Genomic DNA, 461,373 nt, shown 5'->3' with positions numbered 1-461,373 from the left:
CGATACGGTCGTCGATATTGGTGAACAGGTTCTCACCGGCGCTGAGATTGCCGAGGCAGTTCGGGCCGGTGACGGCAAGCCCGGTCTCCTTGATCGCCTGTTTCAGCTCGACCGCGAGCCGCTGGCTCTCCTCATCCTGCAGCTCGCTGAAGCCGGAGGTGACGATGGTCGCCGAGCGCGCGCCGGCGGCGGCCGCGTCGCGGATCACCTGCACGGCAAAGCGGGCCGGCACCAGCACCAGCACATGATCGGGCTTTTCGGGAAGGCTGGAAAAATCCTTGTAGCAGGTGACGCCCCAGATCGTTTCGCGCTTGGCGTTGATCGGAAACAGGCCGCCGGCATATCCGTATTTGACCAGATTGTTCCAAATCCGCTCGGCGTAGTTGCCGGGCTTGTCGGTGGCGCCGACCAGTACGATGTTGCGCGGATGCAGCATCGCGTGGATGCTCTTGACGATGTCGCTGGCGTCAGCGGGCGGCGCCCATTTGTGGGAGGTATGAGATGCGGCGCTTGCGAGAGCTTCCATGGAGCCTGCCCTTATCCTTGTTCTGCTTGTTTCCTTTGGCCCACGGTCGATCACCGCGAGGTCCGCGATTTTCATTGTTTTTATGGCTGATGGAAGGGGGTAGCAACTCACGCTGACGCAAGTCAGGGCGTCGCACGCGATATCCCGGCACACGCAAAATTCATGCTTGTCAGGAACCCGATTCGAGCGGGCTCGAATCCGGTCCAATCATGGTCGCATGCAACAGATAGCGCTCGGGGCCCGATGTCAGCGCGTCGAACGGCCAGCAGGTCGACAGCACCAGCTCATGGCGGTCGGTGAGCGGATCGATGCCGGATTGGTCGAAGCGGACCACCGCGCTGCGGTCGGCCCGATAGCGAAAAATCTTGCCGTCGCTCCGCGTCACGTCGATCTCGTCGCCGATTGCGACATCCCTCAGAAAGCGGAAATGGGTGTCGCGATGCGCGGAATAGACCGCGATGCCCGGCTCGCCGGCATCGACGGTCTGTTCGACATGGCCGGGACCGAACGCCAGCGCCTGGCCGCTGCTGCCGGCGAGCGCGATCGCGGAGGCGTGCAGGCGCTTCACCTCGATCCGGGCCACCGGCCAGGTATCGGCCCAGCTCCACGGCTTCACCACTTGGCCGGTCGCGATGCTCTGCGCGAAGGCGCGCTCCAGCAGCACCTGCGCGAGCAGCGCCTTGGCATGGATGTAGGCGCCCTGGCCGAACAGGATCAGGCCGATGAGGGCGAAGGCGAGCGGGAGAAGGAAGCGGCGCATCTCACTATCCCTCGTCATTGCGAGGAGGTCGCGACAAAATTGCAAAGCAATTTTGCGCTGAAGCGACGACTTGTCCGCCGAAGCCTTGGCGAAGGCGGAAGCAATCCATCTTTCCCCGCATGGTGACATGGATTGCTTCGCTTCGCTCGCAATGACGGCTGGGTAAAAATTGGCGCGCGCGGCCCCTGGGGGACGGGTGGGAAGGCCGCGCGCGCTCTTGAAGGAGGAGGTTGGGGGGCACCTCCTCCTTTCATCCGACGTCATTGGGGCGACGTCTGACGCCGGTTGAACACCAGAAGGAGAAGGCTGACCGTGAGTAGGATCAGGCCTGCGATCATCTTCAGCTCGGCATCGGTTGCGGTCTTTGGCAGCTGGACCGTGCCGGGACCTTGCGTCGCGACCGGTGACCGCTTCAGCACAGCGAACTGCACCTTGCCATCGCCTGCTTCGGCGCGGCGTTCGGTCGGCGCAGCCGGCAGGCGCGGACGCTCGCCGAACACCTTTGCGAAATCCCAGCCGGCGGGCAGGTTGAGCGGCAGCTCGGAGAGTTTCAGCGGCTCGCCTTCGGGGCGGCTCGGCGTCTTGTCGATCGCGACGAGGCTGGTCAGCCGGGTGACGAGCTGATGCTCCAGCGCCAGTGCAAGGATGGTCTTGTCGGCATTCTCCGGGCTCTCCTGGCGCGTGGTGCGCGCGACCTCGGCATCCGCGATCTTGCGGCGCGCCCACAGTTTTGAGAGGCCCTTGCCTTCAGCGGCGCCGGCGAGCGGCAGCGTCACGCTCCACGGACGGTCGCCGATGCGGCCCTTGATCTCAACCGAGCCGGCGAGCTTGTCGAGCTTCGCGGCCAGCACCAGCGGCTCGTCGCGATAGACGTCGGGGAGTGCGGACGGCGTCAGGTCGGCGGTCGCGTCGGAGAATTTCGCGGCGAGGTTGGTCACCGCGGGATTCTCCAGCTTGGCGAACAGGCCGCGCATGCGCTCGTCGACCTGCTCGACCGAGCCGATATGGGTGAAGGTGCCGCGGCCGAGTTCGGCGGCGCGCGTCATCAGATAGGTGTTCGGCGCCGAGCCGATGCCGACCATGAACACCCGCGAGCGGCCGCGCAGCGCGCTGATGGTCTCGAACAATTGCTGCTCGTTGCCGATCGCGCCGTCGGTCAGGAACACGACCTGGCGGACGTGGTTGGCGTCGTCATGGTTGGTGTCCGACAGCGCGGCGCGCATCGCCGGCACCATCTCGGTGCCGCCGCGAGCCTGCAGCGCGCTGACGAACGACGTCGCGTTGCCGATATTGGCGCTGTTAGCGGCGACCGGCGTCGGGAACAGCACGTCCATGGTGTCGTCGAAGCGGATCACGTTGAAGCGATCGCTCGGCTGCAGGCGGCCGAGTGCGTAGATGAGGCTCGCCTTGGCCTGGATCATCGAGGTGCCACCCATCGAGCCGGAATTGTCGATCACGAAGATCACTTCGCGCGGAAGCGCCTTTTGTTGCGCCTGCTCGACCGAGGGCGGGGTGACGAAGGCCAGCAGATAGTCGGAATTGCCGACATGCTCGCGGAACAGCCCGACCGCCGGTGCCTTCTCGGCGGCCGGCTTCCAGGTCAGCTCGAAATCGCGATCGGCCGGCACCGGGCCCTCGGCGAGCTTGACGATGCGCGTTGTGCTGTCGGGGTTCTCGATCTTGACCTGGTGGAAGTGGCTCTTCACCTCGCCGAGCGGGAAGCCGGCGTTGAGGTGCACGGTGATGTTGGTCGGATTGACCGGCGCATTCTCGGCGGGATCGAGCACCTCGCGCGCGATACGATCGCGGTCCGGCACCGGATCGGTCGTGGTGGCGCCCCAGCCGCTGCCGTCGGCGCGGAGGTCGACGCTCTGCACCACCGGACGCGGATTGTAGCGCGGGCCGACCACCATCGGCACCCGCAGCGAGAATTCGTTGCCGTTCTGCTGCACCGGCTCCTGATATTCGATCTGCACCAGCACGGTTTCGCCGGGGCCGATATTGGCGACCGAATTGGTGAAGATATTCGGCCGCTCCTGCTCGGTGAGCGCGGCCTTCTGGCCATTCTGTTTGGCCTGCTCGTAGATCGCGCGGGCCTGCTGCCGCTCCTTGATGTCGCCGACCACGATGCGGTCGCCGACCACCATCTTCAGCGTGTCGACCGCGCCGCCCGCCGGCAGCGGATAGACATAGGTTGCTTCGACCCAGTCCTTGGTCGGGTTGCGGAAGATCTGGGTGACGCGGGCGCGGACTGTCGGGCCAGACACCGTGAGGTGGACATCGATGCCGAGCCGCGTTGCATCGGCATAGCCGTCGTCGGTCTTGAACAGCAGCGAACCGGATCGCGCGTCGCCCGGCCGCAGCACCGCCTGTTGCGGCAGCTCGGCCGACCACACCGGATCAAAACTCACAAGCAGCGCCGCAAAGCCGATCACCAGCGCGGCCACACCTTCCACCAGAAAGAACAGCACAATGCGCATCCGGCGCGACAGGCGGATCTGCGGGCTGCTCTCACATGCATCGTAAATCGTCATTTTCGTCACTCCCGAGCGAGGCTTTCGCTGCCTCGCGATCATGGAGAACGGCGGTTTTGGCGCGAGCAGAATGATCGGCAATGATTGGCCGCCGTCCGGCGCGGCCCGCCGCCGGCCGAGGCGGGTTTGTGCGGTTTTGTGATGGATTGTCCGGTCTGCTAGACTGTCCAGACTCATTGGGAATCGGGCAGGAATCACGATGCCGACGCCGGACAAGCAGCTTTCCGCCGAGCAGAGCCAGCAGGTCGCGGAGACCATCCGCGAGGAAATCGCGCGCCGCCGCATCTCGCGGCAGACGCTGGCCGAGCAGGCGAAGCTCAGCCTTTCGACGCTGGAGAAGGTGCTCGGCGGCCGCCGCCCGTTCACGCTGGCGACCACCGTGCGGCTGGAGCAGGCGCTCGGCGTGTCCTTGCGCAGGCTGCCGGAGGCGATCAGCGTGGTCGCGCCTGCCAATGGCGGGATCGCGCCCGACAGCCTCGGATCCTATTCCCGCCGCTCGGTGGCGCGGATCGAGGGCACCTACATCACGGTGCGTCCGTCGTTCGGCGAGAAGGGCGCGCTCTACGCCTACCGCACCGAGATCGCCTGGGATGAGGCGGCATCAGCGCTCGGCTTTCGCGAGGGCGAGCGACAGGACACCGACTACACCCAGTATGGCGAGGTGGCGGTGCCCAACGAATCCGGCTTCGTCTATCTCGTGACCAACCGGCACGGCCAGCACCGCGTGATCACGGTCTCGCGTCCGCGTAATTCCGGCGAGATGTACGGCATCATCACGACTTGCTCGCCGGCCGCGGCTCGCTGCTGACGCCGGTCGCCGCGCCGATCGCGTTCCTGCCGGTGAAGAACGTGCCCAAGCCGAGCGTCGGGCGGGTGTCGTCCGATGATACGAACTTTGCCGTCTATCGCGAGCATCTGCGCCGGACGATCGATGAGCCGTTTGCGATCTTTTTGCCGGGATAGTCGCACCAAGGCCACGCGGCCTCGGGCGCGCGGACGCGACCACGCCGGCGACTAATGCTCGCAACTAACCAACCCACGGATGCCAATCCCGTCATCCTGAGGTGCGAGCTCTTGCGAGCCTCGAAGGATGCACGGCCACCAGCCGGGCCGTCGACCCTTCGAGACGCCGCTTCGCGGCTCCTCAGGGTGACGGTGAGATAGGGGCGCGCATCGCCCTACCGGATTTCATCCAGCCTATCACTCCGCAAGAACAACGAAGCCGCCGAAAGGGCGGCTTCGCGATCCTGTGCCGTTAGTTCGTTGAACGGACTGAACTAGCCGCCGGTCTCCGCGCTGATGATATCGCCGAACAGCTCCCATTGCCCGTTCTTGAACTGCATCATCTTGAGCTGCTCGACCGGGGCGAAGTCGGTCGCGCTGGTGTTGATCCGGATGCCGGGGATCAGGGTGTCGGGCGTGAAGTCCTTCAGGCTGGCGGCCTGCTTCATCACGTTTTCGCGCGTCAGATTGTCGCCGGCCTGCTTCAGCACCTGCGCCATGGTCTGCGCCGCGGCGTAGCCATAGACCAGATTGGCGTCGGACAGATTGGCGCCCGGCAGGTACTTCTCGGCGAAGGCCATGAACTTCTTCATGCCTTCATCGTTTTTCCACTGCGGATCGGATGCATCCTTGAGGTAGCCGGCCGACAGCACGCCTTCCGAGGCTTCGAGCCCGGCGGGCTTCATCACCGCGCCGATCGAGATCGAGACGTCGGTCATCACGTGCATCGGCTTCCAGTTGAGCTCGGCGATCTTCTTGATCGCCTGCGCGGCGAATTTCGGCGTCGAGATGTTGACGAACACGTCGGCGCCGGTGTCCTTCAGCTTGACGATGTGGGAATCGATCGACGGCTCGGTGGTCTCGTAGCTTTCCTCGGCGACGATCTTGACGGACGACTTGTCGAGCACCTCCTTGAGGCCGACAAGGTAGTCCTTGCCGAAATCGTCATTGGCATAGAAGATCGCGACCTTGGCGTCCGGCTTGGCTTTCAGGATGTATTTGCCGAAGATCCGCGCCTCGACGCGATAGCTCGGCTGGAAGCCCATCGTCCACGGGAAATCCTTCGGATCGTTCCACTTGCTGGCGCCGGTGGCGAGGAAGAGCTGCGGCACCTTCTTGGCGTTGTGATACTTCTGCACCGCGGTCTGGGTCGGCGTGCCAAGTGCGTTGAACACCAGAAACACCTCGTCGCTCTCGATCAGCTTGCGGATTTGCTCCACCGTCTTCGGCGGCGAGTAGCCGTCGTCATAGGAGATCCAGTTGATCTTGCGGCCGTTGATGCCGCCCTGATCGTTGATCATCTTGAAATAGGCTTCTTCGGTCTTGCCGATGACGCCGTAGGCGGAGGCGGGACCGCTATAGGCCTCGACATTGCCGATCTTGATCTCGGTGTCGGAGGCGCCGGTGTCATACTTCTTTTGTGCAAAGGCGGCCTGGGTGGAGAGCAGGCAGAGCGCCGCGGCGGCGGCCAGCAGCGACAGTTTTGTTGTTTTCATAAAGACAATTTCCTCGATTGATTTTGATTGGGGACTTAACGCAACGAACCCGCAGCCGGTCCCGGCAGACGGCTATGGGGTAATTGTTGTCGCGGCGAGATCCGAAACGCGCGACGCGCGTTTTGCGATTACGCCGCGGTATCGGTTGGCTTCGGCTGGCTGAATTGCTGCCGGAGCGTCGGCTTATGAATTTTGCCTGTCGCGTTCCGCGGCAGGGCATCGATGAATTCGATCAGGCGCGGGCATTTGAACCGCGCCAGATTGGCCTGGCAATGCGCGTGGATTTCGGCCGGCGTCAGCGAATGGCCTGGTTTCACCGCGATCACGGCCATCCCGACTTCGCTCCATTGTTCGTTCGGGATGCCGATGACAGCGGCCTCGGCCACGGCCGCCAACTGGTGCAGCACGCTCTCGACCTCGGCCGGATAGACGTTCTCGCCGCCGGAGATGTACATGTCCTTCCAGCGGTCGACGATGTAGTAGAAGCCCTCCTCGTCGATCCGCGTGGCGTCGCCGGTGTGCAGCCAGCCGTCGGTGAAGGAGGCGGCATTGGCGTCCGGCCGGTTCCAGTAGCCCGGCGTGATGTTCGGGCCCTTGACCCAGAGTTCGCCGAGCTCGCCGACTGCGGCATCGCTGCCGTCGGGCCGCACGATTCTCACTTCCGTATGCAGCACCGGCTTGCCGGACGAGCCGGCCTTGCGCGCGGCATCCTCGCGATCGAGCACCATCACCGCCGGCGAGGTCTCGGTCATGCCGTAGCCCTGCTGCAGCGCGACGCCGCGCGCCTCCCAGGTCTTGAGCAGCGGCACCGGCATCGGCGCGCCGCCGACACCGCCAATGACGAGGCGGCTGAAATCCGCTGACGCGAAGGCCGGATGCTGCGCCATGAACTGGTAGATCGCGGGCACGCCGAAGAACACGTTGATGCCCTGCGAGGGATCAGAGATCAGCTTCAGTGCCTCGCCGGGATCGAAGGCGCGCATGATCAGCACGGTGCCGCCGGCATGCAGCACCGGGTTGGTGTAGCAATTCAGCCCGCCGGTGTGGAACAGAGGCAGCACCGTCAGCAGCACCGAGGCCGGCGAGATATAGGCGGGGCCGCCGAGATTGACGCAATTCCAGAACGTCATCCCATGCGTGATGATCGCGCCCTTGGGCTGGCCCGTGGTGCCCGAGGTGTACATGATGGTCGAGATGTCATCGAGCATGACCTCCTCGAACCGCTCGAGCGGCCTCGCCGCCGCAATGCCGGCCTCGTAGGCGCCGCCGAGGCCGAGCCGCACGGTGGAGGCGACATTGCAGAGTTTGGCGACCTCAAGCGCGGTCTCGGCGAGATCGTCATCATGGATCGTCACCTTCGGCGAGGCGTCGCCGGTGATGTAGCGCAGCTCGGGAACGGTGAGGCGGGTGTTGAGCGGCAGGAAGATCGCGCCGATCCGGAAGCAGGCGAACTGCACCTCCAGCGCATCCGTCGTGTTCAGCGCCAGCACCGCGACGCGGTCGCCGCCGGCGACCTTGAGCTCGTCGCGCAGATAGCCCGCGAGCCGCGACACGCGGGCGTCGAGCTCCGCATAGCTGAAGCGGCGATTGCTTGCGAGATCGACAAGCGCCATCTTGTCCGGCGTACGCCGGCGATGATGCGCGATCCAGTCGTAGTAACGAACCGGCAAATTTCCCTCCTCCGGAACGGCAGTCTTGCGCCGCCTGTTCCTGGCTCGATTAATGCCATGAATTGGCAGTGGAGGGGGCGTATCGGGATACTGTCTTGCGTTTACTGGCTGGCTTGTGCCGGGATGGAAAGCCGGTCCGGCGGGCAGCCACTCGACGCAAGTGAACAGGGAGAAATCCGGACATCGTCGGAGGCGGGAATCAACGGAGCAAGGCGGATGGCGAACCCGTTCTACACCAGCGAGCATGAGGCCTTTCGCGAGGTGATGCGGCGCTTTGTTGCCAGGGAGATCGAGCCTTATGCCCATCAATGGGACGAGGAGGGCGAGTTTCCGCGCGAGCTCTATGCCAAGGCCTCCGAGATCGGGCTGCTCGGCCTCGGCTTCCCGGAAGAATATGGCGGGATCGCCGCCGACCAGTTCATGCGGATCGTGGCCTCGCAGGAGCTGGCGCGGGCCGGCGCCGGCGGCGTTAGTTCAAGCCTGATGAGCCACACCATCGGCTCGCCGCCGATCGCCCGCGGCGCCCGGCCCGAGGTGAAGGCGCGGGTGCTGCCGGAGGTGCTCGCCGGCAAGAAGATCTCCGCGCTCGCGATCACCGAGCCGAGCGGCGGCTCGGATGTCGCCAATTTGCGCACCAAGGCGCGGCGCGACGGCGACCATTATGTCGTCAGCGGCGAGAAGACCTTCATCACCTCGGGGATGCGCGCCGACTATCTGACGGTCGCGGTGCGCACCGGCGGCGAGGGCCCGGGCGGCGTCAGCCTGCTCTTGATCGAGGGCAATACGTCGGGCCTCTCCCGCACCAGGCTGAAGAAGATGGGCTGGTGGGCGTCGGACACCGCGACACTTCATTTCGACGAATGCCGCGTGCCGGTCGAGAACCTGATCGGCGAGGAAGGGCAGGGCTTCAAGATCATCATGCAGAACTTCAACAGCGAGCGCATGGGCATGGCGGCGAGCTGCACCGCCTATGCGCGGGTCTGCCTCGACGAGGCGATCGCCTAGGCCAAGGAGCGCAAGACCTTCGGCAAGCCGATCGCCCAGCATCAGGTGATCAGGCACAAGATCGTCGACATGGCGCAGAAGGTCGCGGCCTCGCAGGCGATGCTGGAGATGCTGGCGTGGCGGCTTGGCCAGGGCGAAAGCCCGGTCGCCGAGATCTGCATGATGAAGAACCAGGCGACGCAGACCATGGCGCATTGCGCTTCCGAGGCGGTGCAAATCTTCGGCGGCGCCGGCTTCATGCGCGGCGTCAAGGTCGAGCGCATCTACCGCGAGGTCAAGGTCAACGCCATCGGCGGCGGGACGGAGGAAATCATGAAGGATCTCGCGAGCCGGCAGATGGGGTTGTGAGTGACATGCCGTCGTTCCGGGGCGCGCGCAGCGCGAACCCGGAACCCAGAGATTGAATGGATCGAGATTCCGGGTTCGCCCGCTGCGCGGTCGCCCCGGAATGACAGGAAGCAAAAATGCTCTTCACCGCCGACCATGACGAACCGCGCCGGGCTTTGCAGAGATTCATCGCGGCCGAGATCAATCCGCATGTCGACGCATGGGAGAAGGCCGATATCTTCCCGGCGCATGAGCTGTTCAAGAAGCTCGGCAATCTCGGGTTCCTCGGCCTCAACAAGCCGGTCGAATTCGGCGGCCAGGGGCTGGATTACTCCTACGCGCTGATGATGGCCGAAGAGTTGGGCGCCATCACCTGCGGCGGCGTGCCGATGGCGATCGGGGTGCAGACCGACATGGCGACGCCGGCGCTGGCGCGGTTCGGCTCCGACGAGGTGCGGCGCGAATTTCTCGCGCCTGCGATTGCGGGCGACCAGGTCGCCTGCATCGGCGTCTCCGAGCCCGGTGCGGGCTCGGACGTCGCCTCGATCAAGACCAGTGCCCGCTCCGACGGCGACGATTACGTCATCAATGGCGGCAAGATGTGGATCACCAACGGCACCCAGGCCGATTGGATCTGCCTGCTCGCCAACACCAGCGACGGTCCGGTCCATCGCAACAAGTCGCTGATCTGCGTGCCGATGAAGACCAGGGGCGTGCAGGTCGCGCGAAAACTCGACAAGCTGGGCATGCGCTCGTCCGATACCGCGCAGATCTTCTTCGACAATGTCCGGGTGCCGAAGCGCAACCGGATCGGCGAGGAGGGGCAGGGCTTCACTTACCAGATGATCCAGTTCCAGGAGGAGCGGCTGTGGGGCGCGGCGGCCTGCCTGAAGGCGCATGAGTACATCATCAACGAGACCATCGACTACACCCGCAACCGCAAGGCGTTCGGCGGCTCGATCCTCGACAACCAGGTGGTGCACTTCAAGCTCGCGGAGATGCAGACCGAGATCGAGCTGCTGCGCTCGCTGATCTACCGCGCCGGCGAGGCGCTGGTCGCCGGCGAGGACGTCACCCGGCTCGCGACCATGGCGAAACTGAAGGCCGGCCGGCTCGGCCGCGAGCTCACCGACGCCTGCCTGCAATATTGGGGCGGCATGGGTTTCACCAACGAGACGCCGGTGAGCCGCGCCTATCGCGACAGCCGCCTGACCTCGATCGGCGGCGGCGCCGACGAGGTGATGCTCATGGTACTGTGCAAGATGATGGGCACGCTGCCGGGCCTCAAGCAAAAGGGAAACGCCTGATGATCACGCTGTATCACTGCGACGCCGCGCGCTCGTTCCGTCCGCTGTGGATGCTGGAGGAGCTCGGGCTTCCCTATGAGCTGAAGATGCTGCCGTTCCCGCCGCGCGTGTTCGCCAAGGAATATCTCGGCATCAATCCGCTCGGCACCATCCCGTTCATGATCGACGGCGAGACCCGGATGACGGAGTCGTCCGGCATCTGCCATTACCTCGGCACCAAATACGGCCCGACGCCGCTGATCGTAGGTCCCGACGAGCCGGCCTATGGCGCCTTCCTGAACTGGATGTATTTCTCCGACGCGACGCTGACCTTTCGGCAGACGCTGGTGCTCCGCTACAGCCAGCTCGAGCCGGAGGAGCGGCGCAACCCGCAGGTCTCGGGCGATTATGCAAAATGGTTCCTCGGCCGCCTGCGCGCGGTCGAGGCCGCCGCCGCGAAATCCGAATTCCTCTGCGCGGAACGCTTCACCGCCGCCGACATCGCCAACGGCTATGCGCTCCGGCTCGCCGGCAATATCGGCCTTGCCAAGGATTTCGGGCCGAATGTCGCGGCCTATTGGGCGCGGCTGCAGCAGCGTGACGGCTACAAGCGCGCGGTGGCGGCGGAGCAAAAAGCCGGGCAGGAACAGAACGTTGCGCCGCGCGCGCGGCCGTAACTTCCCCGTCGTTCCAGGGCAATGCGTCGCATCGCCCCGGAATGACGACGTTCAGCGTCGGTGACAGGTTGCGAAATTGCGCTATGGTAGCTCCCGCCGCAGCGGCCCAAAGAGCCGCGCGAGGAGGGACCGCCATGGACGCGATCGTGGACGCAAAGGGCGAGCAATCCGGCCACCGGATGCTGATCACGCCGGAACGGGTGTTCTATGCCGGGCTGCTCGGCCGCCCGCGCGAACGCTGTCCCGGCGCATTCCATGTCTATGTCGCGATCCGCGACGGGTTGCATCTGTCGACCAGCGAAGGCCGCGAGTCCCATGGCGAACTCGCCGTGACGATGCCGAACCTGCGCCACACCATCACCAGCGAATATCGCTCGGCGATCTGCGTTGCGATCGAGCCGGAAAGCGTGCCGGACGGCACGCTGGAGGCGGTCGCCCGCCGCCTGCAAGGATCGGACTCGCATCTGTTCGCGGGTCGCATCCGCGACGCCTATGCGACACTCGCCGAGATGCAGCATCGCGACGCGATTGCGAATGCCGAGTTCGACACGATGTGCTTCGGCGACGCGCTGCCGCAGCGGGCGCTCGATCCGCGCGTGGTGCGCGCCATCAGCCGCATCGGGCAATTCTCCGGCGAGCCGGTGACCGCGGCGGGCTGTGCCACCGACGCCGGTCTATCGCCCTCGCGTTTCCTGCATCTGTTCAAGGAGGAGACCGGGATCTCGTTCCGCTCCTTCCGCGCCTGGAAGCGTGCGCGGCATCTGCTGCACTTCGCCAACCAGGACATCAACCTCGCGCATCTGGCGCAGGACATCGGCTATCCCGATAGCACCCATTTCAGCCACTCGATCCGCCGCTTCTATGGCCTGAAGCCGCGCGCGATCTTCTCCGGCTCGCGCGATCTCGCGATCTACCGCACCGGGCAGGCGGCGAGCGAACGCGCACTGACGTAGACTGTCGTCCCGGCCTAGTGCGCAATTGCGCACGGGCGCCGGGACCTATAACCACAAATCTCAATAGTTGAGCTGGCTGGGGCTCCAGCGGACTCAAATAACCACTGTTCGTGGTTATCGGTCCCGGGTCGCGCGGAGCCTGTCATCGGGCGGCGCTTTGCGCCGACCCGTTGGCTTGCTCGGGACGACGGCTAGAGATTCGCGCCCTGGATCACCTCGCCGAACCGCAGCCAGCCGGGCCCTTCGATCCGTTGCAGCTGTAGCTGCTGCAGCGGGTGATGATTGGTCGGACTGGTGTTGACGCGGATGCCGGGCAACAGCGTCGGGACCTCGATGTCTTTCAAGTTGTTCGCCTGCGCCATGATGTTGTCGCGGGTGAAATTGCCCTTGCATTGCTCGAGCACGATCTTCAACACCTGCGCCACCGTGTAGGCGTAGAGATTGTAGCCTTCCTTCGGATTGCCGTCGGAGAAGTATTTTTCCATGAAGGCGAGGAAAGTCTTCACGCCGGGATCCTTGGCCCAGGCCGGATCGGCGACGTCCTTCACATAGGCCGACGAGATCGTGCCCTGCGACTTGTCGAGACCAACCGGCGCAATGGTCGAAGAGATCGAGGCGGCGCCGCTGGCGATGAAATGCATCGGCTTCCAGCCGAGCTCGTAGATCTTGCGGATCGACTGCGCGCAGAATTTTGCCGTGGTGCCCGAGATCAGCACATCGGGATTGGCGCCGCGCAGGGTAACGATCTGGGAATCGATCGTGGGATCGGTGACCTCGTGCGAGGCCACCACGGCTGCAGCAGCGAACCGCTCGCCCAGCACATCCTTGGCGCCGGCGACGAAATCTTTGCCGAGATCGTCGTTCTGGTAGAGCACCGCGAACTTCGCGTCCTTGTTCTGGCTCAGCGCGTATTTGACGAACACCTGCGCCTCGGTCCGTGCGCTCGGCGCAAAGTCCATGGTCCAGGGATAGCTCTTGTAGTCGCCCCATTTGTCGCCGTTCACCGACAGGAACAGATGCGGGACTTTTGCGGCGTTGATGTATTTGACGACGGACGAGTTCGGCGCGGTGCCGAGCATATTGAACAGGAAGGCGACATTGTCGCTTTCGATCAGGCGGCGCACCTGCTCGACCGTCTTCGCCGGATTGAACGCGTCGTCGTAATAGATGTACTTGATCTGCCGGCCGGCGATGCCGCCCTGCTCGTTGAGCATCTTGAAATAGGCTTCCTGGCAGCGCGCCTGCACGCCGAGCGCGGACACCGGGCCGCTGAGCGAGGTGGTGCTGCCGATCCTGATCTCGGTCGCGGTGACGCCGGGCGTGTCTTCGGCGAGCGAAGGCCGCAGGCCCGCGACTGCGGCAAGGCCAGCGCCTGCTGCGCCGGTGAGCCATGTGCGCCGGTTGATCGAGACCATGACGTTCTCCCCGTGATGCCGGCTTGTTGTGCCGCTTCTGCTTGGCAAGCAGAGCCTATGCGTCACGCCGGCTCTGCGTCTTGTGTTAACCGGCTGGCGACGGATTCCGGCGTGGACACATCGACTTAGCCAGTCAACGCAAGATGGCGCGCCGGCAAATTTCTCATCATGGGAAAACCAACGGCGCATGTGCGCTGCAACCCGGACAAGCGAGACGCCATGAGCGACAAGGCCGTCATCACCTGCGCGCTGAATGGCGTGCTTACCGACCCGAAGCAGCACAACGTCCCGGTGACGCCGGAACAGATGGCGCACGAGGCCAGGGCCGCGTTCAACGCCGGCGCCAGCATCATGCACATCCATCTGCGCCAGCAGGAGCCGAACAAGGGTCACTTGCCGTCATGGGAGGTCAGTGTCAGCAAGGACATCCAGCAGGCGATCCGCGAGGCCTGCCCGGGCGTGATCATCAATCACACCACGGGGACCTCGGGCCCGAACTACCAGGGCGCGCTCGACTGCGTGCGCGAGACCAAACCCGAGATCGCCGCCTGCAACGCCGGCTCGCTGAACTATCTGAAGGTCAAGGCCGACAACACCTGGGCCTGGCCGCCGATGATGTTCGATAACGCGGTCGAGAAGGTGCAGGACTATCTCGACGTGATGAAGGTCGCCGGCACCATCCCCGAATTCGAATGCTTCGATGGCGGCATCGTGCGCTGCGTCGGCATGTACCGGCAGACCGGCATGTATTCCGGCCCGCTCGAATACAATTTCGTCATGGGTGTCGCCTCGGGCATGCCGGCCGATCCGGAGCTGTTGCCGATCCTCTTGAAGCTGAAGGTGCCGGACGCGCATTGGCAGGTCACCGCGATCGGCCGCGGCGAGATCTGGCCGCTGCACCAGCGCGCCGCCGATCTCGGCGGCCATCTGCGCAGCGGGCTGGAGGATACGTTCTATCTCGGCGACGGCACCAAGGTGACCTCGAACGGGCAGCTCGTCGAGGGGCTTGCCGCCTGTGCGCGTCGTGCCGGCCGCGAGATCGCGAGCCCGGCGGAAGCGCGGCAGATCTTTGGGGTCAGGCATTAGGTCCTGTCATTCCGGGGCACGCGAAGCGTGAACCCGGAATCTCGAGATTCCGGGTCTGGTCCTTCGGACCATCCCGGAATGACGGCTGGGCGGAGGAAACACATGGACAACCTCTTAGCAACCGGCGGCGTCACGGGGCCGGGCCGCATCGGGCGGGTCGCGATCGGCGACCTGCTGAAGCGCGCGGCGCGGCGGTTTCCGGATCGCGTCGCGCTGACCGACGGCGGCAGGCAAGTCACCTTCACCGAGCTCGAGCGCGACGCCAATCGCTTTGCCAATCATCTGGTACAGCGCGGGCTGAAGCCGGGTGAGAAGATCTCGACGATCTGCAACAATTCCGTCGAGTTCGTCAAAGCGCTGTTCGGCATCCACCGCGCCGGCCTGGTCTGGGTGCCGATCAACACCATGCTCGGGCCGTCTGACATGGACTACATCCTCGGCAATGCCGAGGTGCGCTTTGCCATCATCGATGACAATCTCCATGCCCAGGCTGACCGGCGCGCCGCGCTGGAAGCGCGCGGCATGGAGATGATCGCGATCGACCTGACCGGCAATGCCGGCAGGACCGGACTGCAAAGCTTCAACGATCTCGTGGAGGGGCAATCCGACATCGAGCCCGAGATCGAGATCAACGACCGCGATCTCGCGATGATCATCTACACGTCGGGCACGACCTCGCGGCCGAAGGGCGCGATGCATTGCCACCTCGCCGTGGTCATGGCCGTGATGAGCAACTGCATCGAGATGCAGCTCTCGCGCGACGACGGGATCACCGGGCAGTTTCCGCTGTTCCACTGCGCCGGCCATGTGCTGCTGCTCAGCTACCTCTCGGTCGGCGGCCGCATGGCGCTGATGCGCGGCTTCGATCCGGTCGTCTGCATGGAGGCGATCGTTCGCGACCGGCTCACCGTATTCGTCGGCCTGTCGCTGATGTACCAGGCGATCCTCGATCACCCGCGCCGGCGCGAATACGACCTGTCGGGCTTGCGCTGCTGCATCTACACCATGGCGCCGATGGGCAAGCCGCTGCTCGAGCGCGCGATGGCGGACATGTGCCCGAACTTCGTGCTGTCCAGCGGCCAGACCGAGATGTATCCGGCAACGACGATGTCGCGGCCCGAGGTGCAGCTCGACCGCTTCGGCAATTACTGGGGCGAGTCGCTTGTTGTCAACGAGACCGCGATCATGGACGACAACGGCAACCTTCTGCCGCGCGGCGAGATCGGCGAGCTGGTGCATCGCGGGCCCAACGTGATGATGGGCTATTACAAGGACCCGAAGTCGACCGAGGAGGCCCGCAAGTTCGGCTGGCACCATACCGGTGACCTCGCCCTGATCGACGGCAATGGCGAGGTGCTGTTCCTCGACCGCAAGAAGGACATGATCAAGTCGGGCGGTGAGAACGTCGCCTCCGTCAAGATCGAGGAGACGTTGCTGGCGCACCCCGCCGTGCAGAACGCCGCCGTGGTCGGCCCGCCGCATCCGCAATGGGGCGAGGCGGTCTCCGCCTTCGTCAAGCTGAAGCCCGGCGCGGTGGCTGACGAGGCCGGTATCGAAGCGCATTGCAGAAAGCATCTCGGCGGCTTCCAGGTGCCGAAGCTGGTGCGTATCCTCGAGGAGATGCCGATGACAGCGACCGGCAAGCTGCGCAAGGTCGAGCTACGGCAGCAATACAGCGGGCATTTCGACGGAAAGAGTGCATGATGATGGCTATCCCCACCCTCGTCATTCCGGGGCGCGCGCAGCGCGAACCACAGATGCGCACTGCGCATCGGGGAATCTCGCGTAACGACCTCGAGATTCCGGGTTCGATGCGTTCGCATCGCCCCGGAATGACGGAGCAAGTTTGATGGCCATCATCGAGAACACCATCTCCACCGGCAGCGCCGGCTTCCAGGGCAATCGCAACGGCATGCTGGCGCTGATCGCCCGGATGCGCGGGCTGGAGGAGCGGACCCGCGCGGCCTCCGCCGCGGCCAAGGACCGCTTCCACAAGCGCGGCCAGCTGTTGCCGCGCGAGCGCGTCGCGCTGGTGCTCGATCCCGGCTCGCCCTTCCTCGAACTGTCGACGCTCGCCGGCTACATGTTCGACGTGGCCGACGCCGACAAGAGCGTGCCCGGCGGCGGACTGGTCGCCGGCATCGGCTTCGTCTCCGGCATCCGCTGCATGGTCAGCGCCAATGATGCCGGTATCGACGCCGGCGCGCTGCAGCCCTACGGCCTCGACAAGACGTTGCGGGTGCAGGAGCTCGCGCTGGAGAACAAGCTGCCCTATGTGCAGCTCGTCGAGAGCGCCGGCGCCAATCTGCTGCGCTATCGGGTCGAGGATTTCGTCCGCGGCGGCAACATCTTCCGCAATCTCGCGCGGCTGTCGGCGGCGGGGCTTCCTGTCGTCACCGTCACCCATGGCTCCTCGACCGCGGGCGGCGCGTACCAGACGGGCCTCTCCGACTACATCGTGATGGTGCGCGGCCGCACCCGCGCGTTCCTTGCCGGGCCGCCCTTGCTCAAGGCCGCCACCGGCGAGGTCGCGACCGAGGAGGAACTCGGCGGCGCCGAGATGCACACCTCGATCTCCGGCCTCGGCGATTATCTCGCCGAGGACGACCGTGATGCGCTCCGCATCGCGCGCGACATCATGGCCAAGCTGCCCTGGGACCGGCATGGGCAGGAACCGGCTGCGTTCAAGCCGCCGCGCTATGACACCGAGGAGCTGCTCGGCATCATGCCGATGGACCATAAGCGTCCCGTCGACATGCGCCAGGCGATCGCCCGCTTCATCGACGATTCCGATTTCACCGAATTCGGCGCCAATTACGGCCCGGCGACCGTGTGCGGCCACGCCCGGATCGAAGGGCAGGCGATCGGCATCATCACCAACAACGGCCCGCTCGATGTGCCCGGCGCCAACAAGGCGACGCACTTCATCCAGGCCTGCTGCCAGTCGCGCACGCCGATCCTCTACATGAACAACACCACCGGCTACATGGTGGGCAAGGCCTATGAAGAGGCCGGCATGATCAAGCACGGCTCCAAGATGATCCAGGCGGTGACGTCGGCGACGGTGCCGCAGATCACGCTGTATTGCGGCGCCTCGTTCGGCGCCGGCAATTACGGCATGTGCGGCCGCGGCTTCCATCCGCGCTTCTGCTTCTCCTGGCCCAACGCCAAGACCGCCGTGATGGGCGGCGAGCAGGCCGCCGAAACCATGGCGATCGTGACCGAAGCCGCTGCCATCAGGCGCGGCAAGCCGATCGAGAAGGAGAAGCTGGAGGCGATGAAGGCGCAGATCACCGGCGTGTTCGACGGCCAGATGGACGTGTTTTCGACCAGCGCCCGCGTGCTCGATGACGGCGTGATCGATCCGCGCGACACCCGCAGCGTGCTCGCTGAGGTGCTGGCGATCTGCCGCGAGGCGGAGGTGCGCACGCCGCAGCGCATGCAGTTCTCGGTGGCGCGGCCATGAGCGGGGCAATCGTGAAGCGGACGCCGTTCTTCAAGATCCTGATCGCCAACCGCGGCGAGATCGCGCTGCGCATTATGCGATCAGCGCGGCGGCTCGGCTATGGCGTGGTCGCGGTCTATTCGGATGCCGATCGCGACGCGCTGCATGTGCGCGAAGCCGACCAAGCGGTACGGATCGGCGAGGCGCTGCCGGCGCAATCCTATCTGAAGAGCGACGCGATCATCGCAGCAGCGAAAGCGAGCGGCGCGGGCGCGGTGCATCCCGGCTACGGCTTCCTCGCCGAGAACGAGGATTTCGCGCAAGCCTGCCGCGATGCCGAGCTGCTGTTCATCGGCCCGTCGCCGGAAGCGATCCGTGCGATGGGAAACAAGGCCGGCGCCAAGGAGATCATGCAAAAGGCCGGCGTGCCCTGCGTGCCCGGCTATCAGGGCGCCGACCAGGGCGATGCCGTGATGCTGGCGGAGGCCAAGGCGATTGGTTTTCCCGTGATGATCAAGGCGGTCGCCGGTGGCGGCGGCCGCGGCATGCGGCTGGTCTCGGATGCCTCGGCATTTCCGGACGCGCTGCGCAGCGCGCGGTCGGAGGCGCAGGGCGCGTTCGGCGATCCCACCGTGATCCTCGAGCGCGCCATCGTCGATCCCCGCCACATCGAGATCCAGGTGTTCGGCGACCGCTATGGCAACGCCATCCATCTCGGCGAGCGCGATTGCTCGGTGCAGCGGCGGCACCAGAAGCTGATCGAGGAGGCGCCGTCGCCAGCGGTGACGCCGGAATTGCGCGCGCGGATGGGCGCGGTCGCAGTCCAAGCGGTCAAGGCGATCGGCTATGAGGGCGCCGGTACGCTGGAATTCCTGCTCGATCGCGCCGGCAATTTCTACTTCATGGAGATGAACACGCGGCTTCAGGTCGAGCATCCGGTCACCGAGGCGATCACCGGGCTCGATCTGGTCGAGCTGCAGCTCCGCGTCGCCGGCGGTGAGCCGCTTGGCCTCAAGCAGGAGGACATCTCGTTCTCGGGTCACGCCATCGAGGTGCGGCTGTGCTCGGAAGACGCCGGGCACGACTTCATGCCGCAATCCGGCACGATGGCGCGGTGGCAGATGCCCGATGGCATCCGCGTCGAGCACGCGCTGCAATCAGGCTCGGAGATTCCGCCGTTCTATGATTCGATGATCGCCAAGGTCATCAGCCATGGCGCAACCCGGGACGAGGCGCGCGGCAAGCTGATCTGCGCCCTGGAACAGGTCACGGCCTTCGGCGTCACCACCAATCAGGGTTTCCTGATCGACTGCCTGCGTCATCCGGTCTTTGCCAAGGGCGAGGCGACCACGGCCTTCATCGGCAACAACCGCGATGCGTTGCTGGCGCCGCGGCCGGATCGGAGCAGCGACCTCGCGCTCGCGGCGCTGTTGCTCTACGTCACCAATCCGCACGCACCACCTTGGCAGCGTGGCCGGTCGCTGTCGGCGACGTTCCCGCTCGGCCTGCGGATCGATCTCGGCCACGGCGCGCAGGAGATCGAGATTTTTCGCGAGCGCGACGGCAGCTACGTCGCGATCCGCAACGGTGATCGCTTCAGCTTCGAGATCGACGAGCTCGATCAGGACAGCATCCGCTTCCACCACGATGGCTTGATGGAGCAGGCCAAGTTCCTGCGCGACGGCGATCGACTCCACATCCTCCACCGTGGCGTCACGCTATCGGCCCGCGATCTCACGCTCGCCCCGCCGGAGAGTGCGTCGGCTGCCGGCGGCGATGGCAAGGTCCGCGCCGCCATGAACGGCCGGGTCGTCGCGGTGCTGGTGAAGGCCGGCGACAAGGTCGCGGCCGGCCAGCCGGTGATGACGCTGGAGGCGATGAAGATGGAGCACGTCCACACCGCCGGCGTCGCCGGCACGGTGTCGTCGATCGATGTCGCCGAGGGCGAGCAGGTGACGACAGGGAAGATCGTGGTGGAGATCGAGGCGGCCGCATAACCGTCCGTCGTCCCGGGCAAGCGGAGCGCGACCCGGGACCCATAACCACCGATGCTGATTGTTAAAGCGCGCTGGGGCCGCAGCTCGTTGCAGCAACTAGCATTTGTGGTTATGGGTCCCGGCCTGCGCCGGGACGACACTGAGTTACTGATCAATCCGCCCGGTCCCGTCATTCAGCCAGCAGGCGACCTGATGACCCGTGCCCGCCGTTTGCAGCACCGGGCGCTCCGTCTTGCAGCGATCCATCGCGTAGCGGCAGCGGGTGTGGAAGGCGCAGCCTGAGGGCGGGTTGATCGGGCTCGGCACGTCGCCGTCGATCATCGGTGCGAGCCGCTTGGCCTTGGGGTCGGCGATCGGCACCGAGGCGAGCAGCGCTTGGGTGTAGGGATGGCGCGGATTGGCGAACAACTCGTGCTTGTCCGCGATCTCGACGATGCGACCGAGATACATCACCGCGACGCGGTGGCTGATATGGGCGACGACCGCGAGGTCGTGCGCGATGAAGAGGTAGGAGAAGTTCTGCTGGCGCTGCAGGTCGATCAAGAGGTTGATCACCTGCGCCTGGATCGAGACGTCGAGCGCGGAAACCGGCTCATCGCAGACGATCAGCCGCGGCCCGAGCGACAGCGCGCGTGCGATGCAGATGCGCTGGCGCTGCCCGCCGGAGAATTGATGCGGAAAATTCTTCATCTGGTCGGGCCGCAGGCCGACCTGCTGGAACAATTCCGCGACGCGTTCCTGCTTCTTCGCGCCGGTTGCCAAACCATGCACAATCAGCGGCTCGCCGACAATGTCGCCGGCCGTCATGCGCGGGTTGAGCGAGGCGAACGGGTCCTGGAACACGATCTGCATCGAGCGGCGATATGGCCGCAGCGCACTCTTGCTGAGCAGCGCGATGTCTTCGCCATCGAGCTTGATCGCGCCGCTGGTCGGTTCGACCAGCCGCAGCACGGTGCGCGCCACCGTCGACTTGCCGCAGCCGGATTCGCCGACCAGTCCAAGCGTCTCGCCCGCGCCAAGCGAAAAGCTGACGCCGTCGACCGCATGCACGGTGCCGACCTGGCGGCGCAGCACGCCGCCGCGCACCGCGTAGTGCTTGACGAGATCGGTGACCTCGAGGAGCGGGCGCTGCTCGGTCATGACGCCTCCGCCATCTCGCCGGCGCGCCAGCATGCCGCCCAGTGCTTGCTCTTGATTTCATCGAGCGGCGGATACTCCTGACGGCAGCGGTCGATCGCGAGCTTGCAGCGCGGCGCGAAGGCGCAGCCGGGCGGCAGATTGGTCAGCGACGGCACCATGCCGGGAATTTCGGTCAGTCGCGCATCGGTCTTCGCGCCGAGCGCGATCACCGCGGGCATCGAGGCCATCAGGCCGCGCGTGTAGGGATGCAGCGGCGTCTCGAATAGCGCCTCGACGGTCGCCTCCTCGACCTTCTTGCCGGCATACATCACGATCACGCGCTGCGCGGTCTGCGCGACAACGCCGAGGTCATGGGTGATCAGGATCAGCCCGGTGCCGAGCCGCTTCTGCAGATCGACGATCAGCGCGAGAATCTGCGCCTGGATGGTGACGTCGAGCGCCGTGGTCGGCTCGTCCGCGATCAAGAGCGCCGGCCGGCACGCCAACGCCATCGCGATCATGGCGCGCTGGCGCATGCCGCCAGACAGCTGATGCGGATATTCTTGCGCGCGGCGCTCCGGCTCCGGAATGCGCACCAGCCGCAGCATGTCGACGGCCTGTTTCCAGGCCTCCTTGCTGCTCACCTTCTGATGCAGACGCACCGCCTCGATGATCTGGTCGCCGATCCGCATCACCGGATTGAGCGAGGTCATCGGCTCCTGGAAGATCATCGAGATGCGGTTGCCCCTGATGTCGCGCATCGCGGCATCGTCGAGCTTCAGGAGATCAGTGCCCTCGAGCGTGACCGAGCCGCCGACGATGCGGCCGGGCGGATCGGGGACCAGGCGCATGATCGAGAGCGCACTGACGCTCTTGCCGCAGCCGGATTCGCCGACGATCGCGAGTGTCTCGCCGCGGCCGACCGAGAACGAGACGTCGTCGACCGCGCGGAACAGGCCGGAATTGGTGAAGAACACCGTCTGCAGGTTCTTCACGTCGAGAACCGTATCGAGCGTCACAGCCTCGCTCATCAGCCGCGCTGCCTCGGATCGAGGATGTCGCGCAGCGCGTCGCCGAACAGATTGGTGCCGAACACCGCGAGGCTGATGGCAATGCCGGGGAATATCACGAGCCACGGCGCGGTGCGGACATATTCGGCGGCGGATTCCGACAGCATGCGACCCCAGGAGGGATAAGGCTCGGGAATGCCGAGGCCGAGAAACGACAGCGACGCCTCGGTCAGGATGGTCGAGCCGAGCTGCGCGGTGGCGAGCACGATCAGCGGCGCGATGGTGTTCGGCAGCACATGGCGCAGCGCGATCCGCGTCTCGCTCATGCCGATCGATTTGGCGGCCTCGACGAACGGCTGCTCGCGCAGCGCCAGCGTGTTGGCACGGATCACGCGGGCAACCGTCGGGATCAGGGGAATCGCGATCGCGAGGATCACGTTCGGCAGCGAGGGGCCGAGCGCCGCGGTCATGACAAGCGCGAGCACCAGCAGCGGCAGCGATTGCAGGATGTCGGTCACCCGCTGGAACACGAGATCGACCCAGCCGGAAAGATAGCCGGAGGTGAGACCCACGATCACGCCAAGCGTGGCGCCCAGGGTCGTGGAGCCGATGCCGACCGCGAGCGAGATCCGCGCGCCATGGACGATGCGGCTCCAGACGTCGCGGCCGAAGGAATCGGTGCCGAACCAGTGCAGCATGGAGGGGGCGGCCAACCGGTGCGCGGAATCGACGCTGAGCGGATCGTAGCGGCTGATGACATTGGCAAAGATCGCGGTCAGCACGAACAGCAGCATGATGATCAGGCCGATGGTGCCAAGCACGTGGCGCTGCGCGAGGAAGGCAACCCGCCCCCAGCCGCCGGTGGCGTTGGCCCCGGCGCGTCGCAGTTCACTTTCGAAATTGATCGTCGCCATCGGGCTCTCTATTTGAGCATGATCTTATCGGAAAACCGGTTCCCACTTTTCCGGATCATGCTAGTCCCCAAACCGGATGCGCGGGTCGATCGCCGCATAGAGCATGTCGACAATGAAATTCACGACAACCACAACCACCGCGATGAACATCACGAGGTTCTGCACGATCGGGTAGTCGCGCCAGCGCAGCGCCTCGACCAGGAAGCGGGCGATACCGGGGATGTTGAACACGGTTTCCGTCACGATCAGGCCGCCGATCAGGAACGCGGCCTCGATGCCGATCACGGTGATGACCGGCAGCACTGCGTTCTTCAGCGCATGGTGATAGTTCACGGAGGCCTCGGAGGCGCCCTTGGCGCGCGCGGTGCGGATATAGTCCTGGCGCAGGATTTCCAGCATCGAGGAGCGGGTGATGCGCATGGTCAGTGCCGCGCTGCGGAAGGCGACTGCCATCGCCGGCACGGCATAGATCGCGAGTGCCTCGGTCCAGGTTTTCGGGTTGGGGTTGAAGATCGGCATCGTGCCGAACAGCGAGACCGAGGCCATCAGGACCAGCAGGCCGAGCCAGAACGACGGCAGCGACAGGCCGCTGAGGCTGACCACGCGCAGCGCGTAGTCGAGCTTTGAACCCTGGTGCACGGCGCTGATGACGCCGAGCGGGATGCCGATTGAGGCCGAGAACAGCAGCGCCAGGCCCGCAAGCCGCGCGGTGATCGGAATCCGGGGCAGGATTTCCTCCAGCGCCGGCTTCTCCGAGACGTAGGAGTAGCCGAGGTCGCCCCGCAGCAGGCCGCCGATCCAGTGCAGGTACTGGATCACGATCGGTTGGCTCAGGCCGAGCTCGCGCTCGAGATTGGCCTTGTCGGCGGGATCGACGAAGCCCGCGGCGTCGAACAGGATGTCGACGATGTTGCCCGGAACGACCCGCAGCAGCACGAAGATGATGACCGAGATCCCGAACAGGGTCACGAGCATCAGGAACAGCCGCCGCACGATATAGGCAAACACCCTGGCTCTCTCCTTGATCTCGAATCTTCTTTTGACGCGTTTTCTTGACGCGAACCGGTATCCACTTCGCTCGAAAACGCTGCCAGTGCTTCGCGCTACTTATCCAGCCAGACGTCTTCGTAACGATAGCCGTTATAGGAGCTGTTGGACATGATCGTGACATTCTTCACGTAGGGTTGCCAGCAGGTGCCGGTGCGGGCATGGAAGATGATCGGACGCGCGACGTCTTCCTGCAGCCTCTTGTCGATCTCCCAGACCAGCTTCTTGCGCTTGTCGAGGTTGGTCTCTTCCGACTGCTGGTCGAACAGCTTCTCGATGTCCTTGTTGCAATAATTGGTGTAGTTCCGTTCCGATCCGCAGGCATAGTTCTCGTAGAAGGACTGGTCGGGCTCGTCGACGGCATTGCCGGTGAGGTTGAGGCCGAGCGAATAGTCCTTGCGCGCGATCTTCGGAAACCATTGCGCGGTGTCGACGACGTCGAGCTCGGCGTCGATATAGATGCTCTTGATCTGGTCGATCAGGATGATCGCAGGATCGCGGTAGACCGCGATGTTGCGGGTCGACACCTTGATCTGCAGGTGCTTGTCCGGGCCGTAACCCGCCTTCTGCATCAGCTTGCGGGCTTCCTCGCGGTTCTTCTCGATGTCGGGACCGTAGCCGGGGATCGATTCAAGCATGTCCTTGGGCATTGCCCACAGGCCGTCCGGCGCCGGCTCCATGGTGCCGCCGATATCGCCTTGGCCCTCGAACATGATCTGGATGAACGCCTTGCGGTCGAGCGCCAGCGCCAGCGCGCGACGGATGTCGATGTTGTCGAATGGCGGTCCGCTCGAATTGATGATGATGTTGGTGGAGACGTTGTTCGGTTCCACCACGCAGACGGCATTGGGCGCCTGCGACTTGACGTCCTTGAGCAGGGGGATCGAGACCTCGGTCGGGAACGTCATGTCGAACTTGCCCGAGACGAAACCGAGGATCGCCGTCGAGCGGTTGGTGATGATGGTGAACTCGATACCGTCGAGATAGGGCAGGCCCTTCTTGAAGTAATCGGGGTTCTTGGTGAGCTTGATCGATTCGTTGGCTTTGAACTCGACGAACTTGAACGGCCCGGTGCCGACAGGCTTGGTGCGCATGTCGCCTGGCGACACGTGGCAGGGATAGATCGGCGTATAGCCCGAGGCGAGCAGCGACAATAGCGCGGGCTGCGGCCGCTTCAGCTTGAACGACGCCTCGAGGTCACCGTTGGTGGTGACCTCGTCGACCTGGTCGTACCAGGATTTCCGCGGATTCTGCCGGAATTTTTGCTGCGACTTGCCCATCAGCATGTCGAATGTGCATTTGACGTCGGCCGCGGTGAACGGCTTGCCGTCGTGCCATTTCACGTCCTTGCGCAGCTTGAAGGTCAGCGTCTTGTTGTCGCCGCTCCAGGCCCAGCTCTCCGCAAGCTCGGGCCGGATCGTGCTGGCGCTGTTCTGGGCGATGTGCTGGTCGAAATTGACGAGATTGTTGAAGATCGGCATGAACGGCACGTTCAGCGAATAGGTCGCGCCTTCGTGGATCGAGGCACTGCCGGGACTGTCGCGGTGATAAATCCTGAAGATGCCGCCGGATTTCCGTTCGGCTGCGAGTGAAGCGCCGCTGATGGTCAGCACAGACAACACCGCGACGGCCAGCGCTTGCACGCTCCGCATGGTCCCTCCCACATTTCGGTCTCAATGGCCGATTGGCATCGACGATACCACGGTGAGGCTGCCGGGCAACCAGCGAGGCTCGCGAAGGGATTGGCAATTCGGATGACGCCAGAGCATCAAAAATATCCAGGGACCGGGAACAATGCGTGTGATTACGGGGAACTCAGGTTGTTTTGCTATGCGGCGGCGAATCTCCGTTCGAATTTGATCGCTAATGGCGAGGCGCGCAGCGTGAAGCGCCCCGCAATCAGCGACAGTTTGTCGCCGATCCAATGACGGTGCTGACCCGTCATCCTGAGGAGCGCGGAACGCGCGTCTCGAAGGATCGACGGCCCCGCTGGTGGCCGATTCATCCTTCGAGGCTCGCCCAGCGGTGCAAGTGCACCGCAAGGCTCGCACCTCCAGCGACAAAGGCGAAGCCTTTGCGCGGGGATGACGGGGAAACGTATTACGTTCACTCCGCCGCCTGCGACGAGGGTGGGCTCACGCTGGCGACGCCGTCGGCCTCGGTCGCGGAGATCGTGGTGCGGATCATCAGGCGGCCCTCATGCGCCGGCCAGGGGCGGCCGCGATGCATGGTGGCGCGGTTGTCCCACATCACGACATCGCCCTGCTTCCATTGGTGCAGGTAGCTGACGCTGGGCGCGGTCGCAGCCTCCGTCAACTGCTCGATCAGCGCCTTGCCGGCCTCGGCATCCATGCCTTCGACGCCATAGGCGTGGGAGGCGAGATACAGCGCGCCGCGGCCGTTGACGGGATTGCGCCAGACCATGCGCCAGCACACCGGCGGCAGCGCATCGGTTTCCTCGGATGTTGCGAGCCCGGTGGCCACCTTGCTGCGCGAATGTGCGTAGGAGTGCCAGGCGAACGAATTCTCCAGCCGCTTTGCCACGTCCTTGTCGAGTCGCTCGAAGGCAAGCCGCATCGAGACGAATTCGGTCTCGCCGCCATGTTCGGGGATGATGCGCGCGGACAGGATCGAGGTCAGCGCCGGCACGCGCTTGAACGAGGAGTCGGTGTGCCAGAGCTGGTTGGCCCTGGCGCGCAGCTGCTGCCGATGATCCGACGGAACCACCTGGCCGTCGGGCCCGAAGGTCGAGAGGATCACGAAATGCGAGCCGGTGCCCATCGAGCCGACCTTGGTCACCTCGGGCGGGCCGAAGCGGCGCGAGAAGGCGAGCTGGATGTCGTCATCGACCTGCTGGCCGCGGAACACCAGCACCGAATGTTCCTCGAACGCCGCGCGCACGGCCGCATAGGCGGCATCGCTGGCGGCAACATCTGACAGCGTGACGCCACGCAGTTCGGCTCCAAACCCCTGACGCAGTGGGATCACGTCCATCGGCACATCCTCCCTGACTTTTCTTGTTGATGTGAGGTTAGGGGAAAAGCCCGCCAGCGGCAACGCGAGGCGCGGCACCTCACCCCATCGCGATCAGGTTGTGCCGCTTGCGCCGGTCGATGACCTCGATGCGATGCGTGATGAAGGCGAACAGCGCCCAGCTGGAGTGGAAGGCGACGCCGGCCAGAATGACGATGGTTCCAGGAATCGGGCCGATCGAGGCACGGTCCAAGATCTCGCTCATCATGGTCAGCGGCAAGGGATGGATCGCAAGCTTGCCGTAGTATGCGATGGCCTGGATTGCGAAGATCCAGCCATAGGTCCGGCGCAGCCGCCGGCCGATCGCCCTGATATAGCTGATATGATAGCGGGGGTGGCGATAGTCGTTGGCCAGCAGCTTGGTCCAGGCCGAGCTCGGCGAGGGGCCTTCGCCGCGGATCATCGGCGCGTAGAAATCGGTTTCGAGCAGCCGGGCGCGGGCGCGCCAGACGCTGAAATAGCGATAGCGTCGCGCCTCGAACAGCAGGAACACGGTCACCAGCAGCCCGACCAGTACCATCGGCAGTGGCGAGGATTCCGCGCTGCTGTAGGTCGCCGACAGCGCGATCCCGGTCGTGACAACAGCCCAATTGGTCGAGCTGTCGAGGCGGGTGCGCCAGACCGTGCTGCGGTAGACCTCGCCGCGGTAGAGGTGGGCGAGCGCACCGATCTCGGCGGCGGTGAATTCGAGCTTTCCGGGCTGTACCGGCTCGGGCTCGCGCGGCTGGGGCGACGGCATGGCGGCCTCCGGCGAAGCTGGCTTGCGATTGCCGAGCATAGCGCGAAATCCGCGCGACGGGCGAGTCCGTTGCGCCCTCCGGTCTGCCTCGCAGCATCGCTCCGGTCCGCCGCATCGCCCGCTCAGACGATCCGCGAGGTCTTGTTGCCCCAGTAGCGGTCGCGCAGCAGGCGCTTGTAGAGCTTTCCGGTCGGCAGCCGCGGCAGCTCGGCCTCGAAATCGACCGAGCGCGGCACCTTCTGGCGCGACAGCGCGCCGGCGCAGAACGCGATCAGCTCCTCGGCGAGTTCAGGCCCCGGCGCGATGCCGTCGGCCGGCTGCACCACCGCCTTCACCTCCTCGCCGAGATCGACATTGGGCACCCCGAACACCGCGGCGTCGGCGACCTTGGGATGGGTGATCAGGAGGTTCTCGCACTCCTGCGGATAAATGTTCACGCCGCCGGAGATGATCATGAAGGTGGCGCGGTCGGTGAGATAGAGGAAGTTGTCGTCATCGACATAGCCGACGTCGCCGACCGTGCTCATGCTGCCGTCCGCCGAGCGGGCCTCGCCGGTTTTTGCCGGATCGTTGAAATACTCGAAGGGCGAGCCGGTCTTGAACCAGACGGTGCCGGGCGTGCCCTTCGGGCAAGGCTGCATGTTCTCGTCGAGAATATGCAGGTCGCCGAGCAGGACCTTGCCGACGGTACCGCGATGCGCGAGCCATTCCTGGCTGTTGCAGCGGTGAAGCCGAGACCTTCGGTCGCGCCGTAATATTCGTGGATGATCGGGCCCCACCATTTGATCATGTCGTCCTTGACCAGTGCCGGACAGGGCGCCGCGGCATGGATCGCGATCTCGAGCGACGACAGATCGTACCGGGTGCGAACCTCCTCGGGCAGCTTCAGCATGCGCGAGAACATGGTCGGCACCAGCTGGCTGTGGGTGATGCCCCATTTCTCGATCAGCTCGAGATAGCGCTCCGGATCGAAACTCTCCATGATGACGACGGTGCCGCCCATGCGGATGGTGAGATTGACCGCGGCCTGCGGCGCGGAGTGATAGAGCGGCGCCGGCGAGAGGTAGACCATGCCCTCGCGGTAGTGCCAGAGCTTGATCAGGAAATCGAACAGCGGCAGGTTTTGCCCCGGCGGCTCTTCCGGTAGCGGCCGCACGATGCCCTTGGGCCGGCCGGTGGTGCCGGACGAATACAGCATCGCGGTGCCCAGCGCCTCGTCCGCTATCGGGGTTGCCGGCAGGCCGGCGGTCGCCTGCGCGAGCCCGACGATGCGATCTCTCTCGCTGTCGCCATCGACCACGATGCAGAGCTCGACGTGCGGACACTCCTTCAGCGCCTCGCGCGCGATGTCGAGCTTCAGCTTCGAGGTGATCAGGACCCGCGACTGGCTGTTGGTCAGGATGTAGGCGAGCTCGCCCGGCGTGAGGAAGGAGTTGACGCAGGTGAAGTACAGGCCCGACCGCTCGCCGGCGCCGCAGGCCTCGAGGTAGCGGTTATTGCTCTCCATGAAGATCGAGTAGTGGTCGAGCCGTCGCAGGCCCTGCTTGCGGAACAAATGAGCGAGGCGGTTGCAGCGCGCCTCCAGCTCACGATAGGTAACGATCTCGCCGGTCCCGGCCATGATGAAGGCGGGTTGCAGCGGGCGCAGGTAAGCATGCTTGCCGGTATACATCGAACTTTATTTCCCCCTCACTCGCGACGTGATCATGCTTCAGGCGGCCATCATCAGAATCTCGCGGACCTGGGAGGGACCGTCGATCTTGCGCGGATTGCGCGGCACCCACGGCGTGCGCATTGCGCCCGCCGCGATGCGGTCGAAATGCTCGGGGCTGAGGCCGACCTCGTGGAGGCTGCGCGGCATGCCGAGGTCGCGGATGAAGCGGTCGAGCACGTCGCCGGCGTCCGCGTTCGCGTGACCCATCGCAGCCGCAACCAGCGCCTGCCGGTCGGCATTGTCGCGCTTGTTCCAGCGCATCACCGCAGGCAGCATCACGCATGACGTATAGCCGTGCGGCACGTCGAACTCGGCGCCGAGCACGTAGCCGATGCCGTGGCTCGCACCCATCGGTACGCCGGAGGCGAGCGGGCCGGTCGAGAGCCAGGTGCCGATCTGGCAATCCATTCGCGCCGAAATGTCCTTCGGGTCGGCTTTCACCCGCGGCAGGCCCTGCGCCAGCATCTCCAGTCCCTTCAGCGCCTGGGCGTCGCCGTAAGGATGCGCCTCGCGCGAGCAGATGCCCTCGACGCAATGGTCGACGGCACGGATGCCGGTCGACAGGAACAACCAGTCCGGCGTGTGCACCGAGAGTTCCGGATCGAGGATGGTCGCGCGCGGCATCACCAGCGGATGGCGCAGCATCTCCTTCTGCCGCTTGGCCTCGTTGGTGACGCCCGCGATCGAGGAGAATTCGCCGCCGGCGATCGTGGTCGGCACGCTGATCTGGCGCACGACAGGCGGCTTCATCTCGGGCGCGACGCCGCCATGGGTGCGGATCGCCTCGATGCCGTCGGATGTGGTGACGTCGTTGGCGAGGCAAAGCTGCACCGCCTTGGCACCGTCGGTGATCGAGCCGCCGCCGATCGTGACGATCAGATCGGCTTTCGCATCGCGCGCCTGTGCGGCGGCGGCGATGACCGCGGCGCGCGGCGTATGCGCCGGCATCTGGTCGAAGGTGCCGACGCAACGGGTCCCGAGCGCCTGGCGGACCTTCTCGATCTCGTCGGTCTCGCGGTTCAGCGTGCCCGACACCATCAGGAAGGCGCGCTGCGCGCCCAGCCGATCGAGCTGCTCGACGATAGCCTCAGCGGCGGGGCGCCCGAACACGACCTCGTCCATGGCGCCGAATACGACACGGCCTCGATGCACGCGCCTGTCCTCCCCTAGGATGCTCCGCCTTGCTGGCGGCGCTTTGCGGGGAGGTTAGCGGAGGAATTCGGAGTCGTCATCAGTTCCTCCGGGGCGCCCGGTCGGAGGCGCCGCATCCACGGCGTCGTCCTGGCGAAAGCCAGGACCCCTAACCACCGCATTCGGTGATGAATGGGATCGCGGCTCCAGCGTCGCGCAACAGCAGATGTTGGAGTAATGGGTCCTGGCTTTCGCCAGGACGACATCGAATATGTGGCGCCAGCTTGAGACATACATCCGCATCCTCGCGGCGCGCTGCGCCCGAGTCTTGCGTTTATTTGCCCTCTCCTCTCGCAGAGGGCGCAGGGAAAGCCGGGTGCCGATCGCACCCATGGGCCCTGTGCAACAAAAAAGCACAGGGGTAGGACCACAGGTGTAACCGGAGGCTCCGGCTTTCCCTGCGCGATGGGTTACGGCTTACTTCGCGCTCTCCCCGGCGAGACTGGGCTTGTTTGTCACCGCCTTCGCAAAGCGCTACGCGCTTTACGAGAGGACACCTGCCGCGAGGGCGTCAGGACCACACGACTTCACCGTCCGCCTCACATGCGTTCGTTGCTTGCATGATCAGCGTCCACCGCATCCCACGCCGCGTTCGTGACGACCGCGAAGCGCCCCTCGATCGGGTGAGACGGGCAGACCATACACCGAGTTGCCGTTCCGATAAACCGAAATATTTTCGCTGAAGGGGCTTGCGCCGTCGGGCAACTCAGTGGCACGCGCGCGTGAGGGACGCATCGGCGGCAGGGTTCCCTCTCCCCTTGCGGGAGAGGGTTAGGGAGAGGGGTGCCACACGACGTGCTCTCTCCGTATCTGTCACGGCGACAGCAAACGAAATTTTGCGAGGGCGGTGCGCTCATCGAACAGTTTAGCCCGGGGCCACCCCTGTCCCCAACCCTCCCCCGCAAGGGCAGGGGAATCGCATATGGGGTTTCGCTGGCTATTGCATTGTAAGGCAACACCGATTCTGAAGACGACTCCCGGATTAAGGAGGGGGTCGGATGAAGAAGTTCAAGACGGCCTTTCGGCGGTTGCCGGACCCGCGCGCGGACAATGCCAGGCACGATCTGTTGGAAGTGCTGTTCATCGCACTGGCGGCGATGCTGTGCGGGGCGGAGTCGTGCTCGGACATGGCGGACTTCGGGCAGTCGAAGGAGGAGCTGTTGCGGCTCTTTCTTCGCCTGGAGCATGGCATCCCAAGCCACGATACATTCAGTCGGGTGTTCCGCCTGCTCAAACCGCAGGCCTTTGAGTGCGCATTTCGTCGCTTCATGGCGGCCTTTGCCAAGGCCAACCGCATCAAGCTGACTGGGGTCGTGGCGGTTGACGGCAAGGCCCTGCGCGGGGCCTACGAACGCGGCGGCAAGGCCACCCCGCTGCACATGGTCAACGTCTTTGCGGTGGATGCCCGCATGGCCTTGGCTCAGCAAAAGGCATCTGGTCGCAACGAGACGGCGGGCGCTCTGGAGGTACTGGACCTTCTGTCGCTGGAAGGCTGCATCGTTACCGCCGATGCGCTGCATTGTACCCGCGCCTTTGCGGCTACGGTGCGCGAGCGCGGCGGCGACTATGTTCTGGCGATCAAGGCCAACCGCGGGCGCTTGTTCACCGCGGTGACCCAACAATTTGCGCGATCGGGCAAGCGCAGCACAGCCGAGCAGATCGACCCTTCCACCCACGATCGACGCGAAGTGCGACGTGCCACAGTCATGCGCAATACCAGTTTGGCGGACCTCTATGGCTTCCCAGGGGCCGCCGCGATAGGGCGCATCACCTCGCGCAGACGCCTGCGGAAGCAGCGCGCCGATGCGCCTGTCGTGCGTCACTATCTCCTGTCCAAATACATCGCTCCCAAGCGGCTGCTCCACGTCACTCGCAGCCATTGGGGCATCGAGAACCAACTCCATTGGGTGCTCGACGTCCATTTTGCCGAGGATAGCAACCGCTCACGCTGCGACCATGCGCCCGAGAACCTTGCCATTCTGCGCAGGCTCGCCCTCAACATCCTGCGAACTCACCCGGATCCAGCCTCCCTGCGGCGCAAAATTAAGCGCGCCGGCTGGGACAATGCCTTCCTCATGGCAGCCCTCAGCCATATGCGATAGCCCTGCCCGCAAGGGGGGAGGGAGCCTTGCCAGTGTGCTCACCTTACGTCATCCCGGGGCTCGCGAAGCGAGAGCCCGGAATGACGATGAGAGCGTCGAGTTGGATGACTGACGGAAACATTGACGGCAATATCGCGCGGCGTGTTACACGTCGAAAGCAACAGGAACGTGCGCATGACATCCACCGTCGACCTCGCGGCATTGCAGATCGATGACTTCACGCCGCATCAGGACGCGGAGTTCGAGATGCAGGCGGCAGATCACGTCGTGGCGCTGAAGCTGGCCAAGGTCGAGCCCGCAGGCAACAGCGGCCGGCCGGGCGGCGCGTTCTCGCTGCTGTTCGCGGGGCCGAAGGGAGCTTGGCTGCCGCAGGCGATCTATTCGGTGCGGCATCCGGCGCTCGGCATGATGGAGATCTTCCTGGTGCCGATCGGGCCGGTCGCCGACGGCAACGGCTATCAGGCCATTTTCACCTGACGACCGGAAATTCCTGCGGCGCGCCAGCGCATCAGATCGTACACGCCCTTGTCTTCCTCGGTGGTGAAGCCGAGCCGGCGGTAGAGCCGCATCGCCGGGTTGAGCTTCTCGACATGGATCGAGACGTCCTTGCCGGCCGCATCAGCCTCGTCGATCGCGTCGCGCAGCAGCGCTTCGCCATACCCCTTGCCGCGATGTTCGGGAAGTAAGGCGATGTCGATGATGCGGTGCTGGCTCGGCCAGCGCTCGACGTAGAACCGGCCGATGTCCTCATCGTCGCGCGCGATCACCAGCCAGTCGGCATTTGGATAAAACTGCTGGTAGTGTGCGTGCTGGGCTTGGAATTGCTGCTCGAGAAAGGCCGCCTTGTCCGCCTCGCTCCACGGCACCGGCGCCAGTTCCTCGGCGCGGGTCGAGGCATAGAGCCGGCCGAGGAACGGCAGATCGGCCTCCGACAGGCGGCGAAACCGGCAACCGGATTCAGCCGCGCGCGCCCAGCCGAATGCAGGTGCGTCAGTGGGGGAAGCGGGGAGCGCCAAAACGACCTCAGCCCCGTGGTGGGAAGACGCCTTGCAGCGAAATGCAGAAATTCAGCGTGAGGTAGGGCATCAGATTGTTGTGCGGCAGGCCGGAGCCCGTCAGTCCGATCATGTTGGTGCTCATCTGCACCAGCGTGGGTGTCGGAGTGCCGACGACATAGGCCGCGCCGTTCAGTGATCGTGCGATGCCTCGGGTCGGTGTCGGTGCGGCCTGGTCGGCCTGCAGGTTGATCGCCATCATGTCGTGGGGGGGCGCGGCGAGTTCCGTTTGCAGCAGAGTTACCGTGTCGGAGCCGCCGTTCTCGCCGAGGTCGTACAGCGAGAGGCCGGGTCCCTGTCCTGGTGCCAGTGGCGCGTTGCCCTGCATGTTCGGAAGCGCGAAATTCGACGTGCCGTTGCCGCCATAGGTGGTGCCGAGCAGCGAGAACAGCGCCGTGTTCTGCGAGAGCGGCACAAGCTGACCGTTGCAGAACGCCCAGCCCTTGGGGGCGAAGTTGAACGGAAAGATGCGGATCTCGGCGACGAAGGGGTCAGCCATGGTGTCGCGCTCCTAGCTCTGGCTCGGGAAGATGCCGAACAGCGAAATAATGAAACCGACGCACAGAAAGGGCTGGATGTTGCTGTGGGGCTGGCTGCCGCCGGCCGGCCCGATCACCGCTGGGCTCAGCGGCGTGGTCGGCGTTTGCTCCTTGTAGAGCAGCAGCGCGCCGCTCATCTGGTCGAGCACGTTGCCTTGCGGATTCGAGCCGCTGCCGGTGTTCGTTGACGCCTGCATCGTATGGGTATGTGCCGGGATCGTCTGCGTCGTGAGGGTGACTTGCTCGGCGCCGCCGATTTCGCCGATCGTGAACGCGGTGCCCGCGTTGGTGCCCATATGAAGCGGCAGCCGGCCACGCAGGTCGGGGACGGCAAAGGTGTTCTGGCCATCGCCGCCATAGGTGGTGCCGATCAGGTTGAACAGCGCGTCATTCTCGGAGATCGCCAGCAGGCTGCCGTCGCAGAACTGCCAGCCGGCCGGCGCGAAATTGCCGGCGAACATTTTGATTTCGCCTATAAAGGGTTGTGGCATGAGAGGTCTCCGTCAATTCTGCGAAGGGAAGATGCCCTGCAGGGCGATGCAGAAATTGACCGTCAGGAAAGGTTGCATGTTCTGATGCGCCTGGCTGCCGCCGACCGTGGAAATGCTCCCCGGCGCGAGCGCGGTCAGCGCCGTGGGCGCGGCGTACGCGTTGTTCAAGGCGCCGAGAACGTTGTTGGCCGGCACCAGAAGTGCGCCTGACAATAGTGCCGCGTCGACGGCGTGTGCACGATAGCGTGTTTTCTACGAAGTACAACCTCAACGATTGTGCCGGGTTGGCAATTTTTCTTCAATCGCCGGTTGAGCGTGGCTTGCGAGCCGCGATTGCTGGCACGCGATCCTTAGTGTGCGATCCTTGTGCGATCACTGGCTGCGGAGTTCACGTCATGAAACGGACATCTGCGAGCGCATCCTGCGCGATGATCTGAGTTCTCTGCGGCGGGAATCCGGACTCGACCGCGCCGAACGAACAACGCCTGCCGAAGCGATTCGGCAGGCGTTGTCGTGGTCGATGTTATCTTGGTCGATACGGCGTCCGATCAGACGATCAGGTCATGATGCAGCTGGGTCTGGACGTGATTGTCGGTCGGCATGCCGCCCATGGCGGCCAACACCGTCTCGTGTCCGGCCCACGGGTTGGGGGCATCGGAATGCCCGCTGAACAGATCTGACAACGCCTGGGTGTTCGCCGCGTGGCTGGTGTCGGTCTGCCGCGCCGCCTCGGCGAATGCCGCGAAGTTGAAGCTCTGACCCATCGCCGTGTTGGCAACTGGCGCGCTGGCCTGCTGCTGGCTCGGGGCCACGGTGGTCGGCGCGAACACGAAGTTCTGCTGGGCCTGACCGGGATCCATGCTGTGGTCCTTCGGCAGGTCAGTCGCGGTCGGCAGCCGGCGCTCGCCGTCGGCGAGGTTGATATACATCAAATCATTGGCATCGGAGGGCGAGGTCAGGTCGGCGAGGCCGATCACGTGTCCCAGTTCATGCACAACGGCGGTCAGGAGATCGAGATGACCCGCCGCTGCCGCCGACGGATCGGTCTGCAGATTGCTGCCGGACGCATTGAGGGCGTGCGTGAACTCCGAATTGTCCGATGGGGTCGGATCGACGAACCAGCCGTGGCCGGCGGCATCGACATCGATCGTAATGTGGCCGGAGCTTTCCAGGCCGACGACCTGGCCAGCGAGGTCCGCGACGCTGAAAGTGACGGCATGCAGCGCGGCGAGTTGACCCGCGCCGGCGCCTGCCTTCGCCCATTGGGCAATAGCCGCCGACACGACCGAGTCGAGCTCGCTCTGGGTCAGGTGGGTTTCGCCCGCCGTCGGCGAGGCTGCCGCAACGCCACCCGAACTGGCGACCAGGAACTGCGCGCCGCCAAAATAGCCGCCGCCTGCGGATTGCCCGGGGTCACCGATGGCCTGTGTGGCAACCGCGCCGTTTCCGGTGCCGGTCACGGTGTTGTTGCTCGCCACGTAGCTCGCGACCGCCGAGAAATTATACGGCGTGCCGGCATAATTGGGACTGCCGATCAAGCCGGTTTTCGAAACGCCTTCCTGCTCGAGGAAGATGCCGGCGACCAGGCCGAGGCCGGTGTTGCCGCCGAGATCGACGGTGTTCTTCAGCGCGCCGGCGCCGCCGATCGTGGCGTTCAGCAGATTGTTGTCGCCGCCCGCTCCGGTATTTGAGCCGTTCTGCACATAGATGCCGGCAAACCCGTTCGTCGAATCGAGCGTATCGACCGTGTTGCCCTGGATCACCGCGGTCATGTCGCCGGCAGCGCCGTTATGCACCAGCGTATAGATGCCGCCGACGACGCCGGAGATATGATTGTTGGTGATGGTCGTGCTCGACGAACCCGCGCCGTCTTCGAACACGCTGATGCCGTAGCCCTGCGTCGAACCGCTGCCGGCAGAGCCTTGCGTGCCGATCGTGTTGCCGCTGAAGTGCCCGTCGGTGCCGGTGCCTTTGGTGACTGCGAGAGCCCCGCCCAGAGCGCCTTTGATGGTGTTGTTCGAGATGTTGTAGGTCAGCGTGATGTCGTTGGCTGCGCCGCCGCCGCCGATCGTCAGGCCGCCACCGCCGCTGACGATGTTCTGGTTGGTATTGCTGAAATTGTCGCCCGTCATGACCAGGTCCGACGACACCGTGCCAAGCAGATTGAGCTGGAACATGTCGCCGCGCGCGGAGGTGACGGTCGAGTTCTGGACCGTAGCGTTGAACGTGCCGCCGGTCGCCTGGAAGGCGATCGCGTCGTTGGACGCATTGCCGGCCGCGGAATTGGTCGCGAAGGTCGAGCCGGTCACGGTAATGCGGTTCAGCGTCTGGCTGCCGTCGTTGAACACGTGCAGGGCATCATAGGCTGCGCCGGTGAGGGTCGAGTTCGTGATCGACGCCGTGCCGGACAGGCCGGTGAAGTAGACGTCGCCCTCGCCGATGCCGCCGACGCTGGTGCCGTTGGTGCCGGTCACCGTGGTGTTGCCGAGGGTGAAGCCGGTGACGGCGGTGCCGACGATGCCGTAGTTCTGGAAGTCGTGCATCGACACGTAGGAGATTTGCACGTCCTTGGTGTTGTTCAGGTAGATGCCGCTGCCCTGCGTGGTGCTGCCGTCGGCGCCGGTCTTGTTGGCGATGGTGCCGCCGCTGCCCGCCGTCGAGCCGTCACCGGTGACGTGCAGGCCGCCATTGCCGGCTGCGGTGCCGGTGTTGGAGAGGATGATGCCGTTGCCGGAGCCGCCGCTCGAGGTGATGCTCTTGAAGGTGAGGTTCGACGAGCCGATCTGGGTGTTCTCGACGTCGAGCGCGGTGCCGGTGCCTGACGTGATCGAGTTGGCGGTGCCGGTCAGCGAGATCGTGCCGCCATGGGTGAAGCTCATGCCGGCGCCGCTGGCGGTCTTGACCGTGATGTCGGACATCGAGACGGTGCCGACATTGAAGCCGTCGTCGCTGATGCCGATGCCGGTCGAGGCCGAGGTGTCGATGCTGACGCCGCTGATGCTGTGGCCCGACGTGCCGAGCAGGTCGATGCCGTTGTCGGCGCCGGTCACCTTGATCACCGGATCGGTGCCGGTTGCGGTGTTGGCGGTGACCAGGGCACCGGTCACCGGGTTGGTGAAGGTCAGGGCGTGGCTGCCGCCGACCAGGTTGACGCCGTTGGCGAGGTTGATGCCGTTGGCCTCGGTGTAGGTGCCGGACCTCAGCACGACGTAGTCGCCGCTCCCTGCCGGGTTCGCCGCGTTGAAGGCGGCGATCGAGGTGTACGGGTCGGCAGCGGTGCCGAGATTGTGGCTGTTGGCCAGCGCCGTGGCCGAGTTGTCGATGTAGAACACCTGCGGCACGACGCCGACATGGAAGGTCTGGGCGCCTGAGGTGAGCGGTCCGCCGGTGCCGGTGTGGCCATTGTCGCTGACGTTCAGCGTCACGGTATCCGAGCCGGCGAAGCCGTCATCGCTGTTGTATGTCAGCGTCGCCAGCGCGGTGTTGACCTGTGCGGCCGTGCCGGTCAGCGTCACTGTGTGGCTGTCGTTGTTGGTGAAGCTGGCCAGCCCCGTGGTGGTGAAGGTCAGGTTCGCGTGGCTGGAGGAAACCGTGGCCGTGACGGTGCCGGGGTCGGAATCGACGTCGGCGACCGAAAGGCCTGATATCGCAAAGTCGGTGTGCGAGAACGCAGTGCCGAGCGAATTGTCCGCCGGCACCGCCGCGGTCGGCGCATCGTCCACGGCGGTCACGCTTCCCGTCGTCGATGCCGTCCCGGTGTTGTTGCCGCCATTCGCAGTGCCGCCGTCATCGTGCACGGTCAGGCTATAGGAACGCGCGGTGCTGTCGGGATTTTCGCTGGTGTTGTTGAACTGGATCAGGTCGAGCACCGCATTGTAGTGCGCCAGCGTGTCGGCGCCGGTGAAGCTGATCGTTTCGGTGCCGGCGGTGCTGGTGATGTCGAAGTGGATCCCGCCGATGTCGCCGCTGGTGCCGGCGTGACCTGCGATCGAGAGCGCGTCCGACGCCTTCAGATTGTTCAGCACGAAGGTCGCATCGGTGATGTTGTTACCTTCGGCGTCCGAGATCGTCAGGTTTGGCGTGATCGTGACCGGCGTCGAGCTCGAAGCCGGCGTGCCGTTCGGCGGCTCGGAGAATCCGGTGATGGCGCCGAAGCTGACGACAGGCGCGTCGTTGACCGGCGTGACATGGATGGTCGAGGTCGAGGTGTTGCTGTTGGCGCTGCCGTCGTTGACCGTGAAGCTGACGGTGCGATCAGCCCCGGACGGGTTGTCGCTCGAGTTGAAATAGGTAATCGAATCCAGCGCGGCCTTGTAGTTGGCGACGCTGGAGGAACCCGTCAGCGTCAACACGCCGGTCGCAGAGTTGTACGATCCGCTGATGCCGTTCTGGTTGACGAAGCCCAGCACATCCTGGCCGGCGGCGAAGCCGCCGGTGATGGCAACCGTCGCGCTCGACATGTTGGCGCTGTCGACGTCGGAGACGTTGACCGACGCATCGATCACGGACGCGGCCTGGTTCTCGACATAGTTCAGCGTGCCGCCGGCCGTCGTGACCGGAGGATCGTTGACCGGCGTGACATTGATGGTGTCGGTGACCGCGGCCGAGTTGGCGGAGCCGTCATTGGTGATGATGGTGACCGTGCGCGCCAGGCCCGACGGGTTGTCGCTGGTGTTCTGATAAGTCACCGAGGCGAGCGCCGCCTGATATTGGGCAACCGTGGCTGTGCCTGTCAGCGTAAGGGTGCCGGTTCCCGTATTGAACGAGCCGGTGATGCCGTTCTGGGTGGTGAAGGCGAGGACGTCCTGGCCGTTGGCGTAGTTGCCGGTAATCTGCACGGTCGCGCCGGCCAGCGTGGTGTTGTCGACATCGGATACGGTGATCGCCGGATCGAACGCGGTCGCGGCCTGGTTCTCGGTATAGTTCAGCGTATGGCCGGCGGTGACGACAGGCGGATCGTTGACCGGGGTGACGTTGATGGTGTCGGTGACGGGCGAGCTGTCGAGCGTGCCGTCATTGGCTGTTATCGTGACGGTGCGCGGTGCGCCCGACGGGTTGTCGCTGGTGTTATGATAGGTCACCGCGGCCAGCGCGGCCTGATAGTTGGCGACGGTATCGGTGCCGGTCAGCGTCAGCGTTCCGGTCGCGGCATTGAACGTGCCGGTGATGGTGGCGGTGTTGGCGAAGGCGAGCACGTCCTCGCCGTTGACGTAGCCGCCGGTGATCTGCACCGTCGCGGACACCAGATTGGCGTCGTCGCCGTCGGTGACGGTGATTGCCGAATCGATCGCGGTCGCGGCCTGGTTCTCGGTGTAGTTCAGCGTGTGGCCGGCGGTGACGACCGGCGCTTGATCGACGACCACCGCGATGGTGAAGGTCTGCTGGTTGTGCAAGGTGCCGTCGCTGGCATCGACCGTGACGTCATAGGACGGATCAGCAATGTTGATCTTGGTAGGATCGGCGACCGTGACCTTGCCAGCGGCCGCGTTGATGGTGAAGGCGCCGCCGGAGGTGTCGCCGACCAGCGAATAGGTCACGGCGGGACCGTTGACGTCGGTCGAGGATGCCGTCACGCCGGTTCCCGAGCCGGCCGGCGCGCCGATCGCGACCCGGTTGACGCCAGCGTCGCTATCGACCGGGGTCGATGGCGCGACGTCGGTGACGGCGATGGTGAAGGTTTGCGAGTTCGCCAGCGTCCCGTCGCTGGACTGGGCAACGACGGTGTAGCTGCCGCCCGAGCTTTCGAAATCGATCTTGGTGGAATCGGCGACAGTGATGACGCCGGTCGTCGCGTTGATGGTGAAGCCACCACCGGAGGTGTCGCCGATCAGCGCATAGGTCACCGGCGGACCGTTGACGTCGGTCGACGATGAGGTGACGCCGACCGCGGTGCCGGCGGCGGCGCCTTCGGCAACCGCGTTGGCGGCGGCATCGCTGTCGACCGGGCTCGACGGCGGGGCTTCGTTGACGCCGATGGTGAAGGTCTGCGAATTCGTCAGCGTGCCGTCGCTGGCCTACGCGGTGACGGTGTAGGCGTGGCCGGGAGCGCTTTCGTAGTCGATCTTGGTGGGATCGGCGACGGTGATGACACCGGTGGTGGCGTTGATGGTGAAGCCGCCGCCGGAAGTATCGCCGGTCAGCGAATAAGTCACGCCGGGACCGTTGACGTCGGTCGAGGACGCGGTGATGCACCACCGTGGTGCCCACGGCCGCGCCTTCGACGACGGCGTTGGCGGCGGCATTGTTGTCGACCGGGGTCGATGGCGCGACGTCGGTGACGTTGACGGTGAAGGTCTGCGTGCTCGCCAGCGTGCCGTCGCTGGCCTGCGCGGTGATGGTGTAGCTGCCGTGCGAGGTTTCGAAATCGAGCTTGGTCGGATCGGCGACGGTGACGACGCCGGTCGCCGCGTTGATGGTGAAGCCGCCGTCTGAGGTGTCGCCGACCAGCGAATAGGTCACGGCTCCGCCGTTGATGTCGGTCGCGTGCGCCGTGACGCCGACGGCGGTGCCCGCAGCCGCGCCCTCGGTGACCGAGTTGGCGGTGGCGTCGGTGTCGGTGGGGGCGGACGGCGGGGCGTCGGTGACGTTGATGGTGAAGGTCTGCGTCGACGAGGTCGCGCCGGCCGTCGCGTGCACGCTGATCGTGTAGGCGTGGCCGGGCGCGCTGCTCTCGAAGTCGAGCTTGGTGGGATCGGCGACGGTGACGACGCCGGTGCTCGCGTCGATCTTGAAGCCGCCGCCGGAGCTGTCTGATGTCAGCGAGTAGGTGGTTGCGGGGCCGTTCGGATCGACCGCGGAGGCGGTAATGCCGACCAGCGTGTTGGCGGCGGCGCCCTCGACGACGGCGTTGGCGGCGGCATTGACGTCGACCGGCGTAGAGACCGGCAGGTCGTTGACGTTGATGGTGAAGGTCTGCGAGCTGACGCCGCCATGGCCATCGCTGGCCTGCACCGTGATGCTGTAGGCGTGGCCCGGCGCGGTTTCGAAGTCGATCTTGCCGGAATTGGCGACGCTGACGACGCCGGTGTTGGGATCGATCTTGAAGCCGCCGTTGGAGGTGTCCGCCGTCAGCGAATAGGTGACGCCGGGGCCATTGACGTCGGCCGCCGCTGCGGTGATGCCGACCAGCGTGTTGACGGCAGCGCCTTCGTTGACGGCGTTGGCGGCGGCGTTGCTGTCGGTCGGTGTCGACGGCGGCGCATTGCTGACCGCGATCGTGAAGCTCTGCGACGAGACGAAGATGCCGTCGGTGGCCTGCACATTGACGACATAGCTGCCGCCGGAGCTCTCGAAATCGACCTTGGTGGGGTCGGCGATCGTCACCACGCCGGTATTGGCATCGATCTTGAAGCCGCCATGCGAGGAATCGGATGTCAGCGAATAGGTGACCGGGAGGCCGATCAGGCTGTCGGAATGTGCGGTGATATTGACCGAGCTGTTGACGGCGGCGCCTTCAACGACCGTGTTGGCGCCGGAATTGGTGTCGGTCGGCGCCGACAGGAAGCCGTGGATCGGCGGAAAGGGCGTGCCGGGAGGGCAGCCGAGATAGAGATATTGCAGACCATACGCATCGACGAATGCCTGCGCGGACGGATCCAGGATGATATTGCCGCTCGGATCAAGATGGAGTTCGGGACGGGTTAAACCACCGATTGTATAGGCGGGTATGGTCGTCATGTGCACTCCTGCAACCGGCGTGGAAGCCAGTCAGTATTTACAATTTTTGGATACGGGGACGTGTGAAGCCGTTCACACGTTGAAGTTGATCGGCCGCGACTGGAGACCGCATCGACTCGCTCGCAATGTGGGAAAGCCGCGATGTCCGCGGAGCCGTGACATCAGCAAGATCCAATGCGCTTGCCATTTACGTAGTCGCCTTCACCACTCACGCCGCGACAAAGTCCAATGAACGTTCGAGAAAAATGCGGCGGCCAACAAAATTTCACTGTTTGGCAACCATGACCGTATTGGCGATATTTCCGAGTGTCAATGTGTGTCCGGATGACAGCGCGCCGTTAACCACGATTCCGCCATGCAGCGGGAGGTAGAGCGCGGGAAAACTGACCGGTTTTGCCGTTTGCGGCCGGAGGTTGTGCGCCAAAAGTCGAGTCGGGCGTGGTGTGACGAATCTGTGAAACGAGCTCGCGTTGTGATTGATTCGCGGCGATCCGTCTGTGATCTCGTACCCCCGAAAGGCCAGCCAGTCTGTCCCTTCCCGTCGTAACGGTTTCGCGAGCGTGTCGTAAGGCGTTCAGACTACGCAACTATTCGCTTGATCCGGCGCCCATCTTGAACAGACTGGGGGTCGGCTACATCTGTGACGTCCACCGCCGCGACATCGCGACGATCCGTCCGAGTTGAATCACTGCAATTTTAGATGCGACTTTGGTAGCCCTGCTTTGGTCGTTCTGGGGGAGAAGGAATTGAGTGCGATTGACACAACGGAGCGTCCGGCCCCGGTTAACGGCGTCGAACGCGATTCGCTTCGCCGCCATGATTCGCTCGGCCGTCTTGACTCGCTTCGTGGTCTTGGCGGGCTCGGCCTCGCGCCGCTCGGCTTGCTTGCGGCACTGACGCTCGGCGGCTGCGGTGACAAGAGCGCGCAATCGCAGGCCGCGCCTCCGCCGCCCGTGACGGTCGCGCAGCCGGTCAAGCGCACGGTCACCGACTGGGACGAGTTCACCGGCCGCTTCGAGGCGATCGAGGAAGTTCAGGTCCGCGCCCGTGTCGGCGGCTTCGTCGACAGTGTCGAGTTCAAGGATGGCGCGATCGTCCATGCCGGCGATCTGCTTTACACCATCGACCCGCGCCCGTTCGAGGCGGTGGTGCTGCAGGCCCAGGGCCAGCTCGCCGACGCACGCGCCAAGGGGGAGCTCGCCAAGCGTGATCTCGAGCGCGGGCTGAACCTGGTGCAGACCAGCGCGGTCTCGGAGCAGGTCGTCGACCAGCGCCGCCAGGCGTTGCAGGCGGCACGCGCCGCCGAGACGCAGGCCGAGGGAACGCTGAAGGCCGCGCAGCTCAACGTCGAATTCTCCCACGTGCTGGCGCCGATCGCCGGCCGCGTCAGCCGGCATCTGGTCACGCCGGGCAATCTCGTGCAAGGCAGCGAGGGCGGCGCGACGCTTCTCACCTCGATCGTGTCGCTCGATCCGATCTACATCTATTTCGACGTCGACGAGGCGACCTATCAGCGCAACAGCAAGCTGTGGTTCGAAGGCCGGCGGCCGAGCTCGCGCGACACGGCGAATCCGGTGCAGGTGGCGCTGACCGGCGAGACCAAGCCCTCGCATGAGGGCAAGATGGACTTCCTCGACAACCGGCTCGACGTCTCGACCGCGACGCTGCGCAGCCGCGCGGTGATTCCGAACAAGGATCTGTCGATCCTGCCCGGCCAGTTCGGCCGGGTCCGCATCATCGGCTCCTCGCCCTATGAGGCGCTGCTGATCCCGGACACCGCCATCGCCACCGACCAGTCGCGCAAGATCGTGTTCGTGGTCAAGGATGACAACACGGTTGAAGCAAGAGCCGTCGTGCTGGGGCCGCTCGATGAGGGCCTGCGGGTGATCCGCGAAGGCCTCAAGGCGGAGGACCATGTGATCGTCGACGGCCTGCAGCGCGCCCGCGTCGGCGCCAAGGTGACGCCGAAAATGGCGCAGGCTCCCGCGGATACCAAGCCACCGGCAGGCGACAAGCCCGCAGCAGGTGCCAAACCATGAATCTCGGCAGGCTTTCCATCAACCAGCCCATTCTCGCGATGGTGCTGTCGATCGTGCTGCTGATTGTCGGCGCGATCGCCTATCCGACGTTGCCGGTCTCGGAATATCCGCAGGTGGTGCCGCCGACCGTCGTGGTGACGACGCAATATCCCGGCGCCTCGGCGCAGACCGTGTCCGACACCGTGGCGGCCCCGATCGAGCAGGAGATCAACGGCGTCGAGGACATGCTGTATCTCTACAGCCAGGCGACCTCGAACGGCCAGCTCACCATCACCGCCACCTTCAAGCTCGGCACCGACCTCGACAAGGCGCAGGTGCTGGTGCAGAACCGCGTCGCGATCGCGCAGCCGCGGTTGCCCGAGGAGGTGCAGCGCAACGGCGTCACCACGCGCAAGAACTCGCCCGACATCCTGATGGTGGTGTTCATGCTGTCGCCCGACGACAGCTTCGATCAGCTCTACATCTCGAACTACGCGCTGCTGCAGGTCCGCGACCAGTTGCTGCGGCTCGACGGCGTCGGCGACATCCAGATGTTCGGCGCGCGCGACTACTCGATGCGGCTGTGGCTCGATCCCGACCGGATCGCCAATCTCGGTCTGACCTCGACCGAGGTGCTGGCGGCGATCCGGGCGCAGAACCTGCAGATCGCGGGCGGACAGATCGCGGAGCCGCCGATCACCGATCGTGCCTTCCAGCCGAACCTGGTTTTCACCGGCCGCCTCAAGGACATCAGGCAGTTCGAAGACATCGTGGTGAAGGCCGGCTCCGACGGCCGCACCGTGCGCCTGCGCGACGTCGCCCGCGTCGAGCTCGGTGCGCTGTCCTACGCCACCAACAGCTTCCTGCTGCGCAAGTCGGCGGTGGCCCTGCTGGTGACGCAACGGCCCGGATCGAACGCGCTCGCCACCGCCAAGAGCATCTCCGACACGATGGAGCGGATGAAGGCGAGTTTCCCGAAGGGCCTCGACTACAATATCGGCTACAACCCGACCGAATTCATCGCCCAATCGGTTCATGAGCTGATCAAGACCATCTACGAGGCGATGGCGCTCGTCGTCATCGTGGTGCTGGTGTTCCTGCAGGGTTGGCGGCCTGCGATCATCCCGATCGTCGCGATCCCGGTGTCGCTGGTCGGCACCTTCGCGGTGATGGCCGCGCTCGGCTTCTCGATCAACAATCTGACGCTGTTCGGCCTGGTGCTGGCGGTCGGCATCGTGGTCGACGACGCCATCGTGGTGGTCGAAAATGTCGAGCGCCATCTCGAGCACGGCATGTCCAGGCGCGACGCCGCGCTCAAGACCATGGAGGAGGTCGGCGGCGCGCTGGTCTCGATCGCGCTGGTCCTGTGCGCGGTGTTCGTGCCGACTGCCTTCCTCGGCGGCATCTCCGGGCAGTTCTTCCAGCAATTCGCGGTGACGATCGCGGTCGCCACCGCGATCTCCTGCTTCTGCTCGCTGACGCTGTCGCCGGCGCTGGCCTCGCAGATCCTGGTCCCGCACGAGGACAAGCGCCCGCCGGCGCGCTGGAACATCATCGCGCGCGGCTGGGACAGCTTCACCGCATTGTTCAACCGCGTGTTCGACCGGTTGGCGCACGGCTACGCGGCGGTGGCCGACTTCGTGATCCGCCACACCGCGGTGATGCTCGCGATCTACGTCGTGCTGATCGGCAGCGCCGGCTGGCTACTCGCAACCACCTCGCAGGGCTTCATCCCGGCGCAGGATCGCGGCTACGTCATCATCTCGGCGCAGCTGCCGGGCGCGGCATCGCTGGCGCGCACCACGGCGGTGGTGCGCGAGATCGAGCGGATTGCACTCGATACGCCCGGCATCGTTCGCGTCGCGGCTTTCGCCGGCTTCTCCGGCGCGACGCGCACGCAGGCGGGCAATGCCGCGGCGCTGTTCCCGGTGTTCGATGAGCCGGAGGCAAGGTTGAAGAAGGGACTGACCGCCACGGCGATCACCGCAGACCTGCGCAAGCGCCTGTCGGTGATCCAGGGCGCCTTCATCATCGTGATCCCGCCGCCCGCGGTGCCCGGCATCGGCACCGGCGGCGGCTTCACGATCCGCATCCAGGACCGGCAGGGCCGCGGCCCCGAGCTGCTGGCCTCCGCCACCGACGAGCTGGTCGGCGCGGCGCGCAAGTCGCCCAGCCTGACGTCGGTGTTCTCACCGTTCACCGCCAACACGCCGCAATTGTTCGTCGATATCGACCGCGTCAAGGCGCAGAAGCTCGGCGTGCCGATCGCTGGCATCAACGACACCATCCAGACCTATTTCGGTTCGACCTACGTCAACGACTTCAACCTGTTCGGCCGCACCTATCACGTCACGGCGCAGGCCGACCTGCCGTTCCGCAAGGAGACCACCGACCTCGCGCGGCTGCGCACCCGCAACGCCGCCGGCGACATGGTGATGCTCGGCAGCGTCGTGGACTTCAAGGATACCTCCGGCCCCGACCGCGTCGCGCGCTACAATCTCTACGCCGCCTCCGAGCTGCAGGGTGAGCCGGCGCCCGGCACCAGCTCGACGACGGCGCTCAACACCATCAAGCAGCTCGCCGACGCGACGCTGCCCTCGGGCTTCACCTTCGAATGGACCGACCTGTCCTACCAGCAGGTCACCGGCGGCAATGCCGGCCTCTACGTGTTCCCGATTTGCGTGCTGTTCGTCTACCTGGTGCTGGCCGCGCAATATGGCAGCTGGACGCTGCCGTTCGCGGTGATCCTGATGGTGCCGATGTGTCTGCTCGCCGCCACGATCGGCGTGCGCCTGATGGGCCAGGACGTCAACATCCTGACCCAGATCGGCTTCGTCGTGCTGGTCAGGCTCGCCGCCAAGAACGCGATCCTGATCGTCGAGTTCGCGCGCGATATCGAGCTGGAGGGCAAGCCACGGCTGGAGGCGGTCATCGAGGCCTGCCGGCTTCGCCTGCGGCCGATCCTGATGACGTCGTTCGCCTTCATTCTCGGCGTGCTGCCGCTGGTGGTGTCGTCCGGCTCGGGCTCGGAGATGCGCCAGGCGGTCGGCGTCGCCGTGTTCTTCGGCATGCTCGGCGTCACGCTGTTCGGCCTGGTCTTCACGCCGATCTTCTACATGGTGGTGCGCAACCTCGCGGAAGGAAAGAACGAGGGCAAGCCGGCGGCGCCCGCGGCGAATGTGGCGGGGTGATGCCCCCGTGACTAAGACGCGATTCCATTCCCGTCACCCTGAGGAGTGCGGAACGCGCGTCTCGAAGGGTGCACGGCCCGGCTGGTGGCCGTTCGCCCTTCGAGGCTCGCCCAGCGGCGCAATTGCGCCGCAAGGCTCGCACCTCAGGACGACGGGTTTGAGGTCGTGCTGCGGAGTTGAGCCCATACTATTGGCTGAGCGGGAAGGGATGGGCAGGCGCAGGGTTATAAAATAATGTCGCGCCGATTTTTCCTGATCAAGACTGCTGGGAGAGCATAACGATGAAGTCGGGATTTTTGGCCGCGGTTGCGGCGTGCAGCCTGATGCTTGCGGCGCCGGCGATGGCCCAAGGCGTCAAGATCGGTATTCTGAACGATCAGTCCGGCGTCTACGCCGACTACGGCGGAAAGTATTCGCTCGAGGCGGCACGGATGGCGGTCGAGGATTTCGGCGGCGAGGTGCTGGGCCAGAAGATCGAGATCGTCACTGCCGATCATCAGAACAAGCCGGACCTTGCGACCGCGATCGCGCGGCGCTGGTACGAGGTCGAGAACGTCGACATGATCACCGAGCTCACCACCTCGTCGGTTGCGCTCGCGGTGCAGGAGCTGTCGAAGGAAAAGAAGAAGATCGACATCGTGGTCGGCGCGGCGACCTCGCGCATCTCGGGCGATGCCTGCACGCCCTACAGCTTCCACTGAGCCTATGACACCCGCGCGCTCGCGGTTGGCACCGGCGGCGCGCTGACCGAAGCGGGTGGCAACACCTGGTTCTTCCTCACCGCCGACTATGCCTTCGGCTACGCGCTGGAGAAGGACACCAGCGACATCGTCGCGTCAAAGGGCGGCAAGGTGGTCGGCTCGGTCCGCGTGCCGCTCAACTCGTCGGACTTCTCCTCCTTCCTGCTGCAGGCGCAGAGCTCGAAGGCCAAGATCATCGGGCTTGCCAATGCCGGGCTCGACACCACCAACTCGATCAAGCAGGCCGCCGAGTTCGGCATCGTCAGGGGCGGCCAGAAGCTCGCCGGCCTGCTGATGACGCTGTCGGAGGTGCATGGCCTCGGGCTGGAGGCCGCGCAGGGCCTCGTGCTCACCGAAGGCTTCTACTGGGATCACGACGACGCCTCGCGCGCCTTCAGCGAGCGCTTCTTCAAGCGCACCAGCCGCATGCCGAGCATGATCCATGCCGGCACCTATTCGGCGACGCTGAGCTATCTCAAGGCTGTGAAGGCGGCCGGCACCAAGGACAGCGAAGCGGTCGCCGCGAAGCTGAAGGAACTGCCGGTCGACGACGCCTTTGCCAAGGGCAAGGTGCTCGCCAACGGCCGCATGGTCCACGACCTCTATCTGTTCGAGGTCAAGAAGCCGTCGGAATCGAAGAAGCCGTGGGACTATTACAAGCAGCTCGCCGTGGTGCCTGGCGACAAGGCGTTCTTCAGCGCCAAGGAGAGCGGCTGCCCGCTGACGAAGTAACGCGCGCATCCAATGGTGGTGTCGTCCTGGCGAAAGCCAGGACCCATTACCACCGGCGGATGTTGTTTTAGCAAGCTGGGGCCGTTAGTCCCGTCAATAACCTCGCCCTGTGGTGATGGGTCCTGGCTTTCGCCAGGACGACGACGGAAGACGACGGCTGAATGCGTGGCGTCACCCGTGCACGAGCCGCCACACCGCGCCGCCGATCGCGCCGACCCACAACACGATGCACGCCATCGCCTGGATGCCAAAACCGCGGCTGCGCTTTGCCACCGCCTCGCGATAGCCGGTGAAGTAGACGACGCGGCCAATCACCCAGAGCGCCCCGATGGCTGCGGCTGCGGCATCACTGATATAGATGGCAAACAGCCAAAGCGACGGCAGGAAGATCGGCATCCATTCCAAGGTGTTCATCTGGATGCGGAAGATGCGCTCGAAATCCGGATGGCCGGAGATCGCCGGCAGCTTGACGCCATAGGCGACGCGGGCGCGCGCGACCTGGGTCGAGGTGAAGAAATAGAACGCGACGGCAAGGCAGGTGACGATGGCCGTGTAGTGGTACATGTCAGGCGTGTCCTCTCGTTCCGTTGGCCCCGGTGCCATGACGGGGCAGCAGCGACCGGTGTGACAGGCGATATCTTTTTGAATGCGCCGCTCTAGGAGCTTGTCTGGATAGTCGCTGTTCAAATCTGGTCGGGTCTGATTCAACATTGGGCGATGAGCAAGTATTTTCGGCCTTGGAACATCGATCAGACGCTGCTTCTGCCGCCGAATGTGCAGGACTTCGTGCCGAAAGGCCATGTCTCGCGGTTTATGGTTGATCTGGTGCGGGAGAGCCTCGATCTCAGGGAGATCATGGGCAGCTATGTGAGCGGGCTTGGGCAGCCGCCGTTTGATCCGCGGATGATGGTGGCGCTGCTGCTGCATAGCTATGCGAGTGGGCTGTATTCGTCGCGTCGGATTGCCAAGGCCTGCCGGGAGCGGAACGATTTTGTGATGATCGTGGCGCTGGATGCGCCGGATTTTCGGACGATCAGCGACTTTCGCAAGCGACATTTGAAGGCGCTCGGCGCGCTATTCGTGCAGGTTCTGAAGTTGTGCGAGACGGCCGGGCTGGTCAAGCTCGGTCATGTCGCGCTGGATGGTACGAAGATCAAGGCGAACGCGTCGAAACACAAGGCGATGAGTTATGAGCGCATGAAGAAGCGCGAGGCGGAATTGAAGGCCGAGGTCGCTCGCATGCTGGCGGCCGCCGAGGCGGCGGATGCCTCGGAGGATGAGACTTTCGGCAACAGCGACGAACTGCCGGACTGGACCGTCGACAAGCAGAAACGGCTGGCGAAGATCCAGCAAGCGATGGCGGCGCTGGAAGCGGACGCCAAACTGGCGGCGGAGGAAGAGCGCCGCATCGAGGCCGAAAAGGAACAGCAGCGCCAGGCCGAAGGCCGCAAGAAGCCGGGCAAACCGGCGGCGCTGCCATCGGAGGAACCCAATCCCAAGGCGCAACGCAACTTCACCGATCCGGAAAGCCGCATCATGAAGTCGAAGGATGGCTTCGTTCAGGCCTATAATGCCCAGGCGGCCGTCGATGCACATGCCCAGATCATTGTCGCGCAAGAACTGACCCAGCACGGCAGCGATCAGGGCCAGTTGGTGCCCCTGATCGAGGCCATCGAGAGCAATCTTGGCCGCAAGCCGCGGCAGGCCTCAGCGGATTCCGGCTACTGCAGCGAAGCCAATCTCGAAGCGCTCGACACACGCAGCATCGATGGCTATGTCGCGCCCGGACGCGCCAAGCACCCGACAGTAGCGAACGGAAAAGTCGGCGGCCCGCTGACACAGGCCATGCGAAAGAAGATCGACGATGGCGGCTTCGAAACACCCTACCGATTGCGAAAGCAAGTGGTGGAGCCGGTGTTCGGGCAGATCAAACAGGCAAGAGGCTTCCGCCAGTTCCTGTTGCGGGGCATCGAGAAAGTGCGCGCCGAGTGGACAATGATCTGCACCGTCCATAACCTCCTCAAGCTGTTCAACCTCGCAAACGCAGCCTGAGCCTGCTACTCTACAACAAATGCCCGTCACGAAAACATATCTGGACGGGCTCCTAGGAGCTTGTCTGGATAGTCGCTGTTCAAATCTGGTCGGGTCTGATTCAACATTGGGCGATGAGCAAGTATTTTCGGCCTTGGAACATCGATCAGACGCTGCTTCTGCCGCCGAATGTGCAGGACTTCGTGCCGAAAGGCCATGTCTCGCGGTTTATGGTTGATCTGGTGCGGGAGAGCCTCGATCTCAGGGAGATCATGGGCAGCTATGTGAGCGGGCTTGGGCAGCCGCCGTTTGATCCGCGGATGATGGTGGCGCTGCTGCTGCATAGCTATGCGAGTGGGCTGTATTCGTCGCGTCGGATTGCCAAGGCCTGCCGGGAGCGGAACGATTTTGTGATGATCGTGGCGCTGGATGCGCCGGATTTTCGGACGATCAGCGACTTTCGCAAGCGACATTTGAAGGCGCTCGGCGCGCTATTCGTGCAGGTTCTGAAGTTGTGCGAGACGGCCGGGCTGGTCAAGCTCGGTCATGTCGCGCTGGATGGTACGAAGATCAAGGCGAACGCGTCGAAACACAAGGCGATGAGTTATGAGCGCATGAAGAAGCGCGAGGCGGAATTGAAGGCCGAGGTCGCTCGCATGCTGGCGGCCGCCGAGGCGGCGGATGCCTCGGAGGATGAGACTTTCGGCAACAGCGACGAACTGCCGGACTGGACCGTCGACAAGCAGAAACGGCTGGCGAAGATCCAGCAAGCGATGGCGGCGCTGGAAGCGGACGCCAAACTGGCGGCGGAGGAAGAGCGCCGCATCGAGGCCGAAAAGGAACAGCAGCGCCAGGCCGAAGGCCGCAAGAAGCCGGGCAAACCGGCGGCGCTGCCATCGGAGGAACCCAATCCCAAGGCGCAACGCAACTTCACCGATCCGGAAAGCCGCATCATGAAGTCGAAGGATGGCTTCGTTCAGGCCTATAATGCCCAGGCGGCCGTCGATGCACATGCCCAGATCATTGTCGCGCAAGAACTGACCCAGCACGGCAGCGATCAGGGCCAGTTGGTGCCCCTGATCGAGGCCATCGAGAGCAATCTTGGCCGCAAGCCGCGGCAGGCCTCAGCGGATTCCGGCTACTGCAGCGAAGCCAATCTCGAAGCGCTCGACACACGCAGCATCGATGGCTATGTCGCGCCCGGACGCGCCAAGCACCCGACAGTAGCGAACGGAAAAGTCGGCGGCCCGCTGACACAGGCCATGCGAAAGAAGATCGACGATGGCGGCTTCGAAACACCCTACCGATTGCGAAAGCAAGTGGTGGAGCCGGTGTTCGGGCAGATCAAACAGGCAAGAGGCTTCCGCCAGTTCCTGTTGCGGGGCATCGAGAAAGTGCGCGCCGAGTGGACAATGATCTGCACCGTCCATAACCTCCTCAAGCTGTTCAACCTCGCAAACGCAGCCTGAGCCTGCTACTCTACAACAAATGCCCGTCACGAAAACATATCTGGACGGGCTCCTAGCCCGTCTTATTCGTCAGAGGGCGCCTGAGAGGCTGGCGAGCGTGGTGTAAAGCGCTGATGCGGCGTAGGATTCGGTTGCAAAGCCAACCCCATCACCTCAACCGCGAACGCCACGCCCGCCATGACCGACGATACGATTCTGCCCTTCTCGTTTCCAGCCGTTCACGCCAAGAAAGTCACAGCTGCCTTCGATGGCGGTCGGCTGACCTCGAACGGGGGCGTGATGCTTCTGGCGATGGCCGAGCGGCGTCTCGGCTTGGCCGACAATTTGGCCCGGGTGTTCCCGGATCGGCGCGATCCGACGCGGGTCGTGCACAGCCTTGTCGATATGTTCCGCGCGCGCATGTTCGCGATCTGCTGCGGCTACGAGGACGCCGACGACCTCGATCATCTGCGGTCCGATCCCGCATTCAAGCTGGCCTGCGGACGGCTGCCGGACACGGGTCGCGATCTGTGTTCCCAACCGACGCTGTCGCGGCTGGAGAATGCTCCGCGCCTGCGCGACGTGATCCGACTGACCTACACTTTGGTCGACGCATGGATGGATAGCTACCCGCGCGAGCCGGCATCCGTCACGCTCGACATCGATGATACCTGCGATGTCGTCCACGGCCATCAGCAGCTCTCGCTGTTCAACGCTCATTATGACGAACGCTGCTTCCTGCCGATCCACGTCTACGACACGGAGAAGAGCCGGCCCGTGGCGGTCGTGCTGCGGCCCGGCAAGACGCCGGGCGGCGTCGAGGTGCGTGCCCATCTGCGCCGCCTGATACGGCATATCCGGACGCGGTGGCACAACACGCGAATCACGTTCCGTGGCGACGGGCACTATGCCCGGCCGGAGGCCATGGCGTGGTGCGAGACCAACGGCATCGACTACATCTTCGGTCTGTCCGGCACCAAGCCGCTCGCCAGAAAACTCGACGAGGCCGCCGACGACATCCGCACGCGACGCGCCATCGAGAACCTGCCGGTTCTGCGTGGCTATACCGAGACGCGCCACAAGGCCAAGTCCTGGGATCGCGAACGGCGTACCGTCGCCCGTATTGAGGCGACGATGCTCGGCCTCGACATCCGTTTCGTCGTCACCAGCCTCGATGTCGGCTCGGCCGAGTGGATCTACGACAGCCTGTATTGCGCGCGCGGCCAAGCCGAGAATCTGATCAAGCTGCATAAGACACAGCTCGCCTCCGATCGCACCAGCTGCCGTTCGGCGCTCGCCAATCAAGTCCGCCTCGTTCTCCACACCGCCGCTTATTGGCTGATGCTGACCGTGCGCGACGCGATTCCCAAAGCCCGGGAATTGGCCACAGCCGAGTTCGCGACGCTGCGTCTTCGTCTCTTGAAACTCGCTGCCCGTGTGGTCGAGACCACGAGCCGCATTCGCCTTGCGTTTGCCGCGGCCTGTCCCGAAGCCGACCTGATCCGCGGCTTGCCAGGCGCGCTGCTGCCGCTCGGTCCTTGACCGGCGGGGCGTCCGCCCCCCGTTCGCCCAACCTACACCTCAAGCGCGTTGCAAAGTACCGGTCGTCAGGCGGTGAAAAGCCGAAGGCAATCCCGCGCGCCTCGTCAGAGCAGATGTGCGGCCACATCAATCGGACTAAAAAAACGCACTCTCACGAATAGGACGGGCTAGTATCCGGTCATCTCAAGATAGCCGATTCCGGCGTGGCTTCCTGTGAAGCGGATCGGGCCTTCCCAATAGGGGAAGCTGGTTCCCATCCAGCTCTTTGGATTGAGCGGCGTGGTCTCGATGGCAAGGCCGCGCGCGGGCAGGGCGAGGCGCCACGCCGTCGGCAGCTTGTGGCCGTCGATCTCGGTGATCGCAACCGGCGCGATGCTGTTACCGCTGGCCGCGATCTCGGTCGAGCGGCCGTCGGGCGTGATCCAGTTGCCGAACAGGTTCTCGCGGCCGTCCTTCTGGCGCAGCCGGTACAGCATCAGCTTCTCGTCGCCGGGCAGATGCAGCGAGAACCAGTCCCAGCCGGTCTGGTCGGATGCGAGCGGCTGGCTGCTCCATTCGCGGTCCATCCACGCCATGCCCGTGACGTCGACCGGTCTGTCGTCGATCATGATGCGGCCGGACGCCTTGTAGAACGGCTGGCTGTAGTAATACGACGCCTGTCCGCGATCCGACTTGCGGCTGTAGCCGTGATCGCCCTGCAGCACCAGCGGACGGTCGGCGGCAAGCCGGAGCGTGGCGCTGAAGTCGGCGGCGGAGGCCTTGAGCTCGAGCGGCGCGACGGTCTGCGCATCGAACCCATCGAGGCCGCGGATTTCCCAGGCATCGATCCAGGCCCGGAACGGCGTCGCGTCGACACCGGCCTGCCCGACGCCGCCGCGCGCAAAGGTCTCGTTGAAGCGGTGGGTGGTGGCACTGGTCACCGCGGCGTGGCCCATCCAGACCTGCTGGTTGGCCCAGCCCTCGACCGCTCCGCCCGGCTTCATGGCCTGGCGGAACAGCGTCCATTGCGTGCCATAGGCCGCGCCGCTGGCGTCGGACAGGTTCGCGGTGACGTACCACCACTCGATCCGGAATTCCGGATGCGGGCCATGATCGGCTGGAAACGCGAACTGCTTGCCCGGCGTGACGGCAGCAAAGCCTTCAGCATTCTCGCCGAGACCGGCAAAGCCCTGCGCAAAGCTCTTGCCGCCAAGCGCAAGCGCCAGCGCGCCGCCGGCAAAGGCACGGCGCGTGATATCAGCGCTAGTAGCGAATGTCTGTTGCATGGACCGACGCATCCGCAACCTCGCTTCACCTCTCCCGCTTGCGGGGGAGGTCGTATCGCATCGAAGATGCGATACGGGTGGGGGCGCTCTCCCCAATATGACTCGCGGTGAGACCCCCACCCTGGCCCTCCCCCGCAAGCGCAGGGCTGTCCGGGGAATGATTCACTGTGTCGCGGTGCATGCTCGGCAAAACCGAGGCAAATCGGTCTTTTCTGGTTGTCGAGACACAGAAGGCCGAGCATGCGATTTCGCGATAGCATTTTTAGTAGGCTGCTTGAACCGATCAATCGGCGGCAGTTTCAGACGGCTGTGGATCGTCTGGACGGGGATGCCTACGACAAGTCGTTCAAGAGCTGGGATCACCTGGTAGCGCTGATCTATGCGCAGTTGAGCGGGAACAACAGCCTGCGCGCCGTGGTGACCGGCTTCAACGCCAATCCTCAGCATCACTATCATCTGGGCACCGGCAGGTTGTCCCGCTCGACGCTGTCGGATGCCAATACCCGCCGCCCGTCCAGCATTTTTGCGCAAACCTTTGCACGATTGTCGGCGATGGCAAGCCGGCAGTTGCGGGGCGAAGGCAAGGAGATGGTGCGCCTGATCGACGCCAGTCCGATCCCGCTTGGCAAAGTTTGCACCTGGGCGGTGTGGAACGGCCGCATCCGCGGCATGAAGCTGCACGTGGTCTACGATCCCAAGGGCGATATCCCGAAGTGCGTCGAGGTGACGGCTGCCAACGTCAACGATATCGAGATCGGTCGCCAGACTCCGATCCAGGCCGGCACAACCTACGTGTTCGACAAGGGATATTGCCGTTTCGACTGGTGGCAGAAGATCAATGATAGCAAGGCTTTCTTCGTGACCCGGCCGAAGACGAGCATCCGGCTACGCGCGGTCAGGCATCGCACCATCCGCAACAGCAAGGGGGACGGCTTCAGGATCATCGTCGACGACGAGGTGAAGCTCACCAGTAAGGGCGACTCGCGTTTGCCGATACCGCTGCGGCGCATCAAGGTCAGGCGGGAGAACGGCGGCGTGATCACGCTTCTCACCAACGATACGACCCGAACGGCCGTCGAGATCGCCGCCCTCTACAAGAGCCGGTGGCAGATCGAACTGCTGTTCCGCTGGATCAAGCAGCACCTCGACATCCGCAAGTTCCTCGGCACCAACGACAATGCAATCCGCCTGCAAGTGCTTGCTGCGATGATTGCCTACCTACTGTTGCGCATTGCCGCGCGGACCAACTGCATCAAAATGCTGCCGCTCAGGCTCGCCGAACTCGTCAGCCAGTTCCTGTTCACCCGGCGAGCCTTCGCCAGCATCGACAAGCCTCCGCCAATCAACCCTAGCCGCCGCAAATGCAGAACGCCCCTCAACCAGATGGAACTCTGCTATGGTTGAATTTCCCCGGACAGCCCTGCCGCAAGCGGGAGAGGGAATAGAGTTCCGTCGCGGCAGCTGCGTGGCCTCTTCATGTCTCAGCGCTCATTGGCAAAAATCCGGATCAGGCTGGCCGGCTGCATGCGCGCCAGTCTAGCGACCGGCAGCGCCGCCGCACAGAGCGCGGCCGCCATCGCCACCGCGAGCAGCTCGATCAGCTGCAGCGGGAAGATTTGGAACGGCAGCCGCCAGCCGAACGCTTTCACATTGACGATCGCAAGCAGGCACCACGCGACCAGAAGGCCGAGCGGCAGCGCGAACAGCGCGGTGATCAGCGCCACCGCCATGGTCTTCAAGAGTTCGAGCGCCGCGAGCCGCCGCCGCGTCAGGCCGATCGCCCACAGCGGCGCAAGCTGCGGCAGCCGCGAATTGGCGAGTGTCAGGAGGCTGGTCAACAGTGCAATGCCGGCGACGCCGAGGGTGAAGGCGTTGAGCGCCGCCGTCACCGAGAAGGTCCGATTGAAGACCCGCTTGGATTCCCGCTTCATCGTCGCCTGATCGGCGACGTTGCGGTCGTCGAGGCCGAACTTCTCCTGCAGCGCCGTGATCAGCGGCGCGATTCTGTCGGGCGCGACGCGCAGGCCCATCCGCGTCATCGGCGTCTGCGGGAAGCGCCGTGTCAGCGCGGCGTAGTTGACCGCGATCTGCCCCTTGGGGTTGCCGTAATCGGCATAGATGCCGACGATCTCGAGCGGCCAGGCGCCGCCGGGGGCGGGCACGGAGATATGATTGCCGAGGCCAAGCTTCATCCGTCGCGACAGCTGCTCGCTGACCAGACAGGTGTCGCCGGGACGCAGCCTGACCCAGGCATTGGCGGTGCTGTCGAGCAACGGCCAGTTGTCGCGATAGGTGGTGTGGTCGGGCAGGCCGAGCACTTCGATCGGCGCGCCGCCGAGCTGGGTGTCGGCGCGGCCGCCGGGCAGGATCGCCTCGACCTCAGGCCGATCGTGCAGCCAGGCCCTGATCTCCTTCGCCTGCGTGTAGCTGGCGGCGCTGATATAGACGTCGGCGGCGAGCCGGCCATCGAGCCAGACCAGGAAGGTGCGGCTAAAACTTTCCACCATGGTGCCAACGCCGACATTGACGGCGAGCGCGAGCAGCAGCGCCATCAGCGCCAGCGACAGGCCCGACAATTGCTGGCGGCTGTCGGCCCAGAACCAGATGCTAACAGGCGCTCGCGCGCTGCGCTGGCCGAATGCGAGCGCGATTTGCAGGACCATCGGCAGGATCAGCGCTGCGCCGAGCATCAGCGCGGCCAGCACGGCAAAGCCAGCGATCAGGGAATCGCCGAACTGGATCAGGCCGGCGGCGACCGCAAACACCGCGAGCGCCGCGGCGCTCTGGAGCATGAGCCAGCGTCGCTGCGCCTGCTGCCAGGCCTGCGGCTGCGCGGTCGCCAGCACCGGCATCCGGACCGCCTTGGCGAGGCTCGCGGCCGCCGCGGCGAGCGCGCCGAAAATGCTGATCGCGATGCCGGCGAACCACCAGACGGGCTTGAGCGACAGCTCTCCGGGGATCTGCGCGCCATAGAGCCCGCGCAGGGACGCCGCGACATCGGGCAGCAACGCCGCCGCGATGAAATAGCCGCAGACGAGGCCGATCAGGCCGGCGATCAGCGCCAGCGACACCAGCTCGATCACCAGCACGGTGTTGAGCATCCGCGCCGAGACGCCGCAGGCGCGCAGCGTGCGCAGCATCGGCAGCCGCTGCTCGAAGGCGAGCCCGATCGCGGAGTTGACGATGAACAGGCCGACAAAGAACGACAGCAGGCCGAAAGCGGTGAGGTTGAGATGGAAACTGTCGGTGAGGCGTTCGAGGTCGCTCTCCGCGCTCGGCTCGACCAGGCGCAGCTTGTCACCGGTCACGCTTTCAAGCGTGCCATGCGGCGCCTTGGCCTTGCCGACCAGCAGGCGCGACACCTGGCCGGGCATTTTCAGGATGTCCTGCGCGATGCCGATATCGACGACCAGCGCGCCGGGCGCGAGCTCGGCCTGCACGCGCAGCGGCGGCAAGCTCGTGCCGTTGGCCTGCGGCCGCTCGCCTTCCTTGAGGCCGAGATCGCGCAGCGTCTCAGGCGCCACCAGCATTTCGCCTGGAGGCGTGACGAAGGATTGCAGGTTGCCGCGACCGATCGCCGGCGCGTTGCCGACCTCGGAGGGCAGCGTCACCGGCTCGACGCCGAGCAGGCGGAAGCTGCGCCCGTCGATCTGGACGCGGCCTTCCAGCATCGGCGACACCCGCCAGCCGGCGCGGCGCAGATCGACGAACAGTTTTTGCGGGAAGGTCGCGCTGTCCCTGGCGACCAGCATTGCGGTGCGCGAGCCGCCGAAGGTCGCGGCAGCGCGGTCATAGGCGATGCGGGCTTGCTGGTTCAGCGCCTGGACGCCGCTCCACAGCGCGGTTGCCGAGATCAACCCGATCAGCAGCGTTGCGAGCTGCATCGGATGCCGCCGCCAATGGCTGAGCAGCACGGCGAGGATCCAGAGCGCGCGCCTCACGCAATTACTCCGGCATGCAGATTGACCTGGCGGTCGAGCGTTGCGGCGAGCCGCGCGCTGTGGGTGACCATCAGGAAGCCGCAGCCGGTGCGCGTCACCAGATCGCGCGCCAGCCGCAGCACCTCGTCGGCGGTGTCCTCGTCGAGATTGCCGGTCGGCTCGTCGGCGAGCAGCAACAACGGCTTCGGCGCCAGCGCGCGGCCGATCGCCACGCGCTGCTGCTGGCCGCCGGACAATTGCTCGGGATAGCGCTTCAGCAGGGTTTTCAGCCCAAGGCGCTCGACCAGCTCGTCATGCCAGGCGGCATCGTGCCGGCCGGCGATGCGCGACTGGAACACCAGATTGTCCGCAACCGTCAGGCTCGGGATCAGGTTGAACTGCTGGAACACGAGGCCGAGCCGGTCACGGCGCAACTCGGCGCGGCCGGCATCGTTGAGCTGGGAGACGACGGTATCGGCGAGCCTGATCTCGCCGCTGTCGGCGGCATCGAGCCCGGCGATCAGATGCAGCAGCGTGCTCTTGCCGCTGCCGGATTCACCCGATAGCGCGACGCTCTCGCCGGTCGCAACCGCGAGGTCGACGCCGCGCAGCACCGCGACGTCTTCGCCGGCAGAGCGGTAACTCTTGGTCAGGCCGGTGACGCGAAGCACCGCGGCGGTCTGGTCAGATGAAGCGATGGCCGTGCCTCATTCAAGGCTTCTGGTATTTCAGGACGAACTCGTCGATCGGCACCGGCGCCTTGAAGACGGGAATGTCCTTCGGGTCCTCCGTATGATGCAGGAAATCGCCCTCGGCCACCAGCTTGAAGCCGGCCGCCTCGATCTCCTGCTTCAACGTGCTCTCCTCGATCCGGTGCAGGGTCTTGGCGACATTGGTGCCATCGCCCGGCTTGGCCGAGTGGTCGGCGATCACCAGGAAGCCGCCGGGCTTGAGCGCGGCGAACATCTTCTTGTTCATCGCGGCGCGGTCGACCGGCAGATAGGTGATGTCGTGATAGAAAAAGAAGAACGTGATCATGTCGAGGTTCTGGGCCTCTGGCGGGATCGGGTCGTCATAGTCCCGCACCACATGGACGACGTTCTTCATCGCGGGCGCCTTCGCGCGAATGTCGAACTTGTCCTTCACGAAGCGCTCGAGGACGGCAGCGGAATCCTGCGCGTAGACCTTGCCCGACGGGGCGACGGTGCGCGCCAACAGTTCGGTGCTGTAACCGGCGCTCGCCGCCATGTCGAGGATCGTCATGCCGGGCTTGACGCCGGCAAAGGCGAGCATCTTGGCCGGCTGGCGGCGCTGGTCGACCTGGCGATCCGCATCGCTACGGTCGGGCGAGGCGACGATCGCCGCATAGTCGGGAGCGACGACGTCCTGTGCGCGGACTTGAGGCACGGCGAGCAGCGCGGCGGACACAAGTGCAACGCAGGTGGCCGCGCGTAGGATCGATTTGTTCATGAAATAACCCCGGGCTTTTCGTTGGCCCCGAACATAGCAGGGGGGACATGACAGATCACCGCTTGACGGGGGTGACGACGCGATCGTGATCGGGTGCACTTGCCCGGCCATCGTGTAGCGCCAGCCACAGAACCCCGAGGAAATGCGGTGTTGCGTGGCGAGGCGTGGCTAGCATCGCCAGTTGGGGCCGATTTTACGAAGCCAAAAACGAAACGACGGGGAGCCAGACATGACCACGCAACCGACGCCCGGAGGGATGTCGAAGGGGACGCCCAAAGGCGCCTGGACAATCACCTTCCTGCTGTTCCTGTTCATGGTGGTGAACTTTGCGGACAAGATCGTAGTCGGGCTGGCCGGCGTGCCGATCCGGAAGGACATGGGTCTCAGCCCGGAGCAATTCGGCGATCTCGGCTCGGCCTTCTTCATCCTGTTCTCGATCTCGGCGATCGTGGTCGGCTTCATCGTCAATCGCGTCGATACGCGCTGGGTGCTGCTGGTCCTGGCGGTGATCTGGTCGCTGGCGCAATTTCCGATGATCGGCACCGTCAGCTACACGACGCTGGTGATCTGCCGCATCATCCTCGGCGCCGGCGAGGGACCGGCCTTCTCGGTCGCCGCGCACGCCATCTACAAATGGTTTCCCGACGAGAAGCGCACGCTGCCGACCGCGATCCTGTCGCAGGGTTCGGCGTTTGGCGTGATCCTCGCGGTGCCCGCGCTGAACTGGATCATCGTCAATCACAGCTGGCATCACGCCTTCGGCGCGCTGGGCATCGTCGGCCTGATCTGGACCGTCGCCTGGTTCGCGTTCGGCAAGGAAGGGCCGCTGGTGTCGACAGCGGCCGCGGCCGCCGACGAGCAACGGATTTCCTACTGGAAGCTCCTGACCTCGCGCACCTTCATCGGCTGCGTGGTCGCGACCTTCGGCGCCTATTGGGCGCTGTCGCTCGGGCTGACCTGGTTCACCTCCTTCATCATCGAAGGACTCGGCTTCTCGCAGCAGCAGGCCGGCTTCGTCTCGATCCTGCCCTGGATCTTCGGTGCGACCATCGTGCTGCTGACGGGGTGGATTTCCCAGCTGATGCTGGCGCGCGGCTTCACCACGCGCGGTGCGCGCGGCGTGCTCGGCGCGGCGCCCTTGATCGTCGGCGGCTGCATTCTCGCGACGCTGCCCTATGCCCCACCGGGCGGCTTGATGATCGCGGCCCTCGTGATCGGCTCCGGCCTGTGCGGCTCGATCTATGTGGTGTGCCCGCCGATGCTCGGCGAGTTCACGCCGGTGTCGCAACGCGGCGCGGTGATCGCGATCTACGGCGCGCTGTACACCATCTCGGGCATCCTGGCGCCGACGGTGATGGGCAACGTGATCCAGCACGCCGCCACGCCGATGGCGGGCTATATGACCGGCTTCACCATCAACGCCGCGATCATCGTGGGCTCGGGCGTGCTCGGGTTGCTGCTGCTGTGGCCCAACACCGAGCGTGCGCGGCTGACCGGCCCGTCGCAGCCGGCGGGCACGATCAAAGGCGCGATGTCGCCGACGTAAGGGGGTATCTTTCACCCTCCCCTGAAAGGGGAGGGTCGGCTCGCATGAAGCACCGCGGAATGCGAGCCGGGGAGGGGTCATCTCTCCATTCGGGCAGCGTTTCCGCGGAGAGAGCTGACCCCTCCCCGCCGCTCATTTCATTCGCGTCGACCCTCCCCTTTCAGGGGAGGGTAAAGCCGCGGCTGTGTCTCTCCGTCTATTTCAGTTCAACCCCTGCGCACCGCGCACGAGCTTGCCGGGCCGCGCGCCGGTGGCTCTGCCGTCGCGCTGGGTCACCACGCCTGACACGATGGTGGCGTCGTAGCCGTCGACCTGCTGCAGCAAGCGGCGGCCGCCGACCGGAAGGTCGTAATGCACCTTCGGCGGATGCAGATGCAGGCGGTCGTAATCGATCACGTTGACGTCGGCCTTGAAGCCAGGGGCGATCACGCCGCGATCATGCAGACCGACCGACAACGCGGTCTTGCGCGACTGCGCCGCGATCACGAACGGGATCGAGAGCTTCTCGCCGCGGCTGCGGTCGCGCGTCCAGTGCGTCAGGAGATAGGTCGGGAAGCTGGCATCGCAGATGATGCCGCAATGCGCGCCGCCATCGGACAGGCCGGGCACCGCGCTCGGTTCGCGCAGCATTTCATGCACGGCATCGAGATTGCCGTCGGCGTAATTGAGGAACGGCACATAGAGCATGCCGCGGCCGTCGTCGGTCAGCATCGCGTCATAGGCGAGTTCTTCCGGCTGCCGGTCCTGGCGCCGCGCCTGCGGGCCGAGCGCGTTCTCCGGAGGCTGCTCATAGTCCGGCGGATTGCCCAACAGATACATCTTGTCGTAGTTCGGCCGGAAGAACAGCGGATCGTCGGTCGCCGTCGCGCTCTCGCTCAGGATCGCCGCGCGCACCTCGGGCCGGCGCAAATGGGTGAGTCGCTCGGCCAGCGGCAGCCCGGCGATCTCGCGATAGCTCGGATGGGTCTGGAACGGGTTGCGCGACAATTCCAGCCCGAGCAACAGCCCGACCGGCCGCGCGGCGATCTGGGTCGTGATCGACAGGCCGCGGGCGGCGGCTTCATTGATGGTGTCCATGGTCTGCCGCCAGCGCCGCGGCGCCTTGTCGGCCTGGGCGACGGAGAACGAGATCGGGCACTTTGTGTTTTCAGCGACCCGCAGCATCATCGGCAGATCTTCGTGCACGGTGCTCTGGTCGAGCACGAATTGCAGCACGCTGCGGCCGACGCCGTGCATCGCGCCGGCGATCGCGGTCAATTCGTCCTCGCCGGCTTTCAAGGTCGGTGTGTAGTCGCCGGTCGAGGTGCGGTGGTTGAGCGTGCGCGAGGTCGAGAAACCCAGCGCGCCTGATCGCACTGCGTCGCCGGCGAGCGCCGCCATCGCCTTGTTGTCGTCAGGCGTCGCGGGATCGCGGCCCGCGCCGCGCTCGCCCATCACATAGACGCGGAGCGCCGCATGCGGCAGCTGCGCGCCGATATCCATGTCGAAGCTGCGCTTCGACAGCCACTCCATGTAGTCGGGGAAGCTTTCCCAGGCCCAGGGAATGCCGGCGCTCAGCACCGGCTCCGGAATGTCCTCGACGCCTTCCATCAGCTGGATCCGCCGGACGTGATCGCTCGGCCGGCACGGCGCGAAGCCGACGCCGCAATTGCCCATGATCGCCGTGGTGACGCCGTTCTGCGACGACGGCGTGATGTCCTGGCTCCAGGTCACCTGGCCGTCGTAATGGGTGTGGACGTCGACGAAGCCGGGCGCGACCAGCTTGCCCTTGGCGTCGATCTCTTGCCTGCCTTTTGCGGAGACCTTGCCGACCTCGGTGATCTTGCCGCCTGCGATCGCGACATCGGCTTCATAGAGATCGCCACCCTTGCCGTCGGCGACAGCGCCGCCGCGGATCACGAGGTCTGGGGTCGAGGTCATGGCGTTTCATCCCGAGGCTGTTCTTGGTTACCGGCATCATGGGTGCCCCCCGGATGCTGTCAACCATCGCCGATGAAGCTCTGGGATGCGTTGGCGACGATTTGCCAGCGAGGATCGAGTGCGACCGCCCGGCGGAAATTTGTTCCGCGACGGGTCGATGACCCGCCGCCGCGGAAGCCGCCTGAACACCTACCGCGCGCCGAAGAAGGCTGTCTTCTGGGTCTCCTCAGCCTGCAGCCGGGCGCGCACCCGCATCAGGTCCTTCCAGCCGATATAGCCGACCAGGCGCTGATCCTCGCGCGAGATCACCGGCAGATGCGAGACGTTGACCTGCATCAGGCGGTCGGCGAGCCGGTCGAGATATTCATCGGGATAGGCGACGGTGATCTTGCTGCCGGCCAGCAGCTGGCCGAGCGTCGCGGTGCGATGCTTGCCGGCGCGGCGCCAGCGCAGCACGGATGGCGGGTCGATCACGCCGAGCACGTGATGGTTGGCGTCGACGACGGGGAAGCTCGGGTGCCCGATCTTCGGGTTGGTCAGGAAGGCTGCCGCGCCGTGCAGCGTCATGGTGTCGGACACGGTCTCGACCGCCTTGGTCATCACGTCGCGCACGCGCGTCAGCGCGAAGGGATCGACGCGGTACTCGCGCACCAGATGATGGCCGCGCCGCGCGACCTTCTCGGTCAGGATCGACCGCCGCATCAAGAGAACCGTGACGCCATGCGCGGTGCCGCAGGCCGCGATCAGCGGCAGCAGCACATGGGTGTTGCCGGTGAGTTCGACCGCGAAGAAGGTCGCGGTCAAGGGCGAGCGCATCGTGCCGCCCATCGTCGCCGCCATCGCCAGCAGCGCCCAGAAGCCGGGGCTCGCGGGCGGCAGGTAACCGCTCAGCACCGTTCCCATCGCGCCGCCCATGATGAGCAGCGGCGCCAGCACGCCGCCCGACGTGCCCGAGCCGAGCGCAACCGACCAGATCACGGCCTTCACCACGAGCAGCAGCAGTGCGGCCTTCAGCACCACGTCGCCACTCAGCATCGCGGCAAGATTGTCATAGCCGACACCGAGCGCCTGGGGTTCGATGAGCCCCCCGAGGCCGCCGATCAGCGGCCACCACATCCAGTGGATCGGCAGCTTCAGGAAAATGTCCTCGCAGCCATAAACCAGCTGAGTGAGCACGCCTGACAGCAGCCCGGAGAGGATTCCGATCAGCATCCAGGCGCCGAGTTGCAGCACCGAGATGTCGACGCCGCCCGCGAACGGGAACAGTGGCGCCGGCATGTGAAGGAAGGTGCGCCCGACCGCGGCCACCACGGCGGCGACGGTGACGGGGATGAAGCTGCGCGGCGTCCATTCGAACAGCAGCAGTTCGACCGCGAGCATGATCGCGGCGATCGGGGTGCCGAACACCGTGGTCATGCCGGCGGCGGCGCCGGCCACCAGCAGGGTCTTGCGCTCGTTGTCCGTCACCGGAAGCATCTGCGCGATCAGCGAGCCGATCGCGCCGCCGGTCATGATGATCGGGCCCTCGGCGCCGAACGGACCGCCGGTGCCGATCGAAATCGCCGACGACAATGGCTTGAGGATCGCCACCTTGGGGTCGAGCCGGGAACGGCCGAGCAAAATCGCCTCGATGGCTTCCGGAATGCCGTGGCCGCGGATCTTCTCGCTGCCGAAGCGCGCCATCAGGCCGATGATCAGCGCGCCAGCGACCGGCACCAGCACGGTCCAGAGACCAAGCGGCGAATCCTGCAATTTCAGATCGGCGAAGCTGAACCGGCCGAAATAGGCGATGTTGGTGGCGAGCTTGATCAGCTGCAGCAGGCCCGCCCCGGCCAGCACGCCGGCGGCGGCGACGAACACGGCGATCGCCGAGATCACGACGACACGCGGATCGGTGGTGAAGTCGCTCAGAAGATGACTGGCCTTGTCGCCGATCTTGGAGGCGTTGTTGGCGGAGGCGCTCGATTTGGTGGAAATGACGCTCATGGGTGGCGTAAGGCTTCGGATGAAGTGGACGCCGGGCGTCATATCGCATTGCGATATAATTACAAGCGGGAGACATCGAATGGCAGCGTTGAAAAGGCCTGCGAAATCGCCGGCCAGGAACCGGAAGCGGGTTCCCACCCAGGCCGATTACGAGGCGCTGTCGCAGTTCCGCTATTTGATCCGGTGTTTTCTGGAGTTCAGCCAGGACGCCGCGAAGGCCGAGGGGCTGACGCCGCGGCAGCATCAGGCTCTGCTGGCGATCAAGGGGTATCCGGGTGGCGGGCCGGTCACGATCGGCGATCTGGCCGAGCGGCTGCGGCTTCGTCACCACACCACGGTCGAGCTCGTCGACCGGCTGTCCGAGGCCGGATTGGTCGAGCGCGTGCTCGATCCCGCCGACCAGCGGCGGGTGTTGCTGAAACTAACCGGCCTTGCGGCCGATCATCTCGCCGAACTGTCTGCGGTTCATCTCGACGAGCTGTCGCGGATCGAGCCGTTGCTCAAACAGGTGCTGTCGCGGCGGTCGGGCTGACCGCGTCGCATGCACAACGCATCGCGCGTCAGGCGCGCGGTCCCGGCCTGATATCGCGGAACCTGTTGCTTGCGTTGATGAACAAGCATCGAAAACGCGTGGCACGCGTTTCTCGCTCTTGGATGGCGGCGCAACCCACTTCAACTTCACCGCGTGAATTTAGGTACAATTCGTCGCAATGCACGCTGTCGTGCAAGGGTACGCCTTGTCATTGTCATGAAACCTTCATACACCAAGCTGGGGGCGATATCATTGAATGAGCGGCAGCCGGTCGTGATCGATGCGGGCACTGCCATTGCCGTCGGGCATGGCGATCAGGCGGAAATCGAACTCAAGCTGCTTGCGCCGCAAGGAAGCCTCGAAAAACTGCGCGAGGCACCTTGCATCGTGCAGCATGCGCGCAATCGCGGCGCGTTTCACCGGCTGGAAACGGTGTATTACGACACGCCGGAGCGACTGCTGTTTCAGCATGGCATGTCATTGCGCGTGCGACGCAGCGGCAAGACCTTCATCCAGACGCTGAAGCTTTCCCCCAACGGCGCGCAGCCTCTGATGCGACGCCAATGGGAAGCGCCGGTTGAAAGCATCGCCCCTGATCTGGCGCGACTCCCCGTCGACGAGGTCGGCGATCCCCTGGCGGCGCTGAGTAACGACGCGCTGGTGCCGGTTTTCGCGACCAAGGTGCGCCGGCACGCACGGCAGCTCGATCTGCCAGATGCGTCGGTTGAAGTCGTCTTCGATGAGGGGACGATCGAGGCCAATGCGCGCCAGGAGGTCCTGTCGGAAATCGAGCTTGAACTGAAGAGCGGCAATGCCGGCGTCCTGTTCGATCTCGGAGCGCAGTTGCTCGACGCCGCGCCGCTGCAGATTGGTACGCGCAGCAAGTCGGAACGCGGCTATGCGCTTGCGTTTGACGTCGCGCCATCGGCAGCGAAAGCCGAGTTGTCAGGCGTTACCGCGGAGCTTGTGGTCGACGACGTCATCGCACTGCTGGTGGGCTCCTGCTGGCACCATCTTTTGAAAAACCACGCGGTGGCCGAGCAGGGATCGGACCCCGAAGGCGTGCACCAGATGCGGGTGGCCTTGCGGCGCTTGCGGACGATCTGTGCGCTGTTCCGGCGCGACATTCCGTCGCCGGCATTTCTGGCGGTCAACAGCGAAGCAAAATGGCTGATGCGGCAACTCGGCCGGGCCCGGGATTGGGACGTCTTCGCCAAGGAGACGATCGCCCGCTTGGCCCGCGCGGCTCCGGATATCGACCTGGATGGCCTCCGCCAGGCGGTTGAACAGCAGCGGAAGTCGAGCTACGGCGCCTTGCATGGCGTTCTGGCCGATCCCCGTTGCAGCCGCTTCCTGCTCTCGCTGGGGCAGATGGTGGAACGCCGCAGCTGGCGCAACGAGATCGACAGCGAAGCGCTGGCCGTCCTGTCGCAACCAATGCCCGTGCTCGCCGACAAAATTCTGGAACGATTGCATCGCAAGACGTTGAAGCGTGGTGCGCGGTTCCGGCGGCTCGATATCCATGCGCAGCACAATCTCAGAATCAACCTCAAGAAGCTGCGCTATGCGGCGGAATTCTTCCTGCCGCTTTATGCCGCGCACGCGCCGGCGAAGCGCTACGTGAAGCGGCTCGCCGGGCTGCAGGCCAGTCTCGGGCGGGTGTGCGACATCGGAAGCACGCGCATGCTGCTCCATGCCATCCGGCAGGACGACCAGCCTGCGCTCCATCTCGGCATCGGCGCGATGGCCGGCTGGCTGGCCCGCGATCAGATCGCGGTGGCGAAGACGCTGCGCAAGAGTTGGCGGCGGTTCAAGACGACGCCGGCATTCTGGGGCCGGTGAGTTTGGCAGCGGCAGTCATCGGCCGCGCCTCGCCTGGAGGGTAGCGCGATGCGCGGTGAGCCTGCCGCGCCGGCTTGCCCTAACGGGCTACGCCCGGATTGTAGCCTCGGAGGCCTGCGGCTTGCGCTCGGTGACCAGCGCCAGCAGCACGGTCAGCACCATGAAGCCCACCGAGGCGCCGAACACCCAATGCGGCATGTGCTGGTCCATGATCCAGCCGAACAGCAGCGGGCTGACGATGCCGCCGAAGTTGAAGCCGGTGGAGACGATGCCGAAGGCGCGGCCGGCAGCGCCGGGAGGCGCGGCGTTGCGCACCATCATGTCGCGGGACGGCGCGATCACGCCGCCAAGGAATCCGGCGAGCCCCATCGCCAGCGTGAGCAGGACGGGCGGCAGGTCCATCAGCGCGATCAGCAGCACGAGCACGGCATTGATCGCGAAGCAGGCCGCCGCGACCTGGCTGTGACGATGGGTCCAGTCGGCGAGATAGCCGCCCGCCAGCACGCCGGCGGCGCTGGCGCCGAGGAACGCGGTCAGCGCGATATTGGCGGTCGAGAACGACGCGCCGTAACCGCCCATCAGCGCCACCACGCCAAAATTGTTGATGCCCGAGGTCGAGAGGCTGAGCAGTGTGAAGAAGGCGGTCAGCACGATCAGCGCCGGCGTGATCACGCTGGCCTTCGGCGCATTGTCGTCCTTCGCCTTGTTCTTGTTGGCGCCGGCATCGGGAATGCCGAGCACGATCAGGAACAGAGCCACCAGCGGACCGACCGCGCCGGCCACGATCAGCGCGCCGAGGCCGCCGATCGAGGCGACCAGCGCCGCCATGATCGCGGGCGCGACCGCGCCGCCGAGGAAGCCGGCAAAGGTGTGGATCGAGAAGGCGCGGCCCATCCGCGCCTCGTCCATATGGGCCGAGAGGATCGCGTAGTCAGCCGGATGATAGACGCTGTTGGCAAGCCCAAGCAGCACGGCGCAGACGATCAGCGAGGTATAGCTGAGATGCAGGCCGAGCCCGATCAGCGCACAGCCGCCGATCGTCAGCCCGATCAGCAGGATCTTGCGCGCACCGATATGGTCGGCGAGGTAGCCGATCGGCGCCTGGGTCAGCCCGGAGACCACCGCGAACACCGTCAGCGCCAGGCCGAGCTCGACATAGCCGACGCCGAGCTGCTGCTTCTGGAACGGGAACAGCATCGGCAGCACGAAAATATGGAAATGGCTGACCCAATGGGCGACCGAAATCCCCGTCAGCGTGCGCACCGCGCTGTCGGCTCTCGCTTGCTGCGGTGCGGCCAGAACGTCGACCATTTTTGAGACAACCCTTTTCCCAACGCCCGGCAGGGCGCGCCGAAAATAGAGGCTGGCTGCTAATTGTCCATGAACGCGCCTGCATGGCTGCCCCCGGCGTGGGCGTGCCGGATCGACACATGCGGCATTAATGGCGGCGACAAAGCGTGGCGGCGCGGCGATGATCGGTCATGATCGACGCCAAAAAGCCGCTCCGGGTGCTCGTGTCAGAGGGCTCCAGCACCTCAGGCCGCGAGGCGATCACGATCCTGGGGCTGGCCGGCCATCACGTCGAAATCTGCGATCCCTCGCGCTGGTGCCTGGCGCGCTATTCCCGCTTTGTACGCAAGTACCACCATTGTCCGCCGCTGCGCACCGATCCGGCCGGCTTCCTGCGCTTCGTCGAGCGTCTGTTGGCGTCGCGGCATTTCGATGTGCTGTTGCCGATCCATGAACAGGGATTCTTGTTCGCCCGCGCCGAGGGACGGCTGCAACCGCGCGTGGGCCTCGCACTGCCGGATTTCACCAGCTATCGCGCCGTGCACAGCAAGGCGGGCTTCAGCCGTCTGCTCGACCAGCTCGGCCTGCCGCAGCCGCCGACCCGGATCGTGAACTCGGTCGAGGAGCTGCGCGACGGCCTGCGGTTTCCCTCCGTGGTCAAGACGTCGATCGGCACCGCGAGCCGCGGCATCTGGTTCGTGCGCGACGCCAACGACCTCCATCGCGCGCTTTACGATCTCGAATCCGCTGGCGATTTTGCCGGCGAGGTGCTGGCGCAGGACCTCATCACCGGCACCGTCGAGAAGGCGCAATCGGTGTTTTGCCGCGGCACTCTCATTGCCTTCCACGCCTACCGGCAGATCGCGGCCGGCGTCGGCGGCGGCGAGGCGATCAAGGAGAGCGTAAGCCGGCCGGCGATCCGCGCCGCACTCGAGACCATCGGCGCGCATCTCGGCTGGCATGGCGCGCTGTCGGTCGATGTCATCATGCCGCTCGACAGCGCAACGCCGCTTTTGATCGACTGCAACCCGCGGCTGGTCGAGCCCATGAACGCATACCGGTCCGGCACCGATCTCGTCGACCTGCTGCTGCGCGTCTCGCTTGGCGAGACGCCGGCTCCGCTGGCGGACGGGCGCGCCGGCGTGCGGACCCATCTGGCGATGCAGGCGCTGCTCGGCAGCGCGTCGCGCGACGGCACAAGGCGCGAGCTGATCAGGGAATGCGGCCGCATCGCCGCGGGTGACGGTCTCTATCGCGGCAGCACGGAAGAGCTGACGCCGGTGCGGCTCGATTGGCTCAGCGCCGCGCCGCTGGCGATGACCACGGCGCTGCTGCTGGCATCGCCGCAGATCGCATCATCGCTGGCGCGCGGCGGCTTTGGCGCGCATCTGCTCGATCGCGGCAGTATCAAGGCGATCGAGAGTGCGGAGTTTTGCTGACCCCATTCTCGTCGTCCCGGGCAAGCGAAGCGCGACCCGGGACCCATAACCACTAATGATGATTGTTGCGGCGCGCTGGGTCCACAGCGCGCTTCAACAACTCGGCCCCGTGGTTATGGGTCCCGGCTTTCGCCGGGACGACGCAGGGATGGATACCGTTCATCCCTCACAACGGCTCGTCGTCATTGCCATAGCGGTCGATCTTCGGCGTGGCGATGTCGCCATCCTCGTCATACTCGTCGTCCGGCGGCGCGGCGGGTGGCGGAGGCGCCCTCGACTTTTCGTCGGACTTTTTGCTGGGCTTGTCCGCGCCCTTGCTCGTCTTTCCGGCCTTGCCCATGCGTTTCCCCTGCGCGGGTTAAATCAGCTACCGGAATTCTACCCCAGTTTGCGGGCGCTTGTAATGGAGTGAGACGACGCGGCGGCGTCACACCCGTCGCGCCGGATCATGCTCTAAAACGTCGCGCCGGCCTTCACCATGTAGGTGCGGCCGGGGAGCGGATAGGCCGAGAAGCGGCCATCCGTGAACGAGCTCGCGATGGCGTAGTCGTAGTAGAGCGCGTTGAACAGATTGTTCACGCTGAGCGACCAGAAGAAGCGGTCAATTTGCCCGCTCAGCTTGATGTCGGCGGTGGCGTTAGCGGGAATCCGGGTCTGGGTGTTGGCCTGGTCGTTGTCCATGATGCGCGAGCTCCAGGCGCGCGCGGTGGCGTCGAACACCAGATAGTTCTGCCAGATATTCCAGGTCACGCCGAGACTGCCGGTGTAGCGCGACACCAGCGGCACGTCATTGCCGGCCCAGATGCCTTCGCGGAAGACCGCGCGGGTGATCGCCATGCCGCCGCGCAGGGTCACGCTGTCGGTGACCTTGAGCGAGGCGCTGGTCTCGCTTCCGTAGCGGCGGGTGGGGTCGAGATTGACGTTGTAGAACAGCATCGGGTTGAAATGGATCTCATTCTCGAGATCCATCAGATAAACGCTGGTCTGGACCTGGAAGCGGTTGGTCCTGACCCGGAAGCCGCCCTCGACGTCCTGCGACGTCTGGGTCTTGAGCGCAAAATTCTGCGCGATGGGCAGGAAGGTTAGCGGGTCGAATGACGGACCCGAGGCGACGCGTTCGTCGACATCGGGCGTGCGGAATGCGCGTGCGGCGCGGCCGAACACCGAGAATGTGTCGGTGAAGCGATGCTCGACGCCGACATGCAGCGCATATTGCGTCTCGTTGCCGTCGAGCGGCGACGCTTGCGTGTCGAAGGCGAACGGCGCATTCGGGTCGTAGCGATCACGCGCCGAGACGCTGGTATTCTGGACGCGTGCGCCATAAGAGAAGTCAGTGGTCGGCAGCAATCCGAGCGTGTGCTGCCAGTAGCCGGCCACGCTCTGCTGCTCGATATTGTAGATGTGGAAGGGGTCGACGCCCTGGAACGCGCCGCGTGCCTGACGGAACGTCGAATCGTAATAGTCGATGCCGGTGAGGATCGTCGACGGCATCCCCAGCATCACGTTCTTGACGGTGAGCCGCGGCGTCAGCGACCAGGTCTCCAGCGCGGCATCGTTGTAGGTCGAGGCGAAGCTGATGGTCGGTACCGTGCCGAAGAAGCCGCTTTGGGTATCGCGCTGCCGCCAGCCGCCGTCGACGATCAGGTCGACGCCGTTGATCAGCGTCTTGGTGAAGCCGGCGGTGACGCTCGCGGTCTGCTGGTTGGCATAGTCGAACGGCGTACTGCTGCCCCGGCGGTCGGTTTGCAGCTCGTTCACCCCGATCGACGGATCGACCAGCCGCCCGCCGGGCAGGCCGAGCTTCTGGTCGCTGCCCGTGACGGTCAGGAAAGCGGTGAGGTCGGGCGTGGTGTAGTTGACGCTGCCGACCGCGTTGCGCTGGTCGAGCGCATTGTTGACGCGGTAGCCGTCGGACTTGATGCCGTTGCCGTAGAACGAGGTGGACCACGGTCCCGCATTGAGCGCCGCGGAGACGGCGGCCATGCGGGTGTTGAACGAGCCAAATCCCGCCTCGGCTCTCATCGTCGTCGGCGGACCGCCGACGCCGGTCTTGGTGATGATGTTGACGACGCCGCCCACCGCATTGTCGCCGTAGAGCACGGCGCCGCTGTTGCCGCGCGTGATCTCGATGCGCGCGATCGAATCGAGCGGGATCGTGGTGAGGTCGAAGCCGGCCTTGTCGACGTCGTTGAGCCGGCGGCCATTGAGCAGGAACAGCGTGTTGTCGGTGGCGAATGCCCCGAAGCCGCGCAGGTCGACCGCGGTCTTGGCGCCGTTCGGCCCGCCATAGAGCGTTTGCAGCTGCACGCCCGGCACCTGCGCGAGGATTTCCGGCAACGACTGCACCGGCGAATGCGCGATGTCGTCGGCGGTGATCACGGCCGAGGACGATCCGACAATGCCGGCGAACTAGCGACCGCCGCTGGTGCCGCCCGTTCCGGTGGCCGTGCCTGTCCCTGTGGTGCCCGATCCGCTTCCGCCGCCTACATTGGTGCTCTCTGCGGTGCCCGGCGCCGGACGGCGCGGTGCCGGCGCTTCGTCCGCAGCCGGCTTGGCGCGCGTGACGTTCTGGTCGCCCGGCTTGGTGACTTCGATCGCTGGTAGCTGATCGGGAGCAGGCGCCTGCTGCGCCCGCGCGGCGGAGACAATAAATACAGGCGCGAGCATCGTCGTCGCGAGCAGCAGCGTGCGCCGCCAATGGTGGAATGGGTAGGACAACATAAGCGAGACCTCGGTAACGTCAGTGGCACGTCACCGCGAACCAGTCTCACCATCGTGCTAACAGCCTCAGGTGAAGCTCATGCCTGTACTCCCCGACCGGCATCTTCGCGTGTGACCACGGCTGACGGCAGGTCTCCTGGCTCGCGGGTCGTTACCCTTCGTCGCCTTCCCAGGACCGAGATTCCCAGTGGCCTGTGACGAAGGATTCACCGCATACAGTTGCGGGGGCAGCCGCGGCCTTGGGGAAGTTTCCCCGCACCGCATTCCCTTTTCATCTCATGAAAGAACCGTCATGTTCATCTAGGGTTCGGCCGGGCAGCAAAGTCAATCCGGCGGAAGTCGGGCGGCGGTCAGACGGCCACGGTTTTTATCGAGTGTCGCTTGTCTGCCACGGCGATCGCTGTAAGAGCATGGATCCAATGAGCGTGCAGGATTTTGCCTTGGCGGCCGAGGTCGCCGCGCGGCGCCGATGGGGCGCCACCGCGGCGCTGCTCGCGCTTGTGGTCCTGCTGTGCGTGATCTCGCTCGGCATCGGGCCGGTGCGGCTGTCGCCGCTCGCGGTGATCGAGGCGCTGTTCGGCGGCGGCAGCGACGTGGCGCAGGTGATCGTGCGCGAGATTCGCCTGCCGCGCACCATTCTCGCGTTCGCGATCGGCGGCATTCTCGGGCTGTCAGGCGCGGCGCTGCAGGGCCTGCTGCGCAATCCGCTGGCCTCGCCGTCGCTGTTCGGCGCGCCGCAGTCGGCGGCGTTCGGCGCGGTGCTGGTGATCGCGCTCGGCCTGGCCGATGTGCGCTCCTACGCGTTGCCGGTGGTCGCGATCATCGCCGCGTTCGGCTCGGTGTTCGCGCTGCTCGCGGTCGCCGGCCGCAATGCCGGGCTGCTGATCCTGATCCTCGCGGGGCTCGCGATCTCGAGCTTTGCCGGTGCTGCGACGGCGCTGGTGATGAACCTCTCCAGCAATCCCTTCGTGGTGCTGGAGATCGCGTTCTGGCTGCTCGGCTCGCTAGAGGACCGCAGCTTTCAGCATGTGGCGCTGGCGCTGCCCTTCATCATCGCGGGTGCCGCCATCCTGCTGAGCCAGGCGAACGCGTTCCGCGCTCTGACGCTCGGCGAGGAGGCCGCGCAGAGCCTCGGCGTCGATGTCGGGCGGCTGCGGCTCTTCGTGATCGCGGGCGTTGCGCTCGGCGTCGGCGGCGCGGTCGCCGTGACAGGCACGATCGGCTTCATCGGGCTCATCGCGCCGCATCTAATGCGTCCCCTGATCGGTCACGATCCGGCGCGGCTGCTGGTGCCGAGTGCGCTCACCGGCGCGGCGCTGCTGCTCGCGGCCGATATCGCGGTGCGCATCATCGCCTCGACCTCCGACATCAAGGTCGGCGTGCTGACCTCGATCATCGGGGTGCCGTTCTTCCTCTATCTGATCATGCGCGAACGCCGCGCGCTCGGTGGAGGCGTGGCATGAGGCTGCTGTCCGCAACCGGTCTCAGCGCTTCGCTCGGCAGCCGCAAGGTGCTGCACGATGTCTCGCTGTCGCTGGCATCAGGCCATCTGGTCGCGCTGGTCGGTCCGAACGGCGCCGGCAAGACCACGCTGTTGCGCGCGCTCGCCGGATTGATCCCGTCCGACGGCGAGATTCGGATCGGCGGCGATGCGCTGGCGGCGCTATCGCTGCGCGAGCGCGCGAAACGTTTTGCCTATCTGCCGCAGGGGCACATGGTGCATTGGCCGCTGCCGGCGCGCGATATCGTCGCGCTCGGCCGCTATCCGCATGGCGCGACCGATCCGGCGCGGTTGTCGCCAGCGGACATCGAGGCCGTGCTGCGGGCGATGCAGGCGGTCGACGTCACTGAATTCAGCGACCGCCGTGTCACCGAGCTGTCCGGCGGCGAGCGCAGCCGCGTCGCGCTGGCGCGGGTGCTGGCGGTCGAGGCGCCCGTGATCCTCGCCGACGAGCCGACCGCGTCGCTCGATCCGCGCCACCAGATCGATGTGATGCAGAAGCTGCGCAACATCGCCGACACCGGCGTGCTGGTCATCGTGGTGACGCACGATCTCGGGCTCGCGGCGCGCTTTGCCGATCACGTGCTGGTTCTGGCGGAGGGCCGGCTGGCGGCGCAAGGCGCGCCTGCGGAAGCATTGTCGGAGGCGGTCCTCGCCAGCGTGTTCCGGGTCAGCGCCTACCGCGCTGAATTTCAGCGCGAGGCCGTCATCGTGCCGTGGGCGGACGTGTGATGCGCATGCGGTGCCGCCACGGACGCGCTGCACCTCTCCCGCTTGCGGGGGAGCATAGGCCGCCTTCGGCGGCCGTTCTTAAGAAACGCCGAAGCGAGGCTTCGGCTGTGTCGCATCGAAAGATGCGATGCGGGCGGGGGCTTTCTCCACTCGAAGAGTGTTCATTGCGGCGCTACCCCCACCCCAACCCTCCCCCGCAAGCGGGAGAGGGGGCGCACCTTTTGCGTGTCAGCCATCTCGCTCGGCTCTGCTTTTTGCTGACGCTCTCCATTCTTGCTGGGCTCATGTCCGCCAGTGCCGCGTCCGCCGCCGGACCGCGCATCGTCTCGATGAATGTCTGCAGCGACCAACTCGTGCTGTCGCTGGCTGATCCCGACCAGATCCTCGGGCTCAGCCGTTTCTCCCGCGATGCCTGGCAATCCTGGGCCGCCGAGAAGGCGCGAAGCTTTCCGCGGCTGTCCGGCGAGGCCGAGGACGTGCTGCTGCTCAAGCCGGACCTCGTCGTCGTCAGCCTGTTCGACAAGCGCGCGACGCGCGATCTGCTGAAGGCGAAGGGGCTGCATCTCGTCGAGTTCACGGTGCCGCGCACGCTCGACGAGGTGAGGGAGCAGATCCGCGCGATGGGCGAAGTGGTGCAGCATCCGGATCGCGCAGAGGCCGTGATCGCGCGCCTCGATGCGGCGATCGCGCGGGCGCGGGCGGTGGCCGACGGTCATCATTATCGGGTGCTGCCGCTGGAGCGGCGCGGCTTTGTGTCGGGTGAGAGCAGCCTGGTCAGCTCGCTGCTGGCGGCAACGGGTCTTTCCAACGCCGCCGGCGAGCTCGGCTTCGGCGCCGGCGGATTTGTCTCGCTGGAGGCGATTGTAAAACTGCGGCCGGATTTCATCCTGGTGGCGGAGGCCGGCGATCGCGCCGAGGATGACGGCCGCGCCTTCCTGCTGCATCCGGCGCTGGAGCGGTTCTATCCGGAGGGCAAGCGCATCGTGCTGCCGGAGCGGCTCACCGTCTGCGGCGGCGTGATGCTGGCGGATGCGCTGGATCGGTTGACGGCGGAGCTGCAGCGGGTAAGCGCCGAGCGCTCTAATTAACCCCGTCATCCTGAGGTGCGAGCTCTTGCGAGCCTCGAAGGATGCACGGCCCCGATATCACCAAATGCGCGCGGACACAGTGTGGCCGTCGACCCTTCGAGGCTCGCTTCGCTCGCACCTCAGGGTGACGGTAGATAATTTCGCGCGCGTTAGCGAAGAGCCTAGGGAATTACCCCATCACCACCGGCCCGCCGGCCTTCTTCCACGCGTCGATGCCGCCCTCGATATGCGCGGTGTTCGCCAGTCCCGCCTTCTTCGCGGCGGCCACCGCCATCGCCGAGCGTTCGCCGAAGGCGCAGAAGAACACGACGCGGCGGCCGGTCGCGGCGGCAACTTCGCGCAGCATGCCGCCGGGCTGCAATGTGGCGCAAATCCCGGGATAGGGCGCGTGCAGCGCGCCGGCGAGCGTGCCGTGCTTGGCCCGTTCGCCGCTCTCGCGCAAATCCACCAGCAGGATATCGGGCCGGCCGAGGCTCGCGATGGCGTCGCGTGCGTTGAGGGAGAGGCCTTCCTTGGCGAGCTCGTCCTGGTGCAGGCCGACATGCATGTTGGCGGGCAGCACGACATCCATCAGCTTCGGGTTCGGCAGATTGAGGTTGTTCATCAGCTCGACATAGTCGTCGATCGATTTGACCTGCAGCCGCGGATTGTAGCGCTTCTCCTCGCCGATCGTGGAGACGGTGTCGCCCTTGTAGTCATGCGCGGGGAACACCATGGTCTCCTCGGGCAGCCTCAAGAGGCGATTGAAGATCGAATCGTACTGGGCCCGCGCGCTGCCGTTCTGGAAATCGGTGCGGCCGGTGCCGCGGATCAAGAGCGTATCGCCGGTGAAGACGCGGTCGCCCATCAGATAGCTGTAGGAATCGTCGGTGTGGCCAGGCGTGTACATCGCCTCGAGGCAGAGGCCCTCGATCGTCACTTTGTCGCCGTCGGAAACGCGCATCGACACCACGTCGGCCTTGCTCTGCTCGCCCATGATGGTGATGCACTGGGTGCGGTCGCGCAGCTCGCCGAGGCCGGTGACGTGATCGGCATGCAGATGTGTATCGACGGCCTTGACCAGCCTGAGGTCGAGTTCCTGCAGCAGCTTGCAGTAGCGGTCGGCCTTCTCCAGCACCGGATCGAGGATCAGCGCCTCGCCGCCGGCGCGGCTCGCGAGCAGATAGCTGTAGGTGCCGGACACGCTGTCGAAGAGCTGGCGAAAGATCATGACGGCTTACCTATTCTCCGGGCCGAGTCACAGGGAGGATATTATTCCATAGATAGGGTCGATTCAAAGCAAATCCATCCCCGCGCGGATACGGGTCCCGTCACCCTGAGGAGCCGCGCAGCGGCGTCTCGAAGGGTGGACGGCCCGGGTCTTTCCGCGAGGAGAGCAAATGCGCGCGGAGACACCGGGGTCGTGCATCCTTCGAGACGCCCGCTGCGCGGGCTCCTCAGGATGACGGGCGTATGGTGCGCGATTGGGGGGGAGCGAACTTACGGCCGCACGTGGCTCCAGCCCTGCTCCTGCAACTCCGTCAGGGACGGACCAGCGTGTATCCGTTCTCGGTGAGGAGTAAAATTTGCGCGACGCCGACCTGCACCGGAGTGGCGGCTGCGATGTAGTCGGGCCGGTTGCCGGTGTCGCGCTCGATCGTGTCGACGGTGTTGAGGCAGATATCGACCCGCGCGCCCTGCGCGACCAGGCTTTCGACCAGCTTGCGGTTTGGGTGGTCGGGCTTGAGCAGCTCGATGCCCGGGCCGAAGGCGACGATCTCGACCGCGACCTTGTCGGGGTCGTAATGCTTCATCAGATTGTTGGCGACGCTGATGACGAGGCCCTGCTTCCTCGGATCATTGTCGGAGAGCTGCAGCACGATCTTGTGCTCGGCGAACGGCTTGTCCTGCAGCGGCGCCAGCTGGGCGCGGGCGAGCGGCGTTGCAAGCGCGAGCGCCGCCAGGCCGAGCGCTGCGATGATCGGGCGCCGCGTCATCCGAGCTTCGTCATGCCCGGGTTGTCGTCGACGCCCTTCAGCGTCACGCCGGGCTCGTCGCGGTTCGGCGGCCGGCCGGAGCGCAGGTGCTTGGCCACGACTTCCCAGATCGGCGCGCCGCTCTGCTGGTTGACCGAGGCCCAGCCCGCGACCTTGTAGTGCTTGCCGGCTTCGAGATGCTTGCCGTTGCCGAGCTTCAGCTCGGAAATGCGCTTGCCGACGGATTCGCCCGGCGTGCAGGCATAGGCGAGGCCGCCGACGCGGACCATGTCGCCGCCTTGCTGATAATAGGGATCGACGTTGAACAGATTGTCGCAGACGTCTTCCAGCACGTCCTTGATCTGGCCGCCGGTCATGGTGGCGACGTAGGTCTCGGGATAGGTGATCGCGGTTTCCGACAGCACGTCTTCCATGGTCAGCGGCTGGCCGGCGAGCGCGGTGAGGCCCCAGCGGAAACCCGGCGACAGCGCGATCTCTGCGTTGAGCTCGCTCAAGAGCGCGTCGCAGATCAACTGGTCGACGGTGCCGGAGAAATTGCCGCGGCGGTAGAGCAGGCGGTCGGCCGTGCCGAGCTTGTCGCTCCAGTCGTCGACATGCGGGTCGCGCATCTTGTCGATCAGCGTTTGCATCGCCGGATCGGGCTTCAGCAGTTCGGCGAACACTGGCAGCAGCCGGTAGCGGACATTGGCGACCTTGCCCTTGGCGAGGTCGAGATCGAGCACGCCGATGAACTTGCCGTTGGAGCCGGCATTGGTGACCAGCGTGACGCCGCCGGCATTGGTCACCGTGATCGGGATCGGGATCGCATCATGGGTGTGGCCGCCGAGGATGACGTCGATGCCGGTGACGCGGCTGGCGAGCTTGAGGTCGACATCCATGCCGTTATGCGACAGCAGGATCACCGCCTCGACCTTGTCGTTGTTGCGATGGCCATCGACCAGCTTTTGCAGCTCCTCGTCGCGGATGCCGCACTTCCAGTCCGGCGTGAAGCGCTTGGGATGCGCGATCGGCACATAGGGGAAGGCCTGGCCGATGATCGCGACGCGGTGCCCGCCGATTTCCCTTATGACAGACGGCTTGAACACGCGGCCCGAGGCCGGATCGAACGCCTTGGCGTCGTTGAACGCGGCTTCCTCGGTCAGGAACACGTTCTGCGCCAGGAACTCGCCCTTGAAGCGGGCGAGATTGTCGCGCAGCACCTCTTCGCCATAGGTGAATTCCCAATGCCCGGTCATCGCCTCGATGCCGAGCAGATTGGCGGCCTCCACCATGTCGGCGCCGTTCATGGCGTTGGCGAGCCCTGAGCCCTGCCAGAGGTCGCCGCCATCGAGCAGGATCGAGCGCTTCTCGCCGACATCGGCGCGCAGCTTGTCGACCAGCGTCTTCAGATGGGCAAAGCCGCCGAGCTTGCCGAAGCGGCCGGCGGCTTTCTCGAACTCGACGCAGGTAAAGGCATAGGCGTCGGCGCTGTCGGGCCGGATGCCGAAGCGGTCGAGGAACGCCTTGCCGACCAGATGCGGCGGCTGGCCGGCCATCGCGCCGACGCCGAGATTGACGCTGGGCTCGCGGAAGAACACCGGCTTCAGCTGCGCATGGGTGTCGGTCATGTGCAGGATACGGGCGTTGCCGAAGCGCTCGAGGTCGTAGACGCTGGCGGTATCGGCGCCGCGCGCAAGCCGGGGCACGCCGGCCGCAAGCGTCGCGGCGGCCGAAGCTCTCAGGAAATCCCGGCGGCGGATGATCATCACTCTCTCAGCACTTGGCTCGAAGTCACGCGGGCGGTGGTCGGGCTCTCTCCCCCCTTGCGGGGGAGAGTTGGAGAGAGGGGTGAGCCACGAACACCGCCCGTGCCACTTACCCCTCTCCCTAACCCTCCCCCGCAAGGGGGGAGGGAACCCTTTCGCCGGTGCCTCCCTAACTTTTGTGTGTTAGCGAATTTCCATGTCCTTCCAGCGTTCCTTCTCGCTGGTGGCCTGGAAGATCGATGCCTTTGCCAGTGCCTCGGCCTCCTTGGCCTGGGCGACGGCGGTGTCGAAATCACCAGCCTCACCGGCCTTTTTTGCGGCAGATAGCGTCGCGGCGGTGGTGGTCCACTGGTTGCGCAGGCTGCCTGCTTCCCTGTTGGCGGCTTCCGCCGCGGCATAGGCTGCCTTGTAGTCGGCCTCGGAGGCGGCGAGGGCGCCGGTTGCGGTCGCGAGCAGCAGGGCTGATGCTGCGAAGATGGTTCTCATGGCCGCGCTCCCGGCCCCGAAATCGGCAGGCCGTTGCTGACGTAGGACAGATAATATTCGAGGTTGCGATACTCGTCGTCCTGCGGATTGAGCGGCACGCCGCGGATCTGGCTGTTGCAGGTGGTGAAGCGGCGGCTGGTGGTGCCCATCCCTGACCATTCCGAGCGGTAGATCGGCATCGCGTTCAGGATGCCGAGCGCCGGCGCCAGCACCTCGGCGCGGATCCGCTCGCCCGGGCTCTGGATGTGGCAGGTGGCGCAGGAGAAATTGAGCTGGCCGCGGCGGGTGTAGAAATACTCCTTGCCCTTCTGATAGGCCTCCAGCGCGCGCGGATCGTTCGGGATCTTGATATCCATCGGCTTGCCGCGCGAGGTGAAGGCCATGTAGGCGGTGAGCGCCGCCATGTCGTCCTTCACATAGGAGAACGGCGCCTCGCCATTGGCCTCGCGGCAGCGGTTGAGCGCGAGCTCGAGCGTGACGACCTTGCCTTCCTTCTCGTCGAAATAGGGATAGTTCTGGCGGATGCCGATGCCCTGGTTCGGGAAGCAGTCGGCGTAGGTCTTGCCGTTCTTGAACGGCGTCGAGAACATCTCCTTGCCGGCTTCGAGCGAGAACTCGTAGGGCGGAAACTGCTCCTTCTCCTCCCACTGCTTGTTCAGGTCCTCGTTCATCGAATAGGGACCGTTGACGAAATCCTCGGGCTTCAGCTTGGGAAATTTGCTGGTGAAGAATTTCTGGAACGCGGCCTTGTCGGCGGCGGGATCGACGGTGTCGGCCGCGCGCACGGCCGGCGCGAGCGTCAGCATGCCGAGCGCAAGCGTTGCGACCAGATTTTTGTTTTGACGCGTTTTCTTCACGCGAACCGGCGTCCACTTCGCTCGAAAACGCTCTAGAGCGCGGATTGCGAGGCGCCGCGTCATTGGATCTTCGCCGTGGCGGTGTCGGTCGCGCCCTTGTTGTCGACCCAGCTGACCTTCAGATCGTCGCCCTTCTTGCCGCCCTTGAAGGCGAACTTGACATAGGGGTCCTTGGAGACGCCGCCGCCCCAGTCGGCGACGAACACCGGCTTGCCGTCATACGCGAAGGTCAGCACCTGGATGAAGTGCGGCGGAATGATCTCGCCCTTGGCGTCCTTGACGAAGCCGGAATCCATCGGATGCTGGATCAGCGCCTGCACCTCGGTGGTGTCGCCGTTTGACGTGGCGCGCACGCGAATGCTCGATGCCATCGGTTTGCTTCCTTATCGTTTGCGCGTGATCAGCCGCCGCAGCCGCCGACGGTGACCTTGATTTCCTTTTGGGCGCTGTAGAGCTTGCCGCCGGCCTCGACGATCACGGTGACGTTGCTGGTCTTGGCCATCTTGATGCGGTTGGCAACCGTCGGCAGCGTGCCGGCCGGAATCTTGTACGAGGCGACCAGCGAGATCGGGTTCTCGCTGACCAGAAACGAGATCGAGGTGACGTCTGATAGCGTCGTGGTGGCGGAGATCGGCACCACCGCGCCGTTCTCGGCGATCTCCGGCGCGTCCATCTTGACCTTGTCCGAGGGCTCGGCAGTCTTGCCGTAGAGCGCCTTGATCGCGTCGGCCTCGCTCTTCTGCTTGAACGCGTCTTCCGGATATTTGTCGTTGGCGGCGGCGAGCGCCTGCGGCACGTCGAACGGAATGACCCCAAGGCCGATCAATGCGGCGACGCCGGCGCCCTTCAGCAGCAGGCGGCGCGTCTTGAAGAATTCGCTGGTCGTGATGTTCATCGAAAAAATCTCCTCGAGCGGCGGTCGCGGCGTCACAACGTCTGCAGGAAGTCCACCACCGCGTTGATTTCCTTCTCGCTCAAAATCCGGTTTCGGCCGAACGGCGGCATCACGGTTTGCGGGTTGCGCTTGGTCTCATCGGTTACGATCGCGACCAGCTCATCGCGGCTGTATTTCGCCTTCAGGCCGGTCAGCTCGGGGCCGATCGTGCCCGGCAAGTCGCCACCCTTGATGACATGGCAGGTCAGGCAATTGCCCTTGCTGCGGTCGAAGGCGAGTTTCTGGCCCTCGGCGGCGGATTGGGCCTGCGCGGGCACCGCCATGGCGGTGCCTGCCAGCAGCGCCAGGACGAAGGCTGGCTTGGAGAAAGTGGCGATCAAGGACGTTTCCCGGGCTTCAATCTCGATGATCCCATCGCAATATAAAGAGTGGAAAGCACAAAGGCCATCGGCTGGCAATGTGGAGAATGGTTGCGTTGCGATGGGGTTAATGCACTTGCGGACAGTCAGCGCAGACGAGATTAGACCCGTCACCCTGAGGTGCGAGCGGAGCGAGCCTCGAAGGGTCGACGGCCCGACTGTGGCCGTGCATCCTTCGAGGCTCGCAAGAGCTCGCACCTCCAGCGACAAAGGCGAAGCCTTTGCGCGGGGATGACGGGTTGGGCGGTATGCGATGCGGGTTCCGCTCTTGCCGATGGCAGTTGCACGGTTCACAAGCGGCTGGCGTGAGGGAGAGAAGTGGTGGCGGAGTTCGTGGTGGAGTTCGGCAAGGATGGCCAGCCGGTCGAGGCGGACGGGCGGCTCGACGCGGCAGCGTTCCACCGCAACCATCAGCCGATCTGGGTGGTCCTGAAGCGCTTCCTCGCCGGCCAGTCCGGCGACGTGCTGGAGGCCGGTAGCGGCACCGGCCAGCATGTCGTCTATTTCGCGGGTCAGGCGCCTGACATCATTTGGTGGCCGAGCGACCTTCATCCGGCGCATCTGCGCAGCATCGCCGCCTGGCGCGCACATGCCGGGCTTGCCAACATCCAACCGCCGCAACCGATCGATCTGTCCGATCCGGCCTGGTCGCCGGCGCCATCCGACGGCGAAGGTCCGGACAAACTGCTCGCGATTTTTTGCGCCAACGTGATCCACATCGCGCCGTGGCGCGTGGCCGAGGGCCTGTTCGCCGGGGCCGCGCGGCATCTGCGCGCCGACGGTCGGCTGTTCCTCTACGGCCCGTTCAAGCGTGGCGGCAAGCACACCGCGCTCAGCAACGCCGTGTTCGACACCTCGTTGCGTGAACGCGACGCCGAATGGGGCGTGCGCGATATCGCCGAGGTCGAGAGGCTTGCGGAGAGCGTCGGGCTGAAGCTCGGCGGCGCCTTCGAGATGCCGGCCAACAACATGATCCTGATGTTCGTGCGCAAGTAGCCGCGCTCAGGCGCCGTTGTCGATCCAGCCGATCTTGTCCTTCAGGAAGGTGTAGCCGAGCGCGATGAAGGCGGCGCGTTCCTGGTTGTCCTTGCCGTAGCCATGGCCGCCGGCGGCGGGCTCGTAGAGATAGGCCTCGTATCCCATCGCCTGCAGCTTGGCCGTCATCTTCCGCGCGTGTCCGGGATGAACACGGTCGTCGCGCCTTGTGGTGGCGATCAGGATCGGCGGATAGTGCTGTCCTGACTTCGCCGCATGATAGGCCGAGTAGGTCTGCAACCAGTCCCACTCCTCCGGCTTGTCGGGATCGCCATATTCCGCGATCCAGCTCGCCCCGGCGAGAAGCTTGGTGTAGCGGCGCATGTCGATCAGCGGAATCGTGCAGAACAGGGCGCCGAACCGTTCAGGATAGCGCGTCAGCATGTTGGTGATCAGGATGCCGCCGTTCGATCCACCTTCCGCGGCAATCCGGCTGGCGCGTGTCACGCCGCGTCTGACCAGATCGGCAGCGACCGCGGCGAAGTCGTCATGCGCCAGCCGCTTGCCGGCATTGCGGCCGGCATCGTGCCAGCGTGTGCCGAACTCTCCGCCGCCGCGGATGTTCGCCTGCACCGTGGAGCCGCCGCGCTCCAGCCACAGCTTGCCGAGCGCCGAACTGTAATAGGGTTTTACGGCGAGACCGAAGCCGCCATACGCGCTCATATAGACCGGAGCGTCGCCGCTCTCGGTCGCAGGCCCGGTCTGCACGTAGGGGATGCGCTCGCCGTCGACCGAGATGGCCTCGTGCTGGGTGGTCACGAGCCCGTCGGCGGAGAACGTCTTCGGCGCCTGCTTCAACAGTGCCGGGCTCGCGACGCCGTCGACCAGCATCAGGGAGGGCGGCGTCAGCGGGTCCTGCACATTGGCCAGCATGTCGCCGTTGCTCTCGGACTCGTGCACATCGAGGCGCCAGACATCGACCACCCCGATCTCGGGAAGCCCTGGCAGATTCCGGCGGGTCCAGTCATTGGCCGAGGGTGTGCAGAGTTCGAAAACCGGTCGCAACTCATCCAGGATCGACAGCACCAGTACGCCGTCGGTCCAGAAAAATCCCTGCAGCGCGCGCCGCGCGCCCGGTTCGAACACGACAGTGAAATGGCGATCGCCTGCGAGAAAGGCCGACAGCGATATGCCGAGCACGGAATCGGCCGCATAGGTCTTCTCCGCCACGGTCCATGCCGAGCGCAGCTTGACCGCCAGCCAGTCCTGCTGCGCTTCGAGCCAGATGTCGGTCGGCAGATCGAGCTTGGTTTTCGCGCCGGTCTCGTCGCCGAGCCAGACCTTGAGATTGAAGAAGTCGATGCGATCGGTGAACCAGATGCGCGGACTGAGCCCAGTTCGGTCGCCGCCGCAGTATGCCGCCATATGGTCGGCGGGTACCTCGAAAATCACCGGAGCCTGTTCGACGGCCTCGCCACGGCGCCAGCGCCTGACGGTGCGGGCATAGCCGGAGGTCGTGGCCATGCCTTCGCCAACCACGCTCGCCAGCAGCAGCGTATCGGCATCGGCCCATTCGGCGCCACTCTTGGCTTCCGGCAGCACAAATCCGTCAACGACGAAGCTCTTCGCTTTCAGGTCGTATTCACGCAGCGTGGTGGCATCGCTGCCGCCGCGCGACAGACTCACGATCGCGCGCGAACCCGCTTCGGGAGGCGCATGGGTCCAGCTCAGCAGCCAGTCCTTGCTTTCCTCGCTGGCAAGCTTGTCGATATCGAGCAGAATTTCCCATTCGGGCTTCGGCGTGCGAAACTCCTCAAGCGTCGTCCGCCGCCACAGGCCGCGCGGATTGTTCGCGTCCTTCCAGAGATTGTAGAGCAGCCCGCCGCGGCGCGTGACGTAGGGGATATTGTCCGGACGGTCGTAGATCGCAGCCAGCAGGTCACGATCAGCCGCAAATCGCGCGCCGCCGAATTTTTGCAGCGTCAGCCGGTTCTGCCGTTCGACGAAATCGAGCGCGCGGCGCCCTTCGATATCTTCCAGCCACAGATACGGATCGTCATCGGGTGCGGCGAGGGTGGGCCTTTCGTCTGGGGACACAGCGCTGGCTCCGTGGACGATGAGAAGGGAGGCTTGACGATCATACTTGATCTACGCGGACGCCCGCTTGCTGTCCATTGCGGGTCGTGTGGCGAACGTCGTGTGCGGATCAACTATAGGCGAGGCACCAGCCATCCCCGCGCAGCCAGCAACGTTCGTCCGGAATATCGGCACCGCGATAGAGCCGCGTCACCTTTTGCCAGCCGCCGCGGGCGAAGGCTTCGGCCAACGCCTTTTCGGACGGTTCGTCACGGCCGCCGTCGCAAGGAATGATCGCGACCGGTGAGATCCAGGAAGCTTGATAGTCTGCTCCCTCGCGCCGGACGCGGAACACCGCACCGGATCGCGCCACCTGCTCCGGCGCGCCGCCCTTGAATCCCTGATCCGACGTCAGCGGCACGATCAGGCGACCGCCGTCGGCGAGGCCGTCGAGCCATCGCGCGGCAGGCCGGGTGCAGCCGGCGTTGACGTAGATCACGTCGGCCGAATCGAACGCGACAAGCGTGGCGTCGCCCTCGATGATCTCGACATTCCGGCAGGAAGCAAGATTGGCGCGGGCGCGTGCCGCAAGCTCCGGATCGTATTCGATGCCGGTCACGCGGCCGGTCGGTCCGACCAGATGCGTAAGGAGCGCGGTGTAATAGCCTGTGCCCGTTCCGACATGCACCACATGGTCGCCGGCGGCGGGCGCGGCCTGGTGCATGAGATGTGCGTGCAACGACGGCTGGCCGTTGTTGAGAAGGCGATCGGGCAGCAGCGCGACCAGATCGTTGGTGTAGAGATAGACCGGATCGGCATCGGGCGTCGGCACGTAGTCGCGGGTCCACCATCGCAGCATCATCCACGGTCCCGGCCCGACGAAGTCTTCGCGCGGAATGGCGGCAAAGGCCCCGGCTACGCGTGTGTCGCTGACGTTGGCGGCGGCCATGATCTGCTTGGCATAGGCGGCGCGGATGATGCGGAGTTCGGCCTGCCGGTCCATGTCTGCTCTCCTCTGCATTTAGTTGTGTTATTTGACTGGGGGTGTGTGAAATAGCATACCCTGATAATGGAGGCCAGAATGAAGAGACGGCTTTATCCGGCCGTGCTGGAGCGCGGGCCGCGCGGCGCGTTCGGGGCATGGTTTCCGGACTTTCCGGGCTGCGTTGCCGCGGGGCGATCGCAGGAAGACGCGATCGAGCGCGCCGAGCATACGCTGGCGCAGACCGTCGACGGCTGGGTCGAGCAGGGCAAGCCATTGCCGGAGCCGACCCCGATCGAGCGCATCGTGGCGCCGAAGGGCTCGGACGTCGCCGCCTTCTTCATGGTCGGCGTCGACCCGCCCGACCCGTCCGAGCGCGTCAACGTCTATCTGCCGAAGAGCCTCATCGCACGGATCGACAAGCATGCCGCCGGACTCGGCATGAGCCGTTCGAGCTTTTTCGGTTTCGCCGCGACGCTTGCGCTTGAATGGCACGTTCACAAGCCGTACCTCGTGGGGCCGCGCTCCAAGGTCCACAAGACCGGCGCGCTGCGCGCCGAGAAACGGCCGGGCAAGAAGCCGGCACGGTAGGCGTCGCTCGTCAAGCTCTCTCACCGTCACCCTGAGGAGGCCGCGCAGCGGCCGTCTCGAAGGGTCGACGGCCCGGCTGGTGGCCGTGCATCCTTCGAGGCTCGCTCCGCTCGCACCTCAGGATGACGGGACTGATAGAAGTGTCATCCCTGCAATAGCACACGAGGGCGGTGCGCTCTCTCGTGCGCCTCCCGCATGGCGTACGTCCGTTTGCGCCGGTTGATCGGCCTGCACCGGCTCTCCATAGTGCCGGCGATTGGAGGCTCCCGCCGGGGCTTCAGTGCGGGACGACCGATGATCGACGTGACAGCTGCTGACGAGACGAGCGACGACGCGCGGGCGCGCGGCAATGTGTGGCGGCTCGCGGCGGCGCAGGCGCTGGCCGGCGCCAATTCGGCCGTGATCTTCGCCACCGGCTCGATCGTCGGCGCGACGCTGGCGCCGAACGTTTCGCTCGCGACGGTGCCGCTCTCGATGTATGTGCTCGGGCTTGCCGCCGGCACGCTGCCGACCGGCGCGATCGCGCGCGTCTATGGCAGGCGCGTCGCCTTCATCGTCGGCACCTTCTGCGGCACGCTGACCGGCGCGCTCGGCGCCTGGGCGATCCTGCATTCGTCGTTCTGGCTGTTCTGCGGCGCGACCTTCCTCGGCGGGCTCTATGGCGCCGTCGCGCAGTCCTATCGCTTTGCCGCGGCCGATGGCGCCAGCGCCGCGTTCCGCCCCAAGGCGGTGTCCTGGGTGATGGCCGGCGGCGTGTTCGCCGGCGTGCTCGGGCCGCAGCTCGTGCAATGGACCATGGACATCTGGCCGCCTTATCTGTTCGCGTTCTCCTTCGTGATGCAGGCGCTGGTCGCGCTGGTGGCAATGGCCGTGCTCTCGGGCGTCGACGCACCGAAACCCGCGGCGGCGGATCTGCATGGCGGCCGCCCCTTGCTCGAGATCGCAAGGCAGCCGCGCTTCATCGCCGCGGCGCTGTGCGGCGTGATCGCCTATCCGATGATGAACCTGGTGATGACCTCGGCGCCGCTCGCCATGAAGATGTGCGGGCTGTCGGTCAGCGATTCCAATTTCGGCATCCAGTGGCACATCGTGGCGATGTACGGCCCGAGCTTCTTCACGGGCTCGCTGATCGCGCGGTTTGGCGCACCTCGTATCGTCGCGCTCGGGCTGGCGCTGGAGGCGGTGGCCGCGATGATCGGTCTGTCGGGTATCACTGCGCCGCACTTCTGGGCGACGCTGTTCGTGCTCGGCGTGGGCTGGAATTTTGCCTTCGTTGGCGCCTCCGCGCTGGTGCTGGAAACGCACCGGCCGCAGGAACGCAACAAGGTGCAGGCGTTCAACGATTTCCTGGTGTTCGGCATGATGGCGATCGGCTCGTTCTCGTCGGGCCAGCTGCTCGCCCATTACGGCTGGAACGCCGTCAACTGGGTGGTGTTCCCGCCGGTGCTGCTCGGGCTTGCCGTGCTGGCGCTCGCCTCATTTGCCAAGCGGCGGGCAAAATTGCGCACGGTGGAAGAAATCCCGAACCCGAGCCTCTAATGCTTCTTGTTTGAGCATGATCTCCGCGCAAACGCTTCGCGTTTGTCGCGAGGGAAAACCGCCGCGCACTTTTCCGGATCATGCTCCTGCTGCCAATTGCTGACACTTCGATCGGTTTCGAAATGATCGGCTTGCACGGCTGCTCACATCGTGGGAACGGACTACTCCGGCCATGACGATGTGAGAAACAAGAGCAAGAAATGGACGCATCATCGCCAACGCAATCAGACGAATCCTCGCTTGGTTACGAGGGCTGGCGCATCGTCGTGGTCTGCTTCCTGCTTGCGACCTTCGGCTGGGGATTGGGCTTCTACGGCCAGAGCGTCTATGTCGCCGAGCTGCAGCGGCTGCACGGCTGGCCGGCGTCACTGATCTCGTCGGGCACGACATTCTTCTACCTGTTCGGCGCTGCGCTGGTTGCCTTCGTCAGCGAGGCGATCAAGGCGTTCGGTGCGCGCAGCTGCCTGATCGCAGGCACCTTCGCGATGGCGGTCGCGGCTATTGCGATCGGCGAGGTGCGCGAGCCCTGGCAGCTCTATCTTGCCGATGCGCTATTGGCGTTCGGTTGGGCCGGCACCAGCCTCGGCATCATCACCAATACGCTCGGCCTGTGGTTCGACAAAAAGCGCGGCATGGCGATCAGCCTGGCGCTGAACGGCGCCAGCTTTGGCGGCATCGTCGGTGTGCCGCTGCTGGTGGCGGGGATCGGCGCGTTCGGCTTCTCCGGCGCGATGATCGCCGCCGCCGCGTTGCTCATCGTCGTGATGGTGCCGGTGATCCTGATCTTCGTCGGGCGCCCGCCGGCGCATCTTCACGCGGTGACTTCAGCGGCGGCCGATGCCCCGTCCGCGACACAGCTGCGCGCGCGGGCGCTGCGCGACATCCGCTTCCTCTCGGTCTCGATTGCCTTCGCGCTGGTGCTGTTCGCCCAAGTCGGCTTCATCGTCCATCTGATCGCCTATCTCGATCAGGTGATCGGTCGCGAGCGCGCCACGGTGGCGATGGCGCTGCTGACCGCGATGGCCGTGGTCGGCCGCGTCTCCTTCTCCTTCGTGATCGACCGGCTCAACCAGCGGCTGGCGTCGGCGCTGTCCTTTGTCAGCCAGGCGATCGCGCTCGTCGTCATCATCAACGTGCATAATGACCTCGCGCAGATCGCGGCCTGCGCGCTGTTCGGCTTCTCGGTCGGCAATCTGATCACGCTGCCGGCGCTGATCGTGCAGCGCGAATTCGACCCGCGCGCGTTCGGCGTGCTGGTCAGCCTGATCACCGCAATCAACCAGATCACCTATGCGTTCGGCCCCGGCGTGATCGGGCTGCTGCACGATCTCTCCGGCAGCTACACGCTGCCGTTCTATGGCTGCATCGGTCTCGAACTGATCGCGGCGGTGACGATCATGATGAAGGGGAAGTAGCCCGGATGAGCGAAGAGTAATCGGGACCGCTCGATCGATTGGCGAGAAAGCCGCAGATTGCGCTGCACTCCATCCGATCTGCCTTTCCACCTCCCCTTGAAAAGGGGAGGTCGCTTTGCTCGCAGAGCAAAGCGGGTGGGGATTTGCTCTCTCCACTTGCAGCAGAGCCCGCGGCTGACCCCCATCCCGACCTTCCCCCTTTCAGGGGGAAGGGGAATAAACATCTGTAGCCGGATGCGGCGAAGCGCGATCCGGGCTACGAAATTATCCGGGCCGCGGAATTATGCCGCGCGCTGCTTCAGCAGGTCCTCCAGGTCGAGCCGCCGTGTGAACATCGCGAGCTTGCCGTCGGCGCTGCGCGGCCATTCGGCCTCGGGCCGGTCCCAATAGAGCTCGACGCCGTTCTCGTCGGGGTCGCGCAAATACAGCGCCTGGCTGACGCCATGGTCGCTGGCGCCGTCGAGCTGGATGCCGGCGGACAGCACCCGATGCAGCGCGTCGGCGAGCGCCGGTCGGGTCGGATAAAGAATGGCGGTGTGGAACAGGCCGGTGGTGCCTGATGGCGGCGGGTGACCGCCCTTGCTCTCCCAGGTGTTGAGGCCGATGTGGTGGTGATAGCCGCCGGCCGAGATGAAGGCCGCGTCCGCGCCCAAGCGTTGCTGCAGCTCGAAGCCGAGCACGCCGCAATAGAAGCCGAGCGCCCGGTCGAGATCGGCGACCTTGAGATGGACATGCCCGATCCGCGTGCCCGCGACGATGGGAGGATTTTGCGGCATGTCGTGGCTCCGTTGGCGTTAATGCCTTGCCGTCACGGGCAAGGCCTCAGCCCTTTGATATAGTCCGGATTTGCCGGGACCCGAGCGACTGATCCGGAAACGCAGCGTTTCCGCAAGCGCCATCCTTGGCGCAGCCTATGCGAGCTCGGACAGTTCGCCGCCAGGCAGCTCGAACTCGAACGTGTTCAGCGTCATCGACACCATCGTGTAATAGCCGCAGAGGCCGATCACCTCGACCAGGCCACGCTGGCTCAGCACCTCGACCGCTTCGTCATAGAGCGGCTTCGGCAGGCCGTGGCCCTCGTGCAGCGCCTTGGCGACGTCGTAGATCATCCTGGCCTTGGGATCGTCGAAGGTCGGCGTCCGGCGCACGCGGATGTCCTCGATGATCTTCGGATCGAGGCCGCCCTTCAGCGCGAGGCGCTTGTGGGCATACCATTCGTAATGCGCGGTCCAGTGCCGCGCGGTGACGAGGATCGCGATCTCCGACAGCTTTGGCGGAAAGATCGTGTCGAAGCGCAGCACCTCGCCGAGCCGCGTGGCATGCCGCGCCATCTCCGGGCTGTTCAGCCAGGCCATCATCGGCGCCGGTGGCGCGCCGCGCTTGCCGGCAATCGACTCGTCGTAGGTTTCTTTCTGGGCGGCGTTCATTTCGCTAGGCGAAAGCAGCTTCAGCCGCATGTCCGTTTCCTCCTGTTTTTCAATCGTTACCCCGTCTCGCCGATACACCCGATCACGCGAAGTGACCACCGACGCCAGAGCATGGCGCGGCCGCAAGCCATATTGAATTCGGCGGCCGCGCAGGTCTAAGGTCGATTCCAATTCGTCGAATTTGACTGGAAACGCACCATGGCTGACCTCGAGAAATTCCGCGCCGAGACCCGCGCCTGGCTGGAGCAGAATTGCCCGGCGGAGATGCGCAAGCCGATGACCTCGGATGGCGACACCTTCTGGGGTGGCCGCAACACGAAATTCTCGTCCGACGCGCAGCGCGTCTGGTTCGAGCGGATGCGCGACAAGGGCTGGACCGTGCCGCATTGGCCGAAGGAATATGGCGGCGGCGGCCTCGATGGCGAGGAGGCCAAGATCGTGCGCCAGGAGATGGCCGCAATCGGTGCGCGGGCGCCGCTGACCTCGTTCGGCATCTCGATGCTCGGGCCGGCGCTGTTGAAATACGGCACCGAGGAGCAGAAGAAGGAGCATCTGCCGAAGATCACCGCGGGCCTGATCCGCTGGTGCCAGGGCTATTCCGAGCCGAACGCCGGCTCCGACCTCGCCTCGCTGCAAACCCGCGCAGTCGGCGATGGCGACGACTACATCATCAACGGCCAGAAGATCTGGACCTCCTACGCCAACTATGCCGACTGGATCTTCTGCCTGGTGCGCACCGATCCGGCCGCGAAGAAGCATGACGGCATCAGCTTCATCCTGTTCGACATGGCCTCGAAAGGCGTGTCGACCAAGCCGATCCTGCTGATCTCGGGCTATTCGCCGTTCTGCGAAACCTTCTTCGACAATGTCCGCGTGCCGAAGTCGCATGTCGTCGGCACCGTCAATCCCGGCTGGGATGTCGCGAAGTACCTGCTGCAGCACGAGCGTGCGATGATCTCGGGCATGGGCGAGCGCGGCGTCGGCCGTCCCCTCGGCCAGATCGCCGCCGACTCTGTCGGTGCGGACGCGCAAGGGCGGCTCGACGATGCGCAGCTGCGCAGCCAGATCGCGAGCTTCGAGGTCGACGAGGCCGCGCTTGCCGCGGCTGCGGAACGTGCGGTCGATCTCGCCAAGGCGGGGCAATCGCATCCGGCGTTCTCCTCGGCGATGAAATATTACGGCACCGAGCTCAACAAGCGGCGCTACGAGATCCTGATGTCGGCGGGCGGCATCGACGCGCTGGAATGGGAAAGCGATCGCTCCAAAGGCGGCGCCCGTCCGCGCGCCTGGCTGCGCACCAAGGCGAACTCGATCGAGGGCGGCACCTCGGAGGTGATGCTCGGCATCGTCGCCAAGCGCATCCTCGATCTGCCGGGGGCATAGTTGCTTGTCGTCGTTCCGGGGCGGCGCGAAGCGTCGAACCCGGAACCTCGAGATTCCGGGTTCGATGCTGACGCATCGCCCCGGAATGACGAACTCAGGAATACTTGCTTCGAACGTTAGATCGGATCCATCCATGGCCCTCATCCTCACCGAAGAACAATCCATGCTGCGCGACAGTGCGCGCGGCCTCATCAGCGACAAGGCGCCGGTGGCGCATCTGCGCTCCTTGCGCGACAGCAAGGATACCACCGGCTTCTCGCGCGAGCTCTGGACAACGTTTGCGGAGATGGGCTTCTCCGGCCTGCTGGTGCCGGACCAGTTCGGCGGCAGCGGGCTCGGCTGCGTCGAGGCCGGCATCGTGATGGAGGAGATCGGCCGCACCTTGATGCCGTCGCCGTTCCTCGCGACCTCGGTGCTTGCGGTGTCAGTGCTGTCGCGCGGCGGCAGCGAGGCGCAGAAGGCGCAGCATCTCCCGAAAATCGCCGACGGCTCGCTGCTCGCGGCGCTCGCGATCGACGAGGGTGCAAAGCATCGCCCGCTGCAGACCAGATTGCAGGCGACGCGCTCCGGCAACGGCTTCAAGCTGTCCGGCGACAAGGCCTTTGTGGTCGACGGCCACACCGCCGATCTTCTGATCGTGGCCGCGCGCAGCGCGGGTAGCGCCGGCGAGAAGAACGGCCTGACGCTGTTCCTGGTCGATCCGAAGGCGAAGGGGCTCGCGATCGAGCGCACCGCGATGGTCGATTCGCACAACGCGGCGCGCATCGTGTTCGACAAGGTCGAGGTCAATGCCGACAGCGTGCTCGGCGAAGTCGATCAGGGCTTTGGGCTGCTCGAGGGCGTGCTCAATATCGGCCGCGGCACTGTGGCGTCCGAAATGGTCGGCTTGAGCGAAGAGGTGTTCGGCCGCACCGTGACCTACCTCAAGGAGCGCAAGCAGTTCGCAAGGCGATCGGCGAATTCCAGGCGCTGCAGCACCGCGCCGCCGAGCTCTACATCGATATCGAGATCACCCGCGCCGCCGTGCTGAAGGCGTTGCAGGCGCTTGACGCAGATCTCGACAAGGCGGGCAATGCGGTTTCCGTCGCCAAGGCGCGCGCAGGGACGACCGCTACGCTCGCCGTCCAGGAAGGCGTGCAGATGCATGGCGGCATGGGCATGACCGACCAGTTCGACATCGGCTTCTTCATGAAGCGCGCCCGCGTCTGCCAGGAGCTGTTCGGCGACAGCAATTTCCACGCCGACCAGCTGGCGCAGGGCAAGGGGTACTGAGCCGACGCGTCGTGGTCGCCGCGCAACACACTGTCATCGCCCGGCTCGACCGGGCGATCCAGTATTCCAGAGACGATTGTTATTGAGCGGATGGGCCGCGGCGTACTGGATCACCCGCCTTCGCGGGTGATGACAGTGAGAGTGCGGTGACAGCGGTGGCCAAGCCGCGCTGTCGATCAACGGATCGGCGGCGCGTACTGGACGCCGCCGGCGTTCCAGAGCTGGTTCATGCCGCGCGGGATTTTCAGCCTGGAGTCGGCGCCGACGTTGCGGTCGTAGACCTCGCCGTAATTGCCGACATGCTTGATTATGCGCACGGCCCAGTCCTTGGTCAGGCCGAGATCCTCGCCATAGGCGCCCTCGGTGCCGACCAGCCGCATCACCTCCGGCTTCTTCGACTTCAGCGCCTCGTCGATATTCTTCGAGGTGATGCCGAGCTCCTCGGCGTTGATCATGGCGTAGAGCGTCCACTTCACGATCATCATCCAGTCGTCGTCGCGCAGCCGGACCACCGGCGCCAGCGGCTCCTTGGAGATGATGTCGGCCAGGATCGTGTGGTCGCTCGGCTTGGAGAGGTTGAGCCGCAGCGCGTAGAGCTGCGAGGCGTCCGACGTCAGCGTGTCGCACTGGCCGGAATCATAGGCCTTCACCACATCGTCCAGCTTGTCGAACTTCATCTCCGTGTACTTCATGTTGTTGGCACGGAAATAGTCGGCGAGGTTGAGCTGCGTCGTGGTGTTGGACTGCACGCAGACCTTGCTGCCGTTCAGGTCGAGCGCGGAATCGATGTTGCGCGCGCGGGGCAGCATGAAGCCCTGGCCGTCATAATAGGCGACCGCCGGGAAATAGAGGTCGTAATTGGTCTCGCGCGACATGCTCCAGGTCGAGTTGCGCGACAGGATGTCGACCTTGCGGTTCTGCAGTTCCTTGAAGCGCTCGCTGGCGTCGAGCGGGACGAACTTCGCCTTCGACGGATCGTCGAAGATCGCCGAGGCGACCGCGCGGCAGAAATCGACGTCGAAGCCGGTCCAGTTGCCCTTGTCGTCGGGGATCGAGAAGCCCGGCAGGCCCTTGTTGACGCCGCACAGCACGTCGCCGCGGCGCACGGTGCGCTTCAGCGTGCGGGTGTCGTAACGCTCATAGGTGATGGCGGCTGCCGCAACCAGCACGGCGACCGCGAGCCCGATCGTCAGGCCGCCTCGAAATGTACGCATGGGTTCTCTCTCGCGAGTGATCGGGGGAAACGGGGCGGATATCGGACGCTACAGTTCGGGCTTCTGGCGGATGATCACCTTGGTGCCGACGGGAACGCGGCTATAGAGATCGGCCACGTCGTTGTTGACCAGGCGGAAGCAGCCGGAGGAAACGGCGGTGCCGATGGTGTCGGGCCGGTTGGTGCCGTGGATGCGATAGACCGTGGTGCCCAAATACATCGCGCGCGCGCCGAGCGGGTTGCCGGGGCCGCCCGCCATGAAGCGCGGCAGATAGGGCTGGCGCGCGATCATCTCCGGCGGCGGCACCCAGTCCGGCCACTCGGCCTTGCGGGTGATGCTCACCAGGCCCTGCCACGTGAAGCCCTCGCGGCCGACGCCGATGCCGTAGCGGAGCGCGCGGCCATTGCCCTGCACGAGGTAGAGATGGCGTTCGGCGGTGGCGACAATGATGGTGCCCGGCGCCTCGTTGGTCCGGTAATACACCACCTGCTTCTGCCATTCCGGATCGAGCTCGTAGCTGTCGTCGGCGACCAGGCCGGGCTCGTCGGCATCGGGGCGGCTCTGGGCGAAGCCTTGCGACGTCGACAGCACGAGTGCGCCCGTGGCGATCAACATCCAGACCAGGTGACGAAGTTTCGTCATGCAAAGCTCTCCTTGTTGGCGCGCAGCCAATGGTTGCTCGACCCCAAATCGCGGCAGCATCAAATCTGAGCGGCAGCTTGATGGCAAGTTTAGGGCGGGCGTCACACTATATCACTGTAATGCTTCTGTTTTTTGTCATTGCGCGCCGGGATGTGCCGCGCCATCCGCCTCATTTCGGCGCAATCCAGAGTCGCAACGCGAACGAGATCACTGTGACCGTGCCGACGCCGCCGAGCCAGAGCGCTGCGAACCACAACAGGCGCTGGCCGAGCGGCCGTTGATTCGGGGCCTGCGGCATCAGTGGTATCCGTGGCCGGGCCGCACCTTGCCGCGGAACACCCAATAGGCCCAGGCGGTGTAGCCGAGGATCAGCGGCACCAGGATCGAGACCCCGAACAGCATGAAGATCTGGCTGTTGGCCGGCGCCGCCGCCTGCCAGATCGTGATGCTCTGCGGCACGATGTACGGGTACATGCTGATGCCAAGCCCGGCATAGGACAGTGCGAACAACGCCAGTGTCAGGAAGAACGGCTGGTGGTCGTTCTTGTTGCTGAGCGCGCGCAGCAGCAGCGCGGTGGCGGCGGCGACCGCGATCGGCACCGGCGCGGTGAGGATGATGTTGGGCCAGGCGAACCAGCGCTGGGTGTACTGCACGGCCAGGAACGGCGTTGCGATGCTGACCGCGCCGATCGCGCACAGCATCGCGATCAGCAGGATCCAGCTCAGGTGATAGGCGCGGTCGCGCAACTCGCCCTCGGTCTTCATCACCAGCCAGGTCGCCCCCAGCAGCGCGTAGCCGATCACCAGTGCGATGCCGGTCAGGACGCTGAACGGCGTCAGCCAGTCCCACCAGCCGCCGGCATATTGGCGTCCCTCCACGTGGATGCCCTGCAGGATGGCGCCGAGCGCGATCCCCTGCGCGAGGGGCGCGACCAGCGAGCCGCCGGCGAAGGCGAGGTCCCATTTGTTGCGCGCCTTCTGGGTCCGCCAGCGGAATTCGAAGGCGACGCCGCGGAACACGAGGCCGAGTAGCATCGCGATCATCGGTGTATAGAGCGCCGGCATCAGCACCGCATAGGCCAGCGGAAACGCCGCCATCATGCCGCCGCCGCCGAGCACCAGCCAGGTCTCGTTGCCGTCCCACACCGGCGCCACTGTGTTCATGATGACGTCGCGGTCGGCCTTTTGCGGAAACACCGGAAACAGGATGCCGAGGCCGAGATCGAAGCCGTCCATCACGACATAGACGAACACGGCAAACGCGATGATGAAGGCCCAGATCGTGGTGAGGTCGATGGGAATGCTCATCGCGCACCCTCCACGACAGCGCCCGCGGCCGGCGTGATGCCGGCGGCGCGGGCGGGAATATCTTTTGTCGGGCCCTGTTCGCCGGGATGCGGCGGCTGCGCCATCAGCCGCAGGATGTAGATCACACCCGCGGTGAACACGGCGAAATAGACGATGATGAAGGCAATCAGCGAGGAGCCGACCGCGGGCGCCGCCAACGGCGACACCGAATCCGCCGTGCGCAACAGCCCGTAGACGGTGAAGGGTTGCCGCCCGGTCTCCGTGGTGATCCAGCCGGCGAGCACCGCGATGAAGCCGGCCGGGCCCATCAGCACCGCGAAGCGGTGCAGCAGCGGCGACTGGTACATCATGCCGCGCCAGCGCATCAGCAGGCTGAGCAGGCCGAGCCCCAGGATCAGGAAGCCGAGCCCGACCATGATGCGGAACGACCAGAAGGTGATCGGCACCGGCGGCCAGTTTTCACGCGGCACGGTGTCGAGGCCGGCGAGCGGGGCGTCGAGCGAATGCTTCAGGATCAGCGACGAGAGCTTCGGCACCTCAATCGCATATTTCACCTTCGCTTCGGCCTGGTCGGGCCAGCCGAACAGGATCAGCGGCGCACCATCCTTGTGGCTCTGGTAGTGGCCTTCCATCGCCATCACCTTGGCCGGCTGATGCTCCAGCGTGTTGAGGCCGTGCTGGTCGCCGGCGAGGATCTGGATCGGCGCCACCAGCGTCGCCATCCACATCGCCATCGAGAACATGACGCGCGGGCCGGCGAGATGCTGGTCGCGCAGCAGGTGCCAGGCGCCGACTGCGCCGACCACGAGCGAGGTGGTGAGATAGGCCGCCAGCACCATGTGCACGAGGCGATAGGGGAACGAGGGATTGAAGATCACCTTGAGCCAGTCGGCTGCGACGAACTGGCCATCGGCATTGACGGCATGGCCGGTCGGCGTCTGCATCCAGGAATTGGCCGACAGAATCCAGAACGCCGAGATCAGTGTGCCGATCGCGACCATCAGGGTCGCCAGGAAGTGCAGCCTTGGGCCGACGCGCGACAGCCCGAACAGCATCACGCCGAGGAAGCCCGCCTCGAGGAAGAACGCGGTCAGGACCTCATAGGCCATCATCGGGCCGATCACCGGCCCGGTCTTGTCGGCAAAGGACGACCAGTTGGTGCCGAACTGGTAGGACATCACGATGCCCGAGACCACGCCCATGCCGAACGCGACCGCGAAGATCTTCAGCCAGTAATTGAACAGGTTGATGTAGACTTCGCGCTTGGTGGCAAGCCACAGCGCTTCCAGCACCGCGAGATAGCTCGCAAGCCCGATCGAGAATGCGGGAAACACGATGTGGAACGACATCGTGAAAGCGAATTGCGCGCGGGCGAGTACGACCGCATCCCAGCCTTCGAACATGATCCACCATTTGTCGCCGACCTGACGTGGACCTTACCACGCCGGATGTGACGACGACACAGGGCGGATTGTCCAAAGCGCGATGAGATCGGACGGCAACGTCACCGCGCTTTGGCCTGCTGTTTGATGCGCTAGAGCTTCGGTTCTGATTGAATCAGAACCGAAGCTCTAGATTCTTGTTTTGCCGCGTTTTCTTCACGCGAACCGGTGTCCACTTTGCTCGAAAACGCTCTAGCTGTTGGCGTTGAGCAGCCGGGCGACGGTGCGGTCGATCTCGTCATACCGCCCCTCGCCGGCGTGCTGGAAGACGATCTTGCCGTTCTGGTCGATGATGTATTGCGCCGGCCAATACTGGTTGCCGTAGGCGTTCCAGGTCTGCGAATTGTTGTCCTGCGCCACCGGATAGAGGATGCCGTGCCGCTTCAGCGCTGCCTGCACGTTGGACGCCGAATGCTCGAACGGGAATTCCGGGGTGTGGACCCCGATCACCACGAGGCCGCGGTCCCGGTACTTTGAATAAAGTTCGGTGACGTGCGGCAACGTGTTGACGCAGTTGACGCAGCCATAGGTCCAGAAGTCCACCAGCACCACCTTGCCGCGCAGGTCGGCGAGTTTCAGCGGCTTCGAATTGAACCAGTTGCTGATGCCGGTGAATTCGGGCGCGGTCTGGCTCTGTTCGGCGGTCATCGCCGCGGCCACCGGCACCGCTTTCGCAGGCGTGTCGAACTCCGAACAGAGGCCGGGGATGACGGCGCCGCCCAGGCCAAGGGCGCTAACGAGGGCCGATACAGCAAGCAAGCGCACGGGCATCGATATCTCCTGTGGGGTTCAGAGGCCGATCTGGCCGTTGGGATAGAACTGGGTCAGCCACGCCACGATCAGCGTGTCGTATTGCAGGTAGGACAGCGCAGCGAAGCCGATGATCACGACGCCGAAGCCCTGCTGCAGGCGCGGCGCGATCTGCGCCATGCTGCGCACGCGGGTGGTGACGGCTTGGCCGCCGTTGGCAATCGCGAGCATCGGGATCGCGGCGCCGATCGCGTAGGTGACGAGCTGCAGGCTCGCCCACGCCGTATCCGTCGAGGTCGCGACGATGGTCAGGATCGAGCCGAGCACCGGTCCGGCGCAGGGCGTCCACACCAGGCCGAGCGTGCTGCCGAGCACGAAGCCGCCGAACAGGCTCTGTGACGGCGCAGCCTGGCCGACGCCGTAAGCAGCACCGCTGAGCCGGATCGACAGCCATTCGAACGGCGCCGGCCAGATCATCAAGAGGCCAAAGCCGGCGAGCAGGACGGCTGCGCCGGTGCGCAGCACATTCGGATCGAAATCGAACGCACGCGTGATCGCGCTCAGCAGCAATGCCACCGCAGAGAATGACATGACGAAGCCGAGCGCGATCACCGCAGGCCGCGCCTTGCGGGTCTGGCCTATCGATACCCCAAGCAGGATTGGCAGCATCGGCAGGGTGCAGGGGGCGGCGACGGTGGCGACACCGGCAAGCAGGGCTAGGGCAAGGCTGAGCATCGTCGTCCGTCCATCAGAACTCCCGGCGCGCCAGAGGGCCATGCCGGGTACGCCTGATGGTCTTCGCGAGGACGGTCTGCCCGTTACGGCTGAGCCGTCGCGGATGACGTCACGTCCGTGTGAGACGAGGCGCGTTCGGCATCACGACGCCGCGCCAAAAACAGAGCGACCCGGCTGGGGGGCATCCCGGCCGGGTCGTTGGAGGCTACTTGGGAGGTTGGAACTAGAGAAGCGTCGAAACTCGTTGAGCTGGTAGTGGTTGGGGTTGCGTCGTTGGATATGGGTATAGAGATCGGGTTTTTCCGGGTGATGTCGTCGATTGTTTCAATTGTTTCGTCGCCTGACTTTTTCGGCTTCGTCGACAATTGCCCGAATCGCGCGATCTCCTGATAAGTGTCTGAATTTGCGTTAGATTATGCCGCGACGCTGTCCACGCCGGCACCCCTGAGGAGGTCGGCGAGCTGCTTGCGGGCATAGAACATGCGGGTTTTCACCGTGCTCTGCGGGATACCGATGATCTGCCCGGCCTCCTCGACCGACTTCTCATGGTAGTAGACCAGGTTGATGATCTCGCGGTGGGCCGGCGACAGCTTGGCGACGCAGGCGCGCAGGATCTCGCTGGTGGTGGCGCGATCGAGCGAGGTTTCCGGCGTGTCGGCGCCATCGGCGATCTCCAGCACATCGTCCTGGTCGATATCCTCATGCTTGCGCTGGCGCAGCGCGGTCAGCGCCTTGAAGCGGGCGATCGACAGCAGCCAGGTCGAAACCTGCGAGCGGCCCTCGAACTGGGCCGCGGTGCGCCAGACGTCCAGGAACACCTGGCTGACCAGGTCCTCGGCCATCGTGGCGTCGCGGACCATCCGCAGCACGAAGCGGTAAACCCGGACATTGTGACGGGCATAGAGCGTGTGCATCGCGGTGCGGTTATTCTTCGCGATACTCGCGAGCAGCATTTCATCCGAGGTCGCGCGGGCAGCGTCGATATGCTTCTTGGCTGCAGTGTTGATGGCGATGACGTTCGGCATGACAGGCTCCCAATTCGCCGTTAGGCGGCGGTTCGTTAGGAGAATTGTTAGTTACCGCCCGTTTCCGGATGTCTGCGCGAAAAGCGGAAAATGGTTTCGTGACCGGGAGAATTGTTTCGTCGGCGGTCCGACGACGAAACATTCGGGGCCAAAAAGCCAGTAATTTCAATGCGCGGAAAATTCGGGCGGCTGGAATCGCCCCTGTCGGAACGAATCCGGCCCATGACTTTTGGCACTATTCGGGCCTATTCGGCCGCTTGCAAAGCGGGCGCTGCCTTTTTCGGGGCGATCCAGAACGCATCGGGCCGTTCGAACAGGAAATTGGCCCGCGCCGCCAGCGCCAGCCGCCAGATCAGGAGCGAACCGGCGACGCCGACCGCGGTCACGATCAGCGAAACCAGGCCGATGTCGTGGATGACCTCGAACCGCAGCAGAAGGGTGCGTGTCGCGGCCATCGGCAGGAAGAAGGCGAGATAGATCACGATCGAATGCTCGCCGCAGAAGCGCAGGAAGCCGAGCCAGTGCGCGCGCGCCAGCAGCGTGCCGGTCACGATGATCGCGCAGGCGCCGGCAAAGCCGAGCGCCAGCGAGACGATCGGCCATTCGCTGATATCGAGCGCAACCAAGCCGCCATTGATCGATGCCCAGAGACCAAGTCCGAGCAGGGCAAGCGCGGGCTGCGCGCGCGCGCGGTCCGACAACGCGAACACATAGCTGGCGAGGACATAGCCCGTGTAGAAATAGACGAAGCGGGCGCAGAACTCGTCGATCACGGTCCAGCCGGTCGTGACATGCGCCGACTCCAGCAATGCTGCGATCAGCCAGATCACGAGCGGGTGGACGTTGCGCGTCAGCTTGGTGACGACGAAGAAGATCGGCAGCAGATAGATGAACCACAGCGTGCCGAACGGCTCGATGAAGGATTCGAGATACGTGAACCCGACCTGGGCCCAGCCCGCCTCGGCGGCCAGCGACGGTGCCTTGAAGCCGAACTGGATCGTCACCCACAGCACGTAGAAATAGGCGAAGTGCATCACCTTGCGGTCGAGATAGGTGCGCCAGTCGCGGTCGATCACGACCGACAGGAACAGTCCCGAGATCAGGAAGAAGTCCGGCATCCGGAACGGCTTTGCGAACATCACGACATAATGCATGAAGCCGGTCTGGTCGGCGGCCTTCTCGACCCCCAGCACCGAGTGCATCATCACGACCATGATGATGCAGATGCCTTTGGCATAGTCGACCCAATCGACGCGCGCGCCCACGTTCCCGGCGGAACGATCTGTCGCAGCTGCTGTGCCGTTTGTGGTCATCCTTGTCCTGTTTCGGCGTGATCGTACCTATCATCGGCCCGATCTGTTGCTTTCTCCTTTACTCATACAAATGATGTGCCGCCGAACCCGGCCTTTCCCCGGTTCCCTGCAACAGGCGAATGGTCTAAGAGGCCCAGTGTTCCGAAAGGGACCAGAGACGTTCGTTAACCACGGGTCGCAGGCCGTCCCAGCCGCTGCCGCGATGAAAGTCCTTGCCGCGCCATTTCGATAGCCCGCTGCCGATCGACGCCGTGCTCGATGAGCTCGACCGCACGCTCGATGGCCACAATGCCGCAGTGCTGGTCGCCCCGCCGGGCGCCGGCAAGACCACGCGCGTGCCGCTGGCCTTGCTCGACGCGCCCTGGGCCAAGGGCAAGAATATCATCGTGCTGGAGCCGCGCCGCATCGCTGCGCGCGCCAGCGCCGAGCGAATGGCGAAGACGCTCGGTGAGCGCGCCGGCGAGACCGTCGGCTATCGCGTGCGCTTCGGCTCAAAGGTATCGCGCGCGACGCGGATCGAGGTCGTCACCGAGGGCATCTTCTCGCGCCAGATCCTCGACGATCCCGAGCTCGACGGCGTCGCCGCGGTGCTGTTCGACGAATTCCACGAGCGCTCGCTCGACGCCGATCTCGGGCTGGCGCTGGCGCGCGACGCGCAAACCGGCCTGCGCGAGGATCTGCGCATCCTTGTGATGTCGGCAACGCTCGACGGCGCGCGGGTCGCAAGGCTGCTCGGCGATGCGCCTGTTGTAGAGAGCGAGGGCCGTGCCTTTCCGGTCGAGACCCGTTATGTCGGCCGCAAGGTGGACGCGCCGCTGGAGCGGCAGATGGCGGAGACGATCGCAACCGCGCTGCGCGCCGATGCCGGCTCGGTGCTCGCCTTCCTGCCGGGCGCGGCCGAAATCCGCCGCACCCAGACCTTCCTCGCCGAGCGCGTGCACGATGCGTCGGTCGAGATCGTGCCGCTGTTCGGCGCGCTCGATGCGAGCGTGCAGGATCGCGCCATCGCGCCGGCGCCGAAAGGCATCCGCAAGGTGGTGCTGGCGACCTCGATCGCCGAGACCTCACTGACCATCGAGGGCGTGCGCATCGTGGTGGATTCCGGCCTGGCGCGTGTGCCGCGCTACGAGCCTGACATTGCGTTGACCCGGCTCGAGACCGTGCGGGCTTCGCGCGCGGCCGTCGATCAACGGCGCGGCCGCGCCGGCCGCATCGAGCCCGGCGTCTGCTACCGTCTGTGGGACGAGCCGCAGACCGCGTCGCTTCCGGCCTACACCGCGCCCGAGATCCTCTCCGCCGACCTGTCCTCGCTGGTGCTCGACCTCGCGCAATGGGGCGTCAGCGATCCCGGCAGCCTTGCCTTCCTCGATCCGCCGCCGGGGCCAGCGCTGAAGGAAGCGAAATCGCTGCTGTCAGAGCTCGGTGCGCTCGACGGCGACGGCCGCATCACCGAGGAGGGCAAGAGCCTGCGCGCGCTGGCGCTGCCGCCGCGGCTGGCGCGGATGATCGTGGATTCCGCCCGCCTCAGTGCAGGCGAGGAAGCGGCCGAGATCGCCGCGGTGCTGACCGAGCGCGGGCTCGGCGGCGACAGCGTCGATCTCGACCACAGGCTCGACCAGTTCCGCCGCGACCGTTCGCAGCGGGCATCGAGCGCGCGCAGCATGGCCGAACGCTGGGCCTCGCAGGTGGAGAGGTCTGAGAGACTTTCTTCTCCCTCCCCCCTTGCGGGGGAGGGCCGGGGATGGGGGCCCGCAAAGGTAGTGTCTGTCGATCGCGGCGATCTCTCCACCGGCGTCATGCTTGCCTTCGCGTTCCCGGATCGCGTCGCCAGGAACCGCGGCAATGGCAGCTTCGTGCTGGCCAATGGCCGCGGCGCCGCGGTGGAGCAGACCGTGGCGCTGGCGCGGCTGCCCTATATCGCGGTCGCCGAACTGACCGGTACGGCCGCGAGCGGCCGCATCCTGCTGGCGGCGCCGATCACCCAGGACGAGATCGAGCAGCGCTTCGCCGACCAGATCGAGACCATGGAAGAGGTGACGTTCGACCGCGGCGCGATGGCGCTGCGCGCGCGGCGCAGGCGCTCGCTGCATGCGATCACGCTGTCGGAAGCGCCGATGTCGCTGCAGCCATCGGCCGAGACCGCGCGCATCTTCGCCGACGGCCTGATCGCGGCGGGCCTCGACCGGCTGCCGTGGTCGAAGCATTCGAAACAGTGGCGCGACCGAATCATGTTCCTGCGCAAGGCCGAGGATGAGAGCTGGCCCGATCTGTCGGACACCGCGCTCGCCGCGCGTGCCGGGGACTGGCTGGTGCCTGCGCTGTACGACAAGACCGCGCTGAAGGATTTGTCCGCCGGCGATCTGTCCGATGCGCTGATGGCGCTGCTGCCGTGGGAATTGCGCGCGCGGCTCGACCGCGAGGCGCCGACGCATTTCGAGGCGCCGACCGGAACGCAGCTTGCGATCGATTACGAGGCCGAGCAGGGCCCGACCATTGCGGTACGGTTGCAGGAGCTGTTCGGGCTCAACACCCATCCCTCGATCGCCAAGGGCGCGGTGCCGCTGGTCTTGGAACTGCTGTCGCCGGCGCAGCGGTCGGTGCAGGTGACGCGCGATCTGCCGGGTTTTTGGCGCGGCAGCTATGCCGCTGTCCGGTCCGACCTGCGCGGCCGCTATCCGCGCCACCCCTGGCCGGAAGATCCCGCCAGCGCGATGCCGACAAGACGCGTGAAACCGCGCGGCACGTGAATCTCTGCGCCATAGGCATGATGAAGTTAGGTTGAGCTGGAACGGCGTCGAAAGTTCACCTCTCCCTTGGGAGAGGTCGATTTGCGCAGCAAATCGGGTGAGGGGTTACGGTCTATCGGGAGAGCGAGAGCCCTCACCCGGATTGCTTCGCAATCCGACCTCTCCCCGACGGGGAGAGGTGAACCGAAAGCGCGGCAAGCCGATTCAACCAAAACTCATCCTGCGCAAGCGCGTTGCGTTTGTCGCGCCGCGCAACGTTTCGCGTTGTTGCGCGAGAACGTCGGTCTCAGCTTTTTTCCGGATGATGCTTGATCGGTTGCGCTGGCGAGCGTCGACAAACGGTGGTTAGATTTGCGCGCCGGGATCACGGGCTCGCACTTTGGGGACGCTGCCATGGACTTCAAGAACCTGGAGATCAAGAACGCATCGCCGTCGCTCTACAACGAAGACCTGGCGCCGGCCAGGGAACGCAACTGGGGCGCCTTCAGCATCTTCAACGTCTGGACGTCGGACGTGCACAGCCTGTGGGGCTACTATCTCGCCGCCAGCCTGTTCCTGCTCTGCGGCAGCTTCGTCAATTTCATCCTGGCGATCGGCGTCGGCTCGCTGGTGATCTTCGTGCTGATGAGCCTGATCGGCAATGCCGGCGTGCGGACCGGCGTGCCCTATCCGGTGCTGGCGCGCGCCTCGTTCGGGGTCTGGGGCGCCAACATTCCGGCGCTGGTGCGCGCCATCGTCGCCTGCTTCTGGTACGGCGCGCAAACCGCGGCGGCCTCGGGTGCGATCGTCGCGCTGCTGACGCGCATCGACAGCTTCAAGGCATTCCACCAGTCCAGCCACATGCTCGGCCATTCCACGCTCGAGGTGATCTGCTTCGTCGTGATCTGGGCGCTGCAGCTCCTGATCATTCAGCGCGGCATGGAAACGGTACGCCGCTTCCAGGACTGGGCGGGGCCCGCGGTGTGGCTGATGATGCTGATCCTCGCGGTCTATCTCTGCATCGCGGCTGGCGGCATCTCGCTCACCGCGCCGATCCCGCAGGACGTGCTGCTGGAGAAGACCAAGGAAGCCGGCGTGCCCGGCGTGCCCGGCTCTTTCCCGGCGCTCTGCGCCGTGGCCGCGACCTGGATCACCTATTTCGCCGCGCTTTATCTCAACTTCTGCGACTTCTCGCGCTATGCGCCCGACGTGCACGCGCTGCGCAAGGGCAACATCTGGGGGCTGCCGGTCAATCTGATCCTGTTCTCGCTGGTCGCCGGCGTCACCACGATCGCGGCGTTCAACGTCTATCACGAGGTGCTGCTGCATCCTGACCAGATCTCGGCGAAGTTCGACAGCTGGTTCCTGGCGCTGCTCGCTGCGGTCACCTTTGCGGTCGCAACCCTCGGCATCAACGTCGTCGCCAATTTCGTCTCGCCGGCGTTCGATTTCTCCAACGTGTTTCCGCGGCATATCGACTTCAAGAAGGGCGGCTACATCGCGGCGCTGATCGCGCTGGCGCTGTATCCGTTCGCGCCCTGGGAGGGCAACGCCGCCTCGTTCGTCGGCCTGATCGGCGCGACAATGGGGCCGATCTTCGGCATCATGATGGTCGACTATTATCTGATCGCCAAAGGCCGCGTGAACGTGCCGGCGCTGTATCAGGAGAACGGCGAATATCGCTTCCAGAACGGCTGGAATGTCAGCGCGCTGATCGCAGCCGCCATCGGCGCGCTGTTCTCGTCGGTGCTGCCGAACTTCACCTCGATCCTGCCGGCGTGGTGGGCGGTCTATGGCTGGTTCTTCGGGGTCGGAATCGCGGGCGCTGTCTACTACGCGCTGCGCGTTGCGATGCCGAGCCCGGTTGCCAAGACGGCCTGAAAGTCGGCCTGAAAGCCGGCAAAATCCTTCCGTGAGAGGCGGCCGATGGCGTTTGGCCGCCTCTCACGGGCCGGCATTAACTCTTCGCTCATCCTTTTCGCCAAAATGGCAGCCTCGCGCTGCCGCGCTTGCTCGCGGCGGGGCGTGCGGCGTGGTGAAATTGCGTGTTCGGTTTTCCGAGTATGGTGTCATGCGTAACCTGATGATTTTCGCGGCCATCCTGATCGGGCTGGGCACCTTCATGGCCCAGATGGCCAGCAAGATGTCGCCCGCCGCCGCGACCACCGCAAAGCAGACCATCGCCCCCGCCGTCACGGTGGCGCAGGCCAGCTCCCGCACGCTCAGCATTGCGCCCGATCCCCGCGGCCATTTCGCCACCGACGGCCGGATCGATGGCCAGCGCATCAACTTCATGGTCGACACCGGCGCCTCCGTGGTGGCCCTGAACGAAACCTCGGCCGCCCGCTTCGGCCTGCGTCCGGTGCCGGGCGATTACACCTCGCGCGTCACTACCGCGAACGGCACCATCAAGGCCGCGCGTGCCCGCATCGCCATGATCGAGCTCGGCGGCCTCACCGTGCGCGACGTCGACGCCCTGGTGTTGCCGGACGAGGCGCTGTCCGAAAACCTGCTCGGCCTGTCCTTCCTGTCGAAGCTGAAGCGCTTCGAATACGCCAACGGCAAGTTGTTGCTGGAGCAATAAATCCAGCCCTTTCGGGGTATCCGCGGCGACCCGATATCGCCGCCATTTCCGCCGTAATTGTCGGCCACCAGCCGCAGTCTCAGCTTTCGCCCGGCCTGCGCATTCGCTAAAGGCTGCGGCGATACCCTCTGCATGACCATAAGGCCGATCCATGTTTCCCAAGCCGAAATCCGCGCTGGTTCCGAACACCTATGCCTTCGAATCCGAGCCGATGGTGAAGCCGACCGGGTTTCGCGAATACGACGCGCGCTGGCTGTTCAACAAGGAGATCAATCTGATGGGCGTGCAGGCGCTGGGCATGGGGCTCGGCGCGCTGATCGCTGAGCTCGGCGTCAAGCAGGAGATCGTCACCGGTCACGACTTCCGCGGTTATTCCGCCTCGATCAAATACGCGCTGATCTCGGGCCTGATGGCGGCGGGCTGCAAGGTGCACGACATCGGGCTCGCGGTGACGCCGATGGCCTATTTCGCTCAGTTCGATCTCGACGTGCCCTGCGTCGCGATGGTCACCGCCTCGCACAACGACAATGGCTGGACCGGCGTCAAGATGGGCGCCAACCGCCCGCTCACCTTCGGCCCCGATGAGATGACCCGGCTGAAGGAGATCGTGCTCGACGCCGCGTTCGACAACAAGACCGGCGGCTCCTACCAGTTTCACGAGAATTATCCGGCGCGCTACATCGCCGACCTCACCAACCGGCCGAAGCTGAAGCGTAAGCTGAAGGTGGTGGCGGCCTGCGGCAACGGCACCGCGGGCGCGTTCGCGCCGCAGGTGCTGGAGGCGATCGGCTGCGAGGTGATCCCGCTCGACACCGAGCTCGATCACACCTTCCCGAAATACAATCCGAACCCGGAAGACATGGCGATGCTGCACGCGATCCGCGATGCGGTGCTGGCGCACAAGGCTGATGTGGGTTTGGGCTTCGACGGCGACGGCGACCGCTGCGGTGTGGTCGACAACACCGGCGAGGAGATCTTTGCCGACAAGGTCGGCGTCATGCTGGCGCGCGATATGTCGGCGATCAACCCGAATGCACAGTTCGTCGTCGACGTGAAGTCGACGGGGCTGTTCGTGACCGACCCTGTTTTGCAGAAGCAGGGCGCGAAGACGGTCTACTGGAAGACCGGTCATTCCTACATGAAGCGCCGCACCAATGAGCTCGGCGCGCTCGCCGGCTTCGAGAAGTCCGGCCACTTCTTCTTCAACAAGCCGTTCGGCCGCGGCTATGACGACGGCCTGGTGTCGGCGATCGCGATCTGCGAGATGCTCGACCGCGCCCCCGGCAAGTCGATGGCCGACCTGAAGGACGCGCTGCCGAAGACCTGGTCGTCGCCGACCATGTCGCCGCATTGCGCCGACGAGGCGAAATACGGCGTCGTCGATGCTGTCGTGAAGCACTTCGAGACGCTGCAACAGAAGGGCGCGCAGGTCGCGGGCCAGAACATCCGCGATCTCGTCACCGTCAACGGCGTCCGCGTCACGGTCGAGGACGGCAGCTGGGGCCTGGTGCGCGCGTCCTCGAACAAGCCCGAACTCGTCGTCGTGGTGGAAAGCCCGGTCAGCGAGCAGCGCATGCACGACCTGTTCGAGGCGATGGATTCCGTGCTGCGCACGCATCCCGAGGTCGGCGAGTACAATCAGAAGATTTGAGCGCGCTGCGAGCGGCAAATTGGATTGTCATCACCCGCGAAAGCGGGTGATCCAGTATTCCAGAGACGGTAGCGATTGAACCGAGAGGCCGCGGCGTACTGGATCGCCCGGTCAAGCCGGGCGATGACAGTTGAGAAGGTGGTGCTTACGCCGCCGGCACCGGCAGCGCCGTCACCGACTTGATCTTCTCCATCGCAAAGCGCGAGGTGACGTTCTTCAGCGGCACCGCCGAGATCAGCTTCTTGTAGAAGACGTCATAGGCCTGCATGTCCGCGACCACGACGCGCAGCATGTAGTCGACATCGCCGGCCATCCGGTAAAACTCCATCACCTCGGGCATGGCGCTGACGGCATCGGCGAATTTGCGCAGCCAGGCCTCCGAATGGTCGGCGCTCTCGACCGAGACGAACACGGAAATCCCGAGCCCGATCTTGTTCTGGTCGACCAGGGCGACGCGGCGCAGGATGACGCCGTCGGCTTCCAGCCGCTGGATGCGCTTCCAGCACGGTGTCGAGGACAGCCCGACCCGGTCGCCGATCTCGGCGACGGAGAGCGAGGCGTCCTCCTGCAGCACGGTCAGGATCTTGCGGTCGATCGCATCGAGGCGGCGGTTGTTGTCATGAAGCTGAATGGCGACATCGGTCATAGAAGAAAGTTCCACATGAAGGTTCAATCTCCCTCATATAGAGAAAAATCTTCCAAATCAAGCGGGTCGTGGCCGGTCAGGCCGGTCGGACCTCGGCGTGTTCGCCCAAAAACGCTTCAACTTCAGCACGTTGCGGTGCGGCATAAGCACCCCCGAAGCGGGTGCATTTCAGCGCTGCGGCGGCTGAGGCGAAGCGAAGCGCCTGCCGTAGCTCCTGCTGTTCGGTGATGGCCAGCGCAAACGCCCCGTGGAAGACGTCGCCGGCCCCGAGCGTGTCGACGGTGTGGACCGGGAAGGCCGGGGTTTCCTCCAGCTCGCCCTGCTCGTTGAGCCAGATCGTCCCCATCGGCCCGCGGGTGCCGGCCAGGAAGGAGGGGGTGAGCTTGGCGAGCTTCTGCAGCGCTTGGCCGTCGTCGGTGACGTCGGCGGTCTCCTGCAGCGGCTCGCTGGAAAACACCAGATGGGAGGAGGCGGTGAGCAGCCCTTCCCGCATCGACATCGCGCGGTCGACGTCGACAACCACGGGAATGCCGCGCCTGACGGCCTCGGCGCACAGCTCGGTGCAGAACGGCGCGCAGCGGCTCTCGGTCAGGATCGCCGCGCAATCTTCCAGCAACAGCTCGGTCGGCGGCAGCTTGACCTTCCAGAGCTCGGGATCGCGGAAGGTGACGATGGTGCGCTCGCCGGTGTCGTCGATCATGATCGCCGAGATCGGGGTCACCAGGTTCGGCATGTGGATGAGATGGTTGGTCTCGATGCCCTCCTCGCCGAGCTTGTCGAAGATGTAGCGGCTCGAGGTCTCCCGCGAATCGCCCATCGGTCCGCAGATCGAGGCGCGGCCGCCCAGCCGGACGATGCCGATCGCGGCGTTCAGCGCATTGCCCCCGCAGATCTCGTCGAAATGCGTCGCGTTCTCCTTGGAGCCGCGCGCCGGGACATTGACGCGGAAGGTCAGGTCGCGCACCGGCAGGCCGATGCAGAGGATGCGGGGCGGGACTTTCGAGGCGCCGTTCGGAAAATTCATGCAGGGGTCCGTCGCAATGGTTCCGCTAAAGCGCGATGCGATCAGGTTGAATCGTCACCGCGCTTTAGCCCGTTATTTGAGCATGATCTTTTCGGAAAACCGCTTCGCACTTTTCCGGATCATGCTCCAACTGCCACAACCTGTGTCCGGACTAATCGGCAGAACGATGTCCGGTTCCCGCTACTGGTCCAACGGGTTTCGGTGATGCACCCAGCGGCCGAGCAAATGATGGGCAATCGCGAACGGATGCGGACCGGCAAGGCCGTCGGGGTGCTGGCGCTTGAGCATCAGCGTCGCCTCGGCGCGGTCGAACCAGCGCGCATCCTCCAGCTCGGTGCGGTCGACCACGATGTCCTCGTTGGTCGCGCGCGCTGTGCAGCCGATCATCAGCGACGACGGATAGGGCCAAGGCTGCGTCATGTAGTAATTGACGTCGGTGCAGCGGATGCCGGCCTCCTCGAAAATCTCGCGCCGGACCGCGTCCTCGATGGTCTCGGCCGCCTCGACGAAGCCGGCGAGGCAGGAATACATGCCGGGCATGAACTGCTTCTGCCGTCCCAGCAGCACCTTGTCGCCTGACGTGACCAGCATGATCACGACCGGATCGGTGCGCGGAAAGTGCTCGGCCTTGCAGCTCGGGCATTCGCGCTTCCAGCCGCCGTCCTTCATCGCCGTGCGGGTGCCGCAGTTCGCGCAGAAGCCGTGGCGCTGATGCCAGGTCACCATCGATTTCGCCATCGCGATCGCCGAGAGCTGCTCGGGCGGCACCACGCCCTGCATCGCCATGCCGCGCAATTCGGTGATCGCGACGTCGGGACGTCCGACCAGCTTTTCCGCGGCCTGTGGTGCGATCCCCATGCCGAAGATCGGCGCGGCATCGCGCAAGCCCAGGAAGATCGTGCCGGGATTGGCGCCAAAGCCGCGGGCCTCCTCCAGCGAGAGCAGCGCGCGGGCGCCGCCATCCTCCTGCTTCACCACCAGCGAGTCGCGATAGATCACATAGGCGCGGGCCTCACGATGGCCTTCGAGCGCGAACAGTTTTTCGTCATTGCTGCGCAGATGGGCGGCGCGGTCCAGCACATGGGTGACGAAGGCCGGCTGGCCGAGCGGAAAGGAATCGGATGCGGACATTGAAGTTCAACCCAACCAGATGTTGCGGCGAAGCGCGCTGATGAAATTCTGCACTTCCTCGGCGTCATGCGCCAGCGGCGGCATCACGCCCCAAACGGGACGCGGCCATGCAGCGTCGCTGGTACGGCGCGCGATGACATGGACGTGAAGCTGCGGGACGAGGTTGCCGAGCGCGGCGACATTCAGCTTGTCGCACTTGGTGACCTCTTTCAGGGCCCGCGAGACGCGGGTGATCTCCGTCATCAGCTGCGCCTGCTCGACCTCGCCGAGGTCGATGATCTCGACCGCGCCGTCGCGCCGCGGCACCAGCAGCAGCCAGGGATAATGCGCATCCTTGATGACGAGCACCTTGCACAGCGGCAGGTCGCCGATGTCGATGGTGTCTTTTTTGAGCTGCGAATGCAGCGACCAATTGGAGGCGGACATGAGGGGCAAATAATGCCTTTCCGTGTTTCCACACAAGTCCCACAAAGCACGGTCAGCCCGCTTGCTTTCCGGCGGTTTTGGCCCCAAATAGGGACCGGGAGATTGGCGGTGGACGAGCCACTCGCCAACCGGGTCAGGTCCGGAAGGAAGCAGCCCTAACGAGGTCCGGATCGGGTCGCTCGTCAGTCTCCTACCTGTTTTTCCGAGCGAATCGTGCTGGAATGGCGGTCTCCGCGCCCGGCGCTCGATTTCGGCTCCTATCCGCACGCCGGCTGCAAGAGACAATTCCCAAGTTGCGGATCGATGCATGAATGACGCTGGCGACCCCTCCCAACCGTCCGACGGCGCAAGCCAGAGCGGCTTTGATTTGGGTGGCGCGCCGGATACGGCCAAGCCGTACCGCGTTCTCGCCCGCAAATACCGCCCCTCCAGCTTCGAGGATCTGATCGGCCAGGAGGCCATGGTCCGCACCGTCTCGAACGCGTTCGAGACCGGGCGGATTCCGCAGGCCTGGATCCTCACCGGCGTCCGCGGGGTCGGCAAGACCACCACCGCGCGCATCCTCGCCCGTGCCTTGAATTACGCGAAGCCGGACGGCTCGGTGAAGGGGCCGACCATCCATATGCCCGACCTCGGCGTGCACTGCCAGGCGATCATGGAAAGCCGGCACATGGACGTGCTGGAGATGGACGCCGCCTCCCACACCGGCGTCGACGACGTTCGCCAGATCAATGACAGCGTGCGCTATGCGCCGGCGAGCGCGCGCTACAAGGTCTACATCATCGACGAAGTCCACATGCTGTCGACGGCGGCCTTCAACGCCTTCCTGAAGACGCTGGAGGAGCCGCCGGAGCACGCCAAGTTCGTGTTCGCCACCACCGAAATCCGTAAAGTGCCGATCACGGTGCTGTCGCGCTGCCAGCGTTTCGATCTGCGCCGCGTCGAGGCCGACGTGCTGATGAAGCATCTCGGCAATATTGCCGCGAAGGAGGGCGTCGAGGTCGAACCGGAGGCGCTTGGCATCATCGCGCGCGCGGCCGAAGGCTCAGTGCGCGACTCGCTGTCGCTGTTCGACCAGGCGATCGCGCATGCCGCGGGCATTGTGAAGGCCGACGCGGTCAGGCAGATGCTCGGCCTCGCCGATCGCACCCGCGTCATCGATCTCTTTGATTCGCTGGCGCGCGGCGATCTCGCCTCAGCCTTCGCCGAATTCCGCGCGCAGTATGACGTCGGCGCCGATCCGGTGGTGGTGCTGTCCGACCTTGCCGAGTTCGTCAATTTCGTCACCCGCGTGAAGGCCGTGCCGGCGACCGCCGACAACGTCGCGTTCGGCGAGACCGAGCGGGTGCGCGCGCGCGAATTCGCCGCAAAGCTGTCGTTTCGCGTGCTGTCGCGGATGTGGCAGATGCTGTTCAAGGGCATCACCGAGGTGCAGACCGCGACGCGTCCGGCAGCTGCCGCCGAGATGGTGCTGGTGCGGATCGCCTATGTCGCCGATCTGCCGACGCCGGATGAAGCGATCCGGATGATCGAGCAGAACGGCGGTGGCTCAGCGCCCGCGACCTCAGGCTCGGCCGCGTCGCAGCCGTCGCGCGGCGCGCCGTCCTCGGCGATGTCTGCGATGTCGTCGGCGCCGGTGCGTGCCCCGCAGGGGGCGCCACGCGCCGATTTCGCCGCGCGTCCGCAGATGGCGGCGCCGGCCGCCGATGCCGCGCCGGCGCTGCGGATATCAAGCTTCCCGCAGCTGATCGCGCTCGCCGGCGAGAAGCGCGATATCATGACCAAAAGTGCGCTGGAGGCCGATGTGCGGCTGGTGCGCATCGAGGATGGCCAGCTCGAGATTGCACTCGAGCCGAAGGCGCAGCGCGCGCTCGTCACCGATCTGTCGCGCAAGCTCGAACTGTGGACCGGGCGGCGCTGGACCGTGATCATCTCCAACGAGGCCGGCCAGCCCACCGTACGCTCGCAGAACGAACTCGCGCGCAGCGAGCATCAGCGCGCTGCGGAAGCCGATCCGCGCGTGCAGGAGGTGCTGGCCCGCTTCCCCGGCACGAAGGTGGTCGAGGTCCGCCGCTTGGCCGCCGAGGTTCCGGTCGCGGATGCGACCGGCGAGGATCCGATTGAAACTTCCGACAGCGACGACGATTGATCAGATTATAGGAACGCACGCATGGCTGATTTTCTCGGCATGATGAAGCAGGCAGCGCAGCTGCAATCCAAGATGCAGGCGATGCAGGACGAGCTCGGCAATGTCGAGGTCGAGGGCATTTCCGGCGGCGGCCTGGTCGCGGTGCGCATGACCGCCAAGATGGACGTGAAGGGCATCAAGATCGATCCGTCGCTGATGAAGCCGGAGGAACGCGAGGTGCTCGAGGATTTGCTGGTCACCGCGCTCGGCGACGCCCGCCGCAAGGCGGAGACCGCGATGCAGGAGAAGATGATGGCTATCACCGGCGGGCTCGGCCTGCCGCCGGGATTTGGTCCGACCTAAATGGCTGCAAGCGTTGCCGGCCCCGAGATTGAACGCCTGATCCAGCTGCTGGCGCGGCTGCCCGGGCTGGGCCCGCGCTCGGCGCGGCGCGCGGCGCTGCACCTGATCAAGAAGCGCGAGGCTCTGATGACGCCGCTGACCGCGGCGTTGCAGGTCGCCATCGACAAGATCCAGGTCTGCAAGACCTGCGGAAACATCGATACACAAAATCCCTGCACGGTCTGCACCGATCCGCGCCGCGATCCCTCGATCATCGTCGTGGTCGCCGATGTCGCCGATCTCTGGGCGCTGGAACGCGCCAATGCGACCAATGGCCGCTATCACGTGCTGGGCGCAACGCTGTCGCCGCTCGACGGCGTCGGCCCGCAGGATCTCACCATCGATCAGCTGGTGGCGCGGGCGCATGCGCCTGAGGTCAGCGAGATCATTCTCGCGCTGAATGCGACCGTCGACGGCCAGACCACCGCGCATTACATCACCGACCTGCTGTCGGAGGCCAATGTGCGGGTGACGCGGCTGGCGCATGGCGTGCCGGTCGGCGGAGAGCTTGATTACCTCGATGAAGGTACGCTATCCGCAGCCATGCGGCAGCGGACGCTGTTCTAGCGCGCGATCGAGAGCCGGACGCGGCGACGTTCGCCAGGCGATCGGCGACAGCCGAAAAGATCGCGCTGAAACAAAATGATAGGGTGGATGGCGATTCGGGGACGGTCATTCACGCTCTGACGAATCTAGATACGGAACTCCTGAAAATGACGACACACCGATTCGGCGTACGCTTGGGCTTTGCGTTTCTGGCAGCCACCTTCGCCGCGGCGCCTTGCGCCATTGCGCAGCAGAGCGACGCGCCGCAGAAGCCCGGCAAGATGATCCGGGCCGGCGACGTGCTGTCGGGAGAACTCAGCGCGCTGAAGGTGCGCGATGCCAAGAACCGTGGCAAGCGCGTCGCGACCTACCAGATCACCAGCGAGCCGCGTCGTCTGCCGCCGCCGAACGGTCTCTGCAACCTCGAGACCGGGCCGGAAACCTTCCAGCTCATTCCGACCAACGATGCCCAGGCCGCGCAGCTGAAGAGTCTTACCGGCAAGGAAATCTCGGTGAAGGTCGACGAGGTCGCCTGCGCCCAGGACGCCGGCCAGATGAGCGAAGCCATCGTCACCAAGTGGAGCGTGGTGGCGAAGTAGGGCCGTGCCTCAATTACGATGTCATCGCCCGGCTCGCCGCCTCCGCTAAAGCTTCGGCGCGCCTGAACCGCAAGCCTCGTCGAAGCCTTGGCGTAGACGGGACCGGGCGATCCAGTACGCCGCGGCCTCTCGATTCAAGCACAACTGTCTCTGGAATACTGGATCACCCGCCTTCGCGGGTGATGACAGTGGAGCGTCAAATCCTCACCGGCCCCAGCTCATCAAAATGCCCGCGGCGCTGCAGCCAGGCGAGCAGGATCAGGCTCGGGATCGCGACCAGCACGCAGATCGCGAAGAACACCGGCCAGCCGACGGCCTTGGCCACATAGCCCGCGCCCGACGACAGATAGGTGCGGCCGACCGCCGCCAGCGCCGTGAGCAGCGCATACTGGGTCGCGGTGTGCAGCGGATTGCGGCACAGCGCCGAGAGATAGGCGACGAAGATCACGGTGCCGATCGCACTGGTGAAATTCTCCGCCGTGATCGCAAGCGCCAGCGCCCATTGATCGACGCCGACATGCGCGAGCCATGAGAACGAGAGGTTGGCGATCGCCTGCAGCACGCCGCCGATCCAGAGGCTGGTGGCGAGCGAATAGCGCCGCGCCACGAAGCCGCCGGCAAAGCCGCCGATCAAGGTTGCGGCAAGCCCGACGCCTTTCACGATCGCCGCGTAATCGACCTTGGAAAAGCCGATGTCGATCACGAACGGCGCGGTCATGGTGCCCGAGAATGCGTCGGTGAACTTGAACAGCACCACAAAGGCGAGCGCCGCGAATGCATCCTTGCGGCTGAGGAACTCGGAGAACGCGCCGAGCGCCGCGTGCCATACGCGTTCGGCTGCGGTCTGCGCATGCGTGGCCGCCTCCGCGCCTTTCGATTGGGCCGGCTCGGTCGCAGCCAGCGCCGTGATGATGCCGATCACGACCAGCGCGGCCATCACCACATAGCCCCACATCCAGGCCGACGGGCGCGCCACTCCGGCGGACTCGAAACCGCTGACGATGAACAGCGCGCCGGCGGTCGAGACCAGCATGCCGATGCGGTAGGCCGCGACATAGGACGCCATGCCGGCGGCCTGCTCGCTTTCCGGCAGGCTTTCGACGCGGAAGGCATCGACCACGATGTCCTGCGTCGATGAGGCGGCTGCGACCAGCAGCGCGGCAAAGGCCGCGAACCATGGCGATCGCGCCGGATCGGCCATCGCCAGCACCAGGATCGTCGCGATCAGCAACAGCTGCGAGAACAGCAGCCAGCCGCGACGGCGACCGAACATTTGCGTGAACAGCGGCACATGCAGTGCGTCGACCAGCGGCGCCCAGAGGAATTTCAGCGTGTAGGGGGTGCCGATCAGCGCGAGCAGCCCGATGGTGCCGAGATCGACCCCGGCCTCCTTCATCCACACCTGCAGCGTCGAGCCCGACAGCGCCAGCGGCAGGCCTGAGGAGAAGCCGAGCAGCAGCACGATCAGCACCCGCGGCTGCAGATAGACCGCGAAGCTGTCGCGCCAGGAGGTGGCGGCAAGTTCCTGCGGCTTCGCGGACGCGTCTGACGTAGCTTCAGGTGCTGTCATAAAACCGGTGTTACCAGATTCGGCCCCAAAAAGACTGTCATCGCCCGGCTTGACCGGGCGATCCAGTATCCCAGAGGCCTATCCGCCGCCTGCGGCAATTTCCTGATAGAGGTCGTTCCAGTCCGGATTATCCTTCTCAATCAGCGAAATCTTCCACGCGCGCGGCCATTTCTTTAGCCGCTTCTCGCGCTTGATCGCGTTCTCAGGATCATCGAATTGCTCGAAATAAACGAGCTTCACCACATCATATTTCTCAGTGAAACTCTCGATGAGTTTCAGTCTGTGCTCGCCGACGCGACGAATGAGGTCATTTGTCACACCGATGTAGAGCGTGCCGCCGACGTGGCTGGCGAGGATGTAGACGTAGGAGCTACGTGCTCCCAACTGCCGCCTCTGGGATACTGGATCGCCCGGTCGAGCCGGGCGATGACACCGATTGAGTGGCGCGAGCGCGCCAAACAACTTCTAAAAACAACGCCTACTCCCCCGCCTGCAGCTTGCGCGGGGCGGGGAACAGGTCGGGGGCGGCGGGTTTGACGAAGCGGGGGACCTCGATCGGGGTCTCGGACTTGCTGAAGTCGAGTTCCTCGATGCGGCCGGCGCGCTTCTCGATCTTGTCGGCGGAGATCAGGATCTGCCTGACGTCCTCGTTCACCTGGCCGAAATGGTTTTGCAGCTTGAGCACGCGCTCGCGCAGACGGCCGAGGTCGTCGCCGAGATGCATCACCTCGTTGCGGATCTGGTCGGCGGCGTCGCGGATGCGGGCGTCCTTCAGGATCTGCTGCATCACCTGGATCGCCAGCATCAGCAGCGAGGGCGATACCAGCACGACGCGGGCGCGATAGGCCTTCTGGATCACGTCGTCGAAGCCGTCATGGATTTCGGCATAGACCGATTCCGACGGCACGAACATCAGCGCGGTGTCCTGGGTCTCGCCGGGGATCAGGTACTTCTCCGCGATGTCGCTGACATGCTTCAGCACGTCGGCGCGCAGCCGCTGGCTGGCGAATTTGCGCTCCTCGTCGCTGCGCGCATCGTGCAGCGCGGTCATGGCCTCCAGCGGGAATTTCGCGTCGATGCAGAGCGGGCGCTGGTCGGGCAGGAACACCACGCAGTCCGGCCGCTTGCCCGTGGTCAGCGTGTGCTGGAACTCGAACGAGCCCTTCGGCATGCCGTCCTGGACGATGGCCTCCATCCGCGCCTGGCCGAACGCGCCGCGGGATTGCTTGTTGGCAAGCACGTCGCGCAGCGTCGTGACCTGGGTGGTGAGCTCGTTGAGCTTCTTGTGGGCGTGGTCGATGATGCCGAGCCGTTCGTGCAGCACGCGCAGCGAATCCATCGTGTTGCGCGTGGTCTGTTCCATCGACTGGCCGACCCGGTGGGTCACCGTGTCAAGCCGCTCGTTGACGGCACGGGCCATCTCGGCTTGGCGGCCGGCCAGCGCCTGCCCCATCGCATCGACCCGTCCTGAGGCCTCGCTCTGGGCCCGCAGCATGTCGGCGAGCCGCTCCTCCAGCTCGTCGGCCCGAATGGCCTGGGCCATCGCCAGTTCCGCGCTGCGCCGGCTGGCGCGCGCGATCACCACCGCGATGGCCAGCAGCAGCAGCAGCACCAGCGCGCCAAGCCCGATCAACGCGTCGGAGACGCGGACCGGGAGGTCGCCAAGCGTGAGGAGAATCTCGTTCATGCCAGCCGTTGTAGCCGATTCGGCGTCGTCGCCGAACGAAAAGGGAACATTTATGGTAAACGGTCCCTTAATTTTCCTGGTTAACGCTGTGTAAAGAAACGTGGTTAAGGCCGCCTTAAGGGGTTCCTGAACGCATTGACCGCATCATGCCCGCAGCTTAAATCGCGGCCATGGCTATCAGAGAAATCATCATTCTGCCGGACAAGCAGTTGCGGCTGGTGTCGAAGGCGATCGAGAAGGTGACGCCGGAGATCCGCAAGCTCGCCGACGACATGCTCGAGACCATGTATGACGCGCCCGGCATCGGGCTCGCGGCAATCCAGGTCGCGCAGCCGCTGCGGCTGATCACCATGGACCTCGCCAAGCGCGACGAGAACGGCGAGACCACGCCGCAGCCGCGGGTGTTCATCAATCCGGAGATCATTTCGCATTCGGAAGAGCTGTCGGTCTACGAAGAGGGCTGCCTGTCGATCCCCGAATATTACGAGGAGGTCGAGCGTTCGGCGCGGGTGCGCCTGCGCTTCACCGACCTCGACGGCAAGGTGCATGAAGAGGATGCCGAGGGGCTCTACGCCACCTGCATCCAGCACGAGATCGACCACCTCAACGGCGTGCTGTTCGTGGACTATCTGTCGAAGCTGAAGCGCGACCGCGTCTTCAAGAAATTCGAGAAGGCCGCCAAGCGCGCGGCGGAGTGAGTGTAGCGTGAACAGCGTTTCCGCTTGTGCGATGCGCCCTCTCCCCCCTTGTGGGGGAGAGCCGGAGAGGGGGGTAGCCGCAAGCACCGCCGTTGCGGCTACCCCCCTCCCTAACCCTCCCCCACAAGGGGGGAGGGAACGCAGCGAGTGCTGTTGATGCCGCTCCGCCTGATCTTCATGGGCACGCCCGATTTCGCGGTGCCGACGCTGCTGGAACTCGTGGCCCATGGCCATGAGGTCACCGCCGTCTACACCCGTGCGCCGAAGCCGGGCGGACGACGCGGCCTGCAGTTGCAGCCGACGCCGGTCGAGCAAGAAGCGCGCCGCCTCGGCATTCCCGTGCTGACGCCGAAAACGCTGAAGACGCCGGAGGCGCTCGAGGAATTCCGCGCGCATGACGCGGATGCCGCCGTCGTCGTCGCCTATGGCATGATCCTGCCGCAGGCGATTCTCGATGCGCCGAAGCTCGGCTGTTTCAACCTGCACGCCTCGCTGCTGCCGCGCTGGCGCGGCGCCGCGCCGATCAACCGCGCCATCATGGCAGGCGACGCCGAGAGCGGCGTGATGGTGATGAAGATGGATGTCGGTCTCGACACCGGCGATGTCGCGATGGCCGAGCGGCTGCCGATCTCGGACAGCATGACGGCATCTGATCTGCACGACGCGCTGGCGCCGCTCGGTGCCGATCTGATGGTGCGCGCAATGGGCGCGCTGCAGCGTGGCGGCTTGCAGCTTACGAAGCAGAGCGAGGACGGCGTCACCTACGCCGCCAAGATCGAGAAGGCCGAGGCGCGGATCGACTGGGCGCAGCCGGCGCACGCGGTGCTGCGGCACATTCACGGGCTCTCGCCATTCCCCGGTGCCTGGTGCGAGCTATCAGGCGAAGGCGAGCCGGTGCGGCTGAAAATCCTGCGTTGCGAATTCGCCAAGGGCTCGGGCGAGCCGGGCGATGTGCTCGACGACAAATTTGCGATCGCCTGTGGCGACGGCGCGATCCGGATTCTCGAACTGCAACGCGCCGGCAAGGCGCCTATGAAGGCGGCAGATTTTCTGCGCGGCACGCCGCTGAAGCCGCCTGCGCGGCTCGCCTGATGCCCCGCTACAAGCTCACCATCGAATATGACGGCACGCCGTTCTCCGGCTGGCAGATCCAGGACACCGCGCCGACCGTGCAGGGTGCGCTGGAGACGGCGGTGAAAGCGATCTGCGGCGAGGACGTGCGCGTCCATGGCGCCGGCCGTACCGACGCCGGCGTGCACGCGCGCGGCCAGGTCGCGCATTGCGACATCGCCAAGCATTTTCCGCCCGGCCGTTTTCGCGACGGGCTGAACGCGCATCTGCGGCCCAATCCGATCGGCGTGTTGGCGGCGGATATCGTATCAGACGATTTCGAGGCGCGCTTCTCCGCGACCAGGCGGCACTACCTCTATCGTATCACCAACACGCGTGCGAACCTCGCGCTCGACATCAGCCGCGTCTGGCGCGTGCCGCGCGCGCTCGATGCGGCAGCGATGCACGAGGCTGCGCAGCGACTGCTCGGCAAGCACGATTTCACCACCTTCCGCGACACCGAGTGCCAGGCCAAGTCGCCGGAGAAGACACTCGATCAACTCGACGTGGTCAGGGAAGGCGACGCGGTTTCGATCCTCACGTCGGCGCGCTCGTTCCTGCACAGCCAGGTGCGCTCGATGGTGGGCTCGCTGGTCTGGGTCGGCGAGGGCCGCTGGAGCGCGGACGATCTCTTTGCCGCGCTCGCCGCCCGCGACCGCGCCGCCTGCGGCCCGGTCGCGCCACCGGACGGGCTCTATCTGATGCGGGTGGATTATTAGGCGGTAGCCAATGATCTCGTAGGATGGGTGGAGCGAAGCGATACCCATCATCTCGCCACGAATGCGATGGGTATCGCTGCGCTCCACCCATCCTACGGCTGTGAGCGTAGCCGAAATACTAGGAGCTTGTCTGGATAGTCGCTGTTCAAATCTGGTCGGGTCTGATTCAACATTGGGCGATGAGCAAGTATTTTCGGCCTTGGAACATCGATCAGACGCTGCTTCTGCCGCCGAATGTGCAGGACTTCGTGCCGAAAGGCCATGTCTCGCGGTTTATGGTTGATCTGGTGCGGGAGAGCCTCGATCTCAGGGAGATCATGGGCAGCTATGTGAGCGGGCTTGGGCAGCCGCCGTTTGATCCGCGGATGATGGTGGCGCTGCTGCTGCATAGCTATGCGAGTGGGCTGTATTCGTCGCGTCGGATTGCCAAGGCCTGCCGGGAGCGGAACGATTTTGTGATGATCGTGGCGCTGGATGCGCCGGATTTTCGGACGATCAGCGACTTTCGCAAGCGACATTTGAAGGCGCTCGGCGCGCTATTCGTGCAGGTTCTGAAGTTGTGCGAGACGGCCGGGCTGGTCAAGCTCGGTCATGTCGCGCTGGATGGTACGAAGATCAAGGCGAACGCGTCGAAACACAAGGCGATGAGTTATGAGCGCATGAAGAAGCGCGAGGCGGAATTGAAGGCCGAGGTCGCTCGCATGCTGGCGGCCGCCGAGGCGGCGGATGCCTCGGAGGATAAGACTTTCGGCAACAGCGACGAACTGCCGGACTGGACCGTCGACAAGCAGAAACGGCTGGCGAAGATCCAGCAAGCGATGGCGGCGCTGGAAGCGGACGCCAAACTGGCGGCGGAGGAAGAGCGCCGCATCGAGGCCGAAAAGGAACAGCAGCGCCAGGCCGAAGGCCGCAAGAAGCCGGGCAAACCGGCGGCGCTGCCATCGGAGGAACCCAATCCCAAGGCGCAACGCAACTTCACCGATCCGGAAAGCCGCATCATGAAGTCGAAGGATGGCTTCGTTCAGGCCTATAATGCCCAGGCGGCCGTCGATGCACATGCCCAGATCATTGTCGCGCAAGAACTGACCCAGCACGGCAGCGATCAGGGCCAGTTGGTGCCCCTGATCGAGGCCATCGAGAGCAATCTTGGCCGCAAGCCGCGGCAGGCCTCAGCGGATTCCGGCTACTGCAGCGAAGCCAATCTCGAAGCGCTCGACACACGCAGCATCGATGGCTATGTCGCGCCCGGTCGCGCCAAGCACCCGACAGTAGCGAACGGAAAAGTCGGCGGCCCGCTGACACAGGCCATGCGAAAGAAGATCGACGATGGCGGCTTCGAAACACCCTACCGATTGCGAAAGCAAGTGGTGGAGCCGGTGTTCGGGCAGATCAAACAGGCAAGAGGCTTCCGCCAGTTCCTGTTGCGGGGCATCGAGAAAGTGCGCGCCGAGTGGACAATGATCTGCACCGTCCATAACCTCCTCAAGCTGTTCAACCTCGCAAACGCAGCCTGAGCCTGCTACTCTACAACAAATGCCCGTCACGAAAACATATCTGGACGGGCTCCTAGTACCTACTGTTCTTAAAGCGTGAGTCGTGATTCAAGGTCGGGATGATACCCGAAGCAAGAGAAGTCCACCTTTCGAGGAAAGATCGCAAGGTGCTTGAGGCGTGTTGCCGCTCCCCGGTGACGTTGCAGCGCGATTTGAAGCGGGCGCGGATAGTTCTGTTGGCGGCGGATGGACGCAGCACTCGGTCGATCGCCAAGGAAGTTGGGGTCCAGCCGCGGATTGTCAGCCTTTGGCGGCATCGCTATGCCGACCAAGGCCTTGAAGGGCTGCAAGACAAGCCGCGACCGGGCAAGCAGCCAATCTATACGAAGGCCACCGACAAGCGGATTCTGAAGCTGCTGGACAAGCCGCCGCCGGACGGGTTCGCACGCTGGACCGGGCCCCTGCTGGCCGGGGCGCTGGGCGATGTTGACGTCCAATATGTCTGGCGGTTCCTGCGCAGCCACAAGATTGACCTCGCGGCTCGTAAGTCCTGGTGTGAGAGCAACGACCCGAACTTTACGGCCAAAGCCGCCGATGTTGTCGGCCTCTATGTCGCCCCGCCCGCGAAGGCCATTGTGCTGTGCGTGGACGAGAAGCCCTCGATCCAGGCTTTGGAGCGAGCGCAGGGTTATCTGAAGTTGCCCAATGGCCGCGCCTTGACCGGCCAGAGCCACGATTACAAGCGGCATGGCACCACAACATTGTTTGCGGCGCTCGAAGTCGCCACCGGAAAGATCATCGCGGCGCATTCAAAACGCCGACGCCGCGTCGAGTTTCTCGACTTCATGAACAGCGTCACCGCGGCTTTTCCGAACCGGAAGCTTCACGTCATCCTCGACAACCTCAACACCCACAAGAAGAACGAGCATTGGCTCAAGGCCCACCCCAACGTGCAATTTCATTTCACGCCGACAAGTGCGTCTTGGCTCAATCAGGTCGAGGTATGGTTTTCGATCTTGCAGGGGCAGTCGCTCAGCGGCACCTCCTTCACAAGCCTCACGCAGCTTCAGGAGCACATCGATGCCTACGTCAACGCATACAACGACAGAGCCGAGCCCTTCGTCTGGACCAAGAAAAAGGTCCGTCAACGCCGTTTCAAAGGCCGCCGTATCACTCAGCTCTGATTCTGGGTACTAGTGGCCCCAATCCCTACTGTGCATGGGGTTGTTTTCGATGTTTTTTGTCCAGCCGAGCGGCCGGATCACGCAAAATACCTGTCCAACACGCCCCGATATATCCGCGTCAGCTTCTCCAGATCGGCCACCGGCGTGCGCTCGTCGATCTGATGCATGGTCTGGCCGACCAGGCCGAATTCGATCACCGGGCAATAGCTGGAGATGAAGCGTGCATCCGAGGTCCCACCCGAGGTGGAGAGCTCCGGCTTGCGGCCGGTGACCTCCTCGATCGCAGCGACGGCGAGGTCGGTGAACGGCCCCGGCTTGGTGAGGAACACGTTCGAGTTCGACGGCATCCAGTCGATGTGGGCGCGGATGCGATTGCCGCAGGCTTTTGCCAGCCGTTCATCGACCAGCTGCCGCAGGCTCTCCTGGGTGTGGTTGTCATTAAAGCGGATGTTGAATTTCGCCCGTGCCTGGCCGGGGATCACATTGCCGGCGGTGTTGCCGACATCGACCGTGGTGAATTCGAGGTTGCTGGCCTGGAATTGCGCGCTGCCGTGATCGAGCGGCTCGTCGCTCAGCGCCACGATCAGCCGCGAGATATCCGGCACCGGATTCGAGGCGCGGTGCGGATAGGCGACGTGGCCCTGCACGCCATCGACCACCAGCGTGCCTGACTGTGAGCCGCGCCGGCCGATCTTGATCATGTCGCCGAGCACCTCGACATTGGAGGGTTCGCCGAGCACGCAATGATCGAATTTTTCGCCGCGCTCGGCACACCACTTCAACAGCTTGACGGTGCCGTTGATCGAGACGTCTTCCTCGTCGCCGGTGATCAGGAAGGAGATCGAGCCGTTGCCGTTGTCTTGTGGCTTGCCGCCATGGTCCTGCAGATATTGCAGCACCGCGGCGACGCTGCAGGCGATGCCGCCCTTCATGTCGACGGCGCCGCGGCCGTAGAGATAGCCGTCCTTCACCTCGCCGGAGAATGCGCCGATCGTCCATGCCGCTTCATCGCCGGGCGGCACCACGTCGGTGTGCCCGGCAAAAGTGATATGCGGCGCCGAGCTGCCGATGCGGGCGTAGAGATTGTCGACATCGGCGGTGCCGGGCTCGGAGAACGTCACGCGATGGACGTCGAAGCCTGCCGCCTTCAGCAGGCTTTCGAGAACGCCGAGCGCGCCGGCGTCGGCCGGGGTGACGGAGGGGCAGCGAACGAGATCGCGGGTGATCGAGACGGCATCATTCATGCGTCTCGCTTAACACGTCACACCGCGGGTGGACCAGCTTTGTGAGGCACGATATCGAGCTCGCTCTGCTGATCCCAGCCCCGCCCGGAGCGCGCCCCACTGCCGCGGTCGCCTCCTCGCCTCTCATGGGTTTTTCCCAGCGGATTGGGACCGTATCGATTTGGGTATGACGTGCCCCGCAGGAAGGCGAGCTCGATGAAGCCCCAGATATAGAGCACGAAGACGATCAGGCCCGCGGCCATCATCAAATAAGACTCGCCGGGAAGCCGGCCCGAGAATTGACTCATGAGACCGGGGATCGCAAAGAACGGAATCATCCACCAGCCGCTCTTGTCGCGGTCGTGCAGGCGCTTGATCGAGACCGCGATATAGACCCAGACGAACAGCGCCGTGCCGCTGGCCTTGACCAGCAGCGCCGGCAATCCGGCAGAGGTCAGCGACTTGTAGCTGTCCGGGTCGAACGCCCGGAAGATGTCGTCGACATTGAAGCCAAACCCATCCTTGCCGCCAAGGCCGGCCGAGACCACCAGCAGGGCGAAGAACATCATCCAGCAGACGATGATCAGCCCCGCGAGCCAGAATTTGGCCCGGTTGACGCGGCCCTTGAAGCCGAACAGGTAATTGGCCCAGTCCATGAAAAAACTCCGGGCGGCGGCAATTTATCGCGGCCCGGAGTTTTGTCGACGTCGGATGGAAATTGGTTCGATCCTCCGTTGGACCCGTCATCCTGAGGTGCGAGCGGAGCGAGCCTCGAAGGGTGAACGGCCGAGAGCCGGGCCGTCGCCCTTCGAGACGCGCTTCGCGCTCCTCAGGGTGACGGGATGAGGAATTTAGCGCAGCGCTTCTCAGTCCCGCAGCAGCTCGTTGATGCTGGTCTTGGCGCGGGTGCGCTCGTCGACGCGCTTGACGATCACGGCGCAGGCGACCGCGGGGCCGGGCTGGCCGTTCTTCAGCGGCTTGGCCGGCATGGTGCCGGGCACCACGACGGCATATTCCGGGACCTCGCCGACGAAGATCTCGCCGGTCTCGCGGTCGACGATCTTGGTGGAGGCGCCCAGGAACACGCCCATCGCGAGCACCGCGCCCTTGCGCACGATCACGCCCTCGGCGACCTCGCTGCGCGCGCCGATGAAGCAGTCGTCCTCGACGATCACGGGCTCGGCCTGCAGCGGCTCGAGCACGCCGCCGATGCCGACGCCGCCGGAGATGTGCACGCGCTTGCCGATCTGGGCGCAGGAGCCGACCGTCGACCAGGTGTCGATCATGGTGGCTTCATCGACATAGGCGCCGAGATTGACGAAGGAGGGCATCAGCACGACGTTGCGGGCGATGAAGGCCGAGCGGCGCACGATCGCACCCGGCACGGCGCGGAAGCCGGCGTCGCGGAAGCGGTTCTCGCCCCAGCCCTCGAACTTCGAGGGCACCTTGTCCCACCACGAGGCCTTGCCCGGGCCGCCCGCGATCTGGCCCATGTCGTTGAGGCGGAACGAGAGCAGCACCGCCTTCTTCAGCCACTGATTGACCTTCCACTTGCCGCCGGCCTCGCGCTCGGCAACGCGAGTCTCGCCCTTGTCGAGCAGTTCCAGCGCGTGATCGACGGCCTCGCGGACCTCGCCCTTGGTCGAGGTCGAAATGCCTTCGCGGGCGTCGAACGCGGCGTTGACGGTGGTTTCGAGGGCGGCCAGCGACATCGGGACAATCCTTGGGCGTATCGGGGATCATGACGGGAGTTTTGCAGGGCTTTTTCGGAATTTGGGGCAGGAGAGTCAAGGCAAACTCAACGTCGTCCCGGCGCAAGCCGGGACCCATTACCACGAATGCCAGCGGTGCAGCACGATGGGGCCACAGCGCGTAGCCATACAGAGACTGATGGTAATGGGTCCCGGCCTTCGCCGGGACGACGTGTGGAGAGATCAGGGCTTTCCGTTCAGCCGCTGCAAGAACCCGGTCAAATCATCCGTGACATGGTCGACATGCGCGGCGTCGCGGCCTTCGAGCTCCCAGGTCTCGCGCACCACCTCCTGGCTGCCGTCGGGCACCACCAACACGGTGGTCATGCCGAGCTCATGCGGCACCACCAAATTGCGCGCGAGGTCCTCGAACATCGCAGCTTTTACTGGATCGACGTCGTGTAGCCTGAGGAACTTCTGATAGGTCTGCGGCGCCGGTTTCGGCTCGAGATCGGCGGCGATGATGTCGAACACACCGTCGAAATGGTTGGTGATGCCGAGCCGGTCCAGCACCGCATCGACATGGTCGACCGAGCCGTTGGTCAGGATCAGCTTGCGCCCGGGCAGTTTGGCGATCGCAGCCCCCATCGCCGGATTGGGCTGCAGCGGGGAATGATCGATCTTGTGCACATAGGCGAGGTAGTCGTCGGCCTGCACGCCGTGCTCGGTCATCATGCCGCGCATCGTGGTGCCGTAGCGCAGATAATAGTCCTTCTGGATCCGCCGCGCGTCCTCTGGCGTCACCTTCAGCCAGTTGCTGACGAATTCGCCGATCCGCGCATCGACCTGCTGCCACAGATTGACGTGATGCGGGTACAGCGTGTTGTCGAGGTCGAACACCCAGGTCTCGACATGGCCGAAGCTGCGGGGAGTTTTCATGGTTTGCTCAATCTCTCGTCCCGCGCATCACGGCATCGCAAAGCGCAGCGTCTTGCCGCCGCTGGTCATGTCGACGGTGGTGAAGACAAGCGCGGCGAGGCCGCGGGTGGTGCAGTCGCCCTGCTCGTTGATCTCGAATTTGCTCTCGCGGGTGCAGAGCTGCACCGCGCCGCCCCAGTTCAGCGGCTTGTCCTTGATGCGGATGGCGCGGTTGTCGCTGTCGACCGCTTCGGCGAACGAGTAGATCTGCTTCGGCATGCCCGTGACGTCGGGATGCAGGCACTTGCCGGGGTCGATCCGATACCAGCCGCGGCTGGTCACCACCTTGCCGTCATCGGTCGCAACTGCGGCCATCACCTTGTACTGGGTGTCGTTGCACCAGGTCAGCCCCGACGCCGACGGCTTCTGCACGGCATCGATCATGGTGGCGAAGAAGTTCGGCGACTGCACGATGTCGCTGGCGAGCCCGCGACTCCTCAGGAACGCCGACAGCGCGCTCTGGGTCTTCGGCCCGTCGACGCCATCGATCGGCGCCGCGTCGTAGCCCGCGATCACCAGCAGGCGCTGGATGCCGGCGAGCCGCGCCTGCTCGTCGTCATATTCGCTGTCCTCGGCGAGATAGGCGACGAGATTGCCGTCATCGGTCTGCGTCGGCGTGATCTGGGTAAATTGCGCCGGCGTCTGGCCGGAGCGGCATTGGCGTGCGGCGGCGATCACGAAATTGTCCTGCGCGACGCAGAGCGTGTCGGTGCCGTTCTGCGGGATCGGCGAGGCGCCGTAGACGCCGAGCGCGCGCGCATTGAGCAGCACGCGGTCGGCGGTCAGCGTGCCCTGCACCACCACCCGGCAGGTGGCGGGATCGATGCGGAACCAGCCGCGTGTCGCTGTCGCCGCCTTGTCGTCGATGCCGATCGCGGCCTCGATCACATAGCTCATGCGGTTGCAGAGCTTGAGGTCGGCATGCGCCGGCGCCGCCGAGAACAGGATTGATACCAGCGCGGCCGGCAGCGACATCGCGAGCCGCGTCGCCGGCGACCGGCGAGGCATCCTCGCCACAAGTCCCGCGATGACGGCCTTCAGAGCCTTTTCCGTTCCGATGGAATCGGAGCGGGGCTCTGGATCTTTGCCTTGACGCGTTTTCTTGACGCGAACCGGTATCCACTTCGCTCGAAAACGCTCTGGTCGCGCTGCCGCGTCTGCCATTACTTATGGATCAGCGTGCCGGTGCCCTGGTTGGTGAAGAGCTCGAGCAGCACCGCGTGCTGCGTCTTGCCGTCGATGATCACGACGCCCTGCACGCCCTGTTCGAGCGCATAGATGCAGGTCTCGACCTTCGGGATCATGCCGCCGGAGATCGTGCCGTCGGCGATCAGCTTGCGGGCTTCCTTGATCGAGAGGTCCGGGATCAGTTTCTTGGACTTGTCGAGCACGCCGGGCACGTCGGTCAGCAGCAGCAGGCGCTTGGCCTTCAGCGCGCCCGCGATCGCGCCGGCAAAGGTGTCGGCGTTGATGTTCAGCGTCTGACCGTCCTGCGAGGTCGCCAGCGGCGCCAGCACCGGGATCAGCTCATAGCCGATCAGCTGATTGAGCAGCGTGAGGTCGACCTTTTCGGGGTCGCCGACGAAGCCGAGATCGACCGCCTTCTCGATGTTGGAATCCGGATCGACCATGGTGCGCGTCGTCTTCGACGCCTTCACCATGTTGCCGTCCTTGCCGGAGAGGCCCACGGCCTTGCCGCCGGCCTCATTGATGTAACCGACGATCTGCTTGTTGACCGAGCCAGCCAGCACCATCTCGACGATCTCGATGGTCGCGGCGTCGGTGATGCGCAGGCCGGCGGCGAATTCCGACTGGATGCCGAGGCGCTTCAGCATGGTCGCGATCTGCGGCCCACCGCCATGCACGACCACCGGATTGATCGCGGTCTGCTCCAGCAGCACGATGTCGCGCGCGAACGCCTTGGCGGTGTCCTCGGCGCCCATGGCATGGCCGCCATACTTGATGACGATGGTTTCCTCGTCATATTCCTGCATGTGCGGCAGCGCCTCGGACAGGATGCGGGCCTGATCGAGCGGGCTGATGTGCTGGTCGGTCATGGGACTGGTCTCGTCGTCAGCGGAGGGGCGCGCAGGGTTCTATCTGATTGGCGGGCGGGGCGCAAAGTGGTCTTCAAACCCTCTCCCCCTGTGCGAGAGGGTGGATCAATCGCGCAACGCGCGATTGAGACGGGTGAGGGGTCTGTCTCCGCGGATAGAGACCCCTCATCCGGCGCGGATTGCATCCGCGCCACCTTCTCCCACAAGGGGAGAAGGAAGGCAGTGATCAACGCTTCGGCCACATCGCAGCGACCGCCAGCGCCAGCCAGCTCAGGATCAGCAGCGTTCCGCCTGTCGGGGCAGCCATTGGAAACAATCCATGGCCGGCATATTGGCGCAGCACGAGGTCGCCGGCGAACAACGACGCCGCGATGACGAAACCGGCCGCTGCCGCAATTCCGAACTTCGCATGGATGACCGCGCGGTCCGCAACGGCAATGGTCGCGATGGCGGCGGGTGCATGGAATAGCAGCATCGAGGACGCCGCCGCCAGCCGCGTAGCATCAGGCAAATGGGCTGCGCCCGCCGCCAGCATCACGCCGCAGGCGCCCATGACGGCGGCAACGCAGATCAGAAGGCGGGATAGGCCGTTCATCGCCGCCGTTCCTCGATCAGGCGCACCATCGCGGCGCGTAACTCCGGCATGCCGTCGCCGGTCCGCGACGAGGTCACCAGCAGTTCGGGGAACGCGGCGGGATGCTTTGCCAGCGTCGCTGACGTGTCGGCGATCACGGTCTTCAGTTCGCCTGCCTTGACCTGGTCGGCCTTGGTCAGCACGACCTGATAGCTGACCGCGGACTTATCCAGCGTCTTCAGCACGTCGAGATCGACGAACTTGATGCCGTGGCGCGCGTCGATCAGCACATAGACCCGCGCCAGCGTCGCGCGCCCGAGCAGGAACTTGTGAATCAGCGCCGTCCATGACGCCACCTTGGTCTTCGGCGCCGAGGCGTAGCCGTAACCGGGCATGTCGACGAGACGAAAGTCCGCGTTTTCCGGGCCCTCGAAGAAGATCAGTTCCTGGGTGCGGCCCGGCGTGTGCGAGGTGCGAGCTAGCGCATTGCGGCCGGTCAGCGCGTTGATCAGGCTCGATTTGCCGACATTGGAGCGGCCGGCAAAGGCGACCTCGAGGCCGGCCATCGGCGGCAGCGTCTCGATCGAGGGTGAGGCCCAGATGAATCGCCAGTCGCCGGCGAACAGCTTTCGTCCCTGCTCGATCAGCTCCGCATCGGGTTCGGTGCTCATGCGAAGGATCCCATCTCGTGGTGGCCAGGCAAAGGCCCAAGGCGTGTCTTTGGCGTAAGACGACCCGGCCATCCAGGTCAACGTCCTGCCGCCCTCCAATACGTCGATGCCCGGCACGAGGCCGGGCATGACGTGGCGATGAAGCGTTGTTGCCGGAAGCTACGTCGCTTTCTTGGTCTCAGTCGTCACGCTTTTTTTTTGAAACGTGGATTTGAGATTGTCGAACAACTCTACTTTTACGCCGTTCTTGCGCATGATGAAGCTCTGCTGCAGCACCGACAGCAGGTTGTTCCAGGCCCAGTAGATCACGAGACCCGCCGGGAAGCCCGCCAGCATGAAGGTGAAGATCAGCGGCATCCAGTCGAAGATCATTTTCTGGGTCGGATCCGGCGGCGCCGGGTTGAGCTTCATCTGGACCCACATCGTGATGCCCATGATGATCGGCCAGATGCCCATCACCAGATAGGCTCCGATATGCGGTCCGAGCAGCGCGATCGGATCGAACGGAATCAGCCCGAACAGCGTGAACAGGTTGGTCGGATCGGGCGCCGAGAGGTCCTTGATCCAGCCGAAGAACGGCGCGTGCCGCATTTCGATGGTGATGAACAGCACCTTGTAGAGCGAGAAGAACACCGGGATCTGGACAACGACGGGAAGACAGCCGGCGATCGGATTGATCTTCTCCTTCTTGTAGATCTCCATCATCTCCTGCTGCTGCTTCACGCGGTCGTCAGGATAGCGTTCCTTGAGCGCGGCCAGCTGCGGCTGCACCGACTTCATCTTCGCCATCGAGGCGTAGGACTTGTTGGCGAGCGGGAAGAACAGCAGCTTCACGATCACCGTCACCAGCAGGATCGCGATGCCGAAATTGCCGACCAGGCGATAGAACCAGTCGAGCGCCAGGAACATCGGCTTGGTGATGAAGTAGAAGTGGCCCCAGTCGATCAGCAGATCGAAATGGTTGAGGCCGAGCTGCTTGTTGTAGCCGCCGAAGCCGACCAGCGGGAAGTTGAGGCCGACGACAGCGGCCTCCTTTGCGCCGGCGAACAACCGCCCACTGGCGACGGCGGTGCCGCCGATCGGGATGGTTTGCCCGCCGAGCATGTAGTCGGCCTGGTAGCGCTTGTCGCCCGTGGTGAACCTTGCGGTTTCGAGCGTTGCGTCGGTCTCGGGCAGCAGCGCCGTGGCCCAGTATTTGTCGGTGATGCCGAGCCAGCCGTTGGTGACCTTCGAGAACACGACGCCGCGCGAGTTTCCGCCGGTCGAGGTCTTGCTCTCGTCGAGATTCTTGTAGGTGTATTCCTGCAGACCGTGTTCGCCGAGATAGCCGATCGGGCCTTCGTGTAGGATCGCGTAGCCGGAGACCGGCGGCTTGCCGCCGCGCGAGATCAACCCAAACGGATACAGCGTGACCGGCGCACTGCCGAGATTGTTGACCTCGTCCTTGATGGTGAAGAGGTAGCGCTCGTCGATCGCGATGGTGCGGCGGAAGATCAGCCCCTGGCCGTTATCGTATTTCAGCGTCACCGGGCTCGTCGGCGACAGGCTGTTCGAGCCTTCCTGCTGCCAGACGGTTTCGCCGTTCGGGGTCTTCACCGACGAGCCGTTGGCGGTCAGCCACAGGAACTCGGCGTAGTAAGGCTCGGCCGTGCCCGACGGCGACAGCAGCACGACAGCCGGCGATTTGGGGTCGACCGTCTCGCGGAACTGGACCAGCGCCAGGTCGTCGATCCGGGCGCCCTTCAACGCGATGCTGCCGGTGACGCGCGGCGTGTCGATCTTGATGCGCGGGCCGGAAGCGAGCACCGTCTCGCGGCTCGCCACCGGGGCGTCGGCGGCAGGCGCGCCCGGCGCCGGCGACGCAGAAGTCCCCGGAGCGGCGCCAGGAGTGGCACCCGGAGTCGCCGGCTGCGCCGCTGGCTTCTGCACCTCGGCCTGCCGCTGGACCTCGCGCTGCTTCTCCATCTGCGGCACATTGTAGAAATATTGCCAGGCGATCAGGACGAAGCCGGACAGAATGACGGCAAGGATCGTGTTGCGGTTGTCGGACATCTCTTATGGTCTCGTCATTCCGTTCGGATTGGGCGCGCTTGTGTTACCCGCCTTTGGCGCAGGCCGGTCGAGGCGGCGCAGCGCCGACCGCAGGTCGTCAAGCATGGTCGCAAGGTCGCGGGTCAGCGCGTCACGACGGCCGACTAGCACATAATCATGGTGCGGCCGCATGTATATGGCATCGACCCGTCTAATCACTTCGCGAAGCCGGCGGCGGATGCGGTTGCGCTCGGTCGCGGTGCCATTCTTTTTGGTGACGGTATAGCCGACGCGGATCGGGCCCTGATCGTCGCGGCGGCGGCCCTGCAGCACAAAAGCTGCGGTATTCGCCCGCGCGCCATTGGCAACGGCGAGGAAATCCGCCCGCTGCCTCAGCCGATCCATAATGGGTATCTCCGGAGTGGAGACGTCCGGGCTCAGGCGCTCAGACGCTTGCGGCCACGCGCGCGGCGCGCAGCGAGGACCTTGCGGCCGCCGGCCGTGGCGAGACGGGCGCGGAAGCCGTGACGGCGCTTGCGCACCAGTTTGCTGGGTTGATAAGTCCGCTTCACGGGTAATTCTCCGCTGACCGGGCAATTTGCCGTTGTATTGAGATGAAGTCCGGTGATGCTGGCGGGCTCAAACGCGCCGTTTACGGCCCCGAACGAGCCGCCCCCGGGTCAAGAACCGGGCCATCGCGGACAGTTGGCGCGGCTTATAAGGGAGCGTCTTGTTTTCGTCAATGTCACAGGGCGTCGCAAACGGGCTTCTTCGAAACGTCGCAATTAGGGCGAATATATCTGTTTTCGCGGGGTTTTTGACGGTGAAGGGCGCTATCGGGCGCTCTAGAGCGTTTTCGAGCGAACTGGGCACCGGTTCGCGTGAAGAAAACGCGTCAAAACAAGAAGCTAGAGCTTCGGTTCTGATTCAATCAGAACCGAAAATGCTCTAGGAACCGCCGACATTAGCGATCCGTAATTTGACCGGCTTGGGGGCCGGGCGGCATCTTCCGACCCCTAAGCCAAGCAAGGCCTTATCTTGTGGCTCTAACTGACGATCAGGCGCCCGCGCAGAAGCAGCGGCCCAAGCCGTCCCTTCGGCGGCTCGGGCTGTCGGGCAAGCTGTTGCTGCTGACGATCCCCCTGGTGATGATCGCCGGGCTCCTGATCTACGTGCCGGCGATCGCCAACTTCCGGATGAACCGGCTCAATGACCGCCTGGCTGCCGCCAATACCGCGGCGCTGGTGCTGGACGCCGCCCCCTCCGGCCTTGTGCCGGATTCGCTGGCGCGGCAGATCCTGACCAGCATCGGTGCCCGCGCCGTCGCCATCAAGCTCGGGCAGCAGCGCCGCCTGCTGGCCAGCGCCGATTTGCCGGCCGCGATCGACCATGACGTCGACATGCGGACCATGACGGTGTGGTCGGCGATCGTCGATGCCTTCGAGATCATGCTGGAACACGGCGACCAGACCATCCGCGTGGTCGGCGCCGCGCCGGGCCAGGCGCAGTTCATCGAGGTGGTGATCGACGAGAAGCCGCTGCGGCAGGCGATGTACCGCTTCTCGCGCAACGTGCTGGTCGTCGCCCTCCTGATTGCCGGCCTCACCGCCGGCCTGGTCTATCTGGCGCTGCATTATCTGTTCGTCCGCCCGATGCGGCGGCTGACCGCGAGCCTGGTCGGCTTCCACGAGAATCCGGAGAGTGCGGCGCGAATCATCGTGCCAAGCCAGCGCGGCGACGAGATCGGCGTTGCGGAGCGTGAGCTGTCGGACATGCAGCGCGACCTCGTCTCGATGCTGCATCAGAAGAGCCGGCTCGCCGCGCTCGGGCTCGCCGTCTCCAAGATCAATCACGATCTGCGCAACCTCTTGGCGTCGTCACAGCTGCTGTCGGACCAGCTTGCCAGCGTGCCCGATCCGCGGGTGCAGCGCTTCGCGCCGAAATTGCTGCGCTCGCTCGAGCGCGCCATCGCGTTCTGCCAGTCGACCTTGTCCTACGGCCGCGCGCAGGAGGCGGCACCCGACCGCCGCGTCATCATGGTCGAACCGGCGGTTGCCGAGGTGCGCGAGTCGGCCGGGCTTGCGACCGATGTCTCGATCACCTGGATCAGCGCGATCGAGCGCGGGCTCACCATCGACGCCGATCCGGACCAGCTGTTCCGCGTGCTGCTCAATCTGGTGCGCAATGCGACACAGGCGCTGGAGAGCCGCACCGCCAGCGACGGCGGCGCCCAGCAGATCCGCATCACCGGCCGCCGCGAGGGGACGGTTGCGATCATCGAGGTCTCCGACACCGGCCCCGGCGTGCCAGCCAAGGCGCGGGAGCACCTGTTCGAGGCGTTCCAGACCTCCGGCCGCCCCGGCGGCAGCGGGCTTGGCCTCGCGATTGCCGCCGAGCTGATCCGCGCCCATGGCGGCCACATCCATCTGGTCGAGGGCACCATCGGCGCCACCTTCCGGATCTCGATCCCGGATCGTCCGGTGGAACTGCTCTCGGTCCGCAGCGAGCGGGCACGGGCGTAAACGGCGTCCCGGTATGCCGGAGGCGCGGGCCAAAACCGCGCCGAAATTGGCGTTTCCAGACCTTGCCAACCGGACCGGGAGCCTGTAGCTAGAGCGCTCTTTCGCGACGTTCCGGGCCTCTCGGAGCCGTCTGGGCTTCAAGCCCTGCCGCGAAAATGCGCCCGTAGCTCAGCTGGATAGAGCATCAGACTACGAATCTGAGGGTCGGACGTTCGAATCGTTCCGGGCGCGCCAATCAAATCAAGCGCTTAGCACCAATAGCTCCAAATGCCGATCCGCCGTAGCTACCGTATAGCTACCTCGCTGTTGCGTGATGCTTACACGGCAACGCAATTCCGCCAGAACGCCGCAAGGTATTCGTCGCAGATCGGCTCCCTGCTGAAGGGACAGGGCGTCGAGCATTTCCCAGAGCGCCCAACGGTCCCGCTCGGGCCACTTGCCGGATACAACGCAATCTCGGGACATGATCACGCATTCTACCTTATTGTGTAGAGTTAGCTCGCACACAATCTGGGGGAATGTTCTTGTCTGACAAATTACTGAAAATTCTACTTCAATCGGCGAAGAAGGCCCGGCTTTCAATACTTCACCTACCGAAGAGTGATTGGCACAATCTTTCCTCAGCTAGGCGAGGCCTCTCTGACTTCACGGTTGCTAGACCGCACAGTCATTTCGAGGGCCTAAAGAATCGAAGCATCGTCTTGATGTTTCCCGACCTACCCAACGAAGATCGCGCCTATGCGGGCATTTTGCGGTCTAAGCAAGGGGTCACTACCCTCGACTCAAGGATCGCAATCTCCTCTACCATAAAGTTGCGGCCGTCCAGCGTTAGCGGTCTAGCCGATTTGCTCGAACCAGATTCACTTCGCAGGGCATTCGGTTTGCTGACAAGTAAGCACGCGACGATTACTCGCCTATCCCCAGTAGTCAGTACTGCGCTCGTTACCGCACTGTGGAATCAGGAAGAAAACTGTCAATCGGCCTGCAAATTTGACCCCTCATCGGCGTCCAATTTTGACCCCTTCGTGCGGCGGGCTTTGCTGGTAGCGCTCGTCTCGTCGGAGCTGGCCGGGATAGCGGAGGCGAGACGAGCGCGGGTGGCGTGATCGTCGTCTCGGCTCTTGAACCGCCAGCTATCGTTGCCGGTCTCGACAATGTCGCAGTGATGGGTCAATCGGTCGAGCAGCGCTGTGGTCATTTTGGCGTCGCCGAACACGCTCGGCCATTCGCCGAAGGCGAGATTGGTCGTCACGATGACGGAGGCGCGCTCATAGAGCCGGCTGACGAGGTGGAAGAGGAGCTGGCCACCGGACTGGGCGAAGGGCAAATAGCCGAGTTCATCCAGCACGATGAAGTCCATCCGGGTCAGATGCTCGGCGAGCCGTCCTTGCCGTCCGTTGCGGGTCTCGGTCTCGAGGCGATTGACGAGGTCGACTACGTTGAAGAAGCGGCCGCGGGCACCGGATCGGATGCAGCTTCTGGCGATGGCAATGGCCAGGTGGGTCTTGCCTGTGCCGGTGCCGCCAACCAGCACGACATTGCGTTGCTGGGCGATGAAGCCGCCGCTGGCGAGATCATTGACGAGAGTCTGATTGATCGGCGTGCCGTCGAACTGGAAGTCGGCGATGTCCTTGGCAAGCGGCAGCTTGGCAATGGTCAGCTGGTATTTGATCGAGCGGGCCTGCTTCTCGTTGATCTCGGCGTTAAGCAGGTCGCCGACAATGCGCTGAGGTTCGTGCTGGCGCTTGACGGCAGTTGCCATGATCTCGTCGAAGGCAGCCTTCATGCCGTAGAGCTTGAGCTCGCCCATGAGGTCGAAGATTTGGGTTCGTTCCATCAGATGGTCCTCCGGAGGTTGTCGTAGCGGGCACAATCGGCGATCGGTGCATGACGGAGCGTCAGTGCGGCCGGCGTCATGATGTTGGCCGGTGGGGCGGGTTCACGTTGACGGGCCAGGATGTTGAGCACGACATCGGCGGAATGGACGCCATGACCGAGCGCTTCGGCACAGGCCGCTTCCACCGCGGACAGACCGTCAGTCAGCACCGCGGTGAGGATGTCGACCATCTGCCGATTGCCATCGTCGGTGCTGGCAAGCTTGCGCCGGATCCGCTCGATCGCGGCCGGCAGCACCCAGTCTTTGAAGGGAGCGCCGTTGCGCAAGGCACCGGGTTTGCGAGCCAGCACCGGCACATAGTGCCAGGGATCATAGGTCGTCTCGCCGCGGCCAAAGGATCGCGGGTGCTCGGCAACGATGCGTCCATCCTGACGGATCACGATGCGGTCGGCATAAGCCTGGACTTCGACCGGCCGTCCGACTGCGCTGGCTGCGACCGAGTACTTGTTGTTGTCGAAGCGCACCAGGCAGGTCTTCGAGACCGATGCCGTCACCGCATGGAAGCCGTCGAAGCGGCCGGCATAGGGAACGAGCTTGGGACGCTCGGCTTCGAACACTTCCCAGATCGTCTGATCGACCAGCTCCGGGTGGCGATGAGCCTTGGCGTAGGCGATGCATTTGTCGAGCAGCCAGGCGTTTAACTCGTCGAGGTTTTTGAACCGCAGCCGCGGCGTGAAGAAGCGCTCCCGGACCAGCCCGACCTGGTTCTCGACCTGCCCCTTCTCCCAGCCCGACGCCGGCGTGCAGGCGACCGGATCGACCAGATAGTGGCTGCACATCTGCAGGAAGCGGCGATTGTAGAGACGCCCTTTACCGACGAAGATCGTCTCTACGGCGGTCTTCATGTTGTCGTAGATGCCGCGGGTGCAGGTGCCTTTGAACAGAGCGAACGCCCGGTCGTGGGCGTCGAACACCATCTCCTGCGTCTCCCGCGGATAGGCCCGCACGAACAGCATGCGGCTGTGACAGAGCCGGACATGGGCGGCCTTCACCATCACCGTGGTCCCGCTCAGCAAGACCACCTCGTGGCTCCAGTCGAACTGGTAGGCTTCGCCTGGGGCAAAGCTCAGCGGGACATAAGCCGCCGCGGTCGATTGCCCGCGTTCTTTGCTCCACCGCCTGGCGTAACGCCGCACGGCATCGTAACCGCCGTCGTAGCCGCGGCCGCGCAGCTCTTCGAAGATCCGGATCAACGTCAGCTGTTCACGAGCCGATTTGGCCGCGTTCGCCGCCAGCAATCCGTCAAGCTCTACTGCCCATCGTCCCAGCTTTGGCCGCGGCTGCACCTGCCGCTCGTACTCGAAGGAGGTCTCTCCCGACCTCAGCACCTTCCGGACCGTGTTCCGCGACACCTTCAGGTCACGGGCGATCTCCTTGATCGTCTTGCCCTTGATGAAGTGCTCGCGCCGGATCCGGGCAATTGTCTCCACGATCAGCATCCCCCACCACCTGCTTCGTTCCAAAGCAGGCAGCGCAACAGATCAATCTGTAGGGGGTCAATTTTGGACGCCGATCCCCCGGCTTAGGGGGTCAATATTGCAGGCCGAATGACAAGAAAACCAAGACGCGCTGAAATTTCTTGCCCGCCAGTTGGGCCCAAAGACCTTCAGAGACGGTTTTGCACTTCAGCAGGATGCAGTCGAGCTTGCGCTAAAGTTCTTCGGGCATGCAAAGCCTAATCCAACCCAAGCAGTGATACCTGATGAATTCGGTACAAGCTTGGGAGCAATTCGACTCCTTGAGGATAACATTGTCGAACACGATGCTCGAAGCATTCCCGGAATGAGGCTTATCAAGAGCGATGTGACTGGATATGCCGAATTTGAGGGTGGCGGAGATCGCCTTCGCGTCTATACGGCCAACAAGCGGCCTCTCGAAGCCCTCTTCGGAGTGGACCTACTCTATTTGAATCTGAAAATGCGAAACCTCGTGCTCGTCCAATACAAAATGCTCGAACGCACGAGGGACGATGACTGGATTTACAAGCCTGACAAGCAGCTAGACAAAGAAATCAAGAGAATGGACCTGTTTAGGCAGGCCTGCTCCCCTTTGAACGCTGGCTACAGGCTTAATCCGGAAGCATTCTATATGCGCTTCGTCAAGCGCGAAGGAAAAATCGACAGTCCCGCGATTACGATGCCAATTGATCACTTCGAAGAGATAAGAGCCCATCCCTCTGTTGGCCCTGGCGGTGGGCTTCGCATATCGTACGAAGCGCTAGATGGACAGTACATGCGGGAAGCAGGTTTAGTCGATTTAGTGAAAGCGGGTTACATCGGGTGCCATTGCGACACGACAGCTGCTTTTGAAACCCTCATCAACGAGGTTCTTCAGCAGGGAAGCGCGGCGGTTGCGGCCATCCAAGGCAAGATTCCGTGAGGCTACTTGCGCAATCTCCCGAAGATGGTTTGCTGGGGCCCCTTCGTTTGAGAACCAGTGATGTCCAAGTTTGAGAAGCCTCAGAAGGGGAATCCCTATAGACTTTCTGTTGAGCAGCACACGTTTCCATCGAAGAGCATAGCAAGGTTCGCGGGCCCCGATGGCAGGGTTCAACTGCATGCGCAAAGCGCTGGCTCAACCCGACGAGCAAAGCCAACTGATCCTATCTTCTGTACAAGGAGAGCATGGGATCATGGCACCGAAGCCGGCTTCACGAAAAGAATTGAAGACCGCTTTCAACGCTTGGCCGAGTCGATAATAGACGATCAGGCGTTAGGCTTCGACCGCGAGCAGACGCATACCATTAGCTCTTTCTATGCGCTTTGGTTGGCGCGATCAGAGATTCGTGAACAACCGGGAGATGGCTTGCTAATGCATGGGCTTTTGCCCGGCGTCGCATTGTCAAAGGAGAAAGAGGAACGGCTTGAGAAAACGGGGTATGCTTTCGCAAGAGGATTACAAATTCCGAATCGCGTTCTTAACGGTCTGCGGATTCGAGCGCTTGTCATGCGCTATCTTCGTGAGAACCGTTTCGCTGAATGGGGCGTTGTGCACGCATCAAGCGGTGAATTCCTTGTGCCGGACTGGCCTGTGTACCAGTTTGTGCCAATCAAACCGACCCTCGCGCTAGCCAAGCCCGCCATGAATCAAACGCTCGATCGAAATGCTGTCGGGCTTGTCAACAAACAGTTGCGCTCGGTGAGCCGACGCTACTTTTTCGGAAAAGATTTAGCTGCATGCCCGTAGCTCGGCGACAAACCTCGTGTTGACCTACACGGGTCACAAATTTCGGAAAGTCTATGCACGATGTTGAATGGACTACTCGCTTCCGAGAATGTGCGGAGGAAACCGCTCAAGTATCCAAGCATTCCAATTTTGTGGCAGACGATCTCTCTTTAATGCCAAGAGTACAGCACGTACGGCAAGCTCACGGCCCCTAGCAGCAACATCGTCATCATCCAATTGGGCGGCCACCCCATGCACGGATTTTGATCTAGCCGCATATGCTTCACGGATCGCCTTGAATGTCGGCAGCCGCTTTGACGGATCGTCTTCCAACCAGAGGCAGCCGTTAAGAGCGAGACGATATGAAAGTTGGTCCTGAATGTCCTTATCTAGGAGCCCGTCCAGATATGTTTTCGTGACGGGCATTTGTTGTAGAGTAGCAGGCTCAGGCTGCGTTTGCGAGGTTGAACAGCTTGAGGAGGTTATGGACGGTGCAGATCATTGTCCACTCGGCGCGCACTTTCTCGATGCCCCGCAACAGGAACTGGCGGAAGCCTCTTGCCTGTTTGATCTGCCCGAACACCGGCTCCACCACTTGCTTTCGCAATCGGTAGGGTGTTTCGAAGCCGCCATCGTCGATCTTCTTTCGCATGGCCTGTGTCAGCGGGCCGCCGACTTTTCCGTTCGCTACTGTCGGGTGCTTGGCGCGTCCGGGCGCGACATAGCCATCGATGCTGCGTGTGTCGAGCGCTTCGAGATTGGCTTCGCTGCAGTAGCCGGAATCCGCTGAGGCCTGCCGCGGCTTGCGGCCAAGATTGCTCTCGATGGCCTCGATCAGGGGCACCAACTGGCCCTGATCGCTGCCGTGCTGGGTCAGTTCTTGCGCGACAATGATCTGGGCATGTGCATCGACGGCCGCCTGGGCATTATAGGCCTGAACGAAGCCATCCTTCGACTTCATGATGCGGCTTTCCGGATCGGTGAAGTTGCGTTGCGCCTTGGGATTGGGTTCCTCCGATGGCAGCGCCGCCGGTTTGCCCGGCTTCTTGCGGCCTTCGGCCTGGCGCTGCTGTTCCTTTTCGGCCTCGATGCGGCGCTCTTCCTCCGCCGCCAGTTTGGCGTCCGCTTCCAGCGCCGCCATCGCTTGCTGGATCTTCGCCAGCCGTTTCTGCTTGTCGACGGTCCAGTCCGGCAGTTCGTCGCTGTTGCCGAAAGTATCATCCTCCGAGGCATCCGCCGCCTCGGCGGCCGCCAGCATGCGAGCGACCTCGGCCTTCAATTCCGCCTCGCGCTTCTTCATGCGCTCATAACTCATCGCCTTGTGTTTCGACGCGTTCGCCTTGATCTTCGTACCATCCAGCGCGACATGACCGAGCTTGACCAGCCCGGCCGTCTCGCACAACTTCAGAACCTGCACGAATAGCGCGCCGAGCGCCTTCAAATGTCGCTTGCGAAAGTCGCTGATCGTCCGAAAATCCGGCGCATCCAGCGCCACGATCATCACAAAATCGTTCCGCTCCCGGCAGGCCTTGGCAATCCGACGCGACGAATACAGCCCACTCGCATAGCTATGCAGCAGCAGCGCCACCATCATCCGCGGATCAAACGGCGGCTGCCCAAGCCCGCTCACATAGCTGCCCATGATCTCCCTGAGATCGAGGCTCTCCCGCACCAGATCAACCATAAACCGCGAGACATGGCCTTTCGGCACGAAGTCCTGCACATTCGGCGGCAGAAGCAGCGTCTGATCGATGTTCCAAGGCCGAAAATACTTGCTCATCGCCCAATGTTGAATCAGACCCGACCAGATTTGAACAGCGACTATCCAGACAAGCTCATAGGAAAAGGGCCTCCAACGCCGTTCCTACGGCAACCATAGCATCAATTGGTTCTTCGGCTCGCAGGCTCCTACTAATCCATCGCAGCGGAACGCTGAGCTGATCTTTCGTACTGGTTGGTAAAGCGGCGTACTTGTCCCAGAGTAAGGCAATGTCGCCTCCTGTTATGCAGGGTCTTTCTCCCCGAATAAATGGACGACTAGAATCGATCTCCATCATCTTGTTGAAGGATTGAGCCAAGGGCGTTGTCAAAGGATCAAAACGCAGGTGATACGCAAACGGTCGAATTGCGCTGCGGCAGTTAGCTTCGAGCAATTGAAGCTGACTGCGAAGGGGCCCCAGGATCGCGGCGTGCACAATGTGGGGCTGCTGTAGGCCATCAATGTTCGCGTCTGCTCCAAATCCGATGGACAGATTGCAGCGCTTCTTTATGAAGATATCTCCAGCCGTACATTTGTACGACATAAGCCTTCCATCGACATAACCATTTTCGACTACGCGGCCAATTGTGAACCCTGCCTGTTCAATTTGAGTACCAAAGCTAATTGCGTCGAGGCCAGCCAAGACTACGTAGACGTCAGTGACAAGCACTTTGCTTGAGTAGAACTGCAACAGTCGATCTACTGCTTCATCGGATGAGGCCACCTTCCCTGATACGACTAAGAAGTGGAGCCAATGTAGAAGCGTGCCTTCGGGCACAAAACCCATTACTGCTCCGTAAAGGACATACGGGGTTCTAGCGAGCTCTTCTAATCGGTCGAAGGTCTGTCGAAGCTCCGTTTTTAAGGGCTCTTCAGCAGTGGCAAGGAGTTCATGTCTCGTTTGGTCGACGGGTAGGTCGAGATAGCGATATTTCTCGGTCAACAGCTGGAGTTGCGCCTTCAGTCCGTCCAAGTTAATTGACTGCACGCTCAATTTCCGTCTCGCTATGTCAGCGCCGCTTTCGGGGTACGGGCGTGATCAGTTCATATGGTTCGACCGAAAGCGCTTTCGCTAGCTTCTCCAATATTCTCAGACTAGCGTAGAACGCCCCCTTTTCAAGCTGGCTCAGGTAGCTCCGGCTGACCTTAGCCTCATAGGCGAGATCGTCCTGCGCAAGCCCTTTTTCGGCGCGCAGACGGCGGAGATTGGCGGCCAATATGTCCCGAAGGTCCATTGCCAGAATGGACCCCGCTTGTTCAATATGTGCACCTCGATATATTGAACAAAACCAAAATCCGTTCGATCCTAGGGAGCCTGTGGCGGGAGGGGGCGATGCTCACATTTCGAGGCTTGCGGCACATGGCGGCCGGTGCCGCCTTGTTAGGCGCATGCGTCACTGCTGGTGCAGAGGGCGCTGAAATCAGACCATCAGCCGCAGGCGACTTGGTGTTAGAGGGGCCGATTGTCGCCGGCGATTACGAAAAGCTGCGGTCGGCCCTACTAAATCCCTACAGCAGTAACGCGGACTTATTATTAGCGTCGCCGGGCGGGGATCTTGCCGAGGCTATGAAGATAGGTCGTCTCGTTCGGCGCATGAAGCTCTCAACAGCCGTTCCGACTAACGAGACGAGAAGCAATATTAGAGACAAAGTGATTACGCGTCACGGATTGAAGAACCCTCAGAATTACATTTGTGCCAGTGCGTGCTTTTTCATCTTTGTTGCCGGGATACATCGAGAGACCGTTTTCATCGGGCCACCCAATCTAAGCATCCATCGGCCGTTTCTCTCGAAGGATGACCTAATCAGATTAAGCAACGGTCAAGCGATGGACGCGGTCGCGAGTACTAGGAAAGCCGTTGAGGCCTATCTTGGCCAAATGGGAGTTCCGCCAAAGTATGCGGACCTGATGTTTTCGGTCTCGCCTGAACAGGCATATCGGATCACGGAAGAAGAATTCGATGCTGATTTCGATGGCTTCATCACTGATTTGAAAGATTGGGTCGACGCACAGTGCGACAAGAGAACCGACGAAGAGAAGCAGGTCTATGCGCAATTCAAAGACCTCGGTTACGCGCAAATGCCATCTGCGGCGCAGGCCACCATGAAAGAGATAGAACGCAAGTACGAAGGCCAACTAAAATGCGAAATGCAACTTCGGGAAGATCTTGCGCTCTCCGGCTACAGGGTTGAGCTATCCCGGTAACGACGGCGGGGTGCGGAGCCCGACCAACGAAGACTGTCAACTGAGGCGGGCGGTATCGAGACGTTCGAGCCTTGCGAGCGCGGGCGGGGCCCCGATCCGACGATGGCGGGCTTGGGCCGGGTACCGCACTTTTGCGGCGGCAATGGAATACGGGCTTCTGGTTCTGCGCGTTCAACAAGTGTACAGGATTTCGGACGGGGCAACCAGAAGGACCGTGGTGGGGTTTGGCCTTCCACACCACGGTCAGAGAATAAAGGTACTAACTCAAACGTTGGCAGTGTTCGCACTTGGGCCGACCATCCGTGCCAGAGGCCAAATATTGCCTCTCGATATTGTTGCCTTCCGTGCACTTATCGTTGTCGTGATAGACGTTCTTCGTATTGGGCTTCTTCGAATAAAACGGAGCGACTTTCGCCATGATGCAGTATCTCGCTTTGCGAGCGCCCGGAATTGAGCACTCGCTTTGCTGCATGCCATACTTTTACAACCTTTTGGAGTCCTAAGTTGGCACTGATCGCCGTTAGGTTGCGGCGCATTACGGAGTAGGCGACACTCGCAGAAGCGAGACAGGTCACTGATTGGAATAACTCGCGAACGTTTAGCTGAACGCTCGGCCGCGTCGCCGATCAAAACCGCGACCCCCATTTTGGAAATTTCTGCCTCGTGCCGAAAGCACCTATGGACGAATGCGCGCCGACGAATTTTGGCCCCGCCCCGTGGCAAGCTAATCCAGAGTAGCCGCTCGAATGTCGTGAAGCACTGCGAGCGTCATGTCATTCACGCCACCCTTCCGGCTCTTCACCATTTCCATGTAGACGCCAAGCGCGTCGGGAAACTGTCCCGGTTGCAATGCGTCGCTCTCCTCAAGGCAGTTGATGAGCACTTGGAATGCCGCGACCATCGCCGCGCCATAGGCCGCGATGACTTCGCCTTCAGCTGTGAGTTTTCCCTTCGGCATGCTTCTCTCCGTTCGATGTGCATAAGCTAGATGGTGATCGCCCTGCACGAAAGTTAGGACTTTCGCTCAATCTCGTTGAGGTTGATTCGTCAATGCGTTACACTGTGCGTAAGTCTTGCACGAAAGTGGAGTGCTGCGATGACGGTCTACGGCTACGCGAGAGTAAGCACTGAAGGGCAGACGCTGGCCGTACAGGAAGCCCAATTGGCCGAAGCTGGCGCGGTCAAGGTATTTTCCGAGAAGATCAGTGGCGCGAGCGTAGGCGACCGCAAAGCCTTGGCGAAGGCGCTGGCGGCACTAATCCCGGGTGATGTCCTGCTAGTTACGAGGCTGGATCGGCTGGCTCGGTCTACGCGCGACTTGCTCAATGTGTTGGATGCGATCGGTAAGGCGGGCGCAGGCTTCAAGAGCCTAGCCGATACCTGGGCGGATACCACGACGCCCCACGGGCGGCTTATGTTGACGGTGTTGGGCGGACTGGCGGAGTTCGAACGAGAGCTGATCAAGGCCCGCACCAGCGAAGGCCGAAAGCGAGCGCAGGCACGTGGGGTGCATATGGGGAGGCCTGCCGCGCTGAATAGAGATCAGCGGCTCGAGGCGCTTGCGCGGCGGGAGGCTGGGGAGGCTTTGACTGATATCGCGAGGACGTTTGGGGTTAGTCACACTACTATCGGTCGGCTTCGTTAAACGGGGTGGCAATATGACTGTCAATAAAGGCCTGCTGTGGTTCGCGATTGGTGCTGCAGCACTGGTCTCGGCTGGCATTTTCGGGTGGGCTCAAAGCGGCTCTGCGTTTAAGGTTTGTGTTCCAACAGAAGGCGCTGCAACTACTCAACACCAAGAAGCGATTAAGGCTCTCGACGCCGTTGCAGATGTTGGAATTAAACTCTCGACGACACTCGTGGGTTTGGGCGCCGCGATCTTGCTAGGTTTCAAGTCGGGATTGACGCTAACAACGCCCATTAGAGCGTCGATCTTGTTGGCGACGGTGTGTTTTCTTGAATCGGCGCTCTACGCGGTCTTGTGGAGGATGCGAATCGCAGAGCTTTGGATCAATGATTGCCTAGCTCTCGTGGAGGAGCCCAGGTTGCAATATCGGTTTATGGCTCATTTTGGCTTCTTCCTAGCCGGGCTCGGCTTTCTAGCTTTTTTGGTAGTCAGCGCGGCGCTAACTGCTTCGAAGCCCGCGCAAGGAGGTGAATCGTGAAATCAGTAGCTCCGACGCTCGTCGCGCTAGCCTTCCTGTCAGCACTCGGCAGCCCGGAAGCGAGAAGTGATGAACCAAGATTACAGGAAACAGCGCAGCACCCGCCGCGCCCACCATCGATTGATCCAAAGAAACTGCCAGCTCCCCCAAAAATTGAGAACGGTAAGCGGGTTGATTTCTTTTTTGATCCCGCGCTGGATCAATTGGGCGTCTACTTGACAGCGCCAGTTGCGGATGACTTCCGCCGCATATCTGCAGCCAAATTCTTGGAAGGCGCTGCGCAAGCAGGATTTAACGTACATGAAACGACCGCTCTCTCTAGAGGCATGGTCGCTGGTGACCTACGGTATGAATCGGGAGGCAAATCGGGCTGGATCGCGTCCGCAAATGCCGATGTGCGTATTGCTGCTGAGCCGGGAAGCAGCAAGGCTGGCTACCTCCAGTCCTTTAGAACAGTGGAGCGTACGACGGTTATCCTCGAAAAATATTCCACCATCAGGCTGCTTGTGAACCCTGCTCCCCCACGCGATTATAACGTTACCGTTAACGGCGAAGTGTGTCCCGCAACGGAAGCTGGGATATACAAGGTCATGCCCGGCGAGTCCGTTGTCAACGCAACGAGGCCAAAGAAGCCGAAATGTGAATGGCGCGGATCGATTGCTCCAGGAGCCGTGCAAGAGGTTAAGTGCGCTCTTTAGCGGACCAAGAGACTCAAGTTCAACGTTCGACGTTCAACGAATTGATTGGCGGATCGCCTCGAAGCGCAACTGCCGTGGCGGCCCGCACGCGGGCTTCCTCCAGCTTCGCAGCAAAGCCTTCACCGCTGACCACGGCAGTGACCGCCAGCTTCGGATGTTCAAACGGCAACGCGGCGACTGCGCAGCGAATGCGCCGAGAAATCGGTTGGTTCGGATCGGCATAAACCGCGCGAAGGAAGTCCAGCGACGACGCAGCCGCAGGCACTTCTATTTCATCAACGGCAGTTACGTTCGCCAACGCAGCAACAACGGTGTCTAGCATCATTCCCTCTTAGACTAAGTATTCCTCTCTCTTTTAAGTAGACAGAGTAGACGGAGTAGACAGGATAGACACCCGATCATAACCGCAGCCATAACCAGACATAGGAAGGAATCGCTGTCATCGTGCCGTCTACCGCCGTCTACCGTGTCACCGCAGAGAACAACGGTCGGGCTCTTCTAAGGCCTACCCCAACTTCCTCTGCCACTCGCTGACTTCGCGCCCCCATTTCCAGCGGCCTCCGTTGCGCCGTTCCCACAGCGCGCGGCATTCGGATAGTTCCGGGAATGCCCATCCTCGGGCGATCTTGGTGTTGAACGCTTCGACACCAAGCACCGCCTGAAGCTTCTGAGCGACCTTGGCCGGATTAGTGTAACGGTCGAACTTCTCCGCCGCTTCTACCAAGTCCGCCGATAGGCAACGGTTTGCATACTTCGACAAAGGCTTTGGCAGCGCCCCCTCTTGCAACATCGCCTCAATCCAGGCATCGAGGCCGCGCAGGGTGTGGCCCTTCTGCTCCACCAACGCTGCGGTTTCGTAAACCTGTTTCGGGTGCCAATCGCCAAGATCAAGCCTAAGCAGATCATACAGCATCGCCTCTGACCCACCCCCATCAATCTCGGCGTTTAACGCTTTGAAGTACGCATGGTCTCCGATGGCATCGCGGCTGACTTTGAACACCGCATAGCGCCGCGAGCCGTGACCGGCTGGCACCATCCAATCGCTATTGGATGCCATCATGATGTGCAGCATGTTGCGAATTTGAAATCCCTGCACGTACAGCGGACGAATTGTAATCGTCGGCTCAGTCACCAATGACTTTAGTCGGCCTTCGCTCCGAACATCACCGGCCCAAAAGGCTTCATCCACGAATAAGAAGCAGCAATGCTGAAGATGGCCGCTGAATTGCCCGGTTAGCATGTTCGGGTCGCTAACGGGCAAAGCGTAAGCGCCGAAAATTTGCATCATGACGCGGGCCAGGGTGCCTTTGCCTGCACCTTCATCACCTTGAAATGCAAGCACTGCTTCCGCAGGCAGGCCGGGATTTTGCACCGCCCATGCGAGCCACCGCACGATGTACCGCCCCGCCTTCCTATCGCCCGCGCCGAGCACGCGATAGATATGCCGAAGCAGCAATCGCCAAGTGCCCTTGCGTGGCTGCAACGCGAACCCATGCCAGAGATTGAGGCGGTTGCCCTCTAGCACCTCCGGCTCGCCCGGTTCGAATGCTACCTTGTCGTAGGTTACTCGGTTCGGACTTGAGAGCCAGAACTTGCCAGCCTCCACGTTCTTCACGCCGTCATCGGTTCGCTTTTGCACGTACCGGTTCTTATACCGGTTAGCAAAATCGCCGAACGTCTGGAACGATGGCACCATAACGCGCTGATTGATTTCCCAGCGCTCCCATGTGAGCACCACACACTTGCCGCCATAGTTGCCAATGACCGCGTGCTTTTGGTTCAACAGGTCCATTTGCTCCGTGGCGCCTGCCTCAATCGGCAGCGCGATCTCACCGCGTGGGGAAATGGCCACGGCCGTGGCCTCTGGTGGCTTCGCTGGCGCAGGGGCCGCTACTACCACCGCCCGCGCCGCCGCCACTTCCGCTCGCGCTTCGGTATGCGCCGCCTCTACGTTCTTCAAGCGCTCGGTAGTCGCTGCCGCCCATCGGGCTTTCCGCTCAGCCTCCTCGGCCTCCCGTCGTGCGACCACTGCCGCGAGTGCAGCGTCGCGCCGAACGCCAACCGAGGGCGACACAACTTCCCTGGGCGTGTTTGTCTGCCCCAATGACAACTGAGTGTGTTTGCGAGCTGTTTTTGGCTCTGCCTCAGCCGGCTTCCGGGCCGCTCTAGCGTCTCCCCACTGCTTGCGCAGCCCATCGGCATGCCAGCCGTAACGCTGGGCAAGGGCTAAGTGGTCGGCCTCCCGATCTGGGCCGCCACGTGCAAAGGCTTCAAGGTCGGCGGCGATCTGCTCAATTGCATCCAGCGCTGGCGCACTCTTCACTCGGTCGTGCATCAGCGCCCCCAATCCGGATCGCCCGGGCCACGATGGAAGCCACCGTTATAGCGTTCGCGGCGCTCGGCAAGTGTGCGTTCATAGACGCTATCGATTGCTTGCTGCCGGTTCTGCCGCGTCATGCGTGCCTGCCGGCAAGCCCACTGCTCAGCAGGTGGTAGTATTCGAAACGCGAGCGAGCCTTCAACCGGCCACTCATCATTCCATCGCGACGGTTCCGGCGGCGGTGGATCGGGCAGGCCCAGCAATTCTCGCCGTAGCTGTGCCCTCCACTCTGGCGTGCCGATTTCCGCCTTACGTTCTGGCATCATGGCTAACCCCTCCGTTCGCGCTCGCGCCGGTCGTGGGCGTCTTGCGCATCCATGATGCGTTCGAACGCATCGAGCCCGGGCGGCTTCCAGTCCGTCACCTTGGGCGGTTCGACCCAACCGTTTCGGCCAACCGGAGGCTTCTCCGCAGCCGCTGATGCATCGGGAATGATGCCAGGCCTATCGTGAACATTGCGCCGATTATCGCGAACAATGTCACGCAGCGCGTCGGTGCCAACAACTCGTGACATTTCGAGCGTGTTGGGGCTGAGCCCCAGCCGCTTAGCATCAGCTTCGAGTTTCGCACGGGTGCGTTCGTCTTGAATGGTCATTGCGGTTTACTCCTTTCCGTGGCGGCCTTGGGAACCGGTGGGCATCACTGTTCGACCCGTGCCAGGCCCGCCAACGCCGACATTCTTCGCCAGTTCATTACCGAGCGGCTGCGAGATCGGCCCCGGGACTTTGGGCAGACCGGTTGTGGTAATCGTCTGAATGCCGATGCGTGAGGCTGCCTGCGGCGATACACCCTGCGCGGGCTTGCCAGCCTTGATGCCGACGCGGACATTCTTGTTCATGTCGGGGCCACCGCCCCCGCCGCCTGTGCGCTGAGCCATTGTGTAGTCCTTTCACTGGGGTTTGACGTTCGTGAGATCGTACTGGAGCCGACGCACTAACTCGCCGCTGTACCAAGCGACCATCTGGTCATAGGCCGCTTGATCCATGCATTTCGCATTGATCGGCATCGGCAACGGCAATCGCATGCCATTCCACTGCGGTTCGGCTGGCACTCCGGCAATGCGGGCGCGTTCTGGATCGGGGTCCCATTCGATCAGCGTGCTAGCAGGGACGCACAACGAGCCGCCGTTGCAGGGCCAGTCACCAAGCAATATGAACTTCATCGCGCGGGGTCCTCCTAGTGCTGTCGGTACGGTGCGAACATCGGGTGCATCGTCGCCTGTGCATGAGAGCCGGGCCGCATTTCGGGGTGGCCCGCGCGCGCGTCATAAGCTTCGACTACAGACGCGAACCGCGCTCGTCGCTCCGGATCAGGATCACGTACCGCCCAGAACCGAAACCACGCGAGACTGTTGCTGCAAACGCTGATCGCGACGGCGCGGGATGGGTGCTCATCAAGCAAATACTGCGCGGCCTCTGCGTCACGCTGCGCCCAGTCTTGCGCAACGAAAACGTCAACGTTCGCGTCAGGATCGGGGACGTTTCGCTTCGAAAGATAGTCGGGGCCGATGGTATGCGGCGCTGTGAACTCGAAAGGCTCGCCCTGTCCGCGAGCGGGATCAAATCCATCGGTAGCTAGTTCGCCTGCCATGGCTACGGTCTCCAAAAGCGAGAGACTGAAGCGCCTCGCCAGTTGTTCGAACTGTCGGCGCTCGGAATCCGTGAATAGGAATGCGATAGCCATTCAACGCTCCTTTCCGCGTGGACCCACAGCATCGGACTCCCAGTGGCAAGTCTCCATGTCGGGCAATCCGTTGACGTCGATGCCGAGAGGACGCTCAGGGGGCAATGCTGCGGCATCGAGCGCCCACTGCGGAGCCGCAAGTTGGGGGGGCGCTGCGCCGATCACTGCCGGGCGGTCGTCGGTCTCGGCGGCGTCACCCCGTGCGAGATCGAAGTAGGTCCGGGGTCCCGCGTCCTGCCGCTCGCGCAGTTGTCGCACTGCCTCGCGACGTTCCGCGGCGAAATAGGCGACGTTGCACACGTTGCAGCAGAAGCGCTGGTTCGCCTGTCGGGGCAGGAACGGTGTGCCGCAATCCTCACAAAGCTTTTCAACCATGCAGCAGCCTCCATTTTTGTAGGACTATTATCCTATATTACAGCTCATAAGTCAATCATCTTATTGTTCTTGCTTGATAAATTCGGCCTTGCGGAAGCTCTCGATGAAATTAAAAGTTGAAAACGAATGCCGCACGAAAAGGGCGCCAGAAACGAATGCTCTGGCGCCCTTAGCGAATTGATGGTGGTGAACCTAGGACTATGCCGGATCAGGCTTTGACGCTTTGCGCTTCTTTCGTTTCTTACGCTCGTCCCCGAGGAACTTGAGGGCGGCATTCTGGGACAAAAACGCAGAGCCTTGCGCTTTGTCGGAAAGCAGAGGAGCCAGTTGGGCTTCTTGCTTTGCCAAGTGCATATAGTTCTGTGCAGTCCTGATAGATAAGCCGCACTCGATCCCAACGTAGTCTTGCCAAAGGCCGTGGCCCTTTTCCTTTTTGAGCAACGCCTTCGCGTGGCTCAGATGCTTGCCAGCGGCGATTGCGGCCCTGAGGCTATCCGCCAGCGCAGTCATCACCTTGCTGTGCTCATTGCGGATTTCAGTCGCGAGAGATGCAGCGGTTGGGACTACAACAAGCTCGCCCATTGAGGCTGACGCTGCCGGTAGCGCAGAGCCAATGAAGCGCTTTAGGGCTTCGCTCATGGCTGGCCCTCCGGAGCATTCGGGATCGCCGCCCAGTGCGTAGCGATCAATGCTTCCTGCGCATTCAGTTGCTCCGGGGCAACTTTCCAGCGCATGATAGCTGAGTGCCAAAAGCCGACTATGGGGAAGTGATCGCTTGTCTCAGGTGGATAGCTGCTTAGTCTGGCCCAGAGCAACAAAGAGCGACCGTCAGTCGGTGCAGTGTTGATGGTGCTCCAATCCCTCATTGTGCTGGCCTCCGCTCGCAGGTGTTGGTGCGAACGCGCGCCGCGCTCCAGGCCTCGATATCGGCAGGATGGTACAGCACGCGGGAGCCATGCTTTCGATATGGTGGGCCGAAGCCAGTGCATCGATACCGTTCTAGGGTGCGCGGAGAGAGGCCGAGGCAAGCCGCGGCATCCCGCTGTGAAAGCAGGTTGGTCATTTGGATGATCCTATTGGACTTGGGTTTGAGCGCTCGCGAGCGCTCCAGTATTAGAACGCACTAGCGGGGGCAAATCACGCGGCAACGGAGGCAATGCTCCGATTGCTTTTGGTGCCTAATGTTTTCGCTCAGCGGCACGAAGGATAGTGTCCGGACTCGGTACGGTTAGCCCTTCTTCTTTGAGTCGGTCACTGACACGCTTGACGATATCTTGATTGGCTAGCCCATCGGGAATGCCCGCCGGCCACAGAAACTCAATCGCTTCCCGGGAGGTGTTTCGTTTGGTCAGTCTGATTGATTTCGGTCGCCGTTCTGGTTTCACTTCACCGCTCAGCCAACGCTTAAAGTCGTCTTCATTCAGCATGACTTCAATCTCACAACCGTCTGCGTCTGGCCCGTCTTGGTCAACCTCTCGCTCGCGCCATTCTCGATGCGCAATTTCGGTCCAAAACTCTCGCGGCAGCGGTTCAGAATTGCACGGTGCTTTCATCGATCCAATCAAACCAGCCCCGCAAGCGCCACGTATCCGCACTTTGGCTTCTGCCCAACCGCAGGCGAGCCGCTCCCTAATCCTGTGAGCAGCAGCATTGAAGCTAGTCCATCCCGGCTCAATCATCGTGATGTGATCCTCGCCACATGGTCCGCCCATCGGTCCAGCGCGTCACGCATCTCGGCGTGATAGCGGGCTCGATTGTACACCCCGGCGACGCCAGCACGATGGCCGCTCACGTGGTTCAATATCGCCTCTACAATGTGCGGCAGCACGCCCAACTGATCGGCCAGCCCGGTGGCGGCACTGCGCCTAAGATCGTGAACCGTCCAATGGGGAAGGGGCTTTGCTTCCGGATCGGCCACCTTTCGCGCCGCCAGAATGCGCGCGTCAAGCGCGGCTTTGGACTTGGACCAACCCGAGAAGCCACGTTGCGGATCGCCATCCCGGCGCGGGCCATCGCCGAACACATGATCACGGTCATTGCGCCGGGCCGGTAGCAGGGCCAGGGCGAGAGGCACCAGTGGGAAAAGATGCTCCCGGCGGTTTTTGGTCCGGGCCGGGGGCAGGCGAATGGCTGAGATCGGCAGAAGCGTTGCGGCGTCCACTTCTGTGGCGATCTCATCCCAACGTAGCCCGCCGATTTCATCCCGACGCTGAGCGGTGAGGATCAGCAAGCGGACAATGCGTCCATAGTCGTCATCGCCACACGCGGACCAAATCTCGGCTAGCTCAGTGTCAGTCAACACCCGATCGCGAGACTTCGGCCCTGCCGGTCGATTGGTTCCGAGAACGGGATTAGCGGGCAAATCGAGCCCTTCGCGGATAGCCCAATTAAACATTGCCGATAAAGCAGCGCGAGCATGGCTTGCCGCAACGAGGCCTTGACCTTCGGCAATCTCGGCAAGGCGCAATGCGACATGGCGTCGGTGGATATGGAAGGCCGAAGCAGAGTGCAGGGATTTCCAATTGATCAACAAATGCCGCTCTGTCTCGACATAACTGCGCGGCTTCTGCTTCTGCTTGGCGTGCTTTAGATATCTATCGATTATCTTGCGGAGAGTGTCGGCGTCTCGAAGTGCCGACTGCTTCTTTTCATCCGCAGGGTCTTTGCCATCTGCAACTCGGCCCAGCAATTGCTTGGCTTTGCGCCGTGCAGTCTCGGGCGTCCATGGTGAGCCGTGCGCGCCGATTGTGTAAAATCGCTGCCGCCCGTGGGCGCGATATTTCAAAACATAAATCGCCGCGTTCTTTTGCTTGCGGACGCCGAACCCCCGCACGGCTTCCCGGTGCCCAGCATCCCAAATCGCTTCGGAGGGGGCGAGGGCGCGCACTGCGCTGATGGTGATATTCCCCGATGCCACGCGAGCCTCCTAGCTACCGCTTAGCTACCAACGTAACACAAATCGAGGCGGATCGCAGCGAAGCCGTGGCGGCGCGGAGCATTGAAATTACGCTATAAATCGAGGTTCAGCGAAACCCTGCGCAGCTCTGGCGGCGGCATAACTCAGACTACGAATCTGAGGGTCGGACGTTCGAATCGTTCCGGGCGCGCCACTCACGCAAGTTCCCATTGAAAATCAAGAACTAACGCAGATACAAGCGTTTAGCTGCCGCGTGGTGGTCACAAGCGGTGGTGCTAAATCGTGCGCATGTTGATGGGCGTTATCAAGGATAGGCACGGGACGTACTGTGCCCGAAGACGGTGCCAGAGAAGCCCAAGGGACTGCAGGCTGCGGTTGCGCGCGAGCTGAACAACGGCAAGGCCCCGCAGAAACACCTGAAGCGTTCGCTGGGCACCAAGGACCTCCGAGAGGCCAACATACGCGCCAAGCCCGTGTTGGCAGAATTTGACCGCGTCATCGCCAAGGCAAAGGCGCGCCTCGCAGCCGCCATCATGCCGATGATCAAGCGCACCAGCCTGAATGACACCGAGATCAAGCGCATGGCCGAGTACGTGTACGCCAAGGCGCTGGCTTGGGACGAGCGTGTTCGCTTTGGCGGTCGAGATGAGATGGAGCGTCTTGAGGCTGAACACCTGCGTCTCGGAGGTACGCCTTTGGGTCCTTGGGCGGTCCCGTACGAGCAGTGGCCGCAGCGTGGCGTGCCTCGGTCAGTGTTCGAAGATATCATCGCTGGCTGATCTATCGTTGCCGCGTCGCTCTTCGACGGCGTCGGCCGACGCCAAAAGTCGCCCGGCTGACGACGTCTCCCGGCACTCGTTTCGTCCGCGTTCTTAGCGAGAAGCGCCTGCGCCCAGTTATGTGCCTTGATCGCAATTACAACGAAACGATCGACGTAATTCGCGACCTTCAACTCCGTGCTTCTCAACGGGCAGCTGGCCGCTTGCTTCGGCCCACGGGTAGAAGAAACGGAAGGATCGGTTGGGTCAAAAACGCCACGGACTTCAGCACTATCAACTCCATATCACCCGGGGCGGCCCTCATGCTCGCCGCCGGCTATGATCGATTGAGCCGGGTCAGTCGCCTACGCACCTCGTCTAATTGTCGCCATGCTACCTTATTTTTTTCGCCATACTCCCTCACTAGCCAAGCTAGTCTAGCAGTGGGGGGCGTACCTTCAAATCTCCACTGCGTTGAAATCTACCCGCATCACCCGCTGCGGGTACGGGGTTCGTCGCGCAATTCGCGACGCTGGAATGGTCGCGCAATTCGCGGCAGTGGAATGGTCGCGCAATTCGCGGCAGTGGAATGGTCGCGCAATTCGCGGCAGTGGAATGGTCGCGCGGTTCGCGACGGTGGAATTCTCGGTTCAATCCTCGGAAGGAACATGGAATGGCCCTTGCCGCGCCAGCAGGCTTTACGTCAAGCAATCTCGTCTATCAGGACAGCTTTTCCAGTTCGCTAGACAGCGACTGGCACACCTACATCACGAGCCGCGCCGCCAACGGTTCGGCGTGGAACAGCTATGGATCGGGTGGAAGCGGGCCGGGCGGCCCGTACGATGCCGATTACGACATGCCGAGCCAGGTGACCGTGAGCAACGGTCTGCTGAATCTCACAGCGGCCAAGCAGACCGTCACCGGCATGAATCAGGGCTCGGTGCAGTCATTTCCGATTACGTCGGGCGCCGTCAGCAGCTACGGCAACTTCGAGTTTAACGGCGGTTACCTTCAGATCAGCATGAAGGCGCCGAGCGGCAATGGTGCATGGCCAGGGCTTTGGCTGATGCCCGGCGCAGGCTCGAACAGCGGCGACAATTTCGAGATCGATATCCAGGAGGGGGGATATACCGGCTCGGGACCGGCAAACCAGGCCTTCTCCTGGCATCTTCACTCGCCGTCAGGGACGGTCGGCGGTGTTGTCGACACCGGCGTCGATCTCACGGCCGGCTTCCATACCTACGGCATCAATTGGGTGCCCGGCCAATCGATCACCTGGTACCTCGACGGAAGACAGATCGCGACGGTGACCAGCGCGCAGGCGCAGATTCCGAACCAGCCGATGCAGCTGATCATGAGCAATCAGGTCGCGAATTCAAACGCGGCCGGCTGGCATACTGCACTTGATGGCTCTACCCCCTCGACGATGCAGATGCAGATCGACGAGATCCAGCTCTATCGATTGCCCGGCGGCGCCGGCTCCGTTACTGGAGCGAGGGTCGACACCTCCTCGCCGGTCACGCCACCGTCCCAGCCGACCACGACCAGCACTTCGGACACGACCGCTACCTCAACTACCACTCCGACCACTGTTGTCACGCCGACTGCAACCTCGGACACGACTTCGCCGAGTACCGCGGCAGTCGACCCGGGAACGGCTACTACAACGACCGTCCCCAGCTTCCTAAGCGCCATGGGACTGGCTTCACCGTCCGGCTGGTCGGCGAGCACGACCGGCGCAAGCACTGGAAGCTGGGCAAACCAAGATTTTGCGCAACCGAGCTCGTTGGCAGACCCCGCACGGCAGACGGCCTCTTGGTCTGGAGATCAGGGCACGGCGGCGTCTCAGGCAAGCAACAGCTTTGCGTTGCTGAACCAGTATCTGACCAGTAGCTCCGGTCGGGTCGATGGGGGTTCGATCGCTGTAGCGATGGGCGCCGCCGCCTGGACACAGGACTCGTTCCTGACCAAACCTCAGAGCTAGTGCGTTAGCGGGCCTCACGCGGGGGGCTGGCCCTTCAAGGGGCAATCCGTTGTGTGGTGAGCCTTGGCGTGTGTCGTCCGGCAACGTCGTCGCCAAGGCTTTCACGCCCGTGAATGGGGTGCGCTTCAGCTCATCAACTACAACTCGAGGGCAGTTTGCCAGTCGGAGCTTCGTGCCCTTCGGCAAGTGCTCAAGAGCAGGTGTTGAGTATTAGTGGCGATCTCGTCGCGCTTGATCGAGGCGTGCGCGGCATGGAACGTAATATGTCGGCCGGAACTGGCGGGCGACTTCGGGCGGGATCTCGATCGGTTTTCGGGTAATCGGCATCCCCGGAAGATAGGTATCGGGGGCCCGTTTGGCGAACTCAACGAAAGCGGCCCCAACCTGGGGGCCGCCAACCCGAGCGATACGGGTTTTCTTCCAGCAGTCGGGGGGGCGCCCTTGGCTGGAAGCTTCATATAGACGTTCGGTCGGTCCGATCGTTCCTTACCTACAGCGAATTCGGGAAAAAATGGCAATTCCTGACAGCCATGTTAGATTTGGAATCTCGGGTGTCACGCCCCGATTTTCATTGATGCATAGGAAAAACTTGGCCCCAGTGCTCCGACGCTCTGGGGTTCTTTCTGTTGCACGCATCTTCTGGAGTAGCCCGCCAGCGTAGTACCGATTGCCACTTTTTCCCGATACTGTGAATGGCGCTCCTCCGGAAAGGGGCGCCCCACGAAGCGGCCCCGGTGTGCTCCCCAAGCCCGACCGGGGCCGTTTCGCTTCAACGCCGCCAAGGAATTAAAGCATAGGCCTATGCGCATCGGCTGGGTTGTCGCGGCGCCTATGCACGGTACGCATTCATATGCGGTCCATTCGCGTGGTTGCCGCTAGGGCGCAACACCGCGCGCCTGATCCTTCAAGTCCAAACTAGGCCCCGGCTTGTGTCCCCTCGCTGGGGCCGGTTCTTTTTGGAGTGGCCTAGCCAGAGACGCCTTTGCTGAAATTTATCACCTCGCCCCAGTCTAGCCGCGTATCGACCCAACCGACCTTGCCGCAAGCGGTGCACTTCAGGTGCGCCCAGATGTCGTACGAATCTCAGTCGGGGGATTAGGGCTCAACGCTGCCCGCTTAAAATGCACGCGGGCAGCGTTGGCTCTAGCCCCAGGATGTAAAGTGCAAAATCCTGACGAGTAGAATACCGCGCAGGCGCGCGATCGTTTCGTACCTCGGAGGGGGCAGCTCGCTGATCGTTGTTCGTAGGAACGAATGGATACGGCAGAGTCGGCGTTCCAGCTCCCAGTCGCTCCTCAGCCCCTGGGAGTAGCGATCCCTGGCGCTGTGACTAACGTCCGGCGCTGGGGGCGCTGGTTTTAAGCTATCGCTACGTGCGCCTGGCCTGAGGCAGCGATCTCGATCACGATCTCCAGTTTTCTCAAAATGGCACGGCGCCCCCCATGTCATGCCAGTTCGGAACGATGTGCACAGCGCCAGCAACGCCACCGGTGGTGCAGACCAAACGCCAGCCGACGCGCGACCAGGACTGATCCTGCGGCAATGCGTCCAGACGGACGTCCACCATCCTGTTGCAGTCGCCATGGCATTTTATGTTGCACGTCACATGTCCGTCCGCGAGCCATTCCCCGGGGCTACCGGGCGGGAAGGAGCGGCCGGACCATTTTGTGTAGCGGCGTGACGGCATAAGCGGATGATCGCGCCGATCGCACGCGTAGAGAAGCCGCTAGGATTTGGCGATCGAACGGCCCGTTGCGCTATTGGTTGGTCAATTGTTCTTCCCGGAAAAGGCTGGCAGCTCGCCGCTACATGCTGGCGGCGATATCAATCCCATAGCGCGCGAGAGCAAGAGACAAACCAAGCCGATAACGCTGAACAGCGTAACCGTGGCGAGGGTGGACACCGGGCGCGAGGCGTCGAAATCATCCGTCGCAGGCTTCGAAAGGCTGAACATGAAACCCTCCTCAAAAGTAGAGGAGTGTAAGCGTCAAACCTGACGTGGGGCTGACGGGTCGTCCGGCAACGTCGTCGCCAAGGTTCTCACGCTCTCACGCCCCCCGTGCTGGCGTCATGGTTTTCTAATGAGCGCCTGTAGCAGTCCGCCGACTTCTGGAGCTGCATCATCTTTAATTATTCCGTCTGAGCCGGGCCTAAACAGTGCCGTCAAGATTACTTGCCGGTCCTTCTCTTCGACCTCTTCGACGGATTTGCTTTTTGCGAGAGCCAGGAAGGTCATGATCATTGTCCTTCGCTCCTCAGCGTCAGTCGCGAGGTGATAGGCACTGAGATATACCCGCAAGAGAATCCGACCGACCCAAAATGCGACGGTCGTAATGAGCAGGCAAATGCTGCGGCCTTGAAAAGTGCGGCGTAGGGAACGGCGGCTCCATCTGTGGGCAGATGCGATGCTGCACGGTCATAAAGGCAATAAAGGACATATGTCGCCCCTGCCGAGAATACGATCAGTATCGCCAATGCGACGCGATAGGCTAGGCGATTTTGGTCCGCGCGAAGTCTCCAGTATCGGACTGGCCCCTGCAACTGCATGCGTGTCTCGTAGGCTAACGTGATGCCTTCCAGGCCAGACTTCAGCTTCTCGAATTCGGACTGACGTTCACTTTGAGAACTGGAGTGCTGGTCGTCGAATTCTTGTCTTTTCTGTGCAAATTGCTCCTCGGCTTTTGTCGTCTGCGTTTCGTACTCCATTGCCGCGTGGATCAAAACATCCCGCAATTCGCTGGCATCGGCGAGCATGCCTACTTTCGTCTGTCTTTCGCGGCAAGCTGCGACAACTCGTCCAGGCAAAGAAGGGTGTCGCTGTGGGCGAGAGCGACGCCTTCAAGTCCGTTCGCGGTTGCGCGCCACGATCGAACATAGCCGTTTGCATCGCCGCCGCCCCACACTGAGCCAGCGACATGCAGCGCGGTGCTTTTGCCCGTCGATGACGCGCCCTCGAAATGCAGCCCCCCGCCTTCCGCGGAGCATGGACCGACAAGCGGTCCGGCGAACGCTGCAGAGATGGCCAGCACCAGCCGCTTGTTCCCGCTGGCATAGCGCGTAACATTCTGCTGCCAACTCGCCAAGGTGCCAGACTGGCGGAAGGAGTGTTCATGAGCGGTCACGCTCTGCAATAGCAGAGTGTCGCGACGGTCAACGCCGAAACAGTCGTCCGGCATCACGAACGAATTGCTATGCCAGCCGACTCGCTGCGTAGCTCGCGCTCGGTTTGGGCTTTTCACCTGAAGCAGGAAGCTATTGAACAGGCCGCGCGCGGTTTGGCTCGGCGCGATAAAAAATCGGCCGTCCATGAGGAGCTGACGCGCGATTCGACATCGGCCGAAGTGAATCACGATCAATTCCCTGACTGTCCGACGGTGTTTCCGTTTGTTTCCCCTGCGGATAGCAACTTCACGGCATCGCTAACCGCACACGGCTCGACGCGGCGGTGGCGCAGTGGAAGCCGGACGCCTAGCCCCGGAGGAAATACATCCGCATTGCTCGATCGCGGCGCTGCCTGTCCCGCTACGCAAACTTTCGTCTCAGCCGCAGAACCTGTTCGCCATGTCCGGCGACAAACATCTCAAGCCAACGGGCGGCGACCTTCAGTGCGTCCGGGAGGATGAAATGATGTCGGACAGGTCCATACTCGCCTGCATCGTCTGCAGCGCCGTGATGCTCGGTGCTCTGGGCGCGTCCGTGCATGCGCAGACGCCGTGGGGCTGCAAGGAGCCGCAGACCGGCACCAGTCGGGTCCCGATATTCTCGCCGCCGCTCGCCAATGTGGTGACGGGCACGGGGCGGCTGCAATTCTATTCGGCGCCGAATCTGCACTGTCCGGTCAGCGGTGTCTTCGTCATTCCGAATGACGAGCTCGTCGCCTATGCGCAAACCAGTGATGGCTGGTCGTCGGTGATGTACATCAATCCGCGGACGGGCAACGACGTCTCGGGTTGGGTGCGGTCGGCGAGGCTGAAGACGACCGGAACCGTCGGCCCAAAGCAGTAGGCCGTCAGGATCGCGGCCGATGCGGCGGGCTCGCTCAATGCGATCGTGCTCCGGCACGGCATCGCGAGCTGGCCGTAACGCATGCCCGCCGGGGCATCAATGGATCGCCGCATACATAATCTTCTCCTCGGTGGCTTCGACCGCGGAGAATTCCTCGACCACCTTGCCCTGGCGCGACACCAGGATGCGGTCGGAGAGCGCCATGATCTCGGGCAGATAGGACGAGATCACCACCACCGCCTTGCCCTCGTCGGCGAGCTGGTTGATCAACTCGTGGATCTCGACGATGGCGCCGACGTCGACGCCGCGCGTCGGCTCGTCGAAGATGATCAGCTCAGGCTCCTGCACCAGCGACTTGGCGATCACTACCTTCTGCTGGTTGCCGCCTGAGAGCTCGACCACCTTGGCCTCGTCGCCGATGGCGCGGACCTTCAGCCGCTGGGTCCAGGTCTTGCCGACCGAGTTGGTCTCGCGCCCCGACAGCAGCATCCGCCCGCCGGGGAACTTGGAGAGCAGGCCGAGATAGATGTTGCGGGCGATCGAGGCGGTCTCGAAGAAGCCCTCCACCTTGCGGTCCTCGGTCACGTAGGCAATGCCGGCTTTGACCGCCGGCGCCGGGACCCGGTAGCGCACCGGCTTGTCATGCAGCAGGATCTCGCCGCCGTGGAAGAAGTCGCGCTTCAGCACGCCGGAGACGATCTTGAAGGTCTCGGTGCGACCCGCGCCGACCAGGCCGAACACGCCGGTGATCTGCCCGGCAAACACCGAGAGCGAATTGTTCTTCACCATCGGCGCCATCTTGAGGTTCTGCACGGTGAGCACGCGGGCGCCTGCCGGCCGGACGCTGGTCTTCCGCGCGCCGTACAGCGTGTTGGACAAGTCGCGTCCGACCATCGCCTGCACGATCGCCGCGCGGTCGAATTTCGCCGCGTCGTCGGTGATCACGTGCTTGCCGTCGCGCAACACGGTGATGCGGTCGGCGAGCAGCAGGGCCTCTTCCAGGGCGTGCGAGATGAAGATGATCGAGACGCCGCGCTTCTTGAGGTCGCGGACCAGGTCGAAGAAGTACTTCTTCTCTTCGGGCGTCAGCGACGCGGTCGGCTCGTCGAAGATGATGACCTTGGCCTTGTGCAGGACCGCGCGCGCGATCTCGACCATCTGCTTCTTGGCTGCGCCGAGCCCGCTCACGGTCGCGGTCGGCGTGACATCGAAATTGAGCGATTGCAGGAATTGCTGAGCGGCGATGTAGATGCCGCGCAGCCTGTTGTAGAATTTCTCCTGCCCGAGAAAGAGATTTTGCGCCACCGTCATGGTCGGCACCAGGCTGTTCTCCTGGAACACCATGGCGATGCCGAGATTGCGGGCCTCCAGCGGCGTCCGCGGCGCGACCTCCGCGCCATCGACCGTCATGCCGCCCGAGGTCAACGCCACGACGCCGGCCATCACCTTGGTCAGCGTCGACTTGCCGGCGCCGTTCTCGCCGACCAGTGCGTGGATCTCGCCACGGCGGAGCTCGAAGTCGACGCCCTCGATGGCGGGCACGCCGGCATAAAGCTTGGTGGCCTTGCGCAGGGAAAGCACGGTGTCGCTCATGAGCCGACCTCCTCGGCGAGCCCGGCGAGGGGCAGTTTCAGCACGCGGCCCGGTCCCTTGGCGATCAGCACAAGATCACCGCCCACCTCGAGCGCCGCGACGACGCCGTGATTGATGCCGTCGACCCGGCTGTGCAGCGAATACATTGGCTTGCCGTCTTCGCTCAGCCGGATCACGAGTCCGTAGGAACGCGGCGGCGCCCATGGCTTGATGACGCCCATCGTCTTGATGTGTGCGCCCTGCATCGGCTCCTTGAACGAGAAGCCCGAGCGCAGCCGCGGCGCCACCCAATAGGCCGGATCGATCTCGGCCATCATGCGGCGCCGGTAGCCCGGCTCGCGCAGCACGAACTCGATCAGTTGCGTGCGTGCGGTGAATGCGGTGAGCCAGTAGCCGCCGCCGGTGGCCTTCGAGAGCCGCGACGGATAGACGGGCAAGTGACCGAGCACGAGCTGCGGCGGCCTGCCGTCCGCGACCAGGACGAGACGATGCCGCCAGCTCTCGCTGACCAGCAGGCCATCGCCCTGCGCGCAGGCGCCGAAAGCGTAGCCGAGCTTTGACGCCAGCGGCTTCACCGATCGGCTCTTGGGATCGAGCCGGAACACCCGGCCGCTCCGGTTGAGCTCCATCAGGTCGCGCGCCCAGTCGTCGACGCCGCAGCTCGCCGAGCCGTCGGTGGCGATCAAGGTCCCGTCGTCCGCCGGCGTCAGCGCGTTGATCGCATTGAAGGCTGCGTCGCTGAACGTCACGCTCGGCTCGCCAGACGAGGGGTTGGCATAGAGTCGCACCTCTTGGCCGCCAAGCGCGACCGCGATGCCGCCGTCGGCGAGCGTGCAGAGCGCCGAGATCGGCCGATCGAAGCTGCGCAGCTCGGTCGCGGCACTGCCGTTGAGGCGAAGCAGGCGCCGGCCGTCGGCGACATAGAGATTGCGGCCGTCGGTTGCGAGGTCTTCGGGCGCCTCGCATTCCAGCACGGTGGTCGCGGCCTCCAGTTTCTGGTTCGGCTTCAGCGCACCGTCGAACGACGGCACGGTGATGGTGGCCTCGCCACGGCCGAGAAAGCGGTTGGCGAATTCCCTGACAGCCGCGATCACGACAGCTTCCCCCAGCGCTTGTCATACTGCACGTAGTTCGGGTCCGCGTTGTCGAGTTTGTAACGGCCGATCCGGTTGTTCATGATGCCGCCGAGATAGAGATAGCCGCGATGCTCGCGCATCGAGGTGATCATCGGATGGTTCTCGCCGCGCAGGTCCCAGAACGATTCGAGAATCTTGCCCTGCTCGTTGAACTTGACGACGCAGCCGGTGTTGATGTTCGGGAATAGCCATTCGTCGACCGGGACGCGCTTGGCCATGCGGCGGCGGAAGCCGGGCATCTTCCAGGCGAGGTCCAGCGAGGGGCTGCGCATGCCGACCAGCGCCAGCCAGTAATTGCCGTCGGAGGCGAGATTGATGTTGTCGGGATAGCCCGGCAGATTGTCCATCACCACCTCGACCTGGCCCTTCTTCGGCCCGGCGAACCACAGCCGCTTGATCGAGCAGCCGAAGGTCTCGGCGAACAGGATCGACTGGCCGTCGCTGGCGACGCAGATGCCGTTGGGGAATTTGAGGCCGCGCAGCGCGGTGTGCGTGGCGCCGGTTTTGGTGTCGTAGCAGATGATGCGGCCGTTGCCGCGCGCCTCGAGGCCATCGATTGGCCATTCGTCCATCTCGTAGCGCACGGTGGCTTCCGAGAAGAAGATCAGGCCGTCGTCGGTGATGTCGAGGTCGTCGGCCAGCCGCAGGCGGCTGTCGTCGTTCACCGAATGCATGCTGCGATTGGTTTCATCGGTGGCCTTCTCGACCGTACCGTCCGGCTTGATACGGTAGAGGCCCATGCCGCCGATGCAGACATAGAGATTGTCCTGCCGGTCGAAGGCCATGCCGAGCGGCTGACCGCCGATATGGGCGAACACCTCCATCCGCTGATAGTCGGGCGCGTAGAAGCGCATGATGTCGCCATGGCGCGAGCCGGCATAGAGATTGTTGTTGCGATCGAGGATCACGTCCTCCGGCGCCTCTATGCGGCCGAGGCCGATCAGTTCGACGTCGCGCAGCTTGTCGTTCTGCTCGAACGGGCCGCCCTGGCCGATCTCGGTCGCGGGTGGCGGCGGCAAGGCGTGATAGGTCGGCGCGACATAGACCTTGCTGATGATGCGGGTGCGGTTCTTCTGCCAGCGGATGTCGACCATGGCCGCGATCAGCAGAATTCCCGCCAGCGCCATGCGGTTGATGCCGCCCCGCGCGTTGAGCGTGGTCAGGCCGTTGGTGATCAGGAGCACGATCAGCACGCCGACCAGCGATTTGGCGACCGAGCCCTTGCCGCCGCCGAGCGTGATGCCGCCGAGCACGGTCGCGGTCAGCACGATCACCTCGAGGCCGACACCGATGTCGCCGCCGACGGTGCCGAGCCGTGCCGCGAAGAACAGTGCGGCGATGCTGGTCAGCACGCCGCTTGCGACATAGCAGAGCGCGATGGTGCGGCGAACCGGAATGCCGGAATTATAAGCCGAGCGGCGCGAGCCGCCGATCGCGGTGATGTGCCAGCCCGGGCGCAGCCGGGTCATGAAGATATGGCCGAAGATCGCGATGACGATGTAGACCAGTGCGACGCTCGGAATACCGAACACGTCGCCGCCGCCGATGAAATTCCACGACGGGATGTCGGGGAAGGCCGCGGCAATCGAATTGGAGTAGCGCTGGATCAGGAGATCGAACGCCGAACGGTAGATGATCAGGGTGATCAGCGTGGTGATGAAGGCGCGCAGCCGCAAATAGCCGATCAGCACGCCGTTCACGGCGCCGAGCAATGCGCCGCAGAGGAGGGTGGCCACCACCACGGCCGGCACCGGCCAGTTCAGCACGTCGAGCAGATAGAGCGCGCAAAATCCGTCAACGCGAAGATCGATCCGACCGACAGATCGATGCCGCCGACGATGACGACCAGCGCCATGCCGAGCCCGATGAAGCCGATTTCGCCGGCCTGCCGCGCGGTGTCGGCAAGGCTCGACGGCGACAGGAAGTGATCGATAGAGCGGCTGAGCGCGAAGCCGACGATCAAGAGCAGGATCACCGGAATTGCGGTCTCGGTCCAACGCTTCGACAGGATCTCGCCGAGGAGATGATCCGGCCAATAGCGGTAACGCAGGCTCGTCAAGGTGTCGCGCATCGGCATTCCAAAGGCGTTCGATTTGGGAGGTCGACGTCCCGGGCGTGACCCGGGACGTCGAGCGGGAATGGCGAGGCTATTTCTTCAGGTCACTGAGATTCCAGCACGCGGTCTGGCTGTCCGCGTTCTCCTTGGTGATCGGAATCAGGGTCGTGTATTCCGAGCCCTTGATCGAACCGGCCTTGGCGCCCGACGACAGCAGCCACTTGATCGTGCCGGCCATCTGCGCGGCCTGGGTCGGCACGTCGTAGCTCAGGTTGAGGTCGAAGGCGCCGGACTTCACGAGCTCGCAGGCGCCCTTGCGTTCACCGCCGCCGGAGGTCGCCACGAACACCTTGCCGGTCAGGCCGGCTTCCTTCACCGCGGCTGCGGTGCCGATGTCCATGCCGTCCCAGAAGCCGACGATGCCGCAGAGGTCGGGATTCTGCTTCAGCACCGTCTGGGTGATCGCCTTGGCTTTCGCCGCATCCCAGTCAGCCGCCTGGCTCGACACCACCTTGATCTCGGGATGCTTGGCGAGCACGTTCTCAACGCCCTTGAGCGTGTAGGCGCTGGCTGCCGCCGAGAGCGCGCCCTGCACGATGGCGATCTTGTTCGACTTGCCCTGGCAGGCCTTCACCACCGCCTCAGTGTCTTTCTCGCCGATCTCGATCCAGTTGGCGCCGACGAAGGCCGAAGAGCGATAGGCTGACCCCATGTTGATCTGGATCACGTAGATGCCTTCGTTCTCGGCGCGCTGCAGCAGCTTGGCATAGGTCTGCACGTCCGGATTGTGGATCACCATCACGGCCGGCTTTTCCGAGATCAGCGAGGTCACCGCCTGCGCGCCGGCATTGGTGTTCCAGTTCGGATCGCGGATCTCGAACTTCACGCCGAACGGCTCGAGCTCCTTCTTCATGCCGGCGTACCAGCCTTCGGTGAGGTCGAAGTTCATGGCGACCGGAACGTAGGCCACCGTCTTGCCGGCGAGAGCGTCCTTGAACGGCTTCTGGAACGGCTCGTCGAGGCCCTGCTGGGCCAGGGCCGGTGCGGCGATGGCCGCAAGCCCCAGTGCTATGGCGGTCACCTTTGCAGAACTGACAATGCGCTTCATCGCTTCCTCCTTGGTTATGGTTGTTTCTCTGCTTGATCAGATGTCGCCCTGCTGTGCGGTTTCTTCGTTGCGCGGGTTCAGGAATGAATCCGTGATGACCGCGAGCAGCAGGACGACGCCCTTGACGAGATTTTGTCCGGCGTAGGAGATGTCCATGATGGTCATGCCGTTGAGCATGGTGCCGATCAGCAGCGTTCCGATGATGACGTTGAGCACGCCGCCGCGGCCGCCGGACAAGCCGATGCCGCCGAGCACGACGACCAGGATGACGTCGTAGATCAGGGTCGAATTGAAGATGCGGGTCGGCATCGAGTTGACGGATGCCGCCATCACCAGGCCCGCGAAGCAGCCGATCAGCGCCGCGACGACATATTGCAGCACGATGATCGGGCGCGAGGGGATGCCGGTGACGCGGGCCGCATAGGGATTGTCGCCGATCGCGTAGATGTAGGCGCCCCAGCGGGTCCGGCGCAGCAGGAACGCGACCACCGCGCAGGCGGTCGCGAACATCACGATCGAGGTCGGAATGCCGACGATGGTACCCTGTCCGAGCCGCTCGAAGCCGGCCATGCCGTCGCTCCACTGCACGACGTCGAGCTGGAACAGCGCGGTCTGGCCGAGGCCGGCGAGCAGCAGGCCGCTCGCCAGTGTCGCGAACAGCGACGGGACTTCGGCGTAGGCAATCAGCCAGCCATTGACCAAACCGAAGCCGATCGTTAGCAGCACGGCCGTCAGCAGCGAGGCCGGCAGCGAGTGGCCGTTCTGCACCATCTGCAGCACGAGCCCCGGAGGTACCGCGAGGGCTGCGATCAGGGAGATGTCGATGCCGCGCCCGATCACGACGATCGCCATCGCAAGCCCGAGGATGCCGAGCACCGCCACGTTCTGCAGCAGCGTCAGCATGTTCTCCGGCGTCAGAAAGCCGCGCAGGAAAATCGAGAACGCCAGGAAGAGGACAGCAAATACCGCGAAGACGATCTCCTGCTGATTGAACCGCAATCGCTTCATTGCCTCGTCCTTCCTGCGGCCATGGATGCGCCCGTCTGCCTGGATTTTGCGCGGGAGGTGGTCGCGACGCGGCTCGGTCGCGCTCTGCCGGCGACCGCGGCGTCGATAAACGAGCCGACGGCGTTGATGTAGGCCTCGATCGAGGTGCCGCGCCTGCGGTATTTCCAGCGTTTGACGTACCAGTCCTGCAGCAGCGGCTTGATCAGCGAGGCCGTCAGCGTGATCTGATCGATCGCGAAGACCCCGCTGGCGACGCCCTGCCTGAGGACGTCCGCGATGATCTTCTCGGTCATCACCTCCATCTCGATGGCGCGCTGGCGTTCTGCGGCCGGAAACGACTTCGCTTCCATGAAGCAGAACACGAACCAGGGCTGCATCGCCTCGCTCATGCGAATATGGGTCGCGATGATCCAGTGCAGATGCTTGCGCGCATCCTGCTTGACGTTGGCGGGCGGCGAGTTGAGCACCTCCGCCGCCGTCTCGGCGACCTCGCCGAGGATCATCGACAGCAGCGTCGGTTTGCTGTCGAAATAGGTGTAGAGGCCGCCCATGCTGAGGCCGGAGGCCTCCGCGAGCTGGCGCAGGGTGGTGGCGTGAAAGCCGTGCTTGTTGGAAAGCGTGAGCGTCGCGCCGATGATGCGCGTGAGGTTCGGAACGGCGAGATGCGTTTTCTGGACCCGGATGGAATCGCGATGACGTTCGAGGATGCGTGCGCAAAGCACCTCCATCGCGAACGCATTCGTCCCCGGCCGCTGACGCGCGAGACCCAAATTGCCTCCCTGGCTATGTTCCCGGACCATTTCATTTTGTTGCTGGTCCGGGTGTGGGCTTTGCGCCCTTGCGTCATTCCTAGCCTACGAAACGGCCGTCGGAAAAGGGGGATGAGCAAATTTTCTGAGAGAGCGCTCGCTCGTTTTTTAGCGCATTCGCTTTGTTTGCCTGTGGCCCAGCATTGCTCTTGCGGCTCTCGGGAATTTTTCGGTTGAAAGGACAGCACAAATTCCCGGTGCTCCGGTCGACCTACATCCAGCTAGGCGGCCGTCACATTTCCGACGATGGGTGTGTGGGAGACTGCAGAGAGCAACCGCTTGCTGATTCGATGCGCAAATCCGATGTGACTTGTCCCCATTGCGAGGCCGGCTATCGCCGGATCGAATTGACGTCGAAGGGTGGCGCCGCAGGTGAGTTTCGCTGCCTGGTGTGCGGCCACATGATCGAGCTGATGGATGGTTCGACCGATGTCGCGTTTCGGCTGACCGTGCAGCCGAGCAAGACGTCCTACGCCTTCTAAGACCGGTACCACCCAAGCGGACGACGAGGTCGCGGCTGAAGCTATTCGCCGCGGATATCGCTCGGCGCCTTGTTGGTCCAGCGGTGGAACGCGCGCCGGAAGTTTGCCGCATCGCTGAAGCCGAGCGCCAGGGCGATGTCTTCGTTGGCCAGCGTCGTGTTGCGGAGATATTTCAGGGCAATCTGGGTGCGCAGCTCGTCGTGCAGTCCGCGAAAGGAAAAGCCCTGCTGACGAAGCTGGCGCCGCAGCGACCGGTCGTTCACGCCGAGCTGCTTGGCGATGGCCTCGAACGTCGGGGGATTTGCGATGTCGCGGAGCAGGATGGCGCGAATTTTGCCGGCAACGCCGGTTCGTAATCTCAAGTCTCCGAGCAAGTCGTCGCAGAGGGCCACGATGGTCGGATATGTCGTCTTGTTGCCGAGATCCGCGCTCCGGTCCAGCAATTGCGCCTTGAAGACAATCTGGTTGGCGGGCTGATCGAAGCGCACCGGGCATCCGACATGATCGAGCGGAAGATCGAAGTCCGCCGCCTGCGGGTAAGCGAGCGTGACTTCGGAGGGGACAAAGCCCGGCCCCATGATGTCGCGCATCAGCGAGATATGGATGCCGATCTGCATCTCGGCGACGAAGCGGTAGAGCGCGGAATCGGCAAACGCGTGCAGATTGGGCTCGATGGTCCATCTCGCATGGGCCTTGTCTTCAGTGAAGTCGATCGCCGCCAGCGGCGCCGCCAGCGCGTGGTAGCGCATCGCGAATTCCATCGCCTTGCGAAAGTCCGGGCAGCACAGCAGCGCATAGCCGTACATTCCGTAGGTCGAGATGTGGATCGATGCGCCGATGCGATAGGGCAGATGACGGTCGGTCGACAGCCGCAACGCGTTTTGACAGACCGTTATCAGCTGCGTCAGCGAGATCCGCGCTTGCGGCGAATGAACCTCGGCAAGCGGAATGTTCGTGTTGCGCAGGATGGCGTCGGCCGGGACGCCGTGACTCGCCAGCATGTCGAAGACGGCGCCGAGCTTGGTTGTCTCGTAGACCTTGTCGCCGGCGCCGACGCTCAGCATGTCGCTGCGAGGGCCCAGGGGTCTCTTCGGTCGCGTGGTTGGTTGCAACTCGCACCAGCCTTTCCTGCGGCGCAGCAAATAGAGATGACAACGCTTGAGACGATCCAGCTTCTCCGAAGCGGCGGCCGTTCGCCATCATCACGGAACATAACTGGTTCGCGGCACAACCCAAGAAATATCACCGGTCATATCCGCAGACATATCAGCGGGTTCGCCCTTGTTGCAAGGCAGCAGAAAGCGCGTCGAAAAGACGCCGCCGGCGTCAGAGAGAGCAGCTTTGTTCAAGACGGCTGCCGTCGATGAGAGCAGCTTGTCCGGCTAAGACCCCGCCGATGTCCGTTTCGGACCTTCACAAATCTCGGGCATCACGCGAGGCTTCGTCCTAATGTCACACGGTCGGACCGTCGTGACAAAAGACGGCAGACCACGCGATCCGCTCGCTTAAGAAATGCGGACGTTGGCCGGGGGACATGCCAGGTCGAGGGAGGCTTCCATGGTTGGAAGACTGATTCAGACTGCCCAATCCGCCTATCAATATCCACTGATCTTCAAGCAGCTCTGGCACACGCCGCGCGTGCAGGCGCCGGACCAGGAGATCGTCTATCGCGATCTCAAGCGATTCACCTACCGGCAGACGAGAGAGCGGATCGGCCGGCTCGCCTCGGCGCTCAGCAAGGCAGGCGTCGAACCCGGCGACACCGTCGGCGTGCTCGAATGGGACAGCCACCGCTTCCTCGAAGCCTTCTTCGCGATCCCGATGATGGCGGCCGTGCTGCAGACGGTGAATGTCCGCCTGTCGCCGGAGCAGATCGCCTACACGATCGATCACGCCGGCGCATCGACGCTGCTCGTCAACGACGAGTTCGTCGGACTACTTGAAGGCATCAAGGCGCAACTGCCCAAGGTCAAACGGCTGATCGTGATGTCGGACAAGCCGTCGCCGCAGACCGGCGGCCTGTCCTTCATCGGTGAATATGAAAGCCTGCTGGCTGCCGCTTCGCCCGACTACGACTTTCCCGATTTCGACGAGAACACCCAGGCCACCACCTTCTACACGACCGGGACGACCGGCCTGCCGAAAGGGGTCTATTACAGCCACCGCCAGCTCGTGCTGCACTCGCTCGCCGGGCTCGCGCTGTTCGGCATGGCGGGGTCGCAGGGGCGTTTCTCGCGCGACGACGTCTACATGCCGATTACGCCGATGTTCCACGTCCACGCCTGGGGCTTCCCCTGGTCGGCGACGCTGGCCGGCACCAAGCAGGTCTATCCGGGTCGCTACGAGCCGGCGATGCTGGTCAAGCTGATCAAGAGCGAAGGCGTCACCTTCACCCATGGCGTGCCGACCATCCTGCAGATGCTGCTCAACGCCGCCGCTGCGGCGAACGTTGATCTCAAAGGTCTCAAGATGGTGATCGGTGGCTCGGCCTTGCCGAAGGCGCTGGCCAAGCAGGCGCTGGCGGCGGGCATCGACATCTTCGCCGGTTACGGCATGTCGGAAACCGGCCCGCTCGCCGCGGTCTCCCATGTCCAGTCCAAGGACCTCAGCGGCGATCCCGACGGCGAGGTCGAATTCCGCACCCGCGCCGGCATCGCCGGCCCGCTGGTCGACCTGCGCATCGTCGATCCCGACATGAAAGACGTGCCGCATGACGGCAAGTCCGCCGGCGAGATCGTGCTGCGGGCACCCTGGCTCACCCAGGGCTACTTCAACAATCCCGAGGGCTCGGAGCAGCTCTGGGAGGGCGGCTATCTGCACACCAGCGACATCGCGGTGGTCAGCCCGGGCGGCTACGTCCAGATCACCGACCGCATCAAGGATGTGATCAAGACCGGCGGTGAATGGGTCTCGTCGCTGCAGATCGAGGATCTGATCACGCAATGCGCCGGTGTTGCCGAGGCCGCGGTGATCGGCGTCAAGGACGAGAAATGGGGCGAGCGGCCGCTCGCGCTGGTGGTCAAGAAGCCCTCCGGTGCCGACGGCCTCAGCGACGTCGCCATCAAGGACCACCTCAAGGTGTTCGCCGACAAGGGTGTCATCTCGAAATACGGCATCCCCGGGACGATCCTGTTCATCGACAGCATCCCCAAGACCAGCGTCGGCAAGATCAACAAGAAGGAGCTGCGCGAGCAGTACGGCAACATGTGACCAGCGCAAGGGCAGCCGAGAAGGGATCGAGGAGGACCACAAGATGAGCAACCTCACGCTTGCCGGCCTGGGCGAACATGTCGGACGGGAGCTCGGAATCTCCGACTGGGTCACGGTCGACCAGCAACGTATCGACGCCTTTGCGTCCTGCACCGGCGATCACCAGTGGATTCATGTCGACGTTGAACGGGCGAGGCGCGAGAGCCCGTTCCGCGGTCCGATCGCGCATGGCTATCTGACGCTCGCGATGGTGGCGCCGCTTGCGATGCAGGTCGGCATCATCCCGCGCGACGCCGCAGCCGGCCTGAACTACGGGATCGACAAGGTCCGCTTTCTGGCGCCGGTGCCGTCCGGCGCCCGCGTCAGGTTGCGCGTCGTGCTTGCCGGCATCGAGCCGAAGGACGGCGGTCAGGTGATCATGAAGACCCAGAACACGCTGGAGGTCGAAGGCTCGGAGAAGCCGGCTCTGATCGCCGAAACGCTGGCCCTTCTGATTCCCGCGGCGGGAGCAAAGCAATGAGCAGGGAACATCGCAGTCCGGAATCGCCGGCATCCGACATGTCCGAGGCGGCGTCCAGGAATACGCTGGCGCTCAACCCACTGGTCGGTATCCAGGGGCAGGACCTCGTCGAGGGCGCCGGCATCCTGTTCAAGGCCGTCATCAACGAGCCGAAAGTCGCGACCGAGCAGTGGCTGTCCTTCGTCGGCGAACTCGGCTCCATCGTGTCCGGCAAGTCCGAGCGCGCGCCGAAGGCGGGCGACAAGCGGTTTGCCGATCCGACCTGGAAGGAGAGCTCGCTGCACTCTGGCCTGCTCAAGGCCTATCTGGCCTGGGGCGAGGCGGTGAACGGCCTGGTCGACAAGACCAGCCTCAGCGATATCGACAAGCAGCGCGCGCACCTGATCACAGAAATCCTGATCGATGCCGTCGCGCCGACCAACACGATGCTCACCAACCCGGCGGCGGTCCGCAAGTTCATCGACACCGGCGGACAGAGCCTGTGGTCAGGTCTGAAGAACTATATCGGCGATCTGACGCAGAATCGCGGCATGCCGTCGATGGTGGACATGAGCGCCTTCAAGGTCGGCGAGAACCTCGCGACCACGCCGGGCGCGGTGATCTTCCGCAACGAGCTGCTCGAATTGATCCAGTACACGCCGACGACGCCGAAGGTCAGGAAGCGGCCGCTTCTGATCACGCCGCCGCAGATCAACAAGTACTACGCGCTCGATCTGTCGCCGGACAAGAGCATGGTGCGCTTCCTGCTTGAGAGCGGCATCCAGGTCTTCGCGGTGAGCTGGCGCAACCCGACCGCGGCGCACCGCGACTGGGGGCTCGATACCTATGTCGCGGCGCTCGACGAGGCCGTCGACGCGGCGCGCGAGATTTCCGGCAGCGAGGACATCTCGATGATGGGATCCTGCTCCGGCGGCATCACCGCGACGGCCTATTTCGCGACGCTTGGCTCAGCCGCCGAAAAGAAGATCAAGAACCTGGTGCTGGCGGTCTGCCTGCTCGACCCCAACTCGGCCGAGGAGAGCACGTTCGGCTGCCTGATGACACCCGAGACCATGCGGGCGGCGAAGGCCTCGTCGCAGCTGCGCGGCATCGTCGACGGCCATGACCTGGCGCGGATGTTCGCCTGGATGCGGCCCAACGACCTAATCTGGAACTACTGGGTCAACAACTATCTGCTCGGCAACCAGCCGCCGGCCTTCGACATCCTGTACTGGAACGCCGATACGACCCGCCTGCCGGCGGCGCTGCATGGCGACTATCTCGATCTCTATTTCTCCAACCCGTTCGTCAACGCCGGCAGGTTGACGCTCAACGACAAGACCATCGACATGAGCAAGGTCAAGGCCGACAGCTACGTCGTCGCCGGCATGACCGACCACATCACGCCGTGGAAGGGCGTCTACAAGACGGCGCAAATCATGGGCGAGGGCACCACCTTCGTGCTGTCGAGCAGCGGGCACCTGCAGAGCCTGATCAATCCGCCGAGCAATCCGAAGGCGTCCTTCTTGATCGGGCCGATCTCCACGGACAAGCCCGATGCGTTCATGGCCTCGGCCGAAAAGCGCAAGGGGAGCTGGTGGCTCGACTGGCGCGACTGGCTGCAGCCGCGCTCGGGCGACGAGGTCAATGCGCCGGCCGTGCTCGGCAGCACGCGCTATCCGACCCTTGCTGCGGCACCAGGAACCTACGTCTTTGACTGAAGATCTCACCAGCGCCGACAAGGCAAGTCCGGCAAAGGTTGGACCGGCAGCCGCCACGCAGCGCGGCGCGATCGAGACACGGCAGATCACGATCGACGGCCAGCTGCTCCAGGTAGCGATCCGGCACGGTGACGGCAGCGGGCCGCCGCTGTTGCTGTTCAACGGGATCGGCGCCAATTGGGAGCTGGCGCGGCCGTTCCTGGAAGCGCTCACCAATACGACCGCCATCATCTTCGATGTGCCCGGTGTCGGCGGGTCGCCAAGGCCGGCATGGCCCTATCGTCCGTCAACGCTGGCGCGGCTGGCCGCCGATCTTGTCGCGGAGCTGGGCCATGTCGAGGTCGACGTCGCCGGCGTGTCCTGGGGCGGCGGAATCGCGCAGCAGTTCGCGCATCAGTTTCCAAAACGCTGCCGGCGGCTGGTGCTTGCCGCGACCGCGCCGGGTTTCACCATGGTGCCGGCAGGCCCTGCGGTGCTGTGGAAGATGGCGACGCCGCGCCGCTACACCGACAAGGGCTACATGAAGACGGTCGCCGCCGACATCTATGGCGGGGCGTTTCGCGATGACCCGTCCCTGATCGGCCGGCATGCGGCGGCGATGCATGGCGCGCGCAGCATGGGTTACTTCTATCAGCTGCTCGCGATGACCGGCTGGACCAGCCTGCCCTGGCTGTGGTCGCTGCCGCAGCCGACGCTGATCCTGATGGGCCGCGACGATCCGCTGGTGCCCCCGATCAATGGTCAGATCATGGCGAGCCTGATCCCGAACGCCGAGCTGCACATGATCGACGACGGGCACCTGTTCATGGTGACGCGGCCAAAGGAAACCGCGGGCCTGATCGAGGCGTTTCTCGCCGACGACAGCCGTCAGGCCGTGTCGTCATCGCTGCTCTCGCGCACCACCAGTTACTTCAGGGATCTCGTTCCAACGTCCGGAGACGGGCGGCAAAAATCGTAACCACAGGGAGGACATCATGACGGATAACAGCTCATATATCGATATGCTGCGGAAGTTCGGTAGTGATCTCGGCTTGCCGAAGCTGAACGTGGACGAATTGCTGCAGGCCCAGAAGAAGAACCTCGAAGCGCTCGGCCAGAGCGCGAAGGTCGCGGCGCAAGGCGCGCAATCGGTGGCGCAGAAGCAGCGCGAGGTACTGGAGGCCGGGCTGCGCGAGGCCTCGACGCTGGCGCGCGAATACAAGCCGCTTGGCAAGGTCCACGAGAACCTCGCCTTGCAGACCGAATTCGCGCGGAAGATGTTCGATATCGCAGTGAAGGGCGCCCAGGACAGCGCGTCGACCGCACGGCAGTCGACCACCGACGCGGTCAAGATCATCCAGGACCGTATGAAGGAAAGTTTTGAGGAGTTCCGCAGCAGCGTCCGTCCGAACAAGCCGACCTGACGTCACGATGCGACCTGTCCCGGCAGGACGTCGCGTTCTGCCGGGAGCGCGAGATATCAGGGCGAAACATCGCCACGTATCAGGGAGGACGTCATGGCAAACGCGCAGGCGCCACGGGCTGCCAAGCCGGATTATGCGCCGCCGCCGATCAACGGCGACTTCTACGGGGTCGCCAATGTCCTGAACGAGACGGAACGCGCGCTGGTGCGGCGCGTGCGCGAGTTCGCCGAAGGCGTGGTGGCGCCGGTGATCGAGGAGTTTTGGGCGCGCGACGAATTTCCGTTCGCGATCATCCCGAAGATGGCCGAAATCGGCATCGGCGGCGTCGGCTATCAGGGTTATGGCGCGGCCGGCGGCAGCTGGCTCCTGAACGGCTTTGTCGCGATGGAATTGGCACGGGTCGATTCCTCGGTGGCAACCTTCTGGGGCGTCCACACCGGCCTGTCGGCGGGCTCGATCTATCTGTGCGGCGATGAGGCGCAGAAGCAGCGCTGGCTGCCTTCGATGATGCGTTTCGAGAAGATCGGCTCGTTTGGTCTGACGGAGCCGCTGGTCGGCTCCGCGACCTCGGGCGGGATGCTGACCACCTGCCGGCGCGAGGGCGACGTCTGGATCCTCAACGGCCAGAAGAAGTGGATCGGCAACGTCACCTTCGCCGACATCAACGTGATCTGGGCGCGCGAAGAGGGCTCCAACCAGGTCAAGGGTTTTGTCGTCGGTAAGGACAATCCCGGCTTCTCGGTTGAGAAGATCAAGACCAAGATGGCGCTGCGCGTGGTGCAGAACGGCCTGATCACCCTGAAGGACTGCCGCGTATCAGAGGCGGACCGGCTGCAGAACGCCAACACCTTCAAGGACACCGCCAAGGTGCTGCGCATGACCCGCACCGGGGTGGCGTGGTTCGCGGTCGGCTGCGCGATGGGCGCCTATGAGCACGCGCTGCGTTACGCGACCGAGCGGCAGCAGTTCGGCAGGCCGATCGGCGGCTTCCAACTGGTGCAGGATCTCCTGGTCAGGATGCTCGGCAACGTCACCGCGACGCAGGCCATGATGTTGCGGCTCGGACAGATGCAGGACGAGGGCGTGATGCTGGACGAGCACGCCTCGCTGGCGAAGGCATTCTGCACCGTCAAATGCCGCGAGACGGTCGGCTATGCGCGCGAGCTGCTCGGCGGCAACGGCATCCTGCTCGAAAACCACATCGGCCGCTTCGTGGCGGATGCCGAGGCGATCTATTCCTACGAGGGCACGCGCGAGATGAACACCCTGATCGTCGGCAAGTCGATCACGGGATTGAGCGCCTTCGTCTGACAAGACGGAACCGAACGCCCGGGTGGGAACATCATAACGACGGAGAAGCGGCATGAACGGCGCGGAAAGTCTTTTGCGGACGCTGGTCGAATCGGGCGTCGAGGTCTGTTTCGGCAATCCCGGCACGTCGGAGATGCATTTCGTCGCAGCTCTCGACAGGGTCGCGGGTATGCGGGTCGTGCTTGGCCTGTTCGAAGGCGCGGTGACCGGCGCGGCCGACGGTTATGGTCGCATGGCAGAGAAGCCCGCCGCGACGCTGCTGCATCTCGGGCCGGGACTCGCGAACGGACTGGCCAATCTCCATAACGCGCGACGCGCGGCGACACCGATCGTCAATATCGTCGGTGACCACGCGACCTATCACGCGCAATATGACGCGCCGCTCGCTTCCGACGTCCATGGGTTCGCACGGCCGGTCTCGGCCTGGGTGCATTCGTCGGCAAGTGCCCAGACTGTTGCTGCGGACGGAGCTCGTGCCGTTGAGGCGGCGCTGCAATATCCCGGTCAGATCGCGACCTTGATCCTGCCCGCCGACACCGCCTGGCTGGAAGCTGAGCGCCCGGCACCGGCCTTGCCGAAGCCGATACCGGCAGAGGTTTCGAGCGAGGCGATCGACCAGGCCGCGGCCGCGCTCCGATCCGGAAAGAAAACCATGATACTGATCCGCGGGGCCGCGCTGAAGGAGCGCGGGCTCAACGCGGCCGGCCGGATCGCTGCGGCGACCGGCGCACGGATCGCCTGCGATACCTTCGCGCCGCGTTGCCAGCGCGGAGCCGGCCGCGTGCAGGTCGAACGCATTCCCTATTTTGCCGAGCAAATTGTCGAGTTCATGAGCGGGACGGAGCAGCCCATCCTGGTCGGCGCCAAGCCTCCGGTCAGCTTCTTCGCCTATCCGAACAAGCCGTCCTGGTGCACGCCCGAGCATTGCCGGATTCTCTATCTCGCCCACGCGCATGAGGATGGCGTCGTCGCCCTGGAGGCCCTCGCCGACGCAGTGAAGGCTGCAGGTCGGCCGCTGCACGTCGGCGCATTGAACAAGCCGGACATTCCGGCCGGTCCGCTTGATGCGCGGACGGCCGGACAGGTCATCGCCCATTATCTTCCTGATGGGGCCATCATTTCCGACGAAGGCGCAACGGCAGGCGGCGGCATGCATCGGTTTGCAGCCACGATCGCGGCGCACGATCATCTGACGCTGACCGGTGGTGCGATCGGGCAGGGCATCCCTCTCGCCACAGGCGCTGCGGTCGCCTGCCCGGACCGGAAGGTCGTCTGTCTCCACGGTGACGGTGGAGCGATGTATACGCTGCAGGCGTTGTGGACGCAGGCCCGGGAGCAGCTCGACGTCACCACGGTGATCTTTGCCAACCGCTCCTACGCGATTCTCAACATCGAGCTCGGGCGGGTCGGAGCCGGCGATCCCGGACCCAAGGCTTTTTCGATGCTCGATCTGCACAATCCCGAGCTTGATTGGGTCAAACTCGCGTCCGGCATGGGCGTAGAGGCGAGCCGCGCAACGTCGGTCGAGGAATTCGCGCGCCAGTTCGCTAGCGCGATGAAAGATCGCGGTCCCCGTCTGATCGAGGTTCTTTTGTGATTTTAAGCGTCGGCTTGACCGAACTGCTTACCGCTTCACCGCGGGCGGCAGTTGGCTTGCTTCGACATCCCGTTGCGACAGGAAAGCAATGGCGACGATCGCGGCGGCAAAGCCGGCGGCGGCGCCGACCCCGAGCGCCCAGCGCGGGCCGAGGTGATCGGCAACCCAGCCGACGATCGGTGCGCCGATCGGCGTGCCGCCGAGCGCGACGCCGAGCCGCAGCGCCATCACGCGTCCGCGCATCGCGGGCTCGGTCGAAAGCTGCATCAGCGCGTTCGAGGTGTTGGTGACGGTCAGCGCGGCGACGCCGATCACGACCAGCGCCGCGGCAAACAGCCAATAGCTCGGCGCCAATGCCGCCAGCGTACAGCCCAGCCCAAAGATCGCTGATCCCAGCATGAGCGAGGCGAAGCGCGGCTGGTCGCGGCTTGCGGCCAGCAGCGCACCCGACATGGTTCCGAGCGCCATTATCGACGACAGCAGGCCAAAGCCGCGGGCATCGGTGTGGAACACGCCGACCGCCATGGTCGAGATGAAGATCGGGAAGTTCAGTCCGAAGGTGCCGATCAGGAACAGCATGATCAGCGTCGCCCGGAGATCGGGGCGCGACCACACATAGTGGAAGCCCTGCATGACGCTGCCCTTGGTGCGATGGGCGCGGGCGTTCGGGCGCAGCTCGGAGGTGCGCAGCAGGGTCAGCGACGTCAGCACCGCCAGGAACGATGCACCGTTGAACAGGAACGCCCAGCCGGTGCCGACCGAGGCGATGATGAGGCCGGCGACGGCGGGGCCGATCATGCGCGCGGCGTTGAACGAGGTCGAGTTCAGCGCGATCGCATTCGACAGGTTGGTGTCGCTGACCAGCTCGGCCACGAAGGTCTGGCGCACCGGGGCATCGAGTGCGGCGGCACAGCCGAACAGGAAGGCGAACACATAGACGTGCCAGAGCTGCACCAGTCCGGTGACGGTAAGAATCCCGAGCACCAGCGCGAGCGCCCCCATCGTCGCCTGCGTCGCCATCAGCAGCTTGCGCTGGTTGAAATGATCGGCGGCATAACCGGTCCACGGCATCAGCAGCAGCTGCGGTCCGAACTGCAGCGCCATCACGATGCCGACGGCGGATGCGCTATGCTGTGTGAGCTGGGTGAGGACGAGCCAGTCCTGGGCGGCGCGCTGCATCCAGGTGCCGATGTTGGACACCAGCGCGCCGGCCGCCCAGACCCGGTAGTTGAAGCTCGCCAGCGATCGAAAGACGCGTCTCATGTTCGCTGCGGTTCATTGCCGCCGTGAAACCGTCCGAACCGCCGCGCCAGCAACATTCCGATCAGGAGGCCGCCGAGGCCGAGCGCCGCGACGTCGCTGGTGGTCCTCAGGCCGAAGTCGCCGACGCGGCAGACCAAGAGATATCCGACGGCGAGGTTGAAGAAGCCCCACACGATGTTGACTGATGATGACGACAGGCCTTCGCCCGGCGGTTTCGCGAACGGGCTCTGGAACGGTTCGCCCATCATACCGGCGACGACGTGGGGGATGGCGTTGGTGAGGAAGGCGCCGCCAAAGAAGTAGGCGACGAGGTCAAGCCAGTTCATGCGCGTTGGTCCTTTCAAGGAGGTCGATGATCGCCTGCGTCGAGCCGGCTTCGCCGAGCCGCGGGAACACGTGTTCGACGCTGTAGGCATGCGCGTTCGGCCGCACATCGGTCATGGCGTCGGTCGCCAGCGTGACGTTGAAGCCCGCCTCATAGGCTTGCCGCGCGGTGGATTCGACGCCGGTGCCGGTCGCGACGCCGGCGATCACGACTTGCGTGACGCCGCGGGCTCTCAGCTGGTTCTCGAGATCGGTGCTCGCAAACGCGCCCCATGTCCGCTTGGTCACGACAATGTCGTCCGGCTGCCGCTCGAGCTCCGGGATCAGGTCGGTCCAGCCATCGGGAAAATGTCCACCATAGCGCGGCCGCTCGGTGCGTCCTGGCGCAACGCCGTCAACTTTGACCAGCACGACCGGCAGTCCGCGCTGCCGGAATGCGCTGATGAGCGCGCAGGTCCGCGCCACGACGTCTGCGAACGGATGCATGAAGGGCGAGCCGACCAGCCCGCGTTGCAGATCGACGACGATGAGGGCGGTGACCGGATCGAGCGTCGTCAGAGCCATCATCGTTTCCTTGTCCAGCGGATGTTTCGCGCGATCGGCGCGGCCGCATCAATCGTTGACCAGCCGCTTCAGCAGGCCGACGGCTGAGGCGAGTTCTTCCTGCTCCCGCGGCGTCAGCCGCGCGGCGATGGTGCGCGAGAGCCAGTCCTGCCGCGCCGCGCGGCCGGTGCGCAGCCGCTCGCGGCAGGTGTCGGTGAGCGACATGATGGTCTGCCTTCCGTCATCAGGATCGGACGCGCCGCGGACCAGGCCGGCGGCCTCGAGCGCTGCGATCGCCGAGCTCATCGACTGCGGACGCATTCCCTCCGACCGCGCCAGGCTGGATACGGTTGCGGGGCCGTCCTTTTCCAGGCGCAGCAGGACCGCAACCTGGGACGGCGGGAGATCCTCGCGCTGGCCCTGCTCGCGAAGCCGGCGCTTTAGCGTTCCAATCAGCAAACGAAGGTCTTCGGCAAGCGCGGAGGTGCGCGCTGAGCCGGCGCGGGCGGGTGAACTATTCATGTCGGCTGATTAACCGATATGAAGGTAAACTGTAAGATTAACTTATCAGCTAGACTTCATAATTAGGTGATCGGCGCTCCGCCGCTCGGCGTGATGCTCCGGACCGGCGGTTTCCTCATCCAGCGCCACGAGCGCTTGCCGCAGGGTTTCCACCAGTTCGAGCGCGACGGGCGAGGGGCGCCGTTGCGGTGGAAACACCGCGGCGAATTCGAAATCGATCCGCGGCAGGAAGCGGCGCGCCACGACGCCGCGGCTCTCGAACTCCCGCGCCGTGAACGGATCGCAGAGCGCAACGCCAAGGCCGGACGAGACCAGCCCGCACATGATCTCTGACAGCATCGTTTCGACGCGCAGGATCCGGCGGACATCGTGGCGGCTGAAGGCCTGGTCGATCAGGTGCCGGCCAGTCGAGCCCGCCGACAGCGAGATGAACGTCTCGTCCTCGAAATCGCCCGGCTCGAGCGTGGCCTTGCTGGCGAGCCGGTGGCCGGCGGGAAGAATGGCGACGCGCGGCAGCGCGGGCATCCGCACGCATGGCAGGCCGGAATGCGCGATCGGGGCCTCGGCAAAGCCGATGTCGCATTGATTGTTCAGCACCCAGTCGATCACGATCGGCGAGATCACGCCGAAGAAGGCGAGGTTGAAATTGGGCCGCTCTTTCAGGAAATGTCCGGTGAGCCGCGGCAGGAAGCCGTTGGACAGCGCAGGCAGCGCGGCAATGCGCAGCGTGCCGGTGCGGCGGCTGCGGATCTCTTCGGCGGCCGCGGTGATGCGCTCGAGGCCGACGAAGGAGCGTTCGACCTCCATATAAAGTGCCGTGGCCGCCGTGCTCGGCACCAGCCCGCTGCCACGCCGCTCGAACAACTCCATCTTCAGCAGCGCCTGGAAATCGCGGAGCAATCGGCTCACCGCCGGCTGGGTCACGGCCATCAGCTTGGCCGCCTCGGTCACGCTGCCGGTCAGCATCATGGCCCTGAAGGCCTCGACCTGCCGTGGATTGATCCGCGCCAACTTGTTCGTCCTTCATAATATTTCGGCATATGGAGCCTGCCATTATTCATTGGACGGCGAAAGCGAGGGCTGCGATCTTTTTCATCAAGTCCGGATACCGCATGTTTTTTCAGCAGATTGGAATGGCTGAAGGAGGTAGACGGTTTCTAGATACCGTTTTATTGCTCGATCGAGCTTTGAACGGGCGCAGGGCCAACCACACGCGCCGGCCTCCCGGTCATCGACTGCCGGGACGCCGCTGCGAAGCGAAATGGGAGCTTGGACGATGAAGACTCTTCGCCTTCTGTGCGCAGCCAGCCTCGCGGCGCTGATCTCGGTGTCGTCGCAGGCTTCGGCCCAGTCGACGACGCTCTACGTCGCGGGATACGGCGGCTCGTACGAGAAGACGATGCGCGACGAGGTGATCCCCGCGTTCGAGCAGGCCAACGGCGTCAAGGTTCAATATGTCGCCGGCAACTCGACCGACACGCTCGCCAAGCTGCAGGCCCAGAAGGGCAACCAGCAGATCGATGTGGCGATCGTCGACGACGGTCCGATGTACCAGGCGATCCAGCTTGGCTTCTGCGGCAAGCTCGATGGTCTTTCCAACGTCGATCTCTATGACACGGCGCGCTTCAAGGACGATCGCGCGGTTGCGATCGGCATCGTCGTGACCGGCCTGATGTACAACACCAAGGTGTTTGCCGAGAAGGGCTGGGCGCCGCCGACGTCCTGGAACGATCTGAAGGATCCAAAATACCGGCAGCAGCTCGTCATTCCGCCGATCAACAACACCTACGGCCTGGAAGCGCTGCTGATGCTGGCGCGGATGAACGGCGGCAGCGAAGCCAATGTCGATGCCGGCTTCAAGATCTTCAAGAACGACATCAATCCGAACGTGCTCGTCTATGAGCCGTCGCCGGGCAAGATGACCGAGCTGTTCCAGTCCGGCCAGGCGGTGCTCGCGGTATGGGGCACCGGCCGCGTGCAGAGTTTTGCCAGCACCGGTTTCCCCGTCGACTTCGTCTACCCGAAGGAAGGTGCCGCTACGCTGCTCACGACCGCGTGCCCGATCGCCAAGCCGAACGCGTCGCCGCTCGCCGGCGCCTTCATCAAGATGCTGCTTGATCCGAAGATCCAGCTCGTGCTGCTGAAGGAATATGGCTACGGGCCGGTGCTGAAATCGCTGGTGATCCCGGAGGGGCTCGGCAAGATGGCGCCGATCGGCGAGCGCGCGGCGAAGCTCTACAATCCCGACTGGACGGCGATCAACGAGAAGCGCGAGGACTGGACCAAGCGCTGGAATCGCGAAGTCGAGCGCTGAGCTCTCGCGAGGGCCGCCTCCCACCCGCGCCATCAATCCCGGCTCCTTCAATATCCGGAAAGCACATCGATGTCCTTTCTCGAACTCGAGCACGTCGCAAAACAGTTCGATTCGAAGACCGTCGTCGACGATTTCAGCCTCGCGGTCCGCAAGGGCGAGTTCATCTCGTTTCTCGGTCCGTCCGGATGCGGAAAGACCACGACGCTGCAGATGATCGCGGGCTTCCTCGAGCCGTCGCGGGGCGCGATCCGCCTCGAGGGGCGTGATCTCACCGCGGTGCATCCGGCAAGGCGCGGCCTCGGCGTGGTGTTTCAAAGCTATGCGCTGTTTCCGCACATGACCGTGGCCGAGAACGTCGCCTTCGGGCTCGAGATGCGGCGGGTGCCGCGGAGCCAGCGCGCCGAGCGCGTGACCGCTGCGCTCGCGATGGTCGGGCTTGCGGGCTTTGAGGAGCGTTATCCGCGGCGGATGTCGGGCGGCCAGCAGCAGCGCGTGGCGTTGGCCCGGGCGCTTGTCATCCAGCCGAGCGTGCTGCTGCTCGACGAACCGCTGTCGAACCTCGACGCCAAGCTGCGCGAGGAGATGCAGATCGAGCTGCGCCAGATCCAGCGGACGCTGGGCACCACCACGATCCTTGTCACGCACGATCAGAACGAAGCGATGTCGCTGTCGGATCGCATCGTGGTCATGAGCCAGGGCCGCATCGAGCAGATCGGCACGCCGCAGGAGACCTATGAGCGGCCGGCGTCGGCCTTCGTCTCGCAGTTTCTCGGCAAGACCAATGATTTTGCCGCGACCGTCGACCGGACGGCGACGCCGGCGCGGCTGGTTGCCGGCTCCTGGCACGCGCCGGCACCGGCGGCTGTAGCCGGCCCGGTGACGATCAGCCTTCGCCCCGAGCGCATCAGCTTTGCCGACGCCGGGCTCGCCGCCAAAATCGTCACCCGGATTTTCCAGGGCAATCACTGGCTGTTCCAGTGCGAGACCGAATGCGGGCCCGCGCTGGTGGTCCGTCAGAACGACGGCAAGCCGCAGCCGGCCGAGGGCGAGGCGGTTCGCCTGGCGTGGCGGCCGGAGGACATGAGCGTGCGTCCGATTGGAGGCGTCGCATGAGCGCCGTCGACACCGCGCCGCGAGCCGTCGCGGCATCGTCCGGCCAGAGTTCAACAAGCGCGCCGTGGCTCTTGTCCGCGCCCGCGCTGCTGCTGTTCGTCGGCGTGCTGGTGATCCCGCTCGCCATGACCGTGATGCTCTCGTTTCACGACTGGGGCCAATACAAGGGCATCGAGCCGGTCTTCATCCTGAAGAACTGGCGCGAGATCGTGAGCGATCCCTACTACGCGGAGATGTTCTGGCGGACGTTCCGGATCGCGTTGCTGGCAACGGTGATCACCGCCGTGCTCGGCGCGCCGGAGGCCTACATCCTCAACCGCATGAGCGGACGCTGGAAGGGCTTCTTCATGCTGCTGATCCTCGGCCCCCTGCTGATCTCGGTGGTGGCGCGCACGCTCGGCTGGGCGCTGCTGTTCGGCGGCAACAATGGGCTCGTCAACAAGCTGCTAATGTCGCTCGGGCTGATCAACGCGCCGCTGCCCTTCATGTTCACCGAAACCGGCGTCGTCATAGCACTTGCCCATGTCATGATGCCGTTCATGGTGCTCTCGGTCTGGGTGGCGCTGCAGCGCGTCGACCCGCAGATCGAGAATGCCGCGATGTCGCTCGGCGCCGGCGCCTTCACCATCGTCCGCCGCATCATCCTGCCGCAGATCATCCCCGGCGTGCTGTCGGGCGCGATCATCGTGTTCTCGCTGTCGGCCAGCGCATTCGCCACGCCTGCGATCATCGGCGGCCGCAGGCTCAAGGTCGCGGCGACGCTGGCCTATGACGAATTCCTCAACACGCTGAACTGGCCGCTTGGTGCTGCGGTCGCGGTGCTGCTGCTGGTGGCACTGGCGCTGATCGTCGTCGGCAGCAACGCGCTGATCGAGCGGCGCTATGCCGAGGTGTTCCGATGAGAACCAACGGCCCGCTGGCGCTCGCCTTCCACACCATTTTCGTTGTGATCATGCTGGCGCCGATCGTCGTGGTCTGCCTGGTCGCCTTCACGCCCGAGGGTTTTCTGTCGCTGCCGACCAACGGCTTCTCGCTGCGCTGGTTCAGGGCGATCGCGAACTATCCGGAATTCGTGCACGCTTTCTGGGTCAGCCTCGGGCTCGGCATGCTGTCCTCCTTCGTCGCGCTGTTGTTCGCGGTGCCGGTGGCGCTGGCGATTGCACGCTACCGGTTTCGTGGCCGCGATGCGCTGGTGGCGCTGTTCCTGTCGCCGCTGATGATCCCGCATGTGGTGCTCGGCATCGCCTTCCTGCGCTTCTTCACCTCGATCGGCATGGGCGGAAGTTTTGCGGCGCTGCTGGTTGCCCATGTGATCGTGGTGTTTCCGTTCGCGCTGCGCCTGACATTGGCCGCGGCGACCGGCATGGACCGCTCGATCGAGATGGCGGCGGTCTCGCTCGGCGCCGCCGGCTGGACGCTGTTTCGCCGCGTCACCCTGCCGTTGATCCTGCCCGGCGTGATCAGCGGCTGGGCGCTGGCCTTCATCCAGTCGTTCGACGATTTGACCATGACCGTGTTCCTGGCGGCGCCGGGCACCGAGACGCTGCCGGTCCGCATGTTCCTCTACATCCAGGACAACATCGATCCGCTGGTGACGTCGGTATCCGCGAGCGTGATCGCGATCACCATGACGGCGCTGATCCTGCTTGACCGCTTCTACGGGCTCGACCGCGTGCTCGCCGGCAAGAGCGATCCGGGGCGATAGGAGAACCCATGCACAAGGATTATGACGTCGCTGTCGTCGGCGGCGGCCTGCTCGGCTCCGCAATTGCCTGGGGGTTGGGCCGGCTCGGCAAGACGGTGGCTGTGCTCGACGAAGGTGATATCGCCAAGCGCGCCTCGCGCGCCAATTTTGCGCTGGTCTGGGTGCAGAGCAAGGGGCTCGGCATGCCGGCCTATACCGGCTGGACGGTGCGGGCATCGGAAGCGTGGGGCAGGCTTGCGGCCGAATTGAAGGACCAGACCGGCCTCGACGTCGCCTTGCAGCAGAATGGCGGATTTCATCTGACGCTCGGCGAGGACGAGTTCGCGCAGCGCGGCCAGCTCGTCACGCGCATGCACAACCAGGTCGGCGCGGCCGACTACAGGATGGAGATGCTGTCGGCGTCCGCCGTTAAGAAGATGCTGCCGCTGATCGGCCCCGACGTCTCGGGCGGCAGCTTCTGTCCGCTCGACGGCCATGTGAATTCGCTGCGTACGTTCCGCGCCTTTCATACCGGCATGAAACTGTTCGGCGTCGACTATCTGCCGGCGCGGCCGGTGTCCGCGATCGTCCGCGAGGGCGGCGAATTCAGGCTCGCGACGCCGCAGGGCGAAGTCCGCGCGGCCAAAATCGTGCTCGCGGCCGGCAATGCCAACCAGAATCTGGCGCCGATGGTTGGCCTCGATGCGCCGATGGAGCCGACGCGCGGGCAGATCGTCGTCACCGAGCGCACCGTGCCGTTCCTGCCGCACCCGCTGACCACCGTGCGCCAGACCGACGAAGGCACTGTGATGATCGGCGACAGCCGGGAAGAGCAGCTCGATGATCGCGCGGTCAATCACGCGGTGAGCGCGGTGATGGCGGATCGCGCGCAGCGCATGTTTCCGCATCTCGCGCGCCTCAATGTCATACGCACCTGGGCCGGCATCCGCGTGATGACGCAGGACGGCTTTCCGATCTACGACCAGTCGGAGAGCGCGCCCGGCGCATTCGTCGCCTGCTGCCATTCCGGCGTGACGCTGGCATCCAACCACGCCTTCGACGTCGCGCGGATGGTCGCCGACGGTGCGCTCGCGCCGGATCTGGTGGGTGCGTTCTCGGCCCGCCGCTTTGGCGCGCCGCGCGCAGGCCAGCACTGAAGAGGCATCCAATGTTCAAACGATCCGATCAAGACAAACGGCCGAGCGTGCAGATCTTTGTCGATGGCGCCGCCATCGAGGCGCGCGCCGGGGACACGGTTTCCGCGGCGCTGCTGGCCTCTGGCCGCGACGTGCGCCGCGCCACCGCAGTCAGCGGTGCGCCGCGATTGCCCTATTGCATGATGGGCGTCTGTTTCGACTGCCTCGTCACCATCGATGGCGTCGGCAACCGCCAGGGCTGCCTGGTGCCGGTCAGTGAAGGCACGCAGATCGAAATCCAGAAGGGCAAGAGGGAGATCGGCCGATGACCACGACGCCGCGTCTAGACAATTATGACGTCGTGGTGATTGGAGCGGGCCCCGCGGGGCTTGCCGCGGCCGCGACGGCGGCCGGGGCCGGCCTGTCGACACTGCTGCTCGACGAGAATCCGGGCCCCGGAGGCCAGGTCTGGCGCAGCATCGCGTCGACGCCGGTGATGGCGCCCGAGCAACTGGGCGCCGACTATTGGGCAGGTGCCGATCTCGTCGCGGAACTGCAGTCGAGCGGTGCCGAGATTATTCACCGCGCGACGGTCTGGAGCCTCGATCGTCAGCTCGAGATCGGCGTCTCGGTCGGCGGCACGTCGTGCTTCATCAAGGCGCGGCGGGTGATTCTCGCGACCGGCGCGCTGGAGCGACCATTTCCAATTCCCGGCTGGACGCTGCCGGGCGTGATGACCGCGGGCGCCGCCCAGACGATGTTGAAATCGTCGGGCCTGGTGCCTGATGGCCCGACCGTGATCGCGGGCCAGGGGCCGCTGCTGTGGCTGCTGGCGGCCCAGATCCTGCGCCTCGGCGGCCGGATCGATCGCATTCTCGATACGACGGAGCGCAGGAACTACTTTGCGGCTCTGCCTCACGCCTTGGGATTCCTGATGTCGCCCTATTTCGCCAAGGGGCTTGCGATGATGCGCGAGGTGAAGGCGAAGGTCCCCGTCGTCACCGGCGTCAGCGAACTCGCCGCTTCCGGTGAGGGCCAGCTTGCCAGCGTGAGCTACGTTGCCGGCGGGCGGCGTGAGACCATTCCGGCGGAGCTGCTGCTGCTGCATCAGGGCGTCGTGCCGAACGTCAATCTGGCGATGGCGGCGGGGATCGAGCATCGCTGGGATGACCGCCAGCTCTGCTGGTCGCCGGTGCTCGATGCCGACGCCAACACGTCGGTCGAAGGCATCGCTATCGCGGGCGACGGCGCCGGCATCGGCGGCGCCACCGTTGCGGTGGCGCGTGGCCGCATCGCCGCGCGCGCCGCGGTCGAGGCGCTGGCGCCTGCCTCCGTTGCCAAACTCGCTGCCGACAATGTGCTCAAGACGGCGCTGGCCCAGGCCGAGCGCGGCCGCGCCTTTCTCGACGTGCTGTTCCGTCCGGCGCCGCAGTTCCGGATACCGTCGGCGGACACGATCGTCTGCCGCTGCGAGGAGGTGACGGCCAAGGACATTCTCGATGCCGTCGCCATCGGTGCGACCGGTCCGAACCAGCTCAAGGCCTATCGGCGCACCGGCATGGGCCCGTGCCAGGGGCGTCTCTGCGGTCTCACCGTCACCGAGCTGATGGCGCAGGCGCGCGGCAAGAGCCCGCAGGAGATCGGCTACTACCGGCTGCGCGCGCCGGTGAAACCGATCACCTTGGCGGAGCTCGCCGCCATGCCGCGGACCGAGGCCGACGTCAAAGCCGTGGTGCGCGGATGACGAAGCTTGCGGATGCCATCATCGTGGGTGGCGGCATCCACGGATGCTCGACCGCGCTTCACATGTGCCTGGCCGGCATGAAGCCGGTGCTGATCGAGAAGGACTATGCGGGACGCCACGCCTCCGGCGTCAACGCCGGCGGGGTCCGGCAACTCGCACGGCATGTCGCAGAGATTCCGCTGTCGATTCGCTCGATGGACATCTGGGAGCGGATCGCGCAGCTGGTCGACGACGATTGCAGCTTCGAGAGCCATGGCCAGGTGCTTGTCGCCGAGAACGCCGCGGAGCTGGAAACCTGCCGCGCGCGGGTCGCTGAGCTGAACGCGCTCGGCTTCACCCATGAGGAGCTGATCGACGCAACGGAGCTGCGGCGGCTGGTGCCCGCCGTGGCCGACAGCTGTCCCGGCGGCGTGGTCTCGCGGCGCGATGGCGCGGCCAATCCGGCGCAGACCACCACGGCGTTTCGGCGCAAGGCCGCGATGCTCGGAGCGACCGTGCGCGAGGGCATCGCGGCCAGCAATATCCGCCAGCATGACGGGCTCTGGCATGTCGATGTCGGCGCCGACAGCTACGCCGCGCCGGTGCTGGTCAACGCCGCCGGCGCGTGGGCCGGGCGGATCGCCGCCAGCCTCGGTGAGCCGGTTCCGGTCGAGACGGTGGCGCCGATGCTGATGATCACCTCGCGCGTGCCGCACTTCATTGATCCCGTCGTGATCCTGCGCGGCCGCAAGCTGTCGTTCAAGCAATTCGCCAATGGCACGGTGCTGATAGGTGGCGGCCATCTGGCAACACCGGATCAGGACCGCAACGAGACGGTGCTCGATTGGCACAGCCTCGCGGTGAGTGCGCGCACCGTGTTCGAGCTGTTTCCGGTGATGCGCGCCGCGACCATCATGCGCGCCTGGGCCGGCATCGAGGCGCGCACCAGGGACGAGCTGCCTGTGCTGGGACCAAGTGCCCGCCACAAGGGGCTCTATCACCAGTTCGGTTTTTCGCTGCATGGCTTTCAACTCGGACCCGCCGCCGGCGCCGTGATGGCCGAGTTGATCGCCAATGGCGGCACCCAGACCCGGATCGGCGATCTCGGCATCGAGCGCTTCCAGACTTCCCAACCCTGAAGACGAGGACATCATGACCATCACCCGCAGCATCCGCACGCCGATCATGCATCGCGCCGTCGAAGCCAACGGCTTCGTATTTGTCGGCGGCACCATCGCCGACGACACCAGCGTCGCGATGGGCGAGCAGACCCGCAACATCCTCGGTAAGATTTCGGGCTATCTGAAGCAGGCCGGAACGGACCCCTCGCGCATTGTCAGCGCCTCGATCTTCGTGACCGACCTGTCGAAGAAAAAGGAGATGGACGCGGTCTGGACCGAGTTCTTCGGCGACAATCTGCCGGCGCGGGCAACGGTCGGTGTGGCCGATCTCGGCGGCGGCGCGTTGATCGAGGTGGTGGTGACCGCGCTCAAGGGCTAAAGCATGATCCGGAAGAGTGCGTAGCGGTTTTCCGAACGGATCATGCTCAAACAAGAAGCATGATCCGGACGCGACGGGCCGCGTTAGCGCAAAGTGCATGGCGGTTTTCCCTCGCGACAAACGCGGAACGCGTTTGCGCGGAGATCATGCGCAGACAGGAGCCCAGGGCGCGATGAGAGGTCAATCTGAACTCATCGCGCCCTGGACCACGCCGTCCGCCGTCGGAGCTGCATAAATTTCCCGCGCGCTTGGTCACGGCCGCATAACGCGCCGTTGCGCTGAGGCTCATCAGGCCGGCGCGCACCAGTCCGAGAATGGCACGCCGCGAGTGGAACGGCCCGGTCTTGCGCGCGGCATATCCGCGCGGATAGAGCTGCAGGCGGCCGGCGAGAGCCTCATGCAACGCCACCTTCTGGGTGGCACTCGGGCGCCGGCGCCGTGCGGGCTTCTCTGCTTCCGCCAACATGCGCAGCTCGATGCGCGACGGTTTCCGTGGCGCGCCCCTCATTGTCAGTTCAAGCTCCGGTCGATCGGCGCGGCCCTGCAAGGGCGCGGCCCGGCTGGCGTCGCCATCGGCGACGACATGTGGCACATCATGGATTGCGCCGTTGCTCATTCTAGGGAGACAACCGCATTTCGAGCGGCAGCGGCATCTGACGAAAGTCAGGATCGGTCGTGACGAAAGTCATATTCGTTTGCGGCCGCTGCCGGCTTACGCCAGAGTGGGCGGTCGCTGAGCTGATGGGCAACGCATGATCGATCTGAGCGCGGATTTGCTTGCGGCCGCAGAAGCCGATGTCATCGGTCTCGCCGTCATCGCTGCCGACCGGCGCATGCAGCGGAAGATCGGGCGGCTGGTCGAATGGCTTCCCGCCATCGGCGTCGATTGCTGCGAGTGCATGCTGCTGGTCGGCATGGAAGCCGAGTTGGCGGCGCTGGCCGCGGGCCAGCGGGACATGATCGCGCTGGCCGGTGTGCGCGGCGCCTCTCCGGGGATCACGCAGCCGATAACGGCGGTGGTGCGATGGAATGGCGCGCAGTCACACTACTTCGTCATCGCCATGCCGGATTTCGCGGGCCGTCAGGTCGAAACGCTGCTCGGCAGCGAGCGCCGGGCGCGCCGGCTGATGGAGCAGCAGCTCGAGGCGGCGAGCGCCGAGGTGCGGTTTGCCTCGCTGGCGCGGACGCGACTTCGGTTGGCGCGCGATCTGCACGATACGCTGGTGCATTCGATCGTGGCGCTGCTGACCCAGATCCGGCTGATCAGGCACTATCTGTCGGCCGATCCCGCACGCGTGGCCGACAGTCTTGCGACCGCGGAAGACGCGGCGGCGAGCGGCCTTTCGCGCGCCCGCGAAGCCATCGATCGCCTGCGCACGCCCGACGATCTGAAGCTTGATCCCGATGTCGAGGGACTTCTGAGCGATTTCGCCGCTCGCAGCGGCGTCAGGGTCTCGATCCAGATCGACGAGCAGGCACGGCCCGGCTTGCGCGACTGCGGTCTGACCGTTCAACGCATACTCAGCGAGGCGCTGCGCAATGTTCAGGCACATGCGCAGGCGCGCCGCGTCTCCTTTCACGCCTTCGCCGAGCCGGCCGCGGTCGGCCGCAAGCTCGTCGTCGAGATCCGCGATGACGGCCGCGGCTTCGATCCCGCGGAGCCGACTCCAGGACATTTCGGATTGATTGGCATGGCCGAATTTGCTGAACTTGTCGGCGGAAGCTGCGCGGTGGAGAGCGCGCCCGGCCAGGGAACGCTGGTCCGAATCTCGCTCCCCGTGGCGGCGCCGCCGACAGCGTCTGCCGGCGTGCTGGCCGATTGATGTCGCGGCCCGCGCATTGAGAGCGTTTTTCGAGCAAAGTGGCTACCGGTTCGCGTAAAGTAAACGCGACCAACAAGAGGATAAGAGCATGATCCGACTCGATCGGATCACGCTTTGGAGCGAGAAGACCTTCGAGAGGATGACGGAAGCCCGTGAGCAGGATTGAGAAGGTACGGGTGCTGATCGCCGAGGATCAGACGCTGATCAGGGAAGGTATCGCGACACTGCTCGCCCAGCAGAACGACGATTTCGAGATCCTGCCTGGTGCTGCCGACGGCGAGCAGGCCATCGAATTCGCGCGGCGCTATCGGCCGGACGTCATCCTGATGGATTTGCAGATGCCGCGGGTCGACGGCATCGCCGCGACCCAGCGGATTCTCCGCGAACTGCCGCAGACCCATATCGTGGTGCTGACGACGTTCGAGACCAACGATCTGATCTTCGAGGCAGTCAGCGCAGGCGCCAAGGCGTATCTGTTGAAGGACGCCAGGATCGAGGAGATCGCGGGCACGATCCGCGCCGTGATCAACGGCCAGTCCGGGCTGTCGCCGAGTGTCGCCGCGCGCATCCTCGACGAGTTCAAGCGGCTGCGCGGCCCGCGCGTCTCGGCGAAGCTGCCGGTTCGCGACGGGCTGACGGCGCGGGAGAATGAAATTCTCACGCTGATCGTCGAGGGCAAGAGCAACACCGAGATCGGCGAGCGGCTGCATTTGGCCGAAGGAACCGTGAAGAACTATGTCAGCACCATTCTGGAGAAATGCCAGGTCAAGAACCGTACGGAACTGGCAATAAAGGCAATAACTTACTAGAAATAATTGCCTCAAGCGCACAACCACGCGGTTGATCCGGCTGAGATTGCTCGCCTTTCTCTGGGCCGCGCCCGTAAAATTGGCTATAGGATTGTTCCGGATTTGGTTTTTGACACCGCACGTCCGGATTGCGCGGCCATGAGTAGTAAGCAGGGAATGACCATGAAGGGTATCGAGCGCCAGACCACCGATGGACTGGCAAACGCTCCGGCGGCCGGCAACGGCGTGGATCCGGCGGCGCATGGCATGGCATGGCATGGCGGCGATCGATCAGGTCCGCGATCTGCTGTTCGGCGGCGCGCAACGCTCGCTCGAGACCAACCTCTCGGGTCTGCGCGAGGAGATGCAGGCGCAGCTCAAGCAGATGCAGGCGGACTTCACCAACGAGCTCACCGCCCTGCAGGCGAGGCTCTCCGACCTCGAGCGGGATACCGAGCAGAAGCGCCTCGACTCGCTGAAGGATGTCGGCGCGGCCATCACCCAGCTCGGCGCGGCGATCAGCGGATTGGGATCGGGCCGCTCGGGCACATAGCATGGCAGCTGCTGCCGGCCAGAACCGCGAGATCGAGCAGCTCAAGACATTGCTGTTTCAGCCCGAGGCGACGCGTCTGACGTCGCTGGAGGCCAATCTCGACTCGCTGCAGCGATATGTCGGCAACGCCGACCGCCTGGAGACGGCAACCGCCGGCATCCTAGTGGAGGCGCTGGAGCGCGCCGAGGTCAACCGGCCGCGCGAGCTCGCCAGCGCGATCGCGCCGGTCGTGGTCTCCGCGATCCGGAGCGAGATCAAGAATTCGCGCGAGCAGATGATCGAGGCGCTTTATCCGATCGTCGGCCGGCTGGTCAGTGCCGCGGTGGCGAATTCGTTCCGGGAACTGGTTGCCTCGCTCGAGCAGCGCATCAATGCATTGACCTCGGCCCAGCTGTGGGTGGGGCGCGTCAAGTCGCTGGTGACGGGGCGCCCGATCAGCGAATTCGTGCTCGCGGACAACCCGCCGCGCGTCAACCGCCTGCTGATCATCGAGCGTGGCAATGGCCGCCTGATCGCGGACTGGAAGCGCGACGCGACCGCCGACGAACGCGCCGACCTGCTCAGTGCGATGGTCGCGGCGATCCTGGAATTCTCGGTGCAGGCGCTCGCCGGCGAAGGCAATCTGCAGACGCTTGATTTCGGCGGGCGGCAGCTCGCGCTGCGCGCCTCGCCCCGCTTCATCCTGGCGGCGGAGTGCCTCGGGCCGCTGCGTCCCGCCGACAATGCCAGGATCAATTCGCTGTTCTTCGATGCGATCGAGCGCATCGACCGCGGCGCGGACTGCGATGGGCCGATGCTCGCCACGCTCGCCGCGTCGATCGAGACCGATGACGCCCCGCGCAGGATCGCGAGCCGGCGCGGCAAGGTCATCCTGATCGCCGTGCTCGCGGCTATCGCCGCGCTGCTGCTCTGGCTTGCGGTGACGTCGGTGACGCGCAGCCTGCTGGAGCGGCGGACCCATACGGCGCTGGAGCAGCTCGCCACCAAGCAGCCGTTGCTGGCCTCGTTTCCGCTTCGGCTCGACTTCGATCACGGCAGCCGTAGCGTGGCGGTCTCGGGTATTGAGCCGAGTCAGCTGGAGACCGCACCACTGCTCGACGTGCTCGCCGCTGCGGCGGCGCCGTACAAGATCGTCAACCGCATCGGCCTGGTGTCCGCACCGGAGCAGGTCGCGGCATCGCAGGCCGGCATCGCGGGCCTGCAGCAGGGTATGGTGCGCCTGCAGGCGAGCCTCGACCAGATGCGCGAGGCGATGAGCGCGCAGGCCCAGTCGGGCGACCAGAAACATGCGGCGCTCAGCGCGCAATATGACAAGCTCGGCGAGCAGTCTACGAAGCTGGGCGAGCAGGTTGCGAAGCTGCAGTCCGTCGCCGACGGACCGACGGCGCGGCTCGACCGGTTCATCGCCGCCTCCGCGATCTTCTTCGTCTACAATTCCGATGAATTCCTCGACAACGATCAGGCCGAGCAGCAGCTGCGCGAACTGGCCGGCGTGCTGGCGAACAACGATCTCAGGGTGCGCATCGTCGGCTATGCCGACCAGAGCGGCACGGAAGGCACCAACCGGACGCTGGGGCGCAAGCGGGCGGAGCAGGTGCAGCGCAGGCTGGCCGCGCTTGGCGTCGATCCGTCGCGGCTGATCCTGGTGTCGCGCGCCGCGACGATGCCGATCACTGACCGGCCCGACACCACCGCCGGCGGCAACCGCCGGGTGGCGTTCGAGACGGTCTATCGAGGCGAAGTGTCGCGCTGATGCTCACCGCAAAAGTCATGTTGCTCGGCGATATGGGGGTCGGCAAGACGTCGATCCTCTACCGGCTGATCTACAACCGGTTCGAGGGCCAGTACAAATCGACGCTGGGCGTCGAGATCCTGAGCCATGACGTGGTGCCGGCGGACGGCAGCGATCCGATGCGCCTCGTGCTGTGGGACACCGACGGCGATTTCGGCACGCAGATCTTCGACACCGTCTATGTCACCGGCGCATCCGCCGCCATCATCGTGTCCGACGTCACGCGGCCGCAGACGGTGAGCCGCATGGTCGAGCTGGTCCGCGGTTTCGAGGAGCGATTTCCGGGCCGGCCGTACCGGGCGCTGTTGAACAAGATCGACCTGCCGGAGGCCGCGGGAAGCGCCGGCGCGATCGGCGAGCTCGCGAAGTCGAGCGTCAAATCGGTCAGCGCGAAAACCGGCACAGGCATTGCGGAATGCTTTGTCGAACTCGCGCAGACCATTCGCCGCCGCCAGCTTTAGCTCAGGAAACTTCGGCGCAGGTTTGTGTCAGCCGCCTCGACTTCTCGGGGCTGGCGAATCGGGCCGGGGCGGCTGACTTCATCGCACGTGGGGCGTACGATGAAAGGCTCTCACGCGGCCGCTTGGCGAGCGGCACACTTTCCCCGCCAACTGCACCACGCGGTCCCGCACTCCGATAGTGACGATGGTCATCTTCCGCTCGGCCAATGGCCTGCCTATCGTCCGCTCCGTCACTGGAACCCGCCATGAGGCAAACGCTGTCTCGGGCGCACGGAGTGAGAGATCATGAGCATTTTTGGAAGCATCATGGGTGCAATCTTCGGCCATGGCGCCCAGGCTAAGACGGCTGGGACCGCCGCTGAGACCACAACGACGGCTGCGCCGGGTGCCTCGCCGGCAGCACCGTCAACGTCGGCTGCATCGGCAGCGCCCGCGGCGCAAACCGTCGACGTCGCGGCGATCGTCGACAAGGCCGCCGCGGCCACCGGCGAGAAGCTCGACTGGCGCAGCTCGATCGTCGATCTGATGAAGGCGCTCGGCCTCGACAGCAGCCTTGCAGCGCGCAAGGAGCTCGCGAAGGAGCTGCACTACACCGGCGATACCAACAACACCGCCACGATGAATGTCTGGCTGCATCAGCGGGTGATGGCCAAGCTCGCCGCCAATGGCGGCAAGCTGCCGGCCGACATCAAGACCTGACGAGCTGCCTTGAGCCGTGCGAGGCGCCAAAGCATGATCCGGAAAGTGCGTAGCGGTTTTCCGAAAAGATCATGCTCAAAGTAAGGAGCTAAAGCGCGACATCGCGCTTTAGTTTCCCGCACGGCTATGTGTATTGCGTGAGGAGCAGTTGCGATGACCTCATCTCATCTTGCCGCCATGGGCAGTCCTTGGACCGGCTTTGTCCGGCCCGTCGCGTCGATCGGCGCAGGACTTGGATTCGTCGCGCTGGCGCTCGGCATCATGATCGCCATCGCACGCGCCGATAGCGCCAGCGACGAGCCGCGGCCGACGAATGCAAATGTGCAGCGCGCCGCGCAGAACCTGCCGCCGGCGCGGGTCATCCTGCCGGCGCCATGGGAGCAGGCGGCTCCCGTGCAGCCGGTCGGAGCGCCAGCGAAGCCGGCAGACCGCAAATAATTTCCACGCCTTCGTTGCGGCCGGCGATCTTACGCATTGCGTAGCGATCGCTGCGAATGGCCCGCACGCCGCCCAGCTCTGGAGCCTCGCCATGCCAGAACAGGTCAAGCTGCCCCGAAAATTGTCGCAGGAGCCTGGTGGTCCGTCGACGCTACGGCCGAGCCACCGGCGGGTCATCGAGGAACTCGACCGCTGGGCCAACAGCCCCGGCCTGCAGCCGCCGAGCGATGGAGAGAAGCAGGACGACGATACGCGCTGAGGCGAGAACGGCACGGCCACGGACCCGCCTCACCGAGCCCGCCAAACTCCGCACTGCGATCAGAGCCGCCGGGCCGTCGCGACCAGTGCGGTCGAGGGAATCGCGAAGATGTCACCGACCCGTCCGCGCTCGATCTCGCTCCGGAAGGCGCGCGCGACCGCGGCGCTCTGGTCCGCGTCGAGCCCGCTCCAATGCGGCATGAATTCGAACAGCTTGTCGACATCGCCGGGATTGCCGACATTGAGCTTGAAGTCGTGGGTGATCTCGGCGACCGCCGGAACGGAGAAGCCGGCGGCGATGACTGCCGCAGCGAGGCGGCCGGGATCGGCGAGCTCGGCGAGGCCCGTGCAGGGCATCGGCGTGACGTTGTCGGGATAGAGCCGCCGGATGATCTGCGCGAGCAAGAGATGCACCGCGGCGCCGTCGGCGCTTTTCCAGACCGCAATCGCGGCCGTCCCGCCTGATCGCGTCACGCGCGCCATCTCGCGCAAGCCGGCGCGCCAGTTGGGAAACAGCATCACGCCGAACACCGACACCGCCGCATCGAATGTAGCATCCGGCAGGTCGAGCGCCTGGCCGTCCATCTGCCGCGCCTCGATGTTCGCGACATCATGCGCACGGACCCGCGCCACCATGCCGGCGGAGAAGTCGATCGCGGTGACGTCTGCGCCGGTGCGGGCGGCGGCAAGCGCTGCCGCACCGGTGCCGGTGGCGACGTCGAGCACTTTGGATGACCGGCCGATCGGGAGTGTTGCGACCGCGGCGTCGGCGAAGTGCGTCGTGAACGGCTGCGACTGCGCCTCGTAGGTGGCAACCATCTTGTCCCAGTGCGCGGGATCGTTGAACGGCAGAGGTTTCGCCTGCTCACTTGACTGCATGGATCTGGTCCTCAAGGCTCTGTTTGTGCTTGGCGAGCCGGCGCTTGAAATCCTTGGCGAGGGCATCGAGCGTCACCGCGCCGAGCCGCTTCAGGAAGATCGCCTCGACCTCGCGAAACGTACCTGTGAGCGCGTCGTTGACCGCCTGTTCGACCAGGCACCCGGGATTTTCCGAGCGATGGCCCATCGCAACGATCGTAGGCGCGCCGACCGCGCGATAGATGTCCGCGAGCGTGATGTCGGCGGGATCGCGCGCGAGCGTCCAGCCGCCGCCATGGCCCTTCTCCGAACGGACCAGCCCCTTCTCGCGCAGGCCCGCCATCACGCGGCGTACGACCACCGGGTTGGTGGCCATCGCCTGGGCAAGTTGCTCCGACGTGACCGGTTCGCCCGCTCCGATCATGTGGAGCAGGCCGTGCAGCACACCAGACAAACGGCTGTCGCGTATCATGTAACTTCATATGTTACATGATGGGCCGGACGTCAAGAGGGCGCATGGCGGGCGCATCATCGCTCCTGGTCGCCCTCTTACCTCCCCTTGAAAAGGGGAGGTCGCTTCGCTCGGCAGAGCAAAGCGGGTGGGGATCCGCTCTCTCCGCTTGCAGCGTCGTCTGCGGCTGACCCCCATCCCGACCTTCCCCCTTTCAGGGCAGGGCTGTCCGGGGAATGATTCACTGTGTCGCGGTGCATGCTCGGCAAAACCGAGGCAAATCGGTCTTTTCTGGTTGTCGAGACACAGAAGGCCGAGCATGCGATTTCGCGATAGCATTTTTAGTAGGCTGCTTGAACCGATCAATCGGCGGCAGTTTCAGACGGCTGTGGATCGTCTGGACGGGGATGCCTACGACAAGTCGTTCAAGAGCTGGGATCACCTGGTAGCGCTGATCTATGCGCAGTTGAGCGGGAACAACAGCCTGCGCGCCGTGGTGACCGGCTTCAACGCCAATCCTCAGCATCACTATCATCTGGGCACCGGCAGGTTGTCCCGCTCGACGCTGTCGGATGCCAATACCCGCCGCCCGTCCAGCATTTTTGCGCAAACCTTTGCACGATTGTCGGCGATGGCAAGCCGGCAGTTGCGGGGCGAAGGCAAGGAGATGGTGCGCCTGATCGACGCCAGTCCGATCCCGCTTGGCAAAGTTTGCACCTGGGCGGTGTGGAACGGCCGCATCCGCGGCATGAAGCTGCACGTGGTCTACGATCCCAAGGGCGATATCCCGAAGTGCGTCGAGGTGACGGCTGCCAACGTCAACGATATCGAGATCGGTCGCCAGACTCCGATCCAGGCCGGCACAACCTACGTGTTCGACAAGGGATATTGCCGTTTCGACTGGTGGCAGAAGATCAATGATAGCAAGGCTTTCTTCGTGACCCGGCCGAAGACGAGCATCCGGCTACGCGCGGTCAGGCATCGCACCATCCGCAACAGCAAGGGGGACGGCTTCAGGATCATCGTCGACGACGAGGTGAAGCTCACCAGTAAGGGCGACTCGCGTTTGCCGATACCGCTGCGGCGCATCAAGGTCAGGCGGGAGAACGGCGGCGTGATCACGCTTCTCACCAACGATACGACCCGAACGGCCGTCGAGATCGCCGCCCTCTACAAGAGCCGGTGGCAGATCGAACTGCTGTTCCGCTGGATCAAGCAGCACCTCGACATCCGCAAGTTCCTCGGCACCAACGACAATGCAATCCGCCTGCAAGTGCTTGCTGCGATGATTGCCTACCTACTGTTGCGCATTGCCGCGCGGACCAACTGCATCAAAATGCTGCCGCTCAGGCTCGCCGAACTCGTCAGCCAGTTCCTGTTCACCCGGCGAGCCTTCGCCAGCATCGACAAGCCTCCGCCAATCAACCCTAGCCGCCGCAAATGCAGAACGCCCCTCAACCAGATGGAACTCTGCTATGGTTGAATTTCCCCGGACAGCCCTGCTTTCAGGGGGAAGGAGAAGAGATCAGGGCCTGCACCCGGGTCATGATTCTTCAATCGGGATATTCGTGCCGGATTTGGCGGCGCCGCCCGTTTAATCCCTATCGGGATTGCGAAGGCGAGGGCGGTATCGTGGGCAGTGTGGCGGTTGATCGGATGTTGCTGGATGCGGTGGAGCATTATGGCGCGGGCCGCGCGACGGAGGCCGGCACGCTGTGCGGCGACATCCTGACTGCCGATCCCGACCATGTTCCGGCGCTGCATCTGTCCGCCGTCATCGCCTTCGTGACCGATCGTGCTGCGGAGGGCGCGGTGCTGCTGAACCGGGTGTTCAGCCTCGATCCGCATCATGGGCCGGCATTCGCCACGCTCGGCGATGCGCTCGCGGTGAAGGGCGAGCACGAGGGCGCGGCGGCGGCGTTCCAGCGCGGCGTGACGCTGCGGCCGAAGGATGCCGGCCTGCACATCAAGCTCGGCGTTGCGCTGTGCGATCTGTCGCGCTTCGACGAGGCCGAGACGGCGTTCCGCCGCGCCATCGCGCTCGATCCCGGCCTGACGCGGGCGAAGTTCAACCTCGCCGTTGCGCTGGCCGGGCAGCGGCGGCCGGTCGAGGCGGAGCAGGCCTATAGCGAGGTGATCGCGCGGGACCCGGCCTATCGCGGCGTCTGGCTCAATCTCGGCAATGTGTTGACCGATCAGAACAAGCTCGGCGACGCCGCCACCGCCTATCGCCGCGGGCTTGGCACGGATCCCGACAATGCCGGGCTGCATTGCGGTCTCGGCGGCGCGCTCTACCGCCAGGGCCTGCTCGACGACGCGATCGTGCAATTTCGCCGCGCGACGGCGCTCGATCCGGAAAACCTCACGCCGCAGCGTCTGCTGGCGATGGTGCTGCACGAAGCGGGCGAGCGCGAGGAGGCACTCCGCATCTATCGGAAGGTCTCGGCCCGCGACCCGTCCGACCACGTCATCCTCAACAATCTCGGCGCCTGCCTCTTCGAGCTTGGGCAGGTCGACGACGCCATCGCCTGCGCCGAGCTCGCGCTGGCGCTCAAGCCGGACTATGCGGCTGCGCACACCAATCTCGGGATCATCTTCGAGGCGCAGAATCTGGTCGAGGCGGCGGTCGCAGCACATCGGCGCGCCATCGAGCTCGAGCCCAATTACGCCAAGGGCCATGCCAATCTCGCGGTCGCGCTGCGCAATGCCGGCGACATCGATGCCGCACTGGTGGCCTCGCGCAAGGCCATCGCGCTCGATCCCGATCAGCCGCTCGCGCATTACAACCACGCGCATTTCCTCTTGATGAACGGCGAGTTCGAGGAGGGTTTTGAAGAGTACCAGTGGCGCCGCAAGACCAAGATGCTCAGTGACGGCGATCCCGTGTTCGACGAGCCGGAATGGCAGGGTGAGCCGCTCGCCGGGCGCACGCTGCTGCTGTTTGCCGAATACGGGCTCGGCGACGCCATCAATTTCGTCCGCTATGTGCCGATGCTGGCGGGCAGAGGCGGCCGGATCATCCTGCAGGTGCAGCCGGCGCTGGTCTCACTGCTGCGGCCGATGCTGCCCGATGTCGCGGTGTTCGCCCGCGGCGAGTCATTGCCGCCGTTCGATCTACAGCTGCCGCTGCTGAGCCTGCCGCGGATCTTCCGCACCACCGTCGATACGATTCCCGCTGACGTGTCCTATCTGCAGGCGGATGCCGTCAAGCTGGCGCGCTGGCGCGCGGCGCTCGCCGGCGGACGCCGTGCTGCCGCGGCTGGTTACTCCTGGTGTCCAGCTCTACAGCCTGCAGAAGGAACCGCGGCCGGACGATGCACCGGTGCTGCGGCGTCTCGGTTCCGATATCGTCGACCTCGCGCCGACGCTCGGCGATTTTGCCGACACCGCAGCAGCCGTCAGCGCGCTCGATCTCGTGATCGCCGTCGATACGTCGGTGGCGCATCTTGCCGGCGCGCTCGGCCGCCCGGTCTGGCTGCTGTGCCCCTATGCGCTCGACTGGCGCTGGCTGCGCGACCGCGCCGACACGCCGTGGTATCCGACCATGCGGCTGTTCCGCCAGGACCGACCGCAGGCCTGGGACCGCGTGCTGTCGCGGATGTCCGACGAGCTTGCGCGGGTCGTGGCCGGTGATCGCGCGCTGCTGTTGCCGCCTGTGCAGCGGGGATAATCAGCCAGCGGCGCCGATGGGCGGGCGGATCGTCTGTTGCTTGCTGTTACGCCGCCGAGAGTCGGATCTGGAACTTGCTGCCAGTCGCCTTGGCAAATCGTAGCAGCGTCTTGGTGCTCGGCAGCGTTTGGCCGCTTTCGAGGCGAGCGACGGTCGACTGACTGGTGCCCATCCGGGCGGCAAGTTCGGATTGCGACAGTCCTGCGCGCTGGCGCGCTCTCACCAGTTCTGCGGCGATCTCGAATTCGGGTGCAAGCGCGTCGTATTCGACCTTGACCTTGGGATTGGCCAGCAGGCGCGCCTTGAGCTTTTCGAACGGAATGGTCATGCAATTCCCTTTGCTCGCCGCAACGCCAACTCGATCTCCGCTGGTGGCGTCTTCTGAGATTTCTTGACGAACGCGCGCACGACTACGACCCGGCGACCGGTGGCCGTCACATAGAGTGCCCGCGCAATTCCATCGCGCCCTTTCAGCCGCAACTCCCAAAGCTTCCCTACCAGGTGCTTGACATGCGGTTCTCCCAAGCTTTCCAGCGCCGGCGGCAACAATACGCTCGGAGAGGCGGAGGAAGCGCGCCTGCATGTCGACCGGCAACGCCGCGATCTCGGCTGCGACGGCCTCATTGAGGATTTCGACGCGCCAGGACACCAGATAAATATCTCATTTTTGAGATAGCGTAAAGCAGCGCCGCACTGATGCGTCGGCCATCACACCGCGCTCATTCCCTGCGCGCCGCCGAGCAGCTTGACGTTGAGCCGGCCGCCGTCGAACAGCATTTCGTTCAGCGCTCCGTCGATGTCTTCAGCAGTGACATCCCGGCCGCCGCCGCGTGCGATGCTCGCCTGGGCGATGCGGCGCATCAGCTCCTTGATGAAGGCGGCGCTGACGCTTGCCGTGCGTGCCACTGCCTGGTCGATGATGGCCTCGTCGAGCGGCAGGCCCTTGCCGTAGAGCCGGATCAACTTGCCGCGCCCGGTCTCGTCGGGCAGCGGCACCTCGATCGCCTGATCGATGCGGCCGGGCCGGCCGGCCAGCGCGCTCTCCAGCTCTTCGGGCCGGTTGGTGGTCAGCACGAACAGGATATCGCAATCCTCCTTCAGGCCGTCCATCTCGTTGAGCAGCTTGTTCAGCAGGGATTCCTCGCACGGTCCGCCCATGTCCTCGCGGTCGCGCGCGATCAGGTCGACATCCTCGATCACGACCATGGTCGGCTGCAGCAGCCGCGCAAGGCTCATATAGGCACCGAGCAGCCCGACCTGCTCGGCAGTGATGATCAGCGTGGTGTGGCCGGGCAGGTTGGTGGCGAGATAGCGAATGGTGTGGGTCTTGCCGGTGCCGGGCGGGCCGTACAGCAGAATGCCCTTGCGGGTCGACTGGCCGAGCCCGCGCAGCAGATCGCGGCTTTCGACGAAGCCGAGCACGTTGCGGTCGAGCAGCCGCAGCGTCCGGTCCGGCAGGACCGCGTCATCGCGAGCAACCGTCGGCAAGCGATGCACGGTCAAGCCACGCGAACGTCCGCGATAATTGGCGCCATCCTCCAACGACAGGATCTTGCCGCGATAGGATCGCGCCGCATGCACGGCCATTTCCAGCTCGGCGAAGGTGCGCTGCACGAAAGCATTGCCGGCCGCGCCGGCGGGCACCGCAAGCTCGATCCGCAGTGACGGCGCGTGGTTGTATTCGCGATGGAATGTCAGCAGCACCGCGTAGCGCAGCTCGCCGGTGCGGCACAGCCACAGTCCATTGGCGAGGCACTTCACGGGCTCGGCCTCGCCGATGTCGACGTCGTGATATTGCGGCGGCGCGATCGCCGGTGCATTGCGGCCGGCCTTCATCAGCGCCGCGAAGTCGAGGGTCTCGTAGCGATATTCCTCATGGATGCCGAAGAAGTGGATCGGATCGGTGAGCAGCTTGTCAATCGCGACCTGAACGTCGGCGCGCATGTGACCCGGAAACTGTCGCGCCCGCGTCACGATCAGGTTGCGCGGCACGTCGGCGAAATGCCAGTCAAGCGCAACGTAAGCGGATCGAAACGTTTCGCCTGGCAATTCTTCCGAGCTGCGGCGTGCGGCGAGCAGACAATCGCTGCACAGCGAGGCGGTCGCACCGGTCATACCGGCGAGAAAAATCTCCGTCACGGCCCGCGGGGCTTCGCAGAGATCGCACGGCCGGCTGGCGTCAGCGGATTCGGAGGTGATCATCAATGGCTGGCCGTTGGAGCGGATCAGCCACTTCGCCGAGTTGAATATTGCCCGTGCCACCGGTGCCGGATAAGGGCCGCACGGAATAGCACCTTTGGCTTCGATCAAGGCAGCCGCCGCGACGGCTTCCTGCTGGGATTTTCCGAACACCGTTCGCAACAAATCCTGCACGAATTCCAGCGGGGTTTCATCGTCGTCGTGGATGAAAAGCTGCACCGGTCCGTCGTCGGCAAAAACATCGTGCATGAGACCCCGCAACGCAATGGAACGCGAAGAACAAAGTAAGAACATCATAGAGGCCTTTGCGCGTCAAGCGAAAGATTGTCCTACCTCAGCCCTGGCGTGTGGCGAGCACCGATTGGCCCGCTCAGCGCGGAACGCGCTGCAGAGCGTAAACGCACTTCAACGCTTGTGACGATCGTGTTGCGGCAAATGCCAAGACAAATGCCAAGAGATGGCCGCTGCAACGGCAAACTTCCGACACATCATCGGGGCGAAAAGGAGTAATCCGACATGATGCGAGCGCGAGGCAGATTCTCTCGAGGAATCTTCCGTCGCGCGATTATTTTTTATGAGGTCCTCGTGTCGCACAAACTTCGTTTTGCGATCCTTCTCGTCTTCACGCTGTTCCTCTCTCCTGCGCTCGCGCAGCCGGCCGCCAAGCCGGCGCCGCCGCAACCCGCGGCCAGTGACGCGCTGACCCCTGAGCAGGCCAGGCGCGCGCTCGACACGCTGCAGGACGACAAGAAGCGCGGCGAGATCATCAACACGCTGCGGGCGATCGCCAATGCCTCGCCGCAGGTGGCGCAGCCCGCGCCGGCCCCCGAGCAGCAGTCGCCGATCCCGCTCACCGCCGATAGTCTCGGCGCGCAGCTGTTGCTGATGGTCTCGGAGCAGGTCGGCGAGATGTCGCGCGAGGTCGCCGACGTCGCGCGCACGCTGACGCATTTTCCGGCGTTCTATTACTGGTTCGTGCGCACCGCCAACGATCCGGCTGCCTATGGCCTGCTGATCGATATCGCCTGGAAGCTGGCGCTGGTGTTCGGCTGCGCGCTGGCAGCCGAATGGGTGGTGTTCCGTTTGATCAAGCGGCCGGTCGCATTCCTGGAAGCGCGGCTGCCGCAGACTGCGCGGGTGCCGGTGCAGGCGCTGGCCAGCGCCGATCCGCCGTCGTCGGTCGCCGACGTCACCCCGGAGGGCGAGTTGCATCGCCGCCGGCTCGGCCTGGCGCGGGCCTGGCAGTCGCTGGTCCGGCTGCCCTTCGTGCTCGGCCGCCTCGTGCTCGAATTGCTGCCGGTGGTGGTGTTCGGCGGCGTCGCCACCGCGCTGCTCGGCACCGAGATCGGCGACCAGTCGACCACGCGGCTCGTGATCCTGGCCGTCGTCAACGCCTATGTGTTCTCACGCGTGCTGATCTGCGCGGTGCGCGCGCTGGCCGGTCCGTTCGGCCTGTTCCGCGTCCGCGCCGAGACCGCGGCCTATATCGAGATCTGGGCGCGGCGCATCGTGGCCGTCGGCGTCTCCGGCATCGCCTTTGCCAATGTCGCGCTGCTGCTTGGGCTGCATCGCGCCGGCTATGCCGCGCTGCTCCGGCTCGTGATGCTGATCGTGCATCTCTTCGTCGTCGTCATCATCCTGCAGTGCCGCCGGCAGGTCGCGGAAGCGATCCGCGCGCCGGCCGGTCGCACCGGCCTCGCGGCGCGGACGCGCAATCGTCTCGCGTCGCTCTGGCATGTGCTGGCGATCGCGCTCGACCTCGCGCTGTGGGCGGTGTGGGCGCTCAACATCCGCAACGGCTATTCGCTGCTGCTGCAATATTTCGTCGGCACCGTCGCGGTGCTGCTGGTCACCCGCCTCGTCATCATGGTGGTGCTGAGCCTGATCGATCGCGGCTTCCGCATCAGCCCGGAGCTGCTGCACCGCTTCCCCGGGCTGGAGACCCGCGCCAATCGCTATCTGCCGCTGCTGCGCAAGGTGGTCACGGCGGTGATCGCGCTGATCGGCTTCGTCGCGCTGCTCGAGGTCTGGGGCGTCGACGCCATCGTCTGGTTCTATGGCGGCCAGATCGGCAGCCGCCTGATCTCGGCGCTGGTGACGATCGGGATTGCCACATTCGCCGCGGCCGTGATCTGGGAAGTCGCCAATGCGCTGATGGACCGGCAGATCGAATCGCTGTCGCGCGAAGGGCACTTCGCCCGCGCCGCGCGCCTGCGCACCTTCCAGCCGATGCTGCGCACCGCGCTGTTCTGCATCATCGTCACGGTGGTCGGGCTCACCGCGCTCAGCGAGATCGGCGTCAATGTCGCGCCGCTGCTCGCCGGCGCCGGCATCGTCGGCATCGCGATCGGCTTCGGTTCGCAGAAGCTGGTGCAGGACCTGATCACCGGGCTGTTCCTGCTGATCGAGAACACCGTGCAGGTCGGCGACAATGTCACGGTGTCGGGGCTCTCGGGCGTGGTCGAGAACGTCTCGATCCGCACCATGCGGCTGCGCGCCGGCGACGGCTCGGTGCATGTGGTGCCGTTCAGTGCGGTGACGACGATCACCAATGCCAGCCGCGGCGCAGGCAATGCCGCGGTCAGTGTCAACGTGTCCTACAAGGAGGACACCGACCGCGCCGGCGAGGTGCTGAAGGATATCGTCGCCGGGATGCGTCAGGAGACGGCGTATCGCGCGCTGATCCGCGGCGATCTCGAATTGTGGGGTGTCGACAAGGTCGACGGCTCGGTGGTGACCATCGTCGGCCAGATTCGTTGCACCGATGGCGGCCGCTGGTCGGTGCAACGCGAGTTCAACCGCCGCATGAAGCGACGCTTCCAGGAAGAGGGCATCGAGATCGCCTCGATGGGCCAGACCATTTTGATGCAGCTTCCGGCACCCTCCGAGCCGGACACCGGCGCGCTGCCGCGCCGCGCTGCGGGGTAAGGCAGACGGGCTTTTCGGCCGGATCGAACAACGGGCTCAGCTTTACCTCGCCCCGCTTGCGGGGAGAGGTCGAATTCGAGCGAAGCTCGAATTCGGGTGAGGGGGAGTCTCCGCGAGAGTATCTGTCTCCGTATGTGCGGAGGCAGCCCCTCACCCCAACCCTCTCCCCGTAAGAACGGGGAGAGGGAGTAAATTAGCCGAACGCCATCGGCGTCTCACGGCTTGCGACACCGTCTCGCGACGATGAGACGGTAAAGGCCTCGCTGAGCCCGCGGCATGGCTCACAAGTCGGCCGAAAACGCCGTCTTTCTCCTCCTCTCCTGCGATTTCCGCGCTGGCACAGCGCTTGCTCAACGCATCTTTGAATGCGCGGCAAGACGCATTGCATGACTGAACCGCAAAGCCAGAAGGAAGGAAACGCACATGGAGCTTGGCTACTTCACCATGCCCCCGCACCCGCCGGAGTGCGGATTGAAGGAGGGCCACGACTGGGACCTGCAGACGCTGCGCTGGCTCGACGAGCTCGGCTATCAGGAAGCCTGGATCGGCGAGCATCACACCGCACCCTGGGAGCCGCACCCGTCGCCCGATCTGCTGGTCGCGCAGGCGCTGCTGCAGACCAAGAATCTGCGCATCGGCCCCGGCGGCTTCCTGCTGCCGTATCATCACCCGGCCGAGCTCGCGAACCGCGTCGCGATGCTCGACCATCTCTCGAACGGACGGCTCAATTTCGGCGTCGCGGCTAGCGGCCTGCCGAGCGACTGGGCGATGTTTAATGTCGACGGCATGTCCGGGCAGAACCGCGACATGACCCGCGAGGCGCTCGAGATCATCCTGAAGATGTGGTCCGAGCCGGGACCCTGGACGCACAAGGGCAAATTCTGGACGGTGTCCAAGCCGGACACGATGTTCGATTTCCTGAAGCCCCATATCAAGCCGCTGCAGGGACCGCATCCGCCGATCGGCGTCGCGGGCCTATCGAAGAACTCGGACACGCTGAAGCTTGCCGGCGAGCGCGGCTTCATTCCGATGAGCCTCAACCTCAACCCGGCCTATGTCGGCAGCCACTGGGATTCGGTCGAGGCCGGCGCGGCCAAGACCGGCCGCAAGGCGAGCCGCAAGGACTGGCGGCTGGTGCGCGAGGTATTCGTCGCCGACACCGACGAGGAGGCGTGGCGGCTGTCGACCGGCGACATGATGGGCCGGATGATGGGCGAGTACTTCCTGCCGCTGCTCGGCCATTTCGGGTTCAAGGACTATCTGAAGCATGCGCCCGACGTGCCCGATAGCGACGTCACCGTCGAATATTGCGCGCGCCGGAATTGGATCGTCGGCTCGCCGGCGACCGTCACCGAGAAGATCGAGAAGATCTACCAGGAGGTCGGCGGCTTCGGCGTCCTCTGCGTGTTCGGCTTCGACTACAAGCACAAGCCGGAGGCCTGGCGGCACTCGCTGGAGCTACTCAAGAACGAGGTGATGCCGCGGCTCAAGCATCTCGGCGCCGAGTTCGAGAAGGCTGCATGACAGCTGCGCGGGGTGCGGGGCTTGCCTCGTACCCCGCGTCGCATATCTTCAAGGGGATTTTATCGGTTCAGGGTCAGGGCATGACGGTCGACGCACAGAGTTTCAAGCAGGCGATGCGCCATTGCGCGGGCGCGGTGGCGCTGGTGACGGTCGGCCGCGAGCCGGGCCAGCGCACCGGCCTGACGGTGACCTCGGCCTGCTCGCTCTCGGACAATCCGCCCTCGGTCCTGGTCTGCGTTAACCGTAACGCCAGCGCGCATACAAGGATCCGCGAGGAGCGCCATTTCGTCATCAACTTCCTGAACGAAGACCACGCGATGCTGGCGCTGACCTTCTCCGGCCAGAAGGGCGTCAACGGCGATGACCGCTTTGCGTTCGGCCGCTGGACCACGGGCGCGACCGGTGCCCCGGTGCAGGAGGATGCCGTCGCGGCGTTCGACTGCGTGCTGACGCAGGAGCTCGAGACCAAGACCCATTCGGTGTTCATCGGCGAAGTCCAGCACGTGCGCGCCGTGACCACGGTCGATCCGCTGATCTATCTGCGCTCTGGCTTCCAAAGCGTGCGCAACATCCACGACCCCGTCGTGCTCGGCGATCTCGACGCGCGCCGCGTCAGCTGGAACGAGTTTTCCTGATCGATTGACGGAGTCGGCGATCGGTTGGATTGCGACGATACTATCGCCGCTCTTCCGTGTTTTCGCCGCGCCAGCGGCGAGCCGTCCTTCGATAGTCAATCAGCATCGCTGACCAATCCTGATCAAATCGACGCGCGCATCATATGCGCGAGCGCATGCTATAAGCGCCGTCGCGCGTGCAGGCGCGATCGATGACGGCGTCGGTGCGCTCATCGCGGTTGCCGGCGGCAATCTGAAGGACAGGCGCGTCCCGGGATCTCTCGTCAACAAGGGAGAAGCAATCATGAAGATCGTTGTGATCGGCGGCACCGGACTGATCGGGTCCAAGACCGTTACCATTCTGCGCCAGCGCGGCCATGACGTCGTCGCCGCCTCGCCGAAGGGTGGCGTCAACACGATCACCGGCGAGGGGCTCAACCAGGCGCTGGCCGGCGCGGCCGTGGTGATTGACCTCGCCAATTCGCCATCGTTCGAGGACAAGGCGGTGATGGAATTCTTCGAGACCTCCAGCCACAACCTCTTGGCGGCGGAGAAGCCGGCCGGTGTCCGGCACCATGTCGCGCTCTCGATCGTCGGCACCGACCGGACGCCCGAGAACGGCTACTTCCGCGCCAAGGTGGCCCAGGAGAAGCTGATCGAGGCCTCCGGTATTCCCTACACCATCATCCGCGCGACGCAGTTCATGGAATTCGTCGGCGCGATCGCCGATGCGGGTGGAGATGGCAAGGCGGTCAGGCTGTCACCCGGCCTGTTCCAACCGATCGCGGCGGAGGACGTGTCGGCCATGGTGGCCGATGTGGCGCTCGACGCCCCGCGCAACGGCATCGTTGAGATCGCTGGTCCGGACCGCGCGCCATTCAATGAAATCGTGGCCCGCTACCTGAAGGCCGTCGGCGACCCGCGCGAGGTGATCAGGGACCCTGACGCGCTCTATTGGGGCGGCCGGGTCGAGCAGCACTCGCTGGTGCCGCTGGGCGAGGCCCGCCTCGGCCGGATCGACCTGAGCGAATGGCTGCGCCGCTCACGGCCGGGGGGCTGATCGTCCCTCGCGGCACGTGGCGGGATCAAATCTGGCCCGGGCACCGCATTTACGGCCCGATTTGCGGTCCATGGGGCATGGTGATTTGCCCGCGCTTGGCGTAAAGCAGCCGAAATCACAATCGCCACGCGCGGCCGTGCCGCCTGCCGGACCTCGCGGCTCGACGCCGCCTGGTGCGGCGTTCTGCGCCAACCAGGATTTCCCTTCTCGTGTCATTTTCGACCACAAGCCCGCCGCTCGCCCGGGCCCTCGCCGAGCGCAGCTACGATCAGCCGACCCCCGTTCAGGTCGCCGTGCTTGCCGACGAAGCCGTCGGCCGCGACCTCTTGGTTTCGGCCCAGACCGGCTCCGGCAAGACCGTCGCCTACGGGCTTGCGATCGCCACCGATCTGCTGGACGGGGCCGAGCGGTTCGAGCGGGCGGCTGCGCCGCTGGCCCTGATCGTCGCGCCGACGCGTGAGCTTGCTTTGCAGGTCCATCGCGAGCTCGCATGGCTTTATCAATATGCCGATGGACGCGTCGTCTCCTGCGTCGGCGGCATGGATCCGCGCCGCGAGCAGCGCGAGCTTGCCGCCGGCGCGCATATCGTCGTCGGGACGCCCGGCCGGCTGTGCGACCATCTGCGCCGCGGCCACCTCGACACCTCGGAATTGAAGGCTGTGGTGCTCGACGAAGCCGACGAGATGCTCAATCTCGGGTTTCGCGAGGATATGGAGTTCATCCTCGAGGCCACGCCGGAGGCGCGGCGCACCTTGCTGTTCTCGGCAACGTTCCCGCGCGGCATCGTCGCGCTGGCGAAGCAGTACCAGCAGCAGGCGTTCCGGATCGAGGTCGCGGGCGACGAGGGCGGTCATGCCGATATCGACTACCGAGCGATACGGATCGCGCCCGGCGACGTCGAGCACGCGGTCGTCAACGTGTTGCGCTTCTTCGACGCGCCGAGCGCGCTGGTGTTCTGCAACACGCGCGAAGCCGTCAGGCATTTGCAGTCGGCGCTCCTGGAGCGCGGCTTCTCCGTGGTCGCACTGTCCGGCGAGTTGACGCAGAACGAGCGCACCCAGGCGCTGCAGGCATTGCGCGACGGACGCTCCCGCGTCTGCGTGGCGACCGACGTGGCGGCGCGCGGCATCGATCTGCCGAGCCTCGACCTCGTGATCCATGCGGATCTGCCCAATGACGCCGAGGTCATGCAGCATCGCTCGGGCCGCACCGGCCGTGCCGGCCGCAAGGGCGTCAGCGTCCTGCTGGTGCCGCCGGCGCGTCGACGGCGTGCGGAATTGCTGCTCAATTTGTCCGGCATCGATGCGGTCTGGGGCACCGCGCCGCAGCCGGATGAGATCCGCAAGCTCGATCACGAACGCATGCTGAAGGATGCGGTGCTCACCGAGGAGTCGAGCCCCGACGATCTGGTGCTGGCGCAGGCATTGCTCGCCGAGCGCTCGCCGGAGGAGATCGCCGCGGCGCTGGCGCGGCTCTATCGTGCCCGGCTTCCGTCGCCCGAAGACATCAGCGATCCCGGCGAGGGCAAGGGCCGATCGCGCGACGATCGCGGCCGGGACGATCCGCGCAGCGCACGCGGCGATGACCGGCCTGCGCGAGCCCGATCGAAGAGCGAAACATCGTCGTCGCGCCACGGCATGGCGGAAGCCAGCGTCTGGTTCCGGGCGGCGATCGGACGAAAGAAGAATGCGGAAGCGCGCTGGCTGTTGCCGATGATCTGCCGTCGCGGCGGCATCGACAAGCGCGACATCGGCGCCATCAGGATCATGGATACCACCACCGAGTTCGAGATTTCGGAGCGGGTCGCCGAATCCTTCGCTGTCAAGGTCCAGCGTCCGGACAAGGAAGACAGCATCCGCATCGAGCCGCTCACCGGCGCGCCGCAAGGGCAGGCGGCGTCCGACAAGCGATCACACGCGCCCCGGCGCGAGGCGGTCGACGCGGATGGCGGTGCGCGTCACGGTGACGGGGCGCGCGATGCGGCCGGTCCAAAGCACCGCGGCAAGCCTTATCGCGACAGCGGCGCGAAGTTCGGCGGTGAGCCGGCGCGGGATAAGAAAAAGCCGCATCGGGACAAGTCCGGCCACGCTGGACCACCGACTGGGGTGACCGAATGGTCGACGAAGGCATCCGGAAAGAAGGGAAAGAAAAAGCGCCGCGGCTGATCTGTCACCATAGCGCTTCGACCGCGGCGATCCGGCAACTTCTATTTCAGCCACACCATCAGCGGGACCGGCGCGCGCCCCGCGCACGACAGCGTTCCCTCATAGGCATGCGTCTTGCGGGCGCTGTACGTACAGGGCGCGCCGTCCAGCACCAGCTCCGCCGTCACCTGCGAATCCGGCCCCGCGAGTTGCAGCCTGATCTCTCCGGCCCGCTCCTCCGGTCCGTCCTGGGTGCAGATCCCCACATGCTTCATCTTCAACGGTCCGGAGAATTGCTTTCGTGCGCCCGGCTCGCTTTCGGTGAGATGCCCGGTCAGCTCCCATTCGCCGAGCACGCCGGCCTGACCGAGGATCTCCATCGCGCCGAGCGGCGGCATATGGCACAGCGATAGTCCGACGGCGCCGAGCAGCGCCGCCGCACCGTTGCGCCATCCATTGTTGCGCGATGGTATCCGCAGCATCAGAGCTTGCTTCCGGTTGTCTGGCGCAATTCGATCAGCTCCGGCCTCGATACGTCCGAATCCGCAGTGAGCCGGGCGATCTGCACCGCGCATTCCTGGGTCTTGGCCTGATCGCCGGACGCCTTGGCGCTCTTGATCATGCCGAGATAGGCCGACAGCCGGTTGGGCTCCTTCTTGAGCACGGCCTCGTAGGCGGCAAGCGCCTCCTTCGCCTTGCCGCGATCGAGCAGCATCGCGGCGTAGAGCTCGCGCGCCGGCGCCAGCGGTCCGGGGGTGACGGGATGCTTCTCGGTCTTGTCTTCCGCCTCCGCGGCGGAATTCATCGCGCCGAGCGCCTCGTCATATTTGCCTTCGGCGTACAGCACCCAGGCGCTCGCGATCTGCTGCTGGATGTCGACGATGTTGGACCAGTAGGCGTCCTTCGCGTCCTTGAGCTTGTCGCGCAGCTCGACGAGCTTCCCGATGTCGGCCTTGGCGGCCGCCGGATCACCCGAGCGCGCGGCGCCGACCGCGCGGGCAAAATAGGTGACGGCGTCAGCGTAGGCGTACTTGGTCGGACGCGCCTCAAGCGCGGCAGCTCCCTTCCAGTCGCCGCGCTCGAACACATAGCGGGCCTGGCTTGCCGCCACCGCGTAGGGGCCCGCGAACCGATCCTGTTTGAACTCGATCTTACCGAGCTCGTCGACCACCGCGCGCGCCTCCTTGTCCTGGCCGAGCTGCAGATAGGCATAGACCAGATAGTCCATCGCGTGCGCCTGATCCTGCTGTTCGCCATCTTCCTTGGCGATGCGCGCGGACTCCTTGTTCGAGGCGATCGATTCCTTCCAGTAGCCGACGCGGGTGAAGATGTGCGACGGCATGTGCTGGGCATGCGGCGCGCGTTCGGCGATCTTGGCATAGCGCATCGCCGCGTCGAGGCCCTTCTCCGCAAGCGCCGGATAGTCGTAGAGGTGGATCAGATAGTGCGCGATGCCCGGGTGCTCGGGCTGGCGCTTGAAGATCGGCTCGAGCAGCGCCGCGCCTTTCAGCTGGTTGGCATAGGTCTTGTCGGTCGGGGACGCCGCGACGTTGAGCGTGATCGCATAGGCGATCTGCGCCTCGTCATCGTCGGCATAGTGGGTCGCGACCTGCTCTTCGGCGGTGAGGAAGCGCTGCACGCGGGTGCGGTGATCGACCTTGTCATATTCGACATACATCGCGGCGATCGCATTGATGTATTCTTGCTCGCGCGGCGTCTGCGCACCCAGCGCCTGGCCTTTCTTCACGGCCGCGAGGCCGAGCGGTAGGTTGTCCGGCGGCGGTGGCGCATGCGGATTGTAGAGATAGCTGAGCGCGATGCCCCAATAGGCGATCGCGCATTGCGGGTCGGCCTCGAGCACCTCCTCGAAGGTGCGGCGCGACGCGCTGTACCAGAACGAATGCTGATACAGCATGGCGCGATCGAACAGCTCCTGCGCCTCCGGCTTGCAGGACGTGGTAAAATGCACCTTGCCCAATCGTTGTTCTTCGGAATGTGAGGTAGCAGGCTGCGAAATGGTCGCGGCAACCAGGCCAACGACCACAGCGAGGGGAAACCGTGTCATAGGACCCGCTCCGTGGCGTTGCAGAAAAGCCGTAGGCTATCACCTTTCCTGGCAAGGCGATATCGCGCCATACGGGTCGACGCCCCGATCCGAGGGAACTTTGCTCGAATGAAATATTTGGTCTAGCCGTCGAACCCGATCTTCAACGCCTTGATCTTCCGATACAGCGTGGCGCGGCTGAGCCCGAGCGCCTTCGCCGCCTCGGTCACGCGACCGCCGCTGGCGCGCAGCGCCTCCACGATCATCGCGCGCTCGCTTCCCGCATGATCCGCCTCGGCGCTTCCAGCGCTGAACGCCGGCAAATCGAGGTCGGCCTCGGTAATGACGCCGCCCTCGGCAGTGGCGCCGGCGAGCCGCAGCACATGGCGGAGCTGGCGCATGTTGCCGGGGAACGGATAGGCCATCAGCTGCACCCAAGCGTCAGCTGAGATACGACAGTGCGGCGCCTCCTCGTCGGCGATCTGCGCGATGACATCGCGCCTGTCGGCACGCTCGCGCAACGCCGGCAGCCGAACCTCCATGCCGCGCAGCCGGTAATACAGGTCGGAGCGGAAGCTGCCGTCTTCGGCCATCTGCGCCAGATCGCGATGGGTGGCGCTGATCAGGCGGATGTCGACCGCAACCGGCTTCAGCGCGCCGAGCGGCCAGACCTCGCGATTCTCCAGTACGCGCAGCAGCCGCGTCTGCAACGCCAGCGGCATGTCGCCGATCTCGTCGAGGAACAGCGTGCCGCCGCTCGCCTGCACGATCAGTCCCTTCGATCCCTCGCGCCGGGCGCCGGTGAAGGCGCCGGCCTCGTAGCCGAACAGCTCGGCGTCGATCAGGCTCTCCGGCATCGCCGCGCAGTTCAGCGCGACATAGTTGCGGCCGGCACGACTGCTGGCGGCGTGGATGGCGCGCGCGAACACGTCCTTGCCGGCGCCGGTCTCGCCACGGAGCAGGATCGGCAGATCGAGATTGCCGACCGTCATCAGCCGCTTCACGCCCTTGATCAGCACGGGATCGCGGCCGGCAAGCCTGTGCAGGCCGCCGAACTGCCCGGCCGGTTTTTCACGCGGCTGTGTCGGCAGGGGCCGCAGCGAACGCGCCCGCACCGGCGGTGCCACCCTGGCGCGTCCCCACGGCGTGCCGTCGGCCCGGCGCAACGCAACGGACTCGTCCGCGGTGCGTGTCGCGCGATCGTCGAGCTGGATCAGACGCGACAGCTCGATGCCGTCGTCGACCATCGCATCGGTCAATCCGAACACGCCGCGCGCGGTGCGGCAGGCGCCGACGACGCGGCGGTCGTCGTCATAGGCGAGCATGCCGTGTCCATCGCCGGGCAGGGTCGCGATCCAGGAAGCGCGGTAGCGCCGGCGGAAGAACGACTGCTCGATCCGCCGCGTCGCCTCCGTGGTGACGGCGAGCGCCAGTTCATGCGCGCTGCGGCCGAGGTCGCTGCGGCATGAGGAGATGTTGACGGCGCCGGCGAGGCGCCCGGCATGATCGAACAGCGGCGACACCGCGCAGGTGAACATGTGCCACTGCTCGCGGAAATGCTCGTCGCCATGCACGAGGATCGGCCGCTGCTCGGCGAGCGCGGTGCCGAGCCCGTTGGTGCCCTCAAACGTCTCGGCGAAGTTCGAGCCGGTGTAGATCTTCCATTCCAGGAACATCCGCGCGTAGTCGCCCTCGGGCAGCCGACTCACCAGCATGGTAGCGTTGGGGTCGGCGAGGTTGACGCAGTAGCCGCTATGGTGGAGCACGCGGGCGAGGTCCTCGAGCTCCGGGATCGCGACCTGGATCAGGTCCTCCATCGGCTCGGCGATGTGCCGGACCTCGGCTTCGGTCAGCGTCTGCGGCGGCCCGCGCCGGGCCGGATCGAGATTGTGATTGACCAGGCAGCGCCGCCAGGACGCGGCAATTCGCGTCTCGGTGTCGACGCCGGCCACCTGATTGGCCGCCGATAAAACACGGGCGACGTGATTTGAGGCCGAAAGATTGGCCATCCAGAGGTCTCCACCCTGTATTTTTGCCAAAGTCTGGCACCCCGCGGCCGAATGTCAATTGGCCGGCGGGGTCGCGGGGAGGGACCTTGGGTGGAGGATCGCGGTACCGGACGCGGCTCAGTCCGCAGGCTGCGCCTCGGGAAATTTCCAGCTGCCGTCGAGGATCTCGGCGCGCGGTTGGAACAGCCGTACCGTGTAATTCCACCCCGGCGTGATCGGCAGGCAGTTGGCGACCTTGCCGTCGCAGCCGCCGAACTGGATGGTGACCGCGCCATCGGCGGCTTGCTTTGCGGTGATGCTGTTCACCGCATAGGCATTGGCCGGGTTCGGTTGCAGGTAGCCTTCACTGTTGTAGACGGTGAGCGACCAGAAACCATCGACCGGGATATCCCTGACCGTCAGCCGGTAGATGGTGCCGCCGTCATTGCGCGCGGGCGTGATCGGAAGATAAAGCGCGTCCCGCTCCGGATTGCCGCCCCACAACATCGCGCTTCCGATCAGGTGTCGCACCGGATCGACCTGATGTTCGTTGGCACCAAACATCCGCCGCGTATCGGAGACAGTGGCACCAAGCTGCAATAGCGCGGCTTTTACCGTCTTCAGGCTTGCCGCATCCCAGTTCGGGATCTCGAATGCGCCGGGCCGGTCCTGGCTGGCCTTCACCGCATCCTGAAGGGCGTGAACCTGCCGGACCTCCTCGGCGTTCGCAAAATCGACCTGGAAGCGGACGACCGCAACGGCGTAGCGCGTGCCGACCGCCTCGCGGGTCAGGGTGTGGCGGCCGGCGCCGTAATGGACCGCAAGGGTGTACTGGTCTTCATTGACGATTTGCATCGCCATGAAACGCCTGGCGCCGCCGGGCAGCTCGATGGTCACCGGTCCGGCATCGAGGTCGAACACCGCAAGCGAGTACAGCGTGTCGCGGTTGGGGCGGACGATGCCTTGCTGGACCGGAGCAGCAAGCTCGCGGCCATGGCGGAATTTTCCGAAGCCGCCACTGCCGGCCACCCCGGCGAAATAGGTATCGGTCTGGGCGCGGTTGTAGGTGTCGATCGTGACGCGCTGCGGGGCCGATGGTGGTGTTTGTGCGGACGCGATGGTTCCCGCCAATGCAAATGACATGGCTGCCAGGATGCTCGTTTTCATAGGGGCTCCGGATGAGGTCCTCTCCGCGCGAGCTGGTAGTCCATCCAAATACGAAAATAAATGACCAAGGTTGGCAGATATCCTACCGAATATGGTAGGAAGGTCGGATGGATCTCAACGCCGTCAGGATGTTTGTTGCGGTCGTGCAGGCGGGCAGCCTGTCTGCGGCAGCCACGCGCCTTGGAATGCCGCTGCCAACATTGAGCCGCCGCATCCGCGATCTCGAGCGGCAGCTCAAGGTCCAGTTGCTTGAGCGCTCGGTCCGCGGCGCCAGGCTGACCGATGCCGGCGCTAGGCTTTACGAACACGCCGGCCGCGGCATCGAGACGCTGCTCGAGGCCGAGCAGGTGATCGTGAACGACCAGGCCCATCTGAAGGGACGCCTGCGGCTGTCATTGCCGCCGACGTTCGAGCCGTGGTGGGAGTTGCTGGCCGCGTTCCAGCGGCGCTATCCCGATATCGAGATTTACCTCTACACGACCGAGCGTCGTGTCGACCTGGTCGAGGACGGCATCGATGTCGCGCTTCGTGTCGGTGCGATCGTTCACGAGGCCATGGTGGCGCGACACCTGCTCTCGTCCCGCAATATCCTCGTGGCCAGCCCGCAACTGTTGAAGCGCCTCGGCGTGCCAAAACATCCGGATGCGCTGCATGATCTGCCATGCGCGACGTGGGCCTCGCGCATCGATGAGCAGGCGCGCTGGGATTTGGGCGGGCATGTTGTCGAGCCCAGGGCGTTGCTGGCCACCAACGACTACGAGCATTTGTACAGGCGCGCGCTGCGTGGCGATGTGGTCACCGAGCTGCCGCCCTTCCTTGCGGCGGCGCCGATCCGCGAGAAGCGCCTGGTCCGACTGTTGCCGCAGTATCCGTTGCCGGAATGGTCGCTCAACCTGCTCTATCCGCCGCACCGTCACCAATCGACCATCGTCAGAACCTATCTGGATTTTTGCCAGAGCTTTCTGCCGAAGATCGTGCAGGCGTGCACGGTTTGAGTGGGGTGCACCGCTCCGACCTCCCCTTGCAAAGGGGAGGTCGCTTTGCTCGGCAGAGCAAAGCGGGTGGGGATCTGCTCTCTCCGCTTGCAGCGTCGTATGCGGCTGACCCCATCCGGACCTTCCCCCTTTCAGGGGGAAGGAGAAGGGGACCGCAACCCGGATGAAGCGTAGCGGCAGGTCGCTTCAGCAGCTTCGTAGCCCGCATGAGCGAAGCGACATGCGGGAGCGGTGATGCGCGGCTTCTGGATATCGCTTCGCTCATCCGGGCTACGGAGACTGCTTCACCTCGCCGGCCGTCAGCAGCACGAACGAGCGGCCCGTTACCTTGTAGATACTGTCGAAGCCGAACTGCGCGCCCGCCGCTTGCTCCGGCGCGCTGGTATCGAGCAGCAGCGACCAGCGCGGCCCGGCGCTGGTCTGCGGTAGCTTGAAGTCGACCTCGCCCTCATAGCTGTTGAGGACGACAAGCACGGTGTCGTCCTCGCCCGCGCGTGCGAGCGCGGTCTTGCGCGCGCGGCCGTCGAGAAGCGCGGCAAAACATTTGATCCAGCCGGTGGTCCAGTCGGCCTGCGTCATCTCGATGCCTGACGTGCTGATCCAGACCACGTCGCGGATGTTGAGCTCTGCGTCGCGATCGCCGGAGAGGAAGCGGCTGCGGCGCAGGATCGGGTAATCGCGCCGCAGCTTGATCATCCGTTTGGTGAAGGCGAGCAGTCTGTCCGCGTCGTCGGACAAATTCCAGTCGAACCAGGAGATGCCGTTGTCCTGGCAATAGGCGTTGTTGTTGCCGCGCTGGGTGCGGCCAAACTCGTCGCCGCCGAGCAGCATCGGCGTGCCCTGCGAGGCCAGCAGGGTCGCCAGCATGTTGCGCTTCTGGCGTTCGCGCAAGGCGCGGATGTCGGGATTGTCGGTCGGGCCCTCGGTGCCGCAATTCCAGGAATGATTGTCGGAGGTGCCGTCGCTGTTGTTCTCGCCGTTGGCCTCGTTGTGCTTGTTGTTGTAGCTCGCCCAGTCGTTCAGCGTGAAGCCGTCATGGGCGGTGATGAAGTTGACGCTGGCCCAGGTGCGGCGTCCCTCGCGGTTGAACACATCATGCGAGCCGAGCAGCCGCGGCGCCAGCGCGCCGGGCGTGGCTTCGCCGCGCCAGAAATCGCGCACGGTGTTGCGGTACTTGTCGTTCCACTCCGCCCAGCCCGCCGGAAAGCCGCCGACCTGGTAGCCGCCGGGACCGCAGTCCCAGGGTTCGGCGATCAGCTTGACGGTCGCGAGCAGCGGGTCCTGGTTGACAGCCTTCAGGAAGCCGGACTGCTCGTCGAAGCCGTAGACCTCGCGCGCCAGGATGGTGCCGAGGTCGAAGCGGAAGCCGTCGACATGCATGTGGCCGGCCCAGTAGCGCAGGCTGTCCATCACCAGCTGGATCACCCGCGGATGCGACAGGTTCACCGTGTTGCCGGTGCCGGTGTCGTTGATGTAGTAGCGCCGCTTGTCGGGCAACAGCCGGTAGTAGCTCGCATTGTCGATGCCCTTGAACGACAGCGTCGGACCGCGCTCGTTGCCTTCGGCGGTATGGTTGTAGACGACGTCGAGGATCACCTCGAGGCCGGCGCCATGCAGCCGCGACACCATCTTCTTGAATTCACGCAGGCTGTTCGGAACATCGGCGGCGTAGCGCGGGTCCGGCGCGAAGAAGCCGATCGTGTTGTAGCCCCAGTAATTGGTGAGGTGCTTTTCCAGCAAATTGCTGTCGTTGATGAAGGAATGCACCGGCAATAGCTCGACCGAGGTGATGCCGAGCGCCTTCAGATAGTCGATCGCGGCGTTCGAGCCGAGGCCGGCATAGGTGCCGCGCAGGTTCTCGGGGATGCCGGGATGCTGCTTGGTAAAGCCCTTGACGTGGGTCTCGTAGACGACGGTCTCGTCCCAGTGGGCTTCCTGCCGTTGCGGCTCCTGAGCCCAGTCGAAATTGGGATCGCACACGACGCATTTCGGCATGAACGGCGCGCTGTCGCACTCGTCGAACGTCAGATCGTCGCCGCTTTCCATCTTGTAGCCGAACACCGCCGGATTCCATGTCAGGCTGCCGGCGTGGGCGCGCGCATAGGGATCGAGCAGCAGCTTGTTCGGGTTGAAGCGGTGACCGCCATCTGGCTGGTAGGGGCCCGAGACGCGATAGCCGTACAGCGTGCCCGGCTGCACGCCGTTGATGAAGCCGTGAAACACCTGGTCGGTATATTCGGGCAGCTCGAAGCGATGGGTCTCGCGTTCGCCGTCGAACAGGCAGATCTCGACCTTGCTGGCATTGGCGGAAAACACCGCGAAGTTGGTGCCGCGGCCGCTCCAATGCGCGCCGAGCGGATAGGGCAGCCCCTCCTCAACGACAAAATCGGACATCACGCCCCCCAAGGCCATCAAATCAACCTGCAACAAACGCCGCCACGCGAAAAGCGTTGCATTGGCTATTTTAGCGGCAATCGCGCGTGGTTCGTATGACGCAATCGTCATTCCGGGGCTCGCGAAGCGATGCCCCAGGGTGCGCAATTGCGCACCATGTCGCGAGAATGCGAAGCTGTGTCTTCATCCACGCTGTCATCGCCCGGCTTGACCGGGCGATCCAGTACGCCGAGGCCCATCCGTTCAAACATGACTGTCTCTGGAATACTGGATCACCCGCTTTCGCGGGTGATGCCACCGAAAAAGCTGTTTCACATTGAATCAGACTAACACCGTCGTCCCGGCCTGCGCCGGGACGACAGCGGGGGGCTTGTTGAGTGCAGTGCTAAATCAGCCGCATGCCCTTGAAGCTCGTATGCCCGTTCTTGCCGACGATGATGTGATCGTGCACCGCGATGCCGAGCGGTTTTGCGATATCGACGATCGCTTTGGTCATCTGGATGTCGGCCTGCGACGGCGTCGGGTCGCCGCTCGGATGATTGTGCACCAGGATCAGCGCGGTCGCCGACAATTCCAGCGCCCGCTTGATCACCTCGCGCGGATAGACCGGGGTGTGATCGACGGTGCCGGTCTGCTGCACCTCGTCGGCGATCAGCTGGTTGCGCTTGTCGAGGAACAGCAGGCGGAATTGCTCCTTGTCGGCGAACGCCATGCCGGTGCGGCAATAGTCGATGACGTCGTTCCAGGACGACAGCGCGATGTTGCGCCTGATCTCGCCCTTGGCGATCCGGCCGGCGGCTGCCGCCAGCAGCTTGAGCTGGTTGATCGAGGCGTCCTTGATGCCGTCGACCTCGCGCAGCCGCGCCACCGGCGCGTGCACCACCTCGGCGAAGGAGCCGAACTTCTTCAGCAGCGCCTTGGCCAATGGCTTGGTGTCGCGGCGCTGGATGGCGGCGAACAGCGCCATCTCCAGCAGCTCATAGTCGGTCAGCGCGTCCGCCCCCGCCGCATGGAAGCGTTCGCGCAGCCGTTCGCGATGGCCGTGGTAATGCGGCGTCTCGTCGGGCTGATCGGTGCTGTCACTGGCTTTGGCGGGCATCGGCCACAACCATGCCGTGCCTGCCGGGTTTTGCAAGGGGCGATGCAACCCACGGTCATCGCCCGGCTCGGCGCCTCCGCTAAAGCTTCGGCGCGCCTGAGAGCGAAAGCCCCGTCGAAGCCTTGGCGTAGACGGGACCGGGCGATCCAGTACGCCGCGGCTTCTCGATTCAAGCGGTGGCGTCTCTGGAATACTGGATCACCCGCTTTCGCGGGTGATGCCACCGCAAATGGGTCCTGGCTTTTGCCAGAACGACGATCGTGTGTGAGGCGCCCACTTCCCCGGTTTGCCACGATGCGACGGGCGAATTACCGTTCGCTGCAACGGTTCGAGATCGAAAAGGGGAGGACGGCGTGACGTCATTCAAGGTGATCCGCGCGCGCGCCGAGAAGCGCAAGGGCGGGCCGAAGGCACTGGCGAAATTGCTGCGGCCGCCGGCGGGCGCCAAGACGCTGGCAAAGCTCGGCGACGACCGCGTGCTGGCCGAGATGACCAGGCGCGTGTTCTGCGCAGGCTTCGCCTGGAGCGTGATCGACGCCAAATGGGAGGGTTTCGAGCAAGCGTTCCTTGGCTTTGAGCCCGCCAAGCTCGCCTTCAAATCAGATGAATTCTGGGAGAAGCTGACCAGCGACACAAGGATCGTGCGCAACGGCGCCAAGATCATGTCGGTGCGCGACAATGGCCGCTTCGTGCAGGAGATCGCGCGCGAGCACGGCAGATTCGGCAAATTCCTCGCGGCATGGCCGTCGTCGGATGAGGTCGGACTGCTTGATCTGCTGACCAAGCGCGGCAGCCGGCTCGGCGGCAACACCGGGCAGATGCTGCTGCGCTTTCTCGGCTGGGATGGCTTCGTCACCTCCCGCGACGTCGTCGCCTGCCTGCGCGATGCCGGCCTCGATATTGCCGAGGAGGTCAAGTCGAAGCGCGATCTCGCCAAGGTGCAGGCGCAGTTCAACGCCTGGGCGGAGGAGACCGGGCTGTCCTATCTGCATTTGTCGCGGATCTGTGCGATGTCGATCGGCGAGAACCACACGCCCGAGGAGATCATCGAGCGGACCCGGAGCGACTACTGACCTTGTCGAGGATTACACCTGAACCCAGGGCTTCTCGCCATGGCGCTCGGACAGCGTGAAGATCTCGACACCGTCGGCGGTGACGCCGACCGAGTGCTCGAACTGCGCCGACAGCGAACGGTCGCGGGTCACCGCGGTCCAGCCGTCGGACAGGATCTTCACATGCGGCTTGCCGAGATTGATCATCGGCTCGATGGTGAAGAACATGCCGGGCCTCAACGGCACGCCCTCGCCGGGGCGACCGATATGGATGATGTTCGGCTCGTCGTGGAACAGGCGGCCGAGGCCATGGCCGCAGAAGTCGCGCACCACGCTCATGCCTTGCGGTTCGACATAGCTCTGGATGGCGTGACCGATATCGCCGGTGGTGGCGCCGGGCTTCACCGCCGCGATGCCGCGCATCATCGCCTCATAGGTCACCTCGATCAGCCGCTCGGCCTTCCGCGCGATGGCGCCGATCGCATACATCCGGCTGGAATCGCCGTACCAGCCGTCGACGATGAAGGTGACGTCGACATTGACGATGTCGCCTTCCTTCAGCGGACGGTCGCCCGGCATGCCGTGGCAGACCACGTGATTGATCGAGGTACAGGTCGAGTAGCGATAGCCGCGATACATCAGCGTCGCCGGATAGGCGCCGTGGTCGAAGGCGAACTTGCGGACGAACTCGTCGATATCGGAGGTCGGGACGCCCGGCTTGACGAGGTCGGTCAGTGCGTCGAGGCATTTCGACACCAACGCGCCGGCCTTGCGCATGCCAGCAAAGCCGCTCTGCCCGTGCAGCTTGATCTGGCCGGTCTTGCGAAGGGAGGTGTCGGTGGCGTCGATATAGCTCATGGGCGGGGCGTTTCTGCGGGCAAGGGGCTGATTTCAGGCTCTAATTTAATGATCGGCGCGCCCGGTGCAAGCCAAGGTTGGGCATGGGGACAATGCCCAAACTGCTTGATTTTGCGGCCCAATCCGGAACAGCGGCCGCTCCTTGTCCGAAAAAAATGTGTTCAAATGCTAGCTGGAGACCTCGACCACGCTCTCGACCGGCAACGCGCCGCCGCGGATCCGGAGTTCCCGCACCGGATAGGGCACCCTGATGCCCTGCTGCTTGAAGGCGTCCCACAGCGCCAGCATGACGTCGCTCTTCACATTGTCCATGCCGTCGGGATCGGCGATCCAGAAGGTCAGAGAGAACTTCATGCCGAGCTCGGCGAATTCGGTCAGGATGCAGTTCGGCGGCTTGCCCTTGAGCGCGCGGGCGTGGGCCGCGGCGGTCTCGATCGCGAGCTTGCAGACCAGTCTCGGATCGGCGTCGTAATTGGCGGCGAAGGCGATCTTCACCAGCGTATTCTTGTCGGTATAGGTCCAGTTGGTGACCTTCTGCGTCACCAAATCCTCGTTCGGGATCAGGAACTCGCGGCCGTCGCCGGCGGCGACCGAGATGTAGCGGGTTTTCATCGCGCTGATGCGGCCCTGGCTGTCGCCGATGGTGACGAGGTCGCCCGGCTTCACCGATTTGTCGACCAGCAGAATGATCCCCGAGATGAAGTTGGCGACGATCTTTTGGAGGCCGAAACCGATGCCGACGCCGACGGCGCCGGAAAGCACCGCCAGAGCCGACAAGTTGATCCCGACGGCACTCAAGGCAATGGCGACCGCGACTACCATCAGGCCGATGCGAATGATCTTGACCAACAACACCTGGATCGACGGGGTCAGGTCGGTCGAGCGGGTGATCTGGCCGTCGATGAAATTGCTGGCGATATTGCTCAGCCACAACGCTAGGATCAGCACCGCGCCGGCCTTGATCAGCAGCAGCGGCGACAGCCGCAGACCGCCCATGACGACGGCAAACGAATCCAGCGTGTCGGCCGCCCAATCGAGCTGGCCGACGATGCTGAGCGCCGCAACCACCCAGGCTGCGATCGACACCGTCTTGACGATGAAGGCGTTGTCGATCACCGAGGTTACGAGGCGGATCACGAGCCAGGCCAGCGCCAGCTTGGCGGAGACCGCGATCAGGTAGCTGCGGCTCGGCCATGTGGCGTGCCACATCACGATGCGCGAGATCACCATCAGCACCGCGAACACGGCGGTCGAGGCGCTCGTCACCATCACGCGGGCAAAGTGCCGGAGCGGCAGCGGCCACCGGCTCGCCAGCGACGACAATTCGACCCGTGAGTGAATGGCGGTATCGGCCGCGTAGGCGAGGCCCGCGGCGGCGAGGATGATGCCGAACTGCAGATAGAACCAGGGCGAGGCGACCTCGGCGCCGACCGAGCGCGCGGCCATTTGGATCGATTCCAGGACGTCCTTCCAGCTCATGTCCATCGGCAAATTCTCAACTTGCAGTGCGGGTCAGGCAAATGTGATTCGAAGGTGTTGGGAGATTCCCACAACGGCGCGCGCGCGACCATCGATACACCACAGTGTCGAGGCGACCTAGGGCATGATGAAGTTAGGTCGAACCGGCGCCGCGATGACGCTGCGCTCCCTCTCCCGCTTGCGGGGGAGGGCTGGGGTGGGGGCTCTCTCCGCGAGTCACATTGCGGAAAGAGCCCCCACCCGCATCGCATCTACGATGCGATGCGACCTCCCCCGCAAGCGGGAGAGGTGCATCCAGTCTGCCGCGAGACTGATTCAACCTGACTTCATCTTGCTCTAGGGCGGGCAGAATCGGGCACATTGCCGCTTATGGCAGAAATCGTTTGGCGTCCCGGTGTGGCGACGATAAGGATGCAATTGCAAGTATTTGAGACCCCCGAAGGCGCATGGCATCCCTCGACTCCGTCAGTATAGCGATCCTGCTCGGCGCGGTGCTGGTGATGGCCGGCATCCTCTCGAGCCTGCTGGCGTTGCGGTTCGGCGCCCCCTTGCTGCTGGTGTTCTTGCTGGTCGGCATGCTGGCGGGCGATTCCGGCCCCGGCCAACTGCAGTTCGACGACGTCCGCACCACCTATCTGGTCGGCTCGGTGGCGCTGGCGCTGATCCTGTTCGACGGCGGATTGAAGACACGGTTTGCCAGCATCCGCACCGTGCTGGTGCCGTCGATGGTGCTGGCGACCGCCGGCGTGCTGCTCACCGCGCTGATCACGGCGCCGGTCGCCCGCTATGTGCTCGACCTCAACTGGACCGAGTCGCTCCTGGTCGGTGCCGTGGTGGCCTCGACCGACGCCGCGGCGGTGTTCCTCCTGGTGCATACCCAGGGCCTGCGCCTGCGCCCGCGTGTCGGCGCGACGCTGGAGGCGGAGTCCGGCACCAACGATCCGTTCGCGATCTTCCTCACTTTGATGCTGGTCGAGTTCATCTCGATCGGCCAGAGCTCGGCCTTGCACATCGCGATGGAGTTCATCCAGGAAGCCGTGCTCGGCGCCATCATCGGGGTGATCGGCGGCCGGCTGGTGGTGCTGGCGCTGAATTATGTGGCGCTGCCGCAGGGCCTGCATGCGCCGTTCGTTACCACAGCGGCACTGGTGATCTTCGGCGGCTCGCAGATCGTGCATGCCTCGGGATTTCTCGCGGTCTATCTCGCCGGTATTATCATCGGCAACCGGCCGACCCGCGCGCATAATTCGGTGGTGACATTCCTCGACGCCGCGACCTGGCTGGCGCAGATCGTGATGTTCGTGCTGCTCGGCCTCCTGGTCTCGCCGCATCGCCTGCTCTCCAGCGCCGGCGGCGCGGTGCTGGTGGCGTTCGCGCTGATGCTGGTGGCGCGGCCGCTGGCGGTGCTGATCTGCCTTGCGCCGTTCAAGTTCAACTGGCGGGAAAAGATCTTCATCGCCTGGACCGGGCTGCGCGGCGCGGTCGCGATCTTCCTCGCCTCGATCCCGATGCTGGTCGGCCTGTCGAAGGCCTATCTGTATTTCGACGTCGCCTTCGTCGTCGTCATCATCTCGCTGTTGCTGCAGGGCTGGACGCTGGGACCGGCGGCACGGCGGCTGCATGTCGCGCTGCCGCGCGCCGAACGCGGCCCGCGTCGCGTCGAGCTCGACCTGCCGGGCCAGCTCGAGCAGCAGCTGGTCGGCTATCCGGTGCGGCCGAAGAGCCTGTATTTCCGCCGCGGGCTGATTCCGTCGTGGTCGAAGCCGACACTGGTGATCCGCGACGAGCGGATCCTGACGCCTGTCGAGGCCGATCCGGTCGCGCCGGGCGACTACATCTATCTGCTGGCGCCGCCGGAGCGCGCCGAGGCGCTCGACCGCTTCTTCGTCGACATGGCGCCATCGAGCACGCCCGATCCGCATCTGCTCGGCGACTTCATGGTCTCGGGCGAGCATACGCTGGGCGAGCTCGCCGAGATCTACGGCGTCAAGGTCGATGAGCACCAGGCCATGCTGACGCTGGCGGATTATTTCGACATCAATCTCGACCGCGCGCCGAAGGAAGGCGCCGAGCTTGCGCTCGACGAGATCGTGCTGGTGGCGCGCAGCATCAGCGGCGGCCGCGTCAATGTCGTCGGCCTGCGGCTGCCGGAGGAAGAGGAGGAGGTCGCGCCACAGACGCGGATGCAGACCGTGCGGCGCAAGCTCGCCGATATCTGGGCGTCGGTGGCGGGGGTCTGAGCGCTACTGCTTGCGCAGGAACTGCGAATCCGGCGCGAACTTCTTGATGATCTCGGACAGGCCGTCGTCGGAGGGGTCCTTCGCAGTGTCCGGCTTGGGCTCGTCCTTGAACTTCTGGCCGGAAATCTCGGCCAGCGCCGCGAGCAGCGTCTCATCGAGATCGTCCGCCGCTGTCTTTCCGGCTGGTCGCTTCGCGAGCGGTGTGATGGCGGGCGGAGGTGGCAACGGCGCCAGCGGAGCGGGCTTCGGCTGGTTGGGCGCGACGATTCGGATCTCCGGTTCGGGCTTCGCCGCGATCGGCACGCGCTCCGGTATCGGTGGAGGCTTGGGGGTATCCGCCCGCCTGGCGGCGGCCTGGCTGACTGCGGCGATCAACGATGCTTCGAGATCGGCGGGAGTCTCAGCCGTCATCGGCACCGGCCCGGCGGGCTTCGTGTCCCGGGGCGCGCGACCGAACAGCGGTTCCCGCTGGTTCGCTGTCGGCGGCCGGTTCTCGGTTGCCTTGCTGGGCTCCCTGCCGGGCTTGAAGAGACCCGCGCGTTCGGCGGCGAGCCTCGCGGAAGCCTCCTCGACGGTGGCGAGCAGGGACGATTCCAGCGCATCGGCGGGATTGCTCGGCGGTATCGGCGGCGCCGCTGGCTTGGCGACAGGGGCGACCACCACCTTCGGCTCCTGCCGGGGCGGCACCGGCACCGGCGGCGGCCGCGATACCTCGACCACCGGCGGTGGCCGCGATGCCTCGAGCGGTGGGGCCGGCGGGACCGGCTGACCGCTGCGGGCGCGCGCGATGATGCCGTCGACGATCGCCCCCAGGCGGCTCTTGTCGGGGCCGGCGAGATAGCTGGCCGCCAGCTCGTCGACATATTGCGGGCCATAGTCGACGAGGACATGCGCGATCTGGGCCAGATCAGGATCGCTCTCGACCAGCCGTCGCCACGCCTCCCGGTCGTAGGGCGCGCCGTTCTTGTCGGGCCAAGCCACCCGGCGTGGCTGACGCTGAGGTCCGGCGTCCTGGCCGGTGACCGGGTCGAGGGTCGGCGGCCGCAGCCCGGCACTGAGGCGCGGAGGGGTAAATCCCGCGGCTGCCGGCGCGGTATCATCTGCCGGGCTTCGGCGGCGTTCGGCGACCTGCAGCGCGATCAGGCCGACGCCCATCAGCAGGAAGCCGAGCGCGGCCCACGAAATCGTGGCGCACAGCACCGCGCCGATCAGCAGCAATACCCAGCCTGTCAGTCGCACAATGTGCCCTTCCCCATGCCCGATCGGATGTCCCGATGCGGGCCTAGCAGACAAGATTGGCTATCTTATGCCGACTTTCGGAAAAACGGCCAGCTAGAGCGTTTTCGAGCGAAGTGGACACCGGTTCGCGTGAAGAAAACGCGTCAAAACAAGAATCCAGAGCTTCGGTTCTGATTCAATCAGAACCGAAGCTCTAGGAGCCCGTCCAGATATGTTTTCGTGACGGGCATTTGTTGTAGAGTAGCAGGCTCAGGCTGCGTTTGCGAGGTTGAACAGCTTGAGGAGGTTATGGACGGTGCAGATCATTGTCCACTCGGCGCGCACTTTCTCGATGCCCCGCAACAGGAACTGGCGGAAGCCTCTTGCCTGTTTGATCTGTCCGAACACCGGCTCCACCACTTGCTTTCGCAATCGGTAGGGTGTTTCGAAGCCGCCATCGTCGATCTTCTTTCGCATGGCCTGTGTCAGCGGGCCGCCGACTTTTCCGTTCGCTACTGTCGGGTGCTTGGCGCGTCCGGGCGCGACATAGCCATCGATGCTGCGTGTGTCGAGCGCTTCGAGATTGGCTTCGCTGCAGTAGCCGGAATCCGCTGAGGCCTGCCGCGGCTTGCGGCCAAGATTGCTCTCGATGGCCTCGATCAGGGGCACCAACTGGCCCTGATCGCTGCCGTGCTGGGTCAGTTCTTGCGCGACAATGATCTGGGCATGTGCATCGACGGCCGCCTGGGCATTATAGGCCTGAACGAAGCCATCCTTCGACTTCATGATGCGGCTTTCCGGATCGGTGAAGTTGCGTTGCGCCTTGGGATTGGGTTCCTCCGATGGCAGCGCCGCCGGTTTGCCCGGCTTCTTGCGGCCTTCGGCCTGGCGCTGCTGTTCCTTTTCGGCCTCGATGCGGCGCTCTTCCTCCGCCGCCAGTTTGGCGTCCGCTTCCAGCGCCGCCATCGCTTGCTGGATCTTCGCCAGCCGTTTCTGCTTGTCGACGGTCCAGTCCGGCAGTTCGTCGCTGTTGCCGAAAGTCTCATCCTTCGAGGCATCCGCCGCCTCGGCGGCCGCCAGCATGCGAGCGACCTCGGCCTTCAATTCCGCCTCGCGCTTCTTCATGCGCTCATAACTCATCGCCTTGTGTTTCGACGCGTTCGCCTTGATCTTCGTACCATCCAGCGCGACATGACCGAGCTTGACCAGCCCGGCCGTCTCGCACAACTTCAGAACCTGCACGAATAGCGCGCCGAGCGCCTTCAAATGTCGCTTGCGAAAGTCGCTGATCGTCCGAAAATCCGGCGCATCCAGCGCCACGATCATCACAAAATCGTTCCGCTCCCGGCAGGCCTTGGCAATCCGACGCGACGAATACAGCCCACTCGCATAGCTATGCAGCAGCAGCGCCACCATCATCCGCGGATCAAACGGCGGCTGCCCAAGCCCGCTCACATAGCTGCCCATGATCTCCCTGAGATCGAGGCTCTCCCGCACCAGATCAACCATAAACCGCGAGACATGGCCTTTCGGCACGAAGTCCTGCACATTCGGCGGCAGAAGCAGCGTCTGATCGATGTTCCAAGGCCGAAAATACTTGCTCATCGCCCAATGTTGAATCAGACCCGACCAGATTTGAACAGCGACTATCCAGACAAGCTCCTAGAGCGTGATCACGGCCAGGGTAGCACGGGCGGCGGCGCCGATCGCTCCGCCTTGTCGTCCGGCCCTGACCCGTCCTGCCCCCATTTGCCCATGAACGGCATCTTGAGCAGCCCGGGCAGCGATTGCTTCTCGGGATCATCAAAACCATCGAGGCCGTAGCGCAGTTCCGCAAAGCGCGGACCGTGATTGTAAGTGCCGCCGAGCCGATCCCAGATCGAGAGCAGATTGGAATAATTGCTGTCGGTCTCCGGCTGGTGACGGGAATGATGCATCTTGTGCATGTTCGGTGTCACGAAGACGAGCCGCAACCAGCGGTCGAGCCGCTCAGGCAGGCGGATGTTGGCGTGCTCGAATTGCGCGTTCAGCGCCGACAGCGTCAGATAGGTGACCAGCACCCAGGCCGGCGTTCCAAACACCAGCACGCCCGCGATGTGCCAGCCGATCCGCCACAGCGTTTCGCCGGGATGCTCGCGGAAAGCCGTGGTGACGTCGACGAAGCGATCGGCATGGTGCATGCGGTGGAAGCGCCACATCCAGCCGAGCTTGTGCATCGAGACGTGGGCGAAATAGGCGAACAGGTCGAGCCCGATGAGGCCGAGCAGAAGCTGCTCCGGGGGTGACAGGCCAAGCCAGTACGACAGGCCGAATTTCGCGTCCCACGCCCATTGCGCGGCCAGCGGCGACAGCGGGCTGAGCAGCAGGTTGACGCCGACGAAGATCACGGTGATGGCGACGTTGCGGCCGATGTTGCGCATCCGCTCGCCGCGGCCATAGCTGAACAGCGGAAATGCGGCCTCGAACAGCAGCACGATCGCGAAGCTCGCGAGCAGAAACGCGATGCGCGCGCCGGTCGACGGCAGCTCGACATTGGCCATCTCGCCCGCGCCCGGATGCCACAAAAGCTTTGCAAAACCGATCATGTCGATTGCTCCTCTCTTTACAAAACGAATATTCGTTCTTTGTAATGATCGCAGATGCTCGTCAAGCACGGCCCTACGCCGTGCCCACTCTGCGACTGACAAGGACCGATAATGCCGAAGGTGAAACCCGAGACCCTGGCGATCCGCCGCGAGGAGATCCTGCAGGCCGCGGAGATCTGCTTTGCCCGCCAGGGATTTCACCAGACCACGATCCAGGACGTGATCAAAGAGTCCGGGCTCAGCGCCGGCTGCATCTACGGGCATTTCGCCGGCAAGGAGGAACTGATCCAGGCGATCGGGGAAAGCCGCCATGGCCGCGACAGCGCCCTGCTCGCGCTCAAGGACCCGTCGGACGACGTGCTGCAGAGCCTGCGATCGATCGCCCGCGCCTTTCTCGGCGACCTGCAGAAGGAAGAGGGACTGCGCGCCCGCCGCGTCGCCTTGCAGCTCTGGGCCGAGGCGCTGCGCGACGACGTGGTCCGCGAGCAGGTGACCAGCGGAATCCGCCAGCCGATCGCCCTGATCGTGGAGCTGCTGCGGCGTGGCCAGAAGAGCGGCGCGATCGACCGCAGCGTGCAGCCGCGCGGCGCGGCACGGGCGATGGTCGCGATGTTCCAGGGCATCGTGCTGCAGCGGCTGTGGGGCGAAACCGTCTCGACATCGGAGGCGATGCAGGCCTTCGAGATCTTCCTCGCCGGCCTTGCCGCCAGGCGCTGACGGAGAACGCGGTGAACATCCACGATCTCATTGCCGGCATCGTCACGGGCCTCGCCGGCGGATTGACCGCAGGCCTGCTCGGCGTCAGCCCCGGCGGCGGCCTGGTGGTGTTCTCGGTGCTGCTGCTCGGCGCCGGCCAGCACGTCGCACAGGGCATCTCGCTGGTCGCGCAGGTGCCGCCGACCAGCCTGACCGGGATCAGGCGCTATTGGCAAAGCGGCAACCGCACGCCGCTGCGCTGGATCGTTCTGTTGACGTTTGGTTTCGTAGCCGGCGGCGCCGCCGGCGCGCTCGCGGCAAACCATGTCGCCGAGCCCGCGCTGCGCTGGACTTATGTGGCCTATCTCGTCGCGCTTGACGCGATGCTGATCCTGCGCGGCGGGCGCGACAAGCCGGAGCATGACGGCGATGATGCCACGCGCGACATATCGTGGCTGGCGCTGCTGATTGTTGGCCTGCTTGCCGGCCTGTCGTCCGGCTTTCTCGGCATCGGCGGCGGATTGGCAACCGTGGTCGGATTGAGCGCCGTGCTCGGGGTGCCGCAGCATCAGGCGCAGATGGCGAGCCTTGTGATGTCGCTGATCCCGACCACGATCCCCTGGGCCTGGATCTATTGGAGCGAGGGCTCGCTCGCATCATGGCCGGTGCTGGCCGGCGTGATCGTCGGCCTGCTCGCCGGCACCGATCTCGGCGCCCGCGCCGCCAACCGCATCGACCGCGCGACGCTACGGATCGCGATGATCTTCTTCGTGTCGCTGATGGCGGTCTATATGACGTTCAAGGCGGTGTGGTAGACAGACGCGATACGTCCTCCTTAGCGGAGCCCGCCATGCGTAAGCCGGCAAGATCGACCAGCAAAGCGGCACGGCGTCCGCAAGCGAAATCGACAGACGCGCTGTTCGACGCCTACCCTGCCCCCGTCAAGGCCAGGCTGCTGGCGCTGCGGCGCCTGATCTTCGAGACCGCGAAGGCGACCAGGGGCGTCGGCGCGCTGGAAGAGACGCTGAAATGGGGTCAGCCGAGCTACCTGACGCCGGAGACCGGCAGCGGCAGCACGATCCGGATCGATCAGGTAAAGCCGGCCGCCGGCCAGGTCGCGATCTACTTCCACTGCCAGACCAACCTGGTCGAGACTTTCCGTGAGCTCTATCCCGAGCTCAGCTACAGCGGCAACCGCGCGATCCTGCTCGATGTCGCCGGCGAGCTTCCGGAGGTAGCGCTGCGCCACTGCGTGGCGCTGGCGCTGACCTATCACCTGAACAAGAAAGTATCGTAGGGCGTGAAAGCGACGGCGGTGTGCTCCCTCTCCCCGTTCTTACGGGGAGAGGGTTGGGGTGAGGGGCCATCTCCGCACGTTCGGTGATAGCTGCGCTCGCGGAGAATCCCCCTCACCCGGAACGCATCTAACGATGCGTTCCGACCTCTCCCCGCACGCGGGGCGAGGTAAGCGGAGCCCGACGCTCGATTCGAGGCAACATTTCTCGCTCCAGGCTCTGCTACGCCACCAGCGCCGTCGCGACGCGCTGCGCCTTCAGCAGGCTGATGACCTCGGCATTCGGCCGCGCCCGGCTGAACAGAAAACCCTGGCCCTCGTGGCAGCCCTCGGCGCGCAGGCAGCTCAGCTCCGCTTCGGTCTCGACACCTTCCGCGGTGATGATGACGCCGAGCCCCATGCCGAGGCTGACGATCGAACGCACGATCGCCTGCGCGTCCGGGTTCGAGCCGAGGTCGCGCACGAAGGACTGGTCGATCTTGATCTTGTCGAACGGAAAGCTGCGCAGATAGCTGAGGCTCGAATAGCCGGTGCCGAAATCGTCCATCGACATCCGCACCCCGAGCGCGCGCAGCGCATGCAGCGTCGCCAGCACCTGACTGCTCTTCTCGAGCAGCAGCGTCTCGGTGATTTCGAGCTCGAGCCGCCGCGCCGGCAGGCCGGATTGCCGCAACGCGTCGGTGATCAGCGCCAGCAGATTGCCGGTGCGGAATTGCAGCGGCGACAGATTGACCGCGACGCGCACGTCATCGGGCCATTGCGCCGCATCCATGCAGGCGCGATGCAGCATCAGCGCGCCCAATGGGTTGATCAGGCCGGTCTCCTCCGCCACCGGGATGAACTCGCCGGGCGAGATCATGCCGCGCTCCGGATGCGGCCAGCGCACCAAAGCCTCGAAGCCGGTGATGCGTCCGCTCGCGAGATCGACCAGCGGCTGGTAATAGGGCCGCAGGCCTTCGTTCTGGATCGCATCGCGCAAATCGATCTCGATCTTGCGGCGGCTCTGGGCGCGCGCATCCATCTCGGCCTCGAAGAACGAGAAGGTGCCGCGGAATTCGCTCTTCGCGCGCGACAATGCCATGTCGGCGCTCTTCAACAGCTTTTCGGAATCCTCGCCATCGCCGGGCGACATCGCGATCCCGATGCTGGCGCCGATCACCACCGAATGCCCCTCGAGCAGGTACGGCTCGCCGATCGCGTCCAGGATCCGCCTTGCCAGCAGCACCGCGTCCTCAGGCCGCATCACGCCGCCCTGCACCATGGTGAATTCATCGGAGTTGAGGCGCGCCAACGCATCTTCCTCGCGCAGCGTCGAGCGCAGGCGCTTGGCGACCCCGCGCAACAGCTTGTCGCCGATGCCGTGGCCGAGCGTCTCGTTGACCGCCTTGAAATTGTCGAGCCCGAGGATCAGCACCGCAACCTTGTCGGTCGAGCGGCGGGTGTGCTGCAGCATCTCGTCCATCTGCTGACGCAGCAGGTTGCGGTTGGGCAGGCCGGTCAGGCTGTCGTGCTGGGCCATGAAGGCGAGCCGCGCCTCGGCGCGCTTGCGCTCGGTGATGTCCATCAGCGCGAGCAGCATCGCCGGCTGGTCGCCATGCATCAGCTGGCGCGAATAGATCGCAAGGTCGATCAGCGTGCCGTCTGCGCGCACATGCTTCCAGGTCCGCGCCGCCTGTTCGTCGCTGCTGCGGCCGGCGGCCCAGGGCAATTCGGTGTCGAACGCCTGCAGGCTCCTGATCGTCATTCGCTCGAATTCGGCACGGACGTAGCCGTAATGCGCGATCGCGGCGTCGTTGACGGCGAGGATCCGTTCGCCGTCGAGCGCACACAGGATCATCGGCACCGGATTGCCGTCGAACAGCAGGCGGAACGACGCTTCGCGCTGCTTCAGTTCGGTGATGTCGACGCGCAGGCCGACGATGCCGCCATCCGAGGTCAGTCGCTCCTCGATCAATACCACGCGGCCGTCGGCCAGCACCTGCTCGTGCCGTTCGCCCGGCTGGTACATCTTCTTGACCCGTTCGGAGATCCACTCTTCCTCGCGGCCTTTGGCCTCGGGATAATCGCCGCGCGCGACACCGATGCGGATAGTGTCTTCCAGGCGCGCACCGTGCTCGAACAGATCGGAGCTGCGCTTGTAGATTTCCGAGTATTTCTTGTTCCAGAGCGTGTAGCGGCCCTCGGGGTCCAGGAACACGATGCCCTGCGGCAGGATGTCGATCGCCTCGCGCAATCGCGCGTTCGACTTGCGCGCCTCGGCGATCGCGGCCTCAGCCTGCGCGCGCTGGCGCACCAGCTCGCCGATCTCGACAGCTGGGCGGCGCGAGCTGCCGGACACTTTCGGCACCGCTTGGGGCCGGCGCCCCCGGGAGCGGGCCAGTTTGGCCTGGCTTGGTTTCTTGATCTTCTTCGGCCGCATCATCGGTATCGCACGCCCCACGCGCATTCCAGCTCGGCGATACTTCTGCGATAAGTCTCTGAAAAATTGGTATCTCTTGGCGAAGCGCTGCGCTGTATGAGATATCAGGGCATGCCTGCTTTGCAGGCGAGTTCACGCCACGCGCGAGTTGCCGGCGGTGTGCAAGCGACGAACAGCGCAGATTTGCAGCGCGGAAGCACCGAAGCGTGGTGAAGGAAGCGTAAATCGGCGCGCGAATGCCCAATGAATGCGCCGAATGCGCTGCAAGCGCATCAATGTTTGCCAGCATGTGACAGGGTTATCGCAGGGTTAAGCCGCTGCGCGCCTATGCCCGTCCGCGTGCCATGCCGGCTAGAGCATTTTCGGTTCTGATTGAATCAGAACCGAAGCTCTAGGTTATTGTCTTGACGCGTTTTCTTCACGCGAACCGGTGTCCACTTCGCTCGAAAACGCTCTAGTTGGTGATCTGGATCCGCGTGCCGCCGCGGCCGTTGCGCTCGACCAGCCCATAGAGCTGTGCTGCGTGCGAGGGATGCAGGCGCACGCAACCATGCGAGGCCGGCCCGCCGAGACGCGTGAGCTCGTAGGTGCCATGGATGGCAAAGCCGCGATGGAAGAAGATCGAGTGCGGCATCGGCGAGTTGTAGTACTTCCGCGAGTACCAGCGGCGCGCCAACATCTGCGGACGGAAGACTCCGCTCGGCGTGCCATAGCCGCGGCGGCCGGTCGACACCGGCCAGTTGTAGCGCGTCGCGCCGTCGACGCTGACCGCCATGCGCTGGGACGATTTATCGATGTGAACGACGATGTCGGCACGCGCCGGAGACAATGCCAATGTCGACGCGGCGATCGCGGCGGCAAACGGCAGCCGTACGCATACGCTTGTCATAATGACGCCTACCCTGAATTATTGCGGGCATGATGTCGCCTGCAACGTGTGCTTGTAAAGTGGCGTTGCTCACATGCGCGCCAGGAAGCCGCGGGTAATCTTAATCCGTCTTGTGGGCGATCAAGCAAATGGGATGAATGCGCGGTCCGCCTGCTTCGAATCCATGCTAGCCTCGCGCCGACAGAGTGATCCGAATGACACCCCGCCTTCGTCTGATCCCGCTCCTGATCTCAATCCTCGTCGCCTGCACCGTATCCGCGCGGGCGCAGGACAAGGGCTCGCTCGCTCCGCAGCCATTGCCGCCGCTCGCTAACCCTAACGATCCAAAGATCGGGGCGAAGGAGCTGTTCGCACGCAAGGTGCTGCCCGCGGCGATGCCGACGCGGTCGATCGGCGGCTACACCAAGGGCTGCCTTGCCGGCGCGGCGCAGATGCCGCTCAACGGCGACACCTGGCAGGTGATGCGCTTGTCGCGCAACCGCTACTGGGGTCACCCCGACATGATCGCGCTGTTGAAGCGGCTCGCGGTCAACGCGCACAAGGACGCCGGCTGGCCGGGCATCCTGGTCGGCGATATCGGCCAGCCGCGCGGCGGCCCCGCGCTGACCGGTCACGCCAGCCACCAGATCGGGCTCGACGCCGATATCTGGCTGACGCCGATGCCGGATCGCAAATTGTCGCGCGAGGATCGCGAGGAGATGTCGGCGGTGATGATGGTGCGCGACGACCGGCTCGACATCGATCCGCGCGTGTTCACGCCGGCTCATGCGCTCGTCATCCGCGATGCCGCGCGGGAGCTGGCGGTGCAGCGCATCTTCGTCAATCCCGCGATCAAGAAGGCGCTGTGCCGCGACGCCAGGGGCGACCGCAGCTGGCTGTCGAAGGTCCGGCCGTGGTGGGGCCACGACTATCATTTCCACATCCGCATGCGGTGTCCGTCCGGCAGCCCCGAATGCGAGGGACAGAAGCCGCAGTCGGAAGACGAAGGCTGCAAGCCGTCCGACCTCGCCTATTGGTTCAAGGATTCGGTGCTGCATCCGAAGCCGCCGCCGAAGCCGCCGAAACCGCGGCCGCCGATGACGCTGGCGCAGCTGCCGGCGGACTGCAAGGCGGTGCTGAACGCGCCCGACGCCAAACAGTAGCATCCAAGCAATAACATCTTCGTCAGGCGGCTATGCCGGCCGGCTCGAACTGCGTTATGATCTCACGCCGTCGTGCCGTAAGCGCGTACGAGCGATGGATCGGGGCCGCTGATCTGTTTCATCCGTCATCATCTTAATGGACCAGACATGCGCAAATCGCTCCTCACCGCATCGCTCCTGCTCGTCTCAGTTCCCGCTTTCGCAGCGGAAGAGCCGAGCGGCTGCGACAAGTTCAAATGGTCGATCGACCGCGCACGCGCCGCGCTGACCGCGCCGGATCGCGCCAAGCTCGCCTCGGGCAGCGAGCAGACCGCATTGCCATCGACCGCCATCACGCTGGCGCTGGTCACGCCCAGCGACGCCAAATTGCCGACTCAGCCGGAGCGCGCGCCGAAGGACGGCACCTTCGCCGGCTTCACCAGCTTCAAGGCCGCGCCGAAGGCCGGGCTTTATACCGTCAGCCTCTCGGCCGGCGCCTGGGTCGACCTGGTGCAGGACGGGCATTTCCTGAAGCCGAAGGCGTTCAGCGGGGCGACCGATTGCGACGGTATCCGCAAGACCATGAAATACGACCTCGCCGCCAGCCCCTTCGTGCTGCAGGTCAGCGGCTCAAAAGAGAACTCGCTGTCGATCGCGATCCAGCCGTCGGATGAATAGGACGACCCGTTAGACAAACGGTCGCCTTTACCGTAAGCCTCAGCCTGCTATGTTTGCAGTGCGATATCCCTGAGGACCGTAAGTCCTTCGGGGACCAGCGGAAGAGCGCTTCCGTCCGTCGCAGGCCAGACTTCACCCAACGCCTGATTTGCGCGCGCTGGTTCGCGCGCGAGCTCGCACGGAGCGCTTTCCATGTCACGACTTGCCGGACTTTTCACTACCTTCGTCATCCTGCTCGGCGCGATCCATTCGCCCGCGAGCGCCGAGGACAAGACGCTTACCGTCTTTGCCGCGGCCTCGATGAAGAACGCGCTCGACGACATCAATGCGGCCTACACCGCCAAGACCGGCGTCAAGATCAGCGCCAGCTATGCCGCAAGCTCGGCATTGGCAAAACAGATCGAGCAGGGCGCGCCGGCCGACGTGTTCGTCTCCGCCGACACCGACTGGATGGACTACGCGATCAAGCAGAAGAACATCAATGAGCAGACCCGGGTCAACCTGCTCGGCAACTCGATCGTGCTGATCGCGCCGAAGGATTCCAAGATCGACAACGTCAACATCGGACCGGGCTTCGATCTCGCCAAGCTCGCCGGCGACGGCAGGATCGCGACCGGCGACGTCAAGGCGGTGCCGGTTGGCAAATATGCCAAGGCCGCGCTCGAGAAGCTCGGTGCATGGCAGGCGGCGGAGCCGAAATTCGCGATGGCCGACAGCGTACGCGCGGCACTGACGCTGGTGGCGCGCGGCGAAGCCGTGCTCGGCATCGTCTACTCGACCGACGCCAAGGTCGAGCCCGGCGTCAAGATCGTCGGCACCTTCCCGACCGACAGCCATCCGGCCATCATCTATCCGGTCGCGGCGACCACGACCGCGAAGCCGGAGACCGCGGAATATCTCGCCTTCCTGCGTTCGTCGGCGGCGAAGACGATCCTCGAGAAGTATGGCTTCAATTTCCTGATCAGCCCGACGACCTGAGCGTGTTTGAGATCTCGCCGACCGAATGGACGGCGATCCTGCTGTCACTGCGGGTCGCCATCATCGCAACGCTGGTGGCGACCCCGTTTGGAATCGCCCTCGCCTGGCTGTTGGCGCGGCGCGACTTCTGGGGCAAGTCGCTGCTCGATGCCGCTGTGCATCTGCCGCTGGTGCTGCCGCCGGTCGTCACGGGCTATCTGCTGCTGCTGACCTTCGGCAAACGCGGCCTGGTCGGCGGCTGGCTGGCCGATCATCTCGGCATCGTGTTCGCTTTCCGCTGGACTGGCGCGGCGCTGGCCTGCGGCGTGATGTCGTTTCCGCTGCTGGTGCGGCCGATCCGTCTCTCGATCGAGGCGGTCGATCGCCGTCTCGAGCAGGCCGCCGAGACGCTGGGCGCGGCGCCGTGGCGGGTGTTCGCAACGGTGACGCTGCCGCTCGCACTGCCGGGCGTGCTGGCCGGCATGGTGCTCGGCTTTGCCAAGGCGATCGGCGAGTTCGGCGCGACCATCACCTTCGTCTCCAACATTCCCGGCGAGACCCAGACCATTTCGTCGGCGATCTATTCGCTGATCCAGACGCCGGACGGCGACACCGCTGCAGCCCGGCTCGTGATCATCTCGGTCGTGCTCGCGGTCGGCGCGCTGGTCGCAGCCGAAGTGTTCGCGCGCCGGGCCACCGCGCGCCTGCACGGGCAATAGCGATGCTGCGCGTCGACATCACCAAGCAGCTCGGCGAGTTCACGCTTGCGGCATCGTTCACCAGCGAGGGCCGCGTCACCGGCCTGTTCGGCGCGTCCGGCTCCGGCAAGACCTCGCTGATCAACACCATCGCGGGACTGTTGCGCCCGGACCGCGGCACGATCGTGATCGATGGCGAGACCGTCGACGACACCACCGCCGGCATCCACGTGCCGACTTGGCGCCGCCGCATCGGCTACGTCTTCCAGGACGCACGGCTGTTTCCGCATCTCGATATCAGGCAGAACCTCGACTACGGTCGCCGCATGAACGGTCTCGCCGAGGATCCCGCGCAACACAAGCGCGTCGTCGACCTGCTCGACATCGGCGCCCTGCTCGACCGCCGCCCCGGAAAGCTCTCCGGCGGCGAGCGCCAGCGCGTTGCGCTCGGCCGGGCGCTGTTGTCGAAGCCGCGGCTGCTGCTGCTCGACGAGCCGCTGGGCGCGCTCGACGAAAGCCGCAAGCTCGAGATCCTGCCCTATCTGGTGCGGCTGCGGGACGAGGCCGGCGTCCCCATGGTCTATGTCAGCCACGACGCGGCCGAGCTGCGCCAGCTCGCCACCCAGATCGTGATGCTGCGCCGCGGCCAGGTGACCGCGTTCGGCGGTGTCAAGGTGCTGACATCTGGCGCCTAGGAGCTTGTCTGGATAGTCGCTGTTCAAATCTGGTCGGGTCTGATTCAACATTGGGCGATGAGCAAGTATTTTCGGCCTTGGAACATCGATCAGACGCTGCTTCTGCCGCCGAATGTGCAGGACTTCGTGCCGAAAGGCCATGTCTCGCGGTTTATGGTTGATCTGGTGCGGGAGAGCCTCGATCTCAGGGAGATCATGGGCAGCTATGTGAGCGGGCTTGGGCAGCCGCCGTTTGATCCGCGGATGATGGTGGCGCTGCTGCTGCATAGCTATGCGAGTGGGCTGTATTCGTCGCGTCGGATTGCCAAGGCCTGCCGGGAGCGGAACGATTTTGTGATGATCGTGGCGCTGGATGCGCCGGATTTTCGGACGATCAGCGACTTTCGCAAGCGACATTTGAAGGCGCTCGGCGCGCTATTCGTGCAGGTTCTGAAGTTGTGCGAGACGGCCGGGCTGGTCAAGCTCGGTCATGTCGCGCTGGATGGTACGAAGATCAAGGCGAACGCGTCGAAACACAAGGCGATGAGTTATGAGCGCATGAAGAAGCGCGAGGCGGAATTGAAGGCCGAGGTCGCTCGCATGCTGGCGGCCGCCGAGGCGGCGGATGCCTCGGAGGATGAGACTTTCGGCAACAGCGACGAACTGCCGGACTGGACCGTCGACAAGCAGAAACGGCTGGCGAAGATCCAGCAAGCGATGGCGGCGCTGGAAGCGGACGCCAAACTGGCGGCGGAGGAAGAGCGCCGCATCGAGGCCGAAAAGGAACAGCAGCGCCAGGCCGAAGGCCGCAAGAAGCCGGGCAAACCGGCGGCGCTGCCATCGGAGGAACCCAATCCCAAGGCGCAACGCAACTTCACCGATCCGGAAAGCCGCATCATGAAGTCGAAGGATGGCTTCGTTCAGGCCTATAATGCCCAGGCGGCCGTCGATGCACATGCCCAGATCATTGTCGCGCAAGAACTGACCCAGCACGGCAGCGATCAGGGCCAGTTGGTGCCCCTGATCGAGGCCATCGAGAGCAATCTTGGCCGCAAGCCGCGGCAGGCCTCAGCGGATTCCGGCTACTGCAGCGAAGCCAATCTCGAAGCGCTCGACACACGCAGCATCGATGGCTATGTCGCGCCCGGACGCGCCAAGCACCCGACAGTAGCGAACGGAAAAGTCGGCGGCCCGCTGACACAGGCCATGCGAAAGAAGATCGACGATGGCGGCTTCGAAACACCCTACCGATTGCGAAAGCAAGTGGTGGAGCCGGTGTTCGGACAGATCAAACAGGCAAGAGGCTTCCGCCAGTTCCTGTTGCGGGGCATCGAGAAAGTGCGCGCCGAGTGGACAATGATCTGCACCGTCCATAACCTCCTCAAGCTGTTCAACCTCGCAAACGCAGCCTGAGCCTGCTACTCTACAACAAATGCCCGTCACGAAAACATATCTGGACGGGCTCCTAGTACCCAGAATCAGAGCTGAGTGATACGGCGGCCTTTGAAACGGCGTTGACGGACCTTTTTCTTGGTCCAGACGAAGGGCTCGGCTCTGTCGTTGTATGCGTTGACGTAGGCATCGATGTGCTCCTGAAGCTGCGTGAGGCTTGTGAAGGAGGTGCCGCTGAGCGACTGCCCCTGCAAGATCGAAAACCATACCTCGACCTGATTGAGCCAAGACGCACTTGTCGGCGTGAAATGAAATTGCACGTTGGGGTGGGCCTTGAGCCAATGCTCGTTCTTCTTGTGGGTGTTGAGGTTGTCGGAGGATGACGTGAAGCTTCCGGTTCGGAAAAGCCGCGGTGACGCTGTTCATGAAGTCGAGAAACTCGACGCGGCGTCGGCGTTTTGAATGCGCCGCGATGATCTTTCCGGTGGCGACTTCGAGCGCCGCAAACAATGTTGTGGTGCCATGCCGCTTGTAATCGTGGCTCTGGCCGGTCAAGGCGCGGCCATTGGGCAACTTCAGATAACCCTGCGCTCGCTCCAAAGCCTGGATCGAGGGCTTCTCGTCCACGCACAGCACAATGGCCTTCGCGGGCGGGGCGACATAGAGGCCGACAACATCGGCGGCTTTGGCCGTAAAGTTCGGGTCGTTGCTCTCACACCAGGACTTACGAGCCGCGAGGTCAATCTTGTGGCTGCGCAGGAACCGCCAGACATATTGGACGTCAACATCGCCCAGCGCCCCGGCCAGCAGGGGCCCGGTCCAGCGTGCGAACCCGTCCGGCGGCGGCTTGTCCAGCAGCTTCAGAATCCGCTTGTCGGTGGCCTTCGTATAGATTGGCTGCTTGCCCGGTCGCGGCTTGTCTTGCAGCCCTTCAAGGCCTTGGTCGGCATAGCGATGCCGCCAAAGGCTGACAATCCGCGGCTGGACCCCAACTTCCTTGGCGATCGACCGAGTGCTGCGTCCATCCGCCGCCAACAGAACTATCCGCGCCCGCTTCAAATCGCGCTGCAACGTCACCGGGGAGCGGCAACACGCCTCAAGCACCTTGCGATCTTTCCTCGAAAGGTGGACTTCTCTTGCTTCGGGTATCATCCCGACCTTGAATCACGACTCACGCTTTAAGAACAGTAGGTACTATTACTGCTGCGTCATAGGCCCGAGGCGTACGCTTCCCGGCCCGTCATCCTCGCGCAAAGGCTTCGCCTTTGTCGCTGGAGGCGCGAGTTCTTGCGAGCCTCGAAGGGTGCACGGCCCCGCTGGTGGCCGTCGACCCTTCGAGGGCCGCTGAAGAAGCGGCCACCTCAGGGTGACGGATGACGGGTATTGTGCCTATGGCACAGTAAGATTAAGCGGCGTTGCGCAGTCCGGCGAGGAAGGTGTCGACGCTGTGCGACAGCGCGGATGCGTGATCGCCGAGCTGGCTGGACGTATCCAGCACATTGCCGGTAAGGGCGCGGGATTGGCCGGCGGCCTCGCTCGCGCCGGCGATATTGGCGGAGACTTCGACGGTCCCGGCGGAGGCCTGCTGCACGCTGCGGGCAATCTCCCGCGTCGCCGAGTCCTGCTGCTCGACGGCGGCCGCGATGGCGGTGGCGATCCCCGAGATCTCGCGGATGGTGCCGCTGATGTCGCCGATTGCGCTGACGCAATTGCCGGTGGCTGACTGGATCGCGCCGACCTGGCCGGCGATTTCCTCGGTCGCCTTCGCGGTCTGGCTCGCCAATCCCTTCACCTCGGCGGCGACCACGGCAAAGCCGCGGCCGGCCTCGCCGGCGCGCGCGGCCTCGATGGTGGCGTTGAGCGCCAGCAGATTGGTCTGGCTGGCGATCGCGCTGATCAGGCGCAGCACGTCGCCGATCTTCTCGGCGGATGCGGCCAGGCTCGTCACCATCTCGGTGGTCTCCTTGGCCTTGGCGACTGCATTGTCGGCGACAGGGCTGGAATGGGTGACCTGGCGGCCGATCTCGGTGATCGAGGAGGCCAGCTCTTCGGTGGCGGCTGCGACCGCATTGACGCTGGCCGACGCCTCCTCGGACGCGGCAGCCGCCGCCGTGGTCCGTTCCGAGGCGCCGTTGACGCTGGTGGTGATCTCGTTGGCGACGCGCTGCATGTCGCTCGACGACCGCGCGACCGCGGCGACCATGCCCTTGACGTCGGATTCGAAACGGTCGGCCATCTGCCGCTGCAACGCCTGCTGGTCGGCTGCAGCCTTCACCTTGTCGGCTTCCTGCGCGTCGCGCAGCGAAGAGGTCTCGATCATGCCGCGGCGGAACACGTCGACCGCCTTGGCCATGGTGCCGAGCTCGTCGCGGCGCTCGCTGCCGGGAATCGTGACGCTGGTATCGCCGCTGGACAGGCGGTTCATCACGGCGGTGATCGCGGTGAGCGGCCGGGACAGGCCGCGGCCGAGCAGGAACGCGAGCAACACGGCTGCGGCCAGGATCGCGACCGTGCCGAGGATCAGATTGCGCTGCGCGCTTGATGCGGCGGCTTCATAGTCGCTGGTGTCCTTGATGATCTCGAGCACGGCGACCGGTTCGCCGGCATAGTTCTTGATCTGCCCGAGATAGAGCTCCACCGCATGGCCGTCGAGCGTCGCGTCGCGCAGCAGTGCCGAACCGCTCATCACCCCCTTGAGCTCGTCCTGGGTCGCGACCACCGTGTCGCCGAAGGTCGAGGACAGCCGCTTGAAGCTCTGGCCGTCGAAGGAATGCACGGCGAGGTCGATGCCGAAGCGCTTCTTGGCGCGGTCGACGAATTCCTTGCCGAAGGCGGCGCCGACGTCGACATTGGCCAGCGTCTTGCCGTCGTGCATGATCGGGGTCATGCCGAAGATCGAAAGCGCTTCGCGGCCGGGCTCGACGCCGACGATCGGCTTGCCGGCTTTGATCGATTCCACCACCGTCGTGCGCCGCGCGGAGGCGTCATCGCCGAACAGCTTTGGCGCGTGGACCCGGTAGAAGCTCGTCGCCGGGGTCTGCCAGAACGAGATCAGCGGGATGCCCTGCGCCTTCATCGACGCCCAGGGAGCGCTGAGCAGCTTTCCGAGGCCATCGCGGTCGCCCCTAGCGATGGCATCCTCGACCGGCGGCAAGGCGGCGATGACAGCCGAGACCGCCAGCGCAGCGCGCCCCTCGTAGTCGATCGCTGCAATCACGCTGTCATATTGCAGCTTGAGCTGCTGATCGAGAGCCAGCCGGGTCAACGCGCGCTGCTGGCTGATGGAGAAGCCGCCGAGGATGGCGCAGGCGACTGCAACGGTCAGCGAAATCGCCAGGATCAGGCGGGCGGCAATCGATCGAAGCGTGAACATGGGACCAGCGGAACTCCAGGCATTAGCGCCGCCCGCAAAGTCTCAGAAAAAGCTTAACAACCGGGTGTTGTTGCGGCCGGTATTCGTGCCGCGACCGTTGTCGCCGGTGCTACTTTCGTACCGAGCGGCTGGAGCGGGATGGAGTTAGGTTGAATCAGTCGGACCGCAGACTCGCTTCGCCTCTCCCGATTGCGGGTGGGGGCTCTCTCCACGATGGGATACGCGGCGATACCCACCCCAGCCCTCCCCCTGCGCTGCTTGGCCTTTGTCCTTGTCCGGTTGATTGCACACAACTCAGCGGCATTCAGAATGGAGGATTAGCGGTTAATACACGCATAGCGTGCATCATTGCCTCGCCTGCGCTAGAGTTCAGACGCGGACAATTTCGATTCTCGACCGCGCCTTGCAAGCGAGCTTTCGATCAATGATCCAGCGCGGTCTGTCGATATTCGATCCGCCTCAAGACCTGGTCGACGCCTCCGGGGTGACACCCAAGCTGGGTGAAGACGAGCGGGTTGTCTGGATTGGCACGCCAGGATGGTTCAGTACTTTCTTCTGCTCAACGACCGTTCCTACGTGGGGAGCTCTTTTCCTGGCGCTTTTCGCGTACCACGGAATCTATACCCTAACACCCGAGCAACACGCCATTGAAGGGCTCGTAAGAGGACGATGGATAGTTGTCTGTGTGATAGTCACATTTGCTTTCATACCTCAGTTATTCGCGCTGCGCATAGGCGGGGCATTTGCGTATATTCTCACGACAGAACGAATGATCGTAAAAATCGATCAGACAAGAATGTTCGTCAGATGGCTTAGGTACTTCAAGCGCGTCGCCGATACGGATGGCTTTGCTGCATATGATTTGAGATACCTCAACGGCGCTTGCGTCTATGCCGGCTTGTGGTGCTACGGAAATGTAAGCGTCCGCCATATCGTCGGCTCGTTCGGCGAACTCAGATACGACACATATAAATCCGAACCAGTTTTTCGTGACCGCAGATTCGTAAAAGTCGGGCGCAGGTTGCCTCACTTCCGTTTGGCCGAGACACCTTGCAACGTGTACTTCGGTATCAAGGATGTGGGCAGGCTAGGTGATCTTCTTAATGATCAATGCGCGGCCGATATTGAGCGCATAGCGTCCCGGCGACGCTGACGCGAAAGCTGGAGGCCCGTCAAATGGGCTATTCGGAGGACCGCTCTAATTTGCAGGCATGTCTGGAACCGGCCCATCGCATCAGATCGCTGCGACGCCGCCCACGGAGCGGCGTTACTACCGAGACTACGATCGACCCGCTTATCGCGCCTACGGATATGACAACGGATATGATCGCGGATATCGCGGTGGATGCCGCACCGTCACGATCGAGCGCGACGACGGTTCGGTCCGCAGGATCCGCCGTTGCGACTAACAGTATCGGTTGGCGCTCACAAGAGCGCCGAGCTGAAAGAATTGGGAGCTATCCACTAAGGCCGCCTCAGTTGGCGGCCTCTTTCATTTCGCGAATGTCGCCTTGTTGGCCCTTTTCGGAAGTGCCGCGCTGGCTAATCGAAAGTCCCGGTGTTGAGGTGAAGCGGTCGTTACGATTGCGTGTTCCGACTTCTGAGTTTGACCCGAAGCGGGCCCTGCCTTTAGGCCGCCCTCGGATGTCCGCGGCCCGCATCTCGCGCCGTCTGCGTTGAAACCGAAACATTTTCTGGCCTGAATGATTTACTCTTGGGGCTTCGCAAGATGCGAGGCATTCATGAATCCTCTCTCGGCGGGCGACGTGTTCCTTACGGTCGCGATCATGAGCGCCACTTTCCTGCCCGAAATCGCTCTTTTCATCTTGATTGGGCTGATCTGAAAGGATCGCGCCGTACAGCGCGCTAGTTCTCCGTGATCTTGATGGTTGAGACCGGCCATCTTCCGTCATGACCTTTGATCGAAATCCGAAGCCCGTGCAATTCATCCAGCCAAACGTGCTCGACCGTGCCTGCTTTTCCATCTGTAAGGACGACGGCTTTGCCGATCAATTCGGCTTGTGCCTCGCCGTACTCATTCAGAATTCTTGACGCACGGCGCTTCACCGATGGCATTGCTCATCCAATTCGGCCGAGCCGTCTCAGCGGCGAACCTTGTCCCAGCGCTCGGCCGCTGGAATGATCGATGGTGATTGCTCCTCCAATTCGCGGAGCCGGTCGATTTGCTGTCTAAGTCCCTCTGGTAGTCCCGGCTCTGGCTTCAGCGACGCGCCCAATCTCTCGCCGATCTCTCGAACGATGGCGCGGCTGTGCGCGTGGTCAAGGTCAACGCGATGGTTCATGCAATTGCTCTCGTTCCCGTAAATGCAAACCCAGCCAAAGTCCGACATCGTAGCTACCGCCTCCGTAACCTCAGTGGAGGCACGGCCAGCGACTTTTGAATGGACCGGGAGACCGCCGCTTTTGGCTATCTGCGCGAGCGCTCGTTTTCACAACAGCGGGTCTTTGGTCGCGACCTTTGGCTATCCGCGACATGCGCGGACTTTCTACCAGCGAGGGGCGGTCTCGCATCTCTCTAAAGCCCGGCGTGCGCTTTCGTTCCTTGATCTCTGATCGCGACGCGATGTTCCATTCGGAGGAACCCGGAGTGGGAGGTCGACGCATCCCATCGAATGCCATCGTTGCGCGCGGGAACCATTTCTGAGAGTGTCCAGTTAGTTCATGGGGCGATGAAGGGACCATCGTCATGAGGACCAAATATCTCGCTGCGAATGCGATAGTTGTTCTTGCCGCTTGTAGCGGGCTGGTCGTGAATTCCGTCGGCTCGCTCTATCCCGAAAAGCAGTCCACGCTGTCCGCCAGACAAGTGGCGGACCGATTAGCTGGAACCTTGGATCCGTATTTGACACGGTCTGGTGGCTAACAGCCGGTGTAACTCAGAAAGCATTGGCGGCGCTCCTAAGTCATGAGGCATCGTGCCCGTGCGGCAAGTTGGGCTGTAACACATCCCATGGCGCTCGCACCCATACGTCGCGTTCTTCGTCTGTCAGAATTGAACGCTGCTTCTGCGTACGCCGCAACGTCATGTCCGTTACTTCCGATATTGGCCCAGGCCGTGTGAAAATCGTGTAACTTGCGGCGCACTGGTGCATTTCGCGGCCGCCGAGCTTCTAATTCGGTGGAAGCGAGCCCAGTGGCAACCAGGAACTTCATGTAGGCGCGGACTTGGTCGCGCGGAGGTCGGCCTCACGCCCGCATCGCCTCCAGCAATCCGCCTACGCCCAGGATCATCATCACGCGTTTCATGTTGTAGGCGAGCACGTTGAGCGCCATCTCGGCGGCCACCTTTGGCAGCTTTTTCGTGAGAAAGTGCGTTGCTCCCATCCAACACTTCAACGTGCCGAACGGATGCTCCACTGTCCGGCGGCGGACACCCATTGCATTGGCGCTGTGGTCGAGCCGATCCTGAACTTTCTCCAGAACGGCCTCGTGCTCCCAGCGTGAGATGCGGCGCTCGGGCCCTGTCGTGCACTGAGCTTTTAGCGCGCAGGTTTTGCAGGTGCTTGTCCAATAGCGACGCAGTGTCTTTCCATCCTCTACGTTCGTATAGTGATAAGTTAGTTGCTCGCCGGCGGGACAGCGATAAACATCTTCGGCGGCGACATAGACGAAGTCCTGTTTGCCGAAGCGGCCAGCAGCTTTGGCGCCCGAAGTCATCGGCTTCGGCAACGTCACCGTTATGTCGGCTTCCTCGCAGGCCCTGATCTCCTCTCCATCGTAATAGCCGCGGTCTGCCACGACTTCGAGGGTTTCGACAGCCATCTCGTCGCGTGCCTGCCCGGCCATTTTGGCGAGTTGGTGGCGATCGGTGCCCACGTTGGTCACCTCGTGAGCCACGATGAGATGATGTTGCGTATCAACTGCAATCTGCACGTTATAGCCAACAATCCCGGTGTCCTTGCCACTGGTCGCCATCGAGCGCGCGTCAGGATCGGTCAGCGAGATCAGAGCTGGCTCCGCAAATTCGGACAGTAGCTTGAGTGGATTTTCTGCCTGACAGCGGCGAGGATTCTTGCCGCGAATCAGGAGCGAAGATGACGAAGAAGAGCCGCCGGATGCATTCTCCGGCATTCAAGGCGAAGGTTGCTTTGGCTGCGGTCAAAGGCGACAAGACGCTGGCGGAGCTGGCGCAACTGTTTGATGTTCATCCGAACCAGATCACGATCTGGAAAAACCAGCTCCTGGAAGGCGCCGCCGGCGTGTTTGGGCATGACAAGGCGTCGGCCGAGACGCCGGTCGATTTGAAGGCGTTACATGCCAAGATCGGCGAGCTGGCGTTGGAAAACGATTTTTTGTCCGGCGCGCTCACCAAGGCGGGCCTGCTGAGCGCAAAGCGATGATCGACCGCGGTCATGATCTTTCTATCGTGCGCCAGGCGAAGGTCCTGAAGCTGGCTCGCAGCACGGTCTACTATGAACCTCGGCCAGTTTCGGCCGAGGACCTTGCCTTGATGCGTCGGCTCGATGAGCTGCATCTCGATTATCCCTTCGCGGGAGCGCGTATGCAGCGATCGTTGCTGCGGCGGGAGGGCGTATACGCCGGTCGCCGCCACATCGCGACGCTGATGAAGCGCATGGGGATCGAGGCGGTCTATCGTCGCCCGAACACGAGTAAGCCGGCACCGGGTCACAAGATCTACCCGTACCTGTTGCGCGGATTGAAGATCGAGCGGCCCGACCAGGCGTGGGCAATGGACATCACCTACATTCCGATGCGGCGTGGCTTCGTCTATCTCGCGGCGGTCGTCGATGTGTTCAGCCGACGGGTCCTGGCCCATCGCGTCTCGATCACAATGGAGGCGGCCTTCTGCGTCGAAGCGGTCCAGGAGGCGTTGGCGAAGCACGGCAGGCCCGAGATTTTCAACACGGACCAGGGCAGCCAGTTCACCAGCCTCGAGTTCACCGATGTGCTGCTGGACGCGAAGATCGCCATCAGCATGGACGGCAAGGGCGCCTGGCGCGACAACGTGTTTGTCGAGCGGCTCTGGCGCACGGTCAAATACGAAGAAGTTTATCTCCGCGCCTACGACAGCGTGTCCGAGGCGCGAGCGTCAATTGCCAAGTATCTGGCCTTCTACAATCAGGGACGCCCTCACTCGAGCCTTGACGGGCGCACGCCCGACGAGGCTTACTTCGGCACGCAAGCTATGGTGATGGCCGCATGACCGTCGCCGACGATTTTGTCGTCGCTCTGGTCGGGCTACGCCCTCCCGACGCAACGACAAAATCGTAAGGCCCCGCGTTCAGCATAACCCGGCAGGAATCCACTTAAATCCCGCGGGGCGCTGTCCAAACAACCGGCGCCAGCTCTATCTGCTTGTCCTCTTTCTTCATCATCTCCGCATTGATCGCATTGAGCCGACCGGTCTCCTCCTTGAGCTTCTCGATCTTGCCCTTCAACCTCGCAACTTTCGCCTCTGGCACTGTATCGCCATGCCGATCGGCGGTCTCGAGCTGCGAGAGATAGCGGGCGATGCTCTCGTCGATCCGCTCGAGGCGCCGCTTCATCTTCGCCTCGGTGAAGTTCTTGTCTCGCGCATTGACAGCCTTGAACTTCGATCCATCGATGGCGACGCTCGCTCCAACAAGCAGATCAAGCTTGCGGCACAGCGCGACGAACTCGCGGCAGACCTCACGAATGGCCTTGCCATTGTCCTTGCGGAAATCCGCGATAGTCTTGAAGTCCGGCGCCAACTGCCCGGTCAGCCAGATCATCTCGATATTGTGCTGGCATTCCCGCTCCAGGCGTCGGCTCGACGGCACGCGATTGAGGTAGCCGTAGATGTAGAGCTTGAGCATCATGCCGGGATGGTAGCCGGGTCGCCCCATGTCGAGTGGCTGGACGCCAACGAAGCCGAGCTTATCCAGATCGAGCCCCTCGACGAACACATCAACCGCACGCACCGGATTGTCCTCGGCCACGTAGTCGTCGAGCAGTGCGGGAAACAACGTGCTCTGCCCGCGATCAACTCCCTCCACGAATCCCGCCATCGCCCGTCCCCACCGATTCATTGGAGAATAATAGCAGAGACGGAGTTTTCACACGGCCTGGGCCCAAAACCGACATGCCGTTGTCACCCGGCGATATCAGGTTTTAGGGGGCAGAGCCGACATGGCGGATTCATGAGTACGCGCCCTGGTTCAACCTGACTTCATCGCGCTTTAGCGCGCTGTCGGCGGCGCGGAGAGATTGCCCACCAGGATCGCCTTGCCGGCATCCTCATACTGGGTGTCGCGGGCCTGGATCTGCTGCGCGATCGCGTGCATGTCGCGAAACCGCCGCTCGAACGGATTCTTGGCGAATACCGCGGTTGCCCCCGACATGTGATAGGCGATGTCGACCACGGCGGCCGACTGGTGGATGGTCCAGGTCGAGGCGATGCGGATCGCGATCCGATGCGCCTCGCTGATGGGATCGCCGCGCGACAGATCGCGCCAGACGTCGTTCGCCGTCGCGTAGAGATAGGCGCGAGCGGCGCGCAGGCTCGCCTCGGTGCGGCCGATCTGGCCCTGCACCGCGTTGTTGTCGCGCATCGCCTTGAGGCCCTGCGGGGTCTTGCCGCGGGCAAGTTCGGTCGCTGCATCCAGCATGGCGCGCGCGACGCCGAGCGAGGTGGCGGCAAAGCCCATGCTGAACACCATGTTGGTGGAGAGCTTGTAGAGCGGACCCGGTTCGCGGCACGCGGTGGGATCGTCGCGCAGCGCCGCGAATTTTTCCGGGATGAAGAGGTTGTCGACCGAGTAGGAATCGGTGCCGGTGCCCTTCAGGCCGATCACGTCCCAGACGTCGTACATCACAGCCGATGACATCGGGAACAGGATGGTGCGGATCTCCGGCGAGCCGTCGGCCTTCTTGCGCGGCGAGCCGTCGGCCTCGACAACGCGGACATGGGCACCGAGCCAGCTCGCCTGCCGCGAGCCCGAGGCGAAATCCCAGCGCGCATTGGCGCGGTAGCCGCCGGGCTCGGCGCGGACCTCATGGGCGATCGCGCCCCAGGCGAGAATCCCCGGCGCCGTGTTGAAGATCTCGTCAGCGGCGTCGGGCTCGAGATAGGCTGCGGTCATGGCGCAGACGCTGCACTGGCCGAGGCACCAGGCGGTTGAAGCATCCGCCTTGGCGATCTCCTCCTGCATCTGCATGAACGCTTCGAGCGTCGCCTCGGCGCCGCCAAAACGCTTCGGCAGCAGCGCGCGATAGAGCCCGTTCTCGACCAGCGCCGATGTGACGGAAGGCGTCAGCCGCCGCGTCCGTTCGATCTCGTCGGCTTCAGCTATGATCAGCGGCGCCAGCGCGCGCGCCCGCTCGACAAGGTCGAACCCCTGCGGCTTGTTCATGCGTTTCCTCGGCGCCTTCCGATGTTGTTGTTGGGCGGGTCAAGCGATGGTGGCTCATCCGGCTGGGGAGGGCAAGGCGGGACGGCGCCGACGCAGATCAGCTATCCAATCGCTGCGCCAGTGGTGATCGATCGACAGACGCGCTCAGGCCGCGGCGCGGCCGAGATCGAGCGACGGCTGGCGCTTGGTGGAGAAGCTCAGCGCCACGGCGACCGCGGCGAGGCCGATCGCGAAGGAACCGGCGTGCAGCCATGTATAGCCGTGGAACGTGTCGAACACGTAACCGCCGGCCCATGGCCCGAGCGCCATGCCGAGGCTCGCGAAGGCCGAGACCGCGCCGAACACCGTGCCCATGATCCGCGCGCCGAAGAACTCGCGCACCAGCACGGCATAGAGCGGCATCACGCCGCCATAGGCGAGGCCGAACACTACCGACAGCGCATAGAACTCGCCGAGCTGCGCCACCGCCAGATAAGTCGCGATCGACAGCGCCTGTACCAGCAGGCCGCCGACCAGCACCGGCTTGGCGCCGAGCCGGTCGGCGAGCACACCGAGCAGCAGCCGTCCGCCGAGCCCGGAGAAGCCGGCGAGGCTGTAGACCGTGACCGCGGTCAACGGCGCGATGCCGCATACCATGGCGTAGGACACCATGTGGAAGATCGGCCCGGAATGCGCCGCACAGCAGGCGAAATGCGCCAGTGCCAAGGTGATGAATTGCGGCGTGCGCAGCGCCTGCGCCACGGTCCATTCCGCTTGTGGCGCGTTCGCGGCCGCGCCAGTCGCAACGGTCGATCCGTGCGGCGCGGGGCGCACCAGGAAAGATGCCGGGATCAACAGCGCCCATGCGATGATGCCGATGACAAGCATCGCAAAGCGCCAGTCATAGGCCGTGATCAGCCAGCTTGCCGATGGCGCGACGGTCAGCGGCGATACGCCCATGCCGGCCGACACCAGCGCCACTGCGAGGCTGCGATGCTTGTCGATCCAGGCGCTGGCGAGCGCCATCATCGGCGCATAGAAGCTGCCGGCGGCGATCCCGATCACCACGCCGAAGCACAGCTGGAATTGCCACAGGCTCTGCGCCTGGCTTGCCGTCACGAGGCCAAGGCCGAGCAGCAGGCTGCCCGCCAGCACCACGATGCGGGTGCCGAACCGGTCGGACAGCGCGCCCCAGGCAAACGCCGCAAAGCCCATGCAGAGGAAATCCAGCGTCGCTGCTGCCGATATGCCGGCGCGCGACCAGCCCATCGCATCCGAGATCGGCTGCAGGAACACCGCGAGCGACAGCATGGTGCCGAAGCCGACGCAGGTCATCAGCGCGCCCGCGCCGACGACGACCCAGCCATAGTCGAACCGAGCGTCCTTGCTCATGCGTTTCCCCGGCGCTGTTGTTTTTGTGGTGCGCGCAGGGAGGATGGTGACCTATCTGAGGTCCGGGGGCAATATGACGGGCAACATGCCTCTCATTCCGGGATCAGCGGATTGTGAGTTGCGTGCGCGAGATGCCGCAGCGACGCGGCTAAAGCGCGATGAGATTGGGTTGAACCATCATCGCGCTTTAGCTTCTTGTTTGAGCATGATCTTTCGGAAAACCGCGTCACACTTTTCCGGATCATGCTCTACCCGCAATTCCACGCCCGCCCGATCGGCGTCCAGGTCCAGCACGGGCCAAAACTGCCGCCATTGTAGCGGCCGCGGTAGAATCCGGGGCGGCCGAAATAGTGCCAATCCCCGCCATACCAATATTGCGGCGAATAATCCGGGTAGCCGCGGGCCGCGCCGCGCGGTCCGAGCACTGGAATGGTTTCGTTGGGCGGCTGCCGGTAGCCGGGCAGGAAGCCATAGCCGTGCCAGCGGGCGCTCTGCCGCTTTTTCGAGGAAGCGGCCGCGCTCAGGTCCGGCTGCAGCAAGGCGAGGATAACGATCGAGAGAGACAGGATGCGCAACATCGCGGCAGCTTAGTCCGCACGTCGCGTCGTGGCGATTCAAATCATGGTGCGTTTTGTTGCTGGGACAAAAATGGGCAACAGGCGCGCCGGCTGCGGCGCGTCAGCTATCCACCTCAGGCTACTTTGCATGGGGTTGTTTTCGAGATTTTCGGTTCGGGCGGGACTGGTGTCGTTGTCGTCAAGCCGGCGACAGCTCGTGACGGCGCCTCAGGATGACGGGGTGATTGCTCAGCTTGCTCAGTGTCATCACCCGCGCATGCGGGTGATCCAGTATTCCAGAGACTGCAGTGCTTGAGCCGAGAGGCCGCGGCGTACTGGATCGCCCGGTCGAGCCGGGCGATGACAGTGGTGGACGAGGATATAGCCTCACATCCTCTCAGCTATCCACCTTGAGTGCGGCGATGAAGGCTTCCTGCGGGATGTCGACCTTGCCGAACTGCCGCATCTTCTTCTTGCCTTCCTTCTGCTTCTCCAGAAGTTTCCGTTTACGCGTGATGTCGCCGCCGTAGCACTTCGCGGTGACGTCCTTGCGCAGCGCGCGGACGGTTTCGCGCGCGATCACCTTGCCGCCGATCGCCGCCTGGATCGGGATCTGGAACATGTGCGGCGGGATCAGCTCCTTCATCTTCTCGACCATGGCGCGACCGCGGCCCTCGGCGCGGGTGCGATGCACCAGCATCGACAGCGCGTCGACCGGCTCGGCGTTTACCAGGATCTGCATCTTCACGAGATCGGCCGGCTTGTAGTCGGTCAGATGATAGTCGAACGAGGCATAGCCCTTGGAGACCGACTTCAGGCGATCGTAGAAATCGAACACCACTTCATTGAGCGGCAAGTCGTATTTCACCATCGCGCGGGAGCCGACGTAAGTGAGTTCCTTCTGCGCGCCGCGGCGGTCCTGGCACAGCTTCAGCACGCTGCCGAGATATTCGTCGGGGGTGAGGATCGTCGCCTCGATCCACGGCTCCTCGATCTCCGCGATCTTGACCACGTCGGGCATGTCGACCGGGTTGTGGATCTCGAACTCGGTGCCGTCGGTCAGCTTCATCTTGTAGATCACGCTCGGCGCGGTCGCGATCAGATTGAGGTCGAACTCGCGCGACAGCCGCTCCTGGATGATCTCCAGATGCAACAGCCCGAGGAAGCCGCAGCGGAAGCCGAAGCCGAGCGCGGCCGAGGTTTCCATCTCGAAGGAGAAGCTGGCGTCGTTCAGCCTGAGCTTGCCCATCGCGGCGCGCAGCGTCTCGAAATCGTCGGCATCGACCGGGAACAGGCCGCAGAACACGACCGGGATCGCCGGCTTGAAGCCGGGCAGCATTTCGGTGACCGGCTTCCTGTCGTCGGTGATGGTGTCGCCCACTCTCGTGTCGGCGACTTCCTTGATCGCGGCGGTGATGAAGCCGATCTCGCCGGGGCCGAGCTCCTCGACCTGCGTCATCTTCGGCGTGAAGAAGCCGACGCGTTCGATGTCGTAGGCGGCGCCGGTGCCCATCATGCGGATGCGGCTACCCTTCTTCATGGTGCCGTCGACGACGCGGATCAGCACGACCACGCCGAGATAGACGTCGTACCAGCTGTCGACCAGCAGCGCCTTCAGCGTCGCGTCGGCGTCGCCCTTCGGCGGCGGCAGGCGGGTGACGATCGCTTCCAGCACATCGGGAACGCCGAGGCCGGTCTTGGCCGAGATCATCACCGCGTCGGAGGCGTCGATGCCGATCACGTCTTCGATCTGTTGCTTGACCTTCTCGGGCTCGGCTGCGGGCAGATCGACCTTGTTCAGGACCGGCACGATCTCATGACCGGCGTCAAGCGCATGGTAGACGTTGGCAAGCGTCTGCGCCTCGACGCCCTGGCTGGCGTCGACCACCAGCAGGGAACCTTCGCACGCCGCCAGCGACCGCGAGACCTCGTAGGCGAAGTCGACATGGCCGGGCGTGTCCATCAGGTTGAAGATGTAATCCTTGCCGTCCTTGGCACGGTAGTTCAGCCGGACGGTCTGCGCCTTGATGGTGATGCCGCGCTCGCGCTCGATATCCATCGAATCGAGCACCTGCTCCTTGCCCGCCATTTCACGATCCGTCAGGCCGCCCGTCATCTGGATCAGGCGGTCGGCGAGGGTCGATTTGCCATGGTCGATATGGGCGACGATGGAGAAGTTGCGGATGTTCGAAATCGGGGCAGTTGTCATGGGGCGCGGGATAGCATCCGCACCCCCGCGCGGGCAACCATATTGCGGTATTTTGCAGGGGTGTGGCGGCGAATCACCGGGGTGTTTCAGTCAGGGCTGCCGCGATCGATTTTCGGGCAGGTTTCTGCTAGGTCTTTCGGCCCGAAACCCTCGCTTCGCCTGGTAGCGCCGAACAGCTGGAATCCGAGGATGAACGCGATCGAAGAGGCCAATGTCGCGGCGATCGATCAGGCCGGGAAACGCGGAACGGCTGTGCGATGGGTGGCGTGCGCCCATGTCTTGCTCGCACTGACGCTCTTGCTCGCACTGATGCCGGCACTTGCGCGTGCCCAAGACAGACGCGAGCTGCTCGACCGTCTGGTGCGCGCCTATCCCGACGCGCTGACCGGGCACGACGACACCACGATCACCTGGCGTGACGGCACGGTGATGGCGGTCGATGACGGCGTCGTCGGCAAGCCGTTCGATCAGATGCTGCGCAATGCGTCGATCCTCGATCAGATGCGGTTGTCCTATCCGTCCGGGCCAGCCGCGCCGCCGGCCCCGAACGCCGATCCCGGCCGTTTCCGCAACGAGGCCTTCTTCAAGAAGATGTACGGCGACTGCAATACGGATGAGGTCAGGCGGAACCTGGTGACGATCATTTGGCTGCCGCGATCCTGGGGCAAGCCGGTTCAGGTCACGCGGGTCAACGGCGTGGCCGAGCGTCTCAAGCAGGTCTCGGCCGAGATCGACGCGCTCGCTCCGGCGCTGCGCGCCGCCGCCTTTCCGATCGCCGGTGTGCTGTCGTGTCGCGCCGTCGCCGATACCGGCCGGATGAGCATGCATGGCTACGCCGCTGCGATCGACCTCAACCTGAAAGTTTCGGATTACTGGCTGTGGGCGGGCAAGGGCAGCACAATCGCCTACAAAAACCGCATGCCGCAGCAGATCGTCGACATTTTCGAGCGCCACGGATTCATCTGGGGCGGCAAATGGTATCACTACGATACCATGCATTTCGAGTACCGGCCGGAGCTTCTCGGAAAGTGAATCGGCCGGTTTGAGGCGTTCTCACGCCAAGCTGATTTCACTCGCCACAAAAACGCGCTAAAGCGCGCTGAACTGCTGGTGAGCATTCACTCATCGCGCTTCCGCTTCCATTCGGCATGATCCCTTCGGAAAACCACTTTCCAGTTTTCCGGGTCATGCCTTTAGGTACAGGCCATGTCGACCGTCTCCACCCTCCCTGCCGCCCGGCGCACCAGCCGCAAGCTGACGATCCGGCGCATCGCCGCATGGGTTGCCTCGCGCGCAACCAGTCCCGGGACCGGCCTGTGGCTCGTGATCGGCTTCGCGCTGGTCCACGCGATCTTTTGGACGCTGATCCTGATCAGGCTCAAGGCCGCGCAGGACGTCCATATGGATGTCGCGGAGGCCTATGCCTGGGGCCAGCGCTTCCTGCTTGGTTATGGCAAGCATCCGCCGCTGTCGGGCTGGATCGCCGGGGTCTGGTTCAGGATATTCCCGGTCACCAACTGGTCGACCTACGCGCTCGCGATGGCAACCGTCAGCTTCGCGCTGGTGGTGTGCTGGCTGATCGCGCTGCGGGTCGTCGATCGCCGCCGTGCGTTCTTCATGGTGGTGATGCTCGCGCTCTACCCGATCTTCAATTTCAAGGGCTTCAAGTACAACGCCGACCTCGCGCAGCTGGTGCCGCTGCCGCTCCTGGTGCTGGCCTATCTGAACGCGTTCGAGAAGCGCACCGTGAAATCAGGCCTCTGGCTCGGCTTTGCCGCCATGCTGGCGCTGATGACCAAGTACTGGGTGGTGACGATGATCGGCGCCATCGGGCTTGCTGCGCTGATCCATCCGCAGCGGATGCAATTCCTGCGCTCGCCGGCGCCATGGGTTGCGATCGGCACGATGGTCGTGGCGATGATTCCGCATCTGGTGTGGCTGGAGGAGGTGAACTTCCTGCCGTTCACCTATGCCGGCGATGTCTACGCGCTGTCGAGCCGCGCACTCAACGTCCAGCTCGTGATCGGCTACATCGTGCACAATGTCGGGCTGCTCGCGATTCCCGTCATGCTGGGGCTCGTGGCGCTGCTGCTCGGGTCGGTGCCGTGGCGGCCGTCGGACGTGCTGGCGCGGATCTGGTCGCGCGGACCCAATCCGGGCGTCAATCGTCCGCAGGCGCTCAACGTCTGGATCATCCAGTCGATCGTCGCGATCGGACCGCCGCTCGGCGCGTTGGCTTTCGAGGTCTATATCAAGACTGATTGGGGCATCCCGCTGTTCTTCCTGGTGCCGCTTGCGCTGGTTGCGATCCCCTCGCTGCGCGTCCCGCGCATGGCGCTGTTCTCGATATCAGCCGTCTGGTTGGTGGCCACGGTTGCCACGCTGATCGCTGCGCCCAGCATCGCCACGCAGGAGATGGCGTCGAGCCACAATGGCGCCTCGACCTACGCCGCGCGCTCCGAGCTCGCCCGCGAGCTCACCGAGACCTGGCAGGCTAAATTCCATTCGCGCTGGGCCGTGGTCGTCGCACGTTCCGACATCGGCGAGCCGATGACGTTCTACAGCCCCGATCATCCGGCGTCGCTGGTGCCGGGCGAGGCGTGGTCGTCGGGGCTGACATCACTCGACGAGGCCAAGCGCCTCGGCTTCATCGGCGTCTGCGACACCACCGATCCGGTGTTCCTGAAGCCGTGCGAGGCATGGATGGCGGAGAATGCCAGGGATGCCGAGCCGCTGGTGATGACCACCATGCGCTTCTTCAACGGCCATCCCTGCCCGTCGACGGTCTGGAAAGTCTATCTGGTGCCGCCGGCGAAGTAGCGCCGCGGCATCGTTGCCACCAACTGTCTTGAACAGTCGCCATTGCCGTTCCGTCATCCTGAGGTGCGAGCTCTTGCGAGCCTCGAAGGATGCACGGCCACAGTCGGGCCGTCGACCCTTCGAGACGCGCGCGATGCGCGCTCCTCAGGGTGACGGTGATGGCTTGGCCTAGCGGGCGGGCAGCCCTTACGTGCCTTCCTCGTTGAACTTGCTGGCGACGAGTTCGGCGATGGCGTCCAGTGCTTGCTGCGCCTGCTCGCCCTTTGCCGAGACCACGACCGTGGTGCCGGGCCCGGCGGCGAGCATCATCAAGCCCATGATCGAGGTGCCGCCGACGGTCTCGCCGCCGCGCGTGACCCAGATCTCGGCGTTGAAGCGCTCGACCATCTGGACGAATTTCGCCGATGCCCGCGCATGCAGGCCGCGCTTGTTGACGATCAAGAGCTCACGGGAAATGGCGCCCGCCGGCACGCCCGGGCCGACCTGGTTTTCGCCCGGGGCCTCGCCGCTCATTTGCCCGCGAGAACGCGGCTGGCGATCGTGACGTACTTGCGGCCGGCTTCCTGGGCCATCGCGATCGCGTCGGGCAGCGAACGCTCCTCGCGGACCTTGGCGAGCTTGACCAGCATCGGAAGATTGATGCCCGCGAGCACTTCCACCTTCGGGCGGCTCATGCAGGAGATCGCCAGGTTCGACGGCGTGCCGCCAAACATGTCGGTGAGGATCGCAACGCCGTCGCCGCTATCGACGCGGTTCACCGCCTCGATGATGTCGCCTCGACAGAGATCGGAATCATCCTCGGCGCCGATCGTAATTGCTTCAATTTGTTTCTGCGGACCCATGACGTGTTCGAGCGCGGCTCGGAACTCGTCGGCAAGGCGCCCATGGGTCACCAGCACTAGACCAATCATCGGAAACTCCTCGCGGGCGCCCTTTGGTGCACCGCACGAACGCGCCACTTTGACCATCCAGAGGCCCTGCGCAAGAGGGCATCTTGGCTAGTCTCCCTGTTCCTGGCGGTAGAGAGGGGAGGCTGCGCCGGCAAAATCCGACGCGATAGTGGATGTGATATGGTTACCAATTCCCTTCTCACAATTGGCCGCAAGATTACGGGAACATGAACTTTCAGGTTGTCGTCAGCGCAGCGACAACCAGCGGCAGGGGTTGGAAGCCGGTCGGTACGGGAATTCGCGGTATTGAAACACCATTAAGGCGAGTCTTGAGCGCCTCCGGCGACGGCAGCCGCGCGGCGTCGTCGGCCGCGAGGTCGACGACCAGCCCCACCACGGCCTCGTTTGCGAACGGGCAATGGCGGATTCCGAGGCCTCGGATTTCGATCAGGCCGGCCAATTGCTGTGCCGGGCGAACCCACAATTGTTCGCCGGCTGTGTCGAGATAGACACGGTCGTCCCCCACCAAAATGGCCGGCGGGAGCGCTCCGGTGCGCCCGGCGAGAATCAGCTCGAAGGCCAGACGCGACTTGCCGGCGCCCGAGGGGCCGCGGATCAGCACTGCACGCTCGCCGACCAGAACGGCGGATGCGTGCACGCTTGAATTGTCGCTCATAGTGACGGCAGCCTGACCACGAAGCGCGCGCCGGCAACTGTGGGCTGGCCATCTTGGTCCACCGGGCCAAGGCGGTTCTCGGCCCAGATGCGTCCGCCATGCGCTTCGATGATCTGCTTGGAGATCGAGAGCCCAAGGCCGGAGTTCTGGCCAAATCCCTGATGCGGCCGGTCGGTGTAGAAGCGCTCGAAGATCCGCTCCAGCGCGTCCTCGCCGATGCCGGGCCCGTCATCATCGACCACGATCTCGACCTCGCCGCGGCTGCGGCGACAAACGATGCGCACCTTGTCGCCCGGCTTGGAGAATGATTGCGCGTTCGACAGCAGGTTCGAGATCACCTGACCGAGCCGGGAATCATGGCCGGGCACCGAGAGCGTGTCGGTCGGTCCGCGGCCCTCGAAGCGGGCTTCGACGGCGACGTCGTGGCCGAGCCGGGTCTCGTTAGCGACGCTGGTCAGCGTCGTCAGCAGCCGCCGCAGATCGACCGGCGCCATGTCCTGACGCTGCAGCTCGGCATCGAGCCGGCTTGCGTCGGAGATGTCGGAGATCAGGCGGTCGAGCCGCCTGACGTCGTGCTCGATCACGGCGAGCAGCCGCGCGCGGCTGTTCTCGTTGCGCGCCAAAGGCAGCGTCTCCACCGCGGAGCGCAGCGAGGTCAGTGGGTTCTTCAACTCATGGGCGACATCGGCCGCGAACATCTCGATCGCCTCGATGCGGCTGTAGAGCGCGTTGGTCATGTCGCGCAGTGCGCCGGAGAGATGGCCGATCTCGTCGCGGCGCCCGGTGAAATCGGGAATCTCGACGCGGGTCTGGATGCGGTGACGGACGCGCTCGGCACCGTCGGCGAGCCGGCGTACCGGGCCTGCGATCGTGCTCGCCAGCAGCAGCGACAGCATGATCATGACCGCGGAGGCGACCCCGCCGATCTTGAGGATGGCGAGGCGCTCCGACATCACGAGCTGGTCGATGTCGTCGCCCTGCGTGGTCAGCATCAGTGCGCCGCGCACGGCGCGGAAATGCTGCACCGGAACGGCAACCGACACGATGATCGCGCCGCGCTCGGTGACGCGCACTGCGCTGCCCTTCATGCCCTCGAGCGATTGCGCGACTTCCGAATAGCCCTTGCCGCCTTCGGGGCCGAGCTCGCGGTAGATCGGCAGGTCGCCGCGGTTGAGCCAGGTCTTGATCGTGGCCTTGGTCTTGTCGTACAGCGACGACTTCTCCGACGGTGGCGGCAGCTCCATGCGCAGCACGTCGCCGCGCGCGAACAGGTTGCGGCTGTCGAGGATCAGGCCGCCATCGCGGTCGAAGATGCGGGCTCGCGTCTTGGTCGGCGCGATCAGGCGGCGCAGGATCGGCGCGACCCGTTCGGGATTGATCGGGAAATCCGCCGATTCATCCGGCTGGCCGAAGCTCTCGCCGGGCTTCAGGTCGAGCAGGCGGTCGGGATCGATCGTGACGGTATTGCCTTCGACGGTCGCCGAGGCGGCAATCGCCTCCGAGATGATCTCGGCATAGACCAAGAGGCTCTGCGTGCGCGCCTCGATCAGGCCGGCGCGGAATTGCGAGAGATAGAGGATGCTAGCGACCAGCGCGACGAGGCCGGCGAGGTTGAGCGAGACGATGCGGCGCGTCAGGCTCGAGAACGACAGCGCGAAGAAGAACTGACCGGCCCGGCGCAGCCAACCGAGCGGCCGGCGCCAGCCCTTTTCCTGCGCCAAGTCCTGCGCAACGTCGTCGGCCACGGCCTCGTGATCGAGGAGCTGGGACGCGTCCTCGGTGTTCAGTCCCTGCTCGAGCTGCGTTCGATCAAGCACTGGCAAAGCTGCCGGTTGGTATGGATGTCGTCCCGCGAAGCAAATGGTGGCCCGAGCTTACCCCAGCCGTGCGGACCCTGTCAGGTAACAAGCCGCCCGGGAAGTGCAGATCAGGCTTCCTTGAAGCGATAGCCGACGCCGTACAGCGTCTCGATCATCTCGAAATCGTCGTCGACCACCTTGAACTTCTTGCGCAGCCGCTTGATGTGGCTGTCGATGGTGCGGTCGTCGACATAGACCTGGTCGTCATAGGCCGCGTCCATCAGTGCGTTGCGGCTCTTCACCACGCCGGGGCGGGTGGCGAGCGCCTGCAGGATCAGGAATTCGGTCACGGTGAGCGTCACCGGCTCGTTCTTCCAGGTGCAGGTGTGGCGCTCCGGGTCCATCCGCAGCAGGCCGCGGTCGAGCGCGCGGGCGTCCGGCTCCTTCGGCGCGGCGGTCGGATCCTTCGGCTGGCCGCGGCGGAGCACGGCCTTGACGCGTTCGACCAGCAGGCGCTGCGAGAACGGCTTGCGGATGAAATCGTCGGCGCCCATTTTCAGGCCGAACAATTCGTCGATCTCTTCATCCTTCGAGGTGAGAAAGATCACCGGCAGGTCGGACTTCTGGCGCAGCCGGCGCAGCGTCTCCATGCCGTCCATGCGCGGCATCTTGATATCGAGGATCGCCAGATCGGGCGGCGACGTGCGAAACCCATCCAGCGCCGACGCACCGTCCGTGTAGGTCATGATGCGATAGCCTTCGGCTTCGAGCGCGATCGAGACCGAAGTAAGAATGTTGCGGTCGTCGTCGACCAGGGCGATTGTGGGCATGTGCTGCTTTCACAATTTGAGAGTGGCTTAAGCGGCGGGCACTCTGGCGACGCGCCGTGGAAATGGGCTTCGAACGCGGTCAACGAGCAATGCAAGCTGGGCTGAAGTGTGACCGAGTTCCGCAAAAACGCTGCGACCCAAGCGATGGACCCCATATAGCACCCTTAGACCCTGAGAAAAGGCCCTTTTTTCATGCGGAACCGGCCCGATTCGCCCATAAAATGATCCGATAGACCCATGCAACCGACCGCCGACTTCGACCCCGCCCGTCTTGCCCGCTCGCTGCTGCGCCGCAGCCGCCAGGGGGCGCTCGCCACGCTGATGACCGGGACCGGCGATCCCTATTGCTCGCTGGTCAATCTGGCCAGTCATCCCGACGGCTCGCCAATCCTGCTGATTTCGCGGCTGGCGCTGCACACCAAGAACATCCTTGCCGATAGCCGGGTGTCGCTGATGCTGGACGAGCGCGCCGAGGGCGATCCGCTGGAGGGCGCCCGGATCATGCTGGGGGGTAAGGCCGAGGAGGTCGCGGAGGCTGAGCGGGAGCTCGTCCGCCGGCGCTATCTCGGCGCCCATCCTTCGGCGGAAGCCTTTGTAGAATTTAAGGATTTTTCGTTCTTCTTGATAAAGCCGAGCGGCGCCCATCTGGTGGCCGGGTTCGGCCGTATCGTCGACCTCAAGCCGGCGCAGTTCCTGACCGATCTCGGCGGGGCCGAAGCGCTGCTGGAGGCCGAGCCCGGCGCGGTGGCGCATATGAACGAGGATCACCGCGAGGCCATGAACCTCTACGCCACGCGGCTGCTCGGCGCGGAAAGTGCCGACTGGCTCTGCACCGGCAGCGACCCAGAGGGCATGGACATGCAGGCCGGCCGCAACACGCTGCGGCTCGATTTCCCCGAGAGGGTCACCAACGGCACCTTGCTGCGCAAGATGCTCGTGCGGCTCGCCGGCGAGGCGCGCGCCAAGCAATAGCATCGCGATAATCTCAGGCCTTGTCTTGAACGGACGCCGCCGCTGCCGCGACCCAAGGCAGCGCAACTGAGGAAGGCAGCGCAGCGAGGCATGATGTCGCATGGCCGCTGCTCCTTGCGCGAACTTGCTGCGCCAGGAGCGAGGCCTATGAAGTCAGGCAACCATCTGGTCGTCACGCTGTGGCTTGCGCTGGCCGCGAGCAGCAGCCTGTCCGCACCGGCATTCGCACAGCAGGGCAGCGTCGCAGCGCTCAGCGCCAGGATCAACGCGCTCAGCCGCGCCGGCAAATATGCCGAAGCGCTGCCGCTGGCGCAGGGCCTGCTCGACAGCCTCGAAAAGAAGTACGGGTCCGATAACCGCGATGTCGCGGCGGCGCTGAACAATCTCGCCCAGATCTACGGCGCGCAGGGCCGCGACGCCGAGGCCGAGCCGTTGTTGAAGCGCGCCATCGCGATCCTCGACCGAGTGTCGGGTCTTGATTCCGCCGATGCCGCGCTCTATCAGCGGCAGGAGCGCTATGCCGATGCCGAGCCGTTGTTCAAGCGGGCACTGGCAATCCGCGAGAAGGCGCTAGGTCGAAACCATCCCGATCTCGGCCAATCGCTCAACAATCTCGCGACGCTGTACGAGAAGCTTGGCCGGCACGCGGAATCCGAGCCGCTGTTCAAGCGGGCGCTCGCGATCTACGAGAAGGCGGCTGGTCCGGAGCATCCCGCGGTCGCGACCCTGCTCAACAATATCGGCCAGGTCGAGAAGGTGCAGGGGCGCTATGCGGAGGCCGAACCGCTGATCAGGCGCTCGCTTGCGATCCGCGAGAAAGTGCTCGGGCGCGAGCATCCCGATGTGGCGCGTTCGCTCAACAATCTCGCCGATCTCTATGATCGGCAGCGCCGTTATGCCGATGCCGAGCCGCTCTATCAGCGCGCTGTTGCGATCCGGCAAGGCGCGCTGGGACCCGATCATCCCGATCTTGCGATATCGCTCAACAACCTCGCCGGGCTCTACCAGGCCGAAGGCCGCAGCGCCGACGCGCTGCCGATCGTCGAGACCTCGATCACGAATGGCCGGGCGCAGCTCCGCATAGCGCTGCCGGTCTTGCTCGCCGCGCAGCGCCAGCAATTGCTGACCGGCGACAGGGCGCTCGACGCTGCGCTGAATGTGGTCCAGCGCGCCACGCAGTCATCGGCGGCGTCGGCCGTGAACAAGCTTGCGGTGCGGCTTGCCGCCGGCACCGACCGTCTCGCGCAGCTGGTGCGCCGCGACCAGGACCTCGCGGCGGAAGCCGAGGCTCTCGACAAGTCGCTGCTGTCGGCGGTGTCGAAGGACCGCGCCAAGCGCGACGCCGCGGCCGAGGCGCGCAGCCGCGCGCGGCTCGCCGCCATCGCGACCGAGCGTGCCGGCCTGCAAAAGACCTTTGCGATCGAGTTCCCCGACTATGCCGCGCTGTCGAATCCCTTGCCGATGACCGCGCGGGAGATCCAGGCGCTGCTCTCGCCCGACGAGGCGATGGTGCTGTTCGCGGTCGCTAACAAGGAAAGCTTCGTGTTCGCGCTGACCCGCGACGCGGTCGACTGGAAGCAGGTCTCCCTCGGCGGCGATGCGCTGTCTGCCAAAATTGCTGCATTTCGCCGCGGGCTCGATATCGGCAAGGCGAGCGATGCCAGCGGCAAGGCCGGCCTGTTCGATCTCGCACTGGCCAATGAGCTCTACGCGGCGCTGCTCGGCCCGGTCGATGCGCTGGTCAGGGACAAGCGCAGCCTGCTGGTCGCGCCTGTAGGAGCGTTGACAGCGCTACCATTCCATTTGCTGGTCACCGAGCCGCCGCCTTCAGCGATTCCCGAAACATTTGCCGGCTATCGCGACGCGGCATGGCTGTTGAAGCGGCAGGCGGTATCGGTGTTGCCTGCGGCTTCCAGCCTGAAGGCGTCGCGCGTCTTCGCGCGCAAGGAGCAAAGCACAAAGCCGCTGACCGGCTTTGGCGATCCGCTGTTCAATCCGTCGCGCGAAGGCTCGGGCGCCAATCGCACCGCGGTCAAGCAGGCCTCGCGCGCGCTGGTGACGTCGGCCTACACCGATTTCTGGCAAGGCGCCGGCGTCGATCGTGCGCGGCTTGCCGCCGCGCTGCCGCAACTGCCTGACACCGCCGACGAATTGAATGCGGTCGCAAAGGATCTCGGCGCTGAAGCCTCCGACATCCATCTCGGCGCTGACGCGAGCGAAACTGTGGTGAAGCGCGCGCCACTGGCTGACTACGCAATCATCTATTTCGCAACGCATGGCCTGGTTGCAGGCGATGTGAAGGGAGTTGCGGAACCTTCGCTGGTGTTGAGCATTCCTAATCAGCCGTCAGACCTTGACGACGGACTGCTCACCTCGAGCGAGGTCGCGCAGCTCAAGCTCAACGCCGATTGGGTGGTGCTATCTGCGTGCAACACGATCGCCGGCGACAAGCCCGGTGCCGAAGCCCTGTCAGGGCTGGCGCGCTCGTTCTTCTATGCGGGCGCGCGAGCACTGCTGGTGTCGCACTGGTCGGTGGATTCGGAGGCCGCAACGCGGCTGACCATTTCGACCTTCGATCGCCTGAAGGCCGATCCCAAACTGGGACGCGCGGAGGCGTTGCGCCAGGCGATGCTCGCCTATCTCAACGACACATCCTCGGCGCGAAATGCATACCCGGCATTCTGGGCGCCGTTCGCCCTGATCGGCGAAGGCGCGGCCCGCTAGCTGGCACCTTTTGTGCATCGCAACGCCTTGTACGCAGCGAGAAAGGTAGTGGAACGCCGCCCGACTGCTGTGAAAACAATGCGAAAGCGAAAGCAAAACGAAAGGGTCCCGCGCTGCGGTATTTGCGCCAGATGATGTGCCCGCCTTGGAATCAACCAAAAGCCGTTCGACTGGCTTGGCAAGCCCGGCGATCCCCACTATTAGGTCGCCGGACCGGGGCCGAGAGGCTATATTCTGATGACGGTCACCGCGGCAGGGCGCGATTAGCGACATTCGCGCGAACAAGGATACGCGGGTTCGAGGAGGTACTTCGTGCAAGAGACGGGCGTGCATAACGGTGCCTTCGGCGCCGACAAATTCGGCTTAAAAAATCTCAAAGGCGTGCATTGGAACTATGGCGCGCCGCAGCTCTACGAGCATTCGTTGCGCAATGGCGAAGCGGTGCTCTCGGCCGATGGCGCGCTTTGCGCGGATACCGGTGAGTTCACCGGCCGCAGCCCGAAGGACAAGTTCACGGTCCGCGACGACCTGACCGACAAGAGCATGTGGTGGGCTGGCAACCAGTCGATCACGTCGGAGCAGTTCGCGGCGCTCTATGCCGACTTCCTCAAGCATGCCGAAGGCATGACGCTGTTCGCGCAGGATCTCTATGGCGGCGCCGATCCGACGCATCGCATCAAGACCCGCGTCTTCACCGAGCTCGCCTGGCACTCGCTGTTCATCCGCACGCTGCTGATTCGCCCCGAGGCGTCGGAGCTCGCGAGCTTCGTGCCGGAACTCACGATCATCGATCTGCCGAGCTTCCGCGCCGATCCGAAACGTCACGGCTGCAAGTCGGAGAACGTCGTCGCGATCGATTTCGCCCGCAAGATCGTCCTGATCGGCGGGTCTTATTATGCCGGCGAAATGAAGAAGAGCGTGTTCACCACGCTGAACTTCTACCTGCCCGAAAAGGGCGTGATGCCGATGCACTGCTCGGCCAATGTCGGCCCCGACGGCGACAGCGCGATCTTCTTCGGCCTGTCCGGCACCGGCAAGACCACGCTCTCGGCCGATCCCAAGCGCACGCTGATCGGCGATGACGAGCACGGCTGGAGCGCCGACGGCATCTTCAATTTCGAGGGCGGCTGCTACGCCAAGTGCATCAAGCTCTCCGCCGAGGCCGAGCCCGAGATCTACGCCGCCAGCAAGCGCTTCGGCGCAGTGCTGGAAAACGTCGTGCTCGGCGCCAACGACCGCGTGCCCGATTTCGACGACGGCTCGAAGACCGAGAACACCCGCTCGGCCTATCCGCTCGATTTCATCCCGAACGCTTCGCGCACCGGCCGCGCGCCGCATCCGAAGAACGTGGTGATGCTCGCTGCCGACGCCTTCGGCGTGATGCCGCCGATCGCCAAGCTGACGCCGGCGCAGGCGATGTATCACTTCCTGTCCGGCTACACCGCGAAGGTCGCGGGCACCGAGCGCGGCCTTGGCAACGAGCCGCAGCCGGAATTCTCGACCTGCTTCGGCTCGCCGTTCCTGCCGCGCGATCCGTCGGTCTACGGCAATCTGCTGCGCGAGCTGATCGCCAAGCACAATGTCGATTGCTGGCTGGTCAACACCGGCTGGACCGGCGGCAAGTACGGCACCGGCCGCCGCATGCCGATCAAGGTGACGCGCGCGCTGCTCACCGCGGCGCTGAACGGCAGCTTGCGCAATGCCGATTTCCGCACCGACAAGTATTTCGGCTTCGCGGTGCCGACCTCGCTGCCGGGCGTCGAGCCGCACATCCTCGATCCGATCAAGACCTGGGCCGACAAGGTCGAGTTCGACAAGACCGCGCGCGCGCTGGTCGGCATGTTCCAGAAGAACTTTGCCAAGTTCGAAGCGCAGGTCGACGCCGAAGTCCGCGCCGCCGCGCCGGAAGTGAAGCTGGCGGCGGAGTAGTTCGCGCGCTGATACGTGATTTGAAAAGGCGGCCCTCGTGGCCGCCTTTTTTATTGCAGTTGTCTTCCTCTATCCGCGCGACACGTCCTCGTTCCGTCACCCTGAGGAGCCGCGCAGCGGCGTCTCGAAGGGTCGACGGCCACCAGCCGGGCCGTGCATCCTTCGAGGCTCGCAAGTGCTCGCACCTCAGGATGACGGGTCCAGAGGCGGAGTGCGCTTCGCTATTCGCTACTCGCCCATCTCCGGCAGCACTGCGTTGCTTGGCGTCTGGCGGTCGGTAATCTGCAGGCCGAACAGGCTGCCGATCAATTCGACCGCGACGCGCGCGGTGCGGCCGCGCTCGTCGAGGAAGGGATTGAGCTCGACGATATCGAGCGAGCGCACCAGCCCGGAATCGTGCAGCAGCTCCATAATGAGGTGCGCTTCCCGATAAGTCGCGCCGCCAGGCACCGTGGTGCCGACGCCGGGCGCCACCGCCGGGTCGAGGAAGTCGACGTCGAACGAGACATGCAGCACGCCGTTCTTTGCCCTGACGCGCTCGATGACGCGGCGGGTCAGCACGGCGACGCCGAACTCGTCGATCTGGCGCATGTCTGATATCGCGACATTGCGCTGACGCAGCAATTTGCGCTCCAGCGGATCGACCGAGCGGGTGCCGATCAGGTCGAGCTGATCGGGCGGGATCGAGGCGCGCGGCAGGCCGCCGAGCAGGTCGTCGAGGCCAGGCTCGCCGCACAGGAAGGCCGCGGACATGCCGTGCATGTTGCCGGTGATGGTGGTGGCCGGCGTGTTGTAGTCGGCATGCGCGTCGACCCACAGCGCGAACAGCGGCCGGCCCTTTTCCTGCCAGTAGCGCGCGACGCCGTTGATCGATCCCATCGACAGCGAGTGATCGCCGCCCATGAAAATCGGAATCGCGCCGGAATGCGCCAGCCAGTAGGCGCGCTCGGAGAGCGCGCGGGTCCAGGTCTTCACCTCGTCGTAGAATCTGGTGTTCGCCGGCACCGGGCCGTCGGCGACAACAGCCGGGATCGCGAGGTTGCCGTGGTCGTCAACCCTAAAGTCGAGTTGCTCGAGCAGGCGCGCGATACCCGCGGTGCGCAGCGCATCCGGTCCCATCAGCGGGCCGGCCTGCGATGCGCCGATCTCGATGGGAACGCCCAGCAAAGCGATGCGCGATGGTCTGGAATTGTCGGCTTCGGACATGCGGCGGTGCTCCCAAAGGCGTGAAACAGAAGCGACGCGCCAATGTTCCCTCAACCTCTGAAATAGGCAATCCGGTCGCAACAGACCAATGTGGATATGTGCGCTGCGCCTCGGTTTGACGCGTTTTCTTCACGCGAACCGGTGCCCATTCCGCATCAAGTGCGGGACAGGCCCCGCTTGAAAACGCTACGCCTTGAAATAGGCGATCTGCGTCGTGGTCGCCAGCAGGCGGCCGGAGGGCGACCATAATTCGCCGTGCTGGTCGCCATAGCTCTTGTGGAAGGTCTTGGCGTCGGCTGTGGCGAGCACGCGGGTGGTGTCCTCTGTGTCCAGGTCCGCCGCGTCGGCGTGGAAATAGGTCGTCAGCGACACCGTGCCGAACGGCACCAGCTCGTGCCGGGCATGAAAGACGCGGCCGAAGAAGGCGTCCGACATCGACATCAGCGACAGCGCATCAAGCTTGCGCGGCACGCGGTCGGCGATCCACATCTTGGAATAGGCGCTCGACGGCTCCTTCGGGGCGCTGCCGCTGAACTTCGGCTCGCCCTCGGCGAAGCGGAAATCGTACTGGTTGGCCCAGGTCATCGCGAGCTTCGGATAGGACCGCAGCTGCTCGAACGGCACCGCGCCGGGAAAGTCGGCCGGCTGGTGCGACCACGAGGGCCGGCGCTCGGCGAACACCGAGGTCGCCAGCGTCGCGACCTCGCCGCCGCCCTGCGTCATCTCGACCGACCAGTGCTGGCTCGAACGATTGGCCTTGACCAGGCGGACATCGAGATCGAACGCGCCCTCGGCGACCGGCGCGCAGTAGTTGACCGTCAGTGCCAGCGGATCGCCCGCGCGCTGCGGGTGCTGCATCAGCGCCCGCAGGATGGTCGCCGCCGTGCAGCCGCCGAACGGGGCGACGAACGCCCAGTAATCCGGGCTGGTCCGTCCCTGCCAGCGGCTGTCGCCGGCGGTCACGGCAGTGGCGTCATCGAACAGGTGCGGGGTCTTGGTGAGCATGCAAATCTTTCAATACGGCTAGCGCTTCCGTCGTTGCGAAGAGCGACGACTTGTCCGCCGGAGCCTCGGCGAAGGCGGAAGCAGTCCATCGATCCGCATGTGGGGTGCGATGGATTGCTTCGCTACGCTCGCAATGACGCTCGACATGCAATATCCCGGCACGGACGCCGAATTCAATGACGCCGGACGTAATCGATTTCCGCGTCGCGGGATTAGCCCTTCGCCTCGCGCTGAACGCCAAGCTGCGGCGAGACCGTCGAATGCACCGGCACGTGCCAGATATCCTCGGCATATTCGCGGATGGTGCGGTCGGAGGAGAACCACGCCATGCGCGCCACGTTGAGGATCGAAGCGCGGGTCCAGGCGGAAGGCACGCGCCAGCGGGCGTCGATGCCGCGTTGCGCGTCGTAGTAGGAATCGAAATCGGCGGAGACCATGTAGTGGTCGAGGTAGCGCAGCGCGTGCCCGATCGAGGCGAAGCGGGCGGGATCGCCGGGCGAGAACTCGCCGCTCTCGATGGCGCGGATCGCGCGCTCCAGCCGCGGTGAGTTGCTGATCGCGTCGCTGGCGTCCAATCCCTGCTTGCGGCGGACCATGACATCACCGGCCTCGAGGCCGAAGATCGCGATGTTTTCCTCGCCGACATTGTCGCGGATCTCGATATTGGCGCCGTCGAGCGTGCCGATGGTCAGCGCGCCGTTCAGCGCGAGCTTCATGTTGCCGGTGCCCGAGGCCTCCATGCCGGCGGTCGAGATCTGCTCGGAGAGATCGGCGGCCGGGATGATCACCTCGGCGAGGCTGACATTGTAGTCGGCGAGGAAGACGACCTTCAGCTTGCCGCCGAGCGATGCATCGTTGTTGACGATTTCGGCGACGTCGCTGATCAGCTTGATGATCAGCTTGGCGTAGCGGTAGCTCGCCGCCGCCTTGCCCGCGAAGATTTTTACGCGCGGCACCCAGTCGCGTTGCGGCTCGTCCTTCATCGCGTGGTACAGCGCGATGGTCTCCAGGATGTTGAGCAGCTGCCGCTTGTATTCGTGGATGCGCTTGATCTGCACGTCGAACAGCGCCGACGGGTCGACCTTGATGCTGTTGCGCTCGCCGATCAGCCGCGCCAGCGCCAGCTTGTTGTGATGCTTGACGTCGCGGAAGCGCTTCTGGAATTCGAGGTCGCTCGAATGGGTCTCGAGCCGTTCGAGCAGCGAGAAGTCGTCGAGCACGGCCTCGCCGCAGGTCTCGCGCAGCAGCGCGGTCAGCCGCGGATTGGCCAGCATCAGCCAGCGGCGGAAGGTGATGCCGTTGGTCTTGTTGGTGATGCGCGACGGATAGAGATGATGGAGGTCGTGGAACACGGTCTCCTTCATCAGGTCGGAATGCATCGCCGAGACGCCGTTGATGCGGTGCGAGCCGACGAAAGCAAGCTGGCCCATGCGCACGCGGCGACCGCTCCGCTCGTCGATCAGCGACACCGAGGCACGATACTCGATATCGCCGGGGAAGCGTTCCTCGGCGAGCGCGAGATGCGCCACGTTGATGCGGTAGATGATCTCGAGATGGCGCGGCAACAGCCGCTCGAACAATTCGACCGGCCAGGTCTCGAGCGCCTCCGGCAGCAGCGTGTGATTGGTGTAGGATAGCGTCGCGACCGTGATCTTCCAAGCCTCGTCCCAGCGGAAATTGTGCAGGTCGACCAGGATGCGCATCAGCTCGGTGACCGCAAGACTCGGATGGGTGTCGTTGAGCTGCACGGCGGCCTTCTGCGCGAGGCTGCGCAGGCCGCCGTCGGAGGCGAGCTGCCGCTTCACCAGATCCTGCAGCGACGCCGAGACGAAGAAATATTCCTGGCGCAGCCGCAGCTCGCGGCCCGCCGCGCTCTCGTCGTTCGGATAAAGGAATTTGCAGATCGCTTCGGCGCGCGCCTGCTCGGCGCTGGCCGAGACGTAGTCGCCGCTGTTGAAGACATCGAGCTGGAGCGGATCGGGCGCATGCGCCGACCACAGCCGAAGCGCGTTGACGTGCTGGCCGCGCCAACCCACGATCGGCGTGTCGTAGGCCATCGCCTCGACGGTTTCCGCCGGGTGCCAGGTGGCGAGGTCGCGGCCGCGGTCATCGACATGCTCGACATGGCCGCCGAAGTGGACGTTGTAGACCACCTCGGGCCGCTGGAATTCCCAGGGATTGCCGAAGGCGAGCCACTCGTCGGGATATTCCTGCTGCCAGCCATGGTTCATGATCTGGCGGAACAGGCCGAAATCGTAGCGGATGCCGTAGCCGGTCGCGGGGATCGCCAGCGTCGCCATGCTCTCCATGAAGCAGGCCGCCAGCCGTCCGAGGCCGCCATTGCCGAGCGCCGCATCCGGCTCGCATTTGCGCAGCTCCGAGAGGTCGACGCCGAGGTCGCCGAGCGCGGCCGCGAACACCGGCAACAGCCCCATATTGTTCAGCGCGTCGGTGAACAGCCGGCCGATCAGGAACTCGAGCGAGAGATAATAGACGCGCTTGGCGCCGGCGTCGTAGCTCTGCTTCTCGGCCGTCAGCCAGTGGTGCACGATGCGGTCGCGCAGCGCCAGCGTCGCGGCCTTGTACCAGTCGCGCCTGGTCGCAACGGTGGCGTCCTTGCCGATCGCAAGCCGCAGCTTGGCCAGGATCGCGCCCTTGATCTCGGTCAGCGCCAGCTCATCGATCGGCTGGTTCAATGCCGGGTAGTTTGTTTGTTCCTGCAACGCCCAATCCCTGCCGTTCAGATTTCCGGATCATGATGCGATCATAATGTCCGGATCATGCCCCAACCCGATGATACGCGTGTTGCATGGCAATCAAAACCGCCCGAAACGTTGCCGTGCACAGCGCTGCCGACATTTTATGCAAGGACCGGGCCGATTTAGGGGCCTTCGGAACCGTCGTTGCCGGTGCTACGATCGACCATGAAAGCCTAAATCTTGCGGCAAGTTGGCGGAGGATGCGTGATGAGACTCTTGATCGAGATCGCGGCCGCAGCATTGCTCATGGTGTGCATCACGGCGACCAGCGCGGCTTATGCAGCGGGCAAACTCGGCCGCAGCGCCGACGGCCTGAGCTGCAGCTTCAGCGTGGCGCAGAATGCCTCGCCGGCCGCGCGCTGCGCCGCCATCAAGCGGCAATGCGGCGGCAAGTTCTACGCAAATGCTTGCGGTGACAAATTGCTGTCGGCGGCGAATTAAGCCGGCGCGCAAGGCGTTTCACGCGCAGTCGGGAACACCGTGGTGATACGGATTCCCAGAACTTAACGAGTTCTTTACAAACGAACTGTCGCCCGTGGGGCGGGCACATTTTTAAGCTCCGACGCATTTCATTCCGAAGCAATTTTCAACGGGCCGCTGACATTTGTCGGCGGCCCGAATTGCTTTTTGAGCCGCGTATCCGCTCTCCCACGCAGGCTTGTTTCGCACCTCCATCGTCGTCCTGGCGAAAGCCAGGACCCATTACCCCAACCGTCAAATGAGGCCCGACCGGTCGTTCCAATCCGGGTTTTCTGCTTCGATCAACTTGATCTTCCAATCGCGCTTCCAGAGCTTCAGCTGCTTCTCGCGGGCAATAGCTTCCTGCGCCGTGGCGAATTCCTCGACATGAACGAGACGGAAGACCTTGTATTTGTAGACAAACTTGGAGCCTCGACCGAGCGGTGCAATTCCAACCTGGCGCCTATATCGTTCGTGGTTCCGATATAGAGCGTGCCGTGATGGCGGCTCGCCAGGATGTAGACGTAGTAGCTGCCCGCGGCGCTGATGGGTGGCCCGAACTCGCTCAATAATGACCTGTCGGGGTAATGGGTCCTGGCTTTCGCCAGGACGACGGCGTCTTTTGACGCCGATCGTCCGCATCAGAACGAATTAAGAACACTTTAGCAAGTCTTTGATATATCATTGTGATTCGGCGCCTGTGCCGACACAATATCTATGGTCTCTCAGTCTCCACGAGGACTACATGTCCACCATCGCGTTCGATCCATTCGCCCTGACCCGGATTGCCGATTTCGCGCGGTCGCTGTCGCGGCTGCATCAGGCCTCGCGTCGCCAGCCGATCGACGACGATCAGCTCGATCGCGAATTCAACGCGGTCTGCATGTCGATCTGGAGCTACACCACCGATGATTTCGGCGACGAGTTGTTCTCATCAGAGGATCACGCCTGGCTCGACGCGCTCGATGAAGCGCATGCGCGCATCTTCGCCGCCGAGCACGGTTACGATCTGGTCGACGATCACGGCATGCTGACGGATTGGTGGGGCTATTGCTGGATGATCCTCGCCGAGAAGCGCGGCATCCTCAACCCGGAGAACCGCGCGGCCGCGCGCGCCGCGATCGAGGAGAAATACATGGCCGCGCCAAACGTGATCGGCGTGATCGTGGCGCGGTAGCAATTTGTAACGTCGTCATTCCGGGTTCGATGCGTCGCATCGCCCCGGAATGACGACTTAGCCCATCAGTTCACTTCCGCGCGCCTCGCCGGCTTTGGTGTCGTCATCTTAGGAACAGCAGACGACGGCGCCGACGGCGCGACATCGCTTCTGGTCTCCGGCAGCGGCGCGTCGCCGGCGAGCTCGGCGCTGACGGGAGCGACCTTCATTTCGCCAAGCCGCGCGCGGACCGCCGCTGTCAGCCCGGGATAGGAGGCGATCGGCGTGAAGTCGAAGGATTGCTCGTTGCCGACACGCACGCCGGTATAGGCGACGAGGCCATCGGTGGTCGCGATCACGTCGCCGGCGCGCAGCGAGGCATCGAGCGCGAGGTCGACCGGCGCAAGCCCGGCGGGGTCGCGGCCGTTGCAGGTGCAGTCGGCGCGCAGCGCCTTGCGATAGGCGAAGGCGTTTTCACTGTCGGCGTAGCGCTCGCCGGTGGTCGATGCGGCACTGTCGATATGGCCGCCGTAATAGACCTTGGTCGCGCTCGCCGGACAGAAGGCCTGGCAAAGTTGCGCCGGCGTTGCGTTGCCGCGCATGGTCAGCGGAAAATATTTGCCGTCGCAGCTGCGCACACAATAAGCGGGCCCGGAACCGGCCACGCGCGGTGCCGAGATGGGCGCGGACGTCTGCCGTTCCTGTTGCTGATTGAGGCCGAACGGATCGGCGGATTGGCCTGTGGCGGGGCCTGCCGGCCCTGCTGCTTCTGGGAACCGCCGAAGAACAGGTCGAACAGCCCTTCGGCCGAGACGGGTGCGGGCACGACCAGGGCGGAACCCGCAAACGCCGCGGCGGCAAGCATCACGCGGCGCCGCATGCGCCGATCACTCAACTCTGTACGCAACGTCAACTCCACCCGACGCACCACGCCGCGGCGACAAGGAGCCCCGGCGGATTCACCATAGTGCGGGATGGTAAACGAGCGATTGATCGAGGGTGACGGCGTCACAGGAAGAAGGCGAGGTTGCGCGAACCTCTCTTTACCTCGCCCCGCTTGCGGGGAGAGGTCGGATCGCATCGCAAGATGCGATCCGGGTGAGGGGGTACAGGTCTCACCACGTTCACGGCTCGTGGAAGCAGCCCCTCACCCCAACCCTCTCCCCGCAAGAGCGGGGCGAGGGAGAAGAGAGAAACCGTCAGCCCTTCAAGAATTCGCCGGCCTTGTACAGCGCGCGGAATTGCAGCCCGGCTTCGGCAAACGTCTCCGTCGCGCCTTCCTCGCGGTCGACCATGGTGAAGACCAGCGCGATCTCGCCGCCGGCCTCGCGCACGGCTTCCACGGCCTTCAGCGCCGAGCCGCCGGTCGTGGTGACGTCCTCGACGATCACGATCCGCTTGCCCGCCAGGGTCTCTCCCTTGGCCAGCCCTTCGACGGCAAGCCGCGCGCCGTGCTCCTTCGGCTTCTTGCGCACGAAGAAGGCGGCGATCGGGTGGCCCTTCAGCCAGGAGAGCTGTGCGATGGCGCCGGCCAGCGGCACCGCGCCCATCTCGAGCCCGCCGACGAAATCGAGCTTGTCGTCCTTCAGCGCCTCATAGGTGAGCTCGGCGAGCAGGGCTGCGCCTTCGGGATCGAGCATCGTCGGCTTCAGGTTGAAATAGAAGTCGCTCTTGCGGCCCGACGCCAACGTGATCTTGCCGCGGCCGAACGAACGCTTGCGGATGATCTCGGCGAGGCGGGCGCGGGAGGCTGATTTGGACAAGGCTTTTTCCCTTTGGGGGCTTCTTGGGGGTTTGCGGCGGCCGGCAATCTATCGGCGGTCTCCAACACATTCCAGCGGGTAAATCCCGCCGTCAACAGTGCCCGCGCCGCCATTTCAGCGCAGCCGTGTGCGGAAAGCGCGGGTTGTGCCATCAACGGGTTCCCCCTAAAGCAAGCGCCAAACACTTGCGAGGGAAGCGGAAATGTCCATCGACCTGCACACCTGGAACACGCCCAACGGCCGCACGATCTCCGTCGCGCTGGAGGAAATGGGCCTGCCCTACAAGGTGATCCCGGTGAATATCGGCAAGGGCGAGCAGATGGCGTCCAGCTTCCTCGAAATCAGCCCGAACAACAAGATCCCGGCGATCGTGGACCCCGACGGTCCCGGCGGCAAGCGCGTCAGCATCTTCGAGTCCGGCGCGATCCTGCTCTATCTCGGCGAGAAAACCGGCAAGTTCCTGCCGAAGCCGCTCACCGAGCGGATTCCGGTCTATGAGTGGCTGATGTGGCAGATGGGCGGTTTCGGCCCGATGCCGGGCCAGGTGCATCATTTCATCGCGCTGGAGGACGAGCAGGACCGCGCCTATGGCCTGAAGCGCTACATGGCCGAGACGCGGCGGCTCTACGGCGTGCTGGACCGCCGGCTGGATGGCCGCGACTTCGTCGCCGGCGATCTCTCGGTCGCCGATTTCGCCATCCTCGGCTGGGCCTGGCGCCATCCGCGCCACAAGGTCGATCTGGCCGACTTCCCCAACGTCAAGCGCTGGTACGAGACGCTGATGGCCCGCCCCGCCACCAAGCGCGGCATGGACGCGAAGCTGGATTGATCTTCTCCCTCGCCCCGCTCTTGCGGGGAGAGGGCTGGGGTGAGGGGCGGTGCCGCAAAGACGGTGAGAATTGAATTCGCGGTGAGTCCCCCTCACCCGGATCGCATCTGACGATGCGATCCGACCTCTCCCCGCAGGCGCAGGGCTGTCCGGGGAATGATTCACTGTGTCGCGGTGCATGCTCGGCAAAACCGAGGCAAATCGGTCTTTTCTGGTTGTCGAGACACAGAAGGCCGAGCATGCGATTTCGCGATAGCATTTTTAGTAGGCTGCTTGAACCGATCAATCGGCGGCAGTTTCAGACGGCTGTGGATCGTCTGGACGGGGATGCCTACGACAAGTCGTTCAAGAGCTGGGATCACCTGGTAGCGCTGATCTATGCGCAGTTGAGCGGGAACAACAGCCTGCGCGCCGTGGTGACCGGCTTCAACGCCAATCCTCAGCATCACTATCATCTGGGCACCGGCAGGTTGTCCCGCTCGACGCGGTCGGATGCCAATACCCGCCGCCCGTCCAGCATTTTTGCGCAAACCTTTGCACGATTGTCGGCGATGGCAAGCCGGCAGTTGCGGGGCGAAGGCAAGGAGATGGTGCGCCTGATCGACGCCAGTCCGATCCCGCTTGGCAAAGTTTGCACCTGGGCGGTGTGGAACGGCCGCATCCGCGGCATGAAGCTGCACGTGGTCTACGATCCCAAGGGCGATATCCCGAAGTGCGTCGAGGTGACGGCTGCCAACGTCAACGATATCGAGATCGGTCGCCAGACTCCGATCCAGGCCGGCACAACCTACGTGTTCGACAAGGGATATTGCCGTTTCGACTGGTGGCAGAAGATCAATGATAGCAAGGCTTTCTTCGTGACCCGGCCGAAGACGAGCATCCGGCTACGCGCGGTCAGGCATCGCACCATCCGCAACAGCAAGGGGGACGGCTTCAGGATCATCGTCGACGACGAGGTGAAGCTCACCAGTAAGGGCGACTCGCGTTTGCCGATACCGCTGCGGCGCATCAAGGTCAGGCGGGAGAACGGCGGCGTGATCACGCTTCTCACCAACGATACGACCCGAACGGCCGTCGAGATCGCCGCCCTCTACAAGAGCCGGTGGCAGATCGAACTGCTGTTCCGCTGGATCAAGCAGCACCTCGACATCCGCAAGTTCCTCGGCACCAACGACAATGCAATCCGCCTGCAAGTGCTTGCTGCGATGATTGCCTACCTACTGTTGCGCATTGCCGCGCGGACCAACTGCATCAAAATGCTGCCGCTCAGGCTCGCCGAACTCGTCAGCCAGTTCCTGTTCACCCGGCGAGCCTTCGCCAGCATCGACAAGCCTCCGCCAATCAACCCTAGCCGCCGCAAATGCAGAACGCCCCTCAACCAGATGGAACTCTGCTATGGTTGAATTTCCCCGGACAGCCCTGCCGCAGGCGGGGCGAGGTAAGAAGCTCACGCCCTCCTTGCCTCGAGCGCCATCTTCATCGCAAGCCCTGCGAGCACCGTGCCCATCAGCCAGCGCTGCACCAGCAGCCAGGTCGGGCGGGTGCCGAGGAACACCGCGATCGAGCCGGCGGCGAGCGCGATCATCGCGTTGACGCTGACGCTGATCACGATCTGGATCGAGCCGAGCGCGAGCGACTGCGTCAGCACGCTACCGCCTGTGGGATCGATGAACTGCGGCAGCAGCGCGAGATAAAGCATCGCGATCTTCGGGTTCAGCAGATTGGTGACAAAGCCCATCGCGAACAGCTTGCGCGGGCCGTCGACCTTCAGCGTCTTGACCTGGAATGGGGAGCGGCCGCCGGGCTTCAGCGCCTGCCACGCCAGCCAGAGCAGATAGGCGGCGCCGGCAAAGCGCAGCGCGTCATAGGCGTAGGGGATGGCAAACAGCAGCGCGGTGATGCCGAATGCCGCGCACAACATGTAGAACACGAAGCCGAGCGCGACGCCGCCGAGCGAGACGATACCGGCCCCGGGGCCTTGCGTGATCGAGCGCGAGATCAGGTACATCATGTTCGGGCCCGGCGTCAGCACCATGCCGAGGCAGACGAGTGCAAAGCCGAGCAACGCGGATGTGTGGGGCGTGATGGCTCTCGCGAGGGGATACACGCATGTCTAGCGTGTCGTCCGCCGCGCGGCCATGCTGGAATTGCTCTCGGAGCAATGTAGCCGCGAACATGGTGTGAGGGCTCCCTCTCCCGCTTGCGGGGGAGGGCGGGGTGGGGGTGTCTCCGCGCAGAATCTTTCAGCGGTGAGAGCCCCCACCCGCCGCGCGCTTCGCGCGCGTCGGCCTCCCCCGCAAGCGGGAGAGGCAAGAAAGCTAATGCGCCTCGTCCCAATTGTTGGCGGCGCGGGCGTCGACCTGCAGCGGCAGCGACAGGATCACCGCGGGGAAGGGCGCATCCTGCATCACCTTTTGCACGACGGGCAGCGTCGCCGCGACTTCGCCGTCGGGCACCTCGAAGATCAATTCGTCATGCACCTGCAGCAGCATCTGCGCCGAGAGCTTCTTCTCGGCGAGCGCGCCCTCGACCCGGATCATGGCGCGGCGGATGATGTCGGCCGCGGTACCCTGCAGGCGGGCGTTGATTGCGGCGCGTTCGTTGAAAGCGCGCACCGAGGCGTTGGACGCCTTGATATCAGGGTAATAGCACTTGCGGCCGAACAGCGTCGTCACATAGCCATTGCGGCGGCAGAAATCCTTGGTCTCGTCCATGTAGGCGCGGATGCCAGGGAAGCGCTCGAAATATTTCTTGATGTAGGCCGAAGCTTCCTCGCGGGCGATGCCGAGCTGGTTGGCGAGGCCGAACGCCGAGATGCCGTAGATGATGCCGAAGTTGATCGCCTTGGCGCGGCGGCGCACCTCGCTCGGCATGTCCTTGATCGGCACGCCGAACATCTCAGACGCGGTCATGGCGTGAATGTCGAGCCCGTCGCGGAACGCCTGGCGCAGCACCGGCACGTCGGCGATCTCGGCAAGCAGCCGGAGTTCAATCTGGGAATAGTCGGCCGACACCAGCTTGTGGCCCGGCGTCGCGATGAAGGCGCGGCGGATTTTGCGGCCGTCCTCGGTGCGCACCGGGATGTTCTGCAAATTCGGCTCGTTCGACGACAGCCGGCCCGTCGTGGTCGCAGCCAGCGCGTAGGTGGTGTGCACGCGATGGGTCTGCGGGTTGACATAGGTCGGCAGCGCGTCGGTATAGGTCGATTTCAGCTTCGAGACCTGGCGCCACTCCAGGATCTTCTTGGGGAATTCGAGACCCTGTTCGGCGAGGTCGTCCAGCACCTGCGCGGTGGTCGACCACGCGCCAGTCTTGGTCTTGGTGCCGCCGGGCAATCCCATCTTGCCGAAGATGATGTCGCCGATCTGCTTCGGGCTGCCGACATTGACCGGCTCGCCGGCGATCTGCTGAATCTCGGCCTCGACCCGCGCCGCGGTCTGGGCGAAATCACCCGACAGCCGCGACAGCACCTGGCGGTCGATCGAGATGCCGCGCCGCTCCATCCGCGCCAGCACCGACACCAGCGGCCGTTCCAGCGTCTCGTAGACCGTCGTCATCCGTTCGGCGACCAGGCGCGGCTTCAGCACGCGCCACAGCCGCAGGATCAAATCGGCGCTCTCGGCGGCGTATTCGGTCGCCTTGTCGATCGTGACCTGATCGAAGGTCAGCTTGCCCTTGCCGCTGCCGACGAGGCCGCCATAGTTGACGACGGCATGCTCGAACCAGCGCTCGGCGAGTGAGTCCAGCGCATGCGAGCCGCGGCCGGCGTCGAGCGCGTAGCTCATCAGCTGCGCGTCATCGGTGTTGCGCAAGGTGATGCCGTGCTGCGCCAGCATCACCGAGGTGAACTTGACGTTGAAGCCGACCTTCTGGATGCCGGCGGACTCCAGCAGCGGCTTCAGCACCGCAAGCGCCTCGGCAGCCTTGATCTGGCCGGGTGCGAGGCCTGCATCGAACAGGCCGGCGCCGCCGCCGGGCTGCCGGTGGCTGAGCGGCACGTAGCAGGCGTCGTTCGGCGCCAGTGCCAGTGCGAGCCCCGAGAGCTCGCCCTGCATCGGGTCGATCGATTCAGACAGCGCCTCGATCGCGACATAGCCGGTGTCGGGCACGCGGGCGATGAAGGCCTTGAGCTGGTCGAGGCTGCCGATCGCCTGATACGCCTTGCGGTCGAAGCCGGTGTTGCGGATCGCTTCGCCGCGGGTCTCCGCCAGTGCGGCCGGCGTGCCCTTCAGACTGGAATTCTTGTCGTCGCGCGCGCCGCTTGGCTTGCCGCGCTCTTTCGACACTGACGTTGCAGGTGCAGAGGCCGCCGATCCGTTTCCGGGTGCAGGCGTCACGTCCGACGGCGGCAGCGGCGAGAACACGCTGGCGCCGCTCTTGTTGCCGGGATCGGCATCGACATTGGCGGGATCGATCTGCGCGTATTCGCCGACGCGGCGGGTGAGGGTGGAGAACTCCATCGCCTTGAGGAAGGCGATCAGCCGGCGCGAGTCGGGCTCGTGCACGGCAAGGTCGTCGAGCGGCACCTCGAGCGCGACCTTGTCGTCGAGCAGCACAAGCTGGCGCGAGATGCGGGCCTTCTCGGCGTTCTCGAGCAGCGCCTCGCGCCGCTTCGGCTGCTTGATCTCGCTGGCGCGGAACAGCAGCTGATCGAGGTCGCCATATTCGATGATCAGCTGCGCCGCGGTCTTGATGCCGATGCCGGGCACGCCGGGAACGTTGTCGGTGGAGTCGCCGGCCAGCGCCTGCACCTCGACCACCTTCTCCGGCGGCACGCCGAATTTCTCGATCACCTCGTCGCGGCCGATGCGGCGGTCCTTCATCGTGTCGTACATCAACACCTTGTCGGTGACGAGCTGCATCAAATCCTTGTCGGAGGACACGATCGTCGTGGTCGCGCCGCGCTCGCTCGCCAGCCGCGCATAGGTCGCGATCAAATCGTCGGCCTCGAAGCCTGACTGTTCGAGGCAGGGCAGGTCGAAAGCGCGCACCGCCTCGCGGATCAGCGCGAATTGCGGGATCAAATCGTCCGGCGCCGGCGGCCGGTGCGCCTTGTAGTCGGGATAGAGCTTGTTGCGGAAGGTGATCTCCGACTTGTCGAACACGATCGCCAGATGCGTCGGCCGGTTGTCCTCCGGCATGTCGCGCAGCAGCTTCCAGAGCATGTTGCAGAAGCCAAGCACGGCATTGACCTGCAGCCCATCGGACTTGCGGTTCAGCGGCGGCAGCGCGTGATAGGCGCGGAAGATGTAGCCCGAACCATCGACCAGGAAGACATGGTCGCCCTTCGCCGCGGGCCTGGTAGCAACGGGCTCGGCGGCAACGGGCTTGGGGGAGGTCTTTGGGGCTGATTTGGCGGGGTCTGTGGAGGCTGTTTTCGGCATGGCCGAAACTTAGGGATTTTTGCGCGGATTGACAGCCTTTGCTGTGTGGATTCTGGGTGTGCCGCACAGCCAAATCGATGGATTTGACGGTGCCATCCCGTCATCCTGAGGTGCGAGCGGAGCGAGCCTCGAAGGATGAACGGCCCGACTGGTGGCCGTCGACCCTTCGAGACGCCGCTTCGCGGCTCCTCAGGGGCAGCTGCGGAATAGATTATGCCTTGTCGCCGGTCGGCGAGAACAGATAGCCGCCGCCCCGGATGGTCCGGATCACCGACGGCTTGGTCGGATCGAATTCGATCTTGCGGCGGATCCGCATGATGCGGAGGTCGACGGCGCGGTCGAAGGCTTCCGCATCGCGCGCATTGGCGAGTTCCAAAAGCCGCTCGCGCGACAGAACCCGCTTCGGATTGGCCGCGAACACCTTCAGCAGGCCGAATTCGGAGGCCGTCAGCGGGTGCTCATTGCCTTCGTCGTCGCGCAAGGCCTGGGCCTCGAGATCGAGCCATTTGGTGCCGAACCGCACCAATTGCTCCTTTTCGGCCTTTGCACCGGCCGGCTCCGGCGTGGCTGATTTCGCGGGGCCGCTCCGCCGCAGCACCGAGCGGATGCGCGCCATCAGCTCGCGCAGCTCGCAGGGTTTTGCCACGTAATCGTCGGCGCCGAGTTCGAGACCGACGACGCGGTCGATCGGGCTGGCAGTAGCTGTCAGCATGATGACGGGCACATTAATCTTGCTCTTGAGGTCGCGAATGATCGACAGCCCGTCCTCCTCGGGCATGTTGAGGTCCAGCACCACGAGATCGGGCGTGCTGCTCTCGATCTCCTTGCGCAGGCTCTTGCCGCCGTCGCACAGCGTCACGCCAAAGCCGTGCATCTTGAGGTAATCGCCGACCATCTCGCGGGCCGGCGCCTCGTCGTCGACGATGAAGATATGCGGGTTCTGGTTCATGATGTCTCTGTCGCCGGCAGTGTAACCGTAAAGGTCGACCCCTGTCCGGGACCGGGGCTCTGAGCGGTCACATGGCCGCCATGCATGTCGATGATGCGCTTGACGATGGAGAGGCCGAGGCCGGTCGAGCTCTCGCCCGCGGTCGGCTTGGCCGACAGCCGCTGGAACCGGCCGAACAGCCGCCCGAGATCCTCGGGGCTGAGGCCGGGGCCCTGGTCGGAGATGCGGATCACGGTGTCTTCGCCCTCGTGGCTGACCGAGACCGTGATCTTGCCGCCGATCGGCGAGTATTTGATGGCGTTGCTGACGAGGTTGTCGATCGCCTCGCGGATCCGGTCGGAGTCGCACATCGTGACGAAATGCTGCGGACCCGAGACCGAGATGCTCTGCTGCTTGTTGACGGCCGAGGGCAAATTGGCCTCGGTGACCTCGTTGACGAGGGCCGCGACATCGACCGGCTCGCGGCGAATGGTGATGTCGAAGGCATCGGCCATCGCATCCGAGATCAGGTGGTCGACCATCGAGGTCAGCCGCTTGGTCGCATCCCGGATGTGCTCGACCTGCGACGTGACGCTCTCCTTCGGCGAGCCGGCGCCGATCAGTTCGGTCAGCATCTCGGTGCGGCCGAGGATCACGCCGAGCGGATTCTTCAGATCGTGGGCGACGGTGCCGAGGATCTCGTTCTTGAAGCCGTTGGCGCGCTGCAGCCGCAGCCACTGCGCCGACAGCCGCCGGTTGGCCTGCATCAGTGCGCGGGTGCGCTGCGCGACGCGGTCCTCGAGCTGGCTGTTGGCCTCGTGCAGCTGCTGGTAGAGGATCACATTGTCGAACGCGATCGACAGCCGGCTCGAGAAGATCTCGACCAGCGCACGGTCGGTGTCGGAGAGCTGGCGCTCGGCCTGCAGCAGCACCACGACCTCGCGGCCGCTGCCGGTGCGCGAATAGAGCACGCTGCGGTGGTCGGCGAACTCGTTCTTGCGGCGCTGGAATGCCGCCTCCACCATGTGTCGCAGGTCCGGATCGAGCGCCCTCGACGAGGTGGTGCCGATGAAGCGGCTGTAGCAGCCCGAGCAGGCCAACACCGAGAAATCGCATGCGGCTGCGTTGCCGTCGTCGCGCAGCACTAGGATCCCGGCGCAATCGACATTGAGCAGCGAGGCGAGCTGGGTCAGCACGCCTTCGGCGAGACGCTGCATCGACTTGAAATCGTACAGGGTCGAGGCGGCGTCGATGATGATCTCGAGGCCGCGCCTTGTCTGCACCATGCGCTCGAGCTGCTGGTAGCTGCGCAGCGCCGCCGTCAGCGAGGTGAACAGCTTGTCGGCGGTGAGCTCGGTCTTCGCCTTGTAGTCGTTGATGTCGTACTGCACGATGACGCGCCGTTCCGGCGCCTGGCCGGGCTGGCCGGTGCGCAGGATGATGCGGACGGTCTCGTTCTTGATCTCGTTGCGGATGAACTCGACGAGCTCGAGGCCGGCGACGTCGGTCTCCATGATGACGTCGAGCAGCACGGCTGCGATATCAGGGTTGTCCCGCATCAGCGTGCGGCCTTCGGCCGCGGAGTAGGCCGAGAGGATTTCCAGCGTCGCACCGTTCAGATTGTAGTCGCTGAGCGCGAAACGGGTGCCTTCATGGACGGCGTGATCGTCGTCGATGACGGCGATCTTCCATTTGCGGGCCGACGAGTCCTCCGGGGGGCTCTCGGTATCGTCGATCAGTTGGAGGACATCGTCCTGTTCGGCCATTGACTGGTTCCGTCAGCTGCTGCGTCAGTGATCGTGGGCTGGCCCTTGGCGATCCTGGGCATGATAATGCGAAAAGTGGTGCCTTGTCCTACCCTTGACTCCAGCATCATGCGTCCGCCGAGCTGCTGGGTGACCAGGTTATAGACGATATGGAGGCCGAGACCCGTACCACCTTCGTTGCGGCGCGTCGTAAAGAAGGGGTCGAACGCCTGCCGCTGCACGTCCGGCGTCATGCCAGCCCCGTTATCCGCGAAGATGATTTCGACATCATCGGCGCCGCGGCCGCGGGCCGAGATCGTGATGTTGCCGGAGCGGCCGTCGGCGAAGGCATGATTGACGGCGTTGAGGAAAAGATTGGTTAAAATCTGCCCATAGGCGCCCGGATAGCCGTCGATCAGGAGCCCCTCGGGCACGTCGACGGACAGCGCGATGGCGGCCTTCTTCAGGACCGGCCGCAGGCTCGCCACGATCTGGTCGGTCGATTCGCCCAGGCTGAACTGGCGTCGTTCGGCATGCGAGCGGTCGACGGCGACCTGCTTGAACGACTGGATCAGTTCGCCGGCGCGCTGCAGGTTGGAGACCAGCTGCTGCGAAGCGTCGCGCGAGGCGCGCACGAAGTCATCGAGCTTGGAGCGGCGCAGCGGCTCGGTCTTCAGGTCGTTGTCGAACATCTCGGCGCGGCGGGCAAAGCTCGAGGCCACCGTCAGGCTGATGCCGATCGGGTTGTTGACCTCGTGGGCGACGCCGGCCACGAGGCCGCCGAGCGCGGCGAGCCGCTCGGCATCGATCAGGTTCTGCTGCGCGGCATTGAGCTCGAGCAGCGCGCTTTCGGCCTTCTCCTTGGAGGTCCGCAGCTCGTCCTCGGTCTTGCGCTTGGCGATCGCGTTTTCGCGGAACACCTCGACCGCGCGCGCCATGGCGCCGACCTCGTCCCTGGCCGAGGTGCCCTGCACCGGCCGGTCGAGATCGCCCGAGGTGATCGTGCGCATCGCGGCCATGATCTGCGCGAGCGGCAGCCGGATCGACAGTGCGATCATGACGCCGGCCGACATGATGACGCCGAGGAAGACCACGGCAATCGACAGCACCCGGCGCGAAATCGAGGACAGCGTCCTGTCGAACGTCTCCTGCGCCTTCTGCTCGCGCTGGCGCATCTTCACCGAGAGATCGTCGATCGCGCCGATCGCGTCGGCCTGGCTGGCGTCGATCGAGTTGCGCAACAGGTCGGTGCGGTTGGTGAGTTGTTCGCTGAGCTTGCCGAGCCCGTCGCGCAGCTCGGCGGTCTTGACCTTGAGCCGCGCCAGCGCCATGCGCTGCAAATCATTCTCGGCCATATCGGTCATGACCGGGATCGTCTTCTCGATCGTATCGATGTTGCGGCGGGCCTCCTCGGCCGACGACGAGGCGAGCGAGAGATAGTAGGCGTTGGCGGCGACCAGCAGCGAGGTGAACGCCTCGCGCGACTTGCCGAGTGCGGGCCAGATCAGCGCATCGCGATGCCCGGTCGCGCCCTCGATGATCGAATAGAGCCCGGCCATGTCCTTGGTCGGCGTCAGCACCTGTTCGTCATAGGTCTTGGAGATCTTGGTCTGCAAGGTGCGCAATTCACCGAAGCCGTCGAGGAGGCGGCTGGTGACGCGTTCCAGCTGCTCGACCGAGCCCGACAGCATCGGGTCGGTCGAGGCCCGGTTCGTCAGCGTGCCGAGCACGGCCTCGCGCAGCAGCAGGATTTCCGCGAACAGGTCCGGGCTCGGCTGGTTGATGTAGCGGTGGATCAGGTTCTGCAGCCGGCTTGTCTCGCTTTCGAGCTTGGCCAGGATCTTGTCGGATTCCCGCAGCTGGCGGACATCTTCCCAGGCGGAGCCGAGCACCTTCGAACCGTTCCAGATCAGCACCGCGAGCACGATCACGACCGCGGAGTTGAGCAGCGCGATCGAAAGAATGCGCCAGCGGATCGGCACCGCACGCAGCAACTGGACGATACGGAAACGGCCCTGCGGCCCAAAGGCCGCCGGCCGCCGTGTCTTCCTGTCCTGTTTGGGTGCAGCCAAGATCCGGTTACTCCATGTTGCGGATGCGTTCGATCAGCGCTGATAGAGCGGGATCGCGCTCGGCCCTGGCATAGATACCGGCCATCGCCGCCTCGAACGGCTTGCGGTCGAAGTCGGTCACGACCTTGACGCCCGCGAGTTCCGCCTGCTTGCGCGAGCGCTCCTCGAGCTCCCGCCACTTGTCGCGCATATAGATGCTGGAGCGCTGCGCGGCATCGCGGAAGATGGTCTGCTCGTCCGGCGAGAGGCTGGCCCAGGCCTTGCGCGACATCACCAGCACTTCCGGGCTCATGGTGTGCCGGGTCAAGGTGTAGTAGCCGGCGTATTTGTAGTGGCCGGTGGTGACGAAGGACGGCCAGTTGTTCTCCGCGCCATCGATCAGCCGGTTGGCGAGCCCGGTCAGCACCTGGCCGTAGGGCATTTCGACAGGCTGGGCGCCGAGCGCGCGGATCATGTCCGACATCTGTTCGGATTGCTGCACGCGCAGCCGCAGCCCCTTGAGGTCGTCGAGCGAGCGCACCGGGCGGACGCTGTTGTAGATCGAGCGGGCGCCGGAATCGTAGAAGGTCTATCCGACGAAGCCATGGGCTTCGAAACTGTTCAGGATCTCGGTCCCGATCGGTCCGTCCAGCACATGTTGCAGGTGCTCAAGCGACCGAAACAGGAACGGCATCGCCAGCACGTTGACCGATGGCACCATGGTTCCGATCAGCGCGACGTTGGTCCGGTTCAGATCGATGGCGCCGGCCCGGGTCTGTTCCAGCGTCTCCTTTTCCTCGCCGAGCTGGCGGGAATGGAAGACCACGATGCGGTGCCGGCCGGAGGTCCGCTCGGCGATCAGGCGGTCCATGTAATTCAGTGCCTGAACGGTCGGATAGTCCTCATTCTGGGTATCGGCAGTGCGGAATTCGCGCGCAGAAAGGCTCGCCGAAACCGCTGTCCATAACAGCGCGACGGCAAGCATCATTGTCCGCGAAAGGCCGGCGCGGCGGTACACAGGCTACAATTCCCCTTGTGATTTGTGTCCAGGGCGGGAGAAAAAGGTTCAATGCTTTCTAGCAGAACGTCGGTGGTTCGCCCATCGGCCAAACGTTAAATCCGCGGTTCAACCTGCGGTGTCGATTGAATCCGGGGTTGTGGCGCCTTATGACTGCGCGCTGGCATCGAGGAACAGCTCGTCGTGAAGTTCGCTTTCAAACTCCTGCAACTCACCGTGGCGGCCCTTCTGCTTGTATCGCCCGCGCAAGCTGCGACCGAGATCATGTGGTGGCACGCGATGTCGGGTGAGCTCGGCAAGCAGCTCGAGAAGCTCGCCGCCGATTTCAACACCTCGCAGTCCGACTACCGGATCGTGCCCGTCTACAAGGGCAACTACACCGAAACCGTCACCGCGGCGATCTTCGCCTTCCGCTCGCGCAGCCAGCCGGCGATCGTTCAGGTCAACGAGATCGCCACCGCAACCATGATGGCGGCGCGCGGCGCGATCTATCCGGTGTTCGAGCTGATGCGCTATCAATCGGAGGCGTTCGCGCCATCGGCCTATCTGCCCGCGGTGGCCGGCTACTATGCCGATGTCGATGGCAACATGCTGTCGTTCCCGTTCAACGCCTCGACGCCGATCCTCTACTACAACAAGGATATGTTCCGTTCGGCCGGGCTGGATTCGAGCCAGCCTCCGAGGACCTGGCCGGAGCTCGGCATCGCGGCCAAGCGGCTGCGCGCCGCGGGCGCAATGTGCGGGGTGACCACGTCGTGGCCGTCCTGGATCAACGTCGAGAATTTCTCCGCCTTCCACAATCTGCCGATCGCGACCAAGGCCAACGGATTCTCCGGGCTCGACGCGCAGTTGATCTTCAACAACCCGCTGCTGGTGCGCCATATCGCGCAGCTCGCGCAGTGGCAGGCCGACAAGACCTTCGACTATAGCGGCCGCGGGCAGTTGGCCGAGCCGCGCTTCCAGAAGGGCGAGTGCGGCATCTTCATCGGCTCGTCCGGCACCCGCGCCGACATCAGGGCCAACTCGAAATTCGAGGTCGGCTACGGCATGATGCCGTACGATCCCGACGTGCAGGGCGCGCCGCAAAACTCGATCATCGGCGGCGCGACGCTGTGGGTGCTGCGCGACCGGCCGCGCGCCGAATATGCCGGAGTGGCGAAGTTCTTCGCCTATCTGTCGCGGCCGGAAGTCCAGGCGGCCTGGCACCAGAACACGGGTTACTTGCCGATCACCCGCGCCGCGTTCGATCTCACCCGCACGCAGGGCTTCTATGATCGCAATCCCGGCGCCTCGATGTCGATCGAGGAGGTCACGTTGAAGCCGCCGACCGACAACTCGAAGGGCATCCGCCTCGGCTCGTTCGTCCTGATCCGCGATGTGATCGAGGAGGAGCTCGAGCAGGTGTTCGCCGGCAAGCGTACGGCGCAGGCCGCGATGGACAACGCCGTCGAACGCGGCAACCGCCTGCTGCGCCAGTTCGAGCGCGCCAATCCGGACCGGTGATCGTGCAGCCAGGCTGCTAACTGCTTCTCCGTCATCCTGAGGAGCCGCGAAGCGGCGTCTCGAAGGATCGACGGCCACCGTCGGGCCGTGCATCCTTCGAGGCTCGCTCCGCTCGCACCTCAGGATGACGGGGAGAGATTGGGCTACGAGATTCCTTGAAATGATATCCCTTCCATCCCTGACCACCTACGACACCTACCGCGCCTGGCGCAGCGACACGTCGCGCTGGCTGCCGGTCGCGCGCGATATTGCCGACGGCCATGGGCTGTCGTGCGCTACCCCGCATGTGTTCTCGACCGGCACCAATCTCGTTATCGGGCTCGACGGTGAACTGATCCTGAAACTGTTTCCACCGTTTCTGCGCCCGCAATTCGTCTCCGAACGCGGCGCGTTGGCGGAATTGCGCGGACGGCTCGGCTTTCCGATTCCCGACCTGGTCGCGGAGGGCGAGCGTGACGGCTGGCCGTATCTCGTCATCACCCGCCTGTCCGGCACCGTCGGCTCGGAGGTGTGGCCGTCGCTGTCGGAGGCCGAGCGGGAGCGCGTGCTCGCCGAGATCGGCGCCGTGATTGCCGAAGTACAGCGCGTGCCGCCCGGCCGCCTGCTTGCGATCGAGCCGCGCTGGGAGGCCTTCATGCGCGGGCAGATCGCGCAGTGCCGGGCGCGGCACGAGCGGCTCGGCCTGCCGGCGAAATTCCTCGCCGGGCTCGACGATTTGCTGCGGGACGCCGCCGAACTGATCCCGATGGAGGCGCCGCCGGTGATCCTGACCGGCGAGTACATCCCGGAGAATTTCCTGCTGGAGCGCCGGGCCGACGGCTGGCACGTCGCCGGCCTGTTCGACTTCGGCGATGTCCGGACCGGGTGGGGCGAGTACGATCTGCTCGGTCCCAGCGCCTTCATGGCCGCCGGCCATCCGCGGCTTGTGCGCAGCCTGTTCGACGGCTTTGGCATCGCGCGTGCGGACGTGACATTCGCGCTGAAGCGGCGGCTGATGGCGCTGCTGATGCTGCACTGGGCCAGCGATCCGCTCCGGCACATCTGCATCGAGGGGTGGCCGAATCGGGTCGACGATTTCGTGCAGCTTCAGCAGTTGATCTGGCCGGACTATTATTGAACGCCGCAATTCCGGGATCGCCGTCAGTTCTGACTCGTCGTGCAGCAGGAGGGTAGACTTGAGGTTCCGCCAGCGGCCATCACCGTAACGAATGCCGACATCCATTCTCGGCAACAGCTAACGAACCGGCTGCTGTTATCTGCATCGGAAGCACGCCGCCAAACCTCACACACGCGATGATGTGAACTTCTGTTTCACATCACTAACGCGGGACATCACAGGGGGCTTCGTCAAAGCGGACGCGCGCAGCATGGATATCCGAATAGCGACGGTCGGCCCAATCGATGAGGCTCGCCATCGGGTCCAGCAGGGATTGGCCTAGCGGGGAAAGGCGATATTCAACGCCCGGCGGCTTGGTCGGAAAGACATGGCGGGTGATAAGTCCGTCGCGCTCCAAGTCGCGCAGCGTCTGTGTGAGCATGCGCTTCGAGATGTCGCGGATGGCTCGGCGAAGCTCGCCGAAGCGCTGCGGTCGCGTCGCGAGGGTCATGATCATGAGTATGCTCCACTTGTCGCCGATGCAGTCGAGCACGTCGCGCACCGGGCAATGCACGGGCTCTACTGACTGGGCGTCGTCCGATTGATATCGGCTGAATCGCTCGATCGCGCTCAATGCGTCGCTCATGCCGGTCCCCTTTTTCTCTCCTGGTTACAAAAAACTGCTTCCTTACGGTGCAGGTCTGCGGTCTCTATGTGAGACCTACCCTAGAATATAGGCCATTGAGCACCCGGAGAATACGCATGTTTCTAGTCACTGGAATTACAGGAAAAGTCGGCGGCGCAACGGCCAGGCATCTATTGGCGCAAGGTAAGAAAGTACGCGCGCTGGTTCGCGACCGCGGGAAGGCGGCAAGCTGGACGGACCAGGGCGTGGAACTGGTGGACGGCGACTGGAACGACACGGCCGCCATCGAGCGGGCGCTCAAGGGCGTCGACGGCGCGTTTGTAATGTTGCCGGCCGTCTGGGCCCCCTCGCCGGACTTCAAGGAAGCCAAGGGCGTCATCGCGAACTATGTCGAGGCGCTGACCAAGGCCCCGCCGCCGCGAGTCGTCGGGCTCTCGTCAATGGGGGCGAACAGAACCAGCGGGCTGGGGATGATCACGGCCCTGTCGTTGCTGGAGCAAGGCTTTCGCAAACTGACATCGCCGACCGCCTTCGTGCGCGCCGGCGGGTTTTTCGAGAACTTCCTTTACGGCCTGCACGTCGCCAAGGGCGGCACGCTCCCCGTCTACTACAACCCGACCAACCGGAAATCGACCATGGTCGCGACGAACGACATCGGTGCCGAGGTGGCGACGCTGCTGACCGGGCCGGCGTGGTCGGAGCATCGCGCCATCGAACTTGGTTCGATGGTCAGCGCGGATGAAGTCGCAGCGCAACTGGGCGATGTCATGCAGCGCGAAGTCCACGCCTTCGCTGTCCCGCGGGCGGAGTGGCCGGCAGCATTCGAGCAGTTCGGCATCCCGAAGGGCCAAACCGGACCGGCTGAAGCGATGTTCGACGCCGTCAACGCGGGCTGGATGGACGTCGGCGTAGCGGGCACGGAGCGCGTCGCCGGCACAACGCTTCCCCGCGATGTCTTCGCAGCGGCCCAGAAGGCCGCCACGGCTTAGGTCCGCGGATCAGCGATGAGATGCGACTTTCGGACCTGTTCCGGAAATTCGCATCTCCTTCGGAATGAATGCGTCGCGGCCGGCCGTCTCTCCGCGACGCCCTAATCAGAAAAGGATGGACAAATGTCAAAGATTTCCTGGCGCCTAGTCTCGGCCTTGGCGCTTGCAGCTTTCTTCGTTGTGGGATCGCTCAGCAACTTCTTCGCCCCTGGGTCTATCTACGAAGAATATCTGCGGTGGGGATACCCGTACTGGTTCCATTTCGTAACCGGATCGCTGGAACTCACGACCGCCGTTCTGCTGGCGCGGGCACGGACGCGGCTGTGGGGCTCGGCGCTCGGCTGCGCCGTGATGTTGGCGGCGCTCGCGACCGTCACACTCCACGGCGAATACGGGCACGGGGTGGCGCCGCTTGTCGTAGCGGCACTATCGATAGTAGTTGGCTGGATCGCCTGGCGGAGAGCGGCTCCCCAGCTCGGCATGACTGACGCCACTGGAGGGCGAGGGAAGGTTCGCCTGCAAGCGTTCACAGGTGAAACGGGATGGCCCCACCTAACCGCCACGCCACTGACAGCTAGCGCTCGCACCGCCTGTGGCTGCGCCCTAATGAGTCCGCGTCCCAGCTAGTGACGCCTGGTCGCTGGTTGCACGAAAAGGCGAGCAGCACCTGTCGTTTGCACTCATATTGGGCAAACTGTCTGCCTTTGTATGCAACGTGCTTGGCCGGACTTTGCTGCCAATGCAATGTTTTGCCTTGAATTTCAATTGCTTAATTCGGAATAAGATTCCGTTAAGGGTTGCACAAACCTTGCGATCCCTGTTCCAAAGCTATTTTCCAAAAAGACATTTGGAGCATCACATGAAACGTCGCGATTTCCTCAAATCGGTGTCCGGATTGGCAGCGGGTGCGCTGGCGCCGACCGCGCCCGCGATCTAGTCGCCGGCCAAGGCCGACGCCCGTTCCGAAACGCTGCTGATCGTCTCCGAGGGCGGTCCCAACAACCTCGATATCCACGGCATCGGCACCAACGTGCCCGGCTATGAGGTGTCGTGGAATTGCTACGACCGGCTGATCAGTCACGAGATGAAAAGCGGTCCGGGTGGCGTGCCCTATTACGACCGCGACAAGTTCAAGGGTGAGCTCGCCGAGGACATGAAGATCGACGACATGTCGGTCACCTTCAAGCTGCGCAAGAACGCCAAATTCCATGACGGCACGCCGGTCACGGCGAAGGACGTCAAATGGTCGCTCGACCGCGCCGTCTCGGTCGGCGGCTTCCCGACCTTCCAGATGAGTGCAGGCTCGCTGACCAAGCCCGAGCAGTTCGTCGTCGTCGACGATATGACGGTGCGCGTCGACTTCCTCAGGAAGGACAAGCTCACGATCCCCGATCTCGCGGTGATCGTGCCCTGCGTCGTCAATTCCGAGCTCGTCAAGAAGAACGCCAGTGAAAAGGATCCCTGGGGTCTCGAATTCACCAAGCAGCAGACCGCCGGCTCCGGCGCCTACAAGGTGACCAAATGGACCGCCGGTACCGAAGTGGTCATGGAGCGCAACGACGATTGGGTCTGCGGTCCGTTGCCGAAGATCAAGCGCGTGATCTGGCGGATGGTGCCGCAGGCCGGCAACCGCCGTGCGCTGCTCGAGCGCGGCGATGCCGATATCTCCTACGAACTGCCGTTCAAGGACTTCCAGGAGATGAAGGCGAATGGCAAGCTCAACGTGGTCTCGCTGCCGTTCTCCAACGGCATCCAGTATATCGGCATGAACGTGACCAAGCCGCCGTTCGACAATCCCAAGGTGCGGCAGGCGATGGCCTACGCGATGCCGTATCAGAAGATCATGGATGCGGTGCTGTTCGGCCTCGCCAACCCGATGTTCGGCGCAGCAAAGGACAAGCCGACCGAGGTCGCCTGGCCGCAGCCGACGAAATACGACACCGACATGGAGAAAGCCAAGGCGCTGCTCGCCGAGGCCGGCTACGCCAACGGCTTCGAGACCACGATCTCGTTCGACCTGAATTTTGCTGGCGTCAATGAGCCGCTCTGCGTGCTGGTGCAGGAGAGTCTGGCGCAGCTCGGCATCAAGGCCACGATCAACAAGGTGCCCGGCGCCAACTGGCGCACCGAGCTGAACAAGAAAGAAATGCCGCTGTTCACCAACGTGTTCTCGGGCTGGCTCGATTACCCCGAGTACTTCTTCTACTGGTGCTATCACGGCAACAATTCCGTCTTCAACACCATGAGCTACAAGTCGCCGGAGATGGACAGGCTCATCGACGGCGCGCGCACCGCTGCCGCAGCCGGCGACACCGCGGCCTACGATTCCGACGTCAAGGGCTTCGTCGATCTCGCCTACGCGGACATCCCGCGCATCCCGCTCTATCAGCCCTTCGTCAACGTCGCGATGCAGAAGAACATCTCGGGCTACCAATACTGGTTCCACCGCCGCCTCGACTACCGCGCCATGGCGAAGGGGTGAGGCTGTATGGAGATGATTGGCGGTGTATCGGCGTATGCAGGTGAGGTGAGCACGTCTCTCTGGCTCCCTCCCCCCTTGCGGGGGAGGGTTGGGGAGAGGGGTAAGCCACATATTCGTAAGGACGAAACCAAGCGAGATCGCGCCAACCGATTTCGCCACGTCGCAGGCGGCTCAGCGCAAGCTCGATTCCATCTCGCAATGGAGCAAGCAGCACCCCTCTCCCCAACCCTCTCCCGCAAGGGGAGAGGGAGCCCTGCCAGTCCCGTTGCGGCTTTCGCTCACGTCAGGAGCGGCCCATGCTGACCCTGATCGGCAAGCGGCTGCTGTTCGCGATCCCGTCCCTGATCGGGGTTGTGATCGTGACGTTCCTCTTGACGCGCGCGCTGCCGGGCGATCCCGCGGCGTATTTTGCAGGGCCTGCGGCAACCAAGGAGGCGGTCGACCAGATCAGGAAGAAGCTCGGCTTCGACAAGCCGCTGATCGAGCAGTTCGTCCGCTACAGCAACGATCTCGCCCATGGCGATCTCGGCACCTCGCTGACCACCGGGCAGCCGGTCGCCGCCGAACTGCGCAATCGCCTGCCGGCATCGGCCGAGCTCACTCTGCTTGGCCTCGTCGTCTCGATCGTGATCGCGATCCCGCTCGGCGTGCTGGCGGCGACGCGGCCGGGCTCCTGGATCGACCATCTCTGCCGCATCACCACGACGGCCGGCGTCTCGTTGCCGGTGTTCTTCACCGGGCTCGTGCTGGTCTACGTGTTCTATTTCCGGCTTGGCTGGGCGCCGGCGCCGCTCGGCCGGCTCGATGTGTTCTATAGCGCACCGCCGACGGTCACCGGCTTCTATCTCATCGACACGCTGATCGCGCGCGACTTCGAGGCGTTCCGCTCGGCGCTGAGCCAGCTGATCCTGCCGGCGGTGACGCTCGCGATCTTCTCGCTGGCGCCGATCGCGCGCATGACGCGCGCCTCGATGCTGGCGGTGCTGGCCTCCGATTTCGTCCGCACCGCGCGCGCCAGCGGCCTGTCGCCCGGCAAGGTGATCGTCACCTATGCCTTCCGTAACGCGATGCTGCCGGTCATCACCACGCTCAGCATGGTGTTCTCCTTCCTGCTCGGCGCCAACGTGCTGGTCGAGAAGGTGTTCGCCTGGCCCGGCATCGGCTCCTACGCGGTCGAGGCGCTGATCGCGTCCGACTTCGCGCCGGTGCAGGGTTTCGTGCTGACCATGGCGGTCATGTACGTGCTGCTCAATCTCCTGATCGACATCCTCTATGGCGTGATCGATCCACGCGTCAGGCTCGAAGGGTAGGGAGGACAGATGAGCAGCGTAGCCCCCACTGTTGAGCCGGTCGGTCCCGCACGCACCTCGGGTCTCGCCGCGGTCATTGAGCAAACCCGTTACGTGCTCAGCGAGAACAAGGTCACCGGCTTTGCCTTCGCGCTGCTGATCGTGATCCTGTTTGCCGCGCTGTTCGGGCCCTACGTGGTGCCGTACGATCCGCTCGCCTCGGACACCGCGGCGGCATTGAAGCCGCCGTCCGCCGCACACTGGTTCGGCACCGATCAGCTCGGCCGCGACATCTTCAGCCGCGTCATTGTCGCGACACGGCTCGACACCTTCATCGCGGTGGCTTCGGTCGTGCTGGTGTTCCTGATGGGCGGGCTCGCCGGCATCGCCGCCGGCTATTTCGGCGGCTGGACCGACCGCATCGTCGGCCGCATCGCCGATACCATCATGGCGTTTCCGCTGTTCGTGCTGGCGATGGGCATCGTCGCGGCGCTCGGCAACACCGTGCAAAACATCATCATCGCGACCGCGATCGTGAACTTCCCGCTCTATGCCCGCGTCGCGCGCGCCGAGGCCAATGTCCGCCGCAACGCCGGCTTCGTGCAGGCGGCGCGGCTCTCCGGCAATGGCGAATACCGCATCCTGCTCGGGCACATCTTGCCGAACATCATGCCGATCATGATCGTGCAGATGTCGCTGACCATGGGCTATGCCATCCTCAACGCCGCGGGCCTGTCCTTCATCGGCCTCGGTGTCCGGCCACCGACCGCGGAGTGGGGCATCATGGTTGCCCAGGGCGCCGGCTTCATGGTGTCGGGCGAGTGGTGGATCGCGCTGTTCCCGGGCCTTGCGCTGATGATCGCGGTGTTCTGCTTCAACCTGCTCGGCGACGGCCTGCGCGACATCGTCGACCCGCAGCGGAGGACCTGATGACTGTCTCGGCACGGTGTCGCGCTACCTCTCCGCTACTTTGCATGGGGTTGTTTTGCGGATTTTTGGATGACGCATCGCATGGGGGGAGGCGCGCATGACCGCCCAGCCGCTGCTCGACGTCAGCGACCTCACGGTCGAGTTCACCACCCGTCGCGGCATCGTCAAGGCGGTGCAGCACGTCAACATCTCGGTCGGCAAGGGCGAGACCGTCGGCATCGTCGGCGAGTCCGGCTCCGGCAAGTCGGTGACTTCGTACGCGGTGATGCGTATCCTCGATCGGGCCGGCCGGATCGCCGACGGCTCGGTGATGTTTTCCGGCATCGACGTCAAGGCGGCGAGCGAGAGCCAGATGCGCGATCTGCGCGGCCGCGAAGTCTCGATGATCTTCCAGAATCCGCGCGCCGCCCTCAATCCGATCCGCAAGGTCGGGCATCAGATCGAGGATGTGCTGCGCCAGCATATCCAACAGGCGCAGGTCACCGATCGCGGCGAGAAGGCGATCGAGGCGCTGGAGCAGGTCAAGATCGCGCGCCCGCGCGAGCGCTATCACGCCTATCCGTTCGAACTCTCAGGCGGCATGTGCCAGCGCGTCGTCATCGCGCTGGCACTCGCCTGCAACCCGCAGCTTCTGATCGCCGACGAGCCGACCACCGGCCTCGACGTCACCACCCAGAAGGCGGTGATGGATTTGATCGTCGAGCTGACCCGGCGCCGGTCGATGTCGACCATCCTCATCACGCATGATCTCGGCCTCGCCGCCGCTTATTGCGACCGCGTCGTGGTGATGGAGAAGGGGCGCGTGGTCGAGACCGCGAAGTCGGCCGACATTTTCGCGTCGCCACAGCACGACTACACGAAGAAGCTGATGCGCGCGACGCCGCGGGTCGGCGTGTCGCTGCGGGATTTGTTGCCGGAAGAGGGCTCCCTTGCCTCTCCCCGCGTGCGGCAGGGGAATCGCATATGGGGTTTCGCTGGCTATTGCATTGTAAGGCAACACCGATTCTGAAGACGACTCCCGGATTAAGGAGGGGGTCGGATGAAGAAGTTCAAGACGGCCTTTCGGCGGTTGCCGGACCCGCGCGCGGACAATGCCAGGCACGATCTGTTGGAAGTGCTGTTCATCGCACTGGCGGCGATGCTGTGCGGGGCGGAGTCGTGCTCGGACATGGCGGACTTCGGGCAGTCGAAGGAGGAGCTGTTGCGGCTCTTTCTTCGCCTGGAGCATGGCATCCCAAGCCACGATACATTCAGTCGGGTGTTCCGCCTGCTCAAACCGCAGGCCTTTGAGTGCGCATTTCGTCGCTTCATGGCGGCCTTTGCCAAGGCCAACCGCATCAAGCTGACTGGGGTCGTGGCGGTTGACGGCAAGGCCCTGCGCGGGGCCTACGAACGCGGCGGCAAGGCCACCCCGCTGCACATGGTCAACGTCTTTGCGGTGGATGCCCGCATGGCCTTGGCTCAGCAAAAGGCATCTGGTCGCAACGAGACGGCGGGCGCTCTGGAGGTACTGGACCTTCTGTCGCTGGAAGGCTGCATCGTTACCGCCGATGCGCTGCATTGTACCCGCGCCTTTGCGGCTACGGTGCGCGAGCGCGGCGGCGACTATGTTCTGGCGATCAAGGCCAACCGCGGGCGCTTGTTCACCGCGGTGACCCAACAATTTGCGCGATCGGGCAAGCGCAGCACAGCCGAGCAGATCGACCCTTCCACCCACGATCGACGCGAAGTGCGACGTGCCACAGTCATGCGCAATACCAGTTTGGCGGACCTCTATGGCTTCCCAGGGGCCGCCGCGATAGGGCGCATCACCTCGCGCAGACGCCTGCGGAAGCAGCGCGCCGATGCGCCTGTCGTGCGTCACTATCTCCTGTCCAAATACATCGCTCCCAAGCGGCTGCTCCACGTCACTCGCAGCCATTGGGGCATCGAGAACCAACTCCATTGGGTGCTCGACGTCCATTTTGCCGAGGATAGCAACCGCTCACGCTGCGACCATGCGCCCGAGAACCTTGCCATTCTGCGCAGGCTCGCCCTCAACATCCTGCGAACTCACCCGGATCCAGCCTCCCTGCGGCGCAAAATTAAGCGCGCCGGCTGGGACAATGCCTTCCTCATGGCAGCCCTCAGCCATATGCGATAGCCCTGCCGCGTGCGGGGAGAGGCCGACACGCTCGGCAGCGCACTTGCGCGCCAGAGCGTGGCGGGTGAGGGGGACTCTCCGAATACTGTGCTCGCGGATATAGCCCCTCACCCCAACCCTCTCCCCGTAAAGAACGGGGAGAGGGAGCAGAAGCAGCCCCTCCTGTCAGTCGAAAAACTCGTCAAGGAATATCCCCGCCAGGGCGCGGGCTCGGTGCTGGCAAAACTGTTCGGTCGCAAGCCGCCGGTCGAGGAGGAGATCTTCCGCGCCGTCGACGGCATCAGCTTCTCGATTGATCACGGCGAGAGCGTCGGGCTGGTCGGCGAGTCCGGCTGCGGCAAGTCGACGACGTCGATGATGGTGATGCGGCTGCTGGATCAGACCTCCGGCCGCATCATGTTCGACGGCGAGGACATCGGTGGCATCATGCCGCAGTCCTTCGCGCGGCTGCCGCGGCGCAGCCAGATCCAGATGGTGTTTCAGGATCCGACCGACAGCCTCAACCCGCGCTTCACCGCGGCGCGCGCCATCGCGGACCCGATCATGCAGCTGGGCGACATCAGGGGGCGCGACGCGCTCCGCGACCACTGCGAGGAGCTCGCGCGGCTGGTCGGCCTGCCGGTCAATCTTCTGGACCGCTTTCCGCACCAGCTTTCCGGCGGCCAGAAGGCCCGCGTCGGCATCGCGCGCGCGATCGCGCTGCACCCGAAGCTCGTCATCCTGGACGAGCCGACCGCGGCACTTGATGTTTCGGTGCAGGCGGTGGTGCTCAACCTGCTGCAGGACCTCAAGCAGTCGATGGGCATGAGCTATCTGTTCGTGTCGCACGACCTCAATGTGGTGCGCCTGCTGTGTGATCGCGTCATCGTGATGCGCATCGGCCGCATCGTCGAGCAGGGCGCGTCCGAACAAGTCTTGGGCAATCCGCAGGATGCCTATACAAGGGAGCTGCTGACGGCGATCCCGCATCCGCCGTTGCCGGTTGCTTGAGAAACTTATTGGGAGCGAAATGGCCGACCATCTCGACGACTACATGAACGCCGTCGCCAGCGCGATGGCGTTGCCGCTGGAAGACGCCTGGCGTCCCGCGGTGCGCGCCAATCTCGAGGTCTCGCTGCGGTTGGCGCGGCTGGTCGATGACTTCCCGCTGCCGGACGAGATCGTGTCCGCCGCGATCTATTCGACCTGAGACCGCGATGTCCGAAACTCCTGCTTCCATGTCGGCCGCCGAAATCGCGCAGGCCGTATCAAGCCGCAAGATGACGGCTCTCGCCGCGACCGAAGCTGCGCTCGCGCGCATCGCGGCGCATGACAAGGTGCTCAACTCCTTCACTGACGTCACCGCCGATCGTGCACGCGCCAGGGCCAGGGCAATCGATGCCGCGATCGCGGCGGGCCAGTCGGTCGGCCCGCTCGCCGGCGTTCCCTTCGCGGTGAAGAACCTGTTCGACGTGCAGGGGCTCTCGACCCGCGCCGGCTCGAAGATCAACCGCGACCTGCCGCCGTCGCCGCGCGATGCCGCGTTGATCGAGCGGATGGAAGCCGCCGGCGCCGTGCTGGTCGGCGCGCTCAACATGGGCGAATACGCCTACGACTTCACCGGCGAGAACGTGCATGACGGCCCGTCGCGCAATCCGCATGACCCGACGCGGATGACCGGCGGCTCCTCGGGCGGCTCGGGCAGCGCCGTCGGCGGCGCGCTGGTGCCGATTGCGCTCGGCTCCGATACCAACGGCTCGATTCGTGTGCCGTCGTCGTTCTGCGGCACCTTTGGCCTGAAGCCGACCTATGGCAGGTTGTCGCGCGCGCGGTCCTATCCGTTCGTCGCGAGCCTCGACCATCTCGGTCCGCTGGCGCGCAGCGTGAAGGATCTCGCGCTCGCCTATGACGCGATGCAGGGGCCTGATGCCGATGATCCGGCCTGCATCGTGGGATCGGTTGAGCCGACCGTGCCGCTGCTTGCCAATGACGTCGGCCGGCTGCGCGTTGCGATCGCCGGCGGCTATTTCCAGCAGAACGTGTTTCCGGAGGCGACTGAAGCGGTCGCACGCGTGGCGAAGGCGCTCGGTGCCACGCAGACAGTGGAGCTGCCGGAGGCGGCGCGCGCCCGCGCCGCGGCCTTTATCATCACCACGACCGAAGGCGCCGCACTGCACCTCGATCGGCTGCGCAAGCGTCCCAACGATTTCGATCCGGCGGTTCGCGACCGCTTCATCGCGGGCGCGATGGTTCCGGCCGTCTATGTCGACAAAGCGCAGAAATTCCGCCGCTGGTTCCGCGCCAAGGCAGCGGAGCTGTTCCAGTCGGTCGACGTGATCCTGGCGCCGGCAACGCCGTGCACCGCGCCGAAGATCGGTCAGGTCAATTTCACGCTCGATGGCGTCGAGCTGCCGGTGCGGGCCAATATCGGCATCCACACCCAGCCGATCTCCTTCATCGGCCTGCCGGTCGTGGCTGTGCCGGTGCCGCTTGAACCGATGCCGATCGGCGTGCAGATCATCGCAGCGCCGTGGCGCGAGGATATCGCGCTGCGGGTCGCCTACGCGCTGGAACAGATGGGCGTTGCTGCGGCACCCGCACCGAGAGGGCTCTGATATGGATATCGATCTTCCCGACGTGGTCGCCGAGGTCACCGCGCAGTTCCAGCGCTACGAGAAGGCGCTGATCTCGAACGATGTCGCGGTGCTCGACGAGCTGTTTCGCAACGACAGCCGCACGCTGCGTTACGGCATCGGCGAGAACCTTTATGGCTACGCCGAGATCATGGCGTTTCGTGCCGGGCGCTCGCCGGTCGGCCTGATGCGCAAGATCGAGCGCACCGTGATCACGACCTATGGCCGCGACACCGCGATCGCCTCGACGCTGTTTTACCGGGACAGCACACCGGGTAGGGTGGGGCGGCAGATGCAGACGTGGATTCGCTTCCCCGAGGGCTGGAGAATCGTGGCTGCCCATGTCAGCGTCATCGACGAGCCCAAGGGCACTTGAACAAGGGCGTTTGAACTGGACTGCTTGAAAGGGCGCTTGAGGCATGAGCCTGGACGATCTTCCGACGCGGATGCCGCCGGGCGCCGAGCCCGACGCGGCCGTGCGTCGCGTCGATCGCCCGTCGTCGCTGACCGACAAGATCACCCGCGCCGAAGAGCTGCGGCTGCAACTCGCCGACGAGATCGTGCGCGGCACGCTGCCGCCGGGCGCCGGGCTCGACGAGACCGACCTCGCGCGCCGGTTCAACGTCTCCCGCACGCCGGTGCGCGAGGCGCTGCGGCAGCTTGCCGCCAGCGGCCTGATCGATGCCCGCGCCCATCGCGGCGCGGTGGTGGCGCGGCCGTCCCTTGAACGGCTCACCGGCATGTTCGAGGCGATGGCCGAACTGGAGGCGATGTGCGCCGGCCTTGCCGCCGAGCGGATGACGCCGGCGGAGCGCCGCGCGCTGGAAGCGGTCCACGAGGAGCTGCGGGTCTTGAGCTACACCGGCAATCCCGAGCGCTTCCACGAGGTCAATGAACGCTTCCACAACGCGATCTACGCCGGATCGCAGAACGCCTATATCGCCGAGATCACCCTGGCGACGCGCGTGCGCGTGCAGCCGTTCCGCCGCGCCCAGTTCCGCAACCTCGGGCGGCTGGCAAAATCGCATGCCGAGCACGACCGCGTCGTCGTCGCCATCATGCGCGGCGACAAGCCAGGTGCCGCCGCCGCAATGCGCGCCCATATCGAACAGGTGCGTGGCGAATACGAGACCTACGCGGTGTCGGTGTAGGTCTCTCAACTCGCACCGCCTGGCGGTGGGATGCCCCTCTCCCCGCAAGAGCGGGGCGAGGGAGCGCATCTCCGCTGCGGCTATATTTTCGCCTTCTCCGCCATGAACGCCCGCCAGCCGCCGTAGGCGGAAATATCCTTCGCGCCGTTGATCGCGGCAGGCTCCACGATAAAGCCCTTGGCCTGCCGTCCGTCGGCGAGCCTGATGGTGCCGATCGACAGTGGCGGCGGGATCGCGGCGACGAATTTTCCGAACGCGGCCGGCGACATCGCCCAGAGCTCGAGCTTGATCGCGTGACCCGCGCCCGGCTCGATGCGCAGCATGCCGGGCTTCGGCGGCGTGGTGTCGAGTGCGTAGAGCCTGTAGTCCGGCGCGGTGACCGCCTCCTCCAGCAGGCGCGTATCGAGCGTCGTCAACTCATGGTTCAACGCCATGCCGGACAGATGCGCGCCGACCACTGCGATGGTGATCTCGTCGGCCCCGGCCTGCGCCGGTACTGCGGCAAGCGGCGGCTGCGGCAGCGACTTGGCGCCGATGGCAAGTCCGGTGTCGGCGTGGAACACGCGGCCGATGCCGGCAAGCTCGGCGTCGCGGCCGGCGGGCGCGAGCAGCGTGATGCCGAACGGCGCGCCGTCGGGCCGCATCGCCGCCGGCAACGCCAGGCCGCAGAGATCGAGCAGATTGACGAAATTGGTGTAGGTGCCGAGCCGCGAGTTGAGCTCGATCGGGTTGGCCAGCACGTCAGCGGTGGAATAGACCGTCGGCGCCGTCGGCAGCACGATCGCATCACACTGCGCAAAGGTGCGCGCGGCGACACGGCGCAGCGCCTGCAGGCGATACAGCGCGGAGAACGTATCGGCCGCCGTGAGCCGCGCTCCGCCGATCGTGATCTCGCGCGTTACCGGGTGGATTGCTTCGGGCGACGACGCCAAGAGGTCGCGGATCACGAGATAGCGCTCGGCGACCCAGGGGCCCTCATAAAGCAGCCGGGCGGTTTCGTAGAACGGCTCGAGATCGAACTCGACGAGGTCGGCGCCAAGCGACTGCCAGCGCTTGCATGCCTCGCCATAGGCCTTCTCGGCCTCGCGGTCGCCGAAGAAGATCAGCTGGCCGCTTTTGGGAATGCCGAGCTTCAGCCTGGCCGGAAACGTCGCGAGCGGTGCCAGCGGCCGGTCGCGCGAGAACGGATCGGCGTCATCCGGCCCGGCCATCACGGCGAGCGCGGCCAGCGCGTCGTCGATGGTCAGCGAGAACACCGAGATGCAGTCGAGCGTTCGGCACGCAGGCACGAGTCCCGCGTTCGAGATCATCCCGAGGCTCGGCTTGAGGCCGACGATGTTGTTGAGCATCGCCGGTACGCGGCCGCTGCCCGCGGTGTCGGTGCCAAGCGACAGCGGCACCAGTCCCGCGGATACCGCGACCGCGGAGCCCGAGCTCGATCCGCCCGGCACGAGATCGCCGCGCAGCGGATTTTTGGGAATGCCGTAGGGCGAGCGCACGCCGACCAGGCCGGTGGCGAACTGGTCGAGATTGGTCTTGCCGATGATGATGGCGCCGGCCGCACGCAGTCGGGTGACCGCGGTGGAATCCTGCGCCGGCATGTAGGAGAAGGCCGGGCAGGCCGCGGTGGTCGGCAGGCCCTTGACGTCGATATTGTCCTTCACGGCGACCGGCACGCCGTAGAGCGGCAGCGTCGGGTCGGTGAGGCGCCCGGCTTCGGCGAGCGCCTCCTTTTCGTCGCGCAGGCTGATGAAGATGGCGGGATCGTTGTGCTCGCGGATGCGCTGGTAGCTGCGCGCCACGGTTCGGGCCGGCGTCATGGTCCCGGCGCGATGCGCGGCAACGATCGCAGCGACAGTTTCAGTCACGTGGTTGGCCCCGTCTGTTGAGCGGGAAGGCATCGGATGCCCTCCGCGAGGGAATTGCAGCCTGATCGAAGCAAGCAACGTGCCATTGTGTACAATTCACCTGCGCTCGCGTCACGGCAGATTATTACACAATATCAATTGCTTGAAATGGTCGTTGGAACTTATGCAGACCCGTCCGCGAATGCCTCTGCTTAATTTAAAGGCAGATCTGATCAAGCCGAAATCTGAGCCAGAGGTCAGGTGAAGCAGGCAAGGATCTGCAGCAGCCGCTCGCGGTTTTCCTTGCCGATCTTCTCGGCGACATGCCGCTCGTGCTCGGCGGCGAGCCGCTTGAACTGGGCCAGCGCAGTCTTGCCGCGCGCGGTCAAATGCAGCGCGTGGGTGCGACGATCAGTGGCGGAGGGGATGCGGCTGACGAAGTCGCGCTCCTCCAGGCTGTCGAGCAGATGCACCAGCCGCGCGCGCTCGATCCCGAGCCGCTTGGCCACCGCCATCTGGCTCAGGCCCGGATTGGCCCCGATCACGGTCATGACCGAATATTGGGTGGGACGGATATCGGCGGCGGCCAGCGTCTTGATGAAGTCCTGGAAGATCCAGAGCTGGAAGCGCCGCACCGCGTAACCGGCGTGACCGGCCAGCGCGTCGAGGCCGATCTCGTCGCCGTTGTCGCCGCGATGTGCCCGGCCGTTCGCCGCCCGCACCTGGGGGCGGCGGATTGCCGCTGCCGTTCCTGCCGCCTTGCGCGACGTCTTTTGCTGGCTTGCCATGGCGGCGATGCTAGCGCGCCCGCGGCCTAAGGGAAAGATTGTTGTTGACGACAACAATCGATGTCCGCAACATTATCGCCAAAGAGCCCGGCCGGGACCGCGATGCTGCACGATGTTGCAGTGCGGTCCCGCAAGATACGGGCGAGGAGGAAATCATGACGATGGCCGCCGCCAGCGCAGACAATCCGCACCGCCTGTTCGCGACGCCCGCGATCGTTGCTGACCGCCGCGATGACGGCAGCATCCTGGTTCGATCCACCACGCCGCTGAAGCAAGGCGCCCGCTGCATCGGCGACTGGCTGGAGCACTGGGCGCGGCAGGCGCCGGATCGCATCTTCCTCGGCGAGCGCGCCAGTGCCGAGGCGCCCTGGAGCACCGTCACCTATCGCGATTCGCTCGATATCGTGCGGCGGGTCGCATCGTGGGTGCTGGCGCAAGGGCTGACCGCCGAGCGGCCACTCGTCATTCTGTCCGACAACGGCGTCGATCACGCGCTGTTTGCGCTAGCCGCCCAGCACGTCGGCGTGCCTTCGGCCGCGATCTCGCCGGCCTATTCCTTGATGTCGCGGGATTTCGATAAGCTGAAGAGCATGATCAATCTGCTCGATCCCGGCGCGATCTATGTCACGGGCACAAAACCGTTCGCGTTGGCGCTTGCCGCGATCAAGCCGCTGCATCGGGCGACCCTCGTCAGCGGTAACCCTGACGATGCCGACGCGCTGGCGTTCCGCACCATCCCGGCGACGCCGGAAGCGCCCGAGATTGCAAAAGCCTTCGCGGCGGTGACGCCGGACACGATCGCAAAATTCCTGTTCACCTCGGGGTCAACAGGCACGCCAAAGGCCGTGATCAACACCCAGCGCATGCTGACCTCGAGCCAGCAGGCCAAGGCGCAGACCTGGACGTTCCTCGATCAGTCCGGTGGCGAGCTTGTGATCCTGGACTGGCTGCCCTGGAGCCACACCTTCGGCGCCAATCACAATTTCAATCTGGTGCTGCGCAACGGCGGCACGCTCTATATCGACGGCGGCAAGCCGGCGCCCGGCCTGTTCGCGACCTCGCTCGCCAATCTGCGCAGCGTGGTGCCGACGGTCTATTTCAACGTGCCGCGCGGCTTCGACATGCTGATCGCGGCGCTCCGCACCGATGACGAACTGCGCCGAAAATTCTTCGAGGGCACCAAATTCGCCTTCTATGCCGGCGCGGCGCTGCCGCAGAATCTGTGGGACGCGCTCGAGGAGTTGTCGCTGCAAACCGTGGGGCGGCGCTTGCCGATGGTGTCGGCCTGGGGCTCGACCGAAACCTCGCCGCTCGCGACCGATTGCCACTTCCTCGCCAAACGCTCCGGCAATATCGGCGTACCGATCCCCGGCACCGAACTGAAACTCGTCCCGTCGGGCGACAAGCTCGAGGTGCAGGTGCGCGGGCCCAATGTCACGCCGGGCTACTGGAAGGCGCCCGGGCTCACCGCCGAGGCGTTCGACGACGAGGGCTTTTACAAGATCGGCGACGCCGTCACCTTCGCCGATCCTGACAGGCCCGATCTTGGCCTGTTCTTCGACGGCCGCGTCGCCGAGGATTTCAAGCTCAATTCAGGAACCTGGGTCAGCGTCGGCACCCTGCGTGTCGCGGGCATCGCGGCACTGGCCCCGCTTGCGCACGACATCGTCGTCACCGGTCATGGCCGCGACGAGGTGCGGTTCCTGGTGTTTCCGAACATTGCCGCCTGCCGCGCACTGGCGGAACTTTCCGAGAGCGCCGACGTGCGTGACGTGATCAGCCATCCTGCGATCCGCTCCGCGATCGGACAGAGGCTCGCAAGGCTGAAGGCGCAAGGCGGCCATTCTTCCGGCCACGCCACCCGTGCACTGCTGCTTGCCGAGCCCGCCTCGGTCGATGGCGGGGAGATCACCGACAAGGGCTACATCAACCAGCGCGCCGTGCTGACGCGCCGCGTCGCAGCAGTGGCGGTCCTGGAGGACGACGCGTCGGCCGAGCCGATCGCCTGCGCGGGCTCGTGACGTGATTTGTACCGGTAGGGTGCTGGCAGGGCGCCACGTACACCGCCGTCGTCCCTGCGAAAGCAGGGACCCATACTCCGCGGCCGACGTTGTGTACAAAGGTCGTCGTTCCGCTGGCGCGCAATAATCAGCATTGGTGGTTATGGGTCCCGGCTCGGAGGCCGGGACGACACCGAGTTTGTGGAACGTCTGGCGGACCATACACTTGAGCCGTCCGCACCGGTTCCCCGGAGCCTTGCCCCGCAAGGGTTCGTATTTTTAGTTGCCATGGCAACTAAGCTGTGCGAGTTTCCGTGCCAATCGGGACAGGGCCGGTCAACGGCCACGCGTTTGGGAGGAAAATATTGCGCAGCAGCGCGCGAGCAGCACGCATGGAAGACCGGGCGAATATCGCGGTGGCGCAGGGTCCCGCCGTACGGTCAGGTCGTGCTTTGCCCGGTCACGGCGCCGAGATTCTCGTGCAACCGGCGCAACAGGTCGATCAGCACCTCGCGCTCGTCCTTCTTCAGGCACGACAGCAGCCGCCGCTCGCGCTCCAGCGCCGCGACGATCACCCTGTCATGAATGGCGCGGCCGCGCGCGGTCAGCGTGATCGAATGGGTGCGGCCGTCGTCGGGCGCCGTGCGGATCGTCAAAAGCCCGCGCTTCTGCAGCGCCGCGAGGTTGCGGCTGACCGGGCCCTTGTCGAAGCCGATCACCTGGCAGATCCGCGAGGCTGGAATCCCCGGCTCGATCGCCAGTTGCGAGATGATTCGCCACTCGGTGACGTTGACGCCAAAGTTCTTCTGGTAAAAGGCGGTGGCGCTGTTCGACAGCTTGTTGCCGATGAAGGTGATGAACGCCGGCACATAGCGGTTGAGGTCCAGCAGCGGGCCGTCAGTGGCGTCTGCGGGATCGGCCGGTCTCGGCCGGCGGGGCTTTCGGGGGAGGGGCTGGCTGCTCATTTCTCAAATCATCGCTTCGAAACTGCTCGGGAGCAATAGACATGCGGCCCGTGTTGACAAGATCAAACCTCGGGAGGTCCCGATGACTGCAACGGCAGGGACGTCCGTCCCGCATCTCGACGTCGATCCGTTCGCGCTCGAATTCTTCGCCGATCCGTTCCCGACCCACGCGGCTGCGCGAGGCCGCACCCGTGGTCTATCTCGACAAGTTGAACGTCTACGGCGTGGCCCGCTATGCCGAGGTCCATGCGGTCCTGAACGATCCCGCGACCTTCTGCTCCAGCCGCGGCGTGGGCCTCAGCGACTTCTCCAAGGAGAAGCCGTGGCGGCCGCCGAGCCTGATCCTCGAGGCCGACCCGCCGGCGCACACCCGCACCCGCACTGTGCTGAGCACGGTGCTGTCGGCGACCGTGATGAAGCAGCTTCGCGGGCGGTTTGCCGCCGCTGCGGAGGCCCGCGTCGATGCGCTGCTGGAGAAGCGCAGTTTCGACGCGATCGAGGACCTTGCGGAAGCCTATCCGCTGTCGATCTTCCCGGATGCGCTGGGCTTGCGGCCGGAGGGCCGCGAGCATCTGCTGCCTTACGCAAGCCTGGTGTTCAACGCCTTCGGGCCGCCGAACGAGCTCCGCAAGCAGGCGATCGAGCGCTCGGCGCCGCATCAGGCCTATATTGCCGAGCAATGTCAGCGCGACAATCTCACCCCGGGCGGCATCGGCGCCTGCATCCACGCCCACGTCGATAGCGGTGCCATTACCGCGACCGAGGCGCCGCTCCTGGTGCGCTCGCTGCTATCGGCCGGTCTCGACACCACCGTCAACGGCATCGGTGCCGCCGTCTACTGCCTTGCCCGCTTCCCCGACCAGTTCGAGAGGCTGCGCGACGACCCGACCCTGGCGCGCAACGCTTTCGAGGAAGCCGTGCGGTTCGAAAGTCCGGTCCAGACTTTCTTCCGTACCACGACCCGCGACGTCGAGCTCAGTGGCGCCAGCATCCCCGAAGGCGAGAAGGTGCTGATGTTCCTGGCTGCGGCCAATCGTGATCCGCGCCGTTGGGACAAGCCCGATAGCTACGACATCACGCGTCGTACGTCGGGCCATGTCGGCTACGGTTCGGGCATCCATATGTGTGTCGGCCAACTCGTCGCCCGCCTCGAAGGCGAAGTGATGATGGCGGCGCTGGCGCGTCGTGTCGCCAAGATCGAAATCACTGGCGAGCCGAAGCGCCTTTTCAACAACACACTGCGCGGGCTCAACAGTCTGCCCGTCGAGATCACGCCGGCCTGACGAGACGCTCAATACCGGCAAAAGGTTGGTTGAGGAAACATGGGAGTGGATAGGATGAGAGGCTTCGGGGTTGGGCGATTTAGGATTGGTCTGGCGCTGGCACTGGCCTGCGCCGCAGGCAGCGCACGCGCGGAGATTTCCGGCGATGTGGTGCGCGTCGGCGTGCTCAACGACATTTCCGGCATCTTCCAGGACACCAACGGCATGGGCTCGGTGGAAGCCGCGCGCATGGCGGCGGAGGATTTCAACGGCGGCGGCAAGGGCATCAAGGTCGAGATCGTCTATGCCGATCACCAGAACAAGGCCGACGTCGGATCTGCGATCGCGCGCAAATGGCTCGATGTCGAAGGCGTCGATGCCATTGTCGACGTGCCGAACTCGGTCGTCGGGCTCGCGATCAACACCATCCTGCGCGACTCGAGGATGACGTTCCTGGCGTCGTCGACCGCAAGCTCCGACCTTACCGGCAAGGCCTGCTCGCCGAACACCATTCAATGGGTCAACGACGCCTGGGCCACCGGCAACACCACGGCGGCTGCGATGATGCAGCGTGGCGGCAAGGACTGGCATTTTGTGACCGTCGACTACGCACTCGGCAAAGGCATTGAAGCCGAAGCGACGAACTACATCGAGAAGCACGGCGGCAAGGTGCTCGGATCGAGCAAGCATCCGCTCGGCACGTCGGACTTCGCCTCCTTCCTGCTCCAGGCGCAGAACTCGAAAGCAAAAGTGATCGGGCTCGCCAACGCCGGCGGCGACACCATCAACGCGGTGAAGCAGGCGGCCGAGTTCGGCATCCAGCAGGGCGGCCAGACCATGGTCGCGTTCCTGCTGTTCGTGAACGACGTCCACGGCATGGGCCTGAAGGTCGCGCAGGGCCTGCAGCTGCTCGAGGCCTTCTACTGGGACATGAATGACGACACCCGCGCGTTCGCAAAACGCTTCGCCGCACGTCCCGGCATGAACGGCAAGATGCCGAGCGGCAACCAGGCCGGCGTCTATGCCGCGACGCTCGCCTACCTCAATGCGGTCGCCGCGACCGGCAGCGACGACGCCAAGGCCGTGGTGCCGCAGCTGAAGACCTTCAAGGGCATGGACAGACTGTTCGGCGAGACCGCGATCCGCCAGGACGGCCGTGTCGTCCATCCGATGTATCTGTTCGAGGTGAAGAAGCCGGAGGAGTCGAGATACCCCTACGACTATTACAAGCTGATCGCGACCATCCCGGCCGATCAGGCCTTCCGCCCGCTGGCCGATGGCGGCTGCTCGCTGGTGAAGTGAGCTCTTCGCCGCGAACACCGCTGCGCCCCCTCTCCCGCGCAACTCGGGTTTACCCGAGTTGCGCTGTCTAATCTTCGAAGTCGGAAAAATCCGACTTCGATTGGGAGAGGGCCGGGGTGAGGGGTCTCTCTCCACACGGCGTACCGCTTGGATAGACCGCAACCCCTCACCCGGATCGCATTTCGCTCCGCTCCATGCAATCCGGCCTCTCCCACAAGGGGAGAGGCGGACCGAATATGCCGTGCGAGAATCGCTCTCTTCGCTACGCCGCCTTCGGACTCGCTGCACCGTCCGTCACCTTCACCCGCGCCAGCATCTCGGCCGCCGTCATCACATGTGCCGTGGAGAACGCGAGGATCGTGAGCGTGGCGCGATGCACCTCGTCGGCCGACAGGGCGCCCTGGCCGACATCCGGATAGTCGAACGTGCCTGTCGCATCCGACAGGAAGACGACCTTGTAATTGTGGAACATGGCGTCCCGCGCGGTGGCGTGGCAGCAGTTCTCGGTCGTCGTCCCTGAGATGATGACCGTCGTGATGCCCCATTCGCGCAGGATGAGGTCGAGATCGGTGGCGAAGAACGCGCTGTAGCGGTGCTTCTTGATGACGTGCTCGCCAGGCGCGGGTCGAGGTCATTGAAGATCTCGACGCCCGCGGTGCCGTCGACCAGCGACGACCGGTCGGCGATCGGCGAATAGAGATCGTCATAGAGCCCCATGTCGCTGCCGTCGCGGCGGTGCACATGCGCGGTGTAGATGACGCGGATGCCCTTGTCGCGACAGGCTTTCAGCGTCTGCGCCAGCCGGGGCACCATGGCGGCGGCTTGCGCGGAACGCAGCTTGGCGCCCTCGGCTACGAAATCGTTCTGCATGTCGACAACGATCATGACGGTTCTGGCCGGATCGATGATGTCGCATTGGTAGCCCATGTGGTGTCTCCTCTCCTAAAGGGAGGTATTTCTACATCCCCCGCGGCGGCCGTTCTTGGCTGCGCCGGCCATTCGCTGGCCTCTGCTTGCCAGAACCGGACGGCAGACGCAGAATATCCCGCTGCAGGGTTGGGCGGGAGCAAGGTCCGATGCAGACCCCAGATCACACAATCGTCGCGCAAACGCTTGTCGCGCCAGGTGACAGTTTCGACCGCTGGCATCACGTCACCTGCCGCGAGTTCTCGTTGACCGAATGCCGCCGGGTCGCCGACGAGGCGTTTGCCGCGTCGATCTCGATCCGCAATTTTGGCCCGCTTGCGATCAACGACATCTGGTCGTCGACCCCGGCGGCCGACCGCATCCGGGTGGTGCGCAGCGCGAGCGACGTCCGCAGGGACCCGCGCGACTATTTCATGCTGTGGCTCACGTTGCGCGGCGAGGTCGGCTTTGCACAAGGGGGACACGAGGTGCAGATGCGCCGCGGCGATCTCATGCTCCATGACCAGGCGCAGCCGTTCACGCTCGAATTCGCCCCGAGCGCGCGTTCGATCATGGTGTCGATCCCGCGGCCGCTGCTGCTCGCGCGCCTGCCGGATGCGCACCGCCTGACGGCACGGCGGGTCGGTAATGATTCGAAAGTGGGAGCGCTGGCAGGATCGTTGATCCGCCAGTTGACGCGGCTCGATGATGCGGCGGGACCGGCTGCGATACGGCTCGGCGCCTCGGCGCTCGACATTTTCGCGACGACGCTGCAGACCGAGCTGACGGATGACATGCCGCGGCACGGTGATGAACGGCTGGCGCGGGTCAAGGCCTACATCCTCGCCAATCTCGACGATTCCGAGCTCGATCTCGATGCGATGGCCGCGGCGCAGCACGTGGCGCCGCGGACGCTCAATCGCCTGTTCGCGCGCGAGGGAACGACGCCGATCCGCTGGCTCTGGCAACAGCGTCTCGCCGGCGCCTATCAGGCGCTGGCCGAACGGCGCTTCACGCACGTCACCGATGTCGCGTTGAGCTTCGGCTTCAGCGACGTCTCGCATTTCAGCCGCGCCTTCAAGGCCGCGTTCGGCCGCTCGCCCCATCAGGTGATGGGGTGACGCGTGGAGCGACCTTTCGTTACGGTGCGCAAGAGAAACTCGACGTCGCGGTCACCGGTCCAGTCTTGTAGTGCGGCCAGGCCGGCCAGCGGCACAGCGGCAGCGCGCGCAGTGTCTCGAAGCCTGGCGCCTGCACCTTCTGCTCCGTCACTTCCAGATCGGCGGGGGCCATGCCGTTCTCGACCCAGTCGACCAGCACCGCCAGCATGTCGACATTCGCCGGCGCGCCGGAGCCGACATGGTCGACGCCGGGCGCGGTGTAGAGCCGCGCGAACTCCGCCGTTTTGTCCTTGCCGAGCGTCTTCTCGACAGTCTCGAAATAGCGGATGCCGGCATAGGGGCTTTGCGCGTAATCGGCCATGTGCTCGAGGATCACGAGCTTGCCGCCATGGGTGTGGAAGCGGCTGAGATCCGGATCGGTTGAATCCATCAGCGCGGAGACCTGCCGCACGCGATCCTTGTAGTCCTCCGGCCTGTAGGTCGTGACGTCGAGTTTTGGATCGCGCGCGAAGACATACTGGATTCCGCCGGCGCCGTAGATCCAGGCGATGCCGTTGGTGGGCGCGGGCGGTTGCGCCGGCGCCGTGGTGCCGAGCCACCACGCCTTCCATCCGCCGGTCGGGCCGAATGCCGGTGTGTTCTCGCCGGACACGCCCCAGCCCGGATAGTCGTCGAGCCCGTTGGCGAGCGGGAACGAAAATTTGTAGGTCGCATGCAGCGTGTCGATCGCCGCGATCTGCTTGTCGGTCAGGCAGTCGTCGCCGCTCTGGCCCGCCGCGCATGCCAGCGAGGCCGGCTTGAACGCCGCCTTGCAGCCGACTGGATCCTGCACCAGCGCGTCGTCGGAGCCGTCCTGCCTGTCGCAGGCCTTCAGCACGGCATCGGCGACGAGCTTGACCTGCGCCGGTTGGATCCAGCCGTCGCCCATCGTGACAAGGCCCGAGCGGGTGCCGGCATGCTGCAGCCCCACCCAGTTGATCACGGGTACGCGCGCGAAAATGCCATCGAAATCGTCGGGGTAGCGCTGCGCCATGGTCAGCGCCTCGCGGCCACCTTCGGACGATCCCATGAAATACATCCTCGCCGGCGGTTTGCCGTAGGCGCGCACGACAAGCGCCCGCGCCGCGTCGCGCACCTTCTTGTAGGCCTTGTGCGAAAAGTTCTCGAACGCCTCGTCGTTGAGCGCGAACAGCTGCGGCGGCTCGCCGGGCTTCGACTCGTGGCCGGAATCGGTGCCGACGGTCGCGAAGCCGAGCGCCAGCGGCGAGGCCTTGTCGAACGGATAGGCCGGCGGCAGGCCGAGGCCGCTGATCAGCACGCCGTTGAAGCCGCCGCCGCCATATTGCAGCGAGCGGCCGTTCCACTCCACCGGCAAGTTGACCTCGAATTTGATCGGCGGCGCCGTGGGATCGGCGGGATCGATATGGGCGAGCACCTTGCAGAAGGCGGGATTGGCCGGGACGACGCGGCCGGCCGGTGTCGGTCCTTTCTCAACGACTGCGAGCGGCGATGGTGCCTGGAGCACCGCGCTATCGATCTTGATCGCGCCATCGGCGGGGCCGGTAAGTCCGCTACAGGTCGCCGCGGGATCGGCGAGCATCTGCGCCGCCGCCGCGTCGCCTGCGAATGACGTCAGCGTGACAAGCGAGGCCGCAAGCGCCCATGCGCGCGCATCGATCTGCATTGTTTCCTCCCTGCAATAATTGTTGCCGTGGCAAGTATTTCATGCGAGGGGTCGGTGCACAATGGTTGGATGGGCCCTGTATGCCAGCAGGCATTCCGTCATCCCCGCGCAAAGGCTCCGCCTTTGTCGCTGGAGGTGCGAGCCTTGCGGCGCACTTGCGCCGCTGGGCGAGCCTCGAAGGATGCACGGCCACTAGCGGGGCCGTCGACCCTTCGAGGGCCGCCGAAGAGGCGGCCACCTCAGGGTGACGGTTCAAATTGCTTGAGGCGCGGAGGCTGCGCCGAGGCGCGCCTACTGCGCGACCTTGCTGCTGCCTTGGGTGATCAGCCGTGCGGCGCGCTGGTCGCGGGTGTGAATCCAGAGCCAGTTCATCGCCACGGCGATCCGGTGGCGCACGCCGATCAGGAAGTAGATGTGGGCGAGGCCCCAAATCCACCATGCCAGTGAGCCGCGGAGCTTGAGCCAGCCGAAATCGATCACCGCCTTCTTCTTGCCGATTTGCGCGAGGCTGCCGGCGTGCTTGTAGCGGAACGGCGGGAGCGTCCTGCCATCGAGCCGGGCCTTGATCAGTGCGGCGACGTAGCGCCCCTCCTGCTTTGCGGCCGGCGCAATGCCGGGCACCGGATTGCCGTCGGGGCCCTTGATCGTGACGGTGTCGCCGACGGCGAAGACGTCGGGATGGCCCGGCACGGTGAGATCGGACTCGACCTGTAGCCGATGAGCGCGATCGGCCGGCGCGTTCAGCCACTCGGCGGCGCGCGAGGCGCGCACGCCGGCGGCCCAGACGATGGTGCGGGCCTCCAGCCTCTTGTCCCCGAACACCACGCCGTCGGCCGAGCATTCGGTGACCGGCGCGCCCAGCATCACCTCAACGCCGAGTCTTTCCAGCGACGCTTGCGCATAGGCCGACAGGTCGTCGGGAAAGCCGGCCAGCACGCGCGGCCCGGCTTCGATCAGCACCACGCGCGCCTTGCGCGTGTCGATGTGGCGGAAGTCCTGCGGCAGTGTGTCCTTGGCGAGGTCAGCGATGGTGCCGGCCATCTCGACGCCGGTCGGCCCGGCGCCGATGATGACGAAGGTTAGCAGCGCCGCACGCTTGTCCGGATCGGTCTCGCGCTCGGCGCGCTCGAACGCGACCAGAATGCGCCGCCTGAGCGTGGTGGCATCCTCCAGCGTCTTCAGGCCGGGCGCGAACGGCTCCCATTCGTCATGGCCGAAATAGGCGTGGCGCGCGCCGGTGGCGAGGATCAGCGTGTCGTAGGGTATGCTGCCGCCGTCATCGAGCTGTACCTGCTTTCCGGCCGCATCGACGCCGCAGACATTGGCAAACAGCGTCGTCACCTCGGGCCGGTCGCGCAGGAGATAGCGGATCGGCCAGGCGATCTCGCTGGTCGCAAGCGATGCGGTCGCGACCTGATAGAGCAGCGGCTGGAACAGATGGTGGTTGCGGCGGTCGATCAAGGTGATCTCGACCGGCGCGCCCGAAAGACCGAAAGCGGCTTCCAGCCCGCCGAAGCCGGCGCCGACGATCACCACGCGATGAGGTTTGGCCGGCGCTTGCGTCATGAGATGTCGCTCTCGGTTCCGAACGGCTTCGTCATTTGATTATGTAGTCATTCGCAGCCTCATTCCAACACGAAATGCCCGATCGCCCGATAGCAAAACCCAATCGTCGCAACGTCATGCATCCTGCGGCGCGGCTGCTGCGACGGCCCGTCGCCGCATCGGCAGGAACAGGCCAGCGACGGCGCCAGCGAACGACAGCGTTGCTGCAAGGCTCATCGCCGCAGCAAATCCGCTGGTGAAATGTCGGGTTGAATCGGCGGCGCCATTGGTTACGAGGCTCGCCACCAGTGCCGCGATGCCGAACATGCCGCCGAGGAAGCGGCCCATGTTGAAGACACCAGACGCCTTGCCCATCTCGCTCGTGGCAACCGCGCTCAGCACTGCGTTCTGTGCAGCCGGCATCGCCATCGAGACGCCGACGCCGGCGAGCACCAGCGGCGCGACCAGCGCGGAATAAGGCACTGACGGGCTCACGATCTCGCTGATCCAGCCGAGCCCGATCGCCTGCATCAGCAGACCAGTGACGACCAGCGTGCGCTCGCCGAACCGGTTGACGGCGGCGCCGGCGATCGGCGCGGTGACGAACAGCGTCGCCGTCCACGGCAATAGCCGCAGCCCGGCGCCGAAGGCGTCGAAGCCGAGCGCGATCTGCAGGAACTGCGGCAGCAGGAACAGCACGCCGTACATCGCGGCATAGAGCAACACGCTTGCGGCGATGCCGGAGGCAAACGGTCTTGCCGCGAACAGCCGCATCGGCACCATCGGGTTCGTCGCGCGTAGCTCCCACAGCACGAACGTCACGGCCAGCGCGAGGCCTGCGATCAGCGCGCCGGTCACCTCCGCGCTCGCCCATCCGACGCTGTTGCCGCGCAACAGGCCCCAGACCAGCGCCAGCGCCGCGAGGGCGACCAGCGTCAGTCCGGTGACGTCGAGCGGCGCTGCCGGTCCAAAACTTTCGCGCAGCCGCGCCAGCACGAGGGCAATCGCGACCAGGCCGATCGGCAGGTTGATCCAGAAGATCCAGCGCCAGCCGAGATGCTCGGTGATGAAGCCGCCGATCGCGGGGTCGATGATCAGCGCGCATCCGGTGATGCCGCTGAAGATGCCGAGCGCGCGGGCGCGCTCCTCCCGGCCGAACGCGCCGCTGAGGATCGCCATCGCGAGCGGCATCACCAGCGCCGCGCCTGCGCCCTGCAGGGCGCGGGCGGCGATTAGTGCCGCGGCGTTGCCGGCCAGCGCGCAGGCCGCCGAGGCCACGACGAACAGGCCGATCCCGGTTGCGAACATTTTCCGACGCCCGAAGCGGTCGCCGAGCGCGGCGCCGGTTAGCAGCAGCACCGCGAAGGTCAGATTGAAGGCGTTGACGGTCCATTGCAGCGTCTCCACCGGGCTGCCGAAATCGGCGCGGATTGTCGCGAAGGCCGTGGTCATGATCATGGCGTCCAGCGCCATCATGAAGGATGCCAGCGCGGTGAGGCCGAGCACCCAGCGCTGTTCGGCGCGCTCTCGAGGAGTCTGCATGGTCGTTCTCCGTTGGCGTGCCGCAAGGTTGCGGCGCGCTTCGCAGGCCAGGACGAACTGGGACCGGCAAAGGATGCGGCCGAAAATATTTTTGACGGACCGCATCCTTTGGCGGTCGGCAAACGTCCTTGGGTTTGACGCGGCCTGTTCCGGCCGCAGAACCAGGCCAAGGAGGTTGCGATGAGACGGACCCTGATCAGGTACAAGGCGAAGCCGGAGATGGCCGAGAAGAATGCCGAGCTGGTTTCGGCCGTGTTCGCCGAGCTGAAGGCGGCGAAGCCGGACGGCGTGCGCTATATGACCTTGCGGCTGGAGGACGACACCTTCATCCACATGGTCGAGACCGTGGCCGAAGACGGCTCGAGCGCGATCCCGAAGCTTGCGGCGTTCCAGGCCTTCCAGGACGGCATCCGCGATCGTTGCGTCGAGCCGCCGCTGGTTCGCAGTGCTGTGATTGTCGGCAATTATCGTATGCTGGATGAGCCGTGAACCGAGTGAACCGACTTGGCGGAGCCATCATGACATCACCACCCAAAGCGCCGGCCGTGACCGAGGTCGACGCGCTCTTGGCGGCGATGCGGCCCAGGCTGCATCGCTACTGCGCCCGCATGGTCGGATCGGTCATCGATGGCGAGGACGTGCTGCAGGACGCGCTGATCAAGGCGGTGGAAGCCTTCGCGTCCGCAGCGCCAATCCAGAACGTGGAAGCCTGGCTGTTCCGGATCGCGCACAACACCGCGCTCGATTTCCTCAGGCGGCGCAACCGCCAGGACGCGCTGCATGCGCCGGAGGAGGTGGACATGATGGCCGGAGAGCTCGATGATGTCAGCCGCCGCGAGATCGCAGCGGCGAGCCTGCGCACCTTCATGCGGCTGCCGGTGGCACAGCGCTCCAGCGTGATCCTGATGGACGTGCTCGGCTGCTCGCTGCAGGAGGTCTGCGGCATCATGGATTTCAGCCTGCCCGCGGTGAAGGCGGCGCTGCACCGCGGACGGACGCAGCTGCGTGAATTCGCCCGTGAGCCCGATGATGCGCCGCGGCCCGGCCTGTCGCCGGCCGATCGCAGCAGGCTCAATGCCTATGTCGGCCGCTTCAACGCCCGCGACTTCGACGCCATCCGCGCCATGATCGCCGATGACGTCAGGCTCGAGCTCGTCAACCGGACGCGGCTGAACGGCAAGGCCGAGGTGTCGCGCTACTTCGGCAATTATTCGAAGATCCACGACTGGCATCTGGTGACTGGACAGGTCGAGGGACGTCCCGCGATCCTGGTGTTCGACCCGGACGCACAGGGCGCGCCGCCGCGCTCGTTCATGCTGCTCGACTGGTCGGCCGACAAGGTTGCGACGATCAGGGATTTCCGCCACGCGGCCTATGCGATCGACGGCGCCGAGTGGGCGGTGGATAAAGGGTAGTGGTCGCCGCTCGGCCTATGGTGCACTGATCGCGCCACAAACTCAGTGTCGTCCCGGACAAGCGAAGCGCGATCCGGGACCCATAACCACGAATGACAATCGTTCTTGTACGCTAGGGCCTCAGCGTTCTTCAACAATCCAATCCTGTGGTTATGGGTCCCCTGAGTTCACAAACGAAGTGCAACACTTCCTTGAGGAGGTGTTGCGATGGGGCGGAGTTACGAGCAGCTATCCCTGGACGAGCGATGCGAGATTGCCCGGCTTTCGGCCAATGGCAGCTCGGTCCGGCAAATCGCGGCAGCTCTGGATCGCCCGCCATCAACGGTCTCTCGGGAGCTGACCCGCAATCGAGGCGTCCAGGTCGGCTACAAACCCAGCTATGCCCAGCAACAGATGCGAGCACGGCGCTGGACGGGCGTACGCCTCGAACGGGAGCCCGGCCTGCGCCGTGCGGTGTTGGAACGCCTGGGTCGGGGCTGGTCGCCCGAGCAGGTCGCCGGCCGGCTGGCCCGCGAACACGGCCGCAAGGTGATCTCCCACGAGACCATCTACCGCTTCATCTACGCCCAGATCCGACGCACCTCGGACTTCAGCTGGCGGCGTTATCTGCCGCGCGGCAAGAGCAAGCGCGGTTACCGCGGCAAGAAGGGCGGCAGCCCCGCAAGCTTCATCGAAGGCCGTGTTTCCTTGGATCAACGGCCTATCGAGGCCGCCGATCGCAGCACTCCCGGTCATTGGGAAGCCGACCTGATGATGTTCTCCAAATACGGTCAGGCCGTCCTGACTGTGCATGAGCGCACCTCGCGCCTGCTGCTCGGCATCCGCCTCGCCAGCAAGGTTGCGCGCGGGGTCGCCCGTCATCTCGTTCGCTTGTTCGCATCCCTGCCACAGGACCTGTGCCAGACCGTCACCTTCGACAATGGCACCGAGTTCGCCTGCCACACGGCGCTGCACCGCCTCGCGATCGAGACCTTCTTCTGCGATCCGCACGCGCCCTGGCAGAAGGGCGGCATCGAGAATGCGATCGGTCGAATGCGGCGCTTCATCCCGCGCAAAACCGACCTCGCAACCCTCCCGACCCGCCGCTTCCATCAGTCCTTCAACGCCTACAACAACACCCCGCGCAAATCTCTTGACTTCCAAACTCCCGCCGAGGCCTTCTCCCAAGTGTTGCACTTCGAGTGTGAATCCACCTCCCGGCCTTCGCCGGGACGACGGTCGAGAGAGGCGCGCTACCGCGTCTTGCCGCCGAACTCGCCGCTGGCGATACGCGCAACGCGGTTGCCGGCTGCGGCCGGGGTGCTGCCCCTGCTTGAGAAGCCGTCATCGCCCGTCTCATGCGGCTCTTCGCCGAGGCGGCTGCCGGGCCAGAACGTCAGGGCCAGCATCAGCGCAAGGTTGACGAGCGCGCCGACCGTCGTGCCGGTGTGCTGGTAGGTCAGTGCATATTCCGGATATTTTCCGGCGACGATCCGGTCGATCACGACGAGCGCAATCCAACCCACCATCACACAGACCGGGTCCCATCCGATGTCGCGGATGCGCATCGATTGCAGCATGAAGGTCATGACGAGCACGGCATAAAAGCCGATCAGGAGCGGCATGCTGTTGGCGGCCTGCGCTAGCAGCACATCCGTCCTGCCGCTCGCCGGTGCATTGCCGGTGATGCCGAACACCAGCATCAGGTAGCCGCAGCCGACCACGAAGCTGAAGAAGAAATAGGCCAGCCGGCCGAGCCGGGCGTTGAAGCCGAAAATGTAATTCAACAGCATGCGACGCGTCCCTTTGGACCGAGCCTCGCCCGGTTATGCTTTCGAGATCATGAAGTCCAGGACGGGCTTCCCGGGACGTGGTTTCCGAGCGCTTTACCGAATCCTTAAAGCCTGCTGCAGTGCGGCGGGGGCCTCTGGAGGGGAGCGGGGGGCCTGCGACAATCGTTGCCTACGCAACCGGCATTATATTTCTTGCCTTGCCCGGTTTAGACGAATTATGATGCACGGTGCTCGGGTGTGCGCCGAAGGTTCTAAATGAGCGCCGTCGGTTCGTGCTTGCTGCAGACTTGCGATATCGCGCACAAAACACGTCACAGAACGACGCGCGTAAAGCGTGACCCCCGGGCCCCCGGGCCCTCGTGATCGAGCCTGGCGGGATCTTTGGTTGAGGAGGGGAGTGAATATGAAAAAGGCATTTTGGCTGGCAGGCGCCATGGCTTTGGCGCTCGCGCAGCCCGCGACGGCGGCTGACAGCGTCAAGATCGGCTTTGTCTCGACCTTCAGCGGTCCGACCGCCGTGATCGGCAACGACATGCGCAATTCCTTCGAGCTCGCGCTCGACCATCTCGGCCGCAAGATCGACGGCAAGCCGGTCGAGGTGATCTACGAGGACGACCAGCAGAAGCCCGATGTCGGCAAGCAGAAGACCGAGAAGCTGGTGCAGTCCGACAAGGTCGACTTCATCGTCGGCTACATCTGGTCGAACGTGCTGCTCGCCTCGCTGAAGACGGCGGTCGATTCCAAGACCTTCCTGATCTCGGCCAATGCCGGTCCGTCGCAGCTCGCCGGCGAACTGTGTTCGCCTTACGTGTTCTCGACCTCCTGGCAGAACGACCAGACGCCACAGGCGGTCGGCACCTACATGAACCAGAAGGGCGTCAAGTCGGTATTCCTGATCGGCCCGAACTACGCCGCGGGCAAGGACATGCTGGCCGGCGTCAAGGGCACCTTCAAGGGCGAGGTCGTCGGCGAGGAATACACGGTGTGGCCGAGCCAGCTCGATTTCTCCGCCGAGCTCACCAAGGCGAAGAATTCCAAGGCCGAGTCGATCTTCGTGTTCTATCCGGGCGCGGCCGGCGTGCAGTTCCTGAACCAGTATGCGCAGGCCGGCATCAAGCAGCAGATCCCGCTCTATACCGCCTTCACCATCGACGAATTGTCGCTGCCGCTGCAGAAGGACAATGCGCTCGGCGTTCCCGGCGCGCAGCAATGGGTCAACGACCTGCCCAACGAGGAGAACAAGAAGTTCGTCGCGGACTACCGCAAGAAGTATCCGGGCCTGCGCCCGACCTTCTACGGCGCGCAATCCTATGACGCTGCCAACCTCATCAACAGCGCCGTGGTCGCGGTGAAGGGCGACCTGACGAAGAAAGACGCGATGAAGGCCGAGATGGAGAAGGTGAACTTCAAATCGGTGCGCGGCCCGTTCAAGTACGGCAACAACCACATTCCAGTCCAGAATTTCTACTTGCAGGACGTGGTCAAGGACGCCGACGGCCAGCTCTCGCTGAAGACGGTCGCGACCATCGTCAAGGATGACCAGGATCGCTTCCACGAAAAGTGCGCGATGAAATAACTCTTAGGGCAATCCTGGCCCACGCCTTGCTTCCTTTTCACCTCGCCCCGCCCTTGCGGGGAGAGGTCGGCGCGTAGCGCCGGGTGAGGGGCCCTTTCCACAAGCTCGATTCGTGGAAAGAGCCCCTTACCCCACCCCTCTCAGGGCGAGCTTTGCTCGTCCCGGCCGCGCAAGGGCGGGGCGAGGGAGAACAACAAGCCGTAAAAGCGGCGGCGCATGCGCGCTGCCGCTGTTTTGTTTCAGCCCGATATGAAGGATCCATGTATCTCGTCGTCGAACAACTGCTGAACGGCCTGCAATTCGGCCTGCTGCTGTTCCTGCTGGCAGCCGGACTGACGCTGGTGTTCGGCATCATGGACTTCGTCAATCTGGCGCACGGCTCGCTCTACATGATGGGCGCCTATTTCGCGGCGACCTTCGTGGCCTGGACCGGCAGTTTTGTTCTTGGCGCGCTGCTGGCGCTGGGCGCCACGCTGCTGCTCGGCATCGCGCTCGAATATGCCGCGCTCCGGCATCTCTACGGCCGCGACCATCTCGACCAGGTGCTGGCGACGTTCGGCCTGATCCTGTTCTTCAACGATGCTGTCCGATTGATCTGGGGCCCGGCCGGTCTCGCGCTGCCGCTGCCGGTCTGGCTCACCGTACCGGTGCAGATCATTCCCGGCGTGTACTATCCGGCCTACCGGCTGATGATCATCGTGGTCGCGCTGGCGGTCGCAGCATTGCTCTATCTCGTCGTGATGCGCACCCGCGTCGGCATGCTGATCCGCGCCGGCGCCTCCAACCGCGAGATGATCGGGGCGCTCGGCATCAACATCAAGCTGTTGTTCACGCTGGTGTTCGGCCTTGGCGCCGCGCTCGCCGGGCTCGCCGGGCTGATGCAGGCGCCGATCCTCACCGTGCAGATCGGCATGGGCGAGAACATCCTGATCCTGGCCTTCGTCATCATCGTGATCGGCGGCATCGGCTCGATCCGCGGCGCGTTCATGGCCGCGGTGTTCGTCGGCATCATTGACACGATGGGCCGCGCCTTCCTGCCCGACCTGCTGCGCAAGGTGCTGAGCGGGGCGGCGGCCTCGACCGCGGCGCCGGCGTTGTCCTCGATGCTGATCTATCTCTTGATGGCCATCATCCTCGTGCTGCGGCCTGAAGGGCTGTTCCCGGCGGCCAAACGATGATGCCCAAGCTCAACGCCTCCAATTCCGTCGTGGCGCTGCTCTGCGCCGCCCTGGTCCTGCTGCCGGTCTATTCGGTGGTGACCGGCAACATCTTCATCCTGACGCTGTTCACCCGCATCGTGATCTTTGCGCTCGCCGCCGCCAGCCTGAACCTGATCATGGGCTATGGCGGCATGATGAGTTTTGGCCACGCCGCCTATCTCGGCATCGGCGGCTATGCCGTCGGCATCCTCGCCACTGAGGGTATCGGCTCCGGCTTCATCCAGTGGCCGGTGGCGCTCGCGGTCTCGGCGCTGTTTGCGCTGGTGATCGGAGCGCTCAGCCTGCGCACCCGCGGCGTCTACTTCATCATGATCACGCTCGCCTTCGCGCAGATGGCCTATTACATCACCTCCGGCCTGTCGCGCTACGGCGGTGACGACGGCCTCACCGTCTACAAGCGCAGCGATTTCGCCGGCCTGATCGACCTCTCGAACCGTACCCAGTTCTATTACCTCTGCCTGGCGTGCCTGTTCGGCGGCCTCTATCTGATCTGGCGCATCGTCAATTCGCGCTTCGGTCTCGTGGTGCAGGGCGTCCGCTCCAACGAGCAGCGCATGCAGGCGATCGGCTTTCATGCCAACAGCTATCGCCTGGTCTGCTTCGTGATCGCGGGCACGATCTGCGGCCTTGCCGGTGCGCTGCTCGCCAACAACACCGACTTCGTCAGCCCGGCAGTGATGTACTGGACCCGCTCCGGCGATCTCATGGTGATGGTGATCCTGGGCGGCATGGGCTCGCTGTTCGGCCCGGTGATCGGCGCGATCGTCTATCTCTTGCTCGAGGAGCTATTGTCGCAGGTCACCGAATATTCGGGACTGATCCTCGGTCCGGTGCTGCTGTTGATCGTGCTGTTCGCGCGCGGCGGCATCATGGGCCTGCTCGGGAGGATGCGCCGTGCCTGATTCCTCGGCTGAGCCCCTGCTCCGCGTCGAAAATCTGGTCCGTCGCTACGGCGGCATCACCGCGACCGACAACCTCTCGATGGAGGTGGTGCCGGGCGAACTGCACGCCATCATCGGCCCCAACGGCGCCGGCAAGACCACGCTGATCAGCCAGCTCACCGGGCAGGTGATGCCGAACTCCGGCACCATCCGCTTCGCCGGCCGCGATGTCACGGGCCTGCCGTCCTACAAGCGCAGCCGGCTCGGGCTGGCGCGCTCGTTCCAGATCACCTCGCTGCTGAAGGATTTCTCGGCGATCGACAATGTCGCGCTGGCGGCGCAGGCGCACGATGGCCACTCCTTCCGCTTCTGGGGCAATGCGCGCAAGGAGCGGCGTCTGCGCGACGCCGCGCGCGCGGCGCTGGAGCGCGTCGGCCTCGGCAAGCGTGCCGATGTGCTGGTGTCGCAATTGAGCCATGGCGAGCAGCGCGAGCTCGAGCTCGCGGTCGCGCTCGCCACCAAGCCGCAGCTTTTGCTGCTTGACGAGCCGATGGCCGGGCTCGGCGTCACCGAATCCGCGCGGATGGTCGCGCTGCTGAAGGAGCTGCGCAAGGAAGTGACCATCGTGCTGGTCGAGCACGACATGGAGGCGGTGTTCGCGCTGGCCGACCGCATCACGGTGCTGGTCTATGGCCGCGTCATCGCCTGCGACGTGCCGGATGCGATCCGCAAGCATGAAGAGGTCAAGCGCGCCTATCTCGGCGAACAGCATGCGGTGACAGGCCATGGCTGATATCAAAACCGCTGAAACCCTGCTCGAAGTCGACGCGATCGAGACCTGCTACGGGTTGAGCCAGGTGCTGTTCGGCCTGTCGCTGCAGATCAGGTCGGGCGAGATGGTCGCGCTGATGGGCCGCAACGGCATGGGCAAGACCACGACCATCCGCTCGATCATGGGCCTGACGCCGGCGCGATCAGGCGCCATTCGTTTCGCCGGCGAGGCGGTGCGCGGCCTGCCGTCCTACAGGATCGCAAAGCTCGGCATCGGCCTGGTGCCCGAGGGGCGCCAGATCTTTCCGAACCTGACGGTGCGCGAAAATCTCGTCGCCGCCTCAGGCAATCGGTTCGGCGCCTCCGATCCCTGGACCATCGACAAGATCCACGCGCTGTTTCCGCGGCTCGCCGAACGCACAGGCAATATGGGCGTCACGCTGTCCGGCGGCGAGCAGCAGATGCTGGCGATCGGCCGCGCGCTGATGACCAACCCGAAACTCCTGATCCTCGACGAGGCCACCGAAGGCCTTGCGCCGCTGATCCGCGACGAGATCTGGAGCTGCCTGTCGATGCTGAAGGGGCGCGGGCAGTCGGTGCTCGTCATCGACAAGAACGTCGGAAACCTCTCCCGCATCGCCGACCGCCACTACATCATCGAGCGCGGCAAGGCGGTGTGGAGCGGGACCAGTGAGCAGCTGATCGCCGAGCCGGAGCTGCAGCACAAGTATCTCGGGATTTGAGGAAGCGGGCTGCCACTGTTCACCGCGAAGAGCTTCGCAGCAGTCGTTTGGCTGCATCGGCTGCGGCCGCCGCATAGGCCCGATCGCCATGCACCAGCATCAAGGAGATCGCGCCCTCGGAGAGCAGCCAGATCTCGCGCGCACGGCGGTGAGCCTCGCGGACGCCAGCCCGCTTCAGCAAGTCGCCGAGATGGGTTTCAAGCAATGCCTTGTGCCGACGCGCAATTGCGCGTGCGGGATGGCCGGGGAGATCGGCCAGTTCGATGACCAGCCTGGTAAATCCCGAGCCGGCCCATCGTGGCCGGTCGGCCCAGACCGCGAGGTCGCGGAATAGGCCGTCAATAATCGCTGCCGGCGAGCCGGACAGCTTGTCGCCGAACGTGGCGAACGCGGCCAAGGCCAATTCGTTCTGGGCTTCAAGCACGAAGGCGAGCAGCTGATCCTTGCTTTGAAAATGATTGTAGAGCGTGCGCTTCGTGACCCTCGTCGCCGCTGCAATTTCGTCCATGCTCACGCGGCTATATCCGCGCTGGCGAAACAGGACGTATGCGGCAGCAAGGATGCGCTGTCGTGTCGGTTCTGCAGATCGCACCATGCAGTCACCCCTGAGTATACCAGGTAGTGAATTTACACCGGTCGAAAAACCGAATGGAATGGCATCTGTGACTTTTTCAGCCCGTTGTAACCAGTTTCTTCCCTCGCGCTGCGAAGGCAATCGTCATGCCCGACCCATTGACGCTCAGAGAAATCAGAGCCCGTCCGGTGGTGCTCAAGCTGAAGCGGCCTGTGGTCGCGCGCATTGTCACGATATCGGAGTGGCCGCTCGTTCTCATCGATCTCGTGACCGAGGAGGGCATCGTCGGGCGAAGCTATCTCGAGCCGTATATCGTGAAATCGATGCGATATCTGGTTCCCGCACTTCACGACCTCAGCGAATTGCTCAGAGGTCGAAGCGTGGCGCCGGTCGAACTCTTTGAGGCAGCGCGCAAATCCCTCCACTTTGTCGGCTATGAGGGATTGTCGATGATCGCCGCGTCGGGTCTCGACATGGCTGCGTGGGATGCGTTGGCGAAGGCCGCAAACAAGCCGCTGTGCGTGCTGTTGGGTGCTACGGTCGGCGCCGTGAGATCCTACAACAGCAACGGCCTTTGGTTGAAAGAGCCGGCCGCCGTCGCAGCCGAAGCCTTGGAGTTGCGGGACGAAGGAGGATTTTCCGCTCTGAAATTGCGGCTCGGCCGAAGCGATCCGCGCGAAGATTTGGCGACGCTCGACGCGGTGCATAAAGCGGTCGGTGAGCGCATGCATCTGATGGTCGACTACAACCAGGGGCTAAATCTCGCCGAGGCCATCGAGCGCTGCCATATGATCGACGACCACGGCCTCGACTGGATCGAAGAACCCGTGCTCTACGACAATCTCGACGGGCACGCCCAGCTTGCGGCAGAACTGAAGACACCGATTCAGATCGGGGAGAACTTCTATGGCCCGAGGGAGATGCATAAGGCGATCGCGAAAAAGGCTTGCGACCTGGTAATGCCTGATTTCATGCGCATCGGCGGAGTGACGGGCTGGATGCGCGCGGCAGCGATCGCCGGCGCAGCAGGCATACCGATGTCAACGCATCTTTATCCGGAAGTGGCCGCTCATGTCATGCGTGCAACGGAGACCGCACATTGGCTAGAGCATTTTCCGATCACGTTGCGTCGTAACCAGCCGCGACGAGATAATTTTGGCATTCCTCGGGTGAGAAGCGCTTGAGAGCGTTGGCGATTGCTTGCCAGAGATCGGGCATGGTGCGCGCTGCGGCGGCCCGCAACAGGGCTTTCAGTTTAGAGAAGGCCATTTCGATCGGGTTGAAGTCTGGACTGTAGGGCGGAAGATAGAGCAGGCTTGCTCCGACCGCCCGGATGGCCTCTCGAACGCCATGGACCTTGTGAGCGGGCAAGTTGTCCATGATAACGGTATCGCCCGGCCGCAGCGATGGGGCGAGCAATTGCTCGACGTAGGCCAGGAAAGCGTCGCCATCCATTGGACCGTCCAGAACAAGCGGCGCGATCAGACCGTCGGAGCGCAATCCAGCGGTGAATGTCGTCGTCTTCCAATGTCCGTGTGGGATAGCTGCACGACATCGCTCGCCGCGTGGCGAGCGGCCGTAAAGCCGCGCCATTTTGGTGTTGGCGCTGGTTTCGTCGATGAAGACGAGACGCTCAGGGTCAAGATCGATTTGCCCTTCGAACCACTCCTCACGCGCGGCATTTATATCGCCGCGCCGTTGCTCGGCGGCGTGCGCTGTCTTTTTTTAAGTGTGATCTTTCTGCGCTGGAAAAAACGCCAGAGCGACGCGATGCCAGTCGATATTCCACGACGTTTCAACAGTTCTCGCAACTCGGCGAGCGTGATATCCGGCTTCGCTGTCACTGCCTCCAGAATCAATTGCGAATGCGCTTCGATGCGCTGCGATTTGCGGTCACCGCCCTGGCGTTTAGGAACGATGTCGCCAACTTCCTTGAGGCGACCGCGCCAGCGGATCGCACTGGCCGCGCTGACACCAAAGCGCTCAGCAGCCTGTCGACAGGACATGCCACCGTCAATCGCGGCTATCACCCTTTGACGAAGATCAACCGAAAGCGCCCTGGCCATACATGCTGGCCTCCCTCGCCAGCATGCAGCTTGAATCTGACTCGCGCCGTTTTGGGAATCCCCACCCGATTCATTCCGGTCGGAAAATGCTCTAGAGTGGCAGGATTGGGCCGATCCAATTCTCGAACGGCCATATGAAATAAAGGATGGCCTTTTGCATATTCCTGACGCGCCCGGCCTCGGCTTGGAATGGAACGAACGGGCTGTTGCCGCAAACCTCGCGAGTCTCTAGCCGCAGAGTGGACCGGTTCGAGGGCTTGTCCCGCGCGGGGCGCTCCCCTCAAAACATCTCGAAATATTCGCGCTGCTCCCAGTCCGACACCTCGGCCTGGAAGCGCTCGATCTCCGCGTTCTTGATGAAGACGTAATAGTCGACGAACTCAGGTCCCAGCGCCCCGCGGAAGAACGGATCGTCGTTGAGCGCAAACACCGCTTCGCGCAGCGATTTCGGCAGCAGCGCGGCCTTGGTCTCGTAGGGCGTGTCGGCGGACGGGCCGGGATCGAGCTTGCGGTCGACGCCGTCGAGGCCGGAGAGGATCTGCGAAGCCATATAGAGATAGGGATTGGCGGCCGGCTCACCGATCCGGTTCTCCAGCCGGGTCGCCGGGTCGCCGGATCGCCGGCACCGCCGAGCACGCGGATCATCACGCCGCGGTTGTCGCGGCCCCAGATCGCGCGGTCCGGCGCCAGCGAATAGGAGCGGTAGCGCTTGTAGCCGTTGATGGTCGGCGTCGTGAACACGGTAGAGGCCCGCGCGTGCTCGATCAGGCCGGCGAGCCAGGCGCGGCCGAGCGGGCTGAGCGGCTCGCCGGTTTCCTTGCCGGTTTCCTTGGCCATGAAGACGTTCTCGCCATTGGCGCGCGACACCAGCGACTGGTGCAGGTGCCAACCCGAGGCAAACACGTTCGGCAGTTTCGGCCGGCACATGAAGGTCGCGTGATAGCCGTGGCGGCGTGCGATCTGCTTCACCGCGGAGCGGAACAGCACCATGGTGTCTGCCGGCGCGAGCCCGACAGTCGGCGCGAAGGTGAATTCGCACTGGCTCGGGCCGAACTCGACCTCGACCGAGCGCAACGGCAGGTCGAGCGCGAGGATGTCGCGGCGGATGATCTCGAGCGCCGGCTCCATCAGATCGTAGCGCTGCTCGGTGAGGTACTGATAGCCGTGCGACAGCAGGCTCACCGACGGCGGCCGCCCGGGCTGGCCGGCATCCTCCGGCGCCATATGCGCATCGTCGAGCTTGAACAGATGGAATTCGACCTCGAGGCCCGCGACGAAATCGTAGCCGCGGCGCGCGAGCTGATCGAGCACCTTGCGATAGAGGTTGCGGGTCGCGAACGGCACCGGCCGTCCGTCGCTGAAGTAGAGATCGCACAGCACCCAGCCGGTGTTCTCCGCCCAGGGCAGCACGCGGAACGTGGTGGGATCGGTGACCATCAGCACGTCGGCCGCGCCCTCCATCTCCTTCATGCCGAAGCCGCCGCCGGCGGTGAACACCGGAAACACCGTCTTGTGCGAGGTGTCCTTGGCGAGCATCGTCGTGGTGATCGAGCAGCCGCCCTCGAGCGAGCGCACCGCTTCGCTGGCGATCAGCGTCTTGCCGCGCAGGATGCCGTGCTGGTCCGGGAATGAGAGGCGGATGACCTCGAGGTTCTTCTCCTCGACGATGCGGCGGAGGCGCTGTGCGGCCTCCTTCTGCTCATCCGACCACAGGCCGTGACGCTCGACAAAGCTCACCGCGTCACTCCTTCACTTCTCCCTCGCCCCGCCCTTTGCGGGGCCGGGACGAGCAAAGCTCGCCCTGAGAGGGTCGGGGTGAGGGGCTCTCTCCGCCGATTGGATGTGTCGATGGACCTGTACCCCCTCACCCGGATTGCACCTGGCGGTGCAATCCGACCTCTCCCCGCAAGCGGGGCGAGGTTAGGGGAGACGCAGTGTTGCAGCATCGAAGTCACCATTCACTCCGCCGCCGTCAGATGATGCACCTTGCCGGCGATCTCGCGCGGCACCGGGGCGGCCCAGGGCGCACCGCGCCGCCGCTTCACGTCGACCTCCATCCAGTAGAGCTCCCAGCCTAGCGTCGGCCCGATGCCGTCCATCGTCGCCGGGCCCTGGATGCTGCGCGCGGAGGCGTCGTCGAGGAACAGCATCGGCTTCTCGCCGCCGGCAACCTTTTCGATCTCCTGCCGCAGCAGGCGGCGATACTGCACGATCGCCTTGTCGCTCTGGCCGAGATGCTCGTTGGTGCGGTCCTGGATCGTCCCCATCGATTCCACCGCCCACTGGTCGTGGACGTTGATGTCGGTGCCCATGCCGGTATAGGTCTCGGTCGCCTGCTCGTGCGGGTCGAAGCCGTAGTCGTTGCTGCGGTTCTTGCGCGACTTGTAGTCGGGCAGCGTATAGAGCTCGAGCCGCTGGTCGCGCATCTTCTGCTTGTCGACCGGCGCCGCGTAGCTGGTGAAGATCGCGTACCAGTAGCAGTTCTCGTCATCGACCGGCACGTGCCACTGTGTGATCGTCATCTCGGTCGACATCGGGATGACGAAGCCGTGCGGGAACAGCTGGTTGGTGACGCGCACATGGGTGCGCTCCTCGTCGAGCTCGCGCAGCGCGATCAGGCGCAGGCCGTATTCGGTGTGCTCGACATTGATGATCGGCCGATCATATTCGCGCAGGATTTTGGTCATCGGCATGTCAGAGCCGGCCGAGGCGCCGCGGAACTGCTTGCCGTAGGCGGCCGAGGTGTCCTCGTCCTCGAAGAAGCGATGCAGGAAGGAGGCGTGCGCCGGATCGATGCCGACCTCGATCGCCTGCAGCCAGTTGCAGTTCATGTGGCCCTTGAAGGCGAAGGTGTGGCTGTCGGGTGCGACGAAGCAGTCGAGCTCCGGAAATGCCGGCGGGGTGCCTTCGCCGAGATAGGCCCACAGGATGCCGCTCTTCTCGATCACCGGATAGGAGCGCTGCCTGATGCCCTTGCAGAGCTGCGATCCTGCCGGCTCCGCGGGCGTCTCGATGCACTGACCTGATACGTCGAACAGCCAGCCATGGAAGGCGCAGCGCAGCCCGCCATTCTCGAGCCGGCCGAAGGCGAGGTCGGCGCCGCGATGCGCGCAGTGGCGGTCGATCAGCCCGTAGCTGCCGTCCTCGGCGCGGAACAGCACGAGGTTTTCGCCGAGCAGTCTGACCGGCCGCACCGGGCGCGGTCCTTCCAGTTCGTCGACCAGCGCCGCCGGCTGCCAGTACATCCGCATCAGCTTGCCGCACGGGTCCTTTCGGCCGGTGCGGGTGATCAGATCGTTCGCTTCCTGGCTCATCATGGCGGCGTCTCCCGGATTTGGATTTGTTCGCCTATTGAACGTATGTGCGAATTATGCCATGTCTAATTCCAACAGCAAGCGCAATTTTTGAACCGTTCAAAGCCCAACCCATGCCCAAGCTGAAGCGGACCGCTCAGGACGAGCGTGCCACCGATTTCGTCGAGGCCCTCGATCGCGGCCTGCGCCTGTTGCAGGTGTTCGGCACCGTCAGCGGCCCGGCGACCTTGAGCGATCTGGCGCGCGCCGCCGATCTGCCGCGCGCCACCGCGCGCCGCATCTTGTTCACGCTGGCGCATGGCGGTTTTGTCGCGACCGACGGCAAGCTGTTCACGCTGACGCCGCATGTGCTGACGTTGGCGGGCTCGTTCCTGCAATCCAACCAGGTGGTGACGGTGCTGCAGCCGGTGCTCGATCGCATCGCCACGGGAGCGCAGGAGATCGCCTCGCTCGCGCTGCTCGACGGCGACGACGTCGTGTTCGTCGCGCGTTCGAGCCCGACGCGGGTGTTCTCCGCCGGTCTCGATATCGGCTACCGGCTGCCGGCGTTCTGCACCTCGGTCGGCCGCGCCATGCTCGGCCGGCTCGGCGATGCCGAACTCGCCGCGCGGCTGAAGGCGATGCGCCGCGATCCGGTGACGCCGCAGACCACGACCGATCCGAAAAAACTGCTCGCCACCATCATCGCCGATCGCGCGCAGGGCTATTCACTGGTCGACCGCGAAGCCGAGCCGCATTTCCGCTCCATCTCGGTGCCAGTGCGCCGCTACGACGGCACCATCGTCGCCGCGATCAACATGGGCGCGCACGTCGATCGCGTACCGAAGCAGGAACTGATCGACCGTTTCCTTCCGCTGCTGCGCGACGGGGCGGATGATGTGAAGAGCAGGCTGCTGTAGTGCGTCTACGGCGTGACGTTGGTCGAGTACCAGCGGCATCGGAATTGCGGTCCCCTCTCCCGCTTGCGGCAGGGCTGTCCGGGGAAATTCAACCATAGCAGAGTTCCATCTGGTTGAGGGGCGTTCTGCATTTGCGGCGGCTAGGAGCTTGTCTGGATAGTCGCTGTTCAAATCTGGTCGGGTCTGATTCAACATTGGGCGATGAGCAAGTATTTTCGGCCTTGGAACATCGATCAGACGCTGCTTCTGCCGCCGAATGTGCAGGACTTCGTGCCGAAAGGCCATGTCTCGCGGTTTATGGTTGATCTGGTGCGGGAGAGCCTCGATCTCAGGGAGATCATGGGCAGCTATGTGAGCGGGCTTGGGCAGCCGCCGTTTGATCCGCGGATGATGGTGGCGCTGCTGCATAGCTATGCGAGTGGGCTGTATTCGTCGCGTCGGATTGCCAAGGCCTGCCGGGAGCGGAACGATTTTGTGATGATCGTGGCGCTGGATGCGCCGGATTTTCGGACGATCAGCGACTTTCGCAAGCGACATTTGAAGGCGCTCGGCGCGCTATTCGTGCAGGTTCTGAAGTTGTGCGAGACGGCCGGGCTGGTCAAGCTCGGTCATGTCGCGCTGGATGGTACGAAGATCAAGGCGAACGCGTCGAAACACAAGGCGATGAGTTATGAGCGCATGAAGAAGCGCGAGGCGGAATTGAAGGCCGAGGTCGCTCGCATGCTGGCGGCCGCCGAGGCGGCGGATGCCTCGGAGGATGAGACTTTCGGCAACAGCGACGAACTGCCGGACTGGACCGTCGACAAGCAGAAACGGCTGGCGAAGATCCAGCAAGCGATGGCGGCGCTGGAAGCGGACGCCAAACTGGCGGCGGAGGAAGAGCGCCGCATCGAGGCCGAAAAGGAACAGCAGCGCCAGGCCGAAGGCCGCAAGAAGCCGGGCAAACCGGCGGCGCTGCCATCGGAGGAACCCAATCCCAAGGCGCAACGCAACTTCACCGATCCGGAAAGCCGCATCATGAAGTCGAAGGATGGCTTCGTTCAGGCCTATAATGCCCAGGCGGCCGTCGATGCACATGCCCAGATCATTGTCGCGCAAGAACTGACCCAGCACGGCAGCGATCAGGGCCAGTTGGTGCCCCTGATCGAGGCCATCGAGAGCAATCTTGGCCGCAAGCCGCGGCAGGCCTCAGCGGATTCCGGCTACTGCAGCGAAGCCAATCTCGAAGCGCTCGACACACGCAGCATCGATGGCTATGTCGCGCCCGGACGCGCCAAGCACCCGACAGTAGCGAACGGAAAAGTCGGCGGCCCGCTGACACAGGCCATGCGAAAGAAGATCGACGATGGCGGCTTCGAAACACCCTACCGATTGCGAAAGCAAGTGGTGGAGCCGGTGTTCGGGCAGATCAAACAGGCAAGAGGCTTCCGCCAGTTCCTGTTGCGGGGCATCGAGAAAGTGCGCGCCGAGTGGACAATGATCTGCACCGTCCATAACCTCCTCAAGCTGTTCAACCTCGCAAACGCAGCCTGAGCCTGCTACTCTACAACAAATGCCCGTCACGAAAACATATCTGGACGGGCTCCTAGGGTTGATTGGCGGAGGCTTGTCGATGCTGGCGAAGGCTCGCCGGGTGAACAGGAACTGGCTGACGAGTTCGGCGAGCCTGAGCGGCAGCATTTTGATGCAGTTGGTCCGCGCGGCAATGCGCAACAGTAGGTAGGCAATCATCGCAGCAAGCACTTGCAGGCGGATTGCATTGTCGTTGGTGCCGAGGAACTTGCGGATGTCGAGGTGCTGCTTGATCCAGCGGAACAGCAGTTCGATCTGCCACCGGCTCTTGTAGAGGGCGGCGATCTCGACGGCCGTTCGGGTCGTATCGTTGGTGAGAAGCGTGATCACGCCGCCGTTCTCCCGCCTGACCTTGATGCGCCGCAGCGGTATCGGCAAACGCGAGTCGCCCTTACTGGTGAGCTTCACCTCGTCGTCGACGATGATCCTGAAGCCGTCCCCCTTGCTGTTGCGGATGGTGCGATGCCTGACCGCGCGTAGCCGGATGCTCGTCTTCGGCCGGGTCACGAAGAAAGCCTTGCTATCATTGATCTTCTGCCACCAGTCGAAACGGCAATATCCCTTGTCGAACACGTAGGTTGTGCCGGCCTGGATCGGAGTCTGGCGACCGATCTCGATATCGTTGACGTTGGCAGCCGTCACCTCGACGCACTTCGGGATATCGCCCTTGGGATCGTAGACCACGTGCAGCTTCATGCCGCGGATGCGGCCGTTCCACACCGCCCAGGTGCAAACTTTGCCAAGCGGGATCGGACTGGCGTCGATCAGGCGCACCATCTCCTTGCCTTCGCCCCGCAACTGCCGGCTTGCCATCGCCGACAATCGTGCAAAGGTTTGCGCAAAAATGCTGGACGGGCGGCGGGTATTGGCATCCGACAGCGTCGAGCGGGACAACCTGCCGGTGCCCAGATGATAGTGATGCTGAGGATTGGCGTTGAAGCCGGTCACCACGGCGCGCAGGCTGTTGTTCCCGCTCAACTGCGCATAGATCAGCGCTACCAGGTGATCCCAGCTCTTGAACGACTTGTCGTAGGCATCCCCGTCCAGACGATCCACAGCCGTCTGAAACTGCCGCCGATTGATCGGTTCAAGCAGCCTACTAAAAATGCTATCGCGAAATCGCATGCTCGGCCTTCTGTGTCTCGACAACCAGAAAAGACCGATTTGCCTCGGTTTTGCCGAGCATGCACCGCGACACAGTGAATCATTCCCCGGACAGCCCTGCGCTTGCGGGGGAGGGCCAGGGTGGGGGTCTCACCGCGAGTCATATTGGGGAGAGCGCCCCCACCCGTATCGCATCTTCGATGCGATACGACCTCCCCCGCAAGCGGGAGAGGTGCAGCGAGACCGCTGTTGGACCGACCTAACCTGACGTGAGCGGCTTTAAAGCGCCACGCTGCGCAGCCCGAACGAGCGCGCCTCGTTCTGCAGCACGGGCCGCACCGAATCGATCAGCCGCGCCGCGGCGGCATCGACCGAGAGGCCGGCGGTGTCGACCACCGCTGAGGCGCGCGCATAAAGCGGTTCGCGGCTGACCAGGATGTTGCGCAGTTCGGCCATCGCCGAGCGGTCGTCGGCCATCGGGCGCAGATCGCCCTGGCGGCGGACGCGCGCCATGTGCTCTTCCGGCTCGGCCTTCAGCCAGATCGTGTAGAATGACGACAGGATCAGATCGAAGGTCAGGGCCTCGGAGACGATGCCGCCGCCGGTCGCCAGCACCATCAATTCGTTGCGTGCCAGCAGCTGCGTCAGCGCGGCCTGCTCCATCCTGCGAAAGCCTTCCTGGCCGTACAGGGCGATGATCTCGGCGACCGAGAGGCCGTTCTGCGCCTCGATCTCCTTGTTGAGCTCGACAAAGCTCCAGCCGATCTTCTTCGCCAGCAGCCGGCCCAGCGTGGTTTTGCCGGCGCCGCGCAGGCCGATCAGCGCGATGCCGGAGAACGAGGCGCGGCGCGGTGCCAGCGGGCTGCTGCCGGCGAGGATGTCCTTGGCCTGCGCGATCTGGTTCGGCGAAGCTTTGCGCAAGAAGTCGCGGATGACAGCCCAATCCGGGATCGGTTCGCTCGAGGGGATCAGGTCCTCGAGATGCGCGCCCATCGCGCCTGCGACACGGCGCAGCAGCACGATCGAGACATTGCCTTTGCCGCTCTCGAGCTGGGCGATGTAGCGTTCGGAAATGCCGGAGACCTTGGCGAGCACCTTGCGCGACATGCCGGCCAGGCCGCGCGTCGTGCGCACACGCTGGCCGAGCTGCTCGAGGAAGTCGGTTTCCGGATCGTTGGCTGCGGTCATGATCCCTGTGCGATGTGCGGGTTCTGTTCAGGCTGGAATCAGACCCAAGCTTTAGGAAACATAGTGCCGATGAGGATTGACAGCAAGCCAATGTGGTGGCTTTGTATGAATTATAATTCTTAAAACTTGACGGGAGAGGGCAGGCGCTACGCGCTTTTGCCTGAGGAGCGGGCCATGACTTACAACGCAGTGACCTGGCTGCTCGACCGCAATGTCGATGAAGGCCGCGGCGACAAGGTCGTGTTCGACGACACGGTGTCGCAAATCACCTATGGCCAGCTGCAGCAGCAGACCCGTCGCCTCGGCAACATGCTGCGCCGGCTCGGCGTCCGCCGCGAGGAGCGGGTCGCCATGATCATGCTGGACACGGTCGATTTCCCGGTCGTGTTCCTGGGCGCGATCCGCGCCGGCGTGGTGCCGGTGCCGCTCAACACGCTGCTGACCGCGGAGCAATACGCCTACATCCTCGGCGACTGCCGTGCCCGCGTGCTGTTCGTCTCCGAGGCGCTGCTGCCGGTCGTGAAGGACATCATCGCTCGCATGCCCGACCTCGAACATGTCGTGGTCTCCGGCAAGGACGCGCACGGCCACAACAAGCTGTCCGACGAGATCGCGCGCGAGGACGACGTGTTTGCCACTGCGCCGACCCATGCCGACGAGCCGGCGTTCTGGCTCTATTCGTCGGGCTCGACCGGCATGCCGAAGGGCGTGCGCCATCTGCATTCCAACCTCGCCGCGACCGCGGAGACCTACGCAAAACAGGTGCTCGGCATCCGCGAGGATGATGTCGGCCTGTCGGCGGCAAAGCTGTTCTTCGCCTATGGGCTCGGCAATGCGCTGACCTTCCCGATGTCGGTCGGCGCCACCACGGTGCTGAATTCGGAACGTCCGACGCCGGCGGTGATGTTCGCGCTGATGAACAAATATCATCCGAGCATCTTCTTCGGCGTGCCGACGCTGTTCGCGGCGATGCTCAACGACGAGGCGACCAAGGCGCAGACCGGCGGCAATCGGCTGCGCGTCTGCACCTCGGCCGGCGAGGCGCTGCCGGAATCGGTCGGCAATGCCTGGAAGGCGCGGTTCGGCGTCGACATTCTCGACGGCGTCGGCTCGACCGAGCTCTTGCACATCTTCCTGTCGAATGCGCCCGGCGACATCAAATACGGCTCGTCCGGCCGTCCGGTGCCCGGCTACAAGGTGCGGCTGGTCAACGAGATCGGTGCCGATGTCGCCGACGGCGAGGTCGGCGAGCTCGTGGTCGATGCGCCCTCGGCCGGCGAGAGCTACTGGAACCAGCGCGCCAAGAGCCGCGCCACCTTCGAGGGCGCCTGGACCCGCACCGGCGACAAATACACGCGCGACGCCGACGGCCGTTACACCTTTTGTGGCCGCGCCGACGACATGTTCAAGGTCTCGGGCATCTGGGTCTCGCCGTTCGAGGTCGAGAGCGCGCTGATCACCCATCCCGCGGTGCTGGAAGCCGCGGTGGTGCCGGAGGCCGACCCGGAAGGGCTCTTGAAGCCGAAGGCCTATGTGGTGCTGCGGCCCGGCAGCTCAGCCGACGGTCTGAATGAGGCGCTGAAGGAGCACGTCAAGCAGAAGATCGGCCCGTGGAAATATCCGCGCTGGATCGACGTGGTCGACAATCTGCCGAAGACCGCGACCGGCAAGATCCAGCGCTTCAAATTGCGCGACGGCGCGCAATAGCTGCCCACGCGTCGTCCCGGCGAAGGCCGGGACCCATACGCCGCGGCTTTCGTTTTGAGAGACGCTGTTCAACGGCTTTTGCGCAACAACTAACGCCTGTGGTTATGGGTCCCGGCCTTCGCCGGGACGACGAGTGAGGAAGGCCTATCATGCAGAATTTGAACCCCTCAGGCTTCCTCAGCATCGACGGCGCCGAGCTCGAATACCGCATGATCGGCCCAATGCCCGAGAAGGCCCCGACCATCGTGATGCTGCACGAAGGCCTCGGCTGCGTCGGCCTGTGGGGCGATTTCCCGGAGAAGCTGCAGGCGGCGACCGGCGTCGGCGTGTTCGCCTATTCGCGCGCGGGCTATGGCGCTTCGTCGCCGGCCAAGCTGCCGCGTCCGGTCGATTACATGCATCGCGAGGCGCTCGATGTGCTGCCGAAGCTGCTCGATCGGATCGGCTTCCGCCGCGGCCTCCTGCTCGGGCATTCCGACGGCGGATCGATCGCGGCGATCTATGCCGGCTCGCATCAGGACCATCGCCTGCACGGGCTCGCATTGATCGCGCCGCATTTCATCGTCGAGGACATCTCGGTCAAGTCGATCGCCGAGACCAAGACGGCGTATCAGACCACCAACCTGAAGGAGAAGCTGGCGCGTTGGCACAACGATGTCGACAGCACCTTCTATGGCTGGAACGACGCCTGGCTCGATGCAAAATTCCGCGACTGGGATATCTCCGACTATCTCGCCTATATCCGCGTGCCCGTGCTGATCGTGCAGGGCGCGGAGGATCAGTACGGCACGATGCGCCAGGTCGAGATCGCCCAGGAGGAGTGCTACTGCCCGGTCGACGTCGCGGTCATCGAAGGCGCCGGCCATTCGCCGCATCGCGAGGCCGCCGCGGTGACGCTGGACGCGGTCACCGAATTCGCCCGGGCGGCGCTCCGCGACGACCAGACCTTGGCGGCCTGACATTTGGTGCCGGTGCCAGGTCATTGGCCGCGCGAGCGAATTTCTGGAACATGAAACAAAATGCATGTTTTTTGCGTTTTGAACTGGACCAGATCGAAAACATGCATTATTGTGCATGAGACTTCGAGACGAACCGTCAAAACGAACAACAGATAAGGGTGGCCCATGGCTGGTGACGATCGCGTCCTTGCAGGCGGGGCGAAGTACATCGACTTCCAGACCGAACCGTCGCGTTACCGGCACTGGAAGCTCGACATCGCGGGTGACGTCGCGACGCTGACCATGGACGTCGACGAGAATGCCGGCCTGTTCGAGGGCTATCAGCTCAAGCTCAATTCCTACGACCTCGGTGTCGACATCGAGCTCGCCGATGCCGTGCAGCGGCTGCGCTTCGAGCATCCCGAGGTCAAGGTCGTGGTGATGCGCTCGGGCAAGAACCGGGTGTTCTGCGCCGGCGCCAATATCCGCATGCTGGCGGGCTCGACCCACGCCCACAAGGTCAACTTCTGCAAGTTCACCAACGAGACCCGCAACGGTCTGGAGGATTCCAGCGAGAACTCCGGCCAGAGCTTCATCACCCTCGTCAACGGCACCGCGGCCGGCGGCGGCTATGAGCTGGCGCTCGCGACCGACCACATCATGATGGCCGACGACGGCGCCGCCGCCGTCGCGCTGCCGGAAGTGCCGCTGCTCGCGGTGCTGCCGGGCACCGGCGGGCTCACGCGCGTCGTCGACAAGCGCAAGGTGCGCCGCGACCACGCCGATTTCTTTTGCACCATCGAGGAAGGCATCAAGGGCAAGCGCGCCGTGTCCTGGCGCCTGGTCGACGAGATCGCGCCGAACTCCAAGCTCGAGGGCAAGCTTGCCGAGCGCGTCAAGGAATTCGCCGCCAGATCGAAGCGCAACGGCGAGGGCAAGGGCATCACGCTGGCGCCGCTGACGCGCACCATCGACGACAGCGCGATCCGCTACGGCTTCGTCAGCGTCGACATCGATCGCGCCGCGCGCATCGCCACGATCTCGATCAAGGCGCCGGAAACTGCGGCGCCTGCCGACATCGACGGCATGATCGCGCAGGGCGCGGCGTTCTGGCCGCTGCAGGTCGCGCGCGAGCTCGACGATGCGATCCTGCATCTGCGCATCAACGAGCTCCAGATCGCGATGCTGGTGTTCAAGAGCCATGGCGACCGCGCCAACGTCGTGTCCTATGACGCGTTCCTGGAGGCCAACAAGGCGCACTGGCTGGTCAACGAGGTCAGGCATTACTGGAAGCGCGTGCTCAAGCGCATCGACGTCACCTCGCGCACGCTGGTGACGCTGGTCGAGCCGGGCTCCTGCTTCGTCGGCACGCTCGCCGAACTCGTGTTCGCCGCCGACCGCTCCTACATGCTGATCGGCCAGAAGCAGGGCGACAACCGCCCGCCGCCGGCGATCGAGCTGACGGCGATGAATTTCGGGCCGTATCCGATGAGCCATGGCCTGACCCGGCTGCAATCGCGCTTCCAGGCCGATCCATCGGATATCGAGCGCGCACAGGCATCGATCTGCAAGGCGCTCGACGCCGAGGAGGCCGAGGAGCTCGGCCTCCTCACCTTCGCGCTCGACGACATCGACTGGGACGACGAGGTCCGCGTGTTCTTCGAGGAGCGCACCTCGTTCTCGCCCGACGGCCTCACCGGCATGGAAGCCAATCTGCGCTTCGTCGGTCCCGAGACCATGGAATCGAAGATCTTCTCGCGTCTCACGGCGTGGCAGAACTGGATCTTCCAGCGGCCGAACGCGGTCGGTGAGGACGGCGCGCTGCGCCGCTACGGCACCGGCCAGAAGGCGCAATTCGACATGACGCGCGTTTGATTTTGTGTCCCGGGCGCTGCGCGGCACGCAAGTGACGCGCTGCAGAACCGGGACTTATGTGGACCACGAATCAATGGGTCCCGGCCCTGCGGCGCATCGCTTCGCGCTGCACCGCGTCCGGGACACGAGACCGACCCAGCAAGGAGCACGGCCATGAACATGAACATCATGAACGTCGATTACTCGACCAAGATTCCGAACAATGTGAATCTCGCCGAGGACCGCCAGGTGCTCAAGGCCCTGGAAGGCTGGCACCCCGGTTACATGGACTGGTGGAAGGACATGGGGCCGGACGGTTTCCAGGAATCGCTGGTCTATCTGCGCACCGCCTATTCGGTCGATCCGCGCGGCTGGGCGAAGTTCGATTACGTCCGCATGCCGGAATATCGCTGGGGCATTCTGCTTGCTCCACAGGAGGAAAATCGCGTCATCCCGTTCGGCGAGGATTTTGGCAAGCCGGCCTGGCAGGAAGTTCCCGGCGAGCATCGCGCGATGCTGCGCCGCCTGATCGTGATCCAGGGCGACACCGAGCCGGCCTCGGTCGAGCAGCAGCGCCATCTCGGCAAGACCGCGCCCTCGCTTTACGACATGCGCAACCTGTTCCAGGTCAATGTCGAGGAAGGCCGCCATCTCTGGGCGATGGTCTACCTCTTGCAGAAGTATTTCGGCCGCGACGGCCGCGAGGAGGCGGACGATTTGTTGCGCCGCCGCTCCGGTGATGCGGATTCGCCGCGCATGCTCGGCGCCTTCAACGAGGCGACGCCGGACTGGCTGTCGTTCTTCATGTTTACCTACTTCACCGACCGCGACGGCAAGATGCAGCTGCACTCGCTGGCGCAGTCGGGCTTCGATCCGCTGTCGCGCACCTGCCGCTTCATGCTGACCGAGGAAGCCCACCACATGTTCGTCGGCGAGACCGGCATCACCCGCGTCGTGCAACGCACCTGCGATGCGATGCAGGAAGCCGGCATCACCGATCCGACCGATATCGCGAAAGTCCGCGCGCTCGGCGTGATCGACCTGCCGACCATCCAGAAGAAGCTGAACCTGCATTATTCGCTGTCGCTCGACCTGTTCGGCTCCGAAGTCTCGACCAACGCCGCCAACGCCTTCAACGCCGGCATCAAGGGCCGCTACAAGGAAACCACGATCGAGGACGATCACCAGCTCAAGAACTCGACCTATCCGGTCATGAAGATGGTGGACGGGCAGATCAAGATGGTCGACGAGCCGGCGCTGACCGCGCTCAACATGCGGCTGCGCGACGACTACACGCAGGATTGCGTCAAGGGCATGCTGCGCTGGAACAAGGTGATCTCGACCGCGGGCATCGACTACAAGCTCGCCGTGCCGAGCACGGTGTTCCATCGCCAGATCGGCGAGTTCAGGGATGTCCATGCGACGCCCGATGGCCTCTTGATCGACGATGCGACCTGGGCCAAGCGCAAGAACGACTGGCTGCCCTCGACCGAGGACGGCGACTTCATCGCCTCGTTGATGAAGCCGGTGACCGAGCCCGGCCAGTTCGCCTCCTGGATCTCGGCGCCCAAGGTCGGCATCGACAACAAGCCCGGCGACTTCGAGTACGTAAGGATCGAGAGCTGACGTTCTGAGCGCTCTCCTTCGGGAGAGAGCAGAAAAGGGGCGAGCCAAAAGGTCCCAGGCTCGCCCCTTTTCTTATCCAGCGCTAGCTGTGGCCCTCACGCATGAGCCCTGGGGTGAGCCGGGCACGTGTTCGCCATCGTTTTCATGAGTGCGCGGCCTACCCCGCGATCTCCAGCCCCGCGGTCGCGTAGACCACGCCGCCATCGACCGCGATCGTGTTCCCGACCACATAGTCGCCGGCGCGCGAGGCGAGATAGATCGCCTCACCCGCCATATCCTCGTCGGTGCCGACGCGCTTCGCCGGAACGCGCTTGGCGACCTCGTCGGCGTGGTCGCGCGCGGCCTTGTTCATGTCCGACTTGAAGGCGCCCGGCGCGATCGCGGTGACGTTGATGTTGTCCTTGATCAGCCGCGTCGCCATCCGCCGCGTCAGATGGATCACCGCAGCCTTGCTCGCGGCATAGGAATAGGTCTCCATCGGGTTGACGAAGATGCCGTCGATCGAGGCGATGTTGATCACCTTGCCCGGCTTGTCATGCGTCGCCGCGGCACGCAGCGGCTTGGCCAGCGCCTTGGTCAGGAAGAAGATCGACTTGACGTTCAGGTTCATCACCTTGTCCCAGCCGCTCTCCGGGAATTCGTCGAAATCGGCGCCCCATGCCGCGCCGGCATTGTTGACCAGGATGTCGAGCTTCGGCTCGCGCTTGATGAGCTCGCTCGCGAGCTTTTCGCAGCCCTCGACGGTCGAGATGTCGATCGGCAGCGCGATGCACTCGCCGTCATATTCGGCGGTGAGCTCCTGGGCGGTGGCTTCGCACGGCCCGGCCTTGCGCGCGGTGATGTAGACCTTGGCGGCGCCCTGCGCGAGGAAGCCGGCCGCGATCATCTTGCCGATGCCGCGCGATCCTCCGGTGACCAGCGCGACGCGCCCCTTCAGTGAGAACAGATCCTTGAACATGTTGCCTCCCTTGCTGTGGCAAGCGTTCTGGCCGTGTTGGCGGAGCTAGTCAAGGAACCGCCGCGGCGGATGAACCTGCTGCCCGATCAATCCAAGGAATTGTCTTGATCGATATGCCCGCAGAGATCGTGCGTCGATTCGATCAAGCTTTCTTGAGATGTGATGCGTTGAACAAACGGGTCAGTCGCTTTGACGTATCAAGCACGTGGGGTGGAATTCCAGGACAAGGAGTTCCAAGAATGAAGCACATTTCATTGCCGGTGACGGGTGTGATGCCTGTCACCCTTATTCAATCGGGCCGAAGGCGGAAGGGCCTCTTCGCAGCAATCCTTGGCGCAATTCATGTCTCGCGACGGATCCAGACGCGCCGCGTTTTGAAGCAGTATCGACATCTGATCGACCGCGCCGACCGCCACCGTACCAATCTGGAGGGCGCTTATGTCCATCGGTGAGCGATCGACGACGCGCAAATCGATCATCCGTCTCCCTGACATCAGCGAGATCACGCTATTGATCGTCATCGCGATCGGATTTCTTGTCCTGCATTTGCTCACTGCGACGCTTTTGATGCCTGCGGCCTCAGGCGATCCGGCCGAGCCCCAGCCAGCCGTGCCGCAAGAGGTGAGGGCGGTTCACACCGACTAGCGCTCTCCCAATTCATTCATCATCACTCTCATCAACGGAGGTCCGCTCGTGGCCGACGTCACGTCATTTCTTGTGCTCAGCGCGGCGGTGTTTTGCGGCGCCTTCGTATCCGGTCTCGCCGGCTTCGCCTTTTCGGCAATTGCCGGCGCTATCCTGCTGCATGCGATGCCGCCCACCGAGGCGGTGCCGCTGATGATGGCCTGCAGCGTCGGCGTGCAGGGCGCCAATCTGTGGGCGCTTCGGCACCACATTCAGTGGAAGGAGAGCCTGTCGCTGATATCAGGCGGGCTGCTTGGCGTGCCGCTCGCGCTCTGGCTGTTGCACAACACCGACGGCCGGACCTTCCGCGAAGGCTTCGGCGTCATGGTCGCGCTCTATGCCGGCTATATGCTGTTTCGGCCCGCGATCGGCTACGGCCGGTTGCCGGAAGGGCGCCACGCGCTTGTCGGGTTTGGCGGCGGCCTGATCGGCGGGTTGACCGCGATGCCCGGCGCGTTGCCGACGATCTGGTGCGACATCCATGGCGTGCCGAAGCAGCAGCAGCGCGGCCTCGTGCAACCCTTCATCGCCGCGATGCAGATATCCGCGCTCGTGATGATGCTGCTGCATCGCGACCTGTCGATGAAGGTCGCCTACGACGTCGTCCTGGGCGCTCCGGCGCTGCTGGCCGGTTCGTGGCTCGGCATCTTTGCCTTCCGCAACATCAACGAGGCCAATTTCAGGCGCGTGATCCTCAGCCTGTTGCTGGTGTCGGGGCTGTTGCTGGTGATCTAGAGTCTGTGGTCTGTAGCCCGGATGAAGCGCAGCGAAATCCGGGGCAAGTCTCACCTGTGGCACGATTGATCCCGGATTTCGCTTGCGCTGCATCCGGGCTTCTGTAACGGGCCTTTGTAAGTCAATCCCTTTTTGCGTGATCCACTCGCCGGGCACTTGCTTCTGTACGGGATCGGCGCGAAGGCCGTCGCCTGATGGGGTGCATTGAGGAGCCGGCCGGCCAATCTACGGAAGCGTGGTTGTGAGCCACTTCCCGGATGGCGGCCTGACCGGATCCATCGTCCCGGCGCAGGGACCTCGCTCAGGGAGAGCCTGGTGTCGTGGCCCGCCCAGAACCGATTGCTGCTCCTTGCTTAGGTTGCCGAGGCCTTGGCCATCGGGTTGAACGGTTTGGCGTCGGCGAGCATGCGATGCAGAACGACGGCGAGCTTGCGTGCGAGCGCCACCTTGGCCTTGCGCAGGCCTGCGCGCCGGGCGATCCGCATCGCCCAGCCTTTCAGCGCCGAGCAGTTCCTGACCGGCTTGGTCAGCATGACGTGAGCCGCTTGATAGAGCGCCTCGCGCACGGAGGCATCGCCGATCTTGCTGATGCGGCCGGTATAGTCGGTTTCGCCCGATTGGTACTTCTTCGGGGTGAGGCCAAAATGCGCTCCCGTCGCCTTCGAGGACCGGAAGCGCTTCGGGTCGTCGACCGCCGAGGCGTAGGTAAGCGCCACGATCGGGCCGACGGACGGTGTCGTCATCAGGAGGCGGGCTTGAGGGTGCGACCTGGCGAGCTTTTGGGTGTGCTTATCCAGGCCATTGAACTCGCGCCGCAGCACGGCGTGGGCTTCGAGCAGCGCCTGTGCCACGATCTCAAGTCCGGGATGGCCCGCTACGAGCTCCCGGATGCGTTCGGCGAACGTGCGCTCGGTGGTCGTGCCGACCTTCAGACCGAAGCCGCGGAGCACGCCGCGCAGGCTGTTCTCGATGTCGCGCAGCTTGGACTGCAGCAGCTTGCGTGCCGTCAGAACCGCCCGCGTCTCTTGCGCTTCGATCGACTTGCAGTGCACCGGCCGGAACCAGCCCAGCCGCATCAGTTGCGCGATCCCGCGGGCATCGTTGCGGTCCGACTTCACCGGCATCGCCTTGAAGGCATCGCGGACGTGCCGCGTCTCCAACAGTTCGACTGCCAGGCCCGCATCCCGCATCGCTGCGTAGAGCCATTGCGACAGCGGACCAGCCTCCAGCCCGATCCGTTCCAGCACCAACCCCAGCGACCGCAACCAGGTGATCAAGGCCTCCGGCTCACTCGCAACCCTCGCCTCGCGCAAAATCTTACCTGTCCCATCGACAAGGCAGACGCTCGAGCATTCCAAAGACACGTCGATTCCTGCATAGTGGTACATGGTCGTCCCTTAATGATGCTTGGAGCGGGCTTGCCCGACTCCGTTTATTGACACCATCAGTTTGAGGGACGACCGCCTTCCAACCAACAGGCCGCTCGCGAGCGCGCTTCCAAATCGCGCCGTAGCGAGCGGGCGGCCGGCCCGTTACCCCATCTACGGAAAGTGGATCACGCCGCGTCGATACGGCGAAAACCGTTCCACACCGCGGTGGCGGCGCCTGAGGTCAGGACCGGCAACAACCGCGCTTCCTGGTAATTGCCGTTCAGCGAAACGCGCTGTAATGCCGTCATGTGATCGGCGCTTTCGGCAAACAGCATGCCCGGCCGCGTCGTCACCGCGGTCTTGAAGCCGATCGACCTGGCGAGCGCGAATTCGCGCTGCCCGGCGGCGATCCTGTCGCCATAGGGATAAGCGAGGTGCGCGACCTGCCGCTGCAGGGCCTGCTCGATCCGCGCCCGGCTGGTCGCGAGCTCGAACGATGCGATGGTCTCGCTCTGCTTGGCGAGATTGCAATGGCTGATGGTGTGCGCGCCGATCGTGACCAGCGGATCGTCGGCAAAGCCGCGCAACTCGTCCCATGACATGCACAGCTCGCGCGCGATGCCGTCCTCGTCGACGCCATGGCGGGCGCAAAGCGCTGATATCTCAGCCCGCATCTCCTGCTCGCCCGGCAGCGAACGTAGCCAGTCGTGCATGCGGCCGAAAGCGGCGCGCTTGGCCGGTGGCGTCGAGGTGTCGATCTTCGTCATCGCGCCATCGATCGGCACCTCGATCGCGGACGCTGCCGATATCACTCGCTCCAGCGCGATCCACCACAGCCTGCCGCAGCCCTCGGCGAAATCGCTCGCGACATAGACCGTGAACGGCGCGCCGAACTCGCGCATGACGGGCAGCGCGAAATCGCGGTTGTCGCGATAGCCGTCGTCGAAGGTGAAGCAGGCGAAGCGCCGCGCGAAGTTCCGTTCGGTGAGACGGCGATGCGCCTCGTCCATGCTGACGACGTCGACGTTGAGCGCGCGCAGATGCGTCAGCATCGCGCGCAGGAAGTCGGGCGTGACTTCGAGATGATGGTTGGGCTGGAACGCGTCGCCGCGCCGTGGGCGGACGTGGTGCAGCATGAAGATGGCGCCGACGCCGGCGAAGATCGGCCGCAGCAAATGATGCGCGCCCGAAAAATACAACGCCTCCAGCCCGGCACGGATCACGGTGTTGCGGAGTTGTTTCATGAGGGCGCCGGCCGGCCGATTTGCATTCCGCGGCAAACTTAGCGAAAGACCACTGAAGAAACTGTTATTCCGGTCCGACATGGCGCCCCCGCCATGATGCTTGATTTGGGGTTTGACAGTCAGCCAAGGGTTTGTTTTCTCTCTGGTTCCCGAGCCCGCAGGACCCTGAATGCACGGACTTTTCAAGTGGAGTAGCAAGTGGTGGCCGGGCGTGATTCCACTGGTCGTCCTTTGGGGTATCGCGGCCTGGACCAGCACGGCAACGGTCGAAGCCGACCTCGCCGCGCGCTCTAATGCCGCACTCAAGGACACTGTGCTCGACAAGCGCCGCATCAGCGTCGACGGCCGCGACGTGACGTTTGCCGCCAACGCCTTCTCCGAAGACGGCCGCCTCAGCGCGGTCGCGTCGGTCGAGGCGGTGCCGGGCGTGCGGTTGGTCAACGACGAGACCCGCCTTGTTGCCGAGGCCAAGCCCTATGTCTGGTCCGCCGAACGCGACGTGGTGCGGGTCACGCTTGGCGGCAATGCGCCGCTGCCGTCGAGCAAGAGCAAGCTGACCGAGGCCGCGAAGGCCAGCCTCGGCGGTGTCGAGGTGGTGGATCAGATGGCGCTCGCCCGCGGCGCACCGTCGCGGTTCGACGCGGCGGCGCTGCTGCTGCTCGACCAGATCAGCAAGCTGAAGGACGGCAAGATCACGCTGACCGACAGCAAGGTTAACCTCGCCGGCATGGCGCGCGAGCTCGGCGGACGCGAAGCGGTCGCGGCCGCGCTGAAGAACCTGCCGGAAGGTTATTCGGTCGCCGCCAACGACATCAAGGCGCCTCCTTACGTATTCCAGGCCTACAAGGACCCGGTCGCGGTGACGCTGACATTGACCGGATACGTGCCCGACAACAACGTACATGCTGCGCTGGTCGCGGCCGCCGGCCGCAAGTTCTTCAGCGAGAAGGTGGTCGACAACCTCAAGGCCAGCCTCGGCGCGCCGTCGGGTTTTGCGGCGGCGGTGGCGCCTGCGCTCGGCGCGCTGTCGCGGCTGTCGACCGGAACGCTTGTCGTCTCGGACCGCGAGGTGAAGCTGTCGGGCGATGCGCTCTATGATGCCGCGGCCGGCCAGATCCGCGACGGGCTCGGCAAGGACTTCCCGCAGGGCTGGCAGTACAAGGCCGAGGTCACGGTCAAGCCGGCGGCGGCGCCGGTCGATCCCACCGTGTGCCAGCAGCTGTTTTCCGAGATCCTCTCGAAGGGCAAGATCCGCTTCGAATCCGGCAAGGCCGACATCGTGCCTGACTCCGCCGGTCTGCTCGACCGCCTGATCGAGACCGCGATGCGCTGTCCGAATGCCACGATCGAGGTCGTCGGCCATACCGACAGCGACGGTGAGGAAGCCGCCAACCAGGCGCTGTCGGAGCGTCGGGCGCAGGCCGTGGTGGATTACCTGGTGCGCGCCGGGCTGCCCGCCAACCGCTTCACGCCGATCGGCTATGGCAGCACGCAGCCGCTCGCCGGCAACGACAGTGAAGACGGCAAGGCGCAGAACCGCCGCATCGAACTCGTGGTGAAGTAGCGATGACCGTGCTCGCGACATTCTTCTGGGGTTGGCTGCTCGGCGCAGCGCTGCTCGGCTTCGGCATGGGCTGGATTGCGGTGGTGCATCGGGCGCAGGGCGTCTCGAAGGTCTGGATCGGCTGGCTGGCGCTGCTCGCCGCCGCGCTGGTCGCCGCGTCGTTCGCGCGGATCGTGCCCGGCCGCTTCGGTTACTGGCTCGATCTCTTCCTGGTCATGTTCGCGCTCTATCTCGTCGGCTGCGCCATCGGCTCCTGGTTGCGCGACTGGGTGGTTTCCCGCAGCAAGCCCGCGAGCTGACCCCAAACCCTTGATCCATCAGGCCCGACGAGGCCGCCACGCGCGGCGCCGGCCGCATTCATTTTACGCCTTGACATCAATACGTACGTACGTATTAAATCGTGGCCATGCCAAAACCCTCTCTCCGCGATGCCATCCTCGACGCCGGCCTGAAGGAAATGTTCCGCACCGGCTATCACGGCACCAGCGTGCGCGACGTCACCGCCGCCGCCGGCGCCCCGCAGGGCTCGTTCACCAACCATTTCCGCTCGAAAGAGCTGTTCGCCTCCGAGGTGCTCGACCGCTACTTCCTCTATGTGCGCGGCCTCGTTGCGGAAGCACTTGATGACACCGCGCTGCCGCCGCGCGAACGGCTGCGGCGCTATCTCGATCTCATCACCGGCAAGCTTGCGCGTGACGGCTTCACCCGCGGCTGCCTGATCGGCGATTTCAGCCTCGAGGCGTCAGGCTCGAGCGAGATGCTGCGCGCGCAGCTCGACGACATCTTCCGGGAATGGCGCGTGCCGTTTGCGGCCTGCATCGCCGAAGCCCAGGCCAAGCGCGAGATCGCCTCCGACTTCGATCCCGACGCGCTTGCCGATTTCCTGCTCGCATCCTGGCAGGGCGCGATGCTGCGCATGAAGGTCGAACGCAGCGAAGCCGCGCTGACGCGTTTCAAGACGATCGCATTCCAAACCGTGTTCAAGGAGTTGCCATGACCATGTCCGCCGAGATCAGCCTGCATCATCGCTCCGTGTTCGGGACCACGATGGCCTATCGCGAGACCGGACGCAGCGACGCGCCGCACGTGCTGTTCCTGCACGGCAATCCGACGTCGTCCTATATCTGGCGCAACATCACGCCGCTGGTCGCGCCGGTCGGGCACTGCATCGCGCCCGACCTGATCGGCTACGGCCAGTCCGGCAAGCCCGACATCGCCTATCGCTTCTTCGACCATGCCGACTATCTCGACGCGCTGATCGACGCGCTCGGCATCAATTCGGCGTATCTCGTCGCGCAGGATTGGGGCACGGCGCTCGCGTTCCATCTCGCGGCGCGCCGTCCGCAACTCGTGCGCGGGCTGGCCTTCATGGAGTTCATCCGTCCGATGCGGGACTGGTCCGACTTCCACCAGCACGACGCGGCGCGGGAGACGTTCAAGAAGTTCAGGACACCGGGCGAGGGCGAGGCGATGGTCCTCGACAACAATGCGTTCATCGAACGCGTGCTGCCCGGCTCGATCCTGCGCAAGCTCAGCGAGGAGGAGATGGCGGCCTACCGCGCGCCGTTTGCGACGCGCGAGAGCCGCAGGCCGACATTGATGCTGCCGCGTGAGCTGCCGATCGCAGGCGAACCTGATGATGTCGATCAGGCGCTCACCGCGGCGCACGCGGCGCTTGCGGCATCGAGCTATCCGAAGCTCTTGTTCGCGGCGTCGCCCGGGGCACTGGTGTCGCCGGCCTTCGCTGCGGATTTTGCCGCGACGCTGCAGCATTGCGCGGTTATCCAGCTCGGCGCGGGCGCGCACTACCTGCAGGAAGATCATCCGGAGGCGATCGGCCGCTCGGTCGCAGGCTGGATCGCCGGGATCGAGGCCGCGAGCGCGCAACGCCGCGCGGCATGAGCGGACGGGAGCGCACGCCATGACCGATCTCTCGATCATTTATTGCCGTCCCTGCGGTTACGAGAAGCGCGCCAGGGAGGCGGCCTCGCTGCTGCGCGAACGCTTTGGGCTCGATGCGGTGCTGGTGCCCGGCAAGGGCGGCATCTTCGAGGTCAGGCTTGACGGCAAGGTGATCGCCCGCCGCATCAAGGGGCATTTCCCCGATGCCTCGGAAATCGTCACCGCGGTGGCGTCGGCACGGGCATCACCGCGCCGCCGCTCGCGGCTTCCTCCCCGTAGTATTCCGGATGCCTCGCGGGCCGTTCGGCGGGCTAACTACCGCACGGGAATGTCAAGTCTTGTCGAAGGTGGCGAGAAACGCGCATATTTGTGCATCCGCTGTCATGAATCATCCCTAATATCTTGAAGATGCGCGTTTTATTGTCCTTCGACGAATTCCACTCCGGCTTAAAACGCGCTACACGGGGCAGGACACAGCGAAGCGCCGGCGGAGTTCGCCCGGGAGCCGTCGTCGCGGGATCGCAATTCGAGGTCTAGATGCTGGAAGCAATACGCAGGGCGATGGCGTTTCTGCGCCAGAAGCAAATCCTGCATCGGCTGGGTGTTGTGATCAGCATCGCCGTCATCGGCATCGCCTGCTACGTCCTCTATCACATGCTGCGCGGCATCGACACCAACGAGGTGCTCGAGGCCATCAAGAGCACCGAGCCGCGGCAAATCGCGCTGGCGGGGCTGTTTGTCACAGCCGGCTATTTCACGCTGACCTTCTACGATCTGTTCGCGGTGCGCGCGATCGGCCACGCCCACGTGCCCTATCGCATCAACGCGCTCGCGGCATTCACCTCCTATTCGATCGGCCACAATGTCGGCGCCAGCGTCTTCACCGGCGGCGCGGTGCGCTACCGGATCTATTCGGCCTGGGGACTGAACGCGATCGACGTCGCTAAGATTTGCTTTCTCGCCGGCCTCACCTTCTGGCTCGGCAATGCCGCGGTGCTCGGGCTCGGCATCGCCTACCACCCGGAGGCCGCCGCCAACATCGACCAGCTGCCGCCCTGGCTCAACCGCACGCTGGCGTTCGGTATCATCATCGCGCTGGTTGCCTATGTGGTCTGGGTCTGGACCCAGCCGCGGGTGGTCGGCCGCGGCCCCTGGACGGTGACCCTGCCGGGCGGTCCGCTGACGCTGCTGCAGATCGCGATCGGCATCGTCGACCTCGGCTTCTGCGCGCTGGCGATGTACGTGCTGGTGCCGGACGAGCCCAATCTCGGCTTCGTCGTGGTCGCCGTCATCTTCGTGTCGGCGACCCTGCTCGGCTTCGCCAGCCACTCCCCGGGCGGCCTCGGGGTGTTCGACGCCGCCATGCTGGTCGGCCTCTGGCAGATGGACCGCGAGGACCTGCTCGGCGGCATGCTGCTGTTCCGCCTGCTCTACTATATTGCGCCGTTCGTCATATCTGTAATCTTGCTGACGTTTCGGGAGGTTATCGTCGGCGCCCGACTCAAACGGCTGCCGCAGGCTGATTCGGGTCCCCGCGCTGAGCCGCATCATGAGGCGGTTCTGGTCCGCAAGCGCGGTGACTCCGGCGTCTGATGAAGCGGCCCGATGCCTCCCGAGGGAAGGTCGATGTGACCGCGCCTGGGCGAGACATGAATCGACGGGAAGAAAGCCGCCGCGATGGCAATTGACGATTCGCATTCCTCCATCTTCTCGCCCTGGCCCGACCGGTTGCGTCATGCCGCGCTGATCCTGCTCGCCGCGGCGCTGGCGCTGAGCGTGGTGGTTTCACTCGGCGAGCTGTCGCTGGTGCGCGCCTGCGCGGTGTTCGCCTGCATCGCGGCCGCGGCGCTGGTGCCATGGCGGCTACATGATGCCGGGACCTCGCGTGAGGATGTCCGCAGTGGCAATCCGGTCGAGGCTGCCTCCGTCAGCGCGGTGGTCGCCGGCATGCCGGATCCGGCCGTGCTGCTCGACCGCGCCGGCCGCGTCATCCACCTCAACACCGCCGCGGCCGAGCTCGCGCCGGCGCTGCGCCGGAACGAACTGGCGCAATTTGCCCTGCGTTCGCCGGAGATCATCACCGCGCTGCGCGAGGCGATCGCGACCACCGAGCCGCGGCGGGCCACCTACACCGACCACGTCCCGGTCGATCGCTGTATGGAACTGGTGATCACGCCGGTTCCAGTGCCGACCCAGTTCGGTGGCACCGAGAAGTGCATGCTGATGACCTTCCACGACCTGACGCCGTTGCGCCGGGTCGAGGAGATGCGCGCCGACTTCGTTGCCAATGCCAGCCATGAGCTGCGCACGCCGCTCGCCGCTTTGTCCGGCTTCATCGACACCCTGCAGGGGCCGGCGCGCGACGACGCGCGGGCGCGCGAGCGGTTCCTCGGCATCATGCACACCCAGGCCACCCGCATGGCGCGGCTGATCGACGATCTGCTGTCGTTGTCGCGGGTCGAGCTGTCGGCCCATGTGCGGCCCGAGGCCTCGATCGATATCGTGCCGATCATCCGTCAGGTCGCCGACGGGCTCGAGGCGCTGGCCAGCGAGCGCCAGGTCGAGATCGACGTCGACCTGCCGCAGACCCCTGTCACGATCGCCGGCGACCGCGAGGAACTGCTCCGCCTGTTCGAGAACCTGATCGAGAATGCCCTCAAATACGGCGCCTCGGGTGGCCGCGTCATAGTGTCGCTGAACCAGACCGCTCCGGGCACGGGCGGCGAGGGAAGCCCCGAAATCCGTGTCCTGGTACGGGATTTCGGCCCCGGCATCGCCCCGGAGCACCTGCCGCGGCTGACCGAGCGCTTCTACCGGGTCGATGTCGGCGATAGCCGTAACCAGGGCGGAACCGGCCTCGGATTATCGCTGGTGAAACATATTCTTAACCGTCATCGCGGGCGTCTTTTGATCGAGAGCGTGCCGAAAAACGGCGCGACTTTTACCGCCTGTTTTCCCCGACCGAAGACCCCGATACCGACCCAAAGCTAAGCACTTTCAGCTGCTTAGCGCTGTCATCCAACTGTCATCCAACCTTCGTAAAAGCAGCACCGACCGCTCCTAGATGGACCGGCGTGAGCGCAATCGGGCGCGTTCGGCGCTTCGCTCACAAGATGGAGACCACCCCATGAATTTCATCAAAGCAATCGTCGCTGCCGGCATGGTCGCCGCTTCGACGTCAGCCTTCGCTGCCGATATTACCGGCGCGGGCGCGACGTTTCCGTTCCCGATCTATTCGAAGTGGGCTGACGCCTACAAGAAGGACACCGGCAATGGCCTGAACTACCAGTCGATCGGCTCCGGCGCCGGCATCAAGCAGATCCAGGCCAAGACCGTGACCTTCGGCGCCACCGACGCGCCGCTCAAGGCCGAGCAGCTCGAGAAGGACGGCCTCGTCCAGTGGCCGATGGTGATGGGCGCGATCGTTCCGGTCGTGAACGTCGAGGGCGTCAAGCCGGGCGAGCTCGTGCTGTCGGGCGAAGTGCTCGGCGACATCTATCTCGGCAAGATCACCAAGTGGAATGACGCGGCGATCGCCAAGCTCAATCCGAAGCTGACCCTGCCGGGCGACGCCATCACCGTCGTGCGCCGTTCGGACGGTTCGGGCACCACCTTCAACTTCACCGACTATCTCGCCAAGTCGAATGCAGACTGGAAGTCCAAGGTCGGTTCCGGCACCGCGGTCGAATGGCCGGTCGGCGTCGGCGCCAAGGGCAACGAAGGCGTTGCCGGCAACATCAGCCAGACCAAGAACGCGATCGGCTATGTCGAGTATGCCTATGCCAAGCAGAACAAGCTGACCTACACCGCGCTGGTCAACAAGGCCGGCAAGACCGTGCAGCCGACCATCGCCGCCTTCCAGGCCGCTGCGTCGAATGCCGACTGGGCCAAGGCTCCCGGATACTACGTGATCCTGACCGACCAGCCGGGCGAGGCCTCCTGGCCGATCACCGCGGCGACCTTCATCCTGATGCACAAGGACTCGACCGACAAGGCGGCCTCGCAGGAAGCGCTCAAGTTCTTCAAGTACGCCTTCGAGAAGGGCGACAAGGCGGCCGAAGAGCTCGACTACATCCCGATGCCGGACTCGGTCGTCAAGCTGATCGAGAAGACCTGGTCGTCGGACATCAAGAGCTAAGTTCGACATCGAATAAGACCGGTGCCGTCCGAGGGGCGGCACCGGTCGAGCGGTCAAGACCCGGGCTCCATCACACGGCAAGAAACGTGGATGGCGCCCGGGTTTCGCGCCCCAAACAGGCGCAAGCCGGAACGGCGCCCGGCCAAATGCGTCAGTGAAGATCGCTTCGGGGCGTAGCGGTTTGCGTGGCTTTCACATAGTAAAGAGGGGATTGGCGTGGCAGACATGGCTGTTCAGAGCGATGTGATGGAAGCCGCGGGACCGTACGATCGCGCCAAGGCCCTCAGCGCCTTCAAGCTCGGTGATCTCACCTTCTATTGGATCACCCGCATCTCGGCGATTTCGGTTCTGTTGATCCTCGGCGGCATTATCCTGTCGCTGATCGTCGGCGCCTGGCCGGCGATGAAGGAATATGGTTTCGCCTTCCTCTGGACGCAGCGCTGGGCGCCCTCGGCCGATCCGCCGGTGCTCGGCGCGCTCGGCCCGATCTACGGCACGCTGATCACCTCGGTTATCGCGATGATGATCGCGATCCCGGTCGGCATCGGTATCGCCATCTTCCTCACCGAGCTCTGCCCGCAAATGCTGCGCCGCCCGATCGGCATCGCCATCGAGCTGCTGGCTGGCATCCCCTCGATCATCTACGGCATGTGGGGCTTCTTCGTGCTGGGCCCGTTCCTGGCCAACACGTTCCAGCCGTTCATGATCCGGATCTTCGAGGGCGTGCCCGTGCTGGGTGCGGTGTTCGGAGGCCCGCCGTCCTATCTCAGCCTGTTCAACGCCGCGCTGATCCTTGCGATCATGGTGCTGCCCTTCATCACCGCGATCTCGGTCGACGTGTTCAAGACCGTGCCGCCGGTGCTGAAAGAGGCCGCCTACGGCATGGGCTGCACGACCTGGGAAGTCGTCCGCAGCGTCGTGATCCCCTACACCCGCGTCGGCGTGATCGGCGGCGTCATGCTGGCGCTCGGCCGTGCGCTCGGTGAGACCATGGCGGTGACCTTCATCATCGGCAACTCGTTCCGCATCTCGTCGTCTATCTTCGCGCCGGGCACCACGATCTCGGCGGCGATCGCCTCCGAATTCGCCGAAAGTGACGGCCTGCACCAGTCCGGCCTGATCCTGCTCGGCTTGCTGCTGTTCGTGCTGACCTTCTTCGTGCTCGCCGGCGCGCGATTGATGCTGATGCGGCTTGAAACGAAGGCGGGGAAGTAACGCCATGAACCCGATCTACAAATCCCGCCGCCGCAGCGACATCGTCATCCGCGCACTCTGCGTCGGTGCGGCGCTGTTCGGCGTCACCTGGCTGGCGCTGATCCTGATCACGCTGCTCTATAACGGCGTTGCCGGCCTCAGCGTGCAACTGTTCACCCAGAACACGCCGCCGCCGGGCTCGACCGACGGCGGTCTGCTCAACGCCATCGTCGGCTCGATCATCATGACCGTGATCGGCGTCGGCATCGGTGCGCCGCTCGGCCTGTTCGCCGGCACCTACCTCGCCGAATACGGCAAGAACGACAAGCTCACTTCGGTGATCCGCTTCATCAACGACATCCTGCTCAGCGCGCCGTCGATCATCATCGGCCTGTTCATCTATGGTGCGGTGGTGGTGCCGATGCGCGGCTTCTCGGCGATCGCGGGCGCGCTCGCGCTCGCTGTGATCGTGATCCCGGTCGTGCTGCGCACCACCGAGGACATGCTGCTGCTGGTGCCCAATCCGCTGCGCGAGGCGGCCTCCGCGCTCGGCCTGCCGCGCTCCCTGGTGATCAAGCGGATCGCTTATCGTGCAGCGCGATCCGGCTTGATCACCGGCGTGCTGCTGGCGACCGCCCGCGTCGCCGGCGAAACCGCGCCGCTGCTGTTCACCGCGCTGTCGAACCAGTTCTTCAGCTGGGATTTGACCAAGACGATGGCCAACCTGCCGGTGACCATCAACAACTTCGTGCAGAGCCCCTACGCCTACTGGAAAGAGCTGGCGTGGAGCGGTGCGCTGCTCATCACATTCACTGTGCTCGCGCTGAACATCGGCGCGCGCATCCTTGGTGCCGAAAGGGCCGCAAAATGACCGAGCTTTCCGTTTCCACGACTGCCGCGAGCCACGTTCCCCAGGTACCGCTGCCGGAAGCGCCGCCGAAAGTCACGGTGCGCAACCTCAACTTCTATTACGGCGAGCACCACGCGCTGAAGAACATCAACCTGACGCTCGGCACCAACCGCGTCACGGCGTTCATCGGCCCGTCGGGCTGCGGCAAGTCGACCCTGCTGCGCATCTTCAACCGGATGTACGATCTCTATCCGGGCCAGCGCGCGGTCGGCCAGCTGATGCTGGACCAGACCAACATTCTCGATCCCAAGCTCGACCTCAATCTGCTGCGTGCGCGGGTCGGCATGGTGTTCCAGAAGCCGACGCCGTTCCCGATGACGATCTACGAGAACATCGCCTTCGGCATCCGCCTCTACGAGAAGATCTCGAAGTCCGAGATGGACGACCGGGTCGAGAAGGCGCTGCGCGGCGGCGCGCTGTGGAACGAGGTCAAGGACAAGCTGAACGCTTCCGGCCTGTCGCTCTCCGGCGGCCAGCAGCAGCGGCTGTGCATCGCGCGCACCGTGGCGGTGCGTCCCGAGGTGATCCTGTTCGACGAGCCGTGCTCGGCGCTCGACCCGATCTCGACCGCCAAGGTCGAGGAGCTGATCCAGGAGCTCTCCGAGGACTACACGATCGCGATCGTCACCCACAACATGCAGCAGGCGGCGCGCGTCTCCGACAAAACGGCCTTCATGTATCTCGGCGAGCTGATCGAGTTCGACGACACCAACAAGATTTTCACCTCGCCGAGCGATCGACGCACGCAGGACTACATCACCGGCCGGTTCGGCTGAGGAGACAAGCGATGGCTTCTGAACATACCGCCAAGGCATTCGACAGCGACCTGCAGGAGTTGACCCGTCTGGTCGCCGAGATGGGCGGCCTCGTCGAGCGCATGATCACCGAGTCGGTCGACGCGCTGATCCGCCGCGACGTCGCGCTGGGCAAGCGCGTGGTCGCCGCCGACATCGAGATCGACAATCTGCAGCGCGTCATCGAAGAGCGCGCGGTGCTGACGATCGCCCGCCGCCAGCCGATGGCGATCGACCTGCGCGAGATCGTCAGCGCGATGCGCGTCGCGACCGACCTCGAGCGGATCGGCGACCTCGCCAAGAACATGGGCAAGCGCGTCGCCGCGCTGGAGAGCGATTTCCAGCCGCTGAAGTTGATCCGCGGCCTCGAGCACATGACCGACCTCGTACTGTCTCAGGTCAAGTCGGTGCTCGACGCCTATGCGGCGCACGATCTGCCGGCGGCGATGAACGTCTGGAAGGGCGACGAGGAGGTCGATGCGATCTGCACCTCGCTGTTCCGCGAGCTGCTCACCTACATGATGGAGGATCCGCGCAACATCTCGTTCTGCATCCATCTGATGTTCTGCGCCAAGAACATCGAGCGGATCGGCGACCACGCCACCAACATCGCCGAGACCGTGTTCTACATGATCGAGGGCCAGCAGATCACCGACAAGCGTCCGAAGGGCGATATGACCAATTTCGCCACCACGGTGCCGGGCAACTAGGGCATGATCCGCATCGGCGGAACCGGATTGTCGTCGCGACAAACCGTTTCCACGGGGAATATGCTCAGGGGTTGAGTGTTTCGGTTTGCGTTTGGGCAACGGATCACCACAGAGAAAGAACTTAGACCGATGAGCGCACGCATTCTGGTAGTCGAAGACGAGGAAGCGCTGACGACGCTGTTGCGCTACAACCTCGATGCGGAAGGCTACGACGTCGAAACGGTGGGACGCGGCGACGACGCCGACACCAGGTTGAAGGAGCGCATCCCCGACCTCGTTGTGCTGGACTGGATGCTGCCGGGCCTGTCCGGCATCGAGCTGTGCCGCCGTCTGCGGGCGCGGCCCGAGACCAAGCAGCTTCCGATCATCATGCTGACCGCGCGCGGCGAGGAGAGTGAGCGCGTGCGCGGGCTTGCCACCGGCGCCGACGATTACATCGTCAAGCCGTTCTCGGTGCCCGAGCTGCTGGCGCGCGTGAAGGGCCTGCTGCGCCGTGCGAGCCCGGAGCGGCTTGCCACCGTGCTGACCTATGGCGACATCGAGCTCGACCGCGAGAAGCGCCGTGTGGCGCGCTCCGGCCGCCCGATCGATCTCGGGCCGACCGAATATCGTCTGCTCGAATTCTTCCTCGAGCATCCCGGCCGGGTGTTCAGCCGCGAGCAGCTGCTCGACAGCGTCTGGGGCCGCGACATCTATATCGATGAGCGCACCGTCGACGTGCATATCGGCCGCCTGCGCAAGCTGCTCAATCCGGGCCGCGAGCAGGATCCGATCCGCACCGTTCGCGGCGCCGGCTACGCGCTCGACGACCGCTTCGCAAAGGCTGAGCCGCAGCCGTAAGGCCGCGCGGCATTCACAAGCCGCAACACGGCGTCGTCCCGGCCTAGTGCGCAATTGCGCACTAGGCCGGGACGTCGCCGGTGATGCATCCGGGCGACGAGCCACAAAAAAATCCCCGCTTTCGCGGGGATTTGTTTTTGAAGTCTACGCCAGTGTCCCGAGTGCTCACTTGATCTGCGGTTTCGCCGACGGCCGGCGGCGATCGCCGGCGGGCTGGTAGGCGACGCGCGAGTGGTGTGCGCAATAGGGCAGGCCGCCGAGCGCCTTGCCGCCGCAGAAGAAGAATTCCGGGCTCGAGGGATCGCCGACCGGCCAGTGGCAGGTGGCTTCGTTCAGCTCGAGCAGCGACAGCCGCTGGCTCATCGGCACCACGTTGTCGTAGGAGATCGGATAGGGCTCCATCTCGACCTCGAAGGCATGCGCCAGCGCGGTGTTGCCGCGCGAGACCGGACGCGCCACCCGCATCATGTGCTGGGCGGGGCGGGCCTTGCGCTGCCGCGGCGCCGCCGTGGAGGGGGCCTTGGCGCGGCCGGAGAGGCCGAGCCGATGCACTTTGCCGATCACGGCGTTTCGCGTCACATTGCCAAGTTCCGCGGCGATCTGGCTGGCCGAGAGGCCAGACTCCCAGAGCTTCTTCAGCTGCTCGACGCGATCGTCGGACCAGGTCAATACAGTCATCGCATTCTTCCTTTCGCATGGCGCCGGTCATTGGAGCGACGCTGCGAGCCAAATCCGGGTCAAAATCCCAGCGGCCAGAATCCCTTAGCCCTCGCCGGGCGCGGTTTTGAGCCCGAACGTTTACGTGTGACACGAAGGCTACTTAGAGGGTCCAGTACTGCCGCACGAGATGTCGTACCCGACAGGCCAAACGCTACAATATGGCGTGACTCTGGCGCAAGAGTCCGCGGCCGTGCGTCCACATGTTCCCACAAAGTTAAGCACTGCAATGAGGCTTTTCCACCGCACCGGAATGCTCCGGATTGCGCTCGTTCCGCATCGCAGGAAGGTCGGCAAAGGCCGGCTGCTGGCGATTGACACCTACTGGCCGCAGCATAGAATGCCTGTACGTGCCGCCCGCAAAGGCGGCCGTTTTGTTTTCCGAAGCTGGCCGTTGCTGCACTGGCGTCAAGCCGCCCGGCAATTGTCGGCTTCAAACCGGCAGTGAACGCCATGACCAACAGCGCCTCGTCGCATCTGCTCCCCGTCTTCGCCCGGGTCGATCTCGGCTTCGAGCGCGGCGACGGCGCCTGGCTGATCGCAACCAACGGCGACCGCTATCTCGATTTCACCTCGGGCGTTGCGGTGAACGCGCTCGGGCATGCGCATCCGCATCTGGTCAAGGCGCTGCAGGAACAGGCGACCAAGCTCTGGCACATGTCGAACCTGTTCAAGAGCCCGGACGGCGAGGCGCTGGCCGCCCGGCTGTGCGAGCAGAGCTTTGCCGACTTCGTGTTCTTCTGCAATTCCGGCGCAGAGGCGATGGAAGGCGTGATCAAGCTGGTCCGCCACTATCACTTCTCCAAGGGCCATCCCGAGCGCTACCGCATCATCACCTTCGAAGGTGCCTTCCATGGCCGCACGCTGGGTACGCTGGCCGCGACCGGCTCGCCAAAATATCTCGAGGGTTTTGGCCCGCCGATGGACGGCTTCGACCAGGTGCCGCACGGCGACATCGAGGCGGTGAAGAAGGCGATCGGCCCGCATACCGCCGGCATCCTGATCGAGCCGGTGCAGGGCGAGGGCGGCGTGCGCTCGGCGCCGCAGGCGTTCTTCAAGGCGCTGCGCGCGCTGTGCGACGAGCATGGCCTGCTGCTCGCATTCGACGAGGTGCAGACCGGTATGGGCCGCACCGGCGATCTTTTCGCCTACAAGCGCACCGGCGTGACCCCTGACGTGATGTCGCTGGCGAAGGCGCTCGGCGGCGGCTTCCCGATCGGCGCGGTGCTGGCGAGCGCCAAGGCCGCTGAGGGCATGGCGCCGGGTTCGCACGGCTCGACTTTCGGCGGCAATCCGCTGGCGGTCGCCGCGGCCAATGCCGTGCTCGACGTGATGCTGAAACCCGGCTTCTTCGATCACGTGCAGAAGATGTCGCTGCTGCTCAAGCAGAAGCTCGCTTCCGTTGTCGACCGCTATCCGTCCGTGCTGGCGGAAGTGCGCGGCGAGGGCCTTTTGATCGGCGTCAAGGCCGTGGTGCCCTCGGGCGACCTCGTCGCTGCGCTGCGCAACGAGAAGCTGCTCACCGTCGGTGCCGGCGACAATGTGGTGCGCTTCCTGGCGCCCCTGATCGTCACCGAGGCCGAGATCGACCAGTCGATCGGCTCGCTTGAGCGCGCCTGCTCTGCGCTAGCGGCGGCCCAGCCGAAGAAGGCGGCGGGATGATGAGCAAGCCGGTCCGTCACTTCCTCGATATCAACGAGCTGCCGCTCGGCGAACTGCGCAACATGCTGTCCGCCGGCGCCGCCATGAAGGCGAAGCTGAAGGCCCATGAGAAGGGCAGGAAGCCGCTCGAGGGCAAGACGCTGGCGATGATCTTCGAGCGTCCGTCGACCCGCACAAGGGTGTCGTTCGACGTCGGCATGCGCCAGCTCGGCGGTGAATCCATCATGCTGACCGGCACCGAGATGCAGCTCGGCCGCGGCGAGACCATCGCCGACACCGCGCGCGTGCTGTCGCGCTATGTCGATGCGATCATGATCCGCATCCTCAACCATGACGCGCTGCTCGAGCTCGCGGCCCACGCCACCGTTCCCGTCATCAACGGCCTGACCCGCCGTTCGCATCCCTGCCAGGTGATGGCCGACCTCATGACCTATGAGGAAAACCGCGGCTCGATCGAGGGCAAGACCGTGGCCTGGACCGGCGACGACAACAACGTGCTGGCCTCCTGGGCACATGCCGCCGAGCGCTTCAAGTTCCAGCTCAATGTCGCGACCCCCCCGGAGCTCTCGCCGAAGAAGCCGATGCGCGACTGGATCAAGGCGACCGGCGCGCCGATCATGCTCGGCACCGATCCGGAAGCCGCCGTGCGCGGCGCCGACTGCGTCGTCACCGACACCTGGATGTCGATGGGCGACAAGGAGGGCGAGCACCGCCACAACGTGCTGAAGCCCTATCAGGTCAATGCCAAGCTGATGTCGCTCGCCAAGCCGGACGCGCTGTTCATGCACTGCCTGCCCGCGCATCGCGGCGAGGAGGTCACCGACGAGGTGATCGACGGGCCGCAATCCGTGGTGTTCGACGAGGCGGAAAACCGCCTGCATGCGCAGAAGGGCATTCTGGCCTGGTGTTTCGACGCGGTCGCGTGAGCATATCTGCGTTTCCCGGATGCTGCGCAGCGCGCCGCTCTTGCGGCGTGGTGCGCTGCTGATCCGGGATCCATGCCGAGACCCAGTGTGGGTCCCGGCCCTGCGGAGCAGCGTTGCACGCTGCACCGCGTCCGGGACACGAGTGCCTAGCAAGCCCCTTTATTTCATGGTTCGAGACCCCAGATAGAGCGCCATGGCTTCACAATCCCCCGACATCAAAATCACGCCCGAGGCGCCGGTTCGCGCGCCGTCAGCGGTTCCTGTCGACGATGCCGTGCTGGCCTTCGAGGTCGGCGCGCTGGATCTGCGCGGCCGGCTGACCCGGCTCGGCCCCGCGCTCGACGAGATTCTGCACAAGCACGATTATCCGCCCGCGGTCGGCAAGCTGCTCGGCGAGGCCATCGTGCTGACCACGCTGCTTGGCTCATCGGTCAAGTTCGAGGGCCGCTTCATCCTGCAGACCCGGACCGACGGTCCGGTCTCGCTGCTGATCGTCGACTTCCAGGCGCCCGACCGGCTACGTGCCTATGCGCGTTACGATGAGGCGCGCCTCAAGACCGGCCAGAGCTCGGGCGAGCTGCTCGGCAAGGGCCATCTGGCGATGACCATCAACCAGGGCGCGAACACCACCAGCCGCTATCAGGGACTGGTCGCGCTCGACGGCGGCGGCCTCGAAGAGGCGGCCCACGAATATTTCCTGCGCTCCGAGCAGATACCGACGCGGGTGCGGCTTGCGGTCGGCGAGGAGATGCGCGGCGGCGAGGGCGGCAAGCTGCACTGGCGCGCCGGCGGCATCCTGCTGCAATTTCTGCCCAAGGCGCCCGAGCGCGCCAAGCAGGCCGATCTGCATCCCGGCGATGCGCCGGAGGGCACGGCCACGCATCACGTGCCGGACGATGACGCCTGGGTCGAGGGACAGTCGCTGATCTCGACCGTCGAGGATGTCGAACTGATCGATCCCGATCTGTCCGGCGAACGGCTGCTGTACCGGCTGTTCCACGAACGCGGCGTTCGCGTCTTCAACCCGCAGACGTTGCGCGCGCAGTGCTCCTGCTCGCGCGATGCGGTGTCGTCGATGCTGAAGAGCTTTGCGCCGAACGATCGCGCCGAGATGGTCAAGGACGGCAAGGTCGTCGTCACCTGCGAATTCTGCTCGTCGGTCTACGAGTTCACGCCGCAGGAAGCCGGCGCCGAGTAGGCGGGAGACCGACCACAAAGCCCGGTAACGAGGCCTGTCAGCTCAGCAAGGTGCGGGTCTTGCTGACGGCGTCATAGATTTCGATCTGAAGCATCGGATAAGCCGCCTTCAGTTTGCGGCCAGCCGTTTCAGCAGCCTCGACGTTGTCGAACTCCGACTTGAAATGTTTGTCGACAATGATCACGAAACCTTCGGTAGGCGGCCGGTCGGCGCGCAGTGGTTTCTTCTCTGGTTCGTCAGTGGAGAGCAGGGATTTCTTCATCATGGGAATTCCTCCTGGATCGACCTTCAACTCAGCCGTTGAAACGCCGGCGGCAAGACTTCGCGCACGAGTTCGCTCAGATTCAGCGTCTCCCCGCTGTCGGTGATGTCCGAGAACAGCACCTCGACATAGGGATGCTGGCGGTTGAACGCAGCACCGCGTTGGTATTTCGCACTGACGATCCGCTCGATCGCCGCCAGGTTCAGTCTGCCAAGCGCAGTGTATTGATCGCGGAACAGGCTTTGGTGTCCGCCGCGGTGCTCGACAGACTCGGCCCAGACGTCCATCACCTTGCGGCCGATGAACGCCTCGATCCGTTCATTTCCATCCCGGGCGAGAAGTCGCAGCCCGTCCATGCTGTGCGGTCCGTCATCGACGTCAAATTGGGTAAGTGACATAACGAATCTCCTATTGTTGCAGTTTGCTTACATCGGCAGTCCGTCGGGGACTGCACCTCCTTCATTGTCCCACCGCGACAAAGCCGCAGCGCGCGATCTCGCGTCCTGACGCGCCTCCAGAGTCTTGTCGCGACCGGCATCATCCTTGTGCTTGTGCAGGAAGCGCGCGATCTGCCCGCGGAGCTCCGCCGTCTCCAACAGCTTTCCGACCGATCCGGCGGTGTCGAAGATTTCCCGCTGCAGCGTCTTCGGCAGGACGTTCCATTGCATGATGACGGCCGCGCCGAGACACCGCAGAACGTACTCCTCTTCGGCGGCGAGGGCCGCGCCGCGGGAGCGGTCCTGCTCCGCAACGTTCACCGCGTGGTCAAAATCGTCCGCCAGTTGCTGCTCGTTATCCGCGAGCGAAGCGAGGCGGTCTTGCTGCTCCTGAAGCTCGCGGCTTTCGCCCTGACCGCTCGAACGTTTGATCAGTTCGCTATATGCGGCTGCCTTGGCACGATACTGCTGAGATTTGAACATGGCGGGCCCTTTCGTTGGAGGTCTCCGCGCATTCCGACTCATCTCGATGGCCGACGAGGATGATCTTTTATATGGGAAGCAATGGGTCGAATAACGAGCACCAACGCCACAAATCACCGGGCATAAGCAAGTCGGATGGCGCGCGTGAATATCTGCACAACAACAACGTTCACCGCGGTCGCCGTTCCTGAAGAACCGGTCAGAGCCGATGTCGACGCCGTTGCCTGGTGAGAGACGACCGGAGGCCATGCCCTTCGGCATCCGATCAATGGCGGGCTCAGTCCGCCTCGTCATGGGGCGGCTTGTCCTCAACGTCGGCAGCCAGAGCTTCGGTTCTGATTGAATCAGAAGCGAAGCTCCAGTTTGTCAGTGTGACGCGTTTTCTTCACGCGAACCGGTGTCCTTCGCTCGAAAACGCTCTAGCACGGCGTTCGCAGGCCGGGAGATGACAGCCAATCATTGATGTGGGAGGCGGTCTCGATCAGGCGCGCCTTGCGAAGCATCGCGTCGCGCTGAAGGCCGGGCAGGAATGGCTTCGCAGCATCCCTTGTCCTCACGGCCTCCATCGCCAGCAGGTCATGAGGCGGCGGTTCAGGCTCGCTGTGTTGGGCAATCGGCACAAAGCTCTCCTGATTACTGGCGGGAGCTTGCAGCACTCTCAGTCACCGATATCGGCCAGAGGCGGAGCGGTGATGACCGCAGTAAATACCCCTTATGCCCGGTAGTCGACTTAATTCGTCATCGAGCGTCATATCCCGACTTTAGCGGGTGGGTTCGGGACGTCCCCTATGCGGTTGACGATGTCAGAGAAGCCAATGGTGCGTCGAATGCATACACGAAGCCGGTTGGCTCATAGCTTAGCCGCACGTCGCCGCGCAGCTGCCTGCCGAGCGTCTCGATCAGCCGTGTCCCGAAACTGCGCCTTTCCGGAAGGTGGACTGCCGGTCCGTTTTTCTCGGTCCATGTCAGATGCAAGCGCTGTGTTGGTTGATCCAGCCTCCAACTGATGTCGATCCGCCCTTGTGGGGCGGACAGGGCGCCGAACTTCGTGGTGTTCGTGCAGAGCTCGTTGAGCGTCATTGCGATGGCGATGACGGCGCCCGACGTCATGCGAATATTGGGCCCTGAAATCGAGAACTTCGGCTCATCCGGATTGTTGAATGCTTCGGTGGCGCCGCGGACGACCGTGCCGAGATCCGCGCTGCTCCATCTTGCCTGCAGCAGGAGATCGTGCGCCCGCCCGAGCGCCAGCAGCCGGCCCTCGATGGCGTGCTGCGCGTGTTCAACCCCTTCCAGGTTGCGCAGGCTCTGGGAGACAATGGCACCGACGGTTGCGAGCGTGTTCTTGATGCGGTGGTGCAACTCCTCGAGGATCACCTTCTGCAGCTTGTCGGCTGCTTCGCGCTCCTTGGCGTCAATGCCGGCCGCGGTCAGCAAACTCTGGGCATCGATCTCGGCCTGCGCGAGGAGAAGCCGAAGGCTGACATTCTCTTCCGCCAGAACGTCTTGCTGCGGTGCTACACTGCTTGCAGCACGCGGGTCTGTGCGGAGGTCGGCTGGAGACATCATCGACCGTATCATTAGAAGCTGGCTCTTCGGCGAATGTTTTCTGCGCAATCAGGCAAATCTGGACGTATCCGGCACGAAAAACGCGAGCGCATCAGGCGTGGCCGATCATGCCATGCATCTCAGCTATCACTTCCCCGGCATCGAGTGGCTTGGCGAAGGACCTGCTGCAGGCGGGAAGATGAAGGCTCGGCAGGTTCGATTGCCCCGATACCACGATGATCTTGATCGACGGCCAACGCCCGTGCACGGCATGTGCAAGTTCAAGGCCGTCCATGCTGCCGGGCATCTGGATGTCGGTGCATACCAGCGCGATATCGGACCTGGATTCCAGGATGGCGACAGCCTCATCGGCATCCATGGCCTCAAGTGGCGTATAACCGGCGTCTTCCACCATTTCTACCGCGCGCATGCGAAGCAGCATCTCGTCCTCGACAATGAGCACAACAGCTGGAATGCCTGAATGATCGAGTACCATTAGAACGCCTGAAACGCCGCTCGCAGCGATTTGAGAGATCGAAACTGCCCTGAACTGGACGAGGCAGTCGACCTGGGACAAGCATCTCGGTGCCTATATGATCCTCGGCCAGCTGATAAATGATGCAATAATCTCGCCGCGAATGGACTTCGCCATCTCGGGCCGGCGGCAAACGGCGCACCTGCTCCTGCGGGCCACTAGCGTGTTGGTGCTCAGTCGGGGGCGAGCACACCGCAACACGCCGCCTCAATCGGCCGGTGCGCCGCGATGCCGCAGAGAAGCTCCTGCATCGGCGCTTCGCTCGCCTCGTCCAGGGCGACCACCGCTCGGATCATCGAGATCGTGAGCCAGCGTTTGATTCGGTTTGTTTCATCGGAGGCGATCCGGCCTGCGGCGAAAGCGCGCGGCATTGGGTCACCATTGAATGGCGACCGCGGCGGCGATCAGCAGCACAAAGAAGATCGGCAACAGCACCGGTGGTACGAGCAACCCGCGAAGATCGAATTTGGAGATATCTGACATGTGACCGCCTGTTTTGGTCAAGGCGGGAGCGCAACACTCTCAGTCACCGGTAACAGCCCGGGGCGCGCGGTGATACCAAAGACGTAGTGATCCTTCCGCCCGACAACAAGGCGAATCGCGATCTATTTGTGGCGGCCTGGTGCGAATGGGCTTGTCATTCGTTAGCGGAGTAGCCACCTGAGTAGTAGCGCAACTGTATTGTTACAGCATCCCCTTTGCGGAAGCGCGAAGCCTTAGCCGCCAAATCTTGTCCCCGGTCTCGACGGACGTCACTTCAATGTGCGCGTCACGGGTCACGACACGCTATGGCAACAACCCGATAGGCCTCATCCATGATTGAGTTTCCAAATCATAGTCGTTCATACGACCAGACGCGGCGCGCCGTGCGGTTTTGGGGATATGACAGTGCTATTGAGGCATCGTTCTTCGTCACCGAAGGCGCCTTGAAGCGCATTCAATCGGATGCCTACCTCGACGAGCCAGGCCTTCTGAACGCGTTCGATGCCAACCGCGATCTGATATGTGCCGCCGCTGCCAGGGTCTATGTTCGCGGAAGCAGGGGCTCTTACGATCTGGTCGCTGCGAACTTCTGAAATCGGCGCCGTCGATCCGATCACGCGAGACAATCTGGCAGATTGAGCGCGTTGGTCGAGCTTGCAAGCGATCAACTGGAGGATGTCATGGATACGAGTTTCATACAGACTTTCCTGGCGTGCGGAGGAATCTTCGTTCTCTCGTTCGTTGCGATCGGGGCTTTCTGGCTCCTGGAGCGCATGCGAGGCGCCAGTGCCCCTCACATGTGAAGGCGGGGGCAGTTGGCCGGCAGACCAGGTCCTCGCCGTTTGCAACGCCGCCAAAAGGAAAAGCCGCGGATTTCTCCGCGGCCCTTCTGACGCTTTCGGTTTTCCTCAGTAGCGGTCGGTCCCGATTCCGACGCTCACGCCCGGCGCGCGGAACCCGATGCCACCACGCTCTTCATAGTCATGGCGCTCGATGTAGCGCTCGCGAGGCGCATATCCGTATGAATCACCGCGCTCACGGATGATGACGCGGCGTTCGCCACGTTCACGCCAGCAGCGGCCGTCCTCATTGCAAACCATGCGAACGTTTTGGATATTGCTCTCCGGCGCGACGGACGCACCGGGTGAAAGCGGTCCGGCGTAAGCCGTGGTAGTGGCGGTCATCACAAGGGCACTTGCGCCGGCCGCCAAATAAATCGCGAGATTCTTCATATTAATCCTCCAAAAGTGCTTGTGTCAGGAAGCCAATAGTCTCGCGAGGCATTGGTTCCTGGCGCCGACCGGTCGATTCCATTGATCGCGTGGCGGCCGTGCCGCCCCAATGCGCAATTTCACATTGAATGATGGCGAGTTGACTGGCCGTCGAGCAAATCAGAAAATTCGGAGCTATTTCGATTATTCAGAAATAGAGTGCCTCGCATTCACGGGCACGGCGCCTGCCAAAGTGTCGCGCACATTGACGCGACTGCCGTCTGGCTTGCTGACATAAAGATGGTTTTCCAGTACGAACTGCATGTTCTCAAACATCGCATAGAGATCGTCGCAATAGACCGAAGGATTATCGTAGCCGTTCGCCTTGGAGAAACGGTGCGGAAGATAGCCTCCCCCGCAGGCGTTCATGAACTTGCATTGCCGACACTTCGCGCAAAGATTGAAGCATCGCGCGCGGCTTTCCAGCGAGGCTCGTTCCTGACCGCGTCGATCGCATGATCGAAGATGTTGAAGCTGGTGTTCGTGAAGCCGTCGCCCGCAATCCGCAGCACATCGTGCGCCTCCACGGTGCCATCGGTCATGATGGTGCAAAGCTCGACGGGTTTGTGGCCGACGCCCTCGGTCGGTGAATTGTTGTCGAGCAGGGCGGTGATCATGTCGGAAATGATGCGGATACTGGTAGTCGGTGCGGCGCGATTCGCCTCCAGCCACACGTCGAACAAGCCCTTGTAGAACGCGGCAATGGATGGCGGCTGCTCGTCCACCGTCGCGTCGGGGATCATGATGTCGTAGTTGGAGATCCCGCACGCAGCGAAAAAATCGGCATACTGCTGCGGCGCATAAGCGGGATTGCAGACTGCCAGGGCAATCACGCCAATCTCGCGCGACACCAGCATGCGAGCGGCTCGTTCGACGGCGGCGTGGGTGCCCGTACCCTGGAACGTCTTGCGGTGCGTGTCGTGAATGTGCGCCGGGCCATCCAGACTGATCGCGACCGAAATGTTGTGGGCCTCGAAGCAGGCCAGCCAATCGTCATCGATCAACACGCCGTTGGTCGTGACCGCGATGGGTATTTCGCAGCCGGTCCGTGATGAAATATCCTCGCAGGCCTCGGCAAAGCGGTGGAAGTTCTCCACGCCCCACAGCAGCGGCTCACCCCCGTGCAGAATGATGGGAAAATCGACGAGGGCGTATCTGAGAACGTGCTGTTCTATGCGCGGCAGCAATTGCTGCTGCACGTCCGGGCTCATGAGCTTGGGCTTGCTGTAAACGGACGCGTCGCGGAACCAGTAACAATAGGAGCAATCGATGTTACATCTCGTTGCAACCTTGACCAGCAACTGCGTGATCGGCTGATCCTGGAAAGCGGCAAAATCTGCACCGTCCGCTGACATGCCGATACCGAGACTGGTTGAAGGAGCTAGCTAGAGCGTTTTCGAGCGAAGTGGATACCGGTTCGCGTGAAGAAAGCGCGTCAAAACAAAAAGCTGGAGCTTCGGTTCTGATTCAATCAGAACCGAAAATGCTCTAGTACCCTCGAACAAATCCGCCTCGGCGAAACGCGCCTACGCCCGGAGCGTACGCCGCTCTGCGAAACGCGCCTGCGTTCGCCCCCTTGGCAAAACCCCCACGCCTGAAAGCGGCTTGGGTCACCACGGTTTCGTCGGCGACGACTCCTTGCTGCACACCCTGTCCGCGCAGATCGCTCAGCAATGCGTCGATACCCTGATGGTCGCTTTGAATGATTGCGTCCGGCCCATGGAGTTGCATGAGGCTCGCCAAAACCTTCAGCGTCGTAATCGGCATGGTCACGCTCCTGTATTCGCAGCGCGGTGCAGGGATCGACCGAAGCCCGGCGCATTGAACCGCCTGAGCAACAGCAAAATATACCGTTTTTGTCGCAGAGGCAACGTGGTCGGCCCGGGCCAATCCCTTAGGGCGCCAATTTCCGGATACGCTTGCGCACTATGCCACGCGCGCGTTGATGCAAGCAAACCAACGTGTTGGATCGCGCCGCGAGAGTGCGAACCCATGTTTGACCGTCACAGCTTCGTCGCGATTGCTCTCCAGAGTGACGGAGAGCGTGCGGACTGGCTCCCTGAAGTCTTGTGGACGCGCACCCTCGCAGCGACGTTGTCGCCGGGGAGAAGTGTCTCAGTTCAACACCCTTTTCCCGTCCGGGCTCGGGCTGTCCAGCGAGAACGTCGGCACGTCGATGTCGAAGCGCTCGCCGGCTTCGGTGACCATCTGGTAACTGCCGGTCATGAAGCCGGAGGCGGTCGGCAGCGGCACGCCCGAGGTGTATTCGAAGCGCTCGCCGGGCGCGAGCACCGGCTGCTCGCCGACCACACCCTCGCCACGCACCTCCTGGCGGCGGCCGGTGGCGTCGGTGATGATCCAGTGCCGGGTGCGCAGCTGCACCGTTTCCGGCCCCGCATTGACGATCACGATCTTGTACGACCAGAAATACTCGCGCCGGTCGACCGATGAGCGCTCCGGCATGAAGTTCGGCTCGACGGTGACTTCGATCTGGCGGGTAACGGCGCGGTACATACGGCTCAATCCGATGATCTCGGCGCAAAATCCGCTTTCGACCGGATCATGCAGCAAACAGGCGCCTATCATAGCCAATTGGTCAGCCGGAACCAATCGCCGGGCAGGCCGTGAAAAGCCGGTCCCGGGGCCGGCCGTTCATCCCGGTTTCAACATAGTTCCGCTCTAAAGCGCGGCGGCATGCCGCCGCACTCTGTGCTTTGTCGGCAAGGCTTTCTCCGGAAGTCGTGGACCGGTATTATCTTTTCAGCACGGCCTGCGGGGCGTCCGCAGCCGATACGGTGTTTGATGAGCTCGATTGCCGATCCCATAGCCGGTTCGCCGGTGGCTGAGACCAAGGCCGAGGCAAAAGCCGATGCCGAGGTGAAGGCGAAGGCCGCGGCGCCTGCGATCACGCTGCCGGTGACCGGCGAGCGCGAGCTCAGGCTCGACCTGTTCCGCGGGCTCGCGCTGTGGCTGATCTTCATCGATCATCTGCCGACCAATCTCCTGACCTGGCTGACGATCCGCAATTACGGCTTCTCCGACGCCACCGAGATCTTCATCTTCATCTCCGGCTACACCGCGGCCTTCGTCTATGGCCGCGCCATGCTGGAGGGCGGCTTCGTGATCGCGACCGCGCGCATCCTGCGCCGGGTCTGGCAGATCTATGTCGCGCATGTCTTCCTGTTCACGATCTTCCTCGCCGAGATCTCCTATGTGGCGACCTCGTTCGAGAACCCGCTCTACACCGAAGAGATGGGGATCATGGACTTCCTCAAGCAGCCCGACGTCACCATCGTGCAGGCGCTGCTGCTGCGCTTCCGTCCGGTCAACATGGACGTGCTGCCGCTCTATATCGTCTTGATGCTGTTCCTGCCGCTGATCCTGTGGCTGATGAAGTGGAAGCCCGACGTCACGCTCGGCCTGTCGGTCGTGCTCTACGCGGTGACCTGGCAGTTCGACCTCTATTTGTCGGCCTATCCGAACGGCTTCTGGGCGTTCAATCCGTTCGCCTGGCAATTGCTGTTCGTGTTCGGCGCCTGGTGTGCGCTCGGCGGCGCGCGGCGGATGTCGCGCATCCTGTCGTCGAACATCACGATGTGGATCTGCATCGTCTATCTGGTCGCCGCGTTCTTCGTGACGCTGACCTGGTACGTGCCGCAGCTCGGCCACATCATGCCGAAGGTGATCGAGCAATGGATGTATCCGATCAACAAGACCGACCTGGACGTGTTGCGGTTCGCGCATTTCCTGGCGCTCGCAGCCCTCACCGTGCGCTTCCTGCCCCGGGATTGGCCGGGGTTGAAATCGCCCTGGCTGCGACCTTTGATCCTGTGTGGCCAGCATTCGCTTGAGATATTCTGTCTCGGGGTCTTCCTCGCCTTTGCCGGTCACTTCGTGCTTGCCGAAGTATCTGGCGGTGCCGCACTGCACGCCTTGATCAGCGTCAGCGGCATCCTCATCATGTGCGGCATGGCGTGGATTATTTCGTGGTACAAACACTCCGCCGACAAAGGCGCCTCGAAAAAAGGCGCCGGCGGCAACGCCGATATGGCGGGAGGGGGAGCATGATGTCCGCGCGGACGCTGCTGGGCCTGACGCTATTGGCCGCCTGCTTGGCGGCGGCGCCCGCACGCGCAGGCGACACCGCCGAGCCGCCGGCACCGCCCTGCGACGTGCCCGTCTATCTGCTTTCGACCGAGAGCTCGCTGCCGAAGGTCATGGATGCCGTGAAGGCCAACCAGCCGCTCAACGTGCTCGTGGTGGGCAGCCGTTCCTCGACCATTCCCGGCAATGAGGCGAGCGCCTATCCGGCCACGCTGCAGGCGGCGCTCAAGGAGGCATTGCCGTCGTCTGTGATCGATCTATCCGTAGAATTACAGGGAAAGAGCACCGCCGAGGAGACCGCGGGAACCCTTGTTAAGCTTGTTGAAGCAAAAAAGCCTACTTTGGTTATCTGGCAGACCGGCACGGTCGATGCTATGCGAGCAGTCGATCCCGACGATTTCCGTACCGCCATCAACGACGGCGTTGTTGCGTTGCGGGGCGCCGGGACTGACGTGGTGCTGGTCAATCTGCAATACAGCCCGCGTACGGAGACGATGATCTCTGCACCGCCATATCTCGACAATATGAAGGTGGTGGCGCAGCAGCACGACGTTCCGCTGTTCGACCGGTTCGCGATCATGAAGCAATGGAGCGACGCCGGATATTTTGACCTGTTCAGCACCTCGCATGGCGTCGACCTGGCCAAGAAGGTTCATGCCTGTCTCGGCCGCGCACTGGCGAAATTCGTGATCGATGCGGCCCATCTGGGTCCGGTGCAGCAGAATTAGAGGAAGCAGAGTTGATGCGTTTTGCCTTCCCTTTTCGCTCTACCGCAGGGTGCGCCGTTGCGGTGCTGGCGCTGCTCGTGCCGGTCACGCCATCGCGCGCGCAGACCGGCCAGGCCGACCAGCATGCCGCGCTCTCGCCGGGTGCCAAGTCTGAGGCCGCACGGCCTGATGCGGACAAGGCCGCCGCCATCGAAGCCGATGCGGCCAATCAGCAGCCTGGCGTCGCCGCGCGTTCCGTGCCAGCAGCCCAAGGACGTGCCGAATTCGACCGGCTCGCTGCCGCATGTCGCGGCCAAGCTCGCCGCCGGCAAGCCGGTCGTCATCATCGCGTTCGGCTCGTCCTCGACGGAAGGTTATGGTTCGTCGTCGCCCCAATTCACCTATCCGAACCGGCTCGCCGGGCAGCTGCGCCGGCAATATCCCGCCGCCGACATCACCGTGCTCAACCGCGGCAAGGGCGGCGAGGACGCGCCCGAGATGATGGCGCGGCTGCAGACCGAAGTGATCGACGTGCATCCCGACATGGTGATCTGGCAGGTCGGCACCAACGCGGTGCTGCGCAACCTCGATCCCTCCGAGACCGCAAGACAGGTCGAGGACGGCGTCGCGCGGCTGCAGGCCTCCGGCGCCGACGTCGTGCTGGTCGATCCGCAATATTCGCCGCGCGTCACCGAGCGTCCCGAAAGCGCGCGCGGCATGGTGAAGCTGCTCGGCCGCATCGCCGCGCTACGCCATGTCGGCATCTTCCCGCGCTTCGAGGTGATGCGCGACTGGCACGAGCGGCAGGCGATCCCGATCAACGATTTCGTCACCGCCGACGGCCTGCACATGAACGACTGGGGCTACGCCTGCTTCGCCCAGCTGCTCGGCGACGACATCATCCGCTCGGTCGGCGCGATCAAGATCGGCGTCAACGTCCCCGGCGACGTGCGGACCTACCGCCCGATGTGATCGGGCGTAGTGTTCTTCTTCCGGCGCCCGCTCTATCACCGTCACCCTGAGGTGGCCGCTTCTTCAGCGGCCCTCGAAGGGTCGACGGCCCCCGCTGGTGGCCGTGCATCCTTCGAGGCTCGCTCCGCTCGCACCTCAGGATGACGGGTCTAACACCAAACTCGCCCTCAATCTTGACCTCGCCGCGGTAATCCGCTCCCTTGGCGCCTGAACCAATCTCCTTCGGGAAGACGCCTCAAAGGAAACGCTCATGTCCTTCGTGCTGGCCATCGATCAGGGCACCACTTCGTCGCGCGCCATGGTGTTTCGCGGCGACATCTCCATCGCCGCGGTGGCGCAGCAGGAATTTCCGCAGCATTTCCCGGCCTCCGGCTGGGTCGAGCACGAGCCGGAGGACATCTGGACCTCGACCGTGATGGTGTGCAGCGAGGCGCTGGAGCAGGCCGGCCTCAAGGCCAGGGACATCGCCGCGATCGGCATCACCAACCAGCGCGAGACCACCGTGGTGTGGGACCGCGCCACCGGACAGGCGGTGCACCGCGCCATCGTCTGGCAGGACCGCCGCACCGCCGACATCTGCGCCAAATTGAAGGCCGAGGGCCATGAGCCGGCGATCTCGGCCAAGACCGGGTTGATCATCGACCCTTATTTCTCCGGGACGAAAGTCGCCTGGATCCTCGATCACGTGCCGGGCGCGCGCGAACGCGCCGAGCGCGGCGAGCTGTTGTTCGGCACCGTCGACTGCTATCTCTTGTGGCGGCTCACCGGCGGCCGGGTGCACGCCACCGACGCCACCAACGCCTCGCGCACGCTGCTGTTCAACATCCACACCGGCGCCTGGGACGACGACCTGATCAAGCTGCTGCGCGTGCCGCGCTCGATGCTTCCCGAGGTCAAGGATTCCTCCGCCCGCTTCGGCGAGAGCACGGCTGATCTGTTTGGCGGCCCGATCGCGATTTCCGGCATCGCCGGCGACCAGCAGGCCGCGATCATCGGCCAGGCCTGCTTCGAGCCCGGCATGATGAAGTCGACCTACGGTACCGGCTGCTTCGCGCTGCTCAACACCGGCACCACGCCGGTGGCTTCGAAGCACAAGCTGCTCACCACGATCGCCTATCAGCTCAACGGCCAGCGCACCTACGCGCTCGAAGGTTCGATCTTCGTCGCCGGCAGCGCGGTGCAATGGCTGCGCGACGGGCTCGGCATCATCAAGCACGCCGCCGAGACCGGGCCGCTTGCCGACAAATCCGACTCGATGCAGAGCGTCTATCTGGTGCCGGCTTTCGTCGGCATGGGCGCGCCGTATTGGAATCCGCGCGTGCGCGGCGCGCTGTTCGGCTTGACCCGCAACACCGGCCCGGCCGAGCTCGCGCACGCGACCCTGGAAAGCGTCTGCTACCAGACCTTCGATCTGTGGGCTGCGATGCGCACCGACTGGCCGGAGGCCAACGCCGCCAACACCGTGCTGCGCGTCGACGGCGGCATGACCGCGTCGGACTGGACCATGCAGCGGCTCGCCGACCTGCTCAATGCCCCGGTCGACCGCCCGATGATCCAGGAGACCACGGCGCTCGGTGCGGCCTATCTCGCCGGGCTCGAGGCCGGCGTCTATCCGGAGCCCGCAAAGTTCGCCGACAATTGGCGGCTCGAGCATCGCTTCAGGCCGGCGATGAGCGAGACGACCCGCGACCGCAAGCTCGCCGGCTGGGCGCGCGCGGTGAAGGGCGTGCTGGCGAGCGACGAGGGGGAATAGGGCGGGTGAGGTTTGCTCGCTCGTGCGGCAGGCTCGCTGCACCTCTCCCGCTTGCGGGGGAGGTCGGATTGCATCGCAGATGCAATCCGGGTGGGGGCTCTCTCCGCATAATGACTGGTCCCATCGCGGCGACACCCCCACCCCAGCCCTCCCCCGCAAGCGGGAGAGGGGACGCACTTTCTTCGCGGTGATGGTCTCACACGTCGGCAACGCGTCAACCAATAACAACCATCGGAGAGTACAACATGAACGCGGATCTCAACCGGGTCACCAGACTGCTCAGCACCGCGCTCTGTGCCGCGATGCTGGCCGCGCCTGCCGCGGCGCGCGAGAAGGCGAGCCCGCTGGTGGCGGCGCGCGAGGTCAAGACCGACGTTGCCGGGCTGACGGCGCCGGGCCAGATCCTGGTCGACGTCTGGGGCATTCCGCACATCTATGCCGGCAACGAGCACGACCTGTTCTTCCTGCAGGGCTTCAACGCCGCGCGTGACCGGCTCTGGCAGATCGATCTCTGGCGCAAGCGCGGGCTCGGCCTCCTGGCGAAGGATTTCGGCCCCGCCTATGCCGAGCAGGACAAGGCGCTGCGCCTGTTCCTCTATCGCGGCGACATGAATGCGGAATGGGCCGCCTATGGTCCGAAGGCGAAATCCTATGCCGAGGCCTTCGTCGCCGGCGTCAACGCCTATGTCGCCGACGTCAAGGCGGGCAAGCGGCCGCTGCCGATCGAGTTCAGGATCGCAGGCACGATGCCGGACCTGTGGTCGGCGGAGGATGTCGTGCGCGTCCGCAGTCACGGCCTGACCCGCAACGTCGCGTCCGAGGTGAAGCGCGCGCAGGTCGCATGTGCCGCTGGCCTCGATGCCGATCGCTTCCGCGTCAAGCTGGAGCCGGCATGGACCACGAAAATCCCGGACGGGCTCGATCCCTGCAGCGTGCCGAAAGGCGTGCTCGCGGCCTATGACCTCGCCACGCGCCCGGTCGCTTTCGCCGCGCCGAAGGACCAGAAGGCGGCGCTGGCGCATGATCCCGACACGTTCCTCGCCGCGGCCGACCAGCAGCGCGACACCATCGGCTCCAACAACTGGGTGATCGCGGCCTCACGCACCGCGACGGGACGTCCGATCCTTGCCAACGATCCGCATCGCGAGCATTCGGTGCCGTCGCTGCGCTACATCGTCGCCCTCAACGCGCCCGGCATCTCCGTGATCGGCGCCGGCGAGCCGGCGCTGCCGGGCATCTCGATCGGCCACAACGACACCATCGCGTTCGGCCTGACCATCTTCAACGTCGACCAGGAAGACCTCTACGTCTACGCGCTCAATCCCGACAATCCGAACCAGTACCGCTATGGCACGGGCTGGGAGGACATGCGCATCGTGCACGAGAAGGAAGCGGTGAAGGGTGAGGCCGACCGCGACCTCGAGCTGAAGTTCACCCGCCACGGCCCGGTGATCTTCGTCGACGATGCGAAGAAGCGCGCCTTCGCGGTGCGCTCGATCTGGTTCGAGCCGGGCACCTCGGCCTATTTCGGCTCCTCCGACTACATGACCGCGAAGAATTGGACAGGCTTCCTCGGCGCGATGCGGCGCTGGGGCGCGCCGTCGGAGAACCAGGTTTATGCCGACACCAGCGGCAATATCGGCTGGGTCGCCGCCGGCAAGACGCCGCGCCGCACGAGCTTCGATGGATTGATGCCGGTGCCCGGCGACGGCCGCTACGAGTGGCAGGGCTTCCTGTCGCTCGACGAACTGCCGAAACTGTATCAGCCGAAGCAGGGCTTTATCGCCACCGCCAACCAGATGAACCTGCCGGCGGATTATCCGGTCAACGAACGCCGGGTCGGCTTCGAATGGTCCGACAGCGCGCGCTGGCAGCGCATCACCGAGGTGCTGCAAGCCAACAGCAAAGTGACGTTGGCGGACGCGATGGCGCTGCAGAACGACGACACCGGCATGCTCGCGCGGCGCCTCGTCGCGCTGTTGAAGCCGCTCACATCAGATGATGCGAACGTGAAGAAGGGCCTCGACCTGTTGCAGGCATGGGACGCGCGCGACGCGGCGGACAGCGCCGCCGCTGCGGTCTACGAGGTCTGGATCGCCAACCATCTCGGCCCCGTCCTGCTCAAGACCACGGCGCCGAAAGTGGCCGAGCTGATCGCGCCGGAGGCGTCCAGCATTTCCGCGATCGTCGGCTATCTCGAAAAACCCGACGCCGCGCTCGGCAGCGATCCCGCCGCCGAACGCGACCGCGTGCTGCGCGACAGCCTCGGCGCGGCCGTCGCCGACGTCACCGCAAAGCTGGGGGGCGATGCGTCGACCTGGCGCTGGGGCCGGCTGCATGTCGCAAAATTCGATCACGCGCTGATGCCGCTCGCCGACAAGGCCACCGCGGCGCAGATGTCGGTCGGTCCGCTCGCCTATGGCGGCGCTGCCAACGTGCCGCGCGCCGCCACCTATCGCCGCTCCGACTATCACCTCACCGCGGGCGCCTCGTTCCGCATGGTGCTCGATGTCGGCAACTGGGATGCGAGCCGCACCATCAACACCCCCGGCCAATCCGGCGATCCCTTCAGCGCCCACTACCGCGACCTCGCGCCGCTGTGGGCCACGGGCCAATATGTGCCGCTGCTCTACAGCCGCGGCGCAGTGGAGGCCGCAACGGCGGAGGCTATCACGCTGACGCCAAGGTGAAGATGCGCGCCCCAAACTCCCCCCTGTCGTCCCGGCGAAAGCCGGGAGGTGGATTCACACTCGAAGTGCAACACTTGGGAGAAGGCCTCGGCGGGAGTTTGGAAGTCAAGAGATTTGCGCGGGGTGTTGTTGTAGGCGTTGAAGGACTGATGGAAGCGGCGGGTCGGGAGGGTTGCGAGGTCGGTTTTGCGCGGGATGAAGCGCCGCATTCGACCGATCGCATTCTCGATGCCGCCCTTCTGCCAGGGCGCGTGCGGATCGCAGAAGAAGGTCTCGATCGCGAGGCGGTGCAGCGCCGTGTGGCAGGCGAACTCGGTGCCATTGTCGAAGGTGACGGTCTGGCACAGGTCCTGTGGCAGGGATGCGAACAAGCGAACGAGATGACGGGCGACCCCGCGCGCAACCTTGCTGGCGAGGCGGATGCCGAGCAGCAGGCGCGAGGTGCGCTCATGCACAGTCAGGACGGCCTGACCGTATTTGGAGAACATCATCAGGTCGGCTTCCCAATGACCGGGAGTGCTGCGATCGGCGGCCTCGATAGGCCGTTGATCCAAGGAAACACGGCCTTCGATGAAGCTTGCGGGGCTGCCGCCCTTCTTGCCGCGGTAACCGCGCTTGCTCTTGCCGCGCGGCAGATAACGCCGCCAGCTGAAGTCCGAGGTGCGTCGGATCTGGGCGTAGATGAAGCGGTAGATGGTCTCGTGGGAGATCACCTTGCGGCCGTGTTCGCGGGCCAGCCGGCCGGCGACCTGCTCGGGCGACCAGCCCCGACCCAGGCGTTCCAACACCGCACGGCGCAGGCCGGGCTCCCGTTCGAGGCGTACGCCCGTCCAGCGCCGTGCTCGCATCTGTTGCTGGGCATAGCTGGGTTTGTAGCCGACCTGGACGCCTCGATTGCGGGTCAGCTCCCGAGAGATCGTTGATGGCGAGCGATCCAGAGCTGCCGCGATTTGCCGGACCGAGCTGCCATTGGCCGAAAGCCGGGCAATCTCGCATCGCTCGTCCAGGGATAGCTGCTCGTAACTCCGCCCCATCGCAACACCTCCTCAAGGAAGTGTTGCACTTCGTTTGTGAACTCAGGGGACCCATAACCACAGGGTTGCGTTGTTGAACGGCGCTGTGGCCCCAGCGCGCAAAGCAATCGGCATCGGTGGTTATGGGTCCCGGCCCCCGTGCGCAATTTCGCACTAGGCCGGGACGACAGTGAATATGTGGCCGATACCGTCGACTACTTCACCTGCCTCTCCTGCAGCTCCAGCATCGCGCGCAGCGTGTCGTCGCTGAGCTTGCCGTTCGGTGACGGCGCGCGCCGCTCGACGGTCTCGACCGGGCGCGCGTGCTGCGGCACAACCTGAGTGCCGCGCACCGGCGCACCATCCTCGACGTCCTCGGCCTCACCCGTCCCATGTGCGTAACCGATGCCACGCCGCCGTCGCGCAGGCTTCGGCTTCGGTGGTGGCGGCGTATAGATGATCGGCGGCAGCGTGTGATGGCGCGACACGATGTCTGCTCCGGTGGCCTCTCCACATCGAGCGCCTGATTCGCCAAAACGCCGACTGACAAATCGGTAACATTGTTACGCAGCGTTGCATTGCATCTGCCGCGAGACACGCGGATATTTCCCGCCGATAATTGGAAACAAAGGTCGCGTGATGCTGCTACCCGACGGGTACTCCGACATCCCCCACGGCAAGATCGCCGCCGTCGTCACACATCTGGAAATGACGGAGCGCCCGCCGCGCCGCGACGATCCGCCCGGCGCATGGCGCCTGCGCAAGGTCGATCCGCCCGCGCTCGACTGGTATCGCGATCTCTACCGCCGCGTCGGTGAGGAGTGGCTGTGGTTCACCCGCACGGGGCTCGATGACGCCGATCTCGGCGCCGTCATCCACGCGCCCGGCATCGAGCTCTACGGGCTGGTCGTTGAGGGCCATGATGAAGGCCTGCTCGAACTCGATTTCAGCGAGCCCGGCCAATGCGAGCTGCTTTATTTCGGCGTCACCGCAAAATTCATCGGCACCGGCGCCGCGCGCTTCCTGATGAACCGCGCCCTCGAGATCGCCTGGTCGCGCGACGTCGGCCGCGTCTGGGTGCACACCTGCACCTTCGACCATCCCGCGGCCGTCGCGTTCTACCAGCGCTCCGGCTTCCGTCCGTTCAAGCGGCAGATCGAAGTGGCCGACGATCCCAGGCTCGACGGCACATTGCCGCGCGATGCGGCGAGGCATGTGCCGGTGATGATTAGCCAGACAGATATTCAATTACAGCAGCGGTAGCGACGTTCATGATTCGGCGCGACCGTTTTGGTCCAATGTAGTCGGCCTTCATAAAATCGGTCTCACTCGAAGCTAACGCTTGACCTAAGGTCCTGATGTTGATCGACGCTAAGGCTCCCTTCTGGTAATCGGAGATGTCGAGCACGTCGATTGGTTGGTTGAGCAGTTCTGCGAGTACGGTTGATACATCAGCTTCGATTCTGTCGCCTACTGCCGAAGCAATGTCCGTGAAAGTCTGGAAATTCGCCCCGTACTCAGTGAAGCGCTTGACAGCGAGCTTATTTCGAATGTCGCCGATGAACGAAATAGGATTCGATGTAGGAGAGAGACGGCACGCAGTATTCGTGAACAGAGTAGAGCAAGCATCCAGTGCTGGAATTGCTGTGGATCGCCTGTGTTGATTAGAGAGCTTCGCGAGAACGAGACATAGATCGGTAGGACACGCGAATCTTTGATCTCTCCTAGTTGCTCTTGTTCGCAGACTCTCAGGAGTAGCGACTTGCCTGTGCCGCGGCTACCTTCGATCACGATCGGCGAGGCTGATTTTAGCTTGTCGATAAGTTCTCGATCTCTCTGTATGGGAACAAATAGATCGAGAACGTCTTCGACGCGAACATCTTCTGTTCTGATAATGAAGTCTTGCGGGTTGCTCATTAGGTTGTGGCCGCTATTTTTTCGCGAATGTGGTCGAAGTTGCCAAGTTGGTCCGTGATCGTCGGTGCGATCGTTTGCTTTTCGCTGTTATCAAGAGTCAAATAATACCGTGAGGTCAAAGCAAAGTTGGCAATGTACCTTAACGTCCGCGTACAGCAATCGTGAAGTGTTGAAACAACACTGCGGATCGAGTTGATATTTGTTCCGTTCATGGCTCCCCCAAGCGAAACTGATAGCGAATCTCGCTAGGGTTGCATATAGTTCTTCCGCCTAAGAGGGTTTAGTACTAAGGGGTTTAGCCCGAAGTTCGCTTGGCCTGAGGATAGCCAGTTCGCCTCACCTTTTGCGGCCCCGTGCACCGAGTTGACGGCGAGTACAACACCGTCGGCAAAATCATCGACAGGCCCTGCTTCGCCGGCATGACCCAGCCGGTTGCAACCCCGCGCAGCCCATCTAGCCCGTCCTATTCGTGAGAGTGCTTTTTTTAGTCCGATTGATGTGGCCGCACATCTGCTCTGACGAGGCGCGCGGGATTGCCTTCGGCTTTTCACCGCCTGACCGACCCGTACTTTGCAACGCGCTTGAGGTGTAGGTTGGGCGAACGGGGGGCGGACGCCCCGCCGGTCAAGGACCGAGAGGCAGCAGCGCGCCTGGCAAGCCGCGGATCAGGTCGGCTTCGGGACATGCCGCGGCAAACGCAAGGCGAATGCGGCTCGTGGTCTCGACGACACGGGCAGCGAGTTTCAAGAGACGAAGACGCAGCGTCGCGAACTCGGCTGTGGCCAATTCCCGGGCTTTGGGAATCGCGTCGCGCACGGTCAGCATCAGCCAATAAGCGGCGGTGTGGAGAACGAGGCGGACTTGATTGGCGAGCGCCGAACGGCAGCTGGTGCGATCGGAGGCGAGCTGTGTCTTATGCAGCTTGATCAGATTCTCGGCTTGGCCGCGCGCGCAATACAGGCTGTCGTAGATCCACTCGGCCGAGCCGACATCGAGGCTGGTGACGACGAAACGGATGTCGAGGCCGAGCATCGTCGCCTCAATACGGGCGACGGTACGCCGTTCGCGATCCCAGGACTTGGCCTTGTGGCGCGTCTCGGTATAGCCACGCAGAACCGGCAGGTTCTCGATGGCGCGTCGCGTGCGGATGTCGTCGGCGGCCTCGTCGAGTTTTCTGGCGAGCGGCTTGGTGCCGGACAGACCGAAGATGTAGTCGATGCCGTTGGTCTCGCACCACGCCATTGCCTCCGGCCGGGCATAGTGCCCGTCGCCACGGAACGTAATTCGCGTGTTGTGCCACCGCGTCCGGATATGCCGTATCAGGCGGCGCAGATGGGCACGCACCTCGACGCCGCCCGGCGTCTTGCCGGGCCGCAACACGACCGCCACGGGCCGGCTCTTCTCCGTGTCGTAGACGTGGATCGGCAGGAAGCAGCGTTCGTCATAATGAGCGTTGAACAGCGAGAGCTGCTGATGGCCGTGGACGACATCGCAGGTATCATCGATGTCGAGCGTGACGGATGCCGGCTCGCGCGGGTAGCTATCCATCCATGCGTCGACCAAAGTGTAGGTCAGTCGGATCACGTCGCGCAGGCGCGGAGCATTCTCCAGCCGCGACAGCGTCGGTTGGGAACACAGATCGCGACCCGTGTCCGGCAGCCGTCCGCAGGCCAGCTTGAATGCGGGATCGGACCGCAGATGATCGAGGTCGTCGGCGTCCTCGTAGCCGCAGCAGATCGCGAACATGCGCGCGCGGAACATATCGACAAGGCTGTGCACGACCCGCGTCGGATCGCGCCGATCCGGGAACACCCGGGCCAAATTGTCGGCCAAGCCGAGACGCCGCTCGGCCATCGCCAGAAGCATCACGCCCCCGTTCGAGGTCAGCCGACCGCCATCGAAGGCAGCTGTGACTTTCTTGGCGTGAACGGCTGGAAACGAGAAGGGCAGAATCGTATCATCGGTCATGGCGGGCCTGGCGTTCGCGGTTGAGGTGATGGGGTTGGCTTTGCAACCGAATCCTACGCCGCATCAGCGCTTTACACCACGCTCGCCAGCCTCTCAGGCGCACTCTGACGAATAAGACGGGCTAGGATGGTGCAAAGCGCAACCTCTGACCCCGGCGTGGCCGCACACCTCGAAAGCTCTGCTTTCGAGAGCAGTGGCCTGCCGCGGCACGACCGACGAGATGACAGATGTTTTTGATCGGCCAGTACGACTCGCCCTTTGTCCGCCGCACCGCGATCGCGCTGCGGCTCTATGGGTTGCCCTTTGAGCACAAGCCGTGGTCGACCTTCGGCGATGCGGAGAAGGTTGCGGCCTACAATCCGGTGCGGCGGGTGCCGACGTTGGTGCTTGATGACGGCGAGGCGCTGATCGAGAGCGGTGCGATCCTGGATTATCTCGACGAACTGGTCGGGCCGGAGCAGGCGATGATCGCGCGCTCCGGGCCCGAGCGGCGCAAGCATCTGCGCATCACGGCGCTGGCGACCGGGCTTGCCGACAAGGCGGTCAGCCTTGTCTACGAGCGCGTGCTGCGCAAGGAGCAGCTCAAGCTTTGGGTCGAGCGTTGCGAGGCGCAGATCACCGGCGTGCTCGCGGTGCTGGAGAAGGAGCGCGCGGCGGTGCCGTCGCCGTATTGGCTCGGCGATAGTATCGGCCATGCCGACATCGCGGTCGCCTGCGCGCTGCGCTTCACCGGCGAGGCGCATCCGCATCTGTTCGACGCGCGCTATCCCGCGCTGCAGGCCCACGCCGCGCGCTGCGAGGCGCTGCCGCCGTTCCAGGAGATCGTGCAGCCGCTGGCGCCGCCGAGCGGTTAGGGGATCTTCACCATCGTCAATCCGCAGTTCACGCGTCGCGCGTGAGGAAGGCACCAGCGGAAGGGTTCCCTCCCCCGCAAGAGGGGAGGGAGCCCAGCCGGCGTGCTCACCTCACGTCCCCTGCCACTGAGTTGCCCGACGGCGCAAGCCCCTCACGTAAAAATATTTCGCGTTATCAGAAATGTAACTCAGTGTTATAAATCTGCCGTCTCACCCGATCGAGGGGCGCTTCGCGGTCGTCACGAACGCGGTGTGGGATGCGGTGGACGCCGATTGTGCGACTGACGAGTGCACATGAAGCGGACGGTGAAGTCGTGTGGTCCTGACGCCCTAGCGGCCGGTGTCCCCTCGCAATAGCGCGCAGGCGTTTTTGCGAAGGCGGTGACAAACAAGCCCAGTCTCGCCGGGGAGAGCACGAAGTAAGCCGTAAAACCATCGCGCAGGAAAAGCCGGATTGCTCCGGTTACACCTGTGGTCCTACCCCCGAGCTTTCTACTTTTGCTCGGGGCCCATGGGTGCGATCGGCACCCGGCTTTCCCTGCGCCCTCTGTTCAAGAGAAGGCGGAACGAAGAGCAAAGCTCGGACAATCATGTCGCGAGAATGCGAAGTTGTGTCCCCACCCCACTGTCATCGCCCGGCTCGACCGGGCGATCCAGTACGCCGCGGCCTATCCGCTCAAGCACTGGCGTCTCTGGAATACTGGATCGCCCGGTCAAGCCGGGCGATGACACCGAACGAGCTGTTTGACAGGTTGAATCGAGCACCATTCTCATCGTCGTCCTGGCGAGAGCCAGGACCCATTACCCCAAATCTCAATTTTTGCGCACGCTGGAGCCGCGATCCTCGTTCGCCATCACGTGCTGTGGTTAAGGGTCCCGGCTTTCGCCGGGACGACGGACGGAGAGAGATCCGCGCAATCCATTCCATCACGAGGCAATTCACCACCCCGCGCGACCCCGGGGACGCGCGCTTCGGGCTACCCATTGGGGGCCCGATCTTCTATGGTGACCTCCGGTTCGCATGCGGCGAACTAGATAATTCCATGATATCAAAGGCTTAAGGCTCGGATCGAAGCCTTTGGAGGGCGGTTTGACGCGGTATATTTCGACCAGGGGCGAGGCCCCGGTGCTTGGCTTCTGCGATGTGATGCTGACCGGGCTTGCCCGCGACGGCGGGCTCTACGTGCCCGAGACCTGGCCGCAGCTTTCGCCCGAGACCATCGCCGCCCTGTTCGGCCGTCCCTATTGGGAGGTCGCGGTCGAGATCATCCGTCCGTTTGTCGCCGGCGAGATTTCCGACGCCGAGCTCGGCCGCATGGCCAACGAGGCCTATGCCACGTTCCGCCATCCCGCGGTGGTGCCGCTCGACCAGGTCGGGCCGAACCAGTTCCTGCTCGAGCTGTTCCACGGGCCGACCCTGGCGTTCAAGGACGTTGCGATGCAGCTGATCTCGCGGCTGATGGACCACGTGCTGGCCAAGCGCGCGCAGCGCACCACCATCGTGGTCGCGACCTCGGGCGATACCGGCGGCGCCGCGGTCGAGGCGTTCGCGGGGCTCGACAATGTCGACCTCGTGGTGCTGTTCCCGAACGGACGCATCTCCGAGGTGCAGCGCCGGATGATGACGACGACGGGCGCCGGCAACGTCCATGCGCTGGCGATCGAGGGCACGTTCGACGACTGCCAGGCGCTGGTGAAGGCGATGTTCAACAACCATCGCTTCCGCGACCAGGTGGCGCTGTCGGGCGTCAACTCGATCAACTGGGCGCGCATCGTCGCGCAAGTGGTCTATTACTTCGCCGCGGCGGTGGCGCTCGGCTCGCCGCAGCGCACCGTCGACTTCACGGTGCCGACAGGCAATTTCGGCGACATCTTCGCCGGCTACGTCGCCAAGCGGATGGGACTGCCGATCCGCTGGCTGCGCATCGCTGCCAACGTCAACGACATCCTCGCCCGGACCCTGAAGACCGGCATCTACGAGGTGCGCGAGGTGCACGCCACGACCTCGCCGTCGATGGACATCCAGGTGTCGTCGAATTTCGAGCGGCTGTTGTTCGAGGCCAGCGGCCGCGACGCCGAGCAGGTCCGCCGCCTGATGGGCTCGCTGAAGCAGTCCGGCCGCTTCGTGCTGCCGGATGCGACGCTGGCCGCGGTGCGCCGCGATTTCGACGCCGGCCGCGCCGACGAGACCGAGACGGCGGCGGCGATCCGCGCCGCCTGGCGCGAGGCGGGCGATCTGGTCGATCCCCACACCGCGGTCGCGCTCGCGGTCGCCGACCGCGACACCTCGGACTCAGGGATCCCGAACATCGTGCTGTCGACCGCGCATGCGGCGAAATTCCCCGACGCGGTCGAGGCCGCCTGCGGGGTGCGTCCGCAGCTGCCGGCCTGGCTCGGAGGGTTGATGACCAAGTCCGAACACATGACTGTCATGAAGAATGATTCTGCCGAGGTCGAGCGCTTCGTGCTGTCGGTCAGCCGTGCTGCCAAGCAAGGAGTTGCCTGAATGAGCGTTGAAATCACCAAGCTGCCGAGCGGCCTGACCGTCGTCACCGACAGCATGCCGCATCTGGAGACCTCGGCGCTTGGCGTCTGGGCCGGCGTCGGCGGGCGCGACGAGAAGCCGAACGAGCACGGCATCTCGCATCTGCTCGAGCACATGGCGTTCAAGGGCACCGCGCGGCGTTCCTCGCGCGAGATCGTCGAGGAGATCGAGGCGGTCGGCGGCGACCTCAATGCCGGCACCTCGACCGAGACCACGGCCTATTATGCGCGGGTGATGAAGGCCGACGTGCCGCTGGCGCTCGACGTGCTCTCCGACATCCTCGCCAATCCGTCTTTCGTGCCGGATGAGCTGGAGCGCGAGAAGAGCGTCGTCGTGCAGGAGATCGGCGCGGCGCAGGATACGCCCGACGACGTCGTGTTCGAGCATCTCAACGAGCTCTGCTACCCGGACCAGCCGATGGGCCGCTCGCTGCTTGGCACCGCCAAGACGCTGAAGGCCTTCAACCGCGACATGCTGCGCGACTACCTCTCGACGCATTACCGCGCCCCGGACATGGTGGTCGCCGCCGCCGGCGCCGTCGATCACAAGCGCATCGTCGAGGACGTCGCGCAGAAGTTTGCAAGCTTCGACGCCACGCCGGCGCCGAAGCCGCAAGCCGCGATGTTCGGCAAGGGCGGCTCGCGCGTGGTGCACCGCGATCTCGAGCAGGCGCATCTGACGCTGGCGCTCGAAGGCGTGCCGCAGACCGACCTGTCGCTGTTCTCGCTGCAGGTGTTCACCAACACGCTCGGCGGCGGGATGTCGTCGCGGCTGTTCCAGGAGGTGCGCGAGAAACGCGGGCTGTGCTACTCGATCTACACCTTCCACGCGCCCTACACCGACACCGGCTTCTTCGGTCTCTACACCGGGACCGATCCGGCCGACGCGCCGGAAATGATGGAAGTGATCGTCGACGTCATCAATGACGCGGTGGAAACCCTGACCGAGGCCGAAGTCGCCCGCGCCAAGGCGCAGATGAAGGCCGGGCTGTTGATGGCGCTGGAAAGCTGCTCTTCGCGGGCCGAACAGTTGGCACGCCATGTGCTAGCCTATGGAAGGCCGCAGACGGTGGAAGAACTGGTGGCGCGGATCGATGCTGTCAGCGTCGAATCGAGCCGCAACGCCGCCCGCGCCCTGCTGTCGCGCAGCCGGCCCGCTGTTGTTGCGCTTGGCAGCGGCAGGGGTCTGGACACGGCGGTGTCTTTTGCGGAAGGATTGACGAAGTCGAGGGCAAAGTCGCTGCTGCACTAGGAGCTTGTCTGGATAGTCGCTGTTCAAATCTGGTCGGGTCTGATTCAACATTGGGCGATGAGCAAGTATTTTCGGCCTTGGAACATCGATCAGACGCTGCTTCTGCCGCCGAATGTGCAGGACTTCGTGCCGAAAGGCCATGTCTCGCGGTTTATGGTTGATCTGGTGCGGGAGAGCCTCGATCTCAGGGAGATCATGGGCAGCTATGTGAGCGGGCTTGGGCAGCCGCCGTTTGATCCGCGGATGATGGTGGCGCTGCTGCTGCATAGCTATGCGAGTGGGCTGTATTCGTCGCGTCGGATTGCCAAGGCCTGCCGGGAGCGGAACGATTTTGTGATGATCGTGGCGCTGGATGCGCCGGATTTTCGGACGATCAGCGACTTTCGCAAGCGACATTTGAAGGCGCTCGGCGCGCTATTCGTGCAGGTTCTGAAGTTGTGCGAGACGGCCGGGCTGGTCAAGCTCGGTCATGTCGCGCTGGATGGTACGAAGATCAAGGCGAACGCGTCGAAACACAAGGCGATGAGTTATGAGCGCATGAAGAAGCGCGAGGCGGAATTGAAGGCCGAGGTCGCTCGCATGCTGGCGGCCGCCGAGGCGGCGGATGCCTCGGAGGATGAGACTTTCGGCAACAGCGACGAACTGCCGGACTGGACCGTCGACAAGCAGAAACGGCTGGCGAAGATCCAGCAAGCGATGGCGGCGCTGGAAGCGGACGCCAAACTGGCGGCGGAGGAAGAGCGCCGCATCGAGGCCGAAAAGGAACAGCAGCGCCAGGCCGAAGGCCGCAAGAAGCCGGGCAAACCGGCGGCGCTGCCATCGGAGGAACCCAATCCCAAGGCGCAACGCAACTTCACCGATCCGGAAAGCCGCATCATGAAGTCGAAGGATGGCTTCGTTCAGGCCTATAATGCCCAGGCGGCCGTCGATGCACATGCCCAGATCATTGTCGCGCAAGAACTGACCCAGCACGGCAGCGATCAGGGCCAGTTGGTGCCCCTGATCGAGGCCATCGAGAGCAATCTTGGCCGCAAGCCGCGGCAGGCCTCAGCGGATTCCGGCTACTGCAGCGAAGCCAATCTCGAAGCGCTCGACACACGCAGCATCGATGGCTATGTCGCGCCCGGTCGCGCCAAGCACCCGACAGTAGCGAACGGAAAAGTCGGCGGCCCGCTGACACAGGCCATGCGAAAGAAGATCGACGATGGCGGCTTCGAAACACCCTACCGATTGCGAAAGCAAGTGGTGGAGCCGGTGTTCGGGCAGATCAAACAGGCAAGAGGCTTCCGCCAGTTCCTGTTGCGGGGCATCGAGAAAGTGCGCGCCGAGTGGACAATGATCTGCACCGTCCATAACCTCCTCAAGCTGTTCAACCTCGCAAACGCAGCCTGAGCCTGCTACTCTACAACAAATGCCCGTCACGAAAACATATCTGGACGGGCTCCTAGGGCCTGTTTGGATTCCGGATTCTCATCCTGGCTTGGTTGTGATTCAAGCTTGGGATGGACCGATTCGTTTTGACTGATGCCCAATGGGCGAAGATGGAGCCGCTTTGTCTTGGCAAGCCGGGTGATCCCGGCCGGAGCGGCAATAACAACCGGCTGTTTGTCGAAGCCGTGCTGTGGATTGCGCGCACGGGCAGTCCGTGGCGCGATCTGCCGCGCGCCTTCGGCAACTGGATAACCGTGTACACGCGCTTCCGCGACTGGGCCAAGGCGGGCGTCTGGAAGCGCATGTTTGATGCGGTCTCGGACGAGCCGGACATGGAGTACGTCATGGTTGATGCCACCATCGTCAAAGTCCACCGCCACGGACAGGGCGCAAAAGGGGGACGCAAAACCAGGCGATCGGCCGCTCGAAAGGCGGAATGACCACCAAAATCCTGGCACTGACCGACGCGCTCGGCAATCTCCTGCGTTTCGTGCTGCTGCCAGGACAGCGCTTCGACACGGTCGGCGTCCCGCCGTTGATCGAAGGGCTGACCTTCGATGCGATGATCGCCGACAAGGCGTTCGACAGCAACGCCATCATTGCCGACCTCGACGCACGCGGCGCCAAGGTCGTCATCTCCCAGCACCCGCGGCGCGCAAAACCTCTCGCCATCGACGCGGAAATCTACAAATGGCGACATCTGATCGAAAATTTCTTCTGCAAGCTCAAGGAATTCAAGCGGATCGCCATGCGAGCCGACAAAACAGATATCAGCTTCGAAGCCATGATCAATCTCACCGCCGCTGTGATAAATTCAAGATGAATCCAAACAGGCCCTAGCCCGTCCTATTCGTGAGAGTGCGTTTTTTTAGTCCGATTGATGTGGCCGCACATCTGCTCTGACGAGGCGCGCGGGATTGCCTTCGGCTTTTCACCGCCTGACGACCGGTACTTTGCAACGCGCTTGAGGTGTAGGTTGGGCGAACGGGGGGCGGACGCCCCGCCGGTCAAGGACCGAGCGGCAGCAGCGCGCCTGGCAAGCCGCGGATCAGGTCGGCTTCGGGACAGGCCGCGGCAAACGCAAGGCGAATGCGGCTCGTGGTCTCGACGACACGGGCAGCGAGTTTCAAGAGACGAAGACGCAGCGTCGCGAACTCGGCTGTGGCCAATTCCCGGGCTTTGGGAATCGCGTCGCGCACGGTCAGCATCAGCCAATAAGCGGCGGTGTGGAGAACGAGGCGGACTTGATTGGCGAGCGCCGAACGGCAGCTGGTGCGATCGGAGGCGAGCTGTGTCTTATGCAGCTTGATCAGATTCTCGGCTTGGCCGCGCGCGCAATACAGGCTGTCGTAGATCCACTCGGCCGAGCCGACATCGAGGCTGGTGACGACGAAACGGATGTCGAGGCCGAGCATCGTCGCCTCAATACGGGCGACGGTACGCCGTTCGCGATCCCAGGACTTGGCCTTGTGGCGCGTCTCGGTATAGCCACGCAGAACCGGCAGGTTCTCGATGGCGCGTCGCGTGCGGATGTCGTCGGCGGCCTCGTCGAGTTTTCTGGCGAGCGGCTTGGTGCCGGACAGACCGAAGATGTAGTCGATGCCGTTGGTCTCGCACCACGCCATTGCCTCCGGCCGGGCATAGTGCCCGTCGCCACGGAACGTAATTCGCGTGTTGTGCCACCGCGTCCGGATATGCCGTATCAGGCGGCGCAGATGGGCACGCACCTCGACGCCGCCCGGCGTCTTGCCGGGCCGCAACACGACCGCCACGGGCCGGCTCTTCTCCGTGTCGTAGACGTGGATCGGCAGGAAGCAGCGTTCGTCATAATGAGCGTTGAACAGCGAGAGCTGCTGATGGCCGTGGACGACATCGCAGGTATCATCGATGTCGAGCGTGACGGATGCCGGCTCGCGCGGGTAGCTATCCATCCATGCGTCGACCAAAGTGTAGGTCAGTCGGATCACGTCGCGCAGGCGCGGAGCATTCTCCAGCCGCGACAGCGTCGGTTGGGAACACAGATCGCGACCCGTGTCCGGCAGCCGTCCGCAGGCCAGCTTGAATGCGGGATCGGACCGCAGATGATCGAGGTCGTCGGCGTCCTCGTAGCCGCAGCAGATCGCGAACATGCGCGCGCGGAACATATCGACAAGGCTGTGCACGACCCGCGTCGGATCGCGCCGATCCGGGAACACCCGGGCCAAATTGTCGGCCAAGCCGAGACGCCGCTCGGCCATCGCCAGAAGCATCACGCCCCCGTTCGAGGTCAGCCGACCGCCATCGAAGGCAGCTGTGACTTTCTTGGCGTGAACGGCTGGAAACGAGAAGGGCAGAATCGTATCATCGGTCATGGCGGGCCTGGCGTTCGCGGTTGAGGTGATGGGGTTGGCTTTGCAACCGAATCCTACGCCGCATCAGCGCTTTACACCACGCTCGCCAGCCTCTCAGGCGCACTCTGACGAATAAGACGGGCTAGTGCGCAATTGCGCACGGGAGCAGGGACCCATAACCACCGCTCTTGATTGTTGTACTGAGCTGGGGCCCCAGCTCAGCTAAACCACAAACGCCTGTGGTTATGGGTCCGGGTCGCGCTTCGCTTGCCCGGGACGACAGCGTTTAATTCGGCGAGAGCGTTACTTCGCGGCGTGCGCGCCGCCCTTGCCGCCACCCACGATCACGCCCGCGGCCTTCTCGATCGGCTTGATCGCCGCGGTGAAGTCCGACTCCGGCCCTTCTTCGCGGATGATCACTTCCCAGAGCCGGCCGACCGCTTCGGCGACCTCCATCGAAAGCCCGAGCGAGCGCATCTCCTCGACCGCGAGCCGCACGTCCTTCACCATCAACCCGGTGGCGAAGCCGAAATCGAAGCTGCGCGGCAAGACCGAACGCGGAAACTTGTCGCGGCTCGCGGTGTTCAGCCCCGAGCCCGCATTGATGACATCGATCATCACGGCCGGATCGAGCCCGGACTTGACGCCCATCACCACCGCTTCCGAAGTCGCGACCATCGCGGTCGCCGACAGGAAGTTGTTGGCGAGCTTCATGGTCTGGCCGGAGCCCGGCTTGGTGCCGATGAAGAACACCTTGCCGATCACGTCGAGCGCGGATTTCACCAACTCGAAATCGGCGCGCGGGCCCGACACCATCACCGCCAGCGTGCCTTTCTCGGCGCCGGAGACGCCGCCGGACACCGGGCTGTCGATCTGCACGATGTTCTTTTTCGCCAGCAGGTCGTGGATCTTCACTGCCATCTGTGAGCCAACGGTGGAGAGATCGATGAAGCGCTTGACGCGCGTGCCCTCGATCACGCCGCCTGTGCCGGTCGCGACCTCGAGCGAGGCCTGCAGCGAGGGCAGGCTCGCCATCACGGTCTCGACGCGGTAGGCGATGTCCTTGGGTGAGGTTGCAGCCTCAGCGCCGAGCGCGACCAGCTTGTCGAGCGCGTCCTTGCTGGTGTCGAACACGGTGAGCTTGTGGCCGGCCTCGATCAGCCGGCGCGCCATCGGGAAGCCCATCTTCCCGAGGCCGATGAATCCGATTTCCATGAGTCGTTTCCTCTATGTCGTTTTTCGCGATGCCGCCTCCCCTCGATGTCGTCCCTGCGAAAGCAGGGACCCATAACCCCAGGACCAGATTGTTTGGCTCCGCTGGGGCCACAGCCGTCGTAGCGACAACGAGCTGTGGTTATGGGTCCCGGCTCGCGCTTCGCTTGGCCGGGACGACGATGCGGAGGCAGCAGCGCCTTACGCCTTGTTGTCGAGTTTGGCGAACACCTCGCGCGCGATGCGGAAGCTGTCGACGCCGGCGGGGATGCCGGCATAGATCGAGACCTGCATGAAGATCTCGCGGATCTCGTCGCGGGACACGCCGTTGGTCAGCGCGCCCTTGATGTGCGCCTTCAATTCGTGCGGCCGGTTCAGGATCGAGATCATGGCGAGGTTGAGCATGCTGCGGGTCTTGCGCGGTAGCTCCTCGCGGCCCCAGACCGCGCCCCAGCAATATTCGGTGACCAGTTCCTGGAACGGCTTGTTGAAGCTGTCCGAATTCTTCAGCGCATTGTTGACATAGGCCTCGCCGAGCACCGCCTTGCGGATTTCGAGCCCCTTGTCGCGCGTTTTTTGGTCCATATCGTTTCCTCATGCGTTAAGGCGTTGGTTCGGGCCGGGAAGTTACGGGGTCGAACCGCCGCAGTCACGCCTTCGTGTTATGCGTATTTCCCGGTGTGGGTTACGCCCCGGAACGGGTGCCTCAAAGCCGCCGCTGTGCTAAGCTGACCTGCCGGCTACCCCGGAGATTTTATTGAGCGGAGCCAACATCGACCCGTCCGACAACGCCTCACGCGCCGTCCGCGACAGCGATGCGATCGCGCGGCTGAAACTGACCGAGGCGCTGCAGCGGGCAAGATTTGCGATTGCGTGGGAACGGTCGTGGCCGCATCTGGCGCGGTTCCTGACGGTCGTGGGTCTGTTCCTGGTCGCGTCCTGGGCCGGGCTGTGGCTGGTGCTGCCGTTTGTCGCACGCGTCGCCGGCGCCGGCCTGTTCGCGATCGCCGCCCTCGCGATGCTGTTGCCGCTGCTGCGCTTCCGCTGGCCGAGCCGCGAGGAGGGCCTGAGCCGGCTCGACCGCGGCGCCGGCATCCCGCATCGCCCGGCGACCACGCTCTCCGATACGCTCACCAACAAGGATCCGTTCGCGCTGGCGCTGTGGCAGGCGCAGCGCGAGCGCACGCTGGCCTCGATCAAGCGCATCCGCGCCGGGCTGCCGCGGCCGCGCGTCTCGCTGCATGACCCCTGGGCGCTGCGCGCGCTGGTCATCGTGATGCTGGTCGCAACCTATGTCGCCGCCGGCGACGAGCGCGGCCTGCGGGTTGCCTCCGCGTTCGACTGGAACGGCATCATGGCGCCGCCCAATGTCCGGGTCGATGCCTGGGTGACGCCGCCGAACTACACCGGCAAGCCGCCGATCATCCTGTCGAACGCCAACAAGGACGCCGCCGCGGCCGACAATGCCCCGCTCGCGGTTCCGGCCGGCAGCACGCTTTTGGTGCGCTCCAGCGGCGGCACCATCGACGTTGTCGTCGGTGGCGGCCTCACCGAGGTCGCGCCGGACGGGCAGGCGCCCAAGGGCACCAATGAGCGGCACTTCAAGATCGCCGCCGACGGCACCGCGCATGTCCGCGCGCCGGCCGGCCAGCCGCAGTGGAAATTCACCGCGACGCCGGACCGCCCGCCGTCGATCGCGCTCGCCAAGGATCCGGAGCGGCAGGCGCGCGGTTCGCTGCAGATGTCCTACCGGCTCGAGGACGATTACGGCGTCAGCGAAGCACGCGCGCAGTTCGCGGCGCGGCCAAGCGATGCGCCCAAGGATGGCGCCAAGGATGCTGCTAAGGATGCCGACGGCAAGGCGGCGCAGCCGCGTCCGCTGTTCGAGCCGCCGCAATTCGCGCTGGTGCTGCCCAACGCGCGCACCCGCAACGGCGTCGGCCAGACCGTCAAGGATCTCAGCGAAGACCCCTATGCCGGCGCCGACGTCACGCTGACGCTGACGGCCAAGGACGAGGCCGGCAATGAGGGCAAGAGCGAGCCGTTCAACATGCGGCTGCCCGAGCGGCTGTTCACCAAGCCGCTGGCGCGCGCGCTGATCGAGCAGCGCCGCATCCTGGCGCTCGACGCCAACCAGAACGGCCAGGTGTTCGCCGCGCTCGAGGCGCTGATGATCGCGCCGGAAATGTTCATGCCGGAGACCGGCTATTATCTTGGCCTCCATACCGTCAGCCGCCAGCTCGAGGCGGCACGCACCGACGATCAGCTGCGCGGGGTCGTGGCCAGCCTGTGGGCGCTCGCCGTCACCATCGAGGACGGCAACATCTCCGACGTCGACAAGGCGCTGCGCGCGGCGCAGGACGCGCTGAAGCAGGCGCTGGACCGCGGCGCGACCGACGAGGAGATCAAGAAGCTCACCGACAATCTGCGCGCGGCGCTGGACAATTTCCTGCGCCAGCTCACCGAGCAGTTCCGCAACAATCCGCAGCAGCTCGCCCGGCCGCTCGATCCCAATGCCAAGGTGTTGAGCCAGCAGGATCTCAAGAACATGCTCGACCGCATGGAGCGGCTGTCGCGTTCCGGCGACAAGGATGCGGCGCGGCAACTGCTCGAGCTGATGCAGCAGATGCTCGAAAACCTGCAGATGGCGCAGCCCAATCAGGGCGACGACGACATGCAGCAGTCGCTCAACGAGCTCGGCGACATGATCCGCAAGCAGCAGCAGTTGCGCGACAAGACCTTCAAGCAGGGCCAGGATTCCCGCCGCGACCGCATGCGCGGCAAGCAGGGCGAGCAGTCGATGGGCGACCTGCAGCAGGATCAGCAGGCGCTGCGCGACCGGCTGAAGAAGCTGCAGGAAGAGCTCGCCAAGCGCGGCATGGGGCCGGATCAGCGCGGCCAGAAGGGCCAGGGTCAGAAGGGCGACCAGGCCCAGCAGGGCGACCAAGGCGATCAGGGCGATGACGGCGACGGGCTCGACCAGGCCGATTCCGCGATGGGCGATGCCTCCGGCCGGCTCGGCGAGGGCAATGCCGACGGCGCGGTGGACTCACAAGGCCGCGCGCTGGATGCGCTGCGCAAGGGCGCGCAGAGCCTTGCCGACGCCATGCAGCAGGGCGATGGCGACCAGCCCGGCGACGGCCCCGGCAACCGCGCCGGCCGCCAGCAGAGCGGCGGCAACCAGACCGATCCGCTCGGCCGTCCGCTGCACGGCCGCGAATTCGGCGACGACTACACGGTGAAGATCCCCGGCGAGATCGACGTCCAGCGCGTCCGCCGCATCCTCGAAGAACTGCGCCGCCGCCTCGCCGATCCGTCACGACCGCAGCTCGAGCTCGACTACATCGAGCGGCTGCTGAAGGATTATTGATCTCTCCGCGCCTTTCACTGTCATCGCCCGGCTCGACCGGGCGATCCAGTATTCCAGAGACGTCAGCGATCGAATCGAGAAGCCGCGGCGTACTGGATGCCCCGCCTTCGCGGGGCATGACACAGAATGTGAGGCGAGTTGCTTCGTTCGCAATGACGACGCGAAGAGCTCTCCGCACAATCCTCGTCATGCGCGGGCTTGCCGCCTCCGCTGAGGCTCCGGCGAACCAGCATGCGAAAGCCTCGGCGAAGCCTTGGCGTAGCCGGGCCCCGCGCATCCATCCAACTTCGGAAGACTCATTTTTTGAAGATGGATTGCCGGGGCAAGCCCGGCAATGACGGCTAGCTGGCCTTCCGCGCCGCCAGCGCATCCGCTACCGCAGTGCGGATATCGGCGATCGAGAACGGTTTCGTCACCACATCATGCACGATCGCCTCGAGGCCGGAGGCGCGTTCGCGCTGGTGGGCGAAGCCGGTCATCAGCAGGATCTTCAGCTCCGGGAAGTCGCGCGCCGCGGTCAGCGCCAGCGCGATGCCGTCCATCACCGGCATCTGGATATCGGTGAGCAGGAGGTCGAACGCGCCTTCATCGCGCGTCAGCATCTCCAGCGCCTCGGCGCCGTCCTGCGCGGTCACGGTCTCGTGGCCGTCCATGGCGATGGCGCGCGCCACCAGCGAGCGCATCGAGTCTTCGTCGTCGGCGATCAGAACACGCGTCATGGTGATGGGTCGGTTTCCGAGAGTGTTTGCCGGCAGCTCAGGCGCGGCCGCCGGTGAGGTCATGCTTGTTGAAGAAGCGTACGTCGATATTGCGGCCTTCGGGCGGCGGCGAGGCGAGGCGCGACTTGAAGAAGGCGCGCTCGCCGGGATTGAGCACCGGCTGCTCCAGCACCGCATTCCAGGCATAGATTTCCGCGCCCTGCGCATCGCGGACCGAGAAGCGCAGCCGCGGCAATTCGACCGGCTTCCTGGTCTGGCCGACGATCATGCCCTCGATCACCAGCACCGGCTTGCCGTCGACGGTCTCGTTGGTGATCTTGAGGTCCTTGAAGGCGAGCCCGCGCAGATTCACGTCGAGCCCAACCATCTTGTAGAACAGGGCGGTCTGCGGCAGCAGCCGCACCACGTCGTTGCGCCAGACGAACAGCGCGATGATCAGCGCGGCCATGGCGCCGCAGGTGGTCGGCAGGGCGCCGATCACCGGCATGAAGGGAATTCGGGGCAGGTGGGCAGCCGGAACAGGCGTGGAAGCCGCGGCAAGCGGAAGCGGCGCCGGGTTCCGCTCGCCTCCTGGCCGTCGGCATGGGCTGCGGCATCCGCTGCGGCAACCGCCGGCCACTCGTTCCCCTCGGTGGGCAAATCGGCCGAAATCGAGGGACTTTCGACCACCGGGGTCTCGTCAGCCTCCTCCCGGCCCATCGCGTCCATTCGGCGGCGAGATCGGAGCCTGCGGACTGATGGGCCAAGGCGGGCGCCGTCACTCCGACGGCGTCCTCCGGTCGGGCCAGCCAGACCTCCCGGCAGCGGGAACAGCGGACGCTGCGCCCGGCCTCCCCCAGGGTGGCCGGATTGATGGCATAGGATGTTGTACAATGCGGGCAAACGATATGCATGGAGCCGAATCTCCACCGTGTGGTATGCCCGGATGCTACTGAGCGACCGTTAACGAATCGGAAACCATAACCGACGCACAACCTTTCTGTGCGGTTCGCGGCCGGTCGGCCGGCAGTATGGGGTATTCGGCCATCGGCCCTCTCGAACGGAGCTAGCGCATTGGTTCGGTTCGAAAATGTCGGTTTGCGCTACGGGCTCGGCCCGGAGATTTTGCGCGACCTGTCGTTCATGATCCCGGCGCATTCGTTCCAGTTCCTGACCGGCCCGTCCGGCGCCGGCAAGACCTCGCTGCTGCGGCTGTTGTTCCTGTCGCTGCGGCCGACCCGCGGGCTGGTCAATCTGTTCGGCAAGGACGTCTCCCTGCTGAGCAAGGACCAGGTCGCCGACCTGCGCAAACGGATCGGCATCGTACTGCAGGATTTCCGCCTGCTCGACCATATGACGACCTACGAGAATGTCGCGCTGCCGTTCCGGGTGATGGGCCGCGACGAATCGAGCTATCGCCGCGAGGTGATCGACCTCCTGAAATGGGTCGGCCTCGGCGAGCGCATGGATGCGCTGCCGCCGATCCTGTCGGGCGGCGAGAAGCAGCGCGCGGCGATCGCGCGCGCGGTGATCTCGCGGCCGCAATTGCTGCTGGCGGACGAGCCGACCGGCAGCGTCGATCCGACGCTCGGGCGCCGCCTGTTGCGGCTGTTCATCGAGCTCAACAAATCGGGCACCGCTGTTATCATCGCGACCCACGACATCACGCTGATGGATCAATACGAGGCGCGGCGGCTGGTGCTGCATCAGGGACGGCTGCACATCTATGAATAGGAGCGGCGACGAGAAAGTGTCGTTGGTCGATCTCGGGCGCGAGCGCCCGCAGGTCCCGGCCACGGCGCGCAACATGTCGCCGATCGTGCCGCGCGCCTCGATCTCGGGCCGCGCGCTGGTCGCGGTGGTCGCGATCATGACCTTCCTCGCCTCGCTGACGACCGGCACCGTGCTGCTCGTCAGTGCGTCCGCGGCCGAATGGCAGTCCGAAGTGTCGAGCGAGATCACCATCCAGGTGCGCCCCTCACCGGGCCGCGACCTCGATCGCGACGCGCAGGCGGCTGCGGATGCGATGCGGGCGCAGTCCGGCATTCTCGAGGTCCGGCCGTTCAGCAAGGAGGAATCCGCCAAGCTGCTGGAGCCGTGGCTCGGCAGCGGGCTCTCGATCGAGGAGCTGCCGGTGCCGCGCGTCATCGTGGCGCGGGTGCAGCCCGGCACCACGCTCGATCTCGCCGCGCTGCGCGCGCGGGTGACGCAGGTGGCGCCGACCGCAAGCGTCGACGATCATCGCGCCTGGATCGAGCGCATGCGCTCGATGACCGGCGCCACCGTGTTTGCCGGCGTCGGCATCCTCATCCTCGTGATCATCGCCACCATCATCTCGGTGTCGTTTGCGACCCGCGGCGCGATGGCATCCAACCGTCCGATCGTCGAGGTGTTGCATTTCGTCGGCGCCGGCGACAGCTACATCGCCAACCGCTTCCTGCGGCATTTCCTCCGGCTCGGCCTTGAAGGCGGGCTGATCGGCGGCGGCGCGGCGATGCTGGCGTTCGGCTTCTCCGAGTCGATTGCCAACTGGTTTTCCGGCACGCCGGTAGGCGACCAGTTCGCGGCTCTGCTCGGCACGTTCTCGCTGCGCCCATCGGGCTATCTGGTGCTGGCGATGCAGGCGGTGCTGATCGCGGCGATCACCGCCTGGGCGTCGCGGCGCACATTGTTTGCCACGCTCGACGACATCGATTGACGGCGCACGACAGCGCAACCATGAGGTCAGTCGCGTGATCGCATTTCGCCGCCAGAGTGTGATCCCGCGCGTATTCGCGCAGCCGTCGTCACGGCAAAACCGGGTTTCCACTTTTCCAGTTCATGCATTAAAATCGCCCGGGGGGAAGGGTAACCGCATCACATGAGTTTGCAGTCCGACGATACGTCGCCGAATGGCTATGCCGCGCCTCCGCGCGGCTGGCTGCGCGCCGTCATCGTCGTGCCGCTGGCGCTTGGCTTCGTTGCCGCGGCGGTGGGCTTTGTCGGCTTCCTCTCGCAATTGCGCGGCGTCGAGACCGACCCGCCGCACAATGCCGACGGCATCGTGGTGCTGACCGGCGGCTCGTCGCGGGTGTCGGACGCGATGGAATTGCTCGCCGCGGGCTACGGCAAGCGGCTGTTGATCTCGGGCGTGCATCCGACCAACGACGCCGGCGACATCTCCCGCTCGGTGCCCGATAGTCGGGGGCTGATGAGCTGCTGCGTCGATCTCGACCGCTCGGCGGTCAACACCCGCAGCAATGCGGCGGAGACGCGGCGCTGGGCGCGCGAGCGCGGCTTCAAATCGCTGATCGTGGTGACCTCGAACTACCACATGCCGCGCGCGATCGTGGAACTGTCACATGCGATGCCCGACGTCACGCTGATCCCGTTCGCGGTCGTTGGCGACAAATGGCGCGACGAGCCGTGGTGGACCAGTGGCGGAACCTTTCGTCTCTTGCTATCGGAATACGCCAAATATGTCGCCGCGGAGGTCCGGGTGCGGCTCGCCGATATCGGCCTCGACCTGACTTCCGATCTCGCCGAGCCGGCAGCCGCACCGCGCCGTCCGGCGACGGCGCAGGCGAATTAGGATTAGGCATGATCCGGAAAAGTGCGGAGCGGTTTTCCCTCGCGACAAACGCGGAACGCGTTTGCGCGGAGATCATGCTCAAACAAGGACTGAAATGATCTTCCTGCGCTCGCTGATCTTCAACGTGCTGTTCTATCTGGTGCTGGTGGTGCTCTGCATCATCGCGCTGCCGGCGCTGCTGCTGCCGCGCGGCGCGATGATGGCACTCGAAGCCGCCTGGGCCAGCATCAGCCTGTTCCTGATGCGCGTGGTCTGCAACATCAAGATCGAGTTTCGCGGCGTCGAGAAGATTCCGAAGGGACCACTGGTGATCGCCTCGAAGCACCAGTCGTTCTGGGAGACCTTTGCGCTGGTGCGCTTCTTCGACCATCCGTTGTTCATCCTCAAGCGCGAGCTGATGATGATCCCGGTGTTCGGCTGGTACCTCAAGAAGGTCGGCATGATCTCGGTCGAGCGTGGCGGCGGCCCGCGCTCACTGATCAAGACGCTGAAGCGCGCGGCGGCCGAGGTGAAGCTCGGCCGTCAGCTCGTGATCTTCCCGGAGGGCACGCGCACCGCGCCTGGGGCTGTGCCGAACTACAAGGCCGGCGTCGCGCAGATCTATGCCGAGAGCGGCGTGCCGTGCCTGCCGGTCGCGCTCAATTCCGGGCTGTTCTGGCCGCGCCGCACCTTCATGCGCTATCCCGGCACGCTGGTGGTCGAATTCCTCGATCCGCTGCCGCCGGGATTGCCGCGCGACGAGTTCATGACCCGCCTGCGCGACCAGATCGAGACCGCCACCAGCCGGATCGTCGAGGCCGGCCGCGCCGAGCAGGCGCAATTGTTCGGCGGCGTGCCGAGCGAGGCGAAGGGTTAGGGCGGAAGCCTTTCCACAAATCGCCGTGCCCGAAGCCGTCGTCCCACGGCTGCATGGCCGCTCAATCTCCATCCCTATTGTTTCGGAAGATTGCCGGCCAACCGCCTTCTGCAACCATCGGTGGATCGCGTCAACATTTTCCGAAACGTGAACGCGACAGTCGGAGATCTGTCACAGCAGTGTTGCGATCCGCCGCTTATGAGCAATCCATTTGATCTTCAGAAAATGGGGGGCTCTCGGATGTTCAAGACAATCTCCACACCACAAGCAATCGGCCGCGCAATTGTCCGGCGCCTGATCGCGGGGACGGCTCTCTCACCGGTGCTGTTCGCAGTCCATCCGTCCTTTTCCCAGATTGCAGGCAATCCGCACGAATTGCTCGTCAGCGGCGCGCTCTACGCAGGCAAGCCGTCGACCGTCGCCGTGGGCCAGACCCTGCCGACGGGCGGAATTGCGGTGGCTGACGGCACCTATCCGACGGTCTTCAACAATGTGGCGGTTGATTCGAACTTCGGCGTGACTGCGCCGGTCGTGATCAAGAAGTTTCACCTGGAAGGCGGTCGCCTTCGCGAAATCGGCGCGCTGACTGTCCCGGCAGACGTGGCGGTGACAAGCTTCAGCTCCAAGTCCGAATTGTCGCTTCACCTGTCGCCCGACGGCAAGGCCGTGACATTCATGGGCTACGACGCTGCAGTGAACGAGCTGGACGTCTCCAACTCCAATTCGCCCAATCATGTCGATCCCACCAATCCGGACACCAGCGTGCATGCACGCGTGGTGGCGGAGCTCGGTTTTGACGGATCACTGCACCGGACCAAGGTCAACGTTTACAGCGGCGACAATGGCCGCGGCGCGATCCGCGCCAACAAGGTCAACGGCACCCAGGCCGACCAGTATTTCACGGTCGGCAATGCCGGTAACGGCAGTGGCATCCAGCCGGTGCTGATCGTCAATGACACCGGCGTTCAACTCGCGACGCCGGGCAGCGATGGTTCTGACACCGTGGTTGGCGTGCAGCAGGGAACGCCCGGCAGCAAGAACGGCTTTCAGTTCGGCTTCTCCGTCGGCCAGCTAGGCTTTGCCGCGGACAAGTCCGGCAAGGACGACAATTTCCGCGGCCTCGCGATCTCTGACAACACGCTCTACGAAACCAAGGGCAGCGGAAGCAACGGCATCAACACGGTCTATCAGGTCGGCGCGCCGGGAGTTCTCCCGACCCGGGATACGGCCGCCGCGACGGCGTTCAGCATTCTTCCGGGTTTCCCGAGCAATCCCGCGGTGAACTCCGGCGCGAACGGCTTCTATCCCTTCGGCATCTGGTTTGCCAATGCGACGACGCTTTATGTCACCCAGGAGGGCGACGGCAACCTGGCCGACGCGGCAACGTCGCCGACGGCGGGCCTTCAGAAATGGGTCTATGCGAACGGCAGCTGGAGCCTTGCTTACACGCTGCAGAAGGGGCTGAACCTCGGCACGGCCTATCATGTGAAGGGATATCCGACCGACCCGGCGACGGGCGGCCTGCGCAACATCACGGGCCGCGTGAACCGCAACGGCACGGCGACGATCTTCGCCGTGACGTCGACGGTGAGCAATTCGGTCGAGCCCGGGGCCGATCCGAATCTGGTGGTCGCCATCACGGACAAGGTGGCGGCGACGGCGCTTCCGGCGAATGAGGCCTTCGATGTCGTCGTGCCGCCGGCCTTCGGCATGGTCTATCGCGGTGTGTCGTTCGCTCCCGTCAATTGCGATGGCGATCATGGCCGGATGAAGGACCATGGCCGCGGCAATGACGACGGCAAGAATCCGCAGGACGATGTCTGCGGTCCAACCAGGATCGCGGCGGGTCACTGATCGTCCGCAGTGACCGGAGCTTTGCTGGCTCCGTGTGCAAGGCGGGTGACGCGCGGCCGGCTTCACCCGCGCGTCTCACAAACCGTCATGCCCGGGCTTTTCCCGGGCATCCACGTCTTGGCTGCCTGCACCACGGGATCTGTTGGTGTCGTCGGGCGGGATTGGCAACCATCCGGGTTCTGCTAGGCTGCCATCGTTCTTGTCATCAACAGCAACGCTGGTGAACGACGATGAAACTGGTTGCTGCGACGGCCGTCATCCTGATCTGGTCTTGCCTCCCGGCGACAGCGCAGCAACGCGCCGCCGCGCTCTACGCGCAACGCTGCGCGCAGTGCCACGACAGCGGCAACGCGGATAGTCGCGTGCCGAGCCGCGCCGCGCTGCAGGCAAAATCGTTCGACGAGGTTGTGGGTGCGATCACCACGGGCGCGATGGCATCCTTCGCGCAGGGGCTGACCGGTGACGAGCGCGCGGCGGTCACCTCGCTCGTCACCGGCAAGGCCGCGTCGCATGCGTCGACCGAGAATGCGGGCCAATGCGCGCCGAGCGAGGCCGGCTTTCCGCAGCCGACCGATGGGCCAGGGTGGAATGGTTGGGGCGCGGATCTCAACAACAGCCGGTTTCAGCCGGCGGCAACGGCCGGCCTCACATCAGATGAAGTCCCCCGGTTACGTCTGAAATGGGCGTTCGGATTCCCGAACACGTCCACCGCCTTCGCTCAGCCGACCGTCGTCGGCGGTCTGCTGTTTGTCGGCGGCGGCGACCGCAAGGTGCACGCCCTCGACGCCAAAAGCGGATGCACCCGATGGGTGTTTCCGACCGAGGCGGCGGTCCGGACCGCGATCAGTTTTGCCTCGCTGGACAACGGCCAGCCCGCCATCTTCTTTGGCGATCTGTTCGCCAACGTCTACGCCGTGAATGCTGTGACCGGCGCGCTGATCTGGAAGAGCAGGGCCGACGATCATCTGGCCGCCCGGATCACCGGCGCGCCCGTCTTCCATTCCGGCGTCGTCTATGTCGGGGTTTCCTCGATCGAGGAGGCCACGGGGTCGCGGCCGACCTACCAATGCTGCACGTTTCGCGGCAGCGTCGTTGCACTGAAGGCCGAGACCGGCGCGCAGATCTGGAAGAGCTACACCATCCCTGAAGCGCCGCATCCGACCAAGACCAACGCCATCGGCACCCAGCTGTTTGGTCCGGCCGGAGCGTCGGTCTGGTCCGCGCCGACGATCGACGTGCAGCGCCAGGCGCTCTACGTCGCGACGTCGAACAGCTATGCCGATCCGGCGACCGACACCAGCGATGCCGTCCTCACGTTCGATCTGGCGACCGGCCGGATGCTTTGGCATCAGCAGGCCACGCCCAGGGACAGCTTCGTCGTTGCGTGTTTCGGCGCCGACCAGTCGAACTGTCCTGACAGCCGCGGACCCGATCATGACTTCGGCCAATCGCCCATCCTGGTGAGCTTGCGCAACGGACAACGCGCGCTGGTGATCGGCCAGAAATCCGGCGTGGTCCATGCACTGGATCCCGATCATGACGGCAAGATCCTGTGGCAGACGCGGATCGGCCAGGGCGGCCCGTTGGGCGGGACCGAGTGGGGCTCGGCTGCGGACCAGGACCGGATCTACGTCGCCAATTCGGACGTGCGGTTTCTAAGGGACGGCACGAGGCGTCTGAACTCAAGCGAAGGCGGCGGCCTGTTCGGGCTGGATCTTGTGACCGGGAAGATCACGATGCAGGTGGCGCCGGTCGCCTGCGGCGACCGCCCCCAGTGCAGTCCGGCGCTGTCGGCCGCGATCACCGTCATTCCCGGCGTCGTGTTCTCAGGTGGCGTGAGCGGCTTCTTGCGCGCCTATGCGACCGACGACGCTCGGCTGCTCTGGGAGATCGACACGGCCCGCGACTACACCACGGTGAATGGCGTCTCGGCCCGTGGCGGTGCCATGGACGGACCCGGCCCGATCGTTGTGGATCACATGCTGTACGTCAATTCCGGCTACGCGCAGTGGAGCGGATTGCCCGGCAATGTTCTGCTGGCCTTCGAGGTCGGCAATCCCTGACGAGCGCATAGAGCGTTTTCGAGCGAAGCCTGTCCCGCACTTGATGCGGGATGCGCACCGGCGGCGCCAAACTCCGTTCGGCATGTCTGCGCGCCAGGTTGCGGTTGCCGGTGTGCCGCCGATCAGTTCGGTCCGGAGGCGGACACCACGCCTGGAACAGGAAAAGCCCGGCACATCTCGGTGCATTCCGACCTGAGGCGCGCGACGACCGTATCGTCTCCGTTCGCCTGAAGCGCCGCCGCAATGAACCCGCCGATACGATGCATTTCGGCTTCTCCCATGCCGCGCGTGGTCGCCGCCGGCGTCCCAAGGCGAACACCGCTCGGCCTGAGCGGCGGGCGCGGATCGTCCGGAATGATCTGCTTGTTGGTGGTGATGGCGATGGCATCGAGCACGTCCTCGGCCGCTCGCCCGTCCAGTCCGACCGATGCTGCCGTATCGACGACCATCATGTGATTGTCCGTCCCGTCGGTGACCAGCTTCATCCCGCGCTCCATCAGCGCGCCGGCAAGCACTTTCGCGTTGCGCAAGACCTGCCGCGCGTAAGCCTGGAAATCCGCGGTCGCCGCCTGCTTGAGCGTCACGGCAATCCCGGCCACGACGTTCATGTGAGGTCCGCCCTGCAAACCGGGAAAGACCGAAGCATCGATCCGGCCGGCATGCTCCTTCCGGCACAGGATGATCCCGCCGCGGGGGCCGCGCAGCGACTTGTGGGATGTCGTCGTCATGACGTCGAAGCCGGCATCGAGCGGATTGCGCATCACGTCAGCGGCAACCAGTCCGCCATAATGGCTGACGTCGGCCATCGTGAGCGCGCCGACTTCGTCGGCAATGCTCTTGAATGCCGCATAGTCCAGGTCGCGCGGATAGGAGCTGTCGCCGCACAACACCATCTTCGGGCGCGCTTCACGCGCCATCGCGCGCAATGCGTCGAAATCGATCGCGCCGCCGTTTGACGGCGCCGTCTTGTAGCGAATGAAGTTGAACAAGCGGCCCATGTGGGACACCGGCGCGCCGTGGGTGAGATGACCGCCATGGGACAGGTCCATGGCGAGAATGGTGTCGCCGGGATTCAACAGGCCGAGATAGACGGCCTGATTCATCGGTGATCCGGAAAGCGGCTGAACGTTGGCGTGCTCGGCACGAAACAGCGAGCAGGCCCGCTGCCGCGCGAGGTTCTCGATGTTGTCCGTATACTGCTGGCCGCCGTAGTATAGGCGTCCCGGATACCCTTCCGAATATTTATTGGTGAAGACCGAGCCGAGCAGTTCGAGCACCTCCGGGTAGGTGTAGTTCTCGGACGGAATCAGTTCGACGCCGTCCTGTTGACGGCGCTCTTCGCCCGCAAGGGCGGCGGCGATCTCTTGATCGTTGATGGACAGTTCGTTGCGAAACGACGGCATGCTCGGGCTCCTCAACACGCTGTTTTTCCAGCAGATGGGTTGCCCAGGCGATCGGCGTTGAACCCTTCGCGCTTCACCGTGGTCAATTCCACGTTGGCTCGCCAGTCGCGCGAAAGGACGAATGAGCACGGAGACTCTTCGTGAGGGAGAATTTAGCCGACCTGCGGACCTTTCGCAACGACCAGTTCAATGACCGCGGATAAGGGCGATGCCGCTTTCGCGGTCGACGCCGGAAACATCATGCCGCCGAACGGCATCATGTAGCTGAAGGCGCGCGAGGTGTTCACCCGCACGGTGCCGGCGAGCGGCTGCTTGTCAGAAGAGCCGGCCTGAGACTGATGCGAGCTTCACCGCGAACCAATGGGCCACCTTCTACGCCGGCGGCTTTGCGTTTAAACTGCCGCAACGGATGTGTATGATGGATCAGCCGTAAGTGCATTCAACAGCGAACCAAGCAATTGCCGATCAAGCGGCGAGAACTGATGACCGTTGCTCCAATCAAAACGGATAAAGGCGAAGACAGCGTCTTCGCCCATCCCTCGTTCTACGCTGAATTCGCACCGCGCGACGATCAGGCCGCCTTTGTAGACTCGATCTATATCCTGAAAGACCGGGGCCGGCTGACGGAAAGCCGGATATCGTTCGCTTCCCCGCTCAAGGAGCTTGCCTTCGTATTCCGGGAAGGCGATTCGGCCGGCAAAGTGGTCTTCAACGAGCCGAGCCTCAATTGCAGAAGAAAAGGAAGGGCGTTCTTCGGTTGGATCGTCCATCGGGCGGAAGAGATCGACCGAAGCGATTCCGACGAAGCGGTCAGGGTGAGCCTGGCAGTGTTGGGCGACCTCGTCGTTACTGATCATCGGCCCGCCCGGACCGTGCCAGCCACAGAGCATGCCCATAGAAACGCCTGCACGATCCATCTCGGCAAGCGAGTCTCCGATAGGAGGCGCCGTTTCCGACCATTTGCCGGGTCTCCACCGACGCAACGACTCGAATATCGGATCCCCGATCCAGGCGGGATTCGGATGCTGCATCCAGGCGTCGATGATCACATTCTGAGCTGCCCGCGTCTGACGATGGATCGATCGAGATAGGGAATGGGACGCCCCGGTTCGGATTCGCGCAGAGGCCCCGCGTGTCCGACCTGCGTGCAGAACGGGATGTCGAGTTCGCAGCACTCCGCGAACAGAGGATAGTACCGGCGATCGTACGAGAGTTGAGGCTGCGCGTGAAGAGAGACGGCTTCAGACACATCGGCCTACAAGGTCAGCCGCTACCCGTCCGATCTCGTCGGGTATATGCGCGGCAACAAAAGGCATCGGGTTCTCTTCGGGTCCAACCATCCCTTCTGGCCCGCAGGTGAGTGCCTCGCCGGTCTCGACGACCTCCAACTCGGCGTCGACGCCCGTTCGGCATTCTTGACCGACAACGCGCGGCGTCTGTTCAAGCTTGCCTGATCTTTCGCAACCATAGGATGACCGATGCCCTGGATCATTGAACGCAAGCACCCGCACGTTGCCGTAGTGACAATGAACACCAACAAGGTCAATGCGCAGAATCCGGCTTTCTTCGCCGACCTACACGCGGCGTTCGATCGCCTGGAATCCGAGTTCGCCGATTGCGCCGTCGTGTTGACCGGATCGGGCGCGGTGTTCACGGCGGGCCTCGACCTCGACCATCATTTCCCGTTGTTCGCGAGCCAATCGATCAAGGAGATCGATGCCTGGTTCGAAGAATATCGCGCGACGAACCTCCGTCTCTTCACGTATCCGAGGCCGACGGTGGCTGCGATCAACGGCCATGCCTATGCAGGTGGATTCATCACCGCGATCGATTGCGATCACCGGGTCGCCAGCGAAGGTCCGCTGCAGTTCGCGCTGAACGAGGTCCCCATCGGCATTCCGATGCCGGCTGTCTACTGCGAGATCATCAAGCATGCGATCGGTCCGCGATCGGCTTTCGAACTGACGCTGTTTGGTCAGGTTTACGATCTCGCCGCGGCGACGCGACTGGGCGTCGTCCAGCAGACAGTCGCGCCGGACAAGTTGCTCGATGCGGCCGTCGCTTGGGCGGCGTCGGTGCCGCCGGATTGCTACATGGCCTACGCGTTCTCGAAGCGCGCGCTGCAGGCGACCACAATGACGGCGATCGATGCCGCCGCGCGGCTCGACCGGGACCTGCTGTCGCGCGGCATGTCGGATCTCGGAAGCATTCGCGCCCACACCCGACGCTACAAGGAACTGAAGGGCAGGGACGTGACCTGGCCGCTACCCGCCTAGGCCACCAACCCGATGCTTGCATTGCCGAGCACGGGCGGCAAGGTGATGCCGCACAATGACATTCAGGCGCAATTTTGCCGGCTCCGTTGAAACGTGTATCTTTGACCCTGAGTGTTGCCGTTCGTGTGAACGAGGGGAAGCTATGGACCTCAACGGAAAAGTCGCATTGGTCACCGGCGGGTCGGGTGGAATTGGAGAGGCGATTGCCAAGGCTCTCGCCGCCGCCGGTGCGGACGTTGCCGTTTCCTACGTAGCGGAAGCGGCGCGCGCGGGTGAATTGGTCGAGGCGCTGCGGATGCCTGGCCGGCGCAGCCAGGCGGTGCAGCTTGATCAGCGGGATCCTCAATCGATCGATGCGTGCGTCAAAGCCTTGGCCGGCCATTTTGGCCGGATCGATATCCTGATCAACAACGCCGCGTGGAACGTCGGCATCCCGTTCAAGGAGCTCGACGCGCTAACGCCGGAGATCTGGGATCGGATTCTTGAAACGAATCTTCGCGGACCATTTCTGCTCGCACGGGGTTTTGCCTCTGAACTTCGGCGGCACAAGGCAGGTCGCATTGTCAATATCGCGTCAATTGCCGGGGTTGCACCAGGTGGCAGCAGTATCGCTTACGCGGTCAGCAAGGCGGCATTGATCCATCTTACGCATTGCCTGGCAGTTACATTGTCGCCCGAAGTGACCGTCAACTGTGTCGCCCCCGGCTTGGTCGAAGGAACGCGCATGGCCGAGCGCGTGCCCGAAGCAATGCGGCAGATGGCGCGCGCCCAGTCAGTGCTTGGACGAACCGGAAGCGTCGATGACATTGCCCAGCTCGTGGTGGCTTATTGCCGAATGGACAGCGTGACGGGACAAACGATTGTCGTGGACGGCGGAAATCCGATGGCTATGCATTAGCTTTCCTGAGGTGTTCGGACTGCGACTCGGTTCACCCCCGATGGGAGAGGTGAACCGAAGCGAGAAAACGCGCGCTCACCGCATCACGAATGGATTGGCCGGCACGTCCGTCGCGGTCGAGATCCAGACGCTCTTGGTCTCCTGATATTCGCGCACCGCGTCGATGCCGCTCTCGCGGCCGACGCCGGAGAACTTCATGCCGCCGAACGGCATCATGTAGCTGATGGCGCGGTAGGTGTTCACCCACACGGTGCCGGCGCGCAGCTGCTTCGGCACGCGAATGGCGCGGGCGAGATCCTTGGTCCAGATGCCGGCGGCAAGGCCGTAGATCGTGTCGTTGGCGATCCGGATGGCGTCTTCCTCGGTGTCGAACGAGATGATCGACAGCACCGGCCCGAACACCTCCTCGCGGGCGATCCGCATGGTGTTGTCGACATCGGTGAAAATCGTCGGCTCGACGAACTGGCCGCCCTGGATGCCCTCGCCTGTGGCCGGCCTGCCGCCGAGCAGGCAGCGCGCGCCCTCGGCCTTGGCGATATCGATATAGTCGAGCACCTTCTTGTATTGCGCCGGCGTCGTGATCGGGCCGACATTGGTGTCGGATTTCATGGGATCGCCGATCTTGGCCGATTTCGCCAGCTCCAGCACGCGCGCGACGAACTTCTCCTTGATCGAGCTCTGCACCAGGAGGCGGGAGCCTGCGATGCAGGTCTGGCCGGTCGCGGCGAAGATGCCGGAGATCGCGCCGGCCGCAGCCGCCGTGAGGTCGGCATCCTCGAACACGATGTTGGGCGACTTGCCGCCGAGCTCGAGCGAGACGCGCTTCAGGCTCTTGGCGGCAGTCTCATAGACTCTTGCGCCGGTCGTATCCGATCCGGTGAAGGTGATTTTTGCGACGCCGGGATGCGAGATCAGCGCGGCGCCGGCCTCGGGCCCGAAGCCGGTCACCACATTGAAGATGCCGTCGGGAATTCCGGCCTCTTTCGTCAGCGCCGCGAACTCCAGCGTGCTGGCCGAGGTGAATTCCGAGGGCTTGACCACCACGGCGCAGCCGGCGGCGAGCGCGGCGGCGCATTTCCAGGCGACGAACAGCAGCGGCGAGTTCCAGGCGGTGAGTGCCGCGACGACGCCGACCGGTTCATGCGTCGTGTAGGCGAAGGTATCCGCCTTGTCGATCGGCACCAGGCCGCCCTCGAGCTTGTCGACGAGGCCGCCGAAGTACCACCACCATTCCGGATGGTAGCGCAGCTGGCCGAGCATCTCGGCCATCAGCTTGCCGTTGTCGCGCACCTCGATCTCGGCGAGACGTTCCGCGTTGGCGGCGACGAGGTCGCCGAGCTTGCGCATCACCTTGCCGCGCGCCGACGCGGTCATCTTCGCCCACGGGCCGCGCCACATCGCCTCGTTGGCGGCCTTCACCGCCTTGTCGGCATCGGCGGCCGAGCCGCGCGGGATCTTCGCCCAGGCCTCGCCGCGATAGGGATCGATGGTGTCGAACCATTCGCCATTGGCGGGGTCGACATACTGGCCATTGATATAGAGCTGATAGGTCTTCATGAGATCCTCCCGCAGGGCGACGGTTCTGGTTGGCGCAACGGTATCACGCATTTCGCGACGCCGTCACAACGCTGCCGCGTGCAAGGGCTGCGCCTAGGTTGCAGCCGGGCAGGGGCGTCAACCGCGCGGCGCGGCGAGCTCGGCTGCGATGATCGCGCCGAGCGCCATGTCGCTCTGCTGCCCAAAGCCGTGATGCACGATGTTGCCGTCGCGGCCGATCAGGATGCTGGTCGGCGTTCCCTGCATGCCGTAGCGCTGCATGGTGACGGGGATCGGCGTGCCGTCGCCGGCCTTGTCGACGCCGATCGGAAAGGTCAGCCGGTATTCGTGGATGAAGGCTTCCAGCGCGACCTCCGTCATCGCCGCGTGATGCTCGAACACGGTGTGCAGCCCGATCACCTGCAGGTCGGAATGCTTGAACAGCTCGAACGCGCGCTGGGTCTGCGGCGTGCCGTGGGCGACGCAGCCGGGGCACAGCATCTGGAAGGCGTGCAGCAGAACCGGGCGGCCGCGCAGCGCCGCCAGGGTCAGGGGTTCGCCGGTGTTGAACCAGCGCGACACGGCGATTTCCGGTGCTGGAGTCACAGATCGGTTCCTTGCGCCTGCCACCTTGCGGCAGGTTGGCAAGACCGGCGCGGGTCTGTCAACGATGGCAGGTCAGGACGGGCTCGCCGCAGCCCGGCGTGCGCGGCGCGCGGCACGCCGCCGCTGGTTCCAGAGCCTGGCGCGGTCGAGATAGAGATAGACCACCGGCGTGGTGTAGAGCGTCAGGATCTGGCTCAGGATCAGGCCGCCGAAAATCGCGATGCCGAGCGGCTGGCGCAGCTCGCTGCCTTCGCCGAGGCCGATCATCAGCGGCACCGCGCCGAACAAGGCGGCGAGCGTCGTCATCATGATCGGGCGGAACCGCATCAGGCAGGCCTCGTAGATCGCGTCGCGCGACGACAGCCCGCGCTGGCGCTCGGCGTCGAGCGCGAAGTCGATCATCATGATCGCGTTCTTCTTCACGATGCCGACCAGGAGGATCACCCCGATCATGCCGATGATGTCGAAATCGGTGTGCGACAGCATCAGCGCCGCCACCGCGCCGACGCCGGCCGAGGGCAAAGTGGAGAGGATGGTCAGCGGGTGGATGTAGCTCTCGTAGAGCATGCCGAGCGAGATGTAGATTGTCGCCAGCGCGGCAAGAATGAGAAACAGCTCGTTCGCCAGCGCCTGCTGGAAGATCTTGGCGGAGCCGGCAAACCCGCCATTGATGCCCGCCGGCATGCCGAGCGCATGCATCGCGCTCATCGTGCTCTCGATCGTGGTGGTCGCGGTGCTCAGCGAGGTGCCCGGCGCCAGGTTGAACGAGATGGTGCTGGCGACCAGGAGATCCTGGTGGTTGACGGCGAGCGGCGTCACGCCGTGCTCGAAGCGGGCGACGCTGGACAGCGGAATCATCGTCTCGGCGCTGGTCGAGACCGCGGTTCCGGTCGAGGCGACGCCCTTGCCGGTGGCGCCGATCGAGTTGGTCGCCTGGTTGCGCACCACATTGGCGGCGACAGAGCTGACCGAGTTCTTCTGCGACGACGAGGCGACCGTTCCGGCCACCGCGTTGGTTGACTGCGTGCCGCTCGCCGACCCGCCCGAGGTCGAGATATAGACCTCCTTCAGGGTCTGCGGGTCCTGCGAGAAGCGCGGCGCGACCTCCATGATCACGTGATACTGGTTGCGCGCGACGAAGATGGTCGAGACCTGGCGCTGCCCGAACGCGTCATACAGCGTGTTGTCGAGCTGGGCGACCGTGATCCCGAGCCGCGAGGCGGCGTCGCGATCGATGATCAGATTGGCCTGCAGCGCCTTGTTCTGCTGGTCGGTGTTGACGTCGGCCAGCGTCGGCTCCTTCTGCAGCGCGGCGACAAGCTTCGGCGTCCACTCGTTCAGCTCCTCGAAGGTCGAGCCCTTCAGCGTGTATTGATACGCCGCGTTGCCCGAACGGCCGCCGGCGCCGAGATCGCCGATCGATTGCAGGAACAAGGTGGCGCCTGCCACCGTCGCGAGCGGCTCGCGCAGCCGCTCGATCACCTTGTCGGCGCGCAGCTTGCGCTGGTCCATCGGCTTCAGCGAAGCGAACACCGTGCCGGTGTTGGTGCCGCCGCCGGGGCCCACGCCGCCGCCGCCGGTGAAGCCGACCGCGGTATCGACCGCCGGATCGGCTTTGACGATGTCGATGAACTGCGTCAGCTTCTGCTGCATCAGCTGGAACGAGGTGCTCTGGTCGGCCTGGATCGAGCCGATCAGGAGCCCGGTGTCCTGCTGCGGCACGAAGCCCTTGGGCACGACCGTGTAGAGATGCACGTTCAAATAAAGCGTGCAGCCCAGGATCAGCATTACCAGCAGCGGATGGCGCAGCGCGAGGCCGAGCGTCGCGCGGTATCCGTTCAGCATCAGCTCGAGGACGCGCTCGTTGATCCGGTAGATCCGGCCGTGCGGCTGGCCTTGCTCCTTGCGCAGCAGCACGGCGCACATCATCGGCGTCGTCGTCAGCGAGACCACCAGCGAGATCACGATCGCGATCGTGATCGTCATGGCGAATTCGCGGAACAGCCGGCCGACCAGGCCGCCCATCAACAGGATCGGCACGAACACCGCGATCAGCGACACGCTCATCGACAGCACGGTGAAGCCGACCTCGCGGGTGCCGACCAGCGTCGCCTCCAGTCGCGACAGTCCGGCATCCATGTGGCGGGTGATGTTCTCCAGCACCACGATGGCGTCATCGACCACGAAGCCGGTCGCCACCGTCAGCGCCATCAGCGAGAAGATGTCGAGCGTGTAGCCGAGCATGTACATCACGGCGAAGGTCGCAATCAGCGACACGCCGACCGCCACCACAGGCACCAGCGTGGCGCGCGCATTGCGCAGGAACGCGAACACGACCAGGATCACCAGCACGACGGCGATCAGGAGCGTGATCTCGACGTCGTGCAGCGAGGCGCGAATCGTCTTCGAGCGGTCCATCGCCAGCGTGATGTCGATCGCGTTCGAGACCGAGGCCTTGAGCTGCGGCATCAGCCCCTTCACACTGTCGACCATCTTGATGATGTTGGCGCCCGGCTGCCGGTACACGATCATCACGACCGCCGGCTTGCCGTTGGAAAGGCCGAGCGTGCGGACATTCTCCACGGAATCGATCACGTCGCCGACGTCGGTCAGACGCACCGCCGCGCCGTTGCGGTAGGCGACGACCAGCGGCCTGTAGTCTGCCGCCTTTCTCGCCTGGTCGTTGGCGTAGATCTGGTAGCGCTGGTCGCCGACGTCGATGCCGCCCTTCGGGCTGTGGGCATTGGCGCTGCTCAGCGCGGCGCGGACGTCCTCGAGCCCGATGCCGTATTTGTAGAGCGCCGGCGGGATCAACTCGACCCGCACCGCCGGCAGCGAGCCGCCGCCGACCGAGACCTCGCCGACCCCCTCGACCTGCGACAGCTTTTGCGCGAGCACGGTCGAGGCGGCGTCGTACAGCTCGGCCGGGGTCAGCGTATCCGAGGTCAATGTGTAGATCAGGATCGGCGCCGAGGCCGGGTTGAACTTGCGGTAGGTCGGGTTGGCGCGCAGGTTGGTCGGCAAATCGGCGCGCGCCGCGTTGATCGCCGCCTGCACGTCGCGCGCGGCGCCGTTGATGTCGCGCTCGATGTCGAATTGCAGCGTGATGCGCGCGGAGCCGAGCGAAGACGTCGATGTCATCTCGGTGACGCTGGCGATCTGGCCGAGGTGCCGCTCAAGCGGGCTCGCCACGGTGGCGGCGACGTCGGCCGGGCTGGCGCCGGGCAAGGTCGCCTGCACCATGATGGTCGGGATGTCGACGTCGGGCAGCGGCGACACCGGCAGCTTGAAGAACGCGATGACGCCCGCCACCACCAGCCCAAGCGAGAGCAGCGTGGTGCCGACCGGCCGGCGGACAAAGGGTGCGGAGAGGTTCATTGCATCAGCGAGCGACGTTTGAGGCTCAGCTTCTATCCGTCCGCGCCGCGATGCAAAAGCCTAAATGTCACAGGGCGCTGCCACACCCCTGCCGTGATTTGACGGATGCACCGCGCCGCGCGCCGGAAAAGCGGGATCTGGCAACAAGCCGTTTACAATGCCCGATCGATGCCGCTGATGGAGAGGGTATCGCAGCAGCGGCTGCGCGGATGATTTGCGTAGCAACCATTAGCTCTTTCGGTTGTGTGCGATTGAATTGTCCGATCGCCGTTGAGACTGACGCCGTGCTCGCGGCCATCAAGGCGTGGCCTGTTGAGGATGAGGATGTGGTGGCATTTGAGCGACGGCCATCCTTGACGGCCGCTGTGCGCGACGTCCTGGTGACGGCAGGTCGGGACGAAGAAACGGCGCCCCGGTCGAACAAAGAAACGCTTCAGGCTGCTGGAACAGCTGACATGTCAGCTTGCCAAGGGGTGCCTCGGGCCACTACGGCGTTGATGAAGACGAGCAGCTTCCTGGCGCAGGCGATTAGCGCGCGCTTGTGACCCTACCGGCGGCGATCAGTCGCTTGTAAAGGGCGATGAGCTGCGGATTCCAGCGGAACGACGCCGCCAGCGCTGCAGCATAGAGCGCCTCTCGCAGGCGCTTGCGTCCACCGATGATGTGACGAGCGCCAATATGCTCTCCGCTGTCGTCATCATAAGGCGCAAGGCCCGCAAGAGCTGCGGCCTGCTCGCGGCTGATTTGGCCGATCTCCGGCATGCGCACCAGAATGGCGACCGCAGTCGGCAGCCCGGCCCCGCCGACGCTGTAGATCAGATCGAGCCGGGCAGCGAGATCGTGCTGTTCGCGGATCGCTGCCACCAAAGCCTTGAACTCGACGCGTTCGCGCTTGGCCAGGCGGACGATATCTTCCTTCCAGAGCTTTTGGATACGCGCATCGCGACAGCTCTCGAGCCGGTTCTTGAACCGCGTGATATCCTCTCCGATCTGATCGATCAGTGTCAGCTGCCCGGCCAAGGGCGATAATCTTGCGTCAGGGGCCGGGTGGATCTTGTTGACCGCAGCGGCGCAGGCGGCGATCAGCGCGGCATCGATCCGATCGTTCTTGGCACGTTGCCCGCGGTATTTGGCATAGGCACGCACCTGCGCCGGCTGGAACACCACGACGACAAACCGCATGCGCCGTAACTCGGCGACGACGGCTTGCTCATAGCCACCGCTCGCCTCGATCCCAACCCGCTTGACCTTGCGCCGCCCAAGCCACTCCAGCAGCGCCTTGTGACCTTCCGCCGTGTTCTCCACCTGCAGCTGCTCCGAGTTGCCGTCGAGCGCCACGTCGAGCTTGCGCTTGCCGGTATCGATCCCGGCACAGATTGTGGTACGCTTGGCCATCTTCCTCGACCCTCCCTTGTGATGCGAACCTAAAGTTCGTTCAACCATGCGGGTCCCGATGAAGTGCCGATCGCGATCTTGCTACGAATAACAGCCCTCAAGGCTTCGATGGGTAACGATCCGATCGATCAGCGGCCCAGCCCGGGCGGCCACCCGAGCTGGGCCATTCCTCACGGAACGAGGCCAGTCTAACCCAGCGCGCTAACCCGTCCTATTCGTGAGAGTGCTTTTTTTAGTCCGATTGATGTGGCCGCACATCTGCTCTGACGAGGCGCGCGGGATTGCCTTCGGCTTTTCACCGCCTGACGACCCGTACTTTGCAACGCGCTTGAGGGATGGGTTGGGCGAACGGGGGGCGGACGCCCCGCCGGTCAAGGACCGAGCGGCAGCAGCGCGCCTGGCAAGCCGCGGATCAGGTCGGCTTCGGGACATGCCGCGGCAAACGCAAGGCGAATGCGGCTCGTGGTCTCGACGACACGGGCAGCGAGTTTCAAGAGACGAAGACGCAGCGTCGCGAACTCGGCTGTGGCCAATTCCCGGGCTTTGGGAATCGCGTCGCGCACGGTCAGCATCAGCCAATAAGCGGCGGTGTGGAGAACGAGGCGGACTTGATTGGCGAGCGCCGAACGGCAGCTGGTGCGATCGGAGGCGAGCTGTGTCTTATGCAGCTTGATCAGATTCTCGGCTTGGCCGCGCGCGCAATACAGGCTGTCGTAGATCCACTCGGCCGAGCCGACATCGAGGCTGGTGACGACGAAACGGATGTCGAGGCCGAGCATCGTCGCCTCAATACGGGCGACGGTACGCCGTTCGCGATCCCAGGACTTGGCCTTGTGGCGCGTCTCGGTATAGCCACGCAGAACCGGCAGGTTCTCGATGGCGCGTCGCGTGCGGATGTCGTCGGCGGCCTCGTCGAGTTTTCTGGCGAGCGGCTTGGTGCCGGACAGACCGAAGATGTAGTCGATGCCGTTGGTCTCGCACCACGCCATTGCCTCCGGCCGGGCATAGTGCCCGTCGCCACGGAACGTAATTCGCGTGTTGTGCCACCGCGTCCGGATATGCCGTATCAGGCGGCGCAGATGGGCACGCACCTCGACGCCGCCCGGCGTCTTGCCGGGCCGCAACACGACCGCCACGGGCCGGCTCTTCTCCGTGTCGTAGACGTGGATCGGCAGGAAGCAGCGTTCGTCATAATGAGCGTTGAACAGCGAGAGCTGCTGATGGCCGTGGACGACATCGCAGGTATCATCGATGTCGAGCGTGACGGATGCCGGCTCGCGCGGGTAGCTATCCATCCATGCGTCGACCAAAGTGTAGGTCAGTCGGATCACGTCGCGCAGGCGCGGAGCATTCTCCAGCCGCGACAGCGTCGGTTGGGAACACAGATCGCGACCCGTGTCCGGCAGCCGTCCGCAGGCCAGCTTGAATGCGGGATCGGACCGCAGATGATCGAGGTCGTCGGCGTCCTCGTAGCCGCAGCAGATCGCGAACATGCGCGCGCGGAACATATCGACAAGGCTGTGCACGACCCGCGTCGGATCGCGCCGATCCGGGAACACCCGGGCCAAATTGTCGGCCAAGCCGAGACGCCGCTCGGCCATCGCCAGAAGCATCACGCCCCCGTTCGAGGTCAGCCGACCGCCATCGAAGGCAGCTGTGACTTTCTTGGCGTGAACGGCTGGAAACGAGAAGGGCAGAATCGTATCATCGGTCATGGCGGGCCTGGCGTTCGCGGTTGAGGTGATGGGGTTGGCTTTGCAACCGAATCCTACGCCGCATCAGCGCTTTACACCACGCTCGCCAGCCTCTCAGGCGCACTCTGACGAATAAGACGGGCTAATACAAGGATGGGTGGAGCGAAGCGATACCCATCACCTCACTGCGCGGATGCAATTGATGGGTATCGCTGCGCTCCACCCATCCTACGAGATCGGCCTGATTCATCAATGCTGCCGGCCCACCGCGCCTCAGCGCGGATCAATCCCGCCCGTCGCACGCGCGTCGCGATGCAGCGTCGCGCCCGCATCATGCAGCATCACCGCCAGCTGATGCAGTGGCTGATCGCGAAAGCCCTGCTGCTCGATCGCGGCGACCGTCGAGAGCACGTAGTCGCGGTTGTTGCCGGAGCGGCCGTGGCCCTGCTGCACCAGGCGCAGCTGTTCGGCCAGCGACAGCCGCCCGGCATATTGAACATGGCCGCGATCGACCACATAGGCCAGCGCACTGACGCGATCGCGCGCCGTGTTCTCCAGCCACACCGAGCGCATCACCTCGCGATAGACATTGGTGGTCTGCTCGCGCGCCCGCAAATAGGCGATGGTGTCGTGGCGCCGGCGGGCGGCAACGCGGAACGCGATGCCGCGGCAGGCGCCGCCGCGGTCGAGTCCGAGCACCAGGCCGGGCTTCTCCGGCGTGCCGCGGTGGTCGAAGGAATAGACGCAGAGTGCGCGATGTTCGCCGATCAGCCGCGCCGGCACCTGCTCGAGGTACTCGAAGCCCGGCTTCCACATCAGCGAGCCGTAGCCGAACACCCAGAGGTCGCCGTCGGCGGTTTCGGAGTTGAGGGGATTTGCAGCCATTGCACCGATGGGCTAGCAGAACACGCTGCCCAAGCGAAGCAAATTCCGTGATGTTTCCAAGACTTGCTAAAGGCTTGCTCAAGGGGTTGCGCAAGGGGTTGGACAAGGCTTGTTCAGGGCTTGCCGCCGCTTAGATTTTGACAAATTCGCCCGCCAAAGGACGCCGCATGTCCGATTTGACCTCCGCCCCCCGCCGCCGCTCGCGCTTCGGCCTCTATGCCGTCCCCGTCGCGGTCCTGATCGCCGCGGTCGCGTGGAGCGGCTTCTGGTTCTTCGCCGCCTCAGAGGTCGGCGTGCAGGCCGATGCCTGGCGCGCGCAGGAGGCGAAGGCCGGCCGGGTCTATGACTGCGGCAACCGTTCGGTGGCGGGTTACCCGTTCCGCTTCGAGGTCCGCTGCACCGATCCGAGCGTGATGCTGGTGTCGCAGACCGCCTCGCCGCAGATGGCGTTCGTGGCGCGGCTGGCCGAGATCCTGGTGGTGGCGCAGGTCTACGACCCCAAGCGCGTGATCGCCGAGTTCAAGGGACCGGCGACGATCGCCGAGCGCAACGCGCAGCCGACGCTGCAGGTCAACTGGAAGCTGGGCCGCAGCAGCGTGGTCGGCCTGCCGGCGGTGCCGCAGCGCGCCTCGCTGGTGTTTGACGATCTCGCGATCGACCGGATCGGCGGTGTCGCGCCGATCCCGGTGGCCCACGTCAATCACATCGAGCTGCACGGCAGGCAGGTCGACGGCTCGGCGCCGGACAATCCCGCGATCGAGACCGTGCTGCAGATATCAGGCGGCACCTTGCAGGAGGTGCATCCGCTGCTCGCCCAGCCGTTCAATGCCGACATCCATGCGCGGCTCAACGGGTTGAAGGATTTCTCGCCAAAGCCCTGGCCGGATCGCTTCCGCGAGATCCAGGCGGCCGGCGGCAGCGTCGAGATCCAGCAATCGCGGATCGAGCAGGGCGATGTCGTCTCGGTCGCGGCCGGCACGCTGCGCCTGAACGCGCAAGGGTTGATCGAGGGCGAGCTGCAGATGACGGTCGCCGGCCTCGAGCGCGTCATCCCTGCGCTCGGCATCGACAAGATGCTGGAGGAGGGCGTGCCGCAGGCCACGCTCGACCGCGTCGCGCCGGGCGTGAAGAGTCAGGACCTCAAGGGTCTGTTCGGCGCGCTGGATCGCGCGATTCCCGGCCTCGGCAAGGTGATCAAGCAGAACGCCAATGCCGGCATTTCCGCCGGCATCAATTCGCTCGGCACCGAGGCCTCGCTCGAAGGCAAGAAGGCGCGCAGCTTCCCGCTGCGCTTCGCCGACGGCGCGGTGTTTCTGGGGCCGCTGAAAGTCGGACAGATTCCGCCGCTGTTCTGAGCGTATGGACGTTGTGAAGCTCCGTCATTGCGAGGAGCGACAGCGACGAAGCAATCCATCGCTCCGCATATGCGGCGCGATGGATTGCTTCACTTCGCTCGCAATGACGGAGCTAGCCCGTCCTATTCGTGAGAGTGCTTTTTTTAGTCCGATTGATGTGGCCGCACATCTGCTCTGACGAGGCGCGCGGGATTGCCTTCGGCTTTTCACCGCCTGACGACCCGTACTTTGCAACGCGCTTGAGGGATGGGTTGGGCGAACGGGGGGCGGACGCCCCGCCGGTCAAGGACCGAGCGGCAGCAGCGCGCCTGGCAAGCCGCGGATCAGGTCGGCTTCGGGACATGCCGCGGCAAACGCAAGGCGAATGCGGCTCGTGGTCTCGACGACACGGGCAGCGAGTTTCAAGAGACGAAGACGCAGCGTCGCGAACTCGGCTGTGGCCAATTCCCGGGCTTTGGGAATCGCGTCGCGCACGGTCAGCATCAGCCAATAAGCGGCGGTGTGGAGAACGAGGCGGACTTGATTGGCGAGCGCCGAACGGCAGCTGGTGCGATCGGAGGCGAGCTGTGTCTTATGCAGCTTGATCAGATTCTCGGCTTGGCCGCGCGCGCAATACAGGCTGTCGTAGATCCACTCGGCCGAGCCGACATCGAGGCTGGTGACGACGAAACGGATATCGAGGCCGAGCATCGTCGCCTCAATACGGGCGACGGTACGCCGTTCGCGATCCCAGGACTTGGCCTTGTGGCGCGTCTCGGTATAGCCACGCAGAACCGGCAGGTTCTCGATGGCGCGTCGCGTGCGGATGTCGTCGGCGGCCTCGTCGAGTTTTCTGGCGAGCGGCTTGGTGCCGGACAGACCGAAGATGTAGTCGATGCCGTTGGTCTCGCACCACGCCATTGCCTCCGGCCGGGCATAGTGCCCGTCGCCACGGAACGTAATTCGCGTGTTGTGCCACCGCGTCCGGATATGCCGTATCAGGCGGCGCAGATGGGCACGCACCTCGACGCCGCCCGGCGTCTTGCCGGGCCGCAACACGACCGCCACGGGCCGGCTCTTCTCCGTGTCGTAGACGTGGATCGGCAGGAAGCAGCGTTCGTCATAATGAGCGTTGAACAGCGAGAGCTGCTGATGGCCGTGGACGACATCGCAGGTATCATCGATGTCGAGCGTGACGGATGCCGGCTCGCGCGGGTAGCTATCCATCCATGCGTCGACCAAAGTGTAGGTCAGTCGGATCACGTCGCGCAGGCGCGGAGCATTCTCCAGCCGCGACAGCGTCGGTTGGGAACACAGATCGCGACCCGTGTCCGGCAGCCGTCCGCAGGCCAGCTTGAATGCGGGATCGGACCGCAGATGATCGAGGTCGTCGGCGTCCTCGTAGCCGCAGCAGATCGCGAACATGCGCGCGCGGAACATATCGACAAGGCTGTGCACGACCCGCGTCGGATCGCGCCGATCCGGGAACACCCGGGCCAAATTGTCGGCCAAGCCGAGACGCCGCTCGGCCATCGCCAGAAGCATCACGCCCCCGTTCGAGGTCAGCCGACCGCCATCGAAGGCAGCTGTGACTTTCTTGGCGTGAACGGCTGGAAACGAGAAGGGCAGAATCGTATCATCGGTCATGGCGGGCCTGGCGTTCGCGGTTGAGGTGATGGGGTTGGCTTTGCAACCGAATCCTACGCCGCATCAGCGCTTTACACCACGCTCGCCAGCCTCTCAGGCGCACTCTGACGAATAAGACGGGCTAGTTAGTAGGTCGAAGTAACCTCGTAGGGCGGGTTAGGCGAAGCCGTAACCCTCCGCAAACCCACCAGGATGGCGGATTACGCTACGCTAATCCGCCCACCACACCGGGCGCACTCCTTAATCCCTCGCGCGCGATATCGTTCGCTGCCGCTAAACATTCCCGCGATCGCGATGAGAAAAACGTGACCGGAATAATCCGGCTCCGGGCGAATATCACTCCCCGAATACCGCTCTCTCGCCTGAGGAAACAACCTCGCGTGGGAGATAAGCGATGCGAATTCTCGGGGGAATTCTGCTCGGCAGCATGCTGCTGTCGACTGGTTCTGCGTTTGCGGAAGACGATGCGTCCGAACTGAAGGCGTTGAAGACGCGCCTCAGGCAGCTCGAACAGAAAATGGAGGTGCAGGCGCGCAAGGAGGAGGCGCTGGCCGCAAGAGAGAACGCAAGGGAGAATACAAGACAGAACACGCAGATGGCGGCGAAGGCGCCGGTGCCGTTCGATCCCTGCGCCTCGGGCAAGCTCTGCTACAAGGGCGTCACCTTCACGTTCGGCGGCTGGGTCGATCTCACCGGCATCTACCGCAGCCGCAATCTCGCCTCCGACACCGGCTCGGTCTACAACTTCATTCCGTTCCCGCAGAGCAAGAACTTCAACACCGACGAATCGCGCTTCTCCGCGCGGCAGAGCCGCTTCTCGCTGCTCGCGGAAGCCGAGGTGTTCGCCAACACCCGTGTCGCCGGTTACGGCGAACTGGATCTCGAAGGCGCGGCGCAGACCGCGAATTCGGTCGCAACCAACTCCTTCAACCCGCGGCTGCGCCAGGCCAGCATCGAGATCGATCGCACCGATCTCGGCCTGCATTTTCTCGCAGGCCAGAGCTGGTCGCTCAATGCGCCGAGCAAGGCCGGCATCGATCCGCGCGGGGTCGATGCTCCCGGCGTGATCGATTTCGAATCGGTGCCCGGCTTCCTCGCGGCCCGGCAGCCCGGCATTCGCGTCTGGCAGGATTTCGGGCCCGAGTTCAAGCTCGCGGTCTCGGCGGAGAATGCGCAGACCTCGTTCTTCGGCGGCAACACGCCGCTGGTCGGCACGCCCGCGGTCGGACCGCAGGGCGTGCTCAATCCGAACGTGCTGGTCAACCTCACCGGTCCGGGCGGCAGCTTCTTCAACAACGCCAACAATGTCAGCCTCAACCACGTGCCTGATTTCACCGTGAAGGGCGCGTGGGATCCGCGGCTCGGGCCCTACAAGCTGCATTTCGAGGGCTGGGCGATGTATCGCGACTTCTACGACCACTTCAACTTCGCCAATCACGACGTCAACACGGTGAGCTTCGGCGGACATTTCTCGGCGGAGATCGTGCCGAAGCTGCTGGAGCTGCAGGGCTCGGCGTCGCACGGCGCGCTCGGCCGTTTTACCGCGACGCCGTTCCCGGACGCGACCTTGCGTCAGGACGGCTCGATCCAGCCACTGCCGATCACGGCATTCCTGATCGGCACGGTCTGGCACACGACGCCGTCGCTCGATCTCTATGCCTATGCCGGCCTCGAGAAGACCAAGGCGACGTTCTCCAATGTCGGCACGGTGCCGTTCGGCTACGGCAATCCGCTCTACAACAATCTCGGCTGCAACATCGAGAACTCGCCGGCGGCGACTTGTAACGCCAACACCTCGCAGGTCAGGCAGTACACCGTCGGCTTCTACGACACCATCTTCAAAGGCGATTACGGGGCGATCAAGGCCGGCGTGCAGTATTCCTACAACCAGCGCTTCGCCTTCGAAGGTGTCGGCGGCGCGCCGAAGACCGACGACCACATCGTCATGACCCAGGTCCGCTACTACCCGTTCTAGCGATCGAATAGCAAATGGCGTGCTTCGATTCTGTCAGGGCGTGAACCTATCTACCTCGTCATTGCGAGGAGCGATAGCGACGAAGCAATCCATCGCTGTACTTGCCGCGCGATGGGTTGCTTCACTTCGCTCGCAATGCCGGGACAGATCGGTTCACCGCCTCTGCGGACCGAAGCTCTGGAAAGGAGACTGCAGATGAGGATCGTGACCAGAAAGGAGCGAGCCGTGCTCGCGCGCGAGTTGATGATGGTCAGCCGCGCCGCGCATGTGATGCAGCGAACCGGGCTGGCGATGGCCGGCGCCATGGCCGGCACCTTCGTCGCCGCGCAGCTGGCGAAGGGCAACGTCGCTGTCTTCAGCACACTTGCCTTCATCGCCACGACGATCGTGGTCGGCGCGGTCGGCTTCTATCTCGGCATCGATGTTCCCAAGCTGACGGTGCGCGCGACGGGGCGCATCGACGTCGTCGAGCTGCTGAGCGCGGGCGGCATCTTCCTCGCCGCGCTGGCCGCGCTGGTGTCGGTCTATGGCATCGTCTTCGACGAGATTCCGCCGCGGGCCAGGGAGTTCGTGATCGGCTCGTGGTGGTTTGGCGGCGTCGTCATGCTGGCCACCGCCGGCCTCGTCGGCCGGCAGCGGCTGGCGCAGAAGGTTGCGGCGATGTCGGTGCGATCGAATCGTGCGGCTTCGTAGGCTTAGCTGCAGGCATAACCCACCGCGCCGCGCCTCAACGTCAAGGGCCGCATTGAGGGCGATGGCCACTGAACGTCGGTCAAATTCCGCCGCTGTTCTGGGCGGACTCATTAGTCCCTCGTGCGGGATATCGTACGATCGGCGCGGCAGCCCGAGACGCCGCCGCGCCGATCGCAGCGTTGCAGCCACGTTCCGATCGAATAGGAACGGGGCTGCAGATTGTTGTTTTGAGGCGTTTACGCGAACGGCATCCACCTCGCTCGAAATGCTTTAGTGGGTGGCTGGATCGAGATGCTGGCGCAGGGCCTCGTTGATCTGGCCGATCGCGGCTTCGGTGGAAGGCACCGTGCGGATCGCGTTCAGCAACACGAAGTCATGGATCGTGCCGTTGTAGCGAACCGCGGCGACGGCTACGCCGGCATCCTTGAGCTTCCTTGCGTAAGCCTCTCCCTCGTCGCGCAGCGGGTCGTTTTCCGCCGTGATGACGAGCGCCGGCGGCAGGCCCCTGAGGCGGTCGATGCTGGCGCGTAACGGCGACACATAGGGATTGTCGCGGGTCTTGATGTCGGGAGCGTAGAGATCCCAGCCATACTTCATGAACGCGCGTGCCAGGAAACGGCCGGTCCCATACTCGCGATAGGAACCGGTATCGACGCTGGCGTCGGTCGCCGGAATCAGGAGCACCTGCAAGCTGATCTTGGGCCCGCTGCGGTCCTTGCTCATCAGGGCAAGTGCGGCGGCCATGTTGCCCCCGACCGAATTGCCGGCGACCGCGATCCGGCTGCCGTCAGCACCGAACTCCGCCGCATGCTGCGCGATCCATTGCAGGGCTACGTAGCTCTCCTCGAGCTGAGTCGGAAACTTGGCCTCCGGCAGCGGCGTGTACTCGACGAATACCCCGATCTGCCCCGTGCCGACGACGAGATCGCGCAGCAGGCGCTGATGGTTCTCGAAATTGCCGACGATCCAGACACCGCCATGAATGAACAGCACGACGCCGGGCCGGGCGCTCGTTTGGGCCGGCTTCATGATGTACAGCTTTACGGTCCGGCCATCCTGGTTGATCGTTTGTTCAGACGTCGTGACGCCGGACATATCGACGGCCGTCTGGCGCTGCAGGTCGGAGACAATCTGCTGCGGCTTTGGCTGGGGCAGTTCCCAGAACGGACTGGGGTCCTTGTTGAGCTTGGCGAGGAAGGAACGGATCTGAGGATCGATCCGAGGGTCAGTGGCGGCGTCCGGGGCCGCGTCGGCGGCTTGGGTCATGAGCATTGCTCCGAGGCTAAGGATGGCAAGTGACGAGAAGCGTTTCACGGTCGTTCTCTCAGGAGAGGGGTTGCACGCAACACCTGGGTATCCCGGGAGGAGGAGCGGTCGCTTCTGTCGAATGACCAGTCCGATGACCGGTCGGGTTAGCTCGCGGAAGGGCTGGTCTTGGCAAGAATGTGGCGCAGGCCGGATCGCGAGGTGATGCCGGTCTTCGAGAATATCCGGTGCAGATGGTAGCCGACCGTTCTGTGGGACAAATACAGCTTGGCCCCGATTTCCTTGTTGGAGAGGCCCTCACTGGCGAGTTGCGCGATGTGAAGCTCCTGTGGAGTCAGCGTCTCCCATACCTGCTCGGTCCGCCGGCGGCAGGCTTCCCCTGAAGCACGTAGTTCCTCCCGCGCGCGGTCGCTCCAGGGCGAAGCACCGAGTGCGTCGAAGATGTCGCGAGCTTCGCGCAGCGGGGCCCTCGCGTCGGCGGGACGCCGCTGCCGGCGCAGCCAGCCGCCATAGGCGAGAAGAAGCCGTCCTCGCAGGAATGGCCATCTTTTCGCAGCCGGCCCGAGACCGCGCAAGAAGGACTGTTCGGCATCCTCAGGTGCCGCAAGCAGCGCGTTGCTGTAGTGGAGCATGGTTTCGACCCAGGGGACCGGCGTCGGGGCCGATCCACGCTCCATTTCGTCGACCACTGCACGGGCCGTTTCGGCGTTGCCAGAGAGCACAGCGGATTCGACGAAATCCGCAAGTCCGAAGAACTGGAGACCGGAATTGAAAGCTGGATCGGCAGGTGCGAACAGACGTCGCAGATGTTGACAGGCCTCCCAGTGCCGGCCTGCGCGCGATCGCGGAAATGCCACGCGCGAGCTGCAGCATTGCGAGCAGGAAGCTGGCGCCTATCGATACGACCAGGCGCTCCGCCTGCGCCGCATGCGCTTCGGATTGCTCCAGATTGCCCTGCATTCCGGCGAGGTGCGCCTTCAGGATCGTGGCCGCCGCGATCCACAAGGTGCCATCTGTCTCTTCGGCAAGCCGGACCGATTCTTCGGCCTCCCTCGTCGCACTCGTCCAGTCGCCGACTTCCATTTCGGCCCAACCCTGCGCGAACAGCACCCGCGCAAGATCGCCGAGCCGGCCCTGTGCGCGTAGCGCGGCACTGGACCCGGCGAGCAGGCCTGTGCCGAGATCGAAGGCGCCGATGACATTCGCAGCGCTTCCCAGGATTCCCGCAACGACTGGATCGCCATCCCTTGCTCTGGAAAGCTCGTGGAGTTTGACATGCACGTCACCGCCGTGGCGAAGCGGTTCGACATAGGCGGAGATCGCGAGCAGAAGAGGATCCCTCGCCGGCAGCTTCAGCCGGTCTGCCGCAACAAAAACCCTGGTGCGGAGTTCGTCGCTTGCACTGCTCCACCAGCAGCGTTGCGCGGCACGCCAAAGAAGATTGGCTGCCAGACCCGTGGCGCCTGCGGCGTGGGCCCGGGCGGCGAATCCAAGCAGGGCCGGGATCTTTGCGGGATCATCGATCGCCGGAGGTTGGCCGATCTCGCGACACCAGCCGATCCTGGCCGATGTGAGCGGGTCGCTTTCATCGACGTCGGCCTGGCGGAGCAGACGTTCCATGAGATCTGGTTGTCCCAGATCGGCTGCAAGTTCGGCAGCCCGCAGCAGACGGTCGCTCCTGGCTTTCGCCGTACTGCTCAGTCGGGCCGCATTTTCAAGAACCGCGATCGCCATGGCAACGGCGCCCCGCCGCAATGCCCGGGTCGCCATACGGTCGTGTTCGTCCGCCAGTTCGTCGTCCGGTCCGATCGTCGCCGCCGCGCGATGCCATAGCTGGCGATCCAACTGATCCTGAATGGTCCTCGCCAGCGCTGCGTGAATTTTTTGACGCGTCGCCAGCTCAGCCGCCTGATGCATCGCGGAGCGAACCAGCGGATGGCGGAAACGTACGTCAGTGGCGTCGACCTCGATCAGTCCGGCGGCGACAGCCGGCGCCAGGGCGTCGACCCCGACCCGCACGCCCAATACCGCCTCGCCGGCATGCAGAACTTCGTACAGCGAAGTTCCGTCATTTTCCGCCGCCACGAACAGCAGGGTTCGGGTCCAATCTGGAAGGTCCGACACGCGGCTCGAGAAGGCGCGTTCCAGACGCTCCGTGAGTGGAAGCCACGGTGCATCGCGCGCTTCCGTTGCCCGCTCGCCGCGCGGCAGTTCGACAAGGGCCAGCGGGTTGCCGGCAGCCTGTTCGAGGAAGCGGCCGCGCAGATCGGCCGACAGGCCCGGTGCGTTGGCGTCCAGCAGGCGCTCGGCATCGACGCGATCAAGTCCGGCAAGATGCAGCCGCAGTGTGGAGGCATCTCCAAACGGACGATTGAAACCATCGCGCATGGCCAGCAGCAGAACGATAGGGTCCGAACTCAGCCTCCGCGAGATGAACGCCAACACCTCGTAGGTTGCCTGATCCAGCCACTGGGCATCGTCGGCAACAAGTAGGATGGGCCCGCGCGTTGCGCGTTCGGTGAGAAGGGACAGCGCCGCCAGCCCCACCAGAAAGAGATCGGGCGGACCCGCGTCGTCATGCATGCCGAAGGCGGCCAGCAGCGCCGACCGTTGCCGGGGAATCAGGCGCGCGGCCTGCTTCATCAGAGGCCGCAATGCCTGCTCGAGCGCTGCGAACGGCAAATGAACTTCGGCCAGGACGCCAGCCATGCTGAGGACCGAAAAGCCGCGCTCATCGGCTCGCTGCCTGGCGATTTCGAGCAGGGTCGATTTCCCGATTCCGGGCTCGCCGCTGATAATGAGCGTCGATCCACCTTGATCGATGCGGTCGATCAACCGATCGATAAGAGCAACGTCCTGCTCGCGGCCTTGTAAGCGTGGGGTTGGAGATCGGGTGGTGGGGGCGAGCGATCCCGTCTGAGCTTGTTTCTTCTTCGTCCGCTTGGCCATCCCGCAACCGTTCCAGACGTCGCACCGGGCTGCATCGATCTAGTCTGTATCGGACCCATCCTATCACGGGTGGAGAGCGGTGCAGGAGCCTTATCGTACACAATCGCCGACTGGTCGTCTGCCTGTCGGCTGTCGCGTCCGGCCCGACGCGCCCGCTGCGCCAATCTGTCCCGTCGCTGTCGCCGGACGATGCGATAACCTCGTTGAAAATTCAGGGAGGGAATCGCTTTGGTGAAATTCAGTCGCCGTCACGTCGTCGCTGCCGGCGCGGCGGCTGCCGCGATGCCTTTGCTGTCGCGCCGGGCGTCGGCGCAGGCGGCGTGGCCGTCGCGGCAGATCCGCATGATCTGCAGCTACCCCGCAGGCGGGCAGACCGTCGTCATCGAGAACAAGGCGGGCGCCTCGGGCTCGATCGGCGCAGCGGAAGTCGCGCGCGCCGCGCCCGACGGCCACACCATCCTCTGCTCGATCTCGGCCACCTATGTGATGAACCGGGCGATGATGAAGAACCCCGGCTATGACATGGACAAGGACCTGACGCTGGTCAGCGTGATCCCGGGCGCCGGGCTGCCGCTGGTCGCGAACCCGAAGCTCGGCGTCAGGACGCTGGCGGACTTCGTCGCCCATGCGCGCAGCAGCGGCAAGGTCAATTTCGGCACCTACAGCGCGGGCTCGGCGCCGCACATGACGATCAATGAGCTCAACAAGCAATACGGCCTCACGATCGAGCCGATCCATTATCGCGGCGAAGCGCCGATGTGGACCGGGCTCGCGGAAGGCACGCTCGATGTCGCGATGGGCAGCTACACCGCCGCGCAATCCGCGCTGCAAAGCGGCCGCGGCACAGTGTTCGCGGTGCACTCCAAGAAGGTCGCCGCGATCCCGGAGATCAAGACGCTGCCGGAACAAGGCGCGACATCGAAATTCTTCACCTTGAGCGGCTTCTCGGGCTGGGCATTGCCGAAGGCCACGCCGCAGCCGATCGTCGACCGACTGTCCGAACTCTGCGTCGCCGCCAACGACGATGCCAAGGTGAAGGAGGTTCTCAACACTTTCGTGCTGGAGCCGGCGATCGGCTTCAAGGAGAGCAACGCGCTGTATCAGCGCGAATTGCCGGGCTGGATGGAGGCCGCCCAGTCGCTCGGCCTGCCGCCGGCGTAGGACGTGGACTCGTAAATTGGTCGCGTCCGCTTCCTCTCCAACAACGGACATTCAAAGAGACACGGTCAACGCCCGGATCGCTTCCGACCAATCAACCCAACGCTTGCCGGCTTATGTTGATTGGCGGAATCATCCTAGGGCTGGCCATCCGGCCAATCATATTCCGCTGCGATACTTTGCATGAGCTCGCTGGCCAGTTCTCCACCGCGAGCCCCGTTCGTCATGATAACGGCGCCATCACCATTTTCGAACACGATCATCGAACTGACGAATCCATCATTGACGCCCCTATGCTGAAATCGTCGATGCGGCGAGACTCCGCGAACAATCAGACCCAGTCCATAATCGCCAAGACCCGGTGTGAGCATTTGAAGGGTCGTGGCCTGAGACAACACGGATGTGTCGCGGCCGGTCCATGCGTCCAGCACACCCAGCGCAAAGTGCGCGACGTCGGTAGGGGTCGTCCACAATCCCGCGGCAGCCAATTCCGGATAGGTATGGGGACCTCCCGGTACCGGCGCTCCGCTCGCTCGATAGGGTGTTGCGGCATTTTGAGCGACATTTTTGGGCAGCGGCTGGAGGAAACTGCTGTGGGTCATTCCGAACGGCTTGAGGACAAGTTCTTCAAGCAGTTCTGGAAACGCCTTGTCAGTTACGTCGATGAGCAATTGCTGCACTATAGTATAGCCGCCGCTAGAATACGCGAACCTGGCGCCGGGCTCGTGATCGACAATGACAGGCGCGGTGTTTGCAGGCGCGCATAGTGCAAACCAATCATGCGCTGACAGCTCGAACCGGGCTAGGGCACGACACCACAGCGGCGCGCCGTTGAGAACCTCGCCGAGTGACGGAACGGGTGCACCTGCAGGATATCCCGGAAAATAGGGAACGGTTATACCAGCCGAATGATTCAGCAGGCTTCGAAGTGTAACCCTTGATTGATCGGTGAACGAGTTAACAGGAATTCTCCAGGTCTTAAGGGCTAGATTGACGTCGCCATCGAGATCGAGTTTCCCGGCCTGAACCAATGCGAGCGCCGCCACAGCGGTAACCGGTTTGCTGATTGAGGCCGCTTGGAACAACGTTTCAGGCGTTACAGGCGGACCACCGATGGTGGCGGCCCCGACCCGCGGGCCTGGATTCCGCCGCCATGAATCACGGCGATGCTGACGCCAGGAACGTGCAGTTCGTTCATCCGATCAGCAAGCCTCATCGGACGACCGCTGGCGTCGGCGATAGCAGGCCTTAGGGCATTCACGATGCGCTGGATACGATGCTCAAAATCGTTGCTGCTGCCTGAGGCCGCATTGTCCTGAGCACGTGAAATCGGGAGGGCAACGAGGCTTCCTATGAACGCGAGCAAGGCTCGACGGCTGATATTGAGGACCGTCGACTTGGCGTTTCGCGAGCAGACGACAAATTGAGACATGAAATAGTTTTACCATAAGGGGCCCCTTTCGGCAGGGGTCAACACGAGCTTCGGCGGTGACTGGCGCCAAGTCCGCTTCGGGGCAATAGCCGACGATTGCGGGAGAGCGAGACGACTTTCCGCCTCGCCCTCGGGCGCCGATGTTTATGAGGACAGGTCCCGGATCGTGCCATGACGGCGCGATCTGGCTGCGACAAAACAACCCGACGGGCAACTCAGCAAAACCTGTCAAGCCCACGCGCTGAAAATATTTCGCTTTATCAGAAAAACAACTCGGTGTATGGTTCGCCCGTCTCACCCGATCGAGGGGCGCTGCGCATCGTCACGGGTGTTGCGGTGAGATGCGGTGGACGCCGAGCGCGCAGTCGACGAATGCGTGTGAAGCGGACGGTGAAGTCGTGTGGTCCTGACGCCCTAGTGGCCGGTGTCCCCTTGTAAGACGCAATTGCGTCTTGCGAAGGCGGTGACAAACAAGCCCAGTCTCGCCGGGGAGGGCACGAAGTAAGCCGTAAAACCATCGCGCAGGGAAAGCCGGGATGTTTCCGGTTACACCTGTGGTCCTACCTCCCGCGTTTTTTACTACGCGGGACCCATGGGTGCGATCGGCACCCGGCTTTCCCTGCGCCCTCTGTTTGAGGAGAGGGCGAGACGAGACGAGACGCAAAGCTCGGACAAATCATGTCGCGAGAACGCGAAGCTGTGTCCCCACCCACACTGTCATCGCCCGGCTCGACCGGGCGATCCAGTACGCCGCGGCCTTTCGGCTCCAGCACCGGCGTCTCTGGAATACTGGATCACCCGCATGCGCGGGTGATGACACCGAACAGGCTGTTTGACAGATTGAATCGAGAACCATCCTCATGGTCGTCCTGGCGAAAGCCAGGACCCATTACCCCAAATCTGAATTGTTGCGCGACGCTGGGGCCACGATCCCCTTCATCACCGAATGCGGTGGTTATGGGTCCTGGCTTTTCGCCAGGACGACGAAGTGGAGAAAGCGGTACGCGTGATCCTACTTCTTCAAATTCGCATGCGGGCGGCCGAAATCCGGCGCCGCGGAATCCTGGCCGGTCTCGACGATGCCGCGGCGGATGGCGCGGGTGCGGGTGAAGTGGTCGAACAGCGCTTCGCCGTCGCCGCGCCTGATGGCACGGGTCAGCTTCGACAGGTCCTCGGTGAAGGTGCCGAGCATTTCGAGCACGGCGTCCTTGTTGGTGAGGAACACGTCGCGCCACATCGTCGGATCGGAGGCTGCGATGCGGGTGAAGTCGCGGAAACCGCCGGCGGAGAACTTGATAACCTCGGATTCCGTCACCTGCGCCAGCTCGTCGGCGGTGCCGACGATGGTGTAGGCGATCAGATGCGGCAGATGGCTGGTGATCGCGAGCACGAGGTCATGATGATCCGGCGTCATGATCTCGACCTTGGCACCGAGCGCGGCCCAGAAGGCGCGCAGCCGGTCGGTCGCGGCAGGGTCGGTGCCTTCGGGTGGCGTCAGGATACACCAGCGGTTGATGAAGAGCTCGGCGAAGCCGGAATCCGGCCCGGAATGCTCGGTGCCGGCCACCGGATGCGCGGGCACGAAGTGCACGCCCTGCGGCAGATGCGGCGCCATGTCCTTGACGACGGCGCCCTTCACCGAGCCGACGTCGGAGATAACGGCGCCGGGCTTCAGATGGCCAGCGATCTCGGCCGCCACCGGGCCGCAGGCGCCGACCGGGATGCAGAGGATGACGAGGTCGGCATCCTTGACCGCCTCGACATTGGTCTCGACGACGCGATCGACGATGCCGAGCTCGGCGACGCGCGCGCGCGTCTTCTCCGATCGCGCGGTGGTCACGATCTCGCCGACCAGCCCCTGCGCGCGGGCGCCGCGCGCGATCGAGCCGCCGATCAGGCCGAAGCCGATCAGTGCGATGCGGTTGAAGAGCGGAGCGGTGGTCACGATGTCACTTTCCGGCCAGGAAGTCGCGCAGCCCCTCGACCACGAGGCGGTTGGCTTCTTCGGTGCCAATGGTCATGCGCAGCGCATGCGGCAGCTTGTAATTGTTGAGCGCGCGCAGCACGAGGCCGCGCCGCGTGAGATAGGCGTCGGCTTCCGCCGCGGTCCTGCCCTTGTCGGTCGGGAAATGGATCAGCACGAAATTGGCGACGCTCGGCGTCACCTTCAATCCGAGCTTGGCGATCTCCTCGGTCAGCCAGTTGCGCCACTGTTCGGTGTGGGTCCGCGACATCTGTACATGCGCCGAGTCCTCGATCGCCGCCACCGCCGCCAGCATCGCCGGCGTCGTGACGTTGAACGGACCGCGGATGCGGTTGCAGGCATCGACGATATGCGCCGGGCCGAACATCCAGCCGACCCGCAGCGCGGCAAGGCCGTGGATCTTCGAGAAGGTGTGCGTCACCACCGTATTGTCCGTCGTCGCGACCAGCTCGATGCCGAGCTCGTAATCGTTGCGCGAGACGTAATCGGCATAGGCGGCGTCGATCACCAGCAGCACGTGCGACGGCAGCGCCGCGCGCAGGCGCTTCACCTCGTCGAACGGTAGATAGGTGCCGGTCGGATTGTTCGGGTTGGCGAGCCAGACCAGTTTTGTGCGCGGCGTCACCACCTTGAGAATGGCGTCGACATCGGCCGTGAAGTTGGTCTCGGCCGCGATCACGTTCCTGGCGCCGTTCGCCATGGTGGCGATCGGGTAGACCAGGAAGCCATGCGTGGTCGAGATCGCCTCGTCGCCGGGTGCGAGATAGGTGTGCGCCAGCAGATTGAGGATCTCGTCGGAGCCGGCGCCGCAGATGATGCGGTCGGGATCGAGGCCATAGGCACGGCCGATCGCCTCGCGCAGCACGCGCGAGGTGCCCTCCGGATAGTCCTCGAGATGGTCAGCCGCGGCCTTGTAGGCCGCGATCGCCTTCGGCGACGGCCCGAAAGGCGTCTCGTTGGCGGACAGCTTGAACACCTTGCGGCCCGGTTCCGGCACCGGGCTCTTGCCGGGCGTGTAGGGCGCAATATCAAGAATGCCGGGGTTCGGCACGGGGCGGGACATTATCAACTCCGGATCTACAACGGGCGGCTAGCTCTTACTTCAAGTCCTGGCCGACCCGTTAGTCGGCACCGTATAGCGCGTTGCGTGGCTGCCGACGAGGGCCGAAGAGCGGACCGAGGCGCCGGCCTCGATCAGCGCGAACTTGATCTTCTCGAAGCCCTTGTTCTTAAGGTCTTGCCCCGCGACCGAGACCAGCAGCGCCGCGCCGTCGAAGGCGGTGTCGGGGACCGCGACGATCTCGGCGAGCGGCGCCAGGGCGCGAGCGACATCGGCGTTCCAGCCGGAGACGCGCACGCTCCACATCTCGACCTCGGTCACCATGGCGTCGTCGGCGACCCGCGAGATCACGAACACCGGCAGCGCGGCGGGATGATCGGCGCGTTCGAGGAACGGCAGCCGCGCAATGATCTTCGGTGCGCCATCGGCTTCCAGCGCGTTCCACCACGGCGTGCGGCTCGCGATCGCGGAGACCAGCGCGAGGTCGCCCTTCGATTTTGCCACCGCCTCGACCGCGGCCTGCGCGCTGAAATGCGAGACGTAAGGCACCACGAAGCCGAAGTGAAACCGCGCCGAGTCGCGCATCGCGGACTCGCCGACGGAAACATCGGCATGCACCGCGAACGGCGCCTGAACGTAAGTGAAGGTCGAGATGATGACGCGCCAGATGCTCTCGATGGTGTCGAGCGGCAGGATGCCGCGATGGCGCTGCACCAGCTCGCGCATCATGCTGGCCTCGCGCGCCGGGCGGAACGCCGAGCCGACTTCCTGGGTCTTCTTGACCTGGATCAGGCGGTCGATGATGTCGCCGCGCGCCATCAACAGGCGGTGAACCTGCTCGTCGATCGCATCGATCTCCTTGCGCAGCTCCTGCAGCGAGGGCGGCGACGGGGGTGGCTTGGACATGCTCTAAAACCTTGTTGTCCGCGCGGCCCGATGCCGCGTCAGACAGGGTCCCTGATTAGAAAAGACAGCCACCGAAAGCAAAGAGAAACGTCGCAGGCGTGCCTTGCGCATTCGGTTAACCAATCGGCCGGGGATCTGGCTGCCTTGACGGCGGGGGAGCCGGGGACTACGTTCCCTGCGTCCCGTGGTCATTTGAGCCGGCCGGCTTGCAGCCACGTTAAACAACTCGCTAAACAGGCCGGGGACCTTATCAGCTCCCGGCCGAACCTTTGTTCAGGCCGGATTTTTTATTGGCTTGAGGTCCGTCGAGCCCTCCCGCGCGGAGGCAGGGTCGCCTAGATGAGCAATGTGCGTCCGATATCGAGCCCACAAACCCAGAGCGATGATCGCGCCCATGAGGCCGATCATCCGTCGTCATTGCTGACGAAGTTCGGGATGGACCAGCCGCTGAAGCTCGATTGCGGCATCGATCTCGCGCCATTCCAGATCGCCTACCAGACCTATGGCGAGCTCAATGCCGACCGCTCGAATGCGATCCTGGTTTGCCACGCGCTGACCGGCGACCAGCACGTCAACAACACCCATCCCGTCACCGGCAAGCCCGGCTGGTGGGACACTATGGTCGGCGCGGGCAAGCCGATCGATCCCGAAAAATACTTCATCATCTGCTCCAACGTAATCGGCGGCTGCATGGGCTCGACCGGGCCGGCGTCGCTGAATCCTGCGACCGGCAAGGTGTGGGGGCTTGATTTCCCGATCATCACGATCCCCGACATGGTGCGCGCGCAGGCGATGCTGATCGATCGGCTCGGCATCACGACGCTGTTCTGCGTGGTCGGCGGCTCGATGGGCGGCATGCAGGTGCTGCAATGGACCGCGGCCTATCCCGACCGCGTGTTCGCGACGCTCGCGATCGCCTGCTCGACGCGCCACTCGGCGCAGAACATCGCGTTCCACGAGCTCGGCCGCCAGGCCGTGATGGCCGATCCGGACTGGCGCGGCGGCCGCTATGTCGACGAGGACACGCATCCGCATCGCGGATTGGCGGTTGCGCGGATGGCTGCGCACATCACCTATCTCTCTGACGCGGCGCTGCACCGCAAGTTCGGGCGGCGTATGCAGGACCGCGAGCTGCCGACCTTCTCGTTCGATGCGGATTTCCAGGTCGAGAGCTATCTGCGCTACCAGGGCTCGTCCTTTGTCGAGCGCTTCGACGCCAACTCCTATCTCTATCTGACCCGCGCGATGGACTATTTCGACATCGCCGGCGACCATGGCGGCGTGCTGGCGAAGGCGTTCGCCGGCATCAAGACGCGCTTCTGCGTGGTGTCGTTCACCAGCGACTGGCTGTTTCCGACCTCGGAATCGCGTGCGCTGGTGCATGCGTTGAACGCGTCGAGCGCACGGGTGTCGTTCGCCGAGATCGAGACCGACAGGGGCCACGACGCCTTCCTGCTCGACGTGCCCGAATTCCTGGAGATCTCCCGCGCCTTCCTGCAGGCCGCAGGCAAGGCGCGCGGACTGAACGGCGGCGGCGGCCAATCATGAGCATGCAGCAGACATTGCCGTTGCCGGGCGTCGCGCCCGAGCGAACCGGCAGCTATCGCACCGATCATCTATTGGTCGCCGACATGGTGCGGCCGGGCTCGCGCGTGCTCGACGTCGGCTGCGGCGACGGCGAATTGCTGCAGCTTTTGGAGAGCCGCGGCATCGACGGCCGGGGCATCGAGCTGTCGCGCGAGGGCGTCAACGGCTGCGTCGCCAAGGGGCTGGCGGTGGTGCAGGGCGACGCCGACACCGACCTCGTCAATTATCCCGATGACGCCTTCGACTACGTGATCCTGTCGCAGACGCTGCAGGCGACGCGGCAGCCGAAGGTGGTGCTGGAGAATCTGTTGCGCATCGGCCAGCGCGCGATCGTCTCGTTCCCGAATTTCGGCTTCTGGAAGATGCGGCTGCAGCTCCTGATCGGCGGCCACATGCCGCGCACCGAGAATTTGCCGGCAAGCTGGTACGACACGTCAAACATCCATTTCTGCACCATCAAGGATTTCGTGCAGCTCTGCGACGAGATCAACGTCAAGATGGAGCGCGCGGTGGCGCTCGATCTCTACGGCCGCCCGGTGCCGCTCAATCTGCCGTGGTGGGTGTGGAACATGTTCGGCGAGCAGGGCGTGTTCCTGCTCAGCCGGGGTGGGCAGGGGAAGTGATCGGTGCGTGTCGCGTCAAACCGGCGCCGCCACCAGCGATCTCGGATCGCGCACCGGCCAGCGGCCCGCCTCGACCAGCGCGATGAAGCGCTCCACCATCTCGTTGAACAGCGCCGGTTCCTCGAGGTTGAGCACGTGACCCGACTTCGGGAAGAAGGACAGGCCGGCGGCCGGCAGATGCTGCTTCAGGAACATGCTGGGCGCGATACAATTGTCGTCCTCGTCGCCGCACAGGATCAGCGCCGGCGTGGCTGCGCGCTTGATGGCTTCGGTCATGGTGTAGATCGAAGGCCTGCCACCCTGGAAGCTGCGCATCGTGTTGGCCGAGCCCTTCGCATCATGGCGGGCGAGCGCGGCGTAGAAGTCGGCATGGCCGCGCGGATCCTTGACCAGGAACGGAATCCGGCTCGGCGCCTCGCGCGTCACCTTGGCGACCTCGACCGAGCCGATGGTCTCATATTGCTCGGCATTGGCGCGGCACTGCGCGCGGAAGGCTTCGAGATTCTCGAGGCTCGAGCCGGAGCCGACGGCGGCGAGCGTCATCGACAGCGCGCGCTCGGGCGCATTGAGGGCGACCTGCAGCGACGAATAGGAGCCCATCGACAGGCCGATGAAATGGGCCTTCGCGATGTCGAGATGGTCGAGCACCGCAAGCGCGTCGGTGTAGAAATGCTTGTAGGTGTAGACGTCGGCAGACGGCGGCACGTTCGACGGCGTGTAGCCGCGCGCGGAATAGGCGATGCAGCGGTGTCCGCGCGAGAAGTAGCGCATCTGCGGTTCCCAATTGGTGTGGTCCGCGGCGAACTCGTGCAGGAAGATGATCGGGGTTCCGTGGCCTGCCTCTTCGAAATGCAGGCGGACATTATCTTTCGCTACGGCGTGGGGCATTGAAATTCTCCTCTCGTTGGCCAGCCTCAGATTTGCAATTAATTATCGCGGCCGCAATGCGGCAGCTCCGATTATTTTTGGTCATGGAGTTTGCGCGGAATGACCCAGAAATCGTTTCCGCAGCGCCGCATGAAATCTTCCTCTCGCCACATCCCGAATTTCAAAACCACCGCCGCGTTCCCAAGGGAACGCGATGGGGAATCGGGGGGTGTTACAGAGGATCTCGAGAAGTATGGTTCAGTTGCTTGCGTATCGCCGGTCGCTTCGGGTTTTGGCACTGGCTCTGTGTTCGCTCACGCTCGCCGTGATCTCCGCCGCTCCGGCGTCCGCCCGTCCGCATCATTCGCGTCACGCGCATTCGGCCCATGCCGGCCATCACGCGCGGCACTATGCCCGTCATCACTATCGCCACGCCGCGCGGCTGTCGCGCTCCGAGCGCCGCGCGCTGACGCAGGCCACAGCCCTTACCGAGGCCAACGCGGCCGTGATGCCCGGCATTGAAGCCGTGCCCAACACCGGCGGCGTGAGTGCTGCAAGCGGCTTCGGCTCGTCCGGCATCGTCGCGGAGGCGCGCCGCTATCTCGGCGGCAATCCGACCGACCGCCGTAGCCTGTGGTGCGCGCGCTTCATGAACATGGTGCTGCAGCACACCGGCTATCGCGGCACCGGCTCCGACATGGCGAGCTCGTTCGCCAAATACGGTGAGCGCGTTTCCGGGCCGCAGGTCGGTGCCATCGCCGTGATGAGCCGCCGCGGCGGCGGTCACGTCGGCATCATCACCGGCGTCGATGCCAAGGGCAATCCGATCATGATCTCGGGCAACAGCGGCCATCGTGTTCGCGAGGCGCCGGTCTCGCGCGGCCGGATCTACGCTTATGTGATGCCGACCAACTGATCCGTCGAAAGCTGGGTACGGCGCATGCGCGCCTTGCCCAGCCTACGAAGCCATCGGCTGTTCGGCGGCAATCGTGTCGCCGACGACCGCATCACCGTCAGCGATGATCTCGGCGTAGATGCCGCATTCATTGTTGCCGAAGCGCTGCATCAGCGTGTTCGGGACCGAGAGGTCGCGCACGCCGGTCTCGGGATCGACATTGACTGCGGCGCAGCGGGTGATGCGCTTCACCACCTTGGCCCGCGCGCTGCCGATCGCAATCGTCTGGTCGAGCAGGCTGGCTTCGTGCCAGGCCGGCCAGCCCTCGACATAGAGGTTGGCGCGGAAGCGCAACGGATGGACCGGCGCCTGTACCATCTCCTCGATCGCCCGCAGGCTCGCCAGGTTGATGATCGAGACCACCTTGCGCGGGACGTCGGAAAAGCTGTGCCCCGGGCTGACCCGGACCTTGAGCGGTCCCTTGATCTGGCTGGCATGACGGTCGGCGAAATAGCGCTCGATCGCCGCGCGCCCTGCTTCGGTCTCGAGATCGCCCTGGGCCAGCATCGCGCCGTCGCGGCGCAGCGTCAGCACATGGCTGTCATCGTCGAAATGGGTGCGCAGCGGCGCCAGCCACTCGTCCCGCTGCAGCATCAGGAAATGCGGCTTCGCCAACCATTTCGGCGCCGACGGATCGAAACCGCTCGGGCCGTTCTCGATCGCGTAGCGGCGATCCGAGCGCAGCGTCTGGCCGATCTTGAGCTCGGTACGGGGCAGGGGCTCGGGCGTGAGTCCCTTGACCGGGTAGCGATAGATGCCTGTGATCCGGGCGGAGGAAGCTTGCGTATTGTCCATCCGCCCGCTCTAGCCTGTTTGGCGCGCGAGGAGAACCGCCGCCATTAGTAAGGCAGCTAGAGCATTTTCCGACCGGAATGAATCGGGTGGGGATTCCCAAAACGGCGCGAGTCAGATTCAAGCTGCATGCTGGCGAGGGAGGCCAGCATGTATGGCCAGGGCGCTTTCGGTTGATCTTCGTCAAAGGGTGATAGCCGCGATTGACGGTGGCATGTCCTGTCGACAGGCTGCTGAGCGCTTTGGTGTCAGCGCGGCCAGTGCGATCCGCTGGCGCGGTCGCCTCAAGGAAGTTGGCGACATCGTTCCTAACCCGTCTTATTCGTCAGAGTGCGCCTGAGAGGCTGGCGAGCGTGGTGTAAAGCGCTGATGCGGCGTAGGATTCGGTTGCAAAGCCAACCCCATCACCTTCAGCCGCGAACACCAGGCCCGCCATGACCGATGATACGATTCTGCCCTTCTCGTTTCCAGCCGTTCACGCCAAGAAAGTCACAGCTGCCTTCGATGGCGGTCGGCTGACCTCGAACGGGGGCGTGATGCTTCTGGCGATGGCCGAGCGGCGTCTCGGCTTGGCCGACAATTTGGCCCGGGTGTTCCCGGATCGGCGCGATCCGACGCGGGTCGTGCACAGCCTTGTCGATATGTTCCGCGCGCGCATGTTCGCGATCTGCTGCGGCTACGAGGACGCCGACGACCTCGATCATCTGCGGTCCGATCCCGCATTCAAGCTGGCCTGCGGACGGCTGCCGGACACGGGTCGCGATCTGTGTTCCCAACCGACGCTGTCGCGGCTGGAGAATGCTCCGCGCCTGCGCGACGTGATCCGACTGACCTACACTTTGGTCGACGCATGGATGGATAGCTACCCGCGCGAGCCGGCATCCGTCACGCTCGACATCGATGATACCTGCGATGTCGTCCACGGCCATCAGCAGCTCTCGCTGTTCAACGCTCATTATGACGAACGCTGCTTCCTGCCGATCCACGTCTACGACACGGAGAAGAGCCGGCCCGTGGCGGTCGTGCTGCGGCCCGGCAAGACGCCGGGCGGCGTCGAGGTGCGGGCCCACCTGCGCCGCCTGATACGGCATATCCGGACGCGGTGGCACAACACGCGAATTACGTTCCGTGGCGACGGGCACTATGCCCGGCCGGAGGCAATGGCGTGGTGCGAGACCAACGGCATCGACTACATCTTCGGTCTGTCCGGCACCAAGCCGCTCGCCAGAAAACTCGACGAGGCCGCCGACGACATCCGCACGCGACGCGCCATCGAGAACCTGCCGGTTCTGCGTGGCTATACCGAGACGCGCCACAAGGCCAAGTCCTGGGATCGCGAACGGCGTACCGTCGCCCGTATTGAGGCGACGATGCTCGGCCTCGACATCCGTTTCGTCGTCACCAGCCTCGATGTCGGCTCGGCCGAGTGGATCTACGACAGCCTGTATTGCGCGCGCGGCCAAGCCGAGAATCTGATCAAGCTGCATAAGACACAGCTCGCCTCCGATCGCACCAGCTGCCGTTCGGCGCTCGCCAATCAAGTCCGCCTCGTTCTCCACACCGCCGCTTATTGGCTGATGCTGACCGTGCGCGACGCGATTCCCAAAGCCCGGGAATTGGCCACAGCCGAGTTCGCGACGCTGCGTCTTCGTCTCTTGAAACTCGCTGCCCGTGTCGTCGAGACCACGAGCCGCATTCGCCTTGCGTTTGCCGCGGCATGTCCCGAAGCCGACCTGATCCGCGGCTTGCCAAGCGCGCTGCTGCCGCTCGGTCCTTGACCGGCGGGGCGTCCGCCCCCCGTTCGCCCAACCTACACCTCAAGCGCGTTGCAAAGTACCGGTCGTCAGGCGGTGAAAAGCCGAAGGCAATCCCGCGCGCCTCGTCAGAGCAGATGTGCGGCCACATCAATCGGACTAAAAAAACGCACTCTCACGAATAGGACGGGCTAAACGCCAGGGCGGTGACCGCAAATCGCAGCGCATCGAAGCGCATTCGCAATTGATTCTGGAGGCAGTGACAGCGAAGCCGGATATCACGCTCGCCGAGTTGCGAGAACTGTTGAAACGTCGTGGAATATCGACTGGCATCGCGTCGCTCTGGCGTTTTTTCCAGCGCAGAAAGATCACACTTAAAAAAAGACAGCGCACGCCGCCGAGCAACGGCGCGGCGATATAAATGCCGCGCGTGAGGAGTGGTTCGAAGGGCAAATCGATCTTGACCCTGAGCGTCTCGTCTTCATCGACGAAACCAGCGCCAACACCAAAATGGCGCGGCTTTACGGCCGCTCGCCACGCGGCGAGCGATGTCGTGCAGCTATCCCACACGGACATTGGAAGACGACGACATTCACCGCTGGATTGCGCTCCGACGGTCTGATCGCGCCGCTTGTTCTGGACGGTCCAATGGATGGCGACGCTTTCCTGGCCTACGTCGAGCAATTGCTCGCCCCATCGCTGCGGCCGGGCGATACCGTTATCATGGACAACTTGCCCGCTCACAAGGTCCATGGCGTTCGAGAGGCCATCCGGGCGGTCGGAGCAAGCCTGCTCTATCTTCCGCCCTACAGTCCAGACTTCAACCCGATCGAAATGGCCTTCTCTAAACTGAAAGCCCTGTTGCGGGCCGCCGCAGCGCGCACCATGCCCGATCTCTGGCAAGCAATCGCCAACGCTCTCAAGCGCTTCTCACCCGAGGAATGCCAAAATTATCTCGTCGCGGCTGGTTACGACGCAACGTGATCGGAAAATGCTCTAGTCAGGCCGCGCCGCGCCGGCCTCATCCAGCACGCGCTGCATGAACACCAGATCGAGCCAGCGGCCGAACTTGCGCCCGACCTCCGGCATCCGGGCAACCTCGACGAAGCCGGCCTGCGCATGCAGCCGCAGCGAGGGCTGATTGCCGCCGTCGATGCCGGCGATCATGACGTGCTTGCCGAGCGCCATCGCAGCGGCGACGAGCTCGTCGATGATGACGCGGCCAAGGCCGCGGCCGCGATGATCGGCGTGGATATAGATGCTGTGTTCGACGCTGTAGCGATAGCCGGGAAAGGCCCGGAAATCGCCGAACGTGCCGTAGCCGAGCACCGTCGTCCCCTCGACGGCCACCAGCACCGGATAACCCAACGCCTGCCGCGCCCTCATCCAGGCCAGCCGCTCGGCGTCGGTATCCCGCTTCTCGGTCCAGATCGCGTTCGAGTTGGCGACCGCCTCGTTGAAGATCGCGGTGATCGCAGGAATGTCCTGCTCGGTGGCGGGGCGGATGATCATCAGCAGTTCCTCGACGGGCCTCTTGAACAACCCCGGTTGTCCACTATATAAGACAACATGTCAATTATAGAGGACAAGGCCGATGATGCTCTCGGGCGGCGGGTTCGCGCCGAGCGGGAGGGCCGCGGCTGGTCGCTGGCGGAACTCGCTGGCCGGGCAGGCGTGTCCAAGGCCATGCTGAGCAAGATCGAGCGGGCGGAGGCAAGCCCGACGGCGGCGACGCTGTCGCGGATCGCCACGGCCTATGGCCTGACCATGGCCGCGCTGTTTGAGGTTGCTTCAGACGGTTCCCGCCTGCAGCGGGCCAAGGATCAGCCCGTGTGGCGCGATCCGAAGGCGGCCTATCTGCGGCGGCAGGTGTTCCTGCATCCGGCCAATCCGCTGGAACTGGTGGAGATCGAGCTGCCGGCCCGGCAGGAAGCCGGCTTCCCCGCCAGCGCCTATCACCTGGTCCGCCAGGTGGTCTGGGTGATCAGCGGCCGCCTCACCCTGATGGAAGGGGCGGTCCGCCACGAGCTCGCCGCGGGTGACCGTGTCGAGCTCGGCCCGCCATCGGACATCGTCTTCCGTAACGAAACTGCTCAGCCCTGCCGCTACCTTGTCGCCATCGTGCGGCGCTGAGCTCGATCGGGTGAAATCGCAAGCTGTGGCTCTTCCGTTTTGGAACCAAGTGCCCACATCTGCGGCAAGCCTGAAAAATGATGGCGACGACCAGAGGCTGGTTGAGGAACATCAACGCGGCCCGCGGAACCCCAATGAAGATGCTGTTGTCATGCCTGAATGGGTGACGATGGCAGGCCGAGGGAAAACGAATGAACATTGAGAAGTACACCGAGCGCTCGCGCGGATTCATCCAGTCTGCCCAATCGCTCGCAATGCGCGACGGTCACCAGCAGTTCTCGCCGTTGCATCTGTTGAAGGTGCTGCTGGACGACAATGAGGGGCTGGCCGGAGGTCTGATCGACCGTGCAGGCGGCAATTCCAGAGCGATCCTGAAGACGACCGAAGAGGCGCTGAACAAGCTGCCGAAGGTCTCGGGCAACGGTGCCGGGCAGGTCTACCTGTCCCCGGAGCTGGCGCGTGCCTTCGACGCTGCGGAAAAGGCCGCCGAAAAGGCCGGCGATAGCTTTGTCACCGTCGAGCGGCTGCTGCTCGGGCTCACGCTCGAGAAAGGCAGCGAGGCCGCCTCCATCCTGAGCAAGGGCGGCGTCACGGCGCAGAACCTGAACGCGGCGATCGAAGCGCTGCGCAAGGGCCGCACCGCCGACAGCGCGACCGCCGAAAACGCCTATGACGCGCTGAAGAAATATACCCGCGACCTGACCCAGGCGGCGCGCGACGGCAAGCTCGACCCGGTGATCGGCCGTGACGAGGAGATCCGTCGTACCATCCAGGTGCTGTCGCGGCGAACCAAGAACAATCCCGTCCTGATCGGTGAGCCCGGCGTCGGCAAGACCGCGATCGTCGAGGGCCTGGCGCTGCGCATCCTCAACGGCGACGTGCCGGAGAGCCTCAAGGACAAGAAGCTGCTGTCGCTCGACATGGGCGCCCTGATCGCCGGCGCGAAATATCGCGGCGAGTTCGAGGAGCGGCTGAAATCCGTCCTGCAGGAGGTCTCGACCGCCGAGGGCGGCATCATCCTGTTCATCGACGAGATGCACACGCTGATCGGCGCCGGCAAGGCCGACGGCGCGATGGACGCGTCCAACCTGCTGAAGCCTGCGCTCGCGCGCGGCGAGCTGCACTGTATCGGTGCGACCACGCTCGACGAGTACCGCAAGCATGTCGAGAAGGATGCCGCGCTGGCCCGCCGGTTCCAGCCGATCTATGTCAGCGAGCCGACGGTCGAGGACACCATCTCGATCCTGCGCGGCCTGAAGGACAAATACGAGCAGCATCATGGCGTGCGCATCACCGACACCGCGTTGGTGGCCGCGACCACGCTGTCGAACCGCTACATCACCGACCGTTTCCTCCCCGACAAGGCCATCGATCTGATGGACGAGGCGGCGGCGCGGCTGAAGATGCAGGTCGATTCCAAGCCCGAAGAGCTCGATTCGCTGGATCGCGACATCATCCGGCTCAAGATCGAGCAGGAGGCGTTGAAGAAGGAGAACGATGCCGGCTCGAAAAGCCGCCTGCAGACGCTGGAGAAGGAACTCGCCGGGCTCGAGGAGAGGTCGGTGGCGCTGACGGCACGCTGGAGCGCGGAGAAGAACAAGCTCTCCAATGCCCAGAAGCTGAAAAGCGAACTCGACGCACTCCGCGTCGAGCTTGCCAATGCACAGCGTCGTGGCGAATTCCAGAAGGCGGGCGAGCTGGCCTATGGCCGGATTCCCGCGCTGGAGAAGAAGCTCGCCGACATCGAGGCAGCCGAAAGCAGCAACCCGAACGGCGGCGAGATGATGGAGGAGGCGGTTACCGCTAACCACATCGCGCAGGTCGTCTCGCGCTGGACCGGCGTGCCGGTTGACAAGATGCTCGAGGGCGAAAAGGACAAGCTCCTGAAAATGGAGGACTCGCTCGCCAAGCGCGTCTTCGGCCAGGCCGAAGCGGTGCGTGCGGTGGCAACCGCCGTGCGCCGTGCCCGCGCAGGCCTGCAGGACCCGAACCGGCCGACCGGCTCGTTCATGTTCTTGGGCCCCACCGGTGTCGGCAAGACCGAGCTGACCAAGGCGCTCGCCGCTGACCTGTTCAATGACGAGACCGCGATGGTCCGCCTCGACATGTCCGAGTTCATGGAGAAGCACTCGGTCTCGCGGCTGATCGGTGCGCCTCCCGGCTATGTCGGCTACGACGAGGGCGGTGCCCTGACCGAAGCCGTGCGGCGCCGGCCCTACCAGGTCGTGCTGTTCGACGAGATCGAGAAGGCGCATCCCGACGTCTTCAACGTGCTGTTGCAGGTGCTCGATGACGGCCGGCTGACCGATGGTCAGGGCCGCACCGTCGACTTCCGCAACACGCTGATCATCATGACCTCGAACCTCGGTTCGGAGTTTTTGGTGAATCAGCCCGAAGGCGAGGACACCGCGGCAGTTCGCGATCAGGTGATGGGCGTGGTGCGGGCGCATTTCAGGCCGGAATTCCTGAACCGCATCGACGAGATCATCCTGTTCCACCGCCTGCAGAAGAGCGAGATGGGCCGCATCGTCGAGATCCAGTTCGCGCGGCTGCGCAAGCTGCTCGAGGATCGCAAGATCGAGCTCACGCTCGATCCGAAGGCGCGGGATTGGCTCGCCGAGAAGGGCTGGAATCCGGCTTACGGTGCCCGTCCGTTGAAGCGGGTGATCCAGCGCAGCGTGCAGGACCCGCTGGCCGAAATGATCCTCGCCGGCGAGGTCAAGGACGGCGATCACGTCAAGATTTCGGAGAAGGGCAACGTGCTGACCTTCAACGGCCAGGTGCCCAAAACCGCCGAGATCGTGCAGTTCGAGGCCCCGGTCTCGAAGCGCAAGCTGAACTGACGGCTCAACAATAAAAAATCCTCCCCGCAGATCGCGGGGAGGATTTGGTTTGCGAATCACTCCTGCGGGACGATCGGCGGCGACGGGCCGCCGGGCTCGTCGTCCTCGGCGGGCTCGAGCTCGGACAGGATGTCGACCAGCTCGCGGGCGCGGCCCGTGGCCAATGGCCTGCCGGCATTGATCAGCGGCTCGTCGTTGGCAAGCCAGGCCTGCGCCTCGGCAAGCTCGGTGACGGTTGCTCCCGATGCAATGATCCTGGCAATCGTGACGTCGTCGGCGTGGCCGACGGCCTTCAGCACGTCGTCGCGCGTGAGCGGGGTCATGGCGCAGATCCTTGTGCTATCTTCGTTGAGCACAACCGAACCCCTGTCCGCCGGCGATCCGCGCCGGCGGGTTGGACGCATCAGTTCAAGGCTCAGCTGTGCGTTGTGAGCCGAGGCGGATGCTGGGACATTACCCAGAGCTCGATCGCCGCAAGGACTGCGACGGCGATGCCGATCACCACGTGCACGGTCGTCGCGGTGGTCATTCCCTGGAAACCCAGGACCCAGGGCGAGACCAGCGCCCAACACCCGACGATGAGGTTCAGCCACTCCTCCCAGACCGCGAATGCCGCGAGCGCGGCGATCGCAAGGATCGCCATCGCGAGGCCGACGATGTGGGCGTTGGTGGAAACCGTTCCGGCGTCGAACTTGAACAGCCACGGCGACAGGAAGAGAATCGCGCCGAGGATCAGGTTTGCGACGTCACACAGTTTTGCGTTCGTCCAGTTCTCCATGACACCCTCCATTGGAGGTTTCACTGACGAATCAACTGGATGATCGCCGTTCGGGTTCCCATCTTGCGGCGCGAAATTTAACGAAACTGGCGGCGTGACGGCCTGGAAACGGCATCGTATCTGATCTGCGCCTACAGCGTTTCGTAGGATCTGCGCGGCCGGACGGGCCGGCCTCTTGCATCATCAGCGGTTGGTGGAGCGCGTCTGCGACGTCGAGCTGGTGGCGTCCGAGACGATGCGGGCGCTGCCGCGGCTCGACATCTGGGCTTCGATCCGGTCGCGTTCCTTCTCGAAATTCGCCAGCATCGGGCCTTCGAGCGAGCGGCCGCGCGGCAGTTTCACGCGCAGCGGATCGACAAATCGGCCGTTGACCAGGATTTCGTAATGGACGTGGGGGCCGGTCGATGCGCCGGTCGAACCGACGAAGCCGATCACTTGGCCCTGCCGCACCTTCTTGCCGGCCTCCATGCCCTTGGCGAAGGCCGACATATGGCCATAGCCCGTCTCGTAGCCGTTGGAGTGCTTCATGCGGATATATTTGCCGTAACCGCCCTCGTACCCGACCTTTTCGAGCACGCCGTTGCCGGAAGCGAAGATCGGCGTGCCGTAGGCGGTGGCCCAGTCGACCCCGGTGTGCATTCTCACGTAACCGAGGATCGGATGGCGGCGGCCGCCGAAGCCCGAACGCATGATCGCGGTGTTGACCGGCTTGCGCACGAGGAACTTCTTCGCGCTCTTGCCGGTCTCGTCGTAGTAGTCGACGACGCCGTCGTCGGAGCTCTGGAAGCGGTAGTACTTCTTGGTTTCGCCGCCCACGGTCAGCGCGGCGTAGAGCACTTCGGTCTTTTCGGTGCTGGTGACGCCCTCGTCCTCGCCGGCATAGTACACGTCGAAGGAATCGCCGGGCTGTACCTTGCGCTGGAAATCGACGTCGTAGGAGTAGATCTTGACCATGTCGTCGATCACGGTCGGCGGCACCTTGTTGCGCAGCGCGGTCTCGTAAATGCTCTGATAGAGCCGCACGCCGCTGCCATCATCCTCGTCATCGTCGCTGGAATTGTCGGCGGTATCGGTCGTGGTGTTCATGCTCTGCACGTCGACGGCGACGTATTTGCCGATATCGGACAGCGCGGCGACGGCCTCGACGGCGGATTCGTTGGCGACGATGACGCGATAGGGCTGCAGCCTGACATTCGGTCCGGGAGTTGCCGGCGCCATCAGGATTCGCACCTTCTGGCCTTCCTTCAGGCCGCCGTCGCGGCCGCGCGGGCCGAGCGTAGCGGCAATCGCCTTCGCCTCGTCCGCCGTTGCGCCCTGATCGCGCAGGATCGAGGTGATGCTGTCGCCCTTCTTGACGAGGTGAACCCGTTCACCGATCGGATTGCCGCCGGTAACCTGCTCCTTGGTCTTCGGCAGCAGGGTGACGTTCTCCGGCACTACACGGGTCTCGAAGCCCGCATAGGGATCGGGGGCGTTGCCCTCGGCGGCGTAGGCCAGCCTCATATCGGGCCCGGCGCCGGTCGCGTCGGCCGCGGCATTGGCGAGTGAGGCGTAGCGCACTGAGTTGCCGGAGCCGCGCCAATTGGCGGCGTCGCGGACCCGCATCAGGATGTCATCGAGCGCGACGACGGCGGCGAGCTTCGCCTTCGGCAGCACGGATGCCAGATCCTTGGTGACGAAAGAGACCTCGGCGTCGGGCTCGGCCGCCGCATTCGGATCCTCGGTCGCCGCCGGCGTGTCGGAGCCGACATCGGTCAGAAGACGTTGCGCGTTGAACGCAGGTATTTTTGCCGACAAATCGCTTGTGGTCATCGAGAGATTGCCGGAAATGCGGATGAACGGCCGCACCCGCATCACGTCGCGATTGCCGACGCGGGTTACGGTCGATACGCGCACTAGGCTGCGGGATGCGGAAGATTCGCTGGGTGGCGGCAGGCGGTCGCCCTTGTGCACGCTGACGACGCGATCATTGCCAGTGAACGCGCCGCGCAGCGCGCCTTCGACGCGCTCCGGCACCTTGGCAAAAGTCATTTCGCCGTCGAGCGACGCAAAAACGGCGCCGCCGATCAGGGCCGCGCCACATAGACCAGTCAGAATGGTGCCGCTGAACCATTGAACGGAGACACGGCGGCGATCGATCACCGCAGCCTCGGTGCCGTCGACTGAAAGCGGCGGCTCGTGACCGAGATCGATCATCCCGGTCTCGCGCCCAATGCCGCTTCCGCGTGACGCCCGTTGGCTCAACCCTGTATCCCCCCAAATTCCAGCAACTGCGATCGACCTCTGCTCGTCCCTGTTCCCACCTCGATTCCTCGACGAGGAATTCCGGCAGTGTGGCGAGCCACACGCATCGAAGCCGAGAAGCCGATGGCCATTAGCTAGCCGCGATCTCGAACGTCAATGGTGTGCAGATCTCTCGATGTTGCTCGGCCGTGTAGGGAAAGAGGCGACGGGTTCTTGGAGAAAATCGCCTGGTCCCCCGAAAAAACCACCCGAGCCCCCACAGGTTTCGAGCGGTTCAATGCATACCTTATAGCCAGAACGTCGCAGGATTGTGGCTCAAGTGCGGCGCAAGGTCCCCAAATATCAGGGACTTTTCCGCCCCTGAAAAAAGTTTGTCGTCATGCGACGATTTCTTGACGATGAGTGTTGACAGGTCCGAAGGGGCGGGCCTATAAGACACCCACTGAGCGCGGCGCTGCATTGGCCCACCGGCCAAGGCAAGCATTCGCGCCCTTTATGCTCCTCACTTCGATGAGTGACACGACAGCCGACATAAGTCGGTTGGGGTTTACCATCGATTGCTGAAGGGTAGAACCGCCCTCTAGGGTGTGGGGTCGTCGGATCCCGGGCTGTTTGACAAGTAAAGATGAAGAAAGAGAAACGTGGACGGCGGAGTCCTTGCGTCCCTCGGAATACTTGAAGGCTTCGGCTTTTGACGTTCTGAGGGTGGACGAAAGACTTCGGCGGTACACGTTTTAAAGGTTACGCCATCGTTGTCAGCGATGTGAATCGCGGACAACTCGTCGACTTCGGTCGGCGAAGAATGGTGGGACCTCGTCAAACGTTGTGATCAGCCGGTTCAAGGTTTCAAGTCCAACTTGAGAGTTTGATCCTGGCTCAGAGCGAACGCTGGCGGCAGGCTTAACACATGCAAGTCGGGCGGGCATAGCAATATGTCAGCGGCAGACGGGTGAGTAACGCGTGGGAACGTACCTTTTGGTTCGGAACAACACAGGGAAACTTGTGCTAATACCGGATAAGCCCTTACGGGGAAAGATTTATCGCCGAAAGATCGGCCCGCGTCTGATTAGCTAGTTGGTGAGGTAATGGCTCACCAAGGCGACGATCAGTAGCTGGTCTGAGAGGATGATCAGCCACATTGGGACTGAGACACGGCCCAAACTCCTACGGGAGGCAGCAGTGGGGAATATTGGACAATGGGCGCAAGCCTGATCCAGCCATGCCGCGTGAGTGATGAAGGCCCTAGGGTTGTAAAGCTCTTTTGTGCGGGAAGATAATGACGGTACCGCAAGAATAAGCCCCGGCTAACTTCGTGCCAGCAGCCGCGGTAATACGAAGGGGGCTAGCGTTGCTCGGAATCACTGGGCGTAAAGGGTGCGTAGGCGGGTCTTTAAGTCAGGGGTGAAATCCTGGAGCTCAACTCCAGAACTGCCTTTGATACTGAAGATCTTGAGTTCGGGAGAGGTGAGTGGAACTGCGAGTGTAGAGGTGAAATTCGTAGATATTCGCAAGAACACCAGTGGCGAAGGCGGCTCACTGGCCCGATACTGACGCTGAGGCACGAAAGCGTGGGGAGCAAACAGGATTAGATACCCTGGTAGTCCACGCCGTAAACGATGAATGCCAGCCGTTAGTGGGTTTACTCACTAGTGGCGCAGCTAACGCTTTAAGCATTCCGCCTGGGGAGTACGGTCGCAAGATTAAAACTCAAAGGAATTGACGGGGGCCCGCACAAGCGGTGGAGCATGTGGTTTAATTCGACGCAACGCGCAGAACCTTACCAGCCCTTGACATCCCGGTCGCGGACTCCAGAGATGGAGTTCTTCAGTTCGGCTGGACCGGAGACAGGTGCTGCATGGCTGTCGTCAGCTCGTGTCGTGAGATGTTGGGTTAAGTCCCGCAACGAGCGCAACCCCCGTCCTTAGTTGCTACCATTTAGTTGAGCACTCTAAGGAGACTGCCGGTGATAAGCCGCGAGGAAGGTGGGGATGACGTCAAGTCCTCATGGCCCTTACGGGCTGGGCTACACACGTGCTACAATGGCGGTGACAATGGGATGCTAAGGGGCGACCCTTCGCAAATCTCAAAAAGCCGTCTCAGTTCGGATTGGGCTCTGCAACTCGAGCCCATGAAGTTGGAATCGCTAGTAATCGTGGATCAGCACGCCACGGTGAATACGTTCCCGGGCCTTGTACACACCGCCCGTCACACCATGGGAGTTGGTTTTACCTGAAGACGGTGCGCTAACCCGCAAGGGAGGCAGCCGGCCACGGTAGGGTCAGCGACTGGGGTGAAGTCGTAACAAGGTAGCCGTAGGGGAACCTGCGGCTGGATCACCTCCTTTCTAAGGATGATCCTTCAGATCGCTCACGCGCTCTATCGGATCGTTTTAGAAACATTCAGGGGCCAACAGTTTCAGGATTGTTGAGCTCCATTGGCGGGATTTCGCCGTCTTCGTTTCTCTTTCTTCGCGGACGAACATGCGCCAGGGGCTGATCGCTTGAGCGATGCATCGGCGCGAGTCGGTTGCGCGCGGCATGCCTCTCGTGTTAGGGGCTTGTAGCTCAGTTGGTTAGAGCGCGCGCTTGATAAGCGTGAGGTCGGAAGTTCAAGTCTTCCCAGGCCCACCATTTTGATCGAGTGCGGAGCATTCGTCTTCTGGTACGGGGCCATAGCTCAGCTGGGAGAGCGCGTGCTTTGCAAGCATGAGGTCGTCGGTTCGATCCCGTCTGGCTCCACCAGATGGAATTGAAGCTCGAGAATGCGCCTTGTTCAAGAAGCTCTGTTCAAATCGTCCGCGAAACATCACTTCGCACTCATTGGTCCGGATGGACGGTGACGTGCGTGTTTTCTGACATCGTAAAGAGGAGATCGATCCGAGTTTGGATCTGCGGAGTAATTCGCGGGTACCATTCATAATCTCCAGATCGTTTTCGGCGCTCACGCATCGCAGGATGAGTGGGGTGAGCGAGTTGTAAAACGATCTTTTTAGCGAAGCTTGACCGCCTCGCTATCGGGCCGATCTTACGAAGCAAGCTGGTCTTTCTAGTCAATGTCCGGCTGTGCAATCGCATTCATCGAGGATGCGCGCCTTAAGTGGCGGTTACACAGACAACATTCTGCCGAGTGTGTGGACATTGATAATGAGAGCAATCAAGTGCCTTAAGGGTGTTCGGTGGATGCCTTGGCGCTGAGAGGCGATGAAGGACGTGCTACGCTGC

General features: G+C 64.3%; 380 protein-coding genes, 3 tRNA genes, 2 rRNA genes, 1 other RNA gene, 31 pseudogenes and 3 riboswitches (2 of these 420 only partly in view). Of the genes and pseudogenes, 202 read left to right on the top strand and 215 right to left on the bottom strand.

Annotated elements, in window-relative coordinates; all coding sequences use genetic code 11:
* The 3 genes and pseudogenes from HAP54_RS10300 to HAP54_RS10290 form a co-directional block, all read right to left on the bottom strand.
* Positions 1-526, bottom strand: a pseudogene (locus HAP54_RS10300) (acetate--CoA ligase family protein); it reaches 1,671 nt to the left of the window's first position.
* A 169-nt stretch (positions 527-695) separates the two neighbouring features.
* A complete protein-coding gene (locus HAP54_RS10295) occupies positions 696-1,286 on the bottom strand; it encodes a class GN sortase (RefSeq protein WP_166299751.1) in 591 nt (196 codons plus the stop codon).
* Between the two features lie 260 nt (positions 1,287-1,546).
* A complete protein-coding gene (locus HAP54_RS10290) occupies positions 1,547-3,766 on the bottom strand; it encodes a marine proteobacterial sortase target protein (RefSeq protein ID WP_414646216.1) in 2,220 nt (739 codons plus the stop codon).
* Between the two features lie 253 nt (positions 3,767-4,019).
* On the opposite strand from HAP54_RS10290, the pseudogene HAP54_RS10285 reads away from it, so the two are divergent.
* A pseudogene (locus HAP54_RS10285) lies at positions 4,020-4,783 on the top strand (helix-turn-helix domain-containing protein).
* A 314-nt stretch (positions 4,784-5,097) separates the two neighbouring features.
* Here HAP54_RS10285 and HAP54_RS10280 read toward each other — a convergent pair.
* Both HAP54_RS10280 and HAP54_RS10275 read right to left on the bottom strand, forming a co-directional pair.
* Positions 5,098-6,318, bottom strand: a complete 1,221-nt coding sequence (locus tag HAP54_RS10280) for an ABC transporter substrate-binding protein (RefSeq protein WP_166299747.1) — start codon at positions 6,316-6,318, stop codon at positions 5,098-5,100.
* Between the two features lie 128 nt (positions 6,319-6,446).
* Complete coding sequence (locus HAP54_RS10275; RefSeq protein ID WP_166299745.1) at positions 6,447-7,988, bottom strand: acyl-CoA synthetase; 1,542 nt, start codon at positions 7,986-7,988, stop codon at positions 6,447-6,449.
* A 216-nt stretch (positions 7,989-8,204) separates the two neighbouring features.
* Here HAP54_RS10275 and HAP54_RS10270 point away from each other — a divergent pair.
* The 4 genes and pseudogenes from HAP54_RS10270 (at position 8,205) to HAP54_RS10255 (ending at position 12,236) form a co-directional block, all read left to right on the top strand.
* Positions 8,205-9,341 (top strand): annotated as a pseudogene (locus HAP54_RS10270) (acyl-CoA dehydrogenase family protein).
* A 116-nt stretch (positions 9,342-9,457) separates the two neighbouring features.
* On the top strand, positions 9,458-10,627 hold the full coding sequence (locus HAP54_RS10265; protein WP_166299743.1) for an acyl-CoA dehydrogenase family protein: 1,170 nt from the start codon (positions 9,458-9,460) through the stop codon (positions 10,625-10,627).
* Positions 10,627-11,283: a glutathione S-transferase family protein gene (locus HAP54_RS10260; RefSeq protein ID WP_166299741.1), complete on the top strand. Its 657-nt coding sequence runs from the start codon at positions 10,627-10,629 to the stop codon at positions 11,281-11,283. The genes HAP54_RS10265 and HAP54_RS10260 overlap by 1 nt, the downstream gene beginning before the upstream one ends.
* 134 nt (positions 11,284-11,417) lie before the next feature.
* Positions 11,418-12,236, top strand: a complete 819-nt coding sequence (locus tag HAP54_RS10255) for a helix-turn-helix domain-containing protein (RefSeq protein WP_175619402.1) — start codon at positions 11,418-11,420, stop codon at positions 12,234-12,236.
* A 191-nt stretch (positions 12,237-12,427) separates the two neighbouring features.
* Here the strand turns inward: HAP54_RS10255 and HAP54_RS10250 are convergent, their stop codons facing one another.
* Positions 12,428-13,651, bottom strand: a complete 1,224-nt coding sequence (locus HAP54_RS10250; protein ID WP_166299739.1) for an ABC transporter substrate-binding protein — start codon at positions 13,649-13,651, stop codon at positions 12,428-12,430.
* Positions 13,652-13,870: 219 nt separating this feature from the next.
* Between HAP54_RS10250 and HAP54_RS10245 the strand changes: the two genes are divergently transcribed.
* The 4 genes from HAP54_RS10245 to HAP54_RS10230 all read left to right on the top strand — a co-directional run bounded on the left by HAP54_RS10245 (position 13,871) and on the right by HAP54_RS10230 (position 20,179).
* Positions 13,871-14,737, top strand: a complete 867-nt coding sequence (locus HAP54_RS10245) for a 3-keto-5-aminohexanoate cleavage protein (protein ID WP_166299737.1) — start codon at positions 13,871-13,873, stop codon at positions 14,735-14,737.
* Between the two features lie 102 nt (positions 14,738-14,839).
* Complete coding sequence (locus HAP54_RS10240; protein ID WP_166299734.1) at positions 14,840-16,441, top strand: AMP-binding protein; 1,602 nt, start codon at positions 14,840-14,842, stop codon at positions 16,439-16,441.
* Between the two features lie 145 nt (positions 16,442-16,586).
* Positions 16,587-18,203: an acyl-CoA carboxylase subunit beta gene (locus tag HAP54_RS10235; RefSeq protein ID WP_166299732.1), complete on the top strand. Its 1,617-nt coding sequence runs from the start codon at positions 16,587-16,589 to the stop codon at positions 18,201-18,203.
* On the top strand, positions 18,200-20,179 hold the full coding sequence (locus tag HAP54_RS10230) for an acetyl/propionyl/methylcrotonyl-CoA carboxylase subunit alpha (protein ID WP_166299730.1): 1,980 nt from the start codon (positions 18,200-18,202) through the stop codon (positions 20,177-20,179). The genes HAP54_RS10235 and HAP54_RS10230 overlap by 4 nt, the downstream gene beginning before the upstream one ends.
* A 144-nt stretch (positions 20,180-20,323) precedes the next feature.
* On the opposite strand, the gene HAP54_RS10225 is transcribed toward HAP54_RS10230, so the two are convergent.
* The 9 genes and pseudogenes from HAP54_RS10225 to HAP54_RS10185 all read right to left on the bottom strand — a co-directional run bounded on the left by HAP54_RS10225 (position 20,324) and on the right by HAP54_RS10185 (position 30,907).
* Positions 20,324-21,319, bottom strand: coding sequence for an ABC transporter ATP-binding protein (locus HAP54_RS10225; protein ID WP_166299728.1), 996 nt, complete (start codon positions 21,317-21,319; stop codon positions 20,324-20,326).
* Complete coding sequence (locus HAP54_RS10220) at positions 21,316-22,329, bottom strand: ABC transporter ATP-binding protein (RefSeq protein WP_166299726.1); 1,014 nt, start codon at positions 22,327-22,329, stop codon at positions 21,316-21,318. The genes HAP54_RS10225 and HAP54_RS10220 overlap by 4 nt, the downstream gene beginning before the upstream one ends.
* Entirely contained in the window at positions 22,329-23,222 is an 894-nt protein-coding gene (locus tag HAP54_RS10215) for an ABC transporter permease (RefSeq protein WP_166299724.1), read from the bottom strand. Before HAP54_RS10215 ends, HAP54_RS10220 begins: the two co-directional genes overlap by 1 nt.
* A gap of 60 nt (positions 23,223-23,282) precedes the next feature.
* On the bottom strand, positions 23,283-24,230 hold the full coding sequence (locus tag HAP54_RS10210; RefSeq protein ID WP_166213444.1) for an ABC transporter permease: 948 nt from the start codon (positions 24,228-24,230) through the stop codon (positions 23,283-23,285).
* 95 nt (positions 24,231-24,325) lie between these two features.
* Positions 24,326-25,921, bottom strand: a complete 1,596-nt coding sequence (locus HAP54_RS10205) for an ABC transporter substrate-binding protein (protein WP_166299722.1) — start codon at positions 25,919-25,921, stop codon at positions 24,326-24,328.
* A 454-nt stretch (positions 25,922-26,375) separates the two neighbouring features.
* Positions 26,376-27,263: a TauD/TfdA dioxygenase family protein gene (locus tag HAP54_RS10200; protein WP_166299720.1), complete on the bottom strand. Its 888-nt coding sequence runs from the start codon at positions 27,261-27,263 to the stop codon at positions 26,376-26,378.
* A 79-nt stretch (positions 27,264-27,342) separates the two neighbouring features.
* Positions 27,343-28,041 carry a DUF2270 domain-containing protein gene (locus tag HAP54_RS10195; protein WP_224741307.1) on the bottom strand — a complete coding sequence of 233 codons (699 nt, stop codon included), beginning with the start codon at positions 28,039-28,041 and terminating at the stop codon, positions 27,343-27,345.
* Positions 28,042-28,163: 122 nt separating this feature from the next.
* Positions 28,164-29,713, bottom strand: a pseudogene (locus HAP54_RS10190) (AMP-binding protein).
* A 39-nt stretch (positions 29,714-29,752) separates the two neighbouring features.
* Positions 29,753-30,907 (bottom strand): iron-containing alcohol dehydrogenase, encoded by a 1,155-nt coding sequence (locus HAP54_RS10185; protein ID WP_166299716.1) that lies wholly within the window; start codon positions 30,905-30,907, stop codon positions 29,753-29,755.
* A 1,037-nt stretch (positions 30,908-31,944) separates the two neighbouring features.
* Here HAP54_RS10185 and HAP54_RS10180 point away from each other — a divergent pair.
* A complete protein-coding gene (locus tag HAP54_RS10180; protein WP_166297973.1) occupies positions 31,945-33,048 on the top strand; it encodes an ISAs1 family transposase in 1,104 nt (367 codons plus the stop codon).
* Between the two features lie 174 nt (positions 33,049-33,222).
* On the top strand, positions 33,223-33,525 hold the full coding sequence (locus HAP54_RS10175; protein ID WP_175619401.1) for a DUF6916 family protein: 303 nt from the start codon (positions 33,223-33,225) through the stop codon (positions 33,523-33,525).
* Here HAP54_RS10175 and HAP54_RS10170 read toward each other — a convergent pair.
* The 5 genes from HAP54_RS10170 to HAP54_RS10150 form a co-directional block, all read right to left on the bottom strand.
* Positions 33,507-34,064: a GNAT family N-acetyltransferase gene (locus HAP54_RS10170; RefSeq protein ID WP_224741308.1), complete on the bottom strand. Its 558-nt coding sequence runs from the start codon at positions 34,062-34,064 to the stop codon at positions 33,507-33,509. The genes HAP54_RS10175 and HAP54_RS10170 overlap by 19 nt on opposite strands.
* 7 nt (positions 34,065-34,071) lie before the next feature.
* A complete protein-coding gene (locus HAP54_RS10165) occupies positions 34,072-34,602 on the bottom strand; it encodes a phage tail protein (protein WP_166299712.1) in 531 nt (176 codons plus the stop codon).
* A gap of 12 nt (positions 34,603-34,614) precedes the next feature.
* Positions 34,615-35,103 carry a phage tail protein gene (locus HAP54_RS10160; RefSeq protein ID WP_248114247.1) on the bottom strand — a complete coding sequence of 163 codons (489 nt, stop codon included), beginning with the start codon at positions 35,101-35,103 and terminating at the stop codon, positions 34,615-34,617.
* 42 nt (positions 35,104-35,145) lie between these two features.
* A complete protein-coding gene (locus HAP54_RS52450; protein WP_414646190.1) occupies positions 35,146-35,328 on the bottom strand; it encodes a phage tail protein in 183 nt (60 codons plus the stop codon).
* Positions 35,329-35,681: 353 nt separating this feature from the next.
* Positions 35,682-40,976 (bottom strand): beta strand repeat-containing protein, encoded by a 5,295-nt coding sequence (locus tag HAP54_RS10150; protein WP_166299710.1) that lies wholly within the window; start codon positions 40,974-40,976, stop codon positions 35,682-35,684.
* A 2,580-nt stretch (positions 40,977-43,556) separates the two neighbouring features.
* Here HAP54_RS10150 and HAP54_RS10145 point away from each other — a divergent pair.
* From HAP54_RS10145 to HAP54_RS10135, 3 genes and pseudogenes are all read left to right on the top strand, one after another.
* Positions 43,557-44,849, top strand: a complete 1,293-nt coding sequence (locus HAP54_RS10145) for an efflux RND transporter periplasmic adaptor subunit (RefSeq protein ID WP_175619400.1) — start codon at positions 43,557-43,559, stop codon at positions 44,847-44,849.
* Complete coding sequence (locus HAP54_RS10140; protein WP_166299708.1) at positions 44,846-48,019, top strand: efflux RND transporter permease subunit; 3,174 nt, start codon at positions 44,846-44,848, stop codon at positions 48,017-48,019. Before HAP54_RS10145 ends, HAP54_RS10140 begins: the two co-directional genes overlap by 4 nt.
* Before the next feature lie 281 nt (positions 48,020-48,300).
* A pseudogene (locus HAP54_RS10135) lies at positions 48,301-49,491 on the top strand (ABC transporter substrate-binding protein).
* Positions 49,492-49,662: 171 nt separating this feature from the next.
* On the opposite strand, the gene HAP54_RS10130 reads toward HAP54_RS10135, so the two are convergent.
* A complete protein-coding gene (locus HAP54_RS10130; protein ID WP_166299706.1) occupies positions 49,663-50,055 on the bottom strand; it encodes an MAPEG family protein in 393 nt (130 codons plus the stop codon).
* A 153-nt stretch (positions 50,056-50,208) separates the two neighbouring features.
* Here HAP54_RS10130 and HAP54_RS10125 point away from each other — a divergent pair, with 153 nt between their 5' ends.
* From HAP54_RS10125 to HAP54_RS10115, 3 genes are all read left to right on the top strand, one after another.
* Positions 50,209-51,543 (top strand): IS1182 family transposase, encoded by a 1,335-nt coding sequence (locus HAP54_RS10125; RefSeq protein ID WP_166202952.1) that lies wholly within the window; start codon positions 50,209-50,211, stop codon positions 51,541-51,543.
* 113 nt (positions 51,544-51,656) lie between these two features.
* Entirely contained in the window at positions 51,657-52,991 is a 1,335-nt protein-coding gene (locus tag HAP54_RS10120) for an IS1182 family transposase (RefSeq protein ID WP_166202952.1), read from the top strand.
* 177 nt (positions 52,992-53,168) lie between these two features.
* Positions 53,169-54,512 carry an IS1380-like element ISBdi2 family transposase gene (locus tag HAP54_RS10115; protein WP_166204320.1) on the top strand — a complete coding sequence of 448 codons (1,344 nt, stop codon included), beginning with the start codon at positions 53,169-53,171 and terminating at the stop codon, positions 54,510-54,512.
* A gap of 167 nt (positions 54,513-54,679) precedes the next feature.
* On the opposite strand, the gene HAP54_RS10110 is transcribed toward HAP54_RS10115, so the two are convergent.
* Positions 54,680-55,777 carry a lipocalin-like domain-containing protein gene (locus tag HAP54_RS10110; protein ID WP_166299704.1) on the bottom strand — a complete coding sequence of 366 codons (1,098 nt, stop codon included), beginning with the start codon at positions 55,775-55,777 and terminating at the stop codon, positions 54,680-54,682.
* Between the two features lie 240 nt (positions 55,778-56,017).
* Here HAP54_RS10110 and HAP54_RS10105 point away from each other — a divergent pair, with 240 nt between their 5' ends.
* The gene (locus HAP54_RS10105) at positions 56,018-57,181 is read left to right on the top strand and encodes an IS4 family transposase (RefSeq protein ID WP_166298459.1); all 1,164 of its coding nucleotides are present in this window, start codon (positions 56,018-56,020) and stop codon (positions 57,179-57,181) included.
* A 77-nt stretch (positions 57,182-57,258) separates the two neighbouring features.
* On the opposite strand, the gene HAP54_RS10100 is transcribed toward HAP54_RS10105, so the two are convergent.
* The 3 genes from HAP54_RS10100 to HAP54_RS10090 are packed head-to-tail and all read right to left on the bottom strand — an operon-like array spanning position 57,259 to position 61,167.
* Positions 57,259-59,718: an ABC transporter permease gene (locus HAP54_RS10100; protein ID WP_166299702.1), complete on the bottom strand. Its 2,460-nt coding sequence runs from the start codon at positions 59,716-59,718 to the stop codon at positions 57,259-57,261.
* The gene (locus tag HAP54_RS10095; RefSeq protein WP_166299700.1) at positions 59,715-60,368 is read right to left on the bottom strand and encodes an ABC transporter ATP-binding protein; all 654 of its coding nucleotides are present in this window, start codon (positions 60,366-60,368) and stop codon (positions 59,715-59,717) included. Before HAP54_RS10095 ends, HAP54_RS10100 begins: the two co-directional genes overlap by 4 nt.
* Positions 60,369-60,408: 40 nt before the next feature.
* Positions 60,409-61,167, bottom strand: coding sequence for a class I SAM-dependent methyltransferase (locus HAP54_RS10090; protein WP_166299698.1), 759 nt, complete (start codon positions 61,165-61,167; stop codon positions 60,409-60,411).
* Between the two features lie 229 nt (positions 61,168-61,396).
* Here HAP54_RS10090 and HAP54_RS10085 point away from each other — a divergent pair, with 229 nt between their 5' ends.
* Positions 61,397-62,713, top strand: coding sequence for an MFS transporter (locus HAP54_RS10085; protein WP_166299696.1), 1,317 nt, complete (start codon positions 61,397-61,399; stop codon positions 62,711-62,713).
* A gap of 201 nt (positions 62,714-62,914) precedes the next feature.
* Here HAP54_RS10085 and HAP54_RS10080 read toward each other — a convergent pair whose 3' ends face one another.
* Positions 62,915-64,633, bottom strand: coding sequence for an N-acyl-D-amino-acid deacylase family protein (locus tag HAP54_RS10080; protein WP_166299694.1), 1,719 nt, complete (start codon positions 64,631-64,633; stop codon positions 62,915-62,917).
* A 189-nt stretch (positions 64,634-64,822) separates the two neighbouring features.
* Positions 64,823-66,619 (bottom strand): chloride channel protein, encoded by a 1,797-nt coding sequence (locus HAP54_RS10075; RefSeq protein ID WP_166299692.1) that lies wholly within the window; start codon positions 66,617-66,619, stop codon positions 64,823-64,825.
* A 79-nt stretch (positions 66,620-66,698) separates the two neighbouring features.
* On the opposite strand from HAP54_RS10075, the gene HAP54_RS10070 reads away from it, so the two are divergent.
* Both HAP54_RS10070 and HAP54_RS10065 read left to right on the top strand, forming a co-directional pair.
* Positions 66,699-67,151 (top strand): MarR family winged helix-turn-helix transcriptional regulator, encoded by a 453-nt coding sequence (locus HAP54_RS10070; RefSeq protein WP_166307649.1) that lies wholly within the window; start codon positions 66,699-66,701, stop codon positions 67,149-67,151.
* Between the two features lie 273 nt (positions 67,152-67,424).
* Complete coding sequence (locus tag HAP54_RS10065; RefSeq protein WP_166299690.1) at positions 67,425-68,993, top strand: CYTH and CHAD domain-containing protein; 1,569 nt, start codon at positions 67,425-67,427, stop codon at positions 68,991-68,993.
* Between the two features lie 87 nt (positions 68,994-69,080).
* On the opposite strand, the gene HAP54_RS10060 is transcribed toward HAP54_RS10065, so the two are convergent.
* A complete protein-coding gene (locus HAP54_RS10060; RefSeq protein WP_166299688.1) occupies positions 69,081-70,304 on the bottom strand; it encodes an MFS transporter in 1,224 nt (407 codons plus the stop codon).
* A gap of 170 nt (positions 70,305-70,474) precedes the next feature.
* On the opposite strand from HAP54_RS10060, the gene HAP54_RS10055 reads away from it, so the two are divergent.
* Positions 70,475-71,722: a hypothetical protein gene (locus HAP54_RS10055; RefSeq protein WP_166299686.1), complete on the top strand. Its 1,248-nt coding sequence runs from the start codon at positions 70,475-70,477 to the stop codon at positions 71,720-71,722.
* A 166-nt stretch (positions 71,723-71,888) separates the two neighbouring features.
* On the opposite strand, the gene HAP54_RS10050 is transcribed toward HAP54_RS10055, so the two are convergent.
* The 3 genes and pseudogenes from HAP54_RS10050 to HAP54_RS10040 form a co-directional block, all read right to left on the bottom strand.
* On the bottom strand, positions 71,889-72,062 hold the full coding sequence (locus HAP54_RS10050; protein ID WP_166299684.1) for a hypothetical protein: 174 nt from the start codon (positions 72,060-72,062) through the stop codon (positions 71,889-71,891).
* A 113-nt stretch (positions 72,063-72,175) separates the two neighbouring features.
* Positions 72,176-74,125, bottom strand: a pseudogene (locus tag HAP54_RS10045) (TonB-dependent receptor); the annotation flags it as partial.
* 6 nt (positions 74,126-74,131) lie between these two features.
* Positions 74,132-74,443 carry a hypothetical protein gene (locus HAP54_RS10040; RefSeq protein WP_224741309.1) on the bottom strand — a complete coding sequence of 104 codons (312 nt, stop codon included), beginning with the start codon at positions 74,441-74,443 and terminating at the stop codon, positions 74,132-74,134.
* Positions 74,444-74,552: 109 nt separating this feature from the next.
* Positions 74,553-74,750, bottom strand: a riboswitch (cobalamin riboswitch).
* Positions 74,751-74,862: 112 nt separating this feature from the next.
* Between HAP54_RS10040 and HAP54_RS10035 the strand changes: the two genes are divergently transcribed.
* From HAP54_RS10035 to HAP54_RS10025, 3 genes are all read left to right on the top strand, one after another.
* Entirely contained in the window at positions 74,863-75,906 is a 1,044-nt protein-coding gene (locus HAP54_RS10035) for a FecCD family ABC transporter permease (RefSeq protein WP_166299682.1), read from the top strand.
* Positions 75,903-76,676: an ABC transporter ATP-binding protein gene (locus tag HAP54_RS10030; protein ID WP_166299680.1), complete on the top strand. Its 774-nt coding sequence runs from the start codon at positions 75,903-75,905 to the stop codon at positions 76,674-76,676. Before HAP54_RS10035 ends, HAP54_RS10030 begins: the two co-directional genes overlap by 4 nt.
* Before the next feature lie 284 nt (positions 76,677-76,960).
* On the top strand, positions 76,961-77,764 hold the full coding sequence (locus HAP54_RS10025) for an ABC transporter substrate-binding protein (protein ID WP_166299678.1): 804 nt from the start codon (positions 76,961-76,963) through the stop codon (positions 77,762-77,764).
* A 169-nt stretch (positions 77,765-77,933) separates the two neighbouring features.
* On the opposite strand, the gene HAP54_RS10020 is transcribed toward HAP54_RS10025, so the two are convergent.
* The 8 genes from HAP54_RS10020 to soxX form a co-directional block, all read right to left on the bottom strand.
* Positions 77,934-78,974 (bottom strand): MBL fold metallo-hydrolase, encoded by a 1,041-nt coding sequence (locus HAP54_RS10020; RefSeq protein WP_166299676.1) that lies wholly within the window; start codon positions 78,972-78,974, stop codon positions 77,934-77,936.
* A 310-nt stretch (positions 78,975-79,284) separates the two neighbouring features.
* The gene (locus HAP54_RS10015) at positions 79,285-79,740 is read right to left on the bottom strand and encodes a hypothetical protein (RefSeq protein ID WP_166299674.1); all 456 of its coding nucleotides are present in this window, start codon (positions 79,738-79,740) and stop codon (positions 79,285-79,287) included.
* A complete protein-coding gene (soxB, locus tag HAP54_RS10010; protein ID WP_166299672.1) occupies positions 79,737-81,485 on the bottom strand; it encodes a thiosulfohydrolase SoxB in 1,749 nt (582 codons plus the stop codon). The genes HAP54_RS10015 and soxB overlap by 4 nt, the downstream gene beginning before the upstream one ends.
* Positions 81,486-81,668: 183 nt before the next feature.
* Positions 81,669-81,971: a hypothetical protein gene (locus HAP54_RS10005; RefSeq protein ID WP_166299670.1), complete on the bottom strand. Its 303-nt coding sequence runs from the start codon at positions 81,969-81,971 to the stop codon at positions 81,669-81,671.
* Positions 81,968-82,777, bottom strand: a complete 810-nt coding sequence (gene soxA, locus HAP54_RS10000) for a sulfur oxidation c-type cytochrome SoxA (RefSeq protein WP_166307646.1) — start codon at positions 82,775-82,777, stop codon at positions 81,968-81,970. Before soxA ends, HAP54_RS10005 begins: the two co-directional genes overlap by 4 nt.
* A 110-nt stretch (positions 82,778-82,887) precedes the next feature.
* Complete coding sequence (soxZ, locus tag HAP54_RS09995) at positions 82,888-83,199, bottom strand: thiosulfate oxidation carrier complex protein SoxZ (protein ID WP_166299668.1); 312 nt, start codon at positions 83,197-83,199, stop codon at positions 82,888-82,890.
* A gap of 29 nt (positions 83,200-83,228) precedes the next feature.
* Positions 83,229-83,723, bottom strand: coding sequence for a thiosulfate oxidation carrier protein SoxY (gene soxY / locus HAP54_RS09990; protein ID WP_029083590.1), 495 nt, complete (start codon positions 83,721-83,723; stop codon positions 83,229-83,231).
* A 32-nt stretch (positions 83,724-83,755) separates the two neighbouring features.
* Positions 83,756-84,046 (bottom strand): sulfur oxidation c-type cytochrome SoxX, encoded by a 291-nt coding sequence (gene soxX / locus HAP54_RS09985; protein ID WP_166307643.1) that lies wholly within the window; start codon positions 84,044-84,046, stop codon positions 83,756-83,758.
* 417 nt (positions 84,047-84,463) lie between these two features.
* On the opposite strand from soxX, the gene HAP54_RS09980 reads away from it, so the two are divergent.
* The gene (locus HAP54_RS09980; RefSeq protein WP_166299666.1) at positions 84,464-85,138 is read left to right on the top strand and encodes a DUF938 domain-containing protein; all 675 of its coding nucleotides are present in this window, start codon (positions 84,464-84,466) and stop codon (positions 85,136-85,138) included.
* 6 nt (positions 85,139-85,144) lie between these two features.
* Here the strand turns inward: HAP54_RS09980 and HAP54_RS09975 are convergent, their stop codons facing one another.
* Positions 85,145-87,214, bottom strand: coding sequence for a prolyl oligopeptidase family serine peptidase (locus tag HAP54_RS09975; RefSeq protein ID WP_166299664.1), 2,070 nt, complete (start codon positions 87,212-87,214; stop codon positions 85,145-85,147).
* 109 nt (positions 87,215-87,323) lie between these two features.
* Positions 87,324-88,196, bottom strand: a complete 873-nt coding sequence (locus HAP54_RS09970; RefSeq protein ID WP_166299662.1) for a protein-L-isoaspartate O-methyltransferase family protein — start codon at positions 88,194-88,196, stop codon at positions 87,324-87,326.
* A gap of 78 nt (positions 88,197-88,274) precedes the next feature.
* On the opposite strand from HAP54_RS09970, the gene HAP54_RS09965 reads away from it, so the two are divergent.
* The 3 genes from HAP54_RS09965 (at position 88,275) to HAP54_RS09955 (ending at position 91,720) form a co-directional block, all read left to right on the top strand.
* Positions 88,275-88,766 carry a type II toxin-antitoxin system HicB family antitoxin gene (locus tag HAP54_RS09965; protein ID WP_166213483.1) on the top strand — a complete coding sequence of 164 codons (492 nt, stop codon included), beginning with the start codon at positions 88,275-88,277 and terminating at the stop codon, positions 88,764-88,766.
* 294 nt (positions 88,767-89,060) lie between these two features.
* The gene (locus tag HAP54_RS09960; RefSeq protein WP_166299660.1) at positions 89,061-90,305 is read left to right on the top strand and encodes an MFS transporter; all 1,245 of its coding nucleotides are present in this window, start codon (positions 89,061-89,063) and stop codon (positions 90,303-90,305) included.
* A 200-nt stretch (positions 90,306-90,505) separates the two neighbouring features.
* Positions 90,506-91,720 (top strand): MFS transporter, encoded by a 1,215-nt coding sequence (locus HAP54_RS09955; protein ID WP_166299659.1) that lies wholly within the window; start codon positions 90,506-90,508, stop codon positions 91,718-91,720.
* A gap of 281 nt (positions 91,721-92,001) precedes the next feature.
* Here the strand turns inward: HAP54_RS09955 and HAP54_RS09950 are convergent, their stop codons facing one another.
* Together HAP54_RS09950 and HAP54_RS09945 are read right to left on the bottom strand one after the other, a co-directional pair.
* A complete protein-coding gene (locus tag HAP54_RS09950) occupies positions 92,002-92,496 on the bottom strand; it encodes a VOC family protein (protein ID WP_166299657.1) in 495 nt (164 codons plus the stop codon).
* A 135-nt stretch (positions 92,497-92,631) separates the two neighbouring features.
* Positions 92,632-93,177, bottom strand: coding sequence for a carboxymuconolactone decarboxylase family protein (locus tag HAP54_RS09945; protein ID WP_166299656.1), 546 nt, complete (start codon positions 93,175-93,177; stop codon positions 92,632-92,634).
* A 168-nt stretch (positions 93,178-93,345) separates the two neighbouring features.
* Here HAP54_RS09945 and HAP54_RS09940 point away from each other — a divergent pair, with 168 nt between their 5' ends.
* The gene (locus HAP54_RS09940; RefSeq protein WP_166299654.1) at positions 93,346-94,530 is read left to right on the top strand and encodes an acyl-CoA dehydrogenase family protein; all 1,185 of its coding nucleotides are present in this window, start codon (positions 93,346-93,348) and stop codon (positions 94,528-94,530) included.
* Positions 94,531-94,663: 133 nt separating this feature from the next.
* Positions 94,664-95,802: pseudogene (locus HAP54_RS09935) on the top strand (acyl-CoA dehydrogenase family protein).
* A 176-nt stretch (positions 95,803-95,978) separates the two neighbouring features.
* On the opposite strand, the gene HAP54_RS09930 reads toward HAP54_RS09935, so the two are convergent.
* From HAP54_RS09930 to HAP54_RS09890, 9 genes are all read right to left on the bottom strand, one after another.
* Positions 95,979-97,016: an amino acid ABC transporter substrate-binding protein gene (locus HAP54_RS09930; protein ID WP_029083602.1), complete on the bottom strand. Its 1,038-nt coding sequence runs from the start codon at positions 97,014-97,016 to the stop codon at positions 95,979-95,981.
* Between the two features lie 48 nt (positions 97,017-97,064).
* The gene (locus HAP54_RS09925; RefSeq protein ID WP_166299653.1) at positions 97,065-97,658 is read right to left on the bottom strand and encodes a L,D-transpeptidase; all 594 of its coding nucleotides are present in this window, start codon (positions 97,656-97,658) and stop codon (positions 97,065-97,067) included.
* A gap of 169 nt (positions 97,659-97,827) precedes the next feature.
* Entirely contained in the window at positions 97,828-97,956 is a 129-nt protein-coding gene (locus HAP54_RS09920; protein WP_156928837.1) for a DUF2474 domain-containing protein, read from the bottom strand.
* Positions 97,956-98,966, bottom strand: a complete 1,011-nt coding sequence (gene cydB, locus HAP54_RS09915) for a cytochrome d ubiquinol oxidase subunit II (protein ID WP_166299651.1) — start codon at positions 98,964-98,966, stop codon at positions 97,956-97,958. Before cydB ends, HAP54_RS09920 begins: the two co-directional genes overlap by 1 nt.
* Positions 98,963-100,369: a cytochrome ubiquinol oxidase subunit I gene (locus HAP54_RS09910; protein ID WP_166299650.1), complete on the bottom strand. Its 1,407-nt coding sequence runs from the start codon at positions 100,367-100,369 to the stop codon at positions 98,963-98,965. The genes cydB and HAP54_RS09910 overlap by 4 nt, the downstream gene beginning before the upstream one ends.
* A gap of 231 nt (positions 100,370-100,600) precedes the next feature.
* On the bottom strand, positions 100,601-101,179 hold the full coding sequence (locus tag HAP54_RS09905) for a thioredoxin family protein (protein WP_166299648.1): 579 nt from the start codon (positions 101,177-101,179) through the stop codon (positions 100,601-100,603).
* Between the two features lie 18 nt (positions 101,180-101,197).
* On the bottom strand, positions 101,198-101,893 hold the full coding sequence (locus HAP54_RS09900; protein WP_166299647.1) for a cytochrome c biogenesis CcdA family protein: 696 nt from the start codon (positions 101,891-101,893) through the stop codon (positions 101,198-101,200).
* 413 nt (positions 101,894-102,306) lie between these two features.
* Positions 102,307-102,918, bottom strand: coding sequence for a sigma-70 family RNA polymerase sigma factor (locus HAP54_RS09895; protein WP_166299645.1), 612 nt, complete (start codon positions 102,916-102,918; stop codon positions 102,307-102,309).
* A gap of 245 nt (positions 102,919-103,163) precedes the next feature.
* Positions 103,164-104,231, bottom strand: a complete 1,068-nt coding sequence (locus tag HAP54_RS09890; protein ID WP_166299643.1) for an acyltransferase family protein — start codon at positions 104,229-104,231, stop codon at positions 103,164-103,166.
* Between the two features lie 212 nt (positions 104,232-104,443).
* Here HAP54_RS09890 and hrpB point away from each other — a divergent pair, with 212 nt between their 5' ends.
* The 4 genes from hrpB to HAP54_RS09870 all read left to right on the top strand — a co-directional run bounded on the left by hrpB (position 104,444) and on the right by HAP54_RS09870 (position 111,192).
* Positions 104,444-106,978, top strand: coding sequence for an ATP-dependent helicase HrpB (gene hrpB, locus HAP54_RS09885; RefSeq protein WP_166299641.1), 2,535 nt, complete (start codon positions 104,444-104,446; stop codon positions 106,976-106,978).
* A gap of 393 nt (positions 106,979-107,371) precedes the next feature.
* The gene (locus HAP54_RS09880) at positions 107,372-108,838 is read left to right on the top strand and encodes an NCS1 family nucleobase:cation symporter-1 (RefSeq protein WP_175619399.1); all 1,467 of its coding nucleotides are present in this window, start codon (positions 107,372-107,374) and stop codon (positions 108,836-108,838) included.
* Positions 108,839-109,028: 190 nt separating this feature from the next.
* The gene (locus HAP54_RS09875; RefSeq protein WP_224741310.1) at positions 109,029-109,541 is read left to right on the top strand and encodes a TIGR02281 family clan AA aspartic protease; all 513 of its coding nucleotides are present in this window, start codon (positions 109,029-109,031) and stop codon (positions 109,539-109,541) included.
* A 151-nt stretch (positions 109,542-109,692) separates the two neighbouring features.
* Positions 109,693-111,192: a phosphomannomutase/phosphoglucomutase gene (locus tag HAP54_RS09870; RefSeq protein WP_166299640.1), complete on the top strand. Its 1,500-nt coding sequence runs from the start codon at positions 109,693-109,695 to the stop codon at positions 111,190-111,192.
* Between the two features lie 145 nt (positions 111,193-111,337).
* Here HAP54_RS09870 and HAP54_RS09865 read toward each other — a convergent pair whose 3' ends face one another.
* The 4 genes from HAP54_RS09865 to HAP54_RS09850 form a co-directional block, all read right to left on the bottom strand.
* Positions 111,338-111,838, bottom strand: a complete 501-nt coding sequence (locus HAP54_RS09865; RefSeq protein ID WP_024578797.1) for an Lrp/AsnC family transcriptional regulator — start codon at positions 111,836-111,838, stop codon at positions 111,338-111,340.
* Positions 111,839-111,914: 76 nt separating this feature from the next.
* Entirely contained in the window at positions 111,915-112,862 is a 948-nt protein-coding gene (locus HAP54_RS09860; RefSeq protein WP_166299638.1) for a sugar kinase, read from the bottom strand.
* A gap of 180 nt (positions 112,863-113,042) precedes the next feature.
* Positions 113,043-113,993 carry an NAD(+) diphosphatase gene (gene nudC, locus HAP54_RS09855; protein ID WP_166299637.1) on the bottom strand — a complete coding sequence of 317 codons (951 nt, stop codon included), beginning with the start codon at positions 113,991-113,993 and terminating at the stop codon, positions 113,043-113,045.
* Positions 113,994-113,999: 6 nt separating this feature from the next.
* Positions 114,000-114,419 (bottom strand): HIT domain-containing protein, encoded by a 420-nt coding sequence (locus tag HAP54_RS09850; RefSeq protein WP_166299635.1) that lies wholly within the window; start codon positions 114,417-114,419, stop codon positions 114,000-114,002.
* Positions 114,420-114,516: 97 nt separating this feature from the next.
* Between HAP54_RS09850 and ffs the strand changes: the two genes are divergently transcribed.
* From ffs to HAP54_RS09825, 5 genes are all read left to right on the top strand, one after another.
* An RNA gene (gene ffs / locus HAP54_RS09845) (signal recognition particle sRNA small type) lies at positions 114,517-114,613 on the top strand.
* A 113-nt stretch (positions 114,614-114,726) separates the two neighbouring features.
* Positions 114,727-116,568 carry a DNA polymerase III subunit gamma/tau gene (locus tag HAP54_RS09840; protein WP_175619398.1) on the top strand — a complete coding sequence of 614 codons (1,842 nt, stop codon included), beginning with the start codon at positions 114,727-114,729 and terminating at the stop codon, positions 116,566-116,568.
* Between the two features lie 21 nt (positions 116,569-116,589).
* Entirely contained in the window at positions 116,590-116,910 is a 321-nt protein-coding gene (locus HAP54_RS09835; protein ID WP_166299634.1) for a YbaB/EbfC family nucleoid-associated protein, read from the top strand.
* The gene (recR, locus tag HAP54_RS09830; RefSeq protein ID WP_028335942.1) at positions 116,911-117,516 is read left to right on the top strand and encodes a recombination mediator RecR; all 606 of its coding nucleotides are present in this window, start codon (positions 116,911-116,913) and stop codon (positions 117,514-117,516) included.
* Positions 117,517-117,662: 146 nt separating this feature from the next.
* Positions 117,663-118,094, top strand: a complete 432-nt coding sequence (locus HAP54_RS09825; RefSeq protein ID WP_166299632.1) for a hypothetical protein — start codon at positions 117,663-117,665, stop codon at positions 118,092-118,094.
* A 196-nt stretch (positions 118,095-118,290) separates the two neighbouring features.
* Here the strand turns inward: HAP54_RS09825 and HAP54_RS09820 are convergent, their stop codons facing one another.
* The 3 genes from HAP54_RS09820 to HAP54_RS09810 form a co-directional block, all read right to left on the bottom strand.
* Positions 118,291-119,664, bottom strand: coding sequence for an AmpG family muropeptide MFS transporter (locus tag HAP54_RS09820; RefSeq protein ID WP_166299631.1), 1,374 nt, complete (start codon positions 119,662-119,664; stop codon positions 118,291-118,293).
* 78 nt (positions 119,665-119,742) lie between these two features.
* A complete protein-coding gene (locus tag HAP54_RS09815) occupies positions 119,743-120,048 on the bottom strand; it encodes a GIY-YIG nuclease family protein (RefSeq protein ID WP_166299629.1) in 306 nt (101 codons plus the stop codon).
* Between the two features lie 94 nt (positions 120,049-120,142).
* The gene (locus HAP54_RS09810) at positions 120,143-121,351 is read right to left on the bottom strand and encodes a DNA recombination protein RmuC (RefSeq protein WP_166299628.1); all 1,209 of its coding nucleotides are present in this window, start codon (positions 121,349-121,351) and stop codon (positions 120,143-120,145) included.
* Between the two features lie 170 nt (positions 121,352-121,521).
* On the opposite strand from HAP54_RS09810, the gene def reads away from it, so the two are divergent.
* The 5 genes from def to HAP54_RS09785 all read left to right on the top strand — a co-directional run bounded on the left by def (position 121,522) and on the right by HAP54_RS09785 (position 126,555).
* On the top strand, positions 121,522-122,049 hold the full coding sequence (def, locus tag HAP54_RS09805) for a peptide deformylase (RefSeq protein ID WP_166299626.1): 528 nt from the start codon (positions 121,522-121,524) through the stop codon (positions 122,047-122,049).
* A 156-nt stretch (positions 122,050-122,205) separates the two neighbouring features.
* On the top strand, positions 122,206-123,141 hold the full coding sequence (gene fmt / locus HAP54_RS09800; protein ID WP_166299625.1) for a methionyl-tRNA formyltransferase: 936 nt from the start codon (positions 122,206-122,208) through the stop codon (positions 123,139-123,141).
* On the top strand, positions 123,141-123,878 hold the full coding sequence (gene truA, locus HAP54_RS09795; protein WP_166299623.1) for a tRNA pseudouridine(38-40) synthase TruA: 738 nt from the start codon (positions 123,141-123,143) through the stop codon (positions 123,876-123,878). The genes fmt and truA overlap by 1 nt, the downstream gene beginning before the upstream one ends.
* A gap of 179 nt (positions 123,879-124,057) precedes the next feature.
* Complete coding sequence (locus HAP54_RS09790) at positions 124,058-125,392, top strand: IS1182 family transposase (protein WP_166294455.1); 1,335 nt, start codon at positions 124,058-124,060, stop codon at positions 125,390-125,392.
* Positions 125,393-125,490: 98 nt separating this feature from the next.
* Positions 125,491-126,555 (top strand): IS630 family transposase, encoded by a 1,065-nt coding sequence (locus tag HAP54_RS09785; protein WP_166204319.1) that lies wholly within the window; start codon positions 125,491-125,493, stop codon positions 126,553-126,555.
* 77 nt (positions 126,556-126,632) lie between these two features.
* On the opposite strand, the gene dapE is transcribed toward HAP54_RS09785, so the two are convergent.
* The 11 genes from dapE to rpmH all read right to left on the bottom strand — a co-directional run bounded on the left by dapE (position 126,633) and on the right by rpmH (position 136,352).
* Positions 126,633-127,799 (bottom strand): succinyl-diaminopimelate desuccinylase, encoded by a 1,167-nt coding sequence (gene dapE, locus HAP54_RS09780; protein ID WP_166299621.1) that lies wholly within the window; start codon positions 127,797-127,799, stop codon positions 126,633-126,635.
* A 17-nt stretch (positions 127,800-127,816) separates the two neighbouring features.
* Positions 127,817-128,434 (bottom strand): DUF805 domain-containing protein, encoded by a 618-nt coding sequence (locus tag HAP54_RS09775; RefSeq protein ID WP_166299620.1) that lies wholly within the window; start codon positions 128,432-128,434, stop codon positions 127,817-127,819.
* A 210-nt stretch (positions 128,435-128,644) separates the two neighbouring features.
* On the bottom strand, positions 128,645-129,490 hold the full coding sequence (gene dapD / locus HAP54_RS09770) for a 2,3,4,5-tetrahydropyridine-2,6-dicarboxylate N-succinyltransferase (protein WP_166299618.1): 846 nt from the start codon (positions 129,488-129,490) through the stop codon (positions 128,645-128,647).
* A gap of 222 nt (positions 129,491-129,712) precedes the next feature.
* Positions 129,713-130,408 (bottom strand): pyrimidine 5'-nucleotidase, encoded by a 696-nt coding sequence (locus HAP54_RS09765; RefSeq protein WP_166299616.1) that lies wholly within the window; start codon positions 130,406-130,408, stop codon positions 129,713-129,715.
* A gap of 27 nt (positions 130,409-130,435) precedes the next feature.
* Complete coding sequence (locus tag HAP54_RS09760; RefSeq protein ID WP_166307631.1) at positions 130,436-131,422, bottom strand: DUF1036 domain-containing protein; 987 nt, start codon at positions 131,420-131,422, stop codon at positions 130,436-130,438.
* A 188-nt stretch (positions 131,423-131,610) separates the two neighbouring features.
* Entirely contained in the window at positions 131,611-132,504 is an 894-nt protein-coding gene (gene argB / locus HAP54_RS09755; protein ID WP_029083632.1) for an acetylglutamate kinase, read from the bottom strand.
* Positions 132,505-132,730: 226 nt separating this feature from the next.
* Positions 132,731-133,099, bottom strand: coding sequence for a DUF423 domain-containing protein (locus tag HAP54_RS09750; protein ID WP_166299614.1), 369 nt, complete (start codon positions 133,097-133,099; stop codon positions 132,731-132,733).
* Positions 133,096-133,749, bottom strand: a complete 654-nt coding sequence (yihA, locus tag HAP54_RS09745) for a ribosome biogenesis GTP-binding protein YihA/YsxC (RefSeq protein ID WP_166299612.1) — start codon at positions 133,747-133,749, stop codon at positions 133,096-133,098. Before yihA ends, HAP54_RS09750 begins: the two co-directional genes overlap by 4 nt.
* A 159-nt stretch (positions 133,750-133,908) precedes the next feature.
* Complete coding sequence (gene yidC / locus HAP54_RS09740; RefSeq protein ID WP_166299610.1) at positions 133,909-135,801, bottom strand: membrane protein insertase YidC; 1,893 nt, start codon at positions 135,799-135,801, stop codon at positions 133,909-133,911.
* 3 nt (positions 135,802-135,804) lie between these two features.
* Positions 135,805-136,185, bottom strand: a complete 381-nt coding sequence (gene rnpA, locus HAP54_RS09735) for a ribonuclease P protein component (RefSeq protein WP_166299608.1) — start codon at positions 136,183-136,185, stop codon at positions 135,805-135,807.
* A 32-nt stretch (positions 136,186-136,217) separates the two neighbouring features.
* Positions 136,218-136,352 (bottom strand): 50S ribosomal protein L34, encoded by a 135-nt coding sequence (rpmH, locus tag HAP54_RS09730; RefSeq protein ID WP_008542748.1) that lies wholly within the window; start codon positions 136,350-136,352, stop codon positions 136,218-136,220.
* A 468-nt stretch (positions 136,353-136,820) separates the two neighbouring features.
* Here rpmH and HAP54_RS09725 point away from each other — a divergent pair, with 468 nt between their 5' ends.
* On the top strand, positions 136,821-138,302 hold the full coding sequence (locus tag HAP54_RS09725; RefSeq protein ID WP_166299606.1) for an ATP-binding protein: 1,482 nt from the start codon (positions 136,821-136,823) through the stop codon (positions 138,300-138,302).
* A 157-nt stretch (positions 138,303-138,459) separates the two neighbouring features.
* Positions 138,460-138,536, top strand: a tRNA-Arg gene (locus HAP54_RS09720).
* 739 nt (positions 138,537-139,275) lie between these two features.
* Here the strand turns inward: HAP54_RS09720 and istB are convergent.
* Positions 139,276-140,139: an IS21-like element helper ATPase IstB gene (istB, locus tag HAP54_RS09715; protein ID WP_166294386.1), complete on the bottom strand. Its 864-nt coding sequence runs from the start codon at positions 140,137-140,139 to the stop codon at positions 139,276-139,278.
* Positions 140,140-140,147: 8 nt separating this feature from the next.
* Positions 140,148-141,638, bottom strand: a pseudogene (gene istA, locus HAP54_RS09710) (IS21 family transposase); the annotation flags it as partial.
* Between the two features lie 343 nt (positions 141,639-141,981).
* Between istA and HAP54_RS09705 the strand changes: the two are divergent.
* Entirely contained in the window at positions 141,982-142,578 is a 597-nt protein-coding gene (locus HAP54_RS09705; RefSeq protein WP_248114248.1) for a hypothetical protein, read from the top strand.
* Positions 142,579-142,638: 60 nt separating this feature from the next.
* Positions 142,639-143,385, top strand: a complete 747-nt coding sequence (locus HAP54_RS09700) for a hypothetical protein (RefSeq protein WP_166299602.1) — start codon at positions 142,639-142,641, stop codon at positions 143,383-143,385.
* A 424-nt stretch (positions 143,386-143,809) separates the two neighbouring features.
* Here HAP54_RS09700 and HAP54_RS09695 read toward each other — a convergent pair whose 3' ends face one another.
* The 3 genes from HAP54_RS09695 to HAP54_RS09685 are packed head-to-tail and all read right to left on the bottom strand — an operon-like array spanning position 143,810 to position 146,358.
* Positions 143,810-145,144 (bottom strand): IS1182 family transposase, encoded by a 1,335-nt coding sequence (locus tag HAP54_RS09695; RefSeq protein ID WP_166296518.1) that lies wholly within the window; start codon positions 145,142-145,144, stop codon positions 143,810-143,812.
* Between the two features lie 55 nt (positions 145,145-145,199).
* Positions 145,200-146,096 carry a hypothetical protein gene (locus HAP54_RS09690; RefSeq protein WP_176422261.1) on the bottom strand — a complete coding sequence of 299 codons (897 nt, stop codon included), beginning with the start codon at positions 146,094-146,096 and terminating at the stop codon, positions 145,200-145,202.
* A gap of 37 nt (positions 146,097-146,133) precedes the next feature.
* Positions 146,134-146,358 (bottom strand): helix-turn-helix domain-containing protein, encoded by a 225-nt coding sequence (locus HAP54_RS09685; RefSeq protein WP_166299598.1) that lies wholly within the window; start codon positions 146,356-146,358, stop codon positions 146,134-146,136.
* Positions 146,359-146,456: 98 nt separating this feature from the next.
* Here HAP54_RS09685 and HAP54_RS09680 point away from each other — a divergent pair, with 98 nt between their 5' ends.
* Positions 146,457-147,329, top strand: coding sequence for a hypothetical protein (locus HAP54_RS09680; protein WP_166299596.1), 873 nt, complete (start codon positions 146,457-146,459; stop codon positions 147,327-147,329).
* Positions 147,330-148,053: 724 nt separating this feature from the next.
* Here the strand turns inward: HAP54_RS09680 and HAP54_RS09675 are convergent.
* Positions 148,054-148,287: a hypothetical protein gene (locus HAP54_RS09675; protein ID WP_166299594.1), complete on the bottom strand. Its 234-nt coding sequence runs from the start codon at positions 148,285-148,287 to the stop codon at positions 148,054-148,056.
* 138 nt (positions 148,288-148,425) lie between these two features.
* Between HAP54_RS09675 and HAP54_RS09670 the strand changes: the two genes are divergently transcribed.
* The 3 genes from HAP54_RS09670 to HAP54_RS09660 are packed head-to-tail and all read left to right on the top strand — an operon-like array spanning position 148,426 to position 150,192.
* Positions 148,426-148,974, top strand: coding sequence for a recombinase family protein (locus HAP54_RS09670; protein WP_166299592.1), 549 nt, complete (start codon positions 148,426-148,428; stop codon positions 148,972-148,974).
* 13 nt (positions 148,975-148,987) lie between these two features.
* Positions 148,988-149,494 carry a hypothetical protein gene (locus HAP54_RS09665; RefSeq protein ID WP_166299590.1) on the top strand — a complete coding sequence of 169 codons (507 nt, stop codon included), beginning with the start codon at positions 148,988-148,990 and terminating at the stop codon, positions 149,492-149,494.
* A complete protein-coding gene (locus HAP54_RS09660) occupies positions 149,491-150,192 on the top strand; it encodes a hypothetical protein (protein ID WP_166299588.1) in 702 nt (233 codons plus the stop codon). Before HAP54_RS09665 ends, HAP54_RS09660 begins: the two co-directional genes overlap by 4 nt.
* Positions 150,193-150,211: 19 nt before the next feature.
* On the opposite strand, the gene HAP54_RS09655 is transcribed toward HAP54_RS09660, so the two are convergent.
* The 12 genes from HAP54_RS09655 to HAP54_RS09600 form a co-directional block, all read right to left on the bottom strand.
* The gene (locus HAP54_RS09655; RefSeq protein ID WP_166299586.1) at positions 150,212-150,514 is read right to left on the bottom strand and encodes a hypothetical protein; all 303 of its coding nucleotides are present in this window, start codon (positions 150,512-150,514) and stop codon (positions 150,212-150,214) included.
* Positions 150,515-150,697: 183 nt separating this feature from the next.
* Positions 150,698-152,527 carry a primase-helicase family protein gene (locus HAP54_RS09650; RefSeq protein ID WP_166299584.1) on the bottom strand — a complete coding sequence of 610 codons (1,830 nt, stop codon included), beginning with the start codon at positions 152,525-152,527 and terminating at the stop codon, positions 150,698-150,700.
* Positions 152,527-152,838, bottom strand: a complete 312-nt coding sequence (locus HAP54_RS09645) for a hypothetical protein (protein ID WP_166299582.1) — start codon at positions 152,836-152,838, stop codon at positions 152,527-152,529. Before HAP54_RS09645 ends, HAP54_RS09650 begins: the two co-directional genes overlap by 1 nt.
* Positions 152,839-152,840: 2 nt before the next feature.
* Complete coding sequence (locus HAP54_RS09640; protein ID WP_166299580.1) at positions 152,841-153,167, bottom strand: hypothetical protein; 327 nt, start codon at positions 153,165-153,167, stop codon at positions 152,841-152,843.
* 6 nt (positions 153,168-153,173) lie between these two features.
* Entirely contained in the window at positions 153,174-153,410 is a 237-nt protein-coding gene (locus HAP54_RS09635; protein WP_166299579.1) for a hypothetical protein, read from the bottom strand.
* Positions 153,411-153,461: 51 nt separating this feature from the next.
* Entirely contained in the window at positions 153,462-153,734 is a 273-nt protein-coding gene (locus tag HAP54_RS09630) for a hypothetical protein (RefSeq protein WP_166299578.1), read from the bottom strand.
* Between the two features lie 14 nt (positions 153,735-153,748).
* Complete coding sequence (locus tag HAP54_RS09625; protein ID WP_166299577.1) at positions 153,749-154,255, bottom strand: hypothetical protein; 507 nt, start codon at positions 154,253-154,255, stop codon at positions 153,749-153,751.
* Complete coding sequence (locus tag HAP54_RS09620) at positions 154,256-154,630, bottom strand: hypothetical protein (RefSeq protein WP_166299576.1); 375 nt, start codon at positions 154,628-154,630, stop codon at positions 154,256-154,258.
* Positions 154,631-154,828: 198 nt separating this feature from the next.
* Complete coding sequence (locus tag HAP54_RS09615) at positions 154,829-155,269, bottom strand: DUF3102 domain-containing protein (RefSeq protein WP_166299575.1); 441 nt, start codon at positions 155,267-155,269, stop codon at positions 154,829-154,831.
* A 223-nt stretch (positions 155,270-155,492) separates the two neighbouring features.
* Entirely contained in the window at positions 155,493-155,693 is a 201-nt protein-coding gene (locus HAP54_RS09610; RefSeq protein WP_166299574.1) for a helix-turn-helix transcriptional regulator, read from the bottom strand.
* Between the two features lie 115 nt (positions 155,694-155,808).
* Positions 155,809-156,057: a hypothetical protein gene (locus HAP54_RS09605; RefSeq protein WP_166299573.1), complete on the bottom strand. Its 249-nt coding sequence runs from the start codon at positions 156,055-156,057 to the stop codon at positions 155,809-155,811.
* Between the two features lie 248 nt (positions 156,058-156,305).
* Positions 156,306-157,547: a tyrosine-type recombinase/integrase gene (locus tag HAP54_RS09600; protein WP_166299572.1), complete on the bottom strand. Its 1,242-nt coding sequence runs from the start codon at positions 157,545-157,547 to the stop codon at positions 156,306-156,308.
* Between the two features lie 341 nt (positions 157,548-157,888).
* Between HAP54_RS09600 and HAP54_RS09595 the strand changes: the two genes are divergently transcribed.
* Entirely contained in the window at positions 157,889-158,326 is a 438-nt protein-coding gene (locus HAP54_RS09595; RefSeq protein ID WP_166299571.1) for a DUF6538 domain-containing protein, read from the top strand.
* A 652-nt stretch (positions 158,327-158,978) separates the two neighbouring features.
* Positions 158,979-160,289: a glycoside hydrolase family 16 protein gene (locus tag HAP54_RS09590; protein WP_166299570.1), complete on the top strand. Its 1,311-nt coding sequence runs from the start codon at positions 158,979-158,981 to the stop codon at positions 160,287-160,289.
* Positions 160,290-161,709: 1,420 nt separating this feature from the next.
* Here the strand turns inward: HAP54_RS09590 and HAP54_RS09585 are convergent.
* Positions 161,710-161,853 (bottom strand): hypothetical protein, encoded by a 144-nt coding sequence (locus HAP54_RS09585; protein ID WP_166299569.1) that lies wholly within the window; start codon positions 161,851-161,853, stop codon positions 161,710-161,712.
* A gap of 169 nt (positions 161,854-162,022) precedes the next feature.
* On the opposite strand from HAP54_RS09585, the gene HAP54_RS09580 reads away from it, so the two are divergent.
* The gene (locus HAP54_RS09580) at positions 162,023-162,286 is read left to right on the top strand and encodes a hypothetical protein (RefSeq protein ID WP_166299568.1); all 264 of its coding nucleotides are present in this window, start codon (positions 162,023-162,025) and stop codon (positions 162,284-162,286) included.
* 71 nt (positions 162,287-162,357) lie between these two features.
* On the opposite strand, the gene HAP54_RS09575 is transcribed toward HAP54_RS09580, so the two are convergent.
* The 3 genes from HAP54_RS09575 to HAP54_RS09565 are packed head-to-tail and all read right to left on the bottom strand — an operon-like array spanning position 162,358 to position 163,639.
* Positions 162,358-162,588: a DUF6161 domain-containing protein gene (locus tag HAP54_RS09575; protein ID WP_248114250.1), complete on the bottom strand. Its 231-nt coding sequence runs from the start codon at positions 162,586-162,588 to the stop codon at positions 162,358-162,360.
* Entirely contained in the window at positions 162,528-163,043 is a 516-nt protein-coding gene (locus HAP54_RS09570) for a hypothetical protein (protein WP_166299566.1), read from the bottom strand. The genes HAP54_RS09575 and HAP54_RS09570 overlap by 61 nt, the downstream gene beginning before the upstream one ends.
* A 2-nt stretch (positions 163,044-163,045) precedes the next feature.
* Positions 163,046-163,639 (bottom strand): DUF927 domain-containing protein, encoded by a 594-nt coding sequence (locus HAP54_RS09565; RefSeq protein ID WP_248114510.1) that lies wholly within the window; start codon positions 163,637-163,639, stop codon positions 163,046-163,048.
* A gap of 211 nt (positions 163,640-163,850) precedes the next feature.
* Between HAP54_RS09565 and HAP54_RS09560 the strand changes: the two genes are divergently transcribed.
* Positions 163,851-164,294, top strand: coding sequence for a hypothetical protein (locus HAP54_RS09560; protein WP_248114251.1), 444 nt, complete (start codon positions 163,851-163,853; stop codon positions 164,292-164,294).
* A 96-nt stretch (positions 164,295-164,390) separates the two neighbouring features.
* Here the strand turns inward: HAP54_RS09560 and HAP54_RS09555 are convergent, their stop codons facing one another.
* The 6 genes and pseudogenes from HAP54_RS09555 to HAP54_RS09530 all read right to left on the bottom strand — a co-directional run bounded on the left by HAP54_RS09555 (position 164,391) and on the right by HAP54_RS09530 (position 171,923).
* Positions 164,391-165,887: a sugar ABC transporter ATP-binding protein gene (locus tag HAP54_RS09555; RefSeq protein WP_166299565.1), complete on the bottom strand. Its 1,497-nt coding sequence runs from the start codon at positions 165,885-165,887 to the stop codon at positions 164,391-164,393.
* A complete protein-coding gene (locus tag HAP54_RS09550; RefSeq protein ID WP_166299564.1) occupies positions 165,884-166,981 on the bottom strand; it encodes a hypothetical protein in 1,098 nt (365 codons plus the stop codon). Before HAP54_RS09550 ends, HAP54_RS09555 begins: the two co-directional genes overlap by 4 nt.
* Positions 166,978-169,100: pseudogene (locus tag HAP54_RS09545) on the bottom strand (ABC transporter permease). The gene HAP54_RS09550 and the pseudogene HAP54_RS09545 overlap by 4 nt, the downstream one beginning before the upstream one ends.
* 70 nt (positions 169,101-169,170) lie before the next feature.
* Entirely contained in the window at positions 169,171-170,187 is a 1,017-nt protein-coding gene (locus tag HAP54_RS09540; RefSeq protein WP_166299563.1) for a sugar ABC transporter substrate-binding protein, read from the bottom strand.
* A gap of 36 nt (positions 170,188-170,223) precedes the next feature.
* Positions 170,224-171,195, bottom strand: coding sequence for an ABC transporter permease (locus tag HAP54_RS09535; protein ID WP_166299562.1), 972 nt, complete (start codon positions 171,193-171,195; stop codon positions 170,224-170,226).
* Positions 171,192-171,923: a TetR/AcrR family transcriptional regulator gene (locus HAP54_RS09530; protein ID WP_166299560.1), complete on the bottom strand. Its 732-nt coding sequence runs from the start codon at positions 171,921-171,923 to the stop codon at positions 171,192-171,194. Before HAP54_RS09530 ends, HAP54_RS09535 begins: the two co-directional genes overlap by 4 nt.
* 371 nt (positions 171,924-172,294) lie before the next feature.
* Here HAP54_RS09530 and HAP54_RS09525 point away from each other — a divergent pair, with 371 nt between their 5' ends.
* Complete coding sequence (locus HAP54_RS09525; RefSeq protein WP_166299558.1) at positions 172,295-172,486, top strand: MJ0042-type zinc finger domain-containing protein; 192 nt, start codon at positions 172,295-172,297, stop codon at positions 172,484-172,486.
* A gap of 41 nt (positions 172,487-172,527) precedes the next feature.
* Here HAP54_RS09525 and HAP54_RS09520 read toward each other — a convergent pair whose 3' ends face one another.
* Positions 172,528-173,550 carry an AraC family transcriptional regulator gene (locus HAP54_RS09520; RefSeq protein ID WP_166299556.1) on the bottom strand — a complete coding sequence of 341 codons (1,023 nt, stop codon included), beginning with the start codon at positions 173,548-173,550 and terminating at the stop codon, positions 172,528-172,530.
* Between the two features lie 493 nt (positions 173,551-174,043).
* Between HAP54_RS09520 and HAP54_RS09515 the strand changes: the two genes are divergently transcribed.
* From HAP54_RS09515 to HAP54_RS09485, 7 genes are all read left to right on the top strand, one after another.
* Positions 174,044-175,696, top strand: a complete 1,653-nt coding sequence (locus HAP54_RS09515) for a fatty acid--CoA ligase (protein ID WP_166299554.1) — start codon at positions 174,044-174,046, stop codon at positions 175,694-175,696.
* A 43-nt stretch (positions 175,697-175,739) separates the two neighbouring features.
* Positions 175,740-176,216: a MaoC family dehydratase gene (locus HAP54_RS09510; protein ID WP_166299552.1), complete on the top strand. Its 477-nt coding sequence runs from the start codon at positions 175,740-175,742 to the stop codon at positions 176,214-176,216.
* Positions 176,213-177,916, top strand: coding sequence for an alpha/beta fold hydrolase (locus tag HAP54_RS09505; RefSeq protein ID WP_166299550.1), 1,704 nt, complete (start codon positions 176,213-176,215; stop codon positions 177,914-177,916). The genes HAP54_RS09510 and HAP54_RS09505 overlap by 4 nt, the downstream gene beginning before the upstream one ends.
* Entirely contained in the window at positions 177,909-178,874 is a 966-nt protein-coding gene (gene phaZ, locus HAP54_RS09500; protein ID WP_210297545.1) for a poly(3-hydroxyalkanoate) depolymerase, read from the top strand. Before HAP54_RS09505 ends, phaZ begins: the two co-directional genes overlap by 8 nt.
* Before the next feature lie 16 nt (positions 178,875-178,890).
* A complete protein-coding gene (locus tag HAP54_RS09495) occupies positions 178,891-179,319 on the top strand; it encodes a phasin family protein (RefSeq protein WP_029083155.1) in 429 nt (142 codons plus the stop codon).
* A gap of 93 nt (positions 179,320-179,412) precedes the next feature.
* Positions 179,413-180,630, top strand: a complete 1,218-nt coding sequence (locus tag HAP54_RS09490) for an acyl-CoA dehydrogenase family protein (RefSeq protein ID WP_166299547.1) — start codon at positions 179,413-179,415, stop codon at positions 180,628-180,630.
* 52 nt (positions 180,631-180,682) lie between these two features.
* Positions 180,683-182,227: an acetolactate synthase large subunit gene (locus HAP54_RS09485; protein WP_166299545.1), complete on the top strand. Its 1,545-nt coding sequence runs from the start codon at positions 180,683-180,685 to the stop codon at positions 182,225-182,227.
* 27 nt (positions 182,228-182,254) lie between these two features.
* Here the strand turns inward: HAP54_RS09485 and HAP54_RS09480 are convergent, their stop codons facing one another.
* Genes HAP54_RS09480 through HAP54_RS09460 form a run of 5 tightly spaced genes read right to left on the bottom strand, consistent with a single transcriptional unit; the run spans position 182,255 to position 185,890 of the window.
* A complete protein-coding gene (locus tag HAP54_RS09480; protein WP_166299543.1) occupies positions 182,255-183,490 on the bottom strand; it encodes an MFS transporter in 1,236 nt (411 codons plus the stop codon).
* The gene (locus HAP54_RS09475) at positions 183,487-183,816 is read right to left on the bottom strand and encodes a hypothetical protein (protein WP_166299541.1); all 330 of its coding nucleotides are present in this window, start codon (positions 183,814-183,816) and stop codon (positions 183,487-183,489) included. Before HAP54_RS09475 ends, HAP54_RS09480 begins: the two co-directional genes overlap by 4 nt.
* Positions 183,803-184,378: an isochorismatase family protein gene (locus HAP54_RS09470; RefSeq protein WP_166307625.1), complete on the bottom strand. Its 576-nt coding sequence runs from the start codon at positions 184,376-184,378 to the stop codon at positions 183,803-183,805. The genes HAP54_RS09475 and HAP54_RS09470 overlap by 14 nt, the downstream gene beginning before the upstream one ends.
* 48 nt (positions 184,379-184,426) lie before the next feature.
* Positions 184,427-184,879, bottom strand: coding sequence for a MarR family winged helix-turn-helix transcriptional regulator (locus tag HAP54_RS09465; RefSeq protein ID WP_166299539.1), 453 nt, complete (start codon positions 184,877-184,879; stop codon positions 184,427-184,429).
* Positions 184,880-184,924: 45 nt separating this feature from the next.
* On the bottom strand, positions 184,925-185,890 hold the full coding sequence (locus tag HAP54_RS09460) for a LysR substrate-binding domain-containing protein (protein WP_166299537.1): 966 nt from the start codon (positions 185,888-185,890) through the stop codon (positions 184,925-184,927).
* Positions 185,891-186,155: 265 nt separating this feature from the next.
* Between HAP54_RS09460 and HAP54_RS09455 the strand changes: the two genes are divergently transcribed.
* The 9 genes from HAP54_RS09455 to HAP54_RS09415 all read left to right on the top strand — a co-directional run bounded on the left by HAP54_RS09455 (position 186,156) and on the right by HAP54_RS09415 (position 194,349).
* Entirely contained in the window at positions 186,156-187,193 is a 1,038-nt protein-coding gene (locus HAP54_RS09455) for an ABC transporter substrate-binding protein (RefSeq protein WP_166299535.1), read from the top strand.
* Between the two features lie 69 nt (positions 187,194-187,262).
* Positions 187,263-188,306: an ABC transporter ATP-binding protein gene (locus tag HAP54_RS09450; RefSeq protein WP_166299533.1), complete on the top strand. Its 1,044-nt coding sequence runs from the start codon at positions 187,263-187,265 to the stop codon at positions 188,304-188,306.
* Positions 188,303-189,208 carry an ABC transporter permease gene (locus HAP54_RS09445; RefSeq protein WP_166299531.1) on the top strand — a complete coding sequence of 302 codons (906 nt, stop codon included), beginning with the start codon at positions 188,303-188,305 and terminating at the stop codon, positions 189,206-189,208. The genes HAP54_RS09450 and HAP54_RS09445 overlap by 4 nt, the downstream gene beginning before the upstream one ends.
* Positions 189,205-190,011, top strand: coding sequence for an ABC transporter permease (locus HAP54_RS09440; protein WP_166299529.1), 807 nt, complete (start codon positions 189,205-189,207; stop codon positions 190,009-190,011). Before HAP54_RS09445 ends, HAP54_RS09440 begins: the two co-directional genes overlap by 4 nt.
* Before the next feature lie 8 nt (positions 190,012-190,019).
* Entirely contained in the window at positions 190,020-191,147 is a 1,128-nt protein-coding gene (locus HAP54_RS09435; protein WP_166299527.1) for an NAD(P)/FAD-dependent oxidoreductase, read from the top strand.
* An 11-nt stretch (positions 191,148-191,158) separates the two neighbouring features.
* Complete coding sequence (locus HAP54_RS09430; RefSeq protein WP_166299525.1) at positions 191,159-191,455, top strand: (2Fe-2S)-binding protein; 297 nt, start codon at positions 191,159-191,161, stop codon at positions 191,453-191,455.
* Entirely contained in the window at positions 191,452-192,870 is a 1,419-nt protein-coding gene (locus HAP54_RS09425; protein WP_166299523.1) for an NAD(P)/FAD-dependent oxidoreductase, read from the top strand. The genes HAP54_RS09430 and HAP54_RS09425 overlap by 4 nt, the downstream gene beginning before the upstream one ends.
* Entirely contained in the window at positions 192,867-193,988 is a 1,122-nt protein-coding gene (locus tag HAP54_RS09420) for an NAD(P)/FAD-dependent oxidoreductase (protein ID WP_166299521.1), read from the top strand. The genes HAP54_RS09425 and HAP54_RS09420 overlap by 4 nt, the downstream gene beginning before the upstream one ends.
* Positions 193,989-194,001: 13 nt before the next feature.
* Positions 194,002-194,349 (top strand): RidA family protein, encoded by a 348-nt coding sequence (locus HAP54_RS09415; protein WP_166299519.1) that lies wholly within the window; start codon positions 194,002-194,004, stop codon positions 194,347-194,349.
* A gap of 46 nt (positions 194,350-194,395) precedes the next feature.
* Here HAP54_RS09415 and HAP54_RS09410 read toward each other — a convergent pair whose 3' ends face one another.
* Entirely contained in the window at positions 194,396-194,965 is a 570-nt protein-coding gene (locus HAP54_RS09410) for a hypothetical protein (RefSeq protein ID WP_224741312.1), read from the bottom strand.
* Positions 194,966-195,101: 136 nt separating this feature from the next.
* On the opposite strand from HAP54_RS09410, the gene HAP54_RS09405 reads away from it, so the two are divergent.
* The 8 genes from HAP54_RS09405 (at position 195,102) to HAP54_RS09370 (ending at position 201,162) form a co-directional block, all read left to right on the top strand.
* Complete coding sequence (locus HAP54_RS09405; protein ID WP_166299517.1) at positions 195,102-196,172, top strand: sensor histidine kinase; 1,071 nt, start codon at positions 195,102-195,104, stop codon at positions 196,170-196,172.
* Positions 196,173-196,324: 152 nt separating this feature from the next.
* The gene (locus HAP54_RS09400) at positions 196,325-196,981 is read left to right on the top strand and encodes a response regulator transcription factor (RefSeq protein WP_029083136.1); all 657 of its coding nucleotides are present in this window, start codon (positions 196,325-196,327) and stop codon (positions 196,979-196,981) included.
* 190 nt (positions 196,982-197,171) lie between these two features.
* Entirely contained in the window at positions 197,172-197,513 is a 342-nt protein-coding gene (locus tag HAP54_RS09395; RefSeq protein ID WP_224741313.1) for a hypothetical protein, read from the top strand.
* A gap of 1 nt (position 197,514) precedes the next feature.
* Positions 197,515-199,266, top strand: a complete 1,752-nt coding sequence (locus HAP54_RS09390; protein WP_166299515.1) for an OmpA family protein — start codon at positions 197,515-197,517, stop codon at positions 199,264-199,266.
* The gene (locus tag HAP54_RS09385) at positions 199,266-199,766 is read left to right on the top strand and encodes a Rab family GTPase (protein WP_166299513.1); all 501 of its coding nucleotides are present in this window, start codon (positions 199,266-199,268) and stop codon (positions 199,764-199,766) included. The genes HAP54_RS09390 and HAP54_RS09385 overlap by 1 nt, the downstream gene beginning before the upstream one ends.
* Positions 199,767-200,051: 285 nt before the next feature.
* Positions 200,052-200,465 (top strand): DUF3597 domain-containing protein, encoded by a 414-nt coding sequence (locus HAP54_RS09380; RefSeq protein WP_166299511.1) that lies wholly within the window; start codon positions 200,052-200,054, stop codon positions 200,463-200,465.
* A 153-nt stretch (positions 200,466-200,618) separates the two neighbouring features.
* Positions 200,619-200,903, top strand: coding sequence for a hypothetical protein (locus tag HAP54_RS09375; RefSeq protein WP_166299509.1), 285 nt, complete (start codon positions 200,619-200,621; stop codon positions 200,901-200,903).
* Between the two features lie 91 nt (positions 200,904-200,994).
* On the top strand, positions 200,995-201,162 hold the full coding sequence (locus HAP54_RS09370; protein WP_166299507.1) for a hypothetical protein: 168 nt from the start codon (positions 200,995-200,997) through the stop codon (positions 201,160-201,162).
* A 59-nt stretch (positions 201,163-201,221) separates the two neighbouring features.
* On the opposite strand, the gene HAP54_RS09365 is transcribed toward HAP54_RS09370, so the two are convergent.
* Entirely contained in the window at positions 201,222-202,040 is an 819-nt protein-coding gene (locus HAP54_RS09365) for a class I SAM-dependent methyltransferase (RefSeq protein ID WP_166299505.1), read from the bottom strand.
* The gene (locus tag HAP54_RS09360; protein ID WP_166299503.1) at positions 202,027-202,491 is read right to left on the bottom strand and encodes an Rrf2 family transcriptional regulator; all 465 of its coding nucleotides are present in this window, start codon (positions 202,489-202,491) and stop codon (positions 202,027-202,029) included. The genes HAP54_RS09365 and HAP54_RS09360 overlap by 14 nt, the downstream gene beginning before the upstream one ends.
* Positions 202,492-202,789: 298 nt before the next feature.
* On the opposite strand from HAP54_RS09360, the gene HAP54_RS09355 reads away from it, so the two are divergent.
* Together HAP54_RS09355 and HAP54_RS09350 are read left to right on the top strand one after the other, a co-directional pair.
* The gene (locus tag HAP54_RS09355) at positions 202,790-203,953 is read left to right on the top strand and encodes an IS4 family transposase (protein ID WP_166298459.1); all 1,164 of its coding nucleotides are present in this window, start codon (positions 202,790-202,792) and stop codon (positions 203,951-203,953) included.
* Positions 203,954-204,126: 173 nt separating this feature from the next.
* A pseudogene (locus HAP54_RS09350) lies at positions 204,127-206,140 on the top strand (tetratricopeptide repeat protein).
* A gap of 46 nt (positions 206,141-206,186) precedes the next feature.
* On the opposite strand, the gene HAP54_RS09345 reads toward HAP54_RS09350, so the two are convergent.
* From HAP54_RS09345 to HAP54_RS09335, 3 genes are all read right to left on the bottom strand, one after another.
* A complete protein-coding gene (locus HAP54_RS09345) occupies positions 206,187-206,468 on the bottom strand; it encodes a helix-turn-helix domain-containing protein (RefSeq protein WP_166299501.1) in 282 nt (93 codons plus the stop codon).
* The gene (locus tag HAP54_RS09340; protein ID WP_312022743.1) at positions 206,465-206,764 is read right to left on the bottom strand and encodes a type II toxin-antitoxin system RelE/ParE family toxin; all 300 of its coding nucleotides are present in this window, start codon (positions 206,762-206,764) and stop codon (positions 206,465-206,467) included. The genes HAP54_RS09345 and HAP54_RS09340 overlap by 4 nt, the downstream gene beginning before the upstream one ends.
* 84 nt (positions 206,765-206,848) lie before the next feature.
* Positions 206,849-208,588 (bottom strand): ATP-dependent Clp protease adaptor ClpS, encoded by a 1,740-nt coding sequence (locus HAP54_RS09335; protein WP_166299499.1) that lies wholly within the window; start codon positions 208,586-208,588, stop codon positions 206,849-206,851.
* Positions 208,589-208,924: 336 nt separating this feature from the next.
* Here HAP54_RS09335 and HAP54_RS09330 point away from each other — a divergent pair, with 336 nt between their 5' ends.
* From HAP54_RS09330 to HAP54_RS09310, 5 genes are all read left to right on the top strand, one after another.
* Entirely contained in the window at positions 208,925-211,267 is a 2,343-nt protein-coding gene (locus tag HAP54_RS09330; RefSeq protein ID WP_166299497.1) for a mechanosensitive ion channel domain-containing protein, read from the top strand.
* Between the two features lie 423 nt (positions 211,268-211,690).
* On the top strand, positions 211,691-212,791 hold the full coding sequence (locus tag HAP54_RS09325) for an LLM class flavin-dependent oxidoreductase (protein ID WP_166299495.1): 1,101 nt from the start codon (positions 211,691-211,693) through the stop codon (positions 212,789-212,791).
* Between the two features lie 80 nt (positions 212,792-212,871).
* Positions 212,872-213,426 (top strand): flavin reductase family protein, encoded by a 555-nt coding sequence (locus HAP54_RS09320; protein WP_166307622.1) that lies wholly within the window; start codon positions 212,872-212,874, stop codon positions 213,424-213,426.
* A 283-nt stretch (positions 213,427-213,709) separates the two neighbouring features.
* Positions 213,710-214,465: an SDR family oxidoreductase gene (locus HAP54_RS09315; protein ID WP_166299493.1), complete on the top strand. Its 756-nt coding sequence runs from the start codon at positions 213,710-213,712 to the stop codon at positions 214,463-214,465.
* A gap of 209 nt (positions 214,466-214,674) precedes the next feature.
* Positions 214,675-216,630, top strand: a complete 1,956-nt coding sequence (locus HAP54_RS09310) for a DEAD/DEAH box helicase (RefSeq protein WP_166299491.1) — start codon at positions 214,675-214,677, stop codon at positions 216,628-216,630.
* Positions 216,631-216,671: 41 nt separating this feature from the next.
* Here HAP54_RS09310 and HAP54_RS09305 read toward each other — a convergent pair whose 3' ends face one another.
* The 4 genes from HAP54_RS09305 to HAP54_RS09290 form a co-directional block, all read right to left on the bottom strand.
* Positions 216,672-217,091, bottom strand: a complete 420-nt coding sequence (locus HAP54_RS09305) for a hypothetical protein (RefSeq protein WP_166299490.1) — start codon at positions 217,089-217,091, stop codon at positions 216,672-216,674.
* Complete coding sequence (locus HAP54_RS09300; protein ID WP_224741314.1) at positions 217,091-218,578, bottom strand: hypothetical protein; 1,488 nt, start codon at positions 218,576-218,578, stop codon at positions 217,091-217,093. Before HAP54_RS09300 ends, HAP54_RS09305 begins: the two co-directional genes overlap by 1 nt.
* 218 nt (positions 218,579-218,796) lie before the next feature.
* Positions 218,797-220,662 (bottom strand): sigma-54-dependent Fis family transcriptional regulator, encoded by a 1,866-nt coding sequence (locus HAP54_RS09295; RefSeq protein ID WP_166299486.1) that lies wholly within the window; start codon positions 220,660-220,662, stop codon positions 218,797-218,799.
* A gap of 117 nt (positions 220,663-220,779) precedes the next feature.
* On the bottom strand, positions 220,780-221,784 hold the full coding sequence (locus tag HAP54_RS09290; protein ID WP_224741315.1) for a DUF1254 domain-containing protein: 1,005 nt from the start codon (positions 221,782-221,784) through the stop codon (positions 220,780-220,782).
* A gap of 131 nt (positions 221,785-221,915) precedes the next feature.
* On the opposite strand from HAP54_RS09290, the gene HAP54_RS09285 reads away from it, so the two are divergent.
* The gene (locus HAP54_RS09285) at positions 221,916-222,803 is read left to right on the top strand and encodes a LysR family transcriptional regulator (RefSeq protein ID WP_166299482.1); all 888 of its coding nucleotides are present in this window, start codon (positions 221,916-221,918) and stop codon (positions 222,801-222,803) included.
* Positions 222,804-223,073: 270 nt separating this feature from the next.
* On the opposite strand, the gene glgX is transcribed toward HAP54_RS09285, so the two are convergent.
* Both glgX and radC read right to left on the bottom strand, forming a co-directional pair.
* Positions 223,074-225,197 carry a glycogen debranching protein GlgX gene (gene glgX, locus HAP54_RS09280; RefSeq protein ID WP_166299481.1) on the bottom strand — a complete coding sequence of 708 codons (2,124 nt, stop codon included), beginning with the start codon at positions 225,195-225,197 and terminating at the stop codon, positions 223,074-223,076.
* Positions 225,198-225,582: 385 nt separating this feature from the next.
* Positions 225,583-226,296 carry a RadC family protein gene (gene radC, locus HAP54_RS09275; protein WP_166299479.1) on the bottom strand — a complete coding sequence of 238 codons (714 nt, stop codon included), beginning with the start codon at positions 226,294-226,296 and terminating at the stop codon, positions 225,583-225,585.
* Between the two features lie 353 nt (positions 226,297-226,649).
* Between radC and HAP54_RS09270 the strand changes: the two genes are divergently transcribed.
* Positions 226,650-227,369 carry a DNA-3-methyladenine glycosylase I gene (locus HAP54_RS09270; RefSeq protein ID WP_166299477.1) on the top strand — a complete coding sequence of 240 codons (720 nt, stop codon included), beginning with the start codon at positions 226,650-226,652 and terminating at the stop codon, positions 227,367-227,369.
* A gap of 12 nt (positions 227,370-227,381) precedes the next feature.
* Here the strand turns inward: HAP54_RS09270 and map are convergent, their stop codons facing one another.
* The gene (map, locus tag HAP54_RS09265) at positions 227,382-228,206 is read right to left on the bottom strand and encodes a type I methionyl aminopeptidase (RefSeq protein WP_166299476.1); all 825 of its coding nucleotides are present in this window, start codon (positions 228,204-228,206) and stop codon (positions 227,382-227,384) included.
* Positions 228,207-228,374: 168 nt separating this feature from the next.
* A complete protein-coding gene (locus tag HAP54_RS09260; RefSeq protein WP_029083113.1) occupies positions 228,375-229,691 on the bottom strand; it encodes a mechanosensitive ion channel family protein in 1,317 nt (438 codons plus the stop codon).
* A 440-nt stretch (positions 229,692-230,131) separates the two neighbouring features.
* On the opposite strand from HAP54_RS09260, the gene HAP54_RS09255 reads away from it, so the two are divergent.
* Entirely contained in the window at positions 230,132-231,925 is a 1,794-nt protein-coding gene (locus tag HAP54_RS09255; protein WP_166299475.1) for a potassium/proton antiporter, read from the top strand.
* 3 nt (positions 231,926-231,928) lie between these two features.
* Here HAP54_RS09255 and HAP54_RS09250 read toward each other — a convergent pair whose 3' ends face one another.
* From HAP54_RS09250 to HAP54_RS09240, 3 genes are all read right to left on the bottom strand, one after another.
* Positions 231,929-233,143, bottom strand: a complete 1,215-nt coding sequence (locus HAP54_RS09250) for a hypothetical protein (RefSeq protein ID WP_166299474.1) — start codon at positions 233,141-233,143, stop codon at positions 231,929-231,931.
* A 270-nt stretch (positions 233,144-233,413) separates the two neighbouring features.
* Entirely contained in the window at positions 233,414-234,748 is a 1,335-nt protein-coding gene (locus HAP54_RS09245; protein ID WP_166299473.1) for an IS1182 family transposase, read from the bottom strand.
* A gap of 68 nt (positions 234,749-234,816) precedes the next feature.
* Positions 234,817-235,728: a sterol desaturase family protein gene (locus HAP54_RS09240; protein WP_166299472.1), complete on the bottom strand. Its 912-nt coding sequence runs from the start codon at positions 235,726-235,728 to the stop codon at positions 234,817-234,819.
* Between the two features lie 111 nt (positions 235,729-235,839).
* On the opposite strand from HAP54_RS09240, the gene HAP54_RS09235 reads away from it, so the two are divergent.
* From HAP54_RS09235 to HAP54_RS09225, 3 genes are read left to right on the top strand one after another with little or no spacing between them, the layout of a single operon-like run.
* Complete coding sequence (locus tag HAP54_RS09235) at positions 235,840-236,445, top strand: TetR/AcrR family transcriptional regulator (RefSeq protein ID WP_166299471.1); 606 nt, start codon at positions 235,840-235,842, stop codon at positions 236,443-236,445.
* A gap of 11 nt (positions 236,446-236,456) precedes the next feature.
* Entirely contained in the window at positions 236,457-237,239 is a 783-nt protein-coding gene (locus tag HAP54_RS09230) for a sulfite exporter TauE/SafE family protein (RefSeq protein WP_166299470.1), read from the top strand.
* 35 nt (positions 237,240-237,274) lie between these two features.
* Positions 237,275-237,721 (top strand): DUF1801 domain-containing protein, encoded by a 447-nt coding sequence (locus HAP54_RS09225; protein WP_166299469.1) that lies wholly within the window; start codon positions 237,275-237,277, stop codon positions 237,719-237,721.
* Between the two features lie 220 nt (positions 237,722-237,941).
* Here HAP54_RS09225 and HAP54_RS09220 read toward each other — a convergent pair whose 3' ends face one another.
* Positions 237,942-240,137, bottom strand: coding sequence for a putative bifunctional diguanylate cyclase/phosphodiesterase (locus HAP54_RS09220; RefSeq protein ID WP_414646189.1), 2,196 nt, complete (start codon positions 240,135-240,137; stop codon positions 237,942-237,944).
* Positions 240,138-240,591: 454 nt separating this feature from the next.
* On the bottom strand, positions 240,592-241,026 hold the full coding sequence (locus tag HAP54_RS09215) for a L,D-transpeptidase (protein ID WP_224741316.1): 435 nt from the start codon (positions 241,024-241,026) through the stop codon (positions 240,592-240,594).
* 194 nt (positions 241,027-241,220) lie between these two features.
* Between HAP54_RS09215 and mepA the strand changes: the two genes are divergently transcribed.
* The 6 genes from mepA to HAP54_RS09185 all read left to right on the top strand — a co-directional run bounded on the left by mepA (position 241,221) and on the right by HAP54_RS09185 (position 246,567).
* Positions 241,221-242,168: a penicillin-insensitive murein endopeptidase gene (gene mepA / locus HAP54_RS09210; protein ID WP_166299468.1), complete on the top strand. Its 948-nt coding sequence runs from the start codon at positions 241,221-241,223 to the stop codon at positions 242,166-242,168.
* A gap of 147 nt (positions 242,169-242,315) precedes the next feature.
* Positions 242,316-242,825 carry a hypothetical protein gene (locus tag HAP54_RS09205; RefSeq protein ID WP_166299467.1) on the top strand — a complete coding sequence of 170 codons (510 nt, stop codon included), beginning with the start codon at positions 242,316-242,318 and terminating at the stop codon, positions 242,823-242,825.
* Positions 242,826-243,017: 192 nt separating this feature from the next.
* Complete coding sequence (gene modA, locus HAP54_RS09200; RefSeq protein ID WP_166299466.1) at positions 243,018-243,803, top strand: molybdate ABC transporter substrate-binding protein; 786 nt, start codon at positions 243,018-243,020, stop codon at positions 243,801-243,803.
* A gap of 2 nt (positions 243,804-243,805) precedes the next feature.
* On the top strand, positions 243,806-244,501 hold the full coding sequence (gene modB, locus HAP54_RS09195) for a molybdate ABC transporter permease subunit (RefSeq protein WP_166299465.1): 696 nt from the start codon (positions 243,806-243,808) through the stop codon (positions 244,499-244,501).
* A 2-nt stretch (positions 244,502-244,503) separates the two neighbouring features.
* Positions 244,504-245,175, top strand: a complete 672-nt coding sequence (gene modC / locus HAP54_RS09190) for a molybdenum ABC transporter ATP-binding protein (protein ID WP_166299464.1) — start codon at positions 244,504-244,506, stop codon at positions 245,173-245,175.
* Between the two features lie 57 nt (positions 245,176-245,232).
* Positions 245,233-246,567, top strand: coding sequence for an IS1182 family transposase (locus HAP54_RS09185; protein WP_166202952.1), 1,335 nt, complete (start codon positions 245,233-245,235; stop codon positions 246,565-246,567).
* A gap of 65 nt (positions 246,568-246,632) precedes the next feature.
* On the opposite strand, the pseudogene HAP54_RS09180 reads toward HAP54_RS09185, so the two are convergent.
* Together HAP54_RS09180 and HAP54_RS09175 are read right to left on the bottom strand one after the other, a co-directional pair.
* Positions 246,633-247,698 (bottom strand): annotated as a pseudogene (locus HAP54_RS09180) (IS630 family transposase).
* A gap of 253 nt (positions 247,699-247,951) precedes the next feature.
* Positions 247,952-249,919 (bottom strand): methyl-accepting chemotaxis protein, encoded by a 1,968-nt coding sequence (locus HAP54_RS09175; RefSeq protein WP_166299463.1) that lies wholly within the window; start codon positions 249,917-249,919, stop codon positions 247,952-247,954.
* Between the two features lie 424 nt (positions 249,920-250,343).
* Here HAP54_RS09175 and HAP54_RS09170 point away from each other — a divergent pair, with 424 nt between their 5' ends.
* The gene (locus HAP54_RS09170; protein WP_166299462.1) at positions 250,344-251,072 is read left to right on the top strand and encodes a hypothetical protein; all 729 of its coding nucleotides are present in this window, start codon (positions 250,344-250,346) and stop codon (positions 251,070-251,072) included.
* A gap of 713 nt (positions 251,073-251,785) precedes the next feature.
* Here HAP54_RS09170 and HAP54_RS09165 read toward each other — a convergent pair.
* From HAP54_RS09165 to HAP54_RS09155, 3 genes and pseudogenes are all read right to left on the bottom strand, one after another.
* On the bottom strand, positions 251,786-251,995 hold the full coding sequence (locus HAP54_RS09165; RefSeq protein WP_166299461.1) for a PRC-barrel domain-containing protein: 210 nt from the start codon (positions 251,993-251,995) through the stop codon (positions 251,786-251,788).
* A gap of 26 nt (positions 251,996-252,021) precedes the next feature.
* Positions 252,022-252,222, bottom strand: a complete 201-nt coding sequence (locus HAP54_RS09160; RefSeq protein WP_166299460.1) for a hypothetical protein — start codon at positions 252,220-252,222, stop codon at positions 252,022-252,024.
* Between the two features lie 904 nt (positions 252,223-253,126).
* Positions 253,127-253,885: pseudogene (locus HAP54_RS09155) on the bottom strand (transposase); the annotation flags it as partial.
* Positions 253,886-253,974: 89 nt separating this feature from the next.
* On the opposite strand from HAP54_RS09155, the gene HAP54_RS09150 reads away from it, so the two are divergent.
* Positions 253,975-255,104, top strand: a protein-coding gene (locus HAP54_RS09150; protein ID WP_166204126.1) for an IS3-like element ISRj2 family transposase whose coding sequence is annotated in 2 segments (ribosomal slippage) — positions 253,975-254,227 and positions 254,227-255,104 — 1,131 coding nt in all. Because the reading frame shifts where the segments join, the coding sequence is not laid out codon by codon here.
* A gap of 139 nt (positions 255,105-255,243) precedes the next feature.
* Here the strand turns inward: HAP54_RS09150 and HAP54_RS09145 are convergent.
* The 5 genes and pseudogenes from HAP54_RS09145 to lepA form a co-directional block, all read right to left on the bottom strand.
* A pseudogene (locus HAP54_RS09145) lies at positions 255,244-255,930 on the bottom strand (transposase); the annotation flags it as partial.
* A 171-nt stretch (positions 255,931-256,101) separates the two neighbouring features.
* Positions 256,102-257,274 carry an acyl-CoA dehydrogenase family protein gene (locus HAP54_RS09140; protein WP_166299459.1) on the bottom strand — a complete coding sequence of 391 codons (1,173 nt, stop codon included), beginning with the start codon at positions 257,272-257,274 and terminating at the stop codon, positions 256,102-256,104.
* A gap of 144 nt (positions 257,275-257,418) precedes the next feature.
* Positions 257,419-258,645 carry an MFS transporter gene (locus HAP54_RS09135; RefSeq protein WP_166299458.1) on the bottom strand — a complete coding sequence of 409 codons (1,227 nt, stop codon included), beginning with the start codon at positions 258,643-258,645 and terminating at the stop codon, positions 257,419-257,421.
* A gap of 248 nt (positions 258,646-258,893) precedes the next feature.
* A complete protein-coding gene (locus tag HAP54_RS09130) occupies positions 258,894-259,223 on the bottom strand; it encodes a hypothetical protein (protein WP_166299457.1) in 330 nt (109 codons plus the stop codon).
* A gap of 376 nt (positions 259,224-259,599) precedes the next feature.
* Positions 259,600-261,411, bottom strand: coding sequence for a translation elongation factor 4 (gene lepA, locus HAP54_RS09125; RefSeq protein WP_166299456.1), 1,812 nt, complete (start codon positions 261,409-261,411; stop codon positions 259,600-259,602).
* Between lepA and HAP54_RS09120 the strand changes: the two genes are divergently transcribed.
* Positions 261,352-262,443 carry a M15 family metallopeptidase gene (locus HAP54_RS09120; RefSeq protein WP_339156837.1) on the top strand — a complete coding sequence of 364 codons (1,092 nt, stop codon included), beginning with the start codon at positions 261,352-261,354 and terminating at the stop codon, positions 262,441-262,443. The genes lepA and HAP54_RS09120 overlap by 60 nt on opposite strands.
* A 174-nt stretch (positions 262,444-262,617) precedes the next feature.
* Positions 262,618-264,231 carry a glycosyltransferase family 39 protein gene (locus tag HAP54_RS09115; protein ID WP_166299455.1) on the top strand — a complete coding sequence of 538 codons (1,614 nt, stop codon included), beginning with the start codon at positions 262,618-262,620 and terminating at the stop codon, positions 264,229-264,231.
* Between the two features lie 186 nt (positions 264,232-264,417).
* On the opposite strand, the gene HAP54_RS09110 is transcribed toward HAP54_RS09115, so the two are convergent.
* The 5 genes from HAP54_RS09110 to HAP54_RS09090 form a co-directional block, all read right to left on the bottom strand.
* Entirely contained in the window at positions 264,418-264,744 is a 327-nt protein-coding gene (locus tag HAP54_RS09110; RefSeq protein ID WP_166299454.1) for an HPr family phosphocarrier protein, read from the bottom strand.
* Complete coding sequence (locus HAP54_RS09105) at positions 264,741-265,142, bottom strand: PTS sugar transporter subunit IIA (RefSeq protein ID WP_166307613.1); 402 nt, start codon at positions 265,140-265,142, stop codon at positions 264,741-264,743. The genes HAP54_RS09110 and HAP54_RS09105 overlap by 4 nt, the downstream gene beginning before the upstream one ends.
* Positions 265,143-265,356: 214 nt before the next feature.
* The gene (locus tag HAP54_RS09100; RefSeq protein WP_166299453.1) at positions 265,357-265,797 is read right to left on the bottom strand and encodes an HPr kinase/phosphorylase; all 441 of its coding nucleotides are present in this window, start codon (positions 265,795-265,797) and stop codon (positions 265,357-265,359) included.
* Positions 265,794-267,542, bottom strand: coding sequence for a stimulus-sensing domain-containing protein (locus HAP54_RS09095; protein ID WP_414645789.1), 1,749 nt, complete (start codon positions 267,540-267,542; stop codon positions 265,794-265,796). The genes HAP54_RS09100 and HAP54_RS09095 overlap by 4 nt, the downstream gene beginning before the upstream one ends.
* Positions 267,543-267,724: 182 nt before the next feature.
* Positions 267,725-268,426: a response regulator transcription factor gene (locus tag HAP54_RS09090; RefSeq protein WP_016843287.1), complete on the bottom strand. Its 702-nt coding sequence runs from the start codon at positions 268,424-268,426 to the stop codon at positions 267,725-267,727.
* 237 nt (positions 268,427-268,663) lie between these two features.
* On the opposite strand from HAP54_RS09090, the gene HAP54_RS09085 reads away from it, so the two are divergent.
* The 3 genes from HAP54_RS09085 (at position 268,664) to HAP54_RS09075 (ending at position 274,051) form a co-directional block, all read left to right on the top strand.
* The gene (locus HAP54_RS09085; RefSeq protein ID WP_166299451.1) at positions 268,664-269,398 is read left to right on the top strand and encodes a HugZ family protein; all 735 of its coding nucleotides are present in this window, start codon (positions 268,664-268,666) and stop codon (positions 269,396-269,398) included.
* 147 nt (positions 269,399-269,545) lie between these two features.
* On the top strand, positions 269,546-272,122 hold the full coding sequence (locus tag HAP54_RS09080; RefSeq protein ID WP_166299450.1) for a CHAT domain-containing tetratricopeptide repeat protein: 2,577 nt from the start codon (positions 269,546-269,548) through the stop codon (positions 272,120-272,122).
* 312 nt (positions 272,123-272,434) lie between these two features.
* Positions 272,435-274,051, top strand: a complete 1,617-nt coding sequence (locus HAP54_RS09075; protein WP_166299449.1) for a phosphoenolpyruvate carboxykinase — start codon at positions 272,435-272,437, stop codon at positions 274,049-274,051.
* 228 nt (positions 274,052-274,279) lie between these two features.
* On the opposite strand, the gene rocF is transcribed toward HAP54_RS09075, so the two are convergent.
* The 3 genes from rocF to HAP54_RS09060 all read right to left on the bottom strand — a co-directional run bounded on the left by rocF (position 274,280) and on the right by HAP54_RS09060 (position 278,985).
* A complete protein-coding gene (rocF, locus tag HAP54_RS09070; RefSeq protein ID WP_166299448.1) occupies positions 274,280-275,257 on the bottom strand; it encodes an arginase in 978 nt (325 codons plus the stop codon).
* 186 nt (positions 275,258-275,443) lie between these two features.
* A complete protein-coding gene (locus tag HAP54_RS09065) occupies positions 275,444-276,262 on the bottom strand; it encodes an acyl-CoA thioesterase (protein ID WP_166299447.1) in 819 nt (272 codons plus the stop codon).
* A gap of 212 nt (positions 276,263-276,474) precedes the next feature.
* Positions 276,475-278,985 (bottom strand): glycogen/starch/alpha-glucan phosphorylase, encoded by a 2,511-nt coding sequence (locus tag HAP54_RS09060; protein ID WP_166299446.1) that lies wholly within the window; start codon positions 278,983-278,985, stop codon positions 276,475-276,477.
* A 243-nt stretch (positions 278,986-279,228) separates the two neighbouring features.
* On the opposite strand from HAP54_RS09060, the gene HAP54_RS09055 reads away from it, so the two are divergent.
* Positions 279,229-279,462: a hypothetical protein gene (locus HAP54_RS09055; RefSeq protein WP_166299445.1), complete on the top strand. Its 234-nt coding sequence runs from the start codon at positions 279,229-279,231 to the stop codon at positions 279,460-279,462.
* A 273-nt stretch (positions 279,463-279,735) separates the two neighbouring features.
* Here HAP54_RS09055 and HAP54_RS09050 read toward each other — a convergent pair.
* Positions 279,736-280,028: pseudogene (locus HAP54_RS09050) on the bottom strand (GIY-YIG nuclease family protein).
* Between the two features lie 197 nt (positions 280,029-280,225).
* Here HAP54_RS09050 and HAP54_RS09045 point away from each other — a divergent pair.
* Positions 280,226-280,657: a hypothetical protein gene (locus HAP54_RS09045; protein ID WP_166299444.1), complete on the top strand. Its 432-nt coding sequence runs from the start codon at positions 280,226-280,228 to the stop codon at positions 280,655-280,657.
* 65 nt (positions 280,658-280,722) lie between these two features.
* On the opposite strand, the pseudogene HAP54_RS09040 reads toward HAP54_RS09045, so the two are convergent.
* Both HAP54_RS09040 and pyrE read right to left on the bottom strand, forming a co-directional pair.
* Positions 280,723-281,516, bottom strand: a pseudogene (locus HAP54_RS09040) (DUF2865 domain-containing protein).
* Positions 281,517-281,835: 319 nt separating this feature from the next.
* On the bottom strand, positions 281,836-282,399 hold the full coding sequence (pyrE, locus tag HAP54_RS09035) for an orotate phosphoribosyltransferase (protein ID WP_166299443.1): 564 nt from the start codon (positions 282,397-282,399) through the stop codon (positions 281,836-281,838).
* 202 nt (positions 282,400-282,601) lie between these two features.
* Here pyrE and HAP54_RS09030 point away from each other — a divergent pair, with 202 nt between their 5' ends.
* Together HAP54_RS09030 and HAP54_RS09025 are read left to right on the top strand one after the other, a co-directional pair.
* Positions 282,602-283,228: a glutathione S-transferase family protein gene (locus HAP54_RS09030; RefSeq protein ID WP_166299442.1), complete on the top strand. Its 627-nt coding sequence runs from the start codon at positions 282,602-282,604 to the stop codon at positions 283,226-283,228.
* 239 nt (positions 283,229-283,467) lie between these two features.
* Positions 283,468-284,631, top strand: a complete 1,164-nt coding sequence (locus HAP54_RS09025; RefSeq protein ID WP_166298915.1) for an IS4 family transposase — start codon at positions 283,468-283,470, stop codon at positions 284,629-284,631.
* 44 nt (positions 284,632-284,675) lie between these two features.
* Here HAP54_RS09025 and HAP54_RS09020 read toward each other — a convergent pair whose 3' ends face one another.
* The 6 genes and pseudogenes from HAP54_RS09020 to HAP54_RS08995 form a co-directional block, all read right to left on the bottom strand.
* Positions 284,676-285,263 carry a LysE family translocator gene (locus HAP54_RS09020; protein WP_166307610.1) on the bottom strand — a complete coding sequence of 196 codons (588 nt, stop codon included), beginning with the start codon at positions 285,261-285,263 and terminating at the stop codon, positions 284,676-284,678.
* Between the two features lie 283 nt (positions 285,264-285,546).
* Entirely contained in the window at positions 285,547-288,612 is a 3,066-nt protein-coding gene (gene polA, locus HAP54_RS09015; RefSeq protein WP_166299441.1) for a DNA polymerase I, read from the bottom strand.
* A 211-nt stretch (positions 288,613-288,823) separates the two neighbouring features.
* Complete coding sequence (locus tag HAP54_RS09010; protein WP_166299440.1) at positions 288,824-289,561, bottom strand: response regulator; 738 nt, start codon at positions 289,559-289,561, stop codon at positions 288,824-288,826.
* Positions 289,558-291,306 carry an ATP-binding response regulator gene (locus tag HAP54_RS09005; RefSeq protein ID WP_166299439.1) on the bottom strand — a complete coding sequence of 583 codons (1,749 nt, stop codon included), beginning with the start codon at positions 291,304-291,306 and terminating at the stop codon, positions 289,558-289,560. Before HAP54_RS09005 ends, HAP54_RS09010 begins: the two co-directional genes overlap by 4 nt.
* Positions 291,276-293,267 carry a sensor histidine kinase gene (locus tag HAP54_RS09000; protein WP_176422278.1) on the bottom strand — a complete coding sequence of 664 codons (1,992 nt, stop codon included), beginning with the start codon at positions 293,265-293,267 and terminating at the stop codon, positions 291,276-291,278. The genes HAP54_RS09005 and HAP54_RS09000 overlap by 31 nt, the downstream gene beginning before the upstream one ends.
* Positions 293,268-293,364: 97 nt before the next feature.
* Positions 293,365-294,321, bottom strand: a pseudogene (locus HAP54_RS08995) (TRAP transporter substrate-binding protein).
* A gap of 216 nt (positions 294,322-294,537) precedes the next feature.
* Here HAP54_RS08995 and ugpB point away from each other — a divergent pair.
* Complete coding sequence (gene ugpB / locus HAP54_RS08990; RefSeq protein ID WP_176422263.1) at positions 294,538-295,857, top strand: sn-glycerol-3-phosphate ABC transporter substrate-binding protein UgpB; 1,320 nt, start codon at positions 294,538-294,540, stop codon at positions 295,855-295,857.
* Between the two features lie 160 nt (positions 295,858-296,017).
* Positions 296,018-296,974 carry an aminoglycoside phosphotransferase family protein gene (locus HAP54_RS08985; RefSeq protein ID WP_175619394.1) on the top strand — a complete coding sequence of 319 codons (957 nt, stop codon included), beginning with the start codon at positions 296,018-296,020 and terminating at the stop codon, positions 296,972-296,974.
* A 202-nt stretch (positions 296,975-297,176) separates the two neighbouring features.
* Here HAP54_RS08985 and HAP54_RS08980 read toward each other — a convergent pair whose 3' ends face one another.
* Positions 297,177-297,599, bottom strand: coding sequence for a winged helix-turn-helix transcriptional regulator (locus HAP54_RS08980; RefSeq protein WP_166299437.1), 423 nt, complete (start codon positions 297,597-297,599; stop codon positions 297,177-297,179).
* 116 nt (positions 297,600-297,715) lie between these two features.
* On the opposite strand from HAP54_RS08980, the gene HAP54_RS08975 reads away from it, so the two are divergent.
* From HAP54_RS08975 to HAP54_RS08920, 12 genes and pseudogenes are all read left to right on the top strand, one after another.
* Positions 297,716-298,588, top strand: a complete 873-nt coding sequence (locus HAP54_RS08975) for an NmrA family NAD(P)-binding protein (RefSeq protein ID WP_166307601.1) — start codon at positions 297,716-297,718, stop codon at positions 298,586-298,588.
* 123 nt (positions 298,589-298,711) lie between these two features.
* On the top strand, positions 298,712-299,215 hold the full coding sequence (locus HAP54_RS08970) for a DoxX family protein (protein ID WP_166299436.1): 504 nt from the start codon (positions 298,712-298,714) through the stop codon (positions 299,213-299,215).
* 232 nt (positions 299,216-299,447) lie between these two features.
* A pseudogene (locus HAP54_RS08965) lies at positions 299,448-301,070 on the top strand (ABC transporter substrate-binding protein).
* A gap of 296 nt (positions 301,071-301,366) precedes the next feature.
* Complete coding sequence (locus HAP54_RS08960; RefSeq protein ID WP_166299435.1) at positions 301,367-302,380, top strand: ABC transporter permease; 1,014 nt, start codon at positions 301,367-301,369, stop codon at positions 302,378-302,380.
* 9 nt (positions 302,381-302,389) lie between these two features.
* The gene (locus HAP54_RS08955; protein ID WP_166299434.1) at positions 302,390-303,289 is read left to right on the top strand and encodes an ABC transporter permease; all 900 of its coding nucleotides are present in this window, start codon (positions 302,390-302,392) and stop codon (positions 303,287-303,289) included.
* 97 nt (positions 303,290-303,386) lie between these two features.
* A pseudogene (locus HAP54_RS08950) lies at positions 303,387-304,229 on the top strand (ABC transporter ATP-binding protein); the annotation flags it as partial.
* Positions 304,230-304,328: 99 nt separating this feature from the next.
* The gene (locus HAP54_RS08945) at positions 304,329-305,432 is read left to right on the top strand and encodes an ISAs1 family transposase (protein WP_166297973.1); all 1,104 of its coding nucleotides are present in this window, start codon (positions 304,329-304,331) and stop codon (positions 305,430-305,432) included.
* A 147-nt stretch (positions 305,433-305,579) separates the two neighbouring features.
* Positions 305,580-306,422, top strand: a pseudogene (locus tag HAP54_RS08940) (ABC transporter ATP-binding protein); the annotation flags it as partial.
* A 19-nt stretch (positions 306,423-306,441) separates the two neighbouring features.
* A complete protein-coding gene (locus HAP54_RS08935; RefSeq protein WP_166299433.1) occupies positions 306,442-306,621 on the top strand; it encodes a DUF4089 domain-containing protein in 180 nt (59 codons plus the stop codon).
* 7 nt (positions 306,622-306,628) lie between these two features.
* A complete protein-coding gene (locus HAP54_RS08930; RefSeq protein WP_224741317.1) occupies positions 306,629-308,026 on the top strand; it encodes an AtzE family amidohydrolase in 1,398 nt (465 codons plus the stop codon).
* 1 nt (position 308,027) lies between these two features.
* Positions 308,028-308,420, top strand: a complete 393-nt coding sequence (hpxZ, locus tag HAP54_RS08925; protein ID WP_166299432.1) for an oxalurate catabolism protein HpxZ — start codon at positions 308,028-308,030, stop codon at positions 308,418-308,420.
* Positions 308,421-308,463: 43 nt separating this feature from the next.
* Positions 308,464-309,195 carry a GntR family transcriptional regulator gene (locus HAP54_RS08920; protein WP_166299431.1) on the top strand — a complete coding sequence of 244 codons (732 nt, stop codon included), beginning with the start codon at positions 308,464-308,466 and terminating at the stop codon, positions 309,193-309,195.
* 80 nt (positions 309,196-309,275) lie between these two features.
* On the opposite strand, the gene atzF is transcribed toward HAP54_RS08920, so the two are convergent.
* Together atzF and HAP54_RS08910 are read right to left on the bottom strand one after the other, a co-directional pair.
* Entirely contained in the window at positions 309,276-311,063 is a 1,788-nt protein-coding gene (atzF, locus tag HAP54_RS08915) for an allophanate hydrolase (RefSeq protein WP_414646188.1), read from the bottom strand.
* Between the two features lie 236 nt (positions 311,064-311,299).
* Positions 311,300-311,830: a MarR family winged helix-turn-helix transcriptional regulator gene (locus HAP54_RS08910; RefSeq protein WP_166299429.1), complete on the bottom strand. Its 531-nt coding sequence runs from the start codon at positions 311,828-311,830 to the stop codon at positions 311,300-311,302.
* A 161-nt stretch (positions 311,831-311,991) separates the two neighbouring features.
* On the opposite strand from HAP54_RS08910, the gene HAP54_RS08905 reads away from it, so the two are divergent.
* Positions 311,992-313,851 carry a feruloyl-CoA synthase gene (locus HAP54_RS08905; RefSeq protein WP_414646215.1) on the top strand — a complete coding sequence of 620 codons (1,860 nt, stop codon included), beginning with the start codon at positions 311,992-311,994 and terminating at the stop codon, positions 313,849-313,851.
* Between the two features lie 419 nt (positions 313,852-314,270).
* Here HAP54_RS08905 and HAP54_RS08900 read toward each other — a convergent pair whose 3' ends face one another.
* A complete protein-coding gene (locus tag HAP54_RS08900) occupies positions 314,271-314,795 on the bottom strand; it encodes a MarR family winged helix-turn-helix transcriptional regulator (protein ID WP_224497025.1) in 525 nt (174 codons plus the stop codon).
* An 82-nt stretch (positions 314,796-314,877) separates the two neighbouring features.
* On the opposite strand from HAP54_RS08900, the pseudogene HAP54_RS08895 reads away from it, so the two are divergent.
* Both HAP54_RS08895 and HAP54_RS08890 read left to right on the top strand, forming a co-directional pair.
* Positions 314,878-316,078: pseudogene (locus tag HAP54_RS08895) on the top strand (cytochrome P450).
* A gap of 54 nt (positions 316,079-316,132) precedes the next feature.
* Entirely contained in the window at positions 316,133-317,359 is a 1,227-nt protein-coding gene (locus tag HAP54_RS08890) for an ABC transporter substrate-binding protein (protein WP_224741955.1), read from the top strand.
* Between the two features lie 262 nt (positions 317,360-317,621).
* Here the strand turns inward: HAP54_RS08890 and HAP54_RS08885 are convergent.
* A pseudogene (locus HAP54_RS08885) lies at positions 317,622-318,229 on the bottom strand (cysteine hydrolase family protein).
* Positions 318,230-318,435: 206 nt separating this feature from the next.
* On the opposite strand from HAP54_RS08885, the gene HAP54_RS08880 reads away from it, so the two are divergent.
* On the top strand, positions 318,436-319,386 hold the full coding sequence (locus tag HAP54_RS08880) for a helix-turn-helix domain-containing protein (protein WP_166299427.1): 951 nt from the start codon (positions 318,436-318,438) through the stop codon (positions 319,384-319,386).
* A gap of 19 nt (positions 319,387-319,405) precedes the next feature.
* Here HAP54_RS08880 and HAP54_RS08875 read toward each other — a convergent pair whose 3' ends face one another.
* The 3 genes from HAP54_RS08875 to HAP54_RS08865 all read right to left on the bottom strand — a co-directional run bounded on the left by HAP54_RS08875 (position 319,406) and on the right by HAP54_RS08865 (position 324,157).
* Positions 319,406-320,986: a tannase/feruloyl esterase family alpha/beta hydrolase gene (locus HAP54_RS08875; protein WP_224741956.1), complete on the bottom strand. Its 1,581-nt coding sequence runs from the start codon at positions 320,984-320,986 to the stop codon at positions 319,406-319,408.
* Positions 320,987-321,361: 375 nt separating this feature from the next.
* Positions 321,362-322,636, bottom strand: a complete 1,275-nt coding sequence (locus HAP54_RS08870; protein WP_166299425.1) for an NAD(P)/FAD-dependent oxidoreductase — start codon at positions 322,634-322,636, stop codon at positions 321,362-321,364.
* A 114-nt stretch (positions 322,637-322,750) separates the two neighbouring features.
* Complete coding sequence (locus HAP54_RS08865) at positions 322,751-324,157, bottom strand: DHA2 family efflux MFS transporter permease subunit (protein ID WP_166299424.1); 1,407 nt, start codon at positions 324,155-324,157, stop codon at positions 322,751-322,753.
* A 180-nt stretch (positions 324,158-324,337) separates the two neighbouring features.
* On the opposite strand from HAP54_RS08865, the gene HAP54_RS08860 reads away from it, so the two are divergent.
* From HAP54_RS08860 to HAP54_RS08850, 3 genes and pseudogenes are all read left to right on the top strand, one after another.
* Positions 324,338-324,646 carry a hypothetical protein gene (locus tag HAP54_RS08860; RefSeq protein WP_166299423.1) on the top strand — a complete coding sequence of 103 codons (309 nt, stop codon included), beginning with the start codon at positions 324,338-324,340 and terminating at the stop codon, positions 324,644-324,646.
* Between the two features lie 29 nt (positions 324,647-324,675).
* On the top strand, positions 324,676-325,572 hold the full coding sequence (locus tag HAP54_RS08855; protein ID WP_166299422.1) for a sigma-70 family RNA polymerase sigma factor: 897 nt from the start codon (positions 324,676-324,678) through the stop codon (positions 325,570-325,572).
* A gap of 207 nt (positions 325,573-325,779) precedes the next feature.
* A pseudogene (locus tag HAP54_RS08850) lies at positions 325,780-326,766 on the top strand (IS30 family transposase); the annotation flags it as partial.
* 38 nt (positions 326,767-326,804) lie between these two features.
* On the opposite strand, the gene HAP54_RS08845 reads toward HAP54_RS08850, so the two are convergent.
* Positions 326,805-327,344 (bottom strand): DUF805 domain-containing protein, encoded by a 540-nt coding sequence (locus HAP54_RS08845; RefSeq protein WP_224741318.1) that lies wholly within the window; start codon positions 327,342-327,344, stop codon positions 326,805-326,807.
* 403 nt (positions 327,345-327,747) lie between these two features.
* Here HAP54_RS08845 and HAP54_RS08840 point away from each other — a divergent pair, with 403 nt between their 5' ends.
* The 5 genes from HAP54_RS08840 (at position 327,748) to HAP54_RS08820 (ending at position 332,535) form a co-directional block, all read left to right on the top strand.
* The gene (locus HAP54_RS08840) at positions 327,748-328,920 is read left to right on the top strand and encodes an ABC transporter substrate-binding protein (RefSeq protein ID WP_166299421.1); all 1,173 of its coding nucleotides are present in this window, start codon (positions 327,748-327,750) and stop codon (positions 328,918-328,920) included.
* 260 nt (positions 328,921-329,180) lie between these two features.
* On the top strand, positions 329,181-330,098 hold the full coding sequence (locus tag HAP54_RS08835; RefSeq protein ID WP_166299420.1) for a branched-chain amino acid ABC transporter permease: 918 nt from the start codon (positions 329,181-329,183) through the stop codon (positions 330,096-330,098).
* Entirely contained in the window at positions 330,095-331,042 is a 948-nt protein-coding gene (locus HAP54_RS08830; protein WP_175619393.1) for a branched-chain amino acid ABC transporter permease, read from the top strand. Before HAP54_RS08835 ends, HAP54_RS08830 begins: the two co-directional genes overlap by 4 nt.
* Positions 331,035-331,814 carry an ABC transporter ATP-binding protein gene (locus HAP54_RS08825; RefSeq protein WP_166299418.1) on the top strand — a complete coding sequence of 260 codons (780 nt, stop codon included), beginning with the start codon at positions 331,035-331,037 and terminating at the stop codon, positions 331,812-331,814. Before HAP54_RS08830 ends, HAP54_RS08825 begins: the two co-directional genes overlap by 8 nt.
* Positions 331,807-332,535: an ABC transporter ATP-binding protein gene (locus HAP54_RS08820; RefSeq protein ID WP_166299417.1), complete on the top strand. Its 729-nt coding sequence runs from the start codon at positions 331,807-331,809 to the stop codon at positions 332,533-332,535. The genes HAP54_RS08825 and HAP54_RS08820 overlap by 8 nt, the downstream gene beginning before the upstream one ends.
* A gap of 19 nt (positions 332,536-332,554) precedes the next feature.
* Here HAP54_RS08820 and HAP54_RS08815 read toward each other — a convergent pair whose 3' ends face one another.
* Positions 332,555-333,250 carry a TetR/AcrR family transcriptional regulator gene (locus HAP54_RS08815; RefSeq protein WP_166299416.1) on the bottom strand — a complete coding sequence of 232 codons (696 nt, stop codon included), beginning with the start codon at positions 333,248-333,250 and terminating at the stop codon, positions 332,555-332,557.
* Positions 333,251-333,255: 5 nt separating this feature from the next.
* Between HAP54_RS08815 and HAP54_RS08810 the strand changes: the two genes are divergently transcribed.
* Entirely contained in the window at positions 333,256-334,293 is a 1,038-nt protein-coding gene (locus HAP54_RS08810; protein WP_166299415.1) for an enolase C-terminal domain-like protein, read from the top strand.
* Here HAP54_RS08810 and HAP54_RS08805 read toward each other — a convergent pair.
* Positions 334,229-335,175 (bottom strand): IS630 family transposase gene (locus HAP54_RS08805; RefSeq protein ID WP_166293531.1). Its coding sequence is split into 2 segments (ribosomal slippage): positions 334,229-334,836 and positions 334,836-335,175, totalling 948 coding nucleotides; the frame shifts between segments, so codons are not numbered across the junction. The genes HAP54_RS08810 and HAP54_RS08805 overlap by 65 nt on opposite strands.
* Positions 335,176-335,272: 97 nt before the next feature.
* Here HAP54_RS08805 and HAP54_RS52445 point away from each other — a divergent pair.
* Positions 335,273-335,407 (top strand): annotated as a pseudogene (locus HAP54_RS52445) (mandelate racemase); the annotation flags it as partial.
* 48 nt (positions 335,408-335,455) lie between these two features.
* On the opposite strand, the pseudogene HAP54_RS08800 reads toward HAP54_RS52445, so the two are convergent.
* Positions 335,456-336,912 (bottom strand): annotated as a pseudogene (locus HAP54_RS08800) (glutamine synthetase family protein).
* 221 nt (positions 336,913-337,133) lie between these two features.
* On the bottom strand, positions 337,134-338,492 hold the full coding sequence (locus HAP54_RS08795; RefSeq protein WP_166299414.1) for an aromatic ring-hydroxylating dioxygenase subunit alpha: 1,359 nt from the start codon (positions 338,490-338,492) through the stop codon (positions 337,134-337,136).
* A gap of 110 nt (positions 338,493-338,602) precedes the next feature.
* Here HAP54_RS08795 and HAP54_RS08790 point away from each other — a divergent pair, with 110 nt between their 5' ends.
* Both HAP54_RS08790 and HAP54_RS08785 read left to right on the top strand, forming a co-directional pair.
* Complete coding sequence (locus HAP54_RS08790) at positions 338,603-339,388, top strand: IclR family transcriptional regulator domain-containing protein (protein ID WP_166299413.1); 786 nt, start codon at positions 338,603-338,605, stop codon at positions 339,386-339,388.
* 201 nt (positions 339,389-339,589) lie between these two features.
* Positions 339,590-340,921, top strand: a complete 1,332-nt coding sequence (locus tag HAP54_RS08785; protein ID WP_166297236.1) for an IS1182 family transposase — start codon at positions 339,590-339,592, stop codon at positions 340,919-340,921.
* A gap of 45 nt (positions 340,922-340,966) precedes the next feature.
* Here the strand turns inward: HAP54_RS08785 and HAP54_RS08780 are convergent.
* A pseudogene (locus HAP54_RS08780) lies at positions 340,967-342,085 on the bottom strand (IS4 family transposase); the annotation flags it as partial.
* A 258-nt stretch (positions 342,086-342,343) separates the two neighbouring features.
* Positions 342,344-343,252, bottom strand: a complete 909-nt coding sequence (locus HAP54_RS08775) for a helix-turn-helix transcriptional regulator (RefSeq protein ID WP_166299412.1) — start codon at positions 343,250-343,252, stop codon at positions 342,344-342,346.
* Between the two features lie 174 nt (positions 343,253-343,426).
* Between HAP54_RS08775 and HAP54_RS08770 the strand changes: the two genes are divergently transcribed.
* From HAP54_RS08770 to boxB, 4 genes are all read left to right on the top strand, one after another.
* Positions 343,427-344,959 (top strand): benzoate-CoA ligase family protein, encoded by a 1,533-nt coding sequence (locus tag HAP54_RS08770; RefSeq protein ID WP_166299411.1) that lies wholly within the window; start codon positions 343,427-343,429, stop codon positions 344,957-344,959.
* 149 nt (positions 344,960-345,108) lie between these two features.
* On the top strand, positions 345,109-345,918 hold the full coding sequence (locus HAP54_RS08765) for an alpha/beta fold hydrolase (RefSeq protein WP_166299410.1): 810 nt from the start codon (positions 345,109-345,111) through the stop codon (positions 345,916-345,918).
* A gap of 165 nt (positions 345,919-346,083) precedes the next feature.
* A complete protein-coding gene (gene boxC, locus HAP54_RS08760; RefSeq protein ID WP_166299409.1) occupies positions 346,084-347,772 on the top strand; it encodes a 2,3-epoxybenzoyl-CoA dihydrolase in 1,689 nt (562 codons plus the stop codon).
* A gap of 153 nt (positions 347,773-347,925) precedes the next feature.
* On the top strand, positions 347,926-349,377 hold the full coding sequence (gene boxB, locus HAP54_RS08755) for a benzoyl-CoA 2,3-epoxidase subunit BoxB (protein ID WP_166299408.1): 1,452 nt from the start codon (positions 347,926-347,928) through the stop codon (positions 349,375-349,377).
* 157 nt (positions 349,378-349,534) lie between these two features.
* Here the strand turns inward: boxB and HAP54_RS08750 are convergent, their stop codons facing one another.
* The gene (locus HAP54_RS08750; RefSeq protein ID WP_166299407.1) at positions 349,535-350,335 is read right to left on the bottom strand and encodes an SDR family NAD(P)-dependent oxidoreductase; all 801 of its coding nucleotides are present in this window, start codon (positions 350,333-350,335) and stop codon (positions 349,535-349,537) included.
* Between the two features lie 104 nt (positions 350,336-350,439).
* Between HAP54_RS08750 and HAP54_RS08745 the strand changes: the two genes are divergently transcribed.
* Genes HAP54_RS08745 through HAP54_RS08735 form a run of 3 tightly spaced genes read left to right on the top strand, consistent with a single transcriptional unit; the run spans position 350,440 to position 351,754 of the window.
* Entirely contained in the window at positions 350,440-350,787 is a 348-nt protein-coding gene (locus HAP54_RS08745; RefSeq protein WP_166299406.1) for a hypothetical protein, read from the top strand.
* On the top strand, positions 350,774-350,980 hold the full coding sequence (locus tag HAP54_RS08740; RefSeq protein ID WP_166299405.1) for a hypothetical protein: 207 nt from the start codon (positions 350,774-350,776) through the stop codon (positions 350,978-350,980). Before HAP54_RS08745 ends, HAP54_RS08740 begins: the two co-directional genes overlap by 14 nt.
* A 48-nt stretch (positions 350,981-351,028) precedes the next feature.
* The gene (locus HAP54_RS08735; RefSeq protein WP_166299404.1) at positions 351,029-351,754 is read left to right on the top strand and encodes a sulfite exporter TauE/SafE family protein; all 726 of its coding nucleotides are present in this window, start codon (positions 351,029-351,031) and stop codon (positions 351,752-351,754) included.
* 353 nt (positions 351,755-352,107) lie between these two features.
* On the opposite strand, the gene HAP54_RS08730 is transcribed toward HAP54_RS08735, so the two are convergent.
* Together HAP54_RS08730 and HAP54_RS08725 are read right to left on the bottom strand one after the other, a co-directional pair.
* Positions 352,108-353,142 (bottom strand): IS110 family transposase, encoded by a 1,035-nt coding sequence (locus HAP54_RS08730; RefSeq protein ID WP_166294930.1) that lies wholly within the window; start codon positions 353,140-353,142, stop codon positions 352,108-352,110.
* Between the two features lie 167 nt (positions 353,143-353,309).
* Positions 353,310-354,368, bottom strand: a complete 1,059-nt coding sequence (locus tag HAP54_RS08725; RefSeq protein ID WP_166299403.1) for a polysaccharide deacetylase family protein — start codon at positions 354,366-354,368, stop codon at positions 353,310-353,312.
* A gap of 169 nt (positions 354,369-354,537) precedes the next feature.
* On the opposite strand from HAP54_RS08725, the gene HAP54_RS08720 reads away from it, so the two are divergent.
* The 13 genes from HAP54_RS08720 to phoB all read left to right on the top strand — a co-directional run bounded on the left by HAP54_RS08720 (position 354,538) and on the right by phoB (position 366,420).
* Positions 354,538-355,932, top strand: coding sequence for an OmpA family protein (locus tag HAP54_RS08720; RefSeq protein ID WP_166299402.1), 1,395 nt, complete (start codon positions 354,538-354,540; stop codon positions 355,930-355,932).
* 2 nt (positions 355,933-355,934) lie between these two features.
* Positions 355,935-356,231, top strand: coding sequence for a hypothetical protein (locus tag HAP54_RS08715; protein WP_166299401.1), 297 nt, complete (start codon positions 355,935-355,937; stop codon positions 356,229-356,231).
* Positions 356,232-356,338: 107 nt separating this feature from the next.
* Positions 356,339-356,929 carry a TetR/AcrR family transcriptional regulator gene (locus HAP54_RS08710; RefSeq protein ID WP_166299400.1) on the top strand — a complete coding sequence of 197 codons (591 nt, stop codon included), beginning with the start codon at positions 356,339-356,341 and terminating at the stop codon, positions 356,927-356,929.
* Entirely contained in the window at positions 356,926-357,834 is a 909-nt protein-coding gene (locus HAP54_RS08705; protein ID WP_166299399.1) for a haloalkane dehalogenase, read from the top strand. The genes HAP54_RS08710 and HAP54_RS08705 overlap by 4 nt, the downstream gene beginning before the upstream one ends.
* Positions 357,835-357,853: 19 nt before the next feature.
* Positions 357,854-358,240 (top strand): SelT/SelW/SelH family protein, encoded by a 387-nt coding sequence (locus HAP54_RS08700; RefSeq protein ID WP_166299398.1) that lies wholly within the window; start codon positions 357,854-357,856, stop codon positions 358,238-358,240.
* Positions 358,241-358,371: 131 nt separating this feature from the next.
* Positions 358,372-359,427 carry a lysylphosphatidylglycerol synthase domain-containing protein gene (locus tag HAP54_RS08695; RefSeq protein WP_224741319.1) on the top strand — a complete coding sequence of 352 codons (1,056 nt, stop codon included), beginning with the start codon at positions 358,372-358,374 and terminating at the stop codon, positions 359,425-359,427.
* An 84-nt stretch (positions 359,428-359,511) separates the two neighbouring features.
* Entirely contained in the window at positions 359,512-360,825 is a 1,314-nt protein-coding gene (locus HAP54_RS08690) for an ATP-binding protein (protein WP_166299397.1), read from the top strand.
* A gap of 136 nt (positions 360,826-360,961) precedes the next feature.
* Complete coding sequence (gene pstS / locus HAP54_RS08685) at positions 360,962-361,972, top strand: phosphate ABC transporter substrate-binding protein PstS (RefSeq protein WP_166299396.1); 1,011 nt, start codon at positions 360,962-360,964, stop codon at positions 361,970-361,972.
* A gap of 225 nt (positions 361,973-362,197) precedes the next feature.
* Positions 362,198-363,187: a phosphate ABC transporter permease subunit PstC gene (gene pstC / locus HAP54_RS08680; protein ID WP_029079898.1), complete on the top strand. Its 990-nt coding sequence runs from the start codon at positions 362,198-362,200 to the stop codon at positions 363,185-363,187.
* A 4-nt stretch (positions 363,188-363,191) separates the two neighbouring features.
* Positions 363,192-364,037 carry a phosphate ABC transporter permease PstA gene (gene pstA / locus HAP54_RS08675; protein WP_166299395.1) on the top strand — a complete coding sequence of 282 codons (846 nt, stop codon included), beginning with the start codon at positions 363,192-363,194 and terminating at the stop codon, positions 364,035-364,037.
* Positions 364,034-364,852: a phosphate ABC transporter ATP-binding protein PstB gene (pstB, locus tag HAP54_RS08670; protein WP_050403108.1), complete on the top strand. Its 819-nt coding sequence runs from the start codon at positions 364,034-364,036 to the stop codon at positions 364,850-364,852. Before pstA ends, pstB begins: the two co-directional genes overlap by 4 nt.
* 11 nt (positions 364,853-364,863) lie before the next feature.
* Positions 364,864-365,580 (top strand): phosphate signaling complex protein PhoU, encoded by a 717-nt coding sequence (gene phoU / locus HAP54_RS08665; protein WP_024578984.1) that lies wholly within the window; start codon positions 364,864-364,866, stop codon positions 365,578-365,580.
* 129 nt (positions 365,581-365,709) lie between these two features.
* Positions 365,710-366,420 (top strand): phosphate regulon transcriptional regulator PhoB, encoded by a 711-nt coding sequence (gene phoB, locus HAP54_RS08660; protein WP_029079895.1) that lies wholly within the window; start codon positions 365,710-365,712, stop codon positions 366,418-366,420.
* Between the two features lie 165 nt (positions 366,421-366,585).
* Here phoB and HAP54_RS08655 read toward each other — a convergent pair whose 3' ends face one another.
* On the bottom strand, positions 366,586-367,098 hold the full coding sequence (locus HAP54_RS08655) for a GcrA family cell cycle regulator (RefSeq protein ID WP_166299394.1): 513 nt from the start codon (positions 367,096-367,098) through the stop codon (positions 366,586-366,588).
* A gap of 492 nt (positions 367,099-367,590) precedes the next feature.
* On the opposite strand from HAP54_RS08655, the gene HAP54_RS08650 reads away from it, so the two are divergent.
* From HAP54_RS08650 to HAP54_RS08640, 3 genes are all read left to right on the top strand, one after another.
* Complete coding sequence (locus HAP54_RS08650) at positions 367,591-368,799, top strand: aspartate aminotransferase family protein (RefSeq protein ID WP_166299393.1); 1,209 nt, start codon at positions 367,591-367,593, stop codon at positions 368,797-368,799.
* A complete protein-coding gene (argF, locus tag HAP54_RS08645; RefSeq protein WP_166307589.1) occupies positions 368,799-369,725 on the top strand; it encodes an ornithine carbamoyltransferase in 927 nt (308 codons plus the stop codon). The genes HAP54_RS08650 and argF overlap by 1 nt, the downstream gene beginning before the upstream one ends.
* A gap of 193 nt (positions 369,726-369,918) precedes the next feature.
* Positions 369,919-370,923: an Hsp33 family molecular chaperone gene (locus tag HAP54_RS08640; protein ID WP_166299392.1), complete on the top strand. Its 1,005-nt coding sequence runs from the start codon at positions 369,919-369,921 to the stop codon at positions 370,921-370,923.
* A 37-nt stretch (positions 370,924-370,960) separates the two neighbouring features.
* Here HAP54_RS08640 and HAP54_RS08635 read toward each other — a convergent pair whose 3' ends face one another.
* The 7 genes from HAP54_RS08635 to HAP54_RS08605 form a co-directional block, all read right to left on the bottom strand.
* Complete coding sequence (locus HAP54_RS08635) at positions 370,961-371,188, bottom strand: hypothetical protein (RefSeq protein ID WP_224741321.1); 228 nt, start codon at positions 371,186-371,188, stop codon at positions 370,961-370,963.
* Positions 371,189-371,211: 23 nt separating this feature from the next.
* Positions 371,212-371,583: a signal transduction histidine kinase gene (locus HAP54_RS08630; RefSeq protein WP_166299391.1), complete on the bottom strand. Its 372-nt coding sequence runs from the start codon at positions 371,581-371,583 to the stop codon at positions 371,212-371,214.
* A gap of 27 nt (positions 371,584-371,610) precedes the next feature.
* Positions 371,611-372,366 carry a hypothetical protein gene (locus HAP54_RS08625; protein ID WP_339156836.1) on the bottom strand — a complete coding sequence of 252 codons (756 nt, stop codon included), beginning with the start codon at positions 372,364-372,366 and terminating at the stop codon, positions 371,611-371,613.
* Between the two features lie 158 nt (positions 372,367-372,524).
* Entirely contained in the window at positions 372,525-372,761 is a 237-nt protein-coding gene (locus tag HAP54_RS08620; protein WP_339156835.1) for a hypothetical protein, read from the bottom strand.
* A gap of 130 nt (positions 372,762-372,891) precedes the next feature.
* Positions 372,892-373,671, bottom strand: coding sequence for a sensor histidine kinase (locus HAP54_RS08615; protein WP_166307580.1), 780 nt, complete (start codon positions 373,669-373,671; stop codon positions 372,892-372,894).
* Positions 373,672-373,765: 94 nt separating this feature from the next.
* Entirely contained in the window at positions 373,766-374,149 is a 384-nt protein-coding gene (locus HAP54_RS08610; protein ID WP_166299390.1) for a response regulator, read from the bottom strand.
* 212 nt (positions 374,150-374,361) lie between these two features.
* Positions 374,362-374,484: a hypothetical protein gene (locus tag HAP54_RS08605; protein WP_283843071.1), complete on the bottom strand. Its 123-nt coding sequence runs from the start codon at positions 374,482-374,484 to the stop codon at positions 374,362-374,364.
* Positions 374,485-375,003: 519 nt separating this feature from the next.
* Here HAP54_RS08605 and HAP54_RS08600 point away from each other — a divergent pair.
* The gene (locus HAP54_RS08600; protein ID WP_084518382.1) at positions 375,004-375,264 is read left to right on the top strand and encodes a DUF1488 domain-containing protein; all 261 of its coding nucleotides are present in this window, start codon (positions 375,004-375,006) and stop codon (positions 375,262-375,264) included.
* A gap of 315 nt (positions 375,265-375,579) precedes the next feature.
* Here the strand turns inward: HAP54_RS08600 and HAP54_RS08595 are convergent, their stop codons facing one another.
* The 5 genes from HAP54_RS08595 to apaG all read right to left on the bottom strand — a co-directional run bounded on the left by HAP54_RS08595 (position 375,580) and on the right by apaG (position 378,456).
* The gene (locus HAP54_RS08595; protein WP_166299388.1) at positions 375,580-375,903 is read right to left on the bottom strand and encodes a hypothetical protein; all 324 of its coding nucleotides are present in this window, start codon (positions 375,901-375,903) and stop codon (positions 375,580-375,582) included.
* A gap of 183 nt (positions 375,904-376,086) precedes the next feature.
* Positions 376,087-376,311, bottom strand: coding sequence for a hypothetical protein (locus HAP54_RS08590; protein ID WP_224741323.1), 225 nt, complete (start codon positions 376,309-376,311; stop codon positions 376,087-376,089).
* Positions 376,308-377,297 (bottom strand): radical SAM protein, encoded by a 990-nt coding sequence (locus tag HAP54_RS08585; protein ID WP_224741324.1) that lies wholly within the window; start codon positions 377,295-377,297, stop codon positions 376,308-376,310. The genes HAP54_RS08590 and HAP54_RS08585 overlap by 4 nt, the downstream gene beginning before the upstream one ends.
* 133 nt (positions 377,298-377,430) lie before the next feature.
* A complete protein-coding gene (locus HAP54_RS08580) occupies positions 377,431-377,709 on the bottom strand; it encodes a hypothetical protein (protein WP_166299387.1) in 279 nt (92 codons plus the stop codon).
* Positions 377,710-378,057: 348 nt separating this feature from the next.
* Complete coding sequence (gene apaG, locus HAP54_RS08575) at positions 378,058-378,456, bottom strand: Co2+/Mg2+ efflux protein ApaG (protein ID WP_029079882.1); 399 nt, start codon at positions 378,454-378,456, stop codon at positions 378,058-378,060.
* A 288-nt stretch (positions 378,457-378,744) separates the two neighbouring features.
* Between apaG and HAP54_RS08570 the strand changes: the two genes are divergently transcribed.
* From HAP54_RS08570 to HAP54_RS08550, 5 genes and pseudogenes are all read left to right on the top strand, one after another.
* Positions 378,745-380,010, top strand: a complete 1,266-nt coding sequence (locus HAP54_RS08570) for an OpgC domain-containing protein (RefSeq protein ID WP_166299386.1) — start codon at positions 378,745-378,747, stop codon at positions 380,008-380,010.
* Positions 380,010-380,774: an SGNH/GDSL hydrolase family protein gene (locus tag HAP54_RS08565; protein ID WP_166307578.1), complete on the top strand. Its 765-nt coding sequence runs from the start codon at positions 380,010-380,012 to the stop codon at positions 380,772-380,774. The genes HAP54_RS08570 and HAP54_RS08565 overlap by 1 nt, the downstream gene beginning before the upstream one ends.
* A 14-nt stretch (positions 380,775-380,788) precedes the next feature.
* Positions 380,789-381,725 (top strand): annotated as a pseudogene (locus HAP54_RS08560) (SGNH/GDSL hydrolase family protein).
* Positions 381,726-381,975: 250 nt separating this feature from the next.
* The gene (gene glpK / locus HAP54_RS08555) at positions 381,976-383,478 is read left to right on the top strand and encodes a glycerol kinase GlpK (RefSeq protein WP_166299385.1); all 1,503 of its coding nucleotides are present in this window, start codon (positions 381,976-381,978) and stop codon (positions 383,476-383,478) included.
* Positions 383,479-383,723: 245 nt separating this feature from the next.
* Positions 383,724-386,168, top strand: coding sequence for a penicillin acylase family protein (locus HAP54_RS08550; protein ID WP_166299384.1), 2,445 nt, complete (start codon positions 383,724-383,726; stop codon positions 386,166-386,168).
* Positions 386,169-386,215: 47 nt separating this feature from the next.
* Here HAP54_RS08550 and HAP54_RS08545 read toward each other — a convergent pair.
* Positions 386,216-387,202: pseudogene (locus HAP54_RS08545) on the bottom strand (IS30 family transposase); the annotation flags it as partial.
* 194 nt (positions 387,203-387,396) lie between these two features.
* Positions 387,397-387,669 (bottom strand): hypothetical protein, encoded by a 273-nt coding sequence (locus HAP54_RS08540; RefSeq protein WP_166299383.1) that lies wholly within the window; start codon positions 387,667-387,669, stop codon positions 387,397-387,399.
* Between the two features lie 151 nt (positions 387,670-387,820).
* Between HAP54_RS08540 and HAP54_RS08535 the strand changes: the two genes are divergently transcribed.
* Entirely contained in the window at positions 387,821-388,444 is a 624-nt protein-coding gene (locus tag HAP54_RS08535) for a GNAT family N-acetyltransferase (RefSeq protein ID WP_166299382.1), read from the top strand.
* A gap of 207 nt (positions 388,445-388,651) precedes the next feature.
* Here the strand turns inward: HAP54_RS08535 and HAP54_RS52795 are convergent, their stop codons facing one another.
* Together HAP54_RS52795 and HAP54_RS08530 are read right to left on the bottom strand one after the other, a co-directional pair.
* Positions 388,652-389,098, bottom strand: a complete 447-nt coding sequence (locus tag HAP54_RS52795) for a hypothetical protein (protein ID WP_422653186.1) — start codon at positions 389,096-389,098, stop codon at positions 388,652-388,654.
* 624 nt (positions 389,099-389,722) lie between these two features.
* The gene (locus HAP54_RS08530) at positions 389,723-391,066 is read right to left on the bottom strand and encodes an IS1380-like element ISBdi2 family transposase (RefSeq protein ID WP_166204320.1); all 1,344 of its coding nucleotides are present in this window, start codon (positions 391,064-391,066) and stop codon (positions 389,723-389,725) included.
* Positions 391,067-391,293: 227 nt separating this feature from the next.
* Between HAP54_RS08530 and HAP54_RS08525 the strand changes: the two genes are divergently transcribed.
* The 5 genes and pseudogenes from HAP54_RS08525 to HAP54_RS08505 all read left to right on the top strand — a co-directional run bounded on the left by HAP54_RS08525 (position 391,294) and on the right by HAP54_RS08505 (position 397,970).
* Positions 391,294-391,920 carry a glutathione S-transferase family protein gene (locus tag HAP54_RS08525; protein ID WP_166299381.1) on the top strand — a complete coding sequence of 209 codons (627 nt, stop codon included), beginning with the start codon at positions 391,294-391,296 and terminating at the stop codon, positions 391,918-391,920.
* A gap of 1,090 nt (positions 391,921-393,010) precedes the next feature.
* Positions 393,011-394,426 carry a threonine synthase gene (thrC, locus tag HAP54_RS08520; protein ID WP_166299380.1) on the top strand — a complete coding sequence of 472 codons (1,416 nt, stop codon included), beginning with the start codon at positions 393,011-393,013 and terminating at the stop codon, positions 394,424-394,426.
* Positions 394,427-395,716, top strand: coding sequence for a M16 family metallopeptidase (locus HAP54_RS08515; RefSeq protein WP_166299379.1), 1,290 nt, complete (start codon positions 394,427-394,429; stop codon positions 395,714-395,716).
* 57 nt (positions 395,717-395,773) lie between these two features.
* Positions 395,774-397,108 carry an IS1182 family transposase gene (locus HAP54_RS08510; protein WP_166202952.1) on the top strand — a complete coding sequence of 445 codons (1,335 nt, stop codon included), beginning with the start codon at positions 395,774-395,776 and terminating at the stop codon, positions 397,106-397,108.
* Positions 397,109-397,218: 110 nt separating this feature from the next.
* A pseudogene (locus HAP54_RS08505) lies at positions 397,219-397,970 on the top strand (IS5 family transposase).
* A gap of 184 nt (positions 397,971-398,154) precedes the next feature.
* Here HAP54_RS08505 and HAP54_RS08500 read toward each other — a convergent pair.
* From HAP54_RS08500 to HAP54_RS08490, 3 genes are all read right to left on the bottom strand, one after another.
* Positions 398,155-399,498, bottom strand: coding sequence for an IS1380-like element ISBdi2 family transposase (locus tag HAP54_RS08500; protein WP_166204320.1), 1,344 nt, complete (start codon positions 399,496-399,498; stop codon positions 398,155-398,157).
* 282 nt (positions 399,499-399,780) lie between these two features.
* The gene (locus HAP54_RS08495; protein ID WP_166299378.1) at positions 399,781-400,692 is read right to left on the bottom strand and encodes an NAD(P)-dependent oxidoreductase; all 912 of its coding nucleotides are present in this window, start codon (positions 400,690-400,692) and stop codon (positions 399,781-399,783) included.
* A 198-nt stretch (positions 400,693-400,890) separates the two neighbouring features.
* On the bottom strand, positions 400,891-401,274 hold the full coding sequence (locus HAP54_RS08490) for a carboxymuconolactone decarboxylase family protein (protein ID WP_166299377.1): 384 nt from the start codon (positions 401,272-401,274) through the stop codon (positions 400,891-400,893).
* Positions 401,275-401,446: 172 nt separating this feature from the next.
* On the opposite strand from HAP54_RS08490, the gene HAP54_RS08485 reads away from it, so the two are divergent.
* A complete protein-coding gene (locus tag HAP54_RS08485; protein ID WP_175619392.1) occupies positions 401,447-404,059 on the top strand; it encodes a TIGR02302 family protein in 2,613 nt (870 codons plus the stop codon).
* Positions 404,060-404,400: 341 nt separating this feature from the next.
* Here the strand turns inward: HAP54_RS08485 and HAP54_RS08480 are convergent, their stop codons facing one another.
* From HAP54_RS08480 to HAP54_RS52435, 3 genes and pseudogenes are all read right to left on the bottom strand, one after another.
* A complete protein-coding gene (locus HAP54_RS08480; protein ID WP_166299376.1) occupies positions 404,401-404,778 on the bottom strand; it encodes a response regulator in 378 nt (125 codons plus the stop codon).
* A 37-nt stretch (positions 404,779-404,815) separates the two neighbouring features.
* A complete protein-coding gene (locus HAP54_RS52440) occupies positions 404,816-405,265 on the bottom strand; it encodes a hypothetical protein (protein WP_414646187.1) in 450 nt (149 codons plus the stop codon).
* A gap of 346 nt (positions 405,266-405,611) precedes the next feature.
* Positions 405,612-405,671, bottom strand: a pseudogene (locus HAP54_RS52435) (MJ0042-type zinc finger domain-containing protein); the annotation flags it as partial.
* Between the two features lie 160 nt (positions 405,672-405,831).
* Here HAP54_RS52435 and ftsE point away from each other — a divergent pair.
* From ftsE to HAP54_RS08445, 6 genes are all read left to right on the top strand, one after another.
* On the top strand, positions 405,832-406,491 hold the full coding sequence (ftsE, locus tag HAP54_RS08470; protein WP_029079730.1) for a cell division ATP-binding protein FtsE: 660 nt from the start codon (positions 405,832-405,834) through the stop codon (positions 406,489-406,491).
* Positions 406,484-407,455, top strand: a complete 972-nt coding sequence (locus tag HAP54_RS08465) for a cell division protein FtsX (protein WP_166299375.1) — start codon at positions 406,484-406,486, stop codon at positions 407,453-407,455. Before ftsE ends, HAP54_RS08465 begins: the two co-directional genes overlap by 8 nt.
* Before the next feature lie 162 nt (positions 407,456-407,617).
* Positions 407,618-408,328, top strand: a complete 711-nt coding sequence (locus HAP54_RS08460) for a YdcF family protein (RefSeq protein ID WP_166299374.1) — start codon at positions 407,618-407,620, stop codon at positions 408,326-408,328.
* A 94-nt stretch (positions 408,329-408,422) separates the two neighbouring features.
* Complete coding sequence (locus HAP54_RS08455; RefSeq protein ID WP_166299373.1) at positions 408,423-409,184, top strand: lysophospholipid acyltransferase family protein; 762 nt, start codon at positions 408,423-408,425, stop codon at positions 409,182-409,184.
* Between the two features lie 240 nt (positions 409,185-409,424).
* Positions 409,425-411,038, top strand: a complete 1,614-nt coding sequence (locus HAP54_RS08450; RefSeq protein WP_166299372.1) for a hypothetical protein — start codon at positions 409,425-409,427, stop codon at positions 411,036-411,038.
* A gap of 230 nt (positions 411,039-411,268) precedes the next feature.
* Entirely contained in the window at positions 411,269-413,101 is a 1,833-nt protein-coding gene (locus tag HAP54_RS08445; RefSeq protein ID WP_166299371.1) for a PQQ-binding-like beta-propeller repeat protein, read from the top strand.
* A gap of 122 nt (positions 413,102-413,223) precedes the next feature.
* On the opposite strand, the gene glyA is transcribed toward HAP54_RS08445, so the two are convergent.
* The 3 genes from glyA to HAP54_RS08430 form a co-directional block, all read right to left on the bottom strand.
* A complete protein-coding gene (gene glyA / locus HAP54_RS08440) occupies positions 413,224-414,504 on the bottom strand; it encodes a serine hydroxymethyltransferase (protein ID WP_166299370.1) in 1,281 nt (426 codons plus the stop codon).
* A 34-nt stretch (positions 414,505-414,538) separates the two neighbouring features.
* A riboswitch (ZMP/ZTP riboswitch) is annotated at positions 414,539-414,623 on the bottom strand.
* A gap of 33 nt (positions 414,624-414,656) precedes the next feature.
* Positions 414,657-414,791, bottom strand: a complete 135-nt coding sequence (locus tag HAP54_RS08435) for a hypothetical protein (RefSeq protein WP_339156834.1) — start codon at positions 414,789-414,791, stop codon at positions 414,657-414,659.
* Positions 414,792-414,896: 105 nt separating this feature from the next.
* Positions 414,897-415,553 (bottom strand): hypothetical protein, encoded by a 657-nt coding sequence (locus HAP54_RS08430; protein ID WP_166299369.1) that lies wholly within the window; start codon positions 415,551-415,553, stop codon positions 414,897-414,899.
* A 429-nt stretch (positions 415,554-415,982) separates the two neighbouring features.
* On the opposite strand from HAP54_RS08430, the gene HAP54_RS08425 reads away from it, so the two are divergent.
* Both HAP54_RS08425 and HAP54_RS08420 read left to right on the top strand, forming a co-directional pair.
* A complete protein-coding gene (locus tag HAP54_RS08425) occupies positions 415,983-416,780 on the top strand; it encodes an enoyl-CoA hydratase/isomerase family protein (protein ID WP_166299368.1) in 798 nt (265 codons plus the stop codon).
* A 142-nt stretch (positions 416,781-416,922) separates the two neighbouring features.
* Positions 416,923-417,678 (top strand): SDR family NAD(P)-dependent oxidoreductase, encoded by a 756-nt coding sequence (locus HAP54_RS08420; protein ID WP_166299367.1) that lies wholly within the window; start codon positions 416,923-416,925, stop codon positions 417,676-417,678.
* A gap of 75 nt (positions 417,679-417,753) precedes the next feature.
* On the opposite strand, the gene HAP54_RS08415 is transcribed toward HAP54_RS08420, so the two are convergent.
* The 6 genes from HAP54_RS08415 to HAP54_RS08390 form a co-directional block, all read right to left on the bottom strand.
* Positions 417,754-419,235, bottom strand: coding sequence for an aldehyde dehydrogenase (locus HAP54_RS08415; RefSeq protein WP_166299366.1), 1,482 nt, complete (start codon positions 419,233-419,235; stop codon positions 417,754-417,756).
* Positions 419,236-419,352: 117 nt separating this feature from the next.
* Entirely contained in the window at positions 419,353-419,820 is a 468-nt protein-coding gene (locus HAP54_RS08410; RefSeq protein WP_166299365.1) for a peroxiredoxin family protein, read from the bottom strand.
* A 72-nt stretch (positions 419,821-419,892) separates the two neighbouring features.
* Entirely contained in the window at positions 419,893-423,198 is a 3,306-nt protein-coding gene (locus HAP54_RS08405; protein ID WP_166299364.1) for an efflux RND transporter permease subunit, read from the bottom strand.
* 528 nt (positions 423,199-423,726) lie between these two features.
* Positions 423,727-424,593, bottom strand: coding sequence for an IS110 family transposase (locus HAP54_RS08400; RefSeq protein WP_224741327.1), 867 nt, complete (start codon positions 424,591-424,593; stop codon positions 423,727-423,729).
* Between the two features lie 371 nt (positions 424,594-424,964).
* Positions 424,965-426,308 (bottom strand): IS1380-like element ISBdi2 family transposase, encoded by a 1,344-nt coding sequence (locus HAP54_RS08395; RefSeq protein WP_166204320.1) that lies wholly within the window; start codon positions 426,306-426,308, stop codon positions 424,965-424,967.
* Between the two features lie 252 nt (positions 426,309-426,560).
* Positions 426,561-427,172, bottom strand: a complete 612-nt coding sequence (locus tag HAP54_RS08390) for a gamma-glutamylcyclotransferase (protein WP_166299363.1) — start codon at positions 427,170-427,172, stop codon at positions 426,561-426,563.
* A gap of 167 nt (positions 427,173-427,339) precedes the next feature.
* Here HAP54_RS08390 and HAP54_RS08385 point away from each other — a divergent pair, with 167 nt between their 5' ends.
* On the top strand, positions 427,340-428,527 hold the full coding sequence (locus tag HAP54_RS08385; protein ID WP_166299362.1) for a DUF2125 domain-containing protein: 1,188 nt from the start codon (positions 427,340-427,342) through the stop codon (positions 428,525-428,527).
* A 282-nt stretch (positions 428,528-428,809) separates the two neighbouring features.
* Here the strand turns inward: HAP54_RS08385 and HAP54_RS08380 are convergent, their stop codons facing one another.
* A complete protein-coding gene (locus HAP54_RS08380; protein WP_166204320.1) occupies positions 428,810-430,153 on the bottom strand; it encodes an IS1380-like element ISBdi2 family transposase in 1,344 nt (447 codons plus the stop codon).
* Positions 430,154-430,547: 394 nt separating this feature from the next.
* On the opposite strand from HAP54_RS08380, the gene HAP54_RS08375 reads away from it, so the two are divergent.
* Positions 430,548-432,128, top strand: a complete 1,581-nt coding sequence (locus HAP54_RS08375) for a hypothetical protein (protein WP_224741328.1) — start codon at positions 430,548-430,550, stop codon at positions 432,126-432,128.
* A gap of 225 nt (positions 432,129-432,353) precedes the next feature.
* On the top strand, positions 432,354-432,821 hold the full coding sequence (locus tag HAP54_RS08370; RefSeq protein WP_248114256.1) for a hypothetical protein: 468 nt from the start codon (positions 432,354-432,356) through the stop codon (positions 432,819-432,821).
* A gap of 270 nt (positions 432,822-433,091) precedes the next feature.
* Here the strand turns inward: HAP54_RS08370 and HAP54_RS08365 are convergent, their stop codons facing one another.
* From HAP54_RS08365 to HAP54_RS08355, 3 genes are all read right to left on the bottom strand, one after another.
* Positions 433,092-434,087 carry an alpha/beta hydrolase gene (locus HAP54_RS08365; protein ID WP_224741329.1) on the bottom strand — a complete coding sequence of 332 codons (996 nt, stop codon included), beginning with the start codon at positions 434,085-434,087 and terminating at the stop codon, positions 433,092-433,094.
* Between the two features lie 146 nt (positions 434,088-434,233).
* The gene (locus HAP54_RS08360; RefSeq protein WP_224741330.1) at positions 434,234-434,719 is read right to left on the bottom strand and encodes a response regulator transcription factor; all 486 of its coding nucleotides are present in this window, start codon (positions 434,717-434,719) and stop codon (positions 434,234-434,236) included.
* Positions 434,682-437,036, bottom strand: a complete 2,355-nt coding sequence (locus HAP54_RS08355) for an ATP-binding protein (protein ID WP_224741331.1) — start codon at positions 437,034-437,036, stop codon at positions 434,682-434,684. Before HAP54_RS08355 ends, HAP54_RS08360 begins: the two co-directional genes overlap by 38 nt.
* A gap of 282 nt (positions 437,037-437,318) precedes the next feature.
* Between HAP54_RS08355 and HAP54_RS08350 the strand changes: the two genes are divergently transcribed.
* Complete coding sequence (locus HAP54_RS08350) at positions 437,319-438,197, top strand: Bug family tripartite tricarboxylate transporter substrate binding protein (RefSeq protein ID WP_166307572.1); 879 nt, start codon at positions 437,319-437,321, stop codon at positions 438,195-438,197.
* Positions 438,198-438,331: 134 nt separating this feature from the next.
* Here HAP54_RS08350 and HAP54_RS08345 read toward each other — a convergent pair whose 3' ends face one another.
* The 5 genes from HAP54_RS08345 to HAP54_RS08325 form a co-directional block, all read right to left on the bottom strand.
* Positions 438,332-439,279 carry a serine hydrolase domain-containing protein gene (locus tag HAP54_RS08345; protein ID WP_166299359.1) on the bottom strand — a complete coding sequence of 316 codons (948 nt, stop codon included), beginning with the start codon at positions 439,277-439,279 and terminating at the stop codon, positions 438,332-438,334.
* Positions 439,280-439,290: 11 nt separating this feature from the next.
* On the bottom strand, positions 439,291-439,626 hold the full coding sequence (locus tag HAP54_RS08340) for a hypothetical protein (RefSeq protein ID WP_166299358.1): 336 nt from the start codon (positions 439,624-439,626) through the stop codon (positions 439,291-439,293).
* Positions 439,627-440,638: 1,012 nt separating this feature from the next.
* Positions 440,639-441,571: a prephenate/arogenate dehydrogenase family protein gene (locus HAP54_RS08335; RefSeq protein ID WP_166299357.1), complete on the bottom strand. Its 933-nt coding sequence runs from the start codon at positions 441,569-441,571 to the stop codon at positions 440,639-440,641.
* Between the two features lie 4 nt (positions 441,572-441,575).
* Entirely contained in the window at positions 441,576-442,673 is a 1,098-nt protein-coding gene (hisC, locus tag HAP54_RS08330) for a histidinol-phosphate transaminase (protein ID WP_166299356.1), read from the bottom strand.
* 39 nt (positions 442,674-442,712) lie between these two features.
* Positions 442,713-443,576 (bottom strand): chorismate mutase, encoded by an 864-nt coding sequence (locus tag HAP54_RS08325; RefSeq protein ID WP_166213909.1) that lies wholly within the window; start codon positions 443,574-443,576, stop codon positions 442,713-442,715.
* 174 nt (positions 443,577-443,750) lie between these two features.
* A riboswitch (SAM riboswitch) is annotated at positions 443,751-443,830 on the top strand.
* Positions 443,831-443,915: 85 nt separating this feature from the next.
* On the opposite strand from HAP54_RS08325, the gene metX reads away from it, so the two are divergent.
* Positions 443,916-445,124 carry a homoserine O-acetyltransferase MetX gene (metX, locus tag HAP54_RS08320; RefSeq protein ID WP_166299355.1) on the top strand — a complete coding sequence of 403 codons (1,209 nt, stop codon included), beginning with the start codon at positions 443,916-443,918 and terminating at the stop codon, positions 445,122-445,124.
* Complete coding sequence (metW, locus tag HAP54_RS08315) at positions 445,121-445,786, top strand: methionine biosynthesis protein MetW (protein WP_029079707.1); 666 nt, start codon at positions 445,121-445,123, stop codon at positions 445,784-445,786. The genes metX and metW overlap by 4 nt, the downstream gene beginning before the upstream one ends.
* A 15-nt stretch (positions 445,787-445,801) precedes the next feature.
* On the opposite strand, the gene HAP54_RS08310 is transcribed toward metW, so the two are convergent.
* Positions 445,802-446,674 carry an alpha/beta fold hydrolase gene (locus HAP54_RS08310; protein ID WP_166299354.1) on the bottom strand — a complete coding sequence of 291 codons (873 nt, stop codon included), beginning with the start codon at positions 446,672-446,674 and terminating at the stop codon, positions 445,802-445,804.
* A 232-nt stretch (positions 446,675-446,906) separates the two neighbouring features.
* Between HAP54_RS08310 and HAP54_RS08305 the strand changes: the two genes are divergently transcribed.
* The gene (locus HAP54_RS08305) at positions 446,907-447,569 is read left to right on the top strand and encodes a TIGR02594 family protein (protein ID WP_166299353.1); all 663 of its coding nucleotides are present in this window, start codon (positions 446,907-446,909) and stop codon (positions 447,567-447,569) included.
* A 42-nt stretch (positions 447,570-447,611) separates the two neighbouring features.
* Here the strand turns inward: HAP54_RS08305 and HAP54_RS08300 are convergent, their stop codons facing one another.
* A complete protein-coding gene (locus tag HAP54_RS08300) occupies positions 447,612-448,403 on the bottom strand; it encodes an MOSC domain-containing protein (RefSeq protein WP_166299352.1) in 792 nt (263 codons plus the stop codon).
* Between the two features lie 151 nt (positions 448,404-448,554).
* Here HAP54_RS08300 and HAP54_RS08295 point away from each other — a divergent pair.
* The 3 genes and pseudogenes from HAP54_RS08295 to HAP54_RS08285 all read left to right on the top strand — a co-directional run.
* Positions 448,555-448,710: pseudogene (locus tag HAP54_RS08295) on the top strand (helix-turn-helix domain-containing protein); the annotation flags it as partial.
* A gap of 124 nt (positions 448,711-448,834) precedes the next feature.
* The gene (locus HAP54_RS08290; protein WP_166295177.1) at positions 448,835-450,178 is read left to right on the top strand and encodes an IS1380-like element ISBdi2 family transposase; all 1,344 of its coding nucleotides are present in this window, start codon (positions 448,835-448,837) and stop codon (positions 450,176-450,178) included.
* 169 nt (positions 450,179-450,347) lie between these two features.
* Positions 450,348-451,138, top strand: a pseudogene (locus HAP54_RS08285) (IS630 family transposase); the annotation flags it as partial.
* A 12-nt stretch (positions 451,139-451,150) separates the two neighbouring features.
* Here the strand turns inward: HAP54_RS08285 and HAP54_RS08280 are convergent.
* Positions 451,151-451,666, bottom strand: coding sequence for a GNAT family N-acetyltransferase (locus HAP54_RS08280; protein WP_166307568.1), 516 nt, complete (start codon positions 451,664-451,666; stop codon positions 451,151-451,153).
* Positions 451,667-451,723: 57 nt separating this feature from the next.
* On the opposite strand from HAP54_RS08280, the gene HAP54_RS08275 reads away from it, so the two are divergent.
* On the top strand, positions 451,724-452,287 hold the full coding sequence (locus HAP54_RS08275) for a helix-turn-helix domain-containing protein (RefSeq protein WP_166213916.1): 564 nt from the start codon (positions 451,724-451,726) through the stop codon (positions 452,285-452,287).
* A 191-nt stretch (positions 452,288-452,478) separates the two neighbouring features.
* On the top strand, positions 452,479-455,130 hold the full coding sequence (gene clpB, locus HAP54_RS08270) for an ATP-dependent chaperone ClpB (RefSeq protein ID WP_166299350.1): 2,652 nt from the start codon (positions 452,479-452,481) through the stop codon (positions 455,128-455,130).
* Between the two features lie 56 nt (positions 455,131-455,186).
* Here clpB and HAP54_RS08265 read toward each other — a convergent pair whose 3' ends face one another.
* The 3 genes from HAP54_RS08265 to HAP54_RS08255 all read right to left on the bottom strand — a co-directional run bounded on the left by HAP54_RS08265 (position 455,187) and on the right by HAP54_RS08255 (position 458,152).
* Entirely contained in the window at positions 455,187-455,453 is a 267-nt protein-coding gene (locus HAP54_RS08265; protein ID WP_166299349.1) for a hypothetical protein, read from the bottom strand.
* Positions 455,454-455,545: 92 nt separating this feature from the next.
* Entirely contained in the window at positions 455,546-455,908 is a 363-nt protein-coding gene (locus HAP54_RS08260; RefSeq protein WP_166299348.1) for an SPW repeat protein, read from the bottom strand.
* A 183-nt stretch (positions 455,909-456,091) separates the two neighbouring features.
* Entirely contained in the window at positions 456,092-458,152 is a 2,061-nt protein-coding gene (locus HAP54_RS08255; RefSeq protein ID WP_166299347.1) for a M23 family metallopeptidase, read from the bottom strand.
* An 853-nt stretch (positions 458,153-459,005) separates the two neighbouring features.
* Between HAP54_RS08255 and HAP54_RS08250 the strand changes: the two genes are divergently transcribed.
* The 4 genes from HAP54_RS08250 to HAP54_RS08235 form a co-directional block, all read left to right on the top strand.
* A 16S ribosomal RNA gene (locus HAP54_RS08250) occupies positions 459,006-460,496 on the top strand.
* A 209-nt stretch (positions 460,497-460,705) separates the two neighbouring features.
* Positions 460,706-460,782: transfer RNA gene (locus HAP54_RS08245), tRNA-Ile, on the top strand.
* 35 nt (positions 460,783-460,817) lie between these two features.
* A tRNA-Ala gene (locus tag HAP54_RS08240) sits at positions 460,818-460,893 on the top strand.
* Between the two features lie 410 nt (positions 460,894-461,303).
* A 23S ribosomal RNA gene (locus HAP54_RS08235) occupies positions 461,304-461,373 on the top strand (it continues 2,776 nt past the right edge of the window).
* Together the 16S and 23S rRNA genes with 2 tRNA genes alongside form the textbook arrangement of a ribosomal RNA operon.

It is taken from the genome of Bradyrhizobium sp. 2S1 (genome assembly GCF_011516625.5).
Lineage (GTDB): Bacteria > Pseudomonadota > Alphaproteobacteria > Rhizobiales > Xanthobacteraceae > Bradyrhizobium > Bradyrhizobium septentrionale.
Note: the sequence above shows the minus strand (reverse complement) of the source record. Positions and strands in the feature narration are given on the sequence as shown.

What these genes read in the sequence shown, in the direction of transcription:
- HAP54_RS10295 (WP_166299751.1), bottom strand. Translation starts at nt 1,286, where the DNA reads ATGCGCCGCTTCCTTCTCCCGCTCGCCTTCGCCCTCATCGGCCTGATC.
- HAP54_RS10290 (WP_414646216.1), bottom strand. Translation starts at nt 3,766, where the DNA reads ATGCGCATTGTGCTGTTCTTTCTGGTGGAAGGTGTGGCCGCGCTGGTG.
- HAP54_RS10280 (WP_166299747.1), bottom strand. Translation starts at nt 6,318, where the DNA reads ATGAAAACAACAAAACTGTCGCTGCTGGCCGCCGCCGCGGCGCTCTGC.
- HAP54_RS10265 (WP_166299743.1), top strand. Translation starts at nt 9,458, where the DNA reads ATGCTCTTCACCGCCGACCATGACGAACCGCGCCGGGCTTTGCAGAGA.
- HAP54_RS10260 (WP_166299741.1), top strand. Translation starts at nt 10,627, where the DNA reads ATGATCACGCTGTATCACTGCGACGCCGCGCGCTCGTTCCGTCCGCTG.
- HAP54_RS10255 (WP_175619402.1), top strand. Translation starts at nt 11,418, where the DNA reads ATGGACGCGATCGTGGACGCAAAGGGCGAGCAATCCGGCCACCGGATG.
- HAP54_RS10250 (WP_166299739.1), bottom strand. Translation starts at nt 13,651, where the DNA reads ATGGTCTCGATCAACCGGCGCACATGGCTCACCGGCGCAGCAGGCGCT.
- HAP54_RS10245 (WP_166299737.1), top strand. Translation starts at nt 13,871, where the DNA reads ATGAGCGACAAGGCCGTCATCACCTGCGCGCTGAATGGCGTGCTTACC.
- HAP54_RS10240 (WP_166299734.1), top strand. Translation starts at nt 14,840, where the DNA reads ATGGACAACCTCTTAGCAACCGGCGGCGTCACGGGGCCGGGCCGCATC.
- HAP54_RS10235 (WP_166299732.1), top strand. Translation starts at nt 16,587, where the DNA reads ATGGCCATCATCGAGAACACCATCTCCACCGGCAGCGCCGGCTTCCAG.
- HAP54_RS10230 (WP_166299730.1), top strand. Translation starts at nt 18,200, where the DNA reads ATGAGCGGGGCAATCGTGAAGCGGACGCCGTTCTTCAAGATCCTGATC.
- HAP54_RS10225 (WP_166299728.1), bottom strand. Translation starts at nt 21,319, where the DNA reads ATGACCGAGCAGCGCCCGCTCCTCGAGGTCACCGATCTCGTCAAGCAC.
- HAP54_RS10220 (WP_166299726.1), bottom strand. Translation starts at nt 22,329, where the DNA reads ATGAGCGAGGCTGTGACGCTCGATACGGTTCTCGACGTGAAGAACCTG.
- HAP54_RS10215 (WP_166299724.1), bottom strand. Translation starts at nt 23,222, where the DNA reads ATGGCGACGATCAATTTCGAAAGTGAACTGCGACGCGCCGGGGCCAAC.
- HAP54_RS10205 (WP_166299722.1), bottom strand. Translation starts at nt 25,921, where the DNA reads ATGCGGAGCGTGCAAGCGCTGGCCGTCGCGGTGTTGTCTGTGCTGACC.
- HAP54_RS10200 (WP_166299720.1), bottom strand. Translation starts at nt 27,263, where the DNA reads ATGGACGTGATCCCACTGCGTCAGGGGTTTGGAGCCGAACTGCGTGGC.
- HAP54_RS10195 (WP_224741307.1), bottom strand. Translation starts at nt 28,041, where the DNA reads ATGCCGTCGCCCCAGCCGCGCGAGCCCGAGCCGGTACAGCCCGGAAAG.
- HAP54_RS10180 (WP_166297973.1), top strand. Translation starts at nt 31,945, where the DNA reads ATGAAGAAGTTCAAGACGGCCTTTCGGCGGTTGCCGGACCCGCGCGCG.
- HAP54_RS10175 (WP_175619401.1), top strand. Translation starts at nt 33,223, where the DNA reads ATGACATCCACCGTCGACCTCGCGGCATTGCAGATCGATGACTTCACG.
- HAP54_RS10165 (WP_166299712.1), bottom strand. Translation starts at nt 34,602, where the DNA reads ATGGCTGACCCCTTCGTCGCCGAGATCCGCATCTTTCCGTTCAACTTC.
- HAP54_RS10160 (WP_248114247.1), bottom strand. Translation starts at nt 35,103, where the DNA reads ATGTTCGCCGGCAATTTCGCGCCGGCCGGCTGGCAGTTCTGCGACGGC.
- HAP54_RS10140 (WP_166299708.1), top strand. Translation starts at nt 44,846, where the DNA reads ATGAATCTCGGCAGGCTTTCCATCAACCAGCCCATTCTCGCGATGGTG.
- HAP54_RS10130 (WP_166299706.1), bottom strand. Translation starts at nt 50,055, where the DNA reads ATGTACCACTACACGGCCATCGTCACCTGCCTTGCCGTCGCGTTCTAT.
- HAP54_RS10125 (WP_166202952.1), top strand. Translation starts at nt 50,209, where the DNA reads ATGAGCAAGTATTTTCGGCCTTGGAACATCGATCAGACGCTGCTTCTG.
- HAP54_RS10120 (WP_166202952.1), top strand. Translation starts at nt 51,657, where the DNA reads ATGAGCAAGTATTTTCGGCCTTGGAACATCGATCAGACGCTGCTTCTG.
- HAP54_RS10115 (WP_166204320.1), top strand. Translation starts at nt 53,169, where the DNA reads ATGACCGACGATACGATTCTGCCCTTCTCGTTTCCAGCCGTTCACGCC.
- HAP54_RS10110 (WP_166299704.1), bottom strand. Translation starts at nt 55,777, where the DNA reads ATGCAACAGACATTCGCTACTAGCGCTGATATCACGCGCCGTGCCTTT.
- HAP54_RS10105 (WP_166298459.1), top strand. Translation starts at nt 56,018, where the DNA reads ATGCGATTTCGCGATAGCATTTTTAGTAGGCTGCTTGAACCGATCAAT.
- HAP54_RS10090 (WP_166299698.1), bottom strand. Translation starts at nt 61,167, where the DNA reads ATGAACAAATCGATCCTACGCGCGGCCACCTGCGTTGCACTTGTGTCC.
- HAP54_RS10085 (WP_166299696.1), top strand. Translation starts at nt 61,397, where the DNA reads ATGACCACGCAACCGACGCCCGGAGGGATGTCGAAGGGGACGCCCAAA.
- HAP54_RS10080 (WP_166299694.1), bottom strand. Translation starts at nt 64,633, where the DNA reads ATGACCTCGACCCCAGACCTCGTGATCCGCGGCGGCGCTGTCGCCGAC.
- HAP54_RS10075 (WP_166299692.1), bottom strand. Translation starts at nt 66,619, where the DNA reads ATGAGCGTCATTTCCACCAAATCGAGCGCCTCCGCCAACAACGCCTCC.
- HAP54_RS10070 (WP_166307649.1), top strand. Translation starts at nt 66,699, where the DNA reads ATGGCAGCGTTGAAAAGGCCTGCGAAATCGCCGGCCAGGAACCGGAAG.
- HAP54_RS10060 (WP_166299688.1), bottom strand. Translation starts at nt 70,304, where the DNA reads ATGGTCGACGTTCTGGCCGCACCGCAGCAAGCGAGAGCCGACAGCGCG.
- HAP54_RS10055 (WP_166299686.1), top strand. Translation starts at nt 70,475, where the DNA reads ATGATCGACGCCAAAAAGCCGCTCCGGGTGCTCGTGTCAGAGGGCTCC.
- HAP54_RS10050 (WP_166299684.1), bottom strand. Translation starts at nt 72,062, where the DNA reads ATGGGCAAGGCCGGAAAGACGAGCAAGGGCGCGGACAAGCCCAGCAAA.
- HAP54_RS10040 (WP_224741309.1), bottom strand. Translation starts at nt 74,443, where the DNA reads ATGTTGTCCTACCCATTCCACCATTGGCGGCGCACGCTGCTGCTCGCG.
- HAP54_RS10035 (WP_166299682.1), top strand. Translation starts at nt 74,863, where the DNA reads ATGAGCGTGCAGGATTTTGCCTTGGCGGCCGAGGTCGCCGCGCGGCGC.
- HAP54_RS10030 (WP_166299680.1), top strand. Translation starts at nt 75,903, where the DNA reads ATGAGGCTGCTGTCCGCAACCGGTCTCAGCGCTTCGCTCGGCAGCCGC.
- HAP54_RS10025 (WP_166299678.1), top strand. Translation starts at nt 76,961, where the DNA reads ATGTCCGCCAGTGCCGCGTCCGCCGCCGGACCGCGCATCGTCTCGATG.
- HAP54_RS10020 (WP_166299676.1), bottom strand. Translation starts at nt 78,974, where the DNA reads ATGATCTTTCGCCAGCTCTTCGACAGCGTGTCCGGCACCTACAGCTAT.
- HAP54_RS10015 (WP_166299674.1), bottom strand. Translation starts at nt 79,740, where the DNA reads ATGACGCGGCGCCCGATCATCGCAGCGCTCGGCCTGGCGGCGCTCGCG.
- soxB (WP_166299672.1), bottom strand. Translation starts at nt 81,485, where the DNA reads ATGATCATCCGCCGCCGGGATTTCCTGAGAGCTTCGGCCGCCGCGACG.
- HAP54_RS10005 (WP_166299670.1), bottom strand. Translation starts at nt 81,971, where the DNA reads ATGAGAACCATCTTCGCAGCATCAGCCCTGCTGCTCGCGACCGCAACC.
- soxA (WP_166307646.1), bottom strand. Translation starts at nt 82,777, where the DNA reads ATGCTGACGCTCGCGCCGGCCGTGCGCGCGGCCGACACCGTCGATCCC.
- soxZ (WP_166299668.1), bottom strand. Translation starts at nt 83,199, where the DNA reads ATGGCATCGAGCATTCGCGTGCGCGCCACGTCAAACGGCGACACCACC.
- soxY (WP_029083590.1), bottom strand. Translation starts at nt 83,723, where the DNA reads ATGAACATCACGACCAGCGAATTCTTCAAGACGCGCCGCCTGCTGCTG.
- soxX (WP_166307643.1), bottom strand. Translation starts at nt 84,046, where the DNA reads ATGGCGGTGCCCGCGCAGGCCCAATCCGCCGCCGAGGGCCAGAAACTC.
- HAP54_RS09970 (WP_166299662.1), bottom strand. Translation starts at nt 88,196, where the DNA reads ATGGACCGGCAGGCCGAACTCCGCATCATCCGCGCCGCCTATGCCAAG.
- HAP54_RS09965 (WP_166213483.1), top strand. Translation starts at nt 88,275, where the DNA reads ATGAAGAGACGGCTTTATCCGGCCGTGCTGGAGCGCGGGCCGCGCGGC.
- HAP54_RS09960 (WP_166299660.1), top strand. Translation starts at nt 89,061, where the DNA reads ATGATCGACGTGACAGCTGCTGACGAGACGAGCGACGACGCGCGGGCG.
- HAP54_RS09955 (WP_166299659.1), top strand. Translation starts at nt 90,506, where the DNA reads ATGGACGCATCATCGCCAACGCAATCAGACGAATCCTCGCTTGGTTAC.
- HAP54_RS09950 (WP_166299657.1), bottom strand. Translation starts at nt 92,496, where the DNA reads ATGCCGCAAAATCCTCCCATCGTCGCGGGCACGCGGATCGGGCATGTC.
- HAP54_RS09945 (WP_166299656.1), bottom strand. Translation starts at nt 93,177, where the DNA reads ATGCGGCTGAAGCTGCTTTCGCCTAGCGAAATGAACGCCGCCCAGAAA.
- HAP54_RS09940 (WP_166299654.1), top strand. Translation starts at nt 93,346, where the DNA reads ATGGCTGACCTCGAGAAATTCCGCGCCGAGACCCGCGCCTGGCTGGAG.
- HAP54_RS09930 (WP_029083602.1), bottom strand. Translation starts at nt 97,016, where the DNA reads ATGCGTACATTTCGAGGCGGCCTGACGATCGGGCTCGCGGTCGCCGTG.
- HAP54_RS09925 (WP_166299653.1), bottom strand. Translation starts at nt 97,658, where the DNA reads ATGACGAAACTTCGTCACCTGGTCTGGATGTTGATCGCCACGGGCGCA.
- HAP54_RS09920 (WP_156928837.1), bottom strand. Translation starts at nt 97,956, where the DNA reads ATGCCGCAGGCCCCGAATCAACGGCCGCTCGGCCAGCGCCTGTTGTGG.
- cydB (WP_166299651.1), bottom strand. Translation starts at nt 98,966, where the DNA reads ATGAGCATTCCCATCGACCTCACCACGATCTGGGCCTTCATCATCGCG.
- HAP54_RS09910 (WP_166299650.1), bottom strand. Translation starts at nt 100,369, where the DNA reads ATGTTCGAAGGCTGGGATGCGGTCGTACTCGCCCGCGCGCAATTCGCT.
- HAP54_RS09905 (WP_166299648.1), bottom strand. Translation starts at nt 101,179, where the DNA reads ATGCCCGTGCGCTTGCTTGCTGTATCGGCCCTCGTTAGCGCCCTTGGC.
- HAP54_RS09900 (WP_166299647.1), bottom strand. Translation starts at nt 101,893, where the DNA reads ATGCTCAGCCTTGCCCTAGCCCTGCTTGCCGGTGTCGCCACCGTCGCC.
- HAP54_RS09895 (WP_166299645.1), bottom strand. Translation starts at nt 102,918, where the DNA reads ATGCCGAACGTCATCGCCATCAACACTGCAGCCAAGAAGCATATCGAC.
- HAP54_RS09890 (WP_166299643.1), bottom strand. Translation starts at nt 104,231, where the DNA reads ATGACCACAAACGGCACAGCAGCTGCGACAGATCGTTCCGCCGGGAAC.
- HAP54_RS09880 (WP_175619399.1), top strand. Translation starts at nt 107,372, where the DNA reads ATGGACTTCAAGAACCTGGAGATCAAGAACGCATCGCCGTCGCTCTAC.
- HAP54_RS09875 (WP_224741310.1), top strand. Translation starts at nt 109,029, where the DNA reads ATGCGTAACCTGATGATTTTCGCGGCCATCCTGATCGGGCTGGGCACC.
- HAP54_RS09870 (WP_166299640.1), top strand. Translation starts at nt 109,693, where the DNA reads ATGTTTCCCAAGCCGAAATCCGCGCTGGTTCCGAACACCTATGCCTTC.
- HAP54_RS09865 (WP_024578797.1), bottom strand. Translation starts at nt 111,838, where the DNA reads ATGACCGATGTCGCCATTCAGCTTCATGACAACAACCGCCGCCTCGAT.
- HAP54_RS09860 (WP_166299638.1), bottom strand. Translation starts at nt 112,862, where the DNA reads ATGAATTTTCCGAACGGCGCCTCGAAAGTCCCGCCCCGCATCCTCTGC.
- nudC (WP_166299637.1), bottom strand. Translation starts at nt 113,993, where the DNA reads ATGTCCGCATCCGATTCCTTTCCGCTCGGCCAGCCGGCCTTCGTCACC.
- HAP54_RS09850 (WP_166299635.1), bottom strand. Translation starts at nt 114,419, where the DNA reads ATGTCCGCCTCCAATTGGTCGCTGCATTCGCAGCTCAAAAAAGACACC.
- HAP54_RS09840 (WP_175619398.1), top strand. Translation starts at nt 114,727, where the DNA reads ATGAATGACGCTGGCGACCCCTCCCAACCGTCCGACGGCGCAAGCCAG.
- HAP54_RS09835 (WP_166299634.1), top strand. Translation starts at nt 116,590, where the DNA reads ATGGCTGATTTTCTCGGCATGATGAAGCAGGCAGCGCAGCTGCAATCC.
- recR (WP_028335942.1), top strand. Translation starts at nt 116,911, where the DNA reads ATGGCTGCAAGCGTTGCCGGCCCCGAGATTGAACGCCTGATCCAGCTG.
- HAP54_RS09825 (WP_166299632.1), top strand. Translation starts at nt 117,663, where the DNA reads ATGACGACACACCGATTCGGCGTACGCTTGGGCTTTGCGTTTCTGGCA.
- HAP54_RS09820 (WP_166299631.1), bottom strand. Translation starts at nt 119,664, where the DNA reads ATGACAGCACCTGAAGCTACGTCAGACGCGTCCGCGAAGCCGCAGGAA.
- HAP54_RS09810 (WP_166299628.1), bottom strand. Translation starts at nt 121,351, where the DNA reads ATGAACGAGATTCTCCTCACGCTTGGCGACCTCCCGGTCCGCGTCTCC.
- def (WP_166299626.1), top strand. Translation starts at nt 121,522, where the DNA reads ATGGCTATCAGAGAAATCATCATTCTGCCGGACAAGCAGTTGCGGCTG.
- fmt (WP_166299625.1), top strand. Translation starts at nt 122,206, where the DNA reads ATGCCGCTCCGCCTGATCTTCATGGGCACGCCCGATTTCGCGGTGCCG.
- truA (WP_166299623.1), top strand. Translation starts at nt 123,141, where the DNA reads ATGCCCCGCTACAAGCTCACCATCGAATATGACGGCACGCCGTTCTCC.
- HAP54_RS09790 (WP_166294455.1), top strand. Translation starts at nt 124,058, where the DNA reads ATGAGCAAGTATTTTCGGCCTTGGAACATCGATCAGACGCTGCTTCTG.
- HAP54_RS09785 (WP_166204319.1), top strand. Translation starts at nt 125,491, where the DNA reads ATGATACCCGAAGCAAGAGAAGTCCACCTTTCGAGGAAAGATCGCAAG.
- dapE (WP_166299621.1), bottom strand. Translation starts at nt 127,799, where the DNA reads ATGAATGATGCCGTCTCGATCACCCGCGATCTCGTTCGCTGCCCCTCC.
- HAP54_RS09775 (WP_166299620.1), bottom strand. Translation starts at nt 128,434, where the DNA reads ATGGACTGGGCCAATTACCTGTTCGGCTTCAAGGGCCGCGTCAACCGG.
- dapD (WP_166299618.1), bottom strand. Translation starts at nt 129,490, where the DNA reads ATGTCGCTGGCCGCCCTCGAAACCACCGTCAACGCCGCGTTCGACGCC.
- HAP54_RS09765 (WP_166299616.1), bottom strand. Translation starts at nt 130,408, where the DNA reads ATGAAAACTCCCCGCAGCTTCGGCCATGTCGAGACCTGGGTGTTCGAC.
- HAP54_RS09760 (WP_166307631.1), bottom strand. Translation starts at nt 131,422, where the DNA reads ATGTCGCTGCCGGCCGCGCTGGTATCAATCCTGTTCTCGGCGGCGCCG.
- argB (WP_029083632.1), bottom strand. Translation starts at nt 132,504, where the DNA reads ATGACCGACCAGCACATCAGCCCGCTCGATCAGGCCCGCATCCTGTCC.
- HAP54_RS09750 (WP_166299614.1), bottom strand. Translation starts at nt 133,099, where the DNA reads ATGAACGGCCTATCCCGCCTTCTGATCTGCGTTGCCGCCGTCATGGGC.
- yihA (WP_166299612.1), bottom strand. Translation starts at nt 133,749, where the DNA reads ATGAGCACCGAACCCGATGCGGAGCTGATCGAGCAGGGACGAAAGCTG.
- yidC (WP_166299610.1), bottom strand. Translation starts at nt 135,801, where the DNA reads ATGTCCGACAACCGCAACACGATCCTTGCCGTCATTCTGTCCGGCTTC.
- rnpA (WP_166299608.1), bottom strand. Translation starts at nt 136,185, where the DNA reads ATGGATCGGCTGAGGCAGCGGGCGGATTTCCTCGCCGTTGCCAATGGC.
- istB (WP_166294386.1), bottom strand. Translation starts at nt 140,139, where the DNA reads ATGGAACGAACCCAAATCTTCGACCTCATGGGCGAGCTCAAGCTCTAC.
- HAP54_RS09705 (WP_248114248.1), top strand. Translation starts at nt 141,982, where the DNA reads ATGAGGCTTATCAAGAGCGATGTGACTGGATATGCCGAATTTGAGGGT.
- HAP54_RS09700 (WP_166299602.1), top strand. Translation starts at nt 142,639, where the DNA reads ATGTCCAAGTTTGAGAAGCCTCAGAAGGGGAATCCCTATAGACTTTCT.
- HAP54_RS09695 (WP_166296518.1), bottom strand. Translation starts at nt 145,144, where the DNA reads ATGAGCAAGTATTTTCGGCCTTGGAACATCGATCAGACGCTGCTTCTG.
- HAP54_RS09685 (WP_166299598.1), bottom strand. Translation starts at nt 146,358, where the DNA reads ATGGACCTTCGGGACATATTGGCCGCCAATCTCCGCCGTCTGCGCGCC.
- HAP54_RS09680 (WP_166299596.1), top strand. Translation starts at nt 146,457, where the DNA reads ATGCTCACATTTCGAGGCTTGCGGCACATGGCGGCCGGTGCCGCCTTG.
- HAP54_RS09675 (WP_166299594.1), bottom strand. Translation starts at nt 148,287, where the DNA reads ATGCCGAAGGGAAAACTCACAGCTGAAGGCGAAGTCATCGCGGCCTAT.
- HAP54_RS09670 (WP_166299592.1), top strand. Translation starts at nt 148,426, where the DNA reads ATGACGGTCTACGGCTACGCGAGAGTAAGCACTGAAGGGCAGACGCTG.
- HAP54_RS09665 (WP_166299590.1), top strand. Translation starts at nt 148,988, where the DNA reads ATGACTGTCAATAAAGGCCTGCTGTGGTTCGCGATTGGTGCTGCAGCA.
- HAP54_RS09655 (WP_166299586.1), bottom strand. Translation starts at nt 150,514, where the DNA reads ATGCTAGACACCGTTGTTGCTGCGTTGGCGAACGTAACTGCCGTTGAT.
- HAP54_RS09650 (WP_166299584.1), bottom strand. Translation starts at nt 152,527, where the DNA reads ATGCACGACCGAGTGAAGAGTGCGCCAGCGCTGGATGCAATTGAGCAG.
- HAP54_RS09645 (WP_166299582.1), bottom strand. Translation starts at nt 152,838, where the DNA reads ATGATGCCAGAACGTAAGGCGGAAATCGGCACGCCAGAGTGGAGGGCA.
- HAP54_RS09640 (WP_166299580.1), bottom strand. Translation starts at nt 153,167, where the DNA reads ATGACCATTCAAGACGAACGCACCCGTGCGAAACTCGAAGCTGATGCT.
- HAP54_RS09635 (WP_166299579.1), bottom strand. Translation starts at nt 153,410, where the DNA reads ATGAACAAGAATGTCCGCGTCGGCATCAAGGCTGGCAAGCCCGCGCAG.
- HAP54_RS09630 (WP_166299578.1), bottom strand. Translation starts at nt 153,734, where the DNA reads ATGAAGTTCATATTGCTTGGTGACTGGCCCTGCAACGGCGGCTCGTTG.
- HAP54_RS09625 (WP_166299577.1), bottom strand. Translation starts at nt 154,255, where the DNA reads ATGGCTATCGCATTCCTATTCACGGATTCCGAGCGCCGACAGTTCGAA.
- HAP54_RS09620 (WP_166299576.1), bottom strand. Translation starts at nt 154,630, where the DNA reads ATGGTTGAAAAGCTTTGTGAGGATTGCGGCACACCGTTCCTGCCCCGA.
- HAP54_RS09615 (WP_166299575.1), bottom strand. Translation starts at nt 155,269, where the DNA reads ATGAGCGAAGCCCTAAAGCGCTTCATTGGCTCTGCGCTACCGGCAGCG.
- HAP54_RS09610 (WP_166299574.1), bottom strand. Translation starts at nt 155,693, where the DNA reads ATGACCAACCTGCTTTCACAGCGGGATGCCGCGGCTTGCCTCGGCCTC.
- HAP54_RS09605 (WP_166299573.1), bottom strand. Translation starts at nt 156,057, where the DNA reads ATGCTGAATGAAGACGACTTTAAGCGTTGGCTGAGCGGTGAAGTGAAA.
- HAP54_RS09590 (WP_166299570.1), top strand. Translation starts at nt 158,979, where the DNA reads ATGGCCCTTGCCGCGCCAGCAGGCTTTACGTCAAGCAATCTCGTCTAT.
- HAP54_RS09570 (WP_166299566.1), bottom strand. Translation starts at nt 163,043, where the DNA reads ATGCTCGCCGATGCCAGCGAATTGCGGGATGTTTTGATCCACGCGGCA.
- HAP54_RS09560 (WP_248114251.1), top strand. Translation starts at nt 163,851, where the DNA reads ATGTCCGGCGACAAACATCTCAAGCCAACGGGCGGCGACCTTCAGTGC.
- HAP54_RS09555 (WP_166299565.1), bottom strand. Translation starts at nt 165,887, where the DNA reads ATGAGCGACACCGTGCTTTCCCTGCGCAAGGCCACCAAGCTTTATGCC.
- HAP54_RS09540 (WP_166299563.1), bottom strand. Translation starts at nt 170,187, where the DNA reads ATGAAGCGCATTGTCAGTTCTGCAAAGGTGACCGCCATAGCACTGGGG.
- HAP54_RS09535 (WP_166299562.1), bottom strand. Translation starts at nt 171,195, where the DNA reads ATGAAGCGATTGCGGTTCAATCAGCAGGAGATCGTCTTCGCGGTATTT.
- HAP54_RS09530 (WP_166299560.1), bottom strand. Translation starts at nt 171,923, where the DNA reads ATGGAGGTGCTTTGCGCACGCATCCTCGAACGTCATCGCGATTCCATC.
- HAP54_RS09525 (WP_166299558.1), top strand. Translation starts at nt 172,295, where the DNA reads ATGCGCAAATCCGATGTGACTTGTCCCCATTGCGAGGCCGGCTATCGC.
- HAP54_RS09520 (WP_166299556.1), bottom strand. Translation starts at nt 173,550, where the DNA reads ATGCTGAGCGTCGGCGCCGGCGACAAGGTCTACGAGACAACCAAGCTC.
- HAP54_RS09515 (WP_166299554.1), top strand. Translation starts at nt 174,044, where the DNA reads ATGGTTGGAAGACTGATTCAGACTGCCCAATCCGCCTATCAATATCCA.
- HAP54_RS09510 (WP_166299552.1), top strand. Translation starts at nt 175,740, where the DNA reads ATGAGCAACCTCACGCTTGCCGGCCTGGGCGAACATGTCGGACGGGAG.
- HAP54_RS09505 (WP_166299550.1), top strand. Translation starts at nt 176,213, where the DNA reads ATGAGCAGGGAACATCGCAGTCCGGAATCGCCGGCATCCGACATGTCC.
- HAP54_RS09495 (WP_029083155.1), top strand. Translation starts at nt 178,891, where the DNA reads ATGACGGATAACAGCTCATATATCGATATGCTGCGGAAGTTCGGTAGT.
- HAP54_RS09490 (WP_166299547.1), top strand. Translation starts at nt 179,413, where the DNA reads ATGGCAAACGCGCAGGCGCCACGGGCTGCCAAGCCGGATTATGCGCCG.
- HAP54_RS09485 (WP_166299545.1), top strand. Translation starts at nt 180,683, where the DNA reads ATGAACGGCGCGGAAAGTCTTTTGCGGACGCTGGTCGAATCGGGCGTC.
- HAP54_RS09480 (WP_166299543.1), bottom strand. Translation starts at nt 183,490, where the DNA reads ATGAGACGCGTCTTTCGATCGCTGGCGAGCTTCAACTACCGGGTCTGG.
- HAP54_RS09475 (WP_166299541.1), bottom strand. Translation starts at nt 183,816, where the DNA reads ATGAACTGGCTTGACCTCGTCGCCTACTTCTTTGGCGGCGCCTTCCTC.
- HAP54_RS09470 (WP_166307625.1), bottom strand. Translation starts at nt 184,378, where the DNA reads ATGGCTCTGACGACGCTCGATCCGGTCACCGCCCTCATCGTCGTCGAT.
- HAP54_RS09465 (WP_166299539.1), bottom strand. Translation starts at nt 184,879, where the DNA reads ATGAATAGTTCACCCGCCCGCGCCGGCTCAGCGCGCACCTCCGCGCTT.
- HAP54_RS09455 (WP_166299535.1), top strand. Translation starts at nt 186,156, where the DNA reads ATGAAGACTCTTCGCCTTCTGTGCGCAGCCAGCCTCGCGGCGCTGATC.
- HAP54_RS09450 (WP_166299533.1), top strand. Translation starts at nt 187,263, where the DNA reads ATGTCCTTTCTCGAACTCGAGCACGTCGCAAAACAGTTCGATTCGAAG.
- HAP54_RS09445 (WP_166299531.1), top strand. Translation starts at nt 188,303, where the DNA reads ATGAGCGCCGTCGACACCGCGCCGCGAGCCGTCGCGGCATCGTCCGGC.
- HAP54_RS09440 (WP_166299529.1), top strand. Translation starts at nt 189,205, where the DNA reads ATGAGAACCAACGGCCCGCTGGCGCTCGCCTTCCACACCATTTTCGTT.
- HAP54_RS09435 (WP_166299527.1), top strand. Translation starts at nt 190,020, where the DNA reads ATGCACAAGGATTATGACGTCGCTGTCGTCGGCGGCGGCCTGCTCGGC.
- HAP54_RS09430 (WP_166299525.1), top strand. Translation starts at nt 191,159, where the DNA reads ATGTTCAAACGATCCGATCAAGACAAACGGCCGAGCGTGCAGATCTTT.
- HAP54_RS09425 (WP_166299523.1), top strand. Translation starts at nt 191,452, where the DNA reads ATGACCACGACGCCGCGTCTAGACAATTATGACGTCGTGGTGATTGGA.
- HAP54_RS09420 (WP_166299521.1), top strand. Translation starts at nt 192,867, where the DNA reads ATGACGAAGCTTGCGGATGCCATCATCGTGGGTGGCGGCATCCACGGA.
- HAP54_RS09415 (WP_166299519.1), top strand. Translation starts at nt 194,002, where the DNA reads ATGACCATCACCCGCAGCATCCGCACGCCGATCATGCATCGCGCCGTC.
- HAP54_RS09410 (WP_224741312.1), bottom strand. Translation starts at nt 194,965, where the DNA reads ATGAGCAACGGCGCAATCCATGATGTGCCACATGTCGTCGCCGATGGC.
- HAP54_RS09405 (WP_166299517.1), top strand. Translation starts at nt 195,102, where the DNA reads ATGATCGATCTGAGCGCGGATTTGCTTGCGGCCGCAGAAGCCGATGTC.
- HAP54_RS09395 (WP_224741313.1), top strand. Translation starts at nt 197,172, where the DNA reads ATGGACTGGCAAACGCTCCGGCGGCCGGCAACGGCGTGGATCCGGCGG.
- HAP54_RS09390 (WP_166299515.1), top strand. Translation starts at nt 197,515, where the DNA reads ATGGCAGCTGCTGCCGGCCAGAACCGCGAGATCGAGCAGCTCAAGACA.
- HAP54_RS09385 (WP_166299513.1), top strand. Translation starts at nt 199,266, where the DNA reads ATGCTCACCGCAAAAGTCATGTTGCTCGGCGATATGGGGGTCGGCAAG.
- HAP54_RS09380 (WP_166299511.1), top strand. Translation starts at nt 200,052, where the DNA reads ATGAGCATTTTTGGAAGCATCATGGGTGCAATCTTCGGCCATGGCGCC.
- HAP54_RS09375 (WP_166299509.1), top strand. Translation starts at nt 200,619, where the DNA reads ATGACCTCATCTCATCTTGCCGCCATGGGCAGTCCTTGGACCGGCTTT.
- HAP54_RS09370 (WP_166299507.1), top strand. Translation starts at nt 200,995, where the DNA reads ATGCCAGAACAGGTCAAGCTGCCCCGAAAATTGTCGCAGGAGCCTGGT.
- HAP54_RS09365 (WP_166299505.1), bottom strand. Translation starts at nt 202,040, where the DNA reads ATGCAGTCAAGTGAGCAGGCGAAACCTCTGCCGTTCAACGATCCCGCG.
- HAP54_RS09360 (WP_166299503.1), bottom strand. Translation starts at nt 202,491, where the DNA reads ATGATACGCGACAGCCGTTTGTCTGGTGTGCTGCACGGCCTGCTCCAC.
- HAP54_RS09355 (WP_166298459.1), top strand. Translation starts at nt 202,790, where the DNA reads ATGCGATTTCGCGATAGCATTTTTAGTAGGCTGCTTGAACCGATCAAT.
- HAP54_RS09345 (WP_166299501.1), bottom strand. Translation starts at nt 206,468, where the DNA reads ATGACCATTCCGTTCGAAAAGCTCAAGGCGCGCCTGCTGGCCAATCCC.
- HAP54_RS09340 (WP_312022743.1), bottom strand. Translation starts at nt 206,764, where the DNA reads ATGAGGCCGTCGCAGCCGAGATCGCGGCGTTGCCGGTCGACATGCAGG.
- HAP54_RS09335 (WP_166299499.1), bottom strand. Translation starts at nt 208,588, where the DNA reads ATGCACGATGTTTTTGCCGACGACGGACCGGTGCAGCTTTTCATCCAC.
- HAP54_RS09325 (WP_166299495.1), top strand. Translation starts at nt 211,691, where the DNA reads ATGGAGCTTGGCTACTTCACCATGCCCCCGCACCCGCCGGAGTGCGGA.
- HAP54_RS09320 (WP_166307622.1), top strand. Translation starts at nt 212,872, where the DNA reads ATGACGGTCGACGCACAGAGTTTCAAGCAGGCGATGCGCCATTGCGCG.
- HAP54_RS09315 (WP_166299493.1), top strand. Translation starts at nt 213,710, where the DNA reads ATGAAGATCGTTGTGATCGGCGGCACCGGACTGATCGGGTCCAAGACC.
- HAP54_RS09305 (WP_166299490.1), bottom strand. Translation starts at nt 217,091, where the DNA reads ATGCTGCGGATACCATCGCGCAACAATGGATGGCGCAACGGTGCGGCG.
- HAP54_RS09295 (WP_166299486.1), bottom strand. Translation starts at nt 220,662, where the DNA reads ATGGCCAATCTTTCGGCCTCAAATCACGTCGCCCGTGTTTTATCGGCG.
- HAP54_RS09290 (WP_224741315.1), bottom strand. Translation starts at nt 221,784, where the DNA reads ATGTCATTTGCATTGGCGGGAACCATCGCGTCCGCACAAACACCACCA.
- HAP54_RS09285 (WP_166299482.1), top strand. Translation starts at nt 221,916, where the DNA reads ATGGATCTCAACGCCGTCAGGATGTTTGTTGCGGTCGTGCAGGCGGGC.
- glgX (WP_166299481.1), bottom strand. Translation starts at nt 225,197, where the DNA reads ATGTCCGATTTTGTCGTTGAGGAGGGGCTGCCCTATCCGCTCGGCGCG.
- radC (WP_166299479.1), bottom strand. Translation starts at nt 226,296, where the DNA reads ATGCCCGCCAAAGCCAGTGACAGCACCGATCAGCCCGACGAGACGCCG.
- map (WP_166299476.1), bottom strand. Translation starts at nt 228,206, where the DNA reads ATGAGCTATATCGACGCCACCGACACCTCCCTTCGCAAGACCGGCCAG.
- HAP54_RS09260 (WP_029083113.1), bottom strand. Translation starts at nt 229,691, where the DNA reads ATGGACATGAGCTGGAAGGACGTCCTGGAATCGATCCAAATGGCCGCG.
- HAP54_RS09255 (WP_166299475.1), top strand. Translation starts at nt 230,132, where the DNA reads ATGGCATCCCTCGACTCCGTCAGTATAGCGATCCTGCTCGGCGCGGTG.
- HAP54_RS09245 (WP_166299473.1), bottom strand. Translation starts at nt 234,748, where the DNA reads ATGAGCAAGTATTTTCGGCCTTGGAACATCGATCAGACGCTGCTTCTG.
- HAP54_RS09240 (WP_166299472.1), bottom strand. Translation starts at nt 235,728, where the DNA reads ATGATCGGTTTTGCAAAGCTTTTGTGGCATCCGGGCGCGGGCGAGATG.
- HAP54_RS09235 (WP_166299471.1), top strand. Translation starts at nt 235,840, where the DNA reads ATGCCGAAGGTGAAACCCGAGACCCTGGCGATCCGCCGCGAGGAGATC.
- HAP54_RS09225 (WP_166299469.1), top strand. Translation starts at nt 237,275, where the DNA reads ATGCGTAAGCCGGCAAGATCGACCAGCAAAGCGGCACGGCGTCCGCAA.
- HAP54_RS09220 (WP_414646189.1), bottom strand. Translation starts at nt 240,137, where the DNA reads ATGCGGCCGAAGAAGATCAAGAAACCAAGCCAGGCCAAACTGGCCCGC.
- HAP54_RS09215 (WP_224741316.1), bottom strand. Translation starts at nt 241,026, where the DNA reads ATGACAAGCGTATGCGTACGGCTGCCGTTTGCCGCCGCGATCGCCGCG.
- mepA (WP_166299468.1), top strand. Translation starts at nt 241,221, where the DNA reads ATGACACCCCGCCTTCGTCTGATCCCGCTCCTGATCTCAATCCTCGTC.
- HAP54_RS09205 (WP_166299467.1), top strand. Translation starts at nt 242,316, where the DNA reads ATGCGCAAATCGCTCCTCACCGCATCGCTCCTGCTCGTCTCAGTTCCC.
- modA (WP_166299466.1), top strand. Translation starts at nt 243,018, where the DNA reads ATGTCACGACTTGCCGGACTTTTCACTACCTTCGTCATCCTGCTCGGC.
- modC (WP_166299464.1), top strand. Translation starts at nt 244,504, where the DNA reads ATGCTGCGCGTCGACATCACCAAGCAGCTCGGCGAGTTCACGCTTGCG.
- HAP54_RS09185 (WP_166202952.1), top strand. Translation starts at nt 245,233, where the DNA reads ATGAGCAAGTATTTTCGGCCTTGGAACATCGATCAGACGCTGCTTCTG.
- HAP54_RS09175 (WP_166299463.1), bottom strand. Translation starts at nt 249,919, where the DNA reads ATGTTCACGCTTCGATCGATTGCCGCCCGCCTGATCCTGGCGATTTCG.
- HAP54_RS09170 (WP_166299462.1), top strand. Translation starts at nt 250,344, where the DNA reads ATGATCCAGCGCGGTCTGTCGATATTCGATCCGCCTCAAGACCTGGTC.
- HAP54_RS09165 (WP_166299461.1), bottom strand. Translation starts at nt 251,995, where the DNA reads ATGCCATCGGTGAAGCGCCGTGCGTCAAGAATTCTGAATGAGTACGGC.
- HAP54_RS09160 (WP_166299460.1), bottom strand. Translation starts at nt 252,222, where the DNA reads ATGAACCATCGCGTTGACCTTGACCACGCGCACAGCCGCGCCATCGTT.
- HAP54_RS09140 (WP_166299459.1), bottom strand. Translation starts at nt 257,274, where the DNA reads ATGAACAAGCCGCAGGGGTTCGACCTTGTCGAGCGGGCGCGCGCGCTG.
- HAP54_RS09135 (WP_166299458.1), bottom strand. Translation starts at nt 258,645, where the DNA reads ATGAGCAAGGACGCTCGGTTCGACTATGGCTGGGTCGTCGTCGGCGCG.
- HAP54_RS09130 (WP_166299457.1), bottom strand. Translation starts at nt 259,223, where the DNA reads ATGTTGCGCATCCTGTCTCTCTCGATCGTTATCCTCGCCTTGCTGCAG.
- HAP54_RS09120 (WP_339156837.1), top strand. Translation starts at nt 261,352, where the DNA reads ATGGTCGATATGGGCGACGATGGAGAAGTTGCGGATGTTCGAAATCGG.
- lepA (WP_166299456.1), bottom strand. Translation starts at nt 261,411, where the DNA reads ATGACAACTGCCCCGATTTCGAACATCCGCAACTTCTCCATCGTCGCC.
- HAP54_RS09115 (WP_166299455.1), top strand. Translation starts at nt 262,618, where the DNA reads ATGTCGACCGTCTCCACCCTCCCTGCCGCCCGGCGCACCAGCCGCAAG.
- HAP54_RS09110 (WP_166299454.1), bottom strand. Translation starts at nt 264,744, where the DNA reads ATGAGCGGCGAGGCCCCGGGCGAAAACCAGGTCGGCCCGGGCGTGCCG.
- HAP54_RS09105 (WP_166307613.1), bottom strand. Translation starts at nt 265,142, where the DNA reads ATGATTGGTCTAGTGCTGGTGACCCATGGGCGCCTTGCCGACGAGTTC.
- HAP54_RS09100 (WP_166299453.1), bottom strand. Translation starts at nt 265,797, where the DNA reads ATGAGCGACAATTCAAGCGTGCACGCATCCGCCGTTCTGGTCGGCGAG.
- HAP54_RS09090 (WP_016843287.1), bottom strand. Translation starts at nt 268,426, where the DNA reads ATGCCCACAATCGCCCTGGTCGACGACGACCGCAACATTCTTACTTCG.
- HAP54_RS09085 (WP_166299451.1), top strand. Translation starts at nt 268,664, where the DNA reads ATGCAACCGACCGCCGACTTCGACCCCGCCCGTCTTGCCCGCTCGCTG.
- HAP54_RS09080 (WP_166299450.1), top strand. Translation starts at nt 269,546, where the DNA reads ATGAAGTCAGGCAACCATCTGGTCGTCACGCTGTGGCTTGCGCTGGCC.
- rocF (WP_166299448.1), bottom strand. Translation starts at nt 275,257, where the DNA reads ATGTCCGAAGCCGACAATTCCAGACCATCGCGCATCGCTTTGCTGGGC.
- HAP54_RS09065 (WP_166299447.1), bottom strand. Translation starts at nt 276,262, where the DNA reads ATGCTCACCAAGACCCCGCACCTGTTCGATGACGCCACTGCCGTGACC.
- HAP54_RS09055 (WP_166299445.1), top strand. Translation starts at nt 279,229, where the DNA reads ATGAGACTCTTGATCGAGATCGCGGCCGCAGCATTGCTCATGGTGTGC.
- HAP54_RS09045 (WP_166299444.1), top strand. Translation starts at nt 280,226, where the DNA reads ATGTCCACCATCGCGTTCGATCCATTCGCCCTGACCCGGATTGCCGAT.
- HAP54_RS09030 (WP_166299442.1), top strand. Translation starts at nt 282,602, where the DNA reads ATGTCCATCGACCTGCACACCTGGAACACGCCCAACGGCCGCACGATC.
- HAP54_RS09025 (WP_166298915.1), top strand. Translation starts at nt 283,468, where the DNA reads ATGCGATTTCGCGATAGCATTTTTAGTAGGCTGCTTGAACCGATCAAT.
- HAP54_RS09020 (WP_166307610.1), bottom strand. Translation starts at nt 285,263, where the DNA reads ATGGTGCTGACGCCGGGCCCGAACATGATGTACCTGATCTCGCGCTCG.
- polA (WP_166299441.1), bottom strand. Translation starts at nt 288,612, where the DNA reads ATGCCGAAAACAGCCTCCACAGACCCCGCCAAATCAGCCCCAAAGACC.
- HAP54_RS09010 (WP_166299440.1), bottom strand. Translation starts at nt 289,561, where the DNA reads ATGAACCAGAACCCGCATATCTTCATCGTCGACGACGAGGCGCCGGCC.
- HAP54_RS09005 (WP_166299439.1), bottom strand. Translation starts at nt 291,306, where the DNA reads ATGGCCGAACAGGACGATGTCCTCCAACTGATCGACGATACCGAGAGC.
- HAP54_RS08985 (WP_175619394.1), top strand. Translation starts at nt 296,018, where the DNA reads ATGATATCCCTTCCATCCCTGACCACCTACGACACCTACCGCGCCTGG.
- HAP54_RS08980 (WP_166299437.1), bottom strand. Translation starts at nt 297,599, where the DNA reads ATGAGCGACGCATTGAGCGCGATCGAGCGATTCAGCCGATATCAATCG.
- HAP54_RS08975 (WP_166307601.1), top strand. Translation starts at nt 297,716, where the DNA reads ATGTTTCTAGTCACTGGAATTACAGGAAAAGTCGGCGGCGCAACGGCC.
- HAP54_RS08970 (WP_166299436.1), top strand. Translation starts at nt 298,712, where the DNA reads ATGTCAAAGATTTCCTGGCGCCTAGTCTCGGCCTTGGCGCTTGCAGCT.
- HAP54_RS08960 (WP_166299435.1), top strand. Translation starts at nt 301,367, where the DNA reads ATGCTGACCCTGATCGGCAAGCGGCTGCTGTTCGCGATCCCGTCCCTG.
- HAP54_RS08955 (WP_166299434.1), top strand. Translation starts at nt 302,390, where the DNA reads ATGAGCAGCGTAGCCCCCACTGTTGAGCCGGTCGGTCCCGCACGCACC.
- HAP54_RS08945 (WP_166297973.1), top strand. Translation starts at nt 304,329, where the DNA reads ATGAAGAAGTTCAAGACGGCCTTTCGGCGGTTGCCGGACCCGCGCGCG.
- HAP54_RS08935 (WP_166299433.1), top strand. Translation starts at nt 306,442, where the DNA reads ATGGCCGACCATCTCGACGACTACATGAACGCCGTCGCCAGCGCGATG.
- HAP54_RS08930 (WP_224741317.1), top strand. Translation starts at nt 306,629, where the DNA reads ATGTCCGAAACTCCTGCTTCCATGTCGGCCGCCGAAATCGCGCAGGCC.
- hpxZ (WP_166299432.1), top strand. Translation starts at nt 308,028, where the DNA reads ATGGATATCGATCTTCCCGACGTGGTCGCCGAGGTCACCGCGCAGTTC.
- HAP54_RS08920 (WP_166299431.1), top strand. Translation starts at nt 308,464, where the DNA reads ATGAGCCTGGACGATCTTCCGACGCGGATGCCGCCGGGCGCCGAGCCC.
- HAP54_RS08910 (WP_166299429.1), bottom strand. Translation starts at nt 311,830, where the DNA reads ATGGCAAGCCAGCAAAAGACGTCGCGCAAGGCGGCAGGAACGGCAGCG.
- HAP54_RS08905 (WP_414646215.1), top strand. Translation starts at nt 311,992, where the DNA reads ATGGCCGCCGCCAGCGCAGACAATCCGCACCGCCTGTTCGCGACGCCC.
- HAP54_RS08900 (WP_224497025.1), bottom strand. Translation starts at nt 314,795, where the DNA reads ATGAGCAGCCAGCCCCTCCCCCGAAAGCCCCGCCGGCCGAGACCGGCC.
- HAP54_RS08890 (WP_224741955.1), top strand. Translation starts at nt 316,133, where the DNA reads ATGAGAGGCTTCGGGGTTGGGCGATTTAGGATTGGTCTGGCGCTGGCA.
- HAP54_RS08880 (WP_166299427.1), top strand. Translation starts at nt 318,436, where the DNA reads ATGCAGACCCCAGATCACACAATCGTCGCGCAAACGCTTGTCGCGCCA.
- HAP54_RS08875 (WP_224741956.1), bottom strand. Translation starts at nt 320,986, where the DNA reads ATGCTCGCCGATCCCGCGGCGACCTGTAGCGGACTTACCGGCCCCGCC.
- HAP54_RS08870 (WP_166299425.1), bottom strand. Translation starts at nt 322,636, where the DNA reads ATGACGCAAGCGCCGGCCAAACCTCATCGCGTGGTGATCGTCGGCGCC.
- HAP54_RS08865 (WP_166299424.1), bottom strand. Translation starts at nt 324,157, where the DNA reads ATGCAGACTCCTCGAGAGCGCGCCGAACAGCGCTGGGTGCTCGGCCTC.
- HAP54_RS08860 (WP_166299423.1), top strand. Translation starts at nt 324,338, where the DNA reads ATGAGACGGACCCTGATCAGGTACAAGGCGAAGCCGGAGATGGCCGAG.
- HAP54_RS08855 (WP_166299422.1), top strand. Translation starts at nt 324,676, where the DNA reads ATGACATCACCACCCAAAGCGCCGGCCGTGACCGAGGTCGACGCGCTC.
- HAP54_RS08845 (WP_224741318.1), bottom strand. Translation starts at nt 327,344, where the DNA reads ATGCTGTTGAATTACATTTTCGGCTTCAACGCCCGGCTCGGCCGGCTG.
- HAP54_RS08840 (WP_166299421.1), top strand. Translation starts at nt 327,748, where the DNA reads ATGAAAAAGGCATTTTGGCTGGCAGGCGCCATGGCTTTGGCGCTCGCG.
- HAP54_RS08835 (WP_166299420.1), top strand. Translation starts at nt 329,181, where the DNA reads ATGTATCTCGTCGTCGAACAACTGCTGAACGGCCTGCAATTCGGCCTG.
- HAP54_RS08830 (WP_175619393.1), top strand. Translation starts at nt 330,095, where the DNA reads ATGATGCCCAAGCTCAACGCCTCCAATTCCGTCGTGGCGCTGCTCTGC.
- HAP54_RS08820 (WP_166299417.1), top strand. Translation starts at nt 331,807, where the DNA reads ATGGCTGATATCAAAACCGCTGAAACCCTGCTCGAAGTCGACGCGATC.
- HAP54_RS08810 (WP_166299415.1), top strand. Translation starts at nt 333,256, where the DNA reads ATGCCCGACCCATTGACGCTCAGAGAAATCAGAGCCCGTCCGGTGGTG.
- HAP54_RS08795 (WP_166299414.1), bottom strand. Translation starts at nt 338,492, where the DNA reads ATGATGAGCCAGGAAGCGAACGATCTGATCACCCGCACCGGCCGAAAG.
- HAP54_RS08790 (WP_166299413.1), top strand. Translation starts at nt 338,603, where the DNA reads ATGCCCAAGCTGAAGCGGACCGCTCAGGACGAGCGTGCCACCGATTTC.
- HAP54_RS08785 (WP_166297236.1), top strand. Translation starts at nt 339,590, where the DNA reads ATGAGCAAGTATTTTCGGCCTTGGAACATCGATCAGACGCTGCTTCTG.
- HAP54_RS08775 (WP_166299412.1), bottom strand. Translation starts at nt 343,252, where the DNA reads ATGACCGCAGCCAACGATCCGGAAACCGACTTCCTCGAGCAGCTCGGC.
- HAP54_RS08770 (WP_166299411.1), top strand. Translation starts at nt 343,427, where the DNA reads ATGACTTACAACGCAGTGACCTGGCTGCTCGACCGCAATGTCGATGAA.
- HAP54_RS08765 (WP_166299410.1), top strand. Translation starts at nt 345,109, where the DNA reads ATGCAGAATTTGAACCCCTCAGGCTTCCTCAGCATCGACGGCGCCGAG.
- boxC (WP_166299409.1), top strand. Translation starts at nt 346,084, where the DNA reads ATGGCTGGTGACGATCGCGTCCTTGCAGGCGGGGCGAAGTACATCGAC.
- boxB (WP_166299408.1), top strand. Translation starts at nt 347,926, where the DNA reads ATGAACATGAACATCATGAACGTCGATTACTCGACCAAGATTCCGAAC.
- HAP54_RS08750 (WP_166299407.1), bottom strand. Translation starts at nt 350,335, where the DNA reads ATGTTCAAGGATCTGTTCTCACTGAAGGGGCGCGTCGCGCTGGTCACC.
- HAP54_RS08740 (WP_166299405.1), top strand. Translation starts at nt 350,774, where the DNA reads ATGTCCATCGGTGAGCGATCGACGACGCGCAAATCGATCATCCGTCTC.
- HAP54_RS08730 (WP_166294930.1), bottom strand. Translation starts at nt 353,142, where the DNA reads ATGTACCACTATGCAGGAATCGACGTGTCTTTGGAATGCTCGAGCGTC.
- HAP54_RS08725 (WP_166299403.1), bottom strand. Translation starts at nt 354,368, where the DNA reads ATGAAACAACTCCGCAACACCGTGATCCGTGCCGGGCTGGAGGCGTTG.
- HAP54_RS08720 (WP_166299402.1), top strand. Translation starts at nt 354,538, where the DNA reads ATGCACGGACTTTTCAAGTGGAGTAGCAAGTGGTGGCCGGGCGTGATT.
- HAP54_RS08715 (WP_166299401.1), top strand. Translation starts at nt 355,935, where the DNA reads ATGACCGTGCTCGCGACATTCTTCTGGGGTTGGCTGCTCGGCGCAGCG.
- HAP54_RS08710 (WP_166299400.1), top strand. Translation starts at nt 356,339, where the DNA reads ATGCCAAAACCCTCTCTCCGCGATGCCATCCTCGACGCCGGCCTGAAG.
- HAP54_RS08705 (WP_166299399.1), top strand. Translation starts at nt 356,926, where the DNA reads ATGACCATGTCCGCCGAGATCAGCCTGCATCATCGCTCCGTGTTCGGG.
- HAP54_RS08700 (WP_166299398.1), top strand. Translation starts at nt 357,854, where the DNA reads ATGACCGATCTCTCGATCATTTATTGCCGTCCCTGCGGTTACGAGAAG.
- HAP54_RS08695 (WP_224741319.1), top strand. Translation starts at nt 358,372, where the DNA reads ATGCTGGAAGCAATACGCAGGGCGATGGCGTTTCTGCGCCAGAAGCAA.
- HAP54_RS08690 (WP_166299397.1), top strand. Translation starts at nt 359,512, where the DNA reads ATGGCAATTGACGATTCGCATTCCTCCATCTTCTCGCCCTGGCCCGAC.
- pstS (WP_166299396.1), top strand. Translation starts at nt 360,962, where the DNA reads ATGAATTTCATCAAAGCAATCGTCGCTGCCGGCATGGTCGCCGCTTCG.
- pstC (WP_029079898.1), top strand. Translation starts at nt 362,198, where the DNA reads ATGGCTGTTCAGAGCGATGTGATGGAAGCCGCGGGACCGTACGATCGC.
- pstA (WP_166299395.1), top strand. Translation starts at nt 363,192, where the DNA reads ATGAACCCGATCTACAAATCCCGCCGCCGCAGCGACATCGTCATCCGC.
- pstB (WP_050403108.1), top strand. Translation starts at nt 364,034, where the DNA reads ATGACCGAGCTTTCCGTTTCCACGACTGCCGCGAGCCACGTTCCCCAG.
- phoU (WP_024578984.1), top strand. Translation starts at nt 364,864, where the DNA reads ATGGCTTCTGAACATACCGCCAAGGCATTCGACAGCGACCTGCAGGAG.
- phoB (WP_029079895.1), top strand. Translation starts at nt 365,710, where the DNA reads ATGAGCGCACGCATTCTGGTAGTCGAAGACGAGGAAGCGCTGACGACG.
- HAP54_RS08655 (WP_166299394.1), bottom strand. Translation starts at nt 367,098, where the DNA reads ATGACTGTATTGACCTGGTCCGACGATCGCGTCGAGCAGCTGAAGAAG.
- HAP54_RS08650 (WP_166299393.1), top strand. Translation starts at nt 367,591, where the DNA reads ATGACCAACAGCGCCTCGTCGCATCTGCTCCCCGTCTTCGCCCGGGTC.
- argF (WP_166307589.1), top strand. Translation starts at nt 368,799, where the DNA reads ATGAGCAAGCCGGTCCGTCACTTCCTCGATATCAACGAGCTGCCGCTC.
- HAP54_RS08640 (WP_166299392.1), top strand. Translation starts at nt 369,919, where the DNA reads ATGGCTTCACAATCCCCCGACATCAAAATCACGCCCGAGGCGCCGGTT.
- HAP54_RS08635 (WP_224741321.1), bottom strand. Translation starts at nt 371,188, where the DNA reads ATGATGAAGAAATCCCTGCTCTCCACTGACGAACCAGAGAAGAAACCA.
- HAP54_RS08630 (WP_166299391.1), bottom strand. Translation starts at nt 371,583, where the DNA reads ATGTCACTTACCCAATTTGACGTCGATGACGGACCGCACAGCATGGAC.
- HAP54_RS08625 (WP_339156836.1), bottom strand. Translation starts at nt 372,366, where the DNA reads ATGCCGAAGGGCATGGCCTCCGGTCGTCTCTCACCAGGCAACGGCGTC.
- HAP54_RS08615 (WP_166307580.1), bottom strand. Translation starts at nt 373,671, where the DNA reads ATGTCTCCAGCCGACCTCCGCACAGACCCGCGTGCTGCAAGCAGTGTA.
- HAP54_RS08610 (WP_166299390.1), bottom strand. Translation starts at nt 374,149, where the DNA reads ATGGTACTCGATCATTCAGGCATTCCAGCTGTTGTGCTCATTGTCGAG.
- HAP54_RS08605 (WP_283843071.1), bottom strand. Translation starts at nt 374,484, where the DNA reads ATGATCCGAGCGGTGGTCGCCCTGGACGAGGCGAGCGAAGCGCCGATG.
- HAP54_RS08600 (WP_084518382.1), top strand. Translation starts at nt 375,004, where the DNA reads ATGATTGAGTTTCCAAATCATAGTCGTTCATACGACCAGACGCGGCGC.
- HAP54_RS08595 (WP_166299388.1), bottom strand. Translation starts at nt 375,903, where the DNA reads ATGAAGAATCTCGCGATTTATTTGGCGGCCGGCGCAAGTGCCCTTGTG.
- HAP54_RS08590 (WP_224741323.1), bottom strand. Translation starts at nt 376,311, where the DNA reads ATGAACGCCTGCGGGGGAGGCTATCTTCCGCACCGTTTCTCCAAGGCG.
- HAP54_RS08585 (WP_224741324.1), bottom strand. Translation starts at nt 377,297, where the DNA reads ATGTCAGCGGACGGTGCAGATTTTGCCGCTTTCCAGGATCAGCCGATC.
- HAP54_RS08580 (WP_166299387.1), bottom strand. Translation starts at nt 377,709, where the DNA reads ATGCCGATTACGACGCTGAAGGTTTTGGCGAGCCTCATGCAACTCCAT.
- apaG (WP_029079882.1), bottom strand. Translation starts at nt 378,456, where the DNA reads ATGTACCGCGCCGTTACCCGCCAGATCGAAGTCACCGTCGAGCCGAAC.
- HAP54_RS08570 (WP_166299386.1), top strand. Translation starts at nt 378,745, where the DNA reads ATGAGCTCGATTGCCGATCCCATAGCCGGTTCGCCGGTGGCTGAGACC.
- HAP54_RS08565 (WP_166307578.1), top strand. Translation starts at nt 380,010, where the DNA reads ATGTCCGCGCGGACGCTGCTGGGCCTGACGCTATTGGCCGCCTGCTTG.
- glpK (WP_166299385.1), top strand. Translation starts at nt 381,976, where the DNA reads ATGTCCTTCGTGCTGGCCATCGATCAGGGCACCACTTCGTCGCGCGCC.
- HAP54_RS08550 (WP_166299384.1), top strand. Translation starts at nt 383,724, where the DNA reads ATGAACGCGGATCTCAACCGGGTCACCAGACTGCTCAGCACCGCGCTC.
- HAP54_RS08535 (WP_166299382.1), top strand. Translation starts at nt 387,821, where the DNA reads ATGCTGCTACCCGACGGGTACTCCGACATCCCCCACGGCAAGATCGCC.
- HAP54_RS52795 (WP_422653186.1), bottom strand. Translation starts at nt 389,098, where the DNA reads ATGAGCAACCCGCAAGACTTCATTATCAGAACAGAAGATGTTCGCGTC.
- HAP54_RS08530 (WP_166204320.1), bottom strand. Translation starts at nt 391,066, where the DNA reads ATGACCGATGATACGATTCTGCCCTTCTCGTTTCCAGCCGTTCACGCC.
- HAP54_RS08525 (WP_166299381.1), top strand. Translation starts at nt 391,294, where the DNA reads ATGTTTTTGATCGGCCAGTACGACTCGCCCTTTGTCCGCCGCACCGCG.
- HAP54_RS08515 (WP_166299379.1), top strand. Translation starts at nt 394,427, where the DNA reads ATGAGCGTTGAAATCACCAAGCTGCCGAGCGGCCTGACCGTCGTCACC.
- HAP54_RS08510 (WP_166202952.1), top strand. Translation starts at nt 395,774, where the DNA reads ATGAGCAAGTATTTTCGGCCTTGGAACATCGATCAGACGCTGCTTCTG.
- HAP54_RS08500 (WP_166204320.1), bottom strand. Translation starts at nt 399,498, where the DNA reads ATGACCGATGATACGATTCTGCCCTTCTCGTTTCCAGCCGTTCACGCC.
- HAP54_RS08495 (WP_166299378.1), bottom strand. Translation starts at nt 400,692, where the DNA reads ATGGAAATCGGATTCATCGGCCTCGGGAAGATGGGCTTCCCGATGGCG.
- HAP54_RS08490 (WP_166299377.1), bottom strand. Translation starts at nt 401,274, where the DNA reads ATGGACCAAAAAACGCGCGACAAGGGGCTCGAAATCCGCAAGGCGGTG.
- HAP54_RS08480 (WP_166299376.1), bottom strand. Translation starts at nt 404,778, where the DNA reads ATGACGCGTGTTCTGATCGCCGACGACGAAGACTCGATGCGCTCGCTG.
- HAP54_RS52440 (WP_414646187.1), bottom strand. Translation starts at nt 405,265, where the DNA reads ATGCCGGTGATCGGCGCCCTGCCGACCACCTGCGGCGCCATGGCCGCG.
- HAP54_RS08465 (WP_166299375.1), top strand. Translation starts at nt 406,484, where the DNA reads ATGAATAGGAGCGGCGACGAGAAAGTGTCGTTGGTCGATCTCGGGCGC.
- HAP54_RS08460 (WP_166299374.1), top strand. Translation starts at nt 407,618, where the DNA reads ATGAGTTTGCAGTCCGACGATACGTCGCCGAATGGCTATGCCGCGCCT.
- HAP54_RS08455 (WP_166299373.1), top strand. Translation starts at nt 408,423, where the DNA reads ATGATCTTCCTGCGCTCGCTGATCTTCAACGTGCTGTTCTATCTGGTG.
- HAP54_RS08450 (WP_166299372.1), top strand. Translation starts at nt 409,425, where the DNA reads ATGTTCAAGACAATCTCCACACCACAAGCAATCGGCCGCGCAATTGTC.
- HAP54_RS08445 (WP_166299371.1), top strand. Translation starts at nt 411,269, where the DNA reads ATGAAACTGGTTGCTGCGACGGCCGTCATCCTGATCTGGTCTTGCCTC.
- glyA (WP_166299370.1), bottom strand. Translation starts at nt 414,504, where the DNA reads ATGCCGTCGTTTCGCAACGAACTGTCCATCAACGATCAAGAGATCGCC.
- HAP54_RS08425 (WP_166299368.1), top strand. Translation starts at nt 415,983, where the DNA reads ATGCCCTGGATCATTGAACGCAAGCACCCGCACGTTGCCGTAGTGACA.
- HAP54_RS08420 (WP_166299367.1), top strand. Translation starts at nt 416,923, where the DNA reads ATGGACCTCAACGGAAAAGTCGCATTGGTCACCGGCGGGTCGGGTGGA.
- HAP54_RS08415 (WP_166299366.1), bottom strand. Translation starts at nt 419,235, where the DNA reads ATGAAGACCTATCAGCTCTATATCAATGGCCAGTATGTCGACCCCGCC.
- HAP54_RS08405 (WP_166299364.1), bottom strand. Translation starts at nt 423,198, where the DNA reads ATGAACCTCTCCGCACCCTTTGTCCGCCGGCCGGTCGGCACCACGCTG.
- HAP54_RS08400 (WP_224741327.1), bottom strand. Translation starts at nt 424,593, where the DNA reads ATGGCCAAGCGTACCACAATCTGTGCCGGGATCGATACCGGCAAGCGC.
- HAP54_RS08395 (WP_166204320.1), bottom strand. Translation starts at nt 426,308, where the DNA reads ATGACCGATGATACGATTCTGCCCTTCTCGTTTCCAGCCGTTCACGCC.
- HAP54_RS08390 (WP_166299363.1), bottom strand. Translation starts at nt 427,172, where the DNA reads ATGGCTGCAAATCCCCTCAACTCCGAAACCGCCGACGGCGACCTCTGG.
- HAP54_RS08385 (WP_166299362.1), top strand. Translation starts at nt 427,340, where the DNA reads ATGTCCGATTTGACCTCCGCCCCCCGCCGCCGCTCGCGCTTCGGCCTC.
- HAP54_RS08380 (WP_166204320.1), bottom strand. Translation starts at nt 430,153, where the DNA reads ATGACCGATGATACGATTCTGCCCTTCTCGTTTCCAGCCGTTCACGCC.
- HAP54_RS08375 (WP_224741328.1), top strand. Translation starts at nt 430,548, where the DNA reads ATGCGAATTCTCGGGGGAATTCTGCTCGGCAGCATGCTGCTGTCGACT.
- HAP54_RS08365 (WP_224741329.1), bottom strand. Translation starts at nt 434,087, where the DNA reads ATGACCCAAGCCGCCGACGCGGCCCCGGACGCCGCCACTGACCCTCGG.
- HAP54_RS08360 (WP_224741330.1), bottom strand. Translation starts at nt 434,719, where the DNA reads ATGCTCCACTACAGCAACGCGCTGCTTGCGGCACCTGAGGATGCCGAA.
- HAP54_RS08355 (WP_224741331.1), bottom strand. Translation starts at nt 437,036, where the DNA reads ATGGCCAAGCGGACGAAGAAGAAACAAGCTCAGACGGGATCGCTCGCC.
- HAP54_RS08350 (WP_166307572.1), top strand. Translation starts at nt 437,319, where the DNA reads ATGCCTTTGCTGTCGCGCCGGGCGTCGGCGCAGGCGGCGTGGCCGTCG.
- HAP54_RS08340 (WP_166299358.1), bottom strand. Translation starts at nt 439,626, where the DNA reads ATGTCTCAATTTGTCGTCTGCTCGCGAAACGCCAAGTCGACGGTCCTC.
- hisC (WP_166299356.1), bottom strand. Translation starts at nt 442,673, where the DNA reads ATGTCCCGCCCCGTGCCGAACCCCGGCATTCTTGATATTGCGCCCTAC.
- HAP54_RS08325 (WP_166213909.1), bottom strand. Translation starts at nt 443,576, where the DNA reads ATGTCCAAGCCACCCCCGTCGCCGCCCTCGCTGCAGGAGCTGCGCAAG.
- metX (WP_166299355.1), top strand. Translation starts at nt 443,916, where the DNA reads ATGAGCAATGTGCGTCCGATATCGAGCCCACAAACCCAGAGCGATGAT.
- metW (WP_029079707.1), top strand. Translation starts at nt 445,121, where the DNA reads ATGAGCATGCAGCAGACATTGCCGTTGCCGGGCGTCGCGCCCGAGCGA.
- HAP54_RS08310 (WP_166299354.1), bottom strand. Translation starts at nt 446,674, where the DNA reads ATGCCCCACGCCGTAGCGAAAGATAATGTCCGCCTGCATTTCGAAGAG.
- HAP54_RS08305 (WP_166299353.1), top strand. Translation starts at nt 446,907, where the DNA reads ATGGTTCAGTTGCTTGCGTATCGCCGGTCGCTTCGGGTTTTGGCACTG.
- HAP54_RS08300 (WP_166299352.1), bottom strand. Translation starts at nt 448,403, where the DNA reads ATGGACAATACGCAAGCTTCCTCCGCCCGGATCACAGGCATCTATCGC.
- HAP54_RS08290 (WP_166295177.1), top strand. Translation starts at nt 448,835, where the DNA reads ATGACCGATGATACGATTCTGCCCTTCTCGTTTCCAGCCGTTCACGCC.
- HAP54_RS08280 (WP_166307568.1), bottom strand. Translation starts at nt 451,666, where the DNA reads ATGATCATCCGCCCCGCCACCGAGCAGGACATTCCTGCGATCACCGCG.
- HAP54_RS08275 (WP_166213916.1), top strand. Translation starts at nt 451,724, where the DNA reads ATGTCAATTATAGAGGACAAGGCCGATGATGCTCTCGGGCGGCGGGTT.
- clpB (WP_166299350.1), top strand. Translation starts at nt 452,479, where the DNA reads ATGAACATTGAGAAGTACACCGAGCGCTCGCGCGGATTCATCCAGTCT.
- HAP54_RS08265 (WP_166299349.1), bottom strand. Translation starts at nt 455,453, where the DNA reads ATGACCCCGCTCACGCGCGACGACGTGCTGAAGGCCGTCGGCCACGCC.
- HAP54_RS08260 (WP_166299348.1), bottom strand. Translation starts at nt 455,908, where the DNA reads ATGGAGAACTGGACGAACGCAAAACTGTGTGACGTCGCAAACCTGATC.